This window comes from Algicella marina (genome assembly GCF_009931615.1).
GTDB lineage: Bacteria > Pseudomonadota > Alphaproteobacteria > Rhodobacterales > Rhodobacteraceae > Algicella > Algicella marina.
Window position 1 is genome coordinate 2,053,204 of sequence record NZ_CP046620.1, and the last position, 454,362, is coordinate 2,507,565.

The 454,362-nt window shown below is 62.2% G+C and carries 444 protein-coding genes, 7 tRNA genes, 2 pseudogenes and 1 riboswitch (1 of these 454 only partly in view); of the genes and pseudogenes, 193 read left to right on the forward strand and 260 right to left on the reverse strand.

From position 1 onward, the window contains the following. Positions 1-69 precede the first annotated feature (69 nt). Positions 70-1,050 carry a TRAP transporter substrate-binding protein DctP gene (dctP, locus tag GO499_RS10200; protein WP_161863919.1) on the reverse strand — a complete coding sequence of 327 codons (981 nt, stop codon included), beginning with the start codon at positions 1,048-1,050 and terminating at the stop codon, positions 70-72. 122 nt (positions 1,051-1,172) lie between these two features. Further along, entirely contained in the window at positions 1,173-2,021 is an 849-nt protein-coding gene (locus tag GO499_RS10205) for a fumarylacetoacetate hydrolase family protein (RefSeq protein ID WP_161862090.1), read from the reverse strand. A gap of 73 nt (positions 2,022-2,094) precedes the next feature. Here GO499_RS10205 and GO499_RS10210 point away from each other — a divergent pair, with 73 nt between their 5' ends. The 5 genes from GO499_RS10210 (at position 2,095) to GO499_RS10230 (ending at position 7,879) form a co-directional block, all read left to right on the forward strand. After that, positions 2,095-2,829, forward strand: a complete 735-nt coding sequence (locus tag GO499_RS10210) for an SDR family NAD(P)-dependent oxidoreductase (RefSeq protein WP_161862091.1) — start codon at positions 2,095-2,097, stop codon at positions 2,827-2,829. Between the two features lie 128 nt (positions 2,830-2,957). Next, positions 2,958-3,827 carry a TRAP transporter small permease subunit gene (locus GO499_RS10215; RefSeq protein WP_284154677.1) on the forward strand — a complete coding sequence of 290 codons (870 nt, stop codon included), beginning with the start codon at positions 2,958-2,960 and terminating at the stop codon, positions 3,825-3,827. A gap of 37 nt (positions 3,828-3,864) precedes the next feature. Continuing rightward, the gene (locus GO499_RS10220) at positions 3,865-5,490 is read left to right on the forward strand and encodes a TRAP transporter large permease (protein ID WP_161862092.1); all 1,626 of its coding nucleotides are present in this window, start codon (positions 3,865-3,867) and stop codon (positions 5,488-5,490) included. A gap of 374 nt (positions 5,491-5,864) precedes the next feature. Next, the gene (locus GO499_RS10225) at positions 5,865-7,001 is read left to right on the forward strand and encodes an NAD(P)/FAD-dependent oxidoreductase (RefSeq protein ID WP_161862093.1); all 1,137 of its coding nucleotides are present in this window, start codon (positions 5,865-5,867) and stop codon (positions 6,999-7,001) included. After that, positions 6,998-7,879, forward strand: coding sequence for an NAD(P)-dependent oxidoreductase (locus tag GO499_RS10230; protein WP_161862094.1), 882 nt, complete (start codon positions 6,998-7,000; stop codon positions 7,877-7,879). The genes GO499_RS10225 and GO499_RS10230 overlap by 4 nt, the downstream gene beginning before the upstream one ends. Positions 7,880-7,889: 10 nt before the next feature. Here GO499_RS10230 and GO499_RS10235 read toward each other — a convergent pair whose 3' ends face one another. Beyond that, on the reverse strand, positions 7,890-8,444 hold the full coding sequence (locus GO499_RS10235; protein WP_348520770.1) for a glutathione peroxidase: 555 nt from the start codon (positions 8,442-8,444) through the stop codon (positions 7,890-7,892). Between the two features lie 181 nt (positions 8,445-8,625). Between GO499_RS10235 and GO499_RS10240 the strand changes: the two genes are divergently transcribed. The 4 genes from GO499_RS10240 (at position 8,626) to GO499_RS10255 (ending at position 12,959) form a co-directional block, all read left to right on the forward strand. Continuing rightward, on the forward strand, positions 8,626-9,345 hold the full coding sequence (locus GO499_RS10240) for an SDR family oxidoreductase (protein WP_161862096.1): 720 nt from the start codon (positions 8,626-8,628) through the stop codon (positions 9,343-9,345). Continuing rightward, a complete protein-coding gene (locus tag GO499_RS10245; protein ID WP_161862097.1) occupies positions 9,342-11,099 on the forward strand; it encodes a DUF4153 domain-containing protein in 1,758 nt (585 codons plus the stop codon). Before GO499_RS10240 ends, GO499_RS10245 begins: the two co-directional genes overlap by 4 nt. A 1-nt stretch (position 11,100) precedes the next feature. Continuing rightward, on the forward strand, positions 11,101-12,075 hold the full coding sequence (gene denD / locus GO499_RS10250; protein ID WP_161862098.1) for a D-erythronate dehydrogenase: 975 nt from the start codon (positions 11,101-11,103) through the stop codon (positions 12,073-12,075). Between the two features lie 95 nt (positions 12,076-12,170). Next, positions 12,171-12,959, forward strand: a complete 789-nt coding sequence (locus GO499_RS10255; protein ID WP_284154678.1) for a DMT family transporter — start codon at positions 12,171-12,173, stop codon at positions 12,957-12,959. A gap of 211 nt (positions 12,960-13,170) precedes the next feature. Here the strand turns inward: GO499_RS10255 and GO499_RS10260 are convergent, their stop codons facing one another. Continuing rightward, positions 13,171-14,016 (reverse strand): metallophosphoesterase family protein, encoded by an 846-nt coding sequence (locus tag GO499_RS10260; RefSeq protein ID WP_161862099.1) that lies wholly within the window; start codon positions 14,014-14,016, stop codon positions 13,171-13,173. Positions 14,017-14,649: 633 nt separating this feature from the next. Here GO499_RS10260 and GO499_RS10265 point away from each other — a divergent pair. Further along, on the forward strand, positions 14,650-15,105 hold the full coding sequence (locus GO499_RS10265) for an SRPBCC family protein (RefSeq protein WP_161862100.1): 456 nt from the start codon (positions 14,650-14,652) through the stop codon (positions 15,103-15,105). A 33-nt stretch (positions 15,106-15,138) separates the two neighbouring features. On the opposite strand, the gene GO499_RS10270 is transcribed toward GO499_RS10265, so the two are convergent. The 5 genes from GO499_RS10270 to mgtE form a co-directional block, all read right to left on the reverse strand. Then, entirely contained in the window at positions 15,139-16,389 is a 1,251-nt protein-coding gene (locus tag GO499_RS10270; protein WP_161863921.1) for a vWA domain-containing protein, read from the reverse strand. A gap of 145 nt (positions 16,390-16,534) precedes the next feature. After that, the gene (locus GO499_RS10275; protein ID WP_161862101.1) at positions 16,535-17,440 is read right to left on the reverse strand and encodes an AAA family ATPase; all 906 of its coding nucleotides are present in this window, start codon (positions 17,438-17,440) and stop codon (positions 16,535-16,537) included. Between the two features lie 106 nt (positions 17,441-17,546). Next, positions 17,547-18,986, reverse strand: a complete 1,440-nt coding sequence (cls, locus tag GO499_RS10280; RefSeq protein WP_284154679.1) for a cardiolipin synthase — start codon at positions 18,984-18,986, stop codon at positions 17,547-17,549. Further along, complete coding sequence (locus tag GO499_RS10285) at positions 18,986-19,639, reverse strand: endonuclease/exonuclease/phosphatase family protein (RefSeq protein ID WP_161862102.1); 654 nt, start codon at positions 19,637-19,639, stop codon at positions 18,986-18,988. Before GO499_RS10285 ends, cls begins: the two co-directional genes overlap by 1 nt. Positions 19,640-19,851: 212 nt before the next feature. Next, positions 19,852-21,252 (reverse strand): magnesium transporter, encoded by a 1,401-nt coding sequence (gene mgtE / locus GO499_RS10290; RefSeq protein ID WP_161862103.1) that lies wholly within the window; start codon positions 21,250-21,252, stop codon positions 19,852-19,854. A 74-nt stretch (positions 21,253-21,326) separates the two neighbouring features. Between mgtE and guaD the strand changes: the two genes are divergently transcribed. Together guaD and GO499_RS10300 are read left to right on the forward strand one after the other, a co-directional pair. Continuing rightward, positions 21,327-22,604 (forward strand): guanine deaminase, encoded by a 1,278-nt coding sequence (gene guaD, locus GO499_RS10295; RefSeq protein WP_161862104.1) that lies wholly within the window; start codon positions 21,327-21,329, stop codon positions 22,602-22,604. 237 nt (positions 22,605-22,841) lie between these two features. Beyond that, on the forward strand, positions 22,842-23,177 hold the full coding sequence (locus tag GO499_RS10300; RefSeq protein ID WP_284154680.1) for an ArsR/SmtB family transcription factor: 336 nt from the start codon (positions 22,842-22,844) through the stop codon (positions 23,175-23,177). Positions 23,178-23,257: 80 nt separating this feature from the next. Here the strand turns inward: GO499_RS10300 and GO499_RS10305 are convergent, their stop codons facing one another. From GO499_RS10305 to GO499_RS10315, 3 genes are all read right to left on the reverse strand, one after another. Further along, positions 23,258-24,610, reverse strand: coding sequence for an MATE family efflux transporter (locus GO499_RS10305; RefSeq protein WP_284154681.1), 1,353 nt, complete (start codon positions 24,608-24,610; stop codon positions 23,258-23,260). A 152-nt stretch (positions 24,611-24,762) separates the two neighbouring features. Next, positions 24,763-25,251 carry a PaaI family thioesterase gene (locus tag GO499_RS10310; protein WP_161862105.1) on the reverse strand — a complete coding sequence of 163 codons (489 nt, stop codon included), beginning with the start codon at positions 25,249-25,251 and terminating at the stop codon, positions 24,763-24,765. Next, on the reverse strand, positions 25,248-25,676 hold the full coding sequence (locus GO499_RS10315; RefSeq protein ID WP_161862106.1) for a PaaI family thioesterase: 429 nt from the start codon (positions 25,674-25,676) through the stop codon (positions 25,248-25,250). The genes GO499_RS10310 and GO499_RS10315 overlap by 4 nt, the downstream gene beginning before the upstream one ends. Positions 25,677-25,888: 212 nt before the next feature. Here GO499_RS10315 and GO499_RS10320 point away from each other — a divergent pair, with 212 nt between their 5' ends. The 3 genes from GO499_RS10320 to GO499_RS19905 are packed head-to-tail and all read left to right on the forward strand — an operon-like array spanning position 25,889 to position 28,348. Next, positions 25,889-26,287, forward strand: a complete 399-nt coding sequence (locus GO499_RS10320; protein WP_161862107.1) for a MerR family transcriptional regulator — start codon at positions 25,889-25,891, stop codon at positions 26,285-26,287. Between the two features lie 46 nt (positions 26,288-26,333). Then, positions 26,334-28,112, forward strand: a complete 1,779-nt coding sequence (locus GO499_RS10325; protein WP_161862108.1) for an acyl-CoA dehydrogenase C-terminal domain-containing protein — start codon at positions 26,334-26,336, stop codon at positions 28,110-28,112. Positions 28,113-28,168: 56 nt separating this feature from the next. Continuing rightward, positions 28,169-28,348, forward strand: coding sequence for a DUF4287 domain-containing protein (locus GO499_RS19905; protein ID WP_431309897.1), 180 nt, complete (start codon positions 28,169-28,171; stop codon positions 28,346-28,348). A 91-nt stretch (positions 28,349-28,439) separates the two neighbouring features. Here the strand turns inward: GO499_RS19905 and GO499_RS10335 are convergent, their stop codons facing one another. Next, on the reverse strand, positions 28,440-29,090 hold the full coding sequence (locus tag GO499_RS10335; protein WP_161862109.1) for a hypothetical protein: 651 nt from the start codon (positions 29,088-29,090) through the stop codon (positions 28,440-28,442). Between the two features lie 63 nt (positions 29,091-29,153). Between GO499_RS10335 and GO499_RS10340 the strand changes: the two genes are divergently transcribed. The 9 genes from GO499_RS10340 (at position 29,154) to GO499_RS10380 (ending at position 36,540) form a co-directional block, all read left to right on the forward strand. Further along, positions 29,154-29,612 (forward strand): GFA family protein, encoded by a 459-nt coding sequence (locus GO499_RS10340; RefSeq protein ID WP_161862110.1) that lies wholly within the window; start codon positions 29,154-29,156, stop codon positions 29,610-29,612. Positions 29,613-29,739: 127 nt separating this feature from the next. After that, positions 29,740-30,369: a glutathione S-transferase family protein gene (locus tag GO499_RS10345; RefSeq protein WP_161862111.1), complete on the forward strand. Its 630-nt coding sequence runs from the start codon at positions 29,740-29,742 to the stop codon at positions 30,367-30,369. Then, positions 30,366-30,743, forward strand: a complete 378-nt coding sequence (locus GO499_RS10350) for a hypothetical protein (protein WP_161862112.1) — start codon at positions 30,366-30,368, stop codon at positions 30,741-30,743. The genes GO499_RS10345 and GO499_RS10350 overlap by 4 nt, the downstream gene beginning before the upstream one ends. A 33-nt stretch (positions 30,744-30,776) precedes the next feature. Then, positions 30,777-31,988 (forward strand): acetyl-CoA C-acetyltransferase, encoded by a 1,212-nt coding sequence (locus tag GO499_RS10355; RefSeq protein WP_161862113.1) that lies wholly within the window; start codon positions 30,777-30,779, stop codon positions 31,986-31,988. A 4-nt stretch (positions 31,989-31,992) separates the two neighbouring features. Next, positions 31,993-32,172 carry a hypothetical protein gene (locus GO499_RS10360; RefSeq protein ID WP_161862114.1) on the forward strand — a complete coding sequence of 60 codons (180 nt, stop codon included), beginning with the start codon at positions 31,993-31,995 and terminating at the stop codon, positions 32,170-32,172. Between the two features lie 259 nt (positions 32,173-32,431). Then, positions 32,432-32,839 (forward strand): DUF6841 family protein, encoded by a 408-nt coding sequence (locus GO499_RS10365; protein WP_161862115.1) that lies wholly within the window; start codon positions 32,432-32,434, stop codon positions 32,837-32,839. Positions 32,840-32,992: 153 nt separating this feature from the next. Then, positions 32,993-33,397, forward strand: a complete 405-nt coding sequence (locus GO499_RS10370) for a DUF6841 family protein (protein WP_161862116.1) — start codon at positions 32,993-32,995, stop codon at positions 33,395-33,397. A 169-nt stretch (positions 33,398-33,566) separates the two neighbouring features. Then, positions 33,567-35,774, forward strand: coding sequence for a 3-hydroxyacyl-CoA dehydrogenase NAD-binding domain-containing protein (locus GO499_RS10375; protein WP_161862117.1), 2,208 nt, complete (start codon positions 33,567-33,569; stop codon positions 35,772-35,774). A 1-nt stretch (position 35,775) separates the two neighbouring features. After that, on the forward strand, positions 35,776-36,540 hold the full coding sequence (locus GO499_RS10380) for a sulfotransferase family 2 domain-containing protein (RefSeq protein ID WP_161862118.1): 765 nt from the start codon (positions 35,776-35,778) through the stop codon (positions 36,538-36,540). A gap of 134 nt (positions 36,541-36,674) precedes the next feature. Here the strand turns inward: GO499_RS10380 and GO499_RS10385 are convergent, their stop codons facing one another. The 12 genes from GO499_RS10385 to GO499_RS10440 all read right to left on the reverse strand — a co-directional run bounded on the left by GO499_RS10385 (position 36,675) and on the right by GO499_RS10440 (position 51,177). Next, positions 36,675-37,691, reverse strand: a complete 1,017-nt coding sequence (locus GO499_RS10385) for a hypothetical protein (protein ID WP_161862119.1) — start codon at positions 37,689-37,691, stop codon at positions 36,675-36,677. A 101-nt stretch (positions 37,692-37,792) separates the two neighbouring features. Beyond that, positions 37,793-39,427 (reverse strand): long-chain-fatty-acid--CoA ligase, encoded by a 1,635-nt coding sequence (locus GO499_RS10390; protein ID WP_161862120.1) that lies wholly within the window; start codon positions 39,425-39,427, stop codon positions 37,793-37,795. 207 nt (positions 39,428-39,634) lie between these two features. Further along, entirely contained in the window at positions 39,635-40,411 is a 777-nt protein-coding gene (locus GO499_RS10395) for a sulfotransferase family 2 domain-containing protein (protein WP_161862121.1), read from the reverse strand. 147 nt (positions 40,412-40,558) lie between these two features. Then, positions 40,559-41,248 carry an ABC transporter ATP-binding protein gene (locus GO499_RS10400; RefSeq protein ID WP_161862122.1) on the reverse strand — a complete coding sequence of 230 codons (690 nt, stop codon included), beginning with the start codon at positions 41,246-41,248 and terminating at the stop codon, positions 40,559-40,561. Then, entirely contained in the window at positions 41,241-42,536 is a 1,296-nt protein-coding gene (locus tag GO499_RS10405) for an ABC transporter permease (RefSeq protein WP_161862123.1), read from the reverse strand. Before GO499_RS10405 ends, GO499_RS10400 begins: the two co-directional genes overlap by 8 nt. Further along, positions 42,529-43,020, reverse strand: a complete 492-nt coding sequence (locus tag GO499_RS10410) for a DUF2937 family protein (protein WP_284154682.1) — start codon at positions 43,018-43,020, stop codon at positions 42,529-42,531. The genes GO499_RS10405 and GO499_RS10410 overlap by 8 nt, the downstream gene beginning before the upstream one ends. A 3-nt stretch (positions 43,021-43,023) precedes the next feature. Continuing rightward, on the reverse strand, positions 43,024-44,361 hold the full coding sequence (gene proS, locus GO499_RS10415; protein ID WP_161862125.1) for a proline--tRNA ligase: 1,338 nt from the start codon (positions 44,359-44,361) through the stop codon (positions 43,024-43,026). A gap of 327 nt (positions 44,362-44,688) precedes the next feature. After that, positions 44,689-46,239, reverse strand: a complete 1,551-nt coding sequence (locus tag GO499_RS10420; RefSeq protein WP_161862126.1) for a Ppx/GppA family phosphatase — start codon at positions 46,237-46,239, stop codon at positions 44,689-44,691. A gap of 53 nt (positions 46,240-46,292) precedes the next feature. Beyond that, the gene (locus GO499_RS10425) at positions 46,293-48,485 is read right to left on the reverse strand and encodes an RNA degradosome polyphosphate kinase (protein WP_161862127.1); all 2,193 of its coding nucleotides are present in this window, start codon (positions 48,483-48,485) and stop codon (positions 46,293-46,295) included. A gap of 123 nt (positions 48,486-48,608) precedes the next feature. Further along, positions 48,609-49,289 carry a P-loop NTPase family protein gene (locus GO499_RS10430; RefSeq protein WP_284154683.1) on the reverse strand — a complete coding sequence of 227 codons (681 nt, stop codon included), beginning with the start codon at positions 49,287-49,289 and terminating at the stop codon, positions 48,609-48,611. Continuing rightward, positions 49,286-50,359, reverse strand: a complete 1,074-nt coding sequence (locus GO499_RS10435) for an AI-2E family transporter (protein WP_161862128.1) — start codon at positions 50,357-50,359, stop codon at positions 49,286-49,288. The genes GO499_RS10430 and GO499_RS10435 overlap by 4 nt, the downstream gene beginning before the upstream one ends. A gap of 53 nt (positions 50,360-50,412) precedes the next feature. After that, positions 50,413-51,177: an NAD kinase gene (locus GO499_RS10440; RefSeq protein ID WP_161862129.1), complete on the reverse strand. Its 765-nt coding sequence runs from the start codon at positions 51,175-51,177 to the stop codon at positions 50,413-50,415. Between the two features lie 234 nt (positions 51,178-51,411). Between GO499_RS10440 and glyA the strand changes: the two genes are divergently transcribed. Then, a complete protein-coding gene (gene glyA / locus GO499_RS10445; RefSeq protein WP_161862130.1) occupies positions 51,412-52,707 on the forward strand; it encodes a serine hydroxymethyltransferase in 1,296 nt (431 codons plus the stop codon). A 78-nt stretch (positions 52,708-52,785) separates the two neighbouring features. On the opposite strand, the gene GO499_RS10450 is transcribed toward glyA, so the two are convergent. From GO499_RS10450 to GO499_RS10460, 3 genes are read right to left on the reverse strand one after another with little or no spacing between them, the layout of a single operon-like run. Beyond that, complete coding sequence (locus GO499_RS10450; protein ID WP_161862131.1) at positions 52,786-53,484, reverse strand: hypothetical protein; 699 nt, start codon at positions 53,482-53,484, stop codon at positions 52,786-52,788. A gap of 45 nt (positions 53,485-53,529) precedes the next feature. Next, complete coding sequence (locus GO499_RS10455) at positions 53,530-54,987, reverse strand: TolC family outer membrane protein (protein ID WP_161862132.1); 1,458 nt, start codon at positions 54,985-54,987, stop codon at positions 53,530-53,532. A gap of 56 nt (positions 54,988-55,043) precedes the next feature. Next, positions 55,044-55,697 (reverse strand): protein-L-isoaspartate O-methyltransferase family protein, encoded by a 654-nt coding sequence (locus GO499_RS10460; RefSeq protein ID WP_161862133.1) that lies wholly within the window; start codon positions 55,695-55,697, stop codon positions 55,044-55,046. Between the two features lie 194 nt (positions 55,698-55,891). Between GO499_RS10460 and GO499_RS10465 the strand changes: the two genes are divergently transcribed. Then, a tRNA-Cys gene (locus GO499_RS10465) sits at positions 55,892-55,965 on the forward strand. Positions 55,966-56,279: 314 nt separating this feature from the next. On the opposite strand, the gene GO499_RS10470 is transcribed toward GO499_RS10465, so the two are convergent. Genes GO499_RS10470 through GO499_RS10485 form a run of 4 tightly spaced genes read right to left on the reverse strand, consistent with a single transcriptional unit; the run spans position 56,280 to position 59,930 of the window. Continuing rightward, positions 56,280-57,134, reverse strand: a complete 855-nt coding sequence (locus GO499_RS10470; RefSeq protein ID WP_161862134.1) for an SDR family oxidoreductase — start codon at positions 57,132-57,134, stop codon at positions 56,280-56,282. Positions 57,135-57,147: 13 nt separating this feature from the next. Continuing rightward, positions 57,148-57,504, reverse strand: a complete 357-nt coding sequence (locus GO499_RS10475; protein ID WP_284154684.1) for a hypothetical protein — start codon at positions 57,502-57,504, stop codon at positions 57,148-57,150. Between the two features lie 49 nt (positions 57,505-57,553). After that, positions 57,554-59,599: a pyrroloquinoline quinone-dependent dehydrogenase gene (locus GO499_RS10480; protein WP_161862135.1), complete on the reverse strand. Its 2,046-nt coding sequence runs from the start codon at positions 59,597-59,599 to the stop codon at positions 57,554-57,556. 22 nt (positions 59,600-59,621) lie between these two features. Continuing rightward, positions 59,622-59,930, reverse strand: coding sequence for a glucose dehydrogenase (locus GO499_RS10485; RefSeq protein WP_348520771.1), 309 nt, complete (start codon positions 59,928-59,930; stop codon positions 59,622-59,624). 572 nt (positions 59,931-60,502) lie between these two features. On the opposite strand from GO499_RS10485, the gene GO499_RS10490 reads away from it, so the two are divergent. The 3 genes from GO499_RS10490 to GO499_RS10500 are packed head-to-tail and all read left to right on the forward strand — an operon-like array spanning position 60,503 to position 64,181. Further along, positions 60,503-61,027, forward strand: a complete 525-nt coding sequence (locus tag GO499_RS10490; RefSeq protein WP_161862137.1) for a 2Fe-2S iron-sulfur cluster-binding protein — start codon at positions 60,503-60,505, stop codon at positions 61,025-61,027. Next, entirely contained in the window at positions 61,024-61,995 is a 972-nt protein-coding gene (locus GO499_RS10495; RefSeq protein WP_161862138.1) for an FAD binding domain-containing protein, read from the forward strand. Before GO499_RS10490 ends, GO499_RS10495 begins: the two co-directional genes overlap by 4 nt. Further along, positions 61,992-64,181, forward strand: coding sequence for a xanthine dehydrogenase family protein molybdopterin-binding subunit (locus GO499_RS10500; protein ID WP_161862139.1), 2,190 nt, complete (start codon positions 61,992-61,994; stop codon positions 64,179-64,181). Before GO499_RS10495 ends, GO499_RS10500 begins: the two co-directional genes overlap by 4 nt. 727 nt (positions 64,182-64,908) lie before the next feature. Here the strand turns inward: GO499_RS10500 and GO499_RS10505 are convergent. From GO499_RS10505 to GO499_RS10525, 5 genes are all read right to left on the reverse strand, one after another. After that, entirely contained in the window at positions 64,909-65,424 is a 516-nt protein-coding gene (locus tag GO499_RS10505; RefSeq protein ID WP_161862140.1) for a CarD family transcriptional regulator, read from the reverse strand. 300 nt (positions 65,425-65,724) lie between these two features. Beyond that, the gene (gene fdxA, locus GO499_RS10510; protein ID WP_161862141.1) at positions 65,725-66,063 is read right to left on the reverse strand and encodes a ferredoxin FdxA; all 339 of its coding nucleotides are present in this window, start codon (positions 66,061-66,063) and stop codon (positions 65,725-65,727) included. Positions 66,064-66,132: 69 nt separating this feature from the next. Further along, positions 66,133-66,510, reverse strand: a complete 378-nt coding sequence (locus GO499_RS10515) for an RNA-binding S4 domain-containing protein (RefSeq protein ID WP_161862142.1) — start codon at positions 66,508-66,510, stop codon at positions 66,133-66,135. Continuing rightward, positions 66,507-69,377: a helicase-related protein gene (locus GO499_RS10520; protein ID WP_161862143.1), complete on the reverse strand. Its 2,871-nt coding sequence runs from the start codon at positions 69,375-69,377 to the stop codon at positions 66,507-66,509. The genes GO499_RS10515 and GO499_RS10520 overlap by 4 nt, the downstream gene beginning before the upstream one ends. Positions 69,378-69,395: 18 nt before the next feature. Then, entirely contained in the window at positions 69,396-69,977 is a 582-nt protein-coding gene (locus GO499_RS10525) for a tetratricopeptide repeat protein (RefSeq protein WP_161862144.1), read from the reverse strand. Positions 69,978-70,060: 83 nt separating this feature from the next. On the opposite strand from GO499_RS10525, the gene GO499_RS10530 reads away from it, so the two are divergent. Continuing rightward, complete coding sequence (locus tag GO499_RS10530; protein WP_161862145.1) at positions 70,061-70,351, forward strand: SCP2 sterol-binding domain-containing protein; 291 nt, start codon at positions 70,061-70,063, stop codon at positions 70,349-70,351. Positions 70,352-70,446: 95 nt separating this feature from the next. Then, positions 70,447-71,292 carry an alpha/beta fold hydrolase gene (locus GO499_RS10535; protein WP_161862146.1) on the forward strand — a complete coding sequence of 282 codons (846 nt, stop codon included), beginning with the start codon at positions 70,447-70,449 and terminating at the stop codon, positions 71,290-71,292. A 9-nt stretch (positions 71,293-71,301) separates the two neighbouring features. Here the strand turns inward: GO499_RS10535 and hisN are convergent, their stop codons facing one another. The 4 genes from hisN to GO499_RS10555 form a co-directional block, all read right to left on the reverse strand. Further along, complete coding sequence (gene hisN, locus GO499_RS10540) at positions 71,302-72,114, reverse strand: histidinol-phosphatase (RefSeq protein ID WP_284154685.1); 813 nt, start codon at positions 72,112-72,114, stop codon at positions 71,302-71,304. 79 nt (positions 72,115-72,193) lie between these two features. Further along, complete coding sequence (locus tag GO499_RS10545) at positions 72,194-72,571, reverse strand: helix-turn-helix domain-containing protein (protein WP_161862147.1); 378 nt, start codon at positions 72,569-72,571, stop codon at positions 72,194-72,196. 216 nt (positions 72,572-72,787) lie between these two features. After that, positions 72,788-74,608, reverse strand: coding sequence for a translational GTPase TypA (gene typA, locus GO499_RS10550; RefSeq protein WP_161862148.1), 1,821 nt, complete (start codon positions 74,606-74,608; stop codon positions 72,788-72,790). Positions 74,609-74,707: 99 nt separating this feature from the next. Continuing rightward, positions 74,708-75,241, reverse strand: a complete 534-nt coding sequence (locus GO499_RS10555) for an SRPBCC family protein (RefSeq protein ID WP_161862149.1) — start codon at positions 75,239-75,241, stop codon at positions 74,708-74,710. Positions 75,242-75,373: 132 nt separating this feature from the next. Here GO499_RS10555 and GO499_RS10560 point away from each other — a divergent pair, with 132 nt between their 5' ends. Continuing rightward, complete coding sequence (locus GO499_RS10560; protein WP_161862150.1) at positions 75,374-76,339, forward strand: NADPH:quinone oxidoreductase family protein; 966 nt, start codon at positions 75,374-75,376, stop codon at positions 76,337-76,339. Positions 76,340-76,351: 12 nt separating this feature from the next. Here the strand turns inward: GO499_RS10560 and GO499_RS10565 are convergent, their stop codons facing one another. Next, the gene (locus GO499_RS10565) at positions 76,352-77,224 is read right to left on the reverse strand and encodes a LysR family transcriptional regulator (RefSeq protein ID WP_161863928.1); all 873 of its coding nucleotides are present in this window, start codon (positions 77,222-77,224) and stop codon (positions 76,352-76,354) included. Positions 77,225-77,365: 141 nt separating this feature from the next. Here GO499_RS10565 and GO499_RS10570 point away from each other — a divergent pair, with 141 nt between their 5' ends. Then, the gene (locus tag GO499_RS10570; protein WP_161862151.1) at positions 77,366-77,593 is read left to right on the forward strand and encodes a YjiS-like domain-containing protein; all 228 of its coding nucleotides are present in this window, start codon (positions 77,366-77,368) and stop codon (positions 77,591-77,593) included. A gap of 84 nt (positions 77,594-77,677) precedes the next feature. On the opposite strand, the gene GO499_RS10575 is transcribed toward GO499_RS10570, so the two are convergent. Next, positions 77,678-78,385 (reverse strand): arylesterase, encoded by a 708-nt coding sequence (locus GO499_RS10575; RefSeq protein ID WP_161862152.1) that lies wholly within the window; start codon positions 78,383-78,385, stop codon positions 77,678-77,680. Here GO499_RS10575 and GO499_RS10580 point away from each other — a divergent pair. The 3 genes from GO499_RS10580 (at position 78,384) to GO499_RS10590 (ending at position 82,563) form a co-directional block, all read left to right on the forward strand. Then, complete coding sequence (locus GO499_RS10580) at positions 78,384-79,085, forward strand: ABC transporter ATP-binding protein (protein WP_161862153.1); 702 nt, start codon at positions 78,384-78,386, stop codon at positions 79,083-79,085. The two genes, GO499_RS10575 and GO499_RS10580, sit on opposite strands and share 2 nt — an antisense overlap. Further along, entirely contained in the window at positions 79,082-81,631 is a 2,550-nt protein-coding gene (locus GO499_RS10585; protein ID WP_161862154.1) for an ABC transporter permease, read from the forward strand. Before GO499_RS10580 ends, GO499_RS10585 begins: the two co-directional genes overlap by 4 nt. Positions 81,632-81,798: 167 nt before the next feature. Continuing rightward, a complete protein-coding gene (locus tag GO499_RS10590) occupies positions 81,799-82,563 on the forward strand; it encodes a Bax inhibitor-1/YccA family protein (RefSeq protein ID WP_161862155.1) in 765 nt (254 codons plus the stop codon). A gap of 59 nt (positions 82,564-82,622) precedes the next feature. Here GO499_RS10590 and GO499_RS10595 read toward each other — a convergent pair whose 3' ends face one another. The 5 genes from GO499_RS10595 to GO499_RS10615 all read right to left on the reverse strand — a co-directional run bounded on the left by GO499_RS10595 (position 82,623) and on the right by GO499_RS10615 (position 87,949). Next, entirely contained in the window at positions 82,623-83,723 is a 1,101-nt protein-coding gene (locus GO499_RS10595) for a carboxylate-amine ligase (protein WP_161862156.1), read from the reverse strand. A gap of 70 nt (positions 83,724-83,793) precedes the next feature. After that, positions 83,794-84,534, reverse strand: coding sequence for a YebC/PmpR family DNA-binding transcriptional regulator (locus tag GO499_RS10600; protein ID WP_161862157.1), 741 nt, complete (start codon positions 84,532-84,534; stop codon positions 83,794-83,796). A gap of 80 nt (positions 84,535-84,614) precedes the next feature. Next, positions 84,615-86,333 (reverse strand): SLC13 family permease, encoded by a 1,719-nt coding sequence (locus GO499_RS10605; protein ID WP_284154990.1) that lies wholly within the window; start codon positions 86,331-86,333, stop codon positions 84,615-84,617. Positions 86,334-86,499: 166 nt separating this feature from the next. Then, positions 86,500-87,318, reverse strand: coding sequence for a TIGR00282 family metallophosphoesterase (locus GO499_RS10610; RefSeq protein ID WP_161862158.1), 819 nt, complete (start codon positions 87,316-87,318; stop codon positions 86,500-86,502). Between the two features lie 52 nt (positions 87,319-87,370). After that, the gene (locus tag GO499_RS10615; protein ID WP_161862159.1) at positions 87,371-87,949 is read right to left on the reverse strand and encodes a 5-formyltetrahydrofolate cyclo-ligase; all 579 of its coding nucleotides are present in this window, start codon (positions 87,947-87,949) and stop codon (positions 87,371-87,373) included. Between the two features lie 361 nt (positions 87,950-88,310). Between GO499_RS10615 and GO499_RS10620 the strand changes: the two genes are divergently transcribed. Together GO499_RS10620 and GO499_RS10625 are read left to right on the forward strand one after the other, a co-directional pair. Beyond that, positions 88,311-90,539, forward strand: coding sequence for a glycosyltransferase (locus GO499_RS10620; protein ID WP_161862160.1), 2,229 nt, complete (start codon positions 88,311-88,313; stop codon positions 90,537-90,539). A gap of 114 nt (positions 90,540-90,653) precedes the next feature. After that, on the forward strand, positions 90,654-91,031 hold the full coding sequence (locus GO499_RS10625; protein ID WP_348520772.1) for an MmcB family DNA repair protein: 378 nt from the start codon (positions 90,654-90,656) through the stop codon (positions 91,029-91,031). A gap of 13 nt (positions 91,032-91,044) precedes the next feature. Here the strand turns inward: GO499_RS10625 and GO499_RS10630 are convergent, their stop codons facing one another. Further along, complete coding sequence (locus GO499_RS10630) at positions 91,045-91,224, reverse strand: DUF6324 family protein (protein ID WP_161862161.1); 180 nt, start codon at positions 91,222-91,224, stop codon at positions 91,045-91,047. A 105-nt stretch (positions 91,225-91,329) separates the two neighbouring features. Between GO499_RS10630 and GO499_RS10635 the strand changes: the two genes are divergently transcribed. Beyond that, a tRNA-His gene (locus GO499_RS10635) sits at positions 91,330-91,406 on the forward strand. Between the two features lie 9 nt (positions 91,407-91,415). On the opposite strand, the gene GO499_RS10640 is transcribed toward GO499_RS10635, so the two are convergent. The 4 genes from GO499_RS10640 to GO499_RS10655 are packed head-to-tail and all read right to left on the reverse strand — an operon-like array spanning position 91,416 to position 96,437. Further along, entirely contained in the window at positions 91,416-91,970 is a 555-nt protein-coding gene (locus GO499_RS10640) for a sarcosine oxidase subunit gamma (protein WP_161862162.1), read from the reverse strand. Then, positions 91,963-94,908: a sarcosine oxidase subunit alpha family protein gene (locus GO499_RS10645; RefSeq protein ID WP_161862163.1), complete on the reverse strand. Its 2,946-nt coding sequence runs from the start codon at positions 94,906-94,908 to the stop codon at positions 91,963-91,965. The genes GO499_RS10640 and GO499_RS10645 overlap by 8 nt, the downstream gene beginning before the upstream one ends. After that, the gene (locus GO499_RS10650) at positions 94,905-95,168 is read right to left on the reverse strand and encodes a sarcosine oxidase subunit delta (RefSeq protein WP_161862164.1); all 264 of its coding nucleotides are present in this window, start codon (positions 95,166-95,168) and stop codon (positions 94,905-94,907) included. Before GO499_RS10650 ends, GO499_RS10645 begins: the two co-directional genes overlap by 4 nt. Positions 95,169-95,186: 18 nt before the next feature. Further along, a complete protein-coding gene (locus GO499_RS10655) occupies positions 95,187-96,437 on the reverse strand; it encodes a sarcosine oxidase subunit beta family protein (RefSeq protein ID WP_161862165.1) in 1,251 nt (416 codons plus the stop codon). Between the two features lie 149 nt (positions 96,438-96,586). Here GO499_RS10655 and GO499_RS10660 point away from each other — a divergent pair, with 149 nt between their 5' ends. Further along, a complete protein-coding gene (locus GO499_RS10660) occupies positions 96,587-97,888 on the forward strand; it encodes an O-antigen ligase family protein (protein ID WP_161862166.1) in 1,302 nt (433 codons plus the stop codon). A gap of 33 nt (positions 97,889-97,921) precedes the next feature. Beyond that, entirely contained in the window at positions 97,922-98,485 is a 564-nt protein-coding gene (gene efp / locus GO499_RS10665) for an elongation factor P (protein WP_161862167.1), read from the forward strand. A gap of 60 nt (positions 98,486-98,545) precedes the next feature. Here the strand turns inward: efp and GO499_RS10670 are convergent, their stop codons facing one another. Together GO499_RS10670 and GO499_RS10675 are read right to left on the reverse strand one after the other, a co-directional pair. Then, the gene (locus GO499_RS10670; protein WP_161862168.1) at positions 98,546-100,519 is read right to left on the reverse strand and encodes a bifunctional 2',3'-cyclic-nucleotide 2'-phosphodiesterase/3'-nucleotidase; all 1,974 of its coding nucleotides are present in this window, start codon (positions 100,517-100,519) and stop codon (positions 98,546-98,548) included. Positions 100,520-100,591: 72 nt separating this feature from the next. Next, positions 100,592-101,653: a WD40/YVTN/BNR-like repeat-containing protein gene (locus tag GO499_RS10675; protein ID WP_161862169.1), complete on the reverse strand. Its 1,062-nt coding sequence runs from the start codon at positions 101,651-101,653 to the stop codon at positions 100,592-100,594. A 128-nt stretch (positions 101,654-101,781) separates the two neighbouring features. Between GO499_RS10675 and GO499_RS10680 the strand changes: the two genes are divergently transcribed. Continuing rightward, positions 101,782-102,573 carry an inositol monophosphatase family protein gene (locus GO499_RS10680; RefSeq protein ID WP_161862170.1) on the forward strand — a complete coding sequence of 264 codons (792 nt, stop codon included), beginning with the start codon at positions 101,782-101,784 and terminating at the stop codon, positions 102,571-102,573. Here GO499_RS10680 and ygfZ read toward each other — a convergent pair. Continuing rightward, the gene (ygfZ, locus tag GO499_RS10685) at positions 102,560-103,327 is read right to left on the reverse strand and encodes a CAF17-like 4Fe-4S cluster assembly/insertion protein YgfZ (RefSeq protein WP_161863931.1); all 768 of its coding nucleotides are present in this window, start codon (positions 103,325-103,327) and stop codon (positions 102,560-102,562) included. The genes GO499_RS10680 and ygfZ overlap by 14 nt on opposite strands. A gap of 79 nt (positions 103,328-103,406) precedes the next feature. Here ygfZ and GO499_RS10690 point away from each other — a divergent pair, with 79 nt between their 5' ends. Both GO499_RS10690 and GO499_RS10695 read left to right on the forward strand, forming a co-directional pair. Continuing rightward, on the forward strand, positions 103,407-104,099 hold the full coding sequence (locus tag GO499_RS10690; protein ID WP_161862171.1) for a TIGR04283 family arsenosugar biosynthesis glycosyltransferase: 693 nt from the start codon (positions 103,407-103,409) through the stop codon (positions 104,097-104,099). A gap of 82 nt (positions 104,100-104,181) precedes the next feature. Then, the gene (locus GO499_RS10695) at positions 104,182-105,408 is read left to right on the forward strand and encodes a pyridoxal-phosphate-dependent aminotransferase family protein (RefSeq protein ID WP_161862172.1); all 1,227 of its coding nucleotides are present in this window, start codon (positions 104,182-104,184) and stop codon (positions 105,406-105,408) included. A 17-nt stretch (positions 105,409-105,425) separates the two neighbouring features. On the opposite strand, the gene GO499_RS10700 is transcribed toward GO499_RS10695, so the two are convergent. Further along, on the reverse strand, positions 105,426-106,523 hold the full coding sequence (locus tag GO499_RS10700; protein ID WP_161862173.1) for a pyridoxal phosphate-dependent aminotransferase: 1,098 nt from the start codon (positions 106,521-106,523) through the stop codon (positions 105,426-105,428). A 4-nt stretch (positions 106,524-106,527) separates the two neighbouring features. After that, positions 106,528-109,632 carry a valine--tRNA ligase gene (locus GO499_RS10705; protein WP_161862174.1) on the reverse strand — a complete coding sequence of 1,035 codons (3,105 nt, stop codon included), beginning with the start codon at positions 109,630-109,632 and terminating at the stop codon, positions 106,528-106,530. Positions 109,633-109,779: 147 nt separating this feature from the next. Between GO499_RS10705 and GO499_RS10710 the strand changes: the two genes are divergently transcribed. Next, positions 109,780-110,535, forward strand: coding sequence for a hypothetical protein (locus tag GO499_RS10710; protein WP_161862175.1), 756 nt, complete (start codon positions 109,780-109,782; stop codon positions 110,533-110,535). On the opposite strand, the gene GO499_RS10715 is transcribed toward GO499_RS10710, so the two are convergent. Next, on the reverse strand, positions 110,532-111,098 hold the full coding sequence (locus GO499_RS10715; protein WP_161862176.1) for a glycoside hydrolase family 19 protein: 567 nt from the start codon (positions 111,096-111,098) through the stop codon (positions 110,532-110,534). The two genes, GO499_RS10710 and GO499_RS10715, sit on opposite strands and share 4 nt — an antisense overlap. Positions 111,099-111,213: 115 nt before the next feature. On the opposite strand from GO499_RS10715, the gene GO499_RS10720 reads away from it, so the two are divergent. After that, a complete protein-coding gene (locus GO499_RS10720; RefSeq protein WP_161862177.1) occupies positions 111,214-113,511 on the forward strand; it encodes a xanthine dehydrogenase family protein molybdopterin-binding subunit in 2,298 nt (765 codons plus the stop codon). A gap of 13 nt (positions 113,512-113,524) precedes the next feature. Here the strand turns inward: GO499_RS10720 and GO499_RS10725 are convergent, their stop codons facing one another. From GO499_RS10725 to GO499_RS10745, 5 genes are all read right to left on the reverse strand, one after another. Then, a complete protein-coding gene (locus tag GO499_RS10725; protein WP_161862178.1) occupies positions 113,525-115,249 on the reverse strand; it encodes a hypothetical protein in 1,725 nt (574 codons plus the stop codon). After that, positions 115,249-115,614 (reverse strand): EamA family transporter, encoded by a 366-nt coding sequence (locus GO499_RS10730; protein ID WP_161862179.1) that lies wholly within the window; start codon positions 115,612-115,614, stop codon positions 115,249-115,251. The genes GO499_RS10725 and GO499_RS10730 overlap by 1 nt, the downstream gene beginning before the upstream one ends. A gap of 212 nt (positions 115,615-115,826) precedes the next feature. Next, a complete protein-coding gene (locus GO499_RS10735; protein WP_161862180.1) occupies positions 115,827-116,708 on the reverse strand; it encodes a 1-acyl-sn-glycerol-3-phosphate acyltransferase in 882 nt (293 codons plus the stop codon). A gap of 113 nt (positions 116,709-116,821) precedes the next feature. Then, a complete protein-coding gene (locus tag GO499_RS10740) occupies positions 116,822-117,448 on the reverse strand; it encodes a glutathione S-transferase family protein (protein ID WP_284154686.1) in 627 nt (208 codons plus the stop codon). Positions 117,449-117,483: 35 nt separating this feature from the next. After that, complete coding sequence (locus tag GO499_RS10745) at positions 117,484-118,077, reverse strand: TetR/AcrR family transcriptional regulator (protein WP_161862182.1); 594 nt, start codon at positions 118,075-118,077, stop codon at positions 117,484-117,486. A 139-nt stretch (positions 118,078-118,216) separates the two neighbouring features. Between GO499_RS10745 and GO499_RS10750 the strand changes: the two genes are divergently transcribed. Continuing rightward, positions 118,217-118,669, forward strand: coding sequence for a c-type cytochrome (locus tag GO499_RS10750; RefSeq protein ID WP_161862183.1), 453 nt, complete (start codon positions 118,217-118,219; stop codon positions 118,667-118,669). Positions 118,670-118,673: 4 nt separating this feature from the next. Then, a complete protein-coding gene (locus tag GO499_RS10755; RefSeq protein ID WP_161862184.1) occupies positions 118,674-119,579 on the forward strand; it encodes a c-type cytochrome in 906 nt (301 codons plus the stop codon). 10 nt (positions 119,580-119,589) lie between these two features. On the opposite strand, the gene GO499_RS10760 is transcribed toward GO499_RS10755, so the two are convergent. Both GO499_RS10760 and GO499_RS10765 read right to left on the reverse strand, forming a co-directional pair. Continuing rightward, complete coding sequence (locus GO499_RS10760) at positions 119,590-120,168, reverse strand: DUF4453 domain-containing protein (RefSeq protein WP_161862185.1); 579 nt, start codon at positions 120,166-120,168, stop codon at positions 119,590-119,592. After that, the gene (locus GO499_RS10765; protein WP_284154687.1) at positions 120,140-121,948 is read right to left on the reverse strand and encodes a PHA/PHB synthase family protein; all 1,809 of its coding nucleotides are present in this window, start codon (positions 121,946-121,948) and stop codon (positions 120,140-120,142) included. The genes GO499_RS10760 and GO499_RS10765 overlap by 29 nt, the downstream gene beginning before the upstream one ends. 115 nt (positions 121,949-122,063) lie before the next feature. On the opposite strand from GO499_RS10765, the gene GO499_RS10770 reads away from it, so the two are divergent. Next, complete coding sequence (locus GO499_RS10770; RefSeq protein WP_161862186.1) at positions 122,064-122,354, forward strand: hypothetical protein; 291 nt, start codon at positions 122,064-122,066, stop codon at positions 122,352-122,354. 39 nt (positions 122,355-122,393) lie between these two features. On the opposite strand, the gene GO499_RS10775 is transcribed toward GO499_RS10770, so the two are convergent. Beyond that, positions 122,394-122,624, reverse strand: coding sequence for a hypothetical protein (locus GO499_RS10775; protein ID WP_161862187.1), 231 nt, complete (start codon positions 122,622-122,624; stop codon positions 122,394-122,396). A 167-nt stretch (positions 122,625-122,791) separates the two neighbouring features. Here GO499_RS10775 and GO499_RS10780 point away from each other — a divergent pair, with 167 nt between their 5' ends. From GO499_RS10780 to GO499_RS10820, 9 genes are all read left to right on the forward strand, one after another. Beyond that, positions 122,792-124,021 carry an LL-diaminopimelate aminotransferase gene (locus tag GO499_RS10780; protein ID WP_161862188.1) on the forward strand — a complete coding sequence of 410 codons (1,230 nt, stop codon included), beginning with the start codon at positions 122,792-122,794 and terminating at the stop codon, positions 124,019-124,021. Beyond that, entirely contained in the window at positions 124,018-124,338 is a 321-nt protein-coding gene (locus GO499_RS10785; protein ID WP_161862189.1) for a hypothetical protein, read from the forward strand. Before GO499_RS10780 ends, GO499_RS10785 begins: the two co-directional genes overlap by 4 nt. 86 nt (positions 124,339-124,424) lie before the next feature. Continuing rightward, a complete protein-coding gene (locus GO499_RS10790) occupies positions 124,425-124,895 on the forward strand; it encodes an SRPBCC family protein (RefSeq protein ID WP_161862190.1) in 471 nt (156 codons plus the stop codon). Beyond that, positions 124,882-125,223 carry an ArsR/SmtB family transcription factor gene (locus tag GO499_RS10795; RefSeq protein WP_161862191.1) on the forward strand — a complete coding sequence of 114 codons (342 nt, stop codon included), beginning with the start codon at positions 124,882-124,884 and terminating at the stop codon, positions 125,221-125,223. The genes GO499_RS10790 and GO499_RS10795 overlap by 14 nt, the downstream gene beginning before the upstream one ends. A 162-nt stretch (positions 125,224-125,385) precedes the next feature. Further along, positions 125,386-126,669, forward strand: a complete 1,284-nt coding sequence (locus tag GO499_RS10800) for a homoserine dehydrogenase (protein WP_161862192.1) — start codon at positions 125,386-125,388, stop codon at positions 126,667-126,669. Between the two features lie 92 nt (positions 126,670-126,761). Continuing rightward, on the forward strand, positions 126,762-127,727 hold the full coding sequence (gene glpX, locus GO499_RS10805) for a class II fructose-bisphosphatase (protein ID WP_161862193.1): 966 nt from the start codon (positions 126,762-126,764) through the stop codon (positions 127,725-127,727). Positions 127,728-127,733: 6 nt separating this feature from the next. After that, on the forward strand, positions 127,734-128,066 hold the full coding sequence (locus GO499_RS10810; protein ID WP_161862194.1) for a hypothetical protein: 333 nt from the start codon (positions 127,734-127,736) through the stop codon (positions 128,064-128,066). Beyond that, complete coding sequence (gene recJ / locus GO499_RS10815) at positions 128,063-129,811, forward strand: single-stranded-DNA-specific exonuclease RecJ (protein ID WP_161862195.1); 1,749 nt, start codon at positions 128,063-128,065, stop codon at positions 129,809-129,811. The genes GO499_RS10810 and recJ overlap by 4 nt, the downstream gene beginning before the upstream one ends. A 77-nt stretch (positions 129,812-129,888) precedes the next feature. Continuing rightward, positions 129,889-129,964: transfer RNA gene (locus GO499_RS10820), tRNA-Glu, on the forward strand. A 46-nt stretch (positions 129,965-130,010) separates the two neighbouring features. On the opposite strand, the gene GO499_RS10825 is transcribed toward GO499_RS10820, so the two are convergent. Beyond that, positions 130,011-131,480, reverse strand: a complete 1,470-nt coding sequence (locus tag GO499_RS10825) for a CRTAC1 family protein (RefSeq protein WP_284154688.1) — start codon at positions 131,478-131,480, stop codon at positions 130,011-130,013. A gap of 14 nt (positions 131,481-131,494) precedes the next feature. Beyond that, positions 131,495-132,712, reverse strand: coding sequence for an ROK family protein (locus tag GO499_RS10830; RefSeq protein ID WP_284154689.1), 1,218 nt, complete (start codon positions 132,710-132,712; stop codon positions 131,495-131,497). A 278-nt stretch (positions 132,713-132,990) separates the two neighbouring features. Here GO499_RS10830 and xylF point away from each other — a divergent pair, with 278 nt between their 5' ends. From xylF to GO499_RS10855, 5 genes are all read left to right on the forward strand, one after another. Beyond that, positions 132,991-134,025, forward strand: a complete 1,035-nt coding sequence (gene xylF, locus GO499_RS10835) for a D-xylose ABC transporter substrate-binding protein (protein ID WP_161862197.1) — start codon at positions 132,991-132,993, stop codon at positions 134,023-134,025. A gap of 98 nt (positions 134,026-134,123) precedes the next feature. Beyond that, positions 134,124-135,437, forward strand: a complete 1,314-nt coding sequence (locus GO499_RS10840) for a sugar ABC transporter permease (RefSeq protein WP_161862198.1) — start codon at positions 134,124-134,126, stop codon at positions 135,435-135,437. Positions 135,438-135,440: 3 nt separating this feature from the next. After that, complete coding sequence (locus tag GO499_RS10845) at positions 135,441-136,193, forward strand: ATP-binding cassette domain-containing protein (protein ID WP_284154690.1); 753 nt, start codon at positions 135,441-135,443, stop codon at positions 136,191-136,193. 4 nt (positions 136,194-136,197) lie between these two features. Next, the gene (locus GO499_RS10850) at positions 136,198-136,620 is read left to right on the forward strand and encodes a hypothetical protein (protein WP_161862199.1); all 423 of its coding nucleotides are present in this window, start codon (positions 136,198-136,200) and stop codon (positions 136,618-136,620) included. Between the two features lie 110 nt (positions 136,621-136,730). Next, on the forward strand, positions 136,731-137,546 hold the full coding sequence (locus tag GO499_RS10855; RefSeq protein ID WP_161862200.1) for a response regulator: 816 nt from the start codon (positions 136,731-136,733) through the stop codon (positions 137,544-137,546). Between the two features lie 126 nt (positions 137,547-137,672). Here the strand turns inward: GO499_RS10855 and hppD are convergent, their stop codons facing one another. Then, positions 137,673-138,785 carry a 4-hydroxyphenylpyruvate dioxygenase gene (gene hppD, locus GO499_RS10860; RefSeq protein ID WP_161862201.1) on the reverse strand — a complete coding sequence of 371 codons (1,113 nt, stop codon included), beginning with the start codon at positions 138,783-138,785 and terminating at the stop codon, positions 137,673-137,675. 148 nt (positions 138,786-138,933) lie between these two features. Here hppD and GO499_RS10865 point away from each other — a divergent pair, with 148 nt between their 5' ends. Together GO499_RS10865 and GO499_RS10870 are read left to right on the forward strand one after the other, a co-directional pair. Further along, entirely contained in the window at positions 138,934-139,377 is a 444-nt protein-coding gene (locus tag GO499_RS10865; protein WP_284154691.1) for an Lrp/AsnC family transcriptional regulator, read from the forward strand. A 95-nt stretch (positions 139,378-139,472) separates the two neighbouring features. Further along, positions 139,473-140,582, forward strand: coding sequence for a dimethylsulfoniopropionate demethylase (locus GO499_RS10870; RefSeq protein ID WP_161862203.1), 1,110 nt, complete (start codon positions 139,473-139,475; stop codon positions 140,580-140,582). A gap of 76 nt (positions 140,583-140,658) precedes the next feature. On the opposite strand, the gene GO499_RS10875 is transcribed toward GO499_RS10870, so the two are convergent. After that, positions 140,659-142,284: a substrate-binding domain-containing protein gene (locus GO499_RS10875; protein ID WP_161862204.1), complete on the reverse strand. Its 1,626-nt coding sequence runs from the start codon at positions 142,282-142,284 to the stop codon at positions 140,659-140,661. Between the two features lie 255 nt (positions 142,285-142,539). On the opposite strand from GO499_RS10875, the gene rimO reads away from it, so the two are divergent. After that, complete coding sequence (rimO, locus tag GO499_RS10880; RefSeq protein ID WP_161863935.1) at positions 142,540-143,901, forward strand: 30S ribosomal protein S12 methylthiotransferase RimO; 1,362 nt, start codon at positions 142,540-142,542, stop codon at positions 143,899-143,901. A gap of 123 nt (positions 143,902-144,024) precedes the next feature. Here the strand turns inward: rimO and GO499_RS10885 are convergent, their stop codons facing one another. The 9 genes and pseudogenes from GO499_RS10885 to GO499_RS10920 all read right to left on the reverse strand — a co-directional run bounded on the left by GO499_RS10885 (position 144,025) and on the right by GO499_RS10920 (position 153,355). After that, entirely contained in the window at positions 144,025-145,035 is a 1,011-nt protein-coding gene (locus GO499_RS10885; protein WP_161862205.1) for a type 2 periplasmic-binding domain-containing protein, read from the reverse strand. 361 nt (positions 145,036-145,396) lie between these two features. Beyond that, entirely contained in the window at positions 145,397-146,092 is a 696-nt protein-coding gene (gene phoB / locus GO499_RS10890) for a phosphate regulon transcriptional regulator PhoB (RefSeq protein ID WP_161862206.1), read from the reverse strand. A gap of 5 nt (positions 146,093-146,097) precedes the next feature. Next, entirely contained in the window at positions 146,098-146,802 is a 705-nt protein-coding gene (gene phoU, locus GO499_RS10895; RefSeq protein WP_284154692.1) for a phosphate signaling complex protein PhoU, read from the reverse strand. A gap of 20 nt (positions 146,803-146,822) precedes the next feature. After that, positions 146,823-147,620 carry a phosphate ABC transporter ATP-binding protein PstB gene (gene pstB / locus GO499_RS10900; RefSeq protein WP_161863937.1) on the reverse strand — a complete coding sequence of 266 codons (798 nt, stop codon included), beginning with the start codon at positions 147,618-147,620 and terminating at the stop codon, positions 146,823-146,825. A gap of 47 nt (positions 147,621-147,667) precedes the next feature. Beyond that, positions 147,668-148,471 (reverse strand): annotated as a pseudogene (gene pstA, locus GO499_RS19910) (phosphate ABC transporter permease PstA); the annotation flags it as partial. Positions 148,472-149,026: 555 nt separating this feature from the next. Next, positions 149,027-149,455 (reverse strand): annotated as a pseudogene (locus GO499_RS19915) (DUF3333 domain-containing protein); the annotation flags it as partial. Between the two features lie 13 nt (positions 149,456-149,468). Next, positions 149,469-150,845, reverse strand: coding sequence for a phosphate ABC transporter permease subunit PstC (gene pstC, locus GO499_RS10910; RefSeq protein ID WP_161862207.1), 1,377 nt, complete (start codon positions 150,843-150,845; stop codon positions 149,469-149,471). A 103-nt stretch (positions 150,846-150,948) separates the two neighbouring features. Then, on the reverse strand, positions 150,949-151,929 hold the full coding sequence (locus GO499_RS10915) for a substrate-binding domain-containing protein (protein WP_161862208.1): 981 nt from the start codon (positions 151,927-151,929) through the stop codon (positions 150,949-150,951). 124 nt (positions 151,930-152,053) lie between these two features. Next, the gene (locus GO499_RS10920; RefSeq protein WP_161862209.1) at positions 152,054-153,355 is read right to left on the reverse strand and encodes an ATP-binding protein; all 1,302 of its coding nucleotides are present in this window, start codon (positions 153,353-153,355) and stop codon (positions 152,054-152,056) included. A 178-nt stretch (positions 153,356-153,533) separates the two neighbouring features. Here GO499_RS10920 and GO499_RS10925 point away from each other — a divergent pair, with 178 nt between their 5' ends. From GO499_RS10925 to ptsP, 4 genes are all read left to right on the forward strand, one after another. After that, positions 153,534-153,989 carry a DUF1178 family protein gene (locus GO499_RS10925; RefSeq protein ID WP_161862210.1) on the forward strand — a complete coding sequence of 152 codons (456 nt, stop codon included), beginning with the start codon at positions 153,534-153,536 and terminating at the stop codon, positions 153,987-153,989. A gap of 130 nt (positions 153,990-154,119) precedes the next feature. Continuing rightward, positions 154,120-154,668, forward strand: a complete 549-nt coding sequence (locus GO499_RS10930; RefSeq protein ID WP_161862211.1) for an outer membrane beta-barrel protein — start codon at positions 154,120-154,122, stop codon at positions 154,666-154,668. 87 nt (positions 154,669-154,755) lie between these two features. Next, positions 154,756-155,985, forward strand: a complete 1,230-nt coding sequence (locus GO499_RS10935; protein WP_161862212.1) for an aspartate kinase — start codon at positions 154,756-154,758, stop codon at positions 155,983-155,985. Further along, positions 155,985-158,249 (forward strand): phosphoenolpyruvate--protein phosphotransferase, encoded by a 2,265-nt coding sequence (ptsP, locus tag GO499_RS10940; protein ID WP_161862213.1) that lies wholly within the window; start codon positions 155,985-155,987, stop codon positions 158,247-158,249. Before GO499_RS10935 ends, ptsP begins: the two co-directional genes overlap by 1 nt. A 324-nt stretch (positions 158,250-158,573) precedes the next feature. Here the strand turns inward: ptsP and GO499_RS10945 are convergent, their stop codons facing one another. Next, positions 158,574-159,068 carry a GNAT family N-acetyltransferase gene (locus GO499_RS10945; RefSeq protein WP_161862214.1) on the reverse strand — a complete coding sequence of 165 codons (495 nt, stop codon included), beginning with the start codon at positions 159,066-159,068 and terminating at the stop codon, positions 158,574-158,576. A 179-nt stretch (positions 159,069-159,247) separates the two neighbouring features. Between GO499_RS10945 and GO499_RS10950 the strand changes: the two genes are divergently transcribed. The 3 genes from GO499_RS10950 to GO499_RS10960 all read left to right on the forward strand — a co-directional run bounded on the left by GO499_RS10950 (position 159,248) and on the right by GO499_RS10960 (position 161,348). After that, positions 159,248-159,859 carry a flavin reductase family protein gene (locus GO499_RS10950; protein ID WP_161862215.1) on the forward strand — a complete coding sequence of 204 codons (612 nt, stop codon included), beginning with the start codon at positions 159,248-159,250 and terminating at the stop codon, positions 159,857-159,859. A 64-nt stretch (positions 159,860-159,923) separates the two neighbouring features. Continuing rightward, positions 159,924-160,799: an S-methyl-5'-thioadenosine phosphorylase gene (locus GO499_RS10955; RefSeq protein ID WP_161862216.1), complete on the forward strand. Its 876-nt coding sequence runs from the start codon at positions 159,924-159,926 to the stop codon at positions 160,797-160,799. Between the two features lie 75 nt (positions 160,800-160,874). After that, a complete protein-coding gene (locus GO499_RS10960) occupies positions 160,875-161,348 on the forward strand; it encodes an adenine phosphoribosyltransferase (RefSeq protein ID WP_284154991.1) in 474 nt (157 codons plus the stop codon). Positions 161,349-161,525: 177 nt separating this feature from the next. On the opposite strand, the gene GO499_RS10965 is transcribed toward GO499_RS10960, so the two are convergent. Together GO499_RS10965 and GO499_RS10970 are read right to left on the reverse strand one after the other, a co-directional pair. Then, positions 161,526-162,941, reverse strand: coding sequence for an FAD-binding oxidoreductase (locus GO499_RS10965; RefSeq protein ID WP_161862218.1), 1,416 nt, complete (start codon positions 162,939-162,941; stop codon positions 161,526-161,528). A 2-nt stretch (positions 162,942-162,943) separates the two neighbouring features. Beyond that, a complete protein-coding gene (locus GO499_RS10970) occupies positions 162,944-163,765 on the reverse strand; it encodes an MBL fold metallo-hydrolase (protein WP_161862219.1) in 822 nt (273 codons plus the stop codon). A gap of 109 nt (positions 163,766-163,874) precedes the next feature. Here GO499_RS10970 and GO499_RS10975 point away from each other — a divergent pair, with 109 nt between their 5' ends. Further along, positions 163,875-165,107 carry an MFS transporter gene (locus GO499_RS10975; protein WP_161862220.1) on the forward strand — a complete coding sequence of 411 codons (1,233 nt, stop codon included), beginning with the start codon at positions 163,875-163,877 and terminating at the stop codon, positions 165,105-165,107. Here GO499_RS10975 and GO499_RS10980 read toward each other — a convergent pair. Genes GO499_RS10980 through coxB form a run of 11 tightly spaced genes read right to left on the reverse strand, consistent with a single transcriptional unit; the run spans position 165,104 to position 174,348 of the window. Next, positions 165,104-165,685: a GNAT family N-acetyltransferase gene (locus GO499_RS10980; RefSeq protein ID WP_161862221.1), complete on the reverse strand. Its 582-nt coding sequence runs from the start codon at positions 165,683-165,685 to the stop codon at positions 165,104-165,106. The two genes, GO499_RS10975 and GO499_RS10980, sit on opposite strands and share 4 nt — an antisense overlap. Positions 165,686-165,690: 5 nt before the next feature. Continuing rightward, a complete protein-coding gene (locus GO499_RS10985; protein WP_161862222.1) occupies positions 165,691-166,953 on the reverse strand; it encodes a M16 family metallopeptidase in 1,263 nt (420 codons plus the stop codon). Beyond that, on the reverse strand, positions 166,950-168,335 hold the full coding sequence (gene thrC / locus GO499_RS10990; RefSeq protein WP_161862223.1) for a threonine synthase: 1,386 nt from the start codon (positions 168,333-168,335) through the stop codon (positions 166,950-166,952). Before thrC ends, GO499_RS10985 begins: the two co-directional genes overlap by 4 nt. A gap of 13 nt (positions 168,336-168,348) precedes the next feature. Further along, positions 168,349-169,008: an SURF1 family protein gene (locus tag GO499_RS10995; protein ID WP_284154694.1), complete on the reverse strand. Its 660-nt coding sequence runs from the start codon at positions 169,006-169,008 to the stop codon at positions 168,349-168,351. Beyond that, the gene (locus GO499_RS11000) at positions 169,008-169,727 is read right to left on the reverse strand and encodes a hypothetical protein (RefSeq protein WP_161862225.1); all 720 of its coding nucleotides are present in this window, start codon (positions 169,725-169,727) and stop codon (positions 169,008-169,010) included. The genes GO499_RS10995 and GO499_RS11000 overlap by 1 nt, the downstream gene beginning before the upstream one ends. An 8-nt stretch (positions 169,728-169,735) precedes the next feature. After that, positions 169,736-170,800, reverse strand: coding sequence for a GSCFA domain-containing protein (locus GO499_RS11005; RefSeq protein WP_161862226.1), 1,065 nt, complete (start codon positions 170,798-170,800; stop codon positions 169,736-169,738). 48 nt (positions 170,801-170,848) lie between these two features. Then, on the reverse strand, positions 170,849-171,685 hold the full coding sequence (locus GO499_RS11010) for a cytochrome c oxidase subunit 3 (protein ID WP_161862227.1): 837 nt from the start codon (positions 171,683-171,685) through the stop codon (positions 170,849-170,851). A 30-nt stretch (positions 171,686-171,715) separates the two neighbouring features. After that, positions 171,716-172,306 (reverse strand): cytochrome c oxidase assembly protein, encoded by a 591-nt coding sequence (locus GO499_RS11015; protein WP_161862228.1) that lies wholly within the window; start codon positions 172,304-172,306, stop codon positions 171,716-171,718. Next, positions 172,303-172,494: a hypothetical protein gene (locus tag GO499_RS11020; protein ID WP_161862229.1), complete on the reverse strand. Its 192-nt coding sequence runs from the start codon at positions 172,492-172,494 to the stop codon at positions 172,303-172,305. The genes GO499_RS11015 and GO499_RS11020 overlap by 4 nt, the downstream gene beginning before the upstream one ends. After that, positions 172,491-173,441, reverse strand: a complete 951-nt coding sequence (locus tag GO499_RS11025; protein ID WP_161862230.1) for a heme o synthase — start codon at positions 173,439-173,441, stop codon at positions 172,491-172,493. The genes GO499_RS11020 and GO499_RS11025 overlap by 4 nt, the downstream gene beginning before the upstream one ends. Before the next feature lie 16 nt (positions 173,442-173,457). Then, a complete protein-coding gene (gene coxB / locus GO499_RS11030; RefSeq protein WP_161862231.1) occupies positions 173,458-174,348 on the reverse strand; it encodes a cytochrome c oxidase subunit II in 891 nt (296 codons plus the stop codon). Between the two features lie 207 nt (positions 174,349-174,555). On the opposite strand from coxB, the gene tldD reads away from it, so the two are divergent. Next, complete coding sequence (gene tldD / locus GO499_RS11035) at positions 174,556-175,983, forward strand: metalloprotease TldD (protein WP_161862232.1); 1,428 nt, start codon at positions 174,556-174,558, stop codon at positions 175,981-175,983. Positions 175,984-175,986: 3 nt separating this feature from the next. On the opposite strand, the gene GO499_RS11040 is transcribed toward tldD, so the two are convergent. Genes GO499_RS11040 through phnG form a run of 9 tightly spaced genes read right to left on the reverse strand, consistent with a single transcriptional unit; the run spans position 175,987 to position 182,321 of the window. After that, entirely contained in the window at positions 175,987-177,132 is a 1,146-nt protein-coding gene (locus tag GO499_RS11040; protein WP_161862233.1) for an alpha-D-ribose 1-methylphosphonate 5-triphosphate diphosphatase, read from the reverse strand. Further along, entirely contained in the window at positions 177,129-177,686 is a 558-nt protein-coding gene (phnN, locus tag GO499_RS11045) for a phosphonate metabolism protein/1,5-bisphosphokinase (PRPP-forming) PhnN (RefSeq protein WP_161862234.1), read from the reverse strand. The genes GO499_RS11040 and phnN overlap by 4 nt, the downstream gene beginning before the upstream one ends. Next, on the reverse strand, positions 177,683-178,366 hold the full coding sequence (gene phnL / locus GO499_RS11050) for a phosphonate C-P lyase system protein PhnL (protein ID WP_161862235.1): 684 nt from the start codon (positions 178,364-178,366) through the stop codon (positions 177,683-177,685). Before phnL ends, phnN begins: the two co-directional genes overlap by 4 nt. Positions 178,367-178,370: 4 nt before the next feature. Continuing rightward, positions 178,371-179,141, reverse strand: coding sequence for a phosphonate C-P lyase system protein PhnK (gene phnK / locus GO499_RS11055; protein ID WP_161862236.1), 771 nt, complete (start codon positions 179,139-179,141; stop codon positions 178,371-178,373). Then, positions 179,138-179,347 (reverse strand): hypothetical protein, encoded by a 210-nt coding sequence (locus tag GO499_RS11060; protein WP_161862237.1) that lies wholly within the window; start codon positions 179,345-179,347, stop codon positions 179,138-179,140. Before GO499_RS11060 ends, phnK begins: the two co-directional genes overlap by 4 nt. Next, on the reverse strand, positions 179,344-180,183 hold the full coding sequence (locus GO499_RS11065; protein ID WP_161862238.1) for an alpha-D-ribose 1-methylphosphonate 5-phosphate C-P-lyase PhnJ: 840 nt from the start codon (positions 180,181-180,183) through the stop codon (positions 179,344-179,346). The genes GO499_RS11060 and GO499_RS11065 overlap by 4 nt, the downstream gene beginning before the upstream one ends. Before the next feature lie 36 nt (positions 180,184-180,219). After that, positions 180,220-181,305, reverse strand: a complete 1,086-nt coding sequence (locus GO499_RS11070) for a carbon-phosphorus lyase complex subunit (RefSeq protein WP_161862239.1) — start codon at positions 181,303-181,305, stop codon at positions 180,220-180,222. After that, positions 181,306-181,866 carry a phosphonate C-P lyase system protein PhnH gene (phnH, locus tag GO499_RS11075; protein WP_161862240.1) on the reverse strand — a complete coding sequence of 187 codons (561 nt, stop codon included), beginning with the start codon at positions 181,864-181,866 and terminating at the stop codon, positions 181,306-181,308. Beyond that, positions 181,866-182,321, reverse strand: a complete 456-nt coding sequence (gene phnG, locus GO499_RS11080) for a phosphonate C-P lyase system protein PhnG (protein ID WP_161862241.1) — start codon at positions 182,319-182,321, stop codon at positions 181,866-181,868. Before phnG ends, phnH begins: the two co-directional genes overlap by 1 nt. Before the next feature lie 112 nt (positions 182,322-182,433). Here phnG and phnF point away from each other — a divergent pair, with 112 nt between their 5' ends. Next, positions 182,434-183,168, forward strand: coding sequence for a phosphonate metabolism transcriptional regulator PhnF (phnF, locus tag GO499_RS11085; protein WP_161862242.1), 735 nt, complete (start codon positions 182,434-182,436; stop codon positions 183,166-183,168). A 49-nt stretch (positions 183,169-183,217) separates the two neighbouring features. Then, positions 183,218-184,402 carry an alpha-D-ribose 1-methylphosphonate 5-triphosphate diphosphatase gene (locus GO499_RS11090; RefSeq protein ID WP_161862243.1) on the forward strand — a complete coding sequence of 395 codons (1,185 nt, stop codon included), beginning with the start codon at positions 183,218-183,220 and terminating at the stop codon, positions 184,400-184,402. Between the two features lie 8 nt (positions 184,403-184,410). On the opposite strand, the gene GO499_RS11095 is transcribed toward GO499_RS11090, so the two are convergent. From GO499_RS11095 to GO499_RS11135, 9 genes are all read right to left on the reverse strand, one after another. Beyond that, positions 184,411-185,028, reverse strand: a complete 618-nt coding sequence (locus tag GO499_RS11095; protein WP_161862244.1) for an LbetaH domain-containing protein — start codon at positions 185,026-185,028, stop codon at positions 184,411-184,413. 10 nt (positions 185,029-185,038) lie between these two features. Then, entirely contained in the window at positions 185,039-186,331 is a 1,293-nt protein-coding gene (gene phnE, locus GO499_RS11100; RefSeq protein ID WP_161862245.1) for a phosphonate ABC transporter, permease protein PhnE, read from the reverse strand. Then, the gene (phnE, locus tag GO499_RS11105) at positions 186,328-187,182 is read right to left on the reverse strand and encodes a phosphonate ABC transporter, permease protein PhnE (protein WP_161863939.1); all 855 of its coding nucleotides are present in this window, start codon (positions 187,180-187,182) and stop codon (positions 186,328-186,330) included. The genes phnE (GO499_RS11100) and phnE (GO499_RS11105) overlap by 4 nt, the downstream gene beginning before the upstream one ends. A gap of 107 nt (positions 187,183-187,289) precedes the next feature. After that, positions 187,290-188,201: a phosphonate ABC transporter substrate-binding protein gene (gene phnD / locus GO499_RS11110; protein WP_161862246.1), complete on the reverse strand. Its 912-nt coding sequence runs from the start codon at positions 188,199-188,201 to the stop codon at positions 187,290-187,292. A 60-nt stretch (positions 188,202-188,261) separates the two neighbouring features. Next, positions 188,262-189,080, reverse strand: coding sequence for a phosphonate ABC transporter ATP-binding protein (gene phnC / locus GO499_RS11115; RefSeq protein ID WP_161862247.1), 819 nt, complete (start codon positions 189,078-189,080; stop codon positions 188,262-188,264). 81 nt (positions 189,081-189,161) lie between these two features. Beyond that, entirely contained in the window at positions 189,162-190,505 is a 1,344-nt protein-coding gene (locus GO499_RS11120) for a TrkH family potassium uptake protein (protein ID WP_284154695.1), read from the reverse strand. Between the two features lie 9 nt (positions 190,506-190,514). Then, a complete protein-coding gene (locus tag GO499_RS11125) occupies positions 190,515-191,177 on the reverse strand; it encodes a potassium channel family protein (protein ID WP_161862248.1) in 663 nt (220 codons plus the stop codon). Positions 191,178-191,235: 58 nt separating this feature from the next. Next, positions 191,236-192,492 (reverse strand): NAD(P)/FAD-dependent oxidoreductase, encoded by a 1,257-nt coding sequence (locus tag GO499_RS11130; protein WP_161862249.1) that lies wholly within the window; start codon positions 192,490-192,492, stop codon positions 191,236-191,238. A gap of 83 nt (positions 192,493-192,575) precedes the next feature. Continuing rightward, positions 192,576-195,098: an adenosylcobalamin-dependent ribonucleoside-diphosphate reductase gene (locus GO499_RS11135; RefSeq protein ID WP_161862250.1), complete on the reverse strand. Its 2,523-nt coding sequence runs from the start codon at positions 195,096-195,098 to the stop codon at positions 192,576-192,578. Between the two features lie 148 nt (positions 195,099-195,246). Here GO499_RS11135 and GO499_RS11140 point away from each other — a divergent pair, with 148 nt between their 5' ends. After that, the gene (locus GO499_RS11140; protein WP_161863941.1) at positions 195,247-195,690 is read left to right on the forward strand and encodes a DUF1489 family protein; all 444 of its coding nucleotides are present in this window, start codon (positions 195,247-195,249) and stop codon (positions 195,688-195,690) included. A gap of 4 nt (positions 195,691-195,694) precedes the next feature. Here GO499_RS11140 and GO499_RS11145 read toward each other — a convergent pair whose 3' ends face one another. Next, positions 195,695-196,552 carry an SDR family oxidoreductase gene (locus GO499_RS11145; RefSeq protein ID WP_161862251.1) on the reverse strand — a complete coding sequence of 286 codons (858 nt, stop codon included), beginning with the start codon at positions 196,550-196,552 and terminating at the stop codon, positions 195,695-195,697. Positions 196,553-196,649: 97 nt separating this feature from the next. Here GO499_RS11145 and GO499_RS11150 point away from each other — a divergent pair, with 97 nt between their 5' ends. Continuing rightward, the gene (locus GO499_RS11150; protein WP_161862252.1) at positions 196,650-197,054 is read left to right on the forward strand and encodes a winged helix-turn-helix transcriptional regulator; all 405 of its coding nucleotides are present in this window, start codon (positions 196,650-196,652) and stop codon (positions 197,052-197,054) included. Between the two features lie 49 nt (positions 197,055-197,103). Continuing rightward, positions 197,104-197,568, forward strand: a complete 465-nt coding sequence (locus tag GO499_RS11155; protein WP_161862253.1) for a GFA family protein — start codon at positions 197,104-197,106, stop codon at positions 197,566-197,568. Positions 197,569-197,579: 11 nt separating this feature from the next. Here GO499_RS11155 and GO499_RS11160 read toward each other — a convergent pair whose 3' ends face one another. Genes GO499_RS11160 through hisS form a run of 4 tightly spaced genes read right to left on the reverse strand, consistent with a single transcriptional unit; the run spans position 197,580 to position 201,725 of the window. Continuing rightward, positions 197,580-198,395, reverse strand: coding sequence for a 4-phosphopantoate--beta-alanine ligase (locus GO499_RS11160; RefSeq protein ID WP_161862254.1), 816 nt, complete (start codon positions 198,393-198,395; stop codon positions 197,580-197,582). Between the two features lie 32 nt (positions 198,396-198,427). Next, positions 198,428-199,117: an ATP phosphoribosyltransferase gene (gene hisG, locus GO499_RS11165; RefSeq protein ID WP_161862255.1), complete on the reverse strand. Its 690-nt coding sequence runs from the start codon at positions 199,115-199,117 to the stop codon at positions 198,428-198,430. Beyond that, the gene (locus GO499_RS11170; protein ID WP_161862256.1) at positions 199,111-200,223 is read right to left on the reverse strand and encodes an ATP phosphoribosyltransferase regulatory subunit; all 1,113 of its coding nucleotides are present in this window, start codon (positions 200,221-200,223) and stop codon (positions 199,111-199,113) included. Before GO499_RS11170 ends, hisG begins: the two co-directional genes overlap by 7 nt. Then, positions 200,223-201,725 (reverse strand): histidine--tRNA ligase, encoded by a 1,503-nt coding sequence (gene hisS, locus GO499_RS11175; RefSeq protein ID WP_161862257.1) that lies wholly within the window; start codon positions 201,723-201,725, stop codon positions 200,223-200,225. The genes GO499_RS11170 and hisS overlap by 1 nt, the downstream gene beginning before the upstream one ends. Positions 201,726-201,902: 177 nt before the next feature. Between hisS and GO499_RS11180 the strand changes: the two genes are divergently transcribed. Continuing rightward, positions 201,903-202,388, forward strand: a complete 486-nt coding sequence (locus tag GO499_RS11180; RefSeq protein ID WP_161862258.1) for a cell wall hydrolase — start codon at positions 201,903-201,905, stop codon at positions 202,386-202,388. Between the two features lie 7 nt (positions 202,389-202,395). On the opposite strand, the gene GO499_RS11185 is transcribed toward GO499_RS11180, so the two are convergent. Both GO499_RS11185 and GO499_RS11190 read right to left on the reverse strand, forming a co-directional pair. Then, on the reverse strand, positions 202,396-202,923 hold the full coding sequence (locus GO499_RS11185; RefSeq protein ID WP_161862259.1) for an AAA family ATPase: 528 nt from the start codon (positions 202,921-202,923) through the stop codon (positions 202,396-202,398). Continuing rightward, the gene (locus GO499_RS11190; RefSeq protein WP_284154696.1) at positions 202,923-203,390 is read right to left on the reverse strand and encodes a flavin reductase family protein; all 468 of its coding nucleotides are present in this window, start codon (positions 203,388-203,390) and stop codon (positions 202,923-202,925) included. Before GO499_RS11190 ends, GO499_RS11185 begins: the two co-directional genes overlap by 1 nt. Positions 203,391-203,609: 219 nt before the next feature. On the opposite strand from GO499_RS11190, the gene GO499_RS11195 reads away from it, so the two are divergent. From GO499_RS11195 to GO499_RS11205, 3 genes are all read left to right on the forward strand, one after another. Then, the gene (locus GO499_RS11195) at positions 203,610-203,813 is read left to right on the forward strand and encodes a SlyX family protein (RefSeq protein WP_161862261.1); all 204 of its coding nucleotides are present in this window, start codon (positions 203,610-203,612) and stop codon (positions 203,811-203,813) included. After that, positions 203,813-204,451 (forward strand): esterase/lipase family protein, encoded by a 639-nt coding sequence (locus GO499_RS11200; protein ID WP_161862262.1) that lies wholly within the window; start codon positions 203,813-203,815, stop codon positions 204,449-204,451. The genes GO499_RS11195 and GO499_RS11200 overlap by 1 nt, the downstream gene beginning before the upstream one ends. Before the next feature lie 70 nt (positions 204,452-204,521). After that, entirely contained in the window at positions 204,522-204,908 is a 387-nt protein-coding gene (locus GO499_RS11205; RefSeq protein ID WP_161862263.1) for a hypothetical protein, read from the forward strand. Between the two features lie 3 nt (positions 204,909-204,911). Here GO499_RS11205 and GO499_RS11210 read toward each other — a convergent pair whose 3' ends face one another. Both GO499_RS11210 and dnaE read right to left on the reverse strand, forming a co-directional pair. Beyond that, positions 204,912-205,376, reverse strand: a complete 465-nt coding sequence (locus GO499_RS11210) for an OsmC family protein (RefSeq protein ID WP_161862264.1) — start codon at positions 205,374-205,376, stop codon at positions 204,912-204,914. A gap of 110 nt (positions 205,377-205,486) precedes the next feature. Further along, positions 205,487-208,930, reverse strand: coding sequence for a DNA polymerase III subunit alpha (gene dnaE, locus GO499_RS11215; RefSeq protein ID WP_161862265.1), 3,444 nt, complete (start codon positions 208,928-208,930; stop codon positions 205,487-205,489). A gap of 223 nt (positions 208,931-209,153) precedes the next feature. Here dnaE and xdhA point away from each other — a divergent pair, with 223 nt between their 5' ends. From xdhA to GO499_RS11250, 7 genes are all read left to right on the forward strand, one after another. Then, entirely contained in the window at positions 209,154-210,563 is a 1,410-nt protein-coding gene (gene xdhA / locus GO499_RS11220; RefSeq protein ID WP_161862266.1) for a xanthine dehydrogenase small subunit, read from the forward strand. Next, positions 210,563-212,848 carry a xanthine dehydrogenase molybdopterin binding subunit gene (xdhB, locus tag GO499_RS11225; RefSeq protein WP_161862267.1) on the forward strand — a complete coding sequence of 762 codons (2,286 nt, stop codon included), beginning with the start codon at positions 210,563-210,565 and terminating at the stop codon, positions 212,846-212,848. The genes xdhA and xdhB overlap by 1 nt, the downstream gene beginning before the upstream one ends. Before the next feature lie 106 nt (positions 212,849-212,954). After that, positions 212,955-213,902: a xanthine dehydrogenase accessory protein XdhC gene (gene xdhC, locus GO499_RS11230; protein ID WP_161862268.1), complete on the forward strand. Its 948-nt coding sequence runs from the start codon at positions 212,955-212,957 to the stop codon at positions 213,900-213,902. After that, positions 213,899-215,416, forward strand: a complete 1,518-nt coding sequence (locus GO499_RS11235) for an ABC transporter ATP-binding protein (protein WP_161862269.1) — start codon at positions 213,899-213,901, stop codon at positions 215,414-215,416. The genes xdhC and GO499_RS11235 overlap by 4 nt, the downstream gene beginning before the upstream one ends. Continuing rightward, positions 215,403-216,470, forward strand: coding sequence for an ABC transporter permease (locus GO499_RS11240; protein WP_161862270.1), 1,068 nt, complete (start codon positions 215,403-215,405; stop codon positions 216,468-216,470). Before GO499_RS11235 ends, GO499_RS11240 begins: the two co-directional genes overlap by 14 nt. 71 nt (positions 216,471-216,541) lie before the next feature. Further along, entirely contained in the window at positions 216,542-217,624 is a 1,083-nt protein-coding gene (locus tag GO499_RS11245) for an ABC transporter permease (RefSeq protein ID WP_431309898.1), read from the forward strand. Positions 217,625-217,797: 173 nt separating this feature from the next. Further along, positions 217,798-218,874 carry a BMP family ABC transporter substrate-binding protein gene (locus tag GO499_RS11250; protein WP_161862272.1) on the forward strand — a complete coding sequence of 359 codons (1,077 nt, stop codon included), beginning with the start codon at positions 217,798-217,800 and terminating at the stop codon, positions 218,872-218,874. A gap of 100 nt (positions 218,875-218,974) precedes the next feature. Here the strand turns inward: GO499_RS11250 and GO499_RS11255 are convergent, their stop codons facing one another. Continuing rightward, positions 218,975-219,688: a helix-hairpin-helix domain-containing protein gene (locus tag GO499_RS11255; RefSeq protein ID WP_161862273.1), complete on the reverse strand. Its 714-nt coding sequence runs from the start codon at positions 219,686-219,688 to the stop codon at positions 218,975-218,977. Between the two features lie 91 nt (positions 219,689-219,779). Then, positions 219,780-220,985, reverse strand: a complete 1,206-nt coding sequence (locus GO499_RS11260; RefSeq protein ID WP_161862274.1) for a TCR/Tet family MFS transporter — start codon at positions 220,983-220,985, stop codon at positions 219,780-219,782. A gap of 52 nt (positions 220,986-221,037) precedes the next feature. Here GO499_RS11260 and GO499_RS11265 point away from each other — a divergent pair, with 52 nt between their 5' ends. Beyond that, positions 221,038-221,979, forward strand: a complete 942-nt coding sequence (locus GO499_RS11265; protein WP_161862275.1) for an aldo/keto reductase — start codon at positions 221,038-221,040, stop codon at positions 221,977-221,979. Here the strand turns inward: GO499_RS11265 and GO499_RS11270 are convergent. The 13 genes from GO499_RS11270 to GO499_RS11330 all read right to left on the reverse strand — a co-directional run bounded on the left by GO499_RS11270 (position 221,913) and on the right by GO499_RS11330 (position 235,479). Further along, a complete protein-coding gene (locus GO499_RS11270) occupies positions 221,913-223,421 on the reverse strand; it encodes a cobyric acid synthase (protein ID WP_161862276.1) in 1,509 nt (502 codons plus the stop codon). The genes GO499_RS11265 and GO499_RS11270 overlap by 67 nt on opposite strands. After that, the gene (locus tag GO499_RS11275; protein ID WP_161862277.1) at positions 223,418-224,212 is read right to left on the reverse strand and encodes a metallophosphoesterase; all 795 of its coding nucleotides are present in this window, start codon (positions 224,210-224,212) and stop codon (positions 223,418-223,420) included. The genes GO499_RS11270 and GO499_RS11275 overlap by 4 nt, the downstream gene beginning before the upstream one ends. Further along, complete coding sequence (locus GO499_RS11280) at positions 224,209-224,823, reverse strand: HAD family hydrolase (RefSeq protein ID WP_161862278.1); 615 nt, start codon at positions 224,821-224,823, stop codon at positions 224,209-224,211. The genes GO499_RS11275 and GO499_RS11280 overlap by 4 nt, the downstream gene beginning before the upstream one ends. Before the next feature lie 3 nt (positions 224,824-224,826). Beyond that, positions 224,827-225,060 carry a YrhK family protein gene (locus tag GO499_RS11285; protein WP_161862279.1) on the reverse strand — a complete coding sequence of 78 codons (234 nt, stop codon included), beginning with the start codon at positions 225,058-225,060 and terminating at the stop codon, positions 224,827-224,829. After that, positions 225,060-225,668, reverse strand: a complete 609-nt coding sequence (gene cobO / locus GO499_RS11290; protein ID WP_161862280.1) for a cob(I)yrinic acid a,c-diamide adenosyltransferase — start codon at positions 225,666-225,668, stop codon at positions 225,060-225,062. Before cobO ends, GO499_RS11285 begins: the two co-directional genes overlap by 1 nt. 2 nt (positions 225,669-225,670) lie before the next feature. After that, positions 225,671-226,057 (reverse strand): GFA family protein, encoded by a 387-nt coding sequence (locus GO499_RS11295; protein WP_161862281.1) that lies wholly within the window; start codon positions 226,055-226,057, stop codon positions 225,671-225,673. Continuing rightward, a complete protein-coding gene (locus GO499_RS11300; RefSeq protein ID WP_161862282.1) occupies positions 226,057-227,271 on the reverse strand; it encodes a hypothetical protein in 1,215 nt (404 codons plus the stop codon). Before GO499_RS11300 ends, GO499_RS11295 begins: the two co-directional genes overlap by 1 nt. Beyond that, complete coding sequence (cobN, locus tag GO499_RS11305; RefSeq protein ID WP_161862283.1) at positions 227,268-230,954, reverse strand: cobaltochelatase subunit CobN; 3,687 nt, start codon at positions 230,952-230,954, stop codon at positions 227,268-227,270. Before cobN ends, GO499_RS11300 begins: the two co-directional genes overlap by 4 nt. Continuing rightward, a complete protein-coding gene (locus tag GO499_RS11310) occupies positions 230,954-231,412 on the reverse strand; it encodes a GNAT family N-acetyltransferase (protein ID WP_161862284.1) in 459 nt (152 codons plus the stop codon). The genes cobN and GO499_RS11310 overlap by 1 nt, the downstream gene beginning before the upstream one ends. Further along, positions 231,409-232,494 (reverse strand): cobalamin biosynthesis protein CobW, encoded by a 1,086-nt coding sequence (gene cobW / locus GO499_RS11315; RefSeq protein ID WP_161862285.1) that lies wholly within the window; start codon positions 232,492-232,494, stop codon positions 231,409-231,411. The genes GO499_RS11310 and cobW overlap by 4 nt, the downstream gene beginning before the upstream one ends. A 65-nt stretch (positions 232,495-232,559) precedes the next feature. Continuing rightward, the gene (locus tag GO499_RS11320; RefSeq protein ID WP_284154697.1) at positions 232,560-233,228 is read right to left on the reverse strand and encodes a HupE/UreJ family protein; all 669 of its coding nucleotides are present in this window, start codon (positions 233,226-233,228) and stop codon (positions 232,560-232,562) included. Positions 233,229-233,341: 113 nt separating this feature from the next. Continuing rightward, a riboswitch (cobalamin riboswitch) is annotated at positions 233,342-233,580 on the reverse strand. An 82-nt stretch (positions 233,581-233,662) separates the two neighbouring features. Then, positions 233,663-234,409 carry a cobalt-precorrin-6A reductase gene (locus tag GO499_RS11325; protein ID WP_284154698.1) on the reverse strand — a complete coding sequence of 249 codons (747 nt, stop codon included), beginning with the start codon at positions 234,407-234,409 and terminating at the stop codon, positions 233,663-233,665. Further along, positions 234,406-235,479 carry a cobalt-precorrin-5B (C(1))-methyltransferase gene (locus GO499_RS11330; protein WP_161862286.1) on the reverse strand — a complete coding sequence of 358 codons (1,074 nt, stop codon included), beginning with the start codon at positions 235,477-235,479 and terminating at the stop codon, positions 234,406-234,408. The genes GO499_RS11325 and GO499_RS11330 overlap by 4 nt, the downstream gene beginning before the upstream one ends. Positions 235,480-235,595: 116 nt before the next feature. On the opposite strand from GO499_RS11330, the gene cobA reads away from it, so the two are divergent. Together cobA and GO499_RS11340 are read left to right on the forward strand one after the other, a co-directional pair. Next, the gene (gene cobA / locus GO499_RS11335; RefSeq protein ID WP_161862287.1) at positions 235,596-236,462 is read left to right on the forward strand and encodes a uroporphyrinogen-III C-methyltransferase; all 867 of its coding nucleotides are present in this window, start codon (positions 235,596-235,598) and stop codon (positions 236,460-236,462) included. Further along, positions 236,462-237,742 carry a cobyrinic acid a,c-diamide synthase CobB gene (locus GO499_RS11340; RefSeq protein ID WP_161862288.1) on the forward strand — a complete coding sequence of 427 codons (1,281 nt, stop codon included), beginning with the start codon at positions 236,462-236,464 and terminating at the stop codon, positions 237,740-237,742. The genes cobA and GO499_RS11340 overlap by 1 nt, the downstream gene beginning before the upstream one ends. Before the next feature lie 4 nt (positions 237,743-237,746). On the opposite strand, the gene GO499_RS11345 is transcribed toward GO499_RS11340, so the two are convergent. From GO499_RS11345 to GO499_RS11420, 16 genes are all read right to left on the reverse strand, one after another. Next, positions 237,747-238,262 carry a toxin-activating lysine-acyltransferase gene (locus GO499_RS11345; protein ID WP_161862289.1) on the reverse strand — a complete coding sequence of 172 codons (516 nt, stop codon included), beginning with the start codon at positions 238,260-238,262 and terminating at the stop codon, positions 237,747-237,749. Beyond that, the gene (locus tag GO499_RS11350; RefSeq protein ID WP_161862290.1) at positions 238,252-239,202 is read right to left on the reverse strand and encodes a Hint domain-containing protein; all 951 of its coding nucleotides are present in this window, start codon (positions 239,200-239,202) and stop codon (positions 238,252-238,254) included. The genes GO499_RS11345 and GO499_RS11350 overlap by 11 nt, the downstream gene beginning before the upstream one ends. Before the next feature lie 188 nt (positions 239,203-239,390). Further along, positions 239,391-240,161 (reverse strand): precorrin-4 C(11)-methyltransferase, encoded by a 771-nt coding sequence (cobM, locus tag GO499_RS11355; protein ID WP_161862291.1) that lies wholly within the window; start codon positions 240,159-240,161, stop codon positions 239,391-239,393. Between the two features lie 3 nt (positions 240,162-240,164). Continuing rightward, positions 240,165-240,629 carry a hypothetical protein gene (locus GO499_RS11360; protein WP_161862292.1) on the reverse strand — a complete coding sequence of 155 codons (465 nt, stop codon included), beginning with the start codon at positions 240,627-240,629 and terminating at the stop codon, positions 240,165-240,167. Positions 240,630-240,633: 4 nt separating this feature from the next. Further along, the gene (locus GO499_RS11365; RefSeq protein WP_161862293.1) at positions 240,634-241,044 is read right to left on the reverse strand and encodes a GFA family protein; all 411 of its coding nucleotides are present in this window, start codon (positions 241,042-241,044) and stop codon (positions 240,634-240,636) included. Beyond that, positions 241,041-242,852 carry a precorrin-3B C(17)-methyltransferase gene (gene cobJ / locus GO499_RS11370; protein WP_161862294.1) on the reverse strand — a complete coding sequence of 604 codons (1,812 nt, stop codon included), beginning with the start codon at positions 242,850-242,852 and terminating at the stop codon, positions 241,041-241,043. The genes GO499_RS11365 and cobJ overlap by 4 nt, the downstream gene beginning before the upstream one ends. Beyond that, positions 242,842-243,540, reverse strand: a complete 699-nt coding sequence (gene cobI / locus GO499_RS11375; RefSeq protein ID WP_284154699.1) for a precorrin-2 C(20)-methyltransferase — start codon at positions 243,538-243,540, stop codon at positions 242,842-242,844. Before cobI ends, cobJ begins: the two co-directional genes overlap by 11 nt. Next, positions 243,537-244,733, reverse strand: coding sequence for a precorrin-6y C5,15-methyltransferase (decarboxylating) subunit CbiE (gene cbiE / locus GO499_RS11380; protein ID WP_431309867.1), 1,197 nt, complete (start codon positions 244,731-244,733; stop codon positions 243,537-243,539). Before cbiE ends, cobI begins: the two co-directional genes overlap by 4 nt. 256 nt (positions 244,734-244,989) lie before the next feature. Further along, the gene (locus tag GO499_RS19865; RefSeq protein WP_348520773.1) at positions 244,990-246,552 is read right to left on the reverse strand and encodes a precorrin-8X methylmutase; all 1,563 of its coding nucleotides are present in this window, start codon (positions 246,550-246,552) and stop codon (positions 244,990-244,992) included. Then, a complete protein-coding gene (locus GO499_RS11390; protein WP_161862296.1) occupies positions 246,553-247,647 on the reverse strand; it encodes a sirohydrochlorin chelatase in 1,095 nt (364 codons plus the stop codon). It lies immediately after the preceding gene. Further along, a complete protein-coding gene (locus tag GO499_RS11395; protein ID WP_161862297.1) occupies positions 247,644-247,859 on the reverse strand; it encodes a DUF6732 family protein in 216 nt (71 codons plus the stop codon). Before GO499_RS11395 ends, GO499_RS11390 begins: the two co-directional genes overlap by 4 nt. Before the next feature lie 435 nt (positions 247,860-248,294). After that, positions 248,295-249,398 carry a histidine kinase dimerization/phosphoacceptor domain -containing protein gene (locus GO499_RS11400; protein WP_161862298.1) on the reverse strand — a complete coding sequence of 368 codons (1,104 nt, stop codon included), beginning with the start codon at positions 249,396-249,398 and terminating at the stop codon, positions 248,295-248,297. Between the two features lie 244 nt (positions 249,399-249,642). After that, the gene (locus GO499_RS11405; protein WP_284154700.1) at positions 249,643-249,996 is read right to left on the reverse strand and encodes a nitrile hydratase accessory protein; all 354 of its coding nucleotides are present in this window, start codon (positions 249,994-249,996) and stop codon (positions 249,643-249,645) included. Beyond that, positions 249,983-250,642: a nitrile hydratase subunit beta gene (gene nthB, locus GO499_RS11410; RefSeq protein ID WP_161862299.1), complete on the reverse strand. Its 660-nt coding sequence runs from the start codon at positions 250,640-250,642 to the stop codon at positions 249,983-249,985. Before nthB ends, GO499_RS11405 begins: the two co-directional genes overlap by 14 nt. After that, positions 250,639-251,235 carry a nitrile hydratase subunit alpha gene (gene nthA / locus GO499_RS11415; protein WP_161862300.1) on the reverse strand — a complete coding sequence of 199 codons (597 nt, stop codon included), beginning with the start codon at positions 251,233-251,235 and terminating at the stop codon, positions 250,639-250,641. Before nthA ends, nthB begins: the two co-directional genes overlap by 4 nt. 218 nt (positions 251,236-251,453) lie before the next feature. After that, positions 251,454-252,650: an acyl-CoA dehydrogenase gene (locus GO499_RS11420; protein WP_161862301.1), complete on the reverse strand. Its 1,197-nt coding sequence runs from the start codon at positions 252,648-252,650 to the stop codon at positions 251,454-251,456. Positions 252,651-252,874: 224 nt separating this feature from the next. On the opposite strand from GO499_RS11420, the gene GO499_RS11425 reads away from it, so the two are divergent. Then, entirely contained in the window at positions 252,875-253,732 is an 858-nt protein-coding gene (locus GO499_RS11425) for a DMT family transporter (protein WP_161862302.1), read from the forward strand. Positions 253,733-253,752: 20 nt separating this feature from the next. Here the strand turns inward: GO499_RS11425 and trhO are convergent, their stop codons facing one another. Further along, positions 253,753-254,661, reverse strand: a complete 909-nt coding sequence (gene trhO, locus GO499_RS11430) for an oxygen-dependent tRNA uridine(34) hydroxylase TrhO (RefSeq protein ID WP_161862303.1) — start codon at positions 254,659-254,661, stop codon at positions 253,753-253,755. 59 nt (positions 254,662-254,720) lie between these two features. Further along, the gene (locus tag GO499_RS11435) at positions 254,721-255,320 is read right to left on the reverse strand and encodes a TetR/AcrR family transcriptional regulator (RefSeq protein ID WP_161862304.1); all 600 of its coding nucleotides are present in this window, start codon (positions 255,318-255,320) and stop codon (positions 254,721-254,723) included. Positions 255,321-255,475: 155 nt separating this feature from the next. Here GO499_RS11435 and GO499_RS11440 point away from each other — a divergent pair, with 155 nt between their 5' ends. The 12 genes from GO499_RS11440 to rplS all read left to right on the forward strand — a co-directional run bounded on the left by GO499_RS11440 (position 255,476) and on the right by rplS (position 263,001). Next, positions 255,476-256,039, forward strand: coding sequence for a carboxymuconolactone decarboxylase family protein (locus tag GO499_RS11440; protein ID WP_161862305.1), 564 nt, complete (start codon positions 255,476-255,478; stop codon positions 256,037-256,039). Positions 256,040-256,291: 252 nt separating this feature from the next. Continuing rightward, positions 256,292-257,785 (forward strand): signal recognition particle protein, encoded by a 1,494-nt coding sequence (ffh, locus tag GO499_RS11445; protein WP_161862306.1) that lies wholly within the window; start codon positions 256,292-256,294, stop codon positions 257,783-257,785. Next, positions 257,782-258,198 (forward strand): hypothetical protein, encoded by a 417-nt coding sequence (locus GO499_RS11450; RefSeq protein WP_161862307.1) that lies wholly within the window; start codon positions 257,782-257,784, stop codon positions 258,196-258,198. Before ffh ends, GO499_RS11450 begins: the two co-directional genes overlap by 4 nt. Further along, positions 258,198-258,617 carry a YeeE/YedE family protein gene (locus GO499_RS11455; RefSeq protein ID WP_161863947.1) on the forward strand — a complete coding sequence of 140 codons (420 nt, stop codon included), beginning with the start codon at positions 258,198-258,200 and terminating at the stop codon, positions 258,615-258,617. The genes GO499_RS11450 and GO499_RS11455 overlap by 1 nt, the downstream gene beginning before the upstream one ends. Further along, positions 258,614-259,045 carry a DUF6691 family protein gene (locus GO499_RS11460; RefSeq protein ID WP_161863948.1) on the forward strand — a complete coding sequence of 144 codons (432 nt, stop codon included), beginning with the start codon at positions 258,614-258,616 and terminating at the stop codon, positions 259,043-259,045. Before GO499_RS11455 ends, GO499_RS11460 begins: the two co-directional genes overlap by 4 nt. After that, a complete protein-coding gene (locus tag GO499_RS11465; RefSeq protein WP_161862308.1) occupies positions 259,042-259,569 on the forward strand; it encodes a GNAT family N-acetyltransferase in 528 nt (175 codons plus the stop codon). The genes GO499_RS11460 and GO499_RS11465 overlap by 4 nt, the downstream gene beginning before the upstream one ends. Further along, the gene (locus tag GO499_RS11470; RefSeq protein ID WP_161862309.1) at positions 259,566-260,090 is read left to right on the forward strand and encodes a GNAT family N-acetyltransferase; all 525 of its coding nucleotides are present in this window, start codon (positions 259,566-259,568) and stop codon (positions 260,088-260,090) included. The genes GO499_RS11465 and GO499_RS11470 overlap by 4 nt, the downstream gene beginning before the upstream one ends. A gap of 298 nt (positions 260,091-260,388) precedes the next feature. Then, positions 260,389-260,694 (forward strand): chorismate mutase, encoded by a 306-nt coding sequence (locus GO499_RS11475; RefSeq protein ID WP_161862310.1) that lies wholly within the window; start codon positions 260,389-260,391, stop codon positions 260,692-260,694. Positions 260,695-260,731: 37 nt separating this feature from the next. Beyond that, complete coding sequence (gene rpsP, locus GO499_RS11480) at positions 260,732-261,160, forward strand: 30S ribosomal protein S16 (RefSeq protein WP_161862311.1); 429 nt, start codon at positions 260,732-260,734, stop codon at positions 261,158-261,160. A 69-nt stretch (positions 261,161-261,229) separates the two neighbouring features. Next, positions 261,230-261,778 (forward strand): ribosome maturation factor RimM, encoded by a 549-nt coding sequence (gene rimM / locus GO499_RS11485; protein ID WP_161862312.1) that lies wholly within the window; start codon positions 261,230-261,232, stop codon positions 261,776-261,778. Then, positions 261,768-262,610: a tRNA (guanosine(37)-N1)-methyltransferase TrmD gene (gene trmD / locus GO499_RS11490; protein ID WP_161862313.1), complete on the forward strand. Its 843-nt coding sequence runs from the start codon at positions 261,768-261,770 to the stop codon at positions 262,608-262,610. Before rimM ends, trmD begins: the two co-directional genes overlap by 11 nt. A gap of 4 nt (positions 262,611-262,614) precedes the next feature. Then, positions 262,615-263,001 carry a 50S ribosomal protein L19 gene (rplS, locus tag GO499_RS11495; protein ID WP_161862314.1) on the forward strand — a complete coding sequence of 129 codons (387 nt, stop codon included), beginning with the start codon at positions 262,615-262,617 and terminating at the stop codon, positions 262,999-263,001. A gap of 48 nt (positions 263,002-263,049) precedes the next feature. Here rplS and GO499_RS11500 read toward each other — a convergent pair whose 3' ends face one another. From GO499_RS11500 to GO499_RS11550, 11 genes are all read right to left on the reverse strand, one after another. Beyond that, positions 263,050-263,631: an ElyC/SanA/YdcF family protein gene (locus GO499_RS11500; RefSeq protein ID WP_161862315.1), complete on the reverse strand. Its 582-nt coding sequence runs from the start codon at positions 263,629-263,631 to the stop codon at positions 263,050-263,052. Further along, a complete protein-coding gene (locus tag GO499_RS11505) occupies positions 263,618-264,178 on the reverse strand; it encodes a formyltransferase family protein (protein ID WP_161862316.1) in 561 nt (186 codons plus the stop codon). The genes GO499_RS11500 and GO499_RS11505 overlap by 14 nt, the downstream gene beginning before the upstream one ends. A 72-nt stretch (positions 264,179-264,250) precedes the next feature. Beyond that, positions 264,251-268,462 carry a DNA-directed RNA polymerase subunit beta' gene (rpoC, locus tag GO499_RS11510; RefSeq protein ID WP_161862317.1) on the reverse strand — a complete coding sequence of 1,404 codons (4,212 nt, stop codon included), beginning with the start codon at positions 268,460-268,462 and terminating at the stop codon, positions 264,251-264,253. A gap of 46 nt (positions 268,463-268,508) precedes the next feature. Then, entirely contained in the window at positions 268,509-272,642 is a 4,134-nt protein-coding gene (rpoB, locus tag GO499_RS11515; RefSeq protein WP_161862318.1) for a DNA-directed RNA polymerase subunit beta, read from the reverse strand. Between the two features lie 244 nt (positions 272,643-272,886). Further along, positions 272,887-273,270 (reverse strand): 50S ribosomal protein L7/L12, encoded by a 384-nt coding sequence (rplL, locus tag GO499_RS11520; protein WP_161862319.1) that lies wholly within the window; start codon positions 273,268-273,270, stop codon positions 272,887-272,889. Positions 273,271-273,347: 77 nt separating this feature from the next. Further along, positions 273,348-273,860: a 50S ribosomal protein L10 gene (gene rplJ, locus GO499_RS11525; protein ID WP_161862320.1), complete on the reverse strand. Its 513-nt coding sequence runs from the start codon at positions 273,858-273,860 to the stop codon at positions 273,348-273,350. Positions 273,861-274,117: 257 nt separating this feature from the next. Continuing rightward, positions 274,118-274,816, reverse strand: coding sequence for a 50S ribosomal protein L1 (rplA, locus tag GO499_RS11530; RefSeq protein ID WP_161862321.1), 699 nt, complete (start codon positions 274,814-274,816; stop codon positions 274,118-274,120). A gap of 4 nt (positions 274,817-274,820) precedes the next feature. Next, the gene (gene rplK, locus GO499_RS11535) at positions 274,821-275,249 is read right to left on the reverse strand and encodes a 50S ribosomal protein L11 (RefSeq protein ID WP_161862322.1); all 429 of its coding nucleotides are present in this window, start codon (positions 275,247-275,249) and stop codon (positions 274,821-274,823) included. Positions 275,250-275,366: 117 nt separating this feature from the next. Next, positions 275,367-275,900 (reverse strand): transcription termination/antitermination protein NusG, encoded by a 534-nt coding sequence (gene nusG / locus GO499_RS11540; protein ID WP_161863949.1) that lies wholly within the window; start codon positions 275,898-275,900, stop codon positions 275,367-275,369. Positions 275,901-276,201: 301 nt separating this feature from the next. Further along, positions 276,202-276,399, reverse strand: coding sequence for a preprotein translocase subunit SecE (gene secE / locus GO499_RS11545; RefSeq protein ID WP_161862323.1), 198 nt, complete (start codon positions 276,397-276,399; stop codon positions 276,202-276,204). A gap of 76 nt (positions 276,400-276,475) precedes the next feature. Then, entirely contained in the window at positions 276,476-277,228 is a 753-nt protein-coding gene (locus tag GO499_RS11550; RefSeq protein WP_161862324.1) for an IclR family transcriptional regulator, read from the reverse strand. Between the two features lie 180 nt (positions 277,229-277,408). Between GO499_RS11550 and GO499_RS11555 the strand changes: the two genes are divergently transcribed. The 6 genes from GO499_RS11555 to GO499_RS11580 all read left to right on the forward strand — a co-directional run bounded on the left by GO499_RS11555 (position 277,409) and on the right by GO499_RS11580 (position 285,153). Then, positions 277,409-279,025: a GMC family oxidoreductase gene (locus GO499_RS11555; RefSeq protein WP_161862325.1), complete on the forward strand. Its 1,617-nt coding sequence runs from the start codon at positions 277,409-277,411 to the stop codon at positions 279,023-279,025. Beyond that, positions 279,022-279,309 (forward strand): hypothetical protein, encoded by a 288-nt coding sequence (locus tag GO499_RS11560; RefSeq protein WP_161862326.1) that lies wholly within the window; start codon positions 279,022-279,024, stop codon positions 279,307-279,309. The genes GO499_RS11555 and GO499_RS11560 overlap by 4 nt, the downstream gene beginning before the upstream one ends. Before the next feature lie 90 nt (positions 279,310-279,399). Then, positions 279,400-280,497: a TRAP transporter substrate-binding protein gene (locus tag GO499_RS11565; protein ID WP_161862327.1), complete on the forward strand. Its 1,098-nt coding sequence runs from the start codon at positions 279,400-279,402 to the stop codon at positions 280,495-280,497. Between the two features lie 159 nt (positions 280,498-280,656). Continuing rightward, on the forward strand, positions 280,657-282,774 hold the full coding sequence (locus GO499_RS11570) for a TRAP transporter large permease subunit (RefSeq protein ID WP_284154701.1): 2,118 nt from the start codon (positions 280,657-280,659) through the stop codon (positions 282,772-282,774). A 1-nt stretch (position 282,775) separates the two neighbouring features. Further along, the gene (gene hisD / locus GO499_RS11575; RefSeq protein ID WP_161862328.1) at positions 282,776-284,080 is read left to right on the forward strand and encodes a histidinol dehydrogenase; all 1,305 of its coding nucleotides are present in this window, start codon (positions 282,776-282,778) and stop codon (positions 284,078-284,080) included. A 149-nt stretch (positions 284,081-284,229) separates the two neighbouring features. Further along, positions 284,230-285,153, forward strand: a complete 924-nt coding sequence (locus GO499_RS11580) for an alcohol dehydrogenase catalytic domain-containing protein (RefSeq protein ID WP_284154702.1) — start codon at positions 284,230-284,232, stop codon at positions 285,151-285,153. A gap of 61 nt (positions 285,154-285,214) precedes the next feature. Here the strand turns inward: GO499_RS11580 and GO499_RS11585 are convergent. The 4 genes from GO499_RS11585 to tuf form a co-directional block, all read right to left on the reverse strand. Continuing rightward, a tRNA-Trp gene (locus GO499_RS11585) sits at positions 285,215-285,290 on the reverse strand. A gap of 55 nt (positions 285,291-285,345) precedes the next feature. Then, on the reverse strand, positions 285,346-286,128 hold the full coding sequence (gene yaaA / locus GO499_RS11590) for a peroxide stress protein YaaA (RefSeq protein ID WP_161862330.1): 783 nt from the start codon (positions 286,126-286,128) through the stop codon (positions 285,346-285,348). A gap of 80 nt (positions 286,129-286,208) precedes the next feature. Beyond that, a complete protein-coding gene (locus tag GO499_RS11595) occupies positions 286,209-287,507 on the reverse strand; it encodes a tetratricopeptide repeat protein (protein WP_161862331.1) in 1,299 nt (432 codons plus the stop codon). 209 nt (positions 287,508-287,716) lie between these two features. Next, the gene (tuf, locus tag GO499_RS11600) at positions 287,717-288,892 is read right to left on the reverse strand and encodes an elongation factor Tu (protein WP_161860369.1); all 1,176 of its coding nucleotides are present in this window, start codon (positions 288,890-288,892) and stop codon (positions 287,717-287,719) included. 191 nt (positions 288,893-289,083) lie between these two features. On the opposite strand from tuf, the gene GO499_RS11605 reads away from it, so the two are divergent. After that, a complete protein-coding gene (locus GO499_RS11605; protein ID WP_161862332.1) occupies positions 289,084-290,241 on the forward strand; it encodes a rhodanese-like domain-containing protein in 1,158 nt (385 codons plus the stop codon). A gap of 99 nt (positions 290,242-290,340) precedes the next feature. Beyond that, positions 290,341-291,561 carry an MFS transporter gene (locus GO499_RS11610; protein ID WP_161862333.1) on the forward strand — a complete coding sequence of 407 codons (1,221 nt, stop codon included), beginning with the start codon at positions 290,341-290,343 and terminating at the stop codon, positions 291,559-291,561. A 428-nt stretch (positions 291,562-291,989) separates the two neighbouring features. Here GO499_RS11610 and GO499_RS11615 read toward each other — a convergent pair whose 3' ends face one another. Further along, a complete protein-coding gene (locus tag GO499_RS11615; RefSeq protein WP_161862334.1) occupies positions 291,990-293,945 on the reverse strand; it encodes a calcium-binding protein in 1,956 nt (651 codons plus the stop codon). A 267-nt stretch (positions 293,946-294,212) separates the two neighbouring features. Between GO499_RS11615 and metG the strand changes: the two genes are divergently transcribed. The 3 genes from metG to GO499_RS11630 all read left to right on the forward strand — a co-directional run bounded on the left by metG (position 294,213) and on the right by GO499_RS11630 (position 296,838). Next, positions 294,213-295,925 carry a methionine--tRNA ligase gene (gene metG, locus GO499_RS11620; RefSeq protein WP_161862335.1) on the forward strand — a complete coding sequence of 571 codons (1,713 nt, stop codon included), beginning with the start codon at positions 294,213-294,215 and terminating at the stop codon, positions 295,923-295,925. 96 nt (positions 295,926-296,021) lie between these two features. Then, entirely contained in the window at positions 296,022-296,582 is a 561-nt protein-coding gene (locus GO499_RS11625; RefSeq protein ID WP_284154703.1) for a tetratricopeptide repeat protein, read from the forward strand. 94 nt (positions 296,583-296,676) lie between these two features. After that, positions 296,677-296,838 carry a hypothetical protein gene (locus GO499_RS11630; protein ID WP_161862336.1) on the forward strand — a complete coding sequence of 54 codons (162 nt, stop codon included), beginning with the start codon at positions 296,677-296,679 and terminating at the stop codon, positions 296,836-296,838. Between the two features lie 9 nt (positions 296,839-296,847). On the opposite strand, the gene GO499_RS11635 is transcribed toward GO499_RS11630, so the two are convergent. The 12 genes from GO499_RS11635 to GO499_RS11690 all read right to left on the reverse strand — a co-directional run bounded on the left by GO499_RS11635 (position 296,848) and on the right by GO499_RS11690 (position 307,471). Beyond that, positions 296,848-297,249, reverse strand: coding sequence for a DUF2177 family protein (locus GO499_RS11635; RefSeq protein WP_161863952.1), 402 nt, complete (start codon positions 297,247-297,249; stop codon positions 296,848-296,850). Positions 297,250-297,369: 120 nt separating this feature from the next. Then, complete coding sequence (locus GO499_RS11640; RefSeq protein WP_161862337.1) at positions 297,370-298,356, reverse strand: GGDEF domain-containing protein; 987 nt, start codon at positions 298,354-298,356, stop codon at positions 297,370-297,372. A 209-nt stretch (positions 298,357-298,565) separates the two neighbouring features. Further along, entirely contained in the window at positions 298,566-299,492 is a 927-nt protein-coding gene (argF, locus tag GO499_RS11645) for an ornithine carbamoyltransferase (protein WP_161862338.1), read from the reverse strand. Further along, entirely contained in the window at positions 299,489-300,673 is a 1,185-nt protein-coding gene (locus tag GO499_RS11650) for an aspartate aminotransferase family protein (RefSeq protein ID WP_161862339.1), read from the reverse strand. The genes argF and GO499_RS11650 overlap by 4 nt, the downstream gene beginning before the upstream one ends. Before the next feature lie 207 nt (positions 300,674-300,880). Next, the gene (locus GO499_RS11655; protein ID WP_161862340.1) at positions 300,881-301,279 is read right to left on the reverse strand and encodes a DUF2237 family protein; all 399 of its coding nucleotides are present in this window, start codon (positions 301,277-301,279) and stop codon (positions 300,881-300,883) included. Further along, a complete protein-coding gene (locus GO499_RS11660) occupies positions 301,266-302,321 on the reverse strand; it encodes a lipocalin-like domain-containing protein (protein ID WP_161862341.1) in 1,056 nt (351 codons plus the stop codon). Before GO499_RS11660 ends, GO499_RS11655 begins: the two co-directional genes overlap by 14 nt. After that, complete coding sequence (locus tag GO499_RS11665) at positions 302,311-304,737, reverse strand: ABC transporter permease (protein WP_161862342.1); 2,427 nt, start codon at positions 304,735-304,737, stop codon at positions 302,311-302,313. The genes GO499_RS11660 and GO499_RS11665 overlap by 11 nt, the downstream gene beginning before the upstream one ends. After that, on the reverse strand, positions 304,734-305,378 hold the full coding sequence (locus GO499_RS11670; RefSeq protein ID WP_161862343.1) for an ABC transporter ATP-binding protein: 645 nt from the start codon (positions 305,376-305,378) through the stop codon (positions 304,734-304,736). The genes GO499_RS11665 and GO499_RS11670 overlap by 4 nt, the downstream gene beginning before the upstream one ends. A gap of 94 nt (positions 305,379-305,472) precedes the next feature. Continuing rightward, positions 305,473-306,030 (reverse strand): GNAT family N-acetyltransferase, encoded by a 558-nt coding sequence (locus tag GO499_RS11675; protein ID WP_161862344.1) that lies wholly within the window; start codon positions 306,028-306,030, stop codon positions 305,473-305,475. After that, positions 306,017-306,259, reverse strand: coding sequence for a DUF8831 family protein (locus GO499_RS11680; RefSeq protein WP_161862345.1), 243 nt, complete (start codon positions 306,257-306,259; stop codon positions 306,017-306,019). The genes GO499_RS11675 and GO499_RS11680 overlap by 14 nt, the downstream gene beginning before the upstream one ends. A 6-nt stretch (positions 306,260-306,265) precedes the next feature. Continuing rightward, positions 306,266-306,856, reverse strand: coding sequence for a GcrA family cell cycle regulator (locus GO499_RS11685; protein ID WP_161862346.1), 591 nt, complete (start codon positions 306,854-306,856; stop codon positions 306,266-306,268). Between the two features lie 135 nt (positions 306,857-306,991). Then, positions 306,992-307,471, reverse strand: coding sequence for a GNAT family N-acetyltransferase (locus tag GO499_RS11690; protein WP_161862347.1), 480 nt, complete (start codon positions 307,469-307,471; stop codon positions 306,992-306,994). A 233-nt stretch (positions 307,472-307,704) separates the two neighbouring features. On the opposite strand from GO499_RS11690, the gene GO499_RS11695 reads away from it, so the two are divergent. From GO499_RS11695 to GO499_RS11705, 3 genes are all read left to right on the forward strand, one after another. Next, complete coding sequence (locus GO499_RS11695) at positions 307,705-308,925, forward strand: NAD-dependent epimerase/dehydratase family protein (protein ID WP_161862348.1); 1,221 nt, start codon at positions 307,705-307,707, stop codon at positions 308,923-308,925. Positions 308,926-309,278: 353 nt separating this feature from the next. Further along, a complete protein-coding gene (locus GO499_RS11700; RefSeq protein WP_161862349.1) occupies positions 309,279-310,124 on the forward strand; it encodes a glycosyltransferase in 846 nt (281 codons plus the stop codon). Beyond that, the gene (locus GO499_RS11705; RefSeq protein ID WP_161862350.1) at positions 310,121-310,966 is read left to right on the forward strand and encodes an NAD-dependent epimerase/dehydratase family protein; all 846 of its coding nucleotides are present in this window, start codon (positions 310,121-310,123) and stop codon (positions 310,964-310,966) included. The genes GO499_RS11700 and GO499_RS11705 overlap by 4 nt, the downstream gene beginning before the upstream one ends. A gap of 32 nt (positions 310,967-310,998) precedes the next feature. Here GO499_RS11705 and GO499_RS11710 read toward each other — a convergent pair whose 3' ends face one another. Further along, on the reverse strand, positions 310,999-311,541 hold the full coding sequence (locus tag GO499_RS11710) for a hypothetical protein (protein ID WP_161862351.1): 543 nt from the start codon (positions 311,539-311,541) through the stop codon (positions 310,999-311,001). A gap of 189 nt (positions 311,542-311,730) precedes the next feature. On the opposite strand from GO499_RS11710, the gene argB reads away from it, so the two are divergent. From argB to GO499_RS11745, 7 genes are all read left to right on the forward strand, one after another. After that, complete coding sequence (gene argB, locus GO499_RS11715; protein WP_284154704.1) at positions 311,731-312,606, forward strand: acetylglutamate kinase; 876 nt, start codon at positions 311,731-311,733, stop codon at positions 312,604-312,606. A 255-nt stretch (positions 312,607-312,861) separates the two neighbouring features. Further along, the gene (locus tag GO499_RS11720; RefSeq protein WP_161862352.1) at positions 312,862-313,443 is read left to right on the forward strand and encodes an exopolysaccharide biosynthesis protein; all 582 of its coding nucleotides are present in this window, start codon (positions 312,862-312,864) and stop codon (positions 313,441-313,443) included. Then, on the forward strand, positions 313,440-314,414 hold the full coding sequence (locus tag GO499_RS11725) for a cytochrome c oxidase subunit II (RefSeq protein ID WP_161862353.1): 975 nt from the start codon (positions 313,440-313,442) through the stop codon (positions 314,412-314,414). Before GO499_RS11720 ends, GO499_RS11725 begins: the two co-directional genes overlap by 4 nt. Then, positions 314,411-317,008 carry a cytochrome c oxidase subunit I gene (gene ctaD, locus GO499_RS11730; RefSeq protein WP_161862354.1) on the forward strand — a complete coding sequence of 866 codons (2,598 nt, stop codon included), beginning with the start codon at positions 314,411-314,413 and terminating at the stop codon, positions 317,006-317,008. Before GO499_RS11725 ends, ctaD begins: the two co-directional genes overlap by 4 nt. After that, positions 317,005-317,382 carry a hypothetical protein gene (locus GO499_RS11735; RefSeq protein ID WP_161862355.1) on the forward strand — a complete coding sequence of 126 codons (378 nt, stop codon included), beginning with the start codon at positions 317,005-317,007 and terminating at the stop codon, positions 317,380-317,382. The genes ctaD and GO499_RS11735 overlap by 4 nt, the downstream gene beginning before the upstream one ends. After that, positions 317,379-317,957, forward strand: a complete 579-nt coding sequence (locus tag GO499_RS11740; RefSeq protein ID WP_284154705.1) for a cytochrome c oxidase assembly protein — start codon at positions 317,379-317,381, stop codon at positions 317,955-317,957. Before GO499_RS11735 ends, GO499_RS11740 begins: the two co-directional genes overlap by 4 nt. Beyond that, positions 317,954-319,015, forward strand: a complete 1,062-nt coding sequence (locus tag GO499_RS11745) for a c-type cytochrome (RefSeq protein WP_161862356.1) — start codon at positions 317,954-317,956, stop codon at positions 319,013-319,015. Before GO499_RS11740 ends, GO499_RS11745 begins: the two co-directional genes overlap by 4 nt. A gap of 37 nt (positions 319,016-319,052) precedes the next feature. Here the strand turns inward: GO499_RS11745 and GO499_RS11750 are convergent, their stop codons facing one another. Continuing rightward, the gene (locus tag GO499_RS11750) at positions 319,053-319,502 is read right to left on the reverse strand and encodes a host attachment family protein (protein ID WP_161862357.1); all 450 of its coding nucleotides are present in this window, start codon (positions 319,500-319,502) and stop codon (positions 319,053-319,055) included. Positions 319,503-319,671: 169 nt separating this feature from the next. Here GO499_RS11750 and GO499_RS11755 point away from each other — a divergent pair, with 169 nt between their 5' ends. Beyond that, on the forward strand, positions 319,672-319,932 hold the full coding sequence (locus GO499_RS11755; protein ID WP_161862358.1) for a hypothetical protein: 261 nt from the start codon (positions 319,672-319,674) through the stop codon (positions 319,930-319,932). Positions 319,933-320,164: 232 nt separating this feature from the next. On the opposite strand, the gene GO499_RS11760 is transcribed toward GO499_RS11755, so the two are convergent. The 9 genes from GO499_RS11760 to GO499_RS11795 form a co-directional block, all read right to left on the reverse strand. Continuing rightward, complete coding sequence (locus tag GO499_RS11760) at positions 320,165-320,722, reverse strand: superoxide dismutase family protein (RefSeq protein WP_284154706.1); 558 nt, start codon at positions 320,720-320,722, stop codon at positions 320,165-320,167. A 50-nt stretch (positions 320,723-320,772) separates the two neighbouring features. Continuing rightward, positions 320,773-321,285 (reverse strand): BON domain-containing protein, encoded by a 513-nt coding sequence (locus GO499_RS11765; RefSeq protein WP_161862359.1) that lies wholly within the window; start codon positions 321,283-321,285, stop codon positions 320,773-320,775. A gap of 285 nt (positions 321,286-321,570) precedes the next feature. Continuing rightward, positions 321,571-322,083 (reverse strand): DUF3299 domain-containing protein, encoded by a 513-nt coding sequence (locus GO499_RS11770; RefSeq protein ID WP_161862360.1) that lies wholly within the window; start codon positions 322,081-322,083, stop codon positions 321,571-321,573. Continuing rightward, entirely contained in the window at positions 322,077-322,592 is a 516-nt protein-coding gene (locus tag GO499_RS11775; protein ID WP_161862361.1) for a DUF3299 domain-containing protein, read from the reverse strand. Before GO499_RS11775 ends, GO499_RS11770 begins: the two co-directional genes overlap by 7 nt. Continuing rightward, positions 322,589-323,839 (reverse strand): ABC transporter permease, encoded by a 1,251-nt coding sequence (locus GO499_RS11780; protein ID WP_161862362.1) that lies wholly within the window; start codon positions 323,837-323,839, stop codon positions 322,589-322,591. The genes GO499_RS11775 and GO499_RS11780 overlap by 4 nt, the downstream gene beginning before the upstream one ends. Continuing rightward, complete coding sequence (locus GO499_RS11785) at positions 323,836-324,531, reverse strand: ABC transporter ATP-binding protein (RefSeq protein WP_161862363.1); 696 nt, start codon at positions 324,529-324,531, stop codon at positions 323,836-323,838. Before GO499_RS11785 ends, GO499_RS11780 begins: the two co-directional genes overlap by 4 nt. 2 nt (positions 324,532-324,533) lie before the next feature. After that, entirely contained in the window at positions 324,534-325,130 is a 597-nt protein-coding gene (locus tag GO499_RS11790; RefSeq protein ID WP_161862364.1) for a DUF2796 domain-containing protein, read from the reverse strand. A gap of 41 nt (positions 325,131-325,171) precedes the next feature. After that, the gene (locus GO499_RS19735; protein WP_284154707.1) at positions 325,172-325,474 is read right to left on the reverse strand and encodes a DUF6525 family protein; all 303 of its coding nucleotides are present in this window, start codon (positions 325,472-325,474) and stop codon (positions 325,172-325,174) included. After that, complete coding sequence (locus GO499_RS11795; protein WP_161862365.1) at positions 325,474-326,088, reverse strand: DUF1826 domain-containing protein; 615 nt, start codon at positions 326,086-326,088, stop codon at positions 325,474-325,476. Before GO499_RS11795 ends, GO499_RS19735 begins: the two co-directional genes overlap by 1 nt. A gap of 850 nt (positions 326,089-326,938) precedes the next feature. Here GO499_RS11795 and GO499_RS11800 point away from each other — a divergent pair. Then, positions 326,939-331,714 carry a BapA/Bap/LapF family prefix-like domain-containing protein gene (locus GO499_RS11800; RefSeq protein ID WP_161862366.1) on the forward strand — a complete coding sequence of 1,592 codons (4,776 nt, stop codon included), beginning with the start codon at positions 326,939-326,941 and terminating at the stop codon, positions 331,712-331,714. A gap of 289 nt (positions 331,715-332,003) precedes the next feature. Here the strand turns inward: GO499_RS11800 and GO499_RS11805 are convergent, their stop codons facing one another. Continuing rightward, the gene (locus tag GO499_RS11805; protein ID WP_161862367.1) at positions 332,004-332,945 is read right to left on the reverse strand and encodes a GlxA family transcriptional regulator; all 942 of its coding nucleotides are present in this window, start codon (positions 332,943-332,945) and stop codon (positions 332,004-332,006) included. A 109-nt stretch (positions 332,946-333,054) separates the two neighbouring features. Between GO499_RS11805 and GO499_RS11810 the strand changes: the two genes are divergently transcribed. Genes GO499_RS11810 through GO499_RS11820 form a run of 3 tightly spaced genes read left to right on the forward strand, consistent with a single transcriptional unit; the run spans position 333,055 to position 335,233 of the window. Next, entirely contained in the window at positions 333,055-334,242 is a 1,188-nt protein-coding gene (locus GO499_RS11810) for an MFS transporter (protein ID WP_161862368.1), read from the forward strand. A 14-nt stretch (positions 334,243-334,256) separates the two neighbouring features. Further along, positions 334,257-334,571 carry a DUF1272 domain-containing protein gene (locus GO499_RS11815; RefSeq protein ID WP_161862369.1) on the forward strand — a complete coding sequence of 105 codons (315 nt, stop codon included), beginning with the start codon at positions 334,257-334,259 and terminating at the stop codon, positions 334,569-334,571. 47 nt (positions 334,572-334,618) lie between these two features. Next, positions 334,619-335,233: a pyridoxamine 5'-phosphate oxidase family protein gene (locus tag GO499_RS11820; protein ID WP_161862370.1), complete on the forward strand. Its 615-nt coding sequence runs from the start codon at positions 334,619-334,621 to the stop codon at positions 335,231-335,233. A 446-nt stretch (positions 335,234-335,679) separates the two neighbouring features. Here GO499_RS11820 and GO499_RS11825 read toward each other — a convergent pair whose 3' ends face one another. Next, positions 335,680-336,327, reverse strand: coding sequence for a glutathione S-transferase family protein (locus GO499_RS11825; RefSeq protein ID WP_161862371.1), 648 nt, complete (start codon positions 336,325-336,327; stop codon positions 335,680-335,682). 115 nt (positions 336,328-336,442) lie between these two features. Here GO499_RS11825 and GO499_RS11830 point away from each other — a divergent pair, with 115 nt between their 5' ends. Genes GO499_RS11830 through GO499_RS11840 form a run of 3 tightly spaced genes read left to right on the forward strand, consistent with a single transcriptional unit; the run spans position 336,443 to position 338,004 of the window. Then, entirely contained in the window at positions 336,443-336,997 is a 555-nt protein-coding gene (locus GO499_RS11830; RefSeq protein WP_161862372.1) for a dihydrofolate reductase family protein, read from the forward strand. 55 nt (positions 336,998-337,052) lie between these two features. Then, positions 337,053-337,505 (forward strand): winged helix-turn-helix transcriptional regulator, encoded by a 453-nt coding sequence (locus GO499_RS11835; protein WP_284154708.1) that lies wholly within the window; start codon positions 337,053-337,055, stop codon positions 337,503-337,505. 16 nt (positions 337,506-337,521) lie between these two features. Continuing rightward, entirely contained in the window at positions 337,522-338,004 is a 483-nt protein-coding gene (locus GO499_RS11840; protein WP_161862374.1) for a VOC family protein, read from the forward strand. 201 nt (positions 338,005-338,205) lie between these two features. Here GO499_RS11840 and GO499_RS11845 read toward each other — a convergent pair. The 4 genes from GO499_RS11845 to GO499_RS11860 form a co-directional block, all read right to left on the reverse strand. Further along, positions 338,206-338,282: transfer RNA gene (locus tag GO499_RS11845), tRNA-Arg, on the reverse strand. Positions 338,283-338,344: 62 nt separating this feature from the next. Then, positions 338,345-339,739, reverse strand: a complete 1,395-nt coding sequence (locus tag GO499_RS11850; protein ID WP_161863956.1) for a sensor histidine kinase — start codon at positions 339,737-339,739, stop codon at positions 338,345-338,347. A gap of 108 nt (positions 339,740-339,847) precedes the next feature. Continuing rightward, positions 339,848-341,263 carry a dihydrolipoyl dehydrogenase family protein gene (locus GO499_RS11855; protein ID WP_161862375.1) on the reverse strand — a complete coding sequence of 472 codons (1,416 nt, stop codon included), beginning with the start codon at positions 341,261-341,263 and terminating at the stop codon, positions 339,848-339,850. After that, positions 341,260-341,994: a TVP38/TMEM64 family protein gene (locus tag GO499_RS11860; protein ID WP_348520774.1), complete on the reverse strand. Its 735-nt coding sequence runs from the start codon at positions 341,992-341,994 to the stop codon at positions 341,260-341,262. Before GO499_RS11860 ends, GO499_RS11855 begins: the two co-directional genes overlap by 4 nt. A 469-nt stretch (positions 341,995-342,463) precedes the next feature. Between GO499_RS11860 and rpmH the strand changes: the two genes are divergently transcribed. From rpmH to yidD, 3 genes are read left to right on the forward strand one after another with little or no spacing between them, the layout of a single operon-like run. Further along, a complete protein-coding gene (gene rpmH, locus GO499_RS11865; protein WP_161862376.1) occupies positions 342,464-342,598 on the forward strand; it encodes a 50S ribosomal protein L34 in 135 nt (44 codons plus the stop codon). A 54-nt stretch (positions 342,599-342,652) separates the two neighbouring features. Further along, positions 342,653-343,072: a ribonuclease P protein component gene (rnpA, locus tag GO499_RS11870; RefSeq protein ID WP_161862377.1), complete on the forward strand. Its 420-nt coding sequence runs from the start codon at positions 342,653-342,655 to the stop codon at positions 343,070-343,072. Further along, a complete protein-coding gene (gene yidD / locus GO499_RS11875) occupies positions 343,069-343,290 on the forward strand; it encodes a membrane protein insertion efficiency factor YidD (RefSeq protein ID WP_161862378.1) in 222 nt (73 codons plus the stop codon). Before rnpA ends, yidD begins: the two co-directional genes overlap by 4 nt. 18 nt (positions 343,291-343,308) lie before the next feature. Here yidD and GO499_RS11880 read toward each other — a convergent pair whose 3' ends face one another. After that, positions 343,309-343,806 carry a DUF1353 domain-containing protein gene (locus tag GO499_RS11880; RefSeq protein WP_161862379.1) on the reverse strand — a complete coding sequence of 166 codons (498 nt, stop codon included), beginning with the start codon at positions 343,804-343,806 and terminating at the stop codon, positions 343,309-343,311. Between the two features lie 107 nt (positions 343,807-343,913). Next, positions 343,914-345,146, reverse strand: a complete 1,233-nt coding sequence (locus GO499_RS11885) for an MFS transporter (RefSeq protein WP_161862380.1) — start codon at positions 345,144-345,146, stop codon at positions 343,914-343,916. Positions 345,147-345,645: 499 nt separating this feature from the next. Here GO499_RS11885 and GO499_RS11890 point away from each other — a divergent pair, with 499 nt between their 5' ends. Next, a complete protein-coding gene (locus GO499_RS11890) occupies positions 345,646-346,962 on the forward strand; it encodes a PDDEXK-like family protein (RefSeq protein WP_161862381.1) in 1,317 nt (438 codons plus the stop codon). A gap of 47 nt (positions 346,963-347,009) precedes the next feature. On the opposite strand, the gene GO499_RS11895 is transcribed toward GO499_RS11890, so the two are convergent. Next, positions 347,010-347,375, reverse strand: a complete 366-nt coding sequence (locus GO499_RS11895; protein WP_284154709.1) for a VOC family protein — start codon at positions 347,373-347,375, stop codon at positions 347,010-347,012. Positions 347,376-347,453: 78 nt separating this feature from the next. Here GO499_RS11895 and ttcA point away from each other — a divergent pair, with 78 nt between their 5' ends. From ttcA to yihA, 5 genes are all read left to right on the forward strand, one after another. Beyond that, complete coding sequence (ttcA, locus tag GO499_RS11900; protein ID WP_161862383.1) at positions 347,454-348,281, forward strand: tRNA 2-thiocytidine(32) synthetase TtcA; 828 nt, start codon at positions 347,454-347,456, stop codon at positions 348,279-348,281. Between the two features lie 90 nt (positions 348,282-348,371). Continuing rightward, positions 348,372-350,411, forward strand: coding sequence for a putative bifunctional diguanylate cyclase/phosphodiesterase (locus GO499_RS11905; protein ID WP_161862384.1), 2,040 nt, complete (start codon positions 348,372-348,374; stop codon positions 350,409-350,411). A 113-nt stretch (positions 350,412-350,524) separates the two neighbouring features. Continuing rightward, on the forward strand, positions 350,525-352,348 hold the full coding sequence (yidC, locus tag GO499_RS11910; RefSeq protein WP_161862385.1) for a membrane protein insertase YidC: 1,824 nt from the start codon (positions 350,525-350,527) through the stop codon (positions 352,346-352,348). Beyond that, positions 352,349-353,083, forward strand: coding sequence for an MOSC domain-containing protein (locus tag GO499_RS11915; protein WP_161862386.1), 735 nt, complete (start codon positions 352,349-352,351; stop codon positions 353,081-353,083). It begins immediately after the preceding gene. A gap of 199 nt (positions 353,084-353,282) precedes the next feature. Continuing rightward, positions 353,283-353,939, forward strand: coding sequence for a ribosome biogenesis GTP-binding protein YihA/YsxC (gene yihA / locus GO499_RS11920; protein WP_161862387.1), 657 nt, complete (start codon positions 353,283-353,285; stop codon positions 353,937-353,939). Positions 353,940-354,021: 82 nt separating this feature from the next. Here the strand turns inward: yihA and GO499_RS11925 are convergent, their stop codons facing one another. Together GO499_RS11925 and GO499_RS11930 are read right to left on the reverse strand one after the other, a co-directional pair. Next, positions 354,022-354,669, reverse strand: a complete 648-nt coding sequence (locus tag GO499_RS11925; RefSeq protein ID WP_161862388.1) for a glutathione S-transferase family protein — start codon at positions 354,667-354,669, stop codon at positions 354,022-354,024. A gap of 3 nt (positions 354,670-354,672) precedes the next feature. Continuing rightward, positions 354,673-355,029: a DUF1428 domain-containing protein gene (locus GO499_RS11930; RefSeq protein WP_161862389.1), complete on the reverse strand. Its 357-nt coding sequence runs from the start codon at positions 355,027-355,029 to the stop codon at positions 354,673-354,675. Between the two features lie 70 nt (positions 355,030-355,099). On the opposite strand from GO499_RS11930, the gene GO499_RS11935 reads away from it, so the two are divergent. From GO499_RS11935 to GO499_RS11955, 5 genes are all read left to right on the forward strand, one after another. Beyond that, positions 355,100-355,543 (forward strand): MarR family winged helix-turn-helix transcriptional regulator, encoded by a 444-nt coding sequence (locus tag GO499_RS11935; protein ID WP_284154710.1) that lies wholly within the window; start codon positions 355,100-355,102, stop codon positions 355,541-355,543. 73 nt (positions 355,544-355,616) lie between these two features. Beyond that, the gene (locus tag GO499_RS11940) at positions 355,617-356,213 is read left to right on the forward strand and encodes a class I SAM-dependent methyltransferase (protein WP_161862390.1); all 597 of its coding nucleotides are present in this window, start codon (positions 355,617-355,619) and stop codon (positions 356,211-356,213) included. A gap of 11 nt (positions 356,214-356,224) precedes the next feature. Then, a complete protein-coding gene (locus GO499_RS11945) occupies positions 356,225-356,521 on the forward strand; it encodes a putative quinol monooxygenase (protein WP_161862391.1) in 297 nt (98 codons plus the stop codon). 28 nt (positions 356,522-356,549) lie between these two features. Continuing rightward, complete coding sequence (locus GO499_RS11950) at positions 356,550-356,891, forward strand: hypothetical protein (protein WP_161862392.1); 342 nt, start codon at positions 356,550-356,552, stop codon at positions 356,889-356,891. A gap of 74 nt (positions 356,892-356,965) precedes the next feature. Next, positions 356,966-357,649, forward strand: coding sequence for an AraC family transcriptional regulator (locus tag GO499_RS11955; RefSeq protein WP_284154711.1), 684 nt, complete (start codon positions 356,966-356,968; stop codon positions 357,647-357,649). An 8-nt stretch (positions 357,650-357,657) separates the two neighbouring features. Here the strand turns inward: GO499_RS11955 and GO499_RS11960 are convergent, their stop codons facing one another. From GO499_RS11960 to GO499_RS11995, 8 genes are all read right to left on the reverse strand, one after another. Beyond that, positions 357,658-358,560: a DUF1206 domain-containing protein gene (locus tag GO499_RS11960; protein ID WP_161862394.1), complete on the reverse strand. Its 903-nt coding sequence runs from the start codon at positions 358,558-358,560 to the stop codon at positions 357,658-357,660. A 73-nt stretch (positions 358,561-358,633) separates the two neighbouring features. Further along, positions 358,634-359,422, reverse strand: a complete 789-nt coding sequence (locus tag GO499_RS11965; RefSeq protein WP_161862395.1) for a crotonase/enoyl-CoA hydratase family protein — start codon at positions 359,420-359,422, stop codon at positions 358,634-358,636. Continuing rightward, positions 359,419-360,258 (reverse strand): hydroxymethylglutaryl-CoA lyase, encoded by an 840-nt coding sequence (locus GO499_RS11970; protein ID WP_161862396.1) that lies wholly within the window; start codon positions 360,256-360,258, stop codon positions 359,419-359,421. Before GO499_RS11970 ends, GO499_RS11965 begins: the two co-directional genes overlap by 4 nt. After that, positions 360,251-362,188, reverse strand: coding sequence for an ATP-binding protein (locus GO499_RS11975; RefSeq protein ID WP_161862397.1), 1,938 nt, complete (start codon positions 362,186-362,188; stop codon positions 360,251-360,253). Before GO499_RS11975 ends, GO499_RS11970 begins: the two co-directional genes overlap by 8 nt. A gap of 104 nt (positions 362,189-362,292) precedes the next feature. Continuing rightward, a complete protein-coding gene (locus tag GO499_RS11980) occupies positions 362,293-362,727 on the reverse strand; it encodes a hypothetical protein (RefSeq protein WP_161862398.1) in 435 nt (144 codons plus the stop codon). A 168-nt stretch (positions 362,728-362,895) separates the two neighbouring features. Continuing rightward, positions 362,896-364,449, reverse strand: a complete 1,554-nt coding sequence (locus tag GO499_RS11985; RefSeq protein ID WP_161862399.1) for a carboxyl transferase domain-containing protein — start codon at positions 364,447-364,449, stop codon at positions 362,896-362,898. 61 nt (positions 364,450-364,510) lie between these two features. Beyond that, on the reverse strand, positions 364,511-365,674 hold the full coding sequence (locus GO499_RS11990) for an acyl-CoA dehydrogenase family protein (RefSeq protein ID WP_161862400.1): 1,164 nt from the start codon (positions 365,672-365,674) through the stop codon (positions 364,511-364,513). Between the two features lie 45 nt (positions 365,675-365,719). Continuing rightward, positions 365,720-366,241 carry a lipocalin family protein gene (locus GO499_RS11995; RefSeq protein ID WP_161862401.1) on the reverse strand — a complete coding sequence of 174 codons (522 nt, stop codon included), beginning with the start codon at positions 366,239-366,241 and terminating at the stop codon, positions 365,720-365,722. Positions 366,242-366,331: 90 nt separating this feature from the next. On the opposite strand from GO499_RS11995, the gene hisB reads away from it, so the two are divergent. Then, entirely contained in the window at positions 366,332-366,925 is a 594-nt protein-coding gene (gene hisB / locus GO499_RS12000; protein WP_161862402.1) for an imidazoleglycerol-phosphate dehydratase HisB, read from the forward strand. Next, the gene (gene hisH, locus GO499_RS12005) at positions 366,922-367,563 is read left to right on the forward strand and encodes an imidazole glycerol phosphate synthase subunit HisH (protein ID WP_161862403.1); all 642 of its coding nucleotides are present in this window, start codon (positions 366,922-366,924) and stop codon (positions 367,561-367,563) included. Before hisB ends, hisH begins: the two co-directional genes overlap by 4 nt. A 148-nt stretch (positions 367,564-367,711) precedes the next feature. Here the strand turns inward: hisH and GO499_RS12010 are convergent, their stop codons facing one another. Beyond that, positions 367,712-367,990 carry a YciI family protein gene (locus GO499_RS12010; protein ID WP_161862404.1) on the reverse strand — a complete coding sequence of 93 codons (279 nt, stop codon included), beginning with the start codon at positions 367,988-367,990 and terminating at the stop codon, positions 367,712-367,714. A gap of 85 nt (positions 367,991-368,075) precedes the next feature. On the opposite strand from GO499_RS12010, the gene GO499_RS12015 reads away from it, so the two are divergent. Then, positions 368,076-368,915 carry a LysR family transcriptional regulator gene (locus GO499_RS12015; protein WP_161862405.1) on the forward strand — a complete coding sequence of 280 codons (840 nt, stop codon included), beginning with the start codon at positions 368,076-368,078 and terminating at the stop codon, positions 368,913-368,915. A gap of 18 nt (positions 368,916-368,933) precedes the next feature. Here the strand turns inward: GO499_RS12015 and GO499_RS12020 are convergent, their stop codons facing one another. Beyond that, positions 368,934-369,311, reverse strand: a complete 378-nt coding sequence (locus GO499_RS12020) for a DUF2147 domain-containing protein (RefSeq protein WP_161862406.1) — start codon at positions 369,309-369,311, stop codon at positions 368,934-368,936. 141 nt (positions 369,312-369,452) lie between these two features. Here GO499_RS12020 and hisA point away from each other — a divergent pair, with 141 nt between their 5' ends. Continuing rightward, positions 369,453-370,175 carry a 1-(5-phosphoribosyl)-5-[(5-phosphoribosylamino)methylideneamino]imidazole-4-carboxamide isomerase gene (gene hisA, locus GO499_RS12025; RefSeq protein ID WP_161862407.1) on the forward strand — a complete coding sequence of 241 codons (723 nt, stop codon included), beginning with the start codon at positions 369,453-369,455 and terminating at the stop codon, positions 370,173-370,175. A 6-nt stretch (positions 370,176-370,181) separates the two neighbouring features. Here hisA and GO499_RS12030 read toward each other — a convergent pair whose 3' ends face one another. Continuing rightward, a complete protein-coding gene (locus tag GO499_RS12030) occupies positions 370,182-370,355 on the reverse strand; it encodes a hypothetical protein (RefSeq protein WP_161862408.1) in 174 nt (57 codons plus the stop codon). A 167-nt stretch (positions 370,356-370,522) separates the two neighbouring features. Between GO499_RS12030 and hisF the strand changes: the two genes are divergently transcribed. The 3 genes from hisF (at position 370,523) to GO499_RS12045 (ending at position 371,722) form a co-directional block, all read left to right on the forward strand. After that, the gene (gene hisF / locus GO499_RS12035; protein ID WP_161862409.1) at positions 370,523-371,284 is read left to right on the forward strand and encodes an imidazole glycerol phosphate synthase subunit HisF; all 762 of its coding nucleotides are present in this window, start codon (positions 370,523-370,525) and stop codon (positions 371,282-371,284) included. Then, complete coding sequence (locus GO499_RS12040) at positions 371,281-371,598, forward strand: phosphoribosyl-ATP diphosphatase (RefSeq protein WP_161862410.1); 318 nt, start codon at positions 371,281-371,283, stop codon at positions 371,596-371,598. Before hisF ends, GO499_RS12040 begins: the two co-directional genes overlap by 4 nt. Before the next feature lie 47 nt (positions 371,599-371,645). After that, positions 371,646-371,722, forward strand: a tRNA-Arg gene (locus tag GO499_RS12045). A gap of 442 nt (positions 371,723-372,164) precedes the next feature. On the opposite strand, the gene GO499_RS12050 is transcribed toward GO499_RS12045, so the two are convergent. The 12 genes from GO499_RS12050 to GO499_RS12105 form a co-directional block, all read right to left on the reverse strand. Continuing rightward, positions 372,165-372,572 (reverse strand): hypothetical protein, encoded by a 408-nt coding sequence (locus GO499_RS12050; protein WP_161862411.1) that lies wholly within the window; start codon positions 372,570-372,572, stop codon positions 372,165-372,167. Then, positions 372,541-372,912, reverse strand: a complete 372-nt coding sequence (locus tag GO499_RS12055) for a TfoX/Sxy family protein (RefSeq protein WP_161862412.1) — start codon at positions 372,910-372,912, stop codon at positions 372,541-372,543. Before GO499_RS12055 ends, GO499_RS12050 begins: the two co-directional genes overlap by 32 nt. A gap of 3 nt (positions 372,913-372,915) precedes the next feature. Beyond that, positions 372,916-375,051 carry a TRAP transporter permease gene (locus GO499_RS12060; protein WP_161862413.1) on the reverse strand — a complete coding sequence of 712 codons (2,136 nt, stop codon included), beginning with the start codon at positions 375,049-375,051 and terminating at the stop codon, positions 372,916-372,918. A 77-nt stretch (positions 375,052-375,128) separates the two neighbouring features. Continuing rightward, positions 375,129-376,139: a TAXI family TRAP transporter solute-binding subunit gene (locus tag GO499_RS12065; protein ID WP_161862414.1), complete on the reverse strand. Its 1,011-nt coding sequence runs from the start codon at positions 376,137-376,139 to the stop codon at positions 375,129-375,131. A gap of 193 nt (positions 376,140-376,332) precedes the next feature. Beyond that, complete coding sequence (locus GO499_RS12070; protein WP_161862415.1) at positions 376,333-377,427, reverse strand: M56 family metallopeptidase; 1,095 nt, start codon at positions 377,425-377,427, stop codon at positions 376,333-376,335. Further along, on the reverse strand, positions 377,414-377,809 hold the full coding sequence (locus tag GO499_RS12075; protein WP_161862416.1) for a BlaI/MecI/CopY family transcriptional regulator: 396 nt from the start codon (positions 377,807-377,809) through the stop codon (positions 377,414-377,416). Before GO499_RS12075 ends, GO499_RS12070 begins: the two co-directional genes overlap by 14 nt. Positions 377,810-377,891: 82 nt before the next feature. Beyond that, positions 377,892-378,170, reverse strand: coding sequence for a DUF2160 domain-containing protein (locus GO499_RS12080; protein ID WP_161862417.1), 279 nt, complete (start codon positions 378,168-378,170; stop codon positions 377,892-377,894). Then, the gene (locus tag GO499_RS12085) at positions 378,170-378,967 is read right to left on the reverse strand and encodes a carbohydrate ABC transporter permease (RefSeq protein ID WP_161862418.1); all 798 of its coding nucleotides are present in this window, start codon (positions 378,965-378,967) and stop codon (positions 378,170-378,172) included. Before GO499_RS12085 ends, GO499_RS12080 begins: the two co-directional genes overlap by 1 nt. After that, on the reverse strand, positions 378,964-379,827 hold the full coding sequence (locus GO499_RS12090; RefSeq protein ID WP_161862419.1) for a carbohydrate ABC transporter permease: 864 nt from the start codon (positions 379,825-379,827) through the stop codon (positions 378,964-378,966). Before GO499_RS12090 ends, GO499_RS12085 begins: the two co-directional genes overlap by 4 nt. Next, on the reverse strand, positions 379,824-380,897 hold the full coding sequence (locus tag GO499_RS12095; RefSeq protein ID WP_161862420.1) for an ABC transporter ATP-binding protein: 1,074 nt from the start codon (positions 380,895-380,897) through the stop codon (positions 379,824-379,826). The genes GO499_RS12090 and GO499_RS12095 overlap by 4 nt, the downstream gene beginning before the upstream one ends. Before the next feature lies 1 nt (position 380,898). Continuing rightward, positions 380,899-381,957, reverse strand: coding sequence for an ABC transporter ATP-binding protein (locus tag GO499_RS12100; protein WP_161862421.1), 1,059 nt, complete (start codon positions 381,955-381,957; stop codon positions 380,899-380,901). Positions 381,958-382,027: 70 nt separating this feature from the next. Next, complete coding sequence (locus GO499_RS12105; RefSeq protein ID WP_161862422.1) at positions 382,028-383,764, reverse strand: ABC transporter substrate-binding protein; 1,737 nt, start codon at positions 383,762-383,764, stop codon at positions 382,028-382,030. Positions 383,765-384,017: 253 nt separating this feature from the next. Here GO499_RS12105 and dprA point away from each other — a divergent pair, with 253 nt between their 5' ends. From dprA to topA, 3 genes are all read left to right on the forward strand, one after another. Continuing rightward, positions 384,018-385,172 (forward strand): DNA-processing protein DprA, encoded by a 1,155-nt coding sequence (dprA, locus tag GO499_RS12110; protein WP_161862423.1) that lies wholly within the window; start codon positions 384,018-384,020, stop codon positions 385,170-385,172. Between the two features lie 80 nt (positions 385,173-385,252). Next, the gene (locus GO499_RS12115) at positions 385,253-386,635 is read left to right on the forward strand and encodes a hypothetical protein (protein ID WP_161862424.1); all 1,383 of its coding nucleotides are present in this window, start codon (positions 385,253-385,255) and stop codon (positions 386,633-386,635) included. 78 nt (positions 386,636-386,713) lie between these two features. Next, positions 386,714-389,425: a type I DNA topoisomerase gene (topA, locus tag GO499_RS12120; RefSeq protein ID WP_161862425.1), complete on the forward strand. Its 2,712-nt coding sequence runs from the start codon at positions 386,714-386,716 to the stop codon at positions 389,423-389,425. Between the two features lie 397 nt (positions 389,426-389,822). Here topA and GO499_RS12125 read toward each other — a convergent pair whose 3' ends face one another. The 3 genes from GO499_RS12125 to GO499_RS12135 form a co-directional block, all read right to left on the reverse strand. Then, complete coding sequence (locus GO499_RS12125) at positions 389,823-390,383, reverse strand: DUF6778 family protein (protein WP_161862426.1); 561 nt, start codon at positions 390,381-390,383, stop codon at positions 389,823-389,825. Between the two features lie 114 nt (positions 390,384-390,497). After that, the gene (locus tag GO499_RS12130; protein WP_161862427.1) at positions 390,498-390,902 is read right to left on the reverse strand and encodes a rhodanese-like domain-containing protein; all 405 of its coding nucleotides are present in this window, start codon (positions 390,900-390,902) and stop codon (positions 390,498-390,500) included. 87 nt (positions 390,903-390,989) lie between these two features. Next, positions 390,990-391,898, reverse strand: coding sequence for a DUF6778 family protein (locus GO499_RS12135; protein ID WP_161862428.1), 909 nt, complete (start codon positions 391,896-391,898; stop codon positions 390,990-390,992). A 141-nt stretch (positions 391,899-392,039) separates the two neighbouring features. On the opposite strand from GO499_RS12135, the gene rnr reads away from it, so the two are divergent. Then, positions 392,040-394,274 carry a ribonuclease R gene (rnr, locus tag GO499_RS12140; RefSeq protein WP_161862429.1) on the forward strand — a complete coding sequence of 745 codons (2,235 nt, stop codon included), beginning with the start codon at positions 392,040-392,042 and terminating at the stop codon, positions 394,272-394,274. A 75-nt stretch (positions 394,275-394,349) separates the two neighbouring features. On the opposite strand, the gene GO499_RS12145 is transcribed toward rnr, so the two are convergent. Both GO499_RS12145 and GO499_RS12150 read right to left on the reverse strand, forming a co-directional pair. After that, a complete protein-coding gene (locus GO499_RS12145) occupies positions 394,350-395,324 on the reverse strand; it encodes a cadherin-like domain-containing protein (RefSeq protein WP_161862430.1) in 975 nt (324 codons plus the stop codon). A gap of 249 nt (positions 395,325-395,573) precedes the next feature. Then, the gene (locus tag GO499_RS12150; RefSeq protein ID WP_161862431.1) at positions 395,574-395,936 is read right to left on the reverse strand and encodes a winged helix-turn-helix transcriptional regulator; all 363 of its coding nucleotides are present in this window, start codon (positions 395,934-395,936) and stop codon (positions 395,574-395,576) included. 92 nt (positions 395,937-396,028) lie between these two features. Between GO499_RS12150 and GO499_RS12155 the strand changes: the two genes are divergently transcribed. Together GO499_RS12155 and GO499_RS12160 are read left to right on the forward strand one after the other, a co-directional pair. Next, complete coding sequence (locus GO499_RS12155) at positions 396,029-397,042, forward strand: zinc-binding alcohol dehydrogenase family protein (protein ID WP_161862432.1); 1,014 nt, start codon at positions 396,029-396,031, stop codon at positions 397,040-397,042. A 238-nt stretch (positions 397,043-397,280) separates the two neighbouring features. Then, the gene (locus GO499_RS12160; RefSeq protein ID WP_284154712.1) at positions 397,281-398,537 is read left to right on the forward strand and encodes a lytic murein transglycosylase; all 1,257 of its coding nucleotides are present in this window, start codon (positions 397,281-397,283) and stop codon (positions 398,535-398,537) included. Positions 398,538-398,555: 18 nt separating this feature from the next. On the opposite strand, the gene GO499_RS12165 is transcribed toward GO499_RS12160, so the two are convergent. The 3 genes from GO499_RS12165 to GO499_RS12175 all read right to left on the reverse strand — a co-directional run bounded on the left by GO499_RS12165 (position 398,556) and on the right by GO499_RS12175 (position 401,954). Continuing rightward, positions 398,556-399,119, reverse strand: a complete 564-nt coding sequence (locus tag GO499_RS12165) for a c-type cytochrome (protein ID WP_161862433.1) — start codon at positions 399,117-399,119, stop codon at positions 398,556-398,558. After that, positions 399,119-400,372, reverse strand: a complete 1,254-nt coding sequence (locus GO499_RS12170; protein WP_161862434.1) for a PQQ-dependent sugar dehydrogenase — start codon at positions 400,370-400,372, stop codon at positions 399,119-399,121. The genes GO499_RS12165 and GO499_RS12170 overlap by 1 nt, the downstream gene beginning before the upstream one ends. Before the next feature lie 340 nt (positions 400,373-400,712). Continuing rightward, positions 400,713-401,954, reverse strand: a complete 1,242-nt coding sequence (locus GO499_RS12175; protein ID WP_161862435.1) for an MFS transporter — start codon at positions 401,952-401,954, stop codon at positions 400,713-400,715. Between the two features lie 141 nt (positions 401,955-402,095). Here GO499_RS12175 and zapE point away from each other — a divergent pair, with 141 nt between their 5' ends. Continuing rightward, on the forward strand, positions 402,096-403,199 hold the full coding sequence (gene zapE / locus GO499_RS12180) for a cell division protein ZapE (protein ID WP_161862436.1): 1,104 nt from the start codon (positions 402,096-402,098) through the stop codon (positions 403,197-403,199). Between the two features lie 59 nt (positions 403,200-403,258). On the opposite strand, the gene GO499_RS12185 is transcribed toward zapE, so the two are convergent. The 3 genes from GO499_RS12185 to GO499_RS12195 all read right to left on the reverse strand — a co-directional run bounded on the left by GO499_RS12185 (position 403,259) and on the right by GO499_RS12195 (position 406,080). Continuing rightward, positions 403,259-403,333, reverse strand: a tRNA-Gly gene (locus GO499_RS12185). A gap of 101 nt (positions 403,334-403,434) precedes the next feature. After that, positions 403,435-405,453: a cation:proton antiporter domain-containing protein gene (locus GO499_RS12190; RefSeq protein ID WP_161862437.1), complete on the reverse strand. Its 2,019-nt coding sequence runs from the start codon at positions 405,451-405,453 to the stop codon at positions 403,435-403,437. Positions 405,454-405,456: 3 nt separating this feature from the next. Continuing rightward, positions 405,457-406,080 (reverse strand): NAD(P)H-dependent oxidoreductase, encoded by a 624-nt coding sequence (locus GO499_RS12195; RefSeq protein WP_161862438.1) that lies wholly within the window; start codon positions 406,078-406,080, stop codon positions 405,457-405,459. Between the two features lie 157 nt (positions 406,081-406,237). Here GO499_RS12195 and GO499_RS12200 point away from each other — a divergent pair, with 157 nt between their 5' ends. Next, positions 406,238-408,601, forward strand: coding sequence for an ATP-dependent helicase (locus GO499_RS12200; protein ID WP_431309899.1), 2,364 nt, complete (start codon positions 406,238-406,240; stop codon positions 408,599-408,601). Positions 408,602-408,655: 54 nt separating this feature from the next. Here the strand turns inward: GO499_RS12200 and GO499_RS12205 are convergent, their stop codons facing one another. After that, entirely contained in the window at positions 408,656-408,871 is a 216-nt protein-coding gene (locus GO499_RS12205; RefSeq protein ID WP_161862440.1) for a DUF1127 domain-containing protein, read from the reverse strand. A 23-nt stretch (positions 408,872-408,894) separates the two neighbouring features. Beyond that, complete coding sequence (locus tag GO499_RS12210; RefSeq protein ID WP_161862441.1) at positions 408,895-409,092, reverse strand: hypothetical protein; 198 nt, start codon at positions 409,090-409,092, stop codon at positions 408,895-408,897. Positions 409,093-409,661: 569 nt separating this feature from the next. Here GO499_RS12210 and GO499_RS12215 point away from each other — a divergent pair. The 7 genes from GO499_RS12215 (at position 409,662) to GO499_RS12245 (ending at position 416,005) form a co-directional block, all read left to right on the forward strand. Further along, complete coding sequence (locus tag GO499_RS12215) at positions 409,662-410,852, forward strand: ABC transporter substrate-binding protein (protein WP_161862442.1); 1,191 nt, start codon at positions 409,662-409,664, stop codon at positions 410,850-410,852. A 60-nt stretch (positions 410,853-410,912) separates the two neighbouring features. Next, on the forward strand, positions 410,913-411,698 hold the full coding sequence (locus tag GO499_RS12220) for an ABC transporter ATP-binding protein (protein WP_161862443.1): 786 nt from the start codon (positions 410,913-410,915) through the stop codon (positions 411,696-411,698). 57 nt (positions 411,699-411,755) lie between these two features. Continuing rightward, a complete protein-coding gene (locus tag GO499_RS12225) occupies positions 411,756-412,466 on the forward strand; it encodes an ABC transporter ATP-binding protein (protein ID WP_161862444.1) in 711 nt (236 codons plus the stop codon). Continuing rightward, positions 412,459-412,947, forward strand: a complete 489-nt coding sequence (locus GO499_RS12230; protein ID WP_161862445.1) for a hypothetical protein — start codon at positions 412,459-412,461, stop codon at positions 412,945-412,947. Before GO499_RS12225 ends, GO499_RS12230 begins: the two co-directional genes overlap by 8 nt. Before the next feature lie 151 nt (positions 412,948-413,098). After that, entirely contained in the window at positions 413,099-414,109 is a 1,011-nt protein-coding gene (locus GO499_RS12235; RefSeq protein ID WP_161862446.1) for a branched-chain amino acid ABC transporter permease, read from the forward strand. Next, on the forward strand, positions 414,106-415,404 hold the full coding sequence (locus GO499_RS12240) for a branched-chain amino acid ABC transporter permease (RefSeq protein ID WP_161862447.1): 1,299 nt from the start codon (positions 414,106-414,108) through the stop codon (positions 415,402-415,404). The genes GO499_RS12235 and GO499_RS12240 overlap by 4 nt, the downstream gene beginning before the upstream one ends. Before the next feature lie 154 nt (positions 415,405-415,558). Further along, positions 415,559-416,005 carry a lytic transglycosylase domain-containing protein gene (locus GO499_RS12245; RefSeq protein WP_161862448.1) on the forward strand — a complete coding sequence of 149 codons (447 nt, stop codon included), beginning with the start codon at positions 415,559-415,561 and terminating at the stop codon, positions 416,003-416,005. A 142-nt stretch (positions 416,006-416,147) separates the two neighbouring features. On the opposite strand, the gene groL is transcribed toward GO499_RS12245, so the two are convergent. After that, positions 416,148-417,794: a chaperonin GroEL gene (groL, locus tag GO499_RS12250; protein ID WP_161862449.1), complete on the reverse strand. Its 1,647-nt coding sequence runs from the start codon at positions 417,792-417,794 to the stop codon at positions 416,148-416,150. Between the two features lie 31 nt (positions 417,795-417,825). Beyond that, on the reverse strand, positions 417,826-418,137 hold the full coding sequence (locus GO499_RS12255; RefSeq protein WP_161862450.1) for a co-chaperone GroES: 312 nt from the start codon (positions 418,135-418,137) through the stop codon (positions 417,826-417,828). 302 nt (positions 418,138-418,439) lie between these two features. On the opposite strand from GO499_RS12255, the gene GO499_RS12260 reads away from it, so the two are divergent. From GO499_RS12260 to GO499_RS12280, 5 genes are all read left to right on the forward strand, one after another. Then, complete coding sequence (locus GO499_RS12260) at positions 418,440-419,435, forward strand: TraB/GumN family protein (protein WP_161862451.1); 996 nt, start codon at positions 418,440-418,442, stop codon at positions 419,433-419,435. Positions 419,436-419,522: 87 nt separating this feature from the next. Then, on the forward strand, positions 419,523-420,398 hold the full coding sequence (locus tag GO499_RS12265) for a TIGR01459 family HAD-type hydrolase (protein ID WP_161862452.1): 876 nt from the start codon (positions 419,523-419,525) through the stop codon (positions 420,396-420,398). Next, on the forward strand, positions 420,398-421,426 hold the full coding sequence (locus GO499_RS12270; RefSeq protein ID WP_161862453.1) for a TraB/GumN family protein: 1,029 nt from the start codon (positions 420,398-420,400) through the stop codon (positions 421,424-421,426). Before GO499_RS12265 ends, GO499_RS12270 begins: the two co-directional genes overlap by 1 nt. 132 nt (positions 421,427-421,558) lie before the next feature. Further along, positions 421,559-422,014, forward strand: a complete 456-nt coding sequence (locus tag GO499_RS12275) for a MaoC family dehydratase (protein WP_161862454.1) — start codon at positions 421,559-421,561, stop codon at positions 422,012-422,014. Between the two features lie 32 nt (positions 422,015-422,046). Next, positions 422,047-422,991: a bifunctional riboflavin kinase/FAD synthetase gene (locus GO499_RS12280; RefSeq protein WP_161862455.1), complete on the forward strand. Its 945-nt coding sequence runs from the start codon at positions 422,047-422,049 to the stop codon at positions 422,989-422,991. Between the two features lie 28 nt (positions 422,992-423,019). Here GO499_RS12280 and GO499_RS12285 read toward each other — a convergent pair whose 3' ends face one another. Continuing rightward, a complete protein-coding gene (locus tag GO499_RS12285) occupies positions 423,020-423,502 on the reverse strand; it encodes an SH3 domain-containing protein (protein ID WP_161863960.1) in 483 nt (160 codons plus the stop codon). Between the two features lie 118 nt (positions 423,503-423,620). On the opposite strand from GO499_RS12285, the gene GO499_RS12290 reads away from it, so the two are divergent. The 4 genes from GO499_RS12290 (at position 423,621) to GO499_RS12305 (ending at position 425,986) form a co-directional block, all read left to right on the forward strand. Beyond that, complete coding sequence (locus tag GO499_RS12290; RefSeq protein ID WP_161862456.1) at positions 423,621-424,607, forward strand: 2-hydroxyacid dehydrogenase; 987 nt, start codon at positions 423,621-423,623, stop codon at positions 424,605-424,607. Between the two features lie 43 nt (positions 424,608-424,650). Beyond that, positions 424,651-425,199: a pyridoxamine 5'-phosphate oxidase family protein gene (locus GO499_RS12295; protein WP_161862457.1), complete on the forward strand. Its 549-nt coding sequence runs from the start codon at positions 424,651-424,653 to the stop codon at positions 425,197-425,199. A gap of 116 nt (positions 425,200-425,315) precedes the next feature. After that, the gene (locus GO499_RS12300) at positions 425,316-425,615 is read left to right on the forward strand and encodes a hypothetical protein (RefSeq protein WP_161862458.1); all 300 of its coding nucleotides are present in this window, start codon (positions 425,316-425,318) and stop codon (positions 425,613-425,615) included. After that, the gene (locus GO499_RS12305) at positions 425,615-425,986 is read left to right on the forward strand and encodes a hypothetical protein (RefSeq protein WP_161862459.1); all 372 of its coding nucleotides are present in this window, start codon (positions 425,615-425,617) and stop codon (positions 425,984-425,986) included. Before GO499_RS12300 ends, GO499_RS12305 begins: the two co-directional genes overlap by 1 nt. 15 nt (positions 425,987-426,001) lie before the next feature. On the opposite strand, the gene rhaI is transcribed toward GO499_RS12305, so the two are convergent. Both rhaI and GO499_RS12315 read right to left on the reverse strand, forming a co-directional pair. After that, a complete protein-coding gene (gene rhaI / locus GO499_RS12310; protein ID WP_161862460.1) occupies positions 426,002-427,276 on the reverse strand; it encodes an L-rhamnose catabolism isomerase in 1,275 nt (424 codons plus the stop codon). Between the two features lie 4 nt (positions 427,277-427,280). Beyond that, the gene (locus GO499_RS12315) at positions 427,281-429,377 is read right to left on the reverse strand and encodes a bifunctional rhamnulose-1-phosphate aldolase/short-chain dehydrogenase (RefSeq protein WP_161862461.1); all 2,097 of its coding nucleotides are present in this window, start codon (positions 429,375-429,377) and stop codon (positions 427,281-427,283) included. A 174-nt stretch (positions 429,378-429,551) separates the two neighbouring features. Here GO499_RS12315 and GO499_RS12320 point away from each other — a divergent pair, with 174 nt between their 5' ends. The 7 genes from GO499_RS12320 (at position 429,552) to GO499_RS12350 (ending at position 436,623) form a co-directional block, all read left to right on the forward strand. Further along, on the forward strand, positions 429,552-430,355 hold the full coding sequence (locus tag GO499_RS12320) for a DeoR/GlpR family DNA-binding transcription regulator (protein WP_161862462.1): 804 nt from the start codon (positions 429,552-429,554) through the stop codon (positions 430,353-430,355). A 35-nt stretch (positions 430,356-430,390) separates the two neighbouring features. Further along, complete coding sequence (gene rhaS, locus GO499_RS12325) at positions 430,391-431,383, forward strand: rhamnose ABC transporter substrate-binding protein (protein WP_161862463.1); 993 nt, start codon at positions 430,391-430,393, stop codon at positions 431,381-431,383. Positions 431,384-431,470: 87 nt separating this feature from the next. Further along, entirely contained in the window at positions 431,471-432,976 is a 1,506-nt protein-coding gene (locus GO499_RS12330; protein WP_161862464.1) for a sugar ABC transporter ATP-binding protein, read from the forward strand. Continuing rightward, positions 432,976-433,953 (forward strand): ABC transporter permease, encoded by a 978-nt coding sequence (locus GO499_RS12335; protein WP_431309900.1) that lies wholly within the window; start codon positions 432,976-432,978, stop codon positions 433,951-433,953. The genes GO499_RS12330 and GO499_RS12335 overlap by 1 nt, the downstream gene beginning before the upstream one ends. Beyond that, positions 433,950-434,939 carry an ABC transporter permease gene (locus tag GO499_RS12340; RefSeq protein ID WP_161862466.1) on the forward strand — a complete coding sequence of 330 codons (990 nt, stop codon included), beginning with the start codon at positions 433,950-433,952 and terminating at the stop codon, positions 434,937-434,939. The genes GO499_RS12335 and GO499_RS12340 overlap by 4 nt, the downstream gene beginning before the upstream one ends. Continuing rightward, the gene (locus GO499_RS12345; protein ID WP_161862467.1) at positions 434,936-435,253 is read left to right on the forward strand and encodes an L-rhamnose mutarotase; all 318 of its coding nucleotides are present in this window, start codon (positions 434,936-434,938) and stop codon (positions 435,251-435,253) included. Before GO499_RS12340 ends, GO499_RS12345 begins: the two co-directional genes overlap by 4 nt. Continuing rightward, complete coding sequence (locus GO499_RS12350) at positions 435,250-436,623, forward strand: FGGY-family carbohydrate kinase (protein ID WP_161862468.1); 1,374 nt, start codon at positions 435,250-435,252, stop codon at positions 436,621-436,623. The genes GO499_RS12345 and GO499_RS12350 overlap by 4 nt, the downstream gene beginning before the upstream one ends. A 28-nt stretch (positions 436,624-436,651) precedes the next feature. Here the strand turns inward: GO499_RS12350 and GO499_RS12355 are convergent, their stop codons facing one another. Together GO499_RS12355 and GO499_RS12360 are read right to left on the reverse strand one after the other, a co-directional pair. Beyond that, positions 436,652-437,275 (reverse strand): YdeI/OmpD-associated family protein, encoded by a 624-nt coding sequence (locus GO499_RS12355; protein ID WP_284154995.1) that lies wholly within the window; start codon positions 437,273-437,275, stop codon positions 436,652-436,654. Positions 437,276-437,339: 64 nt separating this feature from the next. Then, on the reverse strand, positions 437,340-437,951 hold the full coding sequence (locus GO499_RS12360) for a glutathione S-transferase family protein (RefSeq protein WP_161862469.1): 612 nt from the start codon (positions 437,949-437,951) through the stop codon (positions 437,340-437,342). A 73-nt stretch (positions 437,952-438,024) separates the two neighbouring features. On the opposite strand from GO499_RS12360, the gene GO499_RS12365 reads away from it, so the two are divergent. Further along, positions 438,025-438,720, forward strand: coding sequence for a helix-turn-helix transcriptional regulator (locus tag GO499_RS12365; protein WP_161862470.1), 696 nt, complete (start codon positions 438,025-438,027; stop codon positions 438,718-438,720). Between the two features lie 14 nt (positions 438,721-438,734). Here the strand turns inward: GO499_RS12365 and GO499_RS12370 are convergent, their stop codons facing one another. Then, positions 438,735-439,202: a DUF1203 domain-containing protein gene (locus GO499_RS12370; RefSeq protein WP_161862471.1), complete on the reverse strand. Its 468-nt coding sequence runs from the start codon at positions 439,200-439,202 to the stop codon at positions 438,735-438,737. A gap of 182 nt (positions 439,203-439,384) precedes the next feature. Here GO499_RS12370 and GO499_RS12375 point away from each other — a divergent pair, with 182 nt between their 5' ends. Then, positions 439,385-440,098, forward strand: coding sequence for a class I SAM-dependent methyltransferase (locus GO499_RS12375; protein ID WP_161862472.1), 714 nt, complete (start codon positions 439,385-439,387; stop codon positions 440,096-440,098). A gap of 3 nt (positions 440,099-440,101) precedes the next feature. On the opposite strand, the gene GO499_RS19870 is transcribed toward GO499_RS12375, so the two are convergent. The 7 genes from GO499_RS19870 to GO499_RS12410 form a co-directional block, all read right to left on the reverse strand. Continuing rightward, the gene (locus GO499_RS19870; RefSeq protein ID WP_348520775.1) at positions 440,102-440,380 is read right to left on the reverse strand and encodes a hypothetical protein; all 279 of its coding nucleotides are present in this window, start codon (positions 440,378-440,380) and stop codon (positions 440,102-440,104) included. Continuing rightward, complete coding sequence (locus GO499_RS12385; RefSeq protein WP_161862473.1) at positions 440,368-441,120, reverse strand: HesA/MoeB/ThiF family protein; 753 nt, start codon at positions 441,118-441,120, stop codon at positions 440,368-440,370. The genes GO499_RS19870 and GO499_RS12385 overlap by 13 nt, the downstream gene beginning before the upstream one ends. Next, positions 441,117-441,809, reverse strand: a complete 693-nt coding sequence (locus GO499_RS12390; RefSeq protein ID WP_161862474.1) for a GNAT family N-acetyltransferase — start codon at positions 441,807-441,809, stop codon at positions 441,117-441,119. The genes GO499_RS12385 and GO499_RS12390 overlap by 4 nt, the downstream gene beginning before the upstream one ends. Then, positions 441,809-442,288 carry a dUTP diphosphatase gene (gene dut, locus GO499_RS12395; protein ID WP_284154713.1) on the reverse strand — a complete coding sequence of 160 codons (480 nt, stop codon included), beginning with the start codon at positions 442,286-442,288 and terminating at the stop codon, positions 441,809-441,811. Before dut ends, GO499_RS12390 begins: the two co-directional genes overlap by 1 nt. After that, on the reverse strand, positions 442,288-443,511 hold the full coding sequence (gene coaBC, locus GO499_RS12400; protein WP_161862475.1) for a bifunctional phosphopantothenoylcysteine decarboxylase/phosphopantothenate--cysteine ligase CoaBC: 1,224 nt from the start codon (positions 443,509-443,511) through the stop codon (positions 442,288-442,290). The genes dut and coaBC overlap by 1 nt, the downstream gene beginning before the upstream one ends. A gap of 176 nt (positions 443,512-443,687) precedes the next feature. Continuing rightward, positions 443,688-444,503: a ChaN family lipoprotein gene (locus GO499_RS12405; RefSeq protein WP_284154714.1), complete on the reverse strand. Its 816-nt coding sequence runs from the start codon at positions 444,501-444,503 to the stop codon at positions 443,688-443,690. Next, a complete protein-coding gene (locus GO499_RS12410; protein ID WP_431309901.1) occupies positions 444,504-445,385 on the reverse strand; it encodes an RNA polymerase factor sigma-32 in 882 nt (293 codons plus the stop codon). A 213-nt stretch (positions 445,386-445,598) separates the two neighbouring features. Here GO499_RS12410 and GO499_RS12415 point away from each other — a divergent pair, with 213 nt between their 5' ends. Both GO499_RS12415 and GO499_RS12420 read left to right on the forward strand, forming a co-directional pair. Further along, the gene (locus tag GO499_RS12415; protein ID WP_161862477.1) at positions 445,599-446,474 is read left to right on the forward strand and encodes a glutathione S-transferase family protein; all 876 of its coding nucleotides are present in this window, start codon (positions 445,599-445,601) and stop codon (positions 446,472-446,474) included. A gap of 197 nt (positions 446,475-446,671) precedes the next feature. Continuing rightward, positions 446,672-448,102: an alanine/glycine:cation symporter family protein gene (locus tag GO499_RS12420; RefSeq protein WP_161862478.1), complete on the forward strand. Its 1,431-nt coding sequence runs from the start codon at positions 446,672-446,674 to the stop codon at positions 448,100-448,102. Between the two features lie 99 nt (positions 448,103-448,201). Here GO499_RS12420 and GO499_RS12425 read toward each other — a convergent pair whose 3' ends face one another. Continuing rightward, positions 448,202-449,035, reverse strand: a complete 834-nt coding sequence (locus GO499_RS12425) for a DUF481 domain-containing protein (protein WP_161862479.1) — start codon at positions 449,033-449,035, stop codon at positions 448,202-448,204. A gap of 479 nt (positions 449,036-449,514) precedes the next feature. On the opposite strand from GO499_RS12425, the gene GO499_RS12430 reads away from it, so the two are divergent. Continuing rightward, a complete protein-coding gene (locus tag GO499_RS12430; RefSeq protein WP_161862480.1) occupies positions 449,515-451,068 on the forward strand; it encodes a YifB family Mg chelatase-like AAA ATPase in 1,554 nt (517 codons plus the stop codon). Positions 451,069-451,229: 161 nt separating this feature from the next. Here the strand turns inward: GO499_RS12430 and GO499_RS12435 are convergent, their stop codons facing one another. The 4 genes from GO499_RS12435 to rsmI form a co-directional block, all read right to left on the reverse strand. Beyond that, positions 451,230-452,225 carry an alpha/beta hydrolase fold domain-containing protein gene (locus GO499_RS12435; protein ID WP_161862481.1) on the reverse strand — a complete coding sequence of 332 codons (996 nt, stop codon included), beginning with the start codon at positions 452,223-452,225 and terminating at the stop codon, positions 451,230-451,232. Beyond that, a complete protein-coding gene (gene gshB, locus GO499_RS12440) occupies positions 452,222-453,163 on the reverse strand; it encodes a glutathione synthase (protein WP_161862482.1) in 942 nt (313 codons plus the stop codon). The genes GO499_RS12435 and gshB overlap by 4 nt, the downstream gene beginning before the upstream one ends. Positions 453,164-453,335: 172 nt before the next feature. Further along, complete coding sequence (locus GO499_RS12445) at positions 453,336-453,695, reverse strand: YraN family protein (RefSeq protein WP_161862483.1); 360 nt, start codon at positions 453,693-453,695, stop codon at positions 453,336-453,338. Beyond that, positions 453,692-454,362 carry the 3' portion of a 16S rRNA (cytidine(1402)-2'-O)-methyltransferase gene (gene rsmI, locus GO499_RS12450; RefSeq protein WP_284154715.1) on the reverse strand. 187 nt of this gene lie beyond the right edge of the window, so 671 of the gene's 858 nt are visible here — the last part of the coding sequence; its start codon lies beyond the right edge, outside the window; it ends in the stop codon at positions 453,692-453,694. The genes GO499_RS12445 and rsmI overlap by 4 nt, the downstream gene beginning before the upstream one ends.

Sequence of the window (454,362 nt, forward strand, 5' to 3'; positions counted from 1 at the left end):
TAACTCACTGTATTTGAAGGGTAATTCAAAACTTGCCGGAGCGGCGGCATCGCCGCTCCGGAAATCTGATCACTCGACCGAAAGTGCCATATCGAGCAATTCCTGCCCGTCTGGAACCTCTTCGACAAACGCCTTGTACGAAGTTTCCTGAGCCAATTGCCGCCAGGCGGCGAAGTCCTCATCAGTCATCTGCGCAATTTCAACACCGGCCTTCTCGAAAACCTCGGCAGACGCCGCATCTTCTTTCTTGGCCTCTTCCAAATAGAATGCCTGCGCTTTCTCCGCACCTGCCAACAACGCTGCCTGCTGTTCTTCGTTCAACCCCTCAAATGTCGATTTGTTCATCAACAAGGGCTGATACATAAACCAAAGCGCCACGTCACCAGCAGGCGTGTAGCAACTTACCTGCTCGTAAATCCTGTAGGAAACGAACGAAGAAGACGACGTATTCGCGGCATTAAGAACACCGGTTTGCATCGCATTGTAAATTTCGGAAGACGCCATCGAGGCAATTGAAGCGCCCGCGCCCGCCAGCATTTGCTCAAAAGCCTTGCCAGCCGCCCGCGTCTGCAGTCCGTCCACGTCCTCCGGCTTGGTTATGCAGTTGTCTTTACCGGCAAATCCGCCGGCCAGGTAGCCGTGAACCAGCACCATGACATCATCGTCGGCCATCTTCTGTTCCAGCGCCGCCATGAACGGAGACTCCGATAGACGCGCAGCGTGGTCGTGGTTCTTCACAAGCCCAGGCATCAGCGTCAGGTTGTATGCTGGCTGTTGCCCGCCCGCATAGCTCAGCGGCAGCACCGTCATGTCGAGTTGACCGCGGCTCAGCGGCGTGTACTGCTCGCGAGCCTTGAAAAGCGAAGATGAGCCGAAGATCTTGATTTCCAGATCAACATCCGCTGCCGCCACTTCCTCGGCCACGATTGCTGCCACCTTGTGGCGCACATCGCTGTTGGACCACTGATGAGATAGTCGCAGTTCCTCGGCTTGGGCGACGCCGCCCACAAATGCCAGTGCGATCGCAGGCGCGATATATTTGCTTGTCATGGTTCCTCCCTTAAGGATTTTGCCGGTCTGCGCCGGTTCTGCCGCTACCATCTCTTGTGGATGACGTGCAGTCAATTGCATATCCCTGCGCCGACTAGCGGCGCAGGGAACGGGCGGAGGGGTCAGCCCGCATAGCTTTTCACAACCTGGCGCTGGCGACCAAGGCCCTCGACCTCAATTTCCATGACTTCGCCAGCCTTCAGATAACGCGGAGGCTTCTGGCCCATGCCCACTCCCTGCGGCGTGCCGGTGGCAATAATGTCGCCGACCCGCAGCGTCATGAACTGGCTCATGTAAGAGATGATCTCCTTGACCGTGAATATCATGTCCGCTGTTGTGTGCTTCTGCTGCACTTCCCCGTCGATGGTAAGTTCGACGCCCAGAGTTTGCGGATCCGGCACTTCGTCCGCCGTTACAAGGTATGGGCCGCACGGACCGAAAGTCGGGCAGGATTTACCCTTGATCCACTGGCCACCACGCTCCGCCTGAAAGGCACGCTCGGAAACGTCATTGATCGTGCAGTAGCCGGCCACATAGTCCAGCGCCTCATCCTCGCCGACATAGGAACATTCTCTACCGATCACGATACCAAGCTCAACTTCCCAATCACCTTTTGTGCATCCTTTCGGGAGGATCACGTCATCGAATGGGCCGGAAAGGGCGCTCGTTGCCTTGGAAAAAATGATTGGTTCTTCGGGGATTGGCAGATTGCTCTCCACCGCATGTTCACGGTAGTTCAGTCCAATGCAGAAGAAGTTCGGAACATCGGCCAGAATACATCCGATCCGCGTGTCTTTCGGAACTACCGGCATCGACGACAGATCCAGTTTCTTCAGTGCATCAAGCGCCTCCAGCGACACTGTATCGCCATTGAAATCCGCCGTCGCAGCTGACAGGTCTCGGATTACACCGTCCCCGTCCAACGCACCCGGCTTTTCAGATCCTTTCGGTCCCCAACGCAGCAGTTTCATGTTTATCTCCCCAAAGGCTTGATATTTTTCCGATTCCTGCGGATGGATACGCCAAACAGATGGGAGCGCCAATATGAACGACAAAGAATTCGCAGGAAAAACGGCTGTAGTCTCGGGCGGAGCTCAAGGGATCGGGCGCGCCGTAGCGGAGAGACTTGTCGCCGGTGGCGCAAATGTCACCATCTGGGACGCCGATGGCGCCCGCGCTGACGCCACTGCCGCTGAAATCGGATGCGACGCAATCCAACTTGACGTAACTGACGCCGATGCCTGTGCGGAAGCTGCGGCAAAATCTGCCGCAAGCGGCCTGCACCTCGCTGTGTTCAGCGCCGGCATTGCGGGCTCCAATGCGCCGCTTTCTCAGTACCCTGTTGCCGAATTCCACAAGATTGTTGACGTCAACCTTAACGGAATATTCCACTGCTGCCGCGCTGTCGTGCCATTCATGGAAAAGGCGGGGTATGGACGGATCGTCAACATCGCCTCAGTTGCGGGCAAGGAGGGAAACCCCAATGCCTCCGCGTACTCCGCGTCCAAGGCCGGCGTCATTGGGCTGACGAAATCACTGGGCAAGGAATTGGCCGGGCAGAATATTGCCGTAAACTGCATTACTCCGGCTGCCGCTCGCACGGCCATTTTCGATCAGATGAGCGAAGAACACATCGCTTTCATGCTGTCAAAAATCCCCCGTGGCCGCTTTGTCGAGGTTGGTGAGGTGGCAGCAATGATCCTGTGGTTACTATCAGAGGAAAACTCTTTCACCACCGCCGGCGTATTCGATCTTTCCGGCGGTCGGGCCACTTACTAAGGTATCTGCAATCCCTTTTGCTTGCCACGCTGCACCCGGAAAGATAGCTTGGGCAAACCCCCCGGCATACGGGGCAACCGGATACCGGCCCACAGAGGCCGGATGGGGAGGAAAGACAATGTCATCGTGTGCACCTGAAGGTGCCGGCGGATCGCCGTGCCCGCGACTTTTCGCAATCAGTCAGAAGACCGGTGGCGCCTATGTCCGCTGAGAGGCGTCAGAAGGTAACGAATCCGGCTGAGTGGCTTCTGCCCGCTGCATTCATAGCAGTTGCCTCGTGGGTCATATGGAATGGCCCGCGTTACATTATCAGCTTTGGATGGGCCTCTGAGGCGACCCAAAACCTGTTCACGCCTGCTGGTGCTCTGGATTTCGCAGCGCTTGCTTTGCTGCCAGTGATCTTCATTGTCGGTATGTTCACGGTTCGCTGTGCTCCGATGGAATACGGAGACTGGAAGGGCTTGGATCGCGTGCCGCTTTTCATCGGTCGCATCACGATGCTGCTGATTGCGCTGATTGTACTCGTAATGCTCTACGAGGTTGTTGTCCGCTACGTGTTCGAACGCGGCACCTATTGGGCTAACGAACTCTCGCTCTGGCTTGCCGGGTTTGTGTTCCTCTTTTCAGGGCTCTATGCGATGCAGCAACGCAGTCACATCCGGATTTTTCTGATCTACGACACCTTCCCCCGCTGGCTCCAACGAGTTTGCGACAGCATTTCAGCCCTGCTCATAGCACTGTTTGCCTTCTTCATGTTCTACGGCGGATTCAAAGAGGCTTACGACAAGTTTCTGCGGTGGGAAACATTTGGAACAGCGTTTGACCCACCACTTCCGGCGACGCTCAAACCTCTTATCCTGTTCGTCATCGGCCTTGTCGCCTTGCAAGCTGCTTGGAACTTGCTGATGGACTGGAACAAGGAACCGGAAACCCACACACCGGCAGATGAAATCGACCAGGATGAGATCGCCGAAATCCGCGCGCACATCAAGGAATGAGCCGGTTGCACCGGTCAGTTGAGGACAGCTGAACATCATGGATATCGGAACTATCTCGCTCATCCTCCTGCTTGCCATGCTCGCATTGCTGGCGATCGGGATGCCGTTGGGCTTCGCGTCCGCGGCGCTCGCGGTCCTTGTGCTGGTGCTCAAGTTTGAACCCACACTGATACTGGAACCTTGGACCTTCGGGGAAGGCACACTCACCCGAAGGTTTGGCAGCGGCCCACTGAACATTTTAGCACAACGGGTTTACGGCCTTTTAACGGATTACGTACTGATATCGATTCCACTCTTCATTTTCATGGCCAGCCTGCTTGAACGTTCCGGCATCGCGTCGGAAATGTATTCATCGCTCAACGTCTGGCTCAATCGCACCCGCGGTGGCATTGCCATCGTTACGTCCATAATGGCCGTCATCATGGCCGCAATGTCCGGTATAATTGGCGGCGAGGTGGTCCTGCTCGGCCTAATCGCACTCCCGCAAATGCTGCGGCTCGGCTATAATCAAAACCTTGCCATCGGTACCATTTGCGCTTCCGGCTCACTCGGCACAATGATACCGCCCTCCATCGTCCTCATCATCTATGGGCTGATTACTGAAACCTCGATCAAGGCGCTGTTCACGGCGAGCTTCCTGCCCGGCTTCATGCTCGCCAGTTTCTTCATCATATACATAGTAGTTCGGACACAGCTTAATCGTGATCTGGCACCTTTGCCGGATCCGGACCCCAATGACCCAGAGTCTGGCGAGAAGGCCAAGCTATTCGCCGCGTTTCTCTCCATCCTCGGTGGCGGTCTCTTTGCCTTCCTGTTCTTCCGCGCCCTGTTCTTCACCGTGACGGGGCAGAATCTGGCCGAAGAGGGTGTCGACCCAATTGCCCTCGGCACCGCCGACTACCTACCGTGGTTTGGTGGCTTCACAGGCCTTTGCCTCTTACTAATCTTCTTCGTGCTGGGACGGGAACGTGCTGCTACAGGTTGGTCGATGGGTAAGGGCTTGGTCGCGCCCATTGTCGTAATTGGCGTCGTCCTGGGTTCAATTTACGGCGGCATCACAGGCATTACCGAAGCGGCCGGAATGGGCGTCGTCGCTGTATTTGTCATCTCTTTAATCCGAGGTGAAGCAAGTGTCGATCTCGTGTGGGACAGCCTGATGCGCACGCTGAAATCTACAGGAACGATAATCTGGGTCACCATCGGTGCCACGGCGCTCGCCGGGGCTTACACGATTGCAGGCGGACCAACCTACGTTGCCAATCTCATCCTTTCGGCCGATTTGCCCACAATGGGAATCATTCTGACGATGATGCTGATTTTCCTGTTCATGGGTGCGTTCATGGATTGGGTCGGCATTGTGCTCCTTATCATGCCAGTCTTTTTGCCCATTGTCCTTCGACTGCCGGTAGAGGAGATCGGGGTCTTCGGTCAACTCGATCCGCGTCACGTCGCAATCTGGTTCGGAGTGGTTTTCTGTATGAATATGCAGGTCAGCTTTCTGTCGCCGCCGTTTGGTCCAGCCGCCTTCTATCTGAAGTCGGTGGCACCGCCGCAAATCTCTCTAACCGACATCTTCAGCGGCTTTCTGCCTTTCATCGGCCTCCAGATTCTCGCTCTTTCGATTTTGCTGATATGGCCTCCGATCATCGCCATTTTCCTTTGATGTGTTGCAGACTTTATTCAACACTGTTCAGGATGCTGCATTTGAAGCAATCTCGCTGGCCGGCGTGAAAATCTTCATCGGCTGAACTTTTCGTTGGTGTCGGATCAAATACGGTCTTCAACTCCAACGGTCACCTCAAAGAGAAAGGCGATTGTGAGAAGCTCCCTTCTTATTACAAATTGGCGCGGTACAGCGGATTGGCCTCAGTCGTCGAAATGTAGTTCCGACATCCTCCAGCAACTAACTCCATAACCGCTTAACTCACGCATTCTCGCCATGTCGCCCTTGAAGATGGCGCGCCCATCTGCTCCGGTAACGCCGAGCTTTCCGCTCTTATCGTCGCACTCGCCATCCGCCAGGGAACACTGGAGCAGATGATAGATCAGCCAGTTCGCATCACTATAATCGGCCGTGGCCTTATCGGTTCCGCTGCGGCCCGCCACCTCGCGGAAGCAGGCCATGCTGTCACTCTTGTCGGTCCGCTGGAAGGCACCACACCTGGCAGTCATTGGGATGAGGGGCGGATCACCCGGAAAAATGCCACCGACCCGTTTTGGTCGGAAGTCTCCACTCGTGCAATTGCGCGCTATCGCGAACTCGAAGCAGCTTCCGGCGTCCGTTTTTTTACCGAAACCGGTGCAATGATGGCCGGGCCGGCTGGTGATGACTTTTTCCGTTGTGCCCTCAGCACCAGTTCCCGGCATCGAGACGCCAGTCAGCATCTGACATTTCCCGTTCTCCGACAGCGCTTCCCGTTCTTCCGATTTGTCGCCGGCACTGAGGCTTTGTACGAACAGCAGGAAGCAGGCCACATTTCTCCGCGAGCGCTCGTCGCTGCCCAGACACACCTTGCCGAGAAAAGTGGTGCACGACTGGTCCCTGCGGCAGCCACAGGCTTCCACATGACTGCTTCCGTCACGACCGTCACTACTACCCAGGGCGAAATCGAGGGCGATCAAATCCTGGTCGCCACCGGTGGCCTCACCGATCATCTGCTGCCGGGGCCACTCGGCCTTCGTGTCTATGCCCGCACTGTAGCCCTATTGGAAGTGAGCGAGGATCAGGCAATTCGCCTCAAGGAAATGCCCTCGCTCGTCTTCCGGCAGCCAGATGAGGCCGAACCCTACCTCTTGCCTCCTATCCGCTATCCGGATGGCAGGATCTATCTCAAGATCGGTGGTGATCCTGTCGACCATTTGCTGACCACTCGCGCAGAAATCCACGACTGGTTCGCAACCGATGGCAATCCACGAGTACGCGATCACCTCGAAGTCCTGGTTCGTCGACTTATGCCAGAACTGGAGATAAGAAGCGTTTCCTCAGCCGCGTGCATGACAACATTCTCTCACTCGGGCAAACCCATCATCGGCCGCCTCGGCCCGCGTCTCACCGTCGCCACCGCCGGAAACGGCGCAGGTGCAAAATGCTCGGATGAACTGGGCCGTCTGGCGGCATGTGCCTTGCTTGATCAGCCCGATAGTCTACTTTCGGAAACAGGAGTTCCTTCATGACACACATTGGCTTTATCGGCCTTGGCCTAATGGGCGGCGCGATGGTGGCCCGCCTGCAAGACAAAGGTTACGATCTTACCGTTCTCGGCAACCGGGACCGCACCGAATTGGACAAGGCCATCGCCCGCGGCGCAACGGAGGCCGAGAACGCCCGTGCCGTAGCCCAGAGTGCCGATGTCATCATGCTATGCATGGGCACCTCGGAACATGTCGAAGCAAGAATGCGCGGCGCCGAAGGCGTGATCGAAGGACTCTCTCCTGGAAAAGTCGTCATCGATTTTGGAACCTCACTCCCCGGCTCCACTAAGGAACTTGCCTCCGAGGTCGCAGCGCGTGAGTGTCAGTATCTTGATGCTCCCCTTGGCCGCACGCCTTCCCACGGCCGCGAAGGTCTCTTGAATATTATGGGCGCGGGTGACAAAGCCGCTTTCGATAAAGTCAGGCCGATCTTCGACGACCTGGGGGAGAATGTCTTCCATCTCGGTCCGGTAGGGACCGGACATACAATCAAGTTGATCAACAATTTTTTTGCAATGACAACCGCATCCGCCATGGCCGAAGCCTTTGCCATGGCCGACCGTGCGAACGTCGATCGCCAGTCGCTATTCGAGGTCATGGCAGCAGGTCCACTCAAGTCCGGAATGATGGAGTTCATCCGCAATTATGCGGTGGACGGGCAGGTGGATCTACTGTTTTCCGTTGAGAATGCAGCAAAGGACGTCGGCTATTACACCCTCATGTCGGAAGATCTGAACGCCCCAAGCATCATGAGCCAATGCGCCCTCTCAGCATTGGAAAGTGCAAAGACCCGCGGAGATGGCAGGAAGATGGTGCCAGAAATGGTCGACGTGTTCGCGAGTTTACTGCAGAAGAATTGAACGAAAGCGCTCAGGCTGGCCCGGGATAGCCTTGCGCGATCAGACTTTCAATCGCTTCGGTTATCTCGGGGCTGTCGGGCCTCACTGGCGTCGGAAACTCTCGCACTATTTCACCGTCCGGACCTATCAAGATTTTGTGGAAGTTCCAGCGCGGCTCAATGCCTTGCGTCGCTGCCCAATCATAAAAAGGGTGCCGATCCGTGCCCAAAACGCGGGTAATCTCGGTCATTGGAAGTGTCAGTCCGAAATTTACGGAGCAAAATTCCTTTACTTCGGCCTCACTTGCGTATTCCTGGCCGCCAAAGTCTTCTGACGGTATTGCCAGCACCACAGCCTTGCCGTCATAGGCTTCGTGCAATGCCTGCAATTGTTCATATTGGTAAGTAAATCCGCAAAGAGATGCAGTATTCACTACCAACACCGGCTTGCCGATGAAATCCGACAGGCGAATTTCGGCGCCATCAATCGAGTTGAAGGTGAAATCCATTTCGGCATCCTCAGCCCCCCAAATCGGGCCTGCCAGCATCGCCACCAGACTGACCAGAACCGCGCGCCGTCCAACCATCGTCATACTCCCCGTGTCTGTCCTATATATACGCACCAATTCGTGATTTCAGTTCATCCAAGCAAAAAAAAATGTTTTTCCGTTATTGCGGTACGTACCCGCCGAGCGCCAAAGCCGCGTGACAACATGCCCGCGCCGCGCTAGGGAAAATGGCAAAAGACCATATCACAGGGAGTACACCATGCGCCTTAAAGCCAAGCGCGCCTTCGTCACTGCAGCCGGTCAGGGTATCGGCCGCGCTACCGTCGAAGCTTTCATCGCTGAAGGTGCCATTGTCATGGCAACCGACATCAACTCCGACCTGCTTGACGGACTGGAATGCGAAACGGCCCGGCTGGATGTGACAGACAAAGTCGCCGTACAGTCCGCTATTGCAGAGTTCAAGCCAGATGTCCTGTTCAACTGCGCCGGGTTTGTACATTCCGGCACGATCCTAGAAGCCACGGAGGAGGATTGGGATTTTGCCTTCGCTCTGAACGTCCGGGCCATGTTCCACACTATGCAAGCGGCAGTGCCTGGTATGGTCGAACGCGGTACAGGTTCCATCATCAACATGTCGTCTGCTTGCTCTTCTATTATCGGTGCACCGAACCGCTTCATTTACGGCACAACCAAGGCGGCTGTGCTGGGAATGACAAAATCCGTCGCGCGCGAATACATCACATCCGGTCTCCGCTGTAATGCTATTTGTCCCGGAACGGTCGACAGCCCGTCGCTTCACCAACGCTTGAAGGCCACCGGCGACTATGAGACCGCGATGAGGGAGTTTGTCGCCCGCCAACCAATGGGCAGGATCGCTCAGGCAGAAGAAATTGCCGCTCTTGCCGTCTATCTTGCGTCGGACGAAAGTGCCTTTACCACCGGACAGGGTCACGTGATTGATGGCGGCTGGTCGGGATGACGGCTGAAAGGTTGCGCCTCGTCCTCGGCGCAACCGGCGCTGTTGCTGGCTTTGCATATTACATACTCCTGGAGGAACAGGCGCTTGCCATGGCGCCTGCCAGCTTACATCGTTTTGTAGTCTATTTTGCCATCGCCTTTTTTCCCGCATTCGGTCTTCTGGCCGGACCGCTGTTGCCAGCTGTCGCAGCTCTGCGTGCTGCCATTATCGCGACTGCCTTGTCCCTGCTGGTAGTCCTCGCCGGCCTGCGCTTCACAGTGGACCGCCCCTCCGACATACTCGAACCAGCCAGCAGTGGCCTGATGATCGGTCCGTTTCTTCTGCTGGTTACCCTCCTCATTCCGCTTTCCGTCACCAGACAATGGTTCGACTATGCCACTTTTTTCCGGAGTGCTTGGTCGGCAGCATTGAAAACGATTATTGCACTTTTGTTCCTGCTGTTGTTCTGGGCAGTCTACTTTCTGTCCAATGCACTACTGGAACTCGTCGGCATAGACATCCTTGATGATCTGGCCAGCGAAGAAGTGTTCAGCATTACGCTTTCAGGCGCGGTTCTGGGCGTGGTTCTCGCCATCGCCTTCGAGCTGGATGAATTGATCACCACCATACTCAGGCTGGTCTTCGGCCTGCTTCGTCTGCTGCTTTTGCCTGTTACTGCAGTCGCCACACTTTTTGTAATTGCCGCATTGGTACAAGGGCTCGATGTAGTGTTTAGCCAACGATCGGCTGCTGGCACCATGCTGGCAATGACTGCGGGTGCGATGCTGTTGGTAATTGCCACTCTGGGGACAAAGGATGAGGATTTCGCCCGGCACCTGATACTGCTTTGGTCCTTGAGAATTCTGGGGGCAGCGTTGCCGATCATGGTCTCCATAGCCATTTATGCTTTGTGGTTGCGTATCGGCGAGTACGGCTGGACCCCTGACCGCCTAGCAGGCATCCTTGCAGCAGCAGTTGCGCTGATCTTCACTCTGCCCGTCGCTGCGTACGCTCTACCCAGCAGATCTGACTGGCAACGTCACGTGCGCAATGGTCTGCTCTGGTCAGTCTTGGCAACTGTGGGGATCGCCATCCTATGGTTCACCCCCTTGCTCGACGCGCAGCGCATTTCCGCCCGTTCTCAGTTGGCCCGGCTCACTGGCGGCCTCACCGATCCGGCAACCTATTCCTACTATCCCCTCGCGCACGAATGGGGAAAAGCAGGCAAGAACGCTCTCGATTCCTTCAAAGCAATGAAACCTGGACCGGAAGTGCAGAGCCTTATCGCCGCCGCCGAGCGGGCAGACAACAAATGGGCTGCAGAACAAGTTGCGACCCGCGCCGGCAACGCCAGTAGCTGGCGGCAACTCTTCGCTCGGATCGAAACGCGTCCGGCGGCGGCAACTCTGCCGCCCATTGAAGATGTGGCATCAGACTCTTTGGCTCACAGCCCTCCTAACGGTCACAACGCATCCTGCCTTCAGGAGAACGAACCCCGATGCATTGCCGTTGCCGGTGATTTCTTGCCACGTGTTTCAGGTATCGAGTGGGCCATTGTCTCCCAGCAATACCCAGGCACCTATCCGCAGGTGACTCTGCTCTACAGTGATGCAGGCGTTTGGCACTTCAGCAGTTTTGGTGTGGATTTTTCGGCCGAAGATGATGCGGACCTAATATCGATCCTGCGTGACAGGCCACTGGAGTGGATTGATCCCGGAGTGCGGGGGCTCGCGATCGGAAACACGACTCTCATGCCAATGAACCCTAGGAACTGACATGACCAACATTCTTATTACCGGTGGTGGCGGCTTCATTGGCCAGAAGCTTTCTCAAGCCCTGTGCCGGGCTGGGTCCATTGCCGGCAATCCGATTTCAGGGTTAACACTGGTCGACATTGTCGCCCCGAAGATACCGCAATCCGAATTCGCGGTGGCTGCACTTACTGCCGACATATCCCATCCGGCAACTTGCCCTGCCCTTTTCGAAACACCTTTCGACGTGATCTTTCATCTCGCCGCTGTCGTCTCCGGCGCAGCAGAAGCGGACTTCGACCTCGGAATGCGCGTCAACATTTTCGGTACGCTCAACCTGCTGGAGGCCGCGCGCGCTGCCGGAAATGCGCCTATAGTCATCTACGCATCCTCTGTCGCCGTTCACGGTGGAGAGGAACCCAGGATTGTGCCCGACGGTGTCGAATTGAACCCGCAGACATCCTACGGCTGCCAGAAGGCCGTTGGTGAACTGCTTCTCAATGACATGTCCCGCAAGGGATATATTGATGGTCGCGGATTGCGTTTGCCGACCGTATCTATTCGACCCGGCAGAGCCAACGCCGCAGCCTCTTCCTTCATGTCCGGCATTTTCCGGGAGCCTTTGCAAGGCGAGAAGTCAAACTGCCCTGTCGGACCGGATTTCGCAATCTGGCATACCGCACCACGCACGATCATCGCCAACCTGATGCATGCCGCCACCGTCCCGGCGGCACAGTTTGGTTACAACCGATGCCTGAACCTGCCCGGTCGCACCGACACTGTGGCAGAGATGATTGCGGCAATGACGCAAGTCGTTGGACCGGAACCAGAAAGACTGATCACGTGGGAGCGTGACCCTGTGATTGAGCCCATTGTCAACGGATGGCGCAATCATTTTCGTCCAGAAAAGGCAATCCGTCTCGGCTTTCAGGCTGACCGGAGCTTTGCCGATTCAGTTCGCTGGTTCATGGAGGATGATCACCGGGACAAGCCCGCGTGAGACCAAAGCCACTCGCCCGTCCGCGAGAAGACAAAATAAGACTCGCCGTCGTCCTGTCCCTATCGGCATTTCTCTGCTTCACACTGATCGACACGATGGCCAAGCTGCTGGTCACCGCCATCCCGCCTTTGCAAGTAGTTTTTTTTCGCTACGCAGGCGCTTTCATTTTCGCTCTCGTAGCCTTCCTTCCCACCGAGGGCCTGAGTGTCTTTCAGTCCCGTGCGCCGAGATTGCAGGTGGCCCGAGCTATACTGCTCGTCTCCAGTACTTTTCTCAACTTTCTGGCGCTCAAGTATTTACCCCTGACAGTCACCACCGCCATTTTCTTCGCTTCTCCAGTGGTTGTCTGCCTTCTCTCGATCCCATTGTTAGGCGAGAGAGTCGGCATCCGCCGACTATCCGCCGTGTTTACCGGCTTCATCGGTGTACTTGTCATCACGCGCCCCGGTGGCACGGAATTTCATCCTGCAATGGCTTTTTCAGTGGGTGCCCTCGTTTGTGCATCGCTCTACTTCGTCCTCACCCGCATGGTTGCGGGCCGCGACGACAATCCCACCGGTCAGGTAATCACCACGGCATTGCCATCACTCGTCCTGTTGCCGTTGGTCCTTCCCGGATGGGTTTGGCCAGAAGGGTGGCTTTGGGCACCCGCAGTGGTCATCGGCCTGTTCGGCGGCCTCGGCCACTCCCTTTTCACCGTCGGACATCGCTATGGTGAAGCCTCGGTACTAGCGCCGCTGGTCTACATCCAAATCATCTATGCCACAGCCATTGGATGGTTGGTATTTTCCCAACCTCCGAGTGGGAATACGATCCTTGGCACGGGCGTTATCGTCGCTTCAGGTCTTTATCTCTGGCTAAGAGAACGCAAGCGTAAGGGTTAAGGACGGGACACGGTTTCAGGATTGCACCTTCGCGGAGTTACGGCGCACCGCTTGCAAGGGCGTAAGTAGCCTCAGAACGCTGTGCCGAAGCTCACCAAATGGTCAATAAGGCCTAGTTCCCGTTGTCACAGTCGCGATGGTGCAGAAGCTCAGAGCGCGTTTAAGAAACTGCTGGCCGACATGACGAAAGCCTCACTGGCTTTCTCAACGATCAAGCGCGGCGGCTCAGCGGCGGCATATCCGCGAACCTGGCCAGCGGTTCCGCCCAACGAGCCGCAGCCGGGCGGAAACGTAGAGAAATTGGATCGGCTCCATGCACTTGCCAAAGCACATCTTCCCCCAACTCGATCATTCCCCATGCATTTGCAGGCTCACCTGTCTGGTACGTCTCCGTCATCGCCTGCTGCGTCAGATGCCAGATGCCACCACGCTGCTGAGCCGTAGTCCAGTGCACGTGCCCAGAGAGGGTTACCAGCGGGCAACGGCAATGCTCAAAGACTTCGCTGACCGCCGCAATATTTGCGTAGGTCGCAATTTCCGCGTTTTCCTGAAAAAAATGGTTCCCGGTCATGTCCTGCTTGAAGGGTGGGACGTGGCTGGTCAACAACACAGGGCGATCGTCCTTGGACAGCTCTTCCCGTAGCCAATGAATATCCTCATCGTTCACCGTTAGTCCCCGACCGCGCACCAGAACTGTTTCCGCCCGCCACAACAAAAGCCGCCAATCCCCGGCTTCCCGTGTCTCATGCCCCATTGACTGGCCGAGTACTGACTCGTTGTCTGCGACGCTAAGATGGTCACGATCATGGTTACCATTGATATGCACTCTGGGAGCACAAACCTGAGACAGTCCCGCACAGACTTCTGCTTCAAGCCGCAGATCCGTCTGTCTGTCAATATCAGCTATTCTGTCGCCCAGGTCCAAAACGAGGTCGGGAGTTTGGGCGTTCGCCCATTTCGTGAAGTGTTCAAGCGAACGCATCGCCGTGCCTCCACGAATACCCTCGGGCCCGGTGCCGTGATGAATATCAGTTACCACGGCAATTCGAAATCCCATCAAAGCCTCTCAATCAATCTGAATATCAATTACGGCTATCACATGCCACAAACGCAAACTGTTAAAATGTTACACTCTGACAGCACGTTCTCAAAGCAAATCGTCCCTATCAACCAAAGGTTCCACAGCAGGCACAGATATCTCCTCGGTTTCACGCTCCGCCACCTAATACTAGCAAGAGAATGTTGCGTTGCTTGGATCGCAGAGAGATATGTACGGTCGGATTCGACGTCATTCTGAATTTAGGGTTCGGTTGGGGGCTCGATGAGTGCCACCTTCACAGACCAGTCAGCCGCAAGATGGCTGCCGTCCTTCACAATAGGCACATAAGCCAGAGCACGGTGAGGACTCGCTCGCGCGCTTCCGCGCCCCGCTGGAGCGTTTTATGGCCGCGAATATCACCCCTTCAATCCTAGCGCAGATCAATTTGCTGCACCGGCCAGCGAAGGACATCATGACCGCTGACGAGCTTCAATCAGCGACCGTTCGCTGCGCCTTACTCCTGAGCCAGTCACATATCGCAGTTTCCCCTTTCGTCTCGCTCCCCAAACCGCGACAAGCGGTATACACAGGACGCAAGTGCTGCAGCCCTTGCATACATGTTGCGGCGAAGTACAATCCAGGGAGAACCAAATGGAACTGCAAGACGAAATCCGCATCAATGCTCCCCGCGAGCGTGTTTATGCCGCCCTGAACGACCCGGAGATCCTGAAAGAGGCCATACCGGGCTGCGAGGAAATAACAAAGACCACTGACACAGACCTTGAGGCAAAGGTCTCGCTCAAGGTCGGTCCCGTAAAGGCGAAGTTCAACGGCAAGGTAAAGCTCGATCCGTCTCAGGCGCCGGAGCGCTTTTCGCTTACCGGTGAAGGTACCGGCGGCCCGGCGGGTTTCGCCAAGGGTGGCGCAGATGTCGAATTGGAGGAAGACGGCGACGCTACGATCCTGCGTTACACGGCGAAGGCCGATATCGGCGGCAAACTCGCCCAACTCGGCTCTCGTCTGATTACAGGCACGGCCAAGAAACTGGCTGGCACATTCTTCACCAGATTTGCCGCAGCGGTTGAGGATGCAGACGCAAAGACCTAAATAATTTTGCCGATTAGGGCCGGCCGCGGCGCCCTACAACAAAGCCAGCAACCGTTCCCTGTCGCCCCGGTCGTCTGCCCGTGTCAGTGCTACTGACAGCTCCTCCAGGGACCTAATTGAATGCCCTGCCCGAAATGCATCCACCTGCGGCAACAGCGCCCGTACGCCCTGCGCACGGGGCTGAAATCCGTCCCAGCGTAAAAGAGGGTTGATCCATACAAGCTTGCGCGCCGACAGCCTCAGCCGTTCGGCTTCCCGACCCAGCGCTGCCGGATCATCGCGATCCAGCCCATCCGTGATAAGCAGTACCACTGCCCCGCTGCCCATTACTCGCCGTGACCAGTCGCGATTGAAGGAGTGCAGGCAGGCACCGATCCTTGTGCCGCCCTCCCAATCTTCCGCTTCACGCCCGGCAGCTCGCAATGCGGCATCGACGTCACGCGCACGCATGTGCCGGGTGATATTGGTAAGCCGTGTGCCGAAAGTGAAGGTATGTACCTGCGACCAGCCTGCACCCTTGGCATTTGCAGCCGCGTGCAGGAAATGCAGTAGCATCCGGCTGTAGGATGACATCGAGCCAGAAATATCGCAAAGGGCAACAAGGTTCGGCCAGCGTTGTCGCCGCGCCCGGTACGCCAGACGCTCAATTTCTCCGCCCGAGCGCATTGCCGACCGCATCGTGCCGCGCCAGTCGGGGATTCGTCCCCGCATTGCAGGTTCAGTACGGCGCGAGGCGATAGGTCGTACAGGAAGGTCCAGAAGGGCTATCGCGCGCTTCGCTTCCGCGAGTTCGGCTGCACTCATCTGCTCGAAATCCATTTGTTTAAGTCGCTCGTCAGCCGAAAAGGTGAGCGTCGCATCAAACTCGACTTCTTCACCCGGCTGGTCTTCGGGCTCTTCAGGCCTTCGTGCATCCGCGCCCTCAAGCAGTGCCTCTGCCGCCCGCCGCTCAGCCGCCTGCGCCTCGGGACTCTGGTTTACGCCCCGTACCATCGGTGACAAAAGGCTCATCATGTGTTCAAGGAACTGCGGATCGCGCCAATAGAGCCTGAAGACTTGCCCAAACACGACGCGATGCTCGGGGCGGGAAACAAAGCAGGCTTCAAGCACTGCGTAGAAATCCCGTTTTTCTGAAAAGCCCGCCGCCTCGACAGCCCGTATTGCATCAACGACCCTCCCCGGCCCGACCGGCAACCCGGCCGCCCGCAAAGCCCGTGCGAAATGCGTGATATTGTCCGCCAGCTTGCCGTCCTCAGGCATCGGCAGATCGGCATAGGTTACCATCTCACCCACACCTCACTCATCAAAGCATCGCCCTTCCGCGATTGTGGCTGGTAAATCCCGGTAGACGGCCATGACCGTATCTTGCGAAGCAAGCGAGGGGCGGAGGGCGAGTCGCCTTCACCGAAAAAGGTAGCACGCGGCATGCTCACACCGGCGCCAGTTCGGCACGCGCCTCTTCGAGGAGACGTTTCGCCTCCGATCCCTCAATCTTCTGGATATCATCCTGATACTTGAGGATCGCGCCGAGCGTGTCCGCGATAACCTGCGGCGATAGTTCGATCACGTCGAGAGCTACAAGGCATTTCGCCCAGTCGATCGTCTCTGCCACCCCCGGTTTCTTGAACAGATCCTCCGTCCGAAGCTTCTGCACGAAGGCCACGACTTCGCGGCTCAGCGTCTCCTGCGCTTCCGGCGCACGAGCTGAAATGATGGCCATCTCGCGTTCAAAGTTCGGATAGTCGACCCAGTGGTACAGGCAGCGGCGTTTCAGAGCGTCATGCACCTCCCGCGTCCGGTTAGAAGTCAGGATGACAATCGGCGGCTCCGCTGCCCTTACGGTCCCCAATTCCGGGATTGTCACCTGGAAGTCGCTGAGCGCCTCCAGCAGAAATGCCTCGAACGGCTCATCCGTGCGGTCAAGTTCGTCTATCAGTAGTACCGGCGCCCCACCCGTCTGTGGCTGCATCGCCTCCAGCAAGGGTCTACGGATGAGGAATTCGTCGGAAAACAACTCTGAGCGCAGTTCGCGCTTGTCTACGGAGGCTTCGGCCGTCCGAATTGCCACCATCTGCGCCGCAAAGTTCCACTCGTAGACGGCGGACCCAGCGTCCAGCCCCTCGTAACACTGCAACCGGATCAATCGTCGCCCCAAGCCAGCAGCGAGTGCTTTGGCGATCTCGGTCTTGCCAACGCCGGCCTCCCCCTCGAGAAACAGCGGACGTCCGAGCTTCAGGCTGAGGAACACTACAACAGCCAGTGAACGGGAACAGACATAGTCTACCCCTGTCAGCATTGCTTGCGTCTCGTCTATGCTCTGCGGCAGTGCACTCATTCCGGTCTCCAATCCTGATCCGCACCAGATGATGGGCCGCGCAGACGGAAATCAACCCTCCTTTCAGGTCGGGTGTGTCTGCCTTAGGCCTTCCATTCCCCTGGCATCACAAGACTGGACCGATGGTGGCAATCAGGTTGTTCCAGATGCGTCTGTAAAATGGCCACTTTATCACCTCGGAGAGGAAAACGGGTGCCGATTGGGCGATGTAGTTGTCCTGCCGCGTCCGAAGCGCCGCTGTGGTCGCTTCGTCCTGCAAAAGGATATTGTTTTCGTAGTTGAGATCGAAGCTCCGAAGATCGAGGTTGGAGGATCCGATCAGGCTGATGACCCCATCCATTGTTAATGTCTTGGCATGCAGCAATCCGCCTTCGAACTCATGGATCTTGCAACCGGCCTCCAGCAAGCGCCGATAATAGCTGCGGCTGGCGGCGGCAACAATCCAACTGTCATTGCGGCGGGGAAAAATCAGCGTCACATCAATGCCGCGGTGCGCTGCGGCCCGCAAAGCCTCCAACACCGTCTCGTCGGGTACGAAATATGGGGTGGAAAGAGTCAGTTCCCGGCGCGCGCAGGCGATGATTATAGCGAAAAGTTGCGGCGTCGCACCGGAACGTTCGGTCGGTCCATCGCCCACCACCTGCGCGATAACATCACCCTCTTTTTGAACGACGGGTTGTAGGGGAATGACCTCGAGTTCCTCGCCAGTCGCCTGCATCCAATCACTGGCGAAAAGCAATTGGTTCTGTGATACCACCGGCCCGGTGAAACGTAGCATCACATCGACCCAAGGCGCGAACCTTGCCTTGATCCCGAATTCTGGATCGGCGGAATTGCGGCTGCCGCAATATGTCACCGCCCCATCAATCACGGTGATCTTGCGATGGTTACGCAGGTCGAGCCGGCTCGTAAGGATCGTGGAAATAACATTGTTGAACGGCAGAGCCACAGCCGTCTGCACGCCCGCTGCCGCCATTTGCTTCCAGAGGGCAGATTTTATCATGCTACGGGAGCCAAGGCCGTCGGCAATGGCTCGGCAAGTCACACCTCGCTCCGCCGCCCGCATCAGCGCCTCGGCCACCGCCGTGCCTGTACCGTCTGCCAGCCAGATGTAATAGAGAACATGCACATGGTCCTTGGCCGCATCGATATCCGCAACCAGCCGGTCGCGCGTCATCAAGCCATCCGCCATCAGTTCCGCGCAGTTCCCGGCTACCGGATGGAAGCCGTTGATGGATGCAGCGTATTGGGAGGCCGGTACATAGAGCGGGTTGATCAGGGTCTCGCTGGCGTCGGGGTCGCCCATCAGATCTATGGCCTGAGACCGAATGCTCTCAAAAATTTCCGCGTGACGTTTTTCCGCCCTATGGCCGAGGTCGATTTCCCCAAATAGGAAATACAACCCGCTGCCGAGATATGGCACGATGTTGATAACGATGAACCATGCCAACCTCGCTGGCGGCGTCAGGTCGTCGCGCAGCATGATCCTCAGTGTAAAGGCAATCACGATACAAAGATGTAGAATAGCAATGACAGACAGCAGCATTAGGCCTCTCGATCCAGCTCCAGCACCACCGGCAGGTGGTCAGATGCCTTTCGCGCCAGCGCCGAAACATGCACCCGCGCCGAACTAGCCGTCACGCCAAATAGGATAAATCGATCAAGTGCCGCACGTGGCCACGAGGAATGAAAAGTCAGCCCCGGCGTCACGACTTCGCCCAACGGCAATTGCAGGTCAGCCTTCCGTTCGTTGAAGTCACCAGCTATCACCGTCGGCCCCTCCGCCGATGCCACAAGGTGTGCCAGTTGCTGCCGCCGCATCCCAGGCGTCAGCCCCAGGTGAACACCGATAACCGTGATGCCGACCGGCGCTATCTTTGCTGCGACCGCACCGCGCGGTTCCACCGCTGGCAGTTCTACGCGCCGCGGCTGGTCCGCCGACATTGGTGTCCGGATCAGGATAACATTGCCGTGCCAGCCGTGGCTCAGCGGTCGAACGGAGATGTCGGCGATGACATAGCCCATCGCATCAAGCCTGGGCAACGGCAGGACGCCAGCTCTTGCCCCAATACGCCGGTCAGCCTCCTGCAATACTACCACATCGGCATCAAGCTCAGCCAACACATCGGCAATCCGCTCCGGATCCCGCTTCCAATCCAGCCCTACTGCTTTTCTAATATTGTAGCTCGCCAGACGCATAGTCGTCGCTTAATCGCTCCCATTCGACTTTTTCACATCGAGCCCACCAATCTCATACTGCTCGAGAAGATTGCCTCCCCCACAAATGGCCAGTCTCGGATGTAGGCGTGCTCGGCTAGAAGAAAAGCAAATCACCATTGTCGCCGTAACTTCACCCGCCTTCACCGGTCTGTGGTTGAAGTCTCTCCAACTGTCACCGTCACGGCCGTACACTAAAGCAGCAGGGTCGCTGCGAGACCAAGGAAGGCAAAAAAACCAACCACATCCGTCACGGTGGTCACGAACGCACCCGAGGCCAGCGCCGGGTCTGCCCCTGCCCGCTCCAGTCCCATTGGGATCAGTATTCCTGCGAGACCGGCGACCACCATGTTGATGATCATAGCCACACCGATCACCACGCCCAACATCGGGCTGCCAAACCACACCAGTCCGACAATACCGATAATGATTGCAAATACCGCTCCATTCAGCAGCCCAACCAAGACCTCACGCCGGACAATCCGGAAGGCGTTGGATGAGGTAAGGTCGCGGGTCGCAAGCGCTCTAACCGCAACTGTCAGCGTTTGCGTCGCACCGTTGCCGCCCATAGAAGCGACTATTGGCATCAGTACCGCAAGTGCCACAATTGCTGCGATTACCGCTTCAAACTGGGCAATTACCACCGACGCCAGGATTGCCGTGATCAAATTCACACCCAGCCACGGGAAACGCAGTTTTGCCGTCTCCCAAACGCTGTCGGAAAGCTCTTCGTCACCCAAACCGGCCAATCTCTTCATGTCTTCTTCAGCCGCGTCCTCCAGCACATCCATGGCGTCGTCGATGGTGATTACGCCAACAAGTCGCCCGTCGCCGTCCACTACCGGCGCACTGATCATGTGGTATTGGTTGAAGGCATAGGCCACGTCTTCGGCGCTCTCATCCACCGGAAAGACCCGAGGCTCCAGGTCCGCAATATCCTTTAGCGACTTCTCCCGTCGGTTGGCCATGATCGTGCCCAAGGGTACTGTCCCTACGACCTTCATCGCAGGATCTACAAGAATGACCTTGTAGAAGTCCTCTGGCAGGTCCTCGTGTGCCCGCATGTAATCAATGGCTTCACCAACGGTCCAATGCTCTGGCGCGGTCACCATCTCGCGGCTCATCAGCCGCCCAGCGCTGTCCTCGTCGTACTGAAGGCTGGCTTCAACCGCAACACGATCAGCGAGATCCAGCGATTCCAGCACCTTTTCCTGCTGTTCCTCGTCAAGGTCTTCGACGAGATAGACGACGTCGTCGGTTTCCATCTCTGACATCGCGCTAGCCAGCACCTTGTCGTCGAGATACTCGACAATATCGTCGCGCACGCCCTCCTCTAGTTCGTAGAGGAAAGCGCCGTCCATTTCCTCGCCCCAGACGTCCAGCAGCTTATGTCGCTCCGATGTCGTGATCTGTTCAAGCAAATCGGCGATATCGGCTTCGTGCAGCGGCTCCAGCAGTTCGACCAGCCGCGCTTGCGCTCCCAGTTCCACGGCAGCAAGAATGCCGTCCACTGTCGCCGCATTTATCGCATACGCGTCTTCTTTCGCCTCTTCGCCGGAATCCTGGCCTTCTGTCACGTCATCAGTTTCGCTCATGCGTTCCCCTTCGCTTTACCCCGGCGCAGGGGTGCGTATAGCTGGTGATCAACAGATAGACCGAACGGATAAAGATGAAAACGACCCTTCATATTGGCCAGACCCTGATTTTTGGTGATAGTCCGTTCGAGGCATCCCCGGAAGAAAGCGCGGTACACGAATCCCGTGCCGGCGTGCTGGTGGTGGGAGGCCGGATCGCGGCGACCGGCTCAGCAGAGGACCTGAGACGTTCCAATCCGCACGCCCAAGTTCTAGACCACGGCCGCCGCCTGATCCTGCCAGGCTTCATAGATGCCCATGCCCATTTTCCGCAGACGGCTATTATCGCAAGTTGGGGAAAACGTCTGATCGACTGGTTAAATACTTATACTTTCCCCGAAGAAGCCCGCTTTGGCGATCCTGCCTACGCTGCCGCGATAGCGGCAACTTACCTCGATCTTTGCCTCGCCAACGGCATCACGACAGCCGCCAGTTATTGCACGATACATCCCGAGAGTGTCGACGCATTGTTCGAAGCCGCCGAAACGCGTGGACTGCGGTGGGTCGCCGGTAAGGTAATGATGGACAGAAATGCACCGGTTGATCTACGCGATACCGCTCAGTCGGGTTACGATTTCAGCAAGGCGCTGCTAAACAAATGGCACAACAGGGCCCGCATGACTTATGCGATCACCCCGCGCTTCGCCCCCACATCGAGTCATGATCAATTGGAGGCTGCTGGCGCCCTATGGTCTGAGTTTCCCAATTGCCCGATGCAGACACATCTTTGCGAACAGATAGAGGAAATCGCATGGGTCCGCGAACTCTATCCGGATGCACGCGACTATTTCGACGTCTATCAGCGCGCTGGACTTGCTGGTCCCGGCGCCGTTATGGGACACGCAATCCACTTGGGGGAGCGTGAATGGCAAGCCATCGCCGATACCGGCACACACATTGCCCATTGCCCGACGTCGAACACCTTTATCGGCTCCGGGCTGTTCGATATGGCGCGTGCCCAGACCGCTAGCATTCCCACTGGGCTCGCTACCGATGTCGGCGGCGGTTCCAGCTTCTCTATGTTACGCACGATGGCAGCTGCATACGAGATCAGCCAACTGCGCGGCGCACCGCTGCACCCGGCGCAACTTATCTGGCTGGCAACCCAGGGAAGTGCCCAGAGCCTAAGGCTTGAGGATCGTATCGGCAGCATCGCTGTCGGTATGGAAGCTGACCTGATTACCCTCGATCTGGCCAGCACGCCTGCGATCGCTCAACGCCAAGCAAGAGCCGAGACAATCTGGGAAGCCGTCTTTCCGACAATAATGATGGGCGACGACAGGGCTGTGCAGGTTGTATCTATCGCAGGCTGATTCCAGATGCGCCGGGAAGTCTCCAATCCGTGTGGATCGAGACCAGAAAAATCTAGCCGGGCCTAGCTTCGACGCTGAAGTTGGACTGACAAACAGAGGGAATCCATCACATTTTTGCGTCCGCCTTTTGAGCGTCAAATTTGTGCCCAAATGGCCTCGGATTGTGCAGCAGCGCACAGAACGTCTGCGGCAAGCAGTCTACCACCCAACAGGCATACCTTTTTTGAGGGTCAGATCTTGAATCTATCAACCACGCCGGCGTCCTACAGCGACCAGCAGGACGACGAACTCTCCGCATCGGCACGGGAAGCCGCAACATACCTCAAGGCTCTAGGCCATGAGGGACGGTTGCTCATTCTTTGCCACCTTGCCGACGGCGAAAAATCGGTCAACGAACTTGAAACGCTTCTGTCCGCACGGCAGTCCGCAGTTTCCCAGCAACTTTCACGCTTGCGCCTGGAAGGCATTGTCACGCCCCGCCGTGAAGGCAAGGCTATATATTACAGCCTGACGGACAATCGCTGCCGCAAGATGATGGAACTCATTTACGACCTTTTCTGCAAGGCCGCCTAAACCCTGCAGTTACGGGTGCTGCCGCGAAGCCTTTACGTCGTCGCAGATCAAAGCGCTTTGAAGCCGGCCAAGCGCCGCAATCATTCGATCCTTTCGGCTGCTCGCTCAAGAGCGGGATACCGGGACGCCAGTGTCACCGCACGGTAGAAATTGAACATCATCAGTGCCGCCCAGAGGCCGGCGTTGCCGAACCAGTTCACAAACAGCACCACCGTTACACCATACATTATAACGGAAATGATCATGCAGTTACGCATGTCCCGCGTTCGTGTTGCGCCGATGAATATTCCGTCAAGCATCCAGGAAGCGACGCCTGCTATCGGCGCGATCACCAACCAGCCTAGGAATTCCCGCGCCTCTTCCCGCACTTCGGGCGCAGTTGTCATGAAGTCTATGATCGTCCCACCAAAGAACAGGAAACCAAGGGTCATGACCAACGCCACGATCCCGCCCCAGACACTGGTCAGGAGCGCCCCCCGCCGGAGCAGCACCCTGTTCCTCGCACCCAATGCACTGCCCACCAGCGCCTCGGCCGCGAATGCAAAACCGTCCATTCCGTAGGCAATTATATGCAGAAACTGAAGCAGTATCTGGTTGGCCGCCAGAGTCACGTCGCCCAGATGGCTGGCATAGAAAAGGAACGACACGAACGCCACCTGAAGCAACACCGAGCGGATCATAATGTCTGTATTTACCGCCGCCATGCGCTTCAGCCTTGCCGGATCGAACACCCGCGCCCACTGATGCCACTGTCCGCCGGTGAACGCTGCCCGACAGAGCCAAATGCCCAGCAATGCACCGGACCATTCGGCGATCAATGTGGCGATAGCTACGCCCTCCACGCCCCAGCCCAAACCTAAGACAAACCATAGGTCCAGCACGATGTTCAGGCCGTTCATGGTCAACTGGATCGCCAGCACCCCGCGCGTCCGTTCCATCGCCACCAGCCAGCCGGTCAGTGCATAGACTGAAATAATCGCCGGGGACGACCAGATACGGATCGCCATGTAATTTTGCGCCAGCCTCTCAACCTCGTCCGAGGCAGGTGCCAACATGAACGCTCCCGCAAAGATCGGCCCCTGTAGGATGATGAAGGTCAGCCCTGCTGCCCCGGCGATCATCAGGGCCCGCGTCAGGAGCGCCCCGGTCTCTGCCACTTCGCCACCGCCTCTCGCCTGCGCCACAAGCCCGGCAGTTCCCATCCGCAGGAAGCCGAAAATCCAGTAGATCGCCGTCAGTATTATCGCCCCGATCCCTACCGCGCCGATCGGAGCAGCCTCGCCCAGCTGGCCGACAACACCGGTGTCGACCGCCCCAAGGATCGGTACTGTCGCATTGGAGAGCACAATTGGCAGAGCAATTGCCAACACCCTGCGATGAGTAATTTCGCGCAACACAGGCGTCACCACCGCCGGAACTCGCCATTGGAACACATGAGAATCCGGGAAACCCAACTCGTCGTCAGCTTAGCGCGCCGGCTTTGGAAAGCGATCTCACGCCAGTTGCGGTTCACTCTCATCTATCTCCAAAATTTCGCCGAAAGGTCCGTTGTCAAACCCAGCTTCGAACCGGCATAATGGTCCGATCATTTTCCCTGCGGCATAAGGAAATGACCAGTGGCCTGTGCGAACAGACGCTCCCGATTGTCCTGCCATGCCTCGACATGCACACTTGCATATCGACGGCCGGAACGATTGATCCGCGCACGAGCATAGGCGTCTCGTGGCAGGCCGCTGCGCAGATAGTCTACAGTAAAATCTATAGTCTTCGGCAACGGAGGATGCGCTAGCAATTCCTCACCTCGCTCCATTCGCTCCCATATCTGGCCCCAAGCCAGTTCGATCACCGCTGTAATTTCCAGAAACGCTCCAATTGCGCCGCCGTGTAACGCCGGCAACAGCGGATTGCCAATCAGTTTGTCATCAAATGACATGATGGCCGTCAACTCATCTCCCCGGCGTTCAAAGCTGACGCCAAGAAATTCCAGATACGGCACGGCCTTCACCAGGTCGGCTAGCGCGCTGTCTCGCCGCTGCTTGACCACCTGCACAGGTTCAGGTTTCGGTCTGCTCAAGATTTTGGCTCCACGGTGAAGGCTCCGGCGGCAGTCGCCACCGGCGCCCCGCCATCGGCACACCAAGCTTCCGCCCGCACGAAGGCGACAGAGCGGGTCATCCTGTAGCACTCTGCCCGCGCATGCACTGCCTGGCCCGGCGGCGCCGGTCGCATATAGTCAATTCGCAGGTCGATTGTTGCAGTACCGCCCGGAGCATCAGGGTGCGCCATCACTGCGGTTCCAGCACAGGTATCCAGCAGCGCCGTCACCACACCACCCGCCATCACTTCGGTCGCTGGGTCCCCGATGAAACGCTTGTCATACGGTACGCACATGACGGCCACACCGTCCCCGATCTCTTCCAGTTCCATTCCCAGCGCCCTGCTGTGAGGCAGCGCGGCAATGAACTGTCTGGCGATCTTGGTCTTTTTGGCTATGTCCATAGGGTGCGCATACCACGCTCGCCAGACCACCCCAACTGCAAAATGCTCTCGGCCGACCGTCGCTCTGACGGCAGGAAAACTCACAAGAAGCGGCTAAGCAGTTGACGTAAGCGTAAACTTTTTTCTTCTGATTGACGCCCACGTCAACTATACTGCAAACAGAATCATCATATTCAATAAGATGAAACAGACACCTAGGAAGGGTATGCCAGATGAATGACACGCTCGCCACAATCGGCCAGATGTGTGATGAATTCGACGTCACACCGCGCACGCTCCGCTTCTATGAAGCCAAGGAACTGCTCTCTCCGATCCGCGAGGGACAGAAACGCCTGTTCACCAAGCGGGACCGTGCCCGCCTCAAGTTGATCCTGCGCGGCAAGCGCTTCGGTTTCAGCCTCGAAGAAATTCGACAATTGCTGAACCTCTATCACGTCGGTGACCAGCAGGTGACACAACTCGCCCGCACCCACGAGTTGGCGCAGAAACATCTCAGCAACATGATCGCACAGCGCGATGAATTGACACTCGCAATTTCAGATCTCGAAGCCCAACTCAAGGTTGTCGAAGCCATGCTGGTCGAACGCCAGAGCCAAGCCGCCGCAGAGTAAGCGTCCTGCGCCTCAACCGGACTGGACGATTAGGGAGACTACCACAATGCCAATTTACAACGCCCCCACCAAGGACCTCGATTTCGTCCTGCACGACATGCTGAAGGTCAGCCACAAGGACATCCCTGGCTACGACGAGCTGGACCGCGACTTCACCTCCGCCATCCTCGAGGAAGCCGGCAAGATCGCCCGCGACGTGCTCGCCCCGCTCAACGTGGTGGGCGACACGCAGGGCTGCCACCTCGAAAACGGCGTCGTGCGCACGCCCGAGGGCTTCAAGGAAGCCTTCGACCTCGTGCGCGAAGGCGGCTGGACCGGGCTCGACTGCGATCCCGAATACGGCGGCCAGGGCATGCCCTACGTGCTGGCCACCGCGGTCGGCGAAACCCACGTGTCGGCCAACATGGCGCTCAACATGTATCCCGGCCTCACCCACGGCGCCTATTCCGCGATCCATGCGCACGGCTCGGAAGAGCAGAAGTCGACCTACCTCCCCAAGCTCGTCTCCTGCGAGTGGACCGGCACGATGAACCTCACCGAGCCCCATTGCGGCACCGATCTCGGCCTCCTGCGCACGAAGGCCGAGCCGCAGGACGACGGCAGCTACAAGATCACCGGCCAGAAGATCTTCATCTCGGCGGGCGAGCACGACATGTCCGACAACATCATCCACCTCGTGCTGGCGAAAATTCCCGGCGGCCCCGAGGGCGTGAAGGGCATCTCGCTCTTCATCGTGCCGAAATTCATGGTGAATGAAGACGGCAGCCTCGGCAACCGCAACGCGCTCTCCTGCGGCAAGATCGAGGAGAAGATGGGCATCCACGGCAACTCGACCTGCGTGATGAACTACGATGGCGCCACCGGCTACCTCGTGGGCGACGCGCACAAGGGCCTGCGCGCGATGTTCACCATGATGAACGAGGCGCGCATCGGCGTCGGCCTGCAGGGCTACGCCCAGGCCGAAGCCGCCTACCAGAACGCGGTGGCCTACGCGCTCGACCGTCTTCAGGGCCGCGACGTGACGGGCGCAAAAAACCCTGATGGCCCAGCCGATCCGCTGATCGTCCACCCCGACATCCGCCGCAACCTGATGGATCAGAAAAGCTTCACCGAAGGTGCGCGCGCCTTCGTCATGTGGGGCGCCACCCTGATCGACGCCCACACCCGCGGCGGTGACGACGATGCCCACGGCCTCATCTCGCTGATGACCCCGGTCATCAAGGGCTTCCTCACCGACAAGGGCTTCGAGAGCACGATCCAGGCCCAGCAGGTCTACGGCGGCCACGGCTATATCGAGGAATGGGGCATGTCGCAGTTCGCCCGCGACGCCCGCATCGCCATGATCTACGAAGGCGCCAACGGCGTGCAGGCGCTCGATCTGGTGGGCCGCAAGCTGGCGCAGGATGGCGGCAAGCACGTCATGGCCTTCTTCGAGATGGTGAAATCCTTCCTCAAGGACAACGAGGGCAACGCAGCACTGAAAGCCGATTTCCTCGACCCGCTGAAACAGGCGTCCAAGGATCTTCAGGCGGCGGGCATGTACTTCATGCAGAACGGCATGAAAAACCCCAACGCGGCACTCGCCGGCTCGACCGACTTCATGCACCTCTTCGGCCATGTCTGCCTCGGCCTGATGTGGGCGCAGATGGCCAAGGCGGCACTCGAGGCGCTGGAAAACGGCGGCGAAGACAAGAGCTTCTACGAAACCAAGATCGCCACGGGCCGCTACTACATGGCCCGCCAGCTTCCCGCCACCTCGATGCACCTCAAACGCATCGAAAGCGGTGCCGACCCGGTGATGGCACTTGCAGCAGAGGCGTTCTGAACCATCGCAAGGCAACGGTCGGAACCAACATGAGCTTTCAGTCCTAGCTCGTTAATATTGAACAGAAAACCGGCAAGAGCGCGGAGGATTTCCGCGCCCTCGCCGCCGAAAAGGGCGGGCTCGATCCGCTGGCCAAGGCCGGCACGATCACCGACTGGCTGAAGGCCGATTACGGCCTCGGCCACCACAGCCACGCGATGGCCATCTACGCCTATCTCAAGGGCAAACGCGCCTGAAGCTGGGGCCCGTCAGGGCGCGCAGGCTGGCGGGCGGGTCGCTGGGCGGGCGGCAGCCCGCACGGCCGGGGCGCCCTCCGGCCCGCGCCAATCACCGCGCGGCCACGGCAAGCACCACCTGAACCGCCGCCGCCACGAAGGCCGCCGCCCACGCATATTTCACGCTGTTGTACACCCACGCCGTGCCCACCCCGTGCGAAATGGCGCGCGTCTCTGCCGAAGGCCGCCCCAGGTACACGCCCGTCACCACGCCCATCTCCGCCTCGATCCGCCGCCCGCGCGAGATCAGCGCATTGTAAAGCTCCGAATTGCGCCGGTCGTAGATCTGCAACCCCCGCGTCACCCCGAAGCCGAGCCCGCTTACGATCATCGCCAGCACGCCCTTCTGCACCCCCTCCACTCCCAGCCCAAAACCCAGCACCCCGACGGTCGCCAAGGGCAGGAGCCCCAGCAGCTTGAACCGCACCTCGTGCAGCCCGCGCCACTGCGTCGAGGCCTCGTCATAGAGCATTGCCAGAAGCCGCGCTTCCTCCGCCGATGGCTCCCCGCCGATCTTCCGCACCACGACATACCTGCCCGTGGCGTAATAGCCCCGCTCCGCCGTCTGCCCCGGCAGCCACGCGCCTTTTGGCTTGTCCGTCGCACCCTCTTCCCTGTCCATCGCGCGCCCCCCTGTTCCATCACGACCATACCACTTCGCACCCGGCCAGGCACGCCCGGCGGCAAGCGGGTCACCCTCCACCCCGCGCCCCCTTGCGCAATCCCTCGGCAGCCCTCACATTCAACCGCAAAGAGGAGACACCAGATGAACCGCACGGGCTGTGTCGAAACCGGGGCCTTCCGCGGCGCCTGCCAATGCGGCGCCGTGCGCTACCACGCGACGCAAGGCGCCGCGCGCCACACCGTCTGCCACTGCCGCATGTGCCAGCGCGCCACCGGCAACGCCTTCGCCCCCCTGCTCGAGGTCGAAAACAGCCGCATCACATGGCAGGGCAGCCCCAAGAGCTTCCGCTCCTCCTCCATCGCCGAACGCGGCTTCTGCGCCAATTGCGGCACCCCGATCTTCTACCGCCAGATCGGCGCGGACAGCACCGAATTCATGGTCGGCACCATCGACACCCCCATCGAATTCACGCCCGTCGCCAACCACGGCGCCGAATCCCGGCTCGCTTGGGTCTTCGGCCTCGCCGCCGTGGCCGAGCAGGAAACCGTGGCGTCCGTCGAGGCCCCCGTGGTCTCGCACCAGTACGAGCACGGAGATTGACGCGCACGTAAACTTTTCACCGTTTCTGCCGCGAGGGAACGCTTGAAAGCCCCGCCCAAAGCGCAGAACATGGCACCAAGAGCAGGCCCGAAGCCCGCCGCCGGGAAGGAAAGCGAGAGGTCACGCGATGACACCGAAACTCCACTGCTTCGCGCAATCGGGCAACGCCTACAAGGTCGCCCTGACGCTCGACCTCTGCGGCGAGGAATGGGAACCCGTCTTCGTCGATTTCTTCCACGGAGAGGCGCGCAGCCCCGCCTACCGCCAGATCAACGAGATGGCCGAGGTGCCGACCTATACCGAGGGCGACCTCTGCCTCACCCAGTCCGGCGTCATTCTCGACTATCTCGCCGAAAAGCACGGCAAGTTCGGCCCGCAAAACGCCGAGGAACGGCGCGAGATCCTGCGCTGGCTCCTATGGGACAATCACAAGTTCACCTCGCAGATCGCCACCGGCCGCTTCCTCCAGCTCTTTCTCGCCGAAGACAAGCGCAACGCCGATGTGATCGCCTTCCTGATGGGTCGCTTCAAGGCGGCGATGAAGGTGCTCGAGGCCCGGCTGGAGCCGCGCCCCTTCATCCTCGGCGACCGCCCGACCATCGCCGATTTCTCCTGCGCGGGCTACATCTGGTTCCTGGGCGAGGTGGGCCTCGAACCCGGCCCCGCCCTAGCCCGCTGGCGCGACGCCATTGCCGCCCTGCCCGGCTGGCGCCACCCCTACGATGCCATGCCCGGCCACCCGCTGGATCTGTCATGACCGGCGCGGCCCTGCTCTCGCTCCTGCTCGTCCTCGGCCTTGCCTGCGCGGTCTTCGCGCTCGTCATCCGCCGGGCCGAAACGGCCGCGCCCGACCCGTCCGACATCCAGATCCGCACCGGCCTCGGCCACATGGTCACGGGCATCCTCGCTTGGACCGCCCTTGTCGCCCTTCTCGTCGTCGCCGTCTTCGCGACCGGCCTCATCCTGCCCGCCATCGCCGTCGCGGCGCTGCTGGCGCTGGCGCGTGTCGAGTTCGGCACGCGTCTTGCCACCGTCTACCGCTCGCAGACCGCCCTTTCCGTCACCGCCCTGCTGATCGCCATCGTCGAATGGCTCGCCCTGACTTCACGGATGCAGGTGGAACCCACCTGAGGTTCCCGAACCGCCAGACCTAGGAGCAATCCAATGACCGAAGCCTATATCTTTGACGCCATCCGATCCCCCCGCGGCAAGGGCCGCAAGGACGGCTCGCTGCACGAGGTTACATCGCTGCGCCTCTCCGCCGATGTGCTGAACGAGATCGCGCGGCGCAACGGCATCGACACCGCCGATGTCGAGGATGTCATCTGGGGCAACGCCACGCAGGTGATGGAACAGGGAGGCTGTCTCGCCCGCTCCGCCGTGCTGCTGTCGGATTTCGCGCAAACCGTCCCCGGCCTCTCGATCAACCGCTTCTGCGCCTCCGGCATCGAGGCCACGAACCTCGGCGCCAACCAGATCCGCGGCGGCGCGGGCAACGCCTATGTCACCGGCGGGGTCGAGATGATGGGCCGCGTCGCAATGGGCTCCGATGGCGCGGCCATCGCCGTCGATCCGGACGTGGCGCTGAAAACCTACTTCGTGCCGCAAGGCATCTCGGCCGACATCATCGCCACCGAATACGGCTTTTCGCGCGACGATTGCGATGCCTACGCGGTCGAAAGCCAGAAGCGCGCCAAGATCGCGTGGGACGAAGGCCGCTTCGACAAATCGGTGATCACCATCAAGGATCGCAACGGCCTGCCCATCCTCGACCGCGATGAATACATGCGCCCCGAGACGGACATGCAGTCGCTCGGCGCGCTGAAAGCCTCCTTCAAGGACATGGGCGAGGTGATGCCCGGCTTCGATGCCGTGGCCCTGCTGAAATACCCGCATCTCGAAAAGATCAACCACGTCCACCACGCGGGCAACTCTTCCGGCATCGTCGACGGCGCGGCGGCGCTGCTGATCGGCACCAAGGAATTCGGCGAGAAATACGGGCTGAAACCCCGCGCCCGCATCCGCGCCACCGCCAAGATCGGCACCGATCCCACCATCATGCTCACCGGCCCCGTGCCGGTGACCGAGAAGATCCTCGCCGACAGCGGCATGTCGATCAGCGATATCGACCTCTTCGAGGTGAACGAGGCTTTCGCATCCGTCGTGCTGCGCTTCATGCAGGCGTTCGATGTCGATCACTCCGACATCAACGTCAACGGCGGCGCGATCGCAATGGGCCACCCGCTCGGGGCCACCGGCGCCATCATCATCGGCACCCTGCTGGATGAGCTGGAGCGCACCGGCAAGGGCACCGGCCTCGCTACGCTCTGCGTCGCCTCCGGCATGGGGGCCGCCACGATCATCGAGCGGGTCTGAGCCCGTGATCGTGCGCGCATCGGAGGCCCGGCGCGATACCGGCAGCGCCGAGGCCGTGGCCGCACTCGGCGCGTTCGAGGCCCTGCTCTATTCCGATACCGGCGGCACCGACCGGCACTGCCCCCTGGTGAAAGCTTTCCTGTCCGATTCCGGCTCGTCCGAGCGCCAGAACACGGAGCAGTAAGGGAGAATGTGATGTCCGCAAGTACTTGCAACCCTGGCGCTCTCGATTCCCCGGTTCTGGCCTTTAACAAGTCTGAGCGCTGGCCCGGCTTTGCCGCCTCGATTTGCGCAATGCGCAACAAAGTTACGCAAATACCTCTCCGCACGGCACTTAACGCGCGCACAAACCGAAATTTGTTGATCCATATCTGCTATTCGCTAAGCTTTCATCTCGGGAGTGGCTCCGGTGTAACTTCGGAGCGCAGAATTAGTGGACTAACATGCAGGCCGAGTTTGCTCGCAAGCTTCGCACGTTCGCGGAAGCATTGCAGGACGGAGATATTGCGGCAACGACCGACTGGAATGCGTTCCCTCTCACTCTCGTCCGGAACATGGAGACACGGATCTTCGCGAAACCCGAAGATCTGCAAGCAGACTTTGCGGACGTCTGGGGCGCGTACGCGGACTCCGGAATTGCGGCGATCAGCCCTCGCATCCTCAGCTTTCGAAGCTATGATCCCGGGGTCGCGATCGCCGACGTGGAATGGATGTTCTACGACAAGAACGGTGCAATGCGTCATCAACTCTACTCCACCTACACTCTCCGCAACACCGACAAGGGACCAATGGTCTGCGTCGTTGTCTCGCACAACGAGATGCGCGAAAGGCCCGGCAGCCCGACGGTTTGAAGTCGGCCTGAGACAAGAGGCAAGACACACTATTGCCGCACTTTTGACATCACTTTTTCGTGATCTGCCACATTCTGGTCGCATTTGGCATTTGGCAGCCTGTGACAATGCGGTAGTCCTGCAAACACAGACGAAGACTATGCAGGCAATCCATTGGCCTACCAATTCGAATCCTTTTTTGACGCGTTCGCCTCCTCTCTCCTGCAGGAAAACAATCCCGAAATCTGCCATTTCTACGAACGGCGCTCACTCTGCGTCGATCACAATGGAGCGGAAAGCTACCTCGATCATTCCGAACTGCTCGCGCTTTTCAAAGAGAGGCGCAGGCGCCTGCAGCATCAGGGGATTTCACAGATCACCGCCCGCATCGAATCCACTCGAGCGTTTGCGATCGGTCTCACCATGGTTGAAGTCAGTTGGCATTGCCGCAGCGCGACCGGCACCACTTTGCTTGAGACAACGTCCACCTACGTCGTACGGGGTTCAGCCGACGGCCTGCGCGTGGCAATCGACATTCCGCAAGCGGAAACGGATCTCGGACTGCTCCGCACTCACTAAGCCGAAACCAGCATTGATAGATCGGATGCGCTTCGCGGGCCGATTGCAATCGGTCTCGGCACCCATCGCTCTGAACCGTCGCTCGCATCCGGAAGCTTCCGCTCTCCCGTCAATCTCGAATTCCCTATTAGCGCGGTCCCTGACCGGCGCCAGAAAGGAGACATGAGCCATGTCCATCTTTACCTACACCCAAGACAACGACGGCGTCGTCACTCTTGCATGGGATCAGCCCGGCACATCCATGAACGTCATGACTATCGAGGGATTCCAGGAATTCGAGGAACTTTTCGACAAGGCGATGGCTGACAGTTCCGTCAAGGGCGTGATTGTCACCTCCGCCAAGAAGGATTTCGCGGGAGGTATGGATCTCAACGTACTGGCCAAGATCCGCGAGGGCGCGGGCGACAGTCCCGCCAAGGCGCTTTTCGACTTCACGATGAACGGCCACCGCATCCTGCGCAAGATCGAGCGTAACAATATGGACGCCAAGACCAACAAGGGCGGCAAGCCCGTCGTCTGGGCCAGCCCCGGCACCTCCGCCGGCATCGGCACCGAGGTCGCCCTCTCCTGCCACTACCGCATCATGGCCGATAACCCGAAGGCCAAGGTCGGCTTGCCCGAAATCCTCGTCGGCCTCTTCCCCGGCTCCGGCGGCACCACGCGCGTCGTGCGCATGATGGGCGCGATGGCCGCCGCTCCGATCCTCCTCGAAGGCAAGATGCTGGCCCCGAAACAGGCCAAGAACATGGGCCTGATCGACGAGGTCGTGGCGCCCGAGAACCTCATGGCCCGCGCGAAGGAATGGGTGCTGAACGCGACCGACGCGGACATCATCAAGCCGTGGGACGCCAAGGGCTACAAGATGCCTGGCGGCGCGCCCTACCACCCCGCGGGCTTCATGACCTATGTGGGCGCCATCGCGATGGTTCACGGCAAGACGCAAGGCGTCTACCCCGCCGCCAAGGCCATGCTTTCGGCCATCTACGAAGGCGCACTCGTGCCCTTCGACACCGCGCTGAAGATTGAGGCGCGCCACTTCACCTCGATCCTCCTCAACCCCTCCTCGTCGGCCATGATCCGCTCGCTCTTCCTCAACAAGGGCGCGCTGGAAAAAGGCGCCGTGCGCCCCGATGTGCCCGACCAGACGGTGAAGAAGGTCGGCATCCTCGGTGCCGGCATGATGGGTGCGGGCATCGCCACCGTCTCGGCGCAGGCGGGCATCGAGGTCGTGCTGATCGACCGCGACCAGGAGGCCGCCGACAAGGGAACCGCGCATGTGGACGCCTACCTTTCCGAAGGCGTGAAGCGCAAGAAGGTGACCGAGGACAAGAAGGCCGAGATCCTGTCCCGCGTCACCGCCACCCCAGACTACGATGCACTGAAGGGCTGCGACCTGATCGTCGAAGCCGTGTTCGAGGATCCGCTGATCAAGGCTGACGTCACCGCCCGCACCGAGGCCGTGATCGGCGAGGATTGCATCTTCGCCACCAACACCTCCACCTTGCCGATTACCGATCTCGCCAAGGCGTCCCTGAGGCAGGAGCAGTTCATCGGCATCCACTTCTTCTCTCCGGTGGAAAAGATGATGCTGGTCGAGATCATCAAGGGCAAGGAAACGGGTGATATCGCCACCGCCAAGGCGCTCGATTTCGTGCGCCAGATCCGCAAGACACCGATCGTGGTCAACGACGCGCGCTTCTTCTACGCCAACCGCTGCATCATCCCCTACATTAACGAGGGCGTGATGATGGTGGCCGAAGGCATCGAGCCCGCGCTGATCGAGAATGCGGCCAAGCAGATGGGCATGCCCCTCGGCCCGCTGCAACTGAACGACGAGACGAGCATCGACCTCGGCGTGAAGATCGCCAAGGCCACCAAACAGGCGATGGGAGACGCCTACCCCGCCGCCGCCGCCAAGGCCGACGAGGTGCTTTTCAAGCTCTTCGATGCGGGCCGTCTGGGCCGCAAATCGAAGTCGGGCTATTACGACTACGACGAAAAGGGCAAGCGCACCGGCCTCTGGCCCGGCCTGCGGGAAAACTGGCCTGAAGCCCCCGAACAGCCGGAGGTGTCGGAGGTGCAGCACCGCCTGATCATGGCGCAGGTGCTAGAAGCCGTGGGCGCGCTCGATGAAGGCGTGCTGGAGGATATACGCGAAGGCGATGTCGGCGCGATCCTCGGCTGGGGCTTCATGCCGTGGTCGGGCGGCCCCTTCTCGTGGCTCGACATCATCGGGGCGGCGAAAGCGGTAGAGATCTGCGAAACACTCGCCGCCAAGCACGGCGACCGCTTCGAGCCTCCAGCGCTTCTGCAAGAGATGGCCGCCAAGGGAGAAAGCTTCTACACCCGCTTCGCGCCAGAGAAGCAGGCCGCCTGAATTGGCCATTGGGCTCTATCAGCGCCTGAAACAGAGCTACCCGGCACCGGGAGTGATGAACGGGGCCTTCCACCTTTGGGAAGGCCCCGATTTCGTTTACGTAAACAACCCCAAGGCTGTGTGTACCTCCACGAAATTTGCGCTCAACAACGCCATCGCTGTCATCACCGGCAAGCCCTATGCCCCACTGACTTTCGACGAGGTCCACAACCGTGAAAACGGTCTCATGAAACGTCCGTCGGACATGCCGCAGGAAACTGTCGATCGCCTGCTCGAAGCGCCCGGCGTGCACCGCTTCACTTTCGTCCGCGACCCCCTCTCCCGCCTTGTTTCGGCCGTTGCGTCCAAACTCGATCCGTCCAAGGGTCGCCCTCAGCGCGCTCGTCTTTGCGCCCACCTTGGCCTATCGGACGATGTCACTTTCACCGCCGAATTCGTCGCCAATGTGTTTAGGGAAGACGCCGGGGCCCTCAACCTCGACAAACACTGGAAACCACAGGTCGATTGCATTGCCTATGGGCTGATGCCCTATACGATGGTCGGCCGCTCCGAACGCTGGGATGCCGATTTCGCGGTGATCACCACCCGTATCTTTGGAGCTCCGATCCCAAGTGCAGATACCCGCACGCGCTTTGGGCATGTTACCCCCCGGGCCCGCCACATTACTGAGGCGACCCCGCGTTTAAGAAGACTTGTGGAAGAAGTTTACGCCCTAGACTATGAAATGCTGGCCGAGCTGGAAGCAAAAGCCCTTCTTTGCGATTGAGATTTTCGTGCGAAAAAATATTCGCTTTACAGATGCTTACCGATCAAAGGGCCAGACCACTCCCCGCTCTCACCGCCATCCAGTCGCCGAAAAGGCATTGGGCGAGTTCGATTGCTGGCGGCCGGTGCCTGCCGTCAAAAGCCCAAACAAATGCTCTGGACAGCAATCCAGGCCTGATCCGTCAGCATATCCACCGCATCCTTTCGCGGCTCCGCCACGCGGAGTAATCTGAGGCTTGGATGGCGACGCTGGAGATGCGTGAGAAAGTCCTCTTCCGGAATATTTCGCGCGGCGAGACGGGCGCGAACGGTTTCGATCACAAGCGGATTCGGAGGCGGAGGTGTGGTTGCAAAGGCATTGGCCATCCAGCGTTTGTCGGCAGTGGCAATCTCGCCCGAGAACAGGAAATTGAGCACCTCCAGAGTACTCTTCTGGTGCATCAGTTGAAACAGCACGGTGTCTTTGGTGGTGTATTCGTCGGCGAGAATGAGCCAGCCGGCCAGAGCCTCTGGCGAAGCCGCTTCCTCGACAAGCACGGCCGAGAGCAGTGTCTGGCCACCCGGCAGTCGTGCAATGAAAGGCTTTTCCGCCTGTACCACTAGCGGCGCCCGTGCCCCTTCGACGCCCGCCCGTTGCCTTATCTGGGCGATCCCGCGATGGCCGGGACGGTAACGGCAGCGTTCGCCGGCATAACTCTCCGCAATATCGCTACCCAGTAGTGCCGCACGCTCTGGCGGAATCATCGCGAACGCTCTGTCGCGCAAAACGCCGGGCAGGTAGAGGGCACCGGCAACGAGAACAGTTAGCAGAAGAAGGTAAACAAATGGCTTAAGGGAACGTCGGGATGCGGGCTCCGACTGCCGATGGCGCGCACGCTCCGTCACTGTGCGAATGGCAGTAATCATCTCCGGATCGGAGATTTCCAGCAGTTCGGTGCTTTCAGGATCGGGGGCGAAGCGTGTTGCGTGCGGCGTTTCCTCTGCCGGAACGATCGCAGCCAGTGCCCAATGGGTAAGGGCCCGCTCTCGAAAGTCGGAAAGTACAAGGCTGGAATTGCCAAATGATACAAGCACTTCACGCCACGGCTCATCCTCGTTTTCGCGCCAGAGACCTGTTGCCTCCAGCCGAACGTATTCATCGAGTGCCGTCATTGCGTGCTGTTTGCCCTTGCCTGTTTGGCATTCTTCTAACCGGCAATCGGGCGCTGCTCAATCGTCAGGTGGGCATGAGACGCAGATGGCGGTGAGGAAGATCACGCATTGGCGGAAAGAGTGTAGTTCATCTCCTTCAGGATGCCCCGCAATTGCAGCTTCGATATCTTGCCCGTGGCTGTGTGGGGAATTTCGTCCAGAAAAACAACGTCATCCGGCACTTGCCACTTGGCACAGCGCTTCGCAATCGTGGCAAGTATATCGCCCGGATCCGGCTGGGCGCCGGATTTGCGAACGACCACGAGAATGGGGCGTTCATCCCATTTCGGGTGGGGCACGCCTATGGCGGCAGCCTCGGCGACACCGGGGTGGCCAAGCGCGGCATTTTCGAGTTCGATGGAACTGATCCACTCTCCGCCGGACTTGATCACATCCTTGGAACGATCTGTGATCGCCATGTAGCCGAGGCTCGTCATCGTTGCGACATCACCGGTATCAAACCATCCCTCTGCATCGACAGCCGGTTGATTTGCCTTGAGATATTCACCGACAACGGCGTCGCCGCGCGCCCAGAGGCTACCTTGTGTCCTGCTGTCCCACGGGAGGGACTGGCCGGCATCGTCGGTGATCTTGAGATCGACGGTGAACGGCGGGTGGCCGGTGGTTTCCTGGATATCGACGCGGTCTTCCTCCGGCAGTTCCATGATTTCGGGTTTGAAAGAGCAGACGGTGCCGAGCGGGGACATTTCCGTCATGCCCCAAGCGTGGAGGACCTGAACACCGTAGCGGTTCTGGAAGGTTTCGATTACGTAGCGCGGACAGGACGACCCACCGATGATGACGCGATCGAGGTCCGGCAGCTCAAGCTGCTGATTTGCCTCCAGATATTGCAGGAGCATCAGCCAGATCGTTGGCACGGCGGCAGTTACCTTTACGCCGAAGCCGAGCATTTCGTAGAGGGCTGCCGGGCTCATGTCGCGGCCGGGCATCACCATCTGTGCGCCTGCGAGGGGGGCGGTATAGGCGATGGACCAGCTGTTGGCATGGAACATCGGCACGACGGGCATGATGGTTTCACGGGAAGAAAGCCCAAGCATATCAGGGCTTTGTGCGCACATGGCATGCAGCGTGTTGGAGCGGTGAGTGTAGACGACGCCCTTCGGGTTGCCGGTGGTGCCGGATGTGTAGCAGATGCCGCAGGCGTCGGTTTCGTCACCGTCGACCCACGCAAAATCACCGGATTGGGAATTTATCCAGTCTTCATAACAGATTACGTCGGGGATGGTGGTTTCCGGCATGTGGGCTGCATCGGTCATGACGATCACGTGCTGCACCTTCTCCAACCGTGGCCAGATGCCCTCGATCACCTTGATAAGGTCATGATCTACAAAGAGAATTCTATCTTCGGCGTGGTTGATGATGTAGACGAGCTGGTCGGGGAACAGGCGCGGGTTCAGCGTGTGCAAGGCAGCGCCGCATCCGGGTGTGCCGTACCAGACTTCCATGTGGCGAGCGGTGTTCCATGCCATGACGCCAACGACATCGCCGCGGCCCATGCCAAGACGGTTCAAACCCTCGGCCACCCGTAACGCATTCGCGCGAATTTCGGTGTAATTGGAATGGCTTATGGGGCCTTCCGTGGTGCGCGTCGTGATCCGCCGGTTGCCGTGATACCGGGCGGCGTGGTCAATGATCCGGCTGACCCGCAGCGGCCAGTTCTGCATCAGGTTGTGCATGTGGCTCCCTCCCCAGGGCATTGGTGTTTTTCCCTGAGGCTAGCACAGAAGCGGGGGCTGGCAAGTTGTATGGGTTTGGTATGGGTTGGGTATGGTTTTGGTATGGGTGAATGCCGGATCAGGCGGGATTAGGCGGCGTTTTCGCCATCGCTACCAGCGATGAAAGAGAGGTAATCGATTTTCTTACCTGCAAGGTAAGTGTTTCGATTACCCGGTCTTCCGCATCTGCCAGTCGGACACACCGAGACCGCGGGCCTCGATCTCTTCCAGCATCTGGTAGTCGGCGGCATAGGCCTGGCGGACAAGCTGGCGCAATTTCGGGTCCGATGCCATGGCGTGGAGGTCCGGCGGCGTGACATGGATGCCAAACTTGCGGGTATCGAAGGTTGGCACCGGCTTGCCGAAGACGCGCGTGGTGATCGCCGCGAAATCCGCGTTCCAGGAGCGGGCATTGCCGATGACCGTGTAATCGATGATATCGAAGGCGATGCGGTGTCGCTGCAATTGCCAGTGCGGATCAAGATCGCGGGCAACCGGGTCGGCCACGACGATTTCGGCAAATTCCACGAGGTCGAGTTCGTAATCACTGTCCAGACCCAGATACAGATAAAGGGCCTTGCGCTGCGAGGAATTGATCTGGCGATGGAGCTTGGAAGAGTAGGCCGAGATCAGCCTGTCCATCGGGTCCCTGACGAAGGTGAAACGCGTTGCCGCGTCGCCCCGCAGGTATTTGCCAAGCTTCCAGCCCTGCACCTCTTTGGGCTGCAGCATCGGGTTGTATTTGCGCTGGTGGACCTCGGCCGGACGGCTGAGGACGAAACCTTCGGGCGCGATGAAGCTGTTGAGACTGGCCTTGGTGGACGAGCAGACCACTTTCGGGTTGCTGACATAGACGAAGGCCGGGTCTTCCCAGATATGAAAGGCATTCTGGTAAGTCTGCCACTTGCCGTAATGTTCGGTCAGATCTTTTGCAATATTCGGCATGAAATTCTTGATTTGATTGATAACGGAGAGCTTGATTTGACCAGCTGGGATTTTGTTTTCTTAGGTCGGAAGCACGCGCGTTGCCAGCCAAAACTTACGGTATTTTCTGCTTGTGGCAGAATGTCGTCGCCGGAAGCGGTCCGTATTTCATGTTGCCTGCGGGGGTAGCAGAACGCCATCCTTCAGATGAAGTACACGATCCATCCTCGACGCCAGTTCGAGGTTGTGGGTGGCGATGAGTGCCGAAAGACCGGTTTCGCGCACGATTGCCGTCATGCGTTCAAACACGGTATCCGATGTCGCCGGGTCGAGATTGCCCGTCGGCTCGTCTGCCAGCAAGATCTGCGGTGCATTCGCCAGTGCCCGGCAGAACGCGACGCGCTGCTGCTCGCCGCCCGAGAGTTCCGCCGGCCGGTGGTGCATCCGTGCCGCCAGCCCTACCGAGTCGAGCAGGCTTTCGGCCCGCGCCTTCGCCTCGGCCGCAGCCTTGCCGGCCGCGCTCTGAGGCAGGACGACGTTTTCCAGCGCGCTGAACTCCGGCAGCAGATGGTGGAATTGGTAGATGAACCCGATCCTGTCGCGCCGGAGGCCTGTCCGGGCCCTGTCGCGCAAGCCGGTGGCATCCTCTCCACCGAGGATCACCCGGCCGGTGTCCGGTGTTTCCAGTAGCCCGGCTATGTGCAGAAGCGTCGATTTGCCGGCGCCGGACGGGGCGACGAGCGCCACGACCTCGCCCTCGGCCAAATTCAGAGCCGCGCCCTTCAGCACCTGAACTTCGCCGGGCTCGCCCTGCTTGTAGGTCTTGGCGATGCCTTCCAGCCGCAGCACGTCATTCATAGCGCAGCGCCTCCACTGGATTCATCCGCGCGGCCCGCCGGGCCGGGAAATAGGTAATGGTAAATGACAGGCCGAGCGACAGCGCCATGGCTGACAGCACATCGGCCAGTTTCAGTTCCGCCGGCAGCTCCGAGATCATCCGCACCGAAGGATCCCAGGCACCGCCGCCGACGATGTAGTTGAAGGCGTCGAAGATGGGGTCGATGTAGATGGCAAACAGGCAGCCGGTGATGACGCCTATGGCCGTGCCCGCCAGGCCGATCGCTGCGCCGCAGATGAAGAATATTCGCAACACCGAGCCTTCCGTCAGGCCCATCGTCCGCAATATGCCGATGTCGCGGCCCTTGTTTTTTACCAGCATGACGAGGCCGGAAACGATGTTGAGCGAAGCGACGAGCACGAGGATGGAGAGGAGAATGAACATAACATTGTCCTCCATCTGCAGGGCCCGCAGGTAACGGCCGAGCCGGTCTTTCCATGTCTGCAGGTAGCTGACGCCGCCCGTGGCCTCGAACACGCCGTCTGACACCGCGTCCACCGCCTCGGGATCGTCAATGAATACTTCGATCTGGTCTGCCACGCCCTCCCGGTCGAAAAAGCTCTGGGCTTCGCCGAAGGGCATGTAGATGCGGGTGTTGTCCGTCTGGTAGTGTCCGGCGCGGAAGATGTAGACGACCTCGTACTCGCCGACCCGCGGCGAGGTGCCGCCGAACGGCAGTTTCGTGCCCTCGGGTGAGATGATGGTGACGAAATCGCCGACCTGCAGGCCGAGGTTGAAGGCCACCTCCGCGCCCATCGCCACGCCTTCGGAGAAGCGCGCGGGATCGCCATAGGTCTCCTCCGGTTCGGCCATGAAGGGAATCGTCATCAGGTCTTCCGGCTTCTCGCCGAAGACCTCCACCCCGGCATTGCGGCCGTTGGCACTGGCCATCACCTGCCCGACGATGATCGGGGCCGCGCGCGTGACCCCAGGCACGGCGGCCGCCCGTTCGGCGACGCCGTCAAAATCCGTCATCATGTTGACGAGACCGCCCAGTTCGTTCCTGCTCTTCGGGGCGTAGACGGTGATGTGGGCGTTGGCACCGATGACCGCATCGACAAACTCCGTGCGGAAGCCGCTGCGGATCGCCAGTGTGACGATCAGCGCGAATACGGCGAGGGCCACACCGACGAGCGAGATGATCGACATGATGCTGACACCGCCCTCCTTGCGTCGGGCCCGGAGGTATTTCCACGCGATCTGCCATTCGAAGCGCGAGAACGGTTTGGTGGAGGAAAGGTCAGGCATGGTTTCTCCGCCGGAAAGGCAACAACAGGAGGCCGAGGAAAACGCGGAGGGCCATGGCACCAAGGGCGAAGCCGGCGGCCCCGAAACTCAAGCCCTCCAGCGTGGCAGGAACTGCGGGCTGGTACTGCGCCCAAGCGGCCTCGGCGATTTCGCTGTCGGCGATGCGCGGCGCGGCGATCAGGCGTTCCAACGCCCCTGCCCCGCGAAGGCGCGCCTCTTCCGCTGACAGTCGTTCAAGGCGCGCGAATGTCGCCCGCATATCGGTCTGCCGCCGCTCGACGAAGGCGTTTCCGTTCATCTGCTGCAAGGCTTCCTCCCGGCTAAGCCCCTCGGCGGTGGCGGATCTGTCGAAATCCGCGACCACCTCCTCCAGCGCGTCGACGGCACCGGACAGGCGTTGCAGGTACTGTTGGGAAAACTCGGGGAATTGTGCAACCGCAAGCCCGCTCACCACTCCGAACATCAGCGTGATGAGGCGGAGCATCACTTACACACCGGCGTAGATCTGTGCCACCCGGTCGAGCGCTGCCTCCGGGCTCATCTCCTCGCTTTCGCCGGTGCGGCGCGATGTCAGTTCTACGACGCCGTTCTTGAGGCCACGCGGGCCGACGGTAATGCGCCACGGGCAGCCGATCAGGTCCATCGTAGCGAATTTCGCGCCGGCCCGTTCCTCGCGGTCGTCGTAGATCGGATCCAACCCTTTTGCAGTCAGCCCCTTGTAGAGACCCTCGCAGGCGGCATCGGCATCCGTGTCACCCTGCTTGAGGTTGACGATGCCGACCTTGAAGGGCGCAACGCCTTCGGGCCAGATGATGCCGTTCTCATCGTGGTTCGCTTCGATCAAGGCGCCGACCAGACGGGAGACGCCGATGCCGTGGCTGCCCATGTGCACCGGCACGCGCTGGCCGCTGTCGTCGACGACGACGGCATTCATCGGCTCCGAATATTTGGTGCCGAAATAGAAGATCTGGCCGACCTCGATGCCCTTGGACTGGCGGCGCTGCGCCTCGGGCACTTCAGAGAAGAGCGCGTCGTCGTGGGTTTCGTCCGTCCGGGCATAGGGCTTCGTCCACTCGTCGTAGATCGCCTGCAGGCCCGCTCTGTCGGAAAAGTCGATTTCACGGTCGCCGAAGGTGAGGTCCGTCACGGTGCTGTCGTAGAACACGTCGCTCTCACCCGTATCCGCAAGCACGAGGAATTCATGGGTGTAGTCGCCGCCGATCGGCCCGCCATCGGCGCGCATCGGAATGGCCTTCAGGCCCATGCGCTCATAGGTTCGCAGGTAGCTCACGAAATGGCGGTTGTAGGCGTGCAGCGCGTCCTCTTTGGTCAGATCGAAGTTGTAGCCGTCCTTCATCAGAAATTCACGGCCGCGCATGACGCCGAAGCGCGGGCGCACCTCGTCGCGGAACTTCCACTGGATGTGGTAGAGCGTCAGCGGCAGGTCCTTGTAGGAGCCGACGGAGTTGCGGAAGATGTCGGTGATCAGTTCCTCGTTCGTCGGGCCATAGAGCATGTCGCGCCCGTGCCGGTCGCTGATGCGCAGCATTTCCTTGCCGTAGTCCTCGTAGCGGCCGCTCTCCTTCCACAGGTCGGCCGATTGCAGGGTCGGCATCAGCATAGGCAGATGGCCCGCGCGCTGCTGTTCCTCGTGGACGATGTTCTCCAGCCGCCGCAGCACCTTGAAGCCCATCGGCAGCCAGGAGTAGATGCCGGCGCTGGCCTGACGGATCATGCCTGCCCGCAGCATCAGCCGATGGGAAGCGATCTGCGCTTCCGCAGGGTTTTCCTTCAGGATCGGTAGGTAATACTTTGTCAGACGCATGGTTGTTCCCGTGGCTTCATTGCCGGTTGACGGCCTGCGCATGTGTTTATGGCGAGATGCGCGGTGTTACAATGCGAAGTGACTGTCAATGCGGCAAAAGACATTTGCATGAAGCTGCGATTGATGGTTTATTCCCTAACGTCGGGGTAAGATTCTTGCGGGGTGCGCAGGGGAACGTTCAAAAAAAATCCCGACGCTGAAAAGGGCCATAGCCCAAGTCTGGGGAGACACATAAGGATCGGTCCGCGGGAACGTGGATCGATCTTTTTGGTTTGGGGCCGTTTTTTCGGTTTCGGGGCTGGTTCAAAGCCTGCCTCCGGCTGGCGCTCAGTCGGTCCCGACCTCAAGGGATGCCTCGACCCCGAGACGCGACGCGAGGGTTTCCAGCCGCTTGACGACGACCTCCCCGGCCAGCGCGCGGGCGTTGCTGCGCAGACGCAGGCGCAGGACACCCTTGCGCAGGCTAATGTCGGTGTCTTCCAGAGCTCCGGGGGCGGCCCCCGTGAGCATCGCGCCGAGGCGCAATGCCTTGCCGAGGATCTCGGCCTCCAATTGGCGTTCCTCGCTCAGCAGTTCGATGATCGCCGGGTCGAAGTGGCTGCGCGCACTCGACTTGTAGCGATGGAGGATGGACAGGCCGAGGAAAATCCGGCCCTCGTGATCCAGCCCCGAGAGGTTGGCGCGGGTGACAGTCTCGAAGCAGACTTCGGCGCGGTAGTCGGGATGGGCCCGCCACGTGATGTCATGGAGCAGACAGGCAGCATGGATCAGCCGTTGTTCGCCCGCCGAACGGCCCTTGTAGAGCGGCGACAACCACGCGAACAGCGTGTCGCCGAAGCCCGGAAAGCGGGCCCGGGCGCGTTCCATATGGCGTGACGCCTCAATCAGCGGATCGCGTTCGCGCAGGTTGTCGGGCATCATCTCGTAGAGCATGCCCTCACGCAATCCGTAGGAGGAAACGGTGACGGTCTTGACCTTCAGGGCCTTGAGCAGCGCGGGCAGCACCCGGGCCGCCAGTGGCACCAGTTCCAGCCGCGCCTGGCTCGTCTCCGTCAGGTCGTTCATCTCGTCGACGGTCATGGTGCCGATCCAGCGGCATGTCTCCAGCGCGTCCTCGCGGCTCATCCTGTATTCGTGCAGCACTTTCAGCGGGTAGCCGCGGCGTTCCATGTCGAGCCGTGCAACGGCACGCCATGAGCCACCAACCAGGAAGATGCGGCCGTGCTGACCCGGGATTGCCTTGCGGAGGCCCTTGATGCCGTCGTCTATCGCCTTTTTCAGGTCCGTCTCGTCAAGGCCGGACAGTTTGAGCGGGCCGAGCGGAGAGGTTTCGCAATGCCCAATCTCACCACGCTCCAGGTGCGCGAGTTCCATGGAGGCACCGCCGATGTCGCAGACCACGCCGTCGGCCCTCGGCCAGCCGAGAAGCACGCCCTTGGCTGACAGGGCGCCCTCTTCGGCACCGGACGCGATGGAGAGGGTGAGGCCCGTCTCCTTTTCCACCCGGTCGCAGAACTCCTTGCCGTCCGAGGCCTCGCGCACGGCGGCTGTGGCCACGCTTTCCAGCCGGGTCAGGTGCATCAGTTTCGCCAGCGCGGTGAAGCGGCGGATCGCGGCCAGCGCCCGCTCCACCCCATCGGGGTTGAGTTTGCCGGTATCGAGCAGGCCCTTGCCGAGCCCGCAGAGGATCTTTTCATTGTAGAAATAGGCGGGTGAGCGTGCCACGCCGTCAAAAACCACGAGCCGGACAGAGTTGGAGCCGACGTCGATGACGCCGACGCGGCGCACGACATTGCGGTTGATGTACTCGGTTCCCAGCGGGGCGAAGACGGGCGGATCGTTGCTGTCGTCTTCGCTTTCTGCTTTCAGAGTTTCCATCCAGACAGCCATCCCAACCGTTTGTCGATCAGTGGCAAGCCCAGCCGCGTCTGTCAATCATGCGAGTGGACAAGATCCGGCACATCGTCGACCCCGGCACGGCCGCGGCCGGAAAGCGAAGGGTTTTCCATGAAGAACTTGTGGCAACTGAACAGCGGCCCGCCATCGGTGGCGGAATGGCGACGGAACGTGCCATCGGATTGCAGCACCCAGCTTTGCGCCTGATCGGCGAGATTGGCGGCCATGATCTGACGGGTGATCTGGGCATGGACTGTGGGGTTCTTGATTTCCACCAACGTTTCCACCCGGCGGTTGAGATTGCGGCCCATCCAGTCGGCGGATGAGATGAAGACGCGGGCCTTGTCGGACGGCAGTTCGTTGCCGTTGCCGAAACAGGCGATGCGCGAATGTTCGAGAAAGCGCCCGACGATGGATTTCACGCGGATGTTGTCGGAGAACCCGGCGATGCCGGGACGGACGCCGCAAATGCCGCGGACGACACAGTCGATCTTCACACCGGCCTGACTGGCGGCGTAGAGGGCATTGATCACATCCGGTTCGATCAGGCTGTTGAGTTTCACCCACACATGCGCCGGCCTTCCGGCCTTCGCGTGTTCGATCTCGTTCTCCAAGCATTCGAGGATCGTGGATTTCAGGGTATGCGGCGAGATTGCCAGCGTCTCCAGTTGCTCCGGTTTCGCATAGCCAGAGACGTAGTTGAAAACTCGCGTGGCGTCGCGGCCCAGCGCGGCATCGCAGGTAAACAATGACAGGTCGGTATAGAACCGCGCCGTGATCGGGTGGTAGTTGCCGGTGCCGAAATGGGTGTAGGTTTTCAAGCCTCCATCTTCGCGGCGGACGACCGTGGAAATCTTGGCGTGGGTCTTCCAATCCATGAAGCCGTAGACCACCTGCGCGCCTGCGCGTTCGAGCATGCGGGACTGGCGGATGTTGGCGGCCTCGTCGAAGCGGGCCTTGAGTTCGACCAGCGCGGTGACGGATTTGCCGTTTTCCGCTGCCTCGCACAAGGCCGAGACGATGGGGCTTTCGGCGGAGGTGCGGTAGAGAGTCTGCTTTATCGCCACCACGTCCGGGTCCAGCGCCGCCTGTTTCAGGAACTGAACGACGATGTTGAAGCTCTCGTAGGGGTGGTGGAGCAGCATGTCCTTCTGGCGGATGGCCTTGAAGATGTCGCCATCATGGTCCTGCACCCGCTCCGGCACGCGGGGCGAAAAATGGGGCCAGAGCAGGTCGGGGCGGTCGACATCGACGAGTTCGGACAGATCGGCGATGCCGATGATGCCATCCATCTCGATCACTTCCTCCCGGTCGACGTGCATCTCGCGGATGATACGCTCCCGCAGATCAGGCGGGGCGGAGCGGGATATCTTCAGCCGGATCACCTCTCCGCGCCGGCGGCGCTTCAGGGCGGTTTCGAATTCGCGCACGAGATCCTCCGCCTCTTCCTCCACCTCAAGGTCGCTGTCGCGCAGGACACGGAACGTGCAGTGGCCCTTCAGCTCGTAGCCGGGGAACAGCCTTTCGAGGTAGACTTTCAGAAGGTCTTCCAGCAGCACGAAGCGCAGCTTGCGCTCGGACCTGTCGGGCAGGCGAATGAAGCGGGGCAACTGGGCGGGCACCGGCACCAGCGCTTCGAGCTTGCGGCTGTCAGAGCGGCGGGCAAGCTGGAGGCCGAGGGCGAAGCCTTCGTTGCGGATGAAGGGGAACGGGTGCGCCGGGTCGATGGCCAGTGGCGTGAGGACGGGGAAGACGTTGTCCATGAACAGCGGGTCGAGCATCGCCCGGTCGGCAGCGTCGAGGCCCGGTGGCTGGATGATGTCGATGCCCTGCCCCTGCAGTTCCTGCTCCAGCTGCTCCCAACATTCCTTCTGCCGCATCATCAGCGCACGGGCATCGGCGTCGATCCGCTCCAGTTGCTCGGCGGGAGAGAGGCCGTCGGCGCTGGGCCGGGTCACGCCCTCGCGCAACTGGCCACGCAGGCCGGCCACGCGGACGGAGTAGAACTCGTCGAGGTTTGAGCCGGAGATAGAGAGAAAGCGCACCCGCTCCAGCAGCGGTACGTTCGGGTTGGAGGCTTCTTCGAGCACGCGCCAGTTGAAGGCCAGCCAGCTGAGCTCACGATTGATGTACCGGCTCGGCGAAGCGGGATCGAAGCCTTCGATAACGGTGCTCTCGTGATCGCCCCCGTTCAGGAAATCAGCATCGGTCTGCGTCATGTCTTTCATCTCGGTCCCCACGTCTTTCGGCATCTGCTTTGGCTCACGCCGAAGGGTGCTGAAGCAGAACCTACGCGTTTACAAGAAACAGTTATATGACAACGGCACGTTGATGTGCAGGAAAGCCGGGTTTCACGCGGATTTGCGGAGGAATTCCGCTGCAAAACGCTTGGTGACATCCCTCCCGTCACGAAGGGCGGCCGCATCGAGCCGCGCCACCATCTCCTCGGCGGCCGCGAAGGAGCGTTCGATCTGCAGGACAAGGTAATCGAGCGCGTCCTCGGGCACATTGACCTGCCGGTCGCGGAACTGCTTGCGCATCACGGCAGCCAGCAGACGGTCGTCCGGCGCTTCGATCCGGGCGACAGTAGCGGCCATGAGGCGGGAAGCGAGGTCGGGCAGCCGGAGCGGCCAGCGCGACGGCGGTGTCCGGCCCGTGAGCAGGAGTGGCGCGCGGCGCTGGCGCAGGGCGTTGTGGAGGTGGAACGCCTGTTCCTCGGCCACGGCGGCACTGTCTGGCGGCAATTGGTCGAGATCCTCGATCACGAGGGCGGGTGCATCCAGCGGCAGGCTACCCGCGGTGAGATCGGCGCCAGCGACGACTTCCGCGCCGGTCAGGCTGGCAAAGACGTGGGCCAGGTGTGTCTTGCCTGCGCCCTTGGGGCCGGACAGGACCAGCTTTCCCTCCGGCCAGTTGCGCCAGTCCTCGACCTGAAGCAACGCCAGCGCATTGCAGTTGGAGGCGATGAAATCGCTGCGTCCCATCGCGACCCGGCGACCGAGATCGAAGACGAGCTGTTCCGGCATTGTCATTCAGCCGCGTCCGGCCGCTGGACGGTTCCCTGATAGAGACGGCCTTTCTTGTACTCGTCGATGGCGAAGCGCAGAAGGACGCCGAGCACTGCGGCTGTCGGCACCGCGACCAGCAGGCCCGGAAAGCCGAACAGGGAGCCGAAGGCCGAGAGCGCGAACATCAGCCAGACAGGGTGCAGGCCGATGGAACCGCCGACCATGTTCGGCGTCAGCACGTTGCCCTCGAAGAACTGGCCGACGACGAAGATGATGGCGACGGCGGCGATCCAGATCGGGTCGTTCCAGAACTGGACCACGGCAAGGCCGATGGACAGGATGCCGCCGGTGATCGAGCCGACGAAGGGGATGAAGGAGACGAGGCCGGCGAACAGGCCGACGAAGACCCCGAACTTCAGGCCGACGAGTGCGAGTGCCACCGCGTAGAAGATGCCCAGCACCGCGCAGACGGAGAGCTGGCCGCGGACGAAACCACTGAGCACCTTGTCCACCTTTCCGGCAAGGTCACGGACGGTTTCGAGATGTTCGCGGGGGATCAGGTCATCGACCCGCGCCGTCATCCTGTCCCAGTCCAGCAGCATGTAGAAGGAGACGACCGGTGCGACGACAAGAATGATGACGATGTCGATCAGCACCAGCGAGGAATTGAGGATGCCCTCGGCGACGGCGACGCCGCCGTTCTTGATCGTGTCCTGCATGGAGACGAGACCGCGGCGGATGATCGAACCCTCCTCCAGAAAGCCCGGAAACCGCTGCGACAGGAAAGTCTGGAGGGTGGAGATGTAGTCCGGAACCTCGGAGGCCAGATCCCGGATCTGTCCCGCGACAAGTGGAATGGCAAAGAAGAGTATGGCGGCGAACAACAGGACGACGCCGGCGGTGATCAGCGCCGTGGCCGCGAGCCGGGATATTCCGTGCCTTTCCATCCAGTCGGCGACCGGGTCGAGAAAATAGGCGATGGCGGCACCAAGAAGGAAGGGCAGGATCGCCTGCCCCATCACCCACATGAACAGGAGGAAGACGACGGCGGCGATGCCCCAGTAGCGTAACTGCTGTTGTGTGTTCATTCCCATGTGCGTCTCCTGATCCCTCTCTCAAATGGCGCAGGGCGGAGCCGCTTGCAAGGTCAGACGAACTGTTCGCGCAGCAGTCGTTCCTCCAGCCCGTGGCCCGGATCGAAGAGGATACGGTGGACAATCTCGTTGGCGCTGCGGATTTCGACCGAGGTGACATCGCGCACGTCGCCGCTGTCAGCGCTGGCCGAAACCGGGCGCTTGACGGGGTCGAGCACGTCGAAGCGCACCAGTGCGCTTTTGGGCAGAAGCGCGCCGCGCCAGCGGCGCGGGCGAAAGGCGGCCATTGCCGTCAACGCGAGGATGTCCGCCCCGATGGGGAGAATCGGGCCGTGGGCGGAATAGTTGTAGGCGGTGGAGCCCGCGGGCGTGGAGACCAGCGCCCCGTCGCAGACGAGTTCGCGCATCCGCTCCTTGCCATCGACGAAGATGCGCAGCTTTGCCGCCTGGGGGCCGCTGCGCAAGAGCGAGACCTCGTTGATGGCCAGCGCCTCTGTCGTTTCGCCGTCGATCTGCCACGCCTTCATCCGCAACGGGCTGATCTCCGCAGTCTCCGCCGCCGCCAGCCGCTCCCTCAGGCGGTTTTCACCAAAAGTGTTCATGAGAAAGCCGACGGTGCCGCGGTTCATGCCGTAGACAGGACGGGACAGTTTCTGCGTGGCATGAAGGGTAGAGAGGACAAAACCGTCGCCGCCGAGTGCCACGATCACATCGCTTTCTTCGGGCGGCACGTTGCCATAGGCCGACGCCAGGCGCGTCAGTGCGGATTGCGCAACTTCGGCGCCCGACGCCAGAAAACAAATCTTTTCAAAGGACATTCGTCCTGCTTCCTCCATCGGTATCGCCGCGGGATCGTAGCGACCGAACGCCCGGAGGCAAACTGAAAGCTGATCCGGAAAGGGAAAAACACCTTTGCGCATCCACGAGCCACGGCAAACCAAGGCTTTGGTCGGATGCGACGCTAAAGCAGTTTAACGCACCCTTGTAATGTAATAGGATTCCCGGCAATCGCCCGGACAGAAACATTGGCTGAATCTTCTGGAGGAAGATACATGAAAGACTTGATGCGGGATGACGGCTTCTTTGCGGAAACGCTGGAGAGCCGGGACCCGGACATTGCTGCCGCGATCCGTAACGAACTCGGCCGCCAACGCGACGAAATCGAACTGATTGCATCGGAAAACATCGTTTCTGCCGCGGTCATGGAAGCCCAGGGCTCCGTGATGACGAACAAGTACGCCGAAGGCTATCCCGGCCGTCGCTACTACGGCGGCTGCCAGTTCGTCGACGTCGCGGAAGAGATCGCGATCGAGCGGCTGTGCAAGCTGTTCGATGCCGGATATGCGAACGTGCAGCCGAATTCCGGCAGCCAGGCCAATCAGGCCGTGTTCCTTGCGCTGTTGAAGCCCGGCGACACGTATCTGGCCATGGACCTCGCTTCCGGCGGCCACCTGACCCACGGGGCCCCGCCCAACATGTCCGGCAAGTGGTTCAATGCCCTGCACTATGGCGTTCGGCGCGACACGCAGGATATCGACTACGACCAGCTTGAGGCGATGGCACTGGAGCACAAGCCAAAGCTGATCCTCGCCGGTGGCTCCGCCATCCCGCGGATCATCGACATGAAGCGCTTCCGGGAGATCGCGGACAAGATCGGTGCCTACCTGATGGCCGACATGGCGCATTTCGCGGGCCTGATCGCCGGTGGCGTCTATCCCAACCCGATGGAGCACGTGCATGTGCTGACATCAACGACGCACAAGACCCTGCGTGGCCCGCGTGGTGGCGTGATCCTGACCAACGACGAGGATCTGGCGAAGAAGTTCAACTCCGCCGTGTTCCCCGGCCTTCAGGGTGGACCGTTGATGCATGTGATCGCCGGCAAGGCCGTGGCCTTCGGCGAAGCACTGCGGCCGGAGTTCGCGGAGTACCAGAAACAGGTGGTCGTCAACGCCAAGGCGCTGGCGGAAACGCTGATCGAGGGCGGGCTGGACATCGTGACCGGTGGCACCGACACCCATGTGATGCTGGTGGACCTCCGGCCCAAGGGCGTGAAGGGCAATGCCACGGAAAAGGCGCTGGGCCGGGCGCATATCACCTGCAACAAGAACGGTATTCCGTTCGATCCGGAGAAGTTCACGGTGACGAGCGGGATCCGCCTGGGCACCCCCGCCGGCACCACGCGCGGTTTCGGTGAGGACGAGTTCCGCGAGATCGCACGCCTGATCGTGGAAGTGGTCGACGGCCTCGCTGCGAACGGCGAGGACGGGAACGCCGAGGTGGAAACGGCAGTGCGGGCGAAGGTACAGAGCCTTTGCGACCGCTTCCCCGTCTATCCCAACCATTGATAAACGAAAAAGCGCCGGCCGTTTGGCTGGCGCTTTTTTCTGGTCGTAACTTGCAGCCGCTGTCGCTGTGCGGGGGCCTCAGCGAATGAGGTTTTCGCCGTCTGCGCCCGTCAGATCGAGGATGTGCAGCACTTCGCGGCGGACCATCTTGCGGATATTGCCTGTCAGCCGCTCGCCCAGCTCGCCCTGAAGTTCGGCGCGGACAACTTCGGCGACCATGGTGCGGAGTTGTTCCTCATCCATTCCGGCGTTCCCGCCCGTGGTATCGGTGTCGGCCACCGCCGCTTGCGTTGTCTCACTCTCCTCCGAATGTGCGGGCTCGGGCTCGACCGGTTCGGGCTCATGCAGCACGAGCGGTTCTTCGTCGGCGGACACCTGCTCTTCCGGCTTCGGCGCGGGCTCGGACGGGCCCTGGGTGATCACCGTGCTGGGAATGCCGTCGATGCGGACGGGGCCACGATCCTCCGCATCCGGTTCCGCCTGCGTTTGCGGCGCGGCGTCGGTGTTGTCATTCAACGGGGTATCGAGTTGGAGAATCTCTGCGGTGGTTTCGGCCTCCGCTGCGTCGTCGCCCTGCTCCGCGGGCGCATCGGCATCGACGCGCAACGCATCGCCGAGAATGAACGGCTGATCGGCATCGCCATCGTCCGCGCCACTGGTAATGTCACTCGGACTGAGCTTGATGACCTGCGATTCAGCCTCTTCCGCCACGAGTCTGCGAATTGATGAGAGCACGTCTACGCGGTCGTCGTTCGAATCCAATGAATCATCACTCACGGATTACCCTTTCGATCTGTTCGGCCCCCACCGTTGCAGACAATACTAACGGTATCGTTCGAGCAACTTGTCAAGTTTCTCGCCCCTCGGTGTCCTCAGAGGGGCATTTTTGACCGCATTATAGTACAGGTTCGGATCATATTGCTCGACGCCGAGATTGAGATGCTCGACCGTCAGCAGCCCCATGGAGGCGAGCAGTTCGTAGGCGCGCACATATTCGTCGCGGATAGAGGAGGCCAGCTGAACCTGCGCGTCGCGCAATTCCTGCTCCCTGTCCAGCACGTCAAGCGTGGTGCGTGCGCCGAGCCTGGCTTCCTCCCGCACACCGTCGAACGTGACCTGCGCGGCGGCGACCTGCTGCCGGTTGGCGATGATCGACGCCTGGGCAATATCCAGTCCGGCCCAAGCCGATGCGACGTTGCGCTGGACGAGCCGCGCGGTGTCCTGCACGAGGAACTTCTGCTCCGACAGCGCGGCCTGTGCCTCGCGGATGGCGGATTTCAGCGCCCCGCCGGAATAGAGCTGACGCCGCAGGGTCAGGGACAACTGCCCCGATGCCTTGGTGTCCAGATCGTCGTAGATGTTGAGGTTGCCGGAGTTGGTGACACCGAAGCTCGCACCCGCGTCGAGTGTCAGCTTGCGGTTGGCGTCGGCCCGCTCGACATTGTATTTCGCCGCGATCTCGCGGAAGCGAATGGCGATCATGTCCGGGCTTTCGCGCATGGCGATGGAAATGGCCTGTTCCAGCGAGGCCGGCAGCGCCGGGATCGGCGGCGGGGCCTGAAGGTTTTCCGGCGGCACGCCGACGACAGCGCGGAACTGTTCCTGCGAGACGGTCAGCTGACCGCGGAAACTGGCCAGCGATGCGCGGGCCTGCGCCAGGCGTGCCTCCGCAAGGCTGACATCCGTGCGCGTGACTTCCCCGAGTTCGAAACGATCGCGGGCGGCCCGCACCTGCTGACCCAGCACCGACACATTGCTCTCGGCCAGCGAAACGAACCGGATGTCGCGGCGGACATCCATGAAGGCTGTCACGGCGTTCAGCAGCAGGTTCTGCTCGGCATTCTTGAGGCTGGCCCGGCCAGCGGAAACGCTGGCGTTCGCCGCGTTGACGGCGGCTTTCGTACGGCCGGCGTCGAACAGGTTCAGCGTGGTGCTGATCCGGGCGTTGATCTGGCGGGAGCGGGCAACCGTATTCGGCTCGAACTCCTCGAGATCACCGAAAGGGTCGGTGGGATCCACCGGGCGAAATGAGTTCTGGGGTTCGGAGATACCGGTTGTAACCCCGAATTCCATGTTCACCTGCGGCCGTTTGCCGGCCTTCGCCTGCCCCACCTGCTCATCCAGGGCGCGCAGTGCAGCCTGCGCCGCCTGCAGCGAGGGACTCAATTGGTACGCCTTCGCCAGAGTGTCGGCGAGCGTATCAGCACCGGCCTGCCCGGCGCAGGCTGCGCACAGGATGGCCACGCTTACGTATCGCACGATCGTGTTACCGCGTTTCATTGCTCAACTTGCCTCATTTAAAAGCCGCCGCTTTGATGCGGTGGTCATTCTATTGCTCAGAACTCAAACCGGGATTCACTCTCGAAACCCGGCAGTACCGGCGCAGTCGCGTCGAATTCTGCCTTCCAGATTACCCTTTGACCACTTTTTCTGCCTATTTTGGCCTGTCCGAAGGTGCCTTCGCTGAAAAGTGCGGCAATCCGGCCACCATCCTTGAGCTGCGCGACAATCTCCGCCGGCACCTCCTGCACGCCGCCTTCCACGAGAATCACATCGTAGGGGCCATGCGCCGGATCGCCGGCGGCCAGCGGCCCCTCGGTGATGACGGCATTGTCGGCCCCGATGGCGGCAAGCTGCGTTTCGGCCTCGCGGCACATGCCAGCATCCTCCTCGACGCCGACAACCGCCTCCGCCAGGCGGGCGATCACCGCCGTCGAATAGCCAAGGCCACTGCCGATATCGAGCACGAGGTCGGACGGCGTGACGGCCAGAGAATCCAGCATCTTTGCAAAAACCCGTGGATCGAGCAGCACCCGGCCGGGGGCGAGGCCGATATGTTCGCCGGCATAGGCGACAGAACTCATGGCCTGCGGCACGAAGCGTTCGCGCGGAATGTCGAGCAGTGCGGCGATGATCGGGTATCGCGTCACATCGGAAGGCCGGATCTGGCAATCGACCATGGCGGTTCGGGCGGACGTAAAATCAATCATCTGCACTCATCTCTCGGGGCTCCGGGCGCTTGTCCGTTCCGTTTGCCACAATCGCATCAACGGGGCAACGTGCTTCCAGAGCCAAACTGTCTCAAACACGCGTGTTTGATCGCGACGGCGCCGGAGAATTTTCCAGCACCGGCAGCGGATTGCCATTGACCACCCCGCCCGGAGAGCCTAAGTCGGGCTGCCGAGGCGAGTTGGCGGAGTGGTTACGCAGCGGATTGCAAATCCGTGTACACCGGTTCGATTCCGGTACTCGCCTCCAATAAAGACAATCCCTTACATCACTCCTTCGCGTGTCTGAGGCCTTTCGTATGCGTCTTGAGACAGTGGGTTGCTCGGTCGGGCTTGCTCCAAACCTCATCGTTTTCATCAGGGCCGGCCCCCGCAGCACGCTCGATATTCTGAGCCGCTTGGCGCACTGACCATCCGATCAGAAGCACGGTCGGGCATAACGACAGATCAGCATCCAGCAATCTGGTAGTGGCTGCTACATGCGTATCGGGCACAGTCCTCCCAGACGTCACGTCCCGCAGTCATGCTGACTTGCCTCGCTCCGGTCGCGACATGCGAGCGCTGTCAGTCCGCCGTTGGTGCGCCGCCGTCCGGATGCAGCACGTGGCCTGCCATGAAGGAGCTGTCGGCACAGGCAAGGAACAGGATCGAGGGTGCGACCTCGTTTGGCTGGCCGGCGCGGCCCATGGTGCTCGAGTCTCCGAAGCTCTCCACCTTTTCCGGCGGAAACGAGGCCGGGATCAGCGGCGTCCAGATCGGCCCGGGTGCCACAGCATTGACCCGGATGCCACGCGAGGCGAGCTTGTGCGCCAGTGCCCGGGTAAAGGAAAGTATTGCCCCCTTGGTGGCGGAGTAGTCGATCAGCAGATCCTGGCCGCGATAGGCGGTAACCGAGGTGGTGGCGACAATTGCTGCCCCCTCCTGCAGGTGCGGCAGCACCGCCTGCACCATGAACATCTGTCCGAAGATGTTGGTACGGAAAGTGGCTTCGATCTGGTCTTCCGAAACGTTTTCGAAATCCTGTTGAGCATGCTGCTCGGCGGCGTTGTTGACCAGAATATCGACGCGGCCAAACCGTTCGATCACCTGTGCCACAGCATCGTTGCAAAATTTCTTGTTGCCGACATCGCCGCGAATTGCGATGCCTGCGCCCCCTTCGGCCTCGATCAGCTCCAGCGTCTTCTCGGCGTCTTCAATTTCATCCTCGGAGAGGTAGAGAATTGCGACATTGGCACCTTCGCGGGCGAACAGCACAGCGGCGGCGCGGCCGATACCGGAATCGCCGCCGGTAATGATCGCCGTTTTGCCTTCAAGCCGGCCTGAGCCAGGATAGAAAGGGCGAAAGTCCGGCGTCGGCGTCATTTCCGCCTCCACACCCGGCTGCTGATCCTGCAGGCGGTCGTTTGAAAACTGGTTCATGGCGCGATCCTCCTCAGGTCAGCCAAAAGATGAGTGCTATCACCAGAACAGCGACCGCTACCCCTATCGCAATGGTCTGCGGTGCCACGTGGTTGGCATGACGGTCGGCAGGGCCCGGCTTGGTGTCCACGGCCTGGCCTCTCACCGTCTCCGTGGCCATCGCCTGTGCGGCGCGTGCACGCTCCGGCGGCAGCCCGGCCGCTTCGTCGTCGGTGCCAAGTGGCGCGGCTGCGGGATCCAAGAAGGCAACCTTGTCACCGGTGCCGCCACGATCGATTTCGTCCCGCAGCTGATCCACCATCGCCGGACCCGTTGAGGGCTTTGCTTCCTTGTCCTTCAGGTTCGGTTTGTCGTCGTGTTCGTTTGACATTGACGTGATCCTTGTCGGGCCAGCCGCCGGGGCGGACCGGCGTTGCGGTTCAGTCTTCGGGAAGTGTCCAGGCCATGACCTCATCACCGACCGGGGTCTCCATGAAATGGTGGCCCATGGCGGTCACCATCACGTATTGGCGGCCATTGGCCTCATAGGTGATCGGATTTGCCTGACCGCCGGCCGGCAGCTTGACCGACCACAGTGTTTCACCGGTTTCGATGTCGATAGCGCTAAACAGGTTATCGGTGGCGGCGGCGATGAACACCAGGCCGCTGGCGGTAACCACAGCACCCCCGTTGTTGGGCGTGCCGATATCGAGGGGAAGCATCGATGGAATGCCGAACGGACCGTTGCGGCGGGCAGTGCCAAGCGGCCGGTCCCACAGCGTCTCACCGGTCTCAAGATCGATGGCGCGGATGCCACCATAAGGCGGCCGGGTGCAGGGCATGCCTGTTACATCGTTGCGCCAGCCGGCATTGACGTTGATGGCATAAGGCGACCCCAACTGCGGATCTCCGGCACCTTCGGGCGCTCCGGCACGCTGATCAACCTCATTGATCGGCAGCAAGCCCATCTCGTCCGCCTGCTCCCGCGGTATCAGCTGGTTGTAATTCGGGATGTCGTTGTAGTTGGCAACGATGATGCCACGCTCAGTATCCACCGCGACAGAACCCCAGTCCGAACCGCCATTGTAGCCCGGATACTGTATCCATGGCCGGTCGGCGGAGGGCGGCGTCAGGTAGCCGTCATAGTTCGCCCGTCGGTACTGGATGCGGCACCACAACTGATCGATCGGGCTGAAACCCCACATGTCCTTTTCTTCCAGCGGATCCTTGCGGAGCGTGTGCCAGGCTGACACCGGCTGGCTGTCGGCGATGTAGTCGGGCTCGATCTCTCCCTTCGGTAAATCGGTGAGTTCGTCAACCGGGGTCAGTGGCTCGCCGGTCGCACGGTCGAGGATATAGATGTCGCCCTGCTTTGTTGGCAGCAGGATTGCAGGTGTGCCCTGCCATTCAATCAGGGTCGATTGACTGCCGAGGTCATAATCCCAGACATCGTTGCGAATTGTCTGGAAGTGCCAGACTTCCTCACCAGTCGTGGCATCGAGTGCCACCAGTGAAGTGGCGTATTCATTTTCCGCTTGTGTGCGGTTGGATCCATAATAATCAACCGCCGAGTTACCCATTGGCATGTAGACGTAGCCCAGTTCCTCGTCCGCCACGCCTGTTGTCCACATGTTGGGCGTGCCCCGGGTGTAGACCTCACCTTCCGGTGGGCCGTTCCGGTTCTGGTCTGGCGCGGCCAGATCCCATGCCCAGGCCAGTTCCCCGCTGATGGCGTCATAACCACGGATGACGCCGGACGGCGCATCCTCCGCCTGGCCGTCGAGGACCTGCGCACCCGTAACCAGAATGCCACGGACCAATGTGGGAGGGGCGGTGACCGCATACCAGCCCGGTACCCTTTCGCCGAGATCCTTCCAAAGATCGACGGTACCGTTTTCGCCAAAATCCTCGCACGGTGTGCCGGTAGCGGCGTCCACCGCGACGAGCTTGGCGTCCAGCGTGCCCTGAATCACGCGAGTCGCACAGGCATCGCCTTCGCCCGCTTCAGGATCGATGTAATAAGTTACGCCGCGGCAGGTTGCTCCATAGGGAATTGCCTCGTTCGGCACGCCGGGATCGAAGCGCCAATTCTCCTCTCCAGACGTGGCGTCAATAGAAATCAGCACATTCATTGCGGAGCACATCAGAAGATCGTTGCCAATCTTCAGCGGTGTGGTTTCCGGAGAATACATGCCTTCGGCCTGACCCTCGGGCATGTCACCGGTTTCATATGTGAAGGCTGGTTCAAGATTCGCTACATTTTCAGGGGTGATCTTATCCAGTGGCGAGAAGCGGGTCGCGTTGGCATCGCCTCCGTAGTAGGGCCAGTCCGCGCCGACTTGCATCTGTGGCTGCGGTCCCGATGTCGTCGCCTGGGCCGCGGTTTCCTCGCCCGCAGGTTCCGGCGGCTGCGTATCCTGCTGAGCGGCCAATGGTCCGGCAGCGGTGGTCAGGATGGTGACGGCTATCAGATTGCGGCGGAACATGGCGCCTCCGTTTGGCATCGTTTCATGAGTTGCGTCTCAGGGCCGGAATGCAGGACAGGATGAGGAGCAGGATCAGCGTCGGGGCAACAAGCCGCGGCACATGTGCCCACCAATCCGCGCCGACTTCCCAAAATGCCCATGCGATCGTGCCGGTCCAGGTCGCCAAATAGAGCCAGACGGCGAGCGTTCGTTGTTGGAGGAGCAAGACGCCGGTAAGCGCGAGCGCGACGCCAGCTATGCCGTAATACCAACTGCCCCCCAGCAGGATTAACCAGAGCCCACCCGCGGCAAGCGTCGCACCAAGCGCGAGGCATATGCTTCCGAGCACCATCACTGCCCAATTTTTGGATACGACCCTTTCGGTTGTATGTTGGCGGCTACTGGTCATCGGCGCGCACTCCACTGCATTCGAAGGATTCTCTGTGGCAGCGCCGACCGTTGGGAGGGCACCGCGATTACTTCTGCAACGATGCGCTCCTCGCCGAAGTTCCGAAATTCCGGCAACTTTTTGAAACCTCCGATGTCATGATCGCGAATGTTGCGAACCGGATTGTTCAGAGGCGGCGACGGAAGCGGTCCGGAGTGCGCCCTTGAGCGCTGTCTGTTTCGGCAATCCCGACCAACGCGCCCTCGAAACGATTTTCTGGCGCGAAGGCTCCACATATTCCGACACAAAATGCCGCAGGTAGACGGTGCGATGGGGCGACGATCTCTGCCGGTGCCGAGTTTCCGCGCAGAACATTCCATAGGCACCAACCCAGAGAAGTGAGGTGAACCGGCAATGCAGCGATTCCGAGCTGGATCTGGTCCGTACTGCCGGGGAATAGCCTGAAGAGTTCATGAGCGGGGGGAACACCCGTCTCTGTCAGTTGTTAGGTCACTGAACTGTAGACGGAGCGCCGCATGAAAACCTCGATGACCATAAACGGATCGCCCGAGACACTCGATCTTGATCCCCGAACCACGCTGCTTGACGCCTTACGCGATCACCTGAACCTGACGGGAAGCAAAAAGGGATGCGACCACGGCCAGTGCGGTGCCTGCACCGTTCTCGTTGGAGGGCGGCGGATCAACGCCTGTCTCAGCCTTGCTGTCATGCACGACGGCGACGATATCACGACAGTCGAAGGATTGTCTCAGGACGGGCGTTCACCGCTTCAGGCCGCCTTCGTGCGGCACGACGGTATGCAGTGCGGCTATTGCACCCCAGGGCAGCTATGTTCGGGTACCGCTGTGATGGATGAGATCGCCGACGGTTGGCCAAGCTATGTAAGTGATGATCTCAACGGGCCCTACCTCCTGACCCACGAAGAACTGTCGGAACGGATGAGCGGGAATATTTGTCGCTGCTCGTGTTATCCCGGCATCAACGCAGCCATTCAGGAAGCCGCTGAAGAAGAATTCAGCCATGCGGAGGCTGCGGAATGAAACCTTTCGACTATCAGCGCCCTGCCGACCCGACTTCCGCTCGTCAAGCTGCCCGTGACGGCGCAATCTTTATTGCGGGCGGAACCAACCTTATCGACCTGATGAAGCTCGAGATCATGGCCCCGGACACGCTTGTCGATGTCACGCGGCTAGGGCTTGACCGTATCACCACCAAGGACGACGGCCTGCATATCGGGGCGATGGTGACCAACTCAGACCTTGCTGCCGATATGCGGGTGCGCCAGGACTATCCTCTCCTCTCACGCGCTTTGCTGGCGGGGGCCTCCGGGCAACTGCGCAACAAGGCGACGACGGGTGGAAACCTCCTCCAGCGGACGCGGTGCCCCTATTTTTATGACACCGATGCCGTGTGCAACAAGCGCACGCCCGGAGCGGGCTGTTCTGCTTTTGGGGGCGAGATGCGAAATCATGCGATTTTGGGAACTTCCGAGCATTGCGTGGCGCTGCATCCATCAGACATGGCCGTCGCGATGCGCGCTCTGGATGCGGCGGTCGAAGTCGAGGGCTACGACGGGGACATGCGCACCGTCACGCTGGACGAACTATACCGGCTGCCCGGAGAACGCCCGGACCTGGAAACTACGCTCGATCCCGGCGACCTGATCACCGGGGTTATCCTGCCCGCACCCGTTGACGGTCGGCAGATGTATCGCAAGGTTCGAGATCGGGCTTCCTACGCCTTCGCTCTTGTCTCCATCGCAGCGGTGGTGGGGATGGAGAATGGCCGCATCGGCAACGTCGCATTGGCTTTCGGCGGCATCGGCACTCGCCCGTGGCGCAACACCGATGTCGAAGCGCTATTGATGGGTGAGGCTCCGTCTGAAGCGCTCTTCAAGAAGGCTGGCGAGACTCTCATGAAAGACGCAGCAGTGCATGAGGGACTCGAGTTCAAAGAGACGCTCACCAAACGCCTGTTGTCCGCAACGCTGAGGGAGATGACGCAATGACCCTTGATCTGAAAATCGACGGACCCGACCACGACAACCGCGCCGACGACCTTGTGCAGGGCGTCCTGGGCCGGGAAAATGACCGACCTGATGGCTGGCTCAAGGTCAAGGGCACGGCGACATATGCTGCCGAAGAAGCGATTGATGGCCTGTTGCACGGTTTTCTTGTCCGCGCACCGAAGATCGGCGGCGTCAGTTTCGGAAACCTTGATGACATCCGCGCGATGCCGGGCGTTCGCACGGTCTTGCGCGATAAGCGTATGATCAGGAATGCGGCTCAGGGGATGGCAAACGAGGCCCCCGTGCAAGGGGTCGATGGGGCCGAATATGTTGGCCAGCCCATCGCGCTTGTCGTGGCGGAGAGCTTTGAACAGGCGCGGCATGCGGCCCAGTCCCTGCAAGTCGATATCGAGGATGAGAAAGCTCCGGTTGACCCCGGCTCGGTAGAACCTGAGGAACCGGACGACAAAAAAAGCTCCATAGGGGATCTTGAGCAAGCCATGTCGCAGGCGGCTTTCGCCATTGACCAGATCTACACCACCCCTTCGATGATTTCTGCCGCGATGGAGCCGCATGCAGCCACGGCGGAGTGGGACGGTAGGACTCTGACGCTGCGCGGATCGCTGCAGATGCTGAAGTTCAACCGAAACGAACTGGCCGATAGTGTCGGGCTCGACCCGGAAAACGTCCGCGTGCTTGCACCATACGTGGGTGGAGGGTTTGGTTCCAAGCTGGGCATTTCGGCCGATTGCGTCGCGGCGGCGCTGGCGGCCATGGAATTGGAACGCCCCGTTCGCGTGGTGCAGCACCGTCGACAGGTGTTCGAAGTGAATACGCGACGGTCCGAGACGCGGCAGCACATCCGGCTGGCCGCCGACGCCGCCGGGCGCCTGACCGGGTTGGGCCACGAAGCGCTCGTCTCCAACCTGCCTGCCGAGGCGTTCGCCGAGCCGGTCGTTCAGGGCAGCCATTTCGCCTACGCAGCTACCAACCGGACGCTTGGTGTAAAAATCGCGCGGATCAACCGGCCCGCCGCAGGTTCCGTGCGCGCACCCGGTGAGGCCGTGGGCGTCACGGCGTTCGAAGTCGCGATGGACGAACTTGCTGACGCCACCGGGACGGATCCAGTCGAATTGCGCCTTCGCAATATTCCAGACAAGGATCCTGAAAGCGGCAAACCCTTTTCCTCGCACCGGCTGGAACAAACCCTGCGAGAGGGGGCGGCAGCCTTCGGTTGGTCGCGGCGGCATGACGCGCCACGGCAGCAGCGCGAGGGCGAATGGTGGATTGGTACCGGGATGGCGGCGGCATTCCGCGTGAACATGGTGATTGAAGCCGAGGCCGATATCCGGCTGACAAAGGACGGCGCGACCGTCGAATCCGACATGACCGATATTGGCACCGGCAGTTACGCAATTTTCTCTCAAATTGCTTCGGAACTGCTGGGGCTGCCGATGGACAAGGTTCAGGTGCGCTTGGGTGACACGGCGTTTCCGCCAGGCTCCGGGTCGGGTGGGTCGTTCGGTGCCGCCTCGACGGGGACGGCGGTGTGGCTGGCCGGAATGGAAATCCGCCAGCAATTGGCGGACCGTCTGGGCTGCGCGGAACGTGACCTGTCGCTACAGGACGGCATCGCAACCTTTTCCAATCAGCGCGTCGCGGTCGCGGAGATCTTGTCGAACGAGCCGTTATGCGGGCACGGTCACGTGCAGCCTGGCGATGCGGCCGAAAAGGTTCGACAGGCCACCTTTGGTGCCCATTTCGCAGAAGTAGCTGTCAGCGATGTAACAGGCGAGGTCCGAGTGCGACGCATGCTGGGATGCTTTGCCGCCGGACGCATACTGAACCCACGCACCGCGCGCTCGCAATGTCACGGCGGCATGATCTGGGGCATAGGCATGGCCCTGACCGAGGAATTGACCCATGATCGCAGAGACGGGCACATGGTGAACCGCGACCTTGCGGGCTATCACTTGCCGGTCAATGCGGACGTACCGCCGCTTGAGGTTCATTTTGTCGAAGAGCGGGATGACTGGGCCGGCCCGATGCAGGCCAAGGGGATCGGGGAGTTGGGCATCTGCGGTGCCGGGGCATCGATTCTGAACGCCATCCATAACGCCAGCGGCGCACGGATCAGAGACCTTCCCGCGACACCAGATCGAGTCCTTGCCGCGTTGCCTGAATAGCGGTGGAGGATCGCAGATACCGACGAGCAGTGCGCAAAACTGCCCTGAGCGGCGTGGTGGATAGTCTTTGAAACTCGTCGGAGGGTCACAGGTAGATTATGGGCGTGAACCACGCATCATGTGCCTCGTTGACGCACGCCTGCCAGCCCTTTCACCAGCGGCGGCCAGTACCTCTATTGCTTCATTGCGGGGGATGCCATCTGGCCCCGCCCTTCTGGCAGTGCGTTTGGCGTTTTCCCGAGTTTGGATTCGGGTACTGGCGCGCGCGCTTCGAGAAATTTCGGCGATCGTAGGTCGGTGGCACAGCGCGGCATTATTTTTCGTGCCCCACAGGGCTGCCAGAACAAAATGGATATTCTTGTCCGCAAGGCCTTTTTCGCAGACCAGTGCCCTGAACAGCTTGTCGGCGACAGCTCAGGAACTTTTGTCCGTAAATCAGGTTTGAGCTTTCTCGTTGGACGAGCACTCTGCTGACCTTCGCGCGTGGAATTTACGAGGAATGCACAAAGCCGCCTCACGGCACCAACCATTGTCGCACTGGCGGAGAACGCAAGATCGGGCGCGGGTGACGATTTCTTCCGACGCCGAGCCGGCGGCATCGCCGAGATCATGGGCGCCGGGCTGGGCCGATCGCCGGATTTGAAGCGCACTCAGCGCGTGCGCTCACTCCTTAACAAGAAAGGCACCGCCGTTTCGGGCAGTGCCTTGCATTGAATTTGGCAGATGATCAGGCGGCGTTGCGGCTTCCGAGCACTTCGCCTACACGCTCCTGCGCCTTGAATTCCTCGACCCCGTCGACGGCCGCGACTTCGCGGGTCAGGCGTTCAAGTGCGGCTTCGTAGAGCTGACGCTCCGAATAGGACTGTTCGCGCTGGTCGTCGTTGCGGTGCAGGTCGCGCACAACCTCGGCGATGGAAATGAGGTCGCCTGAATTGATCTTCTGTTCGTATTCCTGCGCGCGACGGGACCACATGGCGCGTTTCACGCGGGCACGGCCCTTGAGGGTGTCCATCGCCTTGCCGACAATGTCTGGCGACGAGAGCGAGCGCATACCGACAGAGGACGCCTTAGCCGTCGGAACCCGGAGCGTCATCTTGTCCTTGTCGAACGTGATCACGAACATCTCCAGCGTGATGCCGGCGACGTCCTGCTGCTCGATGGACACGATCTGGCCCACGCCATGCGCCGGATACACCACAAAATCATTGGGGCGAAACTCTGCGGTTTTCTTGGACTTGCTCATCAGCGCTCCTGTGATCGTAACGATTCTCATGAATCGGATTATTGCGCACCGCTGAATCCGCCGAAGCGGCTGAAAGACATTCGCGGTTGCGTTTGGTGGCGGTCGGGGGTCACCAGGTTCATTTTCAGATCCGGCGTCTCGCCAGCGGACCTTCTACATAGCAAGTTTTTGGGCAAAAATAAAGGATGCACTGCAAAAATTTCTTTCTGCAGGCGGGATTCGTTGCAGTTTTTACGAATAATTCATTACAAATTACAATTATCCGTCAACCCGGTGCCGAAAAACCACCGACGATTCGCCTCAGCCGCCCTCGCCCGGCTTTTCGGAGAAATAGGCTTCCAGCTTGCCCTTTTCACCGTCGTGCTTTTCCGCATCCGGCATCGGGTCGAGTTTCGTTACCAGAACCGGCCACATTTCCGAATACTTGCGGTTGAAATCAACCCAGTTCTCCATATCCGGCTCCGTGTCTGGACGGATGGCATCCGCCGGGCATTCCGGCTCACAGACGCCACAGTCGATGCACTCGTCGGGATGAATGACCAACATGTTCTCGCCTTCGTAGAAGCAGTCTACGGGGCACACCTCCACGCAGTCGGTGTATTTGCAGTTGATGCAATTGTCCGTCACGACATATGTCATCGTTTCGATCCCAAGGAAATGCAGTCAGTTGTCAGGTCGGGCTCTGATTGCCTGACAAGCAGGGGGAATTCAAGAGGGCCCGTCCCGATTTTGATCGAGGGCCCGGCGGTCCTTCTTCGTCGGTCGGCCACCGCCCTCGAACGCCGGGCCGCCGGGAGTGCGCCGGCGCTTGTCGACAGTCTCGCGCTTTTCATAAAGCGCCTGGGCTTCAACTGCCGGTCCACGGCGGGTGCCGAGGGCCTTCACCTCCACCACGAGGACAGTATCGTTCCAGGAAAACGTCAGGACGTCGCCCGGCCGGACCTGCGTGGACGGTTTGGAGATACGGGCAGCATTCAGACGAACGTTGCCGGAGGAGACCACCTTCGCGGCAAGTGTGCGCGTCTTGTAAAACCGTGCATGCCAGAGCCACTTGTCGATGCGGAGCGACGCCGGCTCGTCCGTCACTTTCGTTCCTTGAGGGCCATCAGCGCCGCGAAAGGATTATCGGGGTCGATCGGCTGATCCTTTGGTTTCGGTTTGGCGGAGCGCTGTTTCTGGGGCTTTCCGCCATCCTTGCCCTTGCTTTTCTGCCGATCCTGCCGGGGCGGTCTGCCCTGCTTCTTCGCGCCGCCACCAGCGGGACGACGCCTCGGGGCCCAGCGGAAGGTGAAGAAGGTTTCCATTTCCGGTGCCTGATCGCCTTCCGACGCAGGCACCTCGGCCGTTGCTGACTCTGCTTCTGCAGGCACAGTTTCCTGCGCTGCGGGTTCGGCAGTGGCGTCCTTCGCAGGCTCATCCGCCTCTGCCGGCGTTGCACCGTTTTCCGTCGCTCCGTTAAGGGATTCTTCCGTCGCCGCTGCCGCTTCGCTAGTCTCTGGTTGCGATGCGTCGCCCGGCGTTGGTTCCTCGGCCGGTGTCTCCGCTTCTGCGGCCTTTGGTTCCGGGGTCGGCCGCTGTTTCTCGCGTTCGCTCTTCTCTGCGGAATAGCCCATGCCGGTCATCAGGTCGGCAAACTGTTCGAGTGTCAGACCGGTAATCGACAGCATATCGGCAGTAGCTTCGAAACCCTGGCGTGTATCCATCGAGCGGATCATGTCCGCCAACCGCTCCAGCATATCGATGCGGATCGCGCGAGCACCGGCGAGGCGATAGCCGGCATGGCCGTAGTAACCAGCAGGAGCGTCCGGCAAGGCCGGAACCGTCACCAGACCTGGCGGCGGTGCCGAGGGAAAATCGTCCAAGCCGGCAAACAGCCCCCAAAGGACGAGGCGCAGACGCGTCGGTGCGGGTTTCAGAAGAAGCGGCTGGAAAAGCGTGAACTGGCCGAAACGGACACCGTGCTTGCGCAGGAGCGCGCGTTGTTCCTGTTCGAGATTCTTTACATCGTCGGCCACTTCCGAGCGCGACAGCACGCCCATCGTCTCAACCAGCCGGAAAGCGATACCGCGGGCCATGCCCGACAGCGTCTCGTCATCGCGCAACGCAATCAGCGGCTCGAAGAGCGCGGCGATCTTGCGGTCGATCCAGTGCTGCAACCTGCGCCGGACCCGTTCCGCCACCTCTGTGCCGGCTTCCTCATCCACGAATGGCTGGACCTGCGGTGAGAGTGCATCGGCACCGGCGACGAGTTTGCCGACGGCGTACTCGCCCCACATCAGGCCACCTTGTTCCGTGAGGTCGATCTCCGTGTCCGGAGCATTATAGAACTTGTCCGAGCGCAGGGAGAAGGCCGGTTGCAGCGCCGCGAGTCCGGCGGCCCGCAAGGTCTTTGCCTCATCGGCGTTGGCCGTCGGGTCCAACTGGAACCGGAAGCCTTCCAAGCGGCCCACGAATTGTTCTTCGATGTGGACTTCACCCTGATCGTTCACGTCAGCCACGAGGCTCTCCTTCTGCTTCAACCGGCGCATCAGTACCGATGTGCGCCGATCGACAAATCTCTGTGTCAGACACGCATGGAGTGCATCTGACAGGCGGTCTTCTACAGCACGCGTCTCTTCGCGCCAATGGTTTGTATCGCTGACCCAATCTTTGCGCTGAGCAACGTACGTCCAGGTCCGGACAAAAGCCAGTCTGCGGGATATCGCGTCGATGTCGCCGGTGGTCTTGTCGATCCTTGCCACCTGCTTGGCCAGCCAGTCATCCGGGATGCCGGCGCCCTCGTGCAGGAATTCGAAGATTCGCTGACAGAGAGTTGCGTGTTCGTTGGCGGCGATGTTGCGAAAATCGGGAATCTGGCAGACATCCCACAGCAGCCGGACATCCGGACCGCCGGCAATCCTGTCGCGCATTGTCGGCACGGACCAGAGCGCCTTCAGCGTGGCAAGGTCGTCGGCTTCACGGGCTCGGATCAGTTCCTCGTGGGGGCTCGGTGCCTCCAGGCTGGCGATGAGCTTTTCGGGTGTGCCGAAGTCGAGCGCCGAATTGCGCCATTGCAGCTTGCGGATGGGCGCGAAGCGGTGGTTCTCGATAGCGTCGATTACCGGTTCGTCGAGGGGTGCCGCCTCACCCGTTACTCCGAAGGTGCCATCTGTCGTATACCGTCCGGCGCGGCCGGCGATCTGCGACAACTCGTTGGCCTGCAAATGCCGGTGACGACGGCCATCGAATTTCGACGTGCCGGAGAAGGCCACGTGGCGGACATCCAGGTTGAGGCCCATGCCAATCGCATCGGTGGCGACGAGAAAATCGACGTCGCCATTCTGGTAGAGTTCGACCTGTGCATTGCGGGTGCGCGGGCTGAGAGCGCCCATGACGACCGCCGCCCCACCCTTCTGCCGCCGCAGCAATTCGGCGATTGCGTAGATGTTCTCCACCGAGAAGCCGACGACGGCAGAGCGGGCCGGGATGCGAGACAGTTTTCGGCTGCCGGAGTAGGTGAGACTCGAGAACCTCTCGCGGCGGATGAATGCGGCCTGCGGTACGAGGCTGGCGATCCGGCTGCGCATAGTTTCCGCACCGAGGAACATCGTCGTCTGCAAGCCGCGGGCGTTCAGCAACCTGTCTGTAAAGACATGGCCGCGTTCCGGGTCGGCGCAGAGCTGGATCTCGTCGATGGCGAGGAAGTCAGCGCCGATGTCGACCGGCATCGCCTCCACCGTGCAGACCCAGTAGGTGGCGCGTGGCGGTACGATGCGTTCCTCGCCGGTTACCAACGCGACGACGGAGGGACCGCGAAGGGCAACGATCCGATCATAGACCTCCCGCGCCAGAAGGCGCAGCGGCAGACCGATGACACCGGTTCGGTGGCCGAGCATCCTTTCGATCGCGTAGTGTGTCTTGCCGGTATTCGTCGGCCCAAGCACCGCGGAAATGCGGGCATCGTGGATGGACATGCGCTGCTGGGCTTTCCTTCAGAGGGTCGAACGACCGAGATTCAGCCGAAGCCTTTCGATAGCCTGGTTGATCTGGTCGCGATGCGGATTGATTTCCTGCGCCTTCTCGAAGGCCAGCAAGGCACGATCCGTATTGCCCATTTCTTCCTGAATGATGCCGAGACCGATCAGGGCCTCGTAATGGTGAGGGTTGAGCGACAGCGCCGTGAAGATGTCGGAGACCGCAAGCGCGTACTCTTCCAGATTGAAGAACACCGTAGCACGAAGATGCCAGCCCTCGGCGAATTCGGGGGCATGATCCGTGAGGGCGGTGAGGTGTTCGAGAGCGACCTGATATTTCTCCTGCTCGATCAGTTCGCGGGCTCGTTCGAGCAGCATGTCCGCGGTAGCGGACCCTGATCGCGACCAGTTGCGGTGGAGCTTGTTTTCCACTGACTGCCACGTCGGCAGATCTTCGCGGGCAAGTTCCTCCAGCAGTTCAGCGGCCTCCGCCTGCCGGTCCTCCCTCTCTGAAATGGATTGCGCATTCGCGGACTGGCCCGAAAACAGGGCAAGTGACGCAACGGCAAAAATCCGGATGGCTTCATTAATTGCCTTCATGCTTTATATGATAACACCGAACCCACCGAAATCGAGAGGTGGAAATGCAAAATATTGTCCATCCAAGTTGAAAAGGACTGAACATGAGTGATGTGATTTCGGCCGCCGTGACCGCCCTGAACGAAAAGCTCGCCGGCAACGAATTCGAAGGTTCGGCAAAATTCGTAATCGAGGATGAAGGCTCGGTGCGGATCGACGAGACTGGTGCCCGCGCCGATGACTCCGACGCGGATGTGACGATGACAGCCGATGCGGAAACTTTTCAGGGTATTCTGGATGGCGAAGTCAATCCGACCAGTGCCTTCATGTCCGGCAAGCTCGCAATAGACGGCGACATGGGTATGGCCATGAAACTCGGGGCTATTCTTTCCTGAATATTCAGCAAGATACGGCGCCCCTGCTGAACCAATTGGCGGGTGTGCCAGGCGGCGGCAAAGCTCATTGGCTGAAGACCGCTGACGGAACCCGCTTGCGCATCGCCATCTGGAACGGCGGCGCGAAGGGGACGGTGCTGCTGTTTCCCGGTCGGACCGAATACATCGAAAAATATGGCCCCGTCGTTTCCCGCCTGACCGGCTGGGGACTGAATGCCGTCGTGATCGACTGGCGTGGCCAAGGGCTTTCGGACCGGCCAATCAGCGGCAAGTCTATCGGTTTCGTGGAAAATTTCGCGGAGTACCAGGACGATTTGCTCACCGTTCTGGAGGCCGATCCGGTCAAGGCGCTGCCTGATCCACGGTTCGTCTTCTGCCACTCGATGGGCGGGTGCATCGCGCTGCGGGCCCTGATCGACGGGTTGGATGTGAAGGCCGCCGTCTTTTCCGCCCCCATGTACGGCATTCAAGTGCCACTGGAAGCGGCATCGAAGGCGTTGATCTCTCTCGGGCCATCGCTCGGCCTCGGACGGTCCTTCGCGCCAGGCTCCGGCAACCACACCTATGTCTCGACCGTGGATTTCAGGGACAATGTCCTTACTAGCGATGAACCTACGTTCCGGCGGTTGCAGGATCACGCGAAGCTCGCCCCTGAACTCTGCCTTGGCGGCGCGAGTTTCCGCTGGCTGCATTCGGCCTTCCGGGAAATGGCCGAATTGGAGAGCCTGCCGCCGCCCACGGTGCCGAGCCTGACGTTCCTCGGTGACAAAGAGCGGATCGTTTCGCCTTCGATGATCCGGAAACTGGCGACACGTGATGCAAACAGCGAACTCGTGATCTGCCCCGGTGCCGAGCACGAGATCTGGATGGAGCGGCCGGAAATCCAGGCTCCCGTCTGGGAGAAGACGCGGGCGTTCCTCGCTCCCTGGCTGGACGACTGAGCGGCGGGATCAGACAGAATTCAGCAGTTCCAGTGCATCGGCGTAAATCCGCCGATTGGCGGCTGCAATGATCCTTCCGCCCGCCTCTGCCGGGCCGCCATCCCAGTTTGTCACGATTCCTCCGGCCCCGGTGACGACGGCCATCGGCCCCTGAATGTCATAGGGGTGAAGTCCGGCCTCGATCACAAGGTCGATCTGACCCATCGCCAGCAGAGCATAGGCGTAGCAATCAATGCCGTAGCGGGTCAGACGAACGGCTGCTGACACGGCTTCGAAGGCAGTTCGGTCCGCCGGAGTGCCGATTTCGGGAAAGGTCGAGAACAGCACCGCATCCTTCAGACATTCAACATTGCGCACACGTATGGGTTGAGGCCGCCCCCTGCCCCGCTGATATTGTGCGCCGTTCGCGTCACCCCAGAAGCGTTCCGCCGTAAATGGCTGATCGATCATGCCGAGAATTGGGGCGGCGCCATGGTTGACAGCAATCAGCGTGCCCCAACTCGGGACGCCGGAAAGGAATGCGCGGGTGCCATCTATCGGGTCAAGAACCCAAGTGTAACCACTTGACCCTGCTACGTTTTCCCCCTCCTCGCCAAGAATGCCATCGTCCGGCCTGCGCGCGGCGAGAACGGCACGCATCGCGAGTTCGGCAGCCTTATCGGCCTGGGTGACGGGATCAAAGTTTCCGCCGTCTGCCTTGTTCTCTACCATAAGCGACGGCGCGCGGAACTGGGGCAGCGTAATTTGGGCGGCGGCATCGGCCAAAGCAAAGGCGACGGCGAGAAGTTCCTCACCGTCGCCCATGAAATCTTCGCGTGTCATCGTTGCCATCTCCCTTGTTTGCAAAGGAACTGGCACAGGCGCGCCGGGCCGTCAATCAGACTGGCCGAGTGCGCGATCTTCAGGCGACGTCGCTCAGCACCCGCGCAAGGTCGAACAATTTGCGCCGCTGTTCTTCCGGAATGGCGTAGTAGGAACGGACAAGTTCGAGGGCCTCACGGTCCGCAAGCAAATCACCGGCCTGATCCACGTTGTCACGCGCACTGTCCTGATCGTATTCGCTTGCAAGCCCTTCGAAGAAAAAGGCAATTCGCACATCCAGCACCTGCCCAATATCCCAAAGCCGGGAGGCGCTGACACGGTTCATACCGGTCTCGTATTTCTGAATCTGCTGGAACTTGATTCCAACCGCTTCACCCAGCTGCTGTTGGGTCATTCCAAGCATCCACCTACGGTGGCGGATCCTCTTGCCCACATGCACATCAACAGGATGTTTCATTACCCATATCTCCTTCAGGCACACACCATTTACAAACCATCACCTACCCTTCAACCGGATACGGCGATGGAACTCTCATTTACTATAGCCCGGACGCAACATCCAAAAGACCACACAACTAGCATAATACGTTTGGAAGAATTTTAATACAACTTTGAGGCAAGTCGGTTAAACTTTGCGCATTAGAGAACCATTTGATCAGATTGGCGGGCCGTTTCAGCTCGCCAGTTGCTTTGCAACCCGTTTGCGCTCATGCGGATCCAGGTGGCGTTTGCGAAGGCGGATGTGGTTCGGCGTCACCTCCACCAGTTCATCCGTATCGATATAGGCGATGGCTTCCTCGAGACTCAGCTTGCGCGGCGGGGTCAGTCGAACAGCCTCATCGGTGCCGGAAGCGCGAACGTTGGTAAGCTTCTTGCCCTTGAGTGGATTGACCTCAAGATCGTTTTCCCGGGAATGTTCGCCGAGGATCATGCCCTGATAGACCTGCTCGCCCGTGGTCACGAAGAAGTGGCCCCGATCCTCCAGGTTGAAGATCGCATACGCGACAGCATTGCCATTCTCCATCGAGATCAACACCCCGGCCCGACGGCCAGGAATGTTGCCCTTGAACGGTGCCCATTCGTGGAAGACGCGGTTGAGCACACCGGTGCCCCGCGTATCCGTCAGGAACTCGCCGTGGTAGCCGATCAGTCCGCGCGACGGGACGTGCGCGACGATACGGGTCTTGCCGCCGGCGCCAGTGCGCATTTCTGCGAGATCGCCCTTGCGGGTCGCCAGTTTTTCGACAACGACACCGGAGTATTCCTCATCGACGTCGATCGTTACCTCCTCGATCGGCTCGTGCTGGACACCGTCGATTTCGCGGAAAATCACCTGCGGGCGGGAAACGGAAAGTTCGAACCCTTCGCGCCGCATATTCTCGATCAGCACACCCATCTGAAGTTCGCCGCGACCGGCGACTTCAAACGCCTCGCCGCCCGGCGTTTCACTGACCTTGATAGCCACGTTCGATTCAGCTTCCTTCAGAAGCCGGTCCCGGATGACACGTGACTGCACCTTGCTGCCGTCACGGCCGGCCAGCGGGCTGGTGTTGATGCCAAAGGTAACGGTGATCGTGGGCGGGTCGATGGGCTGCGCCGGAATCGCCTCGCTGACGGCCGTGTCGCAGAGCGTATCGGCCACGGTAGCCTTGGCCATGCCGGCAATGGAAACGATGTCACCGGCTTCGGCGACGTCAATGGGCTGCTGCGAAAGACCACGAAAAGCGAGAATCTTGGTCGCGCGGAAACGCTCGATTTCCTTGCCGTCGCGGGACAGGGCCTTGATCGACTGGCCGGTTTTCAGGGTGCCACTCTCAACCCGGCCCGTGAGAATGCGGCCAAGGAATGCGTCACCGCCGAGTGTCGTCGCCAGCATCGAAAAAGGTTCGTCTTTCGCCGTGACCTGCCGGGGTTCGGGCACATGACGGATAACAAGGTCGAACAGCGCATCGAGGTTCTTGCGTGGGCCGTCCAGTTCCTCGTCCGCCCAGCCGCTGCGGCCGGACGCGTACAGAACGGGGAAATCCAGCTGATGCTCATCCGCGTCCAGACCGGCGAACAGGTCGAAGACTTCGTCCAGCGCCCGGTCCGGCTCCGCATCGTGCTTGTCCACCTTGTTCAGCACGACGATCGGACGCAGGCCGAGAGCCAGCGCTTTCGAGGTGACGAACTTGGTCTGTGGCATCGGGCCTTCGGCAGCATCGACCAGAAGCACGACACCGTCCACCATAGAAAGGATACGTTCCACCTCTCCGCCGAAATCGGCGTGGCCCGGCGTGTCGACGATGTTGATCCGCGTGCCGCGCCACTCCACTGACGTGGCCTTGGCAAGAATGGTGATCCCGCGTTCCCGCTCCAGATCGTTCGAATCCATGGCCCGTTCGACGGTGGCCTGGTTTTCCCGGTAGATGCCGGACTGCTTCAGCAGTTCGTCGACAAGGGTTGTCTTGCCGTGGTCGACGTGTGCGATGATCGCGATGTTCCGCAGTTGCATGGGGGGCGTTCCTTTGCCACAAACATTAAGGGCCCCGACCGTTGTCGGGACCCTGTTCGCGCCTGCAATAAGCGGGATTGACGCAAAAGGCAACCGGCCTCAGGAGCCTTCAACCCTTGATTTCAGGGATTGCAGGCCCTTTTCGTAATCCGCGCCGACCCAGCCTTCCATCATCAGCCCCATGTAGCGCCAGACAGGATTGAGGCCGAGATCGGTGGAGAAAGTCCACTCCACCTCGGTGCCCGTGTCGACCGGGCGAAGAAGCCAGGCGGCATCTGCGGTGCCCATCGGTCCGAAATCGAGGGCGGTCTCGACGCGTTCGTCCGGGACCGCTGCAATGATTTCCTGCGATCCGGTGCCAACGTCGTCCTGATCGCTGACCCATTCCATCCGGTTGCCAACCCCCTGATCCGGGCCGGAAAATTTGACGACCATATCGGGGTCACGCTCCGTCCAGGGGGACCATTCGTGGAACGCTTGAAGGCTGTCGAGATACGGATAAATCTCTGCTGGCGATGCGGCGATGGTGATCGAGCGGCTGGCTGACACAACGCGGGGCAATGCGTAGGCGAACAAGATGAGGCCTGCGGCGATGACGGACACAGCAAGGATGACGCGCTTGATTCTCCGCATTGCCGACACCCCCGCAAAGACCACCTGCAAATAGTGACATGAGCGTCGCTTTGACGCAATCTCCGACCCTGTGTCGTGCTTTCAGCCGGGGCGAGGCGGCTCTAGCCTGAGAACGGAAAAAGGAGCGGAACTATGCGGGCAATGCGCATTCACAAGCTGGGCGCCCCATTGCAACTGGATGAGGTGCCACCGCCGCGGCCGAAAGCGGGCGAGGTTCTGGTCGAGATCGCGGCATGCGGTATCAATTTCGGCGACACGCTGATCCAGAAGGGCACTTACCAGGAAAAGTTTGAGCTGCCCTTCACTCCGGGCATGGAAATCTGCGGCGTGGTCCGGGAGTTGGGCGCTGGGGTCGAGGGGCTGGGTATTGGCCAGCGCGTTGCTGCCTATGGCGGTGTCGGCGGACTGGCCGAATTTGCGGTTCTGAAGGCCGCGACCTGCGTGACAGTGCCTGATGCGATGTCGGACGCGGAGGCGGCGGCCTTCCTTGTGGCATATGGCACCAGCGATGTTGCCCTGCACGACAAGGCGCAACTTAAATCCGGCGAGCGGTTGCTGGTTCTGGGGGCAGCCGGTGGTGTGGGACTGACAGCCGTGGAACTGGGAAAACTCATGGGTGCGGAGGTGATCGCCTGCGCCCGTGGCGCGGGCAAGCTGGAGGTTGCCGCGGGAGCCGGAGCGGACCACCTGATCGACAGTGAAACGGATGACATTCGCGGGATGGTCAAGGAACTGGGCGGCGCGGACGTCGTCTATGACCCGGTCGGCGGCGAACAGTTTACCGCCGCGCTGCGCGCCTGCAGGCCCGAAGGCCGCTATCTGCCGATCGGGTTTGCCAGCGGCACGGTCCCGCAGATCCCGGCCAACATCATTCTCGTCAAGAACATCACTGTCATCGGCTTTTATTGGGGCGGTTATGCGAAACTGCGCCCCAGCGTTCTGACGCGCAGTTTCCGCCGACTATTCGACTATTACGAACAGGGGCGATTGAAGCCGCATGTGAGCCATGTTCTTCCATTGGCGCAGGCCAATGAAGCTCTCACCCTGATCTCGACGCGCAAGGCCACCGGTAAAGTCATAGTCGATGTGCAGGCGTAGGGTGTGGACCGGTCAGCCTGTGGCCTTCAGCAGATGCGGGTGATAGGCATCACGGACGAAACTGGCCAGCGCGGTCACCAGCGGCATGTCCGATCTGCCAGCATGATACATGTTGATCTTGAATTCCGGCAGTTGCGGCAGGGTGCCTCCGTGGTCAATCTGCTGCAGGTGTGGCGCAGCGTTGCCGGCGATGTTCGCATGGACGGCGAGGTCGGCCGAGACGGTGGCATCTATCGTGCGTGAACTGTCGCTTTCCACGACCATGTCCCATTCTATGCCCATCTCGTCGAGGGCCTGCTGAACCGCGAGGCGGAAAATGCATACCCGTTCGAACGCGAGTTTCAGGGGCCGGTGGCGCCAGGCTGATCCGCCCGGGGCACCGACCCAGAGCAAGGGTTGCGTGAGCAGCGTTTCGCCTTCCGGCTCGCAGTCGACCTCCGTTGTCAGGATCACGTCAAGCTCGCCACGGGCATATTGCGCCTTGAGGCCCTTCGTGAAGGATGAAACCAGTTCGACCCGCACTCTGGGATATTCCGCCGCAAAGCGTTGCAGAACCTTCGGAACGTAGGGGTAGATGATGTCGTGCGGTACGCCGAACCGTATTTCACCCTCGTAGGCATCGCCGGCCATCCGGGCCCAGACCTCGTCGTTCAGGGCCAGCATCCGCCGCCCGTAGGAGAGTAGCTGCTCTCCTTGTGCCGTCAGGTTGACCCCGCGCTGCGTTCGATCCAGCAACGGCTGGCCGAGGCTCTCCTCCAGCCGCTTGAGCTGCATGGAAACTGCGGACTGGGTCAGGTTGAGCTGTCCCGCAGCACGGGTCACGCCGCCCATCTCGGCCACGGTGACGAAGGCACGCAGGGCTGTCAGATCCAGATTCCTCGGCATATCAAATTCCTTGATGGTGAACAGTCTTATCATTCATTTGTCTTATGTACCAAGCTGGGCAATATACATCAAGAACCTTGATGGTAGCAAAACATCCATCACGTTTCATGAAAGAAACCGAACCGACAAAGGACAGTCGTCATGGCTCAGACATCAACACTCAACGGTCGCATCTACCGGGCCGGATCACAATCACTGCTACAGCGGATGGCCGCAGCGCTGCTGGCTGCGGACGCCCGGTATAAAGCTCGGATCGCGCTGCAGGAAATGTCCGCTCGGGAACTTGAGGATATCGGCCTTACGGACAAGGCCACCGGTGTTCACAGAGAAATTGCGCGCTGGAATGCGCCTTCCATGATGCTCCGCTAATGACCGCGTCGGGGACGTCCGGCGCCGATTCCGCGAACTTCAAGTGGAAGTTCGTCGATCTGGCGCCGGACTTGAGGCGATCGGTCAGTCCGCCGCGAGGTCTATGAGGTCCAGGACGGCGGGACCCATCGCCTCCACGATCTTTCCGACACCTTCAGCGTTCGGATGGATGCCGTCGCCCTGCATCCATTGTCTTGCATCGCTGAGATTTTCACCGCCCAGAGCCGCAAAGAAATTCGGATAGAGCAGAGCGCCATACTGCTCCGCCAGTTCTGGAAACACGGCGTCGAACGACTTTTTGTAATAGGCGCCGAAATTGCCGGCTGACGGAACGGTCGTGATCAGGACTGGCAAGCCCTTTTCGTCTATTGTCGTCAGAATTCCGTCGATGTTGGCGCGCGTATCGGCCGGGTCGACCCCACGAAGCATATCGTTTGCCCCGAGGTTGACGATGACAGCCTCCACTTCAGGTGTGAGGCTCCAGGCGGTGCGGGCCAGGCCGCCGGCCGAGGTGTCACCGGAAACGCCGCCATTTATGATCCGAACTTCTGCGCCCTCGTTGCGCAGCCATGCCTGCATCTGCGGCACAAATCCCTCCTCTTCCGGCAGACCGAAGCCCTGTGTCAGGCTGTCGCCGAGCGCGAGGATGACGGTTTCCTCTGCCATTGCGGGAAAAACCGCTAGAATTGAAACGGCAATTGCGGCCAGCCATCGGTTGCACTTGTTGCGCAGCGCACCATATGCGCCTGTGTAGCCGGAAGAATTTGACCGTGTCGGAGATTGTCGTTTCATGGAAGCTCCCGTTATCGCGCTGGATGATGTCACTCTATCTCTGGATGGGAATGCCGGACGAGTGGAAATCCTGAAAGGCATCTCCCTCAGCGTCCCCAAGGGTGAGACACTGGGCCTCGTCGGGCCGTCTGGCTCCGGCAAATCCTCGCTGCTGATGGTCATGGGTGGGCTGGAAATGGCGACATCCGGTTCTGTAAGTGTTCTCGGACGCAACATCACCCATCTGGGCGAGGACGATCTTGCCCGCTTTCGCAGGGATAATATGGGGGTGGTGTTCCAGTCTTTCCACCTGATCCCGACGATGACGGCCCTGGAGAACGTGGCCACGCCACTGGAACTGGCCGGCAGACGCGATGCCTTCGAGCGGGCGGAGGCAGAACTGGCCTCCGTCGGGCTGGGAGACCGGGTGCACCATTATCCGGCACAGATGTCGGGAGGTGAGCAGCAACGTGTCGCGCTCGCCCGCGCATCGGCACCGCGCCCGGCCGTTCTGTTGGCGGACGAGCCGACCGGCAACCTCGACGGTGCGACCGGCGAGGCAATCATGAAGCTGCTGTTCGACCTGCGGGACCGGCACGGCTCCACACTTGTACTTGTCACCCATTCGCACGAATTGTCCAAACGGTGTGACAGGATCATCCGGCTGCGGGACGGCAGCCTGGACGGTGACGCGGATGAAAAGGTCGAGGCGGCCGAATGAGTATCCGCACGGTCCTGCGCATCGCGTTTCGTGAGTTGCGCGGCGGAGTCACCGGTTTTCGCATTCTGTTGATTTGCCTCGCGCTTGGTGTCGCCGCGATTGCGGCCGTAGGCACGATCCGGACTTCCATTCAGCAGGGTCTGGAACGGGAGGGCGCGGCGCTGCTTGGTGGAGATGCGGAGGCGCGATTCACATATCGCTTCGCGGAACCGGCGGAACGGGACTGGCTGGAAGACAATGCCATTGCCGTGTCCGAGGTGGTGGATTTCCGGTCGATGGCGACAACGCAGGTAGACGGCGAGCGCAAGCGGGCCCTTGCGCAGGTAAAGGGCGTGGACGACGCCTATCCGCTTTACGGGCAGGTCCAGTTGGACCCCGCGATGCCGATCGGGCAGGCGTTGGAAGGTGCGGGGGGACTTCCGGGTATGGTGGCCGAGAAGGTCTTGACCGATCGGCTGGGCCTGCAGGCTGGCGATGTCGTGACACTGGGAGAGACGGACTTCAGGCTGATGGCGGCGATCATTCGCGAGCCGGACGGCGTGACCGCGGGCTTCAGCCTCGGACCGCGGATCATCGTGTCCACGGAAGCGCTTGATGGTTCCGGCCTGCTGTCGACAGGGACGCTGTACAATACCTCTTACCGTCTGAAGCTTTCACCCGAAATCAGCGTCGCCGCATTGCGTCGGCAGACCCTTAACCAGTTCCGTGAGAGTGGCCTGCGCTGGCGTGATAACCGCAACGGGACGCCCGGCGTTTCACGGTTCGTCGACCGGCTGTCTTCGTTTCTGGTCCTTGTCGGACTCGCGGGCCTCGCCGTTGGCGGCGTCGGCGTCTCGGCGGCAGTGCGCACCTATCTCGGCGGCAAAACGGAGACGATAGCTACGCTGAAAACCCTCGGCGCGACCGGCGCGACCATCTTCGCGATCTACATGCTGCAGGTCGGCGTATTGGCGGCGGTCGGGGTGACGCTGGGGCTGTTGATCGGTGCGGGCATTCCGGTGCTGCTCGCACCGGTGCTTTCGGGGATGCTGCCGATCCCGGCGGTATTCAGTTTCTACTGGCAGCCGCTGGTGGAGGCGGGGTTCTACGGATTGCTGACGGCGATGATCTTCACCATCTGGCCACTGGCCCGTGCCCGCGATATCCGCGCCGCCGGGTTGTTTCGCGACGTGACCGCCACCCAGAATGCCCTGCCCCGGCCCGTATACCTGATCGTCACGGCTGTGCTCGCCGTTCTGCTGGCGGGCGTGGCTATCTGGGCATCGGGAATCGCCTTTCTGGCAACCTGGTCGATCGTCGGCATCGTCGCATCACTGGCGGTTCTGGCACTGGCGGCACGGCTTATCCAGTCAATCGCCCGCAAGCTGGCGCGCAGCCGGCTTTCGCGCGGAAATCCGGCGCTGCGGCTGGCTTTCGGCTCGGTCGGCGGGCCCGGTGGCGAAACCACCAGTGTGGTGCTGTCCATCGGGCTTGGGCTGACGGTGCTGGCCGCCATCGGGCAAATCGACAGCAACCTGCGCAACGTCATGAACCAGGAACTGCCCGGCGTGGCTCCGGCGTTCTTCTTTCTCGATATCCAGACGGAACAACTGCCCGGTTTCGAGGAAATTGCCACGGGCACCGGCCGGGCTGACCGGATCGAGACAGCGCCGATGCTGCGCGGCATCATCACCCGTATCAACGACGAGCCGGCGCGAGACTACGTGATGCGCGAAACCGGAGAGCGCCACTGGGCGCTTTCCGGGGACCGGGGCGTCACCTATGCAGCCACACCGCCGGACGGTGCGGAGATCACGTCCGGAAGCTGGTGGGAAGAAGGATATGACGGCCCGCCGGTGATGAGCTTTGCCGAGGAAGAGGCCGAAGAGATGGGCCTGAAACTCGGCGACCGCGTTACGATCAACGTGCTGGGGCGCGACCTGACGGCCGAAATCACCAGTTTCCGCGTGGTCGAATTCCAGAACATGGGGATCAACTTTCTGATGATCCTGAATCCGGGCGCATTGCAGGGGGCGCCGCATTCGCACATCGCTACCGTCTATTCGGAGCCGGAAACCGAGGCCGCACTTCTCGGCGATCTTGCCGACGCCTACCCGAACATCACGGCCATCCGCGTGCGCGACGCGATTAACCGGGTATCGGAAGCGCTCAACGGCATTGCCGCAGCGACCCGCTATGGCGCGCTCGCCACCCTGCTGACGGGTTTCGTGGTGCTGATCGGCGCTGCCGCCGCGGGCGAACGGCGGCGGGTATTTGAAGCCGCAGTGCTGAAGACCGTGGGGGCTACGCGTGCCCGGATACTGACCAGCTTTGCGCTGCGATCACTGATGCTGGGAGGGGCCGCCGGCCTCGTGGCGATTTTTGCCGGCATGGCAGCAAGTTGGGGCGTGATGCGCTTCGTAATGGAGGAATCCTACCGGTTCGAACCGGTCTCTGCCGTGGCCATCGTGGTGGGTGGCGCGCTGGCCAGCCTGCTGGCCGGATTGGCGTTCGCCTGGCGGCCACTGAGCCTTCGCCCGGCATCCGTTTTGCGGGCCAAGGACTGACAGCAGGGCCAAACATGCCTGCTGAAGTGTCCTAACGGGCGAATATTGGCTGCGGCACACTGCCATTGGGCGGAAACAGCCTTGAAAAACACGGCCCAGATGCCAATATCACTTTAGAGTTCTCCGGGCCTGTTTCCGGGGAAAGACGTAATCAATGGAGGAATTTGATGGCAGAGTTTGGCACCATTCGCCGCGCTGGCTCGGGGGTCCGCACAGCGGAGATCGATGTCGGCCTGCGTGCGCATATGAACAAGGTCTACGGACTGATGTCGATCGCTATGGTCGTCACCGGTGCCGTGGCTTGGGTTTTCGGCACAGACGCCGCGAACTTCGTGAACAATCGTCCGACGGGCCTGATCCCGGCAGCGATGATCGAAGCGATCTACTTCTCACCGCTGCGCTGGGTGATCATGTTCGCCCCGCTGGTCATGGTTTTCGCGATGGGCGCGATGGTGAACCGCCTGTCCGAGAGCGCGCTTCAATTCTTCTTCTACAGCTTCTCTGCTGTGATGGGCCTGTCCATTTCCTGGATCTTCGCCGTCTTTACCGGCATGTCGATCGCGCAGACGTTCTTCATCACCGCGATTGCCTTCGCCGGCCTAAGCCTGTGGGGATACACGACGAAGAAGGACATCTCCGGCTGGGGTTCGTTCCTGATCATGGGCGTGATCGGCCTGATCGTGGCGTCGATCGTGAATATCTTCCTGCAGAGCCCGGCAGTGATGTTCGCAATTTCCGGTCTGGGCGTGCTGATCTTCGCGGGTCTGACAGCCTATGACACGCAGAAGATCAAGAACGACTACCTGATGATGCGTTCGCAGGGCGGCGAAGCCTATCTCGGCAAGGCCGCGATCATGGGCGCGCTGAGCCTGTACCTCGACTTCATCAACCTGTTCATGTTCCTGCTGCAGTTCCTCGGCAACCGCGAGTGATCCCGGCACAATGAACACGAAAGGCCGCCCTGATCGGGCGGCCTTTTTCGTTTGGGGAGTCACTCCCTGAATTCGGCGACAAGCTGGTCCACCACGGCTGTACTGCCGCCGGCTTCGAAGGCTTCTCGCTGCCGGTCCGACGACGTGCCGGTGCGGGCGATCTCCCGCAGGTGGCGCAGTTCAGCCGCGCATCCCAGCACCTCGCTCTCCATCGAAACGAGGTCGATCAGTTCCTCGATCAGTTCCGCAAATGGTGTCAGGCGCGAGCGGCCGTGATCCACGAGCTTGCCCCGCGCTCCGTAGCGCTGCGCCCGCCAGCGGTTTTCCATGATCATGATGCGCGGATAGATTCGCCAACGCTGGTTTCGGGCCTTCAGCCGATAAAGATAGGCGATAAGCGACTGGTAGAGTGCCGCGATTGCCGCCGCATCGCGCAGGCGTGGACAGACATCTGTAACCCGCTGTTCGAGGGTTGGAAATTTGTCGGATGGGCGGATATCCCACCAGATCTTGGTGGCGTCCTCTATGCATTCTGATGCAACCAGATGCTCCACGAGTCGGGTGTATTCAGCGTGAGAGTTCAGCATGTCCGGCAGGCCCGTCCTCGGCAGGGCATCGAATACCGTCAGGCGGTAGGATGCCAGCCCTGTATCCTCCCCTTCCCAGAACGGCGAGGAGCAGGACAGCGCCAGAAGATGGGGCAGGAAGTAGGACATCTGGTTCATCAGATCGATGCGCAGGTCATCGTCCTCGATGCCGATGTGAATATGCATACCGCCGATCAGCATGCGCCGGACGGCCTGACCAAGGTCGGATTTCAGGCCTTCATAGCGCGGTTTTTTCGTGTTGGTCTGCTGGCGCCAGCGGCTGAACGGATGAGTTGAGGCGGCAATCGGAGCGTAACCGAAAGGCTTCGCGGTGTTCGCAACGCAATCGCGAAGCGCCCGCAGGTCGGCAATCGCATCGCCGACAACGGCATGAGGACGGGTGCCGACCTCTATCTGGCATTGCAGGAATTCGTTGGTAACCCTGTCACCAATCTTCTTTTTGCACTTTTTAAGAAAATCGGGATGCGGTTCACGCACCAGTTCGCGTGTCTCGACATCGACGATCAGGTATTCTTCTTCTATGCCAAGCGTGAGTGGCGGCCGATCCGGCATTTTCTGTCTCCCCACCAAAATGTTAACCGCTGGCAGGAAGATATGTCACGCTCTTTGAAAGGCGAGCCTGTCAGAGCTGTTCCATGATTTCGTCGGGAATGTCGAAGTTGGCGGTCACGTTCTGGACGTCATCGTCATCTTCAAGCGATTCGATCAGACGCATCAGTTTCTGCGCACCCTCGAGATCCAGCGGTGTGGTCGTCTGGGGTTTCCAGATCAACTTGGTCGTCTCGCTTTCGCCAAGTGCGCTTTCTAACGCATTGGAGACCTCGTTCAGATCGTTGGCATCGCAATAAATCTCGTGTCCATCCTCGGAAGATTCGACATCCTCCGCCCCCGCCTCGATCGCGGCCATCATCACGTCGTCAGCATCACCGGCATCCGCCGGATAAACGACGAGGCCCTTGCGGTCGAACATGAAGGACACCGCGCCAGTTTCGGCAAGGTTGCCGCCGGATTTCGAGAAGATCGAGCGGACATTGGAGGCCGTGCGGTTGCGGTTGTCGGTCATCGCCTCGACGATCACGGCAACACCTTCCGGCCCGTAGCCTTCGTAGCGGATTTCATCATAGGTTTCCGCATCACCGCCCTGGCTTTTCTTGATCGCGCGCTCGATCACGTCCTTGGGCACGGACTGGGACTTGGCTTCCTTCACCGCAAGCCGCAGGCGCGGGTTCTTGTCCGGATCCGGATCGCCCATCTTGGCGGCGACGGTGATTTCCTTGGAAAGCTTGGAAAACAGTTTGGATCTTGCGGCATCCTGGCGTCCCTTGCGGTGCTGGATGTTGGCCCATTTGGAGTGCCCTGCCATTGTGCAGATCCTTTTTTCGATTTCGGTTTTGCTGCTTATAAGACGGCAGCAGCAAGGCTTTCAAGATGCCTCGGCGCTGGTCAGTTTAGTGGCCAGAAAAGGGGAATCAGAATGCTGGCGAGAATGCCGATGCTGAGGTTTAGCGGAATTCCGATGACCATGAAGTCCGTGAACTTGTAACCGCCGGGTCCATATACCAGCGTATTTGTCTGATATCCGATCGGCGTGGCGAAACTGGCCGAAGCGGCAACCATCACGGCAACGACCAGCGGCCGCGGGTCGATGCCGAGGGCGCCTGCCAGCCCGATGGCCACGGGCGTAACGACGACGGCAACGGCATTGTTCGAGACAAGCTCCGTCAAAACGGAGGTCAGCAGGTAGATTGCCCAGACCACCAGCGGCGGTGGCAGATCGGCCAGCACCGGTGCGACGGCGTCGGCAATGAGCGCCACGGCACCGGATTTCTCCAGCGCCGCCCCGACGGTCAGCATCGAAAAGATCAGCGCCAGCAGGTGTCCATCGACAAAGTTGAAGGCTTCGTCGGAATCGATGCTGCGGGTGAGCAGCACCGCGACGACGCCGAGGAATGCGAGGGCGAAGATGGAGGCAATGCCGAGGGCCGCAAGAATAACGATGGCCGCAAATACGCCGAAAACCAGCGGCGCATGGGTGCGACGGTAGGAGCGCGCCGTGGGCTCCGTGATGTCAGCGAGTTCCATATCCACAGCCAGCCGGCGGATGTCCTCGCTCGTTCCCTCCAGCAGCAAAGTGTCGCCGACGCGCACCACGACATCGTCGAGTTGCCTGCCGATGTTCTGATTCCGGCGATGAACCGCCAGCGGATAGACACCGTAGCGACGACGAAGGCGCAGCGAGCCGAGTGAGCGGCCAACCATACGGCAGCCCGGAGAGATCAATGCCTCGACCGTCGTCGTGGAGCGCGACGCCAGCGCGTCCACCATGTTGACGTCTCCCGATTCCTTGAGCCCCAGCAGTTCTCCGACTTCCGTACGCAGGACAATCCTGTCGCCCTGCTGAATCGTTACGTCCGGGAAGCGGCGACGCATGGATTCATCGCTGCGCAACACATCGATCACGCGAATGCCGGAACGCTGGAACAATGGCACGGAAAATACCAATTCCCCGATGATGGGGGAGCCATCGGGAACGGCAACCTCTGTGAAATAACGCATCTTCTTGCGGTCGGAGAGGATGTCGGCCATCGTCTCCCTGTCCGGCAGCAGGCGCGGACCGAGTACGCGGATGTAGAGCATCCCGAAGGCAACAAGGCAGAGGCCGAGCGGTGTCACCTCGAACAGCGTGAAAGGCTCCAGCCCGTTTGCACGCGCCACACCGTCGACGAGCAGGTTGGTCGAGGTGCCGATAAGGGTGCAGATGCCACCGAGAATTGCCGCATAGGACAGCGGGATCAGAAGTTTGGAGACGGAAACGTCGATCTTCTTTGCCAGTTGAACCGCGATGGGAATGAGCATCACGACAACCGGGGTGTTGTTGATGAAGGCAGAGGCGACAACGGTGATCGCGGCGAAGATACCCAGTACCAGCGCGGGATGATCGACGGCGTTCTTGCTCGCATATTCGGTGAGGTTCATCAGCGCACCGGTGCGAACGAGCGCACCGGAGATCACGAACATTGCCGCGATGGTCCAAGGCGCGGGGTTCGAGAAAACCGTCAACAAATCACCGATGTCGAGGACACCGGTAATCAGCAGCACGGCCGCGCCGATCATCGCTGTCACTTCGGTCGGGTACGTTTCGCGCACGAAGAGGACGAGCATCAGCAACAGCACCGCGAGAGTAACGATAGCCTGCGCTTCCGCAAAAGGGATCAGATCAATCAATTGGGATCAGACTTCCACTGCAGTTTCCAGTCGCGGTAGGCAGCATGACGCATCACGCTACCGGCCTCAAGTGCGTTAATCGTGCCCGAACAGCTCATGACTGTTACAGTGGAGGCAAAAGTTCCTCCAGCCTGCCGCCGAGACGCACGGGGTTGATGCTTTTCGCCAGCCCGGTGCGATCATCGCTTTCGACCAGCACGCCCGAAAGTGTGGCTTCTCCTGCAGCCGGGGTGAAGCGGCCTTTCGCCATGCCGGTCACGAACCTGGTCATGGGCTCCGCCTTGTCCATGCCGATCACGGATTCGTAGTCGCCGCACATTCCGGCATCCGTCATGTAACCGGTTCCGCCGGGCATGATGCGGGCATCACCCGTCGGAACATGGGTGTGGGTGCCGACAACCAGTGTTGCCCGGCCATCGCACCAGTGGCCCATGGCCATCTTCTCCGACGTCGCCTCGGCGTGGAAATCCACGATCACCGCTTGCGCCGCACCACCGAGAGGAGCCAGACGCAAACCCTGTTCGACGGTGCTGAACGGATCCTCAAAGGCCCGTTTCATGAAGACCTGCCCAAGTGCCTGCACGACCAACACCTTCCCGCCACGACGGGTGGAGAAGAGACGAGCGCCCTTGCCCGGTGCGGATTTGGCGAAGTTGAGCGGACGAACGATGCGGGATTCCTGTTCTATAAAGGTCATCATATCGCGCTGGTCGAACGCATGGTCGCCCAAGGTCAGGCAGTCGATACCCGCTTCCAGCAGCAGTTTGGCGTGAGCACCGGAAAGACCCATGCCGGCGGAGGCGTTCTCTCCGTTGACGATGACGAAATCGAGGCCCCACTCATCGCGGAGGCCGGGCAATCGCTCTGTCACAGCGGACCTGCCGGAACGACCGACGATATCTCCGAGGAACAAGATTCTCATGCAAGTCTGCTAGAGGCCGCGGCCTGGTTTGACAAGTCGGGAGTTGGTGGCGTCAGGCGTGGTAGATTTCCCGCTCAGTCACGATAACGTCGAGTTGCTGGTCCGTGGGTTCGTGCGGAACTGCTTCGATGCGCTGGCCGTCATAGGCGAAGCCGATAGTCGTAATGCGCCCTTCCCGGCCCAGTTTTTCGATCGTGCGGTCATAGAAACCGCCACCGTAGCCCATACGGTAAAGATCTGTATCGAACGCGAGCAGCGGCACAACGAGAACATCGGGGACAACTTCCCCGGCATCTTTCGGGATAGCCACGCCAAATTCCGCCTCCACCATCTCGGCTTCCGGCGACCATTGCAGGAATCTCAGAGGCGCGGCCGGACCGACTACCTGCGGCATGCAGACAACGTGACCTTCACGCGACAATGCCTCCAGTGCGGGAAGAGGGCTGATTTCGGTCCGGATCGGCATGTATCCGGCAATGATCGACGGCCCGGGCATTTCCTTCAGTTGTCTGACCAGCGCTGCCGTCGCTGCTTCCGGAGAGACCTGGCCGTGGAGGCTGGCGCGATCGGCAAAAGCACGTTTGCGGCAAGCCGTCTTCGCTTCCTTTATTGGAATGGGTACGTCGGTCATGTCCGGGAAATGGTCCTCGTGCCGAAAGACCAGGCAGCGGGCCCGCAGCGACCGGTGGGGAATCTTATCCTTGAGAGCCTGGAAAACCAGGTGGGCACCAGATGCGATAGGCCAAGACCAGTCACAGAGCCAGCTCCCTCAAGAAAGATTAAGGCCACTAGGATGTTGTCCCCGTGTCGAGAAGAGCAGCACCCGCCGAAGATCAATATAGGCGCAGCGGCCGGGCTTTTAAAGGTGCATAGAGCCGGCGTTCTAAACCGCCGGTTAACCAGTTTATCGGCAAATTTTGGCCATGCTGAGTTTTCGATCTTCCCAGCCGCGATCATTCTCGCCATCCACGCCGCCGAAGTGTGTTTGGCTGGTGGGCAACTTCCCTCTGACCGGAGCGAATGTTTCCAGCCATGCGGCTCAGGTTGCAACATTGCTGGATCGTATCGGCATTTCGAGTCGCTTCATAGGTTACGGGCCGCGCAGTTTTTGTGAAGCGCACCTGAACGCAAAGCTCTCCCGCGACGATGGCTGCACGTGTCTCGTGATCTACCTGCGTTGTGTCTTTCGACCACATGGATTGGCCCAGGCCGGTTTCCTGCGGCAGTGGCGGGCGCACTTGTTTCGCGTTGCGTGCCTTCTGCGCCTCATCCGACAAGACGGAAGGATTGTGTTCATTGGCCAGAGGGCGCCGTCCGCGTTTGAGAAGATGCTCGAACTGGCATTTTTTGCACTGATGCGCCTTTGCTGTGGGTCGCGCGTCCAAGCCCATTCAGGCACGGCCACGCCTGCGGGAGTGGTGGCAGGGCTTGGCGGGCGCTGGCCGAAACCTGTTCCCATTCACGTCGCCGAGGAACTCAGTTTTCAACAAATTCTGCGCGCCTGCCCGGAAGGGCAACGGATTTCACCCACTCATGTGCGACGTGCTCTGGCGGCTTATACGCTGGGACGGGACGATCGTGATGCCCTTGCAGCGGAGATCTCCGCTTGCGTCGAACGGGCGGAGCAGTTGTCTGGCGACGAATTTCGCTGCCTGATCGGGCGACATTTGCTGACGGCAGAGGACCTTGCACCAGCGGCGATACGGAAATGCCTCGCACCGCTGCCGTCCGACCCGCGGCAAAGCCAACTGACCGCACACATGAAGGTTGCAGGGCGGGCGTCTCGGGACGTATTGGACTACCTTCGGCCGGAGGGTATGGACCGTCCGCTGTCCCCGGTCGCCCGTGAATTGGAGGCGGCCCTCACGAAGTCGAGTGACCACCCACTAAATGCAAGGCTCGGCGGCGACGCGAAGAACTTGACGCACCTGAACATGATCCTGATGCTTGCGCATCGTCGGCACATGACAACGCTTGCTGCGTTCAGACAGCCATGGTGCGAGCGGTCCTGGGCATCTGACGTGATCGACCGATCGCACTTGATGAGCTGCCGCGGAAAGTTGGGCCACTTGCCCCCGCACCTGCACCTCCACGGCGACGCCAGTCTTTCCACGGGACTTTCGCTGAACTTCTGGATGAGCGCGAGGGCCTTTCAAACGGCGGGGATCGCCACGCGGTTTGTTTGCCAAGACAAGCTCGACCCGTTCCTTCCGCGCGGCACGAGGGAACTTTCGCAGCCGGTGGCGCTGTATCATCACAACGCCGATCAGATACCGGAGGTGATCTTTAACCGTCACAGGTTCGATGCCCCATATCACATAGGCTTCCTGTTGTGGGAGTTCGACCAGTTGCCGGCAGCCCACAGGCTGGCGCTGGAAATGCTGGACGAAATCTGGGTGCCGTCAGTGTTCACGCAGAGGCTCTATCAGTCAGCGTTCCAAGGCAAGGTGAGGTTGATGCGCAAGGCGCTGATGCTGCCCCGTGGTGCGTTGCCGCGGCTTGCTTCACAATGGCAGAAAGCCGCGGGGATCAAACGGTACCTCCTGTGCTTCGATGCGCATTCTTCCGTGGCGCGCAAGAACCCACTCGCTGCCGTCCGTGCATTTCAGGCGGCCTTTCCCGGACGGCGCGACGTGGAACTGCTGATCAAGTCAACGCCTCTGCCAACCGGCCACTGGGGAGATCCGGAAGGGCAACTCGCCACGATCCAGGATATCGCAGGACGTGACGTGCGCATCCGCCTTCAACCAGCCCGTCTGCCCTTTCCGCAACTTTGCGCCCTGATTGCCAGCGCCGATGCGCTGGTGTCGCCACATCGCGCCGAAGGCTTTGGTTACTTTCCTTCATTTGCGCTGGCACTCGGTATTCCGGTCATCTCCACCGACTATTCCGGACCACGCGACTTCTGCACGGAACAGACGGCCTTTCCTGTTTCCTACACGCTGGAACGGGTGCCGAGACACCATGCGATTTTCCCGACACCCGGCGCCAGGTGGGCGGAAATTGACCACGCGCACCTCACTCACAGGATGAGAGAGGTGGATGATTTTCCGGAGACGGCCCGGCGGCGGGCCGCCGACGGCAAGGCGCTGATGAAGTTCGAATACTCCTTGGACATGCAGGCACGACGCTACACTGCGCGTCTTGAAGAACTCGGATTCCTGCAACGGGAAATGGCCGGGTGCCACGGGCCACCCGTAGCCAACAGCGAATCCTGTTGACGTGATGTTCGCGGATTGTTCAAATACCCTATGTCGCTTGCTTCGCCAGAAATCAGCCTCGCACCGGGCTTTCAACTCGCACGTGGCGTGTCCCGACATCTGACGCAACGGGGAATGTCCTGCTTGACGGAGTTTGTGCCGACGCGGGGCTTGCGCGTGGATGTCCTCGCGCTGGCACCCGATGGTGAAATCTGGATCGTGGAATGCAAGTCCTGCCGGGCCGACTATCAGAGTGACGGCAAATGGGCCGGTTACCGGGACTGGTGTGACCGTTTCCTGTGGGCAGTGGATTGCGACTTCCCTGTGTCGCTCCTGCCTGAGGACACAGGATTGATCGTCGCGGACTATTACGGTGCCGAGGTCGTACGCGAAGCGCCGCTGCACAAGCTGAACGCGGCTCGAAGGAAATCACTGACACTGAAGATTGGCAGAACGGCAGCTCAGCGGCTGTCGCGGCTGTTGGATCCGGATTTCACTGGCTGGCCGGCTTGAACAGAACGTGCCGTCAGCCACGGGCCTTGGCGGCGGAAGCGCGCAGTTCTTCTGCGATTTCCTCCGCCTCGTCGGGCTCGAAATCCATGGGTAGGTCGATTCCCTTGCCACGAATGTACATGCGAACCATGCCTTCTGTCGTCGGCCCGATCTGCAATTCTGTTTCGATCGAAGTTTCGGTGTTGATGCCCATTTTTCAAGCCTCCAGGATCACGACGCCAGTATAGACGCCTGCGAAAAAGATCAAGCGTCGAGGGCTTGCAATCAGAATTGTGAGGCGGTATCTCCCGCCTACGGTGCCGGCTTAGCTCAGTTGGTTAGAGCGCTTGATTGTGGATCAAGAGGTCCCCCGTTCGAGCCGGGGAGCTGGTACCATCTCCTGAACTATTGATTTTCAGCGAGCGTGCGGCAGGCGACGACCGATGCCATCGCAGTTTTCGTGTGATGGATCGCGCTCGCCGCAAACGACCGCATCACCATGATCCGGTAACCATCCTCCAGGGCAGTGACACTGGACATCATGTGCGCGAACTCGGTTCGGGCGGTATCGCCGGGCTTCATGCGCTCCACATCAAGGGGGCAGAGACGCGCCATCACGAGGGCCTCTGTCGGGTCGACGATGTCAAACACCGCCCATCCTGATGTCTGGTCCGTGAGCGCGCAAAGATCGCCCAGTTTCTCCTGGGCGTCCGGAAGCGAAACACCGGTCAGGAACCACTGGCCGCGGCCCATCCAGATGGCGCCACCTGCACGGCTGACTTCAAGCGCCTGCCCAAAAGCCGATTGGCAGACTTTGTTCGCCTCTTCCTCACACCCACGGAAGGGCTGCACCGAACACAGGGAACCAAGGTCAACGGCAGTTAGCCGGACATCCCCTGCTTCGATGGGCAGTGCCGACCCGGCCAGAGGAGCAACTGATCTCAAACCCGATTCAGCCATTGGCGCCTCTTCCGACATTCGCCAGGAACGGCAATTCCACCACCCGGCATTCCGTCTCTCGCTCTCCGCGCATGAAATCCACGGCACGAACGGATTGCCCTGTCCGCTCGCTGCCATTGGCGAGAAACCCGAGGGCAATATGATGGCCAAGCGTGGGCGAATGGCAAGTGGAGGTGATGTAGCCCTGCGCTTCGATGCGATGCGCTGCCGCCCCCGGATTGAACAGGTGGGCGCCAGCGTAAAGGCGTGCCTCCGGTTCGACAGGCACGAGGCCGACAAGTTGCGGGCGCTTCGCATCCGTCAGGCCGGGACGCTGGCTCATGACTTTGCCGATGCAATCCTTGGCCCCGGCCATCATGCGCCCGAGACCAACGTCTGCGGCGGTGACGCGACCGGGGATCTCGGCATGGGTCAGAAAGCCCTTTTCGATGCGCAGGACATTGAGAGCCTCCATGCCGTAGGCGCCGCCGCCCAGAGATTCTGCACGGGATACCAGCAGACGAAACAGCGCATCGCCGTGGTTTGCCGGGACCGCGATCTCGAAACCCAGTTCTCCCGAAAAGGAAATGCGAAACACTCTGCCGGCAACGCCCGCAACCGTTGCCGCACCACAGGCCATGAACGGAAGATCGTCGTCTTCCATGCTATCGGCGACAATTTGGGAAAGAAGCTCCCGCGCCCGTGGCCCGGAGACTGCAAACTGCGACCACTGCTCAGTGACTGAAATGAGCGCTACGTCAAGTTCCGGCCAGAGACACTGCGCGCAGAATTCCAGATGCGACATCACCTGACCGGCGGCCGCCGTCGTTGTGGACAGCACGTAGTGAGCCTCACCCATGCGTGCGACGGTGCCGTCATCCATCACGAACCCGTCCTCGCGCAGCATCAGCCCGTAGCGAACGCGATCGATCTTCAGCGAAGACATTGTACCGGTGTAAATCCTGTCGAGGAATGTGGCCGCATCCTTGCCCTGGACGTCGATCTTGCCAAGGGTGGAGACGTCGCAGACACCGACGCTGTTGCGCACCCAGCGGACCTCCCTGTCACAACTTTCCTGCCATGACGCCTCGCCCGCCTGCGGGTACCAGGCGGCCCGGTGCCAGAGCCCTGCCTCGATGAATTTCGCGTCCATCGCTTCCGAGGCCGTATGGCTGGCCGGAAACCGTGCAGGGGCGAAATCCTGACCGGTTGCCCGCGCCCCATATGCAGACAGTTCGACCGGGCTGTAAGGCGGGCGGAAGGTGGTCGTGCCGACGCTCTCGATCGGCTGCCCGGCGAGGTCCGCAAGGACTGCGAGGCCCAGCGTGTTGGACGTCTTGCCCTGGTCGGTGGCCATTCCCAGCGTCGTGTAGCGTTTGACGTGTTCGACCGAGCGGAAGTTTTCCTTGTAGGCGAGCTCGATGTCCTTGGTCGTCACATCGTTCTGCAGGTCGACCCAAGCCCGACCCGGCGCCGCGACCTGCCAAAATGGTGTGATCGAATAGGCCGCATCCTGCTTTATCTCCGGCAAGGGTTCCTGCACCCCGCTCAGGCCGAGGCTTCCCAGGGCGTCGATCCCCCCAGCCCTACCGCTTTCCAACGCCGCGCGCGTACCGAAGGTACCGTTGGCAGCGCCCACCGGCAACAACCCCGGCACGGCGTTTTCAGCCGGCACGAAAGCCGCGATTTCCGTGTTCCAGACAGGGCGGCCATTCATGTGGCAGGTAAGGTGGACACCGGGATTCCAGCCGCCGGATACGGCAAGGCCATCGACCTCGAACCGCTCTTCCCCGCCACCCGTCGCCACCGTAACGGAGGTCAGGCGCTTGCGCCCGCGGGTGGAGATCACCTGACCGCCGGCGATCCCTTTCCACGGTCCATCGGGCAGTTCGATGCCCGGCCGTGTGTCGATCAGCGCCGCCACCTCCAGGCCCGCGTCGGCGAGCATGTGAGCTGTACGCCAGCCGTCGTCATTGTTGGTGAACACGGCGAAGCGGCTGGCAGCCGCGACACCATAACGCTGCAGATAGGTCCGCACGGCCCCCGCAAGCATCACACCTGGCCGGTCGTTGCCGGGAAAGGCTATGCCGCGTTCCTGCGCACCGCCGGCAAGGATGGCGCGGCGGGCCGCGATCCGCCAGAAGACGTGGCGCGGGCAGCCAGCGGCGGGGCTGGCGACGTGGTCGGAAATTCGTTCAAGCGCGCCGAAAGTGCCACCATCATAGGCGCCTGTCACCGTTGTCCGGCGCATGAGTCGGACATTGGGAAGAGCGTTCAATCGATCGATTGTCCGTCCGACCCAACCGATGGCCGGCAGGCCGTCGATCTCTTCTGCCTCGTCCAGTAAACGGCCACCAAAACGGAAATCCTCGTCAGCCAGGATAACCCGTGCCCCGGCCATTCCGGCGGTGAGAGCGGCCATCAGGCCCGACGGGCCGGAGCCGATGACGAGGAGATCACAATGGGCGAACGCCTTGTCGGAGGCGTCCGAATCAGCCGTGCCGGGCAATCGACCCAGACCGGCTGCCCGGCGTATGGCCGGCTCATAGATTTTTTCCCAGAACGCCTGCGGCCACATGAAGGTCTTGTAGTAGAACCCGGCTGCCAGAAACGGTGCCAGCAAATCATTTACTGCCAGAAGGTCAATAGTCAGAGAGGGCCAGGCGTTCTGGCTGCGGGCCTCCAAACCCTCATAAACCTCCTGCATGGTCGCGCGAGTGTTGGGTGTCATACGCGACCCGCTTCCGACTTCCAGCAGGGCATTCGGCTCTTCTGATCCGGCGGTGAATGTTCCGCGGGGGCGGTGGTACTTGAAACTCCGGCCCACCAGCCGAACGTCATTGGCAAGAAGCGCGGAGGCGAGTGTGTCGCCGGGGTGAGCGAGATACTCCCGCCCGTTGAAACGAAAACTGATCTTCCGAGATCGGTCAATCAAGCCGCCTTCGGAAAGGCGGCTCATCGCTGTACCTCGGCAGCCAGAGCCACTGACGAAATCGCATGATTGCGAGTATCGCGCACAACGTGCAGCCATGCCGAACATCCCAGGTTATGGTGCCATAACTCGGCGTTCGGTCCGGCCGGGTTTTCCCGAACGTGCAGATATTCGTGAAACGCAGCGGTGCCGGCATCACCCGACGGCCGCGCCAGCAGCGCGGCGGAGCCCAGATAGCTGAATTCCCGCAGATCCCGCTCTCCGCAGATCGGGCAATCAATTCTCACAGCCGGTCCTCCGGCATCTCAGTGTCGGTTCGGTTGCGCACCCGTGCCCTCCTCGTCCAACACGTGGCCAGTCTCGAACCGGTCCATGCGCAGTTTCGTCGCGTGCCGCGAAGGCTGGCCGGTGGCAATCAGATGCGCAAAACACCAGCCTGAGGCTGGAGTCGCCTTGAAGCCCCCATAGCACCAGCCGCCATTGAAGAAGAGGCCATCCACCGGCGTTTTGTCGATGATCGGTGAGCCGTCCATCGTCATGTCCATGATCCCGCCCCAACTGCGCAGCATCCGTGCGCGGCCGATCATCGGCATCATCGCCATGCCGGCCTCACAGACGTGTTCGACCATCGGCAGGTTGCCCCGCGCAGCATAGGAATTGTAGAAATCGAGGTCGCCACCGAACACCAGTCCGCCCTTGTCGGATTGACTGATGTAGAAATGGCCCATGCCAAACGTGACTACACCGGGAAGGATCGGCTTCAGCCCTTCGGTGACGAACGCCTGCAGGACGTGGCTTTCTATCGGCAGACGCAAACCGGCCATCTGACCGACCTGGGACGAACGGCCGGCTACCGACATTCCGACCTTGTCCGCCATGATCGAGCCACGCGATGTCTCCACACCCAGAACCCGGCCGCGTTCAATCCGGAAACCCGTAACTTCGCAATTCTGGATCAGGTCGACGCCGCGCGTGTCGGCACCACGAGCAAATCCCCAGGCTACGGCATCGTGCCGCGCCGTGCCGCCCCGACGCTGCAGCAACCCGCCATGTATTGGAAACCGGGCATTCTGGTGATCGAGATAAGGATAGGCAGCCCGAACCTCATCCCGGCCCAGCAGTTCCGCGTCGTCGCCTTGCAGCCGGATCGCGTTGCCGCGACGGGCGTAGAAATCCATCTGGCCGTCGGAATGGGCGAGGTTGATCACGCCACGCTGGCTCATCATCACGTTGTAATTCAACTCCTGCTCCAGTCCCTCCCAGAGCTTCAGCGAGTGAGAATAAAACTCCGTGTTGCCGTCGATATGGTAATTTGCCCGGACGATCGTGGTGTTTCGACCGACATTGCCCCCGCCCAGATAACCCCTTTCCAGCACCGCAACATTGGTGATGCCGTGGTTCCGGGCGAGGTAATACGCCGTGGCCAATCCGTGGCCGCCACCACCGATGATGATCACGTCGTAACGCGGCTTCGGCGCGGGGTCGCGCCAGATTGGCTTCCAACCCGCTTGCCCGCGCAAGCCGTTAAGAAGAACCGAAAATCCCGAGTATCGCATCGCCCTCGCCTCTCGCGCCCCAGAGAACAACGCGAAGGCAGCAGGAACAAGGCCGGAAACGACGTATGGCGTCGTTTTCGCCACGCCAGCCATATTTCTGACGCAGACCAATTCTACTAGCCGGCTTCAGATCATATTCGAGATACGTGATGACCGATCAGAGCGCTGCACCAGAACGGATTGACGGCAACGGGACAGGACAGCCGGCTGCACCGATGATCCTGCCGTGGGCCTATGCGATCATTCCTTCGCTCGGTGCCGTGATCTGGTTGCTGGCGGGGCCGGAATCGTCCCTTCGCGTTTCCGGCATGCCGATGGAATTCCTGCCGCTGATCTATCTTCTTGCGATGTTCACTGCCCTGCGGTCGGGGCTGTCTCGGGACAACTTCCTTCGCATTCCGTCGCTATGGGACAGGGTGCCATTGGCGCTCTTTCTGGCACTCTCCGCCGTGACCCTGGCCCTTGTAGCCGTCGATCCGGTCCATGGCTTGGCGGAACTCGGAACGCGGATGCTGATCGTCATAACAGGCGTTTTCGTATCTTACCTCATCTGGAAGTTTGGCCCCAGTTTCGAAGCAGCGATGACGTGGAGCGTCTTTCTGCACGTCGTGGCGCATCTGCCGTTTCTGCTGATCTTCTACATACTTTACATCGGCGATCCCGCGCTGAACTGGAAAGGCGGGCCGATTGGCTACTGGCATGTTCGTATCTGGGGCATGTTTCTGGCGGCTGCCATCGCGGTCGGGGTTGGCCTCACCCTTCGCAATCCGAACCGTGGCGAGCGTATCGCGCTTTGGTCAGTGATCGCAGTTCTCATCGGGTTGCTGTTCTGGTCCGGTTCACGGGCACCGATTTTGGGGCTCGGCATTGCCGGCATTATGACATTTGCACTGTTTCCGCGACGGACGCTGCCAGCGCTCTTGCCACTCGTCCTCGCCGGTGGCGTCGGGATCGCGTTGTCATTCCTGCCGGAGGTGCCAAATTCCGCCTATGGAGTGCTGAACAGTCTTGAGGAGACGGTAGCCTCCGAAGACGTTGATGGCAGTTCCGGCGGCCGTGTGACGATGTGGCGGGATGCACTCGTTCTCGTGGCGGAACGACCTCTCTTCGGTCATGGTTTCGATCAATACCGTTTTGTAAATTTCGGACGTTTCGAATGGGCGCTGCAACCGCACAACGAGTTGATCAACTTCCTTGTGCAGTCGGGCGTGATCGGCAGCCTGCTGATCGTGTTTGTTGCCTTGCGGTTCTGGGTGAAAGCTCTGCTAAGGGTGCGGCGCAGTGACAGTGCCGCCCGGATCGGCGCATTCACCGCTCTGAACACGCTCATCGTCATTTCATTCTTCGATGGTTCGCTTTACCACCCGCAACCGCTGACCTTGGCTGCACTGCTGGCCGCACTATGCCTGCACCCCGGCGCGGATGTGGACAGCACCGCCAAGAGCGCGTAATAGGCAGCAGATTCACACTTTTGGGAGCGGCGAATGCCCAAGATCAACGGAAATGAAATCCGGCCCGGCAATATCCTTGAACACAACGATTCCCTTTGGGTTGCGGTCAAGGTCGGCCACGTGAAGCCCGGCAAGGGCGGCGCCTTTGCACAGGTGGAGATGAAGAACCTGCGCAACGGCTCGAAGCTGAACGAACGCTTCCGCGCCGCCGACAAGGTGGAGCGTGTGCGGCTGGAGCAGAAGGACCAGCAGTTCCTCTACGAGTCCGATGGCAACCTTGTATTCATGGACACCGAAACCTACGAGCAGATCGAACTGCCGGCCGATATTCTTGGTGAACGTCGCCCCTTCCTGCAGGACGGCATGACCATTACCGTGGAATTCCACGACTCCGAAGCCTTGAGCGCAACACTGCCGCAAAAGGTCACCTGTACGGTGGAGGAAACGGAGCCTGCGGTGAAGGGGCAGACAGCGGCCAACAGCTTCAAGCCCGCGGTGCTGGACAACGGCGTCCGCGTCATGATCCCACCCTTCGTGGGTGAGGGCGAGGCTATCGTCGTAAACACCGAAACCATGGAATATTCCGAACGCGCCTGACGCGGAATTTCGGCTCCGTGTTCGAAACGGCCCGCCCAACGGCGGGCCGTTTCGCGTTTGTCAGAGCATTATGCGGTAGAGAGCGAAACCGTCCGCGCCTTCGCCCGCGGCCTCGATCCGGACCCCCTCGACGCCGGCCATGTGTTCTTCGGCCGCCGGGCCGGTCTCGAACAGGACGGTCGTGCCGTCAAGCGGTGCGAAAGACCAGTTGGCATCGGCCGAAGGGTTGATGGTCCCCTGTTCGACGATGTAGCGGACGATCACGTCGCGGTTCGTATCGGGGGCGATGAATACTGTGGTGGATCCGTCGGCGCCGGGGAAGTTGCCGCCGCCGCCAGCCCGGTAATTGTTGGTCGCCACGACGAATTTCTGCGCCGGGTCGATCGGCTGACCCTCGAAAGTCAGGTTGACGATCCGGTTAGCGTCCGGATTGATCAGTTCACCCTCGGTATTGTATTTCGACGGCTGGGACACGTCGATCTGGTAGCTGACACCGTCGATTACATCGAAATTGTAGCTCGGGAATTCCGGGTTCAGCAAAACTGCATCCTGCGCGCCCGGATCGATCTGGTTGAAGATCCCGGCAGAACGTTCCAGCCAGTCCTTCACCGTCGCGCCGTCAATCACGACGGCCCGCGCCGTGTTGGGATAGAGGTAGAGATCGGCGACGTTCTTGATCGCCACCGGCCCCGGCTTGACGTCCGTGTAGTATTCCGGCCCACCCCGGCCGCCGGCCTTGAAGGGTGCCGCTGCCGAGAGGATCGGCAGCCCCTCCCACTCGGTGCCCTGCATCATCTGTTGAATGTACCAAGTCTGCGCCTGACTGACGATCTGGACGGAAGGATCGTCCGCCACCAGCGCAAAATAGGAATGAAGCGGCGCGGATGTCTCGCCTACCGCACGACGGACATATTCCAGCGTCTCATCATGGCTTTTCTGTGCAGCGGCCAGCACGGGGGCGTAATCCTCCACCGTCGGAACATAGGCTCGGTCCTCCCGCGTGTAGATGCCCCTCAGTTCGCTCATTGAATCGGCGATCCGCCAGCTGGCACCATCCCTTTCCAGCATCAGGTCGATCACGCCCAAATGGCTGCCCCAGAAGCCACCCATCGTGGCCGGCTTGCCCATAAGGCGGCCCGTCTCCGGGTCCAGCCCTTCGGCAGCCTCGTAGCCGGTGCCAGGAAATTCGCGATGGTGGTGGCCGGTCACGATGGCGTCGACACCCTCGACCCCGGCAAGGTAGAGCGAGGCGTTCTCCATCCCGTCACTCGCCTGATCAGTAGAAATGCCGGAGTGGCTGAGCGCTATGATGATGTCGGCCCCTGCCTCCTTCATCTCCGGCACCCAGGCCTTCGCCACCTCGATGATATCGCGCGCATTGGCCGACCCTTCGAGATGGCGTTTGTCCCAGTTCATGATCTGCGGCGGACAGAAGCCGATGAAGCCAACCTTGATGGGCGCCTCGGCACCCGTGCCGTCCACCAGCGTCTTCTCGACGATGACGTAGGGTTTAACGAACAGTGCGTCGTCCCGCGGGCTGCTGGCCAGCGCACCCTTGACCACATTGGCACTCACCACCGGGAAGTTCGCCCCGGAAATGGTCTTCATCAGGAAATCCAGCCCGTAGTTGAACTCGTGGTTTCCAAACGTGGAGGCGTCGTAGCGCAGAACGTTCATCGCTTCTATGATCGGGTGCATGTCGCCTTCCTTCATGCCCCGCTCATAAGCGATGTAATCACCCATCGGGTTGCCCTGCAAAAAATCGCCGTTGTCCACCAGCATCGTGTTGGCAGCCTCTGCGCGTATTGCCTCGATCAGGCTGGCCGTGCGCGAAAGGCCCAGCGAATCGCTGGGTCTATCGGCGTAGTAGTCGTAGGGAAACACATGGACATGCAGGTCCGTTGTCGACATCACGCGCAGATGCGCTGTGCCGGCGGCGGCGAAGGCCGTATAGGGATGCGCCATTACCAGCGCACCGGCGGCACTGCCAGTTGCCAGGAATCCTCGGCGTGTCGGATGGAAGAAATTTGCCATGATGGCCCCCTCTGTCGGATCTGTGCGGACTGCAGTTACCCCATGTCCGTCTGGGTTTTGTGACATCCGCTGTCAGGCCTCATCGGTAATCGTCTCCACGGAAGTGATCATCGGCAGATGCTCAGCCAGCACGTCCCAAGTCTCTCCTTCGTCGCGGCTGCCGAACACGGTGCCGGATGCAGTACCGAAATAGACGCCCACGGACTCGCATGAGTCAACGGCCATCGCCTGCCGCAGCACCGTCAGGTACGCATGCCGCTGCGGCAAGCCGGAGCGCATGTCATGCCACGTAGCGCCACCATCACGCGTACGCCAGACCGCCGCCTTGGCATCGGGCATATAGCGTCCGGTGGAATCGCCGTTCATCGGTATGTACCATGCAGTCTGCGCGTCTCGCGGATGTACCGACACGGGAAAGCCGAAGCTGCTGGGCAAGCCCGCTTCGATACTGCGCCACGTTTTGCCGGCGTCATCGCTGCGATACATGCCGCAATGGTTCTGCTGGTAGAGTATATCGTTGCCCGCAAGGGCGATGCCATGCACGCATTGTCCGATTTCCGGATAACGCTGATCCTCTGGCATGAAATCAGCCCGTGTTCCGTGGTTGCGCGGCTCCCAGCTCCTGCCGCCGTCTTCTGTGAAGAAGACACCTGCCGTAGATATCCCGACCCAGATCCGCGCCGGGTCCTGTGGGTCGGGTACGATGTGATGCAGGGTCAGCCCCGCCCCGCCCGGTTGCCACTGCCCGCGCGATGGATGTTCGCTCAACGCCTTCAGGTGTTGCCATGTCTCGCCGCCGTCTTCGCTGCGAAACAGGGCCGCCGGTCGCACGCCCGCAAAGACGGACCCCGCGGTGCAGGCGAGTGACCAGACCCGGTCTATCGTCTCGCCCTCGATGTCTATGCCCTTGCCGGACCGTGCCCATGATTTGCCAAAGTCGTCGGTCCGCCAGACATCCAGCCCGTGCCACTCCGACCCGCCGGCTGCGTAGATCCGCCCGTTGCCGTCACCGGCCACATGGTTGATCGGCCAGTGGTCGCAGAAAGGACCATGGATCGCCCAGTCCTCTCGTGGCGCGTCGCTTTGCAGAAAGAAAGCACCCTTGTTGGTGCCGAGAAGAATTTTTACACCCATGCCAGCCCCCAGGATCAGGTTGGCAAAGCATACACAAGAATCGCGCAAGCTCGTAGCGTGTTCTGCTTTCCCTTCCTGCCCGATGCCGCTAAGAGAGGCGCGCAACTCCAAAATCACGTGGTTTCGAAATGTCCCAGGCCTCCGCCAACCTAAACGTCATGATCAAGGCCGCTCGCAAGGCGGCACGGAGCCTCGTGCGCGATTTCGGCGAAGTGGAAAGCCTTCAGGTGACGTCCAAGTCCGCCGGTGACTTCGTAAGTCGCGCGGATATCAAGGCGGAAGAGATCATCCGCGAGACCCTGACGGAAGCCCGCCCCAATTACGGCTGGATGGGCGAGGAGAGCGAGGAAGTCAAAGGAGCGGATCCGACGCGTCGTTGGATCGTCGATCCGTTGGATGGCACCACCAACTTTCTTCACGGCATGCCGCACTGGGCCGTATCCATCGCGCTGGAGCATCGCGGCCAGATCGTCGCAGCGGTGGTATACGACCCGGTGAAGGACGAGATGTTCACTTCCGAAAAGGGCGCTGGCACCTGGCTGAATGACAGACGCTTGCGTGTCACCAATCGCTCCACGTTGATCGAATGCATTTTCTCGACCGGAATTCCCTTCGCCGGCAGCACCTATCTGCCGATGGAACTGCGCCAGATCGCCAAGGTTGCACCCACCTGTGCCGGCATTCGACGCTGGGGTGCTGCCGCGCTGGATCTCGCCTATGTCGCCGCCGGTCGATACGACGGCTTCTGGGAAGCAAACCTCAAGCCGTGGGACATTGCCGCCGGATTGCTGCTTGTCACCGAGGCGGGGGGCTTCGTCGAACCTTTGGCCGCCGGCGGCGACATGTTCGACAAGGGCGGCGTCATTGCCGCCAACGCCGAAGTGTTCGAGCGGTTCAAGGGACTTGTCAGAGACGCGTGACTAGCGCCGCGCCTGCCCGCATCTCACCGGTCGCGCGGTCGAACCGCAGATGAGCTAAACCCTTTCCGTCCGCCGTGCTGTAAAGCGTCCCGGCCGCCTTGCCGTCGGCGAGTATTTCCGTGCCCGCAGGGGGCGCTTCGCCTTCAACCGCGACCTGTACGAGGCCCTTCTTCAGCTCCGTCTTGTGCTTCATACGGGCGGTCACTTCCTGCCCGACATAACAGCCCTTGCGGAAATCCACACCGTGCAGGGCCTCAAAACCGGCTTCGAGAATGTAGCTCTCGTCGGCCAGCAACTCGATGCCGGTTTCAGGCACGGCATGGTCAATCCGCAGTCGCGTCCAGTCGTCGTCGGTCGCCGGTTCCATTCCTGAAATTCGCTCTGCAAGCCCGTGGCCATACATCCGCCAGCCAAGGTCAGGATGGCGTGGATCCGCCACGACGCCCTCGCCCTCGGGTTTCGTACCAAAGACCTGGGCGATCTGCACGTCGCTCGGTTCGATCTCCACCTTGCGCCGGAGGCGGTACATCGTCAGTCGCTGCGCCAATTGCGGTGCGCGGTCCGCAGCGCTATCAAGCAACAGGCTGTCACCATCCGACACCACGAGAAAATCGAACAGATACTTGCCTTGCGGCGTCAGCAGGGCCGCATAGATCGCGCCACTGGCCACCCCGCCCAGATCATTGCTGACAAGATCCTGCAGAAAATCCACATGCTCCGGCCCGCTGACCCGCAATACCGTCCGACTGTTCAGCACCCTGCCCTTTTGCATCCTCGCAATCCTCCTTCCGCTCACTTATAACCTGCGCAAGGAAAATACACCCCCGGATGCCATGCCCGCCCCCATCTCGATCATCATCCCGACGTTGCGGGCCGAGAACACCATCGGCCCGACCCTTTCCAGCCTGGCGGAGGGCCTCACCTCCGGCCTGATCCGCGAGCTGATCATCAGCGAAGGCGGTGAATCCGCCGAGATGGCAGAAATCGCGGATCAAGCAGGAGCCGTGTTCCTAACCGGTCCCGCCGGTCGGGGCGGTCAGTTGCAGCGCGCGGCGGACACGGCGGTTGGCGACTGGCTGCTGTTTCTCCACGCCGACACACGACTGGCCCCAGGCTGGCCGGAAGCCGTGCGACGGCATCTGTCCGAGGGGGAGCGCAAGGCGGGATACTTCCGGTTACGCTTCGACGCAAAGGGCATCGCGCCGGCGTTCATTGCCCATTGGACCAACCTGCGTGCCCGAATGTTCGGCTTGCCTTTTGGCGATCAGGGCCTGCTGGTGCCGCGCCAACTCTATGACAAGGCAGGCGGTTACCGGAATATGCCGCTGATGGAAGACGTGGCCCTCGTTCGGGCGCTGCGTGGCAATCTGCGGGCGATTGCGCATCCGGCTGAGACATCCGCGATCCGTTACCGCAGGGAAGGCTGGTGCCGACGCGGTGCCCGCAATCAGTGGCTGTTGCTTCGCTATTTCCTTGGCGTATCCCCGGAGACCCTCGCAAGAGAGTATGCCGCCAGGCAGGGCTGATGATTCCGCAACACCGGTAACTTTTCCTTTGAGCCTTTCTGGAAACGGGACTAGGACTTTTCGGATTCGAAGGAGTTTCCAAATGTCCCTCAAGGCCGGCCGCCACACCCTTTCCATTCCCGGTCCTTCCGTCATGCCGGAGCGTGTCCTGCGTGCAATGCATCAGGGGGCGCCGAACATCTACGAGGGCGCGTTGATGGAGACCACCGCCAAGGTGTTCAGCCAGTTGAAGACGGTGGCGAGGACGGATGGCGATGTGGCGATGTACATCGCCAATGGCCATGGCGCATGGGAAGCCTCACTCTGGAACACGCTTGCGCCGGGAGAAACCGCGCTTGTGCTTGCTACCGGCCGTTTCGGCAAGGGGTGGGCAGAGATGGCCCGGAGGCTCGGCATCCAGGTCGAATTGATGGATTTCGGCACCGCGGCACCCGCCGATCCCGCACGGGTCGCCGAGCGGCTACGCGCGGACAAGGCCCATAAGATCAAGGCGATTATGACGGTGCAGACGGATACCGCCTCTTCTGTCCGCAACGATGTTGCCGCCCTCGGCCGCGTGATCGGTGAAACGGGCCACCCGGCGCTGTTCATGGTCGATTGCATTGCCAGCCTTGCTTGTGAACGCTTCGAAATGGATGCCTGGGGTGTCGACGTCATGGTCGCCGGCTGCCAGAAAGGCTTGATGGTGCCTCCGGGAACCAGCTTCGTCTTTGCCAACGACCGTGCACAGAAGGCGCAGGCGCGGCTCGAAAGGGTGTCACCCTACTTCGATTGGGCGCCACGGATGAACCCGCAGATGTTCTACCAACGTTTCGGTGGTACGGCGCCGACACACCATCTCTTTGGCCTCGATGTGGCGCTCGACATGATTCTGGAAGAGGAAGGGCTGGAGAACGTCTGGCGTCGGCACGAAACCCTTGCCGGTTGTGTCTGGGCAGCCGTCGACGCATGGTCCGCCACCAGCGAAATTCATCCCAATATCAACGATCTGGCCCATCGTTCCTGCGCCGTTACCACCATCCACACCCGACCGGGAGATGCCCCGCTCCTGCGCCGGTGGTGCGAGGAAGAGGCCAACCTGACGCTGGGTATCGGTCTCGGGCTGGATGATGCCTCGGGGCTGCCGCCGGGCGAAAGCCTGTTCCGCATCGGCCACATGGGTCATCTGAGCCCGCCAATGATCCTCGGCACTCTCGCGACGGTCGATGCCGGCCTGAAATCACTCGGCATTGCCCACGGGCATGGGGCCATGGAGGCGGCAACAGCGGCTCTGACTGTCATCGGCACCGCGGCAAAAGCTGCCGAATAGCTTATGATACCAGCATCTTAGCGGATCGCGGCCAGCGCCTTGGGCAAGGCGTCGCGAAGGACCTTGAGGTCCTGCGGTCGGCCGGCACTGATGCGGATGCAGCGATCCTGCGGGGCGACGAACGGCATGCGCACGAAGACGCCGGCCTCGGCCAGCGCCGCGACGAGGGCACGGGCGAAGGCACCGTCCCGGCCGCAGTCTATGGTTGCGAAGTTTGTGGCCGAAGGCAGTGCCCGCAAACCGTTTTCCCCGGCGATTTCACCAATGTTCGCAAGGGATTGGCGAACCCGGAAGATCGTGCTGCGCAGGTGGGGGTCATCCTCCAGCGCGGCCAATGCACCGATCTGGGCCAAACGGTTCATGCCGAAATGATTGCGAATTTTTTCAAATGCCCGGATCGTGGTTTCAGCACCGATCGCATAGCCGACACGCGCCCCAGCCAAGCCGTAACCCTTTGAAAAGGTTCGCATCCGAACGATATTTTCCGCTGTCACGTCCAGCGGCGGGATCGCACCGCGAGGGGCGAAATCGCAATAGGCTTCGTCGAGGCAGAGCAGCGTGTCCGGTGGCAATGCCGAGATCAGTTCCGCGATCTGCCCGGCGCTGATCCAACTGCCCATCGGATTGTCGGGGTTCGCAAGGTAGACCAGCGCGGCGTTGGTGGATTGTGCCGCCTTAGCAAGGCCTTGCGCATCCTCGGCATCGTCGCGGTACGGAACTTTCGTCAGGGCGCCGCCGACGCTGGCGACATGGTAGTTGAAAGTCGGATAGGCACCGTCGGAGGTGACGACCGGAGTGCCCGGGCCTACCAGCAGGCGCACCAGCGTGCCGAGCAAACCGTCGATCCCTTCGCCAACGACGATATTTTCAGCTTTAATTCCATGATGTTGCGCCAGCGCGTGGCGCAGATCATGGCTCTCCGGATCGCCATACATCCAGAGGCCGGCGGCGGCTTTCTGCATCGCCTCGACCGCTTTTGGCGACGGCCCGAAGACGCTTTCGTTGGCGCCGAGACGGGCGCTGAAACGGCGGCCCATGCGACGCTCCTGAGCTTCGGGGCCGACGAACGGCACCGTAGCGGGCAGGCCGGAGACGATTTCCGTCCACCGCGGCAATGGGCTAACCCATTGCCTTCAGGCGAATTTCCGCCTCGTGAAGCTTTTCGATCTCGACCGTCAGATCCTCGAGTCTTGCCTTGGCCTCGTCGACGACTTCCTCGGGGGCGTTTTCGACAAACTTCACATTCGAGAGTTTGCCGGAGAGGCCCTGTCGTTCCTTCTCCAACTTGCCGAGGGACTTGGCGAGGCGGGCGATTTCTTCTGCAACATCAATGACATCCGCCAACGGCAGACAGAACGTGCCGCCAGCCACAGGCAGCGTGATCGCGCCCTTGGGAGCTTCGGCCGCCTCCTCCAGTGCTTCGATCCGGGCAAGTCTTTGAATCAATGGCCAATTTCGTTCCAGCGCTGCCTTGCCGGCGGTGTCGAGATCCAGTTGGACGAGGGGAATTTTCGCGCCGACGGGCACATGCGTTTCGGAACGGACGGAGCGGATTTGTTCAATCAAATCAATAACCCATCCCATCTCGCGGTCGGCCTCGGCATCGGCGAGATCGGCACTGGTGTAAACCGGCCAATCCTCATGCACCAGCATGTTGTCGCGAGGCATCGTCTCTTTCCACAATTCCTCGGTGATGAAGGGCATGATCGGGTGCAGCATGATCATGCACTGGTCCAGCGCCCAGGCCATGCAGGCGCGGGTTTCAGCAACGATTTCAGCATCTTCCGACTGCAGCAATGGCTTGGCGAATTCCACGTACCAGTCGCAGACCTTTTTCCAGACGTGGTCGTAGAGTGCGTTGGCGGCATCGTTGAACCGGTAATTCCGCAGCGCCTCGTCCACGGTTTCGCGCACCCGTGCGGTCTCGCCGACGATCCACTTGTTCACCGTCTGGTCGATATCTGGGTTTGGTATGGGTTTGGTATGGTTTTGGTATTGCTCGTGGCAGCCGTTCATCTCGGCAAACCGCACGGCATTCCAGAGCTTCGTGCCGAAGTTGCGGTAGCCCTTGATCCGGTCCGTCGAAAGCTTGAGGTCACGCCCCATCGCGGCCATCGCCGTGAGGGTGAAGCGGACGGCATCGGCCCCGTATTCCTCGATCAGTTCCAGCGGGTCGAGCACGTTGCCGAGCGACTTTGACATCTTCTTGCCCTTCTCGTCGCGGACGAGGGCGTGAACGTAGACGGTGTGGAACGGAACCTCCTTCACGACCTCGAGCTGCATCATCATCATCCGGGCGACCCAGAAGAAGATGATGTCGAACCCGGTGATCAGGACATCAGTGGGGAAATACTTTTTGAGTTCCTCGGTCTCCTCGGGCCAGCCAAGCGTGCCGATGGGCCAGAGGCCGGAGGAGAACCAGGTGTCGAGGACGTCGGGATCCCGCCAAATCGGAACAAAGTCTATCGACTCTAAGAAGTCCCCGTTAGACACCTGCTCTCCGCTACGCGCTTTTTCAAATAGCTGCATCATCGGGCGCAGTATTTCCTCCGCCTCGGCTTTGCTCGGAACGACCTTAACGGCCTTGGCTGGGTTCAACTGGCTAAATACGCGGCGAAACTCGACAAGCGCTTCTTCTTCGGTCGCGAAACATCGCGCGTTTTTGTCCTCGAGTTGAAACGAAACACCGGTAACGGCAGAAAGCGTCGGCCCATACCAAACCGGGATCTGATGCCCCCACCAAAGCTGCCTTGAGATGCACCACGGCTCGATCTCCCGCAGCCAGTTGAAATACACCTTCTTGTGCTGCTCCGGCAGGATCTCCGTCCGCCCGTCCTCGACGGCCTCGATGGCCGGGCCGACGATCTTCTTCGTGTCCACGAACCACTGGTCCGTCAGCATCGGCTCGATGACGACCTTGGAGCGGTCGCCGAAAGGCTGCATGATCTTCTTGGCTTCAACGAGCGGCACCTCGCCCGGATCAAGGCAGACATTGCCATCGGACGTGTCTGGATCGCCGGGAACCATGACCGCCAAGCCTTCATCGGTGATTTGCTGGATGACCTTCTTGCGTGCCTCGAACCGGTCCAGCCCGCGCAGATCGTCGGGAACGAGGTTGATGGCATCGGCCTCCGCTTCGCCCAGCGTCTTCTTGCCCTGTGCGACGGCCATCGCGATCTCGGCCGCCTCGGCATAGGGCGCACCATCCGCCCGCATCGCTGCCTTGGAGTCCATCAGGCGATACATGGGGATGCCGCCGCGCTTGGCGACCTCATAGTCGTTGAAGTCATGCGCGCCGGTGATCTTCACGGCGCCGGAGCCGAATGTCGGGTCCGGGTACTCGTCGGTGATGATCGGGATCAGGCGGCGATGTTCCTTCGGGCCGACCGGGATTTCGCAGAGTTGGCCGACGATGGGGGCGTAGCGTTCATCGGAGGGATGCACCGCGACCGCGCCGTCGCCCAGCATCGTCTCGGGCCGCGTGGTGGCGATGGAGATGTAATCCCGCTCCTCACGGAAGGTGACGTTCCCCTCTTCATCTTTCTCCAAATATTCATATGTCGCACCGCCCGCCAAGGGGTACTTGAAATGCCACATATGCCCGTCGGTCTCGATATTCTCGACTTCCAGATCGGAAATCGCGGTCTCGAAATGCGGGTCCCAGTTCACCAGCCGCTTCCCGCGATAGATCAGGCCCTTGTTGTAGAGATCGACGAAAACCTTCAGGACGGCATCGTGGAAGTTGGCGGAATTCTCGTGGCCGACCTTCGTGTCGCCCTCGGCACCCGCCATTGTGAAGGCCACTCGGTCCCAGTCGCACGACGCACCAAGGCGCTTGAGCTGCTCGATGATCTGGCCGCCGGATTGCTCCTTCCACTCCCACACCTTGGCGAGGAAGTCCGAGCGGCTCATGTCCGTCCGGCGGATGTTGGTCTTGGCCAGTTCGCGCTCCACCACCATCTGCGTGGCGATGCCCGCATGGTCCATGCCGGGCTGCCAGAGCGTGTCGAAGCCGCGCATCCGGTGCCAGCGGATCAGGATGTCCTGCAGGGTGTTGTTGAAGGCATGACCCATGTGCAGCACGCCCGTCACGTTGGGCGGCGGGATCATGATGGTGAATGTCTCGTCCCGGCTCTTGTTGGCACCGGCGCGGAAGGCGCGAGCCTCCCCCCATGCGGCGGCAATGGCGGCTTCTGCGATGGCGGGGTCGAAGTTCTTTTCCATGGGGCTGATGCGTCTTCCGTCTCAAAGGTTGCAGCCTTGTAACGCGGTGCCGAAGGGGAGGAAAGGCCCCTGCTCGCGCCAAATTATCGCCGCGATGGCCGCGTAGGCAACACCCGGACGCGCGTGGAAGCGAAAGGGGGCCAGGCGATGCAGACGAGACCGATCGGCACATTCCGGCTGTTCATGAGAAACTGGGGCTGGTTCGCGGCGTTTCCGCTGCTGTTCGCGCTCGTATTCGGCGGTGTTGCCATGTCGGAGGGGCGCAAGGCGGAGCGGCTGAAGGCCGACGGTGTGGACGGGTTCGCGGTGATCACCGACAAGGATATCGAGATTTCGTATGACAGTGATGGCGACAAGCAGACGACTTATCGTCTGTATTTCAACGTGGAACTGCCGGGCCGCACGCTGGCCGATGACGACAGCGTCGGCCGCAAGTTCTACAACGCCCAACGCATCGGCGACCGCCTGCCGATCCGCTACTGGCGCCCTGATCCGGATGTGAACGAAATCGAACCCGGCTCCACCACCACGGCGATCTGGATCACCAAGATCATCGCCGTCGTCGCCCTGACGGCGGCGCTGGCCTGGGGATATATCGCCTACGAAAAGGCCGCCAAGGCCACCCGGATGCGAAAGGGAGGAGAGCGGCGGCGGGCGCGGGTGACGGAGCATATGCGAACGGGCATCACGGTGAACAACAGACGGATGTACCGGATGTGCTGGCGCGACGAGGCGGGAATGTCCGGCCGGTCGATGCTGCACCGGCTGAGCTATCTGGAGGACTTTCCCGAAGGAACGGAAATCTGGGTATATGCCGATCCGGCGGGACGGAAGCGCAGCTGGTGGGAAGGCGATGTCGGGCCGCGAGAGGAAATGGTGCACGAAAGCACGGTGCGGCGCTAGCAGCCCAGTGCCGCGCGGGCGCGGGCGAGGCAGGCGCGGCGATGGTCGAAGCCGCGCAGGCCGCCGTTGACGAGACGGGTAACGGCCTCCAGGTCATCGGCATCGGCGGCGGCGTTGATATCGCGGCTCAGCCAGTATTCACAGGCGATACGCAGGGACGTCAGTGGTTCGGCCGCGCTTTCCGGGTTGTTCTCGAGATCCAGCCCCAGCCGCGCGCCGATCTCGCGGTAGTTGCGGCGGCCCGTGAGCTGGATCAGCCCCCTGCCCTTGAAGCGCACGCCGTCACCGGGTTTGGTATTGCCGAGATCCTCGCGACCCTCGTAGGCCTCGCCGCTGGCGTATTCCTGCGTGGTGCAGAAGCCGTCACTCTCATGGGCCAGCTGGGCCAAGAAATGTGCCGTGCGCAGCGGCGTGTCGATGCCATAGCTGGCAAGGATCGTTTGTCCGTCCGGGGCGATTGCCCGCAGGATCGCGGCCTGCTGCGCCGCCTTCGCCTGATCCTGGTGCGGCGCTACGGAGGCAAGGAGTGTCGGTGTGAGGGCTGGCGGAATTGCGGAATTCATCTATGGCTTCACCTGTCCGGGGCTGATTGCCGATAAATCGCACAGTCCCACGCTTTGGCCTAGACCCGGCTGTCGCTGCCGCTATCTTCGCCCCTGAATCGAGAAGGAGCCCGCGATGATCAAGTTTGGTGTCAGCCAGCCAGTCCGCCGCAAGGAAGATGACCGTTTTCTCAAGGGAAATGGGCGGTATGTGGATGATATCGCGCCGGACGATGCGGCCCATGTTGCCTTCTTCCGCTCCCCCTCCGCGCATGGCGTGATCACCTCGCTGGACGTGGAGGGCGCGCGCGAGGCTGAGGGCGTTCTGGCGGTCTATACGGCGGCGGATCTGGCGGGCAAACTGGAGAACAGCGTCGACTACGATGCGCTGAAAAACCGCGACGGCAGCGACTCAGCACAACCGGTGCGGCCGATCCTCGCCGAGGACAAGGTGCGTTTCGCCGGTGAGATCGTGGCCGCGGTGGTGGCGGAAACCAAGGCGCAGGCGCAGGATGCGCTGGAGATGATCCTGCTGGAGACCGATGACCTGCCGGTGCACGTGGAGACGGCCGTTGGCGGGGAGGCGATCCACGACGAGGCGCCGGACAACCTGTGTTTCGACTGGGCCTTCGGTGACGAGGATGCGACGGCCTCAGCGTTTGGCGCGGCAGCGCGCACCGCCACCGTGGACATGATCGACAACCGCATCATCTGCAACTCGATGGAGACACGCGGCGCTTATGCCGAGTGGGACGGCACCCGGCTACATCTGGCCCTGAACGGACAGGGCGTGTGGGGATCCAAGGATGCGCTGGCGAAAAAGCTGGGGCTGGACAAGGGCGATGTGCGGGTGACAAACCCCGATGTCGGCGGCGGCTTCGGGATGAAGAGTTTCGACTATCCGGAGCAGTTCATCGTCGCCATGGCAGCCCGCGACCTTGGCCGCTCCACCCGCTGGATCAGCGGCAGGGGCGAGGCGATGCTGTCCGACAATGGCGGCCGCGACCTGGTAACCGTGGCAGAGGCGGCATTTGATGCCGATTACCGGCTTACGGCCCTGCGCATCAACTCCGTCTGCAACCTCGGCGCCCAACTGTCCGCCTATGCCCAGTTCATCCAGACCGAACTCGCGCTGAAGGTGCTGACCGGTGTCTACGATGTGCAGACGGTATTTTTCGGGGTGAAGGGAGTGTTCACCAACACCACGCCGATCGATGCCTATCGCGGCGCGGGCCGACCGGAAGCGATTTACGTGGTCGAGAGGCTGATGGACGGCGCGGCGCGTCAGCTGGGGCAGGATCCGATCGAGCTGAAACGGAAAAACTTCATCACCGCCGAGCAGATGCCCTATACCTCCGCCTCCGGCGAACTCTACGATGTGGGTGATTTCGACCGGGTCCTGAACCGCGCCATCAAGGAGGCGGATGTCGCCGGTTTCGCGGACCGCAAGGCGGAGAGTGCCAAGAAGGGCAAGCTGCGCGGGCTCGGGCTTTCGTTCTACATCGAGAGCATCCTCGGCGACCAGACGGAGCACACGAAGATCGAATTCGCCGAGGATGGGATGGTGAACCTCTACGTCGGCACGCAGAGCAACGGACAAGGGCACGAGACGGTGTTTGCCCAGATCCTGCACCAGCGTACCGGAATAGATTATGACAAGGTGCGCTTCATCCAGGGCGACAGCGACCTGATTGAGGCGGGCGGCGGCACCGGCGGCTCCCGCTCCGTCACCATGCAGGGCAATTCGATCAACGCCACATCCGACGTGATGATCGAGAAGTTCCGGCCGCTGGCGGAAGAGGAACTGGAAGTGGCCGCAGCCGATCTGGTGTTTGAGGAAGGCGCGTTCCGCATCGCCGGGACGGACCGGAGCATTGGCCTGATGGAACTGGCGGATGTTGCCCGGAAAAAGGGCCTGAGCGACCTGCTGGCGACACGCTACACCAACACGGTACCCGGACGCTCCTACCCCAACGGTGCGCATTTCGCGGAAGTTGAGGTCGATCCGGAAACGGGCGTGACCAAATGCGTCAAATACACCGTGGTCGATGATTTCGGGGTGCTGATGAACCCGATGCTGGCCGAGGGACAGGTGCATGGCGGCGTGGCGCAGGGCATCGGCCAAGCGATCACAGAACAGGTTGTTTACGACGAGTATGGCCAGCTGCTCTCCGGCACCTTCATGGATTACGCGATGCCACGTGCCGATGATTTGCCGTTCATGCCGTTCCACGCGGAGCTTGTGCCCTCCACCGCCAATGATATCGGCATGAAGGGCTGCGGTGAGGCCGGAACGGTGGGTGCGCTGGCGGCCGTGACCAATGCGGCACTCGATGCCGTTTGGGAAACCGGTGTGCGCCGGGTGGACATGCCGCTGACGCCGGTGAGGATGTGGGGCTGGATCAACGACACGGCGAAGGTGGCGGCAGAATAACGGCCGCCATTTTTCAGGATGCTGTATCCGGGCAATCGAAGACGGTGACCAGATCCTCGATATAGAGGGTTTTTACCGGTTCGACCTCCAGTACCACCTCGCATTGTGCCACCAGATCTTCGGCATAGGCCTGCACGTAGCGACCGTTGCCGCCTGACAGGGCAAAGGGAAGGTTGGCGGTGATGAACACTTCGTAACCGAGATCCTGCCAGTATTGCACCGTCCATTCCTCTGGCTGGCCCGGCCACGCAAAAGCCTGAACGGCGCCCTCCAGATCCTCATCCGTCGCGTTTTCCAGCCCCCAGAGGATGATGGGTTTGTGCAGTACCTGCAGAGCATCCGCCGGCAGGTCCGGCGCGGCGCGTTCGGCAGCGACTTCGGGCAGAACGACATCATATTTCTCCGCCAGACGTTCGTCGCGGGAGACGAGGAAGGCCTGCACTTCCGGCGTCTTGGGAAAGTCGAGCCGTGCAAGGGTCAGAATCGGGGAATTGGGATAACTCTCACGCAAGAACTCGGCCACAGTCTGCTTGATTGGCGTGGCGAGGGCCTGACGGTTGATCTCCCAGATGCCGAGGCCGGTGAAGACCAGCAGGGCGGCGGCAGCAGCGAGGCCCAGCGGGCGGACCATGCTGCTGGCGGACACCATCAGGGCGGCAACCGAAAGGCCGGCAAAAAGCTGCATCGCCGTGAAATCCATGATCCAGAGCCCGTTATGCTGACGGGTGCCGACGATGGCAATGGTGATCAGGGCCGTCAGCAGCGTACAGGCCCAGAGCAGCAGCAGGGCGCCGCGCTGCGGCAGGGCCGAGCCCGCGGCGAGAGCTGCCAAGGGAAAGACGAGGTAGAGCAGGAAACCGATGGCCGAGAGGCCGTTGGTCGGCGTCAGTACCAGTTTCAGCGTAACGAGCGCCGAGGCGAGAAATGCGTCGTCCCGCATCGACATCACGGACTGAATCGCCTGGTAGTCGAGGAAATTCTCCAGATCGAGGAAAATGCCGATGTTGAAGATCGGGATGCAGATGATGGCCACGAGCAGGGCACGGCCAGCCGCGGCGAGGGTGGGGCCGATGCCGATGCGGCGGATGAGCAGTACGGTCAGCACCAGCAGCATCGGCGCAGCGAGCAGAACGAATGTTTGTTTGAAGCTGATGCCCAGCGCGATGGCGAGACCGAGCGCGAGATCCAGCGCGAGTGAGCGGTCCGTGCGCAGGCGGGCGAGGATGAGAAGGATCAGCAGGATGCCTGTGGTGGCCAGCGGCACATCGCTCTTGGCGATATGCGAGAGGATGACGCCTGTGGGCAGGAACACGCCCGCAAGTCCGGTGGCGAGGCAGGCTGCGAGGGGCAGACGAAGGCCGCGGGCGACGAGGAAGAACAGCGGCGCAACCATAGCAGCGAAGAAGGCAGTGCCCATGCGAACCGCCAGATAGAAGACGGTATCGTCCGTGAAATAGGCATCGCGGAATTCGCCGGTGGAGGCCCAGAGACCGGTAAGCTTGCCAAAGACGAAGAGCACACCGAGGATGGCGGCGTTTATGTAATCATAGAGCGGCGGGTAATAGTGGTTGTCGGGCACGAGTTGGCCCGTCAGCACCTTTGCCGCGATGTTGATGCGCTCGTCCCCGTGGGAATAGCCCCAGTCTATGCCGATCACGCGCAGCACATAAGCGAGGGCGAAGAGCGCTAGCGCCGCCAGAATGGCCGTGGCGGGCGAGACGCGCGGCGCCGCAGGCATCAGGCGCGGCCGAGGGTTATGAGACCGGCGACGATGAGGGCTGTGCCGATCATCTTCGGCATTGTCAGCGCTTCACCGAGGAAGAAGACGCCGGAGAATATGACCATGATGAAGGCCATGGACACGAAAGGATAGGCCAGCGAGACATCGAGGTTGCGAAGCGCGAACAGCCAGACGATGGCACCGATGCCGTACAGACAGAAGCCGAGCAGGACGAAGGGCGAGAAGAAGAAGGTAATGACTTTTTCGAGAATGCCCGCATCAGGGGCGAGGATGACACGGGACACGCCGAATTTCAGTGTGGTCTGCGCCAGTGCGGAGATCGTGACGCTGAAAAGGACGATGGCGAAATTTGCGAGAGTCATGACTGATGGAGGCCCTTCGGTGGAGGACGACGGCCTCCGGGTTACTGTTTAAGAATGGGCGCGACCGTGGCCGCCGCCTGTTGGATTTGATCAGAACCGAAGCACCGGAACTGTCCCGAAGTCAACAAATCGGCCCGGAACCTGTGCGGAATGCTACGTTTCGGGGCCAATATGGCGCGGATTGCGACATGAGTGCGACGGCACGGTGACTTTCAGAAGCCGCGTGTCAGCGCCGGATTGCGGCCGCGCAGGCGAGCACGGGCGCGGGGAATGAGGACGGAATAGTCACCCTCGTCGCCGGCCCGCATAACTGCGCGTTTCAGTGTCTCCGTCGCAGCCTCGCTGTCACGGCTCAGGGCGGCACCATCCAATGGCTTGGCGGCCCGCAACTTGAAGCTGTGCTCCGCCTTGTTCAGGACCTCGTAGAACAGGGTGATGTCGCGCAAAGTAGGATGCAGTGCATCGAACAGGTAGAACAGCGCGGAGTTCCGGGCCGTGATGTGCAGCGGAACGACCGGCAGTTTGTACTTGCGGGCGAGCATTGCCGCCGAAGGCATCCATGGCCGTTCGTAGAGTTTCAGACCCCGGCGTTTGGCGAGCCTGCCGGAAGGGAAAAGCACGGCGAGACGCTCTTCCTTGAAGGCATTGGCTGCATAGGTCAGCGTTTCACGGTTGGATCCGTGGGAGCGCTTGTCCTTGCGCCATTCAACCGGCGCGATGATGTCCTCCAGTTGCGGCATCACCCGGATGGCATCGCGGTTGGCAAAGTAGAACAGGTCCGGGCGGCGGGCCCGCAGGGCGGACCACAGGATGATGCCGTCGGCGATCCCGGTGGGATGGTTGCAGACCACCATGGCCGGGCCTGTAGCGGGAATGTTTTCCAGGCCAGAGATATCGACGTTATGCGCGATGAGATCGGCCAGCGCATCCATCATCGCCGCCGCGTCGAGATGCTCGATCTCCTCGGCGATGGCGATGGTGCGATCGTAACCGAGCATCAGATGCAACAGGCCACGAACCACCCGGACATGCGGGCCTTTGCGGTAAACCCAAGGAGCGCGCTCCGCGATCAGCGGATCGATTCTCTGTTTCATCCCCACTCCTTGCCACGCTGTTGTCTCAGCCATGTGACACCGTCATCTCCCCGGGCCAAAGGCGCCCATTGGTGCAATATAGCACTCCGTAGAAAATGGCAAAAGGGCGGCGGTCAGGCCTTTCCGGGCTCGGCATAAAAAGGCCGGGCGTAGAGGCGGGGAGCATCGTCGGGTGGCAGCGCGGATGCGAAGGCCGGGCGCAGGGCGCAGCGGTCAAGATAGGCGCGGATATTGGGCAAGCTGCTGATATCGCAGAAATGCTGCGCAGCATAGACAGAGTAACCGATGCCGGTGTCGACGGCCGAGAAACCCGATGGCAACATCCAGTCCCGTCCTGCGAGCGCCTTTTCGACGACCGCCAGCGCCTTGGCCAGCCGTCGTGCCTCCAGCTTCATGACCATGGGCGAACGCTGTGCGTCCTCCCAGATGACAATGTGTTGCTGGGTGAGATTGGCGACATGAACGGCAATCGTCTCGGCGTAGTGCAGCCATTGCAGCCACGCGGCCCGATCCGGACTGCCGGGAGAGCGCCAGAGCGAGCCTTGCCGAGCATAGGTCTCGCACAGGTATTCGGCAATGGCGCCGGATTCGAACAGCGTCACATCGCCGTCTACGAGGCAAGGAACGCGACCGAGCGGATGAATGGATCGATATTCCGGTGTATAGAGGTCAGGTCCGAACGGGTGGACAACGAGGTCGAACGCCAGTTCCAGCTCATGCAGGAGCCAGAGGGAGCGCATCGAGCGAGTCTGGTGGCAATGATGCAGGACCCGGGTCACGGCGCACCGACCATATCCCGCGCCAGCGCGCGATAGATTTCCTCGATCCGCTCGGGCGACAGCCGACCTCCGGCGCGATACCAGGTGTTGACGCCGGTAAGCATGGCGATAAGCGCGAGCGTGGTGACACGGGCATCCTTCAGGCGAAAAATTCCCTCTGCCTCGCCGGCGATCAGGATGTCCTGAAGCACGTTTTCGTAGAGACGGCGCAAACGCTCCACCTTGGCGAAATTCTCGGGGCTGAGACTGCGCAATTCCATATAGGCAATGAACACTTCATCGACACGTGTCAGATGGTAGCTGATGTGAAATCCGACGAAAGCATCGAATGCCTGTGAAGGCGGCAGATCGCCGGCACCCTCCCGCTGCCATGCGGCCAGCAGGTCTTCCAGATGTGCGATCATCAGGTCAGCCAACAGGCTCTGCTTGTCGGGCGTATAGAGATAAAGAGCACCGACCTGCACGCCCACTTCCCGGGCGATTTCACGCATAGAAACGGCCGCAAAGCCTTTGTCTGCAAAGAGTTTCAGCGCAGCATCACGAATGCCGCGGGCTGTCTCTATGCCGCTAGAACCGGTTTTTCGGGCCATGTCGCCTGCTTAATGAACGCCCGTTCAGAAGGCAACCGGCATGGTCTTCTCACGAAGTTGTGTGCAAGGATACTGACGGGAATCTTGACCTGTTTCCGTACACTTATAGCATTCGGAAGCATTCAATCTGGAGGATATGATGCCCGCAAGCCATCTGAAGACAGCCACGCTGGCCACCCTTGCCCTGGCCCTGACCGTTTCCATGCCGCTTGCCGGCGGCCATTCCCCGGTGGAAAAACGGCAGGAAGCAATGAAAACCATGGGCCGCTCCGCCAAGACCATCGGCGACATGCTGAAGGGCACAACGGTCTTCGATGCCGCAACGGCCAATCAGACGCTGGCGACCATGCAGAGCGCGGCGTCGGGTTTTGGCGACTATTTCCCCGAAGGCTCCGAAGCTGCCGATTCCGAGGCAGCGCCCGCGATCTGGTCCGACAAGGCTGGGTTCGAAGCGACGCTGGCCGATTTCCAGAGCGATCTTGCCTCCGCCGTCGCGGCGGCGCCCCAGGATCAGGCCGCGCTTGGCGCCGTGTTCAAGGAAGTGGGCGCGAATTGCGGTGTCTGCCACAAGGCATACCGCGTGAAGAAGTAAAGGTTTGAAACGCCTGCTGATCATTCTGCTGACGCTGGCACTTCTCGGTGCCGGCGTCTTCTGGGTGTTGACCAACCCAGTGGTCATCGCCGACGACGATCTGCCTGTGCACGAACCCGACCTCGCCAACGGCAAGATGGTTTTCGACATGGGCGGCTGCACCTCCTGCCACGCTGCGCCGGATGCGACAGGCGAAGACAAGCTGGTGCTGGCTGGTGGTTTGGCGCTGAACACGCCGTTCGGCAAGTTTCTTGTGCCGAATATTTCCAGTGATCCCGATACCGGCATCGGCGCCTGGACGGACGCTGAATTCGTCACGGCGATGCAACAGGGTGTGCGGCCTGACGGTGCGCATTACTATCCGGCCTTCCCCTACACGTCATATACCCGGATGCGGGTGGAGGACGTGCTGGATCTGAAGGCCTATCTCGCCACCCTGCCCGCCTCCACCACGGTCAGCCAGCCGCATGAACTGGGCTTTCCCTTCAATATCCGGCGCGGTCTGGGACTGTGGAAGATACTCTACCTGTCTGATGCGCCGGTGATGGAGGTCTCCGACGAAACTGCCATCGTACTTGGCCAGCGGCTGGTCGAAGGGCCGGGTCATTGTGCGGAGTGCCATACCCCACGCAACGCAATCGGCGGCGCCGATACCGGCAGATGGCTGGCAGGTGGGCCGAACCCGGACGGGCCGGGAAGGATCCCGAACATCACCCCGCACCCGGAAGCGCTGGGAGGCTGGAGCGAGGACGATATCGTCTATTACCTGGAATCGGGTTTCACACCGGATTTCGACAGCGCCGGCGGGTCCATGGCCGATGTTGTCGAAAACACCGGCAAGATTCCGGCCGAATGGCGTGAGGCAATAGCGGCCTATCTCAAATCCGTACCGGAAGTGGCGCCGGAGTAGACCGTAACCTTCACCCTGCGCGCGCCTCGCAAGTCTCCAAAGATGCGTCGTGCCAGCCAAGGATTGTCTCGGTTTCGCCCACGCGCTTCACTTCGCTGGCAAAGGCCCAGCCATCCATGTCTTCATGGGCGGAGAGAACGCTGTCGCCCGGTTCAATGTTGCCAATGACAACCGCATCGGTCTCCGGTGCGGTGCGGAGCGGCACCGACGGCCCGATATAGCCGATGCACAGGCTTTCCGTCTCGCTCATCAGCGGCTGCACCATTAATTCGAGGCGACGGGCCAGCATCGGCACGTCCAGTTCGGTGCGGTTCGTGTTGACGGAGCAACGCAGTTCCGCCTCCCGATCGCGGATACGTGCGATGTGATCCACAAGACTCTCGGAAACCCGGGGCACGTTGTCGGTGCAGTCGCGATTGTCGAACACGGCCTGACCGAGCGGCGAGCGGAAACAGTATCCGGCCTCGTCGAAGGCCGCGTTGCGGGCGAACCAGAGATCCTCGCAGACCGTGGCCGCCGCGGCCGGTGCGGAAAGGACCGCGCAAAGGGCCAGGGCGGCGCTACTGCTTGTCGAAACGAACCTTAACATATGCGCCAGGTGCCTCTTCCAGCGTGCCGAGTTTCGCACCCGGCGTTCTTGCATTTACCATGCGGCCGGAGCGTTCGCTCAGCCATTCGTCCCAATCCGTCCACCAACTGCCCGGAGTCTCCTCTGCTGTTTCCATCCAATCCTGCAACGACACCGGCGAAAGATCCGGGGCTGTCCAGAACTGGTACTTGCCAGCCGCAGGCGGGTTAACTACCCCGGCGATATGGCCGGAGCCGGAAAGAACGAAGCGCACCTTCGCCTTTTCCATCTGACGTGCGCCCGCATAGACGCTGGCGGCGGGAGCGATATGATCTTCCCGCGTTGCCACATGATATACAGGCCCTTTAATATCCGCCAAGGTAATGGGCGTATCCAGCACGCTCAAATCTCCGTGTGCAAATGTGTTTTCGTCGTAGAAATTCTCCAGATAGAAATGATGCACCTTGGCAGGCATGGCGGTGCTGTCGGCGTTCCAGTAAAGCAAATCGAAGGGGAACGGGTCCTTTCCGAGCATGTAATTGTTGACGACGTAGGACCAGATGAGATCGTTTGAGCGCAGCATGTTGAAGGCCGAAGCCATCTTCTGCGCCGGCAGGTAGCCCTTTTCCATCTCCTCATCCACGGCTTTGATCGTGTGATCGTCCACGAAAACCTGCAACTCACCGGCGTCCGCAAAATCCAGTTGCGCGGTGAAGAAGGTGGTGGAGGCGACACGCGTATCCTTCCGCTTGCTCAGATAGGCCATCAGCGTGCCGACCAACGTGCCGCCGATACAATAGCCGGCGAGGTGCAGCTTGCTGACGCCAGTCTCCTCCAGCACCTTGTCCATCGCTGCGATAGTTCCCTTTGTCAGGTAGCTGTCCCAAGTCTCATTCTTCTGTTTCTCGGTCGGATTGACCCAGGAAACCATGAAGACCGTGTAGCCCTGTGCCACCAGCCATTTGACCATGCTCTTCTTGTCGTTGAGGTCGAGCACGTAGAACTTGTTGATCCATGGCGGCACGATCAGGAGGGGGATGCTGTGAACCTTGTCGGTCGCGGGCGCATACTGGATCAGTTGCAGAATGTCATTCTGCCATATGACCTTGCCGGGCGTCACAGCCATGTCGCGACCGACTTCGAATGCATCCATGTCCGTCTGGCGGATCAGGAGCTGACCTTTGCCCCGCTCCAGGTCTTCCAGCATCATGTGCAGGCCGCGCACGAGATTCTCGCCCTTCTGCTCGAGCGTCGCCTCCATCACCTCCGGATTTAGCGCGAAGAAATTGGCGGGGTTCATCGCCTCGACGAAGTTGCGGGTATAGAACTCGGCCTTCTTCCGATCCCTCGGGTGCATCTCGCCCACGGTGTGAACGGTGTGATTGATCCAGCCGGACGTGAGTAGATAGGACTGCTTGAGGTAATCGAAGAGGGCGTTTTCCGACCATTCCTTGTGGGCGAAACGCTTGCCGGCCGCAGCCATGTGGGGCAATTCCGGCATCGTCGCGTCTGGCGCGCCGAGCCAGCGCAGCGTGGCGGCCTGCCAGAGCTTGCCTTGAGCTTCCCAGTAACGCAGCGTTTCAGCTGCCATGTCCTGCGGATGATCGAGCATCGTGCGTGTCAGTTCGACCCAGGCGGGCATGGTGTTGAGCGGATCCAGGTTGGTCGGCGCACCCTGCTCGTTCTGCGCTTCGAGAAATCGCGTCCAGATCTTCTGGCTCGTGTCGTAGACTTCCGCCATGTTGGCGACGAATGCGGCGTTCTGCTCGATGAGCGTCTGCTCTTCTTCATTCTTGGCCATCGCGTTCCCCCTTCGACACGGCCGGACCTGCATCTTGTTGCGGCACGGCTCTCTCCTTAAGGTATGACCAAGGGCCGTTCCGATCCAAGCCAAAAGGACATGTTTTTTGGGAATCATGCACTTGCTCAGCCCGCTGGTCGTGGCCACCATGCTTGCGGCCTGCAGCGCGCCGCCCGATGGCGCAGCGCGGGCCTACCTCGACGGGCGTGGCGAGGGCACCGGCTATCCTACGCTTTTGAAGGGCGGTGACCTGAATGCCAGCCTGGCCGGAAGCCCGGACGTGTTCGAGGCAAGCGACATGGCAGGCCGCCTTGCGGCGTTGCAGGCACGGGCCGCGGGCCTTAACGGTGCTGTTCTGACCGAGAGCGAGCGCCGCGCCCTGCTGCGCGCAACCGAGGGGAATTAGCGGCCGCGCGTCGGGCGCGAAGGTCCGGCGCCGGACGTTTCAGCCTTCGAAACTGTCAACGCAGTTCTGCAGGGTTTCGGCCCCTGCGTCCGTACCGCCGTCGGCCGGCACGACCTTTCCGGTGCGCTCGGAAAACGCATAGTTACCCGGCGGGCTGATACGCACTGTGCAACTGGAGAACGCATCTGCCTGCGGGGACGAACAGGATGCGGAGGCCAGAACAAGGGTCAGCATCGCGGGCGGCAGAAAGTTAACCTTCAGAAAAGCCATGCGTTTCAATCCTTTCCATGTGGGAGTTGAGATGCCAACGCTAGGCCCGCCGGGGCGGTATCGTCAACCGCCCGGCCGGACAGGATTCGCAGGAGACAAGAAAATATGGGGTGGAGCCGGACAGGGGGCAGTCGTATAAAGCGCGAAACCAATATGGACCCGAACCCATGCAAGAAGAATTCTACCGCATCAAGCGCCTGCCCCCTTACGTCTTCGCCGAGGTGAACAGACTGAAGGCGGAGTACCGTGCGGCGGGTGTCGATATCATCGACTTTGGCATGGGCAACCCGGACATGGATACGCCGAGCCATATCGTCGACAAGCTGTGCGAAACGGTGCGCAAGCCGCGCACGCATCGCTACTCCTCCTCCAAGGGTATTCCCGGCCTTCGCAAGGCGCAGGCTGGATATTACGCCCGCCGCTTCGGCGTGAAGCTCGACCCTGAAACGGAGGTCATCGCCACCCTCGGCTCCAAGGAAGGGCTGGCGAACCTCGCGATGGCAATTACTGCGCCCGGCGACGTGATGCTGGTGCCGAACCCCAGCTATCCTATCCATCCCTACGGTTTCATGATTGCCGGTGGCACGCTGCGGCACATCCAGACGCTGGAAGATGGCGTCTTCAACCCGGAAGCCTACATGCGGGCGTTGGACCGCGCGGTGCTGCATTCGGTGCCGAAACCGGTGGCGCTGGTCGTCAGCTTCCCATCCAACCCCACGGCGCAACTCGCCGACCTCGATTTCTATGCGGAGCTCGTGCGCTTCGCCAAGAAACACGAGATATGGGTTCTCTCCGATCTTGCGTATTCCGAGATTTACTTTGACGGCAACCCGCCGCCCTCCGTCCTTCAGATACAGGGTGCGAAGGATGTGGCCGTGGAATTCACCTCGCTGTCCAAAACCTACGCCATGCCCGGCTGGCGCATGGGCTTTGCCGTGGGCAACGAACGCCTGATCGGAGCCTTGACACGGATCAAGAGCTACCTCGACTATGGCGCTTTCACGCCGGTGCAGGTGGCCGCCGCTGCGGCGCTGAACGGGCCGGACGATTGCATCGAAGAGATCCGCGGAATCTACAAGTCCCGCCGTGACGTGCTGGTGGAGAGTTTTCGCCGCGCCGGCTGGGACGTGCCGCCGCCGCCGGCCACGATGTTCGCATGGGCGCCCCTGCCGGAGAAATTCGCGCCGCTGGGTTCGATGGAATTTTCCAAGATCCTGCTGAAGGAAGCGGAGGTCGCCGTCTCGCCTGGTGTCGGGTTCGGTGAGTACGGGGAAGGCTATGTGCGCCTCGGGCTGGTAGAGAATGAGCAGCGGGTGCGGCAGGCAGCACGCAACATCAAGCGCGTCATCGACAACGCAGACGAGATCCTTGCCCGCTACAGCCAGCTTTCGGCATGAGCGCGGAGGACGACGCGCACCAGAAGGCGGAAACGTTCTGGACCGTGGCCGAACTGGAGAAGCAGGGCGTGACGGCGGGCGAACCGGTCGATCTCGACCTCGATTTCCGCCCTGGCGAGAGCGCGGACGCGCAGACCGCGATCCGGGCGCTGAAGATGTTCGGCTACAGTGCCGAAACCGCCTCCGACGGGGGCCTGTCGATCACCGTGCCCGAAGTGCCCTTCACGGCGGAGGATATCTGGCTGCACGAGGAGCGCTGCACCACCATCGTGCGCGAGCGTGGGTTCCTACCCGACGGCTGGGGCTTTTCGGCCTGAGCCCATTTGCGCAACTTTTTCGTTGCATATAACTCCCGGCGGCGTATCTTTGCGCAACCATTTGGTTGCAACAAGGAGCCGCCGCCATGCTCTTTCCCACCAGCCGCGATACCGCGGATGCCATCACCCGCAGCATCGACCTTCAGGCCTCGCCCGCCCGCGTCTGGCGCGCGTTGACCACGCCCGAGGAATTCGGCGCGTGGTTCAACGTGACCTTCGAGACGGGTTTCGAAGTCGGGCAGGAGGCGCGCGGCACGCTCACAGAACCGGGCTACGAGGGGCTGCCGTGGATCGCCACCATCATCGAAATCACGCCGCAGACGGTCTTCGCGATGACATGGCACCCTTACGAGATCGACGAGGGCAAGGATTGTACGGAAGAGCCGCAGACACGGGTCGAATTCCGCCTCGAACGCCTGGGCACGGGCACACGGCTGACGGTTACCGAGTCCGGCTTTGCCCGCCTGCCCGACCACCGGCGCGACGAGGCGATGCGCTCCAACGCGGGCGGCTGGGAAGAGCAGCTTCGGCGGATCGGGGCTCATGTCGGAGGCTGAGCGCGCCATCCTGCGCCACGCCCCCGTCTTCGCCGCACTGGGAGAGCCGACGCGGCTGGCGCTGGTCGAGACCCTCAGCGACGGGCGCGGGCGCTCGATCACCGCGCTCACCGAAGGCGCGGGCATGAGCCGGCAGGCGGTAACCAAGCACCTGCGCACGCTGGAAGCCGCAGGCCTCGTGCAGGCGGCGAAGGACGGGCGCAGTACCGTCTACGCGCTGCGCCCCGAACCAATGGACGCGGCGCGCGCACATCTCGAAAGGGTCGGACGGCAATGGGATGCCGCCCTCGCCCGTCTTGCCGCCTTCGTCGACGGCCCGAAGGCCTGAGAGCGCCCCCCCGCGCGCCCATCGGGTCGTGGCGGGGTGGGCGGGCGGGCGCCACGACCCGATGGGCGCGCGGGGTGGCGTGCGGTGCCTCACGGCGGTTGCAGCCGTGCCGGTGGCAAGCTACACCCGCGCGAAACGTTTCACTCGCGAGGAACTTCCCTGATGAGCACCCCCCTTCGCATCGGCATCGCCGGCCTCGGCACCGTCGGCCTCGGCGTCATCGACATTCTGCGGACGCACGCGACCACGATCGCCATGCGGGCGGGGCGGCCGGTGGAAATCACCGCGATTTCGGCCCGCAGTCGCAGGGATCGAGGAATCGACCTGTCGGCCTATGCGTTCGAGGCCGATCCGGCCGACCTCGCGACCCGTGACGATGTCGACCTGGTGGTGGAGGTTATCGGCGGCGAGAACGGCCCGGCGAAGGAAACGGTCGAGGCGGCACTGGCTTCCGGCAAGCATGTAGTCACGGCCAACAAGGCGCTTATGGCCCGCCACGGCACCGCCCTTGCCGCACTTGCCGAACGTCACGGCGCCTGCCTGCGCTACGAAGCCGGCGTTGCCGGCGGCATTCCCGTGGTCAAGGCGCTGACCGAGGGGCTCGCGGCCAATGCGGTCACCCGGGTAATGGGCGTGATGAACGGCACCTGCAATTACATCCTGACGAAGATGGAGGCGACCGGCGAAGATTATTCCGATGTGCTGACCGAAGCGCAGGCACTTGGCTACGCCGAGGCCGACCCGGCCTTCGATGTCGGCGGCATGGACGCGGCCCAGAAGCTGGCGCTGCTGACCATCGCCGCCTTCGGCACCCATGTCGATATCGACGCCGTCAAGGTCGAGGGTATCGAGCAGGTGACGCTGACCGACATCCGCTATGCCCGCGATCTCGGCTACCGGATCAAGCTGCTGGGCGTCGCCCGGAGCGGCGACGGTGCCGTCGAAGTGCGGATGCAGCCATGCCTCGTGCCCGCACAGTCGCCCATCGGCCAACTGGAGAGCGTCGTCAATATGGTGGTCATCGAAGGTGATTTCGTCGGCCAGACGGTGTTTCAGGGCCCCGGTGCCGGTGCCGGCCCCACCGGCTCCGCCGTGGTGGCGGACATCATCGACATCGCCCGCGATATCCGCGTGCCGACCTTCGGCGTGCCAGTGGCCGACCTGCGCGAGTACCCCACGACAACAGCGGGCAGTCCGGCCACCTATTACCTGCGACTGACGCTGGAAGACCGGCCCGGCATGCTTGCCAAGGTGGCGGCCGCGCTCGGCCAGCACGGGATTTCGATCAACCAGATGCGGCAGACGGAACATGAGGGCGGCTCCGCCCCCGTTCTGATCGTCACCCATGCCTGCCTCCGCCAGGACCTGGACAAGGCGCTGGACGAGATCACCGGCCAGTCGATGTGCCAGGACACGCCGGTGGCCTACCGCATCGAGACGGTCTGAGCGGCGGGCGATCAGCCGCACTTCCTTTGATCGGGCAACTTGTGTAGACGGATAGCACGTGTTTTAGCCCTGACACAAAGGACCCTGCTGCCATGCCTGATATCGAACTTTTCGCCGACCGGATGTTGTCGCTCGGCCTCGCCCGCGTTTCCGAGGCGGCCGCCATTGCATCTGCCAAACTGATTGGCTCCGGTGACGAGAAAGCTGCCGATCAGGCCGCCGTGGACGCCATGCGCACCCAGCTCAACCGCCTCGACATCAAGGGCGTCGTCGTTATCGGCGAAGGCGAGCGCGACGAGGCGCCGATGCTGTTCATCGGCGAGGAAGTCGGTACCGGCAACGGCCCCGGCGTCGATATCGCCCTCGATCCGCTGGAAGGCACGACCCTGACAGCCAAGGACATGCCCAACGCGCTGGCCGTGATCGCCATGGGCCCGCGCGGCTCGATGCTGCATGCCCCGGACGTCTATATGGACAAGCTCGCCATCGGGCCGGGCTACCCCGAGGACGTGGTAACGCTGGACATGAGCCCAACCGACAGGATCGAGCGGCTTGCACTCGCCAAGAAATGCAAACCCAGCGACATCATGTGCTGCGTGCTGGAACGCCCCCGCCACCAGGACCTGATTGCCGAGGTTCGCGCGACCGGTGCCCGCATCCGCCTGATCACCGATGGTGACGTCGCCGGCGTGATCCACTGCGCCGAGCCGGACAAGACCGGCATCGACATCTACATGGGCTCCGGCGGAGCGCCCGAGGGCGTGCTGGCTGCCGCCGCGCTGAAATGCATGGGTGGCCAGATCCAGGGACGTCTGCTGTTTCGCAACGATGACGAGAAGGGCCGGGCCAAGAAGGCCGGGATCAAGGATCTCGACAGGATCTACAAGCGCGACGACATGGTGACGCAGGACGTGATCTTCGCCGCTACCGGCGTGACGGATGGCAGCCTGCTGCGCGGCGCCCGCCGCGATGGCGACTATCTGGAAACCGAGACCATCCTGATGCGCTCCAAGACCGGCTCTGTCCGCCGGCTGTTCTACCGCCAGAACAACATGTGAGGCAGGATGGCCCGGAAAGTCGGCTTCAGCGAAGATAACGAGGCAGCGCGGCCGGTGCCGCGCAGCGAACAGGCGACCAGCGCTGAAGCACCTCTACGCCCCGGGCCGGGCCTCGTGGTCTTCGCGCTGATCTTGCTGGCGATCGTGGGCATGGGGCTGGCGGTGCTGCTCATCTCGCTCAGCCGCGGCTCCCTGCCCGGCATCGTCTTTGGCATGATGTTCACCGTCGCCGCCACCTCCATCGGCGTCAGCGCATTCATCAAAAGCTTTCGTGCCGGGCGCGAGGCCGCCCGCAACAGCGACTGGCGGCGGGATACGCGGACACGGGACGAAGCGTGAGTGCGTTTCTGGATGTCGGGCAGTCGCTGACCGGGCGGGTCTGGCGCGGACCGGAGGATGATCTGCGGCGCCGGGCGGAAGCACTGGCCCAGCAGACCGGCCACAGTGAGCATGTCTGCCTGCTGCTGGCCCGACAGGGCGTGACGGCAGATGAAGCCGAGGGATATCTGGCTCCATCGCTGCGCAACCTGATGCCGGACCCCTCCTCCCTCAGAGACATGGACACCGCGGTTGCGGCGCTGACGTCGGCCGTGCGCGGCGGCGGTCGGATAGCGATCTTCGCTGATTACGATGTCGATGGCGGTGCCTCGGCGGCGTTGCTGATCGACTGGCTGCGGCAGATGGGCCATCAGGCCACGCTCTACATCCCCGACCGGATCGACGAAGGCTACGGCCCGAACGATACGGCCATGGAAATGCTGGCTGAGAACCATGACCTGATCATCTGCGTCGATTGCGGCACCCTCAGCCACGCGCCGATCGCCGCCGCGAAGGCACGCGGAGCGGAGGTGATCGTGCTCGACCATCACCTCGGCGGCGAGACGCTGCCGGACTGCGCGGCGGTCGTGAACCCCAACCGCCAGGACGAAATCACACCGCTGACCTATCTCTGCGCCGCCGGTGTGGTGTTCATGGCACTGGTCGCCGCCAACCGGACACTGAAGGCGGACGGCGCTCGGGTGCCGAACCTGCTGCCGATGCTGGACCTCGTGGCACTGGCGACCGTGGCGGATGTTGCGCCACTGCTGGGTCTGAACCGGGCCTTCGTGCGGCAAGGGCTGACGGTGATGAGCCACCGGCAGAGGGTGGGCCTGACCGCGTTGGCCGATGTCGCCGGGCTGAAGACGGCACCAGCGGCCTATCACCTCGGCTTTCTGCTCGGCCCCCGTGTCAATGCCGGCGGCCGGATAGGCGCCGCCGATCTCGGCGCCCGCCTTCTGGCCACCGAGGACCCGCGCGAGGCGGAGGCACTGGCCCGCCGCCTCGACGACCTCAACGGCGAGCGCCGCGCCATCGAGGCCGCGGTGCTCGAAGATGCTCAGGCGCAGGCGGAAGCCCGTGGCGCCGAGGGCCCGCTCGTCTGGGCGGCGGGCGAGGGTTGGCACCCTGGCGTCGTCGGCATCGTCGCATCGCGGCTGAAGGAGAGCTTCAATCGTCCGGCGGTGGTGATCGGGCTGGAAAATGGCATCGGCAAGGGCTCCGGGCGCTCCGTCGCCGGGGTCGATCTGGGCGCTGCGATTGCGACTTGCACGCGCGAGGGCCTGCTTGCCAAGGGCGGCGGTCACAAGATGGCGGCGGGGTTGACGGTGGCGCAGGCGCAGCTTGAACCGGCGATGGCACGGCTGGCGGAACTGCTTGAGCGGCAGGGCGCAGCCACCGAGGGGCCGCGTGATCTGTCGATCACCGGGCTGCTCTCCTGCACCGCAGCCACGGCCGACCTGATTTCCGAACTCGAAACCGCTGGCCCATTCGGTGCGGGCGTCTCCGCCCCGCGTTTCGCCCTGCCCGCCCAGCGAATTGCCTTCGCCAAACGCGCAGGCGAAACCCACCTGCGCCTGTCGTTCCGAGATGCCACGGGATCGCTAGACGCCATCGCCTTCCGCGCCTTCGACGGCCCGCTCGGCCCGGCGTTGGAAGCCCACGGCGGCCGCGCCTTCCACCTTGCCGGCCGGCTGGAAATCGATGACTGGGGCGGGCGGCGAAAGGCCAAGCTGCGGCTGGAGGACGCCGCCCCGGCCGACTGAATTTTTGCGTTTTGGATCAAAAAGGCGCTTGAACCCCTCGCGCCGTTCCATTAGTCACTCCCGCACGGCAGAGCGATGCGCCCATCGTCTAGCGGTCTAGGACGTCGCCCTTTCACGGCGAAAACACGGGTTCGAGTCCCGTTGGGCGTACCACTCTGCTGTAAATCCCCCCGTTTTCTTTGGCGCCCGGCTCCGTAATTTACGGACGTGTCAGGGTTACGCTCTTCCCCGCCTCCACCGACTGCCAGTCTCCTGCCGTTCCGTCCGGCCAGATCGCGCGCACCTCTGCGGTGTCCGCACCGCCCATTCCGAAGTGCAGCGGCAACAGGGCACCGCCGGCGTGGCCACCGCCGACGCGGCGACTTTTGTGGAGTATGCGGTCGCCCAGGCGCATCTCGACGCTGGCACCGACGGCGAATGCGTTGGGGCCGTCCTGCCGGAGGTCGACCGTCACGAAATTGGCCATTGGCCGGCCCGCGAACAAGCGCACGGGCTGGTTGCGGTTGATAGTCAGCAGGTCGAGCGCGCCGTCACCGTTGATGTCCTGGAAAACCGCCCCGCGGCCCTTGGTATCGACGGCGATACCGGCCTCGTAGCCCACTTCGCGGAAGCCGTCCTCGCCGCCGAGCAGCAGGCTGTCGGGGTCGAAACCGGCCATGCGCGGCATCTCGTCAACATTGCCCTTGATGATCAGCAGGTCACTCCAGCCGTCATTGTTGGCATCGCCGAATTCCGTATGCCAGGCCGTCGAGGGACGCACATCCGGGCCTACGGGCGGGCGCTGTGCGGTGGTGCCGAGTTCGCGGGCGATGTTCTCGAACGCTGGGGCATCACCTTCGCGCAGGTGTTCCATCCGGTTGTCGGCCATGGATGTGACAACGATCTCGGGCCTGGGATCGCCGGTGATATCCTCCGCCGCCAGCCCCATGCCCCAGAGTGAGACGTCGTCCCAGCCGTCGTCCCTGCCGTACTCGGCCACGCCATCCTCCGTCAGGCGGAAGAGTTGCTCGGATTGGCCGCGGTCATAATATTCGCGGTCGTTGGCAAGGCGCAGATCAATGCGGCCCGTTCCCGACCAGTCGAGGAACAGTGCGGACAGAGTACAGGCCCCCTTGCCGAGTGACACGGGCCGGCCATAGACGCCGCCCTGCGGGCGCAGGATGTAGGACGGTTCGCAGTTCTCCCTCTCCTGCAAGGGCCGGTCGCGCGGGACGTAGTTGCCCACAAACAGCGTTGGCAGATCGGCGCCATCTTCCCACGTGGCAGCGAAGGCGGTGGTCCAATCCTTTGCCTGCGGCAGGGCCAGCGCATCGGTAGCATCCTCGAATCGGCAATTGCCAAGACCGCGCATGGCAAGATTGCGGCCGAAACGCAGGACGAAGAGGTCCAGCACCCCGTCTCCGTCAAAATCCAGTGGATAGACGCCGGTAGTGGCGAGGACCGGTTCGACCAGCGGGCCCTCCGCCCGTTCGAAGGAAGGTGGTCGGCCCGGCCGACCGGTATTGCGCCAGAGCGTCAGTGGCTGCTCCGCCCCGGCAATCGCCAGTTCCGGCAGCAGATCACCGTCGCAGTCGAAGGCCGCCGCCCCGCCGCCGACGACATACGCCTCACCGCCCTCGTAAGCATGGGAAAGTCCCGCCACTGCGGTGGCGTCAACGAATACCGGCACCTCCCCCGCTGCGGCTACTCCGCCGCAGAGCGCGGCTGCCCCAAGGAGGCAAGCGCCAGTTCGGTGATACCTTCCAGTGCCAGCGCGGCGGCGCCTTTGGCCCATAGCACGTCTCCCCATTCATGTACCCGCACGTCCGGCGGAGCATCGTCCACCTTGATGATATTGGCCCGCATTTCGGCCATCACCGCTTCGTCATACAGGTATTCGTAGCGCATGGCCGTGCCCGACAGCACGATCAGCGACGGATCGAAGATATTGACGACATTGGCAAGGCCGAGGCCGAACATCCGCCCAGCGCGTCGGAATATCTCCAGTGCCCGCGCGTTGCCACCGCGGGCCTCGGCGTAGAGCGCATCCATCCGTGCGCCGGCGTCGCCAAGACGCTGGCCGGCGTCCAGTACAAGGTTGGCCTCCCTCAGCAGTGCGTATTCGGCGACATAAGCTTCCAGGCAGCCGCGCTGGCCGCAGGAACACAATGCGCCGTCCAGCGCCACCTTCGTGTGCCCAAGTTCCGCGCCGCGGCGGCGCGAGCCCCGATATAGCTTGCGGTCAATGACTATTCCCATGCCGAGGCCGTTTTCCAGCGTCACGGTGACGAAATCGCGTTTCTCGCGGCCCATGCCGAACCATAGTTCAGCCATGGCGATGAGGTTCGCGTCATTCTCCACGAACACCGGGCAGGCGAAGTGGCGGGAGAGCAGTTCCGTCAGCCGGACATCGCGACGGTCGAAGGCGCGGGACCAGTGGACGAGACCGCGCGGACCATCGACAAACCCGGCAACGCCGAGGCAGATGCCCGAAATTTCCTCCAGCCGCATCTCCGCCTTGCCGCACGCATCCTGCACGGCCTTGGCGACATAGGTTGCGACACGGTCCGGCGACATGCCGCCGCCGGGAATGGGATACTCAGCCTCCGCCAAGGTTTTGCCGGCAAAGTCCAGCACGGCGGTTGTGATCGTTCTGTCCGCCAGCTTGGCGCCGATGACACGATGGGCACATCCACGAATGCGCAGGTTCACGCGCGGGCGTCCACGGCGCGTCGGGCCGGTAACGCCCGGGGCATCCTCGATCAGACCGGCCAGTATCAATTCAGATGTCACCGCCGTCACGGTCGCAGGGCTGAGGCCGGTCTGACGGGAGATATCGACCCGCGCGATCTCCGGTGCGGAACGCATCGCCGCCATCACCAGAGCGGCGTTGCTGGGCCCGGCTTCCGCGAGGTTCGGCACTTCTATCGCGCGATCTTCTTCCAGAGCGTCCTCCCCGACGTTCGCAGCGATGTGGCGGCATTTAATTCGAATGGCGAATTTAATAGCCCGCCAAACCCGCCGCCCTGCACTTGTTTCGCGCTGATCCGGCAGGATCGCATGATCCGCTCTTACATCCGGAGCCTGCAGTCCGTCAAATTAATTTGACATCGAAATTAAATGCGGGGATAGACTGAGGTATCGGGTCCGAACATCAGAATCAGAACCTGAGCAAACGGGATACCAAGGGAGGTCACCCCATGAATTTCAAGAAAACCGCCGCCGCGGCGGCGCTTGCTATTGGCGTAAGCACCGTTTCCTTCACGGCAGTTCAAGCCCAGACAATCGGCGTGAGCTGGTCCAACTTCCAGGAAGAGCGCTGGAAAACCGATGAAGCGGCGATCCGCGAAGCGCTCGACGCAGCCGGTGCGGAATACATCTCGGCCGACGCGCAGAGCTCCTCCTCCAAGCAGCTTTCCGACATCGAGGCGCTGATCGCACAGGGTGCCGACGCGCTGATCATCCTCGCGCAGGACAGCCAGGCCATCGGCCCCGCAGTGCAGGCTGCCGCCGATGAAGGCATCCCCGTCGTCGGTTACGACCGCCTGATCGAAGATCCGCGCGCCTTCTACCTGACGTTCGACAACGTGGAAGTCGGTCGCATGCAGGCCCGTGCGGTGCTCGAAGCCGCGCCGGAAGGCAACTACGTGATGATCAAGGGTTCGCCCACCGATCCGAACGCCGATTTCCTTCGTGGCGGCCAGCAGGAAGTGCTGCAGGAAGCCATTGACGCCGGCAAGATCACCATCGTCGGCGAAGCCTATACCGATGGCTGGCTGCCCGCGAACGCCCAGCGCAACATGGAGCAGATCCTGACGGCGCAGAACAACGAAGTCGACGCCGTAGTCGCCTCCAATGACGGCACCGCTGGCGGCGCCGTTGCCGCCCTCACCGCGCAGGGCATGGAAGGCATTCCCGTCTCCGGTCAGGATGGTGACCACGCCGCGCTCAACCGCGTTGCAGCCGGTACGCAGACAGTCTCCGTCTGGAAAGACGCACGCGATCTCGGCCGCGCGGCCGGTGAAATCGCGGTGGCCCTTGCCGGTGGCGCCGACATGTCCACAATCGAAGGCGCCGAGAAATGGACGTCTCCGGGCGGCACCGAACTGATCGCGAAGTTTCTCGCGCCGGTTCCCGTCACCAAGGACAACCTGACGGACGTTGTCGATGCAGGCTGGATCACGCAGGAAGCACTTTGCCAGGGCGTTTCCGACGGCCCGGCACCCTGCAACTGATCAGACCGATCAAAACCGCGCTGCCCCGACAAACGGGGCGGCGCACCCTCTGAAGCGGGCCCCAGGCGCCACTTCACCGAACCGCAGGGAGCGTGTTCATGGCTGACACCACACAAACAAGCGTAACCGGACAGAGCGACGCGAGCACTCCGAAGCCCAAGAGCTTCCTGGCCGCGCTGGACCTTGATCTGCGCCTTCTCGGCATGGTCGGCGCATTCGTCCTGTTGTGCCTGATATTCAATGTTTTCACCGATGGCCGGTTCCTGACGCCGCGCAACATATTCAACCTCACGATCCAGACCGTATCCGTTGCCATCATGGCCACCGGCATGGTCTTCGTTATCGTTACCCGCCACATCGACCTGTCCGTCGGCTCGCTGCTGGCCACCTGCGCTGCGGTCATGGCCGTAACGCAGACGCAGATCCTACCCGGCACCTTCGGCCTTCCACTCGGCCACCCCGCGATCTGGATACTGGCGATCATCGCCGGTGTCATCGTCGGTGCGCTGATCGGTGCCTTCCATGGCTGGCTGGTGGGTTACCTCGGCATCCCTGCATTCATTGTCACCCTCGGTGGCCTGCTGGTCTGGCGAAACGTTGCCTGGTTCATCACCGATGGCCAAACAATTGGCCCGCTGGACGAGACATTCAAGATGATCGGCGGCATTGGCGGTACGCTGGGAACCTTCTGGTCCTGGGTGTTCGGCTTCGCTTCCGTTGTGGCGGTGCTGTTCATGATCTGGGCGTCACGACGCCGCAAGCTCAGCCATGACTTCCCGGTCAAGCCTCTTTGGGCCGAGTGCGCCATTGCCGGCATCGCCTCTGCCGCGATCCTCGGCTTCGTCGCGATCCTTAACGCCTACCAGGTGCCGGAGCGGGTTCTCGCCCGCAGCTTCGCCGCCCGCGGGCAGGAAATGCCGGAAGGCTATACCGCCGGCTACGGCCTGCCGCTTTCCGTGCTCTTGCTGATCGTCGTCGCTGTGGCGATGACCGTGATTGCCCAGCGCACCCGGCTTGGCCGGTACATCTTCGCCACCGGCGGCAACCCCGATGCGGCAGAACTCTCCGGCATCAACACCCGGCTGCTGACCGTTAAGATCTTCGCGATCATGGGCATGCTCTGCGCGCTCGCCGCTGCCGTTGCCTCGGCTCGCCTCGGCTTCTCGACCAACGATATCGGCACGCTGGACGAATTGCGCGTCATCGCCGCCGCAGTGATCGGCGGCACCGCCCTCGCTGGCGGTGTCGGCACCATCTACGGGGCAATCCTAGGCGCGCTGATCATGCAATCGCTGCAATCGGGCATGGCCATGGTCGGCGTCGATGCTCCGCTGCAGAACATCGTCGTCGGCGCCGTACTGGTGGCTGCCGTGCTTATCGACATCATCTATCGCCGCCGCGTGGGAGACTGAGCCATGACGACACCTATGGTCGAAATGAAAGACATGTGCATCAGCTTCGGCGGGGTGCAGGCCGTGGATCACGTCAGCGTCGATCTGCATCCCGGAGAGGTCGTGGGCCTGCTGGGCCACAACGGCGCCGGTAAATCCACCCTCATCAAAATGCTATCCGGCGCCTACAAACCCGACAGCGGCGAGATTCGCGTCAATGGCAAACCGGTGACAATCAATTCTCCCCGCGATGCCCGCGCCCACAACATCGAGACGATCTACCAAACGCTCGCGCTGGCTGATAACCTCGACGCCGCTTCCAATCTGTTCCTCGGGCGCGAACTGGTGACGCCGCTGGGCTTTGTCGATGACGATGCGATGGAGGCGGAGACGCGCCGGATCATGGGGCGTCTCAATCCGAACTTCCAGAAGTTCAACGCCCCGGTGAAGGCGCTCTCCGGCGGCCAGCGGCAATCGGTTGCCATATCCCGCGCCGTCTACTTCAACGCCAAGATCCTGATTATGGACGAACCGACGGCAGCCCTCGGCCCTCAGGAAACCAAGATGGTTGCCGAACTGATCCAGGAACTGAAGAAACAGGGCCTCGGCATCTTTCTGATCGACCATGACGTGCGCGCAGTGATGGAGCTTTGCGACCGGGCGAGCGTAATGAAAAACGGCAAACTTGTCGGCACTGTCAACATCTCCGACGTCACAGAGGATGATCTGCTGTCGATGATCATCCTCGGCAAACAGCCGGAGAAGAAGGCCTCCTGAGCCGATGCGCACAGCCGCCGCTCTCCTGTTCCTGCTGCTCTCAGCCTGCGCCCCGCAACCGGGCGCGGCCAGCAGGACAGAAATCTCCCCTGCCGATATGTCGGCCCTGCGCGACTGCGCCACCATCACACCGCGCTGCACCGGTTTCGCCGGGCTGGCGGCGCGTCTGCCATCGATCTGCTCGCCGGAAGGCTGCTTCGGCACCAGCGACGCTGAAACCCTCGTAGCCGTGCCCCGTGACGGCGGCGCGATCTGTGGCTTTCGGGCCGTCCGAGGCCCCACCTCTTTCGCGATTTTCGGAATCTGGCACGTGCAGGCGGACGGCACGCGCCTGTACCGGAACGCTAGGTTCCTACACCCCGCCGAAGCGGCGAGGCTGCGAAATCTGGGCGATGTCGTTAAGGAATGCGACGCCATTTCGGTGTGAAATGGCCTTGGAAGCGCCCCAATCCCCTTACGCTTCGTAAACTTATCGGGCGCAGGATGTTCTCATCGGAACCAGTACCTTAACCGGTCTTCCATTACGGGAACTCTGCCATGTCACTTCTCAAGTTGATGAATCCCCTGCCCGAACGGGCCACGCCCCATCGTCGGGCTTACGTTAACCCCACGACCACGAACCGCGATTTCTACACGTTTCTGTCCGGCCTGACAGATGACTTTCTCGCCATTCAGGGGCGCCGTCGGCTGATCAACCTGCCACCACGCCACCTCGACACGGTTCGGCAGGCGCTGCGTATCGTCATTCGTGACGCAAAAGAACTGGATGTCTTCCGCCTCACCAAATCCGCGGAAGAACTGGATACTGCGCTGGAGCATATCCAGATGGATGCCCACGGCTACACCCAGCGCTTCGATCTGCGTCGCCTGTTCGACGGTTTCCTCGACGAGGCACGGCGCACCCTGGCCGAAATCGAATCCGGAGAGACCGGGAATGGTCGCACCAAGTCTGACGACCGGCCCCTTGTGCTGGTCGTCGACGATGAGCCGCATGTTCATCGCCTGATAGAACGCGCGATTGCCCGCGACGTGGAGGTGCTGAATGTCGTCAACTGTCTCGGCGCCCTCGCGACGCTGAAGACGCATCGTCCGGATCTCATCATCCTCGATGAGAGCCTGCCGGACATGCGCGGCACCGACTTCCTGAAAACCATCAAGTCGCAGAAAGAGCTCGCCAATATTCCTGTGATAATGCTTTCCAACAGCAACGATGACGACACGGTGGTCGCGGGGTTGTGCAACGGTGCGCTGGACTTCTTGTCAAAGGACATGAAGACGCTCGCCCTGCGCCCGCGCATCATGGAAATTCTGGAACATGGCCGCACCCGCCTGACGGGCCACCGCACCGCCTGATGGCGGTGGGCGGCCGCTTCGGTCACGCCGGCCAACTCCAGTTGCTGGCCGCCCCTTCGGACATGCTTCCGCTGCGCAGGTTCGCGACACAGCGCAGCGGAAGACGCCAACGGCCTGAGCCGGCCCTCAGGCCGCGTCGTTTCCCTTCAACACGCCCCGCGCGATCTGATCGGCCTCTATCGACTCGAACAGCGCCTTGAAGTTGCCCTCGCCGAAACCGTCGTCGCCTTTGCGCTGGATGAACTCGAAGAAGATCGGGCCGATGACGGTTTTCGAGAAGATCTGCAACAGAATCTTCGTCTCGCCTCCGCCGACAACGCCTTCACCGTCGATCAGGATGCCGTGCTCCTGCATGCGATCCAGCGGTTCCTCGTGGCCCTGCACCCGTTCGTAGCTCAGTGCATAATAGGTTTCGGGCGGTTTCGGCATGAACCGGATGCCGTTGGCAGCAATCCGGTCAACGCTTTCATAAATCGTTTCCGTCGCCACGGCGATGTGCTGAATACCTTCGCCGTTGTAGCGCTTCAGATACTCAACGATCTGCCCGGTTTCGCCCCGATCTTCATTGATCGGGATGCGGATACGACCGCAGGGGGAGGTCAACGCGCGGGAAAGCAGGCCGGTGAACTTGCCCTCGATATCGAAGAACCTGATTTCCTTGAATCCGAAGATCTCGCCGTAGAAGCGAAACCAAGTATCCATGTTGCCCTTGTGGACATTGTGGGTCAGGTGATCGAGGTAGTAGAAGCCGACGCCTTCGGGTTTTTCCGGGACACCTTCGATCCAGTCGTACTCATCCGCGTAAGGGTTGGCACCACCGCCGTACTGGTCGATAAAATAGAGAAGACTGCCGCCGATCCCGTAGATTGCCGGCACATCCAGCACCTTTCCTTCGCCCTCGTATGGCTTCGCACCCATCTTCACCGCCCGCTCGAAAGCATGATCGGCGTCAACCACGCGCCATGCCATCGACGGTGCGCAGGGCCCGTGTTCCTCCACGAATCGCTGGCCGAAACTGCCTTTTTCGGCGTTGACGACATAGGTGATGTCGCCCTGCTTCCACAGCGCGATATCCTTGGTCTTGTGCTTGGCCGCGCGAACGTAGCCCATCCGTGCGAACAGCTCTTCCAGCTCAGCCGGATTTTCGTGCGCGAACTCGACGAATTCGAACCCGTCCGTACCGGCCGGGTTCTGTTCAGTGATGGTGGAGCGCGGTGCGTCGTGCGGGAAAGGTCCCATTGATATCTCCTTCAGGCTTTGCGCCAGCATATCGCGGAAATGTTGCTTGGTTTGCGCATCCTGCATTGCTTTTTGGCAGTATTGCGCGATACTTCCGCACAAAATCCTATTTTCATGCGGAATAGTAATGGCAGTAAACTTGGATTCGATGGATCGTACCCTCCTCCGTCTGCTTCAGCAGGATGGTCGCCTCACGGCACAGGAGCTGGCCGATCGGCTGCATCTGTCGCCATCGCAGGTGGGGCGGCGACGGCAGAGACTGGAGGCGGAAGGCTATATCGACACCTATCGTGCATCGCTGGACCCGAAACGGCTGGGCCTGACGGTGGAGGCATTCATCCGCATCGTGATGGCCACCCATACCGCCGAAAACGCGACGGACTTCCTGCGCCTCACCCGCGCCCGCGAGGAAATCACCGGGGCCTGGACGCTGACCGGCGAGGCTGATTACCTGCTCCGCGTCTACACGGTGGATCTCGCGGCGCTGAACCGGCTGGTGCAGGACGTGCTGCTGCCCCACCCCGCCGTCAGCCGTGTCCATTCCCAGATCGTGATGGAGCGGGTGAAACCTGATGCGCCGCTGCCGGTGTGAATGACACCGAAAACGACAGTTGCGCCGTCGCCATGAGAACAGACGCTGTCAGTGCTTGCCAATAGGCATCCTCCATTTTCGAAGGAGGCCGGCCGTTGCACATTCTTTCCCACTCCCGCCGCCTGCGGACCACGCCGTTCACCGCGCGGGTCGAAGCTGCAGGTGTTAAAGCCTACACCACCTACAACCATATGCTGTTACCCACCGTCTTTCGCTCTGTCGAAGAAGACTACCACCACTTGAAATCGGCGGTGCAGGTCTGGGATGTCGCCTGCGAAAGGCAGGTGGAGGTGCGCGGGCCGGATGCGGCGCGGCTGGTGCAGATGCTGACCCCACGCGACCTGCGCCCGATGGTCATCGGCCGCTGTTTCTATACGCCGATGGTCGATGAAACCGGCGGCATGCTCAATGATCCCGTCACGCTGAAGCTCGCCGAAGACCGGTACTGGATCTCCATCGCCGATAGTGACCTGCTGTTCTGGATCAAGGGTCTGGCCTACGGACGGGTTCTGGAAGTCGATGTGACGGAACCCGATGTCTCGCCCCTCGCGGTTCAGGGTCCGAAGGCGGAAGATCTGGTGGCGCGGGTGTTCGGCGAGGATATCCGCGATATTCGTTTCTTCAGGTTTCGCGAAGTCACCTTTGGCGGCCAGACGATGGTTCTTGCCCGTTCCGGCTATTCCCGACAGGGCGGTTTCGAAATCTATTGCACCTCAACCGCCCTCGGCCCGGCCCTCTGGGATGCATTGTTCGAAGCCGGTGCCGATCTCGATGTCCGACCCGGCTGCCCGAACCTGATCGAGCGTATCGAAGGTGGCCTGCTCTCCTACGGCAACGACATGACGCGTGAAAACACACCCCACGAAAGCGGGCTTGGCCAATTCTGCGACACGATCACCGCAATCGGCTGCTGTGGGCGAGATGCCCTTCTGCGCGTGGCACAGGAGGGGCCGATCCGGCAGATCCGCTATTTCTCCATCGATGGCACGGCACTACCACCGTGTCGCACTCCCTGGCCCATAACCGCGGGCGGCCGGCAGATCGGCCAGATCACATCCGCCGCATGGTCCCCCGGTTTTGCCACCAACGTTGCCATCGGCATGGTCCGCCTGTCGCACTGGGACGAAGGCACCAGCGTCACCATCGAGACACCGACCGGCCACCGCGAAGCACTGGTTCACGAGAAGCACTTTCTTGCCGCATGACCATCGAAAACAGAGGGCGCCGGGGAGATGCGTTGCTCCACCGGCGCCCTGACTGCTCGACAAACTCTTGCGCGCGTTACTGCGACTCAGCCAGCGGCCGTGACCAGACCTCCACCCGCCGGTTGATGTCCTTGCCGATTGGCGTGCCCGAACAAGCCAGCGGTGACAGCCCGCCATAACCGACGGCCCGCAGTGCCACATTTCGGCCTTCGAAATCCGGCCCGGCACCACGCACCTGTGCCACCACCGCCAGTGCATCGGCCTGAGCCCGTACCAGGCCATCCTCTGGCGCGGCGGCGAACTCATCCGTGAAACCCACGAACAACAATTCCCGGCCATCGAACCTGCCGGCTGCAATTTCCTCGGCCAACCGCCGCGCATCGGCCTTCGCCAGCACATCGCCGCCATTCTCGCTGTACGGCCTGAAAGTCGGCGAAATCCGCTCGGCGGCGATTAGTGTTTCCACCATTTCCCGCAACGGCTCCAGCAGCGCCTCCTGCGGCGGCGTCGCTACCGCTTCTGCCAGCCGCACCCGCTGATTTTCCAGCCCCTCCCGCGTGATCCGGTGGCCGATGTAACCCATCTCGCTCAACGCCTCCTGTCCCTCCTGCGATTGCAGATAGCGGATCAGTTCGGCCGCCAAGCCATCGGTCGCCGCATCCGGCCGCGTGTAGGCGTATAAATGGCGCGTCAGCGGATAGCGGCCTGTTTGCATCGCAAACGGCTCGGGCGCAGCAAACAGTCCACAAGGTTCCTCAAGCTCCAACGCCCGCGCACCGGCCGTTGCATAGAAACTCGTGACGCCAATGCTTCCGGGGAATGCCAGCACGGCATCGGCGATGCCGCGATCACTGTCCACGCCGATCACCCGCTGGGAAATGTCTTCGTCGTAAGGCTGCATGATGGCCGCGTTCAGGGCATCCCGCGTGCCGGAGCCGCTTTCCCGCGCGAAAACTGTGATCGGCAGGTTCGGCCCGCCAAGAGCTTCCCAATTTGTGATCTTGCCCGCAAAGACCCGCGCTATATCTCCCAGCCGGATGGAGGAAATGCCGACGGAAGAATCCGTCACAATGACAAGTCCATCCGTCGCCAGCACACTCTCCAACCCGGCGGCGCGCACGGCTGTCAGACCGCCGTCCAACAGGCGCCCCGCCTCCGTTTCGGTCATCGGGCGCGACACCAGCGCAATATCCGCCCGCCCGCTGATGAGGTCCTCGATGCCCTGTCGGGCACCGCCCGATATCGCCGCGAGGCTGATGACGGCGCCGGCTTCATTCGTCATCGTGTAGCGCCAGCCCGCCTGATCGTCGCCACCGCGGCTCAGGCTGCTGCCGGCGCGTGTCCGGCTGAAATGATCGAGAACGTCGGGCAGCATCCGTTCGATCAGGATATCGGACCCGGAGATCGCCACATCGCCGCGCGGCACGTCCGCCTGCGGCTCGTCTTGTGGCGCAGTGTCCTCCGCTTCTGGCGGTGGCGGGCAAGCAGCGCCGAAACACTCCACCTTTGCCTGCGGAAAACGCACAGTTCCCACGACCGTTGCGACGACGAGTTCATCGCCATCGACGGAGATCAGTTCACCCTCGACAGACATCAGCCCGTCAAGCGACTGCAACCGGACATTGTCCGCAAAGGCTGGTTGAAATGCGGTCCACAGCAGGGCCAGAAGGCCTGCTGTGATCGCGGGGGGGGAAGATTTCATACACTTGGCTCACGAATGTTCATATCCGGCTTCCCGGCACACACAAACACTCATTAAGCACTGATTGTTTTAGACAACATAAACAGTTAGCCGCCCAACTAAGGCGAAACTGTGGTCGTTTTCAGGCCGATAGCGGAATCGGGCTGAAATTTCGGCGTCTTAGCTCCACTTTGAGTTGCATCGGTAAAGAATGGGTTAACAGAGCCCGGCATGTCTCTCCTTGAAAAACCGCCCGGCTCCTGCCAAACCCGCGCAATGAACAACCCGCCCGATCTCCGCCCGGATCTCGCCCGCGCCCGCGTGCCCGATGCCGCCCGCCCCGGCCAGCCGACCATCGGCATGGTCTCGCTCGGCTGTCCGAAGGCGCTGGTCGACAGCGAGCGTATTCTCACCCGCCTGCGGGCCGAAGGTTATGCCATCAGCCCCGACTATGCCGGCGCCGAAGCGGTGATCGTCAATACCTGCGGCTTTCTCGACAGCGCCAAGGCCGAGAGCCTGGAAGCAATTGGCGAGGCCCTGTCTGAAAACGGCCGCGTCATCGTCACTGGCTGCCTCGGAGCGGAGCCGGACTACATTACCGGTGCGCATCCTTCGGTGCTCGCGGTCACCGGCCCGCACCAGTACGAACAGGTGCTCGACGCCGTCCACACCGCCGTGCCGCCCAGCCCGGACCCGTTCATCGACCTGTTGCCGGCCAGCGGTGTTACCCTGACACCTCGGCACTACAGCTACCTCAAGATTTCCGAGGGCTGTAATCACAAATGCAAGTTCTGCATCATCCCCGACATGCGCGGCAAACTGCAAAGCCGCCCGGCACATGCAGTCCTGCGTGAGGCGGAGAAGCTGGTGGCTGCCGGGGTCAGGGAACTGCTGGTCATCAGCCAGGACACCTCCGCCTATGGCGTCGACATCCGTCACCGGGTGGAACGGGAACACCGGGCCCACATCACCGACCTTGCCCGTGATCTCGGCAGTCTCGGTGCATGGGTGCGTCTGCACTACGTCTATCCCTACCCGCATGTGCGTGATCTGATCCCGCTGATGGCCGAGGGCCTTATCCTGCCCTATCTCGACATCCCCTTCCAGCACGCCCACCCGGAGGTGCTGCGCCGCATGGCCCGCCCGGCGGCGGCGGCGAAAACGCTGGACGAAATCGCCGCCTGGCGCGCCGTCTGCCCCGACATCACGCTGCGTTCCACCTTCATCGTCGGCTATCCCGGCGAGACGGAGGAAGAGTTCCAGACCCTGCTCGACTGGCTGGACGAAGCACAACTGGACCGTGTAGGCGCCTTCCAATACGAAAATGTGGCCGGCGCCCGCGCCAACGCCCTGCCCGACCACGTTCCCGACGAAATAAAGGCGGAGCGATTCGAAAGGTTCATGGAAAAGGCCCAATCCATTTCCGCCGCCAAGCTGGAGGCAAAGGTCGGCACCCGGCTGGAAGTGATCGTCGACAGCATCGAAGAGGACGGCGCGACATGCCGCACCAAGGCCGATGCGCCGGAGATCGACGGCAACCTGTTCATCGACGAAGGCTTCGAAGGATTGCGCCCGGGCGACATCGTCGAAGTGCTGGTCGATGAGGCGGGGGATTATGATTTGTGGGGCAGGTTTTAGGTCCGGTCGCTATTGATCGCCGATATGCCGACCAGGGACCGGTCTAGCTGGTCCACCAGAAGGGTTTGCGCCGCCCATCAAAAGTCGGCGGACCGGGCGGCACTTGTGTGCCGCCCGCCAGTTTCAATGGGTCTGGCCTTCGCGATAGGCCGTCAGGGTCTGGTCGATCAGGTTCACCAGTTCGGCGCCCGGCAGGCCCTCGCTGTCGGCCTGTGCGATCCAGGCTTCGCGGACCGGTGCGGCAACGGTGGCGCGGAATTCCTCGATCTGGGCGTCGGGCAGTTGCACCCGCTCCACTCCGAACATTTCGAGGATCGCCGACCACTTGTTGATCAGGTCGGTGTAGTACTCCAGGTAATGTTCCAGCGATGGTTCCACCGCGGCGTCGAGGATGGCACGGTGTTCGTCGGACAGTGCCTCATAGGCCTTGATGTTCACAACCACCGGGCAGTTTGTGCTGCCCGGGTTCAGGTTCGCCGTCCACCATTCGGCAAGGTCGATCGTCTTGAACGAGAAATGCGCGTGCTGGGCAAAGGACGCGCCGTCGACGATCCCTCCCTGCATGGCATCAAACGTCTCTGTCGCTGTCAGGTTGACCGTCTCGGTCCCGATGGAGCGCAGCGCCGCCGCGACACCGCCTGTGGCACGCAGCGTCTTGCCCTCAAACCAGCCGAGACCCTGCGGCGCCTCGCCCCGGCCGACGATGTTGTACTGCGGCAGCGGCGTCGGCATCAGCAGCTTCGCGTTCCACTTGGCCATCTCGGCCGCCACGGCGGGATGCTGGTAGACGGCGAAGCTGACAGCCTGTTCCTCTTCTAGCGTATCGACCCCGTGGAACGGCAGTTCCAGCACGGAGACGCCACGATTTTTTTCCGGGTGATAACCCGAGCAGAATTGCGCCATTTCGAACTGGTCGGCGGCGATGCCCTCCAGATTCTCGCGGTTGGAGGCAAGTCCGCCATAGCTGATGTTGATCTTGAAGCTGCCCTTGGAGTCCTTCTCCACGTAGTGCGCAAGCTTTTCCACATGTTCCGTGAAAGCCCGCCGCGAGCCCCAGAGCGAGACGTTCCATTCAGTGGCGTAACTGGCCGTTCCGCCGCACAACAGCAGCAGCATTCCGAGTAATCTGATCATCCAATCATCCCAATTTCCGCGCCCGCAAGGGCTGTTCAAGCTCAACGCCAGAGGCGTTCAGGACAGCGAACCGTTCGGTTCACCCCCGGATAACTCCACGCGCCTGCTCTTGAAGCAAAAGCCCGGTACGGCACACCTTCAGGCAGGCCGATGCAAGGGCGGCATGCAACGACGATACATGTCAATCGCACAATCACGCGCGGCAGAATCCGGCCCCAGCCGGAAACCCCGGATCACGTAACAACAGAATGTGGTAGAAAATAGGTGAAGTTGCGCTCTGCGCAAAGCTCTTATTCCTGTGCGCCATGCAGGACAGGCGGGCACAAGGGCCAGCCCCCTGCCGACCCTTCGCCCGGAACGCTCACCGCCCCCCGTAGGTTTCGTCCAGCGCATAGCCGGAGGAGCGAACCGTTCTTATCGGATCCTGCTCGCCACGCTTGTTCAGCGCCTTCCGCAGCCGTCCCACATGCACATCCACCGTCCGGATCTCCACATAGACGTCATGGCCCCATACTCTGTCCAGCAACTGCTCGCGGGAAAAGACCCGGCCCGGACGCTGCATCAGCACGTCCAGCAGGCGGAATTCGGTGGGGCCGAGGTGGACGTCTCGGTTGGAGCGGCGCACCCGGCAGGTTTCGCGGTCCAGCGTGATATCCGCGAAGGTCGCAACGTCCCCGGCAATCGTCGGGCGCGTCCGGCGCAGCACCGCGCGCATGCGCGCCACCAGCTCGCTCATGGAGAAGGGCTTGGTGACATAGTCGTCCGCCCCTTGCTCCAGCCCGCGGATCCGGTCCTCTTCCTCACCCCTGGCCGTGAGCATGATCACCGGAATGTCGCGCGTCTCGCTCTGCGCCCGCAGCCGGCGGCAGATTTCCACGCCGCTGACATTCGGCAGCATCCAGTCAAGCAGCACCAGATCCGGCTTCTGCTCGTCCACCGCCATCAGCGCCTCGTCGCCATCGAATGTCAGGGCAACCTCGAACCCCTCCTTGCCCAGATTGTAGGAGAGAAGCTGGCTGAGGGCCTCTTCGTCCTCAACCACCAGAACCTTCGCCATTTTTTCTACTCCAGATCCAGTCCCAGCGGCTCGCCCTTGGGTCGGTCATCGCCCAGCGGTTTGCCCTCGACAATATAGTGGATCATCTCGGAGATGTGGGTCGTGTGGTCACCGATCCGTTCCAGGTTCTTGGCGATGAACAGCATCTGGCTGCCCGCGCCGATCATGCGGCTGTCTTCCATCATGTAGGTCACGACCTCACGGAACAGAGCGTTGTACATCTCGTCGATGTCCACGTCCTTCTGCCACACGGCCACGGCCTTGGCGGTATCGCGGGAAGTATAGGCGTCCAGCACTTCGGTCAGTTGCGCCAGTGTCGCGCGCCCCATCCGCACGATGGATGAGGTGATCGTCAGCGGACCGGCCTTGGAGAACATCATCGCCCGCTTGGAGATGTTCTTGGCCAGATCGCCGATCCTTTCCAGCGTTGAGCAGATCTTGAGGGCGGATATCAGCACGCGGAGATCCTGAGCCATTGGCTGGCGCAGCGCGATGACGGTCGTCGCCATCTCCTCGATCTCCATCTCCAGCGCGTCGATCTTCTTGTCGGCGTCGATCACCTTCTGGGCGAGAGCCTTGTCGCGTTTCTCGACGGCTTCCAATGCCTGCCGCAGCAGATCCTCCGCCTTGCCACCCATCTCGGCGATCTTCGCCTGGATTGCGATCAGGTCGTCGTCAAAGCTCTTGACGATATGCGGTCCCATATTCATGCCCCTGCCTCGGAAATGTATCAGCCAAACCGGCCGGTGATGTAATCCTGCGTGCGCTGGTCCACGGGATTGGTGAAAATCTTCTGGGTCTCGTCATACTCCACCACTTCGCCCAGATGGAAGAACGCCGTTTTCTGGGAAACACGCGCCGCCTGCTGCATGGAGTGCGTAACGATCACCACCGAAAAGCTCTCGCGCAATTCGTCGATCAATTCCTCCACCTGCGCCGTGGCGATCGGGTCCAAGGCGGAACAGGGCTCGTCCATCAGCAGAACTTCGGGAGCGGTGGCAATGGCGCGTGCGATGCACAGGCGCTGCTGCTGGCCACCGGACAGGCCGGTGCCGGGGGCATCGAGGCGGTCTTTCACCTCATCCCAGATGGCTGCCTTGCGCAGCGATTTCTCCACCACCTCGTCCATGTCGGCCTTGGTGCTGACAAGCCCGTGGATGCGGGGGCCGTACGAGATGTTGTCGTAGATGGATTTCGGGAACGGGTTCGGCTTCTGGAACACCATGCCGACCTTGGCCCGAAGCTGCACCGGGTCCACCTTGCGGTCGTAGATATTGCCGCCGTCCAGCAGTATCGACCCCGTGACCTTGCAGATCGAGATCGTGTCGTTCATGCGGTTCAGGCAGCGCAGGAAAGTGGATTTGCCGCAACCGGACGGGCCGATAAACGCTGTCACCGTCTTGTCGAGGATGTCGACGTCCACGGACTTGATCGCGTGGTTCGTGCCGTAGAAGACATCGACGTCACGCGCCTCGATCTTCACGTCGGCATGTTTCACCTTCTGATCTGCCAGTCTCATGTTGGTCATGTCGGAACCTTCCATCTGCCCACGCCCTTCGATTTCTTCCAACTCGCTTACCATCTGCGCTCAAACCTCTTGCGCAGGAATACGGCCAGCGCATTCATTACCACAAGGAACAGCAACAGCACACAGATGGCAGCGCCGGTTCGTGCCTCGAATGCCCGCTCCGGGAAATCGGACCAGCGGAACACCTGCACCGGCAACACCGTGGCGCTGTCGGTGATGCCCGTCGGAATATCGACGATGAACGCCACCATTCCGATCATGATCAGCGGCGCGGTCTCGCCCAGTGCCTGTGCCATGCCGATGATCGTGCCCGTCAGGATGCCGGGCATCGCCAGCGGGAACACATGATGGAAGGACGTCTGCAACCGCGATGCCCCCAGCCCCAGCGCCGCGTCGCGGATCGACGGCGGTACGGCCCGGATGGAGGCTCGCGAAGCAATGATGATCGTCGGCAATGTCATCAGTGCCAGCACGATACCACCCGCCAGCGGCGAAGACCGCGGAACGCCGAAGAAGTTCAGGAACACCGCCAGACCAAGAAGACCAAAGACGATGGAGGGAACGGCCGCGAGATTGTTGATGTTGACCTCGATGAAGTCGGTCAACTTGTTCTTCGGCGCAAATTCCTCAAGGTAGATCGCGGCAAGCACACCGATCGGAAAGGCCAGCGCGAAGGTCACCAGCATCGTCCAGAACGTCCCGACAGCCGCCCCCCAGATGCCGGCAAGTTCCGGCTCGCGACTGTCTCCGGACGTGAAGAAACGGGTGTTGAAGACCGTCTCCAACTCGCCGGCATTTCGCAGTGTCTCGATCCAGACCACCTGCTTGTCGGACACCTTGCGCGCGTTTTCCGGCAGTTCGTGGATATAATAGCCCCAGTCATCCGGTGCGAACTCTTCCGTGTCGCCAATTGGCACGACGATGTTGCCGATGCCGCCCTGCGTGTTCAGTTCCGTAAGTTTTATCCAGCCCGTGCCGACCTTCAGCAGAATGGACGGTGCGGAATCGGCCAGCGCCTCGGTACCGCCGGCCTCGGAAGCCCGCCGCTCCAGGTCTTCGGCGATGGCAAGCAGGCGATCGCGTTCGGTCGCACGGCTGACGGCCTCGGCCTCCAGTTGTGCCTTCTGGTCAGCGTCCGTGGCGCTGGCGGCGCGTGACTCGAACGCCTCCACTCCCCGTTCCTGCAACCCCGCCTGTCGGCGCTGAAAGGCGGCTTGCTCCAGCAACTCGCCCTTCACCGTGCCAAGCGCCTGGGCGAAGTCGTTGGCGGACGAGGAAACCATGACGGTATCCTCTTCTTCCGTGCGGATGATGCCTAGGGTGCCTGCGTGCGGCTGGGACTGCAACCGACCGAAATCACCCTTCATGTAGAGGTCGGTGACGTCGGAGGCCAGCAGTGTGAACGGCTCTGTGCCGCCAATCAACGAAGGGTCGGACATCACCCGGTCGCGCAACTCGAAAGTCGCGCCGCTGGAGACGATGTCATAGAGCTCGCGTCTGTCGCTGCGGGACGTGGCGGAGGGAAAACGCTCCTTGAGAGCATCCTTGACCAGCCCGCCGAAATCGGCCCGGCCGATCTCCGTGGGATCACCGGTGCCTTCCGGGTCCACTTCCTCCGGCGGCAGCGGTACTTCCAGCGACACGTAGCTTTCGCTGAGGGCGCCCGAGGCCTGCTTCAGCACGGTGCTCAGCAGGGTTGCCAGCGCCAGCCCGGCCAGGAAGATAGCGGCAATGCCATAGGCCTGAAGCCGCCACTGCGCCGCCTTGCGTTTCTTCAGCCGGTCCGCGGAGGCCTTGCTGCCGTGATGCGCGGAAAGATCTGCCATATCGACCATGGGTCAGCGGTCCTCAATCGTAAAGTTCGCGGTACTTGCGGACGATCCGCAGGGCGATGATGTTGAGCGCCAGCGTGACGCAGAAGAGTGTGAAGCCCAGCGTGAAGGCCGGCCCGGCGGCCGTGGATGCCTCTGTATCGCCGGTGATCAGCATGACGATCTGCACCGTCACGGTTGTCACCGCCTCCAGCGGGTTCAGCGTCAGGTTCGCGCCCTGCCCCGCCGCCATCACCACGATCATCGTCTCGCCCACCGCCCGGGAAATTCCCAGCAGCACGGCAGAAACGATGCCCGGCAGCGCCGCGGGCAACACCACCTGCCGGATCGTCTCCGCCTTGGTGGCACCAAGGCCGTAGGAACCGTCACGCAGGCTCTGCGGCACGGAGTTGATCACGTCATCGGACAGCGAAGAGATGAAGGGGATGATCATGATCCCCATGACCACCCCTGCCGCCAGCGCACTCTCCGACGCGACGTTCAGGCCGATGGCCTCTCCCGTCTGTCGGATGAACGGCGCCACGGTGATCGCAGCGAAGAAGCCGTAAACCACTGTCGGCACACCGGCGAGTATTTCCAGCATCGGCTTCGCCCAGGCCCGCACGCGCGGAGAGGCGAAGTCGGACAGGTAGATCGCGGCGAACAGGCCCACCGGCACCGCCACCAGCATGGCAATCACGGTGATCAGGAACGTGCCCGCGAACAGCGGCACCGCCCCCACCTTATCGGCGTCGAGGTTACCCTCGTGAACGCCCGAAAGTGGGCTCCAGCGCGTGCCGAACAGAAACTTGTCCACCCGCCAGCCGATGTTGTTGAAGAAATTCAGCGTCTCGAAGATCAGGCTGAGCACGATGCCCACGGTCGTCAGAACCGCGAGTACGGCACAGGTCAGCAAAGACCAGCGGATGATCCGCTCCACCCGGTTGCGGGAGCGCCATTCGACGCTGATCTGGTTCATCGTGTAGAAACCGGTGGCGACGGCAACACCCAGTGTCAGCAGAATTGTCGCCCAGAAACGCAGCGCGTCGATACCGGCATAGCGTTCCGCGATCGCGGTACGCAGTTCACCCTCGCGGCTGGAAATGCCGCCGCCCGCCTGGGATATCGCATCCCGCAGGACCAGTTGCCGCTCGATCCGCAGGCTGTCCGGCAGCGCATCGGCAATCTGGCCCATCAGCGTCGCCTGAATGTACTGGCCGAACCCGATGGTCACCAGCAACAGCGTGGCAAATCCGGCCAGCAGGACCCAGAGAAACGTATAGAGGCCGTGATAGTTCGGGCGCGAGTGCAGATTCGAGAGCTGACCGCCGCTGACGGCCCGGGCCCGGTTGCGGCCCATGAAGAGGAAGCCCGCAGCAATCGCGAAAACGAGCAGGATAGTCATGCCGAGCATCGGACAGGTTCTCCGCCGGAAGCCGTGTCAGGCTTCGGTCTTGAAGTGTGGTGGGAGCACGGGGGCGAAACCCCGTGCTCCCGAGGATTTCAGGCGAAGGGGATCAGTCCCACTCGTTGCCTGTCATCGGCGTCAGGTTCGCAACCGCATCCGCGTTCGCTTCGAACGCTTCTTCCTGCAGCGGGATCAGGCCCTTGTCGACCAGGTAACCTTCTTCACCGGCAGCCGCTTCGGAAGCGAATTCCATGGCATATTCCTGGATGCCCGGAACCACGCCGACATGTGCAGCCTTGATGTAGTAGTAGAGAGACCGGGAAACCGGATACTCACCACCGGCGATGTTCTCGAACGTCGGCTCAACACCATCGACGTTCGCGCCTTTGATCTTGTCGGAGTTCTGGTCGAGGAAGGAGAATCCGAAGACGCCGAGGGCATTCGGGTTAGCTTCCAGCTTGGAGACGATCAGGTTGTCGTTCTCGCCGGCGTCGACATACACACCATCTTCACGGATGGAGATGCCTTCGCACTCGATGCCTGCGCCTTCACAGCCCTCTTCCATCACCAGTTCCTCGAACGCGTCGCGCGTACCGGAGGACGGCGGCGGGCCGAGAACTTCGATTTTCGTTGCCGGCAGGGAAGGATCGACTTCGTTCCACATCATCGGCTTCGGGCCCTGCTCGGCCAGCGCGGTGACGAGTTGTTCGCGCGTGATGGAGAAGGACGGGCCGGAGATCGCATTGGCGACGACGATGCCGTCATAGCCAACGATGGATTCAACAACTTCGGTCACACCGTTCGCCTGGCACTCCTCGAACTCGGAAGCCTTCATGCGGCGCGAAGCGTTGGTGATATCGGGGTGCTCTTCGCCGACACCGGCGCAGAAGAGCTTCAGACCGCCGCCGGAACCCGTGGATTCAACGACAGGGGTGTTGAAGTCTGTCGTCTTGCCGAACTGCTCGGCAACCGCTGTCGAGAACGGGAAGACAGTGGAGGAGCCGACGATGCGGATTTCATCGCGGGCCTGGGCAGCGCCGGCAGCGATGGACGCCGCAGCCGCGAGCGTGACGAGTTTGGTGAGTTTCACGGGAAATCTCCGGTTTTCTCTACGTTTCAAGGTTAGCGGGCACGAGTTGCACGCCTGCCCGCACACTAGGCAGCGCGCGATGCAGTTTTATTGCGTTTGAACAACAGTTTTGTGACACTGCAACTTACTGAAAGTTGGCAATTTTTCCAACATTGCCGTCCGAATCTGCTTCGTTTGCGACAGGCAACCACAGCGTAAACGTGCTGCCGTGGCCCGGTTGAGATTCGATTCCCAGTGCGCCGGAATGGCGGTTCAGAATATGCTTGGTAATCGCCAGACCCAACCCTGTGCCACCCTTGTCACGGCTCTGTCCCGCGTTCACACGGAAAAACCGCTCCGTCAGACGATGCACGTTTTCCCGCGCGATCCCCGGGCCGGTATCGATGACACTGATGCCCGCCTGACCCGGATATTTGGAACTGGGGTCAGCCGGTCTTACGCGCACCTTCTGGCCCTGGCCGCCGTACTTGATCGCGTTGTCCACAAGGTTCACCAGCACCTGGTTAAGCTGATCGCGGTCGCCCAGCACGGTCGGCCCCGGCTCATCCGTGCTGATCTCGACCTGCAACAGCACGTCGTTCTGCGTTGCCAGCGGGAACAATGCGTTCGCCGCCTCAGCGGCCACGGCATGCAGGTCCAGCCGTTCTTCCGGTCGCACATGGGCATTCATCTCGATCCGGCTCAGGCTCATCAGATCGTCAACCAGCCGCTGCATCCGGCTCGCCTGTTTCATCATGATGCCGAGGAACAGTTCCCGTGCCTCCGGGTCTTCCTTGGCATGGCCCTGCAATGTCTCGATATAGCCGAGGATGGAGGCCAACGGCGTGCGCAATTCATGGCTGGCATTGGCCACGAAATCGGTGCGGGCCTGAAGGCTAGCCTTGTCCCGCGTCCGGTCCTCGATCTGGAAGATCACATGCGCCTCTTCGCCGAAGTCGCCAGCACCTGCCGGCAACATGGATGCCCGCGCCTCGAAAAACCGTTCCCGTTCCATCATCATGGCAAAGGTGCATTCCGTGTCTTCCCGCGTCTCGAACACATGCTCGACCGCCTCGACAAAGGCAGAGGCCCGGATCACCCCGGAATAATGCATACCCACCGTCGCCCTCGGCAGGATCGCCATCGCCGCCGGATTGGCATACACCAGCCGTTCGCTCTGTGAGATCACGATCAGCGGTGCCGGCATTTGGTGCAGCAGCGCACGGCCCAACCCCACCGGAAACCCGGCCCTGTCTTTGGTTTGCGGTGTATGCGGCGCGGGTGCCGCAGCCCGGCGACGAAGGGCAGCGCCAAGCGCCCAGGCCGTACCGCCTGCCGCCAGCACAACCGCCGGGCCGGAATGCTCGGCGCTCGCGCTAGCAAGCGCCGCACTCCCCCCGAAGACGGCAGCCAGACCCAGCATCCAACCCTTCATTTCGCCTGCCATAGCGGTCCCCGTCTGCGGTTGCCGGATCCGCTCCCGAACACCGGAGCGCAAACGCCTGTCCATGGCGCGGCATTCATCGACGTCGCTCTAACATTCCTGTGCAGGCGAAAGAAGAAGGATTGTTTTCATTCTTCTGCAATATATGTGTCATCAAGAGACCAATCGCAGAGCAGTGGTGATGATCAGATTCGCGTTGAAATGCAAACAGGGACACCAGTTCGAAAGCTGGTTTGGTTCCGGAGCCGATTATGACAGGCTGGCAGCTGCCGGTCATGTCTCCTGCATCGTCTGCGGCGAATCCAGCGTGGAAAAGGATATCATGGCTCCGCGCGTCGCCAGTTCCGGCACCGATCCGCAAAAGGGCGACGCTGCGTCGAAGGAGCCGGATGCTGCCCGCCCCCTCTCTGCCCCCGCCAGTCCGGCAGAGGCGGCCCTGCGCAAACTCCGGACGGAAATCGAGAAGAACAGCGAAAATGTGGGCCGCAACTTCGCCGCCGAGGCACGAGCGATCCACAATGGCGAGGCACCCGAGCGCGCCATCATCGGTGAGGCCCGTGCCGACGAAGCGCGCGACCTGATCCGGGACGGCATCAAGGTCGCCCCCCTGCCATGGTCATCCCGCAAGTCGAACTGAAGCATTTTAACTGCTTTCCCGGCACGTTAACTCGATTTTAACGCCGTTAACTCGCCATTCCGAACCGGGTTAAACACATTATCAACAGAAGTGATGCAACCTTTACCCCGCACAGAGGGTTAGGGGTAACATGATGCGGAAGATGCTGTTGATTGGCATTTTAACTTTTGGCGCGGCCTTTCCGGCCAGCGCACAGGACTCTTCAGACAGATTTTCAGGTTTCGCTCTCTACTCGGGAACAGAGGCCGTCGGCACTTTTTCCGAAGGATCGGCCACGAAAACGGTCGGCGGCTTCGCAGGTGCCAGCTGGTCCCACGGCCGTCTCTACACCGCCGTGGAGGCACAGGCAGCCATCGGTCTCGGCTTTGCTGAAGATCTCGGTTCCGCCTTCGAACCGCACCGCACCGCCAGCCTCAGCGCCTTAGCCGGTGTGCACGCCTCGCCCAACCTCATCCTTTACGGACGGATCGGCGCAGCCTACGCCCATCTCCGCGCCCGCCGGGCCGGCACCATCGACCACGAACACGCTACCGGCCTGCGCCTCGGTGTCGGCGCAGACTACCGCATCACTCCCAACTATCGCCTCCGGTCGGAGCTGGGCCGCAACTACCTTGGCGGTGTCGATGCCGAACGGCTGGAGCAGACAGAAATCCGCTTCGCCCTCGTCCGCCGCTTCTGACACGCCCTCGCGCCTGCATCTTGCAGCCGCTCTGCCCCTTGGCTAAGAGAGGCGCGTCAAACGCGCCATTCCAAAAGGGCAGATCCCATGCCACGTCTGGTCATGAAATTCGGCGGCACCTCCGTCGCCGATCTCGAACGGATTGAAAACGCCGCCCGCCTCGTCCAGCGCGAGGTCGAACGCGGCTATCACGTCATCGTCATCGTCTCGGCGATGTCGGGCAAGACCAATGAACTCGTTGGTTGGGTCAATCAAACGTCCCACTTCTACGACGCCCGAGAATACGACGCCGTGGTCTCTTCCGGAGAGAACGTTACCGCCGGCCTGATGTCGCTCCGCCTGCAACAGATGGGCATCGACGCCCGCAGCTGGCAGGGCTGGCAGGTGCCGGTACGCACCACCGCTGCCCATGGCGCCGCCCGGATCGAGGAAATCGGCACAGCCAATCTCGACGCAAAATTCGCCGGCGAGATGCAGGTGGCCGTCGTCGCCGGTTTCCAGGGCCTGTCGCCGGAAAACCGCATAACCACGCTTGGCCGCGGCGGATCGGACACCACCGCCGTCGCCTTCGCCGCCGCCTTCGGCGCGGAGCGCTGCGACATCTATACCGACGTGGACGGCATCTACACCACCGACCCGCGTGTCGCCTCAAAAGCACGCAAACTCGACAAGATCGCCTACGAAGAGATGCTGGAGTTGGCCTCTCTCGGCGCAAAGGTCTTGCAAACCCGGTCCGTAGAGCTTGCAATGCGCTACAAGGTGCGCCTGCAGGTGCTCTCCAGTTTCGAGGACAAACCAGGCACGCTTGTCTGTGACGAGGATGAAATCATGGAATCCAACGTAGTCTCCGGAGTCGCCTTCCAGCGTGACGAAGCCAAGATGACGCTGCTCGCTGTCGAGGATCGCCCCGGCATCGCTGCCGCCATCTTCGGCCCACTGGCCGAGGCCGGCATCAATGTCGACATGATCGTCCAGAACATCTCCGAGGAAGGCCACACGGACATGACCTTCTCCTGCCCGACGGATCAGGTCGCCCGCGCCCGCAAGGCGCTGGAGCAGGCCATGGCCGACGGCACCGTCGCTTATGAAAATCTCGTCACCGACGACAATGTCGCCAAGGTGTCAATCGTCGGCATCGGCATGCGCAGCCACGCGGGCGTCGCTCAGCAGATGTTCCGTGCCCTGGCGAACGAAGGCGTGAACATCAAGGTCATCACCACCTCGGAAATCAAGGTCTCGGTGCTGATCGACCGCAAGTACCTCGAACTGGCCGTCCAGTCGCTCCACGACGCCTTCGCGCTCGACAAGGCCGGATGATGCCCCATTCCAGCGCGGTGGAGTCGCGCGTCCTTCTCAAGCGTCTGCAAACGGCCCTCGCCGAACCGTTGGGGGCCGATGCGGGCCAGCGCAGGCTGGACAGGATCACCGCGATCGTCGCCGAGGGTCTGGCGGCAGAGGTCTGCTCCATCTACCTGCGCCGGGGCGCCGATCTCGAATTATCCGCCACGACCGGCCTCAATCCGCAGGCTGTCCACCTGATCCGCATGCGCGTTCGCGAAGGCCTCGTCGGTCGCATCGCCCATACTGCGGAACCGATCAACACCAAGGATGCACCGCGCACGCGCGGATTCCAGTACTTCCCGGAAACGGGCGAGGAGATCTTCGCGTCCTTCCTCGGCGTCCCCATCCAGCGCCTCGGCGAGGTGCTTGGTGTGCTCGTCGTCCAGAACCAGACGCCGCGCGACTACACCGATGACGAGGTCCACGGCCTGGAAGTTGTTGCCATGGTCATCGCCGAGATGGCGGAGTTCGGCGTCTTCACCGGCACCTCGGAAACCGATGTGCCCGGCCCCCATGCCCTGCCCTACTATACCAAGGGCGTCATCGGCCAGGAAGGCGTCGCCGAAGGCCATGTCCTGATGCACGATCCGCAGGTCGCCATCTCAAATCCGGTGGCCGACGATCCGGCGGCCGAACAGGCCCGCCTTGCCGAGGCGCTCGAAGGCATCCGCGCCGAGATCGACGAGATGCTTGGCGCCGACTACCTCGCCGACGGTGGCGAACACCGCGAAGTGCTGAACGCCTGGCGGATGTTCGCCCACGACAAGGGCTGGGTCCGGAGGATGCAGGCCAGCATCGATGCGGGACTCGCCGCCGAGGTGGCTGTTGAGCGCGAGCAATCGGAAACCCGCGCCCGCATGTCGCGTGTCACCGACATGTACCTGCGTGAACGCCTGCACGATCTCGATGACCTCTCCAACCGCCTGCTGCGCCGCCTTACCGGGGCCGCCAACCACAACGGCGACATCCCCGAGGATGCGATCCTCGTCGCCAGAAACATTGGCCCGGGCGAGTTGCTCGACTATGGCCGCGCATTGAAGGGCGTGGTGCTGGAGGAAGGCTCCGTCGGTTCGCATGCCGCCATCGTCGCGCGCGCGCTAGCCATTCCGCTTGTCATCCAGGCCGACCGCATCACCCGCGAGGCAGTCGCCGGCGACCACATCCTCGTCGACGGCGACCAGGGCCTCATCCACCTGCGACCGGAGGACAATGTCGCCGAGGCCTTCCGCGCCAAGATCGACATGGCGGCCGAGGCGCAGGAGGCCTATGCGGCCCTGCGCGACAAACCCGCCGTCAGCCGCGATGGCATCCGGGTGGCGCTCCATATGAACGCCGGGCTGATGGCCGACCTGCCCAGCCTGGTTCCGTCGGGCGCCGAGGGCGTCGGCCTCTACCGCACGGAACTGCAGTTCCTCGTCCGTCGTACCGTACCGAAGCGCAGTGATCTCGCCGCGCTCTATTCAAAAATCCTATCGTCGGCCGGCGACAAGCCCGTCACCTTCCGCACCCTCGACATCGGCTCCGACAAAGTGCTGCCCTACATGAAACGCGACCCTGAACCGAACCCGGCGCTCGGCTGGCGCGCGATCCGCGTCGGCCTCGACCGCAAGGGGGTCATGCGCATGCAGCTGCAGGCCATGCTTCGGGCCGCCAACGGCCGGCCGCTGCGGGTGATGTTTCCCTTCGTCGCCCAGTTCGACGAGTTCCGAGAGGCCCGCGCCCACCTGCTGGATGAGGTCGAACGTGAGCGCAAGCTCGGGCACCCGGTCCCGGACAGTCTCAAGATCGGCGCCATGCTGGAAACCCCCAGCCTCGCCTTCGCGCCGGACCAGTTTTTCGAGATGGCGGATTTCATTTCCATCGGCGGCAACGATCTGAAGCAATTCTTCTTCGCCGCCGACCGCGAGAACGAGCGGGTGCGCCGCCGTTACGATACGCTCAACGTCTCGTTCCTGACCTTCATCGAACAGATCGCCGCCCGCTGCGACGGCCACGATACGCCGGTCAGCTTCTGTGGCGAGGATGCCGGAAGGCCGGTGGAGGCGTTGGCCTTCATCGCCATGGGCCTGCGCAACCTGTCGATGCGCCCGGCCTCGATCGGCCCGGTAAAGCGGATGATCCGCAACACCGATGTCGGCGAGGCCCGCGATGTCATCAACCGCGCCCGCCGTTCGGGCGAGCAATCGGTTCGCAAGGAATTGATGGCGTGGATCAACGCCCGCGGCATCCCCGTTGCCTGACGGCAGCCATACCGAACCCATACCGTTTCCATACCAAACCCATATTCACCTGGGGGCGCAGAATCGGCGATTCGCGGTCCGGTCAATCCGCGCGAAGCGCCCCCCGGAACGGGGGCTCGGGATTGACGGGGCCGCGACTCGTCACACAGGATCGAACAGGTGCGTTGAGGGCGCAGAATGCCCCCTCAACCACCTCCCAGGCAAAGAAGTTTCACCGCACAGCTTACCGATGCCAGATATTTTCACCCGATCGTCCGACGCAGGTGCCCACCGCCCCCATCCCCGATGGGGGCTTGCAAGACGTGATCGCGTCAGCGATCCCCGCTAATCGATGAAGCGCCGCACCAGCCCGGAAACGCCGGCGAAGGCGCCCGGCTGCAGCTCCTGCCCCATCACCCTGTCCGGGTTCGTTGGCGGTGGAAACTCTATGAAATTCAATACGTTGAAACCAAACCTTCGGTAGTAGGGCGCATCGCCGACCAGCAGAACCCGCGCCCAGCCGGCCGCCCGAGCCGCATCCAGACCTTCCCAGATCAACAGCCCGCCCAGCCCCTCACCCTGTCGTGTCGGATGCACAGCCACCGGCCCGAGCAGCAGGGCACTGTCGCCCCCGTGCCCGATCCTCACCGGCCAGAAGCGGATCGCCCCGGCAACAATCCCCGCCTCGTCCCGTGCCACCCGGCTCAGCTCCGCCAGCGCCGGCACCCCGTCGCGCAGACGATAGGAACTCAGCGCCGTCCGTCCCGGCGCGAAGGTGAGGTCATAGAGGTTCTCCACCTCATCCGCATCGGCGGGTTGTTCCGGCAACAGAGTGTACATGGGAGAGAGGCCGTCAGAAATTCAAAACGAAATCAAGATCTTGCGCGGGTCACAGGCCGCAGGGACCATGCCTCTTCGTCGTCCGTTCACCGCAGTGCTCCAAGGCATTCCCGCTCTCCCTCGACACCGCCCTAGCATGGCGCTAGACCCATCTCAAAGCCAATTTCCCGGAGCCATCCATGTTTTACCGCCCCGGGCAGGACGCACACGGCCTGCCGCACAACCCCTTCAAGGCCATGGTCGCCCCACGCCCGATCGGATGGATTTCCGCTATCGACGGCGACGGCCGTGTCAACCTCGCGCCCTACAGCTTCTTCAATGCCCTCTCGGATAGCCCGCCCATGGTGATGTTTTCCAACACAGGTGCGAAACCAGACCGGCAGCGCGGAAAAGACAGCGTCTCAGCGATCCGCGAGAGCGGTGAATTCGCCGTCAACATCGTCTCCTACACACTCCGCGATGCCATGAACGCCACGTCCGGCGGCTACGACGCGTCGGTTGACGAGTTCGAGACGGCGGGTCTGGAAAAGGCCGCCTGTGAACTGATATCCGCCCCTCGGGTCAAGGCCGCCCCCGGCAATTTCGAGTGCAAGCTCTGGAAGATTATCGACCTCCCCGGCGAGAGCAACATTATGGTCATTGGCGAGGTCATCGGCATCCACATCGCCGAATCCGCGCTGACCGATGGCATCTTCGACCTGACGAAGGTCCAACCGCTGTCCCGACTTGGTTATCGCGACTACGCCGCCGTCACGGAACTCTTTTCGCTGAACCGTCCCGGCCAGTCCTGACGGGTTGACATTGCCCGGTGCGCACGGGTTCCTGACGACAGGAAAAGGCAAGGAGACAAGGGCGATGAAAACGATGATCGGTGTGATCGGCGGCAGCGGGCTGTACGAGATCGAGGGCCTCGAAGGGGCGAAGTGGCAGACGGTCGAAACGCCATGGGGCCCGCCCTCCGACGACGTTCTCACCGGCACACTCAACGGCGTGAAAATGGCCTTTCTTCCGCGCCACGGTCGCGGTCACGTGCAAAGCCCTACCTCTATCAACTATCGCGCCAATATCGATGCGCTGAAACGTCTGGGCGTCACCGACGTCTTCTCCGTTTCCGCTTGCGGCTCCTTTCGCGAGGAGATGGCACCCGGCGACTTTGTCATCGTCGACCAGTTCATCGACCGCACCTTCGCGCGTGAAAAGAGCTTTTTCGGTCCCGGCTGCGTCGCCCATGTCTCCGTTGCACACCCCACCTGCCCACGCCTCGGCGCCGCTGCCCGCGCCGCCGCCGAAGCCGCAGGCGTGACGGTGCACGACGGGGGAACCTATCTAGCCATGGAAGGGCCTCAATTCTCCACGTTGGCCGAATCGAAGCTCTACCGCGAGGTCTGGGGTTGCGACGTGATCGGCATGACCAACATGCCCGAGGCAAAGCTCGCCCGGGAGGCCGAGCTTTGCTATGCATCGGTTGCCATGATCACCGATTACGACAGTTGGCATCCCGATCACGGAGAGGTCGAGATCACGGAGATCATCGCCACACTGATGGGCAACGCCGACAAGGCCCGCGACATGGTTGCCCGCCTGCCCGCCCTGCTTGGGCCGGAACGTGAGGATTGTCCTCACGGGTGCGACAAGGCACTGGAATACGCAATTCTTACGCAGCCACCCGCACGCAACGAAACTCTCGTTGCCAAGCTTGATGCGGTCGCCGGCCGCGTTCTCAACCGCTGAATCCAAAGAGGCAAACACTTGAAAACCGTCAAGGATTACATCCGCACCATCCCCGATTTCCCGCATGAGGGGATCATGTTCCGCGATGTCACCACATTGTTCGGCGACCCACGCGGGTTCAGGTTGGCGGTCGATCAGTTGCTGCATCCCTATGTCGGCCGCCGGATTGACAAGGTGGCCGGACTGGAAGCACGTGGGTTCATTCTCGGAGGGGCCATCGCCCACCAGCTTTCCATCGGCTTCGTCCCCATCCGCAAACAGGGAAAGCTACCGGGCAACACGATTTCCCAAGGCTACAAGCTGGAGTACGGCGAGGCGGTGATGGAAGTCCATGAAGATGCGATAGAGGCGGGCGAGTCGGTACTGCTGGTCGATGATCTGCTGGCAACCGGCGGTACAGCTGAAGCCGGGCTGAAGCTGATCGAGAAACTCGGCGGCAATGTCGTCGGGACTGCCTTTATCATCGACTTGCCGGAATTGGGCGGACGCAAGCGCCTTGAGGATCTTGGCATGGACGTACATGCGCTATGCGCCTTTGAAGGCGACTGAAAAATTGTCGGTTTGGCGACAAAAACAGAAATTGAAGCGGTTTTGGTAACCTCTTGGTAACCAAAATGGCTGCATTCTGTCTTTGCCTTCCTCGTAAGGCACTGCTTGCAAATCAGGCCTCGGTCTGGAATTCGGCGCCTCCTCTCACCCCGGGGAGGCGCCATTTTTCTTGTTGTCTCAGACCCGCAACACCGCACCGGGGTTAAACAGGCCTTTTGGGTCCAATGCCCTCTTGATTGCCCGCATTGCCAGCAACTTGCCGGGGTCGCCGAACCGTTCCAGATCACCAGTTTTCAGGCGACCGATGCCATGTTCCGCACTTACGGAACCTCCCAATGCATCCGTCACTTCGTGAACGCAGTCTTTAATAGCTTTGTAGCGCCCCTCGTACTCGGAGCGATCTCCGCCCTTGGCGGGGAAGACATTGTAATGCAGGTTGCCATCGCCCAGATGGCCGAAGCAGTTGATGCGGATGTCCGCACCCATCGCCATAAGCAGCGGCCCTGTCCGCTTGATAAATTCGGGCACTTTTGAAACCGGAACCGAGATGTCATGGCTGGAAATCGCGCCGATCAACCGGTTCGCCTCCGGTATCCGCTCCCTCACTGCCCAGAAATCCTGCCGCTGCCCCTCGCTCTGGGCAATCAGCGCATCGATGACGCCCTTACTCATCGCGGCTTCCAGCGCCGCCATCAGCCGCTCTTCCAGCCGGCCACCATGGCCGCTGCCAAGTTCGACCAACACCGACCAGGCGGGAATTTCGGCAAAAGGCTGCGGCGCGTCGGGCACCTTTTCGGCCAGGAAACGATAGCCCTCTGCACTCATGAGTTCGAAGGCGGTAATCGTGTCGTCAACATGGTCCCGCATGATATTCAAAAGTGTCAGGGCAGCATCGGGATCTTCCACGACCACCAGCGCAGTCGCACGCTCGCGGGCGGCCGGGAACATCTTCAAACTTGCAGCGGTTATGATGCCGAGCGTACCTTCCGAACCGATCAGCAAATGCCGCAGATCGTAACCGGTATTGTCCTTGCGCAGTCTTTTCAGACCGTTGAACACTGTTCCGTCCGGCAGCACCGCCTCCACCCCGAGACAGAGATCGCGGGCATTGCCGTAGCGCAGCACCTGCACGCCGCCGGCATTGGTTGCCAGATTACCGCCGATGCGCGCCGAACCCTCCGCCGCCAGCGACAGCGGAAACAGCCTGTCCGCCGCCGCGGCCGCCGCCTGCACATCAGCGAGGATGACCCCCGCCTCGCAGACGAGAACATTGTCGCGGGCGTCAACATCGCGGATACGGTTCATCCGCTCCACCGACAGCAGCATCGCGGCTGGGCCATCCACCATGACCTGGCCACCGACCAGCCCGGTACCACCGGCATAAGGCACGATGCCGACATCCATCTCGTTGGCCAGCTTCACCAGCGTAACCACCTCGAACAGATCACGTGGTCGGGCCAGCAGCGGTGACGTGCCGGTGTAGCGTCCTCGCGGTTCCTGAAGATATCCGATGTCCGGTAAGGAGAAGATCGCAGGGTCCATCCGCTCCCGGAATGTTTCCTGAAGCGTGGCATCGAGCGGTTGGAGAGGCATGGTCAATCCCAGTTGGCGGGCCGGTAGGCTCGGGGCAGAAGAACCCGGATTGTAGGAGTCCGCGGCAGGGTCCGCAAGGAAACGGTCGTACTGCTTTCACCGTCGTTCTCGATCTCGAAATCGTCCTGAAGGCCGGCGATGAAACGCTGAAGGGTACTGTCGCCGAACCAGTGCATCGGCAGAACCAGTTGGGCTTTCACCCGCTCCATCACGCTGATCATCTCCGCAGTGGGCAGGGTCATTCCGCCATCGACAGGTACCATCACCACATCCAGACGCCCCAGCAACGCATATTGCGCGTCCGAAGGTTCGTGATGCAGGTGGCCAAGGTGGCCGATGCAAAGCCCCGCCGTTTCGAAGATGAAGATGGAGTTTGCATTCTCCTCCCGTCCGCCGAGGCCGGCGCGAATATCGGTGGTAACGTTTCGGATCAGCAATTCATCATCGAGCGAAAGGCTGTGGTCTGCCGGTTCCCCGAAATCTCCCCAGCCACGCAGAATATGGGGAATGTCCGGGTTTGGCGTGGCGGTCCAATGGCTGGAATGTGCCCGGTTCATCGTCACCACGTCAGGCAACGGCGCCTCTGCTCCAAGATAGCCGGTGTAATCCGTGGCAATCCCGCGCCCCGTCGGCGTTTCTATCAGATAAGTGGAGTGGGAAATGTAGCTCAGCCGAACTTCTTCGCGGGACAGACCCTCGCCATAGGATGCGAACTGGATGTTGCGGAATTCGCCCTCGGAAAGGGCAATGCAATGGCTTTGCAGATCCTGAGCCTGTACGACCCCCGGTATCACGAAGGACAGAGCCAAGAGAAGGCTACGCATTACGGCATTCCTTTCCTGCTGATCACTGCAAGAATGCGGCAATGGCATATTTTTTCAAGTTGTACGCGAGAGAGTTGAAGTTCGCCGGTTCAAACTAAGTTGAACTGCCATGAAAAGTATCACCGACACATTGCCGCTCGGCCAGAGCTCCAACGATAGAAATCGGCGGACACATGTCTTCGCACTTAGTGCGAGCAAGCTGGCCGATGGCCTCCTGAACCCGAAACTGGTACTGAGTTGGCTTCTCCATTCTCTCGGGGCTCCGGCTTACCTGATCGGGCTTCTCGTTCCTGTGCGCGAGTCACTGGCATTGTTGCCGCAGGTCTTCATCTCCGACAGGATCAGGGCGATGCGCACATCCAAGAAGGCCTGGACATTCGGGGCGGTAGGTCAGGGCCTTGCAGCGGCGGGCATACTGCTGTCGGGCCTGACGCTGGAGGGCGGCGCTGCGGGCATGGCAATCCTGTTCTGTCTTGGCCTGCTCGCCACCTTCAGATCCATCTGTTCCTCTTCTTACAAACCGACACTGGGGAAAACGGTCGAGAAACAGGAACGCGGAAGCACGACGGGATTGGCCGGCTCTTTGGCGTCTGCCGGCATCGTGATATTTGCCGGCTTCCTGTTGTTCGGCGCGGGCCAACAGAAGCCCGTGGTGCTGGCTGCCATCGGGGTGGCCGCGGTACTGTGGTTGGTCGGCGGCATCATCTTCCTGTCGCTCGATGAGCCACCGAACAGAGACGCGGACCCGAAACCTCCCCTTTCGACCCTGCGTCAGAACATCTCGCTTCTCGCCGAAGATGCCGATCTACGGTGGTTCACGTTTACACGTGCGCTACTGATAGCAACGGCCCTTTCACCACCCTTCCTGATAACCATGGGAGAAAGCGGCCTTGAAGCCCTTGGGTTTCTGGTGTTCGCATCCGCTCTGGCGGGCCTTGTCAGTGGGGCCGTGTGGGGATGGCTCTCCGACCGTTCCTCGCGCCTTGTTCTGGCTGCATCCGGCGGTTTCGCCTCTGTTGCCCTCGCATGCTCGGCAATCGTCGGGCCTGACCTCGGCAAGCTTGGCCTCGCTCTCGCGATCTTTGCGCTGATGCTTGCGCATCAGGGTGTTCGTCTCGGTCGATCGACCCATCTGGTTGATATGGCCAACGATGACAACCGCGCCGCCTATACCGCAACGACAAACACGGCCATAGGTCTGGTGCTGCTGGCCGGCGGCATCTACGGAGGATTGTCGGAACTGATCGGGCAGCGTTGGGTGATTGCGGTCTTCGCCGTGCAATCGGCTCTCGCCGCGCTAGCAGCACTGCGACTGAAGGAAGTTCAGGTCAGCGACACCTAGGAACTTTCCACGCGTCCGCGCCTATCCATGCGCAGGTTCGCATAAAGCACGTGTGTCCGCCAACGCCCGGCGATCTGAAGGTAGCTTTGCGCCACCCCTTCGTATTTAAATCCCGAGGTTTCCAGCAGGCTCCGCGAAGCAGCGTTTTCCGGCAGGCAGGCCGCTTCAATCCGGGACAGATCCATGTCCCGGAACGCGTACTCAACCACGGCATTCAGCGCCTCGCGCATATAGCCGCGGCGGGCATAAGGTTCCCCGATCCAGTAGCCAACAGTTCCGGCCTGGCTCGGCCCCTTGCGAATGTTGTCGAGTGTCAATCCACCCACCAGTATATCTTCGTCTGCAAACAGGAACATCGGCAGGGCCCTGCCGTTCTGCATCGCCCGTTCTGCCCAAGCGACCCGGTTGCGGAAGCCGCGACGGGTGTAGTGATCCGGGGCGCGGTGCGGCTCCCACGGCTTGAGGAACTCTTCCGATTGCTGCAGCAGGTTCGACCATTGCCCGAAATCTCCCATCTGCGGCTGGCGCAGCACAAGGCTCTGCGTTGTCAGGGCAAAATGCGGGCGTCTCCGGAACATCGTCGTTATGCGGCCAGCCTTTCCTTCAGCGCTTCCCTGCCGGGGGCAGCGGCGACCGGACCGTAAAGTGCCAAGGCCGGGTCTGCCTGAACGCATAGCCTTTCTGCAAACGCCGATACATCACCGGATGTGACGGCGTCGATCCGCTCAATCGTCTCTTCCAGCGTTGGTACCCTGTCCCAGATGGCAAGCATACGCGCCGTTCGCTCCGCCCGGCTGGACGGGCTTTCCAACCCCATCAGCAGCCCGGCCTTCATCTGTGCCCGGGCCCGTTCTACCTCTGCTTGGTTCAGTGTCTCCGGCACGCGCCGCAGTTCATCGACCACCACAGAAACAAGCTCGGCGATCTCGGCCTCGGCCGTGCCCGCGTAGAACATCAGAGAGCCGCCGTCGGCGTAGGCACCGGGCTGGGCGAAGATCGTGTAACACAGGCCGCGCTTTTCGCGAACTTCCTGAAACAGGCGGGACGACATGCCACCACCCATGAGACCCGCGTATATCTGCGCTGTGTAGATGTCCTCATGGCGATAGCTCGGCCCATCGAGCGCCAGCGAAAAATGTGCCTGCTCCAGGGATTTGATCTCCCGCCGTTCACCGCCGAGAAAGGAGGCCGGCACGGCCTGCGGCGCCGAGCGGCGGGGAATGTGCCCGAAATGCGTTTCGGCCAGGCGCACAATTTCTTCGTGGTCGACAGCGCCGGCCGCCGAAAGGATCAATTGCTCCGGCCCGTAGTGCGTCTCCACAAAGGTTGCCAAATCCGCCTGTCTGAATGCCCGCACCCGCTCCGCCGGACCGAGGATCGGGCGGCCCATCGGCTGATCCGGGTAGGAAACTTCCTGTAACCAGTCGAAGATGATGTCGTCCGGCGTATCAAGAGCCTGCCCAATCTCGGAGAGGATCACGCCACGTTCCACCTCGATCTCCCGCGGATCGAAAACCGAGCCTGTCAGAATATCGGAGATCACGTCGATGGCGAGAGCAACGTCCTCCCGCAACACGCGGGCGTAATAGGCGGTCATCTCGCGACTGGTGTAGGCATTAAGGTAGCCGCCGACATCCTCGATTGCCTCGGCGATCTCCAGCGAATTGCGCCGCTTCGTACCCTTGAAGGCCATGTGCTCTAGAAAGTGGGCGATGCCATTTTGCTCCACGGTCTCATGACGGCATCCGACATTGACCCACACGCCGACAGATGCCGAACCCAAGCCCGGCATCGCCTCTGTCACCACTCTCATTCCATTCGCCAGGCGATGGATCTGCACACTCATTTCAGCCGCTCCCGGATCAGGGTCTGAAGCGCGGACAGGTCGTTTGAAACCTCCGTCACACGCTCTTCCTTCGCAAAGAGGTCTGACATATGCGGCGGCAGGTCCGGGCGCAAGCCCGTGGCCTCTTCCACCGCATCAGGGAACTTCGCCGGATGGGCTGTGGCCAAGGTTATCATCGGCACGCTCGGATCCCGCAACGTCTCCGCAACATGGACGCCAACGGCTGAATGTGGGCACAGGATCTCGCCTGTCCGTTCGCGGACGGCACGGATTTCGGCCAGGGTTTCGTCCTCACCGCAGCGACCGCTGTCAAACTCCGCCCGCAGCCTGTCCAGCGCGCCCTGCGAAAGCTCGAATCCGCCATCCTTCAATTCATCCATCAGCGCCGCAACCGCCGCACCCTCGCGGTCGTATACGTCGAACAGCAAGCGCTCGAAATTCGAACTCACCTGAATATCCATTGAGGGAGATATCGAGGGAGCGACGCCTTCTTTGATATGCGCCCCCGTAGCCACAGTCCGGTGCAGAATATCATTCTGATTGGTCGCAATCACCAGCCTGTCGATCGGCAGCCCCATGCGCTTGGCCACGTAGCCAGCGAAGATGTCACCGAAATTCCCGGTTGGCACGGTGAAAGAAACCGGGCGATCCGGCGCTCCGATGGCGGTTGCGGACGTGAAGAAGTACACCACCTGCGCCAGCACCCGCGCCCAGTTGATCGAATTGACCCCGGCAAGACTGACTTCACTCCGGAAGGCATGATCGTTGAACATGTCTTTCAGGCGCGCCTGGCAATCGTCGAAATCTCCCGCCACCGCCAAGGCATGGACATTCGTCTCTGACGGTGTCGTCATCTGGCGGCGCTGCACCTCGGATACCCTGCCGTTGGGAAAGAGAATGAAGACATCGACGGCATCCAGGCCCTTGAAAGCCTCGATTGCGGCAGAGCCGGTATCACCCGAAGTCGCGCCGACGATGGTGACCCGTTTACCTTCCCGTTTCAGCGCCACTTCAAACATCTGGCCGATAAGCTGCATCGCCATGTCCTTGAACGCCAGCGTCGGCCCGTGAAACAATTCCAGCAGCCAATGGTTGGCATCAAGTTGCACCAGCGGACAGCGTGCGACATGTGCGAACGGGGCATATGCTCGGGAAATTATCTCTTGGAACTCGGCATCGGTGAACGTGTCGCCGACGAAAGGCCGCATCACTGCGAAGGCCACGTCCTCATAGGACATGCCGCGAAATGCCCGGATCTGTTCGGCGCTCAGGGTGGGCCAGCTTTCGGGCACATACAATCCGCCGTCGAGCGCCAGACCGGAGAGCATGGCTTCTTCAAAGCTGAGCGCAGGCGCCTGCCCGCGGGTGGAAACGTATTTCATCGTTTGGGCTTTCTCACGCGGATTTGCCGCGCTTTCCTAGGACGTAAAGGCCGGTCATTGCAAGCCATACGACTGCCAGCAGACCCCATGTGATTGCATATTGCAGGTGGTTGTTCGGCAGGGTGATCGATACCGGCATTGGCCGGGGAGACGGCTCGCCTGTGGGTCGGCTGGCGACAATCAGGACCGGGCGAGTATCCAGCGCCGCCGCCATTGTCTCGACATCGCGGGCGAACCAGATGCCGCGTTCGGCATTCGGCGAGGGTGTGAAGCTGTCACTTTCCTGCGGCATGTCGAAATGACCAACCACCAGCATGGGCCCGGATGCAAGCTGACTGCCCTTTTCCGCCTCCGGCAGAAACCCGCGGTCGACCAGTACAGCGCCATTCCCGGTCTCGAACCGCTGGATCACCCGAAAGCCCGGCCCGTCGCCAGGGCGGGAGGTCAGCACGTCGAGCGTTGCGCCGGCGAACCGTCCTTCCGCCTGTACAGCGTGAAACCGCTCAGGCTCCTCATAGTCCTCCAGATCGCGCGGCGTCTCCGCCATGCGAATTTCCAGTTCCGCGATCCGCGCTTCCTTCCATGCCAGCCGCTGCACCTGCCAGTAAGACAGGCTCACCAGAATGGCGGTGCCAGAGAGGCCGAAAACCAATGCAAAGATCAGTCGTCGCATCAATCCCCCACCAGCTTCTTCTCAATCTCACGCAGGGCAATTGCACCATAGGCGCCGTTCATGTGGGTATAGTCCTGCTTGCCATGCGTATCGCTCATGTCGCCGCCCAATCGTTGCGCCCCGATGCTGAACTGATTCTTTGTGAACTGGTTAAGGCGGATAGTCTCAGGCGCCTGCGGCACAAGCCCGATGTCGTGGCTGTCCAGAAATACCCGCACACGTTCGTGCACCCGTGTCAGATCCTCTTCCGAGAGGCCGCGCCGCAGTTGTTGCTGTGGCCGCTCCCGTTCAAGCGGACGGGGTGAAATATGCACCGGTCCGTTAAACCCGGAGCGAATCTTGAGGAACAATTTGAACACCGGATCTTCCATCATCACGACTTCGATCATCCGGTCCACGACAGCGGTCGAGTAGCCAGACACCGCTCGCGTATCGCTCGTCAGCGGATAATAGAAATTTTCCATGCGAACGGGTGCACCGTGAAACACCAATGCGTCGAAACGACGAACGGGCAACGCGAAATGCCGGCGGTCGGTCACGCGCCAAGCTTCGCGCCACAATTTGCTCCAGACCCTGCCATAGCGAAAAGTCCAGACAGTGTGCAGCGCAGCGCCGTTACCAAAAAACGTTATGTCCATGGAATTGCTGCTGAACAGGCCGTCCCGTTCCGCCACCTTCAGGGCGGCGATGTGCGAATTTCCCAGTATGGCGACCTTCATGCCGACGCCTATCTCCGCGAAAATGCGTCCAGCATCTGCTCTTCGCAAACCAATTCGTCTTCGCCCTCGGGTTCCATCTCGTCTACGGTAGGAACGGTTACTTCGTCCTGCGCCTCGCCAAAGGCGGATGCAAGGCCGGCGAAGAACGTCTTCATCACATGCTCGACGCCTTCCGGTTTCACCGACCGGCGATTGGTCTCGAAGAAACGGCCACCGAAGACAGGTGCGGTGATGATCTCGTAGGATGGAAAATATTCCACAAAGTCGAAGTCTTCCGCCAGGTCGCCGGCGACGGCGCGCAGGACGGACTTGGAATAGGTCGTCGCGGGCAAAACATGGCTGCCGGAGGCCGTGGCCGTCAGCGGCACAGGCGAAACCGTCAGCAATACGTGAATGTTCGAGTTCACCTTCGCGATCCGCCGCAGCACCTGCCGCATATGCCGTGCTACTTCGGTGTAGCGCCAGTTTACGAAACGGTGGCGCGCCTCATCGAACTCTCCGGCCAGCGTTCCCGGACACATTGCGTAGGAGTACTCGTGTTCGGAGTTTATCCAACCTTCTGTCAGGCCCATCGTGAATACGAAATGATCCGTCTCCTCGATGGCCCGCCGGAAGCTGGTGATCGTATGTGCACGCGTAGCCAACAACTCCTCACGGCTGGCAAAGCCGCCGGGTTCGATGGCGGGGCGGAACGGGTCAAAAAACCGACCCTCATGTTCCCACACCTCAGCGGGCGGTTCTGCCTGCCCCAAGGCCCAGTCGAGCCACTGGGACAGCATTGCGGCTGTGTAGATGTTGCCCGTCCGAGCAGAAAAAACACCATAGTTGAATTTTTTGGCGTCTTCGGCAGGCAGCGGCTTTGGGGCCGGTTCGGCGTCGAACCACGCATAGCCGTGACGCTGTAACGCTTGACCGAAGTGCTGCGCAAAACAGGAACCGAAAGTCGAGACCTTCTCGCCCTTTAGAAAATTGCGCTTTGGCTGCCAAAGCTCGGAGATTTCCAGTGGGTCCGGCATGCCGACAGCGGGCCGCCAATAGGCCCGCTGCGGAAGCGTCTTATAGGGATGCGCCATGGCGCTTCGCCCTTTCGTTCAAATGGAGGGCCGGCGCGAACGTCTGCGTCAGCCGCCCCAGATATACACAGCGAAGAACAGGAACAGCCACACCACGTCCACGAAGTGCCAGTACCAGGCTGCGGCCTCAAAACCGACGTGCTTCTCTTGCGTGAACTGCCCGGCCAGTGCCCGCATCAGACAGACGAACAGGAAGATCGTGCCGATGATAACGTGAAAGCCGTGGAAGCCGGTGGCCATGAAAAAGTTGGCACCGTAGATGTTGCCGTCGAAACCGAATGTCGCGTGGCTGTACTCGTATGCCTGGAAAATGGTGAAGACCACACCAAGCGCGATGGCCAGCATCAACCCCCATTTCAGTCCTTCACGGTCATTTTCATGCGCCAGCGCATGGTGCGCCCATGTCGCGGCGCAGCCGGAGCACAGTAGGATCAGCGTGTTGATCAGTGGCAAATGCCAAGGATCGAAAGTCTCGATACCGGCCGGCGGCCAGACGCCCTCGACCTGAGGGCTCATCCCGTCCGGGTCCATCGGATAGATGGCGTGCTTGAAGAAGGACCAGAACCAGGCTGCAAAGAACATCACTTCCGAGACGATGAACATGATGAAGCCCATGCGCAGGCCTATCGTCACCACAGGTGTGTGGTCACCGACATGGCTTTCCGTCACCATCTCTGACCACCATGCGAACATGGTGTAGAGGACGAGGCCAAGTCCAATCAGAAAGAGCCACGGTCCCTGCAATGCCGCCCAGAAGCCGGAGAGGCTGGCGGGCGTGATCATCAGCACGGCGCCCATGAGCATGACGAATGCACCGACTGCACCGGTGAACGGCCAGACGCTTGGATTCAGTATATGATAGTCGTGATTCTTGACATGCGCCATGAGTTCAGGTCCTCGGTCTCTTTACAGGCATCAGTTAAACGAGCGCCCGGTTTCTTGCAACAATTCACCGTCCACCTTCGTCATATCCTCGGGCAGGTCGGTCTCATAGAAAGTGTAGGAGAGCGTAATCGTGTGGGCGTATTTCGCCTCCGGGTCGTCCACAATTTCGGGGTCCACGTAGAAAGTCACCGGCATTTCCACCCGCTCTCCGGGTTGCAATACCTGCATGGTAAAGCAGAAGCAGTCGATCTTGGTGAAGAAGTTCCCGGCGGAATACGGCGTCACGTTGTAGCTTGCGGTACCTGCGATCACCCGGTCGGTCGGGTTGTAGGCTTCGTAGAAAGCCAGTCCCGTTTCGCCGATGCGAATTTCCATCTCCCGCTGGATCGGTTTGAACTCCCACGGCATTGCCGCATCACGGGAGGCGTCGAAACGGATACGGATCGTGTCCTCCAGCACCCTTTCCGACCCGGCGGCGGCGACATTCGTCTCTCCACCATAGCCGGTAACGCGGCAGAACAGGTCGTACAGGGGCACTGCAGCGAATGCGAGGCCAAGCATTCCCGCGACAACGCAGCCAGCAATCCGAGCGACGCGGCGGTTGGCGTTTGCCATGTTCATTGGCCCGCCCCCGGCACCGTTTCAATCGTATGGTCATAGCCGCGGATATCGACACCGGCTGACAGCTTCACCACGGTAACGGCGAAGATCATCGAGACAACGCCTATCAGGCACAGGCCCACAGCCTTGTTGCGTGCGCCGCGCCGGCGATAGATCTCGTGTTCGTCAGGGCTTTTGAATGTCGTCATGTGAGCACGGGCCAGGTTGTCAGCACCAGGTCAAAGCCCCGCAGCACCGCTTCCACCAGGAACAGCGTGAAATGCAGGAAGAGATAGAGGATGGAAAAGCCGAAGAAGCGCTTCTCCACCCGGAAACCGTCAAAATCGGCAGCCGCGTCATCCCGACGCCAGATCGTCCAGGCGCCCTTGAGGAAAAGAGCGTTCAGCACGATGGCGGCCGCGAAATAGACAGGACCACCCACACTTGTGAAAGCCGGGGCGATCGCAACGGGTGCCAGCGCCAGAGAGTACCACAGGATCTGGTTGCGCGTCGCCCGCGTGCCAGCCACGACCGGCAGCATCGGCACAGCCGCATTGGTGTAATCAGCGTTGCGAAACAGCGCCAGTGCCCAGAAATGCGGGGGGGTCCACATGAAGATCAGTCCGAACATCAGCACCGGCTCGATGGCAATGCCACCGGTGGCGACCGCCCAGCCGATCATTGGCGGGAACGCACCGGCAGCGCCGCCGATGACGATATTCTGCGGAGTGAGCCGCTTCAGCCACATCGAATAGATCACCACGTAGAAGAAGATCGTGAACGCCAGCAGCCCGGCAGCCAGCGCATTGCTGAAAAGAAACAGCAGCATGACCGACAGGATCGACAGTGCCACGCCGATGCCCAGCGCCTCTTCGCCGGTCGTCCGGCCAGAGGGTATCGGCCTTTTGGCGGTTCGCTCCATCAGGCCGTCGATATCCCGATCCCACCACATGTTCAGCGCACCCGACGCGCCAGCGCCCACAGCGATGCAGATCAGCGACGCGAGGGCAATCACCGGATGCGGCATCGCAGGTGCCGAGAGCAGGCCGATCAGCGACGTGAAGACCACAAGCCGCATGACCCGCGGCTTGAGCAACTCCACATAGTCGCGAAACTCCGGGTCTGCCGTCTGGGTGGACCAACCGGTTTCTGTCATGTCTCTCACACGCGGCTCACTCGGCCGCCGCTACGGTGATGCCCCGGCCCACATTGGCAACCGTGCCGCCAGAGGCTTCCACCCAGGCCGCATACTGTTCTTCCGTCACCACCTTTACAGTGATCGGCATGTAGGCATGGTTCTTGCCGCAGAGTTCGGAACACTGGCCAAAGTAAACGCCGACTTCCTCGGCACGGAACCAAGTCTCATTCAGTCGGCCGGGCACACCGTCGATATGCACCCCGAATGCCGGAATTTTCCAGGCATGGATCACGTCACCCGCCGTCACCTGCAGACGAACGACCTTATCCACCGGCACGACCACCGCGCGGTCCGTTGCCAGCTTCCATTCATCTTCGGCATATCCGTACTCTGCGAGCTCGGCACGCACTTCGTCGTCCATGTCCGCCTTGTTCAGGCCCAGCATGTACGCTTCGAAGTCGATGCCCTCGTCTGGGTATTCGTATCCCCAGAACCACTGATATCCCGTTGCCTTGATCGTCAGGTCCGCCTCGGGCACTTCGAGCTGCTTGAACAATGTCGGCAGGGAGAAGGAGCCGATAACGATCAGGATCAGGATTGGCACGACAGTCCACGCCACCTCGATCGTGGAATTGTGGGTAAAACGGGCCGGTACCTTGTTGGCACGGCTGTTGTACTTGATGGCACAGATTGCCAGTAGGGCCGTTACGAACAGCGAAATGATGGTGATGATCACCAGCAGCATGCTGTCGAGCCAGTGAATGTCATGGGCAACCTCAGTCACCGCCTTCTGAAAGGCGATGCCATTGGCGTGTGGCTTGCCGATCACCGGCAGATCCTGAAGCCCCTCTTCCTGAGCATGGGCGACAGGTGCCAAAACCGCGAAGGCGAGGCTGGTAAGCGTAAAGCGCAACCAATTTTTCATAGGGCACCATCCTGATATTGAAAGCCATGACCCTGATGGCCAGATATTGAAACGTCCGGTTAACCGGCTTGTGGCAAGCCGATGCCTCGCACCGGCGGTTCTCTCTTGCAACGGAACATACACAAACCTTAGTTGATCACAAGCGGCGCGGGCGCGGCAAACGGCCCCACGAGCCGCGTATTTTCGCCTTCCGGAGGAAGCATTGCAATGGCAGAGTTAACGAACCCTTTCAGACCCTTCGAAACAGAACTGGAGGAAAGTCGTGCGCTCGCCATCCTGCAATCAGCCACCGATGGTGCCGACGACGGCGAACTGTTTCTGGAACGCCGGCGCTCCGAAGCGCTGGTTTTCGATGACGGTAAGCTAAAGACAGCAAGTTACAACGCAGCCGAGGGATTCGGCCTGAGGGCGGTTCGCGGCGAGACGGCAGGTTACGGCCATGCTACCGAATTATCAGAGGCGGCACTCTCCCGCGCCGCCGAGACAGCCCGTCTCGCCGTCGGTGCCGGTGGTGGCACCGCCGCCGCATCGCCGCAACGCACCAATCGCAAGCTCTACGCCGAACTTGATCCACTGACAGATGCCCCCTTCGCAGTGAAGGTCGATCTCCTGAGGGAGATGGACAGCTTCGCCCGCGGCCTCGATTCTTCCGTCGTCCAGGTCTCAGCGACCATCGCCGCATCGCTGCAGGAAGTGGAAATCCTCCGTCCCGAGGGCACACGCTTTTCCGACATTCGCCCCATGGCCCGGCTCAACGTGTCCGTAACGGTGGAGCGGGATGGCCGCCGCGAAACCGGCAGTGTCGGCGGCGGTGGTCGTCACGCTCTGGAACCGCTGATGGTTCCGGATCATTGGCAGGGCCGCATCCGCGAAGCCCTGCGCATTGCCCGCGTCAACCTTGATGCCGTTCCGGCCCGCGCCGGCGTCATGGATGTTGTCCTTGGCCCAGGCTGGCCCGGCATTCTGCTCCATGAGGCCATCGGCCACGGGCTGGAGGGCGACTTCAACCGCAAGAAGTCCTCAGCCTTTGCAGGGCTCATGGGCCAGCGGATCGCGGCTCGCGGTGTTACGGTACTCGATGACGGGACCATCCCGGACCGGCGCGGCTCCATCACCATCGACGACGAGGGCACGCCTTCGAGCAAGAACACCCTGATCGAGGACGGCATCCTGACGGGCTACATGCAGGATCGCCAGAATGCGCGTTTGATGGGGGTCACGCCCACGGGCAACGGCCGTCGCGAATCCTATGCTCATACGCCGATGCCACGAATGACCAATACCTATATGCTGGGTGGCGATACGGAACCGGAGGCGATCCTCGCTGACCTGAAAGACGGCATTTATGCAGTGGGCTTCGGCGGCGGTCAGGTGGATATCACCAACGGCAAGTTCGTCTTTTCCTGTACCGAGGCCTATCAGGTCAGGAACGGCAAAGTTGGCGCACCGGTCAAGGGGGCGACGCTTATCGGCGACGGGGCCACGGCCCTGCAACAGATTCGCGCCATCGGCAACGACATGGCTCTGGACCCCGGAATGGGCAACTGTGGCAAGAACGGCCAATGGGTTCCGGTGGGCGTCGGCCAGCCGACACTGATGATCGGCGGGCTTACCGTAGGTGGCAGCGCAGCCTGAGTGTCAGGCCACCCGCATACCAGCACTCCATACCGCGCGCACCGCCGCCGCACCGTCTATTTCGGAGAAGCGCAGAACATCGGCCCGCATGCCTTTGGCCAGCACACCGCGATCTGCCAGATGCACCGCCGACGCGGGCGTCGCGGTGACCGTGGCGATGCCCCGCGCCATGTCATCCCATAAGTGGCCAAGGCCGACTGCACCCATCAGCAGCGATGCCGGCACGTAATCCGAAGACAGGATATCCAGCCGGTCCATCTCCGCCAATTCCCGTGCCGCTACATTTCCCGAATGGGAGCCGCCACGGACAAGGTTCGGCGCTCCCATGATCGTGGCGATTCCCACGTCGTGGCAAGCCTCCGCTGCCTCAACGCTTGTTGGAAACTCGGCCAGCGTCACGCCGTGCGCGCGGCTGGTTTCCACCTGTCCTGCCGTGGTGTCGTCATGGCTGGCCAGCACCGCGCCGAACCGCGCCGCAGCAGCCACCGTCGCGGCCTCGTGCTTCTCGCCGAACTGTTCCTGCAATCCGTAGAGAAACTGCACGTAGTCCTCAAACCCCTCCCGGCTCAATCCATGCTTGCCGCAGACGTAATCCTCAAATTTGGATATGTCGCGGAACTGCCGCTGCCCCGGCGTGTGATCCATCATCGACACCATCCGCACCCGGTCGGCTTCACCGAACTCATCCAGTTCTGCGATGAGCGACTCGGAACAGATTTCGGCCCGGAGGTGCAGGTGATGGCTGATCTTCAAACCGCCGGCTTCCAGCATGGCAAGAATCTCGTCCGCCATGCCGCGGGCATACTTTCCATAGCGCTTGCCCTTGTCGGACAAAATTGAACCGACCCTGATCGCATCGAAGACAGTGGTGATCCCCGTCCCCGCCAGTTCCCGGTCATGCGCCATGATCGCCGCCCGATGTGGCCAGTTGACCTTCGGGCGCGGCGCCATGTGCCGCTCCAGGTTATCCGTGTGCAGTTCGATCAGACCGGGACAGATGTAGTCACCACCGCAATCCTCAGCGCCTGCTACCACCGCAGTGCCCTGGTCAATGTCTACGATCTTGCCATCGCGCAGCCGGATACTGCCGGCCACCACCTCTCCTTCCAGCACGAGGCGGGCATTGCAGAGGATCGATTCGAGGGTCATTTGGCACTCACATGTATCTGGTCGGGGTAAAGCAGGGACAGGACGCTCACGACCGTATCCGTCAATGGTCCGGAATTGTCGATCCGGTGCACGTCAAGTCCGCCGGGCAATACGGCGGTGGAACGTTCGAGACGTCGCGAAATCTCATCGACACATTCCCGGCCCCGTAAGGCCAGACGCCGGGCGAGAACCTCGCGGGATGCAGACAGAGCGATGATCGTTACCTGCGAAAACCTTGCCTCCGCGCGTTGGAGGACACCACGCGACAGGTTTGCCAACTGGTCGCGGCCGCCCGCAAGAGCGGCATCGACCGACACCGGAATCCCGTAGTGCAGACCGTGTGCCTGCCAGCAGAGCGCGAAGGCACCGGCATCGCGCCGCCGCAGAAACTCCGGCTCGCTCACCCCCTCGAAATCCTCTCCTCCGGCAGTTTCCGGGCGGGTAATCACCCGCCGCACCAGAGACAACTGCGGGGCACGGGCCGCCAGCGCCGTCAGAACACTGTCCTTGCCGACACCGGAAGGGCCCACCACCGCGATGAACCGGCCGCTCACGCCGCCACCCGCGGGGTAAAGGCCGTCACGTCGACTTCCCGCTCGGCGACCCGCATCCGCGCCTCGGCATCATGAAAGATACCGATGATCGCCGCCCCACGGGCCTTTGCGCCCGCGATCATTTCCAGCACGATCTCGCGATTGACCGGGTCGAGGCTCGCCGTCGGCTCATCAAGCAGCAGCGCCGGGTATTCATGGGCGAAGCCTCGCGCGATGTTCACCCGCTGCTGTTCGCCGCCGGAAAACGTCGTCGGAGACAACAACCACAGCCGCTCTGGTATGTTCAGACGCGCCAGCAGTTCCGCCGCCCGTGCTTCGGCAACCGCCCTTTCCGTCCCGACTGCCAGCAGCGGTTCGGCAACCACCGCCAAGGTCGGAACCCTCGGCACCACCCTCAGGAACTGCGATACGAACCCTAGCGTGTGCCGCCGCAACTCTATGATGTCGCGCGGCGCGGCCTGCGCCACGTCGACACCTCCGACCATGATCCGCCCGGCCGCGGCAAGGTAGTTCCCGTAGATCATCCGCATCAGCGTCGATTTTCCGGCACCGGACGCGCCAACCAGCGCCACGCATTCGCCGCGTGCCACGGCCAGTGTCGCGCCCTCCATCACCGGAATTCGCGCCGCGCCCTGATTATGCAAAACAAAGGACTTGGAAACGTTTTCGATACTTATCATCTGCTCACACCTGCAGGACAGAAGAGACGAGTAGCTGGGTATAGGCATGCTGCGGATCGTCCAGCACCTGGTCGGTCAGCCCTGCCTCGACGACATGGCCGTCCTTCATCACCATCAGCCGGTCCGCCAGCAGGCGCACTACCGCCAGATCATGGGTGACGATAATTGCAGACAACCCCATGTCCCGCACGAGTCCGCGCAACAGGTCCAGCAATCGCGCCTGCACGGAGACGTCCAGTCCGCCAGTCGGTTCATCCATGAACACCAGGCGCGGCCCAGTGACGAGATTGCGCGCGATCTGCAATCGCTGCTGCATACCGCCGGAAAACGCGCTTGGCCGGTCATCGACCCGCTCTCCGGCAATCTCCACACGTGCCAGCCAGTCGACCGCCGCCTCGCGGATAGCACCGTAATTGCGGGCGCCGACGGCCATCAGCCGTTCGCCGACGTTGCCGCCCGCGCTGACGTTCATCCGCAGGCCGTCACGAGCGTGCTGATGCACGAAAGCCCAATCCGTCCTACCCAGCATCCGCCGTTCCGGTTCGGCCATGGTCACCGTATCGCGTTGACTGCCGTCGCGCATGGCGAACCGTACTGCCCCGGAATCCGGCGGCAGATGCCCGGCCATGCAATTCAGCAAGGTGGATTTGCCGGAACCGCTCTCCCCGACAATCCCCAGCACCTCTCCGGGAAAGAGCTGGAAGGAGACTTCGGCGCAACCTACCCGCGTGCCGTAGAATTTCGACAGCCTGTCGACTTCGAGCAATGGCGTCATTTCACCTTCTCCCCGATCGCACCGCCAACGCCGGTCACCGCGCCTTCGATCATCATCATCGGCGCGAAAATGACGTTCATGCCCTCCAAGCTCGCGGTATCGGTGACACTGGCGATGCCGCCGCCGGGAATTCCCTCCGTGTCGAGGCGCTTCAGGCCATAGAGCCCGATGTAGACCAACAGCAGAACCATGATCACCCGTTTCAACCTTCTTCCCCCTGATCGCCGCGCCTGCCGGCACAGTAATCGGTGTCGGAGCACATGAACATCCGCCCGCCATCATCATCGACGATCAACTCGTCAAGGTAGCTGTCCTCCGCCCCGCAAAGGCCACAGGCTGCCTCGGCCTTGCTCGCCTCGAACGGATGGTCCTCAAAATCGAGAGAGACCACCTTGCACCACGGCGGAAGCGCATAGATCCGCTGTTCCCGACCCGCGCCGAACAACTGGATGGCAGCCATCTCCAGCTTCGGATTGTCGAATTTCGGAATCGGCGATGGGTCCATGACGTATCGGCCCTCCACCTTCACCGGATAGGCATAGGCGGTCGCGATCGCGCCGTGCCGACTGATGTCTTCGTAGAGCTTCACATGCATCAGCCCGTATTCCTCGAGGCTGTGCATCTTCCGCGTCTCGACTTCGGAGGGTTCGAGGAACCGCAGCGGCTCCGGGATCGGCACCTGGTATACGAGAATCTGATCCTCCCGCAGCGTCTGCTCCGGGATCCGATGTCTCGTCTGGATCACGCTGGCCTCAGCAGTTGCCTCCGTCGTGGCAACCCCGGCCGTCCGCTCGAAGAAGCGCCGGATGGAAACGGCATTGGTCGTATCATCCGCCCCCTGATCGATTACCTTGAACGTATCCTCGGGAACCAGCACCGCAGCGCTCACCTGCACACCACCGGTGCCCCAGCCATAGGGCATCGGCATCTCGCGGCTGGCGAAGGGTACCTGATAGCCAGGAATGGCCAGTCCCTTCAGGATGGCCCGGCGGATCATCCGCTTGGTCTGCTCGTCGAGATAGGCGAAATTGTATTCGTTCATGTCACGCTCCCCCGCCCATAGATGACGCCAACCGGTTCATTCCGCGGCCTCGGCCACAGCCGCCCCGGCCTCGCGCCGCAACCTGCGGATCAATTCCAATTCACTCTGGAAATCCACGTAATGCGGCAGCTTGATGTGCTCCAGAAACCCCGTCGCCTGAATGTTGTCGGCATGGTAGAGAACGAATTCCGCGTCCTGCGCCGGAGCGCCGGTGTCGTCTTCGCCCAGTTCCTCCCAGCGCAGTGCCCGATCCACCAGCGCCATGGATATCGCCTTGCGTTCCGTCTGCCCGAAAACGAGCCCATAGCCCCGGGTAAACTGCGGCGGCTCCGTCTTCGAACCCTTGAATTGGTTGACGGTCTCGCACTCCGTCAGCGTGATCTCCCCGATTTCGATGGCGAACCCAAGTTCCGGCACCTCCATCTCGACCTCCACCGTACCGATCCGAAGCTCTGCCACGAAGGCATGGTTTCGCGCATAACCGCGCTGCGTCGAATAGGCCATGCCTAGGATGAATCCCTCATCCCCTCGGGTGAGGGATTGCAGCCGCAGAGCCCGCTCCGCCGGAAGCTCGAGCGGCTCGCGCGTCAGGTCAGGTGGTGCCTCCGCGCCCTCCGGCTCGTCCTGGACAAGGCCCTCCCGATCCAGGAACGACATGATATGCGGTGTCTGAATTCGGTCCGAGGTGGCCATTGCCGCCTCCGGCACCTCCCCGTCGGCCGCCAGTTTGAAATCGAGCAATCGGTGAGTGTAATCGAAGGTCGGTCCCAGCACCTGCCCGCCTGGGGCGTCCTTGAACGTCGCTGAGATCCGCCGGTCGCAGGCCATTCGGTCTGTCTCCACCGGTTCGGAACCGCCGAAGCGCGGCAGCGTCGTACGGTAGGCCCGGATCAGAAAAATCGCCTCGATCAGATCGCCCCTAGACTGCTTGATCGCCAGCGCCGCCAGATCGGGATCGTAGAGCGATCCCTCGGCCATGACCCGGTTTACGGCCAACGCCAGTTGCTCACGTATCTGCGCTACCGACAGTTCCGCGATGCTGTTGTCGCCACGCCGCTCCTCGGCCAGCCAGGCGTGGGCATTGTCGATGGCCTTTTCGCCACCTTTGACTGCTACATACATTCACGACACCTTCGTCGTACGTGGCAGCCCGGCCAGCCGGTTGCCGCAGGTGAACAGATGGTCAAGGCCCAACGGGAACAACCGCGCGTTCGACTGGAAGGCCTCGACCTCGGGCAGGGAGAGGGCCGTGGTGTCCCGGATGCCGGGTCCGCGCAGGGTAGCGCCCTCCGGCATCAACCGCTCCAACTCGACGATCAGGGTCGCCGAGCGGTCCGGGTACGCTGGCGTGCCCACAGTGAAGCCGCGGCTTTTCAGTTCCGTCCAATGCCCGACCGCAAACATCGCCGTCTCCACAGATGAAAAAGGGGCGCCGGTATGGAACGTGATCCAGCTTCGCACCGCCTCGTTGTTCCTCGATGGCGCCAGATACACAGGCGTTTCCGGATCGCACAGCGTCAGAAGAACCACACCGGCCGCAACCGATAGCGGCGCTGGCGGCACCGCACCTGCCAGTTCGGAGATTACTCCGGGCCTGGCCATCGCGTTCATCACCGCGCGAAAGGCATGAGCGGCATCAACGGGCGCATTGCTGAAACCTCCCTCGAGCGCTGCGCTTTCCATCAGTCCTCTCCTCGTACCAGTGTAAAGAAGTCTACCTTGGTGGCAGCTGCCTTCGCCGCTCGATGGTCAGCCTTCTTGCGGAGTTCGCCACGCAGCGGCTCCAGCACCATCGTCTCCAGCCGCGCCGCCGCATCTGTCTGCATCAGCGCATCCACCAAGGCCGCTATCAGTGCCTTGTCTCTGTCCCGGCCCTGAACATACCCATGGCCGACAGCTCCCTCCTCCAGCCGCACCGAGGCGCGTGTCACCGTCATTTCCCCAAGATTGAATGGCGCACCCACGGCTCCGGCACGGCCCCGAACCATGACTCCGCCGATCTCGGGAGCACGCAGGACGCTGTGTTCCGGCACATCACCATAATGCGCCCACGCCTGCTTCACCGCGACTGCAGGGGCTTTCGCCAACAGGCTCATCCACGCCTTGCGGGCCGCGTTCGGGTCCGGTGTGCCGTCCATCTTTCGTCTTTCGAATCTGGACATCTTCGCAAGATGTCTATACAACTAGACAAATATTAGCGAGCGTAGTCCGCCCCCGCAATCCCTCTTTCCGTGAAGCTTTCGTGAACCCATGCCCCGCACTCCGATCTGGCAATCCATAGCCACGACACTCACGCATGAAATCGCCGGCGGTCACTATCCGCCCGGCGCCCGAATGCCGACGGAGGCGGCTCTATCCTCCCGCTTCGGTGTCAATCGTCACACCGTCCGCCGCGCACTCAAGCGCATGTCGGAGGACGGCCTCGTCCACAGCCGCCGCGGCGCAGGTGTCTTCGTCGCCATGAAGCCGATGGATTATGCCATCGGGCGCCGCACCCGGTTTCACCAGAACCTCGCTGCTGCGGGACAGACACCGGGCAAAAAGATCCTGCATCTCGAAACCCGTCAGTCCGATACGCGAGAGGCGGAAGCGCTGGCGCTGCCAGCAGGCGCGGACGTGCATGCCTACGAAGGCCTGTCGCTGGCTGATGGTCAGCCTATCGCCGTCTCCCGCAGCATCTTTCCAGCCGCGCCCTTTCCCGGTTTTCTCGACGATCTTGCCGAACTGGGCTCGATCACAGCCGCCCTCGCCCGCCACGGCATTGCGGACTACACCCGTGCCTCAACCCGCCTCACCGCCAAGGCGGCAACCGCGACGCAGGCCCTGCATCTACGCATCGCTGAGAACGCGCCGCTCCTGCAGGCAGTCGCCATCAACATCGACACCACGGGCATGCCAATTGAATACGGCCATACCTGGTTCGCGGGCGAAAGGGTCACACTCACGCTGTCAGATCCGGCCTTGCAGGATGCGCAAATGTCATGAATTCGCAACAATCCTCGGCCATGAAGCGGAAAACTACAGGAAGAAACCCATGAACACCGGCCAAGATTCGCTCTGCTTGCAGGGCGGCAAGATCCTGCGTGGCGGCGCCCTTGAGGATGGCACGCTCGGCATCGCCGGCGCGCTTCTGGCTGACGCTGGCAATGCACCGGTGCTGGAAACCACCGGCTATCTCGTCCTGCCGGGGATAATCGACCTGCATGGAGACGCCTTCGAACATCACATGGCCCCGCGTCCTACCGCCCCGCTGCCATTTGCCATGGGCCTCGTCGGGGTCGACAGCGACGCCGCGGCAAACGGCGTCACCACCGCATGGATGGCCCAAAGCTGGAGCTGGGAAGGCGGCGCTCGTGGTCCGGATTATGCCGTTGGTCTGCTGGAGGCGCTGGAGGCCTATCGCCCGCAGGCTGGCACCGACCTGCGCATTCAGATCCGCTGCGAAACCCATACGATGGAAACCGAGGGCCGACTGATTGATGCAATCCGCCGTTTCCGTCTTGGGTATGTCGTCTTCAACAACCATCTCGAGGAAGCGCTGGAAATGGGCCGCCGCGATCTGGCCAGCCTGACAGGTTGGGCCTCGCGGACCGGGCGGACACCGCAGCAGCACCTCGATCTGGTCTTGTCGCTCAAGGCGAGGGATGCGGAGGCTTCCGCCTATCTCGCCCGCCTTTCCGCCGTATTTGCGCAAGAGGGCGTGCGGTCCGGCTCCCACGACGATGCCGACACCGCAACGCGTACCCGCTTCGCCGACCTTGGCGCCCGGATTTGCGAGTTCCCGACAGGCGTGGCCGCCGCTCGCGCCGCCCATACAGCAGGCGATCCGGTGTTGATGGGTGCGCCGAACATCGTCCGTGGCGGGTCGCAATCAGGTAACATCGCCGCGGCCGACCTGGTGGCAGAGGGACTCTGTGACGCCCTGGTGTCGGATTATCATTACCCCACTCTCGCCCGTGCTGCCTTCCGCCTCGCGGATGACGGGCTCCTGTCACTCGCCGATGCATGGGCACTGATCTCCTGCAATCCTGCACGGATCATGGCCATGCCCGACAGGGGCGAACTGGCCGACGGCCGGCGCGCTGACCTCGTCATCATCGATGAGTACAGCCGCCGCATCGAAGGCACAATGGTTGCCGGACGATGGACCCACCTCTCCGGAAATCTTGCCGCTCGCCTTGCTCGCTCACCACTCCGCGCCCGCGTGGCTGCGGAGTAACACCTTCTTCAACCGCCGTATTTCTCCAGAAACGCCTCGGCATTCAGACTGCGAAAATCGTCCAGCGCCGCTCGCAGCTCGGCATAGCTCCAGTCCCACCACGCCAGCGCCTGCATCCGCTCTGCCACATCCGGCCGGTAACGCTCCCGCAGCGGCACCGCCGGGATTCCGGCAACGATCATGTAAGGCGCGACATCTTTGGTCACGATCGCCCCTCCGGCCACCACGGCGCCATCGCCGATTGTCACCTCCGGGCGCACCTGCGCTCCGTGCCCGAGCCAGGTGTCATGGCCGATCCGCGTCCGGCGGCTCCGGCGATGCGCAAACCAATCTTCGTCATGCTCGGCGTCATCAAAATAATCGGCCGAACGATAGTGAAAGTGGTGCAGACTCGCCTTGTCCATCGGATGATCGGTCGCACCGATGCGCGCATAACTGGCGATATTGGAAAACTTGCCGATCTGTGCGTTCGCGATGTCGGCGAAACGGTCGCAATAGGAATAGTCGCCGATCACCGAATGCGCCACCCTGCTGCCGCGCCCGATCTCCACGAAGCGCCCCATCCGGGCATCGACTATCTCGCAATCGGGATGGATAAATGGCGTCTCGGCCTTCAGTCTTGCCACGATTATTCCTTCAGGTTCCGGATCCCTTGATAAGCTTGCGCCGCAACCAGCCGGAGAACGTGTCCATCAGCATCACCATCAGGATGATCAGGACGATGAAATAACTCACCTCCTCCCAATCCTTCTGGGTAATGATCGCCTGCGTCAACAACAGGCCGATGCCACCACCGGTAATGGCCCCGATGATGGTCGCGGAGCGGGTATTGGATTCAAGGTAGTAGAGGATCTGGGAGAGCAACACCGGCGTGATTTGCGGGATCACCCCAAATCGATATCGCTGCAACGGTTTGGCCCCGGTGGAGGCAATGCCTTCGATCTCCTTGCCATCAATGTTTTCCAGCGCTTCGGAGAACATCTTGCCGAAAGAGCCGGTATCCGTCAGCAGGATCGCCAGAGATCCGGTCAGCGGCCCCGGCCCGAAGGCGCGAGACAGAACGATGGTCCAGATCAGCCCATCCACACCGCGCAGGAAGTCGAACAAGCGCCGCGCCACGAACCGCAGTGCCCCCAGTGGCGCAAAGTTCTTTGCCGCCAGAAAACCCAACGGCAGCGCGATCATCGCCGCCCCAAACGTACCGAGAAAGGCCATCAGCACCGTTTCGACCAGCGCCCAGGCGACCTCCCCGTGCCGCCACATCTTGTTGCCCCAGAAATCACCCCAGATCGCACCGGCTTCCCCGGCGGCTGCCCGCGCCACCAACTCCCCAGGCCCCATGCCATAATAGGGGCTGTCGAGGGTAAAGAAGAACAACTCCCACCCGAATGAGTACCGGAACACCTCTGATCGATTGCGGGTGATCGTCACCCGTCCTGCATTGGTTGTCACCATCAGGCGATTCCGCGATGCGCTGATCCAGTCCGGCACCTCGCCCTCCGGCAGAACAGCGTTGACGCCGCTGCGCCCCGGTTCCGTCCTGATCACGCCGTAACCCGGCACCTCATACGTCACCTGGTCGCCGAACGTCACCACATGCCCGCGGCCAAGGTCGATCACCGTCCGCTCGCCCAGCGTCACCCACTCCGGCGCCGTGCCTTCGGCATATGCGCCCTTGCGCTCTCCCTCGATGGCAATCTCCACTGCGCCACTACGGTTGTCCTGCGTCACATGCGTCTTGTAGCTGTAGGTGTCGGAAACCAGCGTTCGCGCATTCTCCACGCTCACGCGCTCCGAAAGACCGGGAATGTCGAAGGCAAAGAAAACGTACGAGAAATAGGTCAGCAGCAGCACCGGAACAGCCAGTGCCGCTAGCCGCTTTCGCGCAAACATCGCGTTCGCCTGCCCGTGCAGCACCATCGCGGTCATACCCGTGCCTCCCCGCGCATCGCGCCATGCGTCAACCGGTTGCGGAAATGGCTCGAGATCTGGTCGACAATCACAATTGTCATGAACAACAGCAGGAATATTGCCGCGGCCTCATCGAACTTGCCCTGCCCCCAACTCATTGTGTTGCGCAAGTCGTAGCCGATGCCGCCTGCACCGACAAAGCCAAGGATGGCGGAAGCGCGGATATTTATCTCGAACCGCAGCAACGCATAGCTCAGGTAATTCGGCGCCACCTGCGGCACCACTCCCAGCATCATTCGCTGCACCCAGCCCGCACCGACCGATTCCAGCCCTTCCACCGGCTTCAGCGAGGCGTTCTCGTTCACCTCCGAAAAAAGCTTGCCGAGAGCCCCGACCGTATGCAGCGCTATTGCGATCATCGCCGGCACCGGGCCGCCGCCCAGCAGGAAGATCAGCACCAGCGCCACCACGATCTCGGGCACGGCCCGCAGAATGTCCAGCACCCGTCGCAACGGCATGATTGCCCAGGGCACCGGCGCCAGACCGCGTGTCACCAGCATTGATATGCAGAGCGCGAACAGAGCCCCCAGCAGCGTCGAGGCGCCCGCGATGTTCACCGTTTCGATAAGTGAGGGCAGGTATTTCACAAAATACCCGGGCAACAGATGCGCACGTTCCACCGCCTCGCCAACCACGTCGGCCATGAAATCGAAGGTGTTCGGCAGCCCATCGATGAACCCGCCGGCGTTGCGGGCATTCGCGGTTTGAAAACCTGCGACCATCAGCACGATGAACACCAGCAGCAGGATAGTGTTCAGCAGCCGTTTCGCCCGTACCTGGGCCAGATATTCATCGTGAATGTTGCGCATGTCTCGCGCGTCCGCCGAAATCTCTGCCAAACCGTGCCCCTTTCAAACAAACCGACAGGCCCCGCCATCAACGACGGGGCCTGCCAGGCCCTTTCAATCCCGTGGGATCAGTTGGATTTCGCCTTGCGGGCTTCCACGATCGAAACGTAGGCGTCATGGGTGATCGGATCGAACCCGAGGCTTTCACCGGCCGCAACGCCATAGGCGCAGTCGGCATCGGCTTCGTGCAGGCCGTCAACCAGTTCGACCATCGTTGCCTTCACGTCCGCCGGCAGGGATTTGCTCAGCACCACCGGGCCTTCCGGGATCGGCTTGGAGCGCCAGATTTCCACGAGATCGTTCATATCGACGAGGCCGGCATCCACAGCCTTGCGCAGTGCGCCGGAATTGTATCCGTCTTCCCATTCGCCCTGACCGTCGGCCCAGGTGACGCCGCCGTCGATATCACCGTTGTTCACGGCCACGATCGTCTGCTCATGGCCACCTGTGAACTTCACTTCGCCGAAGTAGTCGCCGGATTCCATCGTGATCTCTTCGCCTTCCTGAGGGATCTCGATGGACGGGATCAGATAGCCGGAGGTCGAGTTCGGATCGCCGAAGCCGAAAATCTTGCCCTGCATGCCGTCGAGCGAGGTGATGCCGCTGTCCTTACGCGCAAAGCCGATGGAATGATAACCGTAGGATCCATCGAGATTGATCTTCACCAGCACGGGCTCCACGGCTTCCGGATCCTGCATATACACGGCCGCGTAGGCGGAAGCGCCCAGCCAAGCCATGTCCAGCGTTCCGCCCAGCAGTCCCTGGATCACCCCGTTGTAATCGGCAGGGGCGAAAAGTTTTGTCGGCACGCCCAGCGCTTCCTCGGTGTAGGCCCGCAGGCATTCGTTGGAGTTCAGGCGGTCCTGAGCGTTCTCGCCGCCCAGAAGACCGATGCGGAATTCGGTGATTTCATGGCCGTCGGCATAGGCCACGCCCGTCAGCATCGTCGTCGCAAGCGCAGCAGCAAGCAGATTTTTCATCGGTTTCGTCTCACTTTGGTTAAGCAGCCCCTTCGGAGCCAGTGGGTTGAACAAGTCACCTCAAACGCCAACGGCGGCCCTTTCCCTGGCCGCCGCTGCATCAAGAGTTTCGATCTCCGTGGAAGTCGCCGCTTCGGAGAAGCTGTCATCCGCGCCGTAAATGTCGCGCGCCGTGCCCGTTGTCAGTTGCTCCGGCGTTCCGTCGAAGACGACACGGCCATGCAGCATGCCAATTACCCGGTCGCAATAGCGGCGCGCGGTATCAAGGGTGTGCAGGTTGGCGATGACAGTGCGTCCGTCTTCCTCATGAATGCGGCGCAGCGATTGCATCACCACCTGCGCGTTCATCGGGTCGAGAGATGCGATCGGCTCGTCAGCCAGAATGATCTTCGGATCCTGCATCAGCGCCCGCGCGATCGCCACCCGCTGCTGCTGCCCGCCAGAGAGGGCCTCCGCCCGTTTCGGCGCGTGTTCGGCTATGCCCAGCCGATCCAGAATGTCGATGGCCCGGTGGATGTCCGCTTCCGGAAACAGGCTGAACATCGTCGCCAACGTAGAGCGCCGGTTCAAAGTACCGTGCAGCACATTGGAAACCACGTCCATGCGCGGCACGAGGTTGAACTGCTGGAAGATCATCGCGCATTGCGCCTGCCAGCCCCGTTTCTCGGCACCTTTCAGCCGCGTCACGTCGCGCCCCTCGAACAGGATCTCGCCGGAGCTGGCATCCGTCAGCCGGTTCATCATCCGCAGCAGTGTCGATTTGCCGGCACCGGATCGACCGATGATACCGATCATCATCGGCTTTGCCACCGCAACAGAAACGGCATCGACAGCGATATTCGCCCCGAAGGACTTCGTTAGGTTCCGGATTTCCAGCATGAAGACGTCCCTGTTTTGGCGTCTCTCTGCCAGCACGGTTGCTCAGTTTTGTTTCGCTTGAGCGAAGCTTTTGTGACAGTCTCAGCCTAGGTGCAGCTGGCCTTCGGGATAGCGAACCCTCGGTGTCGTCCGGGTAGCGAGGAAAAATCCGAGCGTCAGCGGCCCCACTCTTCCCAGAAACATGATGCCGATGATAACCGCCCGCCCGAAGCCGGAAAGATCATCGGTATAGTCACGCGAAAGGCCTACCGTGCCAAACGCACTCGCCACCTCGAAGCTGATGTCCAGAAAATGCCCGTCATGGCTGGCTGTCATTACGAAAATTCCAAGGAAAACAAGGATCAGGGAGATCGCCGTCAGCGCCATCACCTTCAAGACCTGCTCCAGCCCAATGGATCTCCCGAATGCGTGAAGCTGTGTCTGTCGGCGGAAGAACGCGACCGTCGCAAGGATCATGATCACGAAAGTCGTCACCTTGATCCCGCCGGCCGTGGACGTCGGCCCGCCACCGATCAGCATCAGCGAAATGAACATCAGCGCCGTACTATCATGCAGCGCCGCAATATCGGTCGTGTTGAACCCCGCCGTCCGCGTCGTGACCCCCTGGAACCAACTGATCACCAAACGCGCAGGTACGCTGTCATATGCCCCCAGTGTGCCCGGATTGTTCCATTCAAGCACCGCGAAAAGGCCCACCGACATCGGGATGAGAATCGCCGTACCAAGCAGCATGATCTTGGTGTGCAGAGACCAGCCATGCTTCGGCCTGTGCAGAAACAGATCGCTGATCACCACGTAGCCAATGCCGCCAACGATGAACAACACCGGGATCACGATGTTTACAACCGGATGCACGGCGAATGGCACCAGCCCGCCGGGAAAGGTCGAAAAACCAGCGTTGTTGAATGCGGAAACCGAATGGAAGACCGACTCCCACAATCCCTGCCAGAAGCCGGAGTGCGGAATGAACGCCAGCGTCAGGCACAGCGCCCCGATACCCTCGCAGACCACCACCACCTTCACGATCGTTTTCACCAGACGCATCAACTGGTGCATGGAACTCTGGTTCAGGTCCTCACGCAGATATATGTGCCCCGTGATTCCCACCGGCAGCCCCAGCGCCGCAAAGACCAAAACGGCAAAGGTCATCAACCCCAACCCGCCGAGCTGTATCAGCACCGTTACCACCACCTGCCCGAAAAACGTCAGGTCCGCGCCAGTATCCAGCACCGCCAGCCCGGTCACCGTAACGGCGGAGGTCGCCGTGAACAGCGCATCGGAAAGGCTGATGACCCGCGTGGTCGCCATCGGTGTCATCAGCGCCAGCGCTCCGAGCGCAATGAGCACTGCATAAAGACCTGCGAGGATAATCGGCGGCGGCAACGAGACTGCACGCCGCTTCACCACCTTTATCAAGCGTGACACGGCAGAGCCTCAGAGCCTGTCGCCGAACAGCCGCAATTCCGGTCGCCTGCCCAGCACCATCAGCCTGTCGTCCTTCTCCAGCGCCATGTCCGTCAGCCCCGGCTCAAAGTATTCAGTTCCCCGCATCAATCCCAGCAGCCGCAAACCCTCTGCCTCAGCAAGCTTCAGATCCGCCAGCGATCTGCCCGCCAGCCGCTCCGGCACCTCGATGTTCACCACGCTGAAACCATTGCCCAGGCTCACGTAGTCTTTCACCACCGGGTTGTTCAGCATCTGGGCCGTATGGCGCCCCATCTCCTGCTCCGGCAGGATCACACGGTCCGCGCCCAGCTTGGCCAGAATCCGGTGATGTGTCTTGCTTGACGCCTTCACCCAGATGGTCTCGATGCCGATAAGTCGCAGATTCATTGTCGTCAGAATGCTGGCCTCCACGTCCCGGCCGATCGCAATCAGCCCGACCTGATAGCGGTCGATCCCCGCTTCACGCAGCGCCTGCTCATCGGTGGTGTCGAGAATAACGGTCGACTGCAGCGTGTTCGCCATCTGCGCCACCCGACGCTCGTCGCGATCAACACCGATCACCTTGTTGCCGAAACGGGCCAGCTCCGACGCAACGGTCGAACCGAAAGCGCCCAGTCCGATCACCGCGAATGTCCGAGTTTCCTTGACCATGCCCCCCCCCCTCGATTCCGGCGCAAGCTAGCACTTTGCTGCGTCGCGGCAAGCTGGATCAGCGGTCCAACGCATCGCGCAGTCGCTCGAACTCGATGACTAGGGAGCCATAAATCCGGTGCATTCCGTGCAGCGGCAGCGTCCGGATATGCCGCTCCACCGGCAGTGGCAACGGCGTCCCTGCTGCCAGATGCTCCGCCAGCGCCTTACCCAGCGCCGTCGAGAGTGCCACGCCCCTACCGTTGAAACCGGTAATCGCAAACAACCCACCCGACAGTGCACAAAGGCGCAATCGGTGATCGGGCGTCATACCCAGGCGTCCGAACCAGCGATGCGTCACCTCCATCCCCTGCCCGAACAAGCGCGCCAGTTCCGCCTCGATCTCCCGAAAAGCCTCCGCTCCGCGCGGCTCGGCGAAACTCCCGCGCCCACCGATCATCAGGCGGTTTTCCGGACCGATCCGGAAATAGGTGCCCACCCGCCTTACCTCGGATACGGCAGCGCCTCCCGGTAGGATGTGTGCCAGCTGCGCCTCACCGAGGGGTGCGGTCGCGACCTGGAAACTGTGGGCCGGCACGATCGCCCGCGGCAAGCGTCGGTTCAGCTGCGGCGGCGTGTAGGCGTTGGTGGCCAACACCACCCGATCGGTCTTCACCTCATGGCCTGCCGCCAGCGTCGCCAACCAGCCGTCACCGGCCCGTCGGAGCCCTGCCACAGGCGAGCGGGCATGAATTCTTGCCCCTGCCGCCTGCGCCGCCCTCGCCAGCCCATAGGCGTATTTCAGCGGGTGAACCTTGCCGGCCCGCCTGTCGATCCAGCCATTCAGAAAAACGTCGCTGCCTGTGGCAGCGGCCATCTGGCCACCGTCCAGCCAGCCGACATCCGCCCCACGCGCCGCCCATTGTTTCATCCGCGGTCGCAGGATGTCTGCATGCACCCTCTTGCTCCCCGCCTGTATCCAGCCCGTCCGCGCGGCATCACAGTCCAGGCTCAGCCGATCGACAAGGTCAAACAGCACATCCGCCGTCGCACCTGCAAACGCGGTTGCCTGCGGCCCGAAAAGCCTGTCGAGTGCATCCGGGTCGTCTTTCAGCCCGGGTATCACCTGCCCGCCATTGCGCCCCGATGCACCGTATCCCGGCGCTTCGGCCTCCAGCAGCATAACGTCCACTCCAGCCTCAGCCAGATGCAGTGCCGTCGAAAGCCCAAGAAAGCCGCCGCCAATGACCAGCACGCTGGCTTCCGCATTCGTCGTCAGCGCTGGCAGGTCCGGTTCCACCGGCGCTGTCGCCGCCCAGATGGATTCGAATTTCATGAGTTCAGTCCGTCGGTTCGCACGCTACCCGCGCAACAAACCCTGCTGGCAGGCGATCCGCAAGGTCCGAAGCGCAAATGCACTCACCCGCATTTCGAGTGCCCGCATTCCGCACAGGTCATGCAGCCCTCGCGCATCTGCATTGCGAACTGGCCGCAGTTCGGGCAGGCGGCCCCCCGCGGCCGCTCGCCAACCGCCATTGCCGCCAGTTGCGGGTCGCTCTTGGCGCCCTGCCCCTCCCCGGCCAGAAAACCGATGGCGATCATATGGCGCTCGATCACCCCGCCAATGGCCGCGAGGATCGAGGGCACGTACTTGCCGCCCATCCAAGCACCGCCCCGGGGGTCGAACACGGCCTTCAACTCTTCAACCACGAAGCTCACGTCTCCGCCGCGCCGGAACACCGCCGAGATCATCCGCGTCAGCGCCACCGTCCAGGCGAAATGCTCCATGTTCTTGGAGTTGATGAAAACTTCGAACGGCCGCCGCTGGCCACCGACGATCACGTCGTTGATAGTGATGTAGATCGCGTGCTCGCTCTCCGGCCACTTGATCTTGTAGGTATTTCCCTCCAGCGCCTCCGGCCGGTCGAGCTTCTCGGCGAGGTAGACGACCTCGCTGCCGCCCGTCTCTACCAGGGCGGGGGCGGGCCGGTCGATGTCTCCGGTTTCAGTTGAATGCGCGTCCGCCCCGGCCTCATCCTCCCAGCCAAGAACATCCAGCAGCATCTGCCGCCCCTCAAACTCCGCCAGCGCCAGCGCCCCGCGCTCGATCCGCGAAAGTTCCGCCTCCTCGCAGCCCACCGCCTCTGCCAGCGACTGCAGCGTCATGTCCATGGCCACACGCTGCTCCTTGATCTCCGCGCCCGTCGGTAAAACCGGTTCCGGCGCGGCGGCCGGTGCCTCCGCCTTTACATCCACGCTCAGCACACTGCCGGTCACGTCGTTCGGCCGGTAGGTCGTGCAGCCCTTGCAGCCCTGATCCCAGGCGGCCATGTAGACCTCCTTGAAATCGGCGAAAGAGATGTCCTCCGGGCAGTTGATCGTCTTGGAAATGCTGGAATCCACCCACTTTTGCGCCGCCGCCTGCATCCGCACATGCTCCAGCGGCGCCAGCGTCTGGGCGTTGACGAAATACTCCGGCAGAGCCGCATCGCCGAATTTCTCGCGCCACAACTGTACCGCGTAATCCACGACCTCCTCTTCGGTTCGCGTGCCATCCTTCTGCAACACCTTGCGCGTGTAGGCATAGGCGAACACCGGCTCGATGCCCGAACTCACGTTGCCCGCATAAAGGCTGATGGTGCCCGTCGGCGCGATCGAGGTCAGCAGCGCGTTGCGGATGCCGTTCTCGGCCACCGCGTTGCGCACATCCTGCGGCATCGCCTTCATCGTCTCGCCCGACAGATAGGCCTCCGCATCGAACAACGGGAACGCCCCCTTCTCCTTCGCCAGTTGCGCCGACGCCAGGTAGGCGGCGCGGGCGATCCGCTCCAGCCAGCGCTCCGTCAGACGCGCCGCTCCTTCCGATCCGTACCGCTCGCCGACCATCAGCAGCGCATCCGCAAGCCCCGTCACCCCCAGCCCGATCCGCCGCTTGGCCCGCGCCTCTGCCGCCTGCGCCTCCAGCGGAAAGCGCGAGGCATCGACGGTGTTGTCCATCATCCGCACCGCCACCGCTACCAGATCGTCCAGCGCCGCCTCGCCCAGGGCCGCGCCTTCCCCAAACGGGTCGCTCACCAGCCGCGCAAGGTTGATCGACCCCAGCAGGCACGCGCCATAGGGCGGCAACGGCTGCTCGCCGCAGGGGTTCGTGGCGGCGATGGTCTCGGCATATGCCAGGTTGTTGCGCTGGTTGATCCGGTCGATGAAAATCACGCCCGGCTCGGCATATTCGAAGGTCGAGCGCATGATCATGTTCCACAGATCCCGCGCCTGCACCGTGCGGTACACCTTGCTTCCGAACACCAGATCCCAGGCCCCGTCCGCCTTCACCGCGGCCATGAAGCCATCGGTCACCAGAACGCTCAGGTTGAACATGCGCAGCCGCGCGGGATCGCGCTTGGCCGAAATGAAATCCTCGATGTCGGGGTGATCGCAGCGCATCGTCGCCATCATCGCCCCGCGCCGCGATCCGGCGGACATGATCGTGCGGCACATCGCGTCCCACACATCCATGAAACTCAAAGGTCCAGAGGCATCCGCGCCCACGCCCTTCACGCTGGCCCCCCGCGGCCGGATGGTGGAAAAATCGTAACCGATCCCACCGCCCTGCTGCATCGTCAGCGCCGCTTCGCGCAGCATGTCGAAGATGCCGCCCATGTCGTCGGGAATCGTGCCCATAACGAAACAGTTGAACAGCGTAACGGAGCGTTCGGTACCCGCCCCGGCCAGAATGCGACCGGCCGGCAGAAAGCGGAAGTCCTCCAGTGCCCTGTAGAACCGCTCTTCCCACGCCTCCGGCTCCACCTCCACGGCCGCCAGTGCCTTTGCCACCCGTCGCCAGCTGTCCTCGACAGTCTCGTCCAGCGCCACGCCCTCGGGCGTCTTGAACCGGTACTTCATGTCCCAGATGGAGGCGGAAATCGGCGCGGCGAAACGGCTCATCGTCTTCAGGTCTCCGGCAGCGTTCAGGAAGGTCTCCCAAGATAAGCCACACCAGTCCTTGGGTCAACGCTCTGCGCGGGCACATTTTCCTGTGGATAAACACTTTGCACCCCTTTCCCTCGCCGGGTCCACGCCCTACCCTTGTGTCATGGCCGGATCGCTCAATCTCATCAAACTCTCGGTCGGAACCGAGAGCGTCGAAAGCCTCGAAGCCTGGCATCAGACCCAGCGACAGCGAAACGCCGCCGCCGGCCATGGCGACATCATCACCCATACCACCCGCATGTGGCCGCGACGGGATGAGGAACTGCTCGCCGGCGGGTCGATCTACTGGGTAATTCAGGGGGTGGTGCTCGCCCGTCAGCCAATCGCCGGATTGCAGGAACGACGGGGCGAGGACGGCATACGCCGTTGCGCCATCGTGCTGGAACCGGGCCTGATCCGCACCGTGCCGCAACCGCGCCGGCCCTTTCAGGGATGGCGCTATCTCAAGGCGGAGGATGCCCCCGCCGATCTCGAGGCGCCGCAGGCAGGGGAAGATCCCCTGCCCCACGAACTTGCCTCGGCTCTCGCCGGTCTCGGCGTACTCTAACGGCTCAGCCGCGCAGAATATCGGCTACGATTTTCGCCACCGGCGTCGTCGGCCGCCCGATCAGCGCCGACAGTGCCCTGCCGTCATCGAACAACGCGCCTTCAGCCGCCTTTGCATCGCTGTCGGCAAGAATGGCAGCGAGGCCGTCCGGCAGCCCCATTCCGACCAGCGCTTCCTTGTAGGCCGCTTCAGGCAGGTCGTTATAGACAACCGGCTTGCCCGACTGACGCGCGACTTCGGCAGCAAGTTCCGCCATCGTGAACGCATCGTCACCCGCCAGTTCGTAAACCTTTCCCGCCTGATCCTCCGCACTCACCAGCACCGCGGCCGCGGCCTCCGCGTAGTCACGTCGCGACGCCGCGGCAATCCGCCCCTCACCGGCGCTGCCGATCATCGCGCCATGCTCTGGCGCGGCGCTGATGCCACCGGCGTAATTCTCCGTGTACCAGCCGTTCCGCAACACCACATGCCGAACGCCCGCGCTGGCCAGCGCCGCCTCCGTCTGGTTGTGCTCTTCGGCCAGCGCCATCGGCGAGGTATCGGCACGCAGGATCGAGGTATAGGCCACCAGACCGACACCGGCGGCCTTCGCCGCCGCGATCACGGCCTTGTGCTGTTCCGCCCGCTTGCCGACCTCGCTGGAGGAAATCAGCAGCAGCCTGTCGACGCCTTCAAGTGCGGGGCCCAGAGTCTCCGGTTTGTCGTAATCCGCCGAACGCACCACAACACCCAGCGCCGACAGATCCGCAGCCTTGTCCGTGCTGCGCACCAGCGCCGCGACACTTCCCGGCGCCTCCGTACGCAAAAGCGCCTCGATCACCAATCGGCCAAGCTGGCCGGTCGCACCTGTCACCGCAATCATGAGAACCTCCTTGATTTATCGTCTCCGGCAGTGCACCTAAAGCTTTCAGTTACTTTCCGTAAGTACGCACAGAAATGTTAGTTTTGAGAAATTGCAAATGTCACAAAAGAAATCCGAACCTCTGTCCGAAATCGTCCTGCGCGGCGAACTGCTTTCCGCCGCCTGTCCGTCGAGAGAGGTCATGCGCCACGTCACCAGCCGTTGGGGCGTGCTGATTCTCATCGTGCTGGCCACCGGCACGCACCGGTTCAGCGCCCTGCGCCGCAAGATCGGCGGCGTCAGCGAACGCATGCTGTCCCAGTCACTTCAGGCGCTGGAAGGCGACGGTTTCGTTCGCCGCGTCTCGCGCCCCGTAGTGCCGCCCCACGTGGAATATTCCCTGACACCGCTCGGGCAGGAACTGGCGGTCAGGGTCCGCGCCCTCGCCGATTGGATCGAGATCAACATGCCGCGCATCGTTGAAGGCCGGGAGACCGAAGAGGCGTGCGCGGACGACCGTTGACAACGCCGGCACAGCGCCCGAACGTCAGCGTTGAAAGGGGGGCGCATTCATGCACGGCCACTGCACCTGCGGCGAAATCCGGTATCAACTCACCGCGCCGCCACTTTTCGTCCACTGTTGCCACTGTCGTTGGTGCCAGCGCGAAACCGGCTCCGCCTTTGTCATCAATGCCTTGATGATCGCCGACGAAGTCGCGCTCATCCGCGGTCGGCCAGACGTGATCATGACGCCCACCGAGAGCGGCTCGGGCCAACGGATCACTCGCTGCCCCACCTGCAAGGTCGCGGTCTGGAGCGTCTACTCCGGCGCCGGTCCGAAGTTCCTGTTCCTGCGCACCGGCACGCTTGACGAGCCAGACGGCTACCCGCCCGACATCCACATCTTCACCGAAAGCAAGCAACCGTGGGTCATCCTGCCTCCGTCGGTACCCGTCATGCCGCAATACTACGATCGCAAGGCCCACTGGTCGGAGGATAGTCTTGCCCGCCGCGCGGCCGTCCTGGCACGGCAATAGCCTGGCAGCGCTCAGACAGGCACCTCGACATTGTCGATCAACCGCACATCGCCGATTCGGGCGGCCCCGAACACCCGTGCCCGCCCGAACGGCGCCATCGCCATGCGCAGGCTCTCGCCGTCCCGGCATTCCAGATAGTCGACGGCATCGAAACCCGATGCTATCAACCCGTCCTCCGCCCGCGCGCAGGAAAGCTCCGTAGGTACGCCGTTCGCAATCTCGTCCGCCACCAGTTTCAGCGCCGCATAGAGCGACCGCGCCACCTGTCGGGCCTCCCGGTCCATCCTCGCATTCCGGGAGGACATCGCCAGCCCGTCGGCCTCCCGCACCGTCGGACAGGTCAGGATTTCCGTGTCGATATGCAGATCGCGCACCAGACGCCGCATGATCTGCGTGCACTGCCAATCCTTCTCGCCAAACAGCGCATAGTCTGACGGTACGATGTTCAGCACCTTCGTTACCGCCAGCGTCACATCATCGAAGTAGCCCGGCCGGTTGCTGCCACACATCAGGTCCGTCAGGACATCCACGGCCACGCGCGTTGCGCTGCCCTGCGGATGGAACTCCTCCTCGGCCGGCAGGAAAAGCAGATCGACTGCGGCATCCTCCAGCTTTTCGATATCGGCAGACAGCTGACGGGCAGAAACCGTATACTCTCCATCGTGGCACAGTCGGCCGGTGTTGTTTAGCAACGCCACGACCACCCGGTCCGCCCGGGCCTTCGCAATGCGTACCATTGAAAGATGGCCGTCGTGCAGCCCCCCGGTCAGCGGTACCAGCGCCGTCCGCAGCCCCTGTCGTCGCCACCCCGTCGTGCAGCGACGCACCTCTTCTATCCTTCCGGCAACCCCCACTGCCTTCAACTCCGTGCAATTGACCTTTCGAGTTTCGTGAACGTCTCGGCCTCTTCTGTCGACCAGCGGCGTCTGTCTGCAGCGAACAATGTCGCCTGCGACGCCAGGATCATGCCATCGCGCAGTACCTTGAGATGGTTTGCCTCAAGCGTGCTGCCGGTGGATGTGATATCTGCCACGGCCTCGGCGGTTCGGTTCTTCACCGTTCCCTCCGTCGCACCCTGGCTGTCCACCAACTGATAATCCGCAACGCCCTGGTCGCGAAAGAAGGTTCGCACCAGCCGGTGATACTTCGTCGCCACGCGCAGCCTGTGCCCATGCACTTGCCGGAAGGCCGACGCCGCGGCGTCGAGGTCGTCCATCGTGTCGACATCAATCCACATCTTCGGCACTGCCACGATCAGGTCGGCATGGCCAAACCCCATCCGCGCCACCTCTGTCACCCCGTCGGCGGCAGAGAGATACTCGGCTACAAGATCGAGGCCCGTTACGCCCAGATGGATGCGCCCGGCCGCCAGTTCCCGCGGAATTTCACCCGCCGACAGCAGCACCAGTTCCACACCATCGACACCTTTCACCCGGCCTGCATACTCCCGGCCGTCGCCTGTTCTTTCCAGCCTGATGCCGCGCTCCGCGAACCATGCAAAGGTATCGGCCTGCAACCGGCCCTTGGAAGGGACACCTAGTTTCAGCATCGGCCCACACCCTCACGCAGCGCCAGTACCAGTTCGGGGCGGATGATACCTCCAACGGCCGGAATGGCCCGGCCGCGCCCCAAGGCCGCCGTCAATGCATCATAGCGCCCGCCGGAGGCCAGCGAAGGTCCGTCGCCACGCGTCGGATCGAAAAAGCCGAAGACAAATCCGTCATAATATTCCAGCGTCGTCCGCCCGAACGTGCCTTCAAAGGCCAGCTTCTCCACATCGACACCCCGCGCCGCCAGTGCCGAAACCCGTTTGCCGAACCGCGTCACCGCAGGGGCCAGAGCCGGTGCCTGCGCCACCAATCCTTCCAGTACGCCGAAGGCAGAGGCGACACTGCCCTTCAGGCCCAGCACCGTGTCCATCAGTTTCACATCACTGTCCTTCAGCGGCGCTACCCCGGCATCATCAACCAGTCTCGCCACGCGCTCCAACACTTCGGCTTTGCTCCGCAGACCCACGGCCTTGCCCGACGCATCGATCATAGCTGCCGCCTCGCCGCGCTCCGCCGCCGCGATAAGTTCCGCCTTGGCCGCCCCCGGTCGGCTGAACCGCTGTACCAGCCGCGCGAACCGCGCCGGCCGCCAGATATGCCGCATCAGCGCCGCCTTGCGGGCATCGGATGTATCCAGTCCGGCTACAACTGCCCGCAAAAGCCCGGTATCGCCTGTGGAAACCGAAACCGGCAGATCCTGCATCAGTCCCGCGATCAGGCTGAACACCTCCGCATCCGCCGCCGCGCGGTCGGAACCATCGAACAGTTCGAACCCGGCCTGATGGTACTCAGTCGGCCGGTCCGACCCCGCCGACTGACGCCGCCACACCGGCCCGGCATAGCAGTAACGGGCCGGCTCCGCGCCCTCCGCCATGTGACGCTGCACAACCGGCACCGTGAAATCCGGCCGCAGCATGGCCTCCGTCAGCCCGTCCCTCACCACGAACGCCCGGGCGCGGATATCCTCCCCGTAGAGGTCCAGCAGGGTTTCCGCAGGTTGCAATACGGCAGGCGAAACCCGCTCCGCCCCGGCTTCGACGAAGGCCGCCAGCAAGCGGGAGGTCTCCGCCTCCAGCGCGGCCAATGCCTCCCCTGCCAGCGACATCAGCCTTCCGCCCGCGCGATCATAGCCTGCACCTGCGCCACCAGGTCGCTTCGCGCGATCTCCATCTGGGCCGGCTGGGCCTTCCAGTCCTCGTGCGTTTCCATGTCGGCAGCAAGCCGCGCGCCGAGCGCCAGATCCTTGATCTGCACAACGCCCCGCGCCTTCTCGTCGGAGCCCTCGATCACCGCCACCGGGCATCCCCGCGCATCTGCGTACTTCAGTTGGTTGCCGAAGTTCTTCGGGTTGCCGAGATACACCTCCGCCCGGATACCCGCGTTCCGCAGTTCCGCCACCATCGCCTGATAGTCGCCCATCCGGTCGCGGTCCATCACCGTCACCACCACCGGGCCCACCGAAGTGCCGCCGATCCGCCCCTTGGCCCGGAGCGCCGCCAGCAGCCGATCCACCCCAATGGAAACGCCCGTCGCCGGTACTTCCTGGCCGGTGAACCGCTTCACAAGATCATCGTAGCGCCCGCCGCCCGCGACGGAGCCGAACTGCTGCTTGCGCCCCTTCTCGTCCTCGATCTCGAAGGTCAGCTCCGCCTCGTAGACGGGCCCGGTGTAATAGCCGAGCCCGCGCACGACCGAGGGATCGACCAGAATGCGATCCGGCCCGTAGCCCTGCGCATCCAGCAGCGCCGCGATCTCCTCCAGCCCGTCGACGCCGCGTGCCCCCGATGCGCTGCCACCGACAAGCCCGCGCAGTGCTGCAATCGTCGCCGCCGCATCGGCGCCCCGCGCCTCCATGAAGCCCATCACCAGATCGGCCTGCGCATCGCTCAGGCCCGCGCCGTCGGTGAAATCGCCGCTCTCGTCCTTGCGGCCTGCGCCAAGAAGCGCCCGCACTCCGCCCGGCCCCAACCGGTCGAGCTTATCAATTGCGCGCATCACGATGCCGCGCTCTTCGGCATGGGCGTCCGGGTCGTCCGGGTTCAGTACGCCCGCCGCTTCCATCACGCCGTTCAGTACCTCGCGGCTGTTCAGCCGAACGATATAATCGCCCCGGTCGATCCCCACGGCTTCCAGCGTATCGGCCAGCATCGCGCATATCTCGGCATCCGCCGCCATGCTCGCCGTGCCCACCGTATCCGCGTCGCACTGATAGAACTGGCGGAACCGCCCCGGCCCCGGCTTTTCGTTGCGCCAGACAGGGCCGACCGTGTAGCGGCGATAGGGCGTCGGCAGGTCGTTGCGATACTGCGCATAAACCCGCGCCAGCGGCGCCGTCATGTCATAGCGCAGCGCCATCCACGCCTCGTCCTCGTCCTGCCACGCGAACACGCCCGCGTTCGGCCGGTCCACGTCGGGCAGGAATGACCCCAGCGCCTCGACCGTCTCCACAGCACTCGTCTCCAGCGCGTCGAACCCGTAGCGATGATAAACCTCGGTAATGGCAGAGAGCATCTCTGCCCGCTCCGTCACTTCCACGCCGAAATAGTCGCGGAATCCCCGCGGCTGTATCGCCTTCGGGCGGTTCACCTTGGTCTTCTTCTTCGCCATTTCCTGGCTCCCCGGTCACGTCGCTGCGTCTCCTAGCGCACCGCCGCACCCGCGGCAAGTCACGCCCCGCATCCCGCCCGTCGGCAAACATCCGCCGCTGCGACAATCCGAAAGCTTGCCAGATTGCCGAAAATCGCGTTTCTCTCCTGCCAGTTTCAACAATCGACCGGTTCCCGAATGATTTCCGCAAAAATCGCTGCCTCCGCCTGCATCCTCGCACTTCTCGCCGCCTGCACCGCAGAGACCGAAGTCCCCGAAATTTCCCGCGGGGCAACGTCCAGCGAAATCTACGAAGACAGCGCATTCGAATGCCTGCGGGAGGCGATCTACTTCGAGGCCTCCGCCACCAACGAAACCGGCCAGCATGCCGTCGCCGACGTCATCAAGAACCGCAAGCGCGACCCGCGTTTTCCCAACACGATCTGCGGCGTCGTGCATGACCGCTGCCAGTTCTCCTACCGCTGCGACGGTCGCCCGGAAGTCTTTGCCGACAAGATCAAGTACAGCAATGCGACCGAGGTCGCCCGCGAAGCGCTGGAGCACCCGGAAGTGGACGTGACTAAGGGTGCCGTATATTTCCACGCCGCCCGCATGGCGCCCGGCTGGTTCGGCACCTTGCTGCGCACCGGCAATTTCGGCGGCAACATCTTCTACAAGGGCTGAACCCGCGTCAGCCCAGATCGAACGCTCCGGCAATCTCCCCGGCCACCGTGTCGGGGCTCCTGCCTTCGCCGTCAAACCGCCTTGCCCCCTGCGGCACCAGCAGCGCCACCGTCTCGCGCAGGTGCAGCGCAATGGCCGCATCCGTAAGTTTGCGCAACCCCTTTCGCTCCGCCGCCGCCACCCTTATCGCATGTTCCGCCCGCCCCACCTCCAGAATGCCGGCGTGCAACGGCACCCCCAGCCGGGCCGCCAGCGCCGCCACATCGGCAAATAACGCCTCCTGCTCCTCCGAAAGTGCATCCGTCAGGATCAACCGCGTCTCGCTGCCCATCTCGCCAGCCGCAGCGAACACCGCGTCGCGCACGGTCCGCCGCAGCCGCGCATGCGCCGCGTCCCCGCGATCGAAGAGTGCGCTCGCCGGATTCAGCAATGTCTGATTGTCGAGGAGCCTCGCCCCCGTTCGAGCCGCCAACGCCCGCGCCACTGTCAGCTTTCCGACACCGGGATAGCCGCCAAGGTGCAGAACCCACCCCATCAGCCGAGGGAAGCGTAAGCGCCCCTGTGGAACACCAGCGGTGCCTTGTCGCTGCATTCCATCCGCAGCACCTCGCCCACCACGATCAGATGGTCGCCACCGTCATGCCCGGCGGAATGAGCACACTCGAACCGGGCCGCGCAATCCGGCAACAAGGGCGAACCGCCCAAGCCCGGCACCGTCTCCAGCCCGTCAAAGTTCAGCCCGTCCCGCGCAAACCGTTCAGACAGCCCCTGCTGGTCCTCCGCCAGTATGTGAATCGCGAAATGTGAAGCCGCCTCGAACGCCGGAAACCGGGCCGAATGTCGCGCCGGGGACCAAAGCACAAGCGGCGGCGAGAGGGAGACGGAAGCAAAGCTGTTGGCCGTCATTCCCAGAGGTCCGGTCTCCGCCATCGTCGTCACAACCGTCACACCGGTTGCAAAACAGCCGAGCGCGTTGCGCAACTCTCTCTGATCCAAATCCATGTCGAACCCAATCCGCCCCATACCGTCTACGCACCCTCTCGTCTTCTGTCGAGCGTCAAACCCGCCCCCACTGTCTCCAGAAAACATGACGCCATGTGAATGGCTGTGCTTCAGGGCACAATTGCGGCGTTTTGCCGTGATTGCCACCGTGCGCGCACGCGTTTCCCCTTTATTTTCCCCGGCCGATAGCCCATTTCCTTGACGAAGGAGAGTTGTCCCATGTCCGAAACCCGCCTGACCGGCCTTGAGGAGGCCATTGCCCATCTGACGGCGGAGCTGGAGGACATGTCTTCCGTCGTCCGCGCACAGGAAAAAGAGATTTCCCGCCTTCGCCGCCACGTCGATCTCCTGCTTGCCCAGGCCGCGGCCGCAGATCAGGACGGCAGCGCCACGTTTTCGGACGCGCCGCCGCCGCACTACTGATGCCAGCCACCGTCCTCCTCCTTCACGGCATGGCCCGCACCCCGATCAGCCTCTGGCCGATGGAACGCGCGCTGGCAGCCGAAGGCTTCGCCACCAGTTCGATCTGGTATCGCTCCAACGTCGGACGGCTCGCCGAGATCGAGGCGCGGCTTGTCGAGGACATTCCCGAAACCGGCCGCGTTCACATGGTCGGCCACTCGCTCGGCGGTCTTCTCGCCCTGCACCTGATGAGCAGGGTCGAACCTTCGCGGCGCGGCCGCATCGTTCAGCTTGGCTCTCCCAATCTCGGCTCGCCACTGGCCAGCAAGTTCAACGCGCTCGAATTGCTGCTCGGCCCGATCCTCCGCGATCTCGAACGCGGCTCCACTCCGGATACGAGGCTGGACGTGGCCGCCATTGCAGGCACTGCCGGACCATCGGCGCTCAACGCCGTTTCCGGCCTCTCGGGGCCAAACGACGGCATCGTCACCGTCCGCAGCGCCTTCGCCGCCGCACCGCCGAGCAGGCGAAGCACCTATCCGGTCCTGCACTCTTTCATGATGATGGATGGCAGAGTAATCCGCCGTACTTGCCGCTATCTCACAGAGGCGGAGACAGCGGCTGATGCCAGAACGGAGCACAGGCCCGCCAGTGCCTGACCTGCTGCCCGCTTGCCCCGAATCTGCCAGCCATGGCACCTTTGAAGGCAAAGCCTTCAGGAGCCATACCATGAAACGCCTCGCCATCGCCTTCTGCCTCTCCGCGCTCGCCTCCATCGCCACCGCCCAGGAGGCCCGCGTCGGCAGCTACAACGCCTTCATCGGCACGCAGGATCTGGTCAATTCTTCCGGCATCCGGCTGGAAAACGCCGCGCAGGTGCTGCGGCAGGACAGGGCCAATGTCCACCGCTTCAATATCCTGCAAGCCGGTGACACCAAGGATTTCTGGTTCTTCGCGCCTGATTCCCGTGCCGCCATGGAATCGCTGTTCGCAGCCCGCGGCGGCATCCCTGCCACCACCGCACAGGCCATCCTGCGCGGCAATGTTCCAGTGGTCGTGTATATCTACGCCCGCGATGGCAACTTCACCGGCCTGGAAGTCGTGATTCCGGGCTGATACTCAAATTTGCCGGAAAACGGGCGCACAGGTCACGGGAAAATTGACTGAGCGGGCGATGAAACAGACCTCGTGGATTCGCCCGTGAATGGCCGCGGCCTCTTCCAGATCGGTTCCCGCTGCCACCTCGATCTCTGGCCGCAATTCTGCCGACAGGAATCGTCCGGCGCCGCTCGCCAGCGTCTCGCCCTGCCCCACGGGCTGATCCTGATACCCGGTCACCACCACGCCAGCCGCGCTGGCCAGGTGCAGGTACCAGAGCATATGGCAGGCCGACAGCGCCGATAGCAGCAGGTCTTCGGGGTTCATCTTCGTCGGATCACCGCCCAGCATCGGATCGTTGGAGCAGTGGATCACCGGCTTGCCGGGTGCCGCGATGTCCCATGTCCGGTCATAACCCCGGTAGCTTCGCGTCCCGTCGCCACGGTTGCCCGTCCAACGGATCACGGTATCGAACTCCTGAGCCATGTCCGCATTCTCCCTTTCACACTGCATCACCGCGGTCGCCGGCAGCCCCTATTCCTGACAAATCCGGTCGCAATACCGAACCCATACCAAAACCATATCGATTCCAGCTTTCAGAATTCCTCCACATGGGCCACACCGGGCACATGTTTGATCGCCCCCATGATCTGCGGCGTCACCGGATATTTCTCAGGCAGCGCGATCTCCACATCGCCCGGCAGATCGGGGTGGATCAGGATCAGGTTTACCGGTCCCCGCGCCGGCCCAGCACCTTTCGAGGCTTCCGTCAGCCGTGTCGCGACAGAGCCTACGGCATTGGGATCGTTGACGAAAATCTTCAGCCCCGCCGGGTCGGCCCCGGCGACGGCGTTGTCCACCGGCTGCACACCACGGGCCAGCAATTTCAGCTGATCGCCCTCCAGGGTCGCCTCGACAGCCAGCACCACGTTCTGTCCCGGCTCCAGCAGGTCACGCGCCTCCTCCAAAGTGTCCGAGAACACCGTTACCTCATAAAGCCCAGTCGGATCAGACAGTTGCACGAAGGCAAACCGGTTACCCCGCGCCGATTTCCGCTCCTGTTTCGAAGAGACAGACCCTGCCATCCGCACCGCCACCGCGCCGCCCCGCGCCTTTGCGGCCACATCCTCCAGCATCAATACCCGCTGGCGCTTCAACGCGCCAAGATAGTCGTCCAGAGGATGGCCGGACAGGTAGAAACCCACCGCTTGATGCTCCTGTCCCAACCGCTCGGTCGGCAACCAATCCTCCGGCATCGGCAGCCGGGGCGCAGGCAAATCCTCGCCGCCGTCGCCAAACATCGAAATCTGGCTGGACGCTTTTTCCTCGTGGCAAGTTGTTGAAAACGCAACCAAAGCATCGAGGCTCTCAAATACCTTCCGCCGGTTGCCGTCCAATGCGTCGAAAGCGCCGGCCCGCGCAAGCATCTCCAGCGGTCGCTTGCCCACGCGCTTCAGGTCCACCCGCCGGGCAAAGTCGAACAGGTCGCGGTACGGTCCTGCCTCCCGTGCGGTGACGATCATCCGCATCGCCTCCACACCGACGTTTTTCAGCCCGCCCAGCGCATAGAGAATGGCTCCGTCCTTCACTGAAAACACGGCGTCCGATCGGTTCACGCAAGGTGGAACCATTTCGATCTTCAGGCGGTCAACCTCCTGTTTATAAACGTTTAGTTTGTCAGTCAGGTGGAGATCGCAGTTCATCACCGCCGCCATGAACTCCACCGGATGATTGGCCTTGAGCCATGCTGTCTGGTAGCTGACGACGGCATAGGCGGCGGCATGCGACTTGTTGAACCCGTAGTTGGCAAACTTGTCGAGCAGGTTCCAGACTTCCAGTGCCTTCTTCTCGTCGACACCGTTCTCGGCTGCCCCGGCGAGAAACTTCGGTCGCTCGGCGTCCATCGCTGCCTGGATCTTCTTGCCCATCGCACGCCGCAGCATGTCGGCACCGCCGAGCGAGTACCCGGCCATCTTCCGGGCGATCTCCATAACCTGTTCCTGATAAACGATAATCCCCTGCGTCTCATCAAGGATCGGGTCAATCAGCGGATGCAGCTCGTCACGCTCTTCCTTGCCGTTCTTCACGTTGCAAAATTTCGGGATGTTCTCCATCGGTCCCGGCCGGTAGAGCGCCACCAGAGCGATGATGTCCTCGATGCAATCCGGTTTCATCTGCCGCAGCGCATCGCGCATGCCAGAGCTTTCCACCTGGAACACCGCCACAGTCTGCGCGCTGGCATAAAGGTCGAACGACGCCTGATCGTCCAGCGGGATCGCCCCGATATCGATGTCGATGTTCTTCTGCTTAAGAATATCTAAAGCATTCTGGATTACCGTCAGAGTCTTGAGGCCGAGGAAGTCGAACTTTACCAACCCCGCCTGCTCGACCCATTTCATGTTGAACTGCGTCGCTGGCATATCCGAACGCGGATCCTGGTACAGCGGCACCAGTTCGTCGAGAGGTCGGTCACCAATCACAACGCCGGCCGCGTGTGTGGAGGCGTTTCTCAACAAGCCCTCCACCTTCTGCGCGTAGTCGAGCATGCGCGCCACGACCTCTTCGCGGCTCGCTTCCTCGCGCAGCCGCGGTTCGTCAGCCAGTGCCTTTTCGATGGAAACGGGCTTGACCCCTTCAACCGGTATCATTTTCGACAATCGGTCAACCTGCCCATAGGGCATCTGCAACACCCGGCCGACATCCCGCACCGCTGCCTTGGATAGCAGCGCACCGAATGTGATGATCTGCGCCACCCGGTCCCGGCCATATTTTTCCTGAACATAGGTGATCACTTCCTCGCGCCGGTCCATGCAGAAGTCGATGTCGAAATCCGGCATCGACACGCGCTCGGGGTTGAGAAATCGTTCAAACAGAAGGCTGTAGCGCAAGGGGTCGAGATCGGTGATCGTCAGCGCATAGGCCACCAGGGAGCCAGCCCCGGAACCGCGCCCCGGTCCCACGGGAATGTCGTGATCCTTGGCCCATTTTATGAAATCGGCGACTATCAGGAAATACCCGGGGAAGCCCATGCCCTCGATGATTCCCAGCTCGAATTCCAGCCGTTTCTCGTACTCCTCCACCGGCGCCGCATGCGGAATCACGGCCAGCCGTTCCCGAAGGCCCTCCACGGACTGCCGCCGCAATTCCTGAACTTCGTCATCGGCGAACTTCGGCAGGATCGGGTCGCGTTTATGAGCCCGCACCGCGCAGCGTCGGGCAATCTCCACCGTGTTCGCAACGGCCTCCGGCAGATCCGCGAACAGGTGCACCATCTCGTCCTGTGTCTTGAAACAGTGCTCTGGTGTCAGCCGCCGCCGCGGCTCGTTCTGATCCACATAGGCGCCGTCGGCGATGCAGATAAGCGCATCATGGGCGTCATACATATCTCGCTTGGGAAAGAAGACATTGTTGGTCGCCACGAGTGGCAAACCCATCGCATAGGCCATCTCCACGAAGCCCGGTTCGGTCTCCGTCTCCGCCGGAGTCCGCCCACCGTCGTCGCCATGTCGCTGAATTTCAACATAAAGCCTGTCTTCAAACATGGCCGTCAGCCGCTGCAGCAGGTTCTGCGCCTTGTCCCTCTGACCGTCGCGCAGCAATTGTCCCACCGGCCCGTCGGCCCCGCCCGTAAGACAAATCACCCCGTCCGAGTGCCGCTCCAGTTCCTCCAGCGTCAGATGCGGCACCTCATCCCCGCTGGCCAGAAACGCGCAGGAATTCAGCTTCATCAGGTTGCCATAACCTTCATCGGTCTGTGCCAGCAGCACAATGGCACGCGGAGGCGCACCACGTTCCCCCGGCCGCAATGGTGGCGCATACGCCAGATCCATCTGGCACCCGAGGATCGGTTGCACACCCACCGCCGCTGCCGCTTCGGAAAACTCGAGCGCCGCGAACATGTTACCGGTATCTGTCACCGCTACGGCCGGTTGCCCGTCCGCTGCACAGAGTTCTGGAATCTTCTTGACTGGCACCGCGCCTTCCAGCAGCGAATAGGGCGAATGCAGGCGGAGGTGGATGAATCGGGGTGCTTTTCTCATGGTCGGAACGCTACCTCAGCCGCACCGTGCCCGCATCCCCGAAATGATCGGCTCCGTCTGAAGTCAAATTGTCCGCCGACCTCTCCAGCGATGCCCAAAAGACTTGCGCTACGGGCAATTTTTCAAGGAACGGCAGGCAGGCACCGCATTCGTCTTCCGCCACCTCTTGCCAAAGCCGGCCGAATAGGCTGCACTTGCCCCGACCGCACGCAAAGAGGCTCCAATGGGCGAAATCCGCTTCCTTCTCAACGGCCTGCCCGTCACGCTTACCGACCCGCAGCCCACGATGACCTTGCTCGACTGGCTACGGGAGGAACGCAATCTCTGCGGTACGAAGGAGGGCTGCAACGAGGGCGACTGCGGGGCATGTACGGTCACGCTCACCAGTCTCGAAGGTGATCACCTGGCCCATCGTGCCGTCAACGCCTGCATTCTTTTCATGCCCCAGCTCCACGGCCGCGCGGTTCGCACTGTCGAAGGCATTGCCAGCCCCGAGGGCGCGCTCCATCCGGTTCAGCAAGCGATGATCGATCACCACGGATCGCAATGTGGCTTCTGCACGCCCGGCATCGTCATGTCCCTCTATACCGCCCACCGTGACGGGCGGCAGGATCATGATGACGTACTCGCGGGAAACCTGTGCCGCTGCACCGGCTATGCTCCGATTTTGCGCGCAGCGGAGGCGGCAGCCAGCGAGCCTCGGCCCCAGTGGGAACTCAACGAAGCGGAGGCCTTGGTCGCTCTGGATATCACGGAAGATACCATTCTGAACGGGGCTTTCATTCCCTCATCTCTCGACAGTTTTGCCAGTTGGTATGCCGAACACTCCGACGCCACGCTCGTCGGCGGTGCAACCGATGTCGGCCTTTGGGTCACGAAATCCTTGCGCGAGTTGCCACAGACAGCCTTTCTCCACCGACTTGCCGAACTCCAGCGCATCGAGACAACCGAGGCAGGCACAACGATCGGCGCCGGGGTGTCCATCGCCCGGCTGCGCGGCTGGGCTGCCGGCTTCTACCCCGATCTCGCCGAACTGCTGCGGCGCTACGGCTCCGTTCAAGTCCGCAATGCCGCGACCATCGGCGGCAACATCGCCAACGGATCACCTATCGGCGACGCGCCACCGGCCCTTATCGCACTGGGTGCCACGCTTACCCTGCGTCGTGGCGAGAGCCGCCGCGAAATGCCATTGGAGGATTTTTTCGTAGCATACGGCAAACAGGATCGGCAGCCCGGTGAATTTGTTGAAAGCATCTTCGTGCCGGAGAACGCGCAGAACCTGCGCTGCCACAAGCTTTCCAAACGTTTCGATCAGGACATCTCCGCCGTCTGCGGCTGCTTCAACATAACGGTGGTGGAGGACACAATTACCGCTGCCCGCGTTGCGTTCGGTGGCATGGCTGCAACGCCCCGACGTGCCAATGCCGTCGAGACCGCCCTTGTCGGTCAGCCCTTCACCGAAGCAACCATCACCGCCGCGCTGCCCGCCTTTGCCGAGGACTTCACGCCCTTGTCCGACATGCGGGCCAGTGCCGACTATCGCCTTCAGTGTGCTCGCAACATGCTGCGTCGGACCTTCCTTGAGATCAGCGCCGGCACGCAAACGAGACTTGCCCGCAGGGGGGCGGCGTGATGGCCGTTCAGAAGGCAACTCCGCATGACAGTGCCTTGCTCCATGTCACCGGTCAGGCGCGCTACACTGACGACATCCCTCTTCCACGCGGCACGCTCCATCTCGCTTTTGGCCTTTCGGAAACTGCCGCTGGAACCATCACTGCCATGGATCTGGCCGAAGTTCGGGCTGCAGAAGGCGTCGTTTCGGTCCTTACTGCCGCCGATCTGCCGTTTGCGAACGATGTTTCCCCTTCAATCGGCGATGAACCTCTTCTGTCACCTGGTGAAGTGCGTTATCTCGGCCAGCCGCTCTTTCTCGTAATTGCCAGGTCCCACCTCGCCGCCCGAAAGGCCGCCCGTCTCGCCAGCATCGACTACCGCGAGGCGAAGCCGATTTTAACACTGGACGAGGCCCTTAAGGCCGAAGCTTTTTTCGAGCCTCCCCTCTTCTATCGTCGCGGCGATGCCGAGGCAGCACTCTCCAACTCTGCCCGCAAGATCGAAGGCAGTATGGAAATCGGGGGACAGGAGCATTTCTACCTCGAAGGGCAGGCCGCTGCGGCCGAACTGCAGGAAGACGGCATCGTCATTCACGCATCCACCCAGCACCCTTCTGAGATCCAGCACAAGGTAGCCGAAGCTCTCGGCCTGCCCTTCGCTGCAGTACGCGTGCAAACCCGACGCATGGGTGGCGGCTTCGGCGGCAAGGAAAGCCAGGGCAATGCACTGGCCGTTGCCTGCGCCGTGGCCGCCCGTCATATCGGCCGCCCGACCTCCATGCGCTATGACCGCGATGACGATTTCATCATCACGGGCAAGCGTCATGATCTGCGCATCCGTTACAAGGCGGGTTTCGATGACGACGGAACGTTGCAGGCAGTCAGCTTCATCCACGACATCCGCTGCGGTTGGGCGCTCGACCTTTCCCTACCGGTCGCCGACCGCGCGATGCTGCACGCCGACAACGCCTACTTCCTGCCCAACGTTATGATCACCTCCCACCGCCTCCGCACCAACACACAAAGCAATACTGCATTCCGCGGCTTCGGCGGCCCGCAGGGAATGGTTGGAATCGAACGTGTGATGGATCACATAGCCCATGAGCTTCGGCTCGATCCGCTGGAGGTGCGCCGCCGGAACCTCTACGGCGCGGCACCGCGCAACACCACGCACTACGGTCAGGTGGTTGAGGACAACATCGCTCCGGCCCTGATCAACCGCCTGGCTGAGACGTCCGGCTATGAGGCCCGCAAAGCTGCGATAGAGCTGTCGAACGATAGCAATCCCGTCATCAAGCGTGGCATTGCCCTGACGCCCGTCAAGTTTGGCATCTCTTTCACCCTGACCCACCTCAATCAGGCTGGGGCGCTGGTGCATGTCTATTCGGACGGCTCGATCCATCTCAATCATGGCGGCACGGAGATGGGCCAGGGCTTGAACACCAAGGTCGGACAGGTTGCAGCCGCCGTCTTTGGCCAACCGCTCGAGGCAGTGAAGATCACGGCGACCGATACCGGTAAGGTGCCGAACACGTCCGCAACCGCAGCGTCTTCCGGATCGGACCTGAATGGTATGGCCTGCAAGGCCGCCTGCGAAACGATCAGGGACCGGCTGGTGGAATTCGCATCGCAACACTGGCAACAACCGGCATCTGCCATCTCGTTCACAGAAGATGGTGTGGAAATCGGATCGGAGGTGGTTGCCTTCGCCGACCTTGTCAAAGCCGCCTACATGCACCGGGTTTCGCTGTCTGCGACCGGCTTCTATGCCACGCCAAAGATCAACTGGGATCGTCTGAAGGGGCAAGGACGACCGTTTTTCTACTTTGCCTACGGTGCGGCAGTGACCGAGGTGGCCATCGACACGCTGACAGGCGAAAACCGCATCCTTCGCACCGACATCCTGCATGACTGCGGCACCTCTCTGAATCCGGCTCTCGACATTGGCCAGATTGAGGGTGGCTACGTTCAGGGTGCAGGCTGGCTGACCATGGAAGAACTCGTCTGGGACGACAAAGGCGGGCTGCGTACCCACGCGCCCTCCACTTACAAGATCCCTGCGGCCTCAGACCGGCCCGGCGTGTTCAACGTCGCGTTGTGGGACGCCCAGAACAACGAAGAGACGATCTACCGGTCAAAGGCCGTCGGCGAGCCGCCCCTAATGCTTGGCATCTCGGCCCTGATGGCCCTGTCACACGCGATCGAACAGTGCGCACCAGAAGGCCCCTACCCTTCACTCGATGCGCCGGCAACACCCGAGCGCATTCTTCGGACCATAGCTGCCCGGACGGGAGAGGAGTGGTGACAGGCGTCAGGTATTTGATGGCGGCGATCAAACGGCGCCTTCTGCGGACATGCGTTGTCGCGAGTAGCCAAGCAGTTTTGTATCGGCAAACCAGCGAGGCACTTCCATGAGTTTTGACAGGGCGACGCTCGCGGAATTCGTGGCCGCAAATGGCACTGCCGTGAGGATTGTCATCATGGCCCACAAGGGATCGACGCCAAGAGAGGTCGGCACATCCATGCTCGTCTCTCGCGCCGCTGTGGACGGAACCATCGGTGGTGGGGCTCTGGAACATCAGGCAATCAGCGATGCACGCACCCTGCTCGCCGACCTGTCACGACAACGTCGCAGTCTCCGGGTTCCACTCGGTCCGGCACTCGGCCAATGTTGCGGCGGCAGCGTCGAGCTTCTGCTGGAACGGTTCGACGCCAACAACCTGCCCGAACCGGACACCGCTTTCGCGCGGTCGGTGGACGGCAGCATTCAGCCCTTGGCGATTACCCGCCTGCTCGCCAGATCACGGCAGGGGGAGATGATCTTGCCGACAGTCGCGGGCGGATGGTTCATCGAGCCGCCGTCGATGTCACTTGTGCCCGTCTGGATATGGGGGGCCGGGCATGTCGGCCGCGCCATCGTCCGAGCGCTGGAGGGTTTACCGTTCGACATCACCTGGATCGACGATGATCGCCAGCGCTTCCCCGACCCTCTTCCTGACCACGTCGCGCCCCTTCTGGCCTCCAATCCTGTGGATGCCACCCACCGTGCTCCGGCTGATGCGCATCACATCGTTCTCACCTATTCCCATGCGCTGGACCTTGCCCTGACCCACGCGCTTCTCTCCCGCCCTCACGCCAGCGTCGGGCTGATCGGTTCTGCTACCAAAAAGGCACGGTTCATGAAAAGATTGTCGGAAATGGGCCTGCCCTCGGCGCGAACCGCCACACTGGTATGTCCCATCGGCCACCGTGCCCTCGGGAAGGAACCGGCCGCCATTGCCCTCGGCGTCGCCTTCCGCTTACTTGAAGACGTGCGTGCCGGACAGTCCGTACCGGCATCTAAGGGTGATGTTGCGTGAGCGATCTTCTGGATATCCGCGGCCTGACGAAGGCTTACCCCGGCGTGCAGGCCAACTCCGCCGTGAGTTTCTCGCTCAAGCGCGGCGAAATCCACGCTCTGCTGGGCGAGAACGGGGCCGGAAAGTCGACCCTCGTCAAGACGATCTACGGCCTTGTCAAACCGGACATGGGCCAGATGTTTATTGACGGCAACCTTTTTGAACCGTCCAACCCGCAGTCCGCCCGCGCCGCTGGCGTAGCGATGGTCTTTCAGCATTTCTCACTGTTCGATGCGCTCACCGTAGCTGAGAACATCACGCTGGGAATGACGGACCCACCGCCGCGGCGCGATCTCGCACAACGCATCCGCGACGTCGCCAACGCCTACGGCCTGCCGCTCGATCCCGAACGCCGCGTCGGCACATTGTCAGTAGGAGAGCGTCAAAGGGTCGAAATCGTCCGTTGCCTGCTCCAGTCGCCTCGCATCCTGATCATGGACGAACCGACCTCTGTGCTGACACCACAAGAGGTGGCAACACTCTTTCGCACCTTGCGGCAACTGCGCTCCGAGGGCGTGGGCATCCTCTACATATCCCACAAACTGGAGGAGATTCGCAGCCTCTGTGACACCGCCACCATCCTGCGCAATGGCCGCAAGGTCGGCGAATGCACCCCCGCGGAGAAGACCGCTCACCAACTTGCTGAGATGATGATCGGCATGGAACTTGACCGGCCTCTGCCGCGCCTCTTTACGCCTGGCGACACATTGCTCACGTTGCGTGACCTGTCAGTACCAACAGCCGATCCGTTTGGCACGCCACTTCGCGGCATCAACCTTCAGCTCCGCGCAGGAGAGGTTCTGGGTATCGCCGGGGTCGCAGGCAACGGTCAGGATGAACTGATGCTGGCCATCAGCGGCGAGACGACGGCACAACGCAGTTCGGTCGTGTTCGAAGGACATCAGATCGGCCATTATTCGCCCGCACAGCGCCGGATGATGGGCCTGCTGACGGCCCCCGAAGAACGATTGGGCCATGCTGCTGCCGGCACCATGAGCCTTGCCGACAACGCGTTTCTGACAGGTCGAAAACGCCAGCGGCTGGATTGGAACGGTTTCATCAAGCCCAAGAGCACCGCCAATTTTGCCCGTGCCATCATCAAACGCTTCGATGTCCGCACGCCAAGCGTTTCCACCGATGCCCGCGCACTGTCCGGTGGCAATCTGCAGAAGTTTGTCATCGGCCGCGAAATTCTTCAACGTCCGAGAGTGCTGGTCGTCAATCAGCCGACGTGGGGCGTCGACGCTCATGCCGCCGCCACCATCCGCACCGCGCTGCGTGACCTTGCCGCTTCCGGGACCGGCGTCATTGTCATCAGCCAGGATCTGGACGAGTTGCGCGAAATTTCCGACACGATTTCAGTCATCGCCCTTGGCACCCTGACGGACCCCGCGCGCAACGGCTCCCTTACAAATGAGGAGATCGGCCTGCTGATGGGCGGCCCCAGAACGGAGGCTGAACATGCTCACGCTTGAGCCGCGAACCGCCGGCCCATTGCGCCAGGTGCTGACCCCTGTACTGGCCATCGTCGCGACCATGATAGCTGGCGGCATTCTTTTCATGCTCCTCGGCAAGAACCCGGTCGAGGCAATCAAGATCATCTTCGTCGATCCGCTTTTCGATGCCTATTCCCGGTCCGAACTCTTGGTAAAGGCGGCACCGCTGGCGCTGATCGCAACGGGTCTCTCTTTCGGCTATCGCGCCAACGTCTGGAATATCGGCGCAGAAGGGCAATTCATCCTGGGGGCAATTTGCGGTGGTGCCGTCGGGCTGGCCTTCTACGGAATCGACGGCTGGTTCGTTCTGCCACTGATGGCGGTGGCCGGCATGCTCGGAGGATTCGCATGGGCGATGATACCTGCTTTTCTGCGCACTCGCTTCAACGCCAACGAAATCCTCGTTTCGCTGATGCTGGTTTACGTGGCGACCTTGCTTCTCTCGGCCCTGGTCTCAGGTCCGCTGAGAGACCCGGACGGCTTCAATTTTCCCGAGTCGCGCCAGTTCCACGATAGCGCCACCCTGCCGATACTTCTGCAGGGTACCCGCGTCCATATCGGCATCGTCATCGCACTCCTTGTTTCACTCGTTGGTTGGTTGGTACTTCAAAGGCATGTCTTCGGGTTCCAAATCAAGCTTATGGGCGCCGCACCGCGTGCCGCCCATTTTGCCGGCGTGTCCACCAACCGGATGGTCTATCTTTGTCTCGGTATTTCCGGGGCGCTCGCCGGGCTGGCAGGGATGTTCGAGGCGGCCGGTCCGGTCGGCCAATTGGTTCCTTCGCTCCCGGCGGGCTACGGCTTCACTGCGATCATCGTCGCCTTTCTCGGACGCCTGCACCCTGCCGGGATCATTCTTGCCAGTCTCGTTCTGGCGCTGACGATCATCGGCGGCGAGACAGCCCAGTATTTGCTGCAAGTCCCGAAGGCAGCAATCTCCGTGTTTCAGGGCATGCTGCTGTTTTTCCTTCTCGCCTTCGAGATCTTCACCCGCTTCCGGCTCCGCCGTTCAGGCGCAGGAGCCACCGCATGAGCCGCTTGCCGAGCCTCAACAGCCAGTTGATCGTAACCCTCGCCGCGCTGCTGGCCCTGGCGGTCTTCGGCATTGCCAACAATATCAGCCCGGTGCTGCTGTTCGCCTCCATCATCGCCGCCGCACAGCCACTGGTCTTCGCCGCTGTCGGTGAAATGATCACCGAGAAATCAGGCGTTCTCAACCTCGGCGTGGAAGGAATGATGATCATCGGTGCCATCGCCGGGTTCGCAACGGCAGTCACCACCGGGTCGCCTTTGCTCGGCGTCTTGGCAGCCGCGATCGCCGGGGCTGCGCTTGCCTTGGTATTCGGCTTTCTCACGCAGGTTTTGCTGGCCAATCAGGTGGCCACCGGCCTCGCATTGACGATGTTCGGCCTTGGCCTTGCCGCCCTGATCGGGCAACCGTTCTCCGGCGTCAAGCCGCCACCATTTCCGAAACTTGATCTCGCTGTCATTTCGGATCTTCCGGTGGTCGGACCGCTGCTCTTCAACCATAATCTGATGGTCTATTTCGGCCTCGTTCTCGTAGCCCTTATCTGGGCTTTTCTCACATTCACGCGCACAGGTCTTACCCTCCGCGCCGTCGGTGAGGATCATGATGCCGCCCACGCACTGGGTTACAATGTCATACTGATCAGACTCACCGCCATCGCAGTTGGCGGGGCGATGGCCGGCATGGGCGGCGCTTATCTCTCGCTCGTGCGCGTCCCTCAGTGGACAGAAGGAATGACAGCGGGGTCCGGCTGGATCGCGCTCGCTATCGTCGTCTTCGGCACGTGGCGGACGTGGCGGGTGATGCTGGGCGCCTACCTTTTCGGCGGGGTCACAATCCTGCAGCTCAACATGCAGATCGCAGATATCACGCCACTGTGGCTCGTCGTTTTGGCACTTTTCCTCGCAGCTGTAAGCGTGACGGTCCGCAGCTTTCGCAGCAGTGCGCCCGCTTCGCCCTGGATGATCGGTCTCTGGTTCACCACTCTCCTTGCCGGTTCCATCGCCATCCGGCACCCGGTGTCGATCCCGACGGAATACCTCAATATGGCACCCTACATCGCCACCATCCTCGTTCTCGTCGCTATGTCAGCAGACAAACTACGGGCCAACATCAACGCTCCGGCTTCACTGGGCCGCGTGTTTCATCGCACCGGCTGAAGATGCTGTTTTTCGTGGCAGGAGATATTCTCGGCTGCACAGGCCTCCGATGCGTACTTCCAGCACAAAAACCGGGCAAACCGGCGTGGCGGCAGGGGCTTTGAACAATCGCCCCCTTGCGCTGGCCGTCGTCGCGGGGAAAACTCCGCTCCGAACAACAGTGAGGTAAACACATGATTTCCCGCAGAACCCTTCTGGCCGCCACTACCGCAGCAGCGCTGTCCGCAGGCGCTGGTCTCGCCCAAGATGATCCGGTGAAGGTCGGTTTCATATATGTCGGCCCGATCGGCGATTTCGGCTGGTCGTACGAGCATGATCAGGGCCGTCTCGCCATCGAGGAGCATTTCGGTGATCAGGTTGAAACGACTTATCTTGAGTCCGTGCCCGAGGGCCCGGACGCCGAGCGCGCCATTCGACAGCTCGCGCAGGCAGGCCACGACCTGATCTTCACCACCTCCTTTGGCTATATGAATCCCACGCTGAAGGTCGCCGAGCAGTTCCCGGACGTTAAGTTCGAGCACGCGACCGGCTTCAAGCGTCTCGACAACGTCTCCACCTATTCGGGCCGTTTCTACGAGGGCCGCACCGTGCTCGGCCACATCGCAGGCCACATGACCGAAACCAATACAATCGGCTACATCGCCTCCTTCCCGATCCCGGAAGTCGTGCGCGGCATCAACTCTGCCTACCTGGCGGCCAAGGAAGTAAACCCGGACGTCGAGTTCAAGATTGTCTGGGTCAACACATGGTTCGACCCCGGCAAGGAAGCCGATGCCGCCAACGCCCTGATCGAACAGGGTGCGGACGTGATCATGCAGCACACCGACAGCCCCGCCGCCATGACCATCGCCGAGGAAAAGGGCATCTATGCCTTTGGTCAGGCCTCAGACATGATGGAATTCGGACCCAATGCCCGCCTTTCCTCGATCATCGACAATTGGGCACCCTATTACATTGATCGCACGCAGGCTGTGATCGACGGTACGTGGGAAAGCAAGGACACCTGGGACGGAATTGGTCCCGGCATGACCGAGATCGGCGAGTTCTCCGACAAGATCCCGGCCGAGGTACAGGCCTCCGCCCAGGAAATCGCCGACAAGATCGCTGCCGGCGAGATGCACTCCTTCACCGGACCGGTCAACAAGCAGGACGGTTCTGCCTGGCTTGCAGAGGGCGAGACTGCCGATGACGGAACATTGCTGGGTATGAACTTCTACGTAGAAGGCATTAGTGGCGAACTGCCCCAATAATCGTTCCACTGAATGGAAAAGCCCGCCGCATGGCCATGCGGCGGGCTTTTCTTACCCCCATACTCGTTAATCCGGCGACTGCCGGCAGCCCCCCTGCCTGTCAGCTCGCCAGTCCCTTGGCCTGATCAACCCATTTGTCGCGCGCGATCCGGCCCGGCAAACCGCCAAGCTTCGCATCCATCCGCGCGACATCCTGCGGTTTCCATGCCGCGATTTCCGCAAACTGGGTAACACCCTCTTCGGCCAGTGCCTCCGCCATCTTCGGGCCTATCCCCTTGATCCTCGTCAGGTCGTCCGGCTTGGTGCTCGCCGGTGGCTTTTGCGCTTCGGCTGGCTTCGGGTCCGCCGGCTTCGAAGATGCGGCAGGTTCCTGAGCAGCTGATTTCGGCTTGACGGCGCCACGCGAAACTTCGGGGGTCGCAGTTTTCGGGCTTGCCGCTGGCTTTGCCACAGGTTTCGCTGCCTTGGGCTTCGCTGACGTCTTGGCTGGCGCCGCATCCATGCTTGCCGGTTTCGGCTTCGCTTCCACCGACTTTGCTGCAGCTTTCTTCACTGCGGGCTTCACCTCAGGCTTCGTTGCGGCTGCGGCTGTCGGTTTCGCTGCAGCCACGGGTGCGGCCGCCGTTGCGGCGTTGGCGGCAGGCACTGCCTTCGCCACGACCTGCTTCAGCTTCTTCTCGACCATTGTCTTGTCTTCGGAGAAACGCCACGGAACCCCGAAAAACGGAGCCATGGGCGAGAAGGAAAGCCAGTATTCCAGCGCAGTTTCATCGCTGCTAGGCCAAAGCTTGGTGTAGTCGACGGGTCCGGGCATGATCATATCGCAAACCTTTCGATTGGGTTGCGCCGTATTATGTCAGAACATTTTGTGCAGCGCAACATTCCAGTTCTGCAAGTCTGTGCCTTCACCGGATCTGGCGCATCACCAGCGTAAGAGGCCAGAAGGCCAGCAGTGTCAGCACCGCAGCCGCAACAAACGGCATTCCGGGCATGTGTAGGATGGCCTCATCATTAGTGAACAACCAGAAGATACCGGTAAAGAACAGCGGCGCGATCATTGTCGCCACGCCGTTGATCGCAGCCAGAACGCCCTGCAATGCGCCCTGTTCGTCGTCTCCCATGCGATTGGACATCAATCCTTGCAGCGCCGGATCGACGATATCCCCCATCGCCAGGAAAGGGATCAACATGAACAATATCCAAGTGTCCCGTACGAGAATCAGAAGGCAGAAGCCGGCAATCGTCACGCCCAGGCCCAGCCACACGGTTCGGGCCTCACCCAGCAAATGCAGAATCGGCCGTATCAGACCACCCTGCACCAGTGCCAACGCCACCCCGTAAATCGTCAGGCTTATTCCGACCATTGTCGCCGAGAAATCGAATACATAAACCGTGTAGTAGCTCCAGATCGCGGGATAGACCCAGGATGCCACCCCAATCAGGAAGTTGACGAGCATCAAGCCGCCGACATGCGGCACATGCCGCATGTCGGCCAGTGCCATGAACGGATTGGCCTTGCGCCAGGAAAACCGTCGGCGATTTTCCGGTTTCAGGCTTTCGGGCAGGAAATAGAAAGCCAGAATCGCGTTGGCCAGTGCCAGTACACCGGCAGCGACAAACGGGGCGCGGGGGCCGAAGGCCCCAAGCAGCCCGCCGATCAGCGGACCGATCACGAATCCGATGCCGAAAGACGCCCCGATCAGTCCGAAATTGGCCGCACGCTTCTCTGGTGGGGATATATCCGCAAGGTATGCACTTGCCGTGGCGTAGCTGGCGCCGGCGACACCGGAAATGATCCTCGCCACCACCAAGAGCGCCAGCGTGGGCGCAACCGCCATCAGCAGGTAGTCAATACCCAGGGCGGCAAGCGACAGCATCAACACCGGTCGCCGACCTACCATATCCGACAGATTGCCCATCAGTGGACCGAAAAGGAACTGCATCGCCGCATAGGTAAAAGCCAGCAGCCCGCCCCAAAGCGCCGCGTCGGATATCCCGTCGCCGTGCAAATCCTCGATCAAGAAGGGCATAACCGGCAGAATGAGGCCGATACCCATCGCGTCGATTACCAGATTGAGGCATATGAGAATGATGGGCAGACGCGATTTCATGGATGTGCTCTATACGGGAAGTTGAAAATGACTCAAGCAAATAGAGTTTGATATGAATGAATGCACACTTTCACGTCTAACGGGCAAGAATGTGTCGCCGCTCGCCTTCGGTGTCATGCAGTTTGGCGGCAAGGCCAACGCGACGGAGAGCGCAAGGATGTATACCCGCGCCCGCGCGGCCGGCATCACGGTTTTCGACGCTGCCTACATCTATACGGATGGCGCCGCCGAAACCCTCTTGGGCGAATTCGCGGAGGGTGAACGGGATGACCTTATCCTGATCTCCAAATGCGCCTACCGGCCCGGTATGCGCGGAACGGAACTGATTGCTCAGGTGGAGGAGAGCCTGCGTCGTCTGCGAACCGACTATGTGGACGTTATGTTTTTGCATCGTTATCCGGGCGACGCATTGCTTGAGGAAACGCTGGAGGCCATGAAGACGCTGCACGCTGCCGGAACTTACCGGATGCTCGGCGCCTCCAATTTCGCGGCGTGGGAAGTGATGAAGGCACAATCGTTGGCCTCCCGCATCGGATCCCCGCCGATCACAATCCTGCAGCCGATGTACAATCTCGTGAAACGTCAGGCCGAGGTCGAGATCCTGCCGATGGCGCAGCGAGAGGGTCTGTCCGTGCTGTCCTATTCACCGCTGGGCGGTGGCTTGCTCACCGGCAAATATTCGCAGGGAGGCAGTGGCAGGATAAGGGAAGACGAACGATACGCGGCCCGCTATGCGCCGGAATGGATGGCACAGGCGGCCGCACGTCTGGATCGTATGAGCGCCGAACTGAATGTACCCGCACCGGCACTGGCGGTTGCATGGGCCAGGGCGCATCCCGGCATCACGGCACCGATCGTCAGCGCCAGCTCCGAAAGCCAGATGGGGGCGTCGCTGGCGGCGATGGAAGTAACGATGGACGCCGAACTCTACGGCCGTCTCTCGTCGCTGACCCCGCGCCCCGCCCCGGCCACCGACCGGCTGGAGGAAGCCTGAACGCCAGCCAGACGCAGCACCATATCCACATCCATATGTGTTTCCAGATGCGCGGCCAGCCGATCCAGCACCGACTCCACCTCCCGGCCATACATCAGGCCGGACACAAGCCCGCGCTGGCCGAGAAATGCCGAACGGAAGGCGTCCCCGCCGAATAGGCCGTGCAGATAGGTGCCGAAAACCTGCCCGTTGGACGAAACGGCGCCTTCCGCCTGTCCGTTCACCTGCGCAAAGGGTCGCGCCCGGTCAGCCCCCTCGCTGCGGCCGATATGGATCTCGTATCCACTCATCGCAGTACCGGTAGCCGCATGTACAGCCTCGACCCGGCCGAGATGCTTTTCCGGCTGCATCAGTGTTTCGATGTCCAGCAAACCCAACCCTGCCATTTCTCCCGGCGGCCCCTCGATCCCTTCAGGATCGCGAATGACATGCCCGAGCATTTGGTATCCACCGCATATACCAATGATTTGCCCGCCTCGCCGCAAATGCGCAAACATGTCCAAGTCCCAACCCTGTGCTCGCAAGAAGGCTAGGTCACCACGCGTCGACTTGGAGCCGGGAAGAATCACCAGATTGGCATCTCCGGGAATCGCATCGCCCGGCTTAACCATGGTCACCCGCACCTCTGGCTCCAGCTTCAACGGGTCGAGATCGTCGAAGTTGGCGATACGGGAGAGCATCGGGCAGACCACGTGAAAGCTGCCTCCTACCGAATCCCCGGCTATATCCAGCGCGTCTTCTGCAGGCAGCCGCGCGGCGTCGGCGAACCATGGGACGACCCCCAGCCCCTGCCAACCCGTCCGTTCGGCAATCAGCGCATAACCCTCGTCAAACAGCCGTGGATCGCCACGAAACTTGTTGATGGCAAAACCCCGGATCATCGACGCATCTTCCGGCTCCAGCACCGCCTGCGTGCCGACCATCTGCGCAATCACCCCACCCCTGTCGATGTCGCCGATAAGCAATACTGGTGTACCACTGGCCCGGGCAAAGCCCATGTTCGCAATATCTCCCGCCCGTAAGTTCACCTCCGCCGGGCTGCCCGCGCCTTCGACGATCACCAGATCGGCCGTCCCCTTCAGTCGGGAGAAACTCTCCAACACCGGTTTCATCAACCCAGGCTTCATTGCGCCGTAATCACGGGCCTTCACTGTTGCTATGCGGCGTCCCTGAACGACGACCTGTGAACCCGTCTCTGTTTCAGGTTTGAGGAGCACCGGGTTCATATCGGTGTGCGGCTCTCGCCCCGATGCAAGAGCCTGCAGTGCCTGCGCCCGCCCGATCTCTCCGCCATCCACGGTTACGGCAGCATTATTGGACATGTTCTGCGGCTTGAACGGTGCCACGCTCAGTCCACGCAATTTCGCCGCCCGGCAAAGTCCGGCCACCAGCACCGACTTGCCGACGTTGGAACCCGCGCCCTGGATCATGATTGCACTCATGAAACCTCCACCACCGTGATCTCCGGCGGCATGCCCCATCGCAGTGGCAACGTCGTGCAGCCCAGGCCACCGGAGACGACAAGGTGTCGGCCGTTCTCCCGGATATGGCCGTAGGCGTAGCGTGTGCCGAATTTGGAGGGCACGACGTAAGGTTTTCCGAAGGGCCGGATCTGACCGCCATGCGTATGGCCCGAGAGTTGCAGCACCACCGGTTCGCGCATCTCGGCAAAGATATCTGGCTCATGCGCCAGCAGTACAGTCGGCACTTCGCCGATGCCCGTAAGCGCCGCATCCAGATCATGCGCCCCGTCACGGGCGATGGTTTTCACCGCGCGATAGGCGCGCTGGCTATCGATGCCGGCCAGACCGAATATCGCGCCGTCCTTCTCCAGAATGCGCCAGGAATTGTTGAGAGCGGCGATACCCTCCTCCTCGAAAGTGCGGTGCCAGAAGGTCTCGCCCTTCCCCTGCTCCTGCGCGGCGCCATCGGCCCGCCAGTCGTGGTTGCCGAACACCGCCCAAACACCCAGAGGCGCCGATAACCCGGCCAGAGCCTGCGCCACGGATCGCGGCGGTATGCGCCGCCCTGCCCGGATGTGGCCCGGATAGTCGCCCATCAGCGTGATCATGTCGCCTTCCAGAGCCTGCGCCTGCGCCACGATCCGTTCCACCCTGGCGAGGCTCATCCACGGCCAGCAGGCATGGAGGTCGGCAATCATCACGATCCGCAGCGCCAGACCTTCCGGCCATACCTGCGGCGAAACACTGTGTGTGACGACACGGGCGCTCACAGAAGGCCCAGCCGCAGCAGTTCCGCTTCCAGCCCGCCGCGCGTGTCATGTGAAAAATGGAATGCATTCCAGCCGAATTTCCTGGCGGCCTCTACATTCGGTACGTTGTCATCGATCAACAATGCTTCGGCCGGAGCACAGTCCGCCCATGTGCAGATTTCCTCAAAAAAACGCTGATCCGGCTTCTTGAACCCCATGGGCCCGGCGGCGAAAATCCTGTCCATCCGCTCGGAGAAACCCATCTCGCCCCAGATGTATCCCGCCCGGTGCGCCTCATTGTTGGTGGCGATCACCTGTCGCACAGACAACCGCGCGGCCAGGTCCAGCACCTCCATATCGGGGTGCACGTCCTTGCCGAACCAGTAGTCCATGAACGCGCGCGGGCTGATCGCGAGACATTCCTCCTCGATCCATGCCGCAACCACATCCTCAAGATCACGAACTCCGACAAGAACCTCATCGAAGTCACCCGACAGAAAACATGCCTGAACGAACCGCTCTACCGGCACGCCGATATCCTGTTCGAAAGTGTCTGCCCAGATGAACCGCCCGTCCTGAATGTTGGCATTCAGCACACCATCGAAATCCCATGCGACAAGCGAGATCGCCATCGCTCAGTCGTCCGGGTCTTCGGGCAGAGGCGCTTTGGCCAGGCGATACTCCCGCAACACCTGCGCCGTTGGACGGGCCGCGAACAGCAGTGAGCCGATGAGGAACAGAAAAGTCGCCAGCGTGTGCCAGTCATCAAAGAAAAAGAACACGCTGCCGACCACGAAAAACAGCGCCGCGAAAAAGTCTATCGCCGCGTACAGCCGCTCGTAGAAACCGAAACTCTCCCGCCAGGCCATCAGAATTCCACGCCCGCCTGCGCCTTGATGCCCGAGCGGAAGGGGTGCTTCACAAGCTCCATTTCCGTCACCAGATCCGCCACCTCGATCAGTTCCTCCTTGGCGTTGCGCCCGGTCAGAACCACATGCGTCATCGGCGGCTTCTCGTCCTGCAGGAAAGCCACCACATCGGCGATGTCGAGGTAATCGTAGCGCAGCGCTATGTTGATCTCGTCGAGCAGCACCATCCGGTTGGTCGCATCCCGGATCAACTCTTTCGATTTCTCCCAGGCCGCCTGCGCCATCTCGATATCGCGGCTCTTGTCCTGAGTTTCCCACGTGAAGCCTTCGCCCATCGTGTGGAATTGGCAGGCATCGCTGAATTTGCCGAGGATAAGGTCACGCTCGCCCGTACTCATGCCGCCCTTGATGAATTGTACCACCGCGCAGGGCATTCCGTGCGCGATGCAACGGAAGATCATCCCGAAGGCCGAGGACGACTTGCCCTTGCCCTTGCCGGTATGAACGATGATCAGCCCCTTCTCGTCCGTCTTCGTCGCCATGATTTTCTCGCGCGCGGCCTTCTTTTTGGCCATCTTGGCGTTGTGGCGCTCGGTATCGTCGGTCATGCTTATCCCTTCTTCGGCAGATCGTCGGACAGATGCACCCATGGCAGGCGCTCGTCATGATGATAATGAACCTGCGGCTCAAAGTCCCCCGCATCCTCCAGAAGACTGGCGTAGAAATGGATCTCGTCCGGAAAGCGATCGGCGGAAAATGCCATCGGCGCGCCGCAAACACTGCAGAAATAGCGCCTCACCCCGGGAGACGAGGTATAAACCTGCGGTTTCGTTCCATCCCACCGCCACGCTCCGTTCGCCACTCCCATGAAAGTCGTGAAGGGCGAAGCCGTCTGTCGGCGGCAACTCTCGCAATGGCAGTGCCCCCGCCAGTTTTCAGGACCGACGTAGCTGAACCGGCAGGCGCTACACAGGCAATGGCCACGTCTTTCCGACATCAGAAATTTTTCTCCACCCGCTCGAACACACAGACAGACTCCGACCAGCCCCCTCGTAACGGGCGGTAAATCAATGCCGTCGGCCGCAAGCTTCGATCGGATGTGGTGGCGAATACCAGAACTCCCCGCGGCGTGACCAGAACATCCTGATGCGTGCCCTCCTCCGGATAATCCGCGGCCGGCGGTGCAACAGCTTCCACAACTTGTGAAAAAGCGCCGTCTTGCAGAGAGGCATGCAGGTCGCGCATTCCGGTTTCCGACCCCTCGTTTGCCGCCAGTACTTCCTGCAATCGTGCCGCCTCGGGCCCTGCCGCAACCAGCAGCCGCGTGCCACCAAAGGCCCCCATTTCGCCGTGCTGCCGGAACATGAGTTCCGGCATTTCGTCACCAAAGAGATCAATTTCCGCCACGGCAAGGCCCGCCATCGGGTGACCGTAGAGCTGGCGAAACACCGGCTCCGAAACACCCTCCAGCGGATAAACGAATTCCTGCCCGTGCTGCCCGGAGACTGTCCCGCCCTGCCGCACGGAAACAGACATGGACCCGGACCGAATAACAGCCGGGCGGCTGTTGGCAACGGCCAGCACCGGCATGAATTTCGCGCGGTTCGGGAAGTTCGCGATGAATCCATTGCAAAACGCCTCATCCTCCGCCTCCGCAACGGTAATCGTACCGACAGCTGATGCGTCGTTGGCCGGATGCTCCGCCTCGTCCGTCGCCGCTTCCAGCATCACTGTCGCATCCCGACAGACGGGCGCGGCTTCACCTCGGACCTGCCGCGTGCGGCACAGAACCAGCGTGTCGCCCTGCAGCACGATGACATCGTAGTGGAAACGTTCCGGGCCGCAGGTCCGCACAACCCACATGCGCGAGAGGATCTTGCGGTTTGCTACCCACAAGGAGGCAAACGCATCCAGCGCCACGCCGCACACACCTTGGGCACGTCGCGGCCGTTCCGCCAGCTTCACCCGCACCTCGCGGCCATCCTCCAGCGCGCAGGCGCTGCCGTCGGTCACATCCGGCGGCAGTTTCAGGTTCACATCCGCCGGCAGGTCCGGAAACGCCGGCTCTTCGCCCCACGGCCCGAAGGCAAATCGCACGACGGCCACATCACCAGCGCATCGCATCTCTCCATAGGCGACCGGGGTATCGGCCCTCGCGGCCGGCGCCGTTATACCGGCAAGAACCAGCAGCAGGATGCAGCCCAGCCTCATTTCGCGAGTTCCGCCAACCGTTCCCGCGCGCGGTTCGATTTCGGCAGCCACAAACCCCGCTCGATCGCCTCGCCAAGCCGCTCCGCAATCTCGCGCAGTGCCGCCGGATTGGCTTCCTCGATGAAGTCCCGCACGTCCGCGTCCTCCAGATAGGCCGCGTAGACCAGGTCGAAATGATGGCTCTTCACCGCGCCCGTCGTCGCCGCGAAGGCGAACATGTAATCCACAGTCGCCGCGATCTCGAACGCGCCCTTGTAGCCGTGGCGCTTCACGCCTTCGATCCACTTCGGGTTAACCACGCGGCTGCGCACCACCCGGCCCATCTCCTCCTCCAGCGTGCGGATCACCGGGCGCTCGGGGCGGGAATGGTCGTTGTGATAGGTCACCGGCGCGGCACCCCTCAGGTTTTCCACCGCCGCACTCATGCCGCCCTCGAACTGGTAGTAATCGTCCGAATCGAGCAGGTCATGCTCGCGGTTGTCCTGATTCTGCACCACCGCTTCCGTCGCCGCCAGCCGCTCGGCAAAGGCCTCCCGCGCCGGCGCACCCTCCGCGCCCTGCCCGTAGGCATAGCCGCCCCAATCGAGGTAACTCGCCGCCAGATCGCCCTTTTCACCCCACAGCCGCTCGTCGATCAGCGCCTGAAGCCCCGCGCCGTAGGCGCCAGGCTTCGAGCCAAACACCCGGTAAGCGGAACCGCCCGCCCGCAGCGCGGCAGCACCCGGGTTCTCGGCCTCCGGCTCGTCCAAAGCCAGCACGGCGGCGGCGGCCGAGGCCACGAGGTCCATCTGCGCCGGAAAGGCGTCGCGGAAAAAGCCCGAAACGCGCAACGTCACATCCACGCGCGGTCGCCCGAGCACCGAAAGCGGCAGAATCTCGAACCCCGTCACCCGCCCGCTCATCTCCTCCCACACGGGGCGAACGCCCATCAGCGCCAGCGCCTGCGCGATGTCGTCGCCGCCCGTGCGCATGTTCGATGTGCCCCAGGCCGTCAGCGCCATCGTGCGCGGCCAGTCGCCCTGATCCTGCAGATGCCGCTCGATCAGCAGGCTGGCACTCTTCCATCCCAGCGTCCAGGCCGCCCGCGTCGGCAAGGCGCGGCTGTCGACACTGAAGAAATTGCGGCCGGTGGGGAGCACGTCGGACCGCCCCCTCGTGGGGGCGCCCGACGGGCCCGGGGCGACGAAGCGGCCTGAAAGGCCACTGAGGAGCCCCGCCACCTCGGCAGGTCCGCTGCCCCGCACGGCGGGCCGCAGCCGCGCCTCGATCTCGTCCATCACCGCCCGGCTCGCCGGCCCCGGCGGCTCTGCCCCCTCGACCAGCGCCGCCGCGCACAACTCCAGCCGCTCCACCGTATCGCCCGCCGTGCGCCACGCATCGCCCGCAAGCCGCATCAGCGCCTCCGGCCTCGGCCCATCCCAGGCCTCCGCCATCTCCGGGTCGAGCGGGTCGAACGCCAGCCCGAAATCCGCCGCCAGCGCCCGGATCAGCGAGGCTTCGCGCCCCTTGCCCGCCCCGCGCGGCACCCGCGCCAGCGCCACCAGCAGGTCCCGCTCCAGCCGGCCCTCGGGCGATGCACCGAATACGTGCAGCCCGTCACGGATCTGCGCTTCCTTCAACTCGCACAAGTAGGCATCCAGCTTCTGCAACCGGCTGTCGGCATCGTCGCCCTCACGGATGCCCGCATCCGCATCCATGCCCGTCGCCGCCATGAGCGCGAGGATATCATCGCGCAGCAGCGTGATCCGCCGCGGGTCCAGCCCCGCCGCCTGGTAATACTCGTCCACCAGCACTTCTAGGTCACGCAACGGCCCGTAGGTCTCGGCCCGCGTCATCGGTGGCGTCAGATGGTCGACGATCACGGCCTGCGCCCGCCGCTTGGCCTGCGTGCCCTCGCCCGGATCGTTGACGATGAAGGGATAGAGGTGCGGCATCGGCCCCAACACCGCCTCGGGGAAACAGTCCTCCGAAAGCGCCACCGCCTTGCCCGGCAGCCATTCGAGGTTGCCGTGCTTGCCCATGTGCACGATCGCATCCGCCCGATACGCATGGCGCAGCCAGAAATAGAAGGCGAAATAGTTGTGCGGCGGCACGAGATCGGGGGAGTGATAAGTTTCCTCCGGGTCGATGTTGTAGCCCCGCGCCGGTTGCAGCCCGACGACCGCATTTCCGAATTCCAGCACCGACAGCGCAAAGCCGTCCTCACCCGCGAACGGATCATCCTCCGGCGCGCCCCAGCGATCCTCGACCGCCAGCCGCACATCCCACGGCAGGGCGCCGAACGCCTCCCGGTAGGCCTCCATCGAAAGCCGCACGCCGCCCTGCCGCTCCGCCCGGTCCGGCAGCCAATTTGTCGGCCCGGCCAGCACCCGTTCCATCAGCGCCGCACTGTCCTGCGGCTCTCCCTCCACGCCGTAACCCGCATCCGCCAGCGCCTTCAGCACGCCCACAGTCGCCGCCGGTGTATCGAGGCCGACGCCATTGGCCAGTCGCCCGTCCTTGTTGGGGTAATTCGCCAGCACCAGCGCCACGCGCCGCTCGCCCGCCGCCTTCCGCCGCAGGCCCGCCCAGCGCGCGGCGAGTTCGGCCACAAAGGCGATCCGGCCGCCCTGCGCGCGATAGGTAGCAATGGCGCATTCCGTCGCCTCGTCGCGATACGCCTCGCCCTTGAAGCTGATCGCCCGCGTCAACAGCCGGCCGTCCACCTCCGGCAACGCCACGTTCATGGCGATGTCGCGAGCCGCCAGCCCGCGCGCGCCCTTGGCCCAATCCTCCTCGGTGCCGCCGGCCAGCACCACCTGAAGCACCGGCGCGCCCGGCGCATCCAGCGGCGTGGCCGCCCGCGCGTCGCCCCACTTCGCCGGATCGGGCGAAGAAACCGCGAAACTCGTGGCGTTCAGCACCACGTCGGGCGGCGCCTGCGCGAAAGCCCGCTCCAGCGTCGCCGCACTTACCGGGTCCTTCAGCGAGGCGACGAACAGCGGCAGCGGGTTCAGCCCCTGCTGCATGAGCGCCCGCACCATCCGGTTGACGGGATGCAACCCCGCCCCCTGCACCAGCGCACGATAGAACACGAAGGCCGCGACCGGCGCGCCCTCGCGCCAGCCCTCCCGCACGGTTGCAAGGTCCGCCCGCTCCGCCCCCGGCCAGTAGAATCCGGCACGCAAGAGCGGTTGCGCGGCGGCGGGCTTCTCAGCCCCGCTCAGCATCGCGCTGGCATAGCGCAAGAGGTTGGCCGCGTTCTCCGGCCCGCCCTCTACGGTGTAAGCCCAGAGCGCCTCCCAATCCGCGCGGGAAACGGTCGAATGGTCGAAAAGCTCCTCGTCGGGCTTGTCGTCGCCCGGCAGGGCGGCGAAGGCCACACCGGCCTGCCCCAGCCGGATCGCGAACTGCTCCAGCCCGTAGCGCCAGTAGGCCGCACCGCCGAGGATGCGCACGATCACCAGCTTCGATCTTGTCGCCGTATCGTCGAGGTACTTGTCGACCGAAAAGGGATGCGCCAACCAGCCGAGCGAGGCCAGCCGCAACTCCGGCGGATCGTCCATTTCGCCGCGTGCCGCCGAAAGCGCCGCAAGCTCGGTATCGGCGGCGGAGATGAAGATCACATCCGCCGGGGTCTGGCCGGGGTCGACGGGTTCGGACCCGTCCGAGACGCTGCCGGGGGTGGCCGCCAGAAGATGCATCAGATCGCCTTTTCCATGAACACGCTGGAGCCGTTCTCGCGGTACGCGCCGAACGGCCCGCGCCGCACGTAGCCCTGTCGCTCGTAGGCGCGGATCGCTTCGGGGCTCGCGTCGCCCGTCTCCAGCCGCATCAGCGCCAGCCCCTCGGCCCGCGCCTCCTGCTCGAGGTGTTTCAGGATCGCCTGCACCACGCCCGTGCCCCGTGCCGCGCGGGTCACGAAAATCCGCTTCAGTTCGCCGTATCCATCCAGCACCGCCACACCGCCGCAGCCCACGGGCCGCCCGCACCGATGCGCCACGACCATGCGCACGCCCGAGGCCCGCAACTCTTCCGGCGAAAAGGCCGAGCGAACCTCCGGCGGATAGATCGCCGCAAGCTCCGCCTCGCTCTCGCCGATCATCGCCAGCGTATCGGGCCCCAGCGCATCGTCGCGCCGGAGCGTCAGAGCCTCCGTCATGCCGCCTCGAACATGCCCTGCAACGCGGCAGCGATCGCAGGCTGGTCCAGCCCCGCCTGCCCGATCACCACGAGCCGCGAGGCCCGTGCCTCGCCGGTCGCGAAGGGCCGGTCGTAATGCGTGTCGATGCGCGGGCCGACGGCCTGAAGCACCAGCCGCATCGGCTTGCCCTGCACGGCAGCGAACCCTTTGACGCGCAGAAGCCCGTGCGCCCGGATCGCCGCCTCGACCCCGGCCACGAAACCGGCCGGATCGGCGATCTCGGGCAGGTCCACCACGAAACTTTCGAAGGCATCATGCCCGTGCTCGTGGTGATGGTCGTGATCGTGGTCATCTTCCTCGTCGTCATGATGATGATGGTGATGCACCTCGTGCCGCGCCGCCAGATCATCCTCCGCCCCGATGCCGAGGCCCAGCAGAACGCGCGGATCGACAGCGCCATGCGACGCCTGGATCACCTGAACGCCATCCCGCGCGGCATCCCTCAACTTCGCCGCCAGCGCCTCCGCGCGCGCCTCGCCCAGCAGGTCGGACTTGTTGACGACGACCATGTCCGCGCAGGCCATCTGATCCTCGAAAAGCTCCGAAAGCGGCGTCTCGTGATCCAGCCCGTCATCGGCGGCGCGCTGCGCATCGACCGCCGCGATATCGGCCGCGAACTGCCCGGCCTCCACCGCCGGGCCGTCCACCACCGTCACCACGCCATCCACGGTTACCCGCGTGCGGATGTCGGGCCAGTTGAAGGCCCGCACCAGCGGCTGCGGCAGGGCGAGGCCGGAGGTTTCGATCACGATGTGGTCGGGCGCGTTCTCCCGCTCGATCAGCTTTTTCAGGGTGGGGATGAAATCCTCCGCCACCGTGCAACAGATGCAGCCGTTGGAAAGCTCCACCACATCGTCATCGGCGCAGCCCTCGATGCCGCAGCCCTTCAGTATCTCGCCATCGACGCCGAGGTCGCCGAACTCATTGATGATCAGCGCGATCCGCTTGCCGCCGGCATTGGCCAGCATGTGGCGGATCAGCGTCGTCTTGCCCGCGCCCAGAAAGCCGGTGACGACGGTTGCAGGTATCTTCGCAGCCATGATGACCCTCTCGAAATGAAAAACGGCACCCTGCGATCAGGGTGCCGTGTGGGAATGGGGAAGGATCAGGCGCCGAGGCCGAGCAGGCCGAACACTGCACCTTCCGCCGCTTCCAGCACCAGCAGCAGGCCCGCACCGGCGACGACCGCACCGGCAAGGCGCGGCTGCAGGGCCTGCGCGCTTTCGGCCTTCCAGACCTTGGTGGCCACCCAGCCGGCTGCCAGCGCAATCGCATACTGCACGACCCCGAGGCCGATCAGGTAGCCCACGAGTACCTGCGCGCCCATCGCCGCCTCTTGTGCTGCGATCGTGTCGCCGAAGGCAGAGCCGTGAAAGAGGCCGAACCCGGCAAACAGCGCCATCGCCGCGGAGGGCGAAAGCCCCCGGCCCGACAGCGCGATACCGCCGACGACCAGCAGCGACAGCGCGATCACGACTTCCTTGACCGGCAGGCCGACACCGAAGCTCATCAGCAGCGTGCCCAGCAGCATCGCGCCGATATAGGCGAGCGCGCCCAGCGCGCCGCGCCCGGTGACGGCGGCGACGATGCCCACCAGCGCGACGAAGAAAAGGTGATCGAAGCCCAGAAGCGGATGACCGACGCCCGAAAGCAGCCCGTGCGCCAGGGTCTCCATCGGCGCGCCGCCCAGCGGGTGGTGCGCGAAAACAGGTGTGGCAGCAAGCGTCGCGAATGCCGAGAGCCCTGCGGCCCGGATTTTAAGGTTAGTCATCATGTCCCTCTCCATATCAGGGGAGAGGGGCGCACGGCCCGGCGCCGGCCCGCCAGACGGCGATGGCCAAAACGTCGCAACACGGAGCACCCCGCCCGTTCACGTCTCACGCCGGAGGCATCCGGCGCCACAAGGCAGGTCTCCTGGCTCGCGGGTCGTCACATGCGCTCCCCTTCCCGGCGGCCTTGCGGCGGATGCCAGTGGGCTTGTCGAACGCACGCTCACCGCACACAGTCGCGGGGGCGGCTTCATTCTGGCGTCCCCGATATGGGTCAACACCAGCTGAATTCCCTTTTGATCCCTCGGCCCCGCACGCTCGGCGGGTCCATTGGGAACCTCGTGGCACTTTCATGGCAGGCGGCGACGCGCGGTGTCAAGCAGCGTTGCGGCACTGCACCGCGATTTCGCGCCATTGCCAACCAATTGCCCTGCCCGGTTCAATTCGGCGCCAACACCTGCCGCACTTGTGCAACTGCCGCATGCACGTCGCCTACCGTTTCAGCCCCTTCCGGCATCGGCGGCCGTGCCACCATGATCACTGGCAGCCGCAGCGCCCGCGCGGCCGCCAGCTTGGCGTAACCTCCTGCACCACCTGAATTCTTCGCGACCACATGTGTGGCGCCGATCAACAAAAGAAGCGCCTTTTCCTCTTCGGTATCAAATGGCGGCCTGCCGGTGATTCCCCGGATATGCGGCGCAATCTCCGCGCTCGGCGGTTCGATGGTCCTGAGCGTCAGGCTGGTATCGGTTCTCTCCATGAAATCCTTGGCGGAACCACCTCCCGTGCCCAGAAACGCGCGCGCGCCGGTCGGCAAAGCCGCTGCCGCACTCGCCAGATCGGGCACGACCCGCCAGTTGTCGCCATCCTGCGCTCGCCACTCCGGTCGTCGCAGATGGACGACCGGCTTGCCAGTCTGCCGCCCGGCCGCCGCTGCATGAGCGCTCATCCTTGCCGCAAACGGGTGCGTGGCGTCGACAATGATCGCGACATCCTCAGCCTCGACATACCGGACCAACCCATCCTCACCGCCGAAGCCACCACTGCGTACCGGCACTGCCAGTGCCGCAGGCTTCGACGTGGCCCCGGCCAGAGACGCAGTCACTCTGACGCCCTTCACTTCGGCCAGCCGTTCCGCCAACTGGCGCGCCTCGGCCGTTCCGGCCAGTAGCAACACGTGCTTCACAATGCCCGCCGCTCATTGCCATCCGCGAAGGCGATTGCGCGCCCACCGCGATCCACAACCATCACGTCCAAAGCGCTCTCACTCACCACGGCCTGCGCCACCTCCTGCGCCGCCATTGCAACCCGAACGGCCAGTTCCGGTCCCGCGATCTCAAGCGCCTCCTTGGCTGTATTCGCCGCAGCAATCACTTCACGCTCAGCCAGCCCCTCAGCCATCACGGCCAGCGTGGCGAAATTCACCTGGCTGCGCCCGGAGTGCAGATCCATCGCCCCCTGCGCCAGCTTCGTCAGCTTGCCGAAGCCACCAACGATACTCACTCGTTCCACCGGATGCCGGGCCAGATACTTCAACATCCCTCCGGCGAAATCACCCATGTCCAGCATTGCATGGTCGGGCAGTCCAAAATAAGCCTGTGCCACCCGTTCCGATGTCGCCCCCGTTGCCCCTGCCACATGGGTCAGCCCCGCAGCGCGCGCCACGTCAATCCCCCGATGGATGGACGCAATCCATGCCGCGCAGGAAAACGGCCGCACGATCCCGGTGGTGCCGAGAATGGAGATCCCGCCTTCGATCCCCAGACGCGGATTCCACGTCTGTTTGGCCAGGTCCGCCCCGCCCGGAACCGAGACTTCCACCTCGAAATCCGCCGCCAAGCCCGCTGCCGCCGCAACTTCCTCCAACACACCAGCCATCATCTGCCGCGGCACCGGGTTGATTGCCGGTTCGCCGGGCGAAATCGGCAGGCCCGGCCGCGTTACCACCCCGACACCCTCACCCGCCCGGAATAGAATGCCGCCGGCGCTGCGCCGTATCGTCACGACGATCATCGCGCCGTGGGTGACGTCCGGATCATCGCCCGCATCCTTCTGCACGACCGCCCGCGCCCAACCCTCACCCAGCGCCGTCTCCGCAAGTTCAAACACCGGTGTCTGGCCGCGCGGCAGTGTAATCTGCACGGAAGGTTCGAACCGTCCCGACAGCAACGCACCGGCCGCAGCCTTTGCTGCCGCCGTCGCGCAGGCACCGGTAGTAAAACCGGTCCGCAAGTCGCCATCGGGTTTCCGTGTCATGGAGGCACACTAGGCAGCGCAGATGGTCCGCGCCAGCCCCCAGCCAATGCCGTCGCACCACCGCGTAGCGTCGTTTCCCGCTCGCATCCTGTGCAAGCCGTGTCTAAACTGACGGCATGACCGAAACACGTCCACTTTCCGGCCTGCCTCAGGGTGACTGGCCTGTATTTCCACCGGGCCTCGTCTGGCTGCTCGGCGCCGGTCCGGGCGACCCGGGTTTACTCACGCTGCACGGGCTGAATGCGCTGCGGCAGGCGGATGTCATCGTTTACGACGCCCTTGTCGACACCCGCATTCTGGATTGGCGCAGACCCGATGCCACCATCGAATACGCGGGCAAACGCGGCGGCAAGCCAAGCCCGCTGCAGCGATCCATTTCGCTGCGGCTGGTCGAACTCGCCCGCGCCGGCCACCGGGTGCTGCGGCTGAAAGGCGGTGACCCCTTCGTTTTCGGGCGCGGTGGTGAAGAGGCGCAGACACTCGTCTCCGCCGGCATACCCATCCGTGTCACGCCCGGCATCACCGCCGGTATCGGCGGCCTCGCCTACGCTGGTATCCCCGCCACGCACCGCGACATCAACCAGGCCGTCACCTTCCTCACCGGCCACGATGCCAGTGGCGATACTCCTGCCGGCATCGACTGGGAGGCTCTGGCCCGTTCCAGCCCCGTGATCGTGATGTACATGGCGATCAAACATCTCGACCAGATCACACAGCGGCTCATCGCTGCCGGGCGTGAACCGGCCGAACCGGTGGCCATAGTAACCAACGCCACCCTGCCGGACATGCGCGTTCTGGAAACCACTCTCGGCACTGCCGCAGCCGACATCGCAGCGCATGGCATCGAGCCGCCGGCGATTATCTGCATCGGCCGTGTCACCTTGTTTCGCCAGACACTGGATTGGATCGCACAACTCGCTGGAGAACCGCCCCGCAGCCTCGATCCGCTCGGCCTCGCTGCGTCACGGGCCGACACCGCCTGATGCCGCCCCGCGCGCTCGTCATCGCCGCGCCCCGCTCCGGTGCAGGCAAGACGACACTCACGCTCGCTCTCCTCCGCGCCCTGCGCAACCGGGGCATTCGCGTCGCCGGAGCCAAATCCGGACCGGACTACATCGACCCCGCCTTTCACGCAGCCGCCAGCGGCACGCCCGCGTTTAACCTCGACGCCTGGGCGATGGATTCCGCCAGCCTCCACGCCCGCGCGGCAAACATGGAGGCAGAGCTTCTCCTGATCGAGGGTGCAATGGGCGCGCTCGACGGTGCAGGCGTTGCGGGAAACGGCTCAGCCGCCGATCTTGCCGCAACCCTGGGCCTGCCAGTGCTCTGGGTGCAGGATCTGCGCAATCTCGCCCATTCCGCCGCCCTGCCCGCTGCCGGGTTCCAAGCCCTCCGCCCGGATATCCCGATCGCCGGCATCATCCTCAACACCGCGCGCAGCCCGCGCCATGCCGCCATGGCCGAAGCCGGGCTCGCAAGTGCCGGTCTGCCTCATGTTGGCACCGTCACGGAAACTTCTGCCCTGCACCTGCCCGACAGACATCTCGGCCTTGTTCAGGCAGCGGAACACCCCGCACTGGACTCTTTCCTCAATGCCGCCGCAGATCATATCGACCGTTGCTGCAACCTCGATGCCATTGCCAATGCGGCGCAACCGCTTTCACCTGCCGGCGCTCCGCTCCGCCTGCCCCCGCTCGGCCAGCGCATCGCCATCGCCCGCGACGACGCTTTCGCCTTCGCCTACCCGCATTTGTTGGCGGACTGGCAGGCGCAGGGCGCAAGCCTCCACCCCTTTTCACCCCTTGCGGACGAAGGTCCGGACACTGCCGCAGACGCCATATTCCTCCCCGGCGGCTACCCCGAACTCCAAGCCGGTAAACTTGCCGCTGCCGCTCGCTTCCGTTCCAGCATGCGGGCCAGCACGGCACTCATCTACGGCGAATGCGGCGGGTACATGACGCTCGGCACCGGCCTTGTCGATGCAGACGGCACCCGCCACCAGATGCTCGGCCTCCTGCCCGTCGAAACCTCCTTCGAAACCCGACGCCTCCACCTCGGCTACCGCCGCCTGAGGCCGCTTTCCGGCCCTTTCGCCACTCCGCTGACCGCACATGAGTTCCACTACGCCACGGTACTGAGCGAAGGTGACGGTATCGCGCTGTTCGCAGCAGAGGATGCCGATGGCGCCACTCTGCCGCCGATGGGCCGAAGCGTCGGCAACGTCGCAGGCTCGTTCGCCCATGTCATCGGCCCCGCCGGCTGAGAAGTCAGGCCCCGAGCGCCGATTTTTCAACGCGCCTGATCACCTGCCTGCCGGTTGCACTGAAGCTGCTCTCCATGATCCGGGCAGGCTTGCTATCCGGGGCCAACCTCTGAAACCGGAACTTCTGCTTGGCAAAACCGGTAGTGCACACCCAGTTCCATCCCTGCCGCATCAAGCGCCAATTGCTGTAGGGCACGATCGTTTCCACGGCCCAGCGCCGATCCCCCGAACGCCAATCGTCCATCCGCAACGCAACACCTTCGCCAGCAAAGCGTCGCTCCGCATCCGCGCTCAGAAAGGCAAAACTTTGCAGACCACGCGGGTAACCATCCGCCCGGAAAACCCAAACCTGCCCCAGATGCACCGGCGGCTCCCACATCACTCGCAATTGCGCGAGAGTCAGTCGCTGATGGTATGGACTGCGCTGCAAGACGTAGAAAACATCGCCCATCGTTGCCAGCACCTCCGGCTTTGGGTGCTCGATGTCGATGGGTTGCGGGTTCGTATTGTCAGCCGTCATAGGCCCGGACTTCCAAAGCGCTCAGCGTCTTTCGCACCCCGGCAATCTGGCCTTCGTCAGTGGCCAATTCAGGAAACAGCGCCAGCAACTCCGCCCGCGCATCCTGCGAAACCGAGTCGAGGGCCGGTCTGCCGGGCTGGAAACTCTCGCTCGGAATGCCCTCGGCAGAGATGATCTGATGGTCGTCGAACATCACGTGATAATACGTCACCTCGCCGCCCTCGGCCCGATAGATCGTGTCACCGTTTACAAGATCTCGCGCCGCCGCCAGAACCTCCGCCTCGCCATAAAGAACCTCTGCTCGCCAGCCTTCTAGCAACATCCGATGCGCTGGTGAGACCGCCAGATCGCGCGTGTTGCCCAGTGCGCCCCTGCGAAAGACGACCGGCGCAAATGCGCCTTTCGCCGCTACAGCCTGATGGCCTATCCAACGGATCGGCTGAAGTCCGGCATCCCGGGTCGGCACCATATCGCCCACCTGAAGATCCTCGACCCGACGCTCCCCAGCTTCCGTCATGATCCGCGTGCCTTCTGCAAAACAGACAATACGGATGGTCACTGTATCAGTATCCTTTACACTGTCTGGGTCCATGCCCGGGAACGCCACTGTAGCCGACACCGTAAACACCATTTCCGCGCCCAGCACCGGCGTGCCGGTGATCAGATAGGTCCATCTACCGTCCAACCCCTGCGTTCCGCTGAAGATGAAGCCGCCCCCGATCGAATCGGAAACTGTGGTGAACGCATAGGGATTGTCGAAACCTTCGGTCCCGCCCTGCACCGCGAAATTGCCGCTGATGGCCAGTGGCCCATCCGCGAGCTCGGCCAGATCGACTTCGATCACCAGATCCTCGTCTGATGAGTTGTCTGCAAAATAACTGCTATCGTATATCCCTGCCCCGGCGGGCGGCGAAGGCGCGGGTGGAGGTGGGAATCCCATTTACAACCTCATAATCGTTACTGAAACCACACAACACATTGAGCTCTGGCAAAACAAAAAGCGAAGCTCACTTTGCAGGATAACGTTACAAGGCGGCAAAATAATGGCCAAAACTTGAGCCATGCTCTCCACGCCGAAGTCAGACCACTCCAGGTGGTCAGCCTTTATTCAAAATATCCAACCCGTTATTAACGGACAACCGCCTTTTTCGGGCGCAATACATGTGGGTATGCGCCGTCATAGAGGGCCGAGTCGCGGAAATCGACCTCGCCGAGCGCGCGGCCCACGAAGATCAGCGCGGTGCGCGTGATCTTCTCGGCCCGCACCTTGGCGCGAATGTCCGAAAGCGTGCCTTCGATGAACAACTCGTCCGGCCAGCCGACGCGGTAGGCGACGACCACCGGGCAATCGGCCCCGTAGAGCGGTGCCAGCTGGCGCTCGATCTCCAGCAGGTTGCGCACGGAAAGATGGATCACCAGCGTCGCGCCCGAAGCGCCGAGCGTCGCCAGATCCTCGCCCGCTGGCATCGCCGAGGATTTCATCGCCGTCCGCGTCAGGATCACCGTCTGGCTCACCTCCGGCACCGTCAGTTCGCGGCCAAGCGCGGCCGCCGCCGCCGCATAGGCCGACACGCCGGGGATGATCTCATACGGTATCCCCATCGCCTTCAGCCGCCGGATCTGCTCGGCAATCGCGCCATAGAGCGACGGGTCGCCCGAATGCACCCGCGCCACATCCTCGCCTCGCGCGGCGGCGGCACCGATCTCCTCCATGATCTCGTCCAGCGTCATCGGCGCGGTATCCAGCACCCGCGCGCCTTCCGGCGCACCCGCCACCACCGTCTCCGGCACCAGCGACCCGGCATAAAGGCACACCGGGCACGCCGCGATCAGCCGCTGCCCCTTGACGGTGATAAGATCCGGGTCGCCCGGCCCCGCGCCGATGAAATAGACCTTCATGCCTCAAACTCCCGCTTTCGCCTGCTCCCAGGCTTCCTTCAGTACCAGCCGCGAATGCGTCAGCACGGCCTGCATCGCCTCGTAACGATCCCCTTGCGGATCGGCTTGCGAGGTGGTGAGCAATGTTTCGATTGCCCCGTCGAGCGCCGTCTGCGCCGTGTCGCCTTCCGACGCGCCCGGCATCCGAAGGCGGATCTTGAAGGCCAGTTCGTGAAAGCGCAGCCGCAGCGCCTCGTCGCCACCGAAGAACGGCTCGGACGGGGCGGAGGACAGCAACGCTATCAGCTCCGACAGGTCGTTACGCTGGTCGTTCACCCATTTCTCGCGCAGGCCGGAAAGATGCGTGCGCCGCGCCGTTCGGGAGGCGATCCATGCCGCAGCGGTCGTGCCGCTCAGCGCCGCGAAGGCCGCGACGAAGGCACCCAGCGCCACCAGCCCTTCGGAGTTCTCGTTGAGCCAGAGCCACATGCCGCTAACCGTCCAGCACCTGGGTGGTCAGCGCCGGATCGTCCGCTTCCGCCACCGGCAGATCGTCGCCAAGCTCGAAGTAATCGCCCTTCGTCGCCGCGAAGATATGCCCGATCATCTGCAGCCCCGTCTCGCCGTCCAGCGTGCCCGCGTGGATCGAAAGGTGGCTCCCCGGCCCGTCCCAGAACAGCGACGATCCGCAAGCGGGGCAGAAGCCGCGCCGCGCCGTCTCGCTCGATTTGTACCATGCCACCGGCCCGAATATCGCCACGCTTTCCCGCGCCGCCGCCGTCGCCGCCACGTAGTGGCCGGAGGTCTTGCGGCACTGCACGCAGTGACAGGCCACCACGGGCCGCAGCGGCCCCTCGGCCACGTAAGTCACCGCCCCGCACAGGCAGCTTCCCCGATGCGTCATGCCACCTCTCCCTTCAGCTTCTTGGCGTACCCGCGCGGCGTGTACATCAGCCAGCCATCGGCGCCAGCACTCCTGTCCCCCGTCTCGAAGGCCCGGCTCTGGGACGAGCCGACGAGCACCACCGTCAGCATGTCCACCTCGTCCACCTCCAGCGTCGCCAGCGTCCGCCGCTTCAGCGCCTCTTCGGGGCGCCCGAGGTTGGAAGCGAGCAGCACCGGCGTCTCCGCCGGGCGGTGTTTCAGCAGTATCTCCCGCGCCTCGGCCAGCAGCGTCCGCCGCCGTTTCGACACCGGGTTGTAGAAGGCGATCACGAAATCCCCCTCCGCCGCTGCGTGCAGCCGCCGCACGATATCCTCGCGCGGGGTCAGAAGATCCGAAAGCGAGATCGTGCAGAAATCGTGGCCCAGCAGCGCCCCGATCCGCGCCGAGGCCGCCTGCAGCGCCGAAACCCCCGGCGCATTCACCACCTCCACCCGCTTGGCCGCATCCGAAACGCCGCCCGCCGCCGCGTCGCGCGCCATCAGTTCCATCACCAGCGCGCCCATCGCATAGATACCCGCATCCCCCGAACAGATCAGCGCCACGCGTCTGCCTTCCCCGGCCCGTTCCAGCGCATAGCGGCACCGGTCCTCCTCGCCGCCAAGCGGGAAATCCTGCCGCGCCTTGCCCGCAGCCAGCGGGCCCAGCAGGTCGATATAGAGCCCGTAGCCCACCAGTTCCTCGGCCTCCGCGATCAGGCGCGACGCCTCGGGCGTCCGCCATTCCGCCGCCCCCGGCCCGATGCCGACCACCGCCACATGCCCGCGCGCACTGCCCGGCACCACCGCACCCGCCTCCGCCAGCGCCGCCGTCGCATTCGCCGTCTTCATCTTCTCCGCATCCAGCCGCCCGCCCGGCCCCGCCGCCACCAGCGCCGCGCCCTCGGCGACGCCGTGGCAGCCGACCTCCGCGAAGACCACCTCCGAAGGGTTGGCCAGCCGCTCCGCCTCTGCCTCCAGCACGTCCGCCGGGTAGAACCACGCGGGCACGCCCAGATGCTCCGCCAGCGCCTGCACCGCCGCCTCATCCGATTTCAGATCAATGGAGGCCACGGCCAGCACCTCGAAGGCGGAGCGCCCCGCCTCCGCCAGCAGCTTGCCCGCCAGCCCGATCATCTCCTCCGCCGCACACCCCCGCGCGCAGCCGACGCCGAGCACGAAGTCCTGCCGCCGGTAGACCAGAGGCTCCGCCCCCTCGACCCGCAGCACCACCGGCCCGTTACTCTCCCGCCGCACCACGCGCCCGCCGAGCGGTGCCAGGAAGTCCGCGGCGCCCGAAAGCTCCGCCGCCCGGCCTGCCAGCAACCCCGCCGCCGCCGCCTTGGCATCCTCCGGGTTCTCCAGCCGCCACCCTTCCGGCGGCGCATCGAGTGCCACGCCGAGCGCGACATCCCCCGCCGTCGTCAGCGCCGCGCGTCCCTGCAGCACCTCGGCCACACGCAGCGCCAGATCATTGCCCCCGTGATGCCCACCCAGCAGCGGCACAGAACTCGATCCATCCTCCGCCACGGCCACCACCGCAGGCTCCGCCCGCTTGTCCCCCAGCATCGGTGCCAACGCCCGCACCACGATCCCGGCGGAGCCGACCACCACCAGTGCCTGCCCGGCAGCGAAACACGTCCGCAGGTGCTCGGCCACCGCCGTCACCTCCGCATCCACCCCGCCCGCCGGCCGCCAGCCATGATGCTGCCCGCCCAGCGAACCCTTCAGCCGCCGCGCGACATCCTCGCCCCCGGGCGTCAGGCTCACGAAAACGGTCTCAGGCTGCATAAGGGTCCTCCCCCGGTATCAGGATCATCGAGAAATAAGGCGCATCGTCGGGCGCATCGGCCAGCGGCACATGCCGCTCCTCCGGCAGGCTCGCATGGCTCACATAGACGGCCCGGCGCATCAGCCCCGCCGCCTCCACCACGCGCCGCACCTTAGGCAAATGCCGCCCGACCTTCATGATCACGGCAGCACCCGAACCTTCCAGCCGCGCCGCGATCTCCGCCTCGCCCAACGGTGCCGGGATCACGCTCAGCACCTCGTTGCGCGCACAAAGCGGCCGCCCGGCCACACCGGCCACGGCAGTCATGGAGGTCACGCCCGGCACGATCTCCACCCGGTGCGCCGTGCTCAGCCGCTGATGCAGATACATGAACGAGCCGTAGAAGAACGGGTCACCCTCGCACAGCACCACCACATCGCGCCCGCCATCCAGATGCCCGCCGATCTCCGCCGCCGCCGCGTCATAGACGGCCTGCGCCGGGAACCGCTTTGCGCGCATCGGGATCACGATAGGGATCTCCACCGCATCCGCCCGGATCGCCCCCGCCGCGATCCGCCGCGCGAAGCTTTCGCCAGTGTCGGGCGCCGGATAGGCCAAGACGGCAGCCGCCCGGATCAACCGGTCCGCCTTCAGCGTCATCAGCTCCGGATCCCCCGGCCCCAGCCCGATCCCGTAAAGCACACTCATGTCTGTACCACCCATTGCGTCACCGCCATCAGGCTCTTCCAACCGCGCCAGGGCCCGACAGGCTCCGCCCGCGACACCGCGATCCGCCGCAAATCTCCGCCAAGCCGCGCATGCAGCGCCGCCAGCACAGCCTCGCTCTCCAGCGTCACCGCATTGGCCACCAGCCGCCCATGCGGCTTCAACGCAGCCAGAGCCGCCTCCGCCACTGCCTCCGAAAGCCCGCCCCCGATGAACACTGCATCGGGTGCCGGCAACCCCGTCAGCCCCTCCGGCGCGGTGCCGTCCACGATCTCCAGCCGCGGCGCCCCGAGCCGCGCCGCGTTGCGCGCCGCCATCGCTCGCCGCGCCGCCTTCGGCTCCAGCCCCACCGCGCCCATGTCCCGCGCCGCCCGCATCCACTCGATGGCGACAGAACCGCACCCAAGCCCGATATCCCACAACATCTGCCCCCGGTAAGGGCAAAGCGCGGCAACGGTGAGCGACCGCAATTCGCGCTTGGTCATCTTCCCATCATGCTCGAAGGCATCGTCCGGCAGCCCGATCCCCGGCATCCGAGGCCGCGCCCCCTCCGCCGCAAGGCATTCGACCGCGAGCAGATGAAAGGCCGGCGCCTCCCCCTCCCAGCTTGCGGCAATCCCGTCCCGCCGCGTCTCCCGCGGCCCGCCCATCGCCCCGAGCACACTCATCCGGCTCGCCCCGTACCCGGCCTCCGTCAACAATGCCGCGATCTCCCCCGGCGTCTCCGGCCCCTGCGTCAAAATCAGCAGCCGCAGCCCCGGCGCGAAGAAAGGAACTGCCTGCTCCACCGGCCGCCCGTGCACCGTCAGCGTCTCGCAATCGGCAAGGCTCCAGCCCATCCGGCAGACGCCGAGCTGGAAAGCGGAGATTTGCGGATGAAAGGTGATCTCCTCGCCTGGGATCCCCTTCAGGATCCGCGCGCCCACGGAATACCACAGCGGATCGCCCGTCACGAGCACCACCGCCCGCCGTCCCTTCAACCCCTTAAGGGTATCGATCAGCGCATCGAAGGGCGATGGCCAGGCGATCCGCTGTGCCGTCACGGCTTCTGAAAGACTGTGATGCCGCGCCCCCCCGACGATCACCTCCGCCGCCTCGACAACGGCGCGGGTGGCCGGAGAAAGCCCCGCCATCCCGTCCTCGCCGATCCCGACGATATCGAGCCACGTCGCCATCAGCTGCTCCCGTCTTGCCAACGCGGTACCGGTGGCCACCGGAGCGATTGGATATTTAAAGAAAGACGAAAGAGAGGGGCTGCGCTCCGTCGTCTCCAATCCGCATCCGAAAGATCGTGACCGGTGCAGCGCCGAACACCGGGCACGCCACCTCCCATCGTCTTTCCCAAAATATCCCCGCCGGAGTCTCCCGCGGCCGCCGCCCGCGCGGCGATCTCCCGCAAGGCGCCGCCGCCCTTCATCCTTCCATAAATACTCATCGCGTGCCGTCCCCACGAAGACCCAGCGCCAGCCCGTTGACCGCAGCGGACGCCAGCGCCGATCCGCCCCGCCGCCCGCGCAGTGCTAGGAACGGCACGGGTGCCAGGGCTTCAAGAGCCGCCTTGCTCTCCGCCGCCCCGACGAAACCGACGGGAAAGCCGAGGATCGCGGCCGGTTTCGGCCCACCGGCTTCGATCATCTCCAACAGATGAAAGAGCGCTGTCGGCGCATTGCCGATCGCCACCACCGCGCCCTCCAGCCGATCCTCCCACAGCGAGACCGCCGCCGCCGAGCGCGTTGTGCCCAGCGCCTTCGCCAGCCCCGGCACCGACGGATCGTTCAGCGTCACCCGCACATCACAGCGCTCGGGCAGCCCCCGGCGGATGATGCCGGCCGCGACCATCTCGCAGTCGCACAGGATCGGCGCACCGACGTCCAGTGCCGCCCGCCCTGCCGCCACCGCATCCGGAGAAAAAGCGAGATCGTCGGCGAGATCCACCATGCCGCAGGCGTGGATGAGGCGCACCGCTACCTCCGCGACATCCTCCGGAAACCGCTCCAGCTTCGCCTCGCGCCGCACTGTCGCAAAGCTCTCGGCATAGATCGCCTGCGGATCGCGGATGTAATTCGGGATCGCGGGCGTGGCGTCGGCGATGCCGTCGAAGGCCGCTTCCTGCCCGGCCCCGAGGATCCACGCCTCCTCCGTCTCGATCGCCCGCCGGTCCGCCTCCACAAGCCCCTCCGGCCCGTCGAACAGCGCCGCCAGCCCTTCCGCTTCATCGAGCGCCGCGAATGCCTCCGCGCTCACGGACACCTGCACCGCGTCCTTGATATCGTCCGGTCCGATCCGCGCCTTTACCCGCTCCGCGAACAGCGAGGGGTAGATTTCCGCCAGCACCAGCTTGGCTTCCGGCACCGCCAACCCCGTATCGAAGGGCCAGACGGCGAGGTGATCCTTCAGCCGCGCATCTTCCGCCAGACGTTTCAGCGCCGGCAGGCCGAGCAGCACCTGCGAGCCGACGGAGCCTGTATAAGCCAGTTGCCAGACCGTCTTCGCGCCCTTCGCCGCCACATCCGCCAGCCGCCGCTCCGGCGGATGGCCAGCGCCCCGCCGCTCCGATGCCTTCACCGGTATGTCCGGGAAACCCCATCCCTCGGGCCGCCCCCAGCAAGGCCCGACGCCCTCATACACCGCATTGATCGCACTCGACGCCACGAAACGATCGTTGGAATTGTCCGGCCTGTCGTTCACACGCTCGGCCAGCCAGTCCCACATCGCGCGGGCCTCCGCCCGGCCGGTTAGCTTCTCCGCCACACCGCGCGGATAGCCGAAGGGGAAATCGAAACCGATCAGCACGCGCTTGCCCGCCGCCAGCCACCCGGCGGCAAGATCGGCCAGCCGCGCCACGGCTTCCGCCCGTGTGCGCACGTATTCCGGCGCGCCGACAACACCGTCCTTGGCGACGGCGAACCAGATCGCATCGCCCGTCGGTCGCGCCGGGCTCGGCGACGAGCGGGCCGACCAGTCGACGATCACATGGATGTCGAAGAGGGGCACCTAATGGCTCTTGATATGCTTGCGCACGCTCTCGGGGCCGAGCGGGTGATCCGCGTGCGGATACTCGGGATGCGCATGGTCGTGGTGGTGTTGATGCCCGTGATCGTGGTGATGATCGTGATCATGATGATGGTGATGATGCCCCGCATCCAGCCGGCAGACGCCCGTGCAGAACGTATCGCACAGCACGCAATCCTCGACATTGGAACCCGGCGCGCTCGCCCCCTGCCCCTCGACGTGATGGTGATGGCTCTCCTGCGCCGCGCCAACTTCCGCCTCGAACCCCAGCACCTGCGCGCGGTACTTGCACATCGCGCAATTCATCGCGTTCTGCCCCTCGAGGATCTCCGTCACCCGCTCGGCGAACGTCTCCAGCACCTGCGGATGATCGTTGAGATAGCCCGCCTTGACGAACTCGATCTCCGGATGCGCCTCGGCCACCAGATCCGTGTAGCCATAGATCCGGTCGATCAGGATGCCGGTGAACAGGAAATACGGAAACACGACGACACGCTTGTAGCCCAGCTTGGCCACATGCTCGAGGCAGGGCTCCACCAGCGGGAATGTCACGCCGGAATAGCCGACCTCCGCCCAGCCGAAGCCCATCCCCTCCCACAGCATCCGCGCGATCTTGGAGACGTTGGAATTGGCATCCGGGTCCGAAGCGCCCCGCCCGATCACCACGAGGCAGGTCTCGTGGCGGCTCACCGGCCCCTTGGCATCCGCCGTCGCCAGCGCCGCCTCGATCCGCTCCGCCGCCGCACGGATCATCCGCGGGTCCACCCCCAGTTCGCGCGCGTACTGCACCGTGATGCCGTGCTCGGCGGCATAGGAGTTCAGCACGGTGGGGATGTCGTTCTTGGCGTGCATCGCGGCAAACAGCATCCCCGGCACGGCGAGGATATGGTCGCAGCCCTGCGCCCGCAGCTTGTCGAGCCCCACTCGTATCACGGGGTTGGCGAATTCCAGATAGCCGTATTCCACCGGCCAGTCGGGCAGCAGCGCGGGAAGTTTCTCGGCCAGCACCGAGAATTCGTCCACCGCCGCCTGACTGCGGGAGCCGTGCCCGCAGATCATCACCCCAATCTTGGTCATGCGCGTGCTTCTTCCGGCGTGTCTTCGGCCTCTTCCTCGGCCTCGGCCTCTTTCCCCCTGCCCTTCAATCCGGCCCAGAGCGCGATACCGCCCGCCAGCGCGATGGCACCGAGTGCAATCCAGTGCGAATGCCCCGCAGCCTCCGCCAGATGCCCCGGATGCGCCATCGCCGCCCCCGGCACGAGCGCCGTCAAACCAACCAAAATCCGCATGAAACCCTCCTGTCGCAGCCTGTCAGCCAAAGGAGGAAAGGGGCACATCTGCACCCCGCACGACGATCACCGTTTGCATCCCCTGAATGGGTCAATCCGCCCGGTGGCCCGCTCCGCCCTGATGGCATCGTCTGTTTTTGGGGTAGCAGGAGGGGGATGAGGGAGCAAGCGCAAAACCGGCGGGGTGTGGGTGAGGGGCGGCAGGGTGCGTGGTTAAACGAGTTGGATGCTGTGCGCCACATGATCGTCCGGCACGCCCTGGCCCCGTGCGTCTGTTCTTCGAGGCAATTCTGAAGTGGTTGCAGATCACTGGCAAGATGTCTTGCTCTCAATGTTACAATCCAGGCAGGTCTTTCGATCTTCCGACAATTTGCTACAAAATTAGAGCGCGGCTACTGCCAAAGTGCCTCGAATTGTCTTGGACGGAGGATGTATTTAGGCTGAAACCGCACTTTCGAACTCGAAGGTGCAGGCCAGGCCGTCAGACACCGTGTCCACTTCGAGCTCGGCGCCGAGTTCCGCCGCAGCCGCCGCTGCGATCTGCATGCCGAGACCACCGGCCGAAATGTCGGCATCCTTAGACAGACCAACACCATCGTCCCGGCAGTAGAGGCGAATGCGCCCGTTAGTCGGGTTTCGCGTCACCGAGACGTCAATCTGCCCGGGCCGGTTGTCGGGGAATGCGTGCTTGAAAGCGTTTGCAACGAACTCGTTGATCAAAGTGCCAACGGCGACAGCCTCGTTCGACGTAACCTTCGTTTCGATAGCCCGGCAACTGAGCGTGATGTTATCCGGTGCTATCTGACGGAAATGCGCCATCAGGTTCTCAGTGTAACGGCCCAGCTCGATGACATGACCCGCATCGGTACGATAGAGTTCCTGGTGGATCATTGCGACGGCGTCGATCCTCCCCCCTATGGTAGCGAGCGTTACCTTTGTTTCCTCGGTATTTGTATTTCGCCCAGCGAGACGGACAAGCGAGGACAGCGACTGAAGTGAGTTTTTCACCCGGTGGTCGACCTCCTGCCGCAACAACTCGGTGTGTTTGAGCATCTTGCGCAGGTCGAGCTGCGCCATCACTTGGCTGGCGAGGACGCGGATCGTGTCACGCTGGAGCGGCGTCAGTACCTTGGGCTCGTAGTCGAGCACGCACAGTGTCCCAAGTGGCAGCCCGTCGGTGGTTTTCAGAAGCGCGCCAGCATAGAACCGCAACCCGGAATCGCCACAACACAATGGATTGTCGGACATTCTCGGATCCAATAAGGTGTCGTGGATTTCGACGAATTCATTTTCCAGGATCACGTGCGAGCATAGCGACGTGGCCAGGGGCGTTTCGCGTACGCCGAGGCCGGTTTCGGCCTTGAACCACTGTCGCTCGGCATCGATGAAATTTATGACAGAAATCGAGGTGCCACAGGCGGCAGCGGCGAGCTTTACGATTTCGTCGAACTCGCGTTCACGTTCAGTTTCGAGAATCTCATATTCGTAAAGCGCATCGAGGCGCTCTTTTTGCTGGGGATGAGGTTGCGCAACGGGCATATCACGTGAAGCCTACAAAAATTAGGGTTTTCACGCTGTACCATATTTTCGCAGCAAGGAAACACGCTGCCGAGCCCGGTGAACCGCATAACCCATGCCCAATCCCGCTGATCAAAATCTGGCGGCATCTGCTGGACCGACCATAGACTTGCATTCTGCAGCTTTCCCGAAGCCGACGTCGGCCTTGCCACCGCGAAAGCTCACTGTGTCCGCATCGTACCCACAGCAACCAGTTGCCGCCGTCTTATTCCCGGTACCGCGTGTCAGTTTCTCCTGCTCCACCCCCCAGCGGATCATTCTCCAGCGCCAGCGCCACCCCATGCGGCGTCGCCTCCGCCGCCCGCCGCCACGAGGCCGCAAGCTCGGCCAGCACCGCACTCTCCGCCAGCCCAAGCTCGGCGACAAACCCCTCGAACACATCCAGCCAGTGGTCGAAATAGTCGGAGGCATCCGCCGCCGGCCCCTCCGCCCGCCGCGCCCCGAACCGCTCCGCCCAGTCCGCCCAGGCGAAATGCCCGGCCTCGTTCAGCGCTACCGTCAGCGCGAAAAGCTGCGCCTGCCAGGGCGCCTCGAACGGCGGCGCCTCAGGCGCGCTCAAGATAGGGTTCCCACGCGTCGACCGAGACCACGAGCCCCGGCTCGGCCTCCGGCCCCCACAGGTCGGCCCCAGCGAATGCCACGGTATAGAGCCACTCCGGCGCCTCGCCCTGCCCGTGGGCCGCCGCATCGGGGAACACATGCGCGCCGTGCACGGCTCCCACACGCCCCACAGCACCGCGCACGTAGCGCGGCAGCCGCGTATGCCCCTTTGGGTGCATCACGCGCGCGCGCACCGTATCGCCCACCGCGAACCGCGCCGGCCGGTCCACCGCGCGCTCCGTCGGCCCGCCGGCGGCCAGAACGGCGGGCACCCGCTCCGCCGGCAGGCAACGCTCCGCCCGGCGGGGCGGGGCCAGCACCTTGGCCAGCGCCAGTTCCTCTGGCACAACCTCGCCGTGCCGTTCCAGCAGGGCGCAAAGCGCCGTGAACCAGATACGGTAATAGGAAAACCGCAGGTAATCGGCAGGCGGAATGCTTTCGCGCGCATGGCGGCTCTCGTCGATCCCCCAGTGGCCAAGCGCAGCACAGGCCAGCGTCAGCCCCAACACGCGCGGCTCCCAACCGGCATGAAACAGCGGCTCGTCCGGTTCGGGCGCAACGGGGCCGAAGCCCATCTGCCCGCCCAGATCCTGTGGCCCGTTCACGGCGCCAGATCCCGCACCACCCCGATCATCGCATCCCGCGTCACCAGTGCGGCCAGCGCCTCCTCGCTCATCCCCTCGGTCCCCGCAGGCCGCTCCGGGATCACCAGGTAGCGCAACTCGGCCGTCGAATCCCACACCCTGATCTCGATATCCTCGGGCAGCACCGTGCCGAATTCGGCCAGCACGGCGCGCGGCTCGATCACCACGCGGCTCCGGTACGGCGGCGATTTGTACCAGACGGGCGGCAGCCCCAGCGTCGCCCACGGATAGCAGGAACACAGCGTGCAGACGACGACATTGTGCCGGGCTGCGGTGTTGAACACCGCCTGCATATGCTCTCCCTGCCGCCCGGTGAAGCCCAGCGAATGGATCGCCGCCGTCGCGTCGCGCGCCAGCCAGTCGGCGAACTCCGCGTCCACCCAGGCCCGCGCCACCACCGCCGCGCCGTTCTTCGGCCCCACCTTCTCCGAATAGGTCTCGATGATCGCATCGAGCGCTGCCGGATCGACCAGCCCCTTCTGCACGAGCACCGTCTCCAGCGCCCGCACCCGTGCCGCCATATCCTCGGCGTCGTGATCGTGATCATGTGGCATGGCTGCGAGAAAACGCCCACGCCGCCGCCGGGTCAAGCCCGAAAAGCCCAGCGCCGCGAGTCGGCCCGCCTGTCAAGGATGGCTAAGCCACCCGCGCCAGCGGGCTCGTCCTTGACAGGCGGGCCGACTCGCACATGCTTGGCCCGGCCCTGACCCCGGTCAGGGCCTCCCCAGCACAAGCAACCGAACGCCCGCCAAGGGCACCCCGCCCGGAACCTTCAGAAAAACGCCTGCAACCCCGTCTGCGCCCGCCCCAGGATCAGCGCATGCACGTCATGCGTCCCCTCGTAGGTGTTGACGGTCTCGAGGTTGACCATGTGGCGCATCACGTGGAACTCCTCCGATATCCCGTTGCCGCCGTGCATGTCCCGCGCCATCCGCGCGATCTCCAGCGCCTTGCCGCAGTTGTTGCGCTTCATCAGGCTGATCATGTCGGGCGCCATCTCTCCCGCATCCATCAGCCGCCCCAACCGCAGGCTGCCCTGCAATCCCAGCGCGATTTCCGTCTGCATGTCGGCCAGCTTCTTCTGGAAAAGCTGCGTCGCCGCCAGCGGCCGGCCGAATTGCTGCCGGTCCAACCCGTATTGCCGCGCCGCGTGCCAGCAGGCCTCCGCAGCCCCCATCGCGCCCCAGGAAATACCGTAGCGTGCGCGGTTGAGGCAACCGAACGGCCCCTTCAGCCCCTCGACACCGGGCAAGAGCGCCTCGTCGCCGACCTCCACGCCGTCCATGACGATCTCGCCGGTGACGGAGGCGCGCAAGCTCAGCTTGCCGCCAATCTTCGGCGCCGACAGGCCTTTCAAGCCTTTATCCAGCACGAAGCCACGGATCTTGCCGCCATGCGCCTCGGACTTCGCCCAGACGACGAAGACATCGGCGATCGGCGCGTTCGAGATCCACATCTTGGAACCCGTCAGCCGGTAGCCGTCCGCCGTCTTCGTAGCGCGGGTCTTCATGCCCGCAGGGTCGGAGCCCGCATCGGGCTCGGTCAGCCCGAAGCAACCGATCAGCGTGCCCGCCGCCAGCCCCGGCAGGTACTTCCGCCATTGCGCTTCGGAACCGTAGGCATGGATCGGGTACATCACGAGGCTCGACTGCACGCTCATCATCGAGCGATAGCCGCTGTCGACCCGCTCGATCTCGCGCGCAACCAAACCGTAGGTTACGTAGCCTGCTCCGAGACCGCCGTATTCCTCCGGAATGGTGACGCCCAGCAGCCCCATCTCACCCATCAGCGGGAACAGCGCCGCGTCGGCCACCTCGTCGCGATATGCAGCCACCACCCGCGGCGCCAGCACATCGGCGGCGAAGCGTCGGGCGCTTTCCTGCACCATGCGCTCATCCTCGGTAAACTGGTCGGCCAGCCGCAGTGGATCGGCCCAGTCGAATGCGGCAGGTGCGGCGGTATCCTTCATGGCTCTGGCTCCCTTGTCGGCATTCACCGTCTTACGCCCGGCAGATCGGCTTGCCAAGCCGCACCACCCTGCCGAGGGCCGCGACGCCTGCCACAAGGCGCGGACGCAGGGGCTCGGCCCCTGCCCGCAAGAGCGGCCGGGCCCAAGGCCCGGGTCCGCGCCGGTTGCGCCCATCCCCGGCACCGCGCTTTACAATTGGCTTGCACTGGTCCACCCGGATAACCATGACCGATCACCTCAAGGGCCTGCTGATCACCACCCTCGGCGTGGCCTGCATCCTGCCGGATTCACTCTTCGTCCGCCTCATAGAGGCAGACCCGTTCGTCACCGCCTTCTGGCGAGGCCTCTCCGCGGGCGTGATCATCCTTGCCGTCATTCTCGCCACGCAGGGTCCGCGCGCCTACACAGCCCTCCTTCGCACCGGTCGCGCCGGGATGATCTACACCGTGCTGCTTGCCACGACGACACCCGCCTTCGTCCTCGCCGTCACCAACACCTCGGTCGCCAATGTCGTCTTCATCTTCGCCGCAATGCCGATCTTCGCTTCCATATTCGGCCGCCTGTTTCTCGGCGAACCGATCCGAAGGCGCATGGTGCTGACAATGTCGGCCGTTATCGCCGGACTGGCCGTCATTGCCTATGGCTCGGCCGAAACCGCCATCGCCTCCTGGAAGGGCGACCTTTGGGCCCTCTATGTTGCCGCAGCATACGCTGCCGCCCTCACTGCCGTCCGCAGGGTCAGGGGTGCATCGATGGTTCCGGCGATTCCCGTCGCCTACATCGGCGCCGCGGTCGCTATGGCATTGCTCGCCAATCCGCTGCCCGCTCTATCCGGCCAGTGGCCCCTGTTCCTCGGCCACGGCCTGTTCATCGCCGCCGGCACCTGTTTGCTGGCCATCGGGCCACGTTACATAACGGCTGCCGAAGTCTCGCTGCTCGTCCTGCTGGAGTCGGTTCTCGCGCCACTGCTTGTCTGGGCCGTGGTGGGTGAGAACCCCGGTCGGATGGCCCTTGCCGGCGGCGCCATCGTCATCGGCGCCCTACTCGTCTCGAACCTGATTGCACTGCGCAACCGGCGGTAACCGGGCAACCGGTCCCGCCGCTACTGTGGCTCGCCAATATGGCTCTCGCCGCGGCGCGCCGCCAACTCTACCTGCTTTTGCCGCTCACGGAACCGTTGTCGCCGGTCTTCGCTCGTCTCACCGATGCACTGATGGCAGCTCACGCCCTTCTCGAACTCGGGCCGCGCCATATCGGCCTCCGTTATCGGGCGCCGGCAGGCGTAGCAAAGGTGATAGTCGCCCTCCTTCAGTCCGTGCCCTACCGAAACACGCGCATCGAACACGAAACACTCCCCGTGCCAGCGGCTCTCCGCCTCCGGCACTTCCTCGAGGTATTTCAGGATTCCGCCCTTCAGATGAAAGACATCCTCGACGCCCTGCCCCAGCAGATAATTGGTGGCCTTTTCGCATCGAATGCCACCGGTGCAGAACATTGCCACCTTCTTGCCTTCGAACCGCTCGGCGTTCTTTGCCCACCAGTCCGGGAATTCCCTAAAACTGGCCGTTTCGGGATCGACCGCATTGGCGAAAGTGCCAATCCCCACCTCGTAATCGTTGCGGGTGTCGATCAGCACCACGTCGTTGCGCTCGATCAGACCGTTCCAGTCACGCGGATCGACGTACTTGCCCACCGCTTCCACCGGGTTCACGCCCGGCTGGCCCATCGTCACGATTTCAGACTTTACCCGCACCTTCATTCGCAGGAACGGCATTACGCTGGCGGTGCTTTCCTTCCATTCCAGCGTCTCACACCCCGGCAGGCTCTGCACATGCGCCAGCATTGCGTCGATTCCCTGCCGCGGCCCCGCGATCGTGCCGTTGATCCCCTCCTCCGCCAACAGCAGGGTGCCGCGCACACCGCCACGTTCCGCCAGCGCCTGAAGCGGCGCCCGGAGGGCATCCGGATCTTCAAACCGTGTGAAGTGATAGAGGGCGGCAACCGTGAACATGGCGCTCCAGATAACGTCCCGCCGTCCGGCTGCCAAGGGGTGAGATCAGGTGGCCGCGCTCACCCGGTATTCGCCAATGCCGCGATTTCCGCAGCAATATCTTCGGCCAGGTCCCGCACCGCTGCCTTATCCTCGCTTCTGTGGCAGAAAGTCTTCAGCCCGAACATGTTGGCCTGCAACCGTCGCGCCAGTCTGCGCGTGTCGGCGTCTTTGGGCAATTCACCAGCAGCCGCCGCCGCGGAGAACGCCCGTGTGTACTGCGCCTCCACCGCATCGAGGTGCCGCCCCGCCGAAACCGCCAGCGACTCGTCGTCAGCCGTCGCTTCCAGCAGTGTCTTGACCAGCATGCAGGCCCGCGGACGGTCCGCTCCACCTTCGCGCGGAGCCACTTTTCTCACGTGGTCCTGCAACAGAACCAGCGGCGAAGCGGCCGCCGCCAATTCGCGCGCGAACTCCTCGCCCATACTCTGCGCATATCGTTCCAGCGCCGCGAGAAACAGGGCCTCCTTGCTCTCGAAGGCCGCGTAGATACTGCCGGGACGCATGTTGAGTGCTTCCTCAAGGTCCTTCAACGACGTGGCGTGATAGCCCCTGCGCCAGAACAGCTCCATCGCCGCATCCAGCGCTTCCTCGCGATCATATCTCCGGTTCCGGCTCATGCGATGAAAATAGGGGCAGAGCTGTCCGAACCCAAGCGGATTTGATCAGTGATCACTGTTGAGTGATCATTCAAATAAAAACTTGAGCAACCACTCAAATTAGATACATCTCTCTGGCGTGTCGCTGCACCGCCCACATATCAAAGGAACACATCATGTCAGACTTCACGATCCACGATCTGGAAACCGCCCCCGAAGCTTCCCGCCCCTTCCTCGAAGCGTCGCTCAAGGCAAATGGCCGCATCCCTGGTCTCCACGGCACCATGGCCGAGGCTCCGGGCCTGCTCGAAGGCTACCAGAAGCTGCACCAGCTTTTCCTCGCTTCCAGCCTCGACAACGACGAGAAGACCGTCGTCTGGCAATCCATCAACGTAGAGCACGAATGCCACTACTGCGTGCCCGCCCATACCGGCATCGCGAAGATGATGAAGGTGAGTGACGAGATCACCGACGCTCTCCGCGATGAAACTCCACTGCCCACCCCGCGTCTCGAAGCCCTGCGAAGCTTCACGCTGGCACTCGTCCGGCAGCGCGGTTTCGTCTCCGATACCGAGGTGGAGACGTTCCTGGCCGCCGGCTACACCCGGCAAAACATTCTCGAAATCATCCTCGGCCTCGCCCAGAAAGTGATGAGCAACTACACCAATCATCTCGCCCAGACTCCGGTGGACGAAGTTTTCCGCAAATACGAATGGCAGAAAGCCGACAAGGCGGCGTAAGCGGCCGGGCGCACCCTGACCACCATTCCCGGTGGTCTCCACGCAGCGGGCCTTGACTTTTCAGGCCTGCTGCGGCACTTCCCCACCAACTTCCGAAGGTGAAAACCCTTCGGTCCTGATATATATGCAGGATCGCCCCCCGTCAGCGCGTTGCGCCCACGGGGGCGCACTTGCTTTGGACTAGGCCCACGGGGGCTCTTCTGCTTTGATGCGGTCACGCATCATCAACTGAACTGACGAAGGGGTGAACCCATGTTTGAGACACTATCCGAACGCCTCGGCGGCGTCCTCGACAAGCTCACCCGGCAGGGCGCGCTGTCAGAGGCGGATGTCTCGACCGCACTGCGCGAGGTCCGCGTCGCGCTGCTTGAAGCCGACGTCTCGCTGCCTGTCGCCCGCGATTTCGTGAAGGCGGTGCAGGAAAAGGCCACAGGCCAGAACGTCACCAAATCCGTCACCCCCGGCCAGCAGGTCGTCAAGATCGTCCACGACGAACTTGTCCACGTGCTGGCAGGCGACACGAAGGACATCGGCGCCCTGAAGGTGGACAGCCCCCCGGCTCCGATCCTGATGGTCGGCCTTCAGGGCGGCGGCAAGACCACAACCACCGCCAAGCTGGCCAAACACCTCACCGAGAAACAGGGCAAGCGCGTCCTGATGGCCAGCCTCGACACCTCGCGTCCCGCCGCGATGGAACAGCTCGAAACGCTGGGTCGCCAGATCAACGTCGACACCCTGCCGATCGTCAAGGGTCAGAGCCCCGTCGATATCGCCAAACGCGCCAAGCAGCAGGCAACACTCGGCGGCTACGACGTCTTCATGCTCGACACCGCCGGCCGCCTCTCCATCGACGATGCGCTGATGGCCGAGGTCGCGGCTGTACGTGACGTTGCCAAGCCTCACGAAACCCTGCTCGTGGTCGACGGTCTCACCGGGCAGGACGCGGTGAACACCGCCGAGAATTTCGACAGCCGCATCGGCATCACCGGCGTCGTCCTCACACGGATGGATGGCGACGGCCGCGGCGGCGCCGCCCTGTCCATGCGTGCCGTCACCGGCCAGCCGATCAAGTTCGTCGGCCTCGGCGAAAAGATGGACGCGCTCGAACCCTTCCACGCCGAGCGCGTGGCAGGCCGCATCCTCGGCATGGGCGATATCGTCGCCCTCGTCGAGAAGGCGCAGGAAACCATCGAGGCCGAACAGGCCGAGCGCATGATGAAGCGCTTCCAGAAAGGTCAGTTCAATATGAACGACCTTCGCAACCAGCTTGAACAGATGATCAAGATGGGTGGCATGCAGGGCATGATGGGCATGATGCCCGGCATGGGCAAGATGGCCAAGCAGATCGAGGATGCGGGCTTCGACGACAAGATCCTGAAACGCCAGATCGCGCTCATCCAGTCGATGACCAAGAAGGAACGCGCCAATCCCGCAATCCTTCAGGCGAGCCGCAAGAAGCGTATCGCCAGGGGCGCGGGGCTGGAAGTGTCGGAACTGAACAAGCTCCTGAAAATGCATCGCCAGATGGCCGACATGATGAAAAAGATGGGCAAGATGGGCAAGAAGGGCCTTATGCGCCAGCTTGGCGGCATGTTCGGCAAGGGTGGAATGCCCGGAATGCCCCCCGGCGGGATGCCGGATATGGCCAACGCGCCAGCAGAGGCCCAGCTTCCGCCGGGCTTCCCAGGTCTCGGGGGTGGCGGCCAGTTGCCGCCCGGTCTCTCCGGTTTCGGGAAAAAGAAATGACCCGCGTCCTCGTCCTCATCTTCGCGCTTGCCGCGCCCGCAGCCGCTCAGCCCGTAGCCCCCTGGGTGCAGTCTCTCTGCGAGTCCGAGTTCAGCAACCTGATCGAGCGCAAAGACTGCCTGAAACGCGAGCAGGCCGCCCTTTCGGCCATCTCGGCCATCGAGGATCTCTACGGCGACGATGGTCGCACCCTGCTCGAAAGTTGCACCCCGGCCGGCGCGCCATCCTTCGCAGCCACGGCACAATGTGCCGAGGCCCGAATTCAGGCCGCCGTCGATGAGGGGGAGGCCGCACCGCTGGGCGACGCCGCCCTGCTCGACAGCTTCAAGTCGCGGCCCACGGATGGGCCGGCCAACACCAGTGCCTTCGGCAAATCCATCGGCCTGCCCCAACTTCAGGGTGAGAAGCCATGATGGATTGGGCCTGGGGTTTCGCGGGTGGATTGCTGATCGGTGGCGCAGCCGCCCTGTTCCTGCTGGTCAACGGCCGGATCATGGGCGCCAGCGGCCTGCTCGGAGGGCTGGTGGACGGTTCCGGCCGCGTCAATTTCGCTGAACGGTCAGCCTTCATCGCCGGCCTCGTCGGCGCTCCCGCCCTCATAGCCCTGATCCACGCGCACCCGGACACCAACGCCACCTCCAATGTCGGCCTGCTGGTCATCGGCGGGTTGGCCGTCGGCTTCGGCACCCGCATGGCCAACGGTTGCACCTCGGGCCACGGTGTCTGCGGCATCTCCCGCTTCTCGCTGCGCGGTATAGCGGCCACGCTCGCCTATCTTTTCTTCGGGGGCCTCACCATGCTGGTGGTGCGCCACGGGTTGGGGATGCTCTGATGCGCCTCTTCTTCGCCCTCCTCGCCGGCGCGATCTTCGGCACCGGCCTGATGCTTTCCGGCATGACCGACACCTCAAAGGTGCAGGGCTGGCTGGATATCTTCGGCGCGTGGGATCCGACGCTGGCCTTCGTTCTCGGCGGCGCGATCCTGCCCATGCTGCTGGCATGGCGTGTGGCGGAGCGACGCGGCAAATCGAGCCTTGGCACGCCAATTCCGCCGAAGCCGGAGCCTCTGCTCGACGCCCGTCTCCTTGGCGGTTCGGCTCTCTTCGGTTTTGGCTGGGCGCTCGTCGGCCTCTGCCCCGGCCCAGCGATGGCTTCCCTTTCCTACGGTGGCTGGCAAGGCCTTCTCTTCTTCGCCGCCATGGTCGTCGGCATGATCGGCCACGGTCGCCTGCGCCAGAGGCAGGAGGCCAGGCCGGCATGAGCACGACTTTCACCATTCCCACGATCGAAACGGACCGCGTCATCCTCCGCGCCCCGAAGGAGAGCGATATCGCCGATGAAACCTCTTTCTTCGCATCCGATGAATCACGGTTCGTTGGTGGCCCCATGACGGCAGAGCTGACATGGCGGGCCATAGCCTCCGTGCTCGGCCACTGGGCACTGCGCGGCTACGGTTTCTGGGCATTGGAAGAACGGTCAACCGGCGCCTATCTCGGCCGCTCCGGTCTCTGGAAACCGGAGGGCTGGCCGGAAGAGGAAATCGGCTGGACACTGATGCCCCACGCCCGTGGCCGTGGTTTCGCCACCGAGGCCGGACGCCGCGCCCGCGAATACGCCTATCAGATTCTCGGTTGGAAAACCGCCATCAGCCTGATCGACCCGTCGAATGCTGCTTCCATCGCCGTAGCCCGCCGCCTCGGCGCGAAGCAGGAGACCACCTTCGAGCATGAGCGCCACGGCCTCATGCAGATATGGCGGCACCCCGCTCCGGAGGAACTGGCATGACAACGATCCCGAATCTCGAAACCGAGCGTCTGATCCTGCGCGCACCCGAAGGCCACGATTTCGCGCTCTACCGCAAATTCTACGCCGATGCCGAAGGCTCCGGTAACTACGGGGGTCCGCTGCGATCGGACGAAGCCTACCGCAAGCTCTGCTACGATCTCGGCCACTGGTACCTTCAGGGCTTTGGCAAGTGGATCGTCGAGCGGCGCGAGGATGGCGTTGCCGTTGGCGGTTGCGGGATCGTCCATCCCATCGGCTGGCCCAGCCATGAGCTGACATGGTGGCTCCTGCCAGAATATCGCGGCCACGGCTATGCCGCCGAGGCATCACGCGCCGTCATCCGGTTCGCCTGCCAGACCCTGCGCTGGCCCGGCGTCGAAACGCATCTCCGCGACGAGAATGAAGCCGCCCGCAAGTTGGCCCAGAGCCTCGGCGGCACCGTCATCCGTCGCGAGACCTTCCCCGATGGCGTCACCCGTGATGTTTTCGCCCTGCCCGAACCTGCGGCGGAGCCTGCCTGATGCCAGCCGTATCCGTCTCCACCATCGGCAGCGGGCCGCTTGATCCATGCCCGACCATGCCCCGGGTTGCCGGCATGCGTCCCCTGTATCGAATGGGCAGACGCCCGGTCTATCCGGCTCGCGCATCGTCTCACGTGCCACCTCGTTCCGCTCGCCCAGGGTCATGCCCGGTTGTGTCAGGTCTTCCGCCATCACCAACAGCCAAGGCCGATGCGATGAGCAAAGCCCGAGCGAAACAGTCGCAATACCAAACCCATATTAAACCCATACCAAACCCAGCATTCACAGGAGGCCGCAAATGAAAGACGATACCGCCCGCGCTGCCTCCCTGCTGGCCGGTCACCGCGAAAGCATCGACCGGCTCGACGCCATTGTCGTTTTCACGCTCGCCGAGCGGTTCAAGCACACGCAGGCCGTGGGCAAGCTGAAAGCGGAGCACACCCTGCCCCCCTCTGATCCGAAACGGGAAGAGGAACAGATCGCGCGGCTGCAACGCCTCGCAGAGGAGGCAGATCTCGACCCCGAGTTCGCCACCAAATTCCTCAACTTCGTGATCTCGGAAGTGATCCGTCATCACGAACAACACCAAACAGTCAGCGGCTAACCCCCTGACAAACCAGCCATTTCAAAGGAGAAACACAATGGCCACGAAAATTCGTCTCGCCCGAGGCGGTTCCAAGAAACGTCCCTTCTACCGCATCGTCGTTGCCGACAGTCGCATGCCTCGCGACGGCCGCTACATCGAGAAAATCGGCACCTACAACCCGCTGCTTCCCAAGGACAGCGAAGATCGGGTGAAGATGGATCTCGAGCGTGCCAAGTACTGGCTCGGCGAAGGCGCACAGGTCAGCGACCGCATCTCCCGCATGCTGGAAGCAGCTGGAATCCTTGACAAAAAAGAACGCGCCAACACCAAGAAGGCGGAGCCGGGCAAAAAAGCCAAGGAACGCGCAGAGGAAAAGGCCGCCAAGGCTGAAGCCGCCAAGGAAGCTGCCGAAGCTGCCGCCGCAGCACCAGCTGAAGAGGCTGCTGCCGAAGAAGCACCAGCAGAAGAAGAAGCCGCCAGCTGATTGCTGGCATTCTGCCGCCCCGGCAATCTGCCGGGGCGGCAAAACCATGTCGGTTCAAAGGCTTGCAAGATGACCAAACCGGAACCTGCCCTCATTTGTGTCGGTGCCATAGGCGGCGCTTTTGGCGTTCAGGGTGAGGTGCGACTCAAATCATTCTGTGCCGACCCCGAGGCCATTGCCGACTATGCCCCCCTCACTTCGGAGGATGGCACCCACAGTTTCACCGTCAAGATCACCCGCCAGATCAAGAACGGCCTCGCGGCCCGCATGTCCGGAATTTCCACCAAGGAACAGGCGGACGCGCTGAAGGGCACACGCCTGTACGCGCCCCGGGAACGCCTTCCCGCCCTGCCCGACGATGAGTTTTACCATACCGATCTCATCGGTCTCGACGTCTTCGACACCGGTGGAACCAAGCTCGGTCGCATTCGCTCCGTTTACGATCACGGCGCGGGAGATATCCTTGAAATTCATACAAATAGCGGCAAACCATTGCTGTTGCCCTTCACGCGCGAAGCCGTACCCACAGTCGATCTGGCAACCCGCCGCATCATAGCCGACCCGCCAACGGAGGCCGAGGGCGACACCCCGCCGGAGGCCGAGTTCCATGGCGATTAAATCGCATGGTCGCCTTTCCATTTCGGCCAGCGTGAGACCACGCGAACTGATGGAAGACCGACCAACCCTCGCACACGCCTGGACCGCCCGCGTTCTGACACTCTACCCGGAGATGTTCCCCGGAACCCTGGGCCAGTCCCTGCTCGGCAAAGCACTGAATGACGGGCTTTGGCAGCTCCGGACACACGACATCCGCGATCATGGTCGCGGGAAACACAGGCAAGTCGACGATACCCCCTCCGGCGGCGGCGCCGGGATGGTGCTTCGGGCCGATGTCCTTCACGACGCCCTGTCCGCCCTTCCCAGCCGCCCGGACATGCCCACCATCTACCTTTCACCGCGCGGAAGACGCTTCGATCACGGCATGGCGAAAGCCCTCGCAGCCGGTCCCGGTGTCACGGTGCTTTGCGGTCGCTTCGAAGGCGTAGATCAGCGCGTCTTGGACGCTCATGATATCTTCGAAGTCTCGCTCGGGGATTTTGTACTGACAGGTGGAGAGATTGCCGCGCAGGCCTTGATTGATGCCACGGTTCGCCTTATACCCCGCGTGCTGGGCAACGCCGAGTCGACGGAAGAGGAAAGCTTTTCCAACGGCTTGCTGGAGCACCCGCAGTATACACGGCCCACGGACTGGGCCGGCCACAAGATACCGGAGATCCTCCTTTCCGGCCATCACGGGGCCATCGCTGCATGGCGAAGGGAACAGTCCGAGGCGCTGACCAAGGAACGTCGTCCAGATCTCTGGCGGGCATACGCAAGTAGGGACCCGAAGGAAGGCCAAGAGCAATCGGATGCGCACACCATCGCCGCAAAAGGCGAGAAAAAGGATTGAAGAGATGAACATCATCGAAACGCTCGAAGCAGAGCAAATTGCCGAACTCGGCAAGGAAATTCCCGATTTCGCCGCCGGAGACACGATCCGCGTCGGCTACAAGGTGACCGAGGGCACCCGCTCCCGCGTGCAGGCCTACGAGGGCGTGTGCATCGCCCGCAAGGGCGGCTCGGGCATCGGCGCGGCCTTCACGGTCCGCAAGATCTCCTTCGGCGAAGGTGTCGAGCGTGTCTTCCCGCTCCACTCGCCCAACATCGACAGCATCACCGTCGTGCGCCGCGGCAAGGTCCGCCGCGCCAAGCTGTATTACCTGCGATCCCGCCGGGGAAAGTCCGCACGTATTATCGAAAAGACAAACTACAAACCGAAGGGCGGCAACGCCGAGGCGTGACGCCTGGATTGCAAATCTTCGAAAAGGGCACCAATCCGGTGCCCTTTTTTATTTCGGCTCGAGAACCATTCTTGGATGCACCGCGCCATTGTAGAACGGATGCTTCGCCAGCAACCGCGCGGTAAATGCGGGAAGATCTCCGCTCTCGACCCCGGCAAATGTCCGATCAAAGGCTTCAATGCTTCGTTGTTCAGACGCCATCACATCTTGTCCAGCTTCGCTCGCTGCCGCTGCAAAAGCGATCTCCTTACCAGATCCATAGACCCGCCCAAACACATGTTTCAAACGGTCTATGTGGTAATCACTGCTGACAACTGTCAGCTTGTAGCGCTCAAATCTTGCCTCTATGTCGCGCCGGGAGAGTATTGCATCTCCAACACTGTCACGGGACTGCCTGTTGATCATGACACGGCTTTCCGCAAGATCCGGCCCGTGGGCACGCATCGCGTCAGCGATCGCGATGTCGCTGTCTTCACGATAGTCCCAACCAATGAAGAAGAGGATTTCTTCACGCCCCAACAACTGGTGGCCAAGCTCAACTCGAGCTGCAGTCTCACGATTCAGACGGCCATCGGCATCCATAAGGTTGGCGAGCACCAGCACGATGCCTATCGCATCATCCAACGCCATGATACCGGGCCACCGCGCTACTGATCTTCATATCCCAATTTACCCAATCTGGTAGCTCACTAGCCCTATGGTACGTGCCACCGTCCGGTTGCTGAACAATCTGATAGTCCTGCGCGAGAATTTTCGTAAGATTATCTTCAAACAACTGCTCGATACCCTCAACCAAGATAACATAGGTGTCGCGAAAACTGAGATCTTCGGGCTCAATCGCAAGTCTGGTCTGAAACGCGATGCCGCCGGTATCAAGTCCAAGGTCAATCTCGTGGATGGTTACCCCCGCAGGCGTGTCCTCTATCCAAGACCAGAAGTTCGGATGCGCTCCCCGGTTATAGGGCAAGTATGAAATATGCAGGTTCAGAATTGGTCGGCGCGCCGTGGAGATGACCGGTTTTTTCAGGATGAAACGGTAACCGAAGCTAAGAATCAGATCAAAATCCGCCAGGCTCTCTACCCGTTCACGGAAGTGCTCGACGTCATGTCCTGCCGCCTCCAGCAAACCGATAAGACGGGTCTCGTCTCGACCATATCCCAGAAAGGCGATACGCATTGCCGCTGCCTCCTCACACGAAAACGGCCAGACCAAATGGTCTGGCCGCTCTCAATTTCAAACGGTTAGAGTTCACTCCGCCGCAGGTGTTTCATCCACGACGACGGCGTCTTCCGCCGGCGCTTCCAGAGCAATCGCCGCCTCTTCCTGACGATCGGCGATAATCGCCGCGTCGCGGGAAGTTGCGATCCGCTTGATGTCGTGGGTCGCACCACCGGTGCCGGCCGGGATGAGGCGACCGACAATCACGTTCTCCTTCAAGCCGATCAGACGGTCACGCTTGCCCTGCGTTGCCGCTTCGGTCAGCACCCTCGTCGTCTCCTGGAAGGAGGCGGCGGAGATGAACGAGCGAGTCTGCAACGACGCCTTCGTGATGCCGAGCAGGATGGGGCCGCCTTTCGCCGGTTCCCGACCTTCGGCAACAGCCTTGGCGTTCGCTTCGTCAAACTCTGCTTTGTCCACCTGTTCTCCCTTCAACAGGATCGTGCCACCGGAATGGGAAACTTCCCATTTCTGAAGCATCTGACGGACAATGACCTCGATGTGCTTGTCGTTGATCTTCACACCTTGGAGACGGTAGACATCCTGCACTTCGTCAATAAGGTAATCGGCCAGCGCTTCGACGCCGAGAATTTGAAGGATATCATGGGGGGCGGGGTTGCCATCCATGATGTACTCGCCCTTCTCGATCCAGTCACCTTCCTGCACAGGGATGTGCTTGCCTTTCGGCACCATGTACTCGATCGTCTCCGCCCCCTCTTCGGACGGCACGATCGAGATACGGCGCTTGTTCTTGTAGTCCTTCCCGAAGTGCACGGTTCCGGAGGCTTCCGCGATGATCGCATGGTCCTTCGGACGACGGGCCTCGAAGAGTTCGGCAACACGCGGCAGACCACCGGTGATATCCTTCGTCTTCGCACCTTCGCGCGGAATACGCGCCAGAACATCGCCTTCCTCGATCTCCTGACCGTCTTCGACGGAGAGGATGGCGTCCACCGACATGGCGTGGACTTCGGGGTTGCCGTTGGAAAGACGCACAGGTTCACCGGTCGCCGGGTCCATGACGATGATTTCCGGCTTCAGTTCGTTGCCCTTCGGCGCGGCGCGCCAGTCGGAAACGATCTTCTGGCTGATGCCCGTCGCGTCATCCGTTTCCTCGCGGACGGAAATGCCCGCGGCAAGATCAACGAATTTGGCCACACCGGACTTCTCGGCAATGATCGGCAGCGTGTACGGATCCCACTCGAAGAGCTTGTCTCCACGGGCGACTTTGTCACCGTGGGCAACATGGACCTTGGATCCGTAGCTCATCTTGTAGGAGGCACGTTCGATGTCGTTCTCGTCGACGATCGCCAACTCCATACCGCGCGACATGACCACAAGGTCACCGTCACGGTTCTTCAGCAGGCTCTCATTGCGGAAGACGATCTGACCTTCCTGAGAAGCTTCCTGGAAGGATTGGCTGCCACCCTGTGCGATGCCACCGATGTGGAACGTTCGCATCGTCAACTGTGTACCAGGCTCCCCGATGGACTGCGCAGCAATGATGCCGACAGCTTCGCCCGGGTTCACCTTGGTACCGCGTGCAAGATCACGACCGTAGCAGGCTGCACAAATACCGTCCTCCGCCTCACAGGTGAGTGGTGAACGGATCTGCAGGCTCTGGATACCGGCAGCGTCGATATTGTCGGCCATACGCTCGTCAAGCATCTCGCCCTTACGGGCCAGAACTTCATCCGTACCTGGGCGCAGTACATCCTCGGCCACGACGCGGCCCAGAATGCGCTCGGAAAGTGAGGCTACGACTTCACCATCATTCACGGCCGCCTGTGCCGTGATCGAAAGCTCAGTTCCACAATCATCGATCTTCACGATGCAGTCCTGCGCAACATCGACAAGACGGCGAGTAAGGTAACCGGAGTTCGCAGTCTTCAGCGCGGTATCGGCCAGACCCTTACGGGCACCGTGGGTGGAGTTGAAGTACTCCAGCACGTTCAGACCTTCCTTGAAGTTCGAAATAACCGGTGTCTCGATGATTTCACCCGACGGTTTGGCCATCAGGCCGCGCATCCCGCCAAGCTGCTTCATCTGCGCAGGCGAACCACGCGCCCCGGAGTGGGACATCATGTAAACGGAGTTGGGTTCCATCTCGGCCCCCGCATCGTCCACCTTCATCGCCGAGATCGCACCCATCATGGCGTCGGCCACCACGTCGGAACACTTCGACCAAGCATCGACGACCTTGTTGTACTTCTCACCCTGGGTGATCAGGCCATCCATATATTGCTGTTCGAACTCCTTCACCTGGTCGCGCGTCTCGTTGACGAGCGTCCACTTGGTGTCGGGGATCACCATGTCGTCCTTGCCGAACGAAATGCCCGCCTTGAATGCCTCGCGGAAGCCGAGCGTCATGATCTGGTCGCAGAAAATGACCGACTCCTTCTGGCCGCAGTGACGGTAGACGGTGTCGATGACCTCGCCCACTTCCTTCTTGCGGAGTAGCCGGTTGACGATGTCGAACGGCGCCTTGTGGTTCAGCGGCAGCAAACCACCGAGGCGAAGACGCCCGGGAGTGGTTTCGAAACGCTTGTAAATCGGCATGCCTTCTTCATCGATCTGCTCGATGCGAGCCGTGATCCTAGCATGCAGGTGCACCACACCCGCTTCCAGCGCGTGATCAACCTCTTCCATGGAGCCAAAAACCATGCCCTCGCCCTTCATGCCCTCACGCATCAGGGTAATGTAATAGAGGCCGAGGATCATGTCCTGAGACGGCACGATGATCGGTTTGCCGTTCGCTGGCGACAGGACGTTGTTGGTGGACATCATCAGCACACGTGCTTCCAACTGCGCCTCGAGGCTCAGCGGAACATGTACGGCCATCTGGTCTCCGTCGAAGTCGGCGTTGAACGCGGAGCAAACCAGCGGGTGAAGCTGGATTGCCTTGCCTTCGATCAACACAGGCTCGAACGCCTGGATACCGAGGCGGTGCAGCGTCGGCGCGCGGTTCAGCATCACGGGATGCTCGCGGATCACCTCGTCGAGGATGTCCCAGACTTCCGGGCGCTCCTTCTCGACCAGTTTCTTGGCCTGCTTCACGGTGGAAGACAGCCCCTTGGCATCGAGCCGCGAGTAGATGAACGGCTTGAAAAGCTCCAGCGCCATCTTCTTGGGCAACCCGCACTGGTGCAGCTTCAGCTCCGGCCCCGTCACGATGACGGACCGGCCCGAGAAGTCGACGCGCTTGCCGAGCAGGTTCTGCCGGAACCGGCCCTGCTTGCCTTTCAGCATGTCCGACAGCGATTTCAGCGGGCGCTTGTTGGCACCCGTGATCACGCGGCCGCGGCGGCCGTTGTCGAACAGCGCATCCACGGATTCCTGCAGCATGCGCTTTTCGTTGCGGATGATGATATCCGGCGCGCGCAGCTCGATCAGCCGTTTCAGACGGTTGTTGCGGTTGATGACCCGGCGGTACAGATCGTTGAGGTCCGAAGTCGCGAAGCGGCCGCCATCCAGCGGCACCAGCGGGCGCAGCTCGGGTGGGATCACGGGGATCACCGTCAGCACCATCCACTCGGGGCGGTTGCCGCTTTCGCGGAAGTTTTCCACCAGTTTCAGACGCTTGATGATCTTCTTGGGCTTCAGTTCACCGGTCGCCTCGGCCAGATCGGCGCGCAGGTTCTCGGCTTCCTGATCGAGGTCGATCGCGGCCAACATCTCACGGATGGCTTCCGCGCCGATCCCGGCGGTGAAGGCGTCCGCACCATACTGATCCTCTGCGTCGAGGAACTCCTCCTCCGTCATCAGCTGGCCATGCTTGAGGTCCGTCAGGCCGGGCTCGATCACGACATACTGTTCGAAGTAGAGGATGCGCTCCAGATCGCGCAGCGTCATGTCCAGCATCAGGCCGATGCGGGATGGCAGCGATTTCAGGAACCAGATATGCGCAACCGGCGCGGCGAGCTCGATATGGCCCATCCGCTCGCGGCGCACCTTCTGCAGTGTCACTTCAACGCCGCACTTTTCGCAGGTAACCCCGCGATATTTCATGCGCTTGTATTTGCCGCAAAGGCACTCGTAGTCCTTGATCGGGCCGAAAATGCGGGCACAGAAAAGCCCGTCCCGCTCCGGTTTGAACGTGCGGTAGTTGATGGTCTCCGGCTTCTTGATCTCACCGAACGACCAGCTCAGGATCCGTTCCGGGCTGGCGAGCGAGATCTTGATCTCGTCAAACGTCTTCAGCGGCTGGACCGGATTGAACGGGTTCATCACTTCTTGGTTCATCGTGCGTACCTCAAAATTTGGGGAAGGAAGGGAGCGGCAGCGCCGCTCACTCCGATTCTTCCGCGTCCAGCAGTTCGACGTTCAGGCCGAGAGAGCGGATTTCCTTGACGAGAACGTTGAACGATTCCGGAACCCCGGCCTCGAAATTGTCCTCGCCCTTGACGATGCTCTCGTACACCTTGGTACGGCCAGCCACGTCATCCGACTTCACCGTCAGCATCTCCTGCAAGGTATAGGCGGCGCCGTAGGCTTCAAGGGCCCACACCTCCATCTCACCGAAGCGCTGGCCACCGAACTGCGCCTTACCGCCCAGCGGCTGCTGGGTAACAAGGCTATACGGGCCCGTCGAACGCGCGTGGATCTTGTCGTCCACAAGGTGATGCAGTTTGAGGATGTATTTCACCCCGACCGTCACCGGTCGTGCGAACTGCTCCCCGGTACGGCCATCGAAGAGGGTGGACTGACCACTCTCGTTGAAGCCGGCGCGCACCAGTGCGTCGTTCACATCCGCTTCCTTCGCCCCGTCGAAAACAGGCGTTGCTATCGGAACGCCGCGCGTAACATTGCTGGCCGCCTCGAGGAAGGCGTCCTCTTCCATCTCGTCCAGCGCCTCGTTGTAGACCTGTTCGCCATACGCGATCTTCATCGCGTCCTTCACCGGCGTGAGGTCACCTGTCCGGCGATAGTCCTTCAGAGACTCATTGATGGACTCGCCGAGGCCGCGCGCCGCCCAGCCCATGTGCGTCTCCAGAATCTGGCCGACGTTCATGCGCGAAGGCACACCAAGCGGGTTCAGCACCACGTCCACTGGCGTTCCATCGGCGAGGAAAGGCATATCCTCCTCTGGAACCACCTTGGAAATGACACCCTTGTTGCCGTGACGCCCGGCCATCTTGTCGCCAGGCTGAAGCTTGCGCTTCACAGCGATGAAGACCTTGACCATCTTCATCACGCCCGGCGGCAGGTCGTCACCACGGCGAACCTTCTCCACCTTGTCCTCGAACCGCCGGTCGAGAGCCTTCTTCTGGATCTCGTACTGCGCGTTCAATGCCTCCATCTCGGTCGCGTCGGCTTCGTCACCCATCGCAAGCTGCCACCATTGGCCCTTGGACAACGAGGAAAGCAATGCCTCATCAATGGTGGATCCGGAGGCGACGCCCTTCGGGCCTTTCACGGCCTTCTTGCCCATGATCAGAGTTTTCAGACGCGCGTAGATGTTGCGGTCGAGGATCGCAAGCTCATCGTCCCGGTCGCGCGAAAGCCGTTCGACTTCCTCGCGCTCGATCTGCAGCGCACGTTCGTCCTTCTCCACGCCGTGGCGGTTGAAGACGCGCACCTCTACAACCGTGCCGTAATCTCCCGGCGGCAGGCGTAGAGAGGTGTCGCGCACATCCGATGCCTTTTCACCGAAGATGGCGCGCAGAAGTTTCTCTTCCGGCGTCATCGGGCTTTCGCCCTTCGGAGTGATCTTGCCGACGAGGATGTCCGCTGGTCCGACTTCCGCACCGATATAGACGATACCGGCTTCATCGAGGTTCCGCAGAGCCTCTTCGCCGACGTTCGGAATATCGCGGGTGATCTCCTCGGGGCCGAGCTTGGTGTCGCGGGCCGCGACCTCAAACTCTTCGATATGGATCGACGTGAACACGTCATCCTTCACGATCCGTTCGGAGATGAGGATGGAATCCTCGTAGTTGTAGCCGTTCCACGGCATGAACGCGACGAGCACGTTCTTGCCCAGTGCCAGTTCGCCGAGGTCGGTCGAGGGACCGTCCGCGATGAACTCGCCCTTCACCACCGTGTCACCCACCTTTACCAGCGGGCGCTGGTTGATGCAGGTGTTCTGGTTGGAACGCTGGAACTTGCGCATCCGGTAGATATCCACGCCCGGATCGCCCGGGTTGAGGTCTTCGGTCGCGCGCACGACGATACGCATCGCGTCCACCTGGTCCACGATACCGGCCCGGCGCGCGGTGATGGCAGCACCAGAATCCCGTGCCACGATCTCCTCGATGCCCGTGCCCACGAAAGGCGCTTCCGCCTTCAGCAGGGGCACAGCCTGACGCTGCATGTTCGAGCCCATCAGCGCGCGGTTTGCGTCATCGTTCTCGAGGAACGGGATCAGCGAGGCGGCAACAGACACGAGCTGTTTGGGCGAGACGTCGATCAGATCGACATTCTCAACCGGATTCAGCATGTACTCACCCGATTTACGCGTGGAAACCAATTCATTCTTGAACCGGCCCTCTTCGTCGAGTTGAGCGTTGGCCTGCGCCACGGTGTGCCGCATCTCCTCGGTCGCCGACATGTAGACTACATCATCGGTCACTTGGCCATTTTCTACCCGGCGATAGGGAGTCTCGATGAAACCATACTTGTTCACGCGGGCGAACGAGGCCAGCGAGTTGATGAGGCCGATGTTCGGGCCTTCCGGCGTTTCAATCGGGCACATCCGACCATAGTGCGTCGGATGAACGTCGCGCACCTCGAAGCCCGCACGCTCACGCGTCAGGCCGCCAGGGCCAAGCGCCGAAAGGCGGCGCTTGTGGGTGACTTCCGACAGAGGGTTGGTCTGGTCCATGAATTGCGAAAGTTGGCTGGAGCCGAAGAACTCGCGCACCGCCGCTGCAGCGGGCTTTGCGTTGATCAGGTCCTGCGGCATCACCGTGTCAATCTCAACGGAACTCATTCGCTCCTTGATCGCACGCTCCATCCGGAGAAGGCCCACTCGATACTGGTTCTCCATCAGTTCGCCCACGGAGCGCACGCGACGGTTGCCAAGGTGATCGATATCGTCAACTTCGCCGCGACCGTCGCGCAGATCGACCAGCGCCTTGATCACGGCGATGATGTCTTCGTTGCGCAGTGTGCGCTTAGTATCCGGCGCGTCGAGGTTCAGACGCATGTTCATCTTCACGCGGCCCACGGCCGAAAGATCATAGCGCTCGCTATCGAAGAACAGCTGATCGAACAGCGCCGAGGCTGCCTCCACGGTGGGCGGCTCACCCGGACGCATGACACGGTAGATATCCATCAACGCGGTGTCGCGGTTCAAGTTCTTGTCCGCAGCCATCGTGTTACGGATGTACGGGCCGACATTGATGTTGTCGATGTCCAGTACTGGAATCGACTTCACACCCTGATCCAGCAGCAGCTTGATCGTACCGCCCGTGATCTCGCCTTCCTTGTCCGTCTCGATAGTCAGTTCGTCGCCTGCTTCGACCCAGATCTCGCCGGTTTCCTCGTTGATGATGTCCTCAGCAACAAAGCGGCCGACCAGCGTCTCGAACGGAACCACGATATCGGGCACATCACCAGCGTCGAGGATCTGCTTGACGGTTCTCGGAGTCACCTTCTTGCCTGCTTCGGCGATCACTTCGCCGGTTTTGGCATTGACGATATCGTAGGGCGGCTTTGTACCTCGGATACGCTCAGGGAAAAACTTGGTGGTCCAGCCCTTCTTGTGGTGCTTGAAGTTCACCGTGTCATAATAGGCTTTCATGATGCCTTCCTGGTCCAGCCCAAGGGCATAGAGCAGGGTCGTCACGGGCAGTTTCCGGCGGCGGTCGATGCGGGCAAATACGATGTCCTTGGCGTCGAATTCGAAATCGAGCCAGGAACCACGATAGGGAATGATACGGCTGGTGAACAGGAGTTTACCCGAAGAATGCGTCTTGCCTCGGTCATGGTCAAAGAACACGCCGGGCGAGCGGTGCATCTGGGACACGATCACGCGCTCGGTCCCGTTCACGATGAACGTACCGTTATGCGTCATCAGGGGCATATCGCCCATGAAGACATCCTGCTCCTTGATATCCTTGACAGACTTCGCGCCCGTGTCTTCATCGACTTCGAACACGATCAGCCGCAGGGTCACCTTCAACGGTGCGGAGTAGGTCATATCCCGCTGCTGACATTCCTCGGTGTCGTACTTCGGTGCTTCCAACTCGTATTTCACGAATTCGAGGATGGACGTTTCGTTGAAATCCTTGATCGGGAAAACGGACTGGAACACGCCCATAATCCCCTCACCGTCCATCGGCAGGTCCTGGTCACCTGATCGCAGGAAGAGATCGTAGGAGCTTTTCTGTACCTCGATAAGGTTGGGCATGTCCGCGACTTCGCGGATTTTGCCGTAGAATTTACGAATGCGTTTCTGACCGGAATGGGTTTGTACCATGCGTGCGCTCTAACCTTCGTTGCTCGGCCCGAGTACGCTGCCGGGGCCGCCGCGCGCTCAAAGCATTGCCTAAGGGGCTGCAATCTATACCAGCGGAACTGCCCATATTCCGCGCCCGACTGCTTGCACCTTTCACGGAGTTTTCGCGAAAACCCCGAAAGAGACGCAAATGGCCGGGCCCGAAATCCGGGCCCAGCCGAGGGTATGTAGTCAGGATGGTTCAAATTTGAACCACCCGTCCCGATTACTTGAGCTCGACCTTGGCGCCAGCTTCTTCGAGCTTCTTCTTGAGTTCTTCCGCTTCGGCTTTGTTGGCGCCTTCCTTGACAGCCTTGCCACCGGCTTCCACGAGGTCCTTGGCTTCTTTCAGACCAAGACCGGTGATTGCGCGGACTTCCTTGATGACGTTGATTTTCTTGTCACCAGCTTCAACGAGGATGACGTCGAATTCGTCTTTTTCCTCAGCAGCTTCGCCAGCGTCGCCACCAGCAGCCGGGCCCGCCATCATAACTGCGCCGCCAGCTGCGGGCTCGATGCCGTACTCATCTTTCAGAAGCGTTTTCAGTTCCTGTGCTTCGAGAAGGGTCAGACCCACGATCTCTTCAGCAAGTTTCTTGATATCAGCCATTTTTCAGTTCCGATTCCGTTAAGTTGTGTGATCCAGTGTCCGGCCTTGCCCGACACCGGCCCCATGTCTTGCAGAGATTATGCCGCTTTCTCCTCGATCGTCTCCAGGATGGAGGCGATGTTGGAGGCAGGCGCGCCAATCGCACCGGCGATGTTCGAAGCGGGAGCCGCGATGCAGCCCACGATGGAAGCGATAAGCTCCTCGCGGGAAGGCATCTGGCTAACGCTTTTCACACCGGCCTGATCCAGCGTAGTTCCACCCATGGCACCACCCAGAACGACGAGCTTGTCGTTATCCTTGGTGTAATCCATGACCACCTTGGCTGCCGCCACGGGGTCTTCGGAATAGGCCAGAACTGTCTGACCCTCGAGCAGAGGCGCGATACCTTCGGCAGGCGTCCCTTCAAGGGCGATTTTGGCGAGCTTGTTTTTGGCGACACGCACAGATCCACCAGCCGCCGACATCCGGCGACGGAAATCCGTCATCTGCGCAACCGTGAGGCCGGCGTAGTGCGAAACCACGACGACACCAGAGTCCGCGAAGATCTGGCCGAGTTCCGCGACCACTGCTTCTTTTTGGGCTCTATCCACAGTCTACTCCAAAATAAGGGGGGCAAGCCCCCCGGCTCAGGTTTGGCAGGTTTCCCCGCCGCTTAGGGTCCTTTCTACGGGTCCCTCCCAAAACCGCCCGAGGCTGCGCCCCGTTTGATCCTGTTCGCTCCCCGTCTCAGGCAGGAGATTAAGCCGGAATCCGGCACCCACCGTCTCGGACGTTGGGGATTTCTCCCCGGAAGTGGCACCTTTCGGTGCCTTGCGTCCGGTTGCCCGAACGCAATCTCGCAGCCGTATTACTCTGCTACAGCAGAAGCAATATCCAGCGTCACGCCCGGCCCCATAGTGGAACTGATGGCGATCTTTTTCATGTAAGTGCCCTTGGCACCGGAAGGCTTTGCGCGCTGAACGGCAGCGACAAAGGCCTTTACGTTCGCAGCCAGCTTGTCCTCGTCGAAAGAAGCTTTGCCGATGCCTGCATGCACGACACCCGCTTTTTCGGCCTTGAACTGCACCTCGCCGCCCTTTGCGGCCTCAACCGCCGACTTTACATCCATCGTCACCGTTCCCACTTTGGGGTTCGGCATCAGGTTGCGAGGGCCGAGAATTTTTCCGAGACGGCCAACGATCGGCATCATGTCCGGCGTAGCAATGCAACGGTCGAACTCGATCTTGCCGGACTGGATCGTCTCCATCAGGTCTTCGGCGCCGACGATGTCTGCACCGGCCGCCGTCGCCTCATCGGCTTTCGGGCCACGTGCAAACACGGCGACGCGAACGTCTTTGCCCGTACCGCTCGGCAGGCTGACGACGCCGCGGACCATCTGGTCCGCATGGCGCGGATCAACGCCGAGGTTCAGCGCAATCTCGACTGTTTCGTCGAACTTCGCATTCGCGTTTGCCTTGATAAGGGCAACCGCTTCCTCGATGGTCACATTCTGTTTGCCTTCGAACGCCTTTCGGGCAGCCGCAGTTCGTTTTCCAAGCTTAGCCATGGCGTTACCCTTTCACCTCGATACCCATCGACCGGGCGGAACCCAGGATGATCTGCATCGCCGCTTCGACATCATTTGCCGAAAGATCCTTCATCTTCGTCTCGGCAATTTCGCGAACCTGCTTCACGGTCACCGAACCGACGGTCTCGCGGCTCGGCAGCTTGGCACCGGACTGCAACTTCGCGGCCTTCTTCAGAAGGTAGGACGCCGGCGGCGTCTTGATGTCCATCGTGAACGACTTATCCACGTAATACGTGATCACAGTCGGACACGGCGCACCGGGTTCCATTTCCTGCGTCTTGGCGTTGAACGCCTTGCAGAATTCCATGATATTAATCCCGCGCTGGCCCAGTGCCGGGCCAACTGGCGGGGATGGGTTCGCCTTGCCGGCGGGCACCTGAAGCTTCATGGTGCCTGCAATCTTCTTGGCCATAGTGGCCTCCTCTCGTTCCATGCCATCTGGGCGCGCCCGTCCGGCTCTACATGGCGTGGTACGGTCTGCACATCGCGATGCGCGCGCCTCCCACAAACCCCCTGCGGGGATCTCTCATCAGGTCTGCTTGGCGACCTGCGTAAATTCCAGTTCAACAGGTGTCGCCCGACCGAAGATAGACACGGTCACCTTCAGGCGCGCATTGCCCTCATCTACATCCTCGACCATGCCTGCGAACCCTTCGAACGGCCCATCAGTCACGTTTACCTGCTCGCCCACATCAAAGGAAATCAAGCTGCGCGGACGCTCCGCCCCTTCCTCAACCTGGTTGAGAATCTGCGCAACTTCTGCATCGCGCATCGGCATCGGCTTGCCCTGCGGCCCAAGGAAACCGGTTACCCGGTTCGTATCCTTGATCAGGTGATAGGCCTGGTCCGACAAGTCCGCCTGAACCAGCACGTAGCCCGGCATGAACCGTCGCTCCGCCTGCACCTTCTTGCCGCGACGCACCTCGATGACTTCCTCGGTCGGCACCAGCACCTGAAGAATATCTTCTTCAAGTCCGTGTGTCACAACCGCCTCACGGATGCTCTCGGCCACCTTCTTTTCGAAATTGGAAAGGACGCTTACCGCGTACCAGCGTGCCGCCATGTCAGCCCAAGACCTCGGTTTCTTGCGTGCCGCCTCGGCGACCCGTTTATTCAATTTCTCCCCGGCACCCGGGGCTCCGCCGAACAAAAAGGAGCGCGCAGTCGAATCGCTGCACGCCCATCACTCGTTGGAATATGGGCTGATACCGAGAGTAGGATGAAAGTGCAAGGGGTAAAGAGGCCGTGAATGCCATACGCGCAGCGAGCTGCCAAACAAATATCCCTTGCAATGGACTGTCCGCAATTCATCTGCTTCCGTCAAGTGACGGGCACAAACTTCAGCGAAATTTCATGATTGCCGCTTAGTTCGCCAGCAGCAAGAACCCATCGAGACCGTTGCGAATGATGAAATCCACGAAGAAAAAGAAAACTGCGGCCAGGAAGGACAGAACGAAAACCATTACGCTCGTCAACAGTACTTCGCGGCGCGACGGCCACACGACCTTTGCCGTTTCCGCACGCACCTGCTGGATGAACTGAAAAGGGTTCGTTCTGGCCATATCGCTCGCTCCGACACTTCGCCCTGCCAGATACGACCCCAAACCGCCGGATGCAAGAGGCAGACGCCAATTCGCGTCACGCCATCATTACATCCCGCAACCGTTCCGCCGCTTCGCGCATGGTTTCGAACTGCGTTTCTGCCCGCGCGACAGAGATACGCTGCACCGGACCGTGCGTTGCCAACGCCGCCAGGAAACGCCCCAGCCCATCGGTCACGGGCACGGCGATCGCCACCATGCCGGTGATGAATTCCTCGCGGTCAAGCGCGTATCCCGCTTTCAGGATATCATCCAGTTCGGCAAGGAGCGTCGATGTCTGTGTGTGGGTTCGCTCCGTATGGCCCTTGAGTTCCAGACCCTGCACGAACGCCTTCCGGACATTGGCTGGCAGACTGGCGAGGTATACCTTGCCGCTGGCAGTGCAATGAAACGGCACATGGCTTCCCACGGGCAGTTGAATTCGGAAAGGCCAGTCCGCCTCCACCCGGTCAAGGTAGAACATACCCCGGTCCTCAGGTACCACGAAATTGACAGTTTCGCCCACTGCCGTTGACACGCCTTTCAGGATTTGATGGCGCGCGCAATGGAACCGGCCGTTTGCGAGCATACCCTGCCCCATGGCCACGCTGCGCTGCGTCGGCACCCATCCGCGCGCTCCGGCGGCGCTCATGATGTATCCTTCGCACTCCAGTGTTCGGCACAGTCTATGCACCGTCTGCTTAGAGAGGTTCATCGCAGCTTGTATCTGCGGCCCCGTCATCGGGCCAGCGGATTGCGCCAGCAACTCCAGAATGCGGATCGTCCTCAAGTTCGGCGGCAAATTCGCCATTCAGGCACTCCCCTGATCGAAAACTGGCGCCGCACGCCCGCCCTAAATTGCCGCCGCTCTTGAATACGCAATTTAAAGAATCCTTGCCCAATCAAAGGATAGCTGTTCTTCTATAAATAATCGAGACAAAAAGTCTCAAAAAATGGCAAACAATGTCAACCACTCCGGGGAGGGGTGCCAGTGTCGGAGGAGCTTTCCACTGACTACACGGCGGACGTCGTCATCGTCGGCGCTGGTTCAGCTGGATGCGTGCTCGCCAACCGGCTTTCCGCCGATCCCCATCTCTCTGTACTGCTTGTCGAGGCGGGCCCCGCTGACACCAGTCCCTGGATCCACATTCCCGTCGGCTATTTCAAGACAATGGGCCACCCGAAGCTCGACTGGCGCTATCGTACAGAGGCGGATCCCGGTCTCAACGGCCGCTCCATTCCCTGGCCACGTGGCCGCACACTTGGTGGATCGTCCTCAATTAACGGCCTTCTTTACGTTCGGGGTCAACCAAGGGACTTCGATCGCTGGCGGCAACTTGGAAATCCCGGCTGGGGCTGGGATGACGTCCTACCCTATTTCAAGCGCTCCGAGCACTGGGAGGACGGTGAGACCGAAGAACGCGGCGGCACCGGTCCTCTCTGCGTTTCCCGCTCACGCCTCTCTCGCCAGATCGTCGATGCGTGGCTGGAGGCAGCGCAGGAAGCTGGCTTCGCAAGAAACGCCGATTACAACGAAGGTGACCAGGAGGGCGTAGCTCAATTTCAATTAACGATGCGTGGCGGATGGCGATGTTCATCGGCACGAGCCTATCTCAGCGCAGCCCGACTCCGCAAAAACCTTGAGATCCTGACGGACTCTCCCATCGAAAAACTGCATCTGGCCAATAATAGGGCCACGGGCCTGACAGTCCTTCATCGCGGCGTTCAGAAAACAATATGCGCTCGTCGTCTCGTCATTCTCTCCGCCGGTGCGATTGGTTCACCGCAAATCCTGATGACGTCGGGTATCGGTCCGGCAGCGCACCTGCAGGAGCTCTCAATCCCCGTAATCCGTGATCAGCCCGGCGTCGGTCAAGGCCTGCAAGATCATCTTCAGGCCCGACCCGTCTACCGCTGCACCCTGCCGACGATAAACACCGAAGCCCGCAGTCTGGCGCGCAAGGCACTGATGGCTGCTCAATTTGCAGTCAACCGCACCGGGCCGATGACGATGGCTGCCTCACTCGGCACCGCATTTCTGAAGACGAGGCCGGAGCTGGACACTCCGGACATCCAGTTCCACATTCAGCCTTTCAGTGCCGACAACCCAGCCGATGGTCCGCACTCATTCTCGGCCTTCACGACTTCGGTTCTGCAACTGCGCCCGGAAAGTCGGGGCCAGATCAGGCTGAAGACCCCACATCTGCGCGACGCTCCGGCCATCCATCCGAATTACCTTGCAACGCCAATCGACTGTCAGACGCTTGTCAGCGGTATCCGAATCGCTCGCCGAATTGCCAGACAGCCCGCGCTTGCCCGCCACATTACGGCCGAGCATGCACCCGGTCCGGAGGCTGAGGAAGACGACGCTCTGCTCGAATGGGCTCGCAACACCGCGACAACGATCTATCATCCGACAGGCACCTGTCGCATGGGCGACGGACGCATGTGTGTGGTCGACGCACGTCTCAACGTCCATGGCATCAGCAACTTGAAAGTCGCCGATGCCTCGATCATGCCCGAAATTACTTCCGGAAACACCAACGCACCAACGATCATGATTGGGGAAAAAGCTTCGGATATCGTCCTGGAGGACCTGCAAGCATGATCGACGCCGATATCAACCTCGGAGAGAATTCGCGTTGGCAGAATTCTTCTTGGTTTGGTCCGCTGGCGGCCGTTCAAGGTAATGCGGGGACGCATCGATCCACGGCGGAATCGGCCCTCACCACCACGGAAGATATGCATTCCGATTGGCCGCGCATCTCACTGCGATCAGCGCTGATCTACGTCGCGACAGAAATGCAGTTTCGGGGACTATTCACTACTGCCCACGGTATCGGCCAGATGTTTGGCCCGATTGATGGTTACGATCTCGAAATGGGGCACTGAAACCGAATTTACCCAACGGACGGGGCAATGCCTTCGGACCCGACCGATGAAGCAGAATCAGGAAGGCACATGTTTTTATGGGAGGATGGAATGCTGAACATCAAGACACTGACAGCGACCGCGCTCGGCCTGGCGATGCTTACATCAGCGGCAATGGCGCAAACGGTTATCCGCGTACAATCGGTAATACCGGCCAAGGCGGATGAAGTTTTCATGCTTGAGGACTTCGCCAAGGATGTCTCCGACCTAACGGATGGCAGTCTACAGATCGAGGTCCTGCCTGCCGGCGCGATCGTAGGCGTGGCCGAAACACTGGACGCTGTCGATGCCGGCCTTATCGAGGGTGGCTTCGCCTGGACGCACTACTGGTCCGGCAAACACCCGGCCGCCATGCTCTTCGGCTCGCCTGTGGCGGGAGCGGGTGTCGGAATTGACAACATCGCCTTCGTGTCCTGGTTTCAGTATGGCGGCGGCAAGGAACTCTATGACCAACTCTGGAAGGAAATGGGCGTGAACGTAAAGGGCTTCATGCTTCAGCCAGTCGGCCCTGAGGCCCTCGGCTGGTTCAAGGAGCCGATTACCTCCATGGATGATTTCCGGAAGTACCGCTTCCGCACGCCGCCAGGCATCCCCGGCCAAACGTACAAGGACATTGGTATTGCCTCGGTCGCCATGGGCGGCGGAGACATTCTACCTGCACTCGAAAAGGGTACGATCGACGCAGCCGAATGGTGCTGTCCGAAGCCCGATAGTGTCTTCGGTTTCCAGAAAGTGTTGAAACACTACTATCTGCAGGGCCTTCACCAAGTCGTCGTCAACGCAGATCTTTACATCAACGGCGATGTTTACGAAGGCCTGTCGGACCGAGAGAAAAAGGCTCTTGAAGTGGCAGCGAATGCCTCCTTGTCGAAATCCATGTCCTACCGCATCTTCGAGAATGGTAAGGCGTTGAAGGATCTGACGGAAAACCAGGGCGTCATCCTGCATGACACGCCAGAGGACTACTTCAAGGAATACATGGACGCAGCCCGCGCTAGTCTGGAAAAGAACGCGGAGGAGAACGCCTTTTTCGCCGAAGTTTGGCAGTCGCAAAAGGATTTTGCGGAGATCGCAGTTCCCTTCTGGGCTGGGGCGCAGACCTCCAATGCCAACCTCGGGCGCGCCTTTGCCGACAGCATCGCGAAGTGACCCGGCGCCGCTGAAATCTGCGCTCGGTCCCGGCGGTCGGGCGCAGCGCCGGAGGCACGCTCCAAAGATGCCTGCTCCCTCGCCAAGGTGCCTACAAGGCGGGACGGGTCAAACCACACCGGGTGCGGCTGCGCGGCACCCGGATCCGAAGGTTCAAGCATGACAGCGACTGAACTCGATATCACCGACGAACTCATCGCGGAAGCCAGCACTAACCGACCCGGCGAAACTCCACCGGACATGACTCCGTGGATGCGTCCGGTCGTCGCAACCATCGATCTCGTCAACCTCTGGGCCGGGCGGATTACCTGCCTCCTGCTGACCCCGGTCATGGCCGCAATGATTACCGAAGTTTTCTCCCGCTCGATGTTCGGATTCCTCGTCGACATCGGATACGAGGATACTGCACGCACCTATTTCGGTCCGACACTGTGGTCCTATGAAGTTACCCGCATGATCGCAGGCGCGATGTTCATGCTCGGCGCTGGCTACGCACTCATGCGGGGCGTCCATATCCGTGCGGATTTTATCTACCGCAAGTGGTCGCCGAAGACCCAGGCCACTGTCGACGCCATCCTCTACATGGCGTTCTACTTTCCGGCGCTTCTGCTGTTTCTCTATATTTCCGGCGAATATACCTTGAAGGCGTGGCTGACCGGCGAACGCGCGATGGACACAACCTTCATGGCACCACTGGCACCGGCACGCACCGCCATGCCACTCGGCATTCTTTTTCTTGTGCTTCAGGGCGTCTCCGAACTGCTGAAATGCCTGTATCGCATGGGCCACGTTCGGGAACGCAAGTTTGTGCTGTTTCTCCCTTTCTACCTGATAATCCTCACTATCACGATCCTCTCGGTCCTGTTCCCGTCCACACTGCCTGCCGGCACTTTGATTGAAAGTCTGACAGTCGCAACCGGCTTTGGCGAAATGCCGTCGGCGACCATCGGCCTCGTCATGCTGGCCGTCATGCTGCTCGCAATCTTCGTTGGCTTTCCTATCAGCTTTACCCTGATCTTCCTCGGTTTCACTTTCGGCGCGTGGGGATTCTCCTCGAAACTGGTGTTCTACCTTCAGACATTACAGTTCAATTCGGTGATGCTCGATGAAACCCTCGCTGCCGTGCCGTTGTTCGTTTTCATGGGCATTATGATGGAAAAGGCAGGCCTGATGGAGCGCCTGTTCACCTCTGTCCAGCTGATGCTGTCGCGCACTCATGGAGCCCTCTACCTTGCGGTGCTCTTCGTCTCCACGATCTTCGCCGCCGCCACAGGCATTGTCGGAGCCTCCGTGACCATCCTCGGGATCATGGCTGCGAAAACGATGAACCGCTCAGGCTACAACGTCCAGCTTGCCGCCGGCACGATCACCGCCGGCGGTACGCTTGGCATCTTGATTCCACCATCGATCATGCTCGTCGTCATGGGGCCTGTGCTGGAAATTCCCGTTACGGATCTCTTCGCCGCCGCCATCATCCCCGGCCTGATGCTGGCTTTCCTTTATGCGCTTTATGCCCTTGGTCGCTGCTGGCTGAATCCCACACTCGGCCCACCTCTGGCAGAGGACGAGCGACCGAACGACATCGCCTACGTGGCGCGCGAATTCTTCCTCGGTCTCGTGCCGCCCGCCCTTTTGGTCGCCTCCGCTCTCGGCTCGATCCTGATGGGTTGGGCCACGCCCACCGAAGCCGCCGGCTGCGGTGCCTTCGGCGCAGTCCTCCTTACCCTCGCCTACGGAAAATTCACTTTCCGTGGTGGTTATGACGCCCTGATCAAGACCTTGGAGATTACCGTCCTGATCATGTTCCTCGTCGCGGCGTCGAATTTCTTCGGTGCTGTCTTCTCACGCCTTGGCACCCCGTCGATGCTGACGGAACTCCTTCTCTCTCTCGATATGCCGCCCACTGTCATCCTGATCATGGTGATGGCGCTGATCTTTATCTTGGGCTGGCCGCTCGAATGGGTACCGATCGTGCTGATCATTGTGCCCATTCTCATACCGGTTGTCGCTGGTCTCGCCCCGGCAATGGCTATGAGCGAGACCCAAATGCTCACATGGTTCGGCATACTCGTAGCCGTCAATCTGCAAACGGCCTGGCTCAGTCCTCCCGTGGCCTTGTCCGCCTACTTTCTTAAAGGCGTGGTTCCGGAATGGGATCTGAAAGACATTTATCTGGGAATGATGCAGTTCATGGTCATCCAGTTAATCGGCCTGATCCTGGTCTTCACCTTCCCGAAGATCGCACTCTGGCTGCCCAACTACATCTACGGAGGCTGATATGGCCGTAATCTATCTCAAGAAAGCAAAACGAACTGCCGCCACCGGCGAAGACCAGACGGCGGCAACGGTGAAAAAGATGCTGGCGGAAATCGAGACAGGTGGCGATACATCCGCCCTTTCCTACGCCGAAAGGCTGGATGGCTTCACCGGCAACCCGGTTGTATCCCGCGCGGACATCGACGCCGCCGCCGAAGAGATACCTGCACGGCTGAAGTCCGACATCCAGTATGCCTATGATCGCATCACCAGTTTCGCCCGCGCGCAACGCGCCTCAATTACCGAATTCGAGACTGAACTTTCACCCGGCATCTGGGCCGGCCAGAAGCTGATCCCGATGCAGTCTGTGGGCGCCTACATTCCCGGCGGTCGGTACGCCCATATCGCCTCCGCGATCATGAGCGTAGCCACGGCGAGGGAGGCCGGCGTAGGTCACATCACCGCCAGTTCAGCGCCCCGCGCAAATGGGCTGCCGCACCCGGCAATCCTCTACACTGCGCATCTCTCCGGTGCCGACACGATCCTCGCCCTAGGTGGCGTGCAGGCTGTCGCCTCCATGGCTTTCGGGCTCTTCGGGACGCCGTCAGCCAATATTCTCGTCGGCCCAGGCAATCGGTTCGTCGCCGAAGCCAAACGCCAGCTCTACGGCCGCACCGGCATTGATCTCTTCGCTGGCCCTACCGAAATCTGCATTATCGCCGATGCTTCTTCGGATCCGGCGATAGTCGCCGAAGATCTCGTCTCACAGGCCGAACACGGGCCCGACAGTCCGGCGTGGTTGATCACCACCAGCCGCGAACTCGGAACTGCAGTTGCCGCTCGCATGACGAGGCACATCTCCACGCTACCAGAACCGGCCAAATCGGCGGCCACTGCCGCTTGGGAAGACTACGGTGAAATCGCTCTCTGCGACACGGCCGAAGAGGCCGTAAGCGTTTCGGACTCCTACGCTCCGGAACATCTCGAACTGCACACGCAGCAGAACGGATGGTACACTGACAAACTGAAGAATTACGGCTCACTGTTCATCGGCGAGGAAACCACTGTCACCTACGGCGACAAATGCTCCGGCACCAACCACATCTTGCCGACCAAGGGTTCCGGCACCTACACCGGCGGCCTCTCTGTTCACAAGTTCCTCAAGATTGTCACCACCCAGCGGATGACGAGGGAGGCCAATCGCAGCCTCGGCCAGACAGCCGCCCGCATATCCCGCCTCGAAGGCATGGAGGCTCATGCGCGTGCTGCCGATATCCGACTCGCCAAGTATTTCCCCGAAGAAAGCTTCGACACACGTCCTATCTGACGTGTGGAGGTTCAACGACGGCAGCGCCTCAGCTGTCGCTCCTGTTATAGCCCGCAAGCCCAAGCATCCTAAGCCACGCCTAAGAGATCCCAGCGGAGGCAAATCGATTGAAGGCCCTGTTCTACACAGACACAAAACAGACTGAGATTATGGATACACCTGCACCCGCTCCCCGTTTCGGCTGGTCACGGATACGGGTGTCGCATAGCGGCATATGCGGCTCGGATATGCACGCATGGCACGGTCATGACGAACGCCGCGTTCCGCCGATGATCCTCGGGCACGAAGCAGCGGGCATCGCTGCCGATGGACCGCATGCGGGAAAGACAGTCACGATCAACCCTCTGATTTCCTGCAATACCTGTGCCGACTGCCAAGGCGGCCGTCCGCACGTTTGCGCCGACCGGGCACTTGTGGGCATGGCGTTCCCCGGAACCTTCGCCGAGGAAGTTCTGGTACCGGACACCAACATCTATCCCACGAAGCTCGCCCCCAAACAGGCCACCCTCACAGAACCGCTGGCATGTGCCTTGCATGCAGTGCAACTTGCCACGACCCGCATGCCTGGCGCCGCTTCCGCCATCGTTCTGGGCGGTGGCGCCATCGGTCTGCTCGCTGCCAGATGCTTTGCCCTGAAGGGTCTCGGTCGCATAGACATTGCCGAAACCAACCCCTTGCGTCGCTCACTCCTCGCAGACACAACCGGAGCCCGACCGTACGATCCGCTCAACCATACCCCGGCCCAAGCCGACATCGTCCTTGATGCTGTCGGCTCTGGCCGAACCCGGCACGCCGCCAGTGCGCTTGTCCGGCCCGGAGGCACCATTGTTCATATCGGCCTGCAAGATTGCGCCGGTGGCCTCGACACACGCCGGCTGACAATTCAGGAAATCACGTTTGTCGGCAGCTACTGCTACGCACCAAAGGATTTCCGCGCCGCATTGGCTTTATTGGAAGACGGCAATGTTTCAGGCGATGGATGGACGGAGTGCCGCCCACTGGATCAAGGCCAACAGGCGTTCACGGCCATCCACGATGCTAACGCCCCACCCAAGATCATCCTGACAATTTGAGTTCAGGCCCAAAACAACGTAAATCATCGGACGCAGGTGTCGCGGTTTCAGAAACTGGTCCTGGCAGGGGCAGGGGGACTCGAACCCACGACCCTCGGTTTTGGAGACCGATGCTCTACCAACTGAGCTATACCCCTAAGACCAAGTGAGGGCATAAGCCAAGGCGCAGCACCATTCAAGCGCAAACACACTTCAGGCCGCGATCCGTTCCCGGCGCAGGAAAACCGGCTGTAACTGGATACTTTGCTCCTTCTGGAAGGCATAGCCCTCCCAACAGAATCCGGAAAGCGCCTCGGGGTCTCGCACCCTATTCTCAACCACGTACCTCGCCATCGCCCCCCGTGCCCGCTTGGCAAAGAAGGAAATTACCTTCGCCGACCCGTTTTTCTCATCGAGGAACACAGGTGTTACGACCGCTGTGCGCATCTTCTCGGCCCGCGCCGCCCGGAAGTACTCTTGGCTTGCGCAGTTCAACACAAAGTTCGCGCCAGCCACCTCCGCTGCATCATCCAGCGCCACGGCCAGCCGCTCACCCCAATAATCATACAGGCTCTCCGCCCGCCCGACCTTGAGCCGTCGTCCCATTTCCAGCCGGTACGGTTGAATCGCGTCCAGCGGCCGCAGGATCCCGTAGAGTCCGGACAGAATGCGCAAATGATCCTGAGCATAGGTCACCGCTTCGCGCTCTAGGGTATTGAAGCCCAGCCCCGTGTAGGTATCACCGGCAAACGCCAGTGCCGCCTGTTTGGTAGTATTTCCGGCAGGCTCGGGCGAAAAGGTCTGGAACCGCGCATGGTTCAGGGCCGCAAGTTCGTCGGAGAGGGCCATCAGCGCCTTCAGCCTTGTCCGGCTCAATCTGGCTGCCGTCCTCGCGAGGAGGTTGGCATCCTCGGCGAACATCGGTTCGCTCGCGAGCAGATCCTTGGCCGCAGGAGAGAAATCTAGCGACTTCGCCGGGGAAATCACGCACAACATGCTGCGTCCATTCTTCTTCCATTCGTCAGTGAACGCAATATCTAGCGCATTCACCGAAATTGGCCAACCCCCCGGTTGCTTCAATATGCCCGCCGTACTCGCATAGCAGTATTGAACCGGCCAAGCGCCAGCAATTCGCCGACGAAACGCCGTACAAATCCTATCGGCAAGTCTCGGTTCATTGCGGCGTCGAATTGCACCAACGCCTCGTTCTCCCGTCCCAGCCGCAACTCGGCGACCGCATGATAATAGTATCCGTAGGGGCTGCCAGCATCGGCCCGCACTGCCGAAATCGCCGCCCGCAAAGCCTCCTCGTCATCCTCCAGTTCAAGAGCAAGGTAGGCTTTAAGCGACCAGTCTTCCGCCCCGACTCCCGGCAAACTGATAGCCTTGTCAATCTGATGCATCGCTGTTTCGGGACTGTCATAATCGCTAAGGTGATCGGCATACCAGTAATGCAGGAACCGGTCGCCCGCACCCGCGTCTATGCCTGCCTGAAACGTCCTGCTCGCTTGCGCCGTATAGCCGAGTGCGGATTCCGCAAAAGCCCTTTGAACGTAGCCATCCGATTCCCGTGGATCGAGTTCTATCGCTTCGTTGGCAGCACGGATTGCCTGTTGATTGCGGTCGAGCCTGCGCAACAGAAATGCCCGATGGCTGCGAAAATCTGCGTCTTTCGGGGCGAATTCGATTGTCCGATTCGCCGCCTCCAGCGCTGCCTCGTAATCCTCCGCCCGTTCATGGAAAGTCAGTACGCCGTAATGAGCAAAGGCGTCCTCGCTATCGAGAAACAGGGCCGCTTCGAACGCCTCTAGTGCATCCGCATCACGATCGAGGTCGAAAAAAATCCACCCCTTCTCGCGCAGACCCCAGCTATACTCTGGCTCCAGCAGCAATGCCGTCTCTATCCGCTGCAGCGCCTCTTCCGGCTGATTGAGGTGAATACGCAGAAGGTTGGCCAGCCCGCCATTGGCCGAGGCCGTCGGCCGGAGAGAGAGTGAGCGTCGAAACATCGCAACCGCCTCGTCATTGCGATCTATGTCCCAGTACATCCAGCCCAGCAGGTTCATTGCCTCGACATCGTTGGGTAACAGTCCAATTGCCGAAAGGAAGGCGGATGCCGCCGCAGCCGTGTCACCAAGACGTTCTTTGGCGCTACCGAGCTTTCGGTGGAAACCGGCCCGCGTTGCCGGCAATGCTCCTGATTCCGCCAGCGCTGCCTCACAGGCTGCCGCTATGCGTTCCGGCGTATCGCTGCTTTCAAGACAGATACGACCGTAGCTGTCTTCGGAAGACGTTATCAGCGGTCGCGCCGCGACGGACATGCCAATCCATGTGAAAGCGAGGCCCAGCGCGAAAATGCGAAGCGGCAAGAGCATGAAGCGATACGGCCTCCCAAAGATCCTGGCGTCCCGATGTCAGACTGACGCGCACTACAGGTTTGGTAAAGGCGATTACCCGACAAATTGGTTAACAATTGGGCCGATGCCGATCTCGAAGTCATATGCATAACAAAAAAGCGGTCTGGCTGACACCAGACCGCTTCCATGTTTGCAACGAGCGTGGCTTCGCCAGCCCGCCTTCACGATTACTCGTGGATTTTGGAGACGACGCCTGCGCCGACGGTGCGGCCGCCTTCGCGGATGGCGAAACGCAGTTTCTCTTCCATCGCGATCGGGGCGATCAGTTCAACGTCGAACTTCAGGTTGTCGCCCGGCATCACCATTTCCGTGCCTTCCGGCAGGTTCACGGTGCCCGTCACGTCCGTCGTCCGGAAGTAGAACTGCGGACGGTAGTTGGCGAAGAACGGCGTGTGACGCCCACCCTCTTCCTTCGTCAGGATGTAGGCTTCGGCCTCGAACTTCGTGTGCGGCTTCACCGAACCCGGCTTGCACAGCACCTGGCCACGCTCCACGCCATCACGCTCGATGCCGCGCAGCAGCGCGCCGACGTTGTCGCCCGCCTCGCCGCGATCCAAGAGCTTGCGGAACATCTCGACGCCCGTGCAGGTCGTCTTCTTGGTGTCGCGGATACCGACGATCTCGATCTCCTCACCGACGTTCAGCACACCGCGCTCGATGCGGCCCGTCACAACCGTGCCGCGGCCCGAGATCGAGAACACGTCCTCGATCGGCATCAGGAACGGCTGGTCCACCGGACGCGCAGGCGTCGGGATGTACTCGTCAACAGCCGCCATCAGCTCGGCGATCTTCTCCGAACCGATCGCGTCATCACGGCCTTCCAGAGCCGCCAGTGCGGAACCGGCGATGATCGGGATATCGTCGCCCGGGTAGTCGTAGGAGGACAGCAGTTCGCGGATCTCCATCTCGACGAGTTCCAGAAGCTCCTCGTCATCGACCTGGTCGACCTTGTTCATGAACACGACCATGTGCGGGATACCGACCTGGCGGCCCAGCAGGATGTGCTCGCGCGTCTGCGGCATCGGGCCGTCGGCCGCGTTCACGACCAGGATCGCGCCGTCCATCTGCGCAGCACCCGTGATCATGTTCTTCACGTAGTCGGCGTGGCCCGGGCAGTCGACATGCGCGTAGTGACGCGAATCCGTCTCGTACTCGACGTGCGCCGTGGAGATCGTGATCCCGCGCGCCTTCTCTTCCGGCGCGCCGTCGATCTCGTCATACGCCTTGAAGTCGCCGAACTGCTTCGTGATCGCAGCCGTCAGCGTCGTCTTGCCATGGTCAACGTGACCAATCGTGCCAATGTTCACGTGCGGCTTCGTACGCTCAAATTTTGCCTTTGCCATCAGGGGTATCCTATTCAGGGTTGCCAGACTTCGATTTTGCCGCGCTACTTAGGACCTCGGACACATAAACGCAAGCCTGAAAAGCTTTGAGGCAACGTGACGAAGGTCACCGCAGTCGGCCCCGATTTCTTGCTAAGCGATCGCGGCGACCTATGCTATTATTACAATAGTAATCGGGTCAGGAGTCATTGATGCGTCGATTTTTTCCAGCTTTCTTTCTTTCGATGTTTGCCGCACCGCTTGCTGCACAAGTCTGTCCGCCCGAGCATATCGTTGCTTCCGGTGATACGCTCAGCACTATAGCGGAGCGATACCTAGGCGACCCACTCGAATACCGGGCCATTCACGAAATCAATACCGCCGTAATTGGCCCGGACGCCGGACGAATAGAGATAGGCATGGTGCTGGTGTTGCCCTGCGCGGAGCCGGTACTCGCTACCGCATTCATCGCCGACGGACGCCGAGCCCTCCCACCGCTGCAAGAGGAACGCCGTGTTTCCACTGTCGAGAACTGGTCAGTGCTGATGGAACCCGAAATCGTTGCCGAATGGCAGGACAAGGGCGTGCAGATCGTCGACATTCGCTCCCCGAAGGCTCAAGCTGGGGGCGTCATACCCGGCTCGCTTTCACTTCCTTATTCACTCTGGCGCGGGGACAAGAAAAATCCCGGCAAGCCGCCGTCCGCTCAAGAACTGAGCCTCGTGATCGGTCAATCCGGATTGCGCCTCGATGAACCGATCATCATTGTCAACGCCAAGCGTGAGGCCTTCGACACCGGCCGTGCCGCTTACATCTACTGGCTCCTGAAATCGCTCGGAGCGACCGATCTCGCTCTCGTCAAGGGCGGTTTCGATGGCTGGAAGGAAGCGAATCTCGATGTCGTTGCCGAAACGGCGACCCTACCACCCTACAAGGCCGACCTGTTCATGGACCAAACCTGGTACGCGACCGGCAATGAGGTCAACGCCATCGCTTCCGGCACCGTCAAGGGAACGCTTCTCGATGCCAGGCCGGCAAAATTCTTCCGCAAGCTCTCTGATCTGGGCCTGCCGACCTCCACCACTCTTCCCGATGCGCAAAACAGTCCCGCAACGGCCCTGCACGTTAAAATCGGCACCGATACGACCCAGCAGCAGGATGGGATTAAGGTGCTGATGGATCTGAAGGAAAGTCGCGTGAACTGGGATAGTGAGACTGTCGTCAGCTTCTGCAACACCGGCGAACTCGGGGCGCTCAATTGGTTTTACGCATCGGAACTGTCTGGCATCGACAACGTCAAACTTTATCCTGAGAGCACCAAGGGCTGGGTGGCCAGTGGCCACCAACTCGTCCCTCCGTCAGACAGCTGATTTCCCTTCAGCGAAGCGCGGATGTCGCAAACAGCCCAGCAGTAGTTTCCCTGCATGTGCAGGATCGGGTAACTTCCGCCTGCCTGAAACCGCGATCCAATGCGCATACTTCTCTCCTTTTCCGCCCTCATGCTGTCCGTCGTGCTCCTGCAACTCAGTTCGGGGGCTATTGCGCCGCTTGATGCCCTCTCCGGTCTGCAGGAAGGCTTCACTACCACCGAAGTAGGTCTTCTCGGTTCCGCCCATTTCATCGGCTTCTTCGCCGGATGCTGGTGGGCACCGCGACTGATGGGGCGTGTCGGACACAACCGCGCCTTCGCTGCCTTTGCCGCCCTCGGGGCGATCGGTGCCTTGGCGCACCCGCTGCTGATCTCGCCTGTCGCGTGGTCGCTTATGCGGGTTATGACCGGGCTCTGCATCGCTGGTGCTTATACAATCGTCGAAGCCTGGCTTCAGGCCCGTCTCACCAATGCGTCACGCGGGCGCGTGCTTGGTGCCTACCGATTTTTCGATCTCTGTGCGTCAATGGTCGCCCAGTTGATGATCGGCTTTCTGGAGCCGGCGTCCTACGTCTCCTACAATCTTCTTGCCATCCTCTGCTGTGCTTGCCTGCTGCCGTTGATGCTCACAACGGCCCCGCCGCCAGTCATACCCGCAACGCCGCGTCTGCGTCCAATGATCGCCGTAAGGCTCTCACCTCTCGGGGCGGCAGGCGTCATTGTTGCGGGGATCTCCGGCCCTGCCTTCCGCATGGTTGGCCCTGTGTACGGTCAGGAAATGGGCCTCGGCGCCGACCAGATCGGCCTCTTCCTCGCCGCGGCGGTACTGGGCGGCGCACTCGCCCAATTTCCCGTTGGTTGGCTGGCAGACAAGTTCGACCGGCGCGTGATGCTCATCGGCATGTCAATTGCCGCTTGCATCGTGTGCATCGCACTGAGCAACTACTCGGGCACCAGCGCGCCTCTGATATTTGGCGGCAGCTTTGCCTTCGGGCTCACGTCGTTTCCGGTTTTCTCGATCTCTGCCGCTCACGCTTCCGACTTCGCCGAACCAGAAGAAATGGTCGAGCTTTCGGCTGCACTCATGTTCCTCTACGGAACCGGAGCCATCGTGTCACCCATAGTTGCTTCCGGTCTGATCGATCTGTTCGGGCCACCAGCAATGTTCCTGCTCATAACCGCGGGCCACGCAGCTCTAATCGCCTTTGGTCTTGTCCGTATGCAGAGCCGTTCCGCAAAGAAGCGCACGGCCTATCGCTACACTCCCCGAACCAGCTTCACCATCGGCCAGATCCTGCGCAGAAAACCTGCGGGCAAGTGACCGCACACAAGGCTTGGCGTTCGGCACCGTTTGGCAGGGATATCAACAGGAATCCGCCCGCATCCCACCGCCCCCAACAGAAAGCAATATTGGCGCCGCTCGGAATTTCGAAAAACCAGACCGCTCGGGGTTCCTGTAAGATACCATGCTACACTGCCCAGCCTGAGGTTCAAGGAGCCTCGCACGCGCAAAAAATCTCATCCGAGGACGTTTTCGTCCTCTTTCCAGCATAGCGAAAGGCGACAGGGCAGGCCTGATCATTGCGGCCTAGAGGCACCGGATCACGCCGCCTTCACGCGGCGAGATCCTGCTTGCTGTTTGGCGCCGGAAACATCAAGACAAGTAGTTGCGTCGACACCTCGTTCATCGGCGCACGAACTCAGCTTTTCTGTCAAACCTGTGCGCGATTGCGCACGGTCCTGCGAAACTTAGAAAATGAAGTCGCCGGCATCGAGTTGCGCCAGCGCCAGACCTTCTATCAACACACTGCCCTGTCCGCCGATTGCTCCGAAGTCGATCAGTACACCACCCACCGCAGATGAAGCGGCAGCGGAAACGGCCGCAAAATCAGTGGCAAAGTGGGACAAGTCGAGCAGGTCTGTACCGTTTTGCAAATCGGTGATCACATCGAAGCCTGCGCGGCGGAAGAAAAGGAACGTATCCGCACCGTTGCCCCCTGTCAGCGTGTCGTCGCCTACACCACCGGAAAGGATGTCGAGGCCGCCCCCGCCTTCCAGGACGTCATCACCGACCTGTCCACGCAGCGTGTCTCCACCACTGCCACCGAGCAAAGTGTCATTGCCGGCATTGCCATTGATAACGTCCGACCAGCCGCCGCCGTCGATAAAGTCATCACCGTCCCGACCGGCGATCGAATCTCGACCATTGCCGCCCTGCAAATCATCCGCGCGAATACCGCCAACTATGCGGTCATCACCATCGCCCCCGACAATCGAATTGGTGGCGCTCGCACTTCCATAAAGCCAACTGTCGCCGTCACCGCTATAAACGGTGCCACTCACGCTGCCTTCGCGTCCATCGTAGTGGCTGATGGCAAACATACGCACATTGCCGACCACTTCACCGATGTTGACGAAATCGCTTTCGCTGAAAATACTCTGGCCGCCAAAACGGATAGCATCGAAGGCGCCACCGGTGTCACCCGTCGCGATCAGGCCTGTGTTCACCACGGAGTGTAAGCCGGGAACAAGCCCGCCTCGGAAAAACACGCCCATCCCGGTCTCCGAAATAATCTCGCCGCTATTGACGACGGAATTGTCGACACCCGTGATGGTGACGGCATTATCGCTGGCGTAGATGTGACCGGAGTTGCCCACCGTGCCACCAAGGTTGCCTCGCAGGAAAACATTCCCCAAGATATCACCGGTGTTCTGCATGGCACCGGATACTCCATCAAGAAGAACATCGCCGGCAATTGCTCCGGAATTGTTCATATCAGCGACACCGGAGATGTAGATTGCCATATCCGATGCCGTGCTGATCGACCCGGTATTCACGAAATCGATGTTCGTCCCGGTCACCTCCACCGTGGTTTCCTCGCCGCTGATCAGACCATCGTTGACGATGCTTGAGTCGTCGCCTGTAAGCAGCAAACCGGCCCGTCCAACTAGATTGCCGCCATTATAGATGTCGGACTCATCGCCATTTACGGACATCGCAGCAGCTACACCGGCAAAGGTGAACTCCATCACAACATCACCGGTGTTACGCACGTCAATGTCGTCCCCACTCACCGAAATGCCCGTGGACCGGGCAACAATCGTTCCTGAATTGACCACGGATTCGACGTCGATCGCCGAAATTCCGGATCCGCCTGAGATGTGGCCGCTGTTGTTGACCGTCTCGATCAAGCCTCCCGTTATACTGCCGTTGACGAACAACCCTGCTCCCGTCGCTGCGATAGAACCGTCATTGGTTACATTCGCCCCCATGCCACGCACGAGGATACCTGTCCCTATGCCGGAAATCGTACCGGCGTTGATCACGGTCGGGTTGCTATAGGGCGACATGTGGTTGTCGATCCTGACGCCTGTGCCGTTGTGATATGCAATTGAACCATTGTTCACGAGATACATCGACGAACCACTGAGTTGCACGCCGGTGGCCCCTGAAACCGTCGCTCCCTCGGAGATGTTGATCCGCGTGTCAAAAGCGCTGCCACCCGCACCGGCAGTCACCGTGGCGATGCCGAGAAAATCACTAAAGATATCGCCGACCACATTAACCCGAACGTTATTGTAATCTCCGATGTCGAACGCCGTTCCCGAACCCGTTACTGTCGCAAACTGCTGCACGACATAGGTGTCCGAATTGGTGCTGACCGTGTAACCCGCGTTCGTTGAACCCGTAAGAATAACCGGCATGATAAATCCCCCACGATTAATGCCGCAAATGTACCGCCCGGCACGCAAATCGACATGGCCGGATGCTCTACTCGAAATTCAGGGCCCATAGTATTCCTGCCTGACTTTCGGCAGGCAATATTGCCCACCCGGACTTTCTACTTCGCCATACCCATCTTGAATGTAAGAATCCGCACAGCCCGTGGCAGTTGCGTGGCACGCTACTGCCTTGCCGCTCACCTCCCCACCCGATAGAAGCGGGACAACCCAATCCAAGGCACAAGTTTCATGTCCCGAATCCTCATCACATCGGCAATTCCCTACATCAACGGCATCAAGCACCTCGGCAATCTCGTCGGTTCGCAGCTACCTTCCGATGTCTACGCCCGCTTCTGTCGTGCGCAGGGCCACGAGGTCATGCACATCTGCGCCACCGATGAGCACGGCACTCCGGCGGAACTCGCCGCCGCCAAGGCCGGCAAGCCGGTAGCCGAATATTGCGCCGAGATGTGGAAGACACAGCGCGACCTTGCCGAGGGGTTCGGCTTGGCCTGGGATCACTTCGGTCGCTCCTCCAGCCAGCGCAACCACGAACTCACCCAGCACTTTGCCGGCCAGCTGGCCGAGGCTGGTCTTATCGAAGAAGTCTCCGAAAAGCAGGTCTACTCCCACGCCGACGGACGTTTCCTGCCGGATCGCTATATCGAGGGCACCTGCCCCAATTGCGGCTACGACAGCGCACGTGGCGATCAGTGCGAAAATTGCACGAAGCAACTTGACCCGACTGACCTGATCGAGCCCCGCTCCGCAATTTCTGGTTCCACCGATCTCGAGGTGCGTGAAACCAAACACCTCTATCTACGCCAGTCCGCCCTCGCAGGCGACCTGGAGGCGTGGATCGACAGCAAGAAGGACTGGCCGATCCTGACGACCTCCATCGCGAAGAAATGGCTGAAGGATGGAGACGGACTTCAGGATCGCGGCATCACACGCGATCTCGACTGGGGCATACCGGTGAAGAAAGGCACGGAGGACTGGCCTGGCATGGAAGGCAAGGTCTTCTACGTATGGTTTGACGCTCCCATCGAGTACATCGCAGCCACCGCCGAGTGGGCGGACGCGCATTCGGAGCCGGATTCCGCATGGCAGCGCTGGTGGCGGACGGACCTCGGCGCCGAAGATGTTCGCTACGTCCAGTTCATGGGCAAGGACAACGTCCCCTTCCACACACTCTCCTTCCCCGCCACGATCCTCGGATCAGGCGAGCCGTGGAAGCTCGTCGATTACATCAAGTCTTTCAACTACCTCAATTATCAGGGCGGCCAGTTCTCCACCTCCAAGGGACGAGGTGTCTTCATGGATCAGGCGCTGGAGATCCTGCCGGCTGACTATTGGCGCTGGTGGCTGCTGTCCAATGCCCCGGAGACCTCCGACGCCGAATTCACGTGGGAAAATTTCCAGACTGGTGTAAATAAGGATCTGGCGGATGTCCTTGGGAACTTCGCATCCCGTATCACTAAGTTCTGCCGCTCCAAATTTGGAGAGTCGGTTCCCGAGGGCGGCGAATACGGCGAAACCGAACTTGCGGTAATAGCTGAACTCGAAAAGCGTTTCACGGCTTACCAGAAACACATGGGCGCCATCGAGATTCGCAAGGCCGCAGCAGAACTGCGCGCCATCTGGGTAATCGGCAACGAGTACCTGCAGAGTTCCGCTCCGTGGGCCGTCTTCAAGGAGAACCCGGCGCAGGCCGCCGCCATAACCCGCTTCGCTCTCAACCTGGCCGCTCTTTACGCGACGATCTCAGAGCCGTTTATCCCCTTTGCCGCCGCCGACCTGCGCCGCTCACTGCGCAGCCGGTCCGAATGGCCCGCAAGCATGGAGGCCGCCCTTGGCGCACTGCCCGCCGGCCATGGCTTCGAAGTACCCGATAACCTGTTTACCAAGATCACCGATGATCAGCGTGAGGAGTGGGCAGCGCGCTTCGCCGGAGCCCGCTAAAGAGGAGCATCTTTCGCAAAAAGTTGCTGAAACTGACACAACTTCACCGTTTCGTGGGCCGGCGTCTCAAGCGTTGACAGGTGAAGGCACTGGGCCATGATCAACGCCATGAAATGGCTCTTCGCATTATTCGCACTACCCGCCACCGCCTTCGCGGAGTGCCCGCCCAATCCGGAGCAGGGTGATGCAACGGCCGAACAACTTACTCGGCTTATCGAGGCACCGAACGCTGAAGTTGCCAACGAGGCCGCGAATGCGCTGTGGCAACTCTGGTTCACGGCTCCGGATGCGAGGGCGCAGGATCTGCTTGATCGCGCAGTGGAGCGCCGCGATTCCTATGATTACGAAGCGGCGGAGAACCTGCTCGACGAACTCGTAAACTACTGTCCCGAATACCCCGAAGCCTACAATCAGAGAGCCTTCATCCGCTTCCTCCGAGACAAGTACGACGCGGCCCTATCGGATCTGGATCGCGTCATCGCTGCGCGACCCTATCACTTTGGCGCCCATTCCGGACGGGCGATGACGCTGATGCGGCAGGGCCGCATGACTTTGGCGCAGCAATCCCTGCGCCGCGCCGTCCGCATCCATCCCTTTCTGCGGGAGCGTTCAATGCTTCTGCCGGAGGCGGGAACACCGGCAGATGGAGACCTCTGAGAGCCGCTGTTAATCTGAGAGCCGCTGTTAACTTGCCGCTTGCACAACGTCCGTCCATACTTCTCCTATCCCGATCTGCCGGAAGGAGCATAAAATGGATATCCTCGTTCTCACCTGGTATGGTCTGATTTGCGGAATTCTCAGCATTCTGTCGCCGAACATCCGCCGAATGCCCTTCCGCTTTATCACCGGCGTCGCCGTAGGCGTGGTCAGCGCGTTGGTACTACCTTTGATTCTGGCACAGTTTTCCGCCTGACCTTAACGTTCAGCTTTCCCAACCAAGCCATGGCGCTACCAAGTACCCAACCACCGCTGTCAGTGCTGTCAGAAATGTGCCCCAGGCCACATCCGTCGCCACCATGCTCCACGACCATCCCTTGATCGTTGCCATATTGGTGGCCTCGTAGGTGCCATAGGCTAGGAAACCGAGCACCGCACCCTTCAGCGCAGCTTCTCCCAGCAGGCCCGCCCGCAAGGCCGGCACGGTTGCTAGGTACATGATGCCGGCGACATACAACGCATAGAACCCCAGCGCCGCTCCCATCTTGATCTCTTCACGCAGAAAAGCGCCAATATGTGTATTGAACAGCGGCGACATGACGGTGCGCAGCCAGACGGCATCAATGCCCAGAAAAGAGATCAGTGTAACAAGGTATATCCAGATCATGCTCACGGCTGGTCCTCCCAGCCAAAAGAAATAGGCCGTTTCCGGCAAAATCGAGCGAAAGATGCCCGCGTGGCCCGGGCAAATGAGCGCACCCGTCCGGCAGACGGCACGGTCGGCCGGTCATGCGATTCTCACTGTATCACCGCTTCCACTTTGCAACCGCGTCAGTCGCGCATCCGCACGCTCAAACAACTCACCATGCGTTTCGGTCTCATTCAGCATCACACCACTGAAAGAGGCGGTAAGCTGTCCAATCTTCTCACCGGTTTCCTGAGAGACCCAGTCTCGTTCCCGGAACGCCTTGCGGACCCGCTCGGCAATGGCAAAAGCCTCTCGGTCGTGGGTGTCTGGCAAGAGCACGGCAAACCGCGCCCCCTCGAACCGCGCAGCCACGCGGCTGCCCGTCAACTCCTTCTTCAATTCGTCGGCAAAGGTCACAACCACGTTGTCGCCAGCGGTCATTCCGTATGACTTCGTCACTTTCTCCAGTCCGTCGATGGCGGCCATCACCAGGCATACCCGCTGCTTTTTCTGCCGCGCCTCGAAAATCGCAGTCTGTATGTGGTCGTCCAGCATTCTCCGATTGGCGAGACCGGTCAGATAATCCGTGTTGGCATTGCGACGAGCCTCTATCAACTCGCTCTTCAGCTTCGCCACCTGTGCCCGGTTCTTCTCCAACTGCAGGCCCATCTTCTGGGCATTCACGATATGCTCCTGATTGGCCTTGTGAAGCGAGGCGATCACCGCTGAGACCTCCGCTTTCGACGTACCAAGAGAAAGCGATTGCTTCGCCGAGCGCAGCTTCCCCGAGAACATCGTGTGCGCCTTGATCTTTTCCTCGACCGCTTCTGAAACATCACCGATAGTTGCCGCCATCCGACTACCGATATCCACCATTTCGTCGCTCATCGCGCGCGGCGAAAGCTGTTCAAGATAGAGTGTGTTGAGCATATCGAGCGTAATCGGTCGGCCCGTGTTCATCGCCTTGTCGATCATCGTATTGATCACTTGGTTGTGGCGATTACAGTATGCAAACCACACGGCATAGGCGTTCGGGGTCAGTTCCGTCCCGTAGTGCTGCGCAAAGGCGATGGCCCGCGCAGACATTTCGCTCCCGCCAAGAAGAGCCTTTGCTCCATCAGCAGGCTTAACCCCGGAAACCTGTTTATTCATCCTCAAACCCTCGAAACTGCCCGCGGTCAGAAGTACCTTGCGCAAGTTTACGAAGTGTAAAATCACGGACGAAAACGTGAAAGATCGTGGTCAACTTAGGTGCCATCCGGCCGGGTTTGACACCGCCCGGATAGCGACCGTAATCACAGCCCCATGCACCAGCGCATGATCGCCTTCTGCGCGTGCAGCCGGTTTTCTGCCTCGTCGAAGATCACAGATTGTGGCCCATCCATGATTTCGGACGTAACTTCTTCCCCCCGGTGTGCGGGAAGACAGTGCATGAACAGCGCATCCTTGCGCGCCGCCGCCATCAGGGTCGCGTTCACCTGGTAGGGGCGCAACTGGTTGTGACGACGTTCACGGGCACTCTGCGGATCGTGCATCGACAACCACGTATCGGTGACGACCAAATCCGCACCGTCCACCGCGGTCATCGCATCACGCTCGATCTTCACGCTGCTGCCCTTTTCCCGCGCAAAGCCGACGGCATCCGCCGTCGGGTCCAGAGTCTCCGGACCAGTGAACGTGAAATCGAACCCGAACTGACCGGCCGCATGCAGGAAAGAGGCGCAGACGTTGTTGCCATCCCCTGTCCAGACAACCTTGCTCCCGCCGATTTTGCCCCGATGTTCCTCGTAGGTCATCACGTCGGCCATGATCTGGCACGGGTGGCTGGCATTGGTGAGGCCGTTGATGACCGGTACAGTGGCGTTCTCGGCCATCTCCAGCAGCGTGTTCTCTTCGAACGTACGGATCATGATCATGTCGACATAGCGCGAAAGTACCCGCGCCGTGTCGGCAATCGTCTCTCCATGACCAAGCTGCATCTCCGCTCCCGAGAGCAGCATGGTCTCCGCCCCCAACTGGCGTGCTCCCACATCAAAGGATACCCGCGTGCGTGTCGATGGCTTTTCAAAAACCAGCGCTACCATCTTGCCCGCCAGCGGCGCGTCCGCGTCCTTCTCGCCGGCGCCCATTCCTTCACGGGCTTCCTTGATCAGCTTCGCCGCATCGATCATGTTGCGCAGGTCGTCCGCATCCGTTTTGTGGATATCAAGGAAGTGGTTCATGTAACCACCTCCGCCTGCAGGCTCCGCGCCACTGTCTCCAAACGCGCCAGCGCCTCGTCCACCTCGGATTCGGAAATGTTCAGAGGCGGCAGCAACCGGACCACGTTGTCGGCTGCGGGCACGACGATAACCTTCGCATCGTACCCTGCTTTCACGACATCCGGAACCGGCTTGCGGCACATCAGTCCCAGCATCAGGCCGGAGCCCCGCACGCCCGCGAACACGTCCGGGAACTGTCCGGCAATGCCCTCCAAGCCCTGCCGGAACCGGCCGGAGAGGCGGGAGACGTTATCAAGAAACCCGTCTTCGGTCATGGTCTCAACCACGGCAATGCCAACAGCGCACGCCAGCGGGTTGCCCCCATAGGTGGAGCCATGAGTACCCAGCCCCATGCCATCGGCAGCTTTCTCCGTCGCGAGGCACGCACCCAGCGGGAAGCCACCACCGATACCCTTGGCCACGGCCATGATATCCGGCGTTATCCCGGCCCATTCGTGGGCGAACAGCTTGCCTGTCCGCCCCATACCGCATTGCACCTCGTCAAGGATCAGCAGTGCACCTGCCGCATCGCACAGTGCCCGCAGCCGCCGCAGGTCCGCTTCAGACATCGGGCGAATGCCTCCCTCACCCTGCACCGGTTCGACCATCACCGCCGCCGTGGCATCGCCTATGGTGGCTTCCACGGCATCCAGGTCACCCCATGCGACATGCCGGAAACCGGGCAGGGTCGGGCCAAACCCTTTCACCATCTTCTCCGAGCCGGCCGCCGCGATCCCGGCACTGGAGCGGCCATGAAAGGAGCCCTCGAAACAGATGATCTCAACCCGCTCCGGCTGGCCGTTATGGCTGAAGTGTTTGCGTGCCATCTTCACCGCGCACTCAACAGATTCCGTACCCGAATTGGTGAAGAAGACTGTATCCGCAAAGGTGTTATCGACCAGCAGGTCCGCCAGCTTCTGCTGGTTCGGTATCTGGTAGAGGTTGGAGGTGTGCCACAAACGTCGCGCCTGCGCTTCCAGTGCTGCCACGAGACGCGGGTTCGCATGTCCGAGAGCGTTCACGGCAATGCCGGCCCCCAGATCCAGAAAGCGTTCGCCGGTCTCGGTTATCAACCAGGGCCCTGAGCCTTCCACAAAGGAAAGCGGAGCCCGTGCATAGGTCGGCAGTACGGGCGTAATCACACCAAATCTCCTCCAGTTGCCGGATGAGTTCCGGCCAGAAAATCAAACCCCGGCGCTCATGCGCCGGGGAAAACCTCTCATGGCGCAAGGCTGCCGCCAAGTCAATTGGAGAGGGAAAGTCCCCTTACGCCGGTATCTCGAACCCGGTTTTATCGGAGCAGTGCGGAATGGCTACGCTGCAGACAATTTAGTGGGGAATGCCCAGCTCTACTTTGCATCACCCGCAGCATGAGCGCGCAGCACTTCCAGCGATACCATCCGCAAAGAGGCGGCGTGTGTCGCCTCCAGAACCACTTTCGGCGCCGCATCCGCTTCATAGGCTTCCACCCAGCGTGGCAGGCACAGGCACCATCTGTCTCCCGGCTTCAAGCCGTCAAAGCCGAACTCAGGACGTGGCGTGATCAGGTCGTTACCGCGCTGATAGCTGAACTCTAGGAACCGCATCGTCATCACCGCGCACACAGTGTGCTGACCGGCATCCGCCGGACCGGTGTTGCAGCAACCGTCCCGCCAAAACCCCGTCATGGGCGTGGTGGAACATTGCTCCAAGGGCTGGCCTAGAACGTTCAGCCCCGCCATCTGTCCGCTCACGTCACTCTGCGCCATAGCCAGTCATCTCCAGATAACCGAGCCCCGTATGGCTCCCCTCAACCGTCACCGGTCCCTCCCAATAGGGGAACACTGTCGTCATGAAAGCAAGCGGGTTCAACGCACCGACAGTGATATCCAGCTCCCGCTCCGGCCATTCCAGCCGCCACCGCGTCGGGATCGTTCGCCCTTCCACCTCGGTCTCGGCCACCACCGTGAATGCCATTTCACCGTTGGGAAGCAAGCTGGCGCTGCCGTCCGCTTCGATCCATGTTCCTGTCGTGTAAGTTCCGCCGCCACGCAATCGGTAGGCCATCAACTTGGTGCCGTCCCCGAAATGCAGGCTGAACCAGTCCCACCCGGTTTGATCTGATGCCAGAGGCTGGGAGGACCATTCTCTGTCCAGCCAGGCTGTGCCGCGCACTTGGCGCTGCTCTCCGTCCAGCACCACCGTCCCCTCCAGTGTGTAGTGCGGCTGGCTGTAGTAGTAGCTCGCCTGCCCGATTTCGGATTTGACGCTGTAACCGGCATCTCCCTGCAACACGAGTGGCCCTTCGGCCATCAGCGCCACGTCATATGCAAAGTCCGTGCCCGAAGCCCGCAGCCGCAGCAGATCCACTCCGCTACCCTTGCCCACCATTTCCCAATCGTCGATGAAGGCCCGGAAGGGCCCGGCCTCCACACCGGCTTGCCCAATGCCACCTCGCGCGAAAGTCTCGCTAACCCGGTGCATCGTCGCGGTCGTCACAGCCGCGTGGCCCATCCAGATCTGTCGGCTCGCCCAACCCTCGATGTCTTCGCCCGGACGCGTTGCCTGACGGAAAAGCGTCCACTGTAGGCCAAGCGGCGCACCTTCGGCGTCTTCCATGTTGGCGGTGATATACCACCACTCGATCCGGTAGTCGGGATGCGGCTGATGATCCTCCGGAAACGTCAACACCCGGCCGGGCACCACCTGGCCGTATTCCTCCGCCGCTTCGCTCAAACCGCCATATCCCTGCGCCAGCGCGGGTCCGGCCAGCAAGAGCGCTAAAATCGTGACGAGAATTTTAACGCTCATGGGAAAACAACCTCAGCAGATCCGCCGGCGACATTCTTGCCAACCGCGCTGCCGGGATGAAACTCGCCAACGCCGCCACGGCCAGCGCTAAGGCCATAAGTCGCGCCCACTGGCCAGGAAACGGATACACCGGCAGCATCCACCCAAAGGCCTTTACATTGATCACATGGGTCAGCACCCACGCCACCGTCAGTCCCAGCGGGATTGCAAGCACCGCCGTGAACAATGCCAGTGCCAAGGATCGAACCATTTCCAGCCCCGCCAGGCGTCGCCGCGTCATGCCCAGAGCCCAGACAGGCGCCAGATGCGGCAGCCGCAGAGTCGCCAGCGTCAACAGGCTGGTGAACAGCGCCAACCCGGCGACCGCCAGCGTCAACGCGTTCAGGGCCACAGTGACGGCAAAGGTCGTTTCAAAGATACGTCGTGAAACAGCCTTAAGGGCCGCCTGATCGACAAGTTGCGCCTCCGATAGCGCGAATTTCTCCACCAGCGCCGCCTTCAGCGCCGGCACTTCCGTGGCAGTCACCCGCACGCCGAACCGGCGGTACTCCACATCCTGCCAACGTGCCAGCAGTGCAGGCATTGCCACCATCATCTGCCCGGTCGGGTTGCCATAATCCGGATATACACCGGCCACCTCCAGTGCCCAGTCGTCCCGTGGCGTCGGCAGGACCAATGTGGCCCCCGGTACCAGAGAAAACCGCCGCGCCATTTGTTCGCTGATCAGCACGGCATCGCCTTCTGCCACCCGTGCCCATGGGCGCGCCACCGCCGCCAGCATTGGCCAGTTGTCGCGATAGGTTTCATGATCTCGAAACCCGTAGACGAATACCGGAAAGCCCTCGTATCGCGTCTCCACATTGCGGATCGGCAAAATCGCCTCAACCTCCGGCTCCGCCTCCAGTGCCGCCACAAGAGCTTCGCCCTGTTCGTCGCTCTCTGCATAGACGTAGAGTTCCGACGCTAGCCGCTTGTCCAGGTACCCGAGGAAAGTTTGCCTGAACCCGTCCACCATCGTGCCCACCCCGATGTTGACCGACAACGCCAGCAAAAGCGCCATTAACGCCAGCGACAGTCCACCGAGTTGTGCCCGAGTGTCGGCCCAGAACCATTGCGCCTCCGCCGAAACCGCCATCTTCCCGAACCACGCAATCACCAACGACAGCAAGCTTGGAAGCAATAGCGCCGCTGTCATCAGCACTGCCCCCATCAGCACGAACCCGGCCAGAAGGCTGCCGCCTAAGCCCGCCGCCAGCGCCACTAACGCCAACACCGCCGCCATCCCCCTCTGTACCCGCTGTTGCCGTTTTTCGGCTCCGTGCCAAGCCTCTGCGCCCGCAGGCGCAAGTATCGGTAAATGGGCCGCCTTCCACAGGCTGGAGGCGGCCGCCACCCCAGCCCCACCGAGGCTGATCGCCATTCCGGCCAGCCACCAGAGCGGCGACAGTGACAGGGAGCCTGCCACCTGCGCGCCGTAAAGCCCTTGTAGGCTCGCCGCCACGTCCGGCAACAGTGTGGCCGCGATCACATAGCCCATCGCCGTCCCCGCAAACCCCGCCACTAGCGCCAATGCTCCAAGTTCCACCACCAGCGCTGCCAGCAATCGCCCACGGCTCACACCCAGTGCCCGCAACGTGCGAAACAACGGCCGCCGTTGTTCGAACGCCAGACCAATCGTGGCATGAACAATGAAGTGACCAACCACGAACGACAGCAATCCGAACGCTGTCAGGTTCATATGAAAACTTTCGGTCAGGCTCGCCAGTTCTGGCACGTCACGTGGCAGTGTCTCCACCAGTCGTGTCGCCGTTATCTCGGATAGCGGCAATCGCGACGGTTTCTGCTCAGGCATCACAATCAGCCGCGAAATCTCGCCCTCGCGTCGGAGCACCCCCTGAACAAAACCGATATCGCCGACGAGCGTGCCTTCCGGCAGTGACTCAACCGATCGAAGCGATGGGAGGTCCGCGCCACTCAGGGCCGCCACTGTCGTCGGTCCTCCGAAAATCCGGTAGGGCGGAGCCAGAAATGCCACCAGATCGGCGCCTTCCTCCAAATCGTCCGTCCCCAGCGTGCCTGGCGGCAGGGTAAGGGGGTCAATCCCGATGAGCCGATAATCTCGACCGTCGAAACTGAATTCTCCTTCCAGTACCGGCGAGACCCGCCACCCGGCACGCCGCAAGGCCACATAATCCACTTGCGGCAACGCTGCGCCGCCCGCAACCGCGATGCTTGCGAACCGATCCGCACCAAGCAGCGCAGACGCCCGCGCGTAACTCGCTCTCGCCTCGGCGTTCAGAGCCTGTACACCGGACCACAGCGCCGTCGCGGTCGCCAACCCCAGCAACAGCGCCAGCGCCTGCCAGGGCCGCCGTTTCCAGTGCCCCAACAGGGCGGCCAAAACCCACCGTGTCATTCGGACAACCGCCCGGCGCGCAAACTGACAATCCGGCTCAGTCGCGGCGCAAGGCGCGTGCTGTGGGTCACCATCAGCAACGTCGATCCGGTTTCTTCCACCAGTTCCTGCATCGCCGCCAAAACGGCATCGCCAGTCGCCTCATCCAGATTGCCGGTCGGTTCGTCCGCCAGCAGCAGCTTCGGCCGCGCTGCCAGCGCCCGCGCGACCGCAATTCGTTGTGCCTGGCCGCCAGACACCTGCTCCGGATAGCGACTCAGCATCTCTGTCAAACCCAGTCGTTCAGCTAGCGCTGCGCACCAGTCGGCGTCATACCTCCCTGCCAACCTTGCCTGAAAGGCGATATTCGCGGCTATATCGAGGCTTGGTATCAGGTTGAACTGCTGGAAGATCAGCGCAACGTCCTGCCGTCGGTATTCAGCTCGCGCCCGCTCGCCCATACCGGTGATCTCGATGTGATTCACCTGTATGAGACCGGCGTCAGGCGCATCCAGCGCGGCGATCAGGTGCAGCAACGTGCTCTTGCCGGAACCGCTCTCACCCACCAGCGCCACCGTCTCGCCTGCCGCGACCGACAGCGAAACACCATCAAGCACTTTGACCGTCCCGTAGCGCTTGGTGATGTTGACAAGATCAAGCATGTCCGCTCCCGTTTCACCGCTTCTGCACGATAGGTCGCGCGTTCGGCAACTCAAGCGCGGCGGTGTCGCAGCAGCGAACCGTCGGTCACCCCGATCACGGATCCGGCGAACGCAGCGCCGCGCGGAATTGCGCTTCCGTCACACGATACTCGACGTTCTCGGCCTCTTCGGTTCGGCCGGCGGAACCGGCCGTGCCCCGTCCGATCTCCTCATACCCCAGCTTCCGCAATACCCTGCCAGAACCGGGATTGTCGGCGAAATGGTCTGCGAACAGTTCCGCCAATTCAAAACGCCGAAAACAGAAATCGAGGAAAGCCCGCATGGCTTCCGTCGCCATCCCTTGGCCCCAGTACGCCGGATCGAGAAAGTAGGCCACTGTCGGCGGCTCCCCGCCCATACCGACAATCCCCACCAGTTCTCCGCCGCGCAAGCAAATGCCGAGCCGGAATCCTAGTCGTCCACGCCACTGTGATTGTTCCACCCAAGCCCGCGCATCTTCCGCTGGCCAGGGCGACGGCACGCTGGTCATCATCCGCGCCACCTCCGGCCTGCCACCAATGCGACAGAGGGAAGTTACATCGTGACGTGTAAGGGGGCGTATCTCCAGCCGCTCCGTCAGCAGTGGCAATCTCAGTGCGTCAGTCGACGGCACTGCCATCGCGCCGATAGGTTCCCTCGGGCAGGTTCAGTGCCGTTCGCAGATCGTTGAACTGGCTCAGCGACAAGGTGATGACCCGTTCTTCCTCGGTATCGTCGTCGACCTGCATGATCGTGACCTGATCATCAAACAGGGTCACAACCACATCCTCGCGCAGCGGCGCCTTCCCCTCATCGATCAGAGTGATGACGCTTGCGTCGAAGTCATGTTCATTGGTGAACATCGCTCGTCAGCGGCTCGCTGTCTTGCGATCCCGCCTGGAGGACATTGGCTGAAACGCCACACCCACATGCGTCTCGCAATAAGGTTTGCCGGGCTTGCAGGGATGACCACAGAACCAGAACTCTTCGGTCGCCGGATCTCCGATCGGCCATTTGCAGGTCCGTTCGGTCAGTTGCATCAACGACAACTTGCGGGCCTTCTTCTCCAATTCCAGCAGGTTGGCCCGTGTTTCTTCCGAAATCTCGGAATTCGACGGCTGGGGCGGCAAGGGCTGGCCGGCGACGATCAGCGGCTTGTTCGGGCGCTGAGTCTGCTGTGGCGCGGGCTTCGTTGCCGCCTCCGCAGCCGGTTCCGCAGCCTTCGCCGGGGCCTCCTTGGCCGCCGGCCGCGGCTTGGCCTCCGCCACAGCGGCGGCGGGCTTTTCTTCCTTCGTTGCCGTCTTTGCTGGTGCGGACCGGTTGGAAAGCCCAAGTCGGTGCACTTTGCCGATCACCGCATTGCGCGTTACGCCGCCAAGTTCTTTGGCGATCTGGCTCGCGGATTTACCTTCCGACCACATGGTTTTCAGGGTTTCGACACGCTCATCAGTCCAGGACATGGGGCCTCTCAGGGGATATTGGCAATTTCCGGCAACGGCCACTAGGTATAATCCCTGCCCCGCCCGGGAACAAGGGGCAGGTGCCAGACCTCGGCAATCAGGCCGGTATGCCGCCCCCATCCATGACAGCACACTTCAAATCGTTTCCAGCCTGAACTTCAGGAACGGCACACCCTTGTAATTCACCTGCCCTATCGGCCGCGCCCCCAGCCGTTCAAGCCCGCGAATGCGAGACCGGGACGGAGGCAAGAGAAATGTGACAAACGGGATGCGGGCATCGGCCCGCGCGAGATCAAGCGCCTTGCAGGCAATTCGTGGTCCCAGTCCGAACCACTCCGGCCGCAGCACGAGGCCGAAATCCCACTCATCTCCTTCTTTCTGAAATCCGCCCCAGCCCACATACTCCTCGTCCGCAAAGAACGCCCAATGCCCAAGCCCGTCGGCATCCCAGCAAGCCTCCTTTGCCTCCACGAAAGCCGCCACCCGCGCAGCATCCCATTGGAATGTCATCAACGGCATGTGTTCGGCCATCCGCGGATCGGACATGTGCACAAGAATGTCCGCCTGCGACACTTGCCCCAGACGGCCAAAGCTCAGACGTCCTTCTTCTGGCATCGTTTCACTCCGGTCCGGTCGCTCCATCCGCGCATCGACACCCGATAGAACCGGGCCGGTCAATCTTCTGCCTGGCAACAGTCCTTCAAGTCTGCGTGTGTCGACCGCCGGCTACCGAGCAAGTACCCGAACTCGTCTGTCATCACTTGTCATTCTACTTTCATTTGACACCGGGTTTCGCCCGCCTATGGTTCCCGGAATCGCCGCATCGAGCGGCACAGAGGGGTATGAACATGCGCATCGCAGTCCTTGGCGGAGACGGTTTCGTAGGCTGGCCAACAGCCCTCCACCTGTCTGATCTCGGCCATCATATCGATATCGTCGACAACCTTTCCCGCCGTTGGATAGACACCGAACTCGGTGTCCAATCGCTGACACCGATGGATTCGATCCAGGAGCGTTGCCGCATCTGGCGCGAGGTATCGGGCCGCAAGATCAACTTCCACCTGCTCGACCTCGCCAAGGAATACGAGCGCGTGAAGGCGTGGTTGCTGGAGCATAAGCCCGACGCCGTGATCCACTTCGCAGAACAGCGTGCCGCGCCCTATTCCATGAAGTCGGATCGTCACAAGGTCTACACCGTCTCCAACAACGTGAACGCCACGCACAACCTGCTGACGGCACTGGTGGAAACCGGCATCGACGCGCATCTCGTCCATCTCGGCACGATGGGTGTGTACGGCTATTCCACCGTGGGCGCCGCCATCCCAGAAGGCTACCTGCCCGTGCAGATCGAGACGATGGATGGCGCGAAGGCCGAGCAGGAAATCCTCTATCCCACCCGGCCCGGCTCCGTCTATCACATGACCAAGAGCCTCGATCAGATCCTTTTCCAGTTCTACGCCCAGAACGACGGGCTGCGGATCACCGATCTGCATCAGGGCATCGTCTGGGGCACGCATACCGAGCAGACGCGCCGCCACGATCAGCTCATCAACCGTTTCGACTACGATGGCGATTACGGCACCGTGCTGAACCGCTTCCTGATCCAGGCCGCCATCGGCTACCCGCTCACCGTTCACGGCACCGGCGGGCAGACCCGCGCCTTCATCCACATCCAGGATAGCGTGCGCTGCATCGAGCTTGCGCTGAACGACGCGCCGCAGGCGGGCGAGCGCGTGCGCATCTTCAACCAGATGACCGAAACCCACCGCGTCCGCGATCTGGCCGAGCGCGTGGCCGGGCTCACGGGGGCCAAGGTCGCCTACCTGCCGAACCCGCGCAAGGAAGCGCCGGAAAACGACCTCGTGGTCAAAAACGACCAGTTCCTGAACCTCGGCCTCAACCCGACGACGCTGGAAAACGGCCTCCTGTCGGAAATCGTCGAGATCGCCCAGAAATTCGCCCACCGCATCGACCGCAAGCGCGTCCCCGCCGTCTCCGCCTGGACGAAGGAAATCGCCGGCGGCCTCAACACGGATCCGGAGGACACGCGCCTGAAGTCCGTGTCGTGACGGGAGGAAAACGAGGCGGCAGCGCAACGCTCACTCCGAAGACCCTCCGCCCGAGCCAGTCCCCAGGCACGGAATCAAGGCGCGGTACGCGCCGCCGTGCCAGCGCCGTCCCGCCCCACCGGGGCGGCGCTTTGGCGACCTTCGCATTGGGAACAAACGTTCCAGTATTTGGCGGGCGTAAAGCGCACAAACCGAACGAAGCAGCGCCCCCCCGACGGGCCGGCGCTCGCACGGCTTCGGCAATTGTTGCGCTTGGGGCAGGAGTGAAGAATTCGCGCGTCTTGTTTATGTGCCCCGCCTGTTCCGGAGTTTTGATCTCGCCCATGCTCCGGCCCCGCAAGGAACACCCCTGAATGCCCGCGCTCGACCCCGCGACCCCGGCCAAGAGCCGCCACGCCTACGTTACCCTCGTCACCAACGAGGGCTATGTCACCGGCGCGGAAGCCCTCGTCCGCTCGCTCACGCTTTCCGGCACGAAAGCCGATATCGTCACCCTCCACACCGAGGCCGTGACGCCCGCGCAACTCGCCCGCCTCACCGCCCTCGGCGCGCGCACCATCCGCACGGACCTGCTGGACACCTCGCCCGAATTCAACGCCGCCCACGCGCGGCAGGAAATCCACGGCCGCAACCCCTTCACCAAGGGCAGCAAACCGCCCTTCCACACCCCGCTCGACAACTTCGCCAAGCTCCGCCTCTGGCAACTGACCGAATACGACAGCGTGGTTTTCATCGATGCCGACGCCCTCGTCCTGCAAAACTGCGACCGCCTGTTCGCCTACCCCGAATTCTGCGCGGCCCCCAACGTCTACGAGAGCCTCGCCGATTTCCACCGCCTCAACTCCGGCGTCTTCACCGCGAAACCCTCGCAAACCACCTTCGCCGCCATGATGGCCGCACTCGATACCCCCGGCGCCTTCTGGCGTCGCACGGATCAGACCTTCCTCGAGAGCTTTTTCCCCCACTGGCACGGCCTGCCCATCTTCTACAACATGCTGCAATACGTCTGGTTCAACATGCCCGGCCTCTGGAAATGGGAGGATATCCACATCCTCCACTACCAGTACGAAAAGCCGTGGCAGAGCCCGCACCCCAAAGCGCAGGAACTGGCCCCCCTCATCGACCTCTGGCACGCCTTCGCGGGCGATGGCACGGTGCCCGAAATCGCCGCCATGCCGAACCCGGAATTGCGGCCATGAAGCTCGCCGTCACCGGCGGCACCGGCATCGCGGGCCGCTTCATCGTGGCCGAAGCGCTGGCAGCGGGCGACGATGTCACCATCCTCTCCCGCACCCCCGCGCTCGGCCTTCGCCACATCCCCTACAGCCTTACCGGCCCCGCGCCGGACCTCTCGGGCTTCGATGCCATCGTCCACGCCGCCTTCCAGCACATCCCCGGCCGCTACCGGGGCGGAGAGGGTGACGACCCGGCAGGCTTCCGCGCGGCCAACCTCGCCGGCACCCTCCGCCTGATCGAGGCCGCCGAAGCCGCCCGCCTCTCCCGCTTCGTTTTCCTCTCCTCCCGCGCCGTCTACGGCCCGAAAGTACCGGGCGAGACGCTGACCGAGGCGACGCCCACCGCACCAAACACCCTTTATGGCGAGGTCAAGAAAGCTGCCGAGGATGCCCTCACCGCCAGCTCTCTCCCCACCGTTTCACTCCGCGCCACGGGCATTTACGGCACCGGCCCGGCGAACAAATGGAGCGAGCTCTTCGCCGCATTCGCGGGCGGCAAGGAAATCACCCCCCGTATCGGCTCTGAAGTTCACGGAGCTGACTTGGCCGCCGCCGTACGCCTTGCCCTTACCACCCTGCCCGCCGGCACCTACAACGTCTCCGACATCCTTCTGGATCGCCACGATCTCCTTAAAATGTGGTCCGAAACCACCGGGACAAACGGAACCTTGCCGCCTCCTGCTCCTTCCGGATTTAACGAAATGGACACGACCCGTCTCCGCGCCGCCGGCTGGCAACCGGGCGGTCAGCAGCGCCTACTCGACACACTGAAGGAAATCGCCGGGATCAGGCCCGATCATGAATGATGTGGGCAACCTGCCCCACCCAGCAAATCAAATCAGGGCCACGGTAACCGAGTGACAGTGTAGACTGTTGCAAGATCCGCCATTCGGGCCAGTTGTTCCGCCCCGCGCCGCGCCTCCACCGTGTCCAGCGGGCCGACAAAGATCCGCCGGCCCAGCTTCGGCGCACCGACGTCCCTCACCCGGTAACCAAGGTCAGTGAAAAACTTCTTCAGCACCGCCGCCTGTCCGTTGGAGCGTACCATGCCCGCATGAAGGTACTCCGGTTCTGCCAGCCGCCCCACACCATTTGCGTCGAACCGCTGTCCCAGCCGCGCAGCCTCTGCCAGCCCATCAAGATCCTCATAGCAATTCAGCCCGCGCAACTCGCCTTCCATGGCAAAGCGGAAATCCGGCCCCGGATTCGCGTCGCCGATCACCCGTTGCACGATCGCGCTTTCCGTTGGCCGCGCGAAAATCACTTCACGGTCATATCGCTCGAACGCCGCCACACAGCGCGCCCGCCGCTCCGTTTCACTGATTTCCGTCGTGCAACCACCGATCAGAACCAGCACCAGCAAACCCGACATCCAACGCATGGCATCCTCCTTTTCATCCTCAAACATAGCGCAGCCAGCACCGTGTTACAGGTTTACGCCTGCGTGGGGTCACTTATTCGCAAAGCACAGCAAATCGAAAAAACGCAACAGCCACCATCATTTGCAAATTTCCGATTCAGCTTTGCCATCCTTCAGGCTAGAACCGCTGCAGATAGCTGGAGTTGACCAATGGAGAAATCCGCCGCCATGAAGCGAGACTGGATCGCCACCGCCCGCACCCTGTCCGAGGCGCTGCCCTATCTCCAGCGATATGACGGTGCAATCGTCGTCATCAAATTCGGCGGCAACGCCATGGGCGATGACGAAGCAATGGAGAGCTTCGCCCGCGATATCGTGTTGATGAAACAGTGCCGCCTCCAGCCCGTCCTCGTCCACGGCGGCGGGCCCATGATCAATACAATGCTGGACCGTCTCGCCATTCCGACGGAATTCAAGGGCGGCCGCCGCGTCACCACACCGGATGTCATGGAAGTGGTGGAGATGGTGCTGTCGGGCTCGGTCAACAAGCGCATCGTGCAAGCCATCAATGCCCAAGGCGGCAAGGCCGTCGGCCTGTCCGGAAAGGATGCCAACCTCATGATCTGCGATCGCCTGCCCGGACCGGGCGGGGAAGATATCGGCCTCGTCGGGAACCCCAAGAAGATAAACCCAGCGGTGCTCAAGTCCTTCCTCGACAGCGATTTCATCCCGGTTGTCGCCCCGCTCGGCGTCGGCGAACACGGCGAAACCTACAACGTCAACGGCGATACCGCCGCCGGTGCTATTGCCGCCGCCATGCACGCCGACCGTTTTCTGCTTCTCACCGACGTCGCCGGCGTCAAGGACAAGGACGGCGATGTGATCACCCATCTCACCGCCGATCACGTGCGCAAGCTGACGGAGGACGGCACGATTTCGGGCGGCATGATCCCCAAAACGGAAACCGCGCTCGCGGCATTGGAGGGTGGCACACGCGCCGTTGTAATTCTCGACGGCCGCACTCCCCATGCCTGTCTGCTGGAATTGTTCACCGAACACGGCGCAGGCTCGCTGATCAGGCTCTGAACAACATAGCCTCACAGCACCTGGTCCCGCTCCTGCCCTGCCGCTCGACAAATACGATCCGGCACACGGGAACCTTTCACCTCCGCTGGCGTTACCTCCTGTGAACTGAACAGCAGCACGCAGCGGTAAAACGGATGCTGGAAACTTTGACAGGGAAACTATTTGCCTGCCGCTGCGGTCGGTTGATTTCCCCATTCCGATCAGATGTAACTCCTGACGCACCGCCTTTGTGGCACACTAGGGGGCGGGCAACGAATGGATGATTTTCAAAGCCTTGGCGACACTGTCGACCGATTGAGAAAAATCTCCCAAGGCAGTGAGGCTGTCTCCGCCGATGACGTGACCAAAGCCCTCGGCGATCGCGGCATACTCCCCATCATTTTCACCGTTGCCTTGGTGGCAGCGACTCCCCTGTCGGGCATCCCCGGCGTCTCGGTTGTCTGCGGCCTTCTCATTGCCCTGTTCTCGTTCGAACTTATCTTCGGTTTCAGCCAGGTCTACCTTCCGTCGCGTTTCAGGCGTCGCTCTATTGAGGCCGAAAGGCTCAGCGGTGCGCTCGAACGGGTGATGCCCGTACTCGAATGGCTGGATCGGCATACCTCACGCCGGTTGTCCTTCCTGTTCCATCGGCCCGTCGTCTGGATCCCACAGGTGCTGTGCCTGTTCACCGGTATGGCCATGCCTATGCTTGAGGTCGTGCCCTTTTCGTCTTCAATCGGCGCCATTGGTGTATGCCTGCTCGTCGTTGCCATGATGACTGGCGATGGCTTGTTTTTCCTGCTGGCAATCCTGCCCTATGCCGGGCTTGCCTACTTCGTAAGCCGGGTCATCGGATGAAGCGAGGCTGCCTGATCGGCGTAACTCTCTGCCTTGCAGGCTGCGGTGGTCCGCAATCCGTACTTGATCCCGCCGGTCGGGATGCTGAAGTGCTGGCCAACCTGTTCTGGGTCATGCTCGCAGGTGCCGTGGTGCTCTGGCTTTTGATCAACGGACTGATCCACTACGTCACCCGCATCGCCCCCCGTCCTCTCGGCAAACGCCACGCCGAAACGCTGATTATCGGCGGAGGAGTCGTCTTCCCCACGGTCGTCCTCGCCGCATTGCTGACCTATGCGCTGTCGGAAATGCCCAGCCAGCGCGCTCTCGGCGAAGGGTTGACCGTCCACATCACCGGTCACCAGTTCTGGTGGCGGGTGGAATATCTACCTGATGGAGCGGAAGAACCTGTCGTCTCTGCCAACGAAATCCGCCTGCCGACAGGAAGCCGGTCCGAACTGCAACTGGATGCGGACCGGGTCATCCATTCCTTCTGGATCCCTGCCCTCGGAGGCAAGACAGATATGATACCGGGCCGCCGAACCCGCATGTCGCTGGAGCCGACCTTGCCCGGAACCTACCGCGGCCAATGCACGGAGTTCTGTGGCGACGGCCACGCGTTCATGGCTTTCGGTGCCGTCGTCATGACGCCCGAAGACTTCTCCGCTTGGCTGGAAGCGGAGGCCGCACCGGCCATGCCGCCAGAATCCGCCGAAGCCCGGCGCGGCGCGGCGGCGTTCCTCTCCGAAGGCTGTGGTGGCTGTCATGCAGTCCGCGGCACAGTCGCCGCAGCGCAGGTCGGGCCGGACCTGACCCACCTTGCAGCCCGCAGCACGCTTGCCGCCGGGATCCTGCCGATGGAACGCGCGGCCATCCGTGAATGGATCGCCGCGCCGGAAGATTTCAAGCCCGGCGTGGAAATGCCTGGTTACGATCACCTCCCGCCGGAGGACCTCGACGCCTTGGCGGCCTATCTCATGGGGCTCAGATGACCGATAAGCATGATCCGAACGTGCCCGTCGGCGAACCGGTGCCGGAAGCCAGCCCCAGTGGCATCTATCCGCCCACCCAGGAAATGCTGGATCAGCCGGTTCCCGAAAATCTCCGTCGCGCCCGTGCCGAAGAGTTGCGCGCCGCATGGGAAACGCCGCGCGGCTGGCGATACATTTCCGCTGTGAACAACACCGAGGTCGGGGTCTGGTACGCACTTACTGCCTTCGGCTTCATGCTGTGTGCCGGGGTGCTGGCACTGCTGTTGCGCGTTCAACTGGCGGTGCCCGAGAATGATTTTCTAGATGCCGACCGGTTCAACCAGTTCTTCACGATGCATGGTTCGGCGATGATGTTTCTTTTCGCCGTGCCAATGTTCGAGGCAATCTCGATCCTGCTTCTTCCCGGCTTTCTCGGCGCGCGCGACATGCCATTCCCGCGGCTCTCGGCCTATGGCTACTGGTCGTTCCTGATCGGCGGCATTTTCGTGCTCGGTTCAATCCTGTTCGACTCTTCACCAAAATCCGGCTGGTTCATGTATCCGCCGCTGGCAACTGAACAGGAGGGCGTGGGGCCGGACATCTGGTTGCTCGGCCTCTCGTTCATAGAGGTCGCCTCCATTGCCGCCGCCGTGGAACTGATCGTCGGCACCGTCAAATGTCGACCGCCGGGAATGCGGATCAACCTCATGCCACTCTATGCCTGGTACGTGCTGGTCGTCGGCGTGATGATCCTCTTCGCCTTTCCGCCGCTCATTGCTGGCGATTTCCTTTTTGAATTGCAACGCTCGATGGACTGGCCTTTCTTCGACCCGGACCGGGGCGGCGACCCGCTCCTCTGGCAGCACCTTTTCTGGATTTTCGGACATCCGGAAGTCTACATCGTCTTCCTGCCCTCAATCGCCATCGCCGCTATGGTGGTGCCGACTGCTGCCCAACGCCCGATCGTCGGCTATTCGTGGATCGTGCTTTCCGCCGTCGGCGTCGGTTTCCTCAGCTTTGGCCTGTGGGTCCACCACATGTTCACGACAGGCCTGCCCAATCTCTCACTTGGCTTCTTCTCGGCCGCATCGGAGGCAGTGGTAATTCCGACCGGCGTGCAAATTTTCGCCTTCGTCGCTACCCTGATGGTCGGCCGGGTGCGCACCAGCCCTCCCATGCTCTGGATTGCCGGAGCGCTGGCGATCTTCACCATGGGCGGTCTGACAGGCGTGATGATCGCCATTGCTCCCTTCGACTGGCAAGTCCACGACACCTACTTCATCGTCGCCCATCTTCACTACACGCTGTTCGGCGGAATGGTGTTTCCGATCATCGGCGGCATCTATTACTTTTACCCCTTCATCACCAAGCGGAAGATGTCGCGGAAGCTGAGCGGTCTTTCGTTCTGGCTTACCTTCATCGGCTTCAATATCTGTTTCCTGCCGATGCACCTGACAGGACTGAAAGGCATGCCGCGCCGGGTCGTCACCTATCCGGCGGACGCCGGCTGGGACTGGCTGAACCTGATCTCGACGGTCGGCAGCTTCATCGTCGCCGCCGGGATTCTCGTCTTCGCGTGGGATCTTGTCCGCCCCAAGGGCCGCCAGCCGCTGACCCCGCGCAACCCGTGGAACGCGGGCACGCTGGAATGGTCTCACGACGTGCCGGAGGAAGCCTGGGGCGTCCGCTCGGTACCATACATCACGTCCCGCTATCCCCTGTGGGAAGACGAAAAGTTTCTCGAACGTTTCGACGACGGGCGTTTCTACATACCAGACGCGCCCGACAAGCTGCGGGAGACGATCGTCACCTCTGCCGTTGATGCCGAGCCTCAGGCTGCCGTGCCCGTCACCGGACCCGGCTGGATAACGATCTGGGCCGCGGCTTTCACCGGCGGCACCTTCATCCTGCCTGTCTTCCATCTCTACGTGCTCGCGGCCATCTGCGGTGCTGCAGCCATTGCTTCGGTTATCTACTGGCTCTGGACATCGACGGCACAGGTTCCGAAGGCACCAAGCCGCGACGTCGGGCTGGGCCTTAGCCTTCCGGTCTATGTCTCGGGTTCGAAAGCTCCAGGATGGTGGGCCGTTTTCATCACGATGATGGGCGACAGCACCGCCTTCGCCTCGCTCGTGTTCGGTGTGTTCTTCTTCTGGACTGCACGGCCGGATTTCCCCCCCGCCGGCACGCCATTGCCTGACACGCTGTTCGTCACCCTGTCGGCCGTCGGCTTCCTCGGCGCGTGGGCTGCGACCGTGGTGGCGCGCGGCCAGAACCGTCGGCAGCGCGTGGGGACTGCCCGCGGCCTGCTGGCCACCGCCGTCCTGCTGGCGCTCGTCGCAACGGCCTCGCTTGCCTTGGCACTCTACCTGCCCGGTCTCGCCCCGAAAACCCACGCTTTCCCGGCGATGATGTACGCCATCGGCATCTGGACGGCAGCTCACGCGGCACTCGGCGTGATAATGCTCCTTTACTGCCTCGCCGGCAGCCTGTTCGGGAAGCTGACGCCACGCTATGATGCAGACCTGTGGAACACGACCCTGTACTGGCATTTTCTGTGCCTGACCGGATTGGTAACCGCCTTGCTGATGGGCGCATTCCCGAGGTTGACATGACCGCCCGCCCGCCCGCTCGCCCCCGCCACGCAAGCTTGTGGCACATGGTGCTGGCCCCTGTGATCTGGGCCCTGCATTTTGCGGCCATCTATGGCGTCACCGCGATTGCCTGCGCAAAGGCTGACGCCACCGACACCGCTCGATGGACAATCTTCGCGCTTTCGGCGCTCGCGCTTGCCGGTATCGCTCTCAATGCTTGGCGTGCGTGGGTTCAATGGGACTATCCCTCAGATCAGAACTATGTCCACGACGCTCCCACAGCCGAGCACCGCCGGGAGTTTCTCGGCCATGCCGGGTTTCTGCTGAGCGTCGTGTCGGCCATAGGGGTAGTTTTCGCCACACTGCCCGCCGTCCTCATCCGGAGTTGCCTGTGACTCTGCACCGTCATCACGCCGCCATTCTGGCCGCAATCCTTTTCCTCACGCTTTACCTGCCGGCGTGGTCAACACTGGCCGGTGCCTTTCCCATACATATGGTCCGCCATATCGTCCTGGTGGCCATAATCGCTCCGTTGCTGGTGCTGGCCACTCCCCGCATCGCGTCCCGCGCTGCCGTGCCCGTATTGCCCGCCACCGCGCTGGAATTTGCCGTCATCTGGGGATGGCACCTGCCCGGCCTGCACGGTGCAGCCCAGACAGGCTCTTTCTGGTTCGTGGCGGAGCAGGCATCGTTTTTGCTGGCGGGCTGGGCCGTCTGGGCCGGCGCTCTGTCCGCGCGGGAACCTCTGCTGGGATCTGGCGGGCTCTTCCTCACTTCCATGCACATGACCTTGCTGGGCGCACTCCTGATCCTCGCACCGGATGACCTCTACGCCGAGATCTGCGGCCGCGCGCCCGATCTGTCCGGCCAGCAACTTGGCGGTATCCTGATGTTATGCGTAGGCACGCCGGTCTACCTGATCTCATCTTTGGTCTTGGCGGGCACAAGCCTGAAAGGAGCGGAAGGATGAAAGAACTGGATCTCCGTACGGCTTTCGTCGTCGTGGCTGCCGCGGCCGGAATAGCAGCCGTTGTGGCAGTCGCGGTCGTTTGGCTCGGCCTCTACAACGTCTCGGCCCGAAAGGGGCATCTGCCGGGTGTGGGCTGGGTGCTGCACACCACGTTCCGCAATTCCGTCGCCCTGCGTGCGCCGCCGGATGATGTTGTTCCGGAAGATCTCGATACGCCTGCAATGGTCGCGCTTGGCGCAGGCCATTTCATGTCCGCATGCGCCGGGTGCCACGGCGCACCAGGTATCACCCGCAGCGCAACCGTCCGGCAAATGATGCCTGAACCGCCACGGCTGGACAATGCCGGTGAGGAATGGAGCGCCGCCGAACTTTTCTGGATCGTCAAGAATGGCGCCAAGATGACCGGTATGCCCGGGTGGCCTGCCAGACGCTCTGACGATGTCTGGCCCGTCGTCGCGTTCCTTCGTTCATTGGGCGATATGAGCGCGGCAGAATACGCAACCCTCACAGACAGTAGCGAAGGGACCTGCACCATCTGCCACGGCAAAGGCGGCGTAAGTGACAATCCGCATGTGCCAAGATTGGATATCCTTTCGGCCGACTACATAGCCCACAGCCTGCAATCCTACGCCAACGGGAGTCGAGATAGCGGCATCATGGCGCAGGTCGCCGTCGGCATGGACGACGAAACCATAACCCGTCTCGCCTCAAGCTTTGACGAACTCGGCCCCGTGCAATCTGAATCTGCGGCAGGGGACGCTCTTCGCGGTCAGCAGCTTTCGGCCTCCTCAGACGGCTCCCATGATGTTCCCGCGTGCCGCGCTTGTCACGGACCGTGGCCCGAGCCGTTGAACTCCGACTTTCCTTCGCTCGCCGGACAGCAAGAACCTTACCTGCGACGACAACTGGAACTCTGGCGTTCGGGCAACCACGGTGGCGGTCCGGCGGTCGAACTGATGTACAAGGCCGCCCGAGACCTCACCGACGACCAGATCGCGGATCTTGCCGCCTATTATTCCTCACTTACCCCGGCCCCGCTCAATCGGGTAGCCGACTGATCGACCGCGCGACCCGATTGCTTTCAAGGCGCCGAAATCACAATGATTTCATGTCCCGTTTCACGGCTGCCTCCAGCTTGTCCATCGGCAGACCAGTCAGGTCTTTGTCGATCTCCGCGATGATCCGCGCCTCGACCTCGCCGTGCAGTTGCTTCCTGAGCCGGCCCAGCGTCTGCGGCTCGGCAATCACGATCAGTTTCTCGTAACGGTTGTCGAAAGCCCAATGTTTCAGACGATCGGCAATGTCGGCCGCGAAGTCAGCCTGCTCCAGCTGATGCCAGTCGGTTTGTTCGACAGCACTCATGCCGTGACCATTGTCAGGTAGTCGGCCCGGACGCTCCGTACCCTGTTCAGAGGTTGCGGGGTTCTCGATCTCGTCATGTGAAATGATCCGCAAGTCGGGCAGATCAGGGTCTCCGTAGTTCTCCAGCAACAGAAACTTTTCGCCATCAAGCACCACGATCCAGGCATTGTGCGGAATGTTCATCTTGGCCTCCCTCTCTTTGACAGTACATCACGTCAACGCATGGCCGGACTGCCACGTTCCGTCCCAAGTCACTGGTTACCACCTTGTTCGAAATCTCGTCCGACATCCCTGCCTTGGAACATTTCCCCACCGGTTCGGTTGTTAATGATATGGACCATGGAGAAACAGCATGACCCCACCCGATACCAACATCGAAAAGCAGAAACGCCGTCATCTCGGCCCACTCGTCGGTATGGGCATCGCCGTCGTATTTGGCGTCGGCTTGATCATCTACTGGATTAGCGAAGCCGTCGTTACGGCTCCCGAAACCGAGGACCCGACCGAGCAGGCAGCGCCAGAGGATATTCAGGAAGGCGATGTGAACCTGCCTGCCGCCGCACCTTCAGAAACAGTCGATCCCGAAAATGATAATGTGGAGAGCGGGCAGTAGCTATGAAGGGGCGGCCCATTGGTCCGCCCTGTGGATCTCAATTCATTCAATGGATGAGGACATCGCCCGCTCAAGGTAACTTTGCGCAAGAGTCAGTCCTCTCGGCAAGGGTCGCAACCCGAAGCCTCTTGGCACCTCTTCTGCCTGGGTAAGACTTTTCCCAGACTTGAAAATCAAAACGCGAAAGTCCGCCCAGACTTTCGCGTTTCAGTCTTCTGTCATGTAAAACCGGTTACTCGATCACCGCGCAGGCGATCCTGTCGCCGGCAGCGCCCGATGGCTGGCTCTCATAGTCGTCAGGGCCACTGTGGATCATCAGTGCCCGTCCGGACACGTTGTCCTGCTCACCGCCCAGAATCGCATACGTGTTCAAGACCTGCGCCTTCAGCGACCCATCCGCAGCAACATACTGGTTCGGCATGTCGCCGGAATGCGGTCCACCGTCCACGAGAATTCCGTGATTTGTCCCGGAAACGGAAAAATGTCCCCCCGCAGTCTGAAAGCCCTCTTCAGGATCACATTCTCCTGTCTCATGGATGTGGAAACCGTGCCACGTCTCCGGTGGCAGGTCGCTGAGATCCAATTCGATCAGCAGACCGGCTTCGGTTCCGGTCAAATTTGCCGTCCCGATTTCCGCGCCTTCGGCATTGACGAATGTGACCTCCTGAGAGTTTTCCTGCGCCAATGCCGGTCCGACCGTCGCAAGAACGCCCGCGGCAAGGAGGCCGCAGACCGACGCCAACCTTTTAGCAAAAAATCTCTCATTCGCTTTGCTGAAACTCAAATTCACTTTTTCCTCCTTTTTCTGCCTAATCCTCCACGCTCCGTCATCAGCAGCGGTTAACAGGACGGTTCGACGGAAAGGTTGTTCTCCAGACCAGCTACGCCCTCCACCTTGCCTGCACACATGCCCGCACGGCGCTTGGCGCGCTGCGAAGTGACTTCTCCGGTCAGCACCACCGTCCGGTCCCGAACCGCCACGGCAATATCACCGGCTTTCAGGATCGGTTCATCCGCCAGACATTTACGAAGATCGGCTTCGATCCGGGCGGGAGATGGATCTGTGGTCTCACCCTCGCCAGTACGGTGCGCTGCTCCGCGCCGTGAAAACTCATCATTTTCAACTGCTGAAGCCAGCCAACGGCGAACGCCATCGAACACTCCTTCACCCGTCCCTGTGCCAAGGCGAAACCTACTCTCGTCGGCTCGCCTGTCCGGTACGGCGTGAGTCCGCAACATCATCAGCCAGCCGAGAACGCCGGTTTGGCCTTCTCGGTTTCCTCGTGAGCTGTCCCTACGCGAAACCCTGTCTCGCGTAGCCTTCGTAGTCATTGTCTCCAGACGTCCTGTCATCGGTCTCCTCCGAAGATCGGCGTATCTCTTTGCATTTTCAGGAGGGAAACATCTTCAGTCCGGCATTTGTTCCGACGTTACGGGACGAGGTGTGATCGGATAAATGTCGAAATTGCTATTCACCCACTCACCGCCGTGCCCACCGAAGATGTCCACAGATCTCCGAGGACGCTCTCAGCTTCCCACTTGGAACAGGTCACGGGCGTAGATGCAGGTCTGGAAGTCGTCCAAAGTAAGGAAATGGCAGAAGGTACTGACGCACCTTGGCACACGAATACCGCGCTCCTACCCTCTGAAACGAACGATCCTGTCCGCCGACAAGGCATAACCCACTTCCGCCAACTGCGTCTCGGTCGACGCAGTCCCGAACATTCCCGTTACAGTCACGGGTTCAAAAAGACCTTTGGAATCATAAGGTTGTTCGGTGGTTACCAGGATGAGCTGGTTTGCCGGCGGCGGCGGAACATGGATGCAGGCACCGACATAGGGAACCAGCATGAATGCCGACACGCCCGTGCCCACGTAATCAAGCGGGATAATGAACCCCGAAAGGCGGACGGTCCTGCCATTCCAGTCGCTCCGGACACCGCTCGACTTCGGTTGCGTGCTTGCCATGGCGGTTTCATCGTGTGGGAGAATTGCCTGAAGCTCAGGCATCGGCGTCATGTTTCCCTCGGGCACAAGGTCGCTCCATTCGAGATCGATGATCTCTTCTGCGCGCAACCCGGTTGCCGTCAGGCTTGCGAGGCCAGCCAGCCCGATACAACAGTCGCGTCGCGTCAATTCGAACTTCACCATTCGTACCCTTCGATCCTGTCGGCAGTAAGCTGATACCCGATTTCCGCAACTTCCGTCGTCTGCAACTTTGTGCTGAGACGACCGTAAACCCAGACAGCATCCCAAAGATCATCGGAGGGCCAGGGGGACTCCGTGGAGACGAATACAAGTTGATTGGCTGGTGGAGGCGGCACGTGAATGCACGCGCCGACATAAGGCACGAGAACGAAACTCGCGACACCTTTCGCCCCGACCTCGAGCGGAATGATATAACCCGGCAGTTTGACGGACGCTCCATCGAGGGACGTGTTCAGCTTGGTGGCGTTCTCGTCAAAAACAGGACGCCAGGTATCGTTCTCTTCGTCGTAGTCGCCCTCGCCAACGATTTCGGCATAGGGAATGCCGGCAGGTATAAGGTCATCCCATGTGATTTCTCTGAATGAGGCCGCGTTCACTCGTGGCGGAAGCAGGCTCAAGGCACCTGCTGCGAGAATTGTGTCGCGACGCGTGATGAGACGTTTGTTTTTCATATCCTTACCATCATGCCATCAGCGAGAGAGAGTCGATAGGCCCGAAGTGCGGGCAAAAGGCTTGCAAGCGCTGCGGCGCCGATCACTGCGGCCAGAATGGCCAGTTCCCGGAGAGCGGGTGGGTTTATGGGAAGCCAGATTCCGAACGAAGCGTCGACCCATGGTTGCGCGACCGCCAATCCGGCGTAGAGAAGCAAAAGGCCGATCAACGCGCCGACAGCGGCCATAAGCATAGCCTCGATCACGAGCAGGCCGAGGATTGTCGACGGTCGGGCACCCATGGCCCGCCAGATTGCCATTTCTCGCCGCCTTTCGTTCAGACTCGAAAAGATCATGGCCACCATGCCCAGCAACGCAGTGACGACAACCATTGCCGAAACGCCTACGAGCGCGGTCTCTGCGACACCCAGTATCTGCCATAACTCCTGCAAGGCGACGCCCGGCAGGATCGCCAGCAAAGGTTCCTCGGAATATGTGTTGATCCAGCGCTGCAGCCCGAAGATCTGCAAACGCGACTCCGTGCCGATAAGTGCCGCCGTGATGGCCGTCGGCCTCAGCTCCATCTGCCGGATGGTTTCAACCGGCGTCGCATTTCCCGAGGTTTTGGCACCTGATTGCCAATCGACGTGTATGGCCTCTATCGCTTCGAGGCTGACAACCACTGTTCGATCCACCGGTGTTCCCGTCTTTGCCAAGATACCGGCCACGCGAAAGGGTTGATCGACATGCTCGGTGAAGGATGCAATCCCGTGCGCTACCACGATCGGATCACCCACGGCGTAACCGAGTGTCGCTGCAACGTCGGCGCCGATAACGGCGTCGTAAAGGTCCTCGAGTCCATGCCCCTCAAGGATGTCCAGCGAACGTTCACCACGATATTTGTAGTATTCGAAGAAACCGTTTGTCGTGCCCATGACCCGGAACTGGCGGTGGCTGTCGCCGAGGGATATCGGAACGATCCAGTCGACCTCCGGGCGCGCGGCAATGTCCTGATAGCTTTCCCAGGTCACATTGTTGGTAGCATTGCCGATGCGGAACACTGAATACAGCAGTAGCTGAACCGAGCCGGAGCGCGCTCCGATGATAAGGTCCGTCCCGGAAATCGTGTCAGCAAAACTTGCCCGCGCTCCTGTACGCACCTTTTCAACGCCGAGAAACAGCGCAACGGAAAGAGATATCGCCAGCACGGTCATTCCGACGGTAAGGGCACGGGCCAGAAGCGAGCCGATGGCCAGACGAAGGATCACGCGGACACTCCTTCGGTAGACACGAACTCTTCCACATGCGCGACGCGGTCAAAACGATCCGAGAGTCGCTCATCATGGCTGACCATCAGCAAAGACGAACCGACCGCCGCAACCTGATCGAAAAGCAATTGAAGAAACATGTCCTGAGTCGCCCCATCAAGCGCCGAAGTCGGTTCGTCAGCAACGATGAGCGGCGGCGCTCCGATCAGCGCACGGGCCACGGCAACCCGCTGCTGCTGCCCGACACTGAGCCGTCCTGCGGGACGTTTCAGTGCGTCGTTCGGCAAGCCGAGAACCGCACACAGCCGTGTCGCTTCCTTCCCGGCATCTCCGGCACGGGAGTGACGCTTGGGCGCGAAGCGGAGAGGCATCAGGATGTTATCTGCGACACTTGCATAGGGGAGGAGGTTGAACTGCTGGAAAATCACGCCAATCTGCTCAGCGCGAAAACGGTCCCGCGCTCCCGGCGTGAGGGCACCGATGTCGGTACCGCCGACCGCGACAGTTCCGCTATTTGCAGGAACAATGCCGCATATCAAAGACAGCAGCGTGGACTTGCCTGATCCGCTAGATCCGAGAAGCAGAACGCTTTCGCCCGGGTTCATCTTGAAGCTCGTGCAGGCAAGGGAGAACCCGCCCCGGCCCGGCCAGGCGAATTTGACCTCGGTAAGGGAAAGGGCAGGTTCCGCCATGATCAGTTCAATACAAGTTCCGCCGCATCGCGTTCGATCTCAGCGCTGCCAGCGCCGTTTTCCGTCACGTATTGCGCTTCGACTTCCTGCGCGTTTGGAAACTGCTCGAAAAACGGAAAGCCGATCACGTCAAGCCTCTCAGGATGCTCGCAGGCGAAGGTGTATTGCACGTGGAACTCACTGTGGTCCCCGTCTGAATCGTCCCCTTCATGCCCCTCGCCCTCGGCGTGTTCCTCGTGTGCCGGTTCATCCGCGTGCTCATCCTCATCCCCGTGGTCATGATCGCCAGCGTGCAAATGCGCAAGCACTTCCGTCAACCGACAATCCGCTGCATCGGGCAGGGCCACGATGTTTTCCGGCACAAGCATTGTACGAATGGCATCCTCGACCGCGTCCTTGTCTGCACCAGTACTCGCTTCATACTCGAAGCCGACGATGTCAATGCCCGGGGAAACCATGTTCATCACGATAAAACTGCCTTCGACGGCCAGTTCCAGCTTGCTGACACCGTGAACGTGGCTTTCCAACTCGCGACTCTCCTGCGCCAATATCTGCGAGGCGGCGACTGATGCCAGGACGGCAAGGCAGATGGTTTTCATGATTGCTCTTTCTCTTGTGTTGGGATCTAGGGTGGATTCTTTCAGCGAATTTCTGATGCCGTGGCCTCGTCGCCATTTCTGATGGCTGACGTTCCAGGCTGCGCTCTGCGTGCAAGCGACTGACGTTCGGCCATTTGCAGCCGGGCGAGCACGACGTCGATGGGTTCCCCACGGTCGCGTGCACGCAACCAGATGCGACGACAGGACGCCGGAGACCAGGGCAAACTTGCTTGCGCCAACCAATGGCGGAGCGGCGTGGGCAAGGCATCGAACTCCCGCATCGGATCCTTGCCCCTCCGTCGTGTTCGAAGCCCGGTGGCACCAAGGTTGTTTTTTCTCGCCATCAGCAGGCTCCCGCGTCGTCCACAGGGTCGATCACGACGAGAAGACGGGTACCACCCGCTTCTCGTGGAGGGGAGCGGTGCACAATGGCCGCCAGTTCCTGACCCGGCCACAGTGCGCCCCTGAACACGCCGACAGCGCCGCGCGCCATGCGATGGATCGACTCCGGCTTTCCACCGGGCCCGATTGGGCCGTACTCGGTGCCGGGGCCCCGCAACGTGCAGAGCAGGCGCCCGGATACGGCGTCAACATGCCATTTCGGACAGGGCTGACCATCCGTGACGTCGAGACGAAGTTCAAGCATTGGGGAAGCAAAAACGCCCATTGCAAGCTTCGACAGTTCTTGAACTACGTCTGCAAGCTGTTTGGAACAAGCGCCGGCATCCGCGTCTTCGCACGATTGGCGGATTGCTCGTGAAACATGGCGGACGGCAAGGCGGCGTCGCATTCGCGGCAAACGCTCCGGTGGTAAGGCGTCAAGCTCCCTTGCCAGTTCATCCGGCAGGGAGCGCTCCCAAAGGGCCAGGGACACCCCTTCCATACCCAGTGTCTGGAGGACGCGCGCATCAGTGCTGCTGTTCATTGCCGTTGCAATGCGGGGGATTGCAAATGTCATGCAATGGTCTCCGGTCGGATACAGAAAGGGAAGGAATCGGGATTTTCAAGCAACGCTCCCGGCCCCTTCGGCTGCGTCGAAAAAGCTTGAAAGCGTCGTGATCTCAGGGCGTGGGCCAGTCATTTTTCACCTCTGGGGAGCCGACTTGTTGTAATTGAATAACGTCACAATCTGGGTAATTGAAATGACATAACATTACAAGTCACGATCAAACATTCGGATCGATATTTGATGGTCTCGTTGGAGAAGGAGAGTGTGACGTCTCCAGAGGTCCCAGGACGGTATCACCGCCTGAACGCCAAACAGGACTGAACCTTCCACGACCTGCTGAACTTGCATTACGCTGAATGTCTCGTGCGCCCCACACACCTACAACGGGCTGTATGGATCGAAGTGGATACACGGCGGCGAGGCTCCGCATCAGCCGCCTTTCTCGTTCGCAAGATATTTTTTCCGCTGCATTCAAAATTTCCTGTTTGACTGAAATTCCAAATCGTAAATACTCCCTCTGGTTGATTGGTTAATCTGTCTGACCGGACGGAATGTATTTTAGTATCAAACCCTTGCAATTTTGATATCCGGAGAAGCTCGTGCCATATCCGCTTCCTACACCTTTTGCGCGAACCATCGAGAACAGACGCGGCACCCGCGGAATTCACACCCAGTTCTAGCCAGCCTCGCACAGGCGACAGCCCGAGCACCAATTCTCGGGTCTTCGACGCCAACACCGCAAATTCCTAGCGATAACGGTGTCATCCTGCGACGACCCGCCTGAAATCACAAAAACCAACCAAAACGCCACTTTGCGCTTTCAGTGGCTTGGACAAAATAATCTATCAGGGAGATCCCAATGTCAGGACTCATCAGCAGCTACAACCCGTTCGGTCCCTTCACCGCTGGAATCGACAATATCCGAGGAGTAACCGCCAATCTTCTGGATGGCGTGACGGACGGAGGACACCCCGCTGGACTTCTGAGCGAAGTCATCGAAAACAGCTCGTCCCTGTCAGACAGTGTCGATGGCCGTCTCGACAGTCTCGAATGGCTCCCTGGCGACATACCCTCGAATGACTCGCTCTACCGCGACATCCACAATGATGTCCTCGACGCGCTGAACAGCCCCGATCCGGCCACGCAAGCCGAGGCACAGGCGATCCAGGATTGGCTCGATGACAACGGCCTGTGGGACGATGGCTACGCGGATTGGTGGGAGGATCAGAACGATCCCGACAACGGCGACGACCCCGAAGACTCTCCTACCGACGACGAGTCGCCCGAAGGAGACCGCGTCGATCCACTCGTAATAGACCTCGACGGCGACGGCATCGAACTTTCTTCCGTGGAAAACTCCACCGCCAATTTTGACCTCGACGGCAACGGCTTTGCGGAGCGGACAGGCTGGGTCGATGCCGATGACGGTATTCTCGTCCGTGATATCGATGCGGACGGCAACATCCGCGATATCTCCGAACTCTTCGGCGACACAGACGGCCATGTGGATGGGTTCAGCAACCTCTCCTCCTTCGACGAAAACGCCGACGGCGTGATCGACGCCTCCGATGCGATCTTCGCGGAGCTCCAAATCTGGCGCGATCTCGATCAGGACGGGGTCTCCGACAGCGGCGAACTCTTCTCCATGAGTGCCATTGGAATCACAGCCATCAGCCTCAGCACGACGGCACTCAATAGCACGATTGCAGGTAACGAGGTTCCACTCGGTTCGACGGTTACCTTTGACGACGGCAGCACCTCGACGATGGTCGATGTCTTCTTCTCCCGCAATCCTTTCGACAGCAACGTCGTGCTCGACCCGGAGTTCGAGGCGAGTGTCGAAGCGCAGCTGCTGCCGCAACTCTTCGGTTCCGGCGCCGTCGCCTCCACCACCGTCGCTCTCACCCTGGACCCAAGCCTTGCTACCGATGCGCAGGCGATGCTGACAATGCTGGAAGAAGGCCGGATCGACGATTACCACGCCGCGTTCGAAGACTTCCTCATCGACTGGGCGGGTGCCGGCTCAGCCTCCGAAACAGGCCGCGGCCCTCATGTGAATGGTCAAAAGCTGGCAACACTGGAAGCCTTCTTCGACCAGGGCTTCGTGCAGCTTGTGGGCTCCACCCCGATGAGCGACCCGCAAAACGCCGCCACCGGCGCCCAAATGGACGAACTTTTTGACACCTATCGGGATTGGCTGTCGATCCGCTTCATCGCTCAGGCGGCCATGTCCTCCGTGGCTCTTACGGTGACGGACACGACCACCGATCAGGACATCGCCGATGCGTTTGCCGCACATCCGTTGAGCGGCCTGGCTTTCCTCGTGGACGGCTACTCGGAGCGTGATTTCCGCACGTCCGGTTCGATGGAGAGCGTTCTCGAAGGCCTGGAGGCCGCCGTCACAACCGAGGTTGTCTCCCCGGCCGGGGCAGCTTCTATCGCCCATCTTCTGGAATATGATTACCGCAACAGCGGCCAGACGTTCGACGCGCTTCTTCGGTCTTCCGCCGAAAGTGCGGGTCTCGCGGAAGATTCTCTGTTCTTCGCCGAACTCATCTACAGTGGCACGCACCAGATACTCGAAGGCACCGAGTCAGGTGACACCTTAGCACTCACCAGCGGGTCGGGATATTTCCTCGGAAGAGGCGGCGACGACACCCTGTCGAACACGGGCGGAAACAACGTCTTCTTCGGCGGAGAAGGTGACGATACGCTGATCAGTGGCGACGGATCCGACCACTATCACTACGCCCTCGGCGACGGAAGCGACCTGATCCGCGATTATGATCCCAGCAGCAATTCCGGCTCTGACACCCTGACGTTCTCTGACATCGCCAGCACCGACGTGACGATGGTGCAGAGCTCATACGACCTCGTCATCACCACCTCGACCGGCGAGACGATCACCATCGACAACTATTTCGACACGGATCAGGACTATGCGATCGAGTCGATTGTCTTCTCCGATGGTGTGACGCTCAGCTGGCAGGACGTGCGGGATCGTTCCGTCGCCGATCAGGTGGCGCTCGGCCATGCCACAATCTACGGCACGGAGTTGCAGGAAAACTACGTCCACACCTCGGGCGACGGCTCCTACGTCATCAATGATTACGACTTCAGCTCCAACACCGCCAATGACACGCTGACCTTCGCCGATCAGGCCAGCACCGACGTGACGATGGTGCAGAGCTCATACGACCTCGTCATCACCACCTCGACCGGCGAGACGGTCACCATCGACAACTATTTCGACACGGATCAGGACTATGCGATCGAGTCGATTGTCTTCTCCGATGGTGTGACGCTCAGCTGGCAGGACGTGCGGGATCGTTCCGTCGCCGATCAGGTGGCGCTCGGCCATGCCACAATCTACGGCACGGAGTTGCAGGAAAACTACGTCCACACCTCGGGCGACGGATCCTACGTCATCAATGATTACGACTTCAGCTCGAATTCAGCCACCGACACGCTGACCTTCGCCGACCAGGCCAGCACCGACGTGACGATGGTGCAGAGCTCATACGACCTCGTCATCACCACCTCGACCGGCGAGACGGTCACCATCGACAACTATTTCGACACCGATGCCGACTTCCACATCGAGCAGATCGCCTTCTCCGATGGTGTGACGCTCAGCTGGCAGAACGTGCGGGATCGTTCGGTCGCCGATCAGGTGGCGGCCGGTCAAGCCATCATCTTCGGCACCGAACTGGAGGAGAACTACGTCCATACCTCGGGCGACGGCTCCTACATGATCCGCGACTACGACTTCAGTTCCAACACCGCCAATGACAGGCTGACCTTCTCGGACATCGCCAGCACCGACGTGACGATGGTGCAGAACTCCTACGACCTCGTCATCACCACTTCCGGTGGCGAGACGATCACCATCGACAACTATTTCGACACCGATCAGGACTACAACATCGAATACCTCACCTTCTCGGACGGTATCTCGATGGGCTGGCAGAACGTGCGGGATCGCTCGGTCGCCGACCAGGTTGCCGAAGGATACGCCGTCGTCGAGGGAACGGAACTGCGCGAGAACTACGTCCACACCTCCGGCGACGGCTCCTACATAATCCGCGATTACGATTACAGCTCCAACACGGCTACGGATACGCTGACCTTCACCGACCAGGCCAGCACCGACGTGACGATGGTGCAGAACGCCTACGATCTCGTCATCACCACATCGACCGGCGAAACGATCACCATCGACAACTACTTCGACACCGATCAGGACTACAACATCGAGGAACTCGTCTTCACCGATGGTGTCACGCTGAACTGGCAGAACGTGCGGGATCGCTCGGTCGCCGACCAGGTTGCCGAAGGATACGCCGTCGTCGAGGGAACGGAACTGCGCGAGAACTACGTCCACACCTCCGGCGACGGCTCCTACATAATCCGCGATTACGATTACAGCTCCAACACGGCTACGGATACGCTGACCTTCACCGACCAGGCCAGCACCGACGTGACGATGGTGCAGAACGCCTACGATCTCGTCATCACCACATCGACCGGCGAAACGATCACCATCGACAACTACTTCGACACCGATCAGGACTACAACATCGAGGAACTCGTCTTCACCGATGGTGTCACGCTGAACTGGCAAGGCGTGCGCGATCGCTCGGTCGCCGACCAGATTGCGGAAGGCTACGCGGTGGTCGAGGGAACGGAGCTGCGCGAGAACTACGTCCACAACTCCGGCGACGGCTCCTACATAATCCGCGATTACGATTACAGCTCCAACACGGCTACAGACACGCTCACCTTCACCGACCAGGCCAGCACCGACGTGACGATGGTGCAAAACGCCTACGATCTCGTCATCACCACATCGGGCGGCGAAACGATCACCATCGACAACTACTTCGACACCGATCAGGACTATAACATCGAGGAACTCGTCTTCACCGATGGTGTCACGTTGAACTGGCAAGGCGTGCGCGATCGCTCGGTCGCCGACCAGGTCGCCGAAGGCTACGCGGTCGTTGAGGGAACGGAACTGCGCGAGAACTACGTCCACAACTCCGGCGACGGCTCCTACACGATCCGTGATTACGACTACAGTTCGAACACCGCTACGGATACGCTAACCTTCGCCGATCTGGACAGCACCGACGTGACGGTAATCCAAAACTCCTACGATCTGGTCATCACCACGTCCGGCGAGGACGTCGTCACGATCGACAACTACTTCGACACCGATCAGGACTACAACATCGAGCAGATCAGCTTTGCCGATGGCGTGACACTGAACTGGCAGGGCGTGCGTGACCGGTCCGTGGCCGATCAACTGGCCGAAGGTTACGCGGTGATCGAGGGTACGGAACTGCAGGAGAACTACGTCCACTCCACGGGGGATGGCTCATACATGATCCGCGATTACGATTACAGCTCGAACAGCGCGACCGACACCTTCCTGTTCACCGATCAGGATCAGGCAGACGTTACCCTGGCCGTTGGCGCCACCAACGACCTCGTGATGACGACCAGCGGCGGAGAAACCATCACGATCGACAACTACTTCGACAGTGACATGGACTACGCGATGGACCAGATTTCCTTCGCCGACGGAACCACACTGACTTGGCAGGACGTCAACAACATGCTGCTCGTCTGATCAACACAGCGCATCGCGGCGCAATAAACGCCGCGATGCGCAATCCGTTCAATCCGCGTCATGTGCGTTGCAACTTCAGGATCGCTCATGGGCCACGCAGCGGCAAACCGAAGACGCAATGGCAAGCGTATCACGTCAAAACATACTCAAAAGGTTGCGCCTCCGGCAAAAATGGTGCGGTTCACTCTGCACACCATGCACGGGCAAGCTCCTTCACATTGCCCGAACGAACTGATCGCTCCCGTCGGTCACTTTCTTTCCCTCTTCTGTCGCCTAGCTAGGCGAGCGCTCAGGAAAACATGCTTCGGTATTCACCAAGCTGAAGACCGAACCGGCGCTGGAACGCCCGGCGCATCCGTTGCAGATCACCAAAGCCACTTTCGGCCGCGACGCGCTTGAGGGGGACATCGCTCTGCAAAAGCGTGCGGGCATGGTCGACCCGCACTTTTTCGACGAACTGCGCCGGGGTTTCATGAACGTCACGTTTGAACCGCCGGGTAAGCGTCCTCGAGTTCATTCCCGCCTCCTCCGCCATTGCTTCGAGTGACCAATCGCGCTGTGGTTGGGTCACGACCTGCTCGATCAGTCTTGCCAAAGCACCCCTGTCTGAAAATTGGCCGACAAGGAACGATGAGTACTGGCTTTGCCCGCCAGTCCGGCGCAACTGCACGATCAGTTCACGCGCAACCGCCAGTGCGATGGTCGGGCCGCAATCGGCCTCAATGATCGCCAGTGCCAGATCGATGCCCGTTGTCACCCCGGCAGACGTCAACACATTGCCTTCGGAAATGCTGATGCGATCCAGATCCCAGGACACGCTCGGATAGGCACGGGTATCCTCGAGCCGGGACCAGTGCGTCGTCGCCCGTCGGCCGTCCAGCACCCCTGCCGCAGCCAGAACCAGAGCGCCGGAACAGACTGAAATGATCCGCCCCTTCCCCTCCGCGCGCTTCCGGATTGCCTGCAATGCCTTGTCGTTCTCGATCAGGCTATCAACGCCGTTGCCGCCGGGAACCAGCAGATCATCGCAGGTCATGTCGCCCGTCAGCACTCCCTCGACAGACAATTGCAAACCACAGCAGGATCGGACGGGCCTGCCATCGGTCGAGATGAAACGCATTACATAGGCGAGCCGATCGTCACTATTTGCCGCCACGAATGCCTGAACCGGGCCGGAGACATCCAGCAAGTTCACACCGTCAAAGAGGAGAACATCGATCTTGCGCGTCATGGATAATTTGTCTTTTTTTGATGCATAAATGACATTTAAGACATTTCTGCTGGCAGCTAAACGAAACTGTGTCAACCGGCAATGCAAACGGACCCAGCAGATAGCAACCATGTCGACCCTTATGAACCGGACCTTTCTGGGCCTGCTTCTGGCCAACACGATCCTCGGCGCGGCGATGCCCATGCTGCTTATCCTCGGGGGGGTGACGGGCCTCATGCTGGCACCCACGCCCGCTCTGGCGACGCTACCGGCATCGGTGCAGGCGCTCGCCAGTCTGGTCGCGGCCGCACCGTTCTCGCTTCTGATGGGACGGATGGGCCGCAGGGTCGGTTTCGCAGTGGGCTCTCTTGTCGCTCTCGCCGGCGCATTGGTCGCGACCCATGCGCTGGTGTCACAGGATTTCATCCTGCTGTGCCTTGGGCACTTCGGGCTTGGCGCGGGTTTGGCGTCTTTCCAGTACTTTCGCTTTGCCGCGGGCGAGGCGGTGAATGCCGAATGGCAACCCGTTGCGATCTCACTGATGATGACCTCTGGCCTGATCGCGGCCGTCGGTGGGCCGCAACTGTTCATCATGGCGAAGGATATGCTGGCCCCCGTGCCTCTGGCCGGGGCCTACGCGGCACTGGCCGTCATCCTGCTCGTCGGAATCGCCCCGCTCGCTGCCGTTCGCCTGCCACGGCCCGAACGCGCGACCACCGAAACGCCCAAGCGCAGGTTCGCCGCTTTCGCCGCACTGCGCCGCGGCCCAATTCGCCGCGCCGTGGGGATTGCCGCCGTCTCGCAAGGCGTCATGATTTTTCTGATGATCCCGACGCCATTGGCGATGATCGGTTGTGGTTTCAGCGAGGATACCGCTGGAGATGTGATCCGTTGGCACATCGTCGCTATGTTTGCGCCAAGTTTTTTCACCGGCTTCCTGATCCGGCGTTTCGGGGCGCAGCACATTGCGATCATCGGGCTCATCCTGATGATCGCCGCCGGGCTGGCCGCCGCCGCTGGACTCTCAGCGATCCATTTCTATGGGTCACTGACTATTCTGGGGATGGGCTGGAACCTCGGCTTCATCGGCGCCACCACCATGCTGGCGGTTGCAGTCGCGCCGTCAGAGAGGGCAGCCGTTCAAGGCCTCAACGATACCCTGATCGCGCTGGTCTCGACGCTCTGCGCCTTTGCGGCCGGAATGGTGATCTCGGGCCTTGGCTGGGCGGTACTCGCGCTGATCGGCATCGCCATTGTTCTCGTGGCGCTCGCCACGATGGCGCTGGACAAGACAGAGCCTGCCTTAACCCACATCTGACCAAGGAGAAACCAATGCTGGAACTCAGGCCGAACTGCGAATGGTGTAACCGGGATTTGCCCCATGACGCCACCGATGCTCGCATCTGCACCTACGAATGCACCTACTGTGCACATTGCGTTGACACCGTGCTGCACAACGTCTGTCCAACCTGTGGCGGCAATTTCGCACCCCGCCCGATCCGACCGAAGGCGGCGTACCAGCCTACGCTGACCTTGGGCCTGATCAACGATCCCGCGTCTGCCACGCGCAAGCAATCGAGATGGTCGGCGGAGCAGGTTGCCGCATTGAGCGAACAGCTGCGCGCCGTTGCCCCCGCCGACCGATAGCATCTGACAGAACCATGCAAACCGAGTACCTGAAGCGGAGAACGCCGATGAAATTTGTCGAAAGCCGGGACGAGTTGCGAAACGCTTTTGAGGCGACCCACGAGGTTGCGGTGCAAAAGCAGTTGCTCAGGATTGATGGCCATTCGCGCCGGTTCATCGAAAAATCGCCATTCGTGTTCATCGGCTCGCAGAACAGCTCGGGCAGGGGCGACGTATCCCCGAAGGGCGACCAACCCGGATTTGTCCACATTCTGGACGAGCAGACGCTGGCGATCCCCGATCGCCCCGGCAACAACCGGCTGGACACCTGGGAAAACGTGATTGCCAATCCGGCGGTCGGTCTTCTCTTCCTGATCCCCGGAATGAATGAGACATTACGGATCAACGGCGAAGCGCGGCTGACACTAGACAGCGATCTGTGTGCCCGGCTGCATGTCAACGGCCGCCCTGCCCTCGCCGTTCTCATCGTCAAGGTGGACGAAGTTTACATGCATTGCGCCAAAGCCTTCATCCGGTCGAACCTGTGGTCGCCGAAAACATGGCCCGACCGCTCGGAGATGCCGACGCTGGGAGAAATTCTCAAGGATCAGGCCCGGCTGGCCGCATCCGCAGAGGAATTCGATGAGGTTCTCGATGAGGTCTACAAGACCACGCTTTGGTAGCCTGATCGCCACGGCCGCGATCAAAGCCTTTTCCGAGCTGCTTCCTACATCCAGTAGCGCTTTCTACTGATCGCCATGCGCGGTCACTGACCTTTTCATTGAGATGGTTGTGTCAGTGACTAGCGGAGGTGTGTCCAATGCATGGCCGCTCAGCGGCCGAATTTACAGTTTGCTGACTTTCTACTTATTCCGCTGCCGACATTCAGAAAGCGCAGCGTCAAACGCTTTGGGCTCGGAACAGACCTTCGTTGCATGACCAACGAGCCGCGGCCTCTTCGTCATGCAAGCGGTCTGACAGCAGAGCCCGTTTTGCCAACATCTAGCAGTTTTTTCGATGGCGGAGGGGATGGGTCAGACGTCGAACCTTCTCCGCCAATCCAACGACTATCCGGCGATGCCAAACGTGACCTCTGCTTGCCCGCAAACAGCCCGCGTGTATTTGCCGTTCATGGTCGAACAGGCGGTAAAGCCGGCATTTCGATTCCATCGAAGGGATCGCGCCACTCAGGCAATTCGCAAAGTCCGGCATACCAGGCAGACAGGGCCGGATACTCGCCCAGCGGCAGCCTCATGATATCGTTGAAGGGCAGAAAGGTCGCCATTCGGAAATCCGCGTAGCTTGGGGCGCTGCCCAGCAGCCAGGCGCCGCGCAGTTCGGCATCTAGCAGTTGCGCCGAGGTGTGGAACAGGGCCGTGCCAGCGTCGACCTCCCGCATGTCCGAAGGTCCAAGATCATAGCGCAGCTTCGTTCCCAGTTCGAACTGGACCATGTTGCAGGCGCGTACGAAATTCTCTTTGCCCCAACTGATCCATTTCAGAAGTTCCGGCAGTCTGTCGTCGCGCGGGAAGAAGTCCGATCCAGCCATCATCGCCATTCGGCAGACCACGGCATCGCACTCCCAGATCGCACGACCGGGCTCTTTGAGGATTGGCAGCAGGAGCGTCGGATTCAGCGGTCGGAAACGCGCGTCCTCGCCCGGTGCTAACGGCGCGGCATGGACGATCTCGACTTCCGCGCCGATGAACCGGGCCGATGCGGCGGCGAGGCGCGGGTTGGGGTTGCGGCTGACATGCAGGATCGAGCGTCTCGCCATCGCGTTCTCCGGGGCGTTTGATTGGCTGCCCAACGCAGGAAACCACTTTCATCTTGCAAGTGGTGACACGGCTCGCTACCACTTGCAAGATGAAAGTGGAAAGGTGCGCGCGGACATGCGACGACTGGTGATCTGGGACATGATGACGCTCGACGGCCGGTTCGAGGGCGCGGGCCCCTGGCAGCTCGACTTCCACGGCCTGGTATGGGGCGAGGAACTCGAGGCCTTCTCGATCGCACAACTGGACGAGGCAGGAACGTTGCTGTTCGGTCGGCGGACCTACGAGGGCATGGCGGCTCACTGGTCCGAGGCGACTGGACCGGTTGCCGAGCGGATGAACGCCATAGAAAAGCGCGTTGCCACGCGGGCCGGTGTAGCAAGTGTTTGGACGAATTCGAGGCCGCTAATCGGCGAGATCGCAACACACATCGACGCTCTGAAAGCCCAGCCCGGCAAGCAGGACATCTTCGTCTTCGGCAGCGCGGATCTCACTGCGGCTCTGCTGGACATCGATGTGGTCGACGAAATCCGGCTTTGCCTGGTGCCGACCGTCCTTGGCGGCGGCACCCCGTTGTTCCGTAACGGCGAACGGCGCAACTTCGACCTGGCCGAGGCGCGCCCGCTGCGCAGCGGCGGCGTCATCCTGCGGTATCTCCGTGCCAAGGGCTGAGCGCTCGCCTTGCCCGGTCAACCTAGCCACCGAGGTGCTGGGTGACAGTTGGACCATGGTGGTGCTGCGCGACATGATGTTCGGCAACAAACGCAGCTATGGCGAACTTCTGCGGGACTCGCCTGAACGAATCTCGACCAACATCCTCGCCGCCCGGCTCAGGCACCTCGAAGCGCACGGGTTGGTCAGCGTGGCCGACGTGCCGGACCACGCGCAGAAGCGGCGCTACAGTTTGACCGAAAAGGCGATTGCCCTTGTTCCGGTGATGACGGCTCTGGGCGCGTGGGGCGTGCGCTACCTGGCGACGGACCCGGCCTGGACGGCGCGGTCGCGCTTTCTGGCAGAAGGCGGGGCAGAGCTTGAGCAGGCCTTTATGGACGAATTACGCCACCTTCATCTTAGCACGCCCGCCAGGGGCCCGTCGATCCTCGCCCGGATGGACGCGGTCTTCGAGGCCGAGCAGGCAGAAGCCGCCGCGAACGATGATCAACTCAGGACTGAACGCTGAAGAAGGAGTTAATACAATGGCTCCAAAGGTAACCACTTGCATCTGGTTCGAAAAGGACGGCCTCGAGGCGGCCCGCTTCTATACCTCGCTCTTGCCCGATTCCGAGATACGGAATGCGCAGAAGTTCGAACACATGGTCACCGGCGAGGCCGACGGCGTCCAGGTGATCGAGTTCACACTTGCCGGCGCGCCGTACTCCATCCTGCAAGCCGGCCCGCACCAGCAGTACAACGACATGATGTCGATTTCCGTCACCACTGAAAATCAGGCGGAGACGGACCGGCTGTGGACAGCGCTGACCGCCGACGGAGGACGCGAGATTCAATGTGGCTGGCTCAGAGACCGATGGAGCGTGGCGTGGCAGATTTCGCCGCGCCCGATTGTACAGCTAATCGAAACCGGCGATCCCGCCCGACTGAGCGCGATGTTCAAGGAGATGTACAAGATGAAGAAAATCGACATCGCGACGCTTCAAAAAGCCTACGACAGTGCAAGTTGAACACTGCACCCGACGTCCTTCTAAGTTCTGATGCTGGATGTTCGCACAGTCGAACGAACGGAAATTTGAACTCTCAGGTCGGTTCCGGTCGACAACGACGAGCACGACACGTCGCGCATCCTGCCGTTCCACTTGCCGAAGAACCACACCACCTACTTCGGTTGCCCATGCGGAGAAAATTTCGATTTCGGTCTCGAATGGTGGCGGACCGAGGAGGATTCGAACCCCCGACCCCCTGATTCGTAGTCAGGTACTCTATCCAGCTGAGCTATCGGTCCGTGAGGCGGGGTGATACTCGCGGTGTCGGAACAATGCAACCCCTAAGACGCGCGTCTTCGTCTCACGCCGCTGCCGGATCCGGCACCGGCAGAAAAATGCGGAACTCGGTACCTTCCGCCGAGGTGCGAACCAGATCCAGCCGTCCGCCGTGGCCCTTTATCAGTTCCGCCGCAATGGCCAGCCCGAGGCCGGTGCCGCCACGCCGTACCCCGCCCTGAAACGGTTGGAACAGGTGTTCCATTGCCTTCTTGGGCAGGCCGGGGCCAGTGTCGCTGACCAGGATGATACAGCCGTCACCACCGTTGGAGGCTCGCACCCGAATGGAGCCGGACTCGCGGCTTTCCTCGATCGCCTGCCTCGCGTTGCGGATGAGGTTGGAGAAAACGCGGTAGAGCTGTTCGCCATCGGCGTGGACCTGCAGATCCTCGGGTATGTCCGTCTCGAAAGCCACGCCGCCTTCGATCTCGCGCAACTGGTCGCTCTCGATCACATCGGCAACCACCGGCGCCAGCAGCAGCCTGCTGATCTTTGGTGCCGGTTCCTCTGCCTTGCCGAACGCCAGCGTGCTCTCGCACAGGTTTATCGCCCGGTCGAGGCTGCTCACCAGTTTTGGCGCCGTCCGCTTCACCGTCGGGTCCTCGGAGCGTTCGAACCGATCTACCAGCAGGTGCGCCGTCGTCAGAATGTTGCGCAGGTCGTGGCTGATGCGGCTGACGGCGCCGCCAACACCGGCCAGCCGCTCCTTCTGGCGCAGTGAACCGGTTAGCTGGGTTTGCAGGTCGGCCAGTGTCTCTTCCGCCTGACGCAGTTCGGATACCCTGCTTTTCGGCTCCATGATCCTGCGCGCATCCTCGGGATTGTCGCGATACCGCATCATGTTCTGCACCACCCGCTTGATCGGCCGTACGAGGATGAAGCGAACGACGATCACCAGCAGCAGCGCCGTCAACACCGAAATGAACAGAGACAGCCGCAGGATGTTGAAGCCGTAGGCGATCATCGCCTGCCGCAGCGGCCGCTCGTACAGCGACGCTTCGATCATGGTGCCGCCGCTCTTTACCGGCATCCCAATCACCCGGATCACCCGGTCCTCGCTGCGGAACATGGTCATCAGCGCATCGCCGATCAGTTCGAAGAACCCGGCCTCCCGAAGGTCATAGGTCTGCGCCACCGGCTCGGGCATGGGGGAGGACAGCACCAGAAGCCGCATCGCCTCCCGCCGCAGAACGATGTTCAGAACTTCAGCGTTCGCCAACAGTTCCCGTTCCAGGTCCGGGTCGACCATGTCATCATCGGTCGCCAGCAGCGAGAGAGAGGCGATCTGCCCGAGTTCAAGACGGTTCTGCAGGTAATCGAGCCGGAACCGGGCGACAGAGGGCAGGAAGATCAATACCTCCGCCAGCATCACGAAAATGATCGTGAGGATCACGAAACGCCCCGTCAGACTGTTTACCAGCCGCCTCATTCACCTCTCCCAAATGCGCGACTTATTTAAGTCGTATCGCGCAATCCACAAGCCGTCTCGTCCAACGGGCTATCCATCCGCGGCCAACCGCGCATCGGGTCAGAACCGCTGCACCAGCCGGACGATCTTCTTCACCAGATCACTCTCGAACAGCCGCGGCACATAGTACTGCCCCGCCGCCCGCTTGTTGATCTCTCCTAGTGTCGGGTAAGGGGCGACCATATTGGCGACGGCGGAAATCTTCAATCGGTTCGCGATCGTCAGCGCCCAGATGCCGATCAGTTCCCCGGCCTGCCTGCCGACGATGGAGGCGCCCACTGGCCGGCCTTTGACCACCATCACCTTGATAAGCCCGGTTGTCGCCCGTTCCGTGCGGGCGCGGTCGCTCTCGCCGTAGTCGAAGCGAAGCACTTCCAGCCTGTCGCCATGCGCCTCCCGCGCCTGCGCCTCCGTAAGGCCAACCTGTGCCATCTCCGGGTCTGTGAACGTGACCCAGGGGATATGCGCCGTCGAGGCCTTCACCGGCAGTCCGAAAAGGGCGGAGCGGATCACGAGGCCCGCATGATAGTTCGCCACATGGGTGAACTGCATACCCCCCGCCACGTCGCCTATGGCATAGACGCTGCGGTTGCTCGTCCGCAGGCCCTTGTCCACCGTGATACCACGGCTGGTGTATTCAATTCCGGCCTTGGCAAGGTCCAGTTGCCCGATGTTCGGCTTCCGCCCCACGGCGACCAGCAGGTGCGAACCGCGATAGACACTGCCGTCATTGACCGTCACTGCAATATCGCCCTCGCCGCCGGAAACCTGCGTCGCGCTGGCGCCTTCCACGATCTCTACACCTTCACCCCGCACGGTTTCCAGCACGATGGCGGCCAGTTCCGGGTCGTCCTTGCCCAATGCCTTGGCTCCCTCAAGCACGGTCACCCGGCTTCCCAGTCGCACATGCGCCTGCGCAAGCTCCATCCCGATTGGGCCGCCCCCGATGATGATCAGATGCTCGGGCCGCTCCGTCAGGTCGAAGATCGTCTCGTTCGTGTGATGCGGCACCTCCGCCAGTCCCGGTATGGGCGGCACCAGCGGGCTGGAGCCGGTGGCGATGACGATCCGTCGCGCCTCGATCAGCTTGTCACCCGCCTCCACGCTGTTCGGCCCGGTAAAGCGCCCGAATTCGGTGATCACCTTCACCCCCAGCTCCTCGAACCGCTCGACGCTGTCATGCGGTGCGATACCGGCGATCACATCCTGCACATGCGATTTGGCCGCCGCATAATCCACCTGCGGCTCCGCCGGCGCGATGCCAAACGGCCCACCGGTGCCGAAAGCATGGGCGTGCTTGCCACTGGCGATCAGCGCCTTCGACGGCACGCAGCCGTAGTTCAGGCAGTCGCCGCCCATCCGTCCCGCCTCCAGCAGCACCACTGACGCCCCCATCTGCACAGCGCCCGCAGCCACGGACAGTCCGCCAGACCCGCCACCGATCACCAGCAGGTCCGTCCTGATAAGATCGCTCATTCCGCCGCTCCCTTGCCGCGCACGGCCTTGATGATGATTGGCAACGCCGCCAGTGCACAAAGTCCCAGCACAGGGCCGAGGATGTGCCACTCGAAGAAAATCCCGAGGTCCGGCGTCTCTCCCCGCGCAAAGACCTTGCCCAGACCGGCACCGACCCAGGAATATACCAGCGTGCCGGGCATGATCCCGAAAAATGTCGTCACCACATAGTTCCGCAGCTTCACGCCCACCAGCGCCGGTGCAAGGTTCGCAACGAAGAACGGAATGGCGGGCACCAAGCGCATCAACAGCAGATAGCTGACCTCGTTCTCCTTGAGGCCATTGCGGATCTTGTGCATCAACCCCTGCCCGGCCTCCATCTTCGCCGCCAAGGTGTCACCAAGCCCCATCCGAGCCGCCAGAAAGATCGCCACCGCGCCGGTCGTGGCCGCGACTACCGTTAGCAATCCCCCGGCAACCAGCCCGAACAGGAAGCCGCCCGTCAGCGTCATCACCAGGGCACCGGGTAATGAGAAAGCCACCACGAGAACGTAGGCAAGAAAGTACCCGGCTGCCGCCAGCACGTAGGATTCGTCGCGCCAGGCAATCAATGCCTCACGATGTTCCGCCAGCGTCGCAAAGCTGAAGTACTCGCGATAATAGATACCTACGCCGGCCACGACGGCAATCGCTGCCAGCGGCAGCAGCCGTTTCACGTCAAACCGCCGTGCGTCGGGCGTATCGGTCATCATGTCCAGCCTCCGAGAATTCATCCGCTCCTAGATGCGGTATCCGGGGCGGCAAAGATACCGGCCTCACAAGCCATTGATGCGCGTCGGCATTTTGTTACAGCTCCGTGCCGCAATGCTGCAGCAAAGGCAGCTCTCGCTCGCGATGGCGTGAGGAGCAGGGCATGGCGGCGGCTCCACTGAAACATTTGACCGGAACCCAATCTCGGCCGGGCATTGCGGCAAGTGATCGGCCGCCGGATGCCTCTTTTCTCGCGGACCGGCGCGTTCGGGGTTTCCAACGCCTTCAATGGTGGCCACTGCATCCCCATATCGCAGTCCGGAGCGGTCAGCACTTTGCGCTGCGCACCGAAAAAATCACGCAACTTTCCGTCCCGCACCAATTGACTCCCGCCGCCTCTGCGCCTAAACACCGGCTTCCAGATTTCAGCGTCAGCGGCCCACATGCCATGGCCGCCGAGGAGAGACCGAGATGAAACGTACATTCCAGCCGAGCAACCGTGTTCGCAAAAACCGCCACGGCTTCCGTGCGCGCATGGCCACCAAGAATGGCCGTAAGATCCTGAACCGCCGTCGCGCGCAGGGCCGCAAGAGCCTTTCCGCGTAAGCGCCCGGCCAGTCCCGCGCGGGCCATGCCCGCCGACAGGGGATGATCCAGCACATGGCACAATCAGGCCCGCCAGATGCGCCCGAACAGGGCCGCTCCGGCGGGCTTGATGCATTTGTCGCATCGGTCGGCACGCTCACGGCCCGTCGGGATTTTCTCGCCGCCGCCCGCGCCCGCAAGCAGTCCGCACCCGGCCTCATCCTACAGGCCCGACAGCGCGGCGCGGATGAGATCGCTCTTACCGAAGTGCGTATCGGCTACACCTGTTCGAAAAAGGTCGGCAACGCCGTCGCCCGCAACCGCGCCAAACGCCGCCTGCGTGCCGCGGCCCACGAAGTACTGAAAACGGGTGGCAGACGGGGCTGGGATTACGTCCTGATCGGCCGTCGCGACGTCACTGCCAGCCGCCCTTTCCCCGACCTCTGCGCCGATCTCGCCCGTGCCCTCGCCCGCATCCATGGTGACGGGGAATGACACCGCTCGCCTGGCTCCTCTCTCTGCCGGTCCGCGCCTATCGCCTCATCGGCAGCCCCTGGCTCGGGCGCAGTTGCCGGTTTCATCCCACATGTTCGGCCTATGCCCTCGAAGCGCTGGAGAAACACGGCGGCCTGAAGGGCGGCTGGCTCACCCTCCGCCGCCTCGCTCGCTGCCATCCGTGGGGGCCGAGCGGCATCGACAATGTGCCGGACTGACCGCCCGCGCCGGCCGGATCATGCCCGGCAGGTCGCCGCCGGCACCTCCGCAATCACCGCCCGGTCCACCCGCGTAGGCCTACGGCTCCCGGCCAGCCGCAGCGCCACGTAGATCGGCCAGCGCAGCCAGCACTCCGCCTCCGTCATCTGCGCCAGCATCAGCCCGTCCGCGAACCGCCGCCGCGCCGTCTCTCCGGCCCCGTCGCTGTGCAAGACCATGTAATCATGCACCACCGCCGCCTCCAGATGCCGCCCCACCGGGCCGATCAGCATCCGCAGCGGCCACGGCACCGTGGAGAGGTCGGTCACGAAACCGGCAGGCACCTCGACGATCCGGGCCCGCACCTCACCAACCATCCGGTAGCTCAGCCGATAGGGCACACCGACGACGAACTCCGCCGCAGCCAGCCCGCGCCGCAACCGCATCAGCGCGAGGTGGTCGCGCGGCGCGGCCCAGGCGATCGGGCGCAGGACATCTGGAAAGGGGTCGGGCAGCAACGCAGGGTCGCGGAACATGGGGATACCTCGGTCAGCACTGTCAGGAAGGCTCCCAGTGTGCCAGCCGCACCGCCGCCGGGCAATGAAACCTTTTCACCGCACGCTGCCCTGCCATGAAGCTTTTCTTAAGCCGGATGCGCTACAGGTCCGCCCCGTCGCCCGCGCATCAGCAGCACGCACATCACCGCGATGTTCAGCCCGTTCCAAAGGATCCCGTTGATGAACGCCAGCGCGTAGGAGCCGCTGAAGTCATAGATCCAACCTGACATCCAGCCGCCCAGCGCCATGCCGAAGATCGTCATCATCATCACGAATCCCACCCGCGCGCCCGCCTCCCGCGCCGGCAGAAATTCCCGCACAATCAGCGCGTAGCTCGGCACGATCCCGCCTTGCGCCAGCCCGAAGATCAGACTGACGACGTACAGCGGCACCAGCCCGTCGAACGGCAGGTACAGAAACAGGGCGATGCATTGCAGGACCGAACCGATCAGCAACGTCCGCACGCCGCCCAGCCTGTCGGCGACGAGGCCGGAGATGATCCGGCTCACAACGCCCCCCGCCAGCATCAGCGACAGCATCTCCGCGCCCACCGCCGGCCCGTAGCCAAGACCGACGCAATAGGCGACGATATGCACCTGCGGCATGCTCATCGCCACGCAGCAGCCGATGCCCGCCAGCCCCAGCATGTACTGCAACATCCTGGGCGAGAACCCGGAGGAGCGTGCGTTCAGCGCCGCCCGTGCCGCCGCCGCACCCTGTGCCTCTTCCGGCACCCGCCGGCGCAACAGCATCGACAGCGGGATCACGATGCCGAGAGTGGCCACCGCCAAAACCCCGTAGGCCGCCCGCCATCCCTCATCCGCCAGCACGTCGCGCAGCAGCATCGGCCAGATCGCGCCCGAAAGGTAGTTGCCGCTCGCCACCAGTGCCACCGCGATACCTCGCCGCCGCTGGAACCAGTGCGAGATATCGGCAATCAGCGGCCCGAACCCGGCCGCCGTGCCCAGCCCCAGCAGCAGATGCGCCGCCACCAGCAATACGAAACTGCCCGAGATCATCGCCGCACCATAAGCCAGCGCAGAGGCCACCGCAGCGCCGCACAGCGCCACCGTCACCCCGAACCGGTCCACGATCCGACCGATCAGCAGGTTGCCCAACGCGAACCCCACCATCGTCAGCGTATACGGCATCGAGGCCACCGCCCGCCCCACCCCGAACTCCGCCTCGATCCCCGGCATCACCAGAATGACCGCCCACATCCCCACATTCGCCACGCAGGCAATCGCCAGCGTCACGCCAAGGCGCACCCAGGAATAACGGCTGTCATGAACCGGCTCGGAGGTCGTGGAATAGGACATGCCGCAACAAGTGCCCGCTCCCGCACCGATTTACCAGCGACAGTTTTCACGGACGATACGGCCAGCCGGCGGGCCGCGCCATCAGGCCCGCCGCGGGTGGAGGGCGGGGTGGGCGGGCGAGCCGTCTTCCACCACCGCCAGTCATCAATCCTGCCGCCTTCTTCTTCGGTCTCGCGGCAATACTCTCTCAAACGCGACCACCTCGGGCCTCAAACAAGAACGGTTTTAGTTCGGATCAAGTTCAGTGTTCAGCCATGAACGGCCCAAATTCATTCATGCCTGCGCTAAGGTTGTCAGTTCGGACGAACTCGTGGATTATCGCGGAGATTTCACAAGGTACTGCCCGAACCCTGTCGCGCGGGATGAAAACGCCGCATACCTCGCTATCGCTACTGACATGAAAAACCACTAGGGTGATCAGACTGCCATTTTTTAGTTAGGAACGAACCTCAGGCGCTGTAAGCGCATTACTTAGAGAAGCATTTGTTGAGATTTGCTAATGAATATTGACTCTGCGTCGCAGGCTATCCCCACCTTGGATGACCTAGAAAGCCTTTTTGTTAACAACCCAGACGTCGATACTATCCGGGCACATCTTTCGAATTTCAATCCGATCAAGACTATGGGAATGACAAGAATGGAAATTCGTCATTCTGCCATTCTCGCTTGGCTACTTGACCCTCAAGAAACGCACGGTCTCGGAGACAAGTTTCTAAAAGCTTTTGTCTCGCAGGCGCTACGAGGTCACGACGTGGCAAAGCAGCCATCGGCTTTAAATGTATCTCAGGCTGACATGATGGGTACGGAGGTGCGACGCGAGTGGCAACATATCGACGTCCTCCTGATCAATCCAAGCAATAAATGGATCTTTCTAATCGAAAACAAATTCGATAGTCGACAACACACAAATCAACTGACGCGTTATCTGGAATCTGTTCGAAAAGTCTTTGGTGAAAATGACTTCCCACATATTCAAGGCATCTTTCTATCCCTCTGGGACGAAGAGCCTGAAAACGCGAGCTACGCCACAATCCAGTACGGAAATATCTGCGACATATTGGAACAGCAAGTATTGCTGGGAAGGCACCCGCTGACTACCGAAGTAGAAACATTTTTGAAGCATTATCTAGAAGTAATAAAGGAAGCTTCTGGCATGAGTGAAGAACAGCAAAAAATGGAGCAAATCGCTAGGCAGCTCTATCGCGATCACCGGCGCGTTCTGGACTTTATCATTGAGCACGGGAAGGCAACGGACTTCTCTTCCGCCTGCGACCTGGTTTTCGGCGCAGATCTTAAAAGCGGAGACATAGCAAAGGTCGAAGGCGATGAACTTGTTTTCCATCGTTCCGATGCGACCCATTTCAGTTTCCTTCCCCAAAGCTGGTATGAAGCACTTGGCGAAGACAAATCTTTTAGGATCGGCTGTGAAAATTGGTGGATGAAGTTTCCTCTGATAATGTGGCTGCAGTTGACAGTTGAAGGTGATGGCACATCAGGAAAAATTAGACTTATCGCCGAAGTGGGCCCAATCAGCGATCACAACGTCCGTTCTGACATGATCAACGCCATCCAGAGCGTTCTCAAACACAACAGCAGTCTGCGTATCGGATTCCAGAGTGGTGCGGCCGACGAAGGCCGTCGATACTCAAAATTTTTCAAGAAAAACTATTCCAAAATAGATGACGTACATGATCAGGAGCAAATTGCAACCGCGATAAAATTCATACTGAAAGAATTCAGGAAAGAGATCAGGGAAGTTGCTGATGCTCTTTGGTCTTTTAAAACATCTGTCAAATACGAGACGAACAAAGAGTAATACACTAATAGTATTTATCGAACATTCATTTAATACCCATCCAAACCTCACCCCTTCGGCCGCCCAACATGCTGGTCGATCAGCACCGGGTTGCCGTCCGGGTCCACCACCACGAAACTTGCGGGCCCGTCGCCCTCCGGGTCGGCTTCCTGCGCGATCTCCACCCCCTCGGCCTTCAGCCGCGCCTGAATGTCCCGCACGTCCTCGAACCCGGACACCTCGCCGGCGCTCTGGTCCCATCCCGGATTGAACGTCAGGATATTGCGCTCGAACATGCCCTGAAACAGACCGATCAGATGCTCCCCGTTCTTCAGGATCAGGTAGCCGTGCTCCGCCTGCCCGGCGAACACCTCGAAGCCCAGCCTGCCGTAAAAGACCCGCGAGGCCTCCAGATCCTTGACCGCCAGGCTCACTGAAAACGCCCCGAGTTGCATCGCCTCTCCCCTTCAATCCCCTTGCGCGCAAATGCACCGCGCCCTATCCCATGCACCATGCTTGACGATGCCGATGAAATCCACCCGCTGTTCCGCGGCGCCCCCACCTCGACGGAGTTCAAGAAACTCCGTAAACGCCTCGTGCGCCAGACGCGCGAGGCGATCGAGCAGTACGGCATGGTCGAGAAGGGCGCTCGCTGGCTCGTCTGCCTCTCCGGCGGGAAAGACAGCTACACGCTGCTGGCCATCCTGCACGAGCTGCAGTGGCGCGGGCTCCTGCCGGTGGATATCCTCGCCTGCAACCTCGATCAGGGCCAGCCGAACTTCCCTGCCACCGTCCTGCCCGCCTTCCTGAAAGAACGCGGCGTGCCGCACCGGATCGAATATCAGGACACCTATTCCGTCGTGGTGGACAAGATCCCGCAGGGCCGCACGATGTGCTCGCTCTGCTCTCGCCTCCGCCGCGGCCACCTCTACCGCATCGCGCGCGAGGAAGGTTGCTCCGCCGTCGTCCTCGGCCATCACCGCGACGACGTGCTGGAGACGTTCTTCATGAATCTGTTCCACGGCGGCAAACTGTCGGCCATGCCGCCGAAACTGGTGAATGACGAAGGCGATCTCTTCGTCTACCGCCCCCTCGCCCATGTGGCCGAGGAAGATTGCGAGCGCTTCGCCCGAGCCATGCAATACCCGATAATCCCCTGCGACCTCTGCGGCAGCCAGGACGGATTGCAGCGCCAGCAGATCAAGCAGTTGCTCGACGGGTGGGAGAAGAACCACCCGGGCCGCCGGCAGGTCATCTTCCGCGCGCTCACAAACACCAATCCCAGCCATCTGCTGGATCCGGCCCAGTTCGACTTCGCCGCCCTCACGCGCGGCTCGTAACGCAGCCACGACCCGCAAATTTGCGGCCCTTTACCCGGCCTTAGCACATTGTCGTCTATCCCCGCCGGACCTCATGACGGGAAAGATCGCGTGCGCAGATCCGCAAAGAGAACCGTTCCGAACTACGTGATCGCCCTGATCGTTCTCTCGGCCTTCATGATCACACTTTACGGGATGCTCATCACCCGGCTCGAGCACGCGCGCTACTACACGTTCATCAACGAAAGCATCGGCCAGCAGGTGGAGGTGACGTACCGCATCATCGCCAAGGGCGAACGACTGTCCGGGTCCGAAAACCTGCGCGTCCCCTTCTCCAACAGAAGCGTCCGCAACGAGCTCGAAACCGATGTCCGACTGCTCCAGTCGCGCCTGTCGACCCTGCTCGAGGGCATACGTCACACGCAGATCCATGGCACCATGCCGCTGGCTGACCGCTTTTTCGCCGAGGATCATGCCACTTCGACCTTCACCCGCGATATCGGATTGCTCATGAACGGCATGGAGGAATTCACCACTCTCACCGATACCCTGCTCGCCGCTACCGATGATGCAACGCTCTCTCAGGTCCTCAAACGCATGAGCGCCCTGCGTGACTGGCAACTTTCGCCCGTGATCCAGCGCACCCGCACGGCGGCGAGCGGGGAGATCCGAGCCGCGCACCGGCTTGCCCTCACGATCGACAGCGTCAATGTCGGCATCACCCTCTTCATGCTGTTTCTCATGGGGCGTTACTTCTTCGGCCCGCTCGCCAATCGGGTCACGGAGCAGGAGGATCACATTTCCAAGGTCGAGGCGGAGATTGAACGCTCCACCAACCGGGATCCGATCACGGGCCTGCCAAACGAACGCGCGTTGCTGCGCCACCTTGAAGCCCTCCTCACACCGGGTTCGAGCGGCAGCAGCCTTGCCATTCTGATCCACTTCCAGACACTGACCCATTCCCGCCTGTTGCTGGACGGAACCTTTACCAGCGATCTGCTCAACGTGCTCGCCGAGCGCCTGCAGCAGAACGGCCACGCCGGGCAGTACCTGGCCCATCTGGGCCAGGGCCAGTTCATCCTCCTGCGCGACAATGAAGTGCAGGCCACGGACATACCCGGCTGCATCACCCGGCTGGAGGAAGACTTCGCCACGCCGATCGCGGTCAAGGCCCATCGCATCCAGGTGCGCCTGTCCACCGGCTTCTACTGCCCCGATGGCTCGGAGACGCCGGACGAAGTGCTGGCGAATGTTCAGGCCGCGCAGGACAGCGCCTTCCGCAGCAGCGACAGCCGGCACCAGCGCTTCGCACCGGAGATGCATGTCAGGCGGAGGGAGCAAAAGACACTGGCGCAGGAATTGAAGAAGGGGCTGGAAAACGGCGAACTCCGGGCCCACTTCCAGCCGCAGGCCAACCTGCGCACCGGCCGCATCACCGGCTTCGAGGCGCTGGTTCGCTGGTATCACCCCACGCGGGGCTTTCTTTCCCCCGGCCTGTTCCTGCCGCTGGCCGAGGAACTGGGGCTGGACGATCTGCTTGGCGAGGCGATGCTCGAACAGGGCATCCGCGCACTCAGGTCGTGGGACGAGCAGGGCCACAACATCGCCCAGCTGGGCCTTAATTTCTCCCGCACCCAGTTGCAGAACCGCAAGCTGCCCGACATCCTCAAATGGGCGCTGGAACGGGACAGCATCACCCCCGACAGGATCGCCGTCGAAGTTCTGGAAAACATCCACGTGGAGGATGACAACGATCCCATCGTCCGCAACGTCCGTGCCCTTTCCGCCGCCGGCTTCCGAATCGATCTGGACGACTTCGGCACCGGCTCTGCCTCCATCACCGGCCTGCGCCGCTTCCATGCCCACCGCATCAAGATCGACCGATCCTTCATCGCCGACATAGACAAGCGCAGCGACAACCAGCAGATGGTCTCCATCATGCTTCACATGGCGCGAAATCTCGGGCTGGAGGTTCTGGCCGAGGGCGTCGAGACGGAAGCGGAGATCGCCGCACTCCGCAGCATCGGCTGCTACAGCATCCAGGGCTATGTTCTGGCCAAGCCTATGCCCTTTGAGGAGACGGGCGACTGGCTGCACACCTATCGTGCGCAATCCGGCAACTCCCGCGGTCCACGCTCCGTCGCCGTCTGATCGGCCGTCCGGCGGTCCGGGCAGCAGGCCGTGTCGCGCAATTCCACCCCTTGACCTTTGGCCACCATCCCTGTTGAACGCAGACGACAGTGAAAAGAGGTGTGGAGTCCCCGATGGACGATCAGAACAAGAACCTGATTCTGGCGACGGCGTTGAGCTTCCTGGTCATTCTCGTCTGGTTTCTCGTGTTCCCGCCACAAGTGCAGGAAGGCGTGCCGACGGAAGAAGGCACCAACACCGCTGCCGTCGACGGCACCGCCACGCCCCCAGCCTCCGGCAGCACTCCGCAGGTTCCGGGCTCGCTGCCCGCCACCCCCGCCGAAACCCGTGCCGAGGCGGTCTCCCGCACGGAGCGCGTGGCACTCGAAACCCCGGCCCTGACAGGCTCGATCTCGCTGCGCGGCGGCCGGATCGATGACCTGTCGCTGCTCGAATACCGCGAGACCATCGACGACGACAGCCCGATCGTCACCTACCTCTCGCCCGCCGGTGCCCCCGGTGCCTTCTATGCCGTGCACGGCTGGGCCGGTGCGGGCGGCCTCTCCGGCGATGCCGTCCCCGGCGCCACCACCGAATGGCAGCGCGAGGGCGAGGGCGCGCTCACCCCCGAAAACCCCGTCCGCCTGACATGGGACAACGGCCAGGGCCAGATCTTCACCAAGACCATCGCCGTCGACGACCACTACATGTTCACGGTCTCGCAAACGGTGCAGAACACCGCCGAGACAGCCGTCTCGATGTTCCCCTATGGCATCCTCGCCCGTCAGGGCGAACCGGACCAGTTGAATTTCTTCGTTCTCCACGAAGGCCTGATCGGCGCTGCCGACGGCGAGTTGTCTACCAGCGAGGATTACGACGATCTCAGGGACTTCGACATCGACCCGCTGGAACGGGCCCCCGCCCAGAAGACCCGGATCAGCGAAACCGGCTACATAGGCTTCACCGACCATTACTGGATGGCGACCCTCGTCGCTCCCAACAACACCCCCGCCACCTCCGTCGCCAAATACACGCCCGGCAACGACACATATCAGACGGAACTGCGCTACAACGTGGTGGAGATCGCCCCGGGCGCTACCGCCGAAACCGTTTCCCACTTCTTCGCCGGCGCCAAGGAATTCGCCCAGCTGCGCGATTACCAGCGCGATCTGGAGATCGGGCAGTTCGTCGATGCGATCGACTGGGGCTGGTTCTCGATCCTGACGAAGCCGATCTTCCGCGCCCTCCACTTCCTCAACCTCACCATCGGCAACATGGGCCTCGCCATTCTCGCCCTGACCCTGCTGCTGAAACTCCTGCTCTTCCCGCTGGCCTACAAATCCTACGTCTCGATGTCGAAGATGAAGATGCTTCAGCCGGAAATGGAGAAGATCAAGGAACGCGCGGGCGACGATCGGGTCAAGCTCCAGCAGGAGATGATGGCGCTCTACAAGAAGGAGAAGGTCAACCCGGCCTCCGGCTGCCTGCCGATCCTCGTGCAGATTCCGATCTTCTTCTCGCTCTACAAGGTGATCTTCGTGACGATCGATCTGCGTCACGCGCCGTTCTTCGGCTGGCTCCAGGATCTCTCGGCCCCCGATCCCTCTTCCGTCCTCAACCTCTTCGGCCTCCTGCCCTTCACCCCGCCGGAGCCAGGCAGCCTGTTCGCGATCTTCTCCATCGGCGTCCTGCCGATCCTGATGGGCGTCACCATGTGGATGCAGCAAAAGCTGAACCCCGCACCGCCCGACAAGACACAGGCGATGATCATCGGCTGGATGCCGTGGGTGTTCATGTTCATGCTCGGCACCTTCGCCAGCGGCCTCGTCCTCTACTGGACGGCGAACAACATCATCACCTTCATCCAGCAATACACGATCATGCGCAGCCAGGGGGCGAAGCCCGACGTGTTCGGCAACATCATCGCCAGCTTCCGGCGCGACAAGAGCACCGACTAGATGCGCCTCGCCCAGATCTCGCGCTATCCGATCAAGGCCATAGGCGTCGAGGATCTGGACAGCGCGACGCTGGAAGCCGGTCAGCGCCTCGCCGGCGACAGGCTCTGGGCCGTCGCCCACGAGGCGGCGAAGGCCGGGCCGCAAGGCTGGGCCGCCTGCCGCAACTTCATCCGCGGCGCCAGCTCGCCCCGGCTGATGGCGATTACCTGCGAAACCCGCGGCGATGCCATCACCCTCCGCCATCCCGACCAGCCCGACATCACCGTCACCCTGCCCGCCGATGCCGGGGCTCTGATCGCGTGGCTGGCGCCGCTCGCGGATCCGGGCCGCGCCGCCCCCGACCGCCTCGTCGCCGCTCCGGAAGGCATGACCGACCAGGCCGCACCATGGCTTTCGATCCTCAGCCAGTCCTCTCTCGACGCACTGTCAAAGGCCGCCGGCCACCCGATGGCCCGCGCCCGCTTCCGCGCCAATCTCTGGCTGGAGGGTGGCAAGCCCTGGGAGGAATTCGACTGGGTGGGCAAACACCTGCGAATCGGCGATGCCGAACTGCGCATAACCGAACCGATCACCCGCTGCACCGCCACCCATGCCGATCCGGCCACCGGCGAACGCGACACCGATACCCTGCAACTGCTGGAACAGAACTGGGGCCACCGCGATTTCGGCGTCTTCGCCGAGGTCACCAGATCCGGATCGCTCCAAACCGGAGACACCGTCGAACCCCTTCCGTGAGTCGTTCCGCGGGTCAGGGCTGCGAAGCACCGCGAAGCGGCTCGGCCTTGACGCGCGGAACGACTCACATACGCTTGGGACAGGTCCGGCCCCCGGCCGGGCCTTCTTAGCGCCCTGAACGCCGCTTCCGGGTTTTGCAATGCAAAACCAGGAAGCTCAAAAGCAACGCCGCGCAGCGGCTCGATTCAAAGCTCGCCCCATGTCCGCAAACCTTTTCTCCATCGCCGAAGAGCCCGACACACCAGATGCCGAGGCCGGCCGCCACCTGTTCGCGCAGAACTCGGAGTTTCTCAAAGGCGTGGTGGCGATGGACGGCCTGCCGCCGGCCGACAGGCTGGAAGTCTGCTTTGCCGGCCGTTCCAATGTCGGCAAGTCGACCCTGATCAACGCGCTCACGGGTCGCAAGGGCCTCGCCCGCGCCTCCAACACCCCCGGTCGTACGCAGGAGATCAACTTCTTCACGCTGGCCGATCTCTACCTCGTCGACCTGCCCGGCTACGGTTATGCCAAGGCCCCGGTCAAGGTTGTGGAAAAATGGCAGCGCCTGCTGAAGGCCTATTTGTCAGGCCGCGCCACGCTGCGGCGCGTCTTCCTGCTGATCGACAGCCGCCACGGCGTCAAGGAGGTTGACCAGGAGATCATGAAACTCCTCAACTCCGCGGCCGTGACCTTCCAGGTGGTGATGACCAAGACCGACAAGCCCAAGAGCTCGGAACTCGACAAGATCCTGCAGGGAGTCCGCGAAGCCCTCGCGAAACACCCTGCCGCCTATCCGGAGATCATCCTGACCAGCTCCGAGAAAGGCTCCGGCATCTCCACCCTCCGGGCCGCCATCGCCCGGCTGGCATCAGAGTAGTCACGCAGCAGCGGCAGCGCATGGCCGACCAAATGCCCCATAGGCCAACCGGTCAGCCCGCGACCACGCCTCTACGGGGCCGTCACGCCGCATCCGCCCCGAATGTCTCCAGTTGCCCGGCCAGCGCCGTCCGGAAGCCGTCGCGCGCAAGACACCGCTCCAGATAGGCCGCCACCACCGGATGCCGCCCGATCACCGGTTCGCCCTCCAGTGACCGCAACACCGTGGCCATGCAGATATCGGCCACCGTGAACCGCGTCAGCAGCCAATCACGCCCCTTCAGCCATCGCCCCAGAGATTTCAACCGCAGGTCGACCAGCCGCTCGGCCGAGGGGCGGCTGCCTGCCACCCAGTCCTCGCCCGCGTGGAAGATGCCCGGGTGGACGAGGGCGTCGATCTTCGGCTCCACCGAATTCAGCGCCGCAAACATCCACGCCTCGATATCAGCCGCCTCCTGCGCGTCCCTCGGGGCGAGAGCGTCGGCCTGCCGGGCGATCCGCAGAAGGATCGCCCCGCTCTCGAACAGTTGCACCTCATCGTCGCGATAGGCCGGGACCTGCCCGAACGGCTGCCAGCCGCGATAGGCGTCGCCATCCGGCTCGCCCTCGCCCAGAAGCTGCAATTCGAAGTCCAGCCCGGCCTCCGCCAGCGCCCACCGCACCCGCAGATCCTTCACGTAGCCTCGTGCCACCTCCGGCACCCAGGCGAATGTTGCAACGGTGATCGTCATCGTTCACGCCTCCAGTGTAACCAGCGGTTCGAACCCGCCCCACATCATCCTCATGCCGTCGAATGGCATCTGCGACATCCCCTCCATCCGCGGGTCTTCCATCATCTTCTGGAAGCCGTTCTGGGCCGTTTCCTTGTCGGGCCAGGTCATCCACGAAAAGACAACGGCCTCGCCCTCCTCGCGCTTCACCGCCATCGGGAAGGAGGTCACCTTGCCGTCAGGCACGTCGTCTTCCCAGTTCTCCTGCATGGACAAACAGCCGTAGTCCTGGAAAATCTTCCAGGCCTGCTCGGCCATCTCCTTGTAGGCTTGCTTGTTGTCTTTCGGCACGGCCAGCAGAAATCCTGAAACGTAAGCCATCACACATCTCCCTGTTGCGATTCGTCGTATAAGCTTGACACCGATTTACGTTGATATCAACATTATCGACATGATGGACCCTGATCTGCCACTTTCCGCCACCCACGAAGTACGCGACCGCTGCATCTGCCTCTACACCCAACGCGCCGCCCGCAGCCTCGCCCGCGTCTTCGACGAGGCTCTGCGCCCGGCCGGCCTGACCAATGGCCAGTTTTCGCTGCTGATGTCACTCAACCGTCCGCATGGCCCGCGCATCTCGGATCTGGTGCCGCTGCTGAGCATGGATCGCACAACCCTCACCGCCGCGCTGAAACCTCTGGAGCGGCGCGGCCTCGTCACGTCCGCGCGTGACGCAAAGGACGCCCGCGCCCGCCGCCTGCACCTGACAGACGCTGGCCGGGAGGCGCTGAAGGCCGCACTACCGATCTGGCGGGCCACCCATGACCGGATCGACGCCAAATTGACGAGCCTCCTGCCGGAGGATCTTCGCACCGGCCTTGTGGAGATCGCCTGAACCTGTCCGTTGCACGCGCGAACCTGACCGTCCGGCGTTGGCACGCCACCGGCGCACCCCCTAGCCTCGGCGCATGGATCTGACCGCACGATATGACGCCGCCGCCGCCCGCTGGGATGCCGACATCGCCCGCCTCGGCTATCTGGCGGCCTATCGCGCCATGCTCCGTGGCCAGACACTCGCCGCCGGTCCCGTGCTCGACATCGGCACCGGCACCGGCGCCTTTGCCCGCGCCTGGGTGGCGGAGGGCGGCAGCCAGGGCATCACCCTCGCCGATCCATCGCGCCACATGCTCGACCGCGCCGCCGCGTCGCTCCGGACGCGCGGCATCACCCCCGAATGCCGCTGCCACGCGCTCGCGTCGCTGCCGCCGGCCCCCCGCTGGCGCGCGATCCTCGCCGCCCATGTCATCGAACATTGTCCCGACGCTCATACAGCCGTTGGCGCGCTGGCAACCGCCCTCACGCCGGGCGGCCGCCTCTACCTCGTCGTGTCGCGCCCCCACTGGTGTAATTGGCTGATCTGGCTGCGCTTTCGCCACCGCTGGTACAGCGCCGCGCAAATCATCGCCTTCGCCGAAGCGGCGGGGCTCACGCTCCATTGCGTCCGCCGCTTCCCCGCAGGCCCGCCCGCCCGCACCAGCCTCGGTTACATCTTCACCAAACCCTGAAAGGCACCCCGATGTTCATCGCCCACGTCACCTTCACCACGTCCGCCGCCGATCGGTTCACCGCCATCGCAACCCTCCGCGCCGAGGCGGCGACCGTCCGCGCCATGTCCGGCTGCATCGCCTTCACTCCCTTCGCGGATGGCACCACCGGCATCGGCATCCTGCACGAATGGCAGTCCGCCGAAGCCTTTGCCGCCTACACCACCTCGCCGACATTCGCCGAGACGGGCCGCACCCTCCGCCCGCTGATGACAGCCCCACCCGTCAGCAAGCGCTTTGACGCGACCCTGATCGAGGCCGTAGACTGACAACAGCGCAATTGCCGAGGATGCGGCCATGACGACAGACGGCAAACCCAAATCCCCCCTCGCCCGCCTCGCCCACGCCCTGCGCTGGCCGTGGTCCCGTCGTCGCCGGGCCATCGACGAGTTGCTGAGCAGATGTTCCAAGGATTCTGTCCCGCGGTATGTCTATCTCAACGGTGCCGGCGATCTGGAGAACCGACGGCGCGTCGCTAAAATCGAACGAGAGATCAATAAGGACATCCACGCCCGCCGGATGCGCGGAGAGTATGTCGACACACATCACTACCTTTTTTCTGCCGAGATGCGGTCGGCAATGCGGCGTCAGCGCAACGGGCTGCCGCCGCTCAAATCAAACCCGCCCCGCGATCCCTGACCGCGCACCAGATGCAGCCCCCCGCCTATTGCTTTCACAAGAGCTTCGAGCCCGCCGCCCCCGCCGAATTCCGCATGGACCGGCACTACCTGCTCTACGCGCTGCAAGGCACCCTGCGGCTGGAGGCTGACGGCAAGCGCTGGTCGCTGCCGCCCGCCCGCGCCGCGCTGATCCGCGCGGACCAGCCCGTCACCATCACCATACTCTCGCGCCTCACCTCGGCCTCCGTCCTGTTCGCACCCGACTTCTGCGCGGCCCCGCCCGAGGCGCTGACCGTCTTCGACATCTCGCCCCTGGCCCGCGAACTCATCCGCGCCTGCCGCCCCTTCGGCCCCAATGCGCCGCTGACACCCCATGCCGAAACCCTGTTCCGCACCCTCGCCGAAGTCGCCCTCGTCCTCGCCGAAACCCCCAGCCCCTGCGTGCTGCCCGCACCGGCCTCGCCCGCGCTTGCCCGCGCGCTCGCCCTCACCGAGGCCCGCGCCGCAGGCCCCCTGTCCTTTGAGGATATCGCCCGTGCCACCGGCCACTCGCCCCGCGCGCTGGCGCGCAAATTCGCCTCCGAAATGGGCATGACTTGGCGCGAAAGCCTGCGCCGCATCCGCATCCTCCGCGCCGTCGAACTGCTGGCGGAGAGCGACGCCCCGGTCACGCAGATCGCCCTGGATGTCGGCTACACCTCGCTGTCGGCCTTCAACGCCGCCTTCCGCGACCTCACCGGCAAGACCCCCAGCCAATACCGCGCCAGCTTCCGCTGACCCGGCCGTCAGGCCCCGCGCGCCTTGGCCGTCAGCTTCGCCGCCAGTGTCTCGATATCGTCGCCCGCCGCCTTGGGAATGATCCGGTAGGCCGCGTTGACGAAACAGAAGAATGCGAACGCCAGCAGCCCGAAACACAGGCCCGCCACCAGCACTCGCCCGTAGGCCTGCGCGTGCAACCACTCGAACGCGCTGCCCATTCCGCCGGCCTCCTCGCCTGTCGCCGTCAGCGCGGCGTAGGCGATCAGCACGCCGATGATCGTCACCGCCACGCCCTGCGCCGCGACCCCGGCCTTCAGGCCGATGTTGAAATGTGTGGTAAACCTGTTGGCGCACAGATGGTCGCGATAGCCCTCGGTAAACGCCTTGTGCAGGTAATAAATCCCCGCCGCGATTGTCAGCAGCCCGGCCACACCCACCGCCACACGCCCGCCCGGCGCCTGCATCACCCGGTCCAGCATCTCGCCCATGCCGCCGCCACCGCCGCCGCTGCGCCCGATCAGCACCGCCAGCGCCAGCACGCCGATGCCGAAATGCGCTGTGCCCGTCGCCACCATTCCCGCCCGCGCCACCAGCCCCTTGGCATCGGTGCCATAGGCTTCCAGATCCCAGAAACTGTCCACCGCCCGCCAGACGGCATAGGCCAGCATGCCCAGCACAATCAGTCCGACCACCGCGAAGCCCAGCCCGCCCTGCAACTTGTCCAGCGCCTGCGACGTGCCCTCCGCCTCGCCACCCTGCGAGATCGACCAGAGCGAGACACCCGCCACCACCAGATACACCAGCCCCCGTCCGGCATAACCCGCCCGCATGATCGGCACCGCCCATGCGAAATCTTCGGGATCGAGGTTTCGGAGTATGTCGGCCCGCGTGGAATCGGAGTCAATCGAAAGGCGCCTGAAATCGGCCATTGGGTCACTCCGTTGCTAGGACACTGGTGCCAACCCAATGCCTCACATCCGCGTGAGTTCCATTTATTGGCCTTCAGCCCTTGCCCCGGGCAAAGGGTGCAGGCTCCCTGGCAAAGAACGCCGCGATCCCCGCCTGCGCCTCCGCGCCCTCCCATGTGTCGGCCAGCGCCGTGATCGTCTCGGCGATCACCGTCTCGTCGATCACCGGGCCGAGGCTGCGCACCAGCGCCTTCGTCCGCGCCACCGCACCGGGGGCGCAACTCAGGTAAGGCTCCACCTCCGCCGCCACCGCCGCGTCCAGATCGTCCGGCGCCACCACCTTCGCCGCCAGCCCCAGCGGCACCAGTTCCCCGGCGTCGAACACCCGCGCGCTCATCATCACCCGCCGCGCCGCGCCCTCGCCCATCCGCGCCATCACGTAAGGTGAGATCGTCGCCGGGATCACGCCCAGCCGCGTCTCGGTGAAGCCGAACTTGCCCGTATCGGCCACCACCGCCACATCCGCCACGCACATCAGCCCCAGCCCGCCGCCCATCGCCGTGCCGTTGACCCGCGCGATCACCGGCTTGGGGCAGGTGTTGAGCGCAAAGAGCATCATCGCCAGCCGTCGCGCCTCGGCGATCCGCGTTGCCCGGTCCGCCTCGAACTGGCGCCGCATCCATCCCAGATCGCCGCCCGCGCAGAAACTCTTGCCCGCGCCCGTCAGCACGATGGCCCGCACCGCCGCATCCGCGCCCAGCGCCGCGAACGCCTCCACCAGCGCATCCGCCATCGTGTCCGACAGCACGTTGTGCTTCTCGGGTGTGTTCAGCACCACCGTCGCCACGCCCCGCGCATCCACCTCCACCAGCACCACGCTCATCGCCGCAATCCTTTCGCAAATGCCCCGGCCTCGGAAAGCCGCGCGCCATCCACGCCGGTCTCGAATCCCTCGGCCTCCAACAGCTCCAGCACCGCCTCGCTGGCCACATTCCCCGCAGCCCCCGGCGCATACGGGCACCCGCCGAGGCCACCCACCGCCGCATCGAACACCCGCAAGCCCCGCGCAAGGCTCACCCGGATATTCTCCAGCGCCCGCCCGCCGGTATCGTGAAAATGCCCCGCCAACCGCGCCGCCGGCACCTCCTCCAGCACCGCTTCCAGCATCGCGTCCACCCGCTCCGGCACCCCGCGCCCCAGCGTATCGCCCAGCGAGATTTCCGCGCAGCCCATCGCCAGCAGCCGCGCCGCCACCCGCGCCACGGCCTCCGGCGCGATCTCGCCCTCATAGGGGCAATCGGTCACGCAGGAGATATACCCACGCACCGGCACCCCCGCCGCCGCCACAACCGGCTGGAAACGCTCGAAACTCTCTTCGATCGAGCAGTTGATATTCTTTTGGCTGAAACTTTCCGACGCCGCCCCGAAAACGGCTACTGCCCCGACGCCCGCCGCCTCCGCCGCCTCCAGCCCGCGCAGGTTCGGCGTCAGCGCCGAATACACCGCCCCCGGCACCCGCCGGATGCCCGCCATCACCTCCGCCGCATCGGCCATCTGCGGCACCCATTTCGGGCTCACGAAACTCGTCACCTCGATCCGCCGCAGCCCGGCATCGCTCAGCATGTCGACCAGCGCGATCTTGTCCGCCGTCGCCACCGCCGCCTCGTTCTGCAACCCGTCGCGCGGCCCCACCTCGAAGATCTCCGCCCGCTCAGTCATCCTCCGGCTCCAGCGTCACAAGCACGTCGCCATCGCTCACCTGCGCGCCGGCAGCCACCCGCGCCTCGGCCACCACGCCACCGCGCGGCGCACGCAGCGCGTGCTCCATCTTCATCGCCTCCAGCACCGCCAGCACATCGCCCGCCGCCACCGCATCACCCGCCGCCGCGATCCGCTTCACCAGCCCCGGCATCGGCGCGATCACCGCGTCGCCGCCAGCCTCGACGCCGCCACCCCGCGCCAGCGGATCGGGCCGCGCGAAACGATGCACCTCGCCGCCCGCCGTCACCGTGACCGCACGGGGCGAGACATGCACGAACGCCCGCCCCCGCCCCTCCGGCCCGACAAACCGCCAGCCCTCCGGCCCCGGTGCCACGCCCGTCACCTCCACCGCGCCATCCTCGAACTCGCAGCGATAGCGCCCCGGCTTCGGCACGCTAACCCATGCCTCCAGCCCCTCCAGCGCCACCCGCCAGCGCAAGGGCGCCCACAGCGCGAATCCGTTCGCCCCTTCCGCCGGCAGCCCCAGATGCGCAAGGCACGCCAGCGCCCGCAGCGCGCCCGGCATCTCCGCCCGCGCCGTCAGGCTCTCGAACTCCCGCCCGATCAGCCCGGTATCCACGCCACCCTCCGCAAACGCCGGATGCCCCGCCAGCCGCGACAAAAAGCCGAGGTTCGTTACCGTCCCCGCCACTTCCGTGCCCGCCAGCGCCGCCCGCAACGCCGCCAGCGCCGCCGCCCGATCCGGCCCCCGCACGATCACCTTGGCGATCATCGGATCGTACCACGGCGAAATCTCGTCCCCCGCCCGCACGCCCGCATCCACGCGCACGCCATCCGGAAACCGCAGCGCCTCCAGCTTTCCGATCGCAGGCAAGAACCCGGCCTCCGCATCCTCCGCATAAAGCCGCGCCTCGAACGCATGGCCGAAGATCTCCAAATCCTCCTGGCGCATCGGCAGCCCTTCGCCCCGCGCCACCCTGATCTGCCATTCCACCAGATCGACCAGCGTGATCGCCTCGGTCACAGGATGCTCCACCTGCAACCGCGTGTTCATCTCCATGAACCAGAAACCATCCGCCCGCAGCGGGCCGGAACCATCGACGATGAACTCCACCGTGCCCGCGCCCGAATACCCGATCGCCTCCGCCGCCCGCACCGCCGCCGCGCCCATCGCGGCGCGCACCTCGTCGGTCATGCCCGGCGCGGGCGCCTCCTCGATCACCTTCTGATGCCGCCGCTGCAGCGAGCAGTCGCGCTCGAACAGATGCACCGCCCGCGCCCCGTCGCCGAACACCTGTATCTCGATATGCCGCGGGCTCTCGATGAACTTCTCGATCAGCACGGCACCATTGCCGAACGCCGTCTCCGCCTCACCCTGCGCCGAGCCCAGCGCCTCGCGAAACTCCTCGGCCCGCGCCACCAGCCGCATCCCCTTGCCGCCGCCGCCCGCCACCGCCTTGATCAGCACCGGATAGCCGATCTCGGCCGCACGGTTCATCAGGAATTCCGCATCCTGCTGTGGCCCGTGATAGCCCGGCACCACCGGCACCCCGGCTTCCGCCACCCGCCGCTTGGCCTCGTCCTTCAGCCCCATCGCCCGGATCGCTTCGGCCGATGGCCCCACAAACACCAGCCCCGCCGCCGCCACCGCCTCCACGAAATCCGGATTCTCGCTCAGAAAACCGTAGCCGGGATGAATAGCCTCCGCCCCCGTCGCCCTCGCGGCGGCGATAATCGCATCGCCTCGCAGATAGCTCTCCGCCACCGGCGCGGGCCCGATCCGCACCGCCTCGTCCGCCATTTCCACATGCAGCGCACCCGCATCCGCGTCGGAATAGACGGCAACCGTTGCGATCCCCACCTTCCGGGCCGTGCGGATGATCCGGCAGGCAATCTCGCCCCGGTTGGCGATCAGCAGCTTCCTCATGCCGTTCCCGTCTCCCAAACGCTTTCGTTCCTGTCACCGGCCAGCGGCAGGTTGCCAGCAGATGTTTCCGTTGCTTGTCGTGTCCCGGCACCGCACCGGACACCTCAGTTCGCGTCCGCCTCGCCTCCCCGATAGGCCCGGAACCGGTGCCTGTAGATGAGGTTCGGACGCAATCCCTCTACCATGTAGAACAACACCGGCACATGCAGGCCCAGGTCGACCAGTGCCGCCACCTCCTGTCCCTCGCCCAGCCCGCGAACGAACCAGATCAGCACCACCGCGCCGTGCAGGATCATCAACGGAAAGGCCAGCGGCACCCGCAGCACCAGCATCGTCACCAGCACCAGCATCAAGCCCACCTGCCCCCACAGCGCAATCCCGCCGTCGAAGGCCAGCGCCACCTGCGCGAACCACGCGGCCCGCAGCGTCAGGAACACCACGATCAGCCACAGCGCCCAACCCAGCCGCCCCTTCGCATGGCCCAGCGCCGCCGGTCGGTCCACCTTCACCCAGATCATCCGCTCCGCTCTCTCGCTCACTCGATTTCGTCCTTTGCGATGTGTCGCACGCAGGTAGGCATTTCGATTACCCGGCAGGTAGTGCCCAGATTACCTTGTCACTTGGCAGGGTGAGGTCGGTCCCGATTCCGGAAATTCGCCATACCAAACCCATATCAAATCCATACCAAACCCATATCGGCTCCCGCCTCACATCCGGAAGACGCCAAACCGCGTCTCCTCCACCGGCACATTCAGGCTGGCGGCAAGCGCCAGCGAAAGTACGGCGCGCGTGTCTGCCGGGTGAATTATCCCGTCATCCCAAAGCCTTGCACTGGCATAGAGCGGGTGGGACTGCTCCTCAAACTGGTCGAGCACCGGCTGCTTGAAAGCCGCCTCGTCCTCGGCACTCCATGTGTCGCCGCTCCGCTCGATCCCGGCCCGCTTCACATCCGCCAGCACCCCCGCCGCCTGGGCACCGCCCATCACCGAAATACGCGAATTTGGCCATGAAAACAGGAAGTTGGGCGAATAGGCCCGCCCCGCCATCCCGTAATTTCCGGCGCCATAGGAGCCACCCACCAGCACCGTGATCTTCGGGCAGGCGGTCGTTGCCACCGCCGTCACCAGTTTCGCCCCATGCCGCGCGATCCCGCCATGCTCGGCCTTCGATCCGACCATGAAACCCGAGATATTCTGAAGGAAAATCAGAGGGATACGTCGCTGCGCACACAGCTCCACAAAATGCGCCCCCTTCTGCGCGCTGTCCGAGAACAGCACGCCATTATTGGCAATGATCCCAACGTGATAACCGTCGATATGCGCGAACCCGCACACCAGCGTCTCGCCGAACCGCGCCTTGAATTCATCGAACCGCGAGCCGTCGACCAGCCGCAAGATCACCTCGCGGATGTCGTAAGGCGTGCGCAGATCGGCCGGCACGATGTCGAGCAGTGTTGCCACATCATGTTGAGGCGGCTCACTTTTTTCCCGCGCCGCCTGATGTGCGGCTCCCAGATGCCGCACCGCCTCCCGCGCCAGTGCCAGCGCGTGCGCATCGTCCTCGGCAAGGTAATCGGCCACACCCGAAAGCCGCGTATGCACATCCCCTCCGCCCAGATCCTCGGCACTCACCTCCTCACCCGTCGCCGCCTTCACCAGCGGCGGCCCGGCGAGGAAGATAGTCCCCTGATTTTTCACGATAATCGAGACATCCGCCATCGCTGGCACATAGGCCCCACCTGCCGTGCAGGAACCCATCACCACCGCGATCTGCGCAATCCCCTTCGCGCTCATCCGCGCCTGATTGTAGAAGATCCGCCCGAAATGATCCCGATCGGGAAACACCTCATCCTGGTTCGGCAGATTTGCGCCCCCGGAATCAACGAGATAGACGCAAGGCAGCCCGCATTGCTCCGCGATTTCCTGCGCCCTTAAGTGCTTCTTAACCGTGATGGGATAATAAGTACCCCCCTTCACCGTGGCATCATTGGCGACCACCATCACCAGCCGCCCCTGCACGCGCCCGACGCCCGCGATCACCCCACCGCACGGTGCCGCGCCATCGTACATCCCGTGCCCGGCGAACGTGCCGATTTCCAGAAACGGTGCACCGGCATCCAGCAACCCTGCCACCCGGTCGCGCGGCAGCATCTTTCCGCGGAAAACATGGCGGTCGCGGGCTCTCTCGCCACCCCCGGAAATCGCAATTTCCGCGGCCGTTTCAACGGCTTGCAGCGCCTCCAGATGCGCCTCGGCCGTCACGCGCGCACCCCCTGCGGGATGGTGGGCGGGGCGTCCCGCCGAAGGCGGCAGCGTCCGCCCATCATCCCATCCCCTTCATCAGCTCGCGCCCCACCAGCATCCGCCGGATCTCCGACGTGCCCGCCCCGATCTCCATCAGTTTGGCATCGCGCATGATCCGGCTCAGCGGGCTGTCGTTCAGATACCCCGCGCCGCCCATCGCCTGCACACCCTGAACCGCCATTTCCATCGCCTTTTCAGAAGCATAGAGCACACAGGCCGCCGCGTCCTGCCGTGTGACTTCGCCCCGGTCGCAGGCCTTCGCAACCTCATACACATAAGCCCGTGCCGAGTTCATGGCCGTGTAGATATCGGCGATCTTGCCCTGCATCAGTTGAAAGTTGCCAATGGGTTGGCCGAACTGCTTGCGCTCCGCCATGTAGGGCATGATGTGGTCCAGCACCGACGCCATGATCCCCAGCCCGATGCCCGACAGCACCACCCGCTCGTAATCCAGACCCGACATCAGCACCGCCACGCCCCGGCCCTCCTCGCCCAGCACGTTCTCGAACGGCACCTCCACGTCGTCGAAGGTGATCTCGGCCGTGTTGCTGCCCCGCATCCCCAATTTGTCGAAATGCGGCCCGACGGAGAATCCGGTCATCTCCTTCTCGATCAGAAACGCGGTAATTCCCTTTGATCCCGCGGACTTGTCAGTTTTGGCATAGACGACCAGAACACTCGCATCCGGGCTGTTGGTGATCCAGTATTTCGATCCGTTCAGCACGAACCGGTCATTGCGCTTCTCCGCGGCTAGGGTCATCGACACCACGTCCGATCCCGCCCCGGCTTCGCTCATCGCCAGTGCGCCGACATGCGCGCCGGAGATCAGCTTCGGCAGATATGCCTCCCGCTGCGCCTCGGTTCCGTTCAGCGCGATCTGGTTGACGCAGAGGTTCGAATGCGCGCCGTATGACAGACTCACCGAGGCACTGGCCCGTGCGATTTCCTCCACCGCCACCACATGCGCGAGGTATCCCATTCCGGCCCCGCCGAACCGCTCGGGCACGGTGATGCCCAGCAGGCCAAGCTCGCCCATCTCGGCCCATAAATCGTTCGGAAACAGGTTGTTGCTATCAATCTCGGCGGCCATTGGTGCCACGCGCTCCTGCGCCCAGCGATGCACCATGTCGCGCAACGCCCCGACATCCTCGCCAAGGCCGAACCGCATTGATTGCGTGAACATTTCCGTTCCTCCCGGATCACAACTGAACACATGTTCAGTTCTTGATCAACCCCCGCCGGTCGCCAGCCACAGCCGCGCCGTATCGTAGCCGTTCTGCCGCAGAACCGCGAGTGGCACCTGCAGTTCGGCCATGCTCATTTGCGGCTTGCGTGCCAGTATCCAGCCGAAATCGCCCGCCGGCTCACCGATCACCGCCACATCATAGGCCGGAGAGACATACAACACCCACCAGTCACCCTCCAGCGGCGGCACCTCGGTGAAGCTCACGAGGAACTGGCCGCCCTGCACCTGCCGGCCATAGCCCTCGATCGTCCGCACCCCATCGATCTTCTGGCAGGTATTGCGAATGCCCATCAGTCCGTCCGGGCGCGGAAAATACTCTGCCGCCACCGCCCGGCACTCCTTCTCGAACCAGTTCGGGAACCGGGCCACCTCGTACCAGACACCGTGGTAACGCGACACGTCGAACTCGTTCACGGCCCGTATCTCGAAGTCCTGATCGCGGTAATTTCCATTCAGGCCGCACGCCGAGAGCGCCACCACCAGCAATATCCACATGTTGCGCATTCGTGCGCCTCCTCTTCCGCCGTATCTCACCGCCCTTTTCACCGGCGGGAGGGCTGACTATAAGCTTGCGCGTAACCAGAGGATACGCCCATGCGCCGCGCAACGCTCTCCCGCAACACCAGTGAGACAGAGATCAGTGTTTCCATCAACCTTGATGGCACCGGTTCCTACAACAATTCCACCGGGGTAGGCTTCTTCGACCACATGTTGGATCAACTCGCCCGCCACGCTCTGATCGACATGGAGGTCAGCGCCAAGGGCGATCTGCACATCGACGACCACCACACCGTAGAAGATGTGGGCATCGCCCTCGGCAAGGCGCTGACACAGGCCGTGGGCGACAAGAAGGGCATTCGCCGCTACGGCTCCTGCCTCCTGCCGATGGACGATACAATGGTGCGCGCCGCGCTCGATCTCTCCGGTCGGCCCTACCTCGTCTGGAAAGTGGAATTCACTGCGGAGCGGATCGGAACTTTCGATACTGAACTCGTGCGCGAATTCTTCACCGCCTTCGCCACGCACGGCGGCATCACCCTCCATGTCGAGAAACTGGACGGCATCAATTCCCACCATATCGCCGAAGCCGCCTTCAAATCCGTCGCCCGCGCCCTACGCGACGCTCTCGAGACAGACGCCCGCAAGGCCGATGCCATCCCTTCCACCAAGGGCACGCTTTCGGAATGATCACGGCCATCATCGACTATGAGAGCGGAAACCTGCGCTCCGCCGAGAAATCCTTTCAGCGCATGGCGGCGGAAGGTAACCGGGGCGAGATCGTCGTCACCGCCGATCCGGCCCAGGTAAGGCGCGCGGACCGCATCGTCCTGCCCGGCGTCGGCGCGTTCGACGATTGCCGCCAGGGGCTGGAGGCGCGGGAGGGTCTGAAAGAAGCGATCTTCGCCCGTGTGCTTGAGGACGGCACCCCGTTTCTCGGCATCTGCGTCGGTATGCAACTCATGGCCACCATCGGGCAGGAGCATGGAATGGATTCGCCCGGGTTCGGATGGATTCCCGGCCCCGTCTCTGCTCTCGCACCCTCCGATCCGGCGCTGAAGGTGCCGCACATGGGCTGGAACGCATTGCAAAATCTGCGCTCCCACCCTGTGCTGGAAGGCATCGCACCCGGCGACCACGCCTATTTCGTTCACTCCTTCCACCTCGCGGCGGAAAAGCCGGAGCAGATCATGGCGGAGGTCGATTACGGTGGCCCCGTGACAGCCGCCGTTGGCCGAGACCAGCTTTTCGGAACCCAATTCCACCCGGAGAAGAGCCAGCAGACCGGCCTCCGACTCATCGCCAACTTCCTTGACTGGAAGCCGTGAAAGACGGGCCGAAAGCAATCGCTACCACGCCCCTCATTCACACCAGGACCGCAATGCACCCGTCACGGAATCAAGGCGCGTTACGCGCTGCCGTGCAGGCACCATCCCGTGGGCCGGCGATGGCACGGCCCCGGCTGGCGGTACGACACTAATTCCGCTCGAACACCCTCCGCCACTCCAGTATCTCATACCCCGCCCGCAAACCGGTCGGCCAGAAAGGGTCCTCCCGCACCAATGCCTCCACCGCCTCGCGCCCGGGAGCCTCTACCAGCCACAGGCCGGAACGAATGCATCCATCCTCCCCCACCAATGGCCCGGCCGACAGAACGGCACCGCTGCTCTCAAGAAACTTCAGATGCGCGGCCATGTGCGACGCTCTTAACTCACCCTTGCCTTCCGCATCCTCGAAAATCACCGCGTATTGCATCCCGCACTCCCCTCTGTTCGAAGAACAGACTAGCTTGCAGCAACCAACAGTTGATTCAGGGATTTCGCAGGCTTAACCTGCAATTATGCAGGATATCGCCTGGGATGATCTTAAAGTGCTTCTCGCGCTGATGCGCGACGGCTCCTTCTCGGCGGCCGGCAAGTCCCTTGGCCTCAATGAAACCACCACCACCCGCCGCCTGGACCGCCTGGAGAAAGCTCTCGGCTCCCGCGTCATGGACCGGCGGCGCGGCGCTTTCAGCCTCACCGAAGCCGGCGAAACTCTCCTCGCTCATGCCGAGCGGGCGGAGCGCGAACTGCTGGACGCTTTTCGCAGCCTCGAAGGGCAAGACGCGAGGATCGCCGGACGTGTCCGCATCACCGCCGTTCCCGTTCTCGTCAACCGGGTCTTCGCCCGCGCCCTACCGGCGCTGCTCAACCAGCATCCGGCACTGGAAATCGACCTCGTTTCCGAAAGCCGCAATCTGAACCTCTCGCGTCGGGAGACCGACATCGCACTGCGCCTCTCCCGTCCGGAGAGCGAAATGACCGCCCTCGCCCAGAAGATCGGCAGCCTCAAATACGGTATCTTCGTGCAGCGCGGCAAGCGCATGGCCTCACTGCCATGGGTGACCTATGGCGATGTCATGGGCCACCTGCCACAGAACGCCTGGATCGCCCAGCATTCGAAAGATCCCCTGGCCAAGGTGCAGGTCAACGATGCCGAAGGGCTGATCGCCTGCGCCTCACGCGGCATCGGCAAGGTTCTGCTTCCCGAACTCGTCGGTCGCAGCGTGGCCGAACTTGAAGAACTCCACCTTCCCTGCGACCTCAGCCGCGAAGTCTGGATGATCGTTCACCCCGATCTTCGTCGCCTCGCCCGGATCGAGGCGACGATGGATTGGATCAGGCGTATCCTTGCCTGAGGATGTTTCGGACCCGGATCAGTTTATCCGCGTCCAGTTCTGGCCCCGGCAGAACACCGCCACACAGCCCTCGACCTTCAGCACATTGCCCGAAAGCGCCATGTTGGAGCGATAGGTCTTGTCATCGTCCGGCGCCCAGATAGTGCCCTTGTGCCATTTCCCGGCCCCGTTCGGCTGCATGTCCTTGATGATCGCCTTGCCCACAATAGCCTTGTTGTCCGTTCCCACCGCCTTGTTGATCACGCCGCAGGTTTTGGCCGTGTCATAGCTGCAAGGCCCGATCCGGACTTCCAGATGCGCACCCGCATCCGATGTTTCCGTCTTCCACGTTCCGTTCACGTCCTGCGCCAGCACCGGGCTTGCGGTCAGAAGCGCCGCCACAATGTATTTCAGCATGTCAGTCTCCCTGTTTTGTGTTTTTTCAGTGATCGTGATGTGGTGCCATGTCCTGGGTCAAGCCTGACGTGGCGGCGGGATCGCCCCTTTTCTTTCCGGCCGCGAATTGCTTAAAGGCGGCAAACATCCACGGAGCGCCCGATGATCCTCTACCCAGCAATTGATCTCAAGGATGGCGCCTGCGTGCGCCTCTACAAAGGCGAGATGGATCAGGCGACGGTCTTCAACGACAATCCGGCAGCACAGGCGAAGGCTTTCGAAGACGCGGGTTGCGAATGGCTCCACCTCGTCGACCTCAATGGCGCTTTCGCCGGCGCACCAGTCAATGGCTCGGCAGTGGAGGCAATCCTAGCCGCCATCTCAGTCCCTGCCCAACTCGGCGGCGGCATCCGGGACATTGCCACCATCGAAACCTGGCTGGCAAAGGGACTGGCCCGCGTGATCCTCGGCACCATCGCCGTGCGCGACCCGGAACTCGTGAAACAGGCGGCCCGCGCCTTCCCCGGAAAGATCGCCGTTGGCATCGACGCCAGGGACGGCATGGTCGCCGTCGAGGGGTGGGCAGAGACGACCGACATCGCCGCACTCGACCTCGCCCGAAAGTTCGAGGACGCGGGCGTGGCCGCAATCATCTACACGGACATAGACCGTGACGGTGCGATGCAGGGCCCGAACGTCACGGCCACCGCCGACCTGGCCAATGCGGTCTCGATTCCCGTCATCGCATCCGGCGGTGTCTCCTCGCTTGATGACCTGCGCGCCCTCAAGAACAGCGGCGCGGCGCTCGACGGTGCGATATCCGGCCGCGCACTTTACGACGGCCGGATATCGGTGGCAGAGGCGGTCAGCCTGCTGAAGGCCTGAGCCCTCTCAGGCTTCGCGCCCGCGCTCAATGCGCGCATATTGCCGGGCACGGCCGTCGCTTTCCGCGCGCGGCTGGCGAAGGACGGCGCGCGTCGCCGGATGGCTGCCCGCCGGTCCGTTGCTTTTCTGGATACGGGTGTACTCGCGAAGCTCTGGCCGTGTTTCGGTCTTCTGAACCATGACGATCCTCCTGCTTGCTTTCATCCCACCGCAACAGCGGCGGGAGGCCACTCTAACACACCTCACGTGGTTTCGCACAGCGCCCACGTCAACCACTGCGTCGACATCTTCACAATGCGCCATTCACCGCGTATGAAGCGGCGGAACCCCGCCCAAGGAGCCCACCCGTGCTCAAGACCCGCATCATCCCCTGCCTCGACGTCAAGGACGGACGCGTCGTCAAGGGCGTCAACTTCGTCGACCTGATCGACGCGGGCGACCCGGTGGAGGCCGCAAAGGCCTACGATGCCGCCGGGGCAGACGAACTCTGCTTTCTCGATATCGCCGCCACGCAGGAAAACCGCGGCACCATGTATGAGGTCGCCCGCCACACTGCCGAGCAATGCTTCATGCCGCTCACAATCGGCGGTGGCGTCCGCACGCCCGAGGATGTGCGCCAACTCCTCCTCGCCGGGGCGGACAAGGTCTCCTTCAACTCCGCCGCCGTGGCCGACCCTTCCGTCATCTCCCGCGCGGCCGAAAAATTCGGCACTCAGTGCATCGTGGTGGCCATCGACGCCAAGACCGTCTCGGACGGCAAGTGGGAAATCTTCACCCACGGCGGCAGCCGCCCGACCGGCATCGACGCGGTGGACTTCGCCCGTGAAATGGAACGCCGTGGCGCCGGTGAGATCCTTCTGACCTCGATGGACAGGGACGGCACGCGCGCCGGCTTCAACCTGCCCCTCACCCGCACCATCGCCGATGCCGTGCGCATCCCGGTCATCGCCTCGGGCGGCGTCGGCACGCTCGACCACCTTGTCGAAGGCGTCACGCAGGGCAACGCCAGCGCCGTTCTCGCCGCCTCGATCTTCCACTTCGGCGATCACACCATCGGCGAGGCCAAGGCCCACATGGCCGCCGCCGGCATCCCCGTGAGGCTGACATGAGCGACATTCTCCGCGATCTCGCCGCCACGATCGAGGCCCGCAAGGGCAGCGACCCGGCGGCCTCCTACACCGCCTCGCTGCTGGCCAAGGGTCGCTCCAAATGCGCCGAGAAATTTGGCGAGGAAGCGGTGGAAGCAATCATCTCCGCCGCCGAGGGCGACCGGGAAGGGCTGACGGGCGAAGCGGCGGACGTGCTCTACCACCTCCTCGTCCTGCTCGCCGCATCGGACGTGCCGCTGGAAGACGTCCTAAGCACCCTTGCCACCCGCAAGGGCACCTCCGGCCATGCCGAGAAAGCCGCACGCAAAGGCTGAGTTTGCCAATTGCAGAAGCCGAAACCCTTCTGTATACCCCGCAACAGGCACCCGTAGCTCAGCTGGATAGAGCGCTGCCCTCCGAAGGCAGAGGCCAGAGGTTCGAATCCTCTCGGGTGCGCCATTTCACTTTCGGCAGTTGAAAATCCCTCCAACACCTTGAAGGGGAAAGAAAAAATCGGGGTTCGAACTCCCTGATTTCGGCTGTATCGGACAGGCTCCGAAAATGCCAGTCACAGCACTGTTTTTTGCCACTCAATACGACCATTTTGCCAGATATTCCAAGGGCTTGACAGGAAGCGCAGCGCGAGTTCGAACGACTCCTCCAGAGTGTTCTTCGGCTTGCCCCCAGTAGCTACACGTTCTTCGAGCAGCGCCTTCTCGCTTTCGAGCTTGCCGATACGCTTCAGCGCTGCCGCCCATGCGCAGCGTGCGGCTGACTTCCTGCATGGCTTGCAGCCCGTGATTGAGGAAGATCAAAGCGAAGCAGTCGCCGCGTAAGGCAGCTCAACTTTAGAAAAATTTTCGGCTGGCCGTCAGGCCAGCCGAGCTAGATGTGTCGGAAGTCAATCATCAACTTTTGCTAGCCCATGACGCTTGGCTATCTCGACAAGAATGATTTCTAGTTTGACCGTATCAGACTCATCGTAGGATTCTTGAGGATGCCAATTTCCATACATGTAAGAATGAACGGCACCAGAAGGTCCGCCACGCATTGCTTCAACGGTAAGTCCTTCGTTCTCCAGTCTCTCAATCAATCGCTCAGCAGCGACCGGATTGAAATCCTCTCCAAAATGCAAAAGGAACCTTCCATTCGACTCTGCAAGTGCGTCTTCGTCTGACACAGACTCCAAAGCAATTACACTAAACGCCGTATCCGCCTCTACACTCTGAGGGAGCGTGTAGACAGCAAGCGTTGAAACCAAACAAAGAATCATGCGCTTAGAGCAACTCAGCAAAGGAACAGCCTCCATCTATGGTCTTGGGAGCGAGGACATTCCCCACCGCAAGCTCCCGCCATGCCGTGAACGCTTCCTCGCTCAACTCTTCGGCATCGAGGAAATAGATGCCCGACATCACGCGTCCGCCCATCACGGCCGCCTCGCCGCCGCCGATGGCCGCAGCCTCCACGCCATTCTCCCTGCCGACGCGAAACATCAGCCGCCGCCGCCCGTCCTTCTCCCGGTGGGCCCCGGCCACCATGTGACCGTTCACCATGAAGCAGGTGCCGCCCATCATCTTCTGTTCCCGCAGGTCCGGCAATCCGGCCAGCGCCTCACGCAGCCGGGTATTCAGAGCCTCGTCCACAGCCATTGCTCAAGCCTCTCTACGAGACGCCACAAAGGGCACACCCTGGCGGTTCAGCAGGAACAGCCCGATGACCGTCACGGCACCCGCCATATTGACCACCAGCCCGGCGGGCCACAGGCAGGCCAGCGACGCCATGGCCAGCAACAGACGCATCCCCCAGCCGATGGGCCGCTCCATGCAGCCCTGGATAGCCCCCGCCAGCCCGTAGATGCCAACCACGGCGAAGCCGAAGACGGTCAGCATCGCCCCCCAGTCTCCGGACAGCAGCGGCGTGTAGGCAAACAGCACCGGCACGATGTACAGACCCTTGGCCAGCTTCCAGCTGGCCACCCCGGTTGCCATCGCCGGGCTCTTGGCGATGGCGGCGGCGGTGAAGGCAGCAAGTGCCACCGGAGGCGTCACGTTGCTGTCCTGGCTCAGCCAGAAAATGATCATATGCGCCGACAACAGTGCCGCGACGGCCGCTTCCGGCCCCACCGTCAGGTCGCGTAGCGGTGCCAGCACCTCCAGCGGCAGTCCGCCGATGAGCCCCGCGGCCTGCGCCCGTTCCATCGGCGCGCCCAGCAACGCCATCGCCTCCGGCGCACCCAGCATCAGCACCGCCTTGGCATCATCCGCCAGCGTTCCCGCCACCAGCGCGTCGATGACGATCCGGTCGGAAATCATCCCCGCCAGTGCCGGGGCGGAGAGCGTTGCCAGTACGATGTAGGCCGCCGTCACCGGCAGCCCCATGCCGAGGATCAGGCTTGCCAGTCCGATCAGCACGATGGCCAGCAGGATATTGCCATTGGCCCAGTTGGCGATCATCAGGCTGAACGTGTTGCCAATGCCTGCTGTGGCGATGACGTTGACGATCAGACCCACCGCGCACAGCAGTACCGCCGTCAGCACCATGCTGCGCGTGCCCATCGCCAGCGCCTCGAACACCGCCTTCGGCCCCATCCGCGTCTCGGTCAGCCAACTGGACGCGACGACGGCAAGGATACCGAACACGGCGGCGTAGGCGGGCGTGTAGCCGGACACCAGCATGCCGATAAGCAGTGCGATCGGCAGCACGAAGCTGGCTCCGCCCTTGCGAAACGCGCCCCAAAGGGTCTGCCCCTCGCTGGCCATCGGCGCCAGCGCCAGCCGCTTCGCCTCGATCCGTACGAAGAAGGCGACCGAAAGAAAATAGAGCAGCGCCGGCAGCGCCGCGACGGCGACGATTGTCTCATAGGAAATCTGTGTCAGGCTCGCCATCACGAAGGCGCCCGCACCCATGATCGGCGGCATCAACTGGCCGCCCGTCGAACTGGCGGCCTCCACACCGCCGGCGAATTTCGGCTCGAAACCAGCCTTCTTCATCAGCGGGATGGTGATCACACCGGTGGACGCGGTGTTGGCGACGGCACTGCCGGAAATCGTACCCGTCAGGCCGGAAGCGATCACCGCCACCAGCCCCGGCCCGCCGACCAGCCGTCCCGCCACCGCGCGGGCGAGATTGATGACGAAATCGCCCGCGCCGGACCGGATGAGAAAGGCCCCGAAGATGATGAACAGAAACACGTAAGTAGAGGAGATGCTGGCAATCGAGCCGAACATCGCATCATCCCCGAATGCGGACCGGAAGGCGACAGTTTCCAGGCTCAGGCCGGGAAACGAAAAGATACCGCCCACATATTTGCCCCAGAACGTCACATAGGTCAGCGCAATCAGGATCAACGCCGGAATCACGAGGCCGGTCAACCGTCGGGTCAGTTCTATGGCACCGAAGATGCAGATGCCGATGGCGATCCAGTCCAGCGCCACGAGCTTGACGCCCCGGTCGTAAATCGCGTTCTCCGCCTGCCCGAGGTAGAGCGCCGACAGAGCGATGGCCCCGCCGAGAACAAGATCCGGAATCAGCGTCAGGCCGGGCCGCGACTTCAGCATCGGATGCATGAACGCGGCAAGGAAGGCAAAGCCCGCGTAATGAAAGGAGTTGCGCTCCAGGTCGGAGAAGAACTGAGGCAGCCTTACGTCAACGACGGGAAGCGTCAGCGGTGTGACGGCGATATATAGATGCGTCAGCGCGAAGGCCGCGGCGAAAATGCTCAGCGCAATGCCGAAGAGGCCCGGTGCGGCCCGTTGCCCGGTCCCTTCGTCGACAAGGGGATCGGCCATGAAAACCTCCGAGGGAATGGTGAAACTGCGGGAAAGAGGAAATGGCCCCCACCATCAGGCGGGGGCCGAAGGTCGGCTTACTTCGCGATAAGCCGCTCGGGCACGGTAACGCCCGCTTCTTCGTAGTAACGCTGCGCACCGGGATGCAGCGGCAGCGGCAGGCCGGCAATTGCCTTCTCCAGCGCCATCGCCTTCGTCGCCGGGTGGATCGCCTGCAGGAAGGCGAGGTTCTCGTAGATCGTCTTGGTGATCAGGTAGACGTTCTCTTCCGAGATGTCGGCGTTGGTGGCGAGGAAGTTCGGCTGCGCGATCGTGGTCACATCCTCATCCAGCCCCGGATATGTGCCCGCCGGGATCACGTATTCCGTCCACAGTTCACGCCCGCCATCGGCAGCGGCCAGTTGTTCCGGCGTGAAGTTCAGCAGCTTCACGCTGTCGGCCGCAGAGGCGAAAAGCTGGCTGATGGCGCCCGCCGGCACACCCGCCGGTGTGCTGATCCCCTTGACCTGGCCGTTCTGCAGGCTCTCGGCCGCCGGACCGTAGCCGCCGTAGACCAGCTCATAATCGGCATCGATATCGACACCAAGGCCGGAGAGCAGCGCGCGGTTGGACCCGATGGTGCCGGAGTTCTGGCTGCCGAGCGCCATCGCCTCGCCCTTCAGGCCGACGAAATCCTCCACCGTACCCGTGGGCGCGGAATCCGCGGCCGCAACGAAATGCTCCACGTTCTGCCACAGCATGGATACCGAGCGCAGGTTCTCCTGCTCGCCGGATTCCTCCAGCGGCCCCGTCCCCGTCGCGGCATAATAGCCATAGAGACCCTGCAGAATGGCAAACTGCGCCTCGCCCTCACGCAGCAGGCGCACGTTCTCGCCTGAGCCGGCGGAACTGATCGCCGACATACCGATGCTTTCGCTCGGCTGCAGTTTCACCTTGGTCAGCGTCGCCAGTGCAACACCGACAGGATAGTACGTGCCACCCGTGGACGCCGTTGCAAGAACGTAGTTGGCTTCCTCGGCCTTGACCGGGGCGCTGACGGATACCGTAACGGCAAGTGCGGCAGCCGCCGCTCCTTTGAAGATGTTCATCTTTTTCTCCCTGAATCCTGTGGATGCACGGTGGCACCCGCCGGCATACTTGCAGAACCGATCCGATATGGCCAGCGGCGAACCTTGCGAAAAGGCCGCATTCAAGGGCCCGAGCCGAATTTGCGGCCACCCGCAATGCCCCCCCCCTGCCGCGTTGCACATTGGCGCGGCAGATTGGTTCGACATCGAATTTCTATCGCGTCGCCAAGGCGTTGCGCGCGTTCAGACGCTCCAGGTTGACGATGGTCGACAACATCAGCCGGTCCTGGCTCCAGTCCGCCGGCTGCTGCAATGCAAGTGACAGCGCCCCGACCGCCAGCACCACGGGTACGGCCACCAACGCCACGATGGCCCGTGGCGCCCGCGCCTGACGCGCCTCTGCCACCGCCATCAACCGGCGGTACAAGAACGGCCGCCGCCGCGCCTCTACGAAGGCCACGCCGGGCAGCGCCCGGCGCACAGCGATGTTCTCGCGGCAGAACCGCAGCAGGCAGGCACAATATGCCCGCACATCCAGCCGGCCCCGTTCCACCAACCGCTGGTCGCAAGCCAGTTCGCGCAACTGCTCCACCTCCCGCTTCCACAGATGCATCGCCGGGTTCCAGAAAAAGAACGGCCGGATCACCTCCATACCGATCTCCCATGCCAGGTCGCCTTGCCGGATGTGCTGGAACTCGTGCGCCAGCACCATAGAAAGGTCCGCCGGTCGCGCCAGCAGTGATGAGGGCACCACAACGTAATGCCGCCGCCAGCCACGCGTCGAGAATGGCATGGTTATCTCGTCACTCACCAGCAGGCTCACCGTCCCCAGACGCCGCCAAACATGGCAGCGCCGCAGCACCTGCCAAACCGACAGCCCGCTCCATCCCAGTCGCACGGCGGCAATCACGAAACCTGCCAGCGCCACACCGGCGATGATCCAGGCTACCGGATGCGCGAAATCCAGAAACCCGCGAATGCCCGTTTCACGCATCGCGATCAGGGCCTCGAAATCCGCCGCCGGCATCTTGATCTGACCGTTCAGGTAATGCGCCACCGCGATATCGGAAATGGTAAGCGGCGCACCCAGCCAGCCCTCTGCCCGCAGCAAGCCGACACCAAGCATCGCCAGCGGGGTCAGCGCCATCGCCGCCAGCACCACCGTCATCGCCCGCAACTGGCCGATGAAGGCCCGCCCCAGTCCCAGCCGCCCCAGCGCGAACCGCACCAGTCGCCACAGGGCAAATCCGAATACCAGCACGACATTCGCTTCGAGATATGCGTTCAGAAGTGTTTCAGAGCCCATCATCTTTCAACTTCCTGTCCACCATCGCCCGAATTTCCTCGAGCGCTTCCACCGAAAGGCCTTCGTCATCGACAAGTCGTGCCACCAGACTAGCCGGAGTCCCGTCAAAAAGCTTCCGTGAAAGATCGCGCAGTGACCGGGACTGGTAGTCGTCCTTCTCGACCGTCGGCGTATAGATGAAGGTCTTGCCGTCGCGCCGGCTCTTCACGAAGCCCTTTTCTTCGAGAATGCGCATGATCGTGGCCGCCGAAGTGTAGGCCAGGCTGCGTTCCTCCGGCAGTTGTCCCAGCAACTCCCGCACCGATGCCTGCTCCAGCGCCCACAGGTGCGACATGAATTCCAGTTCCACCTCGGTCAGAAATTCCGAGTTCTTCTTTCTGCGCATAACAGACCTGTTCACACCCATGACCATCGTACCTCCAGCAGGTAGAGCGGAAATGAGGCGAGATTGAAAGTCATCGGCGACCTCACACCTTCCAGAAGCAGAAGAAAGCCCAGGCCAGTGCCAATCCAAGCGGCACCCACAGCGGCATTCCGAAAAATCCCAGCCACGCCAGAAAGATATAGACGGTGCCGAGAAGCGAGATGAACAATCGGTCTCCGCGCGTCGTCGTCAGGCCCAGCACCCCACGGCGCTCGTCGCCTCCCGGCCGCCGGATCTCCAGCACCGTGATTACGGCCATCGCTCCGAAAATCCCGACAAACACCAGCGCCGTCGGCCAGGTCCAGGCCATCCATCCCAGCATCACACCCTCCCCAGGGCGAAGCCCTTGGCGATGTAGTTGCGCACGAAGTAGATCACGATGGCGCCGGGGATGATCGTCAGCGTCCCCGCCGCCGCCAGCAGCCCCAATTCATATCCGGCACTAGAGGCCGTTTTGGTCATCGTCGCGGCAATCGGCTTGGCCTCCACCGCCGTCAGCGTCTTGGCCAGCAGCAATTCCACCCAACTGAACATGAAGCAGAAGAACGCGGCCACGCCCACGCCCGCCTTGATGCTGGGCAGGAAAATGGTCACGAAAAAGCGCGGAAACGAATAGCCATCCACATAGGCCGTCTCGTCCAACTCCTTCGGAACCCCACCCATGAACCCTTCGAGGATCCAGACGGCGAGGGGAATGTTGAACAGGCAATGCGCCAGCGCCACCGCCAGATGCGTGTCGAACAGGCCCACCGCCGAATAAAGCTGGAAGAACGGCAGCGCGAACACCGCCGCCGGCGCCATCCGGTTCGTCAGCAGCCAGAAGAAAAGCTGCTTGTCGCCCAGAAACCGATAGCGGCTGAAAGCATAGGCCGCAGGCAACGCCACGACGATGGAAATCACGGTGTTGATCGTCACGTAGATGATCGAGTTGATATAGCCCCAGTACCAGGTGGGATCCGTGAAGATCACCCGGTAATTCTCCAGCGTGAACGTCTGCGGAAACAGCGAGAACCCGGCGAGGATCTCGTTGGTGGTCTTGAAGCTCATCGCCACCAGCCAGTAGATCGGCAGCAACAGGAACGCGATGTAGAGGATGGGAATGAGGGAGCGTTTTCTCATTTGGCGTCATCCTTTGTCATCAGCGTGTAGAACACCCAGCTCACCAGCAGCGTGATCGCGAAATAGATCAGGCTCATCGCCGCCGCAGGCCCAAGGTCGAACTGCCCCAGCGCCATCTTCACGAGGTCGATGGACAGCAGCGTGGTCGAATTCCCCGGCCCGCCGCCTGTCAGCACGAAGGGCTCCGTGTAGATGTTGAAGCTGTCCATGAACCGCAGCAGGATCGCGATCGTCAGCACCGTCTTCATCTTCGGCAACTGGATGTACCGGAACACCGCCCAGCTGCTCGCCCCGTCGATCTTCGCCGCCTGATAATAGGCATCGGGGATCGAGACGAGCCCGGCATAGCTCAGCAGCACCACCAGCGATGTCCAGTGCCAGACATCCATCACGATGATCGTCACCCACGCGGCAAACGGGTTCTGCGTCATGTCATAGGGAATGCCCAGCGTCGTGTTCATCAGGTAGCCCAGCAGGCCGATATCTGGCAGCGTGAAGATGTTCCACATCGCCCCCACCACGTTCCACGGGATCAGCATCGGCAGCGCCATCAGCACCAGGCACACGGGCACCCAGAACCCCTGCCGCGGCATCGCCAGCGCGATGATGATGCCCAGCGGCACCTCGATCGCCAGAATGATGCCGGTGAACATGAACTGCCGACCCAGCGCCGCATAAAACCGGTCCGAATTCAGCAGTTGCTGAAACCAGTCCAGCCCCTGCCAGAAGAACACGTTGTCGCCGAAGGTTTCCTGCACCGAGTAGTTGACCACCGTCATCATCGGGATCAGCGCATTGAACGCCACCAGCACCAGCACCGGCAGCACGAAGAACCAGCCCTTCTGATTGACAGTCTTCATCGTCCCGCCTCCGTCGCCAGCCACCCGTCGCGATACACCCGCGTCTGCTCGGGCTTGAAGGCCAGATGCACCTCCGCCCCCTGCTCGGGCACCGGCCCCTCGACGATGGCCTTCACACTCACCCCGCCGGTCACCGCATCCACCACCGAATGCCGGCCCACGTCCGCCACCCGCGCCACCCGCGCCGGCAGGCCCGTGGCCCCGAGCGAGACGAATTCCGGCCGCACGCCGATCTGCGCCGCACCCTCGCCGGGCCGCACCGCCCCTTCCAGCGGCACCGCGCTGCCCTCGAAGAAGGCGCCACCATCCCGCACCTCGCAGGGCAGCAGGTTCATACCCGGAGAGCCGATGAAATGGCCCACGAACGTGTGCTGCGGCCGCTCGAAAAGTTCCACCGGCGTGCCGATCTGCACCACCTCGCCGTCCTGCATCACCACCACCTGGTCGGCGAAGGTCAGCGCCTCGGTCTGGTCATGCGTCACATAGATCATCGTGCGCCGCACCCGCTGATGCAGTTCCTTCAGCTTGCTGCGCAACTTCCACTTCAGATGCGGGTCGATCACCGTCAGCGGCTCGTCAAACATCACCACGTTCACGTCGTCGCGCACCAGCCCGCGCCCCATGCTGATCTTCTGCTTGTTGTCCGGGCTCAGCCCCGCCGCCTTGGTGTCCAGCATCGCCGTCACGTCCAGCATCTCGGCGATCTCGCGCACCCGCGCGTCCACGCGGGCGGCATCCACACCCCGGTTGCGCAACGGAAAGGCGAGGTTGTCGTACACGCTCATCGTGTCGTAGATCACCGGAAACTGGAACACCTGCGCGATGTTGCGCCGGTCCGGCGGCTCCGCCGTCACATCCTGCTCATCGAACAGGATCTTGCCCTCTGATGGCACCAGCAGCCCCGAGATGATGTTCAGCAACGTCGATTTCCCGCACCCCGAAGGCCCCAGCAGCGCATAGGCCCCGCCATCGTCCCATTCGAGGTCGATCTCCTTCAGCGCGTAGTCTTCCGGCTTCGAAGGGTTCGGGTAGTAGCTGTGCCGCAGGTTCGACAGGGTGATTTTCGCCATCTTACGCCACCAGCCGGCCGTCGGGCCCGAAATAGAAACACGCCGCCGGGTCCATCCAGAAGCGGTGCATCTCGCCCACCTCGTAAGGGTGCACGCCATGCGCGAGCGAAACCCACGCATCCGCGCCCATCTGGAAATGCGCACTGCTTTCCGATCCCGAAAGTTCCGTCACCAGCACCTCGCCCTCCAGCGCCACACCCTGCCCGCCCGTGGGCACCACATGGTGCGGCCGCACCGCCACGGTGTAGGCGCCATCCGCCAGCCCCGAAGCCGCACCCTCCAGCCGCCACGACACCCCGGTGCCCAGCCGCGCCTCGCCGCCCCGCACCTCGACACCGGCCGAATTTATCGGTGGGTCGGAAAACACCTCCGCCGCCGAAAGCGTCTCGGGCCGGCGATAGATCTCCGCCGTCCTCCCGAACTGGCGCACATGCCCGTCCTGCATCAACGCCGTATAGCCGCCCAGCAGCAGCGCCTCCTCCGGCTCGGAGGTCGCATAGACCACCACCGCGCCCCGCCCGGCGAAAAGCTCGGGCAACTGCTCGCGCAATTCCTCGCGCAGCTTGTAATCGAGGTTCGCCAGCGGCTCGTCGAGAAAGACGGCCCGGCTCTCCTTGGCGATCGCCCTGGCCAGTGCCGTCCTCTGCTGCTGCCCGCCCGAAAGCTCCTGCGGCCGCCTCTTCAGCATGGGGCGCAGTTGCAGGATGTCCGCAGCCTCCTCGACACGCCCCTGAATTTCGGATTTCGCCATGCCTGCAACCCGCAACGGGGAGGCGATGTTGTCGTAAACGGTCATGTGCGGATAGTTGACGAAGAACTGATGCACGAGGCTGATGTTGCGCTTCTGCGTGGAAAGCTTCGTCACATCCTGCCCGTCCATCAGGATCTGCCCCTCCGCGATCGGATCGAGCCCCGCCATCATCTTGATCAGTGATGTCTTGCCTGCGCCAGTCTCGCCAAGCAGTACGTTGAAGTGCCCTGTCTCCAGCACCAGCGAAGTCGGCTTGATATGGGTGATCTGGGCCACCCGTTTGGTGGCGCCGCGAAGTTCGATGGTCATTCCGGGGCTCTGCCTTTTCAAATTGCCGGCCCCGGCGTGCGATGGAGCGCACGCGGGGCCGGCAGCGCCGTCACTGGGAGGACCAGCGTGCGACGAGATCGTCGTAGTTCACGGTCTCACCCTGCGGCTTTTCGTTGTCCAGCTTGGGCTTGGCACCGCCATTGGCAAACCACCACTCCGCGTCCTTTTCCTCGTTGAGGCGCGGGCCGCAGCCGCCGTAGACATTGGCACCCTCATCCGCGCGCTGCATCCGCGCCATGGTGATGTCCATTTCCGAGGCCAGCCGGTCCATCGCTTCCTGCGGCGTGAAGGCACCGGAGTTCACGTCACCGATCTGCTGCCACCAGATCTGGGCCAGCTTCGGGTAATCCGGCACGTTGATGCCGGTGGGCGACCATGCCGTCCGGTCGGGCGAACGGTAGAACTCCACCAGACCACCCAACTTCGGCGCCCGCTCGGTGAAGCTTTCGTGCCGCACCGAACTGTCGCGGATGAAGGTCAGCCCGACATGGGATTTCTTCACGTCAACTGTTTTGGAGACGACGAACTGCGCGTAGAGCCATGCTGCCTTGGCACGATCTTCCGGCGTGGATTTCAGGATCGTCCATGATCCCACGTCCTGATAGCCGACCTTCTGGCCCTCTTCCCAGTACGGGCCGTGTGGGCTCGGCGCCATCCGCCACAGCGGGTTGCCGTCGGCATCCACCGTGTTGTTGCCTTCTGCCTGCGGCTTCACCATGTCGGCGGTGAATGCCGTGTACCAGAAGATCTGCTGTGCCACGTTCCCTTGTGCCAGCGCGGGCAGCGACTGGTAGAAGTCGTAGCTTGCCGCACCCGGAGGCGCATAGGCCCGCAGCCACTCGTCCCATTTGCGGATCGCATAGACGGCCGCAGGACCGTTGGCCGCGCCGCCGCGCGTCACGCTCGCACCCACGGGGTTGCAGGTGCCTGCTTCCATACGGATGCCCCATTCGTCGATCGGCACGCCGTTCGGTTCCCCCTTGGAGCCGGCACCCGCCATCGACAGCCAGGCATCGGTCATGCGCCATCCCAGATCCGGCGCGCGCTTGCCGTAATCCATGTGGCCATAGATCGTCACTCCGTCGACTTCCTTCACATCGTTGGTGAAGTATTCGGCGATGTCCTCATAGGCCGACCAGTTTACCGGCACACCCAGCGGATAGCCGTATTTCTCCTCGAAACCGGCTGCGATATCGGGATCGTCAAACCAGTCCTTGCGGAACCAGTACAGGTTGGCAAACTGCTGGTCCGGCAACTGATACAGGTCGCCGTCCGGGCCGGTTGTGAATTGCGTGCCCATGAAGTCGTCGAGGTCGAGATCGGGGTTCGTCACGTCCGCCGCCGGGCCCGCCATGAAGTCCGTCAGGTTGACAGCCAGTTGCAGCCGCGAATGGGTGCCGATCAGATCGCTGTCGTTGACATAGGCGTCATACAGGTTGCGGCCGGTCTGCATCTGCGTCTGCACCGCCTGCACCACTTCACCTTCGCCGAGGATCTGGTGATTGACCTTGATCCCGGTGATCTCCTCGAAGGCCTTGGTCAGCACTTCGGATTCGTATGAATGTGTCGGAATGCCTTCGGAAAGAACGTTGATTTCCATACCCGAGAACGGTTCCGCCGCCTGGATGAACCAGTTCATTTCCGCCAGTTGTTCGTCCTTGCTGAGAGACGAAGGCTGGAATTCCTCGTCGATCCACTTGCGCGCCGCGGCTTCGTCGGCAAACGCAGGTGAGTAACCCGCCAGCACGGCCGAAGCCGCGACAGCGGAGAGCAGATACTTGCGCATCTCATCTCCTCCCTGGAGTTTATATAAGCCGGTCTTCGCCGACTGGCCCGAGTGTCACGTCAAACTCCGGATATTGTCAAACTAAAAATTTAGTAGGTACATTTTTCCACCTAAAATATTGATAAATAATGGTTTTCAATTAAGTCGAGTCACAGCCCCCCTTCGCCGAAACCCCGCCAAGCCAAATCTTCGTGAGTCTCCCGCAGCGCCGCAATTCAGCATTCGTTAACCAAAGCACCACCATGCTCCGGTCATGACCACCCCCGGCGCGGAGTCCCTGTTCGACCGTCCGGCGCTGCGCCCTCCGGCCGGCGCCGCCGCGCGGCTGGCGTGGCTGCGCCTCGCCCGTTCCCACCGGGTCGGCCCCGCCACCTTCCTGCGCCTCATGGCCGAACATGGCAGCGCCGAGGCCGCCCTTGCCGCCCTGCCCGCCATCGCCGCCAGCGCGGGCGCCAGAAACTACACCCCCGCGTCCGAGGCCGACGCCAGACGCGAACTGGAAACCGGCCACCGCCTCGGCGCCCGCCTGCTCTGCCTCGGTGACCCTACCTATCCCCCCGCACTCGCCCGCATCGAGGATCCGCCGCCCTGCCTCTGGGCCCTCGGCGATCCCGGCCTCGCCGCCCGCCCCACCATCGCCATCGTCGGTGCCCGCAACGCCTCCGCCCTCGGCCTGCGGATGACGATGCGGCTGGCGGCCGAGGTCGGCGAATACGGTCTCGTCGTCGCTTCCGGCCTTGCCCGCGGCATCGACACCGCCGCCCACAGCGCCGCCCTGGCCGGCGGCACAATCGCCGTACTCGCCGGCGGGCTGGATTGCATCTACCCGGCGGAGAATGCCGCCCTCGCCCGCGACATCGCCGCCCGCGGTCTTCTCCTGTCCGAAACCCGTCTCGGCCTTACCCCGCAGGCCCGCCACTTCCCGCCACGCAACCGCATCGTCTCCGGCATCTCCCGCGCTGTGGTGGTGGTGGAGGGCGCGGCCCGTTCCGGCACGCTCATCACCGCCCGCAACGCGCTGGATCAGGGGCGGGAAGTCCTGGCCGTCCCCGGCCACCCCTTCGACGCCCGCGCCGCCGGCTGCAACATGCTGATCCGCGATGGCGCCACTCTCATCCGCTCGGGAGAGGACGTCGCCAGCGCCCTCGGCCAGACCCTGCCCCGCCGCACCGTCCCCAACGCCGCACCCCGGCCGGAGATCGCATCCCGCACGCCCCCACCCCGCCCCGGCGGCGACATCCGCCGCGAACTCCTCAACCTTCTCGGCCCCACCCCCATAGCCGAGGATGCGCTCATCCGCCGGACGGGCCAGCCCGCTGGCCGCATCATCGACACCCTGATGGAGCTCGATCTGGCAGGAGAGATCGTTCGCCACCCCGGCGGTCTCGTCTCCCGGGCCGTGGCCTGAAGTGCCCCCTGCGCACGCGACGCTTGCAAAAAATGCCCTCAAGGCATTAGCTTGGCTCCAAAAAAGGCAAGGCAACATCGATGCAGACCGCCGAGCAGCAGCAGCCGGAATGGCTCGCCCGCGCCGCCATTGCCGTGGCGGTCGTGTTTGCAGGCTTTATCCTACTCCGCCACGACCTTGCCTACTGGTACGACGAGGTCTTTACTCTGGGCGCCGCCGGCATCAATGCCAGCGGGCCGGATTGGCCGACACTGCGCGGCGATGTCCATCCGCCCACCTATATCCTGCTGGTTCGCGGCGTCTCCACCCTCATCGATGGTGCCGGTCCGGCCATCCGGCTCGTCAACCTGCTGGCCGTGCCCGTCTACGCCGCGGCGGCCATGGTCCTGTGGCGCAGCCTGCCGCGCCTCGCCTTCTGGGCTGCCGCCATCCTGCTCGGTTCCAATCTCTTCTTCTTCCTCACGGCGCTGGAATTGCGCTCCTACGGGTTGCTTCTTTCCCTCTCCACCCTCGGCCATGCACTCTGGCTTGCCCGGCTGAAGGGCCGCGCCTCCACCGTCGCCCTGATCGCAACCGCGCTCTGCCTCAGTGTTCTGCATTTCTTCGGCGCTGCCATGGCCGCCGCCCTGCTGCTTCTGGCCGCCCTGCGCGGGCCGCACCGCACCCTGCTGCTGGCCACGGCCTGCCTGCCCGTCCTGGCCACCTTGCTCTGGGCGTTCGTCATCGCCGACATCGGCGGTTCGCTTGGCGGCGGGCTCTGGATCACCAACGGCCTGCAACCATGGATCACCTTTCTCTCCGGCCTGCCGCTCGTCATCCTGCTGCTGATATTCCTTCCAATCCTGCGCCGCCGTCTGCCCGCCGCTCCATCCGTGCCCCACCCGGCGTGGTTGCTGGCGCCGGCAGCCATGGTCGTGGCCGTGGCCCTCGTCATCTCGCTGCATTCACCGGTCATCTCGGTCAAGAACCTGACGGTCACCATCCCTGGCCTCGTCCTCTTCACCGTCATCGCACTGCCCCCGGCAGCCCTTGCCGCCGCCAATGCCACCGCAGCAACACTGGGCATTGCCGTCGCAGCAGCCGGTCTGTCCGCATGGAAAGCCGGTCAGGATCACGAATATGTCCGCTGGGTCACCGAGACCGTCACGCCACCGGAATGCGATGGCGTGCCGCTATTTGTCTTCACCCCCGACATAGTCGACACCTATGCCCAGCAGGTCTTTCTCGGCCAGCAGCTCCGCCCGCTGCGCAACCTGCCCGACCTGACGGTGGAGGACATCTCTGCCTATCGCGGCGCCTGCAACATCATCGCCGCCGGCTGGCACGAGCCGGGAGAGACCGACATCATGCAGCGGTTCTTCGACGCGCGCGGCATCGCCGTGGCGATCACCACCCACCCGCAGCGCAAGTCTCGTGGCGATGCCAGCCTGTCCCCCGGATTCTACATCCGGACAACTCCCTGACACCAAGCCGCCTTGACACCGCCGCAAGGCCACACCAAGTTCCCGGCGCACTGACCCCCGAATTTCAAGGAGTATTTCATGGCCGTCGTCGTTGTTGAAAGTCCTGCAAAGGCAAAGACGATCAACAAGTACCTCGGCAAGGATTACACCGTTCTCGCCTCCTACGGCCACGTGCGCGACCTGCCGCCGAAGGATGGCTCCGTCGACACCGACCACGAGTTCGAGATGAAATGGGAGGTGGCGAGCGCTTCGCAAAAACACGTCCGCGCCATTGCCGAGGCCCTGAAGGATGATGATACCCTCATTCTCGCGACCGACCCCGATCGCGAGGGCGAGGCGATTTCCTGGCACTTGCAGGAAGCGCTGACGAAGCGCCGCGCCATCAAGAAGGACACGAAGGTAGAGCGGGTGGTGTTCAACGCCATCACCAAATCCGCCGTGACCGAGGCGATGAAGAACCCCCGCGCCGTAGACATGGAACTGGTGGAGGCCTATCTCGCCCGCCGCGCGCTCGATTACCTCGTGGGTTTCAACCTCTCGCCCGTGCTATGGCGCAAGCTTCCCGGCGCAAAATCCGCCGGCCGCGTTCAGTCCGTGGCCCTGCGCCTCATCGTCGAGCGCGAGATGGAGATCGAGGCATTCAATGCCCGCGAATTCTGGTCAGTCCGTGCGATGCTGGAAACACCCCGTGGCCAGCAGTACGAGGCCCGGCTGACGCATCTGGCCGGCAAGAAGCTCGACAAGTTCGACATCGCCACCGCCGAAGCTGCCGAACTTGCGGTCACCGCCGTCGCCTCCCGCGATCTGAAGGTCGCCAGTGTCGAGGCGAAACCCGCCTCCCGCAACCCCTCCGCGCCGTTCATGACCTCCACCCTCCAGCAGGAGGCCAGCCGCAAATTCGGTTTTGGCGCCCGTCAGACGATGAGCACCGCCCAGCGCCTCTATGAGGCCGGTTATATCACCTACATGCGGACGGACGGCATCGACATGGCGCCGGAGGCCGTCACCGCTGCCCGCGAAGCCATCAAATCCCGCTATGGTGCAGAGTACATTCCCGGCAGCCCCCGCATCTACAAGAACAAGGCCAAGAACGCCCAGGAAGCCCACGAATGTATCCGCCCGACCGACATGGCGCTCTCGGCGGAGGATCTGGGATCGCTGGAGGCCGACCAGAAGAAACTCTACGACCTGATCTGGAAACGCACCCTGGCCAGCCAGATGGAAGCCGCGAAGCTGGAGCGGACAACCGTCGATGTTTCCTCAGACGACGGCCAGATCACCCTGCGTGCCACTGGTCAGGTGATCCAGTTCGACGGCTTCCTGCGTGTCTACGAGGAAGGCCGCGATGATGTCGGCGACGATGAGGACGGCAAGCGCCTGCCCCAGATCTCCGAGGGAGAAGCGGCGGCCAAGGCACGGCGCGGCCTTGCCGAAGCCTTCGCCAAACTCACTCCCGACGCCGTGGTCGAGTCTCCCGGCACGCTCCAGAAGGAAGCCAACGCCATCCTCGGCGGCGAGGGTGCCGTACTCGGCCAGCAGAGCTTCACCCAGCCACCGCCCCGCTACACCGAGGCGACACTGGTAAAGCGTATGGAAGAACTCGGCATCGGCCGCCCCTCCACCTACGCGTCCATCGTTTCCGTGATCCAGGAGCGGGATTACGTCCGCAAGGAACAGAACCGCCTCATCCCGGAGGACAAGGGCCGTCTGGTGACGGCATTCCTAGAGAACTACTTCCGCAAATATGTCGGCTACGATTTCACCGCCGATCTCGAGAATGATCTGGACCGCATCACCTCCGGCGACGCCCAGTGGAAAACCGTGCTCACCCGCTTCTGGACGGATTTCCGCGCCGCCCTCGACGAAACCGCGGACCTGCGAATCACCGAGGTGTTGGAAAAGATCAACGAGGTTCTCGCCCCCCACATCTTCCCCGCCGAGGAAGACGGCAGCGACCCGCGCATCTGCAAGAACTGCGGCGCAGGCCGCCTCAGCCTCAAGACGGCCCGCTCCGGCGGCGCCTTCATCGGCTGTTCCAACTATCCCGAATGCCGTTACACCCGCCCCCTCTCCGGCGAACTGGAGGGCGGTGATATCGCCGGTCCGGACGGCAAGGTTCTCGGCCTCAACGACGAAGGCGAGACGATCACGCTGCGCACCGGCCGCTTCGGCCCCTATGTCCAGCAGGGCGACGTGACTGAAGAGGTGCCGAAACCCAAACGCGCCTCCGTCCCCAAGGGCGAGGATCTCTCCACCGTCGATCTGCCCCGCGCGCTTCAGCTCCTCTCCCTGCCCCGCAAGGTCGGCGACCACCCGGAGGGCGGCATCGTCGAGGCCGCGATCGGCCGCTTCGGCCCGTTCGTGGTGTGGGTCAGACCCCCGGCGGAAGGAGAAAAGAAAGAGAGCAAGACCTACGCCAACATCAAGGACCCGGCGGAGGTCTATACCATCGGCATGAACCGCGCGATGGAACTGATCGCCCAGAAAGCCGCCTCCGGCCGTGGCCGCGGCGCCGCCGCCACCCCGCTGAAGGAATTGGGGGAACACCCCGATGGAGGCCCCGTGAACGTCATGCCCGGCCGCTACGGCCCCTACGTAAAGTGGGAGAAGGTCAACGCCACGATTCCGAAGGAAACCAAACCCGAAGACGTGACGATGGAGCAGGCGCTGGAGCTGATTGCCGCCAAGGCGCCGAAGAAAAAAGCACCCGCCAAGAAAAAAACTGCACCGAAAAAATCGACGGCCAAAAAACCGGCGAGCAAAAAAACTGCTTCAACCAAAGGTAGTTAGCAGCTTTCCGCTGATAACTACCTGCAGTTGATTAACAAAAATCTAAAAAAATCACAGGTTGCCGAAACTTTCTTTCGCGCCGCTGCGTGGATTCTTGTGAGAGCCCCCCAAAAGCTCTCGGAAGGAAGGAAACACGCATGCCCTTGCAGACCGTAGCGCCCCCTTATCCCTCCTACCCTGTTGTATCCAGGGCAAGACGCGCGACCGTCATTGCAATCCGGGCCACATCGTGTCTCCGACCACGAAGCACGGAACACCCCCAAGTTTTCCGGCTTCTCTCCAGGCCGGCTGTCTGCTCCCCCCCGAGTCAGCCGGAAATTGCAGAAGGTCTTCCTGACCCCATGACCTTCTGTAAGGGGCCCCAGCCGAAATTTTCGCGGCCGGGGCCCCAAACCATTCAGCCACCGTGTTTCGCAAGGTAGCGCGCCATCTGCGCCGTGATCTCAGCAGAAATCCGCGCCCGCTGGGTTTCGCCCCGCGCCATCGCCCGTTTCGCCCGGTTGCCGGCCAGGGCATTGCGCGTGATCTGCATGTCCACCGTCTCGCCCACCGGCGCACCGCTGGCGGCATCCACCGGCGTCACGTGCAGCAGGATGTCATGGAAGGAAAACAGGCCGCCGGCCCGTGCCTTCGGTGTTACCGCATGGAAGTGATCGACCTCCACCTGCAGCACCACCGGCTGGCCTCCGAGGCCGCTGATGGCCCGCGTCGCTGCCACGTCGATCAGATCCGCCACCTGCGCCTTGCGGTCGCCGTCGGGATCTTCCCACCAGACGATGTCGCGGTCGGGAAAGCGCGTATCCGGGTCCGTGGATACGCTCAGCGCGGCGGGAACGGTCACCGCCACGTCCGTCACGTTCCAGCCCACCTGGCCACTATCACTACGGGAAATTTCGGAAGTACCGGCACAGCCGGCCAGAAGCGCGCCACACAGCGCGAGAACGGAATATTTTACCACTTGCCCCTCAACAGTTTGCAATCGTTAACAGTTTGTTAACGTTTAATGAGGGGCAAGAATGGCTGTATTGTGGCGTCGGCCGCCCGTTTTCATCCCAGGGTTAACGGCGCGCCGTCAGGCCTTGTCCGCCCGCTCCACCGGCCCTCCGGCCGCCACCCAGCCCTTGAAACCATCGCTTATGTGGGCAACGCGCGGCAATCCCATCTCCTGCAGGGTGGCCACCGTCAGCGCCGATCGCCAGCCGGAGGCGCAGTGGAAGACGAACGCCTTGTCCTCGCCGAAGATGTCCTTGAAATACGGGCTGTCCGGGTCAACCCAGAACTCTGCCATACCGCGCGGGCAGTGAAAGGAACCGGGAATCCAGCCATCGCGCTGCCGCTCCCGCACATCGCGCAGATCGACGATCACCGTTTCCGGGTCATTCGCCAACGGCAGCGCCGCCTCCGCACTCACCTCGTCGATCTTCGCCTTCGCCGCCGCCACCATCTCGGCAACGCCGGTCTTCAGTTTCCCGCTCATCCCCTGCCCTCCCCGCAAAAGCCGTGAAAGGGCACAGTGCAGCCGGCCCGCGCGGCAATCAAGCCTGCACGTGCCGGCTGCTTGGTGTCAGCAGGGCTTTGCGCCCCGTGCCCCGCAGGCTGCTGCCTGCGCGTCCGGCAGTTCCAGCGTCACCGTCACCGGCACGGCTACCGCCTGCGCCGTCACGCTGGCCGTCGCACCGCCACTGGCCATCAGCACCGGGGCCGATTCTGTCACTTTCGGCACCGTCATCGGTGCCGCCTTGACCCGCGCGATCGACCGTTTCGGCTTCGCCTTGGTCACCGGCGCAATCCTCGTCTTGAATTCCGCGCCGCTGGAAACCAGCCACGCCTGCGTCACCGCCGCGATCTGGCGGCTGATCCGCACTTTCTGCGTCTCGCCCCGCGCCTCCGCGGCCTTGGCGGCGTCGCCATGCAGCGCATCGAGGTCCGGCTCCAGTTTGGCCGAGGCCAGCACCGCGCCCGTCCGTGCATCGCGGACCGCCACCGCCAGCGTGATATCATGCCATGAACTCGTCCCCACGGCCCGTGCCCGCGGCGTTACCGCGTGGAACAGGCCCACGGTCACATCCAGCACCACCGCGCGGCTGCCGCGCATCTTCTGCGCACCGCGCTCCACCGCGTCGTGGACGATCTTGCCAACCTGCGCACGCCGGTCTCCCGCCGGGTCTTCCCACCAGACGATATGGTTGTTGGGAAACCGCACATTCGGGTCGGTCGACACCGTCAGCGATGACGGCACCGTCACCCGAACATCCCGCAGCGACCAGTCGGAAACCGACTTCGACGAGGCGGAAATCGGTGCATCGAACGCCTGCTCGGAGGGTCCGGCACAGGCCGACAGCGCCAGCAACCCAAGGCTCGCCACCGCAACGTTGCGTACAACGCTACCGCCCGCAGCCGTCAGGCCGAAGGCACGCGACGCGATACGGTGCCGGCAGTCCACCAATTTTCCGATACGCTCTGAAATTCTCATGTTACTCACCTACAATAGTCTCTCAGGTTGTAAATGATCCGCGCAAGCGTTCCAAATAAGGCAAATTGAAAGCATATCGTAGGCACCTTTCCGTTGATTTCTCCCCGTGACGCTTCCCCGCTGCCGTGATACCTCCCGAGCATGAGCAAACTGCCAACGTCCAATGAACTCCTGACATGGATTCGTGAAAATCCGCGAGACGCTTCCAAGCGCGACGTCGCCCGTGCCTTCAACATCAAGGGGGCCGACAGGATCGAGTTGAAACGGATGCTCAAGGAGCTGACGGAAAAGGGCCTCATCACCAAGGAGCGCAAGCATCTCCGCGATCCGAACCAGTTGCCACCCGTCTCCGTCCTCCGTGTGCTCGGCCCCGACGCGAACGGCGATCTCTTCGCCGAACCAGCCCAGTGGGAAGGCGAGGGAGAGCCGCCGCGCGTCCATCTTTCCCTGCGCCCCGGCGAACCCGCGCTGGGAGAGGGCGACCGTATCCTCGCCCGTACCGCCGTCTCCGCCGAGGACCCCGCCCTCTACAGCGCCCGCCTCATCCGCCGGATCGGCACCGGCCCGCGCAAGCTCGTCGGCATCTTCCGCGCCGGCGCCGAGGGCGGCCGCATCGTTCCCATAGACAAGAAATCGGATCGCGAATGGCAGGTCGCCCCGGGCGAGACCCACGGCGCCAGGGATGGTGAACTGGTAGAGGCGGAACAGTCAGGCCCGAAAAACCGCCTCGGTCTGCCCCGCGCCGCCATCACCGAACGCCTTGGCAATCCCGGCGCGCCCAAGGCCGTCTCCCTCATCGCCATCTATGAGCATGGGCTGCCCGATGCCTTCCCCGACGAAGTGCTGGAGGAAGCCGCCGCCGCCCAGCCGGTGCCCCTCGGCAAGCGCACGGACCTGCGCCACCTGCCGCTGATTACCATCGACCCGGCGGATGCCCGCGACCACGACGATGCCATCTGCGCCATACCCACGCCCACCGGCTTCACCCTCTGGGTCGCGATCGCCGATGTCGCCGCCTACGTCACCCCCGGCTCCGCCCTCAACCGAGAGGCGCGCATCCGCGGCAACTCCACCTACTTCCCCGATCGCGTTGTCCCGATGCTGCCCGAAGCCCTCTCCGCCGATCTCTGCTCGCTGCACGAAGGCGAGGACAGGCCCTGCATCGCCGTCGAGATGCACATCACCAAGGATGGCACCAAAACCGGCCACACCTTTCACCGCGCCCTCATGCGCTGCCCCGCCGCGCTGGCCTACGAGGAAGCGCAGGCCGCCGTCGACGGCACCCCGAACGCCCGAACCCAGCCGTTCCTCGAAGACGTCCTCACCCCCCTCTTCGCCGCCTACCGTGCCCTCGCGGCCGCCCGCGAGCGCCGCCAACCCCTCAACCTCGACCTGCCTGAGCGTCAGATCGTCCTCTCCGATGACGGCCACGTCACCTCCGTCAACTTCAAGGAGCGCCTCGACGCCCACAAACTGGTCGAGGAGTTCATGGTGCTGGCCAACGTCGCCGCCGCCGAAACGCTGGAGCAGAAACAGCGCCCCGTCATGTATCGCGTGCACGAGGAGCCGAGCCCCGAGAAACTCGACGCCCTGCGCGAAACTGCCCAGGCCTCCGGTCTCTCCTTTGCCAAGGGCCAGGTTCTCAAGACCAAACACCTCAACGCCCTGCTCGACGCCGCCGCCGGGCTCGAAGAGGCGGAGCTGATCAACCTCTCCGTCCTCCGCTCGATGACGCAGGCCTACTACGCGCCGGAAAATTTCGGCCATTTCGGCCTTCACCTCCAGCGCTACGCCCATTTTACCAGCCCGATCCGCCGCTACGCCGACCTGCTGGTCCACCGCGCCCTCATCACCGCCCACGGCTGGGGAGACGATGGGTTGTCCGAGCACGATATCGAGAACCTCGCCGCCACCGGGGAACTCATCAGCCAGGCCGAACGCCGCTCCATGATCGCCGAGCGCGACACCACGGATCGCTACCTCGCCGCCTATCTCGCCGATCGCACGGGCAGCGAATTCGCAGGCCGCGTCTCCGGCATCGCCAAGTTCGGCCTCTTCGTCAAACTCTCCGAGACCGGCGCCGATGGCCTCGTTCCGCTCAGCACGCTCGGCAACGAATACTGGCACTACGACCGCGACAGCCAGACGCTGATGGGCTCGGACTCCGGTCTCACCATCGCCCTGGGAACGCCTGCCCTCGTCCGCCTGAAAGAGGCGGATGGCCTCACCGGCGGGCTGATCTTCGAGATGCTGGAACTTGACGGCAAATCCCTGCCCACGGGCAGCACCCGGTCCCGCGGCAAGCCGCAAAAGCGCAAGCTTGCCCGCAGCCGCGCCAAATCCCGCAAGATCTCGCGCAAGGCTGGCCGGAAGTAAGCCCATCCACCGCCCATGAAAAAGCCCTCCCCGCGCCGCCGCGGGAAGGGCCTGTTTCGGTCAGCTGGCCTGAAATCAGACGTCGAGTTCGGTGACGCCGTTCACGGTGATGGAAACATCGCCACCGGAGATCACGCCATCGGCGTCGGTCACGGCATAGGTGAACACGAACATGTCCGTCTCGCCTTCGTCCAGATCGGCGAAATCGCCCAGCGGATCGACAACGAGATCGCCGTCAGCCTCCAGTGTCAGAGCCGCGGTGCGGCCGCCGAGAGAAGTGAACTCGAACGTGTCGCCGATCGGGATCTCAACCTCGCCGAAGCCTGCGAAGAACACAGTCAGCACGGCATCGCTGGCCGCGATGTCGTTTTCCAACACGTTCAGAACCGCAATGCCGTCCTCGTCGATGGTTACATCGTCCTTCACCGCTTCCAGGTCGGGCGTCACGGTAATCACCACGTCACCGTTGGTCGTGTTGCCTTCGGCATCGCGCACGGCATAGCTGAAAACGAACAGGTCCTCGGCAGTGAAATCGCCTTCCGGGTCGAAGGTCACGTCGCCGTTCTCTTCCACCGTCAGCAGGCCACTGTTGCCGGCGTCGGACGTGAATTCGACAGTCTCGCCCAACGCGATTTCCAGTTCACCGTAGCCCGCGAAGAACAGCGTCAGCACCGCGCCTTCGGCGGCAACGTCGTTGTCCAGAACGTTGAAGGCGATGGTGTCACCCTCGGCAACCGTCACTTCATCCTTGATCGCTTCCAGTTCGATCACCGGCACCACCGGGTCGTCCTTGCAGCCCCAGTTGCCCCAGTCGCCGAAATCCCAGCCGCCTTCCTTGATACGGCCCCACAGCTGGAAGCCCCAGCTTATCTTGTGGCCCCAGCCGCCAATATCCCAGCCGCCCTTGCTGCCCCAACCGCCGCCGAAGCCCCAGTCGTTGCCGCCGCCCCAGCCGCCGGAATGGCTGCGGCCGCCGTCATGGCCCCAGCTGTAATTTCCACCAAAGCCGTACTTGTTGAATCCGGAATTGAAACCATAATGCCTGGTCACAGCATGCACCCCTTACTTTACGGGCTCAGGCGAGAGCCCCGATTGTTACTGATCTGCGGTTTGCCTACACGCAAACACATGCGCGTTTTAGCAAGACAAAAATGAATTCAAAGCCCAAATCCGTCCCATCGGCGGGTTTTTCCAGCATTTCGGTCAGGAATGTCGAAGATGAGCAATATGGCCAAATTATGAAAAAAATTTTGCGTAAGTTTCACGGGGCCTTTCGGAAGCGCCGTGTGGCATCGACGCTCATTTCTGCCGCTTGTGCCGTACGCCCCATGCATGCAACGCCTTGACGATGTCCCGCAACTCCCGGCCCTTTTCCGTCAGGCTGTAATCCACCCTTGGCGGCACCACCGCGTGGACCTCGCGATGAACGATCCCGTCCGCCTCCAACTCGCGCAACTGTTTGGTCAGGCTGCGCTGCGTCACGTTGCCGACCCGCCGTTTCAACTCGTTGAAGCGCAGCGTGCCGTCCATCAGGTGGAACACCACCAGGCCCTTCCACTTGCCGGCAATCTGTTCCAGCGCGCCTTCCACCGGGCAGCCGGTGCTGCAGTCATAGGTGTTGAACCGCGGCTTGGTGCCCTCGACCAGATTTACAGTATCCATTTGGTACCTATATGCCTTTTTTGTGCGTATTGCCGCCTTGGCAACCGTCCACATATGGCTTGGCACCGAAGAATTGTCAAAGGAGACACCCGATGAAAGCCGTAGGATACCACCAGCCCGGCGCGCTCGACCGCAATGACGCCCTCCTCGATCTGGAGGTAGAGCGCCCGCAGGCCACCGGCCGCGATCTGCTCGTTCGCGTCCAGGCCGTTTCAGTCAACCCCGTCGATTACAAGGTCCGTCAGAACCGCCCGGCAGAAAATGGCCAACCCGCGATCCTGGGCTGGGATGCCGTCGGCGAAGTGGTGGAAACTGGCGAGGCCGTTACGGGGTTCAAGCCGGGAGATGTCGTCTGGTACGCCGGTGCGATTGATCGCCCGGGCACCAACGCCGAGTATCACCTCGTCGATGAACGCATCGTAGGTCACAAACCGGCATCGCTCTCTGTCGCTGCCGCCGCCGCGATGCCGCTTACCACCCTGACGGCGCACGAGATGCTGTTCGAGCGTTTGCGTGTCTCCAGCCCGGTGCCGGGCGCCGCTCCTGCCGTGCTCATCATCGGCGGTGCCGGTGGGGTCGGCTCCATCGCCATCCAGCTTCTCCGCGCCAAGACGGATCTGCAGGTTATCGCCACCGCCTCGCGCGACGAAACCAAAGCCTGGGTCCGTGATCTCGGTGCCCATCACGTGATCGATCACAGCCAACCGCTGCCGGCGCAGGTCGAGGCTCTCGGCATTGGACAGCCGGGCTTCGTATTCTCGACCACCCACACAGGTGCCTATCTGGACCAGGTTGCCGAACTCATTGCCCCGCAAGGCCGTTTCGGCCTGATCGACGACCCGGCGACGCTCGACATCTCCGTCTTCAAGTCCAAGGCGGTCTCGATCCACTGGGAGATGATGTTCACCCGCTCCCTGTTCGAAACCGCAGACATCGCGGCACAGCGAGACATCCTCGAAGAGGTCGCCTCCCTGATCGACACAGGCAGGATTCGCTCCACCGTCACCGACACGCTCGGCCAGATCAACGCGGGCAACCTTCGCCATGCACATGAAATACTGGAGAGCAACAGCGCCCGCGGCAAGCTGGTGCTGGAAGGTTTCTGATCGTACGAAGTGACCAGACGGGGAGTAGCAGGGTCGGGTTTGCGGCCCGGCGACGTCCCGTTTTTTCGTCAATTCCTGACAGGAACACTCGCAATACCGAAACCATACCGAACCCATACCAAAACCATACTTCCTGACCATTTGGTCAAAAGTGATTTCAGGCCGCACCACACTTTCGCCAAAGCGCTTCTTTTGCTATGGTTGCGAAAACATCAAAAACCAGAGCAGGATGTAACCCGTGACAAGCTTGAAGGCCCTTTTTTCATTGGCGCTGACAGCCATCATCGCCACCCCCGCCGCCGCTGATTTCCGCCCCAAGGCCCGCGATTTCAGCACCCCGGCCAACCCACCAATTGTGCAGGCTCAGGCCTCGGGCGGATTTGAGGCATGGAAGGCGGATTTCCGACGCCGCGCCATTGCAGCCGGCATTTCACCGAAGGTATTCGACATTGCTTTTCAAGGGGTTAGGCCGAACGAGCAGGTTCACAGGCTCGCAGCCAAACAGCCCGAATTCACCAAGCCGATATGGGAATATCTGGACTCCGCCGTATCGTCCGACCGCATAAACAACGGCCGCCAGAGCTACCGCAACAACCGTCAACTTGTTGAATCCATTGAGAAAACCTATGGTGTGGAAGCGTCGGTCGTCGTCGCCGTCTGGGGGATGGAAACCAACTACGGCACCTATCGCGGCAACATCGGCACCATAGAGAGCCTCGCCACCCTGGCCTACACCGGAAGCCGAAAAAGCTTTGGAGAAGAACAACTTATGGCCGCGCTGAAGATCCTTCAGAACGGCGATGTTCACCCGTCCCAGATGAAGGGAAGCTGGGCCGGAGCCATGGGTCATACCCAATTCATACCCACCAGCTACCTCTCCTACGCACAGGATTTCAACCGCGACGGCCGCCGCGACGTCTGGTCCACCGACCCCACAGACGCCCTCGCCTCCACCGCCGCCTATCTCAAACGCTTCGGCTGGCGCCACGGACAGCCGTGGGGCGTCGAAGTCCGCCTCCCGCAAGGCTTCAATTATGCCAACGTCGACCAGGACCTGAAACGCCCCGTTTCCCGCTGGACGGAACTCGGTGTCCGCGGCCTCGACGGCCGACCCGTGCCCAACCACGGCGAGGCCGCGCTGTTGGCGCCGGCCGGTGCGCGTGGGCCAATCTTCATGATTTTCAACAACTTCAATGTCATCAAGCGGTATAACAACGCCACGTCCTACGCCATGGGTGTCGGCCATCTGGCCGCGCGTATCAACGGCGCGCCCGACTTCTCCGCCGGTTGGCCGCGAGGTGACAGGGCGCTCAGCCGCACCGAGAAGCTGGAGTTGCAACGTCACCTGAACGCCCGCGGCTTCAGCGTCGGTTCACCGGATGGCAAGATCGGCCCGCTGACAATCGGCGCCATCCGCAACTACCAGCGCTCCCAGGGCCTGACCGCCGACGGGTATGCGTCCGCCACCCTTCTCCAGCGCATCCGCAGCCAGTAGCCCAAAAGGGAAGCGGCATCACTCGGGGGCGCCGATCTCCAGCTTCACGGCGGCATACCAGTCGGCATAAGCGCGGATTTCGGCGTCCGTCAGTTCGGCGGCAACCTCACTCATGACTTCGTGCACCCGCTTTCCGCCGCGAAAGGCCTTGAGTTGCGTATCGATGTAGATGTTGGTTTCGCCGGCAAGGTTCGGCACATCCTCCACTTCGGCGATACCGTCCACCCCGTGGCAGGCGATACAGGGCTCAGGCGCGCTCTCCGGGTCCGCCTCCAGCGTCGCCGTGGCGGCATGCCCGGCGTACCAGGCTGCAACGTCCGAGATCTGACTGTCGCTTAGCCCACCCGCCACAACGGTCATCATTTCATGCGCACGCGCACCCGACCTGAACGCCAGCAGCTGTGCCTCCAGATACGCAGCGGGCTCCCCGCCGATGTGCGGGGCGATTGGAATTTTTGCAAACCCGTCAATACCATGGCAGGTACGGCACATGGTCGCCACCTGCCGGCCGGCCTCCAGGTCAGCCGCACTGCCACCCCCGGCGAGGATTATCCCGCCGAGGGTAAGAACAAGGCAGCGCATCAGCCTTCGTACCAGATGCGATAGAGCGCACCCGCCAGATCGTCTGACACCAGGATGGAGCCGTCACGCAGATTGACGACGTCAACCGGCCGTCCGAGGTACTCGCCGTTCTCGTCTATCCAACCCTCCGCGAAGGGTTCTGTTGTCGCATTTCCCTCATCGTCGATGAAGGTTACCATGACCCGCGCACCCACCGGCGTCGTGCGGTTCCACGATCCGTGCTGCGCCGAGAAGATGGCGTTGCGATACCGTTCCGGGAACATGTTCCCGGTATAGAAAGACATCCCTAGGTCCGCGGCATGGGCCACCGTCTCCACCGCAGGCATCACCACTTCCACGGGCACTTCCTCACCCTTGTACTCATTGGTTCGGACATCGCCGCCGCCATACCACGGATGGCCGAAATGCTGCCCCGCTTCGGTCTGACGGTTGATCTCGCCCGGTGGAATGTCGTCGCCCATCCCGTCCACCTGGTTGTCCGTCCACCACAATTCACCGGTCTCGGGATTGAAATCATGGCCCACCGAGTTCCGCACCCCGTAGGTATAGACCTCGCGGCCCGTTCCGTCCGTGTTCATGCGAATGATCCCGCCGATGCCCACGTCGTTATAGAGGTCCAGCTTTTCTGGCGGCGCCACATTGAAGGGCTGGCCGAGCGAGATGTAAATCTTGCCATCGGGCCCGATCTTGCACACCCGCGCGGTGTGGTTGAAGCTTTCCTCCTCAGGCGGGATCAAATCGCCCTTGGCCACGAGGTTGAACGCGGCGACATCCGGGCTTTCGTAGAAGAACTCCGCCGCCGGAAACAACAGCACGCGGTTCTGCTCGGCTATATAGAGGAACCCGTCTGGCGAGAAACAGGGACCGTTGGGGATGGAGAACGTCAGCGACGGCGCAAAGTCCTTCACTTCGTCGGCCACCCGGTCCTTGTTGCGATCCGTGACCGACCACACCTTGTCCTTGCGGGTGCCCACGAAGGTCACGATCCCCTGCGGACCCACGGCCATGTGCCTGGCGTCCGGCACGATGGCGTACAGTCCGATCTTGAACCCGTCAGGCAGCGTGATCTTCTCCAAAGTCGCTTCGATCCCGGCGGCATAGTCCCCGCCCTGTTCAACGAAAGTGAAATCGGTCACCCCGGTACTCTGGAAATTTGAGAGCTTTTCGAGATTGTCAGGCACGTCAGCCGTCTGCGCCAGGCCAGCCCCGGCGACGAACGTTAACGCGGATACGTTCAAAAGCAGTTTAAGCAAGTCAGTTCCTCCCACTCAGATTATGGGCGGCCGTTCGGGCGGCCGCTCTGTGAACCTGTAAAGCCGAGGTTGCCGAAGGCCGGCTCCTGCTCATGCTGCCAGATGGCGAGGTGAGTGATGTTCGAAGACCCCAAGACGGTCTCCGGCACGGTGTCGAAATTTCCCCCACGGTCGTCCATAAGCCCGATTTTTCGGGATTGGCCTGAACAAGGCGGCACTCGGCACAACAACCGATCGCGTCAGCGCGGCAATCCATCGCAACGCACCCGGAAACCGTGAGAAACACGATACCGGGAAGTCGCCCTGAATCAAGTTGCTTGCAGTCGTAGTCCCCGCTCCGTCACGCCGGGACCAACTCCATCCGCTTCTCGCGGACCGGCAGGTGAACGATGGCGGAAAACGCCCCGACGCCGACGCCGATCCACCAGACGGCGTTGTAATTGCCATAGAGGTCATAGAGTTCGCCCCCAAGCCAGACGCCGAGAAAACTCCCGAGCTGATGGGAAAAGAAAACGATGCCGTACAATGTACCCATGTACCGCAGGCCGTAGATATGGGCGACGAGGCCGGACGTTAGCGGCACGGTGGCAAGCCAGAGGGAGCCCATCACCACAGAAAAAAGGATGACGGATGTTGGTGTCATCGGCATCATGATGAACAACGCCGCAGCAATGGTGCGCCCGAGATAGATACCCGATAGAAGGTACTTCTTGGTGTAACGCTTACCGAGCCATCCTGCAGAAAGCGTGCCGACAATATTCGCGGCCCCAATTACCGCAATCGCCACGGCTCCGAGAGCAGAGGTGGAGGTGACACCTATGCCCGCGATCACACCTGCCGGATCGATCGGGCCGCACACCTCGGCGATGAACGCCGGAAAATGCGCGGTGATGAAGCCAAGTTGATAGCCGCAGGAGAAAAAGCCGAGAAATATGAGTGTATAGGAAGGGTCACGAAAGGCACGGCGCAGGATCTCCCCCATGCTTTCCTCAAGTTCGACGCGGCTGGCAACCTGAGGAGAGCGGATCATCGGAATGACAATCAAGACACCGAGGACGACGGCGGCGAAGACGAGGAAAACCGAGGACCAGTTCATGTAGCCGAGCAGGAACTCCGCCGCCGGTGGCCCGACGATCTGCCCCGCCGAACCCGCCGCCGTGGCGACACCCAGCGCCATAGAGCGGTTTTCGTCCGAAGCCGCGCGGCCGACGATGGCAAGGATCACGCCGAAGCCCGTACCGGCAATGCCAAATCCTACAAGAATGGACCAGAATTGGTGAGCTATGGGCGTCACGGCAAAACTGGAAAGGATCAGCCCGGCTGCGTACATCAGCGCGCCAAGGATGATCGCCCGCCGATCGCCGAACCGTTCGGCAATCGCCCCGAAAATCGGCTGACCAACGCCCCAGGCAAGGTTCTGGATGGCGATGGCCATGGAAAACTCCGCCCGCGGCCAGCCGAACTCGTCGGCAATCGGGATCTGGAAGACACCGTAGCTGGCCCGGATCGCGAAGCCGATCAGCAGGATGATGCAGCCGCCGATGAGAACCGGGGTGATCAGGGGGGAGGATTTGTCTGACATGGGCGCCTTCTTTCGAGCGAAAGGCTTAGCGGCTCGGTCACGCGGGTCAATTCATCTTTCTTGACCTGCAACATTCCATTGTGAAATGCCCGGCCCAGTTGATCGCTTGCACATCCGCAACGATCCGGTAAACCCGACGCCATGTCCGATGGCCTGTTACCCGTATATAGACGCATGGTCGCCGAAGGCGTGCTGAAAGACGACACGGCGCAGCGGCTTGCCGTGGAAAAGCTTCAGATCCTGCACAATCGCCTGAAGGATTACTCTGCCGAAACGCCCAAGAAGGCCTTGCTGGGCCTGTTCGGCTGGGGCCGGGAGCGGCTGAGAGAGGCCAGCATACCCGGCCTCTACATGTACGGTGGCGTCGGACGCGGTAAATCCATGTTGATGGACCTGTTCTACCAATCTTCCACCATCATCCCCCGCCGCCGCGTCCACTTCCATGCTTTCATGCAGGAGGTGCACGCTGAAATCTTTGCAGTTCGCAAGGAGGGCATCGAAGACCCGATTACCCCAGTGGCCGATGGCATCGCCGACAGCGCGACACTGCTCTGCTTCGACGAGATGCAGGTCACCGATATCACCGATGCAATGATCGTCGGCCGGCTGTTCGAGCGCCTGTTCGCCCGCGGCGTTGTCATCGTCGCCACCTCCAACCGCCACCCCGATGATCTCTACAAGGACGGCCTGAACCGCAACCTGTTCCTGCCGTTCATTGAAGAGTTGAAAGCGCATCTGGAAACCCATCATCTGGAAAGTGACACAGATCACCGGCAGGCCCGCCTACAGGGAATGCAGGTTTACCACACACCTCTCGGACCAGAGGCCACGAAAGCACTCGACACGGCATGGGATGATCTTGCTGGAGGCGAGCCGGAACCCCTGACGATCAAGAGACAGAACCGGGATGTCGTCGTTGCCCACCACCTCAATGGCGTGGCGAGGGACAGCTTCCGCAACCTGTGCGAAACCCCGCTCGGACCCGGTGATTACCTTGCTTTGGCCGAAGCTGTGCGGGTGTTGATCATCGACGACATCCCGCTGCTGTCGCGGGCGCAGGCCAACGCGGCCAAGCGTTTCGTGACCCTGATCGACGCGCTCTACGAGGCGCATACCCGGCTTATCTGTTCCGCAGCGGCCGAACCGGAAGCACTTTATCCAGAGGGTACGGGAGCATTCGAATTCGAACGCACCGCCTCCCGCCTGCGGGAAATGCAAAGCGCTGACTGGCAGAAAAACGGCTGACACAGCTCGCTGCCGCGCTACTCGCTAGTCTACCGAACTGCAGGGAAAACTTCGATCATTGGAGCGGGCGATGAGATTCGAACTCACGACCCTAACCTTGGCAAGGTTATGCTCTACCCCTGAGCTACGCCCGCTCTCTTGATCGTGGAATGCTTATAGTCATCTGCTCGGCGCACGCAAGCGGAAAAAACCGCCTTTCCATGAGTTTTCAATGCAGATTTCTTTGCCCCTCCGTTCAATCGATTCCGCCGGTGGTCTCCACGTCCGTCTCGGCCTCCTGCTCGCCTTTGCGCGGCTCTCGTTCAACGTCTTCGCGCACCCTTCCGCCCTTGGGCGGCGGCGTCCAGCCACGCTCTGTCCGGTCATGGAATTCCGTGCGCATTCCCTTCATCGCGGCGTTGAGTTCCGCGTTGATCTGGCGCGCCCGGGCAACATACGCCTCGTTTTCCGTCGGATTTCTTTCCGGATCCCAGACACGGGCCAGTTCTTCCAGATGCGCACGGTCCTGCTTCACGTAGACCCGCGCCGCCTTCTCTACCTGAAAGGGATGATGGCCGAGCGCCAGCAGCGCATATTTCCCGGCGCGCACGGAACTGTCGAAGGTCTCTCTCACGATATCCCGCGCACCGGCGGCATAGAGCTCGAACGTGTGGATGCGATCATAAGCACGCGCAACGATCTTCACGTGCGGATGCTCGCGTGAGACGTGGCGCACCATCTCCACCGCCTTCTGCCTGTCGTCGAGCGAGACGACCAGAACCGACGCTTCCCGAATGCCCGCGGCCAGCAGCATCTCCGGGCGGCTCGGGTCACCGAAATACCCTTCAACTCCGAATTTGCGCAACCCGGCGACAAGATCATTGTGGTAATCGATGACGACCGTCTTGTGGCCCTGACTCAATAGGATGCGATTCACGATTTGGCCAAAGCGACCAAGCCCGGCAATGATAACGGTTCCGGTTTCCTGAATCTCGTCATCCTCCGGTATCTCAACCGTTATCCGGCGCGCGATAACGCGGTCATAGAAGATGAACAAGCCGGGCGTAAACAACATCGAAAGTGCAACGATCAGCAGCAGGCTTTCCGCGATCTCTCCCGGAATGACGCCGTTCTGAGTCGTGAAGCTGAGCAGAACGAACCCGAACTCCCCGGCCTGTGCCAGAGATAGCGCATACAGCCAGCGGGCCTGTCCCCGTATCCGGAACACGAACCCAAGACCGAACAGGATCACGAACTTCAAGGCCATCAACGCCAGCGTCAGCCCGAGAATGACGAAGAAATCCGCAAACAGAAGCGTGAAATTTATCCCGGCTCCAACCGTGATGAAGAAGAGGCCAAGCAGAAGGCCCTTGAACGGTTCGAGGTTGGCCTCGAGTTCGTGTTTGTACTCGCTGTTGGCCAGAACGACGCCGGCAAGAAAAGTCCCCAAGGCAGGCGACAGTCCGACAACCGTCATCAGCAACGCCACGCCGATGATCAGCAGCAGCGCCGCCGCCGTGAATATTTCCTGCAGTTTCGCATGAGCAATGAACCTGAACACCGGCCGGGTCAGATAGTGACCACCCAGAACGATGACAATGACGGAACCGAGGACGATCCCCGTCACCATCCATGCTGGCAAACCTTCCAGCAGATTCATGGAGCCGTGGCCATCTCCTTCGGCGCCGTGACCCGCATCTGCCTCAACCGTCCCGTGTTCGCCGACCACCATCGTCGGCCCTTCGCCGTGCGCCACCAGTTCCGGCAGCGCGAGAAGCGGGATCAGCGCCAACATGGGGATAACGGCAATGTCCTGACTCAGAAGGACCGAAAACGCGGAGCGGCCGCCCTCGCTGGAGGTCATACCCTTCTCCGTCAGGGTCTGCATCACGATGGCGGTGGAGGAAAGGGCCAGCACCAGGCCGATGGCAAGGCCGATGCTCCACGAAATGCCCAATGTCCATGCCAATGCCCAAACGGCCCCCGCCGTCAGCACGATCTGCAATCCACCCAGCCCGATCAGCCGGGTGCGCATGGCCCACAGGGCCCGCGGTTCCAGTTCAAGGCCAATCAGGAACAGCATCATCACCACGCCAAACTCCGCGTAGTGCTGCAAATCCTGCGTTTCGGCGCCGACCACGCCCAACAGCGGCCCGATGACGATTCCCGCAATCAGGTAGCCAAGCACGGAACCAAGGCCGAGACGGTTGGCCACGGGCACCGCAACGACGGCCGCCGCAAGGTAGATCGTCGCCTGCAACAGCAGGTTTTCCAAAACTCAGCTCTCCTCTTTCATCAGTGCGTCGATGTCAGCGTTGAGATGGCTGACCTTACCGGCAGCCTCGATATCCAGTCGGCCCTCCCGCAGCGCCGCCAGTACCTGCCGCCATTCGGCAACATGCGCACCTACGCGGCCTTCTTCCGCTGCCCGTCTTGCGCCATGCAGTACGAAGGGTGCGATGTAGCGCATGCCGCACAGCCGCGCCGTTTGCTCCAGCGGTGCCAGCAGTTCCCGGATCGTGAACCGGTTGTAGCCTTCCGTCGAATAGGCATCCTCCGGCCCCCCGGTCGTCAGACTGGCGAGAAAAACCTTTCCCCGCAAAGCCGTTCCGCCCTCGCCATAGGCGAACCCGTATTCGAGAACCAGATCCTGCCACTCTTTCAGAATGGCTGGTGTCGAATACCAGTACATCGGAAACATGAAGACGATGACATCGTGTTCCCGCAGGCGCGCCTGCTCCACGTCGATGTCAATGTCGGAAGTCGGATACTCGCCATAGAGATCGACGAAGGTAATATCGCTGATTCGTCGGGTTGCGCGCGCCAGCGGCCTGTTGACCTCTGATCTTTCGTGTGACGGGTGCGCATAGAGAACCAGAATGCGCCGCTCGACCGTCTTCATGCAATGAACCCCAATGTTTTTCCCATGCTACTGCGCGGTTGCGTCAGGGTCTACAGAGACACCTGTCGCAAAGGCAATATTTGCAAAAGAACATCCCGTGAACACCCTTTCCATCCGCCGGAATTGACGCTACATCTTGCGGATGAACGGCTGGGACATGGGTGAGGATGAAACCTTTGACAGGTGGGAAGGCGAAAGCCTGTCCGCCCGCGCGATGGCTGCGCGACCAACTCCCTACCTCGATGGGCTCAACCCCGCCCAGCGACAGGCAGTGGAAACACTGGACGGACCGGTTCTTGTCCTCGCTGGGGCCGGTACCGGCAAGACCCGCGCACTGACCACACGTATCGCGCATCTTCTCAACACCGGCCGCGCCCAACCCAACGAAATCCTCGCCGTCACCTTCACCAACAAGGCGGCGCGCGAGATGAAGGAGCGCATAGGCCACCACGTCGGCGGAATGATCGAGGGCATGCCATGGCTCGGCACCTTCCATTCCATCTGCGTCAAGCTGCTTCGCCGCCATGCCGAACTGGTGGACCTGAAGACTAATTTCACGATTCTCGACACCGATGATCAGATCCGCCTGCTCAAGCAGATCATCCAGGCTGAAGGCATCGACGACAAACGCTGGCCAGCCCGTATGCTGGCCAGTCTGATCGACGGCTGGAAAAACCGGTGCTGGACTCCGGAAAAGGTGCCCTCGTCGGAAGCTTCAGCCTTCAACCATAGGGGCACCGAACTTTTCGAGCAGTATCAGGAACGGTTGAAGGTGCTGAACGCCGTGGATTTCGGCGACTTGCTGCTGCATGTCGTCGAGATTTTCCAGAAACACGAAGACATTCTCGCGAAGTATCAGCGCTGGTTCCGCTACATCCTCGTCGATGAGTATCAGGACACCAACGTTGCCCAGTATCTCTGGCTGCGGTTACTGGCCGGCGGTCACAAGAACATCTGCTGCGTAGGCGACGACGATCAGTCGATATATGGCTGGCGCGGGGCCGAAGTCGGTAACATTCTTCGTTTCGAAAAGGACTTTCCCGGCGCCGAGGTAATCCGGCTGGAGCAGAATTACCGCTCCACGCCCCATATCCTCGCCGCCGCCTCCGGCGTGATCGCCGCCAACGAGTCCCGTCTCGGCAAGACCCTCTGGACGGATGCGAGCGACGGCGAGAAGGTCCGCCTCATCGGTCACTGGGACGGCGAGGAAGAGGCTCGGTGGATCGGCGAGGAAGTCGAGAGCATGCAGAACGGCACCCGCGGGCTCGACCCGATGGGACTCGACAACATGGCGATCCTCGTCCGCGCCAGCCACCAGATGCGCGCCTTCGAGGATCGATTCCTCACAATCGGCCTGCCCTACCGCGTGATCGGCGGCCCCCGCTTCTACGAACGGCTCGAGATTCGCGACGCGATGGCCTATTTTCGTGTCACCGTCAGTTCCGACGACGGCCTCGCCTTTGAGCGCATCGTCAACACTCCGAAACGCGGCCTCGGCGACAAGGCCCAACAGATGATCAACAAGGTGGCACGCGACAACGGCGTCGGCCCGCTGGAAGGCGCCCGGATCGTCGTGCGTGACAAGCTTCTGGCTGCCCGCGCGACCAATGCCCTACGCGAACTGATCGAAGGCTTCGACCGCTGGTCCGCGATGCTCACGGCCGGGCACGACCACGTGGAACTTGCCGAGATCATCCTCGATGAATCCGGCTACACGGATTTCTGGAAGAACGACAAGAGTCCCGAGGCACCGGGACGGCTGGAGAACCTCAAGGAACTCGTGAAGGCGCTGAACGAGTTCGAGAACATTCAGGGCTTTCTGGAGCACGTCTCCCTCGTGATGGACAACGGCCAGGAGCAGGAGGGCGAGAAAGTTTCGATCATGACGCTTCACGCTGCCAAGGGTCTCGAATTCCCTGCCGTCTTCCTGCCCGGCTGGGAAGACGGTCTCTTTCCGTCCCAGCGCTCAATGGACGAAAGCGGCCTCAAGGGCGTGGAGGAGGAACGCCGCCTCGCCTATGTCGGCATCACGCGGGCCGAAGAGGTCTGCACCATCAGTTTTGCTGCCAACCGGCGTGTCTACAACCAGTGGCAATCCTCCCTGCCTTCACGCTTCATCGACGAACTGCCAGCGGAGAATGTGGAAGTCCTCACGCCCCCCGGCCTCTATGGCGGCGGCTTCGGTGCGGCGGCCACGGCCGAAATTCCGGGCGTCATGCGCGGCTCCGGTCTGCAGGAGAAGGCGGCGAGAGCCGATGCCTACAATTCTCCCGGCTGGAAGCGAATGGCGGCAAGGGCCCAGCATCGCGGCACGCGACAGCCATCGGAAGCCCGCAACATGGTGATAGACATGGAGGCCGCTTCGCCATTCGAAATTGGCGAGCGGGTGTTCCATCAGAAGTTCGGTTATGGCCGGATCACGGATATCGAGGGCGACAAGGTAACGGTCGATTTCGAGAAGGCCGGCACCAAGCGCGTTGTTGCCAGCTACATCAGCGCCGAAGACCAGATCCCCTTCTGACAAAAAAGCCCGGTGCACGAGGCGCCGGGCTTTTTGGCAAGCATGTCTGCGAAATTACTGACCGTATACGCTCTCGTAAGCGATCGAATGCAGGTTTGCGTGGCTGAGGCCAAGATCGGCCAGTTCGCGTGCGGAAAGCTCGCGAAGTTCACGCAGCGTGCGTTTGTACAGCTTGTGCTGGGCATAACGCTCCTGCAGTACACGGAATGCGGCGGTTGCTTTTTCAGTGAAGGTGCCGTTGGCGGCAATGGTCTGGTTCAGATAAGCCATGTTCTTGGTCCTGCTCTCTTTGATTACTTGTAAACTGCGTCGCGTGCGACGGATTTGAGGTTGCCTGCGTCCATGTCGAGATCGAGGATCACGTCCAGCGGAGCGGCCTTGAGTGCCGCGTAGGTGCGGCGGTAACGCAGATATTTTTCAACTGCGTCCGATGCCCGGTGGAAGGCCACCGTGATCGGGAAAACTGTGCTGTGTGCGTCTGCATATGCCATTTGATAGTCCTCTTCATGTCTGAGGTCTTCTTCGCGGCCTCGGGGGGATGATCGTTTCTGTTGCACTGCAACTTACGCCTTATGTTAGCGCAATCAATGCACGGTTTGGAAAAGCCGCTATGCACAGAAAGCAAAGCTCGACGCGATTGTAATTAACTGTTTTTAAAGCAATCTTTTCATAGGCAGCATATAAAATCCGCCACAATTCATTCAATGTTGCGGCGCAATATACCAGTTTTCCGATATCGTTGTTCCACGGCAAGATCGGCGCAACCGTCTGGATTGAAACCGAAAATCGCCATCCAACCTCACCTTAACGTAAGGTCACATCGCGGGGGCGGCAATTGTGGCAAGGCGTGTTCAAATCACCGATGTTCGAAAAGGACCGTGCATCTCGGCGAACGGTCTCTCCTCAAGCGAAAAGTCCCGCCCGCTGTGACAGGGAGGCTTGATAATCCGATTCCACTCTTCCTAATGTGCGACATTCGAATCCTCAGGCCGGAAAGCGAATGATAAGAAAAGCGCCGGCGACAAGAGGATCGCGGAAAACCAACATGGGAGTTCTCGACATGAAACGCATTCTGCTGGCAACCGCCGCAGCCACCACCCTTGCAGGCGCGGCCCTGGCCGATGGCCATGCCGTCAAGGTCGGCGTCATCCTGGGCTTCACCGGACCAATTGAATCCCTGACACCGCAAATGGCCGACAGCGCGGAAATGGCGTTCAAGGAAATCTCCGACAGCGGCCTCCTGCTTGATGGCAAGGTGATTGAGACCGTCCGTGCCGACAGCACTTGTGTCGACGCCGCAGCCGCCAGCGCCGCCGCGGAACGACTGATCACCTCCGAAGGCGTTGTCGCGATCATGGGCGCGGATTGTTCCGGCGTGACGACCGCCATCGCCAACAACGTGGCGATCCCCAACGGCGTTGTCATGGTTTCGCCCTCCGCAACCTCGCCCGCCCTCTCCACCATTGAAGACAACGATCTGTTCTTCCGTACCGCCCCGTCAGATGCACGCCAGGGCGACGTTCTGGCGAATATCGTCATGGATCAGGGCATCGAAACGGTGGCCGTGACCTACACCAACAACGATTATGGCAAAGGCCTGTCGGACAGCTTCATCGCAGCCTACGAAGAACTGGGCGGCAACGTGGCTATCAACGCCCCGCATGAGGACGGCAAAGGCGACTACTCCGCCGAAGTCGGCGCGCTCGCCGCGGCCGGCGGCGATATTCTCGTCGTCCTGGGTTACGCAGATCAGGGCGGTGTCGGCATCATCCGTACCGCAGTCGACACCGGCGCATTCGAAACCTTCGCGTTGGGCGACGGCATGTATTCCGACAGCCTGATTGAGGCGATCGGCCCGGATCTCGAGGGCACAATCGGCTCCGTCCCTTGGTCCGAGGGTGAGGGCGCCGACGCCTTCATGTCTGCGGCAGAGGCCGCTGGCGTCAACGGCGACAGCTCATTCACCCGCGAAAGCTATGACGCGGCCGCGCTGATCGCCCTTGCCATGCAGAAGGGCGGCGCCGCGGATCGTGCATCCGTCGCGGCGAATCTTCTGGCCGTAGCCAATGCGCCCGGAGAGCCGATCCTGCCCGGCGAACTCGGCAAGGCGCTGCAGATCCTGAAAGACGGCGGTGATGTGGACTATGTCGGCGCGACCAATGTCGAACTGATCGGCCCGGGTGAAGCTGCTGGCACCTATCGCGAGTACATCGTGAAGGACGGCGCATACGAAACGGTTAAGTTCCGCTGAAACTTTTGAGAAAATGTCAGGAAGCCCGGCCTCGTGCCGGGCTTTTTGCAAGGGTACTACATGATCCGCGTTGACGATCTTCATATGCATTTCGGCGGTATCCGCGCGGTGGATGGCGCCTCGCTGGAGATAGCCGAGGGTTCCATCACCGGGCTGATCGGCCCAAACGGAGCCGGTAAGACCACGCTTTTCAACGTGATAGCTGGACACTACACGCCGACGTCCGGTCGGGTGCTGCTCGACGGCGACGATATCACCGGGCTTCCGCCGCATGTACTGTTCGGCAAGGGTCTTCTGCGGACCTTCCAAATCGCCCATGAATTCAGCACCTTGACCGTGCGCGAGAACCTGATGATGGTGCCCGACCACCAGCCCGGCGAGGCCCTTTGGAGTGCCTGGTTCCGCGCCGGCGACGTGGCCGAGCGGGAGCGGGAGGTGGCCACCAAGGCAGATGAAGTCATTGATTTTCTTGAAATTTCTCACGTCGCTGATGAGTTGGCGGGCAACCTGTCCGGCGGTCAGAAGAAACTGCTAGAGCTTGGCCGGACGATGATGGTCGACGCCAAGATTGTCTTTCTCGACGAGGTCGGCGCCGGTGTGAACCGGACCCTGCTGAACACCATTGGCGACGCGATCCTGCGGCTGAACCGCGAACGCGGCTACACATTTTGTATGATCGAACATGATATGGACTTCATATCGCGTCTCTGCGACCCGGTGATCTGTATGGCCGAGGGTACGGTTCTGGCGCAGGGCACGGCGGAAGAGGTCAAGAACGACGAACGGGTGATCGAGGCCTATCTCGGCACCGGGTTGAAGAACAAGCCTGCGAAGGCACCGGTGTGAAAGCTGGGTTCGGTATGGATTTGGTATGGTTTCGGTATGGCAACAGGGCGGGGCGTGATGAGTGATCCGTTCCTGATCGGCGAGGCGATGACCGGCGGTTACGGAGCAGCCGACATCCTGCATGACTGTACGCTGAGCGTGGAGAAAGGCGAGATCGCCGTCATCGTCGGCCCGAACGGCGCCGGCAAATCCACGGCGATGAAGGCCGTCTTCGGCATGTTGCCGCTGCGCAAGGGCGAGGTGCGGCTGGGCGGCAAGGCGATTACCAGCCTCAGCCCGCAGGAACGGGTACGCGCCGGCATGGGCTTCGTGCCGCAGACGGCGAACGTCTTCACCTCGATGACGGTGCGCGAGAACCTCGAAATGGGGGCGTTCATCCGCCAGGACGATTTTTCCGACACCATGGATCTGGTGTTCGACCTGTTCCCGATCCTCAAGGAAAAGGCCACCCAGCCGGCGGGCGAGCTTTCCGGCGGCCAGCGCCAGCAGGTGGCGGTGGGCCGCGCGCTGATGACCAAACCGAGCGTGCTGATGCTGGACGAGCCCACGGCCGGCGTTTCGCCCATTGTGATGGACGAGCTGTTCGACAAGATCCTCGAAGTGGCCGCCACCGGTATCGCCATCCTGATGGTAGAGCAGAACGCCAAACAGGCGCTGAACATCGCCGACAAGGGCTTCGTGCTGGTTCAGGGGCGGAACCGCTTCACGAATACGGGTGAGGCGCTGCTGGCGGATCCGGAAGTGAGGAGGAGCTTCCTCGGTGGATAAGAAAGGCGAAGGACGCTCCGAGCATTTGTCCGACAAAGATCATGCGTTAGGACTCGCAAGGCTGGCAGACCAGTACTTGCTTGCAGCACACGGCACGCTGGGCCACTTTCGGATGCGGCTCGGCAATGAAAGCTCCCACCCTCTTTTTCACCTGCTCGGTCAGTCCGTGGAACTGAGAGCCAAAAGCCTGCTGGTAGCGTCAGGATACGCTGACTTCTCCAAGCTCGGCCACAACTTGGCAGAACTGCACAAGAAGTGTGCCGCCCTGACCGGTTGCGAAGAACTTGTGTCTCTCGACAAGGAAGCTCTCAAGTCTCTTGCCGTTTTCCATGCCAAGCACGTTGGTCGCTACGGTGCGGTGGACAGAAAAACTGGAACACCATTTGAGTTTGAGCTTGGTGGGTTCGACACATACAAGCCGATAGCCAACACATATCTGAGCCTTGCCTGCTCTAAAACGGGGCATGAAGTTTCATGGTAACAGGGTCGATGAGCAAAATTGCACTCGTGCATACAATCACGATGGAGGGCATCGCCCGGACCGAGGGGTGGGCGGAATCGCCCGCCCCGTGGGGGCGGTTCGGGCGATGCCCGGCGGAGCCGGGCGGGTCTCGTTTCCACGGAGGTTCGACATGACCGACATCCTGAACGCCCTCGTCCTCTTCGCCAATTTCGTGTTCGTCCCCGGCCTTGCCTACGGCTCCCAGCTTGCTCTCGGCGCACTCGGCGTCACGCTGATCTACGCCGTACTGCGCTTCTCCAACTTCGCGCACGGTGATCTGATGGCCTTCGGGGCGATGTGCGTGATCCTCGTGACCTGGTGGTTCCAAAGCATGGGCATCTCGGCCGGTGTCTTTCCCACAGCGCTGCTGGCGCTGCCATTCGGCATCCTCGGCGCCGTCGCGCTGTCGCTCATCTTCGACCGCACCGTCTATCGCTTCTACCGCGCCCAGCGGGCGCCGCCGGTGGTGTTTGTCATCGCGTCCGTGGGTGTCATGTTCATGATCAACGGGCTTACACGGCTGATCATCGGCCCTGACGACCAGCGCTTTGCCGATGGCGCGCGTTTCATCATCCGCGCTCCCGAGTTCAAGGAGATGACGGGGCTGGCCGAAGGCCTCGCTCTGCGTTCCACACAGGCCATTACCGTTCTGGTGGCCATCGCCGTCATGATCGCGCTGTTCTGGTTCCTCAACCGCTCGCGCATGGGCAAGGCGATGCGGGCCTATGCCGACAACGAGGATCTGGCCCTCCTCTCCGGCATCAACCCTGACCGGGTGGTGCTTTATACCTGGATCATCGCGGCCGCTCTGGCGACCATCGCCGGCACGCTCTACGGGCTCGACAAGAGCTTCAAGCCCTTCACCTATTTCCAGCTTCTCCTGCCGATCTTTGCTGCCGCCATCGTCGGCGGTATCGGCAATCCGCTGGGCGCCATCGCCGGCGGTTTCGTCATCGCCTTTTCAGAGGTGACGGTGACCTATGCCTACAGAAAATTCGTCGACTACCTCGTGCCGGGGTGGGAGCCGGACGGCCTGCTGCAGCTGTTGTCCACCGACTACAAGTTCGCCGTCTCCTTCGTCATCCTTGTCGTGGTGCTGCTGATCCGGCCGACCGGCCTGTTCCGGGGGAAAGTGATATGAGGACGGCGATACTCTATGGCGCGATGGCGCTGGCGATCCTGCTTGTCGGCCTGTTCCAGAGCTGGAGCGTGGCGCTGGCGATCCTGAACATGAGCATCATCTCCGCCGTCATGGCGCTGGGCGTGAACATCCAGTGGGGCTATGCCGGGCTGTTCAACGTCGGCATCATGGGATTCGCGGCGCTGGGCGGAGTGGCGACGGTGCTGGTGTCCATGCCGCCGGTGGGCGGCGCATGGGCCGCGGGCGGTGGGCGGATGCTGCTTGCCGGTGTCGCCGTGGCCGCTGTGATCGGCGGAATCGTCTGGTTGCGCAGGGTGCTGAGCGGGCGCTGGCGCCTATGGGCGACAGTGGCCGCAGCCATTGGCGGCTACGTCCTGATCCGGGTGATTTACGATCCTGCGGTAGACGCAATCGAGGCGGTGGACCCGGCCGCAACCGGGTACCTCGGTGGCCTCGGCCTGCCAGTGGTGCTGAGCTGGCTGGTGGGCGGGCTGTTCGCCGCCGGCGCGGCCTGGGTGGTCGGCAAGATCAGTCTCGGTCTGCGATCGGATTACCTGGCGATCGCGACGCTCGGAATATCCGAAATCCTGATCGCGATGATGAAGAACGAGGATTGGCTGACCCGCGGCGTAAAGAACGTCACCGGCCTGCCGAGGCCGGTGCCCTACGAAGTGAACCTGCAGAAGACCGAATGGTTTCTGGACCTGGCCGCGCGGCTCGGGCAGGACCCGGTTCTGTTCTCCGGCAATTTCGTAAAACTTTGCTACGCGATCTTGTTCTCGCTGGTGCTGTTGGCGCTCTACTGGCTATCGCAGCGGGCGTTGCACAGCCCCTGGGGGCGGATGATGCGGGCGATCCGCGACAACCGCGACGCGGCCGAGGCGATGGGCAAGGACGTAACCGGCCGACACCTGCAGGTGTTCGTGCTCGGCTCCGCCGTTGTCGGCATCGCCGGGGCGATGCTGGTGACACTGGACGGACAGTTCACGCCGGGCACCTACAACCCGCTGCGCTACACGTTCTTGATCTGGGTGATGGTGATCGTCGGCGGCTCCGGCAACAATCGCGGTGCTATCCTAGGCGGTTTCCTCGTCTGGTTCCTGTGGATCGAGGTCGAAACCGCCGGGCCGATGCTGATGCGGGCGCTGACGTCCGGCATGGATCCGACGTCGCCCGTCGCGTCACATCTGCTGGACGCTGCGCCACATATGCGCCTGTTCCTGATGGGGCTGATGCTGCTGCTGGTACTGCGCTTCGCTCCACGCGGGCTGATACCGGAGCGGACGGGGCGCTGACGGGGATGGGCGCAGCCGCCTCTGGTCGCTGCGACCTTTGCCGGTGCGAACAAGCGCCTTGCCGCCAACAGCGCCCGAGGGACGACTTTTCCGTTCAGCGATACCGGATTTCCCACTATCATCGGCACGTTGCAACGATGCCGGGCCATTCCCCATGCGGTTCATCTGCCTTGCCTTCATTCTCCTGCTGGCCGCCTGTGGCAGCAGCCCGGCCAGCCGCGGCGCCGACACGCCGCTCTATCCGAACGAAAGCCCGCAACTGCGCGCGCACATCGTCGCCGCCGCCACCCGCAACGACGTTCCGATAGACTTGGTGCAGCGCGTGATCCTGCGCGAAAGCTCCCACCGCCCGGAAGCCCGCAACGGCCCCTATTTCGGCCTCATGCAGATCCACCCGCAAACGGCCCGAACAATGGGCTACCGCGGCGCGCCCTCCGGCCTGCTCGATGCGGAAACCAACCTCCGCTACGCCGTAAAATACCTGCGCGGCGCATGGCTTCTCTCCGGCGGCAGCTACGACAAGGCGGTCGGCTGGTATTCGCGGGGGTATTATTACGAGGCAAAACGACGAGGGATGCTGGAGGAAACGGGGCTGCGGTAAGCCCTGGCCATTGGGGGGCGCCACCCTGCCGGCATCTTCTTCTTGCGGCTGTTCGCTTTCAGCCTCAGCCACCGTCGTATCAGCCAACAAAAAAGGGGCCGCCCGAAGGCGACCCCCTGTAACTTGCAAAGGACCGGCGTGATTACATCATGCCGCCCATGCCGCCCATGTCGGGCATGCCGCCGCCGGCACCGCCCTGGCCCTTCGGCTCGGGCTTGTCGGCAACCATGGCTTCCGTCGTGATCAGGAGGCCGGCCACGGAGGCCGCGTCTTCCAGAGCCGTACGGACAACCTTGGCCGGGTCGATCACGCCGAACTTGAACATGTCGCCATATTCTTCGGTCTGCGCGTTAAACCCGAAGGTCAGGTCGCCGCTTTCGCGGATCTTGCCGGCGACTACAGCACCGTCAACACCTGCGTTCTCTGCGATCTGGCGCAGCGGCGATTCAAGCGACTTGCGCACGATCGCGATACCGGCCGTCTGGTCGGCATTTGCACCCTCAAGGCCTTCGAGTGCCTTGGCAGCCTGAACGAGGGCGACACCGCCGCCAACAACGATACCTTCCTGAACCGCGGCACGTGTCGCGTTCAGTGCATCATCGACACGGTCCTTGCGCTCTTTCACTTCCACTTCCGTGGAGCCGCCTACGCGGATAACGGCAACACCACCGGCCAGTTTCGCCAGACGCTCCTGCAGTTTCTCGCGGTCGTAGTCGGAGGTCGTTTCCTCGATCTGCGCGCGGATCTGCGAAACGCGTGCCTCGATCTCGGATTTTTCGCCCGCACCGTCAACGATCGTCGTCTCATCCTTGGTGATGGAGACTTTCTTGGCGGAACCCAGCATGTCCATGCCGACGTTCTCGAGCTTCATGCCGAGATCTTCGGAGATGACCTGGCCACCCGTGAGGATCGCGATGTCCTGCAGCATGGCTTTCCGGCGGTCGCCGAAGCCCGGTGCCTTCACAGCTGCGATCTTCAGGCCGCCGCGCAGCTTGTTGACCACGAGCGTCGCGAGGGCTTCACCATCGACATCTTCCGCGATGATCAGCAGCGGCTTGCCGGACTGGATCACGGTTTCAAGCAGCGGAACCATCGGCTGCAGGGAAGAGAGTTTCTTCTCGTGCAGCAGGATGACGGCATCGTCGAGTTCCGTCGTCATCTTGTCGGGGTTGGTGATGAAGTAAGGCGAGAGGTAGCCGCGGTCGAACTGCATACCTTCGACGACATCGGTCTCGGTTTCGAGGCCCTTGTTCTCTTCGACGGTGATCACACCCTCGTTGCCGACTTTCTGCATCGCATCCGCAATCTGGCGGCCGATCTCGGATTCGCCGTTTGCGGAGATCGTGCCGACCTGCGCAACTTCTTCCGTACCGGAAACGGCGCGGGAGGAGTTTTTGATCGACTCGACGGCCTTGGCGACGGCGAGGTCGATGCCGCGCTTCAGATCCATCGGGTTCATGCCGGCTGCAACGGACTTCATGCCTTCTTTCACGATGGAATGGGCAAGAACCGTGGCAGTCGTGGTGCCGTCGCCGGCGGTGTCGTTCGTACGGGAAGCAACTTCACGCACCATCTGTGCGCCCATGTTCTCGAACTTGTCTTCCAGTTCGATTTCCTTGGCAACCGATACACCGTCCTTGGTGATGCGCGGCGCGCCGAAGGATTTGTCGAGAACCACGTTGCGGCCCTTGGGGCCGAGCGTGACGCGCACGGCATTTGCCAGCGTGTCGATGCCCTTGAGCATCTTGTTGCGGGCATCTGTGTTAAACTTGACGTCTTTAGCGGACATATAGGTGTCTCCCAGAATTCAGGTGTGAGGTTCAGGCGGCCTTGACGGCAGCGGAGCCATCGAGAATGCCCAGAATGTCGCTTTCTTTCATGATCAGCAGGTCTTCACCGTCGATCTTGATCTCGGTGCCGGACCATTTGCCGAAGAGGATGCGGTCACCCACGTTGACATCCATGGAGATGCGGTCACCGTCCTCGTCACGTGCGCCTGCGCCCACGGCGATGATTTCGCCTTCGGCCGGCTTTTCTTTTGCGGAATCGGGAATAATCAGCCCGCCTGCTGTCTTCTCTTCGCCTTCGATGCGGCGCACCAGCACACGGTCATGCAGAGGTGTGAATTTCATGTCGGATCGCTCCCTTTGCGTCTCAAACGTCTTTGCGGGGCCTTGCCCCGTTAGCACTCACCTATGGAGAGTGATAACGCGCTGTATTTAGGAAGGGGGAACGAAACTGTCAACAACCCCGGAGGCTGTTCCACGGCAATTTCCGAAAGATTCGTTTCCGCGCGCCCCGTCTAGCAATCCTGCCGGAGGAATGCATCGGCAATAATATTCCAACGCCGACAAAACCGGGGGAAAAAGCCTTGGGGGAATCTCCGGGCCGGGGTTACGCTTTTCGGCAGGAGCCCTTTGAGCCAGGACTATTGATGCAGAATTTTTTCCGCGGCCTGATCGCCGCTGCCGTCATTGCCCTTCCCGCGGGCACATTGGCACAGGAATGCGAAGGCCAGAACATACTGGAGGCGCGCCCCGCCGAATATCTCGCCCGCCTGGACGAGGCCGCAGACAAACAGCCCTTTCCCACGGGCCGTTTCTTTCAGGTCTCGCGCGGGGAAGCCAGTTCCATCCTGTTCGGAACCATCCACCTGCCGGACCCGGACGTCGCCATAATCCCACCAAGGCTGGAAATGGAGATCCGCCGGGCCGACCGTGTGTTCATCGAACTCACCGAGTTCGAGGAGCAGAGGATGCAGCGCGAACTCATGACGACGCCCGCCCTCATCCGCAACAGCGAGGGGCGGCGGATCAGCGATCTGCTTTCCGGCGGCGAGATGGAGGCGCTGGCAATGGCGCTCTCTTCGCGCGGCCTCACCCCCCCGGTGTTCGACCGGCTGGAACCATGGTTCCTGAACCTCATGGTCGCGATGCCGAAATGCGTCGCCGTACAGCAGGCCAAGGGCGAGCCGATTCTCGACCGGCTGATCGAAGCTTCCGCCCGCCGTGCCGAAATTCCCGTGGAGGGGTTGGAAGCCTATGACGATGTCCTCGGCATCCTCTCCGGCGGCGATTACGAGGATCAGGTCGCCTACCTGATGATGTCGCTGCCGCTGCTGGAGCACGCGCCAGACGCGATGGAGGTCACCAAGCAGCTCTACCTTGCCGGCGACATCGTCAAGATCTGGGAATTCAGCCGGATGGAGGCGGAGCGCCTCTACGATTCGGACGAAGTTGACGAGATATTCAGCGAATCCTACGAACAGCTCGTCACCGTCAGGAACCGTAACTGGATGGACACCCTGCTGCCCGCGCTCGACGATGGCGGTGCCGTCGTCGCCGTCGGCGCCCTGCATCTCGGTGGCACCTCCGGCCTGCTCGCAATGCTGGAGAACGAGGGCTTCGAAGTCTCCGCTATTTCGGAATAGGCTGGCCGCGCTGCCGCAGTGCCGTTACATCCGGCAACAAAGCCAAACCCGGTGTGCGCCGCGCGCCCAACCAATCGGACATCCTGAATGACCCCTATCATCTCCTCGCTCTCCGAGATCGGCCACCGCTACGACGTTCTGTTCTGCGACCTGTGGGGTTGCTTTCACAACGGCGTCACGGTCTTCCCCGACGCCGTCGCCGCTCTTCAGTCGTTCCGGCAATCTGGCGGAACTGTCGTGCTCGTCACGAACTCGCCCCGCCCCCGCGCTTCCGTCGCAAGCCAGATCGCGGACATGGGCGCGCCGGACGACAGCTACGACGCCATCGCGTCTTCCGGTGATGCCGCCCAGTCGGCAATGGCCGCCGGCCACTACGGGCGCAAGGTCTTTCACATCGGGCCGGAACGGGACCTGCCCTTCTTCACTGACGAAACGGGCACGCCCTATGACATAGAGCGGGTTCCGCTGGAGGAAGCCGAAGGTATCGTTTGCACCGGCCTGTTCGACGACCGCACGGAAACGCCGGACGATTACCGCCTGATCATCGCTACCGGCGTCAATCGCGGGCTCAAAATGCTTTGCGCCAACCCCGACGTCATCGTCGATGTCGGCGACCAGCGCATCTATTGTGCCGGCGCTATCGCCGAGGCTTACGCCGCAGCCGGCGGCACCGCCCACTACTACGGCAAACCTCACGCCCCGATCTATCAGCTTGCCCGCCTCCGGGCCGAACAGGCCCGAGGCGAGGAAATTCGCGACCAGAACATTCTCTGCATCGGCGACGGCATCCAGACCGACGTGAAAGGCGCCGTCGGCGAGGGGCTCGACGTGCTGTTCATCGCCGGTGGTCTTGCTGCCGAGGAGACCGGTATGTCCGACGGCACGCCGGACGCATCCAGGACGGAGGCCTATCTCGCCGAGGCCCGGCTGACAGCGACGGCGGCCATGGGCTTCCTTCGCTGATGCGCCTTGCCACAGCCCTCGTGACGCTGGCACTAGCCGCCACACCCGGCCTCGCCCAGATCGCGGACCGTGCCCTGTGCGAGCCGGAAACCATCGTGCGGGACGAGAACCTCCTGCCGCCCGAACTCTGGGAAGAGGTGGCGGAGCGGGGCGCGGCCATCCCGAACGGCACAGGCAGGCTCTGGCGCATCACGACGGGCGAAGGTGCCGTCTCCCACCTCTGGGGCACTATGCACAGCCCAGACCCGCGCATCTCCAACCCGCCCCCCATCCTGCGCGACTTGATCGCCACAGCTGACACGGTGATGCTCGAATACATTGCCGCCGACATTTCCCAGCATCAGGCGGAGGCTCAACTTGCCCCGCCGGATTATTCGGCGCTTACCCCCAACAATCTATTCGACACCATGCCTGCGGAGGCCGCGACGGGCCTCGCCATGCGCCTCCGCCAATTGGGTTACGCCGAAGGCCATGCCACAGCCCTCGACCCCAGTTTTCTGCTCTTTGTGCTTCTCGGCCACCCCTGCACAGACAGGCTGACAATGGCGGGCTACCCGATTCAGGACACTCGCATCGAACTTCTCGGCGCCGACGCCGGGGCCGCACTCATCGCCCTCGATCCGCCGGATCTGCTGACATCTTATGCGCATGATCCGCAATGGACCGAAGAATTTGCCGCCACCGTCACCCTTTTCGCTCTCTGGCAACTGGAACAGTCAGGTGTGGCCACCGCCTATGATTACTACCTCTCCGGTCGCATCGGCGAGATGCTGGCCTTCGACACCGTCCATACTGCCAGCATATTTCCCAACATCGACGTTGCGGGACTGACCCTCCGGTCCGACGGCTTCATTCTCGGCCACCGCAACGAGAACATGGCAAAGCGAGCCCTGCCCGTCCTGCGACGTGGCAACGCCGTACTGGCCGCCGGTGCCTTCCATTTGCCGGGCGACTCGGGATTGGTCGAGATCCTTCGCAGGCACGGTTTCACCGTCGAGAGGGTTCGGGTACCCGGTGAAGCACCCTGACAACGACGATGCGATTTTTTTATCGCGCAACGAAATTAGTATTTAGAGACAATATAAGAAACTTTCTTGCCTTCCCGCTCCCGTCGCGTTAAGTGTACCGCACCGCACAATGATCCGGAGCCGGAGGCCGTGATGCTCGACCAGAACCGCCACAACCACCCAACGGGCACGATCTGTATCGAGGATCTTTCCATTGGCCTCTCCCGTTCCCTCTCCAAGGAGATCACTGATCGCGATATCGAGCTGTTCGCCGAGATTTCGACAGATCACAACCCGGTCCACCTCGACGATGACTATGCCGAAGACACCATTTTCGGCGGCCGCATCGCCCACGGAATGCTGACCGCGTCCCTGATTTCCGCCGTGATCGGCGAGCAATTGCCCGGTCACGGCACCGTGTACCTCGGCCAGAACCTGCGGTTCATGGCACCCGTCCGCCCCGGTGATCGGGTGACGGCAGAGGTCACGGTGCGGGAAATTGACTACGCCAAGCGCCGTGTGTCCCTTGATTGCCGTTGCACCGTGGGCGATACCGTGGTTCTGAAAGGCGACGCGCTGGTTCTCGCGCCCAGCGCCAAGTTTGACTGAAAGCGGCCCCTCGCGGCCCGAGCTATGGGCCCATGCACCGCCACAAGGATCCCTACTCCCTCGCCCCGGCCCATAAAGGCGCTTCCGTCGCCATGGGCAATTTTGACGGCGTTCACCGCGGCCATCGCACGGTAATCGACCTCGCGCTTGCCCATGGCGGCGGCGCGCCGCTCGGCATCGTGACGTTCGAGCCCCATCCCCGCAGCTTCTTCGCCGCCGGTGCGCCGCCCTTTCGGCTGATGAACGCCGATACCCGCGCCCACCGGCTGGAGAAGATCGGCGTGCAGGAACTCTATGAAATTCCGTTCGACGCCACCCTCTCCAGCCTCTCGGCAGAGGAATTTGTCGACCGGGTGCTGGTGGAGGCACTGGGCATCGCCCATGTCGTCGTCGGAGCCGATTTCTGCTTCGGCAAGGGCCGCTCCGGCACCGCGCAAATGCTGGCGGAAATGGGCGCAGCCAGGGGCTTCGGCGTTACCATCGCGCCCCTCGTCACCGAGGACGCCCAGGCGATCTCCTCAACCGCCATCCGCAAGGCGCTGACGGACGGTCGGCCCGAGGACGCGGCGGCGATGCTCGGCCATTGGCACCGCATCGACGGCCCGGTGATCCACGGCGCCAAACGCGGCCGCGATCTCGGATTCCCCACGGCCAACCTCGCGGTCGAAGATCTGCACCTTCCACGCTTCGGCGTCTATGCGGTGCTGTTTGATGTCCTCGATGGGCCGCACAAGGGCAGCTACCAGGGCGCGGCGTCAATCGGCAGCCGGCCGATGTTCGGCGAGAACCGCCCGAATCTCGAAACCTACGTTCTCGATTTCAAGGGCGATCTCTATGGCGCGGAGGTTTCCGTGGCCCTCGTCAGTTTCGAACGACCGGAAATGAAATTCGACAGTCTCGACGCGCTCGTCGCCCAGATGAAGCGCGATGTCGATGCCTGCCGCACCAGCCTCGCACCCCATTTCGGCAGGCCCTAGCGCGAAGCGATTAACGGGACGTCAATCCTCAGTCGCGGATTTCCCCTGCCCCGACACCCCAGATCTCCCCCTTGGCGATCCAGCCGCGGTAACCTCCGGCCTTCACCTCGCACCAGGCCGGCACGCATTTGCCCAGCCGGGCGACAACGCCCAACTCCGCCCGCGCCAACACCTCGGCACTGTCCGCCGGGCCGCGGCGCAGTGCGGCCTGATCCTCGGTTACGGTCACGAATCGCGCCCCCGACAGCAGGGCGTAGTGCACCCAGCCGCTCGCCCCGTCCTGATCACGGATCCGCCGCCAGTGGCCATATTCTGCGGTAATCTGCACCGGCAGGTGCCGCCGCTGGAAAACCCAGTCGATCCGATGCTCGGTCGATGGCCCGCGCCGCGCGTTGGCCTCCGCCGCCTTGATGGAAACATAGCGCGGCATCGGCAGCTTGGTCACCGGCCCGAAAGCCTGTTCACCGGCCTGCCCGGACACCGCCAAAAAGGTAGCGGCCACGGCCGCCATGAAGCCCTTCAGAAATCTCACGCCCTACCTCATTGTCGGGGTGCAATTATCTTGCGCACCCTCTATCTTTTCGCGAAGACCATATCCCACCCGATGCCTTCGGGGGAAGCGAGGGAAGATGCCAGGCAAGAATTTAAGGGTGGTTGTGACCAGAAAGCTACCGGAACCGGTGGAAACCCGCCTGCAGGAACTGTTCGACACCCGGCTCGCCGCCGACGACGCGCCCATGAACCGCGATGCCCTGGCGGAAGCCATGGCCTCCGCCGACGTCATCGTCCCCACCCTCGGAGACAGGATCGACGCGGGCCTCCTGGGCCAGGCGGGCGAGAACCTCAAGCTCGTCGCCAACTACGGGGCCGGCTTTGACCACATCGACGTTGCCACCGCCCTGTCCCGCGGCATCATGGTTTCCAACACCCCCGGTGTGCTGGCCGAGGATACCGCCGACATGGCGATGGCACTGATCCTCGGTGTGCCCCGCCGCCTGAAAGAAGGCGCCGCCCTCATCCAGTCCGGGGAATGGGAGGGTTGGGCGCCCACGGCCCTCATGGGCCACCGTATTTCCGGCAAACGCCTCGGCATTCTCGGCATGGGCCGCATCGGACAGGCCATCGCCCGCCGGGCCCGTGGTTTCGGCCTGCAAATTCACTACCACAACCGCACCCGCCTGCGGACAGAGACCGAGGAGTCGCTGGAAGCAACGTGGTGGGAAAGCCTCGACCAGATGCTGGCCCGCGTGGACATTCTCTCCGTTTCCGTGCCGCATACCCCTTCCACCTTCCACCTGCTGAACGCGCGGCGGCTGAAGCTGATGAAACCCACGGCCTATGTCGTCAACACCTCTCGCGGCGAGGTGATCGACGAGAACGCCCTCACCCGCCAGCTTCGCGCCGGTGAACTCGCAGGCGCGGGCCTCGACGTGTTCGAGAACGGCCATGACATCAATCCCCGCCTCAAGGATCTGGAAAATGTCCTGCTGTTGCCGCACATGGGCTCGGCCACGGAGGAGGGTCGCCTGGAAATGGGCGAGAAGGTGATTATCAACATCAAGACATTTTGCGATGGGCATCGCCCTCCGGACCTCGTGGTTCCCGCGATGCTCTGAAAGCCACTTGCCAGAATGTTCCTGTTGTGTTCCCATCCATGCCATGGGAACGGCCCCGAAACTCAACGACACCCTGCGCGCCTTCATCGCGGCGCAACCGATGTTCTTCGTCGCCACCGCCGACACGGACGGCCGCGTCAACGTCTCTCCCAAGGGCATGGACACTCTTCGGGTTCTTTCCGATCACCACATCGTCTGGCTGAATCTCTCCGGCAGCGGCAATGAAACCGCTGCCCACGTTCAGGCCACTGGCCGGATGACACTGATGTTCTGCGCCTTCGAGGGCGAGGCGCTGATACTGCGTACCTACGGCACCGCCCGCACCATCCATCCCGGCTGCGAAGGCTGGGACGAGCGCGCCGCCCTGTTCCCGCGCCTCGCCGGCAGCCGCCAGATCTTCGACCTCGCCATTGATCTCGTTCAGACCTCTTGCGGCACCGGTGTGCCGCTGATGCAGTTCCAACAGGGGCGCGGTGAGGCCGAACTCCTGCCGTTTTTCGAGGAACTGGGTCCGGATGGCGTGCGGGATTACTGGGCTCGCAGAAATGCCGAGACGATCGACGGCAAGCCCACCGGCATCCTCCCATCTTAACCACGTTCCGCGAACGTCACATTCTGACCCAGATACCGTGCAAGGTTGCGGGCCAATCGCGGAAAGCTGCGCTTTCTCCGTTCAAATGACACGCAAGACAGGCTAAGAAAACACGGATGCTCGACTGGTTCTGGAACCTGCCCCTGATGGTGCGTCTGCAGGAAATCGTGGACGAAAGCCGCGCCGGTGCGCCGGAACCGCTGATGCTGATCACCATTCTTCTCGTCGCCGCCTTCATCATCGTCTGGCGCCTCTCCACCTCGCGGGCGGAGCGGGACGGCCCGATGCCGGGTGAAAGCTATCTTGGCAAGATCACCCCCAAGACCATCGACAAGATGACGGTCAACAACCGGGTGCAGAAGCCGAAAAGCCGTGCCGACATCGCCGCCGCCCTGAAATCACGCAAGCGCCGCTGATGGCGGCGTGGTGGGAAACCGTCAACGGCTGGGTCGCCACCACCCGCGCCATCGAGTGGGATCCGCTGTGGCTCACCGTGCTGCTGTTTGCTCTCGTGCTGCTCAAGTACCGGATGTGGCCCAAGGGACGGGTGGAGCGGGAAATGCCGGTTCGCGGCGGCAGCTACCTCGGTCTCCTCACCCCGAAAACCCTCCACTCCGTCGAACGTGCGGCCCGGCTGAAAGCCCTGCGGCACGAGCGCAAGGCCAGACAGAAGCAGCGGGGCGCCTATATCCACGAAGGTCAGCCACCGGTCGAAGACGCAGCCCCGCCGGCGCACGAGATGGCGGTCAAGCGCCCCGCCGGTCGGCAGAGCGTGCTGGATCGCTGATCACCGCCACGCGGCCTAGACGATCCCGCCGCCCGCGCCGCTAACCTCTGGGCGCTCAGCCGCCACCCGCGCCCGATAGCCGGAGAGGCGATAGGCGGCGATGGGGTCGATGGCGCCGCCACGGCTTCGGCGAGCCTCCGCGAGGATCGGGTCCACATCCGTCCGGAATGCTACTTTCAGTGTCCGGCTGGCCATCAGTGCATCATTGCTTTCCTGGTAGCCCGCCAATGCCACACGGTCGACCAGCAACGCCTGGGCATAGGCGCGCTGCACCTCCATCGCCGACGACATCAGGCTCTCGATCGGGTCGGTCACGTTGTGGCTCTGATCGAGCATGTGCGCCGGGTCGAAAGCCGGGTCGGTCTCCGCCTCCACCAACTCGTTGAAGACGAGGAACAGGCGGTAGGGATCAATGGCGGCAGTATCGAGATCATCGTCGCCGTACTTGCTGTCGTTGAAATGGAATCCGCCGAGTTTGCCCGCGTGGATGAGGCGGGCGACGATCATCTCTATGTTCACATTCGGCGCGTGATGACCCAGATCGACCAGGCATTTGGCCTTCGGCCCGAGGTGCTGGGCAATCATCAGATTGGTGCCCCAGTCCTGCACCACCGTCGAATAGAACGCAGGCTCGTACATCTTGTGTTCGGTGAACAGCGACCAGTCGGCAGGCAGGCTGTTGTAGATTTCCGATGCCGACGCAAGATAGCGCTCGAACTGTTTGGTGAAATTGCTCTGGCCCGGGAAGTTGGAGCCGTCGCCGATCCAGACGGTCAGCGCCTTGGAGCCGATGGCCTGCCCCAGTTCGATACAGTGGAGGTTGTGCTCCACCGCCTGTGCGCGGGTGGCTGCATCGGTGTGCGAGAGAGAGCCGAACTTGTAACTGTATGGCTGATCGGGCTGGTCCTGAAACGTGTTGGAATTCATCGCGTCGAAGCTCAGACCCGCCGCCTCGCCGGCTGCCAGCAGGTCTGCCGCCGGGGCATCGTCCCAAGGTACGTGCAACGAGACCGAAGGGGTGGCACGGGTAAGCTGATTGATCACTCCGCAATCCGCCAGCTTGTCGAATATATGACGCGGCTCGCCTTTGCCCGGGAAACGGGCGAACCGGGTGCCGCCGGTGCCAACCCCCCAACTTGGCACGGCCACACCATACCCGGCGACCTGCCCGGCAATGGCCGCGATGTCGATACCGCGCCGGGCGAGATGATCGCCCAGAGCAGCGTAATCGGCATCGTGGTCCGTACTGACGGCTGCATTGCTTTCGTCAAGGATGTCTTGCGCGATCATTGGCTTACCTCGTGAACGACTGGACGTTGCCGGCATCGACATTCAGGATGTTGCCGGTCGATTTGGCCGAGAGGTCGGCGGCGAGGAAATAGGCGGCCTCGGCGATATCCTCGGGCAGGACGGAGCGCTTGAGCAGCGAGCGCTCGCGATAGTGTTCCTCCAGCCCCGCCTTGTCCTTGCCGTAGGTGGCCGCCCGCTCCTTCAGCCAGTCGCCCGACCAGATCTTGGAGCCGCGCAGCACCGCGTCGGGGTTCACCACGTTGACACGGATGCCCTTGGGCGCGCCTTCGAGGGCGAGGCAGCGGGCGAGGTGGATCTCGGACGCCTTGGCGGTGCAGTAGGCCGAGGCGTTGGGCGAGGCGGCGAGGCCGTTCTTGGAGGCGATGAACACGATGGCGCCGCCGATATCCTGCGCGTGCATCAGGCGGAAGGCGGCGCGGCTGGCGAGGAAGTAGCCGGTCGAGAGGATCGACATGTTGCGGTTCCAGAGGTCGAGGGAGGTGTCCTCGATCGGGGCGGAACTGGCGATGCCGGCGTTGGAGACGAGGATGTCGAGCCCGCCGAAGGTGGTGGCGGTGGCGGCGAAGGCGGCGGCGACGCTGCCTTCATCCGTCACATCCATTTGGACACTGGCCACCACGTCTTTCGAGAAGGCCGATTGCAGCGCCTTTTCGGTTTCCGCCAGCGCTGCCGCGTCGATATCGGCCAGCATCACGCACGCGCCTTCGGCGAGGTATTTCTGCGCGGTGGCCGAGCCGATGCCGCCCGCGCCGCCGGTGACGAGGGCGATGCGGCCCGCCAGCGACTTGGGCTTCGGCATCCGTTGAAGCTTCGCTTCCTCCAGCAGCCAGTATTCGATGTCGAACGCCTCCTGCTCCGGCAGGCCGCGGTATTCGGAGACGGCAGATGCGCCGCGCATGACGTTGATCGCGTTGACGTAGAACTCGCCCGAGATGCGGGCTGTGGCCTTGTCCTTGGCGAAGGTGATCATGCCGACGCCGGGGATCAGGTAGACCACGGCGTTGGGGTCGCGCAGGGGCGGCGAGTCGGGGTGTTTGCAGCGCTCGTAGTAGTCGGTGTAATCGTCGCGATACGCGGCGATGGCGTCGGAGAGACCGTCGAGCGTGGCGTCCACATCCGGGTTTGCCGGGTCGAAATCGACGACCAGCGGTCGGATCTTGGTGCGCAGGAAGTGGTCGGGGCAGGAGGTGCCGAGCGCCGCGAGGGCGGGCATTTGCGCCGCGTTGACGAATTTGAGCACGGTGTCGCTGTCGTCGAAGTGGCCGGTCATGTGCTGGTTACCGGAAACATAGCCGCGAATGGCTGGCATCAGGCGGGCGGCAACGGCGCGGCGGTCCGCCGGGGCGAGCGATGTGTGGATGGGGCCGCCAAAGGGAGTGGCGGCGCGTTCGCCGAACCAGTCCATCGCCTTCTGGATAATGGCGAGGGTGAGATCGTAGCAGGCGCGCGCGTCGTCATCCCAGGTGAACAGACCGTGGGATTCGAGCACAACGCCCTTGGCATCGGGGTTTTCCTGGCAGAATTTCTCCAGCCAGAGGCCAAGCTCATAGCCCGGGCGCTTCCACGGCAGCCAGCCGATTTCCGCGCCGAAAATTTCCCGCGTCAGCGCGCGGCTGTCTTTCGCCGCCGCGATGGCGATGATCGCGTCGGGGTGCATGTGGTCGACGTGTTTGCGCGGCACATAGGCGTGCAGCGGTGTGTCGATCGAGGCGGCGCGGGGATTGAGGTTGAAAGTGCAGTGCGGCAGGTAGCCCACCATCTCGTCCTCGTGCTCCGGCCCGCGATAGATGCCCTTCAGCGCGCGGAGCTTCTCCATGTAGAGCGTGGAAAAGCCGTCCATCTTGATCGAACCGACATCGCCGCCGGACCCTTTGACCCACAGCACTTCCACCTCTTCGCCGATCAGCGGGTCCGTCTCCATCACCTTGGCGGATGTGTTGCCGCCGCCGTAGTTCGTGATTCGCTTGTCGGAGCCGAGCAGGTTGGAGCGGTAAAGCAGCTTTTCCGGCTCGCTCATGCCGTTCGCCTTCGCCTCATCCCACAGGTTTTCAAGGCGCGGCGGGGCGTTACGGTCGGACATTTCTCTCTCCCTGAGGACATGGATTTTGGCCGCAACGCTGCGGGAGGTGCGGCGGATTGTCAATCAATTTCGATCATAAATGATCGTATTGCGCTGCAACATGAAAGATTTTGACAGTTTATGATTGACAGAGCCACTGACTCCGCGCACCGTGACGGCCAACGGAGGACCCAGATGCACGAAAGCGACCGCCACAGAGTGATCCTCTCTGCCGTTCAGGACAGAGCGCTGGTGACAGTGGTGGACCTGTGTGCGCTGACGGGTGCGTCGGAGGCAACGGTGCGGCGGGACATCAACACGCTGGATGAGCGCAAGAAGCTGCGGCGCGTGCGCGGCGGCGCGGAAGCACTGAACACAACGCCCTTCGTCGGGCTTGCGGGGCGGCCCTTCGCGCTGAACGAGACGCTGCACACACCGGAAAAGCAGGCGATTGCGGCGGCGGCGGTTGAATTGTGCGAGGATGGCGAACCGATCATCATCAACGGCGGCACCACGACCTTTCAGATGGTGCATCCACTGGCCTCGCGCCGGATGCAGGTGTTCACCAACTCCTTCCCGATCGCCGAGCATCTGCTGAAGAACAGCAAGAACACAGTGATGCTGTCGGGCGGGGTGATCTACCGCGAGCAGAACATTATCCTGTCGCCCTTCGACAATGACGTGACCCGCAATTTCTACGCGCGGCGCATGTTCATGGGCGCACAGGGCATCGGGCCGCTCGGCCTGATGGAGGGTGATCCATTGCTGATCCAGGCCGAGCAGAAGCTCATCGGGCAGGCCGATGAACTGATCGTGCTGGTGGACAGCTCCAAGTTCGAGAACCGCTCCAGCCTCGTGCTGTGCCCGCTGAACCGGATCGACACGCTAATCACCGACGAAGGCATCAGCGACCGCGCGGCAGCAATGCTTGAGGCGGCCGAGGTGAAACTGATCGTCGCGCCGAACGTCGCGACGCAGAAAGAAGGGGCGGCATCGTAATCGCCCAGACAAATCAACGCTCAAGGGAGGAAAACATGAGTGTAATGAAGAAGATACTTTCGACGGTGGCCGTCGCGGCCACCTTTGCAGCCGGAACCGCTCAGGCAGAAGACGTGCGCATCGCGCTGGTGGTGAAGGCGCTGGGCATCGGCTTCTTCGAGGCGGCCGCGAAGGGCGCCGAGCAGGCGGCGGAGGAACTCGGCGACGTGGAGATCATCTACACCGGCCCGACCGATACAACCGCCGAGGGTCAGATCGAGGTCATCAACGCATTGATCGCGCAGAACGTCGACGCGATCGCCGTGTCGGCCAACGACACCGACGCGCTGGTGCCGGCGCTGAAGAAGGCGATGCAGCGTGGAATCACGGTGATTTCGTGGGATTCGGGCGTAGCGCCCGAAGGGCGGCAACTGCATCTCACCCCCTCCTCCAACCCGCTGATCGGCAACATGATCATCAAGTTGGCCGCCGACCACCTGCCCGAGGGCGGTGACGTGGCGGTGCTTTCTGCAACGACGACCTCCACCAACCAGAATGTCTGGATCGAGGAGATGAACAAGGTGCTGCCGAACTACGATGGCATCAACGTCGTGGCGACCGTCTATGGCGACGATCTGGCCGACAAGAGCTACCGCGAGGCGACCGGCCTGATGCAGAGCTACCCCGATCTCGACGCGATCATCGCGCCGACCTCGGTGGGCATCGTGGCCGCGGCGCAGGCCGTGGTGGATGCCGGCAAGGTGGGGCAGGTGAACGTGACGGGCCTCGGCCTGCCGTCCGAGATGGCGGGTGCCATCGAAAGCGGCGCGTCGCAATCCTTCGCGATCTGGAACCCGATCGACCTCGGCTATTCCGCCGCGATGCTGGCCTATGAACTGAGCAAGAACGGCGTGGAAGCCGGGCCGGGCGCGGAAATTCCGATGGGCCGGATGGGCACGCTGACGCTGGACGAGAACAGCGAGGGCGCGATGGCGGACCCGTTCGTCTACGATGCGTCCAACATTGACGAGTTCAAGGGCATCTTCTGAGGCCCTGACGCGTGCGTTGCCGGCCCGGATGCGGCCGGCAACCGACGCCCGCAGGCGCGGGCTGCCATTCCATCGGAAAGTTTCGAGATGAGCGTGAAACCCGTCATATCGCTTGACGGCATTACCAAGACGTTCCCCGGCGTGAAGGCGCTGTCGGAGGTGATGCTGGAGCTTCATCCCGGTGAGGTGACCGCGCTGGTGGGCGAGAACGGTGCCGGGAAATCGACCACGGTGAAGATCCTGACAGGCATCTACCAGCCGGACGGCGGGGTGATCCGCATGGACGGCGAGGCGGTCAACTTTCCCACCGCGCACCACGCCAGCGCCGCCGGGATCACGGCGATCCACCAGGAAACGGTTTTGTTCGACGAGTTGAGCGTGGCGGAGAATATCTTTCTGGGCCACGCGCCGCGCACGAAGCTCGGGCTGATCGACGGGCGCGCGGTGAAGCGGCGGGCGAAGGCCCTGCTGGCGGAGATCGGCGCGCAGATCGACCCGGATGCCCGCCTGCGCGACCTCGGCATCGCCAGCAAGCATCTGGTGGCCATCGCGCGGGCGCTTTCGATCGACGCGCGAGTGGTGATCATGGACGAGCCGACGGCGGCGCTGAGCCAGAAGGAAATCGGCGAGCTATATGAGCTGATCGAGCAGCTGAAGGCGCAGGGCAAGGCGATCCTGTTCATCAGCCACAAGTTCGACGAGATTTTTCGCATCGCCGACAACTACGCGGTGTTCCGCGACGGTGCCTTCGTGGGTGCCGGGAAGATCGCCGAGGTAAGCGAGGGCGAACTGGTGCAGATGATGGTCGGCCGGACGGTGGACCAGATCTTCCCCGAGCGCGCGCATGACGTGGGCGACGAGGTTTTGCAGGTGGTGGGCTACGACCACCCGACCGAGTTCGAGGGCATCGGCTTCACCCTGCGCAGGGGCGAGATACTTGGTTTCTACGGGCTGGTCGGCGCCGGCCGGTCGGAATTCATGCAGGCGCTTTTTGGCATTACACAACCGGCCAAGGGCGTGACGAAGATGGACGGGCGCATCCGCGTCATCCGCTCGCCCGCCGACGCGGTGGCGGCAGGGATCGTGTACGTGCCGGAGGATCGCGGCAAGCAGGGCGCGGTGACGGGATTGCCGATCTTCCAGAACGTGACGCTGCCGTCCTTGGGGCGCACCTCTAAGAACGGCTTCATCCGCATGGCGGAGGAATTCGCGCTGGCGCGGGAATACACATCGCGGCTCGATCTGCGGGCGGCTTCGCTCGATCAGGATGTGGGCACGCTCTCGGGCGGCAACCAGCAGAAGGTGGTGATCGCCAAATGGCTGGCGACAGCACCGCAGGTGATCATCCTCGACGAGCCGACCAAGGGCATCGACATCGGCAGCAAGGCCGCGGTGCACGCCTTCATGGCGGAACTGGCGGCGGCGGGGCTGGCGGTGATCATGGTCTCCTCCGAGATACCGGAGATCATGGGCATGTCCGATAGGGTGATCGTGATGCGCGAGGGCCGGATCGTGGCCGAACTGGAGGGCGAGAGCCTGACGCCGGAGCGACTGGTGCGCAACGCCGCCGGCATTGCGGGAGAGGCGGCATGATGCGGCTGGTCAAATCGCGGGAGACGGTGCTGTTCGCCGCCCTGTGCCTGCTGCTGGCGCTGATCGCCAGCCGGTTCGCCGGGTTCGTGGCGCCGGGGAACCTCGCGCGGGTGTTCAACGATACCGCGCCATTGATGATGCTGGCGCTGGGCCAGATGGTGGTGATCCTGACGCGGTGCATCGATTTGTCGGTCGCCGCCAACCTGGCGCTGACAGGCATGGTGTGCGCGATGCTGAACGTGGCGATGCCCGGCTTGCCGATCCCGGTGATCCTGATCATCGCCACGGGGCTTGGTGCGCTCATGGGGTTGGCCAACGGCCTCTTGGTGTGGAAGCTCGACATCCCGCCCATCGTGGTGACGCTGGGCACGATGACGATCTTTCGCGGCATCATCTTCCTGATCTCGGACGGCAAATGGGTTAATGCCCACGAGATGAGTGCGGGCTTCACCGGCTTTCCGCGGGCCGCAGTGCTGGGCCTGCCGGTTCTGAGCTGGATCGCGGTGCTGGCGGTACTGGCCTTCGCAGTGCTGATGGCGCGCACGGCGCTGGGCCGCTCTTTCTACGCCGTGGGCGGCAACCCGCATGCGGCCGTTTATGCCGGCATCAACGTGGGCCGCACGCAGTGCATCGCCTTCGTGTTCTCGGGCGCGCTGGCGGGGCTGACGGGCTATCTGTGGGTGGCGCGCTATGCGGTGGCATACGTGGATATCGCGGGCGGGTTCGAGCTGGAGGTGGTGGCGGCCTGCGTGATCGGCGGTATTTCCATTGCGGGCGGCATCGGCTCGGTCGGCGGGGCGGTGCTGGGGGCGCTGTTTCTCGGCGTCGTGAAGAACGCGCTGCCGGTCGTGAACATTTCGCCGTTCTGGCAACTGGCGATTTCGGGCAGCGCCATCCTGATCGCCGTCGCGCTGAACTCGGATGCACGCCGCAAGACCGGGCGGATCATCCTGCGCAAAGCGGAGGGCGGGCAATGAGCATGGCGGAACGACATATCCCCGACAGGCTGACGGGCCGCGCGGCGCGGGTGCTGAAAAGCTGGGAGACGCTGCTGCTGGCCGTGGCGGTCGGCATCTTCATCCTCAACTCCTTCGCCTCGCCCTATTTCCTGAACGCTTGGAACCTGTCGGACGCCACGTTCAACTTCACCGAGAAGGCGATGATCGCCTTCGCCATGACGCTGCTGATCATCGCGGGTGAGATCGACCTGTCGGTCGCGTCGATCATCGCCCTTGCCTCCACCTGCATGGGCTTCGCGGCGGAGGCGGGCGTGGGCACGGGCGGGCTGGTGGCCATCGGGCTGACGGTGGGGCTGGCCTGCGGGGCGTTCAACGCGTTCTTCGTGACCGTGCTGGGCCTGCCCTCGATCGTCGTGACGATCGGGACGATGAGCCTGTTTCGCGGAATCAGCTATATCGTGCTGGGGGACGGCGCGTTTCGCGGCTACCCGGCGGATTTCGCCTTTTTCGGGCAGGGCTACGTGTTCTGGGTGATCAGTTTCGAGCTGGTGCTCTTTGCCGTGCTGGCGGTGATCTATGGCGTGGTGCTGCACAAGACGAATTTCGGCCGCGCGGTCTATGCCATCGGCAACAACCCGATGGCGGCGCTTTTTTCCGGCATCCGCGTGCAGCGGGTGAAGTTCATCCTGTTCCTGCTGACCGGGCTGATGAGCGGGATCGCCGCTGTCTGCCTGACTTCGCGGCTCGGCTCCACCCGGCCGTCCATCGCCACGGGGATGGAGCTGGAGGTGGTGACGATGGTGGTGCTGGGCGGCGTGAACATCCTCGGCGGTTCCGGCACCATTCCCGGCGTGGTGATCGCGGCCTTCGTGATGGGGCTGGTGACCTTCGGGCTGGGGCTGTTGAACGTGCCGGGGATCGTGATGTCGATCTTCATCGGGGCGCTGCTGATCGGGGTGATCGCGCTGCCGAGGCTGTGGACGAAGATGCGGAGGCGGCGATGAGCGAGCGGTATGCATTCCGGATGCGGCTGAATGCGGGCTGCGAAGCGGAGTACACGCGGCGGCATGACGAGATCTGGCCGGAGCTTGCGGCGCTGCTGCGGCAGGCGGGTGTCTCCGACTACTCCATCTGGCTCGACCGCGAGACGCTGTGCCTGTTCGGTATCCTGACGCGGGCCGAGGGCCACGGGATGGACGATCTGCCCGCCCACCCGGTGATGCAGCGCTGGTGGGCACATATGGCCGACATCATGGAGGTGGAGGCGGACAACGCGCCGGTGGCGGTGCCGCTGGTGCGCGTGTTCGACATGCCGTGAGCATCGCCCGCGTAGCCGTGATCGACATCGGCAAGACCAACGCCAAGCTGGCGCTGGTCGATCTGGCGCGGTTGGAGGAAATCGCCGTGGTCACGCGCCCCAACACGGTGCTGCCGGGGCCGCCCTGGCCGCATTTCGACGTGGAAGGGCACTGGGCCTTCGTGCTGGAGGGGCTGGCGCGGTTTCACGCGGAGCAGGGTGTGGATGCCATCGCGGTAACGACGCATGGCGCGAGTTGCGCGTTACTGGATGCGCAGGGCGGGCTGGCGGCGCCGATCCTTGATTACGAGCATGACGGGCCGGATGCGGTGGCGGCGGAGTACGACGCGCTGCGGCCCGGCTTCGACGAGACCGGCTCATCCCGCCTGCCGCAGGGGCTGAACGTGGGCGCACAACTGCACTGGATGCTCGGTGAAATGCCCGGCTTGCGGGAGCGGGTGGCGACGGTGCTGACCTATCCGCAATACTGGGCCCACCGCCTGACCGGCGTGGCGGCGAGCGATGTCACCTCGCTCGGTTGCCACACGGACCTCTGGTCACCGACGACAGGACGCTTCACTGAACTGCCGCAACGGCTGGGGCTCGGCGGAAAGATGGCCGCGCCGCGTCGTCCGGGCGAATTGCTGGGACGCGTGTTGCCGCAGGTGGCCCGGGCAACCGGTCTGCCGCAGGATACGCCGGTTGTCACAGGCATCCACGATTCCAATGCCTCGCTCTATCCCCACATCCGGGCGCATTCCGCCCCCTTCTCAACCGTATCCACCGGCACTTGGGTGGTGGTGATGGCGGTCGGCTCCCGCTCAGAAGCACTGGACCCGGCCCGCGACACGCTGCTCAATGTCAGTGCCGAAGGCCAGCCAGTGCCGTCCGCCCGCTTCATGGGCGGGCGGGAATTCGAAATCGTGCGCGATGGCGCCGACACCGAAGCAACACCGCAGGCGGCAGCCCGCGTGCTGGATACCGGCATCATGTTGCTGCCCTCCGTCGTACCGGGTACCGGGCCCTACCCCGGCCGAACGATGGCATGGATCGGCACGGAACCCGCTGTCGGCAGCGCGGAACGCTCGGCCGCGCTGGCCTTCTACCTTGCGCTGATGACGGCCACCTGCCTGCGGCTGGCCGGGCACCGGGGCGACATCTTCGTCGAAGGCCCGTTTACACAGAACGGCAGCTACCTCGACATGCTGGCAGCGGTCACCGACGACCGGGTGCTGAAGATGCGCTCTTCCACCGGCACGAGCATCGGCGCGGCCCTCCTGTTCTCGGACGATGCACCGGATCTGCGGCCCAGCCTGCATGCTGCGACGGCCAACGCTGCGGCCCTGCGATCCTACGCTTCGCGGTGGCAGGCAGAGGTCGATCAGGTGTAGCCGGCCAGAACCGCATCACCCGCCGCCACTAACGTTCCGTGGCCCCCTTGCCCGAAAGGATCTTGTCCCGGAATTTCTCGATCCGCGCTACCCGCGTCTCCGCCTTCTTCGCTCCGCTCAGATTGATGACGTAACTCTTCTGTCGCCCCGGCGTCAGGCTGTGAAACGCTTCCGCAAGCTCCGGGTCCGCGTCCAGCGCCGTCACAAGTTCCTCCGGCAGTTCGATCTCCCGCACTTCCTTCACCGGCTCGATGCCCGCCTCGGCATAACCCATCGCCTCCGAGAGGTAAGCCTTGATCACCGGTTCCATCGCCGCCACCTGCGCATTTTCCGTGAAGCGGATGGCGTCGGCGTGCCGTGTGTTCGGCCCCTGTTTCTCCAGCACGCTTTCCGGGTCCTTCATCAGTGCCGCTTTGAAAAAGGTCATCCGGAAATCGCCGCGAAACGCTCCGATGATCACGATGTTGCGCCCCGCGTGCATGTAGCACGGATGCCCCCATTTCACCGCCTCCTCCAGCCCGGCGGACCGGCATATTCGCCGCAATCCTTCCAGACCGTCGCGCCACTGCTGTACGGAACAGTCCGGCGTGTCGAACCGGTCGCAGCGCCCGCAGCCTCTGGCAAAGAAGTCCTCGATATCGGTGATCATCATGATCCGCAGGTTAGGCGCAAAACCGTGTTTTGCAAGGCCGGGGCGTCCGAGCCCCGGCCCATGCTCACGCTGCTTCCAGCCACGCCGCATCCTGTTCGGCCGTGCGCCGCACGGCTTCCCGATCCTGTGTTCGCGCCACCCAGTCGCGGATGCAGGCCACGTCCGGCGTCGCGTCCGGCATCCATGCGAAGGGCGAGGCCAGGATCAGGTCCGCCGCGCTATACTGGTCACCGAGGAGATATGGCCGATCCTCCAGCGCCTCGGCCAGCCGTGCCACCATCTCGGCCTCACCCCGGAAGGTCACATCAATCACGGGATGCGTCAGCCCGGCAACCTTCATCACCATCACCGGCTCGACGACACCCGCATAGTAGGCCAGCCAGGAAAGATAGGTTCCCCGCTGCGGCGCCCCCGGCGCCGGTGCCATCCCGGCCTCGCAATAGAGGTCAGTCAGGTACTGGGTGATCGCCACCGTCTCGCGGATCAGTTCGCTGCCGTTCATCAGCAACGGCACCTTCTTCTCGGGGTGAGGATTGGCCGGATCCGGCCCGCCCGTTCCGTCGATCCGCGGGACGGTCACGGGCACGATCTCGATATCGTTGCCGGCTCCGAGTTCATGGATCAGCGACACGATCCGCGAAGAACGAGAGCGCGGCGCGTGGTAGAGTTTCAGCATGTCTGCCTCCTGTTTGGTTGACAACCGACTGCTAGTCCTGCCCTCCTGACAGAACATGGCAGCAGGAGAACCAATGCCCCGCAGTGACCGCCTACTTCGCCTCGTTCAGGCCCTGCGCACCCTGCCGGCCCCTGTCACCGCCGCGCGTCTGGCAGAGGAAATGGGTGTTTCGCATCGCACCCTCTATCGCGATATTGCCGCCCTCCGCGCCTCTGGCGCCATCATAGACGGCGAGGCCGGCGTCGGCTACGTGCTGGTTGAAGACGGTGCCATGCCGCCACAAACGCTGGAGCGTCTGGAACTGGAAGCCGTGATCCTCGGCCTCGCCGCCGTCGGCAATTTCGGCGACCAGGCCCTTGCCAGCGCAGCCGCCAGCGCAGCCGCCAAGATCGTCGGCAGCCTCGATGAGCGCCGCCAGCGGGAGGCGCTCCACCCGGTTTTGATGAGCTACTCCTACATCGAACGCGCGCCCTGGACCGTGCCGCAGGAGGAGATCCGCCGCGCCTGCTGGGAAGAACGCGCCCTCGAAATTTCCTACAGGGACAAGCATGGCGCGGTGACGGAGCGCATCATCGAACCGCTGGCCATGGTCTACTTCGACTGCGGCCTCGCCCTCCTCGCCCGCTGCCGGCTGCGGCAGGATTACCGCATCTTCCGGCTCGACAGGATCGTAAGCGTGCAGACCACCAGCGACAGCTTTCGCCCGCGGCGCGCCGCCATGCTCCGCGAACACCTTGCCTTGCTCGAATCTCGCGGCTCTCAGGGCTGACGGGCCGGCACCGCTCAGGCCCGCTCGATCAACCCGGCGAAACACCCCTGTCTGGCATTGTGGGCGTGGATGTATTTGACAGCGGGATCGGCGAACATCCGGCCGATCAGCGGCTCGATGGCATCGCCCTCCGCCACATCCGCCTCGAGCATGAAACCGCGGTCATCGAAACCGCGCAGCGCGATCAGGCGCCGTTTCATCACCTCGGGAACGACCCCCTCCCGGTCATAGGCCCGCTCCGCGCCCTCGCGCACAAAGATGGCATGGCAGGATCGATAGGGCGAGGTCACCGGCAGGTGCTCGTAATTCAGCAACAGCGCCGTCTCGCCCGCCTCCATGTCTCTCATCTCCACACGATCCGGAAAGCCCGGGCAGGCATCCACGGCGCAGCGGATCACCCCTAGCTCGGCAAGCTGCCCATCCGACAGGCCATAGAACCTGCTGAACGCCTCCGGATCCAGCCCCCTGATGCGATAATTCATGTCGGTCTCCTCCGCGTCCCCGTAGTGTTGCCTTGCCAAAGCTGGCGTAACACGCGTCCGGGAGCAGCCCGTTTCCTGCGCATTCGCAGCGGCCCGGATGCGGCTGTTGGCGTCGGCTGCGACGCACTTCCGCATGAGGCCCGGTCGCTTGAACCCGCCCGCAACCTCGCTACCTTCGCTACATGGACATTATCGGCACGGCCCTGCTGGAGTATCACAACGGCGAACGCAATCGCCGGCTGATGATCCACAGGGACGACGGTTTTTGCGAACCGCTGCCGCCCGCCGCGTTCTTCGCCGATGCACCGCTGCCGCACGAGGCCGACATCCTCGGTTCGCCCACCGGCCCCGTGCTGGACATCGGCTGCGGCGCGGGTCGTCACCTGCTGTGGCTCCGCGAGCGCGGGATAGCGGCCACGGGGCTGGATGTCTCGTCCGGAGCGCTGGAGACCTGTCGACTGCGCGGCTGCCGCGATGTATTGCGGGCGGATGTCCTCGCCCCCGGTGCCTTGCACGGTCTTGGCCCCTTCGCCACCATCCTGCTTTTCGGCCAGAACATCGGTCTGGGCGTCACCCCGCGCGGCGTCGGCGCCCTGCTCCGCACACTTGCGCCCCTGCTGACACCCGAAGGCCGCATCGTCTTCACCTCGGTCGATACCCGTCTCCGCAAGCAAATTGCGCACGTTACCTACCGGCAAGCCAATGTCGCCGCCGGCAGACCTCCCGGCCACAATCGTTTTCGCCTCGAATACGACGGCACCTTCGGCCCATGGTTCGACTGGCTCTACCTTGGCCCCGAGAAGGCCGCGAAACTGGCCGCCACCTGCGGTTTTCAAGCCACCCGCACAGTGCGCTGGCAGCCGGAGACCTATGCGATGGAATTGCGGCGCGTCTGACCTTCAGGTGTCAAAGCGGCTCCGCCACAGCGGCGCCCGCGCCGCGTCCCGCGCCTCGTAGTCCGCCACCGCCGGAGGCAGGTCATTCGGCTCCTGCCGATCCTCTGCCAGCGCCGCACCGCCCTCGGCCCAACGCTCATACAGGCGTGCCTGCGCAGCGGTCGGGTCGCCACGCCCGTCGCCGGGCGAATCCGACAACGCGGCTTTCACGATCCGGTTCTTCAGCCCCAACCCGCCGAGCAACTCCAGCGGCTGAAACAGCGCCCCGTTCACCCGCCGCACACAGCACAGCCTTCGCGCCGCTTCAGGCCGATCTTCCGGGTTTCTCCCCACAGCGCATCATAGATCAGCATCTCACCCCGCAGCGGCTGGCCGGCGCCGACAATCCACTTGATCGTCTCACCCGCCATCATGCTGCCCATAACCCCGGCCAACGCGCCCATGATCCCCGCCTCCGCGCAGCTCGGCGCCTGCCCCGGCGCTGGCGGTGTCGGGAAGATGCAGGTGTAGCAAGGGCCGCCCCGGGCCGGGTCGAACAGGCTGATCTGCCCCTCCCACTGGCTCATCGCCGCCGAAACCAATGGCTGCGAAGCTTCCACACAGGCCCGGTTGACGAGGCTGCGGGTCGCGAAACTGTCGCTGCCGTCCAGCACCACGTCCGCTCCGGCCAGCAGATCACCGACATTGTCCTCGCCCAGCCGCAGGTCCATCTCCTCCACCACCACGTGCGGGTTGATCGTCTGCAATGTCTCGCCAGCACTCGCCGTCTTCTTCCGGCCCACCGCTTCGGTCCGGTGCAACACCTGCCTCTGCAGGTTGGACAGGCTCACCGTGTCATCGTCGATCACCCGCAACCTGCCGACACCGGCCGCCGCCAGGTACATCAACGCCGGACTGCCCAGGCCGCCCGCGCCGACCACTGCCACCGTGGCCGCGCTCAGCTTGCGCTGGCCGGTTCCGCCCACCTCTCGCAGCACGATGTGCCGCGCATACCGCTCCAGTTCCTCGTCGGAAAAACTCATGACAGGTCCTTGCTCATGTATAGTCGTGCGCCGCCTTCCGGCATCTCCACCCGTGCCAGCACAGAATAGCCGAGCGCCGCATAGAAACCCTCCGCCTGCCAGCTGAACGTCTGCAGCACTGCCCGCCGCGCCCCCCGCACCCCGGCCTCGCGCTCCATCTCCGCCATCAGCCGGCGGCCCAGCCCGTTTGCCCGTGCCTCCGGCTCCACCCAGACCGGTCCGAAATCCGCCAGCCCCTGTGTCAATGTCACCCTGCCAGAGGCGTGGATCGCCCCGTCATCGCCACGGAACCCGATCGAAAACCCGGTTGTGGTCGACCCCGGCACCGCGGCATGACCGGCGGCCCTCAGCTTCGCCTGAACCTCGGCCGTCAGGGCAGCGTCATTCTCGATCAGCACGAAGCCGGCAGGATGGTCCTCCCGCCCGCCGCTCGCCCCTTCCAGCGCCGCACTGCGCTGCCGCGCCCAGCGCAGCACCGCCCGGTAGCCCAGCACCGGCACCAGCAGCACCAGCAGCAGCAACCATCCCTGCATGCTTTCCGCCGTCGGTCGGGCACCCGGGTCCAGAACCGCCATCAGCACCGCGAAGCCGGCACCGCCAAGGCCGATACCAAGCACGAGATCGCCCCGCACCTGCCGCGCCCGCAGACCGGCCACGACAATGGCGGTGCAGGCGAGCATCCACAGCATCAGCTGCCCGTAGAGCCGAAACCGCCCCCGCCGCGTTTCGTGCCGCTCAGCGTCTTGACCTCTTCCCAGCGCACCTTCAGCACCGGGGCCACGACGAACTGCGCGATCCGCGTGCCATGTTTGATCCGGCAGGTGTCGGACCCGTGGTTGATGAGGATGACGCCGACCTCGCCGCGGTAATCGGCGTCGATCGTCCCCGGCGCGTTTGCCAGCGTGATGCCATAACGCAGGGCAAGGCCGGAGCGCGGGCGCAACTGCATCTCGTATCCCGGCGGCAGCGCAATCGAGAAACCGGTGGGAATCAGCGCCCGCTCTCCCGGCTGCAGCTGAATGCCCTCCTCGCGGTTGGCCTCGCCGAAATTGGCATGCACGTCCATGCCTGCCGCCTGCGCCGTCGCGTAGTCAGGCAGCGGTATCTCAGGGTCGGCACCCTCTGTGCGCAGGATCGCCACGGTGCATATGGGTTCAGCGTGTATCATCAGCCTTCATCTTTCCGTCCGGTTTCCCCCGCCCCCAGTTCATCGACAATACGTGCGACCAGCTTCTTTGCCACCTCGCGCTTGCGCATGCGCGGCCACTCCTCGGCGCCGGCGGCCGAGATCAACGTCACCGCATTCTCGCCGCCGCCCATCACCCCGGTCTCGGGCCGCACGTCATTCGCCAGTATCCAGTCGCAGCCCTTGCGCTCCCGCTTGGCGGTCGCATGGCCGATCACGTCATCTGTCTCGGCTGCAAAGCCCACCACCAGCGCCGGCCGCCGTGGCCCGGGCCGCGACAGGCCCGCCAGAATGTCGGGGTTCTCGGCAAACTCCAGCACCGGCAACTTGCCCGAACCGTCTTTCTTGATCTTCGAGTTGCCCGCGCCGACCACATGCCAGTCGGCGACCGCCGCCGCACAGATGGCCGCATCGACCGGCAAGGCCGCGTCCACCGCCGCCGCCATCTCCGCCGCTGTCTGCACCTCGATCACCTCCACGCCGCCCGGGCGCTTCGTATCGGCGGGACCGGTCACGAACACCACGTCGGCGCCCTGCACCGCCAGCGCCTCGGCAATTGCCGTGCCCTGCGCGCCGGAGGAACGGTTGGCGATATAGCGCACCGGGTCGATCGGCTCATGCGTCGGCCCGCTCGTCACCAGCACCCTCCGGCCTTTCAGCGGCCCGTCCGTCACCCGCGCGGCAATCGCATCGGCAATCGCCAGCGGCTCCGCCATCCGCCCGGGGCCGTACTCGCCGCAGGCCATTTCACCCTCGTCCGGGCCGATCACGGCGACGCCGTCGCCCGTCAGCGTCGCAAGGTTGCGCCGGGTCGCCGCATGATCCCACATCCGCACGTTCATCGCCGGCGCGATCAGCACCGGAGTATCGGTCGCCATCAGGAGGGTGGAGGCAAGATCATTCGCCAGCCCCCCGGCCATCTTCGCCATCAGGTCGGCAGTGGCCGGTGCCACCACCACCAGATCAGCCGCGCGGGAAAGCTGGATGTGGCCCATCTCGGCCTCGTCGGTCAGGTCAAACAGGTCGCGAAAAACCTTCTCGCCCGCCAGGGCAGAGACGCTCAACGGCGTCACGAACTCCTCCGCCGCCCGCGTCAGCACCGGCACGACCCGCGCACCGCGCCGCTTCAGTTCGCGGATCAGCTCAAGGCTCTTGTAGGCAGCGATCCCGCCACCGATGATCAGAAGAACACTTCGCCCCTGCATGTCTCCGCCTCCGGCCAGTCCCGCGGACCGTAAGCCGCCCCTCGGCGACGGGCAAGGGCGAGATGCCTTGCCGACGCATGTTCACGAACGCGGGCGCACGGGAGAAACCGTCAGCACCGTCCGGCGAGCTCGCCGAAACGGGAGTCGGCCCCGGTAAAACCAGCACGCGCCCCGCTTCACGACTTTCGGAAAGCTGCACATGGATCCTCGCGTTCCACTGCGGGCGTGATGTGCCAGCCATCGAACGCCGCAGACCGTTCCGGCTCACTCTCGAACTGGCCGAAGACATAGACGGAAACATCCGGCGCCACCCGTGCAAGCACTGTCGGTACGCCCCGGCCTTTGTCCGCATGGCCGTTGCCGGTAATCACAAGCACCGGTCGCCCAGCTTCCAGTGCCGACAGCACCGCCCGTGCCAGCGCCGCATCCCGCAAACGCTGCGCCTCGACCATGCCACCCATCATCTCCAGAGGCATCGCCTCGCAATGCGCCGCGAACTGCATCTCTTCCCGCAGTTTCTGCTCCGTCGCCGGCAGCGCATCCGTCAGCCCATACTCGGCCGCACCCTCACCGAACACAGCCGCTGCACCGTCACCGAACGCCCCCCGAGCAGCTTCCCGTGGCACCTGCGCCCCGAACACCGGCACGGCCCCGGCAGCATCCATGATCTGCGCGTAAAGCGGGTAATCGGGCCAGCCGCTCTCTGCCCAGCGCAGCGCCTCCGCCTGCGCAGCCGCATCGGCCCCGGCGGCCCGCAGGTCCATCACCTGCTGTCCCTGCTCCGGCAACAGCATCTCGAACACCAGCGCCGCCGGCTCGAGAGCGGTGGCAAACTTCGCCTGCACGGCGTGATGCGCTGGATTGTCGTGGCTTTCGCCGACAATCACGACATCATGGCCGGAGGCCGCATCAATCGCGTCCTCAACAGAAGTCTGGGCCCAGACGTTTCCGCCAAGGCCCATCAGGAAGGTAACAGCAAGACTTCGGATCATTCAGGCAATCGCCAGCATCGCCGCCGCATTTCCGGTCGTCTGCTCGAGTTCGCGCCGCAGCTTCTTGAGCGCCTGAGCCTCGAGTTGCCGGATCCGCTCCTTGGAAAGTCCGAGCTCATTCCCGAGGCTCTCCAGCGTGCGCGGCGTATCCTTGAGCTGCCGCTCGACGATAATCATTCGCTCTCGCTGGTTCAATGTCTCCAGCGCGTCACGCAGCCATGTGCGGGCGCGTCCCAGGTCCTGATCCCGCGAAACGGTCTCCTCGGCCTGCGGCGTGCTGTCCTCCAGCGTCTCCACCCATTCGCGGCCCTCTTCGCCCGCCTGCTGGGCGTTCAGCGAGAAGTCGGAACCGGCCAGCCGCGCATCCATCATTTCCACATCGCGCAACGGAACACCGACCTCGATGGCGATCTTCTCGCGCAACTCCTGTCCGCGGATTTCCTCGCCCACCGCCCCGGCTTCGCGCTCGAATTTGGCACGCACCCGGCGCAGGTTGAAGAACAGCGCTTTTTGGGAGGAGGTGGAACCGGTGCGCACCATCGACCAGTTGCGCATCACGTAATCCTGAATCGATGCCTTGATCCACCAGACCGCGTAAGTGGAGAACCGCACGCCCCTGTCCGGATCGAATTTTTCGGCCGCCTTCATCAGGCCGACACCGGCTTCCTGGATCAGGTCGGGCATCGGCGCACCGTAACGTCGGTATTTCGAGGCCATGGAAACCGCCAGCCGCATGTAGGCGTTGACCAGCCGATGCAATGCAGCCTCGTCACCCGTGTCGCGCCAGGCGCGGGCAAGACCGAGTTCGGTTTCGGCATCCAGCATTTCGGCAGCCATGGCCTGTTTGGCAACAATCCGGCTTCCGTCTCCGTCGTACGTCATCGCCATGGCTTTTCCTCCGTGCTGTCACCCTGTTGGTTAATGATCAATACGTCCGAAAGGTTCCGTCGGATCAGCGGAAATCTGTCGGATACCTCAACCCTTCGTGATCGCACCGGTCCATTCCGCTCGCGAATATGCGCCTTCAAGGAGTTTGACTGGACAGACCTCGTCCTCTGCCCCGATCCTGTGCCAAAGCCGAAAACAGGAGAAGTCATGGCCTATGAACTCGTGATCGGAGACCGGATGTATTCAAGCTGGTCGCTGCGCGGCTGGCTGCTGTTCGCCGCTTTCGGCATCCCGGTCTCGACCCGGCTGGCGCCGATGTATTCACCGCAATTCGCGGAAGAACTGAAAGCCTTCGCACCGTCCCGGCTGGTTCCGGCCATGAAGTCCGATGGTCGGCTCTGCTGGGACAGTCTCGCCATGGCCGAAACTCTGGCGGCGGAAAACCCGCAGGCCGGTCTCTGGCCGGCCAACGCCGCCGACAGGGCGCTGGCGCGGTCGATCACGGCGGAGATGCATTCCGGTTTCTCCAGCCTGCGCGGCACCTGCCCGATGACCCTGCGGGCACGCTACGACTGCCCCGACATGACGGATGCACTGAGCGCGGATCTGGAGCGCCTGCAAACCCTCTGGTCGCTGGCGCTGGAGCGCAGTGGCGGCCCGTGGCTGTTCGGCAGCTACACCGCCGCCGACGCCTTTTTTGCTCCGGTAGCCGCCCGCATTGCCGGCTGGTCCCTGCCCGTCCTGCCGGCGTCGCTGGCCTACGTGAAGATGCATCTCGCCCACCTCCCCTTCCGCCAATGGCGTGCAATGGCCTTTGCCGCCGACCGTCCGTTGGCCGCCTATGAGACGCCCGCCCGCCCCGAGCATCCCTGGCCCGGCCCCGCCCCGCTACCGGCGGAACCGGTCACGGGTGCCACCGCTGCCAACAGCGATTGCCCCTTCTCCGGCAAGCCGGTCCAGCCCGACAGCCTCGCCCGCATCGATGGCCACGTCATCGGCTTCTGCAACCGATTCTGCCGCGACAAGTCGGTCGCCGACGCCGAAGCGTGGCCAGAGCTGAAGGCTCTGCTGCAAGGCCTCTGATCCGGCGCCCGTCTCCGAACCCGGCAGAAATCACTGGATTCAGGTCATTTTTTGCGCAAGCCTGAATCTGGACCACCTCAAGTCTGCCCGGATGGTCATCAAACCGGCGTTTTGGCTTGAACCTGCCGACCGTTAAATGGGCAAATCAGAGCAATCGCCCGCAAATTGACATCGGCGACAACAGCGAGGGGGCTGGCATGGGTTTTCTGGATACGATCTTCAACCTGATCAACGATCTCACGTGGGGCTGGGCGCTCGTGCCCTTTCTCGTCGTCCTTGGTGTCTTCTTCACCGCCGCCAGCGGTTTCGTCCAGTTCCGGTTCTTCAAACGCATGTTCAGCGTGCTGACGGGTAACGACGAAACCAGTGACCCCACCAAGATCTCCGCCCGCGAGGCGCTGTTCGTCTCCGTCGGCGGCCGCGTCGGCGGCGGCAACATCGCCGGCGTCGCCGTGGCAATCACCGCCGGCGGCCCCGGTGCCGTCTTCTGGATGTGGGCCATCGCCCTCATCGGCATGTGTTCGGCGCTGGTCGAAGCCACCCTCGCCCAGCTCTACAAGCGCACCACGCCCGAGGGCGATTATCGCGGCGGCCCCGCCCGCGCCATCATCCACGGGCTTGGCGCCAACTACCGCTGGCTCGCCGTGATCTACGCCGTTTGCCTGATCGCATCCTTCGCCATCGGCTTCAACGCCTTCCAGGGCAACACCGTGGCCGGCGCGGCGCTCGACAGTCTCTCCATTCCGCGCCTCTACACCGGCATCGCCCTGGCCGCCGCCACCGGCTTCATCGTCTACGGTGGCATCCACCGCATCGCCAAGGCCGCCGATGTCATCATTCCGGTCATGGCTTTCGGCTACATCGCCATGGCGCTGCTGATCATCGTCATCAACATCCTCGGCCTGCCCGCCGTGCTCTGGGATATCGTCACCAACGCCTTCGGCTTCCGCGAGGCGGTCTCCGGCGGCATGGGCGCGGCCATCGCGCAGGGCCTGCGCCGCGGCCTCTTCTCCAACGAGGCGGGGCTCGGCTCGGCACCCAACGTCGCCGCCACGGCCTACGTCAAACACCCCGTCAGCCAGGGCATCACGCAAAGCTTCTCGGTGTTCATCGACACCATCGTCATCTGCTCGTGTACCGCCTTCGTGATCCTGCTGGGCGATGTCTACGTGCCCGGTGCCGAAGGCATCGACGGCGTGGCGCTGACCCAGCAGAGCATGGTCTCCCATGTCGGAAGCTGGGCGCAATACTACCTGACGGCGGCGATCTTCCTCTTCTCCTTCTCGTCGATCATGTACAATTACTACCTCGGCGAGAACGCGCTGAGCTTCATGACAGACAAGCCATCGGCGCTGCACATCCTGCGCATCGCCATCATCGGCATCGTCTTTCTTGGCGCGGTCGCACCGGGCGCCACGGCCGTCTTCTCCTTCTCCGACCCGATGATGGGCATTCTTGCTGTCGTCAACCTGCTGGCGCTGATGATGCTCTTTCCGATCGCACTGCGCATCATCAACGACTTCCGCGACCAGTTGAAGGCCGGCATCGCCAAACCGGTGTTCGACCCGGCCAGGTTCCCCGACCTCGACACCGACCCGACAGCCTGGCCGGATGCGCCGAAGCCATGAAAAAGGGCGGCAACTTCCGTTGCCGCCCGTACTCAATACCATGCTGTGGTGTGGACCTTGGTCTTCTGAAACACGTCTGCGGCGAAGGCCTGTGCCGTTCTAGTTGAACGAATAGACCAGCGAGACGCCGAACGTGTTGTCGGTGTGCTCGAAGCCCGGCGTCGGGTCGGTGTGATACTCGGTCAGGATGCTGGTGCGCAGCGCCAGGCTGTTGGTCATCGACACGCTCAGCGCGAGATCGTTGTAGATGACGGTGTCGGAGTCTGACCAGATCACATCGGTGTCGTTGGTCAGGAAAACCGTGTCGGTCAGTTTCTGCGCGAAGTCCGACGATGCGCCGACAGCGAATTCACTGACATCACCCGCCGTGATATCGCTCAACTCGGCGAACCGGTATCCGGGGCCCGCCTGAACCGACCACTGGCGATCCGCGTCGTTGAAGATGCGGTAGCCCGCGCCGAGGCTGGCGAACGTGTCGTTCTCGAACGAAGAGAACTCGTCGACCGAGCCCTGAACCTTGGCAAAGCCGAAGATCACGGGCGTGATTTCACGGGTGTACTGGAAGGCGTAGAACAGGCTTTCCTCATTCTTCGTGCCATCGTCCTCGCCGTAGGTGTAGCTCAACTGCAACTCGAAACCATTGGCGCCCGTCACATAGTTCAGATCCGCGCCGACACCGACATCGATGCTGTCCGTGTTGCCGGAATTGGCGATGCCGCGCAGCGCGAACGAACCGCTGAACCCCTGGGGGAGGCCCTCGTTGCCGAACCGGTCGAGGTCACGGTCCGCATCATCCTCGATGTCTTCCAGCAGATCCTCGTTGCGATCTTCGGCAACATTGGTGCCGCCGAACACGTTCTGGGCAGAGGCGACCGAAGCGACAGATGTCGCCAGAACCAGCGCACCGAAAACGGCGCACAGTGAAGTTTTCATTTCAGTTTTCCTTGGGAGAGAGTGTGCAGATCCTTCCTGCATGCCGCTTGGTATCACACAGCCGAACGTGCACATCCGAAATCCCCGGTTCCCTGTTTCTCGAGGTCCACGATCATGCAGAATTCACACAGCCCGGCAGCGTTCGGTCGCGGAAAATTCAACTGTTGCCATCTTGCCGCGTCTATGGCGGCAAAAGCACTTATTTATTTTTTCGGATATATTGACTTGTTGGTCGATGGACATGTCGCGCCAGCAGTTCCGCACCGGCCGCACAGCCCGCCGCGCATCCGTCCCGCCGCACCGAATCCTTGAACACCCAGCCACCCGATTCGCGCCATGGCTGAACCGTCGGCAAGCACCTTCCCCTCATCTTTCCCAAATATCCCACCCGGCTGCCCGCCGCCCGACGGGGCGCCGGCCTGTTAAGCGCCCATTAACCTGCCGCCCGCAAGGTTAACCAAACTTCAGGAGGTCGCCCCGTGGTCGCCCGCGTCAACACCGTCGCCTTTCAGGGCATGGAAGCCCGCCTCGTCGAGGTGCAATGCGCGATCACCACCGGCCTTCCGGCATTTTCCCTCGTCGGCCTGCCCGACAAGGCGGTGTCAGAGGCGAAGGAGAGGGTGCGCGCCGCGCTCACCGCCCTGTCGCTGGCACTGCCCGCCAAGCGCATCACCATCAACCTCTCGCCCGCCGATCTGCCGAAGGAAGGCTCACACTTCGACCTGCCGATCGCGCTGGCCATCCTCACCGCCATGGAAATCCTGCCCGCCGAGGAAATGTCGGGCCAGGTCGCCATGGGCGAGCTCTCGCTCGATGGCAAGCTGATGCCCGTGATCGGTGCCCTGCCCGCGGCCCTCGCCGCGGCGGAGAACGATTGCGCCCTGATCTGTCCGGAGGCCTGCGGAGCGGAGGCAGCGTGGGTCGGTGCCGTGCAGGTCATCGCCCCGCCGACGCTGATCGCGCTCGTCAACCATTTTACCGGTCGCGCAGCCCTCGCCCCAGCCGAACCGGGCGAGGTGCTGCCCGAAGCCGGGGCCCGCTGCCTCTCCGAGGTCAAGGGCCAGGAAAAGGCCAAGCGTGCGCTGGAGATCGCCGCCGCCGGCCGCCACCACATCTTCATGGTCGGCCAGCCCGGCTCCGGCAAATCCATGCTCGCCGCCCGCCTGCCCGGCATCCTGCCGCCGCTCGACGCGGGCGAGGCGCTGGAAACCTCGATGATCCACTCCCTCGCCGGACTGCTGGACGAAGGCGGCATTACCCGCGCCCGGCCCTTCCGCACGCCGCACCACACCGCCTCCATGGCCGCCATCGTCGGCGGCGGGCGCGGGGCGAAGCCGGGCGAGATTTCCCTCGCCCATCACGGCGTGCTGTTTCTCGACGAATTCCCCGAATTCCCCCGCACCGTGCTCGAAACCCTGCGCCAGCCGATCGAGACGGGCGATGTCGTCGTCGCCCGCGCCAACGCCCACGTCAAATACCCCTGCCGCTTCATGCTGATGGCCGCCGCCAACCCCTGCCGCTGCGGCTACCTGCCCGATGCGTCCCGCGCCTGCGCCCGCGTACCTCTCTGCGGCGATGAATATCTCGGCCGCATCTCCGGCCCGCTGATGGACCGTTTCGACATCCGTCTGGAGATACCGCCGGTGCGCATCGCCGACCTGTCCGCCGACACGCAGGGCGCCACCTCCGCGGAAATCGCGCCGCGCGTCGCCGCCGCCCGTGCCGTCCAGTCCGCCCGTTACAAGGGCCGGGACGGCATCCGCGTCAATGCCGACATCGAGGGCGATCTGATCACCGAGGCATGCCCGACTACGCCCGAGGCGGCGGAGCTTCTCGCCCGCGCCGCCGACCGTTTCGCGCTGTCGGCCCGCGCGTACCACCGCATCCTCCGCGTCGCGCGCACCATCGCCGATCTCGAAGGGGCGGCAGACATCGCCCGCCCGCACATCTCCGAGGCACTGGGCTACCGGCTGACGCGGGAGGAACAGGCCGCCCCGGTCAGCCCGCGCAAGGCGACGCTCAAGGCCGTCTGAACATAGGCAGGACAGGTAACCGAAACCATTACCTCAGGGGTAATGAAATCGCTTACCTGACAAACACTCCTCCCAAAACGCCCGCCAACAGCGCCAAAGTCGACCGTTTGCCATACCGAAACCATACCAAACCCATATCAAATCCACACGCCGATCCGGCGCTATTCCGGCGGCCCCGCCTCGCCACCCCGGATGAACCGCGTCCGCCTGCGCCGTTCCATCCTGTCGGGGCCGAACGTGCCGCGCACATGCGCTTTCAGGAAGTCGGCCGCACGATAGATTACCTCGCCAGCCTCCGGCACCCGCCGCTCCATCAGCGGCAGCGCATGGGGTACGTTTTCCCAGATATCGCGGGTCACGGCACAGCCCTGCCCCGCCGCACGGGCAGCGAACCGGATAGCATCGTCGCGCAGGATCTCGGAGGAACTGGCCTGCACATAGAACGGTCCCGCGCCGCTGAAATCCCCAAAAACCGGCGAAACACAAGGGTTTAGCGGGTCTCGCCCGCCCAGCACCATGTCCCGGATTTCCTCGATCCGCTCGCCCGGCAACATCACGTCGGTTCCCGCGTTTTCGCGGATCGACGGGCTCTGCAGCGAAAGGTCGGTCCAGGGCGAAAACACCGTCGCGCAGGCCGGGCGCGGCAACCCCAGTTCTCCCAACCGGTGCAACAGGCCCAGCGCCAGCCCGCCGCCGGCACTGTCGCCCGCAAGGCCTATGTGGCGCGGATCGTATCCCGCCTCCAGCAACGCCCGATAGGCCGTCAGCACATCCGCCAAGGCCTCCGGGTGCGGATGTTCCGGCGCCAGCCCATATCGCGGCATCACCGCGCGCATCCCCGTCAACTGCGACAACCGCCCCGCCAGGTGCCGGTGCGTCAGCGGGCTGCCCATCACGTAGGCACCGCCATGTAAATAAAGCAGAATCGAGCGTCGCGCGACCTTGCGGCCCGAGATCCAGAGCGCCTCCACCCGGTCCTCACCGGCGCGCAAGGTTCCCCACTGATGGTACATGTTCTCCGGCAACGGAAACAGCCGCATCAGCCGCCTGTCCGTCCTAACCCGCACGTCCGCCGGCTCCACCACCCGTGCCATGTACCGTCTGTCGCGGAAGCGCAGCGTCACCCTCGTCAGAAGCATCCGCCAGCTTGGTCTCATGCGCGGCGGGCCTCGATCGCCTCCCAGATTTTCGCGGTCACGTTCTCGCCCGAGAACCGCTCCAGCTCCATCAGGCCCGTGGGGGACGTGACATTGATTTCCGTCAGCATTCCGCCGATCACGTCGATGCCCACAAAAATCTGGCCCTTCTCCTTCAGGAGGGGCCCGATCCGCGCACAGATCTCGCGGTCGCGGTCACTCAGTTCCACAGGCTCGGCCCGCCCGCCGACATGCATGTTGGAGCGGGTTTCCCCCTCCGCCGGAACCCGGTTGATGGCACCGACAGCCTCACCATCCACAAGGATCACCCGCTTGTCCCCCTTGGCGACATCCGGCAAAAACTGCTGTGCAATCAACGGCTCACGATTGATGCCGGCAAAAAGCTCATGCAGCGAATTCAGGTTGCGGTCGCCCGGGTCAAGCCGGAAGACCCCGGCGCCTCCATTGCCGTAGAGTGGTTTGAGGATGATGTCCCCGTACTTTGCCTTGAAGCGTTTCAGCGCCGACAGATCGCGGGCGATCATCGTCGGCGGCGTCAGGTCCGGGAACTCCAGCACCAGCAGCTTTTCGGGGTAGTTGCGCACCCAGAACGGATCGTTGACCACCAGCGTTTCGGGGTGAATCCGCTCCAGGATATGCGTGGTCGTGATATAACTCATGTCGAACGGCGGGTCTTGCCGCAGCCACACCACGTCCCAGTCCGCCAGATCCACAGTCTCCGCTGCGCCAAAAGTCACATGTCCGCCCTCGACCCGCTGCACCTCGACATGCCAGCCTTCGGCCATCACCCGGCCTTCATCGAAGATTAACTTGTCAGGAGTATAGTAGAACAGTTCGTGCCCCCGCGCTGCTGCCTCCTCCATGATCCGGAACGTGCTGTCGCCACGAATATCTATCGCGGTGATCGGGTCCATCTGTGCGGCAATCTTCAGGGGCATCTGCTGGCCTTTCGGGGTGGCATCAAGTGGCGGTTGCCGTGGTTTGTGGCAAGCACCCGTTACGAATGCAAGCGGGACAAATCGGCCGGTGCCGCAGCCGTGATCACCGGTGCCCCGTTCGGTTCCGTTGCGTACGCTGCCACCGTGCGCTGCTTGCCAGCGTTTTCGACGGTCAGAAGCTAAGCGCGTTCTCGATGATCTCGGCGGCGCCCTGCCCGTCCACAAGCACCACGTCGAACCGCATGTCCCCGGTCCGGCCCTTCGCCGCCATCCACAACTCGGCCGCGGCACTCAGTCTCGCCATCTGCCGCGACGACAGCGCATAGGCCGCGTCTTCGCGGCGCTTGCGCGCCTTTACCTCAACGAAAACAACAACCTCCCTCTCACTCACGATCAAGTCGATCTCACCACCCTCGTTGCGCATCCGCCGTGCCAGAACTTCCGCGCCCCGCTGCAGGTACAACCGTTCCGCCACCTCCTCGGCAGTGACGCCTGACAAGTAGGCCTTGCTGCCACGGGCCGCGCGGTTCATGCATCCGCCTCGCGCAGCAGTTCCAGCGCCCGCGCATAGGCCCGCTTGCGCGGCACACCCAACGCCTCGGAGACCTCCGCGGCCGCGTCGCGCACCGACGCGCCTTTCAGCGCCGACAGAAGGGCCGTATCAAGATCTTCACCACTCGCCGCCACCAGTTCCGGCGGCGCGACCACCACCACGATCTCCCCTTTCGGCGGCGTATCTTCGTAGAGCGAAGCCATCTCTTCGAGACTTCCACGCCGCACCTCCTCGAACCGTTTGGTCAATTCGCGGCAAACTGCCACGCGCCGCGCCGGGCCGAACGCATCGGCCATCGCCGCCAGCGACGCCCCCAGGCGCTTGGGGGACTCGTAGAAAACCAGCGTTGCCGGCACCGCCGCCCAACCTTCCAGAAACGCCAAGCGCGCACCGCCCTTCGGCGGTGGGAACCCGGCAAAAAGGAACCTGTCAGTCGGCATTCCCGCCACGCTCAGCGCTGCCAGCAGCGCGGATGCTCCCGGCGCGGAAGTCACTGGAAAGCCTTCGGAAATCGCTGCTTCTGTCAGCCGGTATCCGGGGTCGGCAATCAGCGGCGTTCCGGCGTCGGAAACATAGGCCACCGCCTGTCCCTCCGCCAGCGCGGCCAGGATACGGGGTCGCTGCTGGGCGCCGTTGTGATCATGGT

Excerpts from the sequence above, each read along its gene's own strand:
- GO499_RS12245 (WP_161862448.1), top strand. The coding sequence starts at position 415,559 with ATGCGGTTCATCTGCCTTGCCTTCATTCTCCTGCTGGCCGCCTGTGGC.
- GO499_RS10395 (WP_161862121.1), bottom strand. The coding sequence starts at position 40,411 with ATGCCGAATATTGCAAAAGATCTGACCGAACATTACGGCAAGTGGCAG.
- GO499_RS10440 (WP_161862129.1), bottom strand. The coding sequence starts at position 51,177 with ATGTCCTTTGAAAAGATTTGTTTTCTGGCGTCGGGCGCCGAAGTTGCG.
- GO499_RS10325 (WP_161862108.1), top strand. The coding sequence starts at position 26,334 with ATGCCAATTTACAACGCCCCCACCAAGGACCTCGATTTCGTCCTGCAC.
- hisS (WP_161862257.1), bottom strand. The coding sequence starts at position 201,725 with ATGGCGAAGAAGAAGACCAAGGTGAACCGCCCGAAGGCGATACAGCCG.
- GO499_RS12130 (WP_161862427.1), bottom strand. The coding sequence starts at position 390,902 with ATGAGCGGGAAACTGAAGACCGGCGTTGCCGAGATGGTGGCGGCGGCG.
- GO499_RS11570 (WP_284154701.1), top strand. The coding sequence starts at position 280,657 with ATGACAGCGACTGAACTCGATATCACCGACGAACTCATCGCGGAAGCC.
- GO499_RS10390 (WP_161862120.1), bottom strand. The coding sequence starts at position 39,427 with ATGCACAACCTGATGCAGAACTGGCCGCTGCGGGTCAGCCGGATCATT.
- GO499_RS11710 (WP_161862351.1), bottom strand. The coding sequence starts at position 311,541 with ATGCGTTGGATGTCGGGTTTGCTGGTGCTGGTTCTGATCGGTGGTTGC.
- GO499_RS10625 (WP_348520772.1), top strand. The coding sequence starts at position 90,654 with ATGTCCTGCTTGACGGAGTTTGTGCCGACGCGGGGCTTGCGCGTGGAT.
- GO499_RS12255 (WP_161862450.1), bottom strand. The coding sequence starts at position 418,137 with ATGAAATTCACACCTCTGCATGACCGTGTGCTGGTGCGCCGCATCGAA.
- GO499_RS12030 (WP_161862408.1), bottom strand. The coding sequence starts at position 370,355 with ATGGTTCAGAAGACCGAAACACGGCCAGAGCTTCGCGAGTACACCCGT.
- rpoB (WP_161862318.1), bottom strand. The coding sequence starts at position 272,642 with ATGGTACAAACCCATTCCGGTCAGAAACGCATTCGTAAATTCTACGGC.
- coxB (WP_161862231.1), bottom strand. The coding sequence starts at position 174,348 with ATGAAAAATTGGTTGCGCTTTACGCTTACCAGCCTCGCCTTCGCGGTT.
- GO499_RS10375 (WP_161862117.1), top strand. The coding sequence starts at position 33,567 with ATGTCCATCTTTACCTACACCCAAGACAACGACGGCGTCGTCACTCTT.
- GO499_RS10645 (WP_161862163.1), bottom strand. The coding sequence starts at position 94,908 with ATGAGCCGCCTTTCCGAAGGCGGCTTGATTGACCGATCTCGGAAGATC.
- GO499_RS10795 (WP_161862191.1), top strand. The coding sequence starts at position 124,882 with ATGTCGGAGGCTGAGCGCGCCATCCTGCGCCACGCCCCCGTCTTCGCC.
- GO499_RS11630 (WP_161862336.1), top strand. The coding sequence starts at position 296,677 with ATGGATATCCTCGTTCTCACCTGGTATGGTCTGATTTGCGGAATTCTC.
- argF (WP_161862338.1), bottom strand. The coding sequence starts at position 299,492 with ATGAACCACTTCCTTGATATCCACAAAACGGATGCGGACGACCTGCGC.
- GO499_RS11155 (WP_161862253.1), top strand. The coding sequence starts at position 197,104 with ATGCACGGCCACTGCACCTGCGGCGAAATCCGGTATCAACTCACCGCG.
- GO499_RS10270 (WP_161863921.1), bottom strand. The coding sequence starts at position 16,389 with ATGGTAACCTATGCCGATCTGCCGATGCCTGAGGACGGCAAGCTGGCG.
- GO499_RS10475 (WP_284154684.1), bottom strand. The coding sequence starts at position 57,504 with ATGTCAAACGAACACGACGACAAACCGAACCTGAAGGACAAGGAAGCA.
- GO499_RS10255 (WP_284154678.1), top strand. The coding sequence starts at position 12,171 with ATGGCCAAGCTGCTGGTCACCGCCATCCCGCCTTTGCAAGTAGTTTTT.
- GO499_RS12205 (WP_161862440.1), bottom strand. The coding sequence starts at position 408,871 with ATGGCTTATCTGAACCAGACCATTGCCGCCAACGGCACCTTCACTGAA.
- GO499_RS11130 (WP_161862249.1), bottom strand. The coding sequence starts at position 192,492 with ATGAAATTCGAATCCATCTGGGCGGCGACAGCGCCGGTGGAACCGGAC.
- GO499_RS12445 (WP_161862483.1), bottom strand. The coding sequence starts at position 453,695 with ATGAACCGCGCGGCCCGTGGCAGCAAGGCCTACTTGTCAGGCGTCACT.
- GO499_RS12335 (WP_431309900.1), top strand. The coding sequence starts at position 432,976 with ATGCGGCTGGTCAAATCGCGGGAGACGGTGCTGTTCGCCGCCCTGTGC.
- trmD (WP_161862313.1), top strand. The coding sequence starts at position 261,768 with ATGGCGATTAAATCGCATGGTCGCCTTTCCATTTCGGCCAGCGTGAGA.
- GO499_RS10260 (WP_161862099.1), bottom strand. The coding sequence starts at position 14,016 with ATGGGATTTCGAATTGCCGTGGTAACTGATATTCATCACGGCACCGGG.
- GO499_RS10950 (WP_161862215.1), top strand. The coding sequence starts at position 159,248 with ATGTTTTACCGCCCCGGGCAGGACGCACACGGCCTGCCGCACAACCCC.
- GO499_RS10735 (WP_161862180.1), bottom strand. The coding sequence starts at position 116,708 with ATGAAACAGAGAATCGATCCGCTGATCGCGGAGCGCGCTCCTTGGGTT.
- phnL (WP_161862235.1), bottom strand. The coding sequence starts at position 178,366 with ATGATAAGTATCGAAAACGTTTCCAAGTCCTTTGTTTTGCATAATCAG.
- GO499_RS11790 (WP_161862364.1), bottom strand. The coding sequence starts at position 325,130 with ATGAAAACCATCTGCCTTGCCGTCCTGGCATCAGTCGCCGCCTCGCAG.
- GO499_RS12020 (WP_161862406.1), bottom strand. The coding sequence starts at position 369,311 with ATGCTGAAATACATTGTGGCGGCGCTTCTGACCGCAAGCCCGGTGCTG.
- GO499_RS10235 (WP_348520770.1), bottom strand. The coding sequence starts at position 8,444 with ATGGTTGGACGGCGCGCGGTTCTGGTCAGTCTGGTGGCGATGCTGGCA.
- GO499_RS11605 (WP_161862332.1), top strand. The coding sequence starts at position 289,084 with ATGCGTCGATTTTTTCCAGCTTTCTTTCTTTCGATGTTTGCCGCACCG.
- GO499_RS10220 (WP_161862092.1), top strand. The coding sequence starts at position 3,865 with ATGGATATCGGAACTATCTCGCTCATCCTCCTGCTTGCCATGCTCGCA.
- GO499_RS10285 (WP_161862102.1), bottom strand. The coding sequence starts at position 19,639 with ATGCGTCTGGCGAGCTACAATATTAGAAAAGCAGTAGGGCTGGATTGG.
- GO499_RS11680 (WP_161862345.1), bottom strand. The coding sequence starts at position 306,259 with ATGTTCACCAATGAACATGACTTCGACGCAAGCGTCATCACTCTGATC.
- GO499_RS10350 (WP_161862112.1), top strand. The coding sequence starts at position 30,366 with ATGACCGGCGCGGCCCTGCTCTCGCTCCTGCTCGTCCTCGGCCTTGCC.
- phoU (WP_284154692.1), bottom strand. The coding sequence starts at position 146,802 with ATGAATATGGGACCGCATATCGTCAAGAGCTTTGACGACGACCTGATC.
- GO499_RS10660 (WP_161862166.1), top strand. The coding sequence starts at position 96,587 with ATGACCGATCAGAGCGCTGCACCAGAACGGATTGACGGCAACGGGACA.
- phnC (WP_161862247.1), bottom strand. The coding sequence starts at position 189,080 with ATGCTGGAAATCCGGAACCTAACGAAGTCCTTCGGGGCGAATATCGCT.
- GO499_RS12285 (WP_161863960.1), bottom strand. The coding sequence starts at position 423,502 with ATGGCGGCCGTGGCCGCTACCTTTTTGGCGGTGTCCGGGCAGGCCGGT.
- GO499_RS10400 (WP_161862122.1), bottom strand. The coding sequence starts at position 41,248 with ATGAATGACGTGCTGCGGCTGGAAGGCATCGCCAAGACCTACAAGCAG.
- cobI (WP_284154699.1), bottom strand. The coding sequence starts at position 243,540 with ATGAGTGTGCTTTACGGGATCGGGCTGGGGCCGGGGGATCCGGAGCTG.
- GO499_RS12320 (WP_161862462.1), top strand. The coding sequence starts at position 429,552 with ATGCACGAAAGCGACCGCCACAGAGTGATCCTCTCTGCCGTTCAGGAC.
- GO499_RS11345 (WP_161862289.1), bottom strand. The coding sequence starts at position 238,262 with ATGACGGCTGACAATACGAACCCGCAACCCATCGACATCGAGCACCCA.
- GO499_RS12270 (WP_161862453.1), top strand. The coding sequence starts at position 420,398 with ATGCGCCTTGCCACAGCCCTCGTGACGCTGGCACTAGCCGCCACACCC.
- GO499_RS11855 (WP_161862375.1), bottom strand. The coding sequence starts at position 341,263 with ATGAGCGATCTTATCAGGACGGACCTGCTGGTGATCGGTGGCGGGTCT.
- GO499_RS10230 (WP_161862094.1), top strand. The coding sequence starts at position 6,998 with ATGACACACATTGGCTTTATCGGCCTTGGCCTAATGGGCGGCGCGATG.
- GO499_RS10545 (WP_161862147.1), bottom strand. The coding sequence starts at position 72,571 with ATGAAACATCCTGTTGATGTGCATGTGGGCAAGAGGATCCGCCACCGT.
- GO499_RS10455 (WP_161862132.1), bottom strand. The coding sequence starts at position 54,987 with ATGAAACGCGGTAACACGATCGTGCGATACGTAAGCGTGGCCATCCTG.
- rpmH (WP_161862376.1), top strand. The coding sequence starts at position 342,464 with ATGAAACGTACATTCCAGCCGAGCAACCGTGTTCGCAAAAACCGCCAC.
- GO499_RS10850 (WP_161862199.1), top strand. The coding sequence starts at position 136,198 with ATGCGCACAGCCGCCGCTCTCCTGTTCCTGCTGCTCTCAGCCTGCGCC.
- GO499_RS11240 (WP_161862270.1), top strand. The coding sequence starts at position 215,403 with ATGCTCACGCTTGAGCCGCGAACCGCCGGCCCATTGCGCCAGGTGCTG.
- cls (WP_284154679.1), bottom strand. The coding sequence starts at position 18,986 with ATGCTGCTGTCTGTCATTGCTATTCTACATCTTTGTATCGTGATTGCC.
- GO499_RS12220 (WP_161862443.1), top strand. The coding sequence starts at position 410,913 with ATGATCCGCGTTGACGATCTTCATATGCATTTCGGCGGTATCCGCGCG.
- GO499_RS10865 (WP_284154691.1), top strand. The coding sequence starts at position 138,934 with ATGGATCGTACCCTCCTCCGTCTGCTTCAGCAGGATGGTCGCCTCACG.
- GO499_RS10845 (WP_284154690.1), top strand. The coding sequence starts at position 135,441 with ATGACGACACCTATGGTCGAAATGAAAGACATGTGCATCAGCTTCGGC.
- rhaS (WP_161862463.1), top strand. The coding sequence starts at position 430,391 with ATGAGTGTAATGAAGAAGATACTTTCGACGGTGGCCGTCGCGGCCACC.
- GO499_RS12175 (WP_161862435.1), bottom strand. The coding sequence starts at position 401,954 with ATGTCAGACAAATCCTCCCCCCTGATCACCCCGGTTCTCATCGGCGGC.
- GO499_RS12345 (WP_161862467.1), top strand. The coding sequence starts at position 434,936 with ATGAGCGAGCGGTATGCATTCCGGATGCGGCTGAATGCGGGCTGCGAA.
- GO499_RS12360 (WP_161862469.1), bottom strand. The coding sequence starts at position 437,951 with ATGCTGAAACTCTACCACGCGCCGCGCTCTCGTTCTTCGCGGATCGTG.
- GO499_RS12010 (WP_161862404.1), bottom strand. The coding sequence starts at position 367,990 with ATGCAATACGCGGTGATTTTCGAGGATGCGGAAGGCAAGGGTGAGTTA.
- GO499_RS11815 (WP_161862369.1), top strand. The coding sequence starts at position 334,257 with ATGCTGGAACTCAGGCCGAACTGCGAATGGTGTAACCGGGATTTGCCC.
- GO499_RS11940 (WP_161862390.1), top strand. The coding sequence starts at position 355,617 with ATGGATCTGACCGCACGATATGACGCCGCCGCCGCCCGCTGGGATGCC.
- yidC (WP_161862385.1), top strand. The coding sequence starts at position 350,525 with ATGGACGATCAGAACAAGAACCTGATTCTGGCGACGGCGTTGAGCTTC.
- dut (WP_284154713.1), bottom strand. The coding sequence starts at position 442,288 with ATGATACACGCTGAACCCATATGCACCGTGGCGATCCTGCGCACAGAG.
- GO499_RS12155 (WP_161862432.1), top strand. The coding sequence starts at position 396,029 with ATGAAAGCCGTAGGATACCACCAGCCCGGCGCGCTCGACCGCAATGAC.
- tuf (WP_161860369.1), bottom strand. The coding sequence starts at position 288,892 with ATGGCAAAGGCAAAATTTGAGCGTACGAAGCCGCACGTGAACATTGGC.
- GO499_RS11005 (WP_161862226.1), bottom strand. The coding sequence starts at position 170,800 with ATGGCGCATCCCTATAAGACGCTTCCGCAGCGGGCCTATTGGCGGCCC.
- GO499_RS12195 (WP_161862438.1), bottom strand. The coding sequence starts at position 406,080 with ATGAAGACGGTCGAGCGGCGCATTCTGGTTCTCTATGCGCACCCGTCA.
- phnE (WP_161863939.1), bottom strand. The coding sequence starts at position 187,182 with ATGCGCAACATTCACGATGAATATCTGGCCCAGGTACGGGCGAAACGG.
- GO499_RS12075 (WP_161862416.1), bottom strand. The coding sequence starts at position 377,809 with ATGCGCAGAAAGAAGAACTCGGAATTTCTGACCGAGGTGGAACTGGAA.
- GO499_RS11820 (WP_161862370.1), top strand. The coding sequence starts at position 334,619 with ATGAAATTTGTCGAAAGCCGGGACGAGTTGCGAAACGCTTTTGAGGCG.
- GO499_RS11720 (WP_161862352.1), top strand. The coding sequence starts at position 312,862 with ATGGATGATTTTCAAAGCCTTGGCGACACTGTCGACCGATTGAGAAAA.
- GO499_RS11340 (WP_161862288.1), top strand. The coding sequence starts at position 236,462 with ATGCCGCCCCGCGCGCTCGTCATCGCCGCGCCCCGCTCCGGTGCAGGC.
- GO499_RS11810 (WP_161862368.1), top strand. The coding sequence starts at position 333,055 with ATGTCGACCCTTATGAACCGGACCTTTCTGGGCCTGCTTCTGGCCAAC.
- GO499_RS10500 (WP_161862139.1), top strand. The coding sequence starts at position 61,992 with ATGACCCTTGATCTGAAAATCGACGGACCCGACCACGACAACCGCGCC.
- GO499_RS10430 (WP_284154683.1), bottom strand. The coding sequence starts at position 49,289 with ATGACAATGCCGGAACAGCTCGTCTTCGATCTCGGTCGCCGGGTCGCG.
- xdhA (WP_161862266.1), top strand. The coding sequence starts at position 209,154 with ATGGGCGAAATCCGCTTCCTTCTCAACGGCCTGCCCGTCACGCTTACC.
- hisH (WP_161862403.1), top strand. The coding sequence starts at position 366,922 with ATGATCACGGCCATCATCGACTATGAGAGCGGAAACCTGCGCTCCGCC.
- GO499_RS10495 (WP_161862138.1), top strand. The coding sequence starts at position 61,024 with ATGAAACCTTTCGACTATCAGCGCCCTGCCGACCCGACTTCCGCTCGT.
- fdxA (WP_161862141.1), bottom strand. The coding sequence starts at position 66,063 with ATGACATATGTCGTGACGGACAATTGCATCAACTGCAAATACACCGAC.
- GO499_RS11595 (WP_161862331.1), bottom strand. The coding sequence starts at position 287,507 with ATGCTCTTGCCGCTTCGCATTTTCGCGCTGGGCCTCGCTTTCACATGG.
- GO499_RS11745 (WP_161862356.1), top strand. The coding sequence starts at position 317,954 with ATGAAAGAACTGGATCTCCGTACGGCTTTCGTCGTCGTGGCTGCCGCG.
- GO499_RS11140 (WP_161863941.1), top strand. The coding sequence starts at position 195,247 with ATGGCCGGATCGCTCAATCTCATCAAACTCTCGGTCGGAACCGAGAGC.
- GO499_RS10210 (WP_161862091.1), top strand. The coding sequence starts at position 2,095 with ATGAACGACAAAGAATTCGCAGGAAAAACGGCTGTAGTCTCGGGCGGA.
- dnaE (WP_161862265.1), bottom strand. The coding sequence starts at position 208,930 with ATGAGAAAAGCACCCCGATTCATCCACCTCCGCCTGCATTCGCCCTAT.
- GO499_RS10385 (WP_161862119.1), bottom strand. The coding sequence starts at position 37,691 with ATGACGGCACTCGATGAATACGTTCGGCTGGAGGCAACAGGTCTCTGG.
- GO499_RS12235 (WP_161862446.1), top strand. The coding sequence starts at position 413,099 with ATGACCGACATCCTGAACGCCCTCGTCCTCTTCGCCAATTTCGTGTTC.
- GO499_RS10670 (WP_161862168.1), bottom strand. The coding sequence starts at position 100,519 with ATGGCAAATTTCTTCCATCCGACACGCCGAGGATTCCTGGCAACTGGC.
- GO499_RS12280 (WP_161862455.1), top strand. The coding sequence starts at position 422,047 with ATGCACCGCCACAAGGATCCCTACTCCCTCGCCCCGGCCCATAAAGGC.
- GO499_RS10340 (WP_161862110.1), top strand. The coding sequence starts at position 29,154 with ATGAACCGCACGGGCTGTGTCGAAACCGGGGCCTTCCGCGGCGCCTGC.
- GO499_RS11625 (WP_284154703.1), top strand. The coding sequence starts at position 296,022 with ATGATCAACGCCATGAAATGGCTCTTCGCATTATTCGCACTACCCGCC.
- GO499_RS10480 (WP_161862135.1), bottom strand. The coding sequence starts at position 59,599 with ATGTTCCGCCGCAATCTGATAGCCGTCACCATCCTGACCACCGCTGCC.
- phnH (WP_161862240.1), bottom strand. The coding sequence starts at position 181,866 with ATGGAAAGCGCAGCGCTCGAGGGAGGTTTCAGCAATGCGCCCGTTGAT.
- rpsP (WP_161862311.1), top strand. The coding sequence starts at position 260,732 with ATGGCCACGAAAATTCGTCTCGCCCGAGGCGGTTCCAAGAAACGTCCC.
- GO499_RS12115 (WP_161862424.1), top strand. The coding sequence starts at position 385,253 with ATGCAGACCGCCGAGCAGCAGCAGCCGGAATGGCTCGCCCGCGCCGCC.
- phnF (WP_161862242.1), top strand. The coding sequence starts at position 182,434 with ATGCCCCGCACTCCGATCTGGCAATCCATAGCCACGACACTCACGCAT.
- GO499_RS12080 (WP_161862417.1), bottom strand. The coding sequence starts at position 378,170 with ATGCTGGGATGGATGGCCTGGACCTGGCCGACGGCGCTGGTGTTTGTC.
- GO499_RS10425 (WP_161862127.1), bottom strand. The coding sequence starts at position 48,485 with ATGAAAGACATGACGCAGACCGATGCTGATTTCCTGAACGGGGGCGAT.
- GO499_RS10560 (WP_161862150.1), top strand. The coding sequence starts at position 75,374 with ATGCGGGCAATGCGCATTCACAAGCTGGGCGCCCCATTGCAACTGGAT.
- GO499_RS10770 (WP_161862186.1), top strand. The coding sequence starts at position 122,064 with ATGCACTTGCTCAGCCCGCTGGTCGTGGCCACCATGCTTGCGGCCTGC.
- GO499_RS11185 (WP_161862259.1), bottom strand. The coding sequence starts at position 202,923 with ATGGGGTGGGTTCTGCACCTTGGCGGCTATCCCGGTGTCGGAAAGCTG.
- xdhC (WP_161862268.1), top strand. The coding sequence starts at position 212,955 with ATGAGTTTTGACAGGGCGACGCTCGCGGAATTCGTGGCCGCAAATGGC.
- GO499_RS11685 (WP_161862346.1), bottom strand. The coding sequence starts at position 306,856 with ATGTCCTGGACTGATGAGCGTGTCGAAACCCTGAAAACCATGTGGTCG.
- rplS (WP_161862314.1), top strand. The coding sequence starts at position 262,615 with ATGAACATCATCGAAACGCTCGAAGCAGAGCAAATTGCCGAACTCGGC.
- GO499_RS11975 (WP_161862397.1), bottom strand. The coding sequence starts at position 362,188 with ATGAGGAAGCTGCTGATCGCCAACCGGGGCGAGATTGCCTGCCGGATC.
- GO499_RS10925 (WP_161862210.1), top strand. The coding sequence starts at position 153,534 with ATGATCAGATTCGCGTTGAAATGCAAACAGGGACACCAGTTCGAAAGC.
- GO499_RS10955 (WP_161862216.1), top strand. The coding sequence starts at position 159,924 with ATGAAAACGATGATCGGTGTGATCGGCGGCAGCGGGCTGTACGAGATC.
- GO499_RS12415 (WP_161862477.1), top strand. The coding sequence starts at position 445,599 with ATGGCCTATGAACTCGTGATCGGAGACCGGATGTATTCAAGCTGGTCG.
- GO499_RS10920 (WP_161862209.1), bottom strand. The coding sequence starts at position 153,355 with ATGGCAGGCGAAATGAAGGGTTGGATGCTGGGTCTGGCTGCCGTCTTC.
- GO499_RS11750 (WP_161862357.1), bottom strand. The coding sequence starts at position 319,502 with ATGAACATTCCGCACAATGCCTGGATCGTGGTGCTTGATGGCGAAAAG.
- phnK (WP_161862236.1), bottom strand. The coding sequence starts at position 179,141 with ATGACGCCATTGCTCGAAGTCGACAGGCTGTCGAAATTCTACGGCACG.
- proS (WP_161862125.1), bottom strand. The coding sequence starts at position 44,361 with ATGCGTCTGACAAAGTATTACCTACCGATCCTGAAGGAAAACCCTGCG.
- GO499_RS10930 (WP_161862211.1), top strand. The coding sequence starts at position 154,120 with ATGATGCGGAAGATGCTGTTGATTGGCATTTTAACTTTTGGCGCGGCC.
- GO499_RS10460 (WP_161862133.1), bottom strand. The coding sequence starts at position 55,697 with ATGATTGATTTTACGTCCGCCCGAACCGCCATGGTCGATTGCCAGATC.
- GO499_RS12390 (WP_161862474.1), bottom strand. The coding sequence starts at position 441,809 with ATGCTGTGGATGCTCGCCTGCACCGCCATTGTCGTGGCCGGTCTGCGG.
- GO499_RS10615 (WP_161862159.1), bottom strand. The coding sequence starts at position 87,949 with ATGACCGACGTACCCATTCCAATAAAGGAAGCGAAGACGGCTTGCCGC.
- GO499_RS12040 (WP_161862410.1), top strand. The coding sequence starts at position 371,281 with ATGAGCGACATTCTCCGCGATCTCGCCGCCACGATCGAGGCCCGCAAG.
- GO499_RS10640 (WP_161862162.1), bottom strand. The coding sequence starts at position 91,970 with ATGGCTGAATCGGGTTTGAGATCAGTTGCTCCTCTGGCCGGGTCGGCA.
- GO499_RS10435 (WP_161862128.1), bottom strand. The coding sequence starts at position 50,359 with ATGGGAATGAACACACAACAGCAGTTACGCTACTGGGGCATCGCCGCC.
- pstC (WP_161862207.1), bottom strand. The coding sequence starts at position 150,845 with ATGCTCGGCATGACTATCCTGCTCGTTTTCGCGATTGCTGCGGGCTTC.
- GO499_RS11705 (WP_161862350.1), top strand. The coding sequence starts at position 310,121 with ATGAAGCTCGCCGTCACCGGCGGCACCGGCATCGCGGGCCGCTTCATC.
- GO499_RS11205 (WP_161862263.1), top strand. The coding sequence starts at position 204,522 with ATGAAACGCCTCGCCATCGCCTTCTGCCTCTCCGCGCTCGCCTCCATC.
- GO499_RS11150 (WP_161862252.1), top strand. The coding sequence starts at position 196,650 with ATGTCACAAAAGAAATCCGAACCTCTGTCCGAAATCGTCCTGCGCGGC.
- GO499_RS10855 (WP_161862200.1), top strand. The coding sequence starts at position 136,731 with ATGTCACTTCTCAAGTTGATGAATCCCCTGCCCGAACGGGCCACGCCC.
- GO499_RS12210 (WP_161862441.1), bottom strand. The coding sequence starts at position 409,092 with ATGGCATATGCAGACGCACACAGCACAGTTTTCCCGATCACGGTGGCC.
- GO499_RS11390 (WP_161862296.1), bottom strand. The coding sequence starts at position 247,647 with ATGACCAAGATTGGGGTGATGATCTGCGGGCACGGCTCCCGCAGTCAG.
- GO499_RS11615 (WP_161862334.1), bottom strand. The coding sequence starts at position 293,945 with ATGCCGGTTATTCTTACGGGTTCAACGAACGCGGGTTACACGGTCAGC.
- GO499_RS12275 (WP_161862454.1), top strand. The coding sequence starts at position 421,559 with ATGCTCGACCAGAACCGCCACAACCACCCAACGGGCACGATCTGTATC.
- groL (WP_161862449.1), bottom strand. The coding sequence starts at position 417,794 with ATGTCCGCTAAAGACGTCAAGTTTAACACAGATGCCCGCAACAAGATG.
- GO499_RS12055 (WP_161862412.1), bottom strand. The coding sequence starts at position 372,912 with ATGGCTGTGGACGAGGCTCTGAATACCCGGCTGCGTGAGGCGCTGGCC.
- GO499_RS10530 (WP_161862145.1), top strand. The coding sequence starts at position 70,061 with ATGAGTGATGTGATTTCGGCCGCCGTGACCGCCCTGAACGAAAAGCTC.
- GO499_RS10315 (WP_161862106.1), bottom strand. The coding sequence starts at position 25,676 with ATGGACATAGCCAAAAAGACCAAGATCGCCAGACAGTTCATTGCCGCG.
- GO499_RS11660 (WP_161862341.1), bottom strand. The coding sequence starts at position 302,321 with ATGAGCGTTAAAATTCTCGTCACGATTTTAGCGCTCTTGCTGGCCGGA.
- GO499_RS10745 (WP_161862182.1), bottom strand. The coding sequence starts at position 118,077 with ATGGCCCGAAAAACCGGTTCTAGCGGCATAGAGACAGCCCGCGGCATT.
- GO499_RS10245 (WP_161862097.1), top strand. The coding sequence starts at position 9,342 with ATGACGGCTGAAAGGTTGCGCCTCGTCCTCGGCGCAACCGGCGCTGTT.
- GO499_RS10630 (WP_161862161.1), bottom strand. The coding sequence starts at position 91,224 with ATGGGCATCAACACCGAAACTTCGATCGAAACAGAATTGCAGATCGGG.
- GO499_RS11125 (WP_161862248.1), bottom strand. The coding sequence starts at position 191,177 with ATGGTCAAGGAAACTCGGACATTCGCGGTGATCGGACTGGGCGCTTTC.
- GO499_RS10945 (WP_161862214.1), bottom strand. The coding sequence starts at position 159,068 with ATGTACACTCTGTTGCCGGAACAACCCGCCGATGCGGATGAGGTGGAG.
- GO499_RS11735 (WP_161862355.1), top strand. The coding sequence starts at position 317,005 with ATGACCGCCCGCCCGCCCGCTCGCCCCCGCCACGCAAGCTTGTGGCAC.
- GO499_RS11970 (WP_161862396.1), bottom strand. The coding sequence starts at position 360,258 with ATGACTGAGCGGGCGGAGATCTTCGAGGTGGGGCCGCGCGACGGGTTG.
- GO499_RS11195 (WP_161862261.1), top strand. The coding sequence starts at position 203,610 with ATGTCCGAAACCCGCCTGACCGGCCTTGAGGAGGCCATTGCCCATCTG.
- GO499_RS12065 (WP_161862414.1), bottom strand. The coding sequence starts at position 376,139 with ATGAACATCTTCAAAGGAGCGGCGGCTGCCGCACTTGCCGTTACGGTA.
- GO499_RS10710 (WP_161862175.1), top strand. The coding sequence starts at position 109,780 with ATGCAGACGAGACCGATCGGCACATTCCGGCTGTTCATGAGAAACTGG.
- GO499_RS12225 (WP_161862444.1), top strand. The coding sequence starts at position 411,756 with ATGAGTGATCCGTTCCTGATCGGCGAGGCGATGACCGGCGGTTACGGA.
- GO499_RS11435 (WP_161862304.1), bottom strand. The coding sequence starts at position 255,320 with ATGAGCCGGAACCGGAGATATGATCGCGAGGAAGCGCTGGATGCGGCG.
- cobN (WP_161862283.1), bottom strand. The coding sequence starts at position 230,954 with ATGCATCTTCTGGCGGCCACCCCCGGCAGCGTCTCGGACGGGTCCGAA.
- mgtE (WP_161862103.1), bottom strand. The coding sequence starts at position 21,252 with ATGAGCGAAACTGATGACGTGACAGAAGGCCAGGATTCCGGCGAAGAG.
- GO499_RS11320 (WP_284154697.1), bottom strand. The coding sequence starts at position 233,228 with ATGATGACTAACCTTAAAATCCGGGCCGCAGGGCTCTCGGCATTCGCG.
- GO499_RS11470 (WP_161862309.1), top strand. The coding sequence starts at position 259,566 with ATGACAACGATCCCGAATCTCGAAACCGAGCGTCTGATCCTGCGCGCA.
- GO499_RS10705 (WP_161862174.1), bottom strand. The coding sequence starts at position 109,632 with ATGGAAAAGAACTTCGACCCCGCCATCGCAGAAGCCGCCATTGCCGCC.
- GO499_RS10965 (WP_161862218.1), bottom strand. The coding sequence starts at position 162,941 with ATGCCTCTCCAACCGCTCGATGCCACGCTTCAGGAAACATTCCGGGAG.
- GO499_RS12340 (WP_161862466.1), top strand. The coding sequence starts at position 433,950 with ATGAGCATGGCGGAACGACATATCCCCGACAGGCTGACGGGCCGCGCG.
- GO499_RS10520 (WP_161862143.1), bottom strand. The coding sequence starts at position 69,377 with ATGTCCATCCACGATGCCCGCATTTCCGCGGTGCTTGGGCCGACGAAT.
- GO499_RS11265 (WP_161862275.1), top strand. The coding sequence starts at position 221,038 with ATGAATGAATGCACACTTTCACGTCTAACGGGCAAGAATGTGTCGCCG.
- GO499_RS11990 (WP_161862400.1), bottom strand. The coding sequence starts at position 365,674 with ATGTTCACGCAATCAATGCGGTTCGGCCTTGGCGAGGATGTCGGGGCG.
- GO499_RS11210 (WP_161862264.1), bottom strand. The coding sequence starts at position 205,376 with ATGGCTCAGGAGTTCGATACCGTGATCCGTTGGACGGGCAACCGTGGC.
- GO499_RS12070 (WP_161862415.1), bottom strand. The coding sequence starts at position 377,427 with ATGATGGGCTCTGAAACACTTCTGAACGCATATCTCGAAGCGAATGTC.
- GO499_RS12290 (WP_161862456.1), top strand. The coding sequence starts at position 423,621 with ATGCCAGGCAAGAATTTAAGGGTGGTTGTGACCAGAAAGCTACCGGAA.
- GO499_RS10715 (WP_161862176.1), bottom strand. The coding sequence starts at position 111,098 with ATGAATTCCGCAATTCCGCCAGCCCTCACACCGACACTCCTTGCCTCC.
- topA (WP_161862425.1), top strand. The coding sequence starts at position 386,714 with ATGGCCGTCGTCGTTGTTGAAAGTCCTGCAAAGGCAAAGACGATCAAC.
- GO499_RS11775 (WP_161862361.1), bottom strand. The coding sequence starts at position 322,592 with ATGAAAAACAAACGTCTCATCACGCGTCGCGACACAATTCTCGCAGCA.
- GO499_RS11065 (WP_161862238.1), bottom strand. The coding sequence starts at position 180,183 with ATGAACGAATACAATTTCGCCTATCTCGACGAGCAGACCAAGCGGATG.
- GO499_RS12295 (WP_161862457.1), top strand. The coding sequence starts at position 424,651 with ATGGGAACGGCCCCGAAACTCAACGACACCCTGCGCGCCTTCATCGCG.
- GO499_RS10780 (WP_161862188.1), top strand. The coding sequence starts at position 122,792 with ATGCAAGAAGAATTCTACCGCATCAAGCGCCTGCCCCCTTACGTCTTC.
- yihA (WP_161862387.1), top strand. The coding sequence starts at position 353,283 with ATGTCCGCAAACCTTTTCTCCATCGCCGAAGAGCCCGACACACCAGAT.
- GO499_RS11500 (WP_161862315.1), bottom strand. The coding sequence starts at position 263,631 with ATGGCGTTGGATGATGCGATAGGCATCGTGCTGGTGCTCGCCAACCTT.
- GO499_RS11300 (WP_161862282.1), bottom strand. The coding sequence starts at position 227,271 with ATGAGGCTGGGCTGCATCCTGCTGCTGGTTCTTGCCGGTATAACGGCG.
- GO499_RS12370 (WP_161862471.1), bottom strand. The coding sequence starts at position 439,202 with ATGAATTATCGCATCAGGGGGCTGGATCCGGAGGCGTTCAGCAGGTTC.
- GO499_RS12265 (WP_161862452.1), top strand. The coding sequence starts at position 419,523 with ATGACCCCTATCATCTCCTCGCTCTCCGAGATCGGCCACCGCTACGAC.
- efp (WP_161862167.1), top strand. The coding sequence starts at position 97,922 with ATGCCCAAGATCAACGGAAATGAAATCCGGCCCGGCAATATCCTTGAA.
- GO499_RS11280 (WP_161862278.1), bottom strand. The coding sequence starts at position 224,823 with ATGGCGATCTCGCTTGTCGCATGGGATTTCGATGGTGTGCTGAATGCC.
- GO499_RS12240 (WP_161862447.1), top strand. The coding sequence starts at position 414,106 with ATGAGGACGGCGATACTCTATGGCGCGATGGCGCTGGCGATCCTGCTT.
- typA (WP_161862148.1), bottom strand. The coding sequence starts at position 74,608 with ATGCAACTGCGGAACATCGCGATCATCGCACACGTCGACCACGGCAAG.
- GO499_RS12150 (WP_161862431.1), bottom strand. The coding sequence starts at position 395,936 with ATGGATACTGTAAATCTGGTCGAGGGCACCAAGCCGCGGTTCAACACC.
- GO499_RS11285 (WP_161862279.1), bottom strand. The coding sequence starts at position 225,060 with ATGGCCTGGCGGGAGAGTTTCGGTTTCTACGAGCGGCTGTACGCGGCG.
- GO499_RS10730 (WP_161862179.1), bottom strand. The coding sequence starts at position 115,614 with ATGACTCTCGCAAATTTCGCCATCGTCCTTTTCAGCGTCACGATCTCC.
- GO499_RS12100 (WP_161862421.1), bottom strand. The coding sequence starts at position 381,957 with ATGACCATCGAACTTCGCGGCGCCACCAAACGGGTGGCCCAGATCACC.
- GO499_RS10680 (WP_161862170.1), top strand. The coding sequence starts at position 101,782 with ATGTCCCAGGCCTCCGCCAACCTAAACGTCATGATCAAGGCCGCTCGC.
- GO499_RS11270 (WP_161862276.1), bottom strand. The coding sequence starts at position 223,421 with ATGAGTGCAATCATGATCCAGGGCGCGGGTTCCAACGTCGGCAAGTCG.
- GO499_RS11635 (WP_161863952.1), bottom strand. The coding sequence starts at position 297,249 with ATGATCTGGATATACCTTGTTACACTGATCTCTTTTCTGGGCATTGAT.
- rhaI (WP_161862460.1), bottom strand. The coding sequence starts at position 427,276 with ATGATCGCGCAAGACATCCTTGACGAAAGCAATGCAGCCGTCAGTACG.
- GO499_RS11765 (WP_161862359.1), bottom strand. The coding sequence starts at position 321,285 with ATGACAGGACGTCTGGAGACAATGACTACGAAGGCTACGCGAGACAGG.
- argB (WP_284154704.1), top strand. The coding sequence starts at position 311,731 with ATGGAGAAATCCGCCGCCATGAAGCGAGACTGGATCGCCACCGCCCGC.
- GO499_RS10605 (WP_284154990.1), bottom strand. The coding sequence starts at position 86,333 with ATGCTCGTCCTCTTCGTGCGCGAAACGTACCCGACCGAAGTGACAGCG.
- GO499_RS10810 (WP_161862194.1), top strand. The coding sequence starts at position 127,734 with ATGGCCCGGAAAGTCGGCTTCAGCGAAGATAACGAGGCAGCGCGGCCG.
- GO499_RS11955 (WP_284154711.1), top strand. The coding sequence starts at position 356,966 with ATGGACCGGCACTACCTGCTCTACGCGCTGCAAGGCACCCTGCGGCTG.
- guaD (WP_161862104.1), top strand. The coding sequence starts at position 21,327 with ATGAAAACGACCCTTCATATTGGCCAGACCCTGATTTTTGGTGATAGT.
- GO499_RS19735 (WP_284154707.1), bottom strand. The coding sequence starts at position 325,474 with ATGGCGAGAAAAAACAACCTTGGTGCCACCGGGCTTCGAACACGACGG.
- GO499_RS11580 (WP_284154702.1), top strand. The coding sequence starts at position 284,230 with ATGGATACACCTGCACCCGCTCCCCGTTTCGGCTGGTCACGGATACGG.
- GO499_RS11805 (WP_161862367.1), bottom strand. The coding sequence starts at position 332,945 with ATGACGCGCAAGATCGATGTTCTCCTCTTTGACGGTGTGAACTTGCTG.
- GO499_RS11090 (WP_161862243.1), top strand. The coding sequence starts at position 183,218 with ATGAACACCGGCCAAGATTCGCTCTGCTTGCAGGGCGGCAAGATCCTG.
- GO499_RS10565 (WP_161863928.1), bottom strand. The coding sequence starts at position 77,224 with ATGCCGAGGAATCTGGATCTGACAGCCCTGCGTGCCTTCGTCACCGTG.
- GO499_RS11475 (WP_161862310.1), top strand. The coding sequence starts at position 260,389 with ATGAAAGACGATACCGCCCGCGCTGCCTCCCTGCTGGCCGGTCACCGC.
- GO499_RS11890 (WP_161862381.1), top strand. The coding sequence starts at position 345,646 with ATGAATATTGACTCTGCGTCGCAGGCTATCCCCACCTTGGATGACCTA.
- GO499_RS10975 (WP_161862220.1), top strand. The coding sequence starts at position 163,875 with ATGAAAAGTATCACCGACACATTGCCGCTCGGCCAGAGCTCCAACGAT.
- GO499_RS11795 (WP_161862365.1), bottom strand. The coding sequence starts at position 326,088 with ATGACATTTGCAATCCCCCGCATTGCAACGGCAATGAACAGCAGCACT.
- GO499_RS10225 (WP_161862093.1), top strand. The coding sequence starts at position 5,865 with ATGATAGATCAGCCAGTTCGCATCACTATAATCGGCCGTGGCCTTATC.
- GO499_RS10980 (WP_161862221.1), bottom strand. The coding sequence starts at position 165,685 with ATGTTCCGGAGACGCCCGCATTTTGCCCTGACAACGCAGAGCCTTGTG.
- GO499_RS12425 (WP_161862479.1), bottom strand. The coding sequence starts at position 449,035 with ATGAAAACTTCACTGTGCGCCGTTTTCGGTGCGCTGGTTCTGGCGACA.
- phnE (WP_161862245.1), bottom strand. The coding sequence starts at position 186,331 with ATGACCGCGATGGTGCTGCACGGGCAGGCGAACGCGATGTTTGCGCGA.
- GO499_RS10690 (WP_161862171.1), top strand. The coding sequence starts at position 103,407 with ATGCCCGCCCCCATCTCGATCATCATCCCGACGTTGCGGGCCGAGAAC.
- hisN (WP_284154685.1), bottom strand. The coding sequence starts at position 72,114 with ATGACACGCGAAGATTTCATGGGCGACGGTGAGGAACTTCTCGCCGTC.
- GO499_RS10420 (WP_161862126.1), bottom strand. The coding sequence starts at position 46,239 with ATGGAAACTCTGAAAGCAGAAAGCGAAGACGACAGCAACGATCCGCCC.
- GO499_RS10590 (WP_161862155.1), top strand. The coding sequence starts at position 81,799 with ATGGCAGAGTTTGGCACCATTCGCCGCGCTGGCTCGGGGGTCCGCACA.
- GO499_RS10410 (WP_284154682.1), bottom strand. The coding sequence starts at position 43,020 with ATGCTCCGCCTCATCACGCTGATGTTCGGAGTGGTGAGCGGGCTTGCG.
- ffh (WP_161862306.1), top strand. The coding sequence starts at position 256,292 with ATGTTTGAGACACTATCCGAACGCCTCGGCGGCGTCCTCGACAAGCTC.
- GO499_RS11400 (WP_161862298.1), bottom strand. The coding sequence starts at position 249,398 with ATGCCCGTTGCGCAACCTCATCCCCAGCAAAAAGAGCGCCTCGATGCG.
- coaBC (WP_161862475.1), bottom strand. The coding sequence starts at position 443,511 with ATGCAGGGGCGAAGTGTTCTTCTGATCATCGGTGGCGGGATCGCTGCC.
- GO499_RS11960 (WP_161862394.1), bottom strand. The coding sequence starts at position 358,560 with ATGGCCGATTTCAGGCGCCTTTCGATTGACTCCGATTCCACGCGGGCC.
- zapE (WP_161862436.1), top strand. The coding sequence starts at position 402,096 with ATGTCCGATGGCCTGTTACCCGTATATAGACGCATGGTCGCCGAAGGC.
- cobA (WP_161862287.1), top strand. The coding sequence starts at position 235,596 with ATGACCGAAACACGTCCACTTTCCGGCCTGCCTCAGGGTGACTGGCCT.
- GO499_RS10470 (WP_161862134.1), bottom strand. The coding sequence starts at position 57,134 with ATGAACCAGTTTTCAAACGACCGCCTGCAGGATCAGCAGCCGGGTGTG.
- GO499_RS10740 (WP_284154686.1), bottom strand. The coding sequence starts at position 117,448 with ATGCGCTCCCTCTGGCTCCTGCATGAGCTGGAACTGGCGTTCGACCTC.
- GO499_RS11015 (WP_161862228.1), bottom strand. The coding sequence starts at position 172,306 with ATGAACATGGCAAACGCCAACCGCCGCGTCGCTCGGATTGCTGGCTGC.
- GO499_RS12405 (WP_284154714.1), bottom strand. The coding sequence starts at position 444,503 with ATGATCCGAAGTCTTGCTGTTACCTTCCTGATGGGCCTTGGCGGAAAC.
- GO499_RS12330 (WP_161862464.1), top strand. The coding sequence starts at position 431,471 with ATGAGCGTGAAACCCGTCATATCGCTTGACGGCATTACCAAGACGTTC.
- GO499_RS12435 (WP_161862481.1), bottom strand. The coding sequence starts at position 452,225 with ATGAGACCAAGCTGGCGGATGCTTCTGACGAGGGTGACGCTGCGCTTC.
- GO499_RS10275 (WP_161862101.1), bottom strand. The coding sequence starts at position 17,440 with ATGAGTGCACTGCCGCAGAGCATAGACGAGACGCAAGCAATGCTGACA.
- GO499_RS11950 (WP_161862392.1), top strand. The coding sequence starts at position 356,550 with ATGACGACAGACGGCAAACCCAAATCCCCCCTCGCCCGCCTCGCCCAC.
- rimO (WP_161863935.1), top strand. The coding sequence starts at position 142,540 with ATGAACAACCCGCCCGATCTCCGCCCGGATCTCGCCCGCGCCCGCGTG.
- secE (WP_161862323.1), bottom strand. The coding sequence starts at position 276,399 with ATGGCCAGAACGAACCCTTTTCAGTTCATCCAGCAGGTGCGTGCGGAA.
- GO499_RS11830 (WP_161862372.1), top strand. The coding sequence starts at position 336,443 with ATGCGACGACTGGTGATCTGGGACATGATGACGCTCGACGGCCGGTTC.
- hppD (WP_161862201.1), bottom strand. The coding sequence starts at position 138,785 with ATGGGACCTTTCCCGCACGACGCACCGCGCTCCACCATCACTGAACAG.
- GO499_RS11365 (WP_161862293.1), bottom strand. The coding sequence starts at position 241,044 with ATGACGCATCGGGGAAGCTGCCTGTGCGGGGCGGTGACTTACGTGGCC.
- GO499_RS10675 (WP_161862169.1), bottom strand. The coding sequence starts at position 101,653 with ATGGGTGTAAAAATTCTTCTCGGCACCAACAAGGGTGCTTTCTTTCTG.
- dctP (WP_161863919.1), bottom strand. The coding sequence starts at position 1,050 with ATGACAAGCAAATATATCGCGCCTGCGATCGCACTGGCATTTGTGGGC.
- GO499_RS12410 (WP_431309901.1), bottom strand. The coding sequence starts at position 445,385 with ATGACGTACGACGGAGACGGAAGCCGGATTGTTGCCAAACAGGCCATG.
- GO499_RS10775 (WP_161862187.1), bottom strand. The coding sequence starts at position 122,624 with ATGGCTTTTCTGAAGGTTAACTTTCTGCCGCCCGCGATGCTGACCCTT.
- GO499_RS11190 (WP_284154696.1), bottom strand. The coding sequence starts at position 203,390 with ATGGATTTGGATCAGAGAGAGTTGCGCAACGCGCTCGGCTGTTTTGCA.
- hisD (WP_161862328.1), top strand. The coding sequence starts at position 282,776 with ATGGCCGTAATCTATCTCAAGAAAGCAAAACGAACTGCCGCCACCGGC.
- GO499_RS12315 (WP_161862461.1), bottom strand. The coding sequence starts at position 429,377 with ATGTCCGACCGTAACGCCCCGCCGCGCCTTGAAAACCTGTGGGATGAG.
- GO499_RS10655 (WP_161862165.1), bottom strand. The coding sequence starts at position 96,437 with ATGCGATACTCGGGATTTTCGGTTCTTCTTAACGGCTTGCGCGGGCAA.
- GO499_RS12355 (WP_284154995.1), bottom strand. The coding sequence starts at position 437,275 with ATGATGATCACCGATATCGAGGACTTCTTTGCCAGAGGCTGCGGGCGC.
- thrC (WP_161862223.1), bottom strand. The coding sequence starts at position 168,335 with ATGAAATACGTTTCCACCCGCGGGCAGGCGCCTGCGCTCAGCTTTGAA.
- nthA (WP_161862300.1), bottom strand. The coding sequence starts at position 251,235 with ATGCCACATGATCACGATCACGACGCCGAGGATATGGCGGCACGGGTG.
- xylF (WP_161862197.1), top strand. The coding sequence starts at position 132,991 with ATGAATTTCAAGAAAACCGCCGCCGCGGCGGCGCTTGCTATTGGCGTA.
- GO499_RS11025 (WP_161862230.1), bottom strand. The coding sequence starts at position 173,441 with ATGACAGAAACCGGTTGGTCCACCCAGACGGCAGACCCGGAGTTTCGC.
- GO499_RS11915 (WP_161862386.1), top strand. The coding sequence starts at position 352,349 with ATGCGCCTCGCCCAGATCTCGCGCTATCCGATCAAGGCCATAGGCGTC.
- GO499_RS10345 (WP_161862111.1), top strand. The coding sequence starts at position 29,740 with ATGACACCGAAACTCCACTGCTTCGCGCAATCGGGCAACGCCTACAAG.
- GO499_RS10765 (WP_284154687.1), bottom strand. The coding sequence starts at position 121,948 with ATGGCCAAGAATGAAGAAGAGCAGACGCTCATCGAGCAGAACGCCGCA.
- GO499_RS10405 (WP_161862123.1), bottom strand. The coding sequence starts at position 42,536 with ATGCCTGACCTTTCCTCCACCAAACCGTTCTCGCGCTTCGAATGGCAG.
- GO499_RS11825 (WP_161862371.1), bottom strand. The coding sequence starts at position 336,327 with ATGGCGAGACGCTCGATCCTGCATGTCAGCCGCAACCCCAACCCGCGC.
- GO499_RS10525 (WP_161862144.1), bottom strand. The coding sequence starts at position 69,977 with ATGAAGGCAATTAATGAAGCCATCCGGATTTTTGCCGTTGCGTCACTT.
- GO499_RS10800 (WP_161862192.1), top strand. The coding sequence starts at position 125,386 with ATGAGCACCCCCCTTCGCATCGGCATCGCCGGCCTCGGCACCGTCGGC.
- GO499_RS10785 (WP_161862189.1), top strand. The coding sequence starts at position 124,018 with ATGAGCGCGGAGGACGACGCGCACCAGAAGGCGGAAACGTTCTGGACC.
- GO499_RS11170 (WP_161862256.1), bottom strand. The coding sequence starts at position 200,223 with ATGTCGCTGGCAGGGGAGGCATTGGCCGCGCTGGAGGCGGAGACCTCC.
- GO499_RS12105 (WP_161862422.1), bottom strand. The coding sequence starts at position 383,764 with ATGCGCAAGTATCTGCTCTCCGCTGTCGCGGCTTCGGCCGTGCTGGCG.
- GO499_RS11995 (WP_161862401.1), bottom strand. The coding sequence starts at position 366,241 with ATGCGCAACATGTGGATATTGCTGGTGGTGGCGCTCTCGGCGTGCGGC.
- GO499_RS11505 (WP_161862316.1), bottom strand. The coding sequence starts at position 264,178 with ATGCGTATCGCCTTTCTGGGATATGGTCGAGACGAGACCCGTCTTATC.
- GO499_RS12200 (WP_431309899.1), top strand. The coding sequence starts at position 406,238 with ATGGGTGAGGATGAAACCTTTGACAGGTGGGAAGGCGAAAGCCTGTCC.
- GO499_RS10205 (WP_161862090.1), bottom strand. The coding sequence starts at position 2,021 with ATGAAACTGCTGCGTTGGGGACCGAAAGGATCTGAAAAGCCGGGTGCG.
- hisG (WP_161862255.1), bottom strand. The coding sequence starts at position 199,117 with ATGCTGAAACTAGGTGTCCCTTCCAAGGGCCGGTTGCAGGCCGATACC.
- GO499_RS10240 (WP_161862096.1), top strand. The coding sequence starts at position 8,626 with ATGCGCCTTAAAGCCAAGCGCGCCTTCGTCACTGCAGCCGGTCAGGGT.
- GO499_RS10265 (WP_161862100.1), top strand. The coding sequence starts at position 14,650 with ATGGAACTGCAAGACGAAATCCGCATCAATGCTCCCCGCGAGCGTGTT.
- GO499_RS11310 (WP_161862284.1), bottom strand. The coding sequence starts at position 231,412 with ATGACGGAGGCTCTGACGCTCCGGCGCGACGATGCGCTGGGGCCCGAT.
- cobJ (WP_161862294.1), bottom strand. The coding sequence starts at position 242,852 with ATGCAGCCTGAGACCGTTTTCGTGAGCCTGACGCCCGGGGGCGAGGAT.
- GO499_RS11725 (WP_161862353.1), top strand. The coding sequence starts at position 313,440 with ATGAAGCGAGGCTGCCTGATCGGCGTAACTCTCTGCCTTGCAGGCTGC.
- cobW (WP_161862285.1), bottom strand. The coding sequence starts at position 232,494 with ATGGCTGCGAAGATACCTGCAACCGTCGTCACCGGCTTTCTGGGCGCG.
- GO499_RS10575 (WP_161862152.1), bottom strand. The coding sequence starts at position 78,385 with ATGAAACGACAATCTCCGACACGGTCAAATTCTTCCGGCTACACAGGC.
- GO499_RS11935 (WP_284154710.1), top strand. The coding sequence starts at position 355,100 with ATGATGGACCCTGATCTGCCACTTTCCGCCACCCACGAAGTACGCGAC.
- GO499_RS10970 (WP_161862219.1), bottom strand. The coding sequence starts at position 163,765 with ATGCGTAGCCTTCTCTTGGCTCTGTCCTTCGTGATACCGGGGGTCGTA.
- GO499_RS11020 (WP_161862229.1), bottom strand. The coding sequence starts at position 172,494 with ATGACGACATTCAAAAGCCCTGACGAACACGAGATCTATCGCCGGCGC.
- GO499_RS11450 (WP_161862307.1), top strand. The coding sequence starts at position 257,782 with ATGACCCGCGTCCTCGTCCTCATCTTCGCGCTTGCCGCGCCCGCAGCC.
- GO499_RS10580 (WP_161862153.1), top strand. The coding sequence starts at position 78,384 with ATGGAAGCTCCCGTTATCGCGCTGGATGATGTCACTCTATCTCTGGAT.
- cobO (WP_161862280.1), bottom strand. The coding sequence starts at position 225,668 with ATGACCGACGATACCGAGCGCCACAACGCCAAGATGGCCAAAAAGAAG.
- GO499_RS11670 (WP_161862343.1), bottom strand. The coding sequence starts at position 305,378 with ATGCTTGATCTTGTCAACATCACCAAGCGCTACGGGACGGTCAAAGTG.
- GO499_RS11440 (WP_161862305.1), top strand. The coding sequence starts at position 255,476 with ATGTCAGACTTCACGATCCACGATCTGGAAACCGCCCCCGAAGCTTCC.
- GO499_RS10725 (WP_161862178.1), bottom strand. The coding sequence starts at position 115,249 with ATGCCTGCGGCGCCGCGCGTCTCGCCCGCCACGGCCATTCTGGCGGCG.
- GO499_RS11260 (WP_161862274.1), bottom strand. The coding sequence starts at position 220,985 with ATGAAATCGCGTCTGCCCATCATTCTCATATGCCTCAATCTGGTAATC.
- GO499_RS11880 (WP_161862379.1), bottom strand. The coding sequence starts at position 343,806 with ATGTTCCGCGACCCTGCGTTGCTGCCCGACCCCTTTCCAGATGTCCTG.
- GO499_RS10585 (WP_161862154.1), top strand. The coding sequence starts at position 79,082 with ATGAGTATCCGCACGGTCCTGCGCATCGCGTTTCGTGAGTTGCGCGGC.
- GO499_RS11785 (WP_161862363.1), bottom strand. The coding sequence starts at position 324,531 with ATGGCGGAACCTGCCCTTTCCCTTACCGAGGTCAAATTCGCCTGGCCG.
- GO499_RS12305 (WP_161862459.1), top strand. The coding sequence starts at position 425,615 with ATGGCGGCGTGGTGGGAAACCGTCAACGGCTGGGTCGCCACCACCCGC.
- rplA (WP_161862321.1), bottom strand. The coding sequence starts at position 274,816 with ATGGCTAAGCTTGGAAAACGAACTGCGGCTGCCCGAAAGGCGTTCGAA.
- GO499_RS10355 (WP_161862113.1), top strand. The coding sequence starts at position 30,777 with ATGACCGAAGCCTATATCTTTGACGCCATCCGATCCCCCCGCGGCAAG.
- GO499_RS12215 (WP_161862442.1), top strand. The coding sequence starts at position 409,662 with ATGAAACGCATTCTGCTGGCAACCGCCGCAGCCACCACCCTTGCAGGC.
- dprA (WP_161862423.1), top strand. The coding sequence starts at position 384,018 with ATGACCACCCCCGGCGCGGAGTCCCTGTTCGACCGTCCGGCGCTGCGC.
- GO499_RS10885 (WP_161862205.1), bottom strand. The coding sequence starts at position 145,035 with ATGATCAGATTACTCGGAATGCTGCTGCTGTTGTGCGGCGGAACGGCC.
- rimM (WP_161862312.1), top strand. The coding sequence starts at position 261,230 with ATGACCAAACCGGAACCTGCCCTCATTTGTGTCGGTGCCATAGGCGGC.
- rnr (WP_161862429.1), top strand. The coding sequence starts at position 392,040 with ATGAGCAAACTGCCAACGTCCAATGAACTCCTGACATGGATTCGTGAA.
- GO499_RS12375 (WP_161862472.1), top strand. The coding sequence starts at position 439,385 with ATGGACATTATCGGCACGGCCCTGCTGGAGTATCACAACGGCGAACGC.
- GO499_RS10720 (WP_161862177.1), top strand. The coding sequence starts at position 111,214 with ATGATCAAGTTTGGTGTCAGCCAGCCAGTCCGCCGCAAGGAAGATGAC.
- GO499_RS12015 (WP_161862405.1), top strand. The coding sequence starts at position 368,076 with ATGCAGGATATCGCCTGGGATGATCTTAAAGTGCTTCTCGCGCTGATG.
- GO499_RS11295 (WP_161862281.1), bottom strand. The coding sequence starts at position 226,057 with ATGTCGGAAAGACGTGGCCATTGCCTGTGTAGCGCCTGCCGGTTCAGC.
- GO499_RS10985 (WP_161862222.1), bottom strand. The coding sequence starts at position 166,953 with ATGAGTGTGCAGATCCATCGCCTGGCGAATGGAATGAGAGTGGTGACA.
- GO499_RS10790 (WP_161862190.1), top strand. The coding sequence starts at position 124,425 with ATGCTCTTTCCCACCAGCCGCGATACCGCGGATGCCATCACCCGCAGC.
- GO499_RS12050 (WP_161862411.1), bottom strand. The coding sequence starts at position 372,572 with ATGGAGGCTGTTCCTTTGCTGAGTTGCTCTAAGCGCATGATTCTTTGT.
- ctaD (WP_161862354.1), top strand. The coding sequence starts at position 314,411 with ATGACCGATAAGCATGATCCGAACGTGCCCGTCGGCGAACCGGTGCCG.
- GO499_RS11770 (WP_161862360.1), bottom strand. The coding sequence starts at position 322,083 with ATGGTGAAGTTCGAATTGACGCGACGCGACTGTTGTATCGGGCTGGCT.
- GO499_RS11840 (WP_161862374.1), top strand. The coding sequence starts at position 337,522 with ATGGCTCCAAAGGTAACCACTTGCATCTGGTTCGAAAAGGACGGCCTC.
- GO499_RS12420 (WP_161862478.1), top strand. The coding sequence starts at position 446,672 with ATGGGTTTTCTGGATACGATCTTCAACCTGATCAACGATCTCACGTGG.
- rnpA (WP_161862377.1), top strand. The coding sequence starts at position 342,653 with ATGGCACAATCAGGCCCGCCAGATGCGCCCGAACAGGGCCGCTCCGGC.
- GO499_RS11835 (WP_284154708.1), top strand. The coding sequence starts at position 337,053 with ATGGTGGTGCTGCGCGACATGATGTTCGGCAACAAACGCAGCTATGGC.
- GO499_RS11755 (WP_161862358.1), top strand. The coding sequence starts at position 319,672 with ATGACCCCACCCGATACCAACATCGAAAAGCAGAAACGCCGTCATCTC.
- rplK (WP_161862322.1), bottom strand. The coding sequence starts at position 275,249 with ATGGCCAAGAAGATTGCAGGCACCATGAAGCTTCAGGTGCCCGCCGGC.
- GO499_RS10600 (WP_161862157.1), bottom strand. The coding sequence starts at position 84,534 with ATGGCAGGGCACTCCAAATGGGCCAACATCCAGCACCGCAAGGGACGC.
- GO499_RS11040 (WP_161862233.1), bottom strand. The coding sequence starts at position 177,132 with ATGACCCTCGAATCGATCCTCTGCAATGCCCGCCTCGTGCTGGAAGGA.
- GO499_RS12385 (WP_161862473.1), bottom strand. The coding sequence starts at position 441,120 with ATGAGTTTTTCCGACGAGGAACTGGAGCGGTATGCGCGGCACATCGTG.
- GO499_RS10935 (WP_161862212.1), top strand. The coding sequence starts at position 154,756 with ATGCCACGTCTGGTCATGAAATTCGGCGGCACCTCCGTCGCCGATCTC.
- GO499_RS11800 (WP_161862366.1), top strand. The coding sequence starts at position 326,939 with ATGTCAGGACTCATCAGCAGCTACAACCCGTTCGGTCCCTTCACCGCT.
- GO499_RS11255 (WP_161862273.1), bottom strand. The coding sequence starts at position 219,688 with ATGCCCGGACCCGTCGACTACACCAAGCTTTGGCCTAGCAGCGATGAA.
- cobM (WP_161862291.1), bottom strand. The coding sequence starts at position 240,161 with ATGAAGGTCTATTTCATCGGCGCGGGGCCGGGCGACCCGGATCTTATC.
- rpoC (WP_161862317.1), bottom strand. The coding sequence starts at position 268,462 with ATGAACCAAGAAGTGATGAACCCGTTCAATCCGGTCCAGCCGCTGAAG.
- GO499_RS12135 (WP_161862428.1), bottom strand. The coding sequence starts at position 391,898 with ATGAGAATTTCAGAGCGTATCGGAAAATTGGTGGACTGCCGGCACCGT.
- glpX (WP_161862193.1), top strand. The coding sequence starts at position 126,762 with ATGCCTGATATCGAACTTTTCGCCGACCGGATGTTGTCGCTCGGCCTC.
- GO499_RS11560 (WP_161862326.1), top strand. The coding sequence starts at position 279,022 with ATGATCGACGCCGATATCAACCTCGGAGAGAATTCGCGTTGGCAGAAT.
- GO499_RS10840 (WP_161862198.1), top strand. The coding sequence starts at position 134,124 with ATGGCTGACACCACACAAACAAGCGTAACCGGACAGAGCGACGCGAGC.
- GO499_RS10555 (WP_161862149.1), bottom strand. The coding sequence starts at position 75,241 with ATGCGGAGAATCAAGCGCGTCATCCTTGCTGTGTCCGTCATCGCCGCA.
- GO499_RS10750 (WP_161862183.1), top strand. The coding sequence starts at position 118,217 with ATGCCCGCAAGCCATCTGAAGACAGCCACGCTGGCCACCCTTGCCCTG.
- GO499_RS11665 (WP_161862342.1), bottom strand. The coding sequence starts at position 304,737 with ATGACACGGTGGGTTTTGGCCGCCCTGTTGGGGCACTGGAAACGGCGG.
- metG (WP_161862335.1), top strand. The coding sequence starts at position 294,213 with ATGTCCCGAATCCTCATCACATCGGCAATTCCCTACATCAACGGCATC.
- GO499_RS10995 (WP_284154694.1), bottom strand. The coding sequence starts at position 169,008 with ATGCGACGACTGATCTTTGCATTGGTTTTCGGCCTCTCTGGCACCGCC.
- GO499_RS11330 (WP_161862286.1), bottom strand. The coding sequence starts at position 235,479 with ATGACACGGAAACCCGATGGCGACTTGCGGACCGGTTTTACTACCGGT.
- GO499_RS10960 (WP_284154991.1), top strand. The coding sequence starts at position 160,875 with ATGTTCCGCGATGTCACCACATTGTTCGGCGACCCACGCGGGTTCAGG.
- GO499_RS12365 (WP_161862470.1), top strand. The coding sequence starts at position 438,025 with ATGCCCCGCAGTGACCGCCTACTTCGCCTCGTTCAGGCCCTGCGCACC.
- GO499_RS11350 (WP_161862290.1), bottom strand. The coding sequence starts at position 239,202 with ATGGGATTCCCACCTCCACCCGCGCCTTCGCCGCCCGCCGGGGCAGGG.
- phnG (WP_161862241.1), bottom strand. The coding sequence starts at position 182,321 with ATGGACGGCACACCGGACCCGAACGCGGCCCGCAAGGCGTGGATGAGC.
- GO499_RS11695 (WP_161862348.1), top strand. The coding sequence starts at position 307,705 with ATGCGCATCGCAGTCCTTGGCGGAGACGGTTTCGTAGGCTGGCCAACA.
- GO499_RS11655 (WP_161862340.1), bottom strand. The coding sequence starts at position 301,279 with ATGGCGCAGAGTGACGTGAGCGGACAGATGGCGGGGCTGAACGTTCTA.
- GO499_RS11965 (WP_161862395.1), bottom strand. The coding sequence starts at position 359,422 with ATGAGCGTGGTGCTGGTGGAGGTGGATGCGCGGGGCGTGGCGACGGTG.
- GO499_RS10505 (WP_161862140.1), bottom strand. The coding sequence starts at position 65,424 with ATGAGCAAGTCCAAGAAAACCGCAGAGTTTCGCCCCAATGATTTTGTG.
- GO499_RS11860 (WP_348520774.1), bottom strand. The coding sequence starts at position 341,994 with ATGATGACCGATACGCCCGACGCACGGCGGTTTGACGTGAAACGGCTG.
- GO499_RS11700 (WP_161862349.1), top strand. The coding sequence starts at position 309,279 with ATGCCCGCGCTCGACCCCGCGACCCCGGCCAAGAGCCGCCACGCCTAC.
- GO499_RS11565 (WP_161862327.1), top strand. The coding sequence starts at position 279,400 with ATGCTGAACATCAAGACACTGACAGCGACCGCGCTCGGCCTGGCGATG.
- GO499_RS12090 (WP_161862419.1), bottom strand. The coding sequence starts at position 379,827 with ATGAAGACTGTCAATCAGAAGGGCTGGTTCTTCGTGCTGCCGGTGCTG.
- GO499_RS10875 (WP_161862204.1), bottom strand. The coding sequence starts at position 142,284 with ATGAAATCTTCCCCCCCCGCGATCACAGCAGGCCTTCTGGCCCTGCTG.
- phoB (WP_161862206.1), bottom strand. The coding sequence starts at position 146,092 with ATGGCGAAGGTTCTGGTGGTTGAGGACGAAGAGGCCCTCAGCCAGCTT.
- GO499_RS11010 (WP_161862227.1), bottom strand. The coding sequence starts at position 171,685 with ATGGCGCATGTCAAGAATCACGACTATCATATACTGAATCCAAGCGTC.
- ptsP (WP_161862213.1), top strand. The coding sequence starts at position 155,985 with ATGCCCCATTCCAGCGCGGTGGAGTCGCGCGTCCTTCTCAAGCGTCTG.
- GO499_RS11925 (WP_161862388.1), bottom strand. The coding sequence starts at position 354,669 with ATGACGATCACCGTTGCAACATTCGCCTGGGTGCCGGAGGTGGCACGA.
- xdhB (WP_161862267.1), top strand. The coding sequence starts at position 210,563 with ATGGCCGTTCAGAAGGCAACTCCGCATGACAGTGCCTTGCTCCATGTC.
- GO499_RS12165 (WP_161862433.1), bottom strand. The coding sequence starts at position 399,119 with ATGCGCTGCCTTGTTCTTACCCTCGGCGGGATAATCCTCGCCGGGGGT.
- GO499_RS11945 (WP_161862391.1), top strand. The coding sequence starts at position 356,225 with ATGTTCATCGCCCACGTCACCTTCACCACGTCCGCCGCCGATCGGTTC.
- tldD (WP_161862232.1), top strand. The coding sequence starts at position 174,556 with ATGGCAGAGTTAACGAACCCTTTCAGACCCTTCGAAACAGAACTGGAG.
- GO499_RS12060 (WP_161862413.1), bottom strand. The coding sequence starts at position 375,051 with ATGGCCGATCCCCTTGTCGACGAAGGGACCGGGCAACGGGCCGCACCG.
- GO499_RS11455 (WP_161863947.1), top strand. The coding sequence starts at position 258,198 with ATGGATTGGGCCTGGGGTTTCGCGGGTGGATTGCTGATCGGTGGCGCA.
- GO499_RS11135 (WP_161862250.1), bottom strand. The coding sequence starts at position 195,098 with ATGAGCCGTTTCGCCGCGCCGATTTCCGCCTCCATCTGGGACATGAAG.
- glyA (WP_161862130.1), top strand. The coding sequence starts at position 51,412 with ATGAAAGACTTGATGCGGGATGACGGCTTCTTTGCGGAAACGCTGGAG.
- GO499_RS12085 (WP_161862418.1), bottom strand. The coding sequence starts at position 378,967 with ATGAGAAAACGCTCCCTCATTCCCATCCTCTACATCGCGTTCCTGTTG.
- hisA (WP_161862407.1), top strand. The coding sequence starts at position 369,453 with ATGATCCTCTACCCAGCAATTGATCTCAAGGATGGCGCCTGCGTGCGC.
- nusG (WP_161863949.1), bottom strand. The coding sequence starts at position 275,900 with ATGGCGGCACGCTGGTACGCGGTAAGCGTCCTTTCCAATTTCGAAAAG.
- gshB (WP_161862482.1), bottom strand. The coding sequence starts at position 453,163 with ATGCCCCTGAAGATTGCCGCACAGATGGACCCGATCACCGCGATAGAT.
- GO499_RS10695 (WP_161862172.1), top strand. The coding sequence starts at position 104,182 with ATGTCCCTCAAGGCCGGCCGCCACACCCTTTCCATTCCCGGTCCTTCC.
- GO499_RS12300 (WP_161862458.1), top strand. The coding sequence starts at position 425,316 with ATGCTCGACTGGTTCTGGAACCTGCCCCTGATGGTGCGTCTGCAGGAA.
- GO499_RS10760 (WP_161862185.1), bottom strand. The coding sequence starts at position 120,168 with ATGTTAAGGTTCGTTTCGACAAGCAGTAGCGCCGCCCTGGCCCTTTGC.
- GO499_RS11690 (WP_161862347.1), bottom strand. The coding sequence starts at position 307,471 with ATGCCAGAAGAAGGACGTCTGAGCTTTGGCCGTCTGGGGCAAGTGTCG.
- GO499_RS10365 (WP_161862115.1), top strand. The coding sequence starts at position 32,432 with ATGCAGGCCGAGTTTGCTCGCAAGCTTCGCACGTTCGCGGAAGCATTG.
- GO499_RS11250 (WP_161862272.1), top strand. The coding sequence starts at position 217,798 with ATGATTTCCCGCAGAACCCTTCTGGCCGCCACTACCGCAGCAGCGCTG.
- GO499_RS10490 (WP_161862137.1), top strand. The coding sequence starts at position 60,503 with ATGAAAACCTCGATGACCATAAACGGATCGCCCGAGACACTCGATCTT.
- ttcA (WP_161862383.1), top strand. The coding sequence starts at position 347,454 with ATGCTTGACGATGCCGATGAAATCCACCCGCTGTTCCGCGGCGCCCCC.
- GO499_RS11610 (WP_161862333.1), top strand. The coding sequence starts at position 290,341 with ATGCGCATACTTCTCTCCTTTTCCGCCCTCATGCTGTCCGTCGTGCTC.
- GO499_RS11930 (WP_161862389.1), bottom strand. The coding sequence starts at position 355,029 with ATGGCTTACGTTTCAGGATTTCTGCTGGCCGTGCCGAAAGACAACAAG.
- yaaA (WP_161862330.1), bottom strand. The coding sequence starts at position 286,128 with ATGTTGTGCGTGATTTCCCCGGCGAAGTCGCTAGATTTCTCTCCTGCG.
- pstB (WP_161863937.1), bottom strand. The coding sequence starts at position 147,620 with ATGACCAACATGAGACTGGCAGATCAGAAGGTGAAACATGCCGACGTG.
- rplL (WP_161862319.1), bottom strand. The coding sequence starts at position 273,270 with ATGGCTGATATCAAGAAACTTGCTGAAGAGATCGTGGGTCTGACCCTT.
- GO499_RS10320 (WP_161862107.1), top strand. The coding sequence starts at position 25,889 with ATGAATGACACGCTCGCCACAATCGGCCAGATGTGTGATGAATTCGAC.
- hisB (WP_161862402.1), top strand. The coding sequence starts at position 366,332 with ATGCGCCGCGCAACGCTCTCCCGCAACACCAGTGAGACAGAGATCAGT.
- GO499_RS11000 (WP_161862225.1), bottom strand. The coding sequence starts at position 169,727 with ATGAAGGTCGCCATACTGGGAAATTCGCACATCGCCGCCCTGAAGGTG.
- yidD (WP_161862378.1), top strand. The coding sequence starts at position 343,069 with ATGACACCGCTCGCCTGGCTCCTCTCTCTGCCGGTCCGCGCCTATCGC.
- GO499_RS10595 (WP_161862156.1), bottom strand. The coding sequence starts at position 83,723 with ATGCCGGATCGGCCGCCACTCACGCTTGGCATAGAAGAAGAATACCTG.
- GO499_RS11640 (WP_161862337.1), bottom strand. The coding sequence starts at position 298,356 with ATGTCTGCGCGGGCCATCGCCTTTGCGCAGCACTACGGGACGGAACTG.
- GO499_RS11420 (WP_161862301.1), bottom strand. The coding sequence starts at position 252,650 with ATGAAGGATACCGCCGCACCTGCCGCATTCGACTGGGCCGATCCACTG.
- cbiE (WP_431309867.1), bottom strand. The coding sequence starts at position 244,733 with ATGGCGACGTGGCTCGATATCGTCGGGATCGGCGAGGACGGGATGGCG.
- trhO (WP_161862303.1), bottom strand. The coding sequence starts at position 254,661 with ATGTTCACGGTTGCCGCCCTCTATCACTTCACACGGTTTGAAGATCCG.
- GO499_RS11070 (WP_161862239.1), bottom strand. The coding sequence starts at position 181,305 with ATGTATGTAGCAGTCAAAGGTGGCGAAAAGGCCATCGACAATGCCCAC.
- GO499_RS10485 (WP_348520771.1), bottom strand. The coding sequence starts at position 59,930 with ATGGTGCTCGGAAGCATATGCCTCGCGCTTGGTGCGACGCTTGCCGCG.
- GO499_RS12095 (WP_161862420.1), bottom strand. The coding sequence starts at position 380,897 with ATGGCGAAAATCACCCTGTCGAACCTGCGGCACAGCTACTACCCGAAC.
- phnD (WP_161862246.1), bottom strand. The coding sequence starts at position 188,201 with ATGAAAAATCTGCTTGCTGCTGCGCTTGCGACGACGATGCTGACGGGC.
- GO499_RS11550 (WP_161862324.1), bottom strand. The coding sequence starts at position 277,228 with ATGGCGAATTTGCCGCCGAACTTGAGGACGATCCGCATTCTGGAGTTG.
- GO499_RS11180 (WP_161862258.1), top strand. The coding sequence starts at position 201,903 with ATGATTTCCGCAAAAATCGCTGCCTCCGCCTGCATCCTCGCACTTCTC.
- GO499_RS11425 (WP_161862302.1), top strand. The coding sequence starts at position 252,875 with ATGACCGATCACCTCAAGGGCCTGCTGATCACCACCCTCGGCGTGGCC.
- denD (WP_161862098.1), top strand. The coding sequence starts at position 11,101 with ATGACCAACATTCTTATTACCGGTGGTGGCGGCTTCATTGGCCAGAAG.
- GO499_RS11885 (WP_161862380.1), bottom strand. The coding sequence starts at position 345,146 with ATGTCCTATTCCACGACCTCCGAGCCGGTTCATGACAGCCGTTATTCC.
- GO499_RS10570 (WP_161862151.1), top strand. The coding sequence starts at position 77,366 with ATGGCTCAGACATCAACACTCAACGGTCGCATCTACCGGGCCGGATCA.
- GO499_RS11360 (WP_161862292.1), bottom strand. The coding sequence starts at position 240,629 with ATGTGGCTCTGGCTCAACGAGAACTCCGAAGGGCTGGTGGCGCTGGGT.
- GO499_RS10610 (WP_161862158.1), bottom strand. The coding sequence starts at position 87,318 with ATGAGAATCTTGTTCCTCGGAGATATCGTCGGTCGTTCCGGCAGGTCC.
- GO499_RS11200 (WP_161862262.1), top strand. The coding sequence starts at position 203,813 with ATGCCAGCCACCGTCCTCCTCCTTCACGGCATGGCCCGCACCCCGATC.
- GO499_RS11145 (WP_161862251.1), bottom strand. The coding sequence starts at position 196,552 with ATGATTGCGGTGACAGGTGCGACCGGCCAGCTTGGCCGATTGGTGATC.
- GO499_RS11395 (WP_161862297.1), bottom strand. The coding sequence starts at position 247,859 with ATGCGGATTTTGGTTGGTTTGACGGCGCTCGTGCCGGGGGCGGCGATG.
- GO499_RS12260 (WP_161862451.1), top strand. The coding sequence starts at position 418,440 with ATGCAGAATTTTTTCCGCGGCCTGATCGCCGCTGCCGTCATTGCCCTT.
- GO499_RS11465 (WP_161862308.1), top strand. The coding sequence starts at position 259,042 with ATGAGCACGACTTTCACCATTCCCACGATCGAAACGGACCGCGTCATC.